Annotated in this window: 351 protein-coding genes, 14 tRNA genes and 15 pseudogenes (2 of these 380 only partly in view); 199 read left to right on the top strand and 181 right to left on the bottom strand. The window is 46.4% G+C overall.

Annotation, left to right across the window (positions count from 1 at the left end):
* The 6 genes from ACOMG9_RS13350 to ACOMG9_RS13325 form a co-directional block, all read left to right on the top strand.
* On the top strand, positions 1-1,005 hold the 3' portion of the coding sequence (locus ACOMG9_RS13350) for an MFS transporter (RefSeq protein ID WP_494530347.1). 282 nt of this gene lie to the left of the window's left edge; 1,005 of the gene's 1,287 nt are visible here — the last part of the coding sequence; the start codon falls outside the window, past its left edge; the stop codon is at positions 1,003-1,005.
* Between the two features lie 892 nt (positions 1,006-1,897).
* Complete coding sequence (locus tag ACOMG9_RS13345) at positions 1,898-3,361, top strand: glycosyltransferase family 39 protein (protein WP_448217253.1); 1,464 nt, start codon at positions 1,898-1,900, stop codon at positions 3,359-3,361.
* 228 nt (positions 3,362-3,589) lie between these two features.
* Positions 3,590-4,840: a GtrA family protein gene (locus ACOMG9_RS13340; protein WP_448217252.1), complete on the top strand. Its 1,251-nt coding sequence runs from the start codon at positions 3,590-3,592 to the stop codon at positions 4,838-4,840.
* On the top strand, positions 4,837-6,063 hold the full coding sequence (locus tag ACOMG9_RS13335; RefSeq protein WP_448217251.1) for a glycosyltransferase family 9 protein: 1,227 nt from the start codon (positions 4,837-4,839) through the stop codon (positions 6,061-6,063). The genes ACOMG9_RS13340 and ACOMG9_RS13335 overlap by 4 nt, the downstream gene beginning before the upstream one ends.
* 105 nt (positions 6,064-6,168) lie before the next feature.
* The gene (locus ACOMG9_RS13330; RefSeq protein WP_422133991.1) at positions 6,169-6,498 is read left to right on the top strand and encodes a helix-turn-helix domain-containing protein; all 330 of its coding nucleotides are present in this window, start codon (positions 6,169-6,171) and stop codon (positions 6,496-6,498) included.
* Positions 6,499-6,606: 108 nt separating this feature from the next.
* Positions 6,607-7,434 carry an omptin family outer membrane protease gene (locus ACOMG9_RS13325; RefSeq protein ID WP_448217250.1) on the top strand — a complete coding sequence of 276 codons (828 nt, stop codon included), beginning with the start codon at positions 6,607-6,609 and terminating at the stop codon, positions 7,432-7,434.
* Between the two features lie 211 nt (positions 7,435-7,645).
* Here the strand turns inward: ACOMG9_RS13325 and ACOMG9_RS13320 are convergent, their stop codons facing one another.
* The 4 genes from ACOMG9_RS13320 to ACOMG9_RS13305 form a co-directional block, all read right to left on the bottom strand.
* Positions 7,646-7,918 (bottom strand): HU family DNA-binding protein, encoded by a 273-nt coding sequence (locus ACOMG9_RS13320; RefSeq protein ID WP_257254590.1) that lies wholly within the window; start codon positions 7,916-7,918, stop codon positions 7,646-7,648.
* 94 nt (positions 7,919-8,012) lie between these two features.
* Positions 8,013-8,486 (bottom strand): hypothetical protein, encoded by a 474-nt coding sequence (locus ACOMG9_RS13315; protein WP_422133989.1) that lies wholly within the window; start codon positions 8,484-8,486, stop codon positions 8,013-8,015.
* Positions 8,487-8,619: 133 nt separating this feature from the next.
* Positions 8,620-8,823, bottom strand: coding sequence for a beta-barrel domain-containing protein (locus tag ACOMG9_RS13310; protein WP_487247190.1), 204 nt, complete (start codon positions 8,821-8,823; stop codon positions 8,620-8,622).
* A gap of 172 nt (positions 8,824-8,995) precedes the next feature.
* On the bottom strand, positions 8,996-9,856 hold the full coding sequence (locus ACOMG9_RS13305) for a universal stress protein (protein ID WP_494530346.1): 861 nt from the start codon (positions 9,854-9,856) through the stop codon (positions 8,996-8,998).
* Positions 9,857-10,159: 303 nt separating this feature from the next.
* On the opposite strand from ACOMG9_RS13305, the gene ACOMG9_RS13300 reads away from it, so the two are divergent.
* Positions 10,160-10,786: a MiaE family protein gene (locus ACOMG9_RS13300; RefSeq protein WP_494530345.1), complete on the top strand. Its 627-nt coding sequence runs from the start codon at positions 10,160-10,162 to the stop codon at positions 10,784-10,786.
* A 211-nt stretch (positions 10,787-10,997) separates the two neighbouring features.
* The gene (locus ACOMG9_RS13295; RefSeq protein ID WP_494530344.1) at positions 10,998-12,176 is read left to right on the top strand and encodes a hypothetical protein; all 1,179 of its coding nucleotides are present in this window, start codon (positions 10,998-11,000) and stop codon (positions 12,174-12,176) included.
* Positions 12,177-12,251: 75 nt separating this feature from the next.
* Here the strand turns inward: ACOMG9_RS13295 and ACOMG9_RS13290 are convergent, their stop codons facing one another.
* Together ACOMG9_RS13290 and ACOMG9_RS13285 are read right to left on the bottom strand one after the other, a co-directional pair.
* Positions 12,252-12,986 (bottom strand): UDP-2,3-diacylglucosamine diphosphatase, encoded by a 735-nt coding sequence (locus ACOMG9_RS13290; RefSeq protein WP_448217246.1) that lies wholly within the window; start codon positions 12,984-12,986, stop codon positions 12,252-12,254.
* 12 nt (positions 12,987-12,998) lie between these two features.
* A complete protein-coding gene (locus tag ACOMG9_RS13285) occupies positions 12,999-13,490 on the bottom strand; it encodes a peptidylprolyl isomerase (protein WP_422133984.1) in 492 nt (163 codons plus the stop codon).
* Between the two features lie 387 nt (positions 13,491-13,877).
* Between ACOMG9_RS13285 and ACOMG9_RS13280 the strand changes: the two genes are divergently transcribed.
* From ACOMG9_RS13280 to ACOMG9_RS13265, 4 genes are all read left to right on the top strand, one after another.
* On the top strand, positions 13,878-15,572 hold the full coding sequence (locus tag ACOMG9_RS13280) for a glutamine--tRNA ligase/YqeY domain fusion protein (RefSeq protein ID WP_448217245.1): 1,695 nt from the start codon (positions 13,878-13,880) through the stop codon (positions 15,570-15,572).
* 74 nt (positions 15,573-15,646) lie between these two features.
* A complete protein-coding gene (cysS, locus tag ACOMG9_RS13275) occupies positions 15,647-17,026 on the top strand; it encodes a cysteine--tRNA ligase (protein WP_494530392.1) in 1,380 nt (459 codons plus the stop codon).
* 836 nt (positions 17,027-17,862) lie between these two features.
* Positions 17,863-18,717: a hypothetical protein gene (locus ACOMG9_RS13270; protein ID WP_448217244.1), complete on the top strand. Its 855-nt coding sequence runs from the start codon at positions 17,863-17,865 to the stop codon at positions 18,715-18,717.
* A gap of 162 nt (positions 18,718-18,879) precedes the next feature.
* Entirely contained in the window at positions 18,880-19,527 is a 648-nt protein-coding gene (locus ACOMG9_RS13265; protein ID WP_494530343.1) for a hypothetical protein, read from the top strand.
* 307 nt (positions 19,528-19,834) lie between these two features.
* On the opposite strand, the pseudogene ACOMG9_RS13260 reads toward ACOMG9_RS13265, so the two are convergent.
* Positions 19,835-20,233, bottom strand: a pseudogene (locus ACOMG9_RS13260) (transposase); the annotation flags it as partial.
* Positions 20,234-20,313: 80 nt separating this feature from the next.
* Here ACOMG9_RS13260 and tnpA (ACOMG9_RS13255) point away from each other — a divergent pair.
* The 3 genes from tnpA (ACOMG9_RS13255) to tnpC (ACOMG9_RS13245) are packed head-to-tail and all read left to right on the top strand — an operon-like array spanning position 20,314 to position 22,564.
* The gene (gene tnpA, locus ACOMG9_RS13255) at positions 20,314-20,622 is read left to right on the top strand and encodes an IS66 family insertion sequence element accessory protein TnpA (protein ID WP_448215511.1); all 309 of its coding nucleotides are present in this window, start codon (positions 20,314-20,316) and stop codon (positions 20,620-20,622) included.
* A gap of 2 nt (positions 20,623-20,624) precedes the next feature.
* The gene (gene tnpB, locus ACOMG9_RS13250; protein WP_422452200.1) at positions 20,625-21,008 is read left to right on the top strand and encodes an IS66 family insertion sequence element accessory protein TnpB; all 384 of its coding nucleotides are present in this window, start codon (positions 20,625-20,627) and stop codon (positions 21,006-21,008) included.
* 5 nt (positions 21,009-21,013) lie between these two features.
* Complete coding sequence (gene tnpC / locus ACOMG9_RS13245) at positions 21,014-22,564, top strand: IS66 family transposase (protein ID WP_448215580.1); 1,551 nt, start codon at positions 21,014-21,016, stop codon at positions 22,562-22,564.
* Here tnpC (ACOMG9_RS13245) and ACOMG9_RS13240 read toward each other — a convergent pair.
* Positions 22,559-22,909, bottom strand: a pseudogene (locus ACOMG9_RS13240) (transposase); the annotation flags it as partial. The gene tnpC (ACOMG9_RS13245) and the pseudogene ACOMG9_RS13240 overlap by 6 nt on opposite strands.
* Positions 22,910-23,307: 398 nt before the next feature.
* Between ACOMG9_RS13240 and ACOMG9_RS13235 the strand changes: the two are divergent.
* From ACOMG9_RS13235 to ACOMG9_RS13205, 7 genes are all read left to right on the top strand, one after another.
* Positions 23,308-23,478 carry an acetyltransferase gene (locus tag ACOMG9_RS13235; RefSeq protein ID WP_163372918.1) on the top strand — a complete coding sequence of 57 codons (171 nt, stop codon included), beginning with the start codon at positions 23,308-23,310 and terminating at the stop codon, positions 23,476-23,478.
* Entirely contained in the window at positions 23,478-23,873 is a 396-nt protein-coding gene (locus ACOMG9_RS13230) for a type II toxin-antitoxin system death-on-curing family toxin (RefSeq protein WP_448217240.1), read from the top strand. Before ACOMG9_RS13235 ends, ACOMG9_RS13230 begins: the two co-directional genes overlap by 1 nt.
* 76 nt (positions 23,874-23,949) lie before the next feature.
* Entirely contained in the window at positions 23,950-24,327 is a 378-nt protein-coding gene (locus ACOMG9_RS13225; RefSeq protein ID WP_422138118.1) for a hypothetical protein, read from the top strand.
* Positions 24,328-24,718: 391 nt separating this feature from the next.
* Positions 24,719-25,852 (top strand): ISAs1 family transposase, encoded by a 1,134-nt coding sequence (locus ACOMG9_RS13220; protein ID WP_448217239.1) that lies wholly within the window; start codon positions 24,719-24,721, stop codon positions 25,850-25,852.
* A complete protein-coding gene (locus ACOMG9_RS13215) occupies positions 25,839-26,564 on the top strand; it encodes a transposase (RefSeq protein WP_448217238.1) in 726 nt (241 codons plus the stop codon). The genes ACOMG9_RS13220 and ACOMG9_RS13215 overlap by 14 nt, the downstream gene beginning before the upstream one ends.
* A 520-nt stretch (positions 26,565-27,084) precedes the next feature.
* Positions 27,085-28,110 (top strand): DUF2806 domain-containing protein, encoded by a 1,026-nt coding sequence (locus ACOMG9_RS13210; RefSeq protein ID WP_448217237.1) that lies wholly within the window; start codon positions 27,085-27,087, stop codon positions 28,108-28,110.
* A 109-nt stretch (positions 28,111-28,219) separates the two neighbouring features.
* Positions 28,220-28,597, top strand: coding sequence for a hypothetical protein (locus ACOMG9_RS13205; protein WP_422138118.1), 378 nt, complete (start codon positions 28,220-28,222; stop codon positions 28,595-28,597).
* Positions 28,598-28,689: 92 nt separating this feature from the next.
* Here the strand turns inward: ACOMG9_RS13205 and ACOMG9_RS13200 are convergent, their stop codons facing one another.
* On the bottom strand, positions 28,690-29,943 hold the full coding sequence (locus ACOMG9_RS13200; protein ID WP_448217236.1) for an ISL3 family transposase: 1,254 nt from the start codon (positions 29,941-29,943) through the stop codon (positions 28,690-28,692).
* 186 nt (positions 29,944-30,129) lie between these two features.
* Here ACOMG9_RS13200 and ACOMG9_RS13195 point away from each other — a divergent pair, with 186 nt between their 5' ends.
* Together ACOMG9_RS13195 and ACOMG9_RS13190 are read left to right on the top strand one after the other, a co-directional pair.
* On the top strand, positions 30,130-30,462 hold the full coding sequence (locus ACOMG9_RS13195) for a type II toxin-antitoxin system HicB family antitoxin (RefSeq protein WP_257282032.1): 333 nt from the start codon (positions 30,130-30,132) through the stop codon (positions 30,460-30,462).
* Between the two features lie 337 nt (positions 30,463-30,799).
* Positions 30,800-31,003, top strand: coding sequence for a hypothetical protein (locus tag ACOMG9_RS13190; protein WP_448218682.1), 204 nt, complete (start codon positions 30,800-30,802; stop codon positions 31,001-31,003).
* A 91-nt stretch (positions 31,004-31,094) separates the two neighbouring features.
* Here ACOMG9_RS13190 and ACOMG9_RS13185 read toward each other — a convergent pair.
* Positions 31,095-31,283 (bottom strand): annotated as a pseudogene (locus tag ACOMG9_RS13185) (RING finger domain-containing protein); the annotation flags it as partial.
* A 197-nt stretch (positions 31,284-31,480) separates the two neighbouring features.
* Between ACOMG9_RS13185 and ACOMG9_RS13180 the strand changes: the two are divergent.
* Positions 31,481-31,750, top strand: coding sequence for a type II toxin-antitoxin system TacA family antitoxin (locus tag ACOMG9_RS13180; RefSeq protein WP_448217235.1), 270 nt, complete (start codon positions 31,481-31,483; stop codon positions 31,748-31,750).
* Positions 31,747-32,280 (top strand): GNAT family N-acetyltransferase, encoded by a 534-nt coding sequence (locus ACOMG9_RS13175; RefSeq protein WP_494530342.1) that lies wholly within the window; start codon positions 31,747-31,749, stop codon positions 32,278-32,280. Before ACOMG9_RS13180 ends, ACOMG9_RS13175 begins: the two co-directional genes overlap by 4 nt.
* Positions 32,281-32,552: 272 nt before the next feature.
* Here ACOMG9_RS13175 and ACOMG9_RS13170 read toward each other — a convergent pair.
* Positions 32,553-33,007 (bottom strand): annotated as a pseudogene (locus ACOMG9_RS13170) (transposase); the annotation flags it as partial.
* On the opposite strand from ACOMG9_RS13170, the gene ACOMG9_RS13165 reads away from it, so the two are divergent.
* Complete coding sequence (locus ACOMG9_RS13165) at positions 32,986-33,180, top strand: hypothetical protein (RefSeq protein ID WP_494530341.1); 195 nt, start codon at positions 32,986-32,988, stop codon at positions 33,178-33,180. The pseudogene ACOMG9_RS13170 and the gene ACOMG9_RS13165 overlap by 22 nt on opposite strands.
* A 384-nt stretch (positions 33,181-33,564) precedes the next feature.
* On the top strand, positions 33,565-34,236 hold the full coding sequence (locus tag ACOMG9_RS13160; protein ID WP_448217232.1) for a hypothetical protein: 672 nt from the start codon (positions 33,565-33,567) through the stop codon (positions 34,234-34,236).
* A gap of 466 nt (positions 34,237-34,702) precedes the next feature.
* Here the strand turns inward: ACOMG9_RS13160 and ACOMG9_RS13155 are convergent.
* Positions 34,703-35,119 (bottom strand): annotated as a pseudogene (locus tag ACOMG9_RS13155) (transposase); the annotation flags it as partial.
* Between the two features lie 28 nt (positions 35,120-35,147).
* Between ACOMG9_RS13155 and ACOMG9_RS13150 the strand changes: the two are divergent.
* From ACOMG9_RS13150 to ACOMG9_RS13105, 10 genes and pseudogenes are all read left to right on the top strand, one after another.
* Positions 35,148-35,273, top strand: coding sequence for a hypothetical protein (locus ACOMG9_RS13150; RefSeq protein WP_448217230.1), 126 nt, complete (start codon positions 35,148-35,150; stop codon positions 35,271-35,273).
* A gap of 405 nt (positions 35,274-35,678) precedes the next feature.
* A pseudogene (locus ACOMG9_RS13145) lies at positions 35,679-36,318 on the top strand (FMN-binding negative transcriptional regulator).
* A gap of 58 nt (positions 36,319-36,376) precedes the next feature.
* Positions 36,377-36,781, top strand: coding sequence for an ACT domain-containing protein (locus ACOMG9_RS13140; RefSeq protein ID WP_494530340.1), 405 nt, complete (start codon positions 36,377-36,379; stop codon positions 36,779-36,781).
* 102 nt (positions 36,782-36,883) lie between these two features.
* Positions 36,884-37,588 carry an aspartate/glutamate racemase family protein gene (locus ACOMG9_RS13135; RefSeq protein WP_494530339.1) on the top strand — a complete coding sequence of 235 codons (705 nt, stop codon included), beginning with the start codon at positions 36,884-36,886 and terminating at the stop codon, positions 37,586-37,588.
* A 3-nt stretch (positions 37,589-37,591) separates the two neighbouring features.
* The gene (locus tag ACOMG9_RS13130) at positions 37,592-38,020 is read left to right on the top strand and encodes a hypothetical protein (protein WP_494530338.1); all 429 of its coding nucleotides are present in this window, start codon (positions 37,592-37,594) and stop codon (positions 38,018-38,020) included.
* Positions 38,021-38,038: 18 nt separating this feature from the next.
* Positions 38,039-38,386, top strand: a complete 348-nt coding sequence (locus ACOMG9_RS13125; protein WP_422138104.1) for a cupin domain-containing protein — start codon at positions 38,039-38,041, stop codon at positions 38,384-38,386.
* Positions 38,387-38,512: 126 nt separating this feature from the next.
* The gene (locus tag ACOMG9_RS13120; protein ID WP_422133954.1) at positions 38,513-38,794 is read left to right on the top strand and encodes a type II toxin-antitoxin system mRNA interferase toxin, RelE/StbE family; all 282 of its coding nucleotides are present in this window, start codon (positions 38,513-38,515) and stop codon (positions 38,792-38,794) included.
* Position 38,795: 1 nt separating this feature from the next.
* A complete protein-coding gene (locus tag ACOMG9_RS13115; RefSeq protein ID WP_422138103.1) occupies positions 38,796-39,056 on the top strand; it encodes a helix-turn-helix domain-containing protein in 261 nt (86 codons plus the stop codon).
* A gap of 172 nt (positions 39,057-39,228) precedes the next feature.
* Positions 39,229-39,747 (top strand): GNAT family N-acetyltransferase, encoded by a 519-nt coding sequence (locus tag ACOMG9_RS13110; RefSeq protein ID WP_448217225.1) that lies wholly within the window; start codon positions 39,229-39,231, stop codon positions 39,745-39,747.
* Positions 39,748-39,893: 146 nt separating this feature from the next.
* Positions 39,894-41,000 carry an ATP-binding protein gene (locus ACOMG9_RS13105; RefSeq protein ID WP_494530337.1) on the top strand — a complete coding sequence of 369 codons (1,107 nt, stop codon included), beginning with the start codon at positions 39,894-39,896 and terminating at the stop codon, positions 40,998-41,000.
* A gap of 19 nt (positions 41,001-41,019) precedes the next feature.
* Here the strand turns inward: ACOMG9_RS13105 and ACOMG9_RS13100 are convergent.
* Positions 41,020-42,584 (bottom strand): IS3 family transposase gene (locus ACOMG9_RS13100; RefSeq protein WP_448215008.1). Its coding sequence is split into 2 segments (ribosomal slippage): positions 41,020-42,131 and positions 42,131-42,584, totalling 1,566 coding nucleotides; the frame shifts between segments, so codons are not numbered across the junction.
* A 599-nt stretch (positions 42,585-43,183) separates the two neighbouring features.
* On the opposite strand from ACOMG9_RS13100, the gene ACOMG9_RS13095 reads away from it, so the two are divergent.
* A protein-coding gene (locus ACOMG9_RS13095; RefSeq protein ID WP_448215008.1) for an IS3 family transposase occupies positions 43,184-44,748 on the top strand; the annotation gives its coding sequence in 2 pieces (ribosomal slippage) (positions 43,184-43,637 and positions 43,637-44,748; 1,566 coding nt in all).
* Positions 44,749-45,079: 331 nt separating this feature from the next.
* Here ACOMG9_RS13095 and ACOMG9_RS13090 read toward each other — a convergent pair.
* From ACOMG9_RS13090 to ACOMG9_RS13080, 3 genes are all read right to left on the bottom strand, one after another.
* The gene (locus ACOMG9_RS13090; protein WP_448217222.1) at positions 45,080-45,481 is read right to left on the bottom strand and encodes a type II toxin-antitoxin system VapC family toxin; all 402 of its coding nucleotides are present in this window, start codon (positions 45,479-45,481) and stop codon (positions 45,080-45,082) included.
* A complete protein-coding gene (locus ACOMG9_RS13085; protein WP_422133948.1) occupies positions 45,478-45,720 on the bottom strand; it encodes a FitA-like ribbon-helix-helix domain-containing protein in 243 nt (80 codons plus the stop codon). The genes ACOMG9_RS13090 and ACOMG9_RS13085 overlap by 4 nt, the downstream gene beginning before the upstream one ends.
* A 318-nt stretch (positions 45,721-46,038) precedes the next feature.
* A complete protein-coding gene (locus ACOMG9_RS13080) occupies positions 46,039-46,662 on the bottom strand; it encodes a hypothetical protein (protein WP_448217221.1) in 624 nt (207 codons plus the stop codon).
* 217 nt (positions 46,663-46,879) lie between these two features.
* Between ACOMG9_RS13080 and ACOMG9_RS13075 the strand changes: the two are divergent.
* Positions 46,880-47,098: pseudogene (locus ACOMG9_RS13075) on the top strand (IS110 family transposase); the annotation flags it as partial.
* A gap of 46 nt (positions 47,099-47,144) precedes the next feature.
* On the opposite strand, the gene tnpC (ACOMG9_RS13070) reads toward ACOMG9_RS13075, so the two are convergent.
* From tnpC (ACOMG9_RS13070) to tnpA (ACOMG9_RS13060), 3 genes are read right to left on the bottom strand one after another with little or no spacing between them, the layout of a single operon-like run.
* A complete protein-coding gene (tnpC, locus tag ACOMG9_RS13070; RefSeq protein WP_448215655.1) occupies positions 47,145-48,860 on the bottom strand; it encodes an IS66 family transposase in 1,716 nt (571 codons plus the stop codon).
* Positions 48,861-48,896: 36 nt separating this feature from the next.
* On the bottom strand, positions 48,897-49,265 hold the full coding sequence (tnpB, locus tag ACOMG9_RS13065) for an IS66 family insertion sequence element accessory protein TnpB (protein ID WP_448215654.1): 369 nt from the start codon (positions 49,263-49,265) through the stop codon (positions 48,897-48,899).
* Positions 49,262-49,588: an IS66 family insertion sequence element accessory protein TnpA gene (gene tnpA, locus ACOMG9_RS13060; RefSeq protein ID WP_448215653.1), complete on the bottom strand. Its 327-nt coding sequence runs from the start codon at positions 49,586-49,588 to the stop codon at positions 49,262-49,264. The genes tnpB (ACOMG9_RS13065) and tnpA (ACOMG9_RS13060) overlap by 4 nt, the downstream gene beginning before the upstream one ends.
* Here tnpA (ACOMG9_RS13060) and ACOMG9_RS13055 point away from each other — a divergent pair.
* Complete coding sequence (locus ACOMG9_RS13055; protein WP_494530336.1) at positions 49,582-50,472, top strand: IS110 family RNA-guided transposase; 891 nt, start codon at positions 49,582-49,584, stop codon at positions 50,470-50,472. The genes tnpA (ACOMG9_RS13060) and ACOMG9_RS13055 overlap by 7 nt on opposite strands.
* A 337-nt stretch (positions 50,473-50,809) precedes the next feature.
* Positions 50,810-51,085, top strand: a complete 276-nt coding sequence (gene tnpA / locus ACOMG9_RS13050) for an IS66 family insertion sequence element accessory protein TnpA (RefSeq protein ID WP_448218644.1) — start codon at positions 50,810-50,812, stop codon at positions 51,083-51,085.
* A gap of 219 nt (positions 51,086-51,304) precedes the next feature.
* On the opposite strand, the pseudogene ACOMG9_RS13045 reads toward tnpA (ACOMG9_RS13050), so the two are convergent.
* Both ACOMG9_RS13045 and ACOMG9_RS13040 read right to left on the bottom strand, forming a co-directional pair.
* Positions 51,305-52,391, bottom strand: a pseudogene (locus ACOMG9_RS13045) (IS630 family transposase).
* A 77-nt stretch (positions 52,392-52,468) separates the two neighbouring features.
* Entirely contained in the window at positions 52,469-53,272 is an 804-nt protein-coding gene (locus ACOMG9_RS13040; protein WP_448217218.1) for a group II intron reverse transcriptase/maturase, read from the bottom strand.
* Here ACOMG9_RS13040 and ACOMG9_RS13035 point away from each other — a divergent pair.
* Positions 53,271-53,423 carry an IS66 family transposase gene (locus ACOMG9_RS13035; protein WP_448217217.1) on the top strand — a complete coding sequence of 51 codons (153 nt, stop codon included), beginning with the start codon at positions 53,271-53,273 and terminating at the stop codon, positions 53,421-53,423. The two genes, ACOMG9_RS13040 and ACOMG9_RS13035, sit on opposite strands and share 2 nt — an antisense overlap.
* Positions 53,353-53,832: pseudogene (locus tag ACOMG9_RS13030) on the top strand (IS66 family transposase). The gene ACOMG9_RS13035 and the pseudogene ACOMG9_RS13030 overlap by 71 nt, the downstream one beginning before the upstream one ends.
* Before the next feature lie 4 nt (positions 53,833-53,836).
* Here the strand turns inward: ACOMG9_RS13030 and ACOMG9_RS13025 are convergent.
* The gene (locus ACOMG9_RS13025; protein WP_448217216.1) at positions 53,837-54,073 is read right to left on the bottom strand and encodes a hypothetical protein; all 237 of its coding nucleotides are present in this window, start codon (positions 54,071-54,073) and stop codon (positions 53,837-53,839) included.
* Positions 54,074-54,286: 213 nt separating this feature from the next.
* On the opposite strand from ACOMG9_RS13025, the gene ACOMG9_RS13020 reads away from it, so the two are divergent.
* Positions 54,287-54,964, top strand: coding sequence for a hypothetical protein (locus tag ACOMG9_RS13020; RefSeq protein WP_494530335.1), 678 nt, complete (start codon positions 54,287-54,289; stop codon positions 54,962-54,964).
* Positions 54,965-55,178: 214 nt separating this feature from the next.
* On the opposite strand, the pseudogene ACOMG9_RS13015 reads toward ACOMG9_RS13020, so the two are convergent.
* The 3 genes and pseudogenes from ACOMG9_RS13015 to ACOMG9_RS13005 form a co-directional block, all read right to left on the bottom strand.
* Positions 55,179-55,774, bottom strand: a pseudogene (locus tag ACOMG9_RS13015) (IS91 family transposase); the annotation flags it as partial.
* Positions 55,775-55,952: 178 nt separating this feature from the next.
* Complete coding sequence (locus tag ACOMG9_RS13010) at positions 55,953-56,075, bottom strand: tyrosine-type recombinase/integrase (protein ID WP_448218643.1); 123 nt, start codon at positions 56,073-56,075, stop codon at positions 55,953-55,955.
* Positions 56,048-56,296, bottom strand: a pseudogene (locus ACOMG9_RS13005) (hypothetical protein); the annotation flags it as partial. The pseudogene ACOMG9_RS13005 and the gene ACOMG9_RS13010, both read right to left, overlap by 28 nt.
* A 312-nt stretch (positions 56,297-56,608) precedes the next feature.
* Between ACOMG9_RS13005 and ACOMG9_RS13000 the strand changes: the two are divergent.
* The 5 genes from ACOMG9_RS13000 (at position 56,609) to ACOMG9_RS12980 (ending at position 61,023) form a co-directional block, all read left to right on the top strand.
* Complete coding sequence (locus ACOMG9_RS13000; RefSeq protein ID WP_448217214.1) at positions 56,609-57,331, top strand: hypothetical protein; 723 nt, start codon at positions 56,609-56,611, stop codon at positions 57,329-57,331.
* A gap of 487 nt (positions 57,332-57,818) precedes the next feature.
* Complete coding sequence (locus ACOMG9_RS12995; protein WP_422138095.1) at positions 57,819-58,145, top strand: hypothetical protein; 327 nt, start codon at positions 57,819-57,821, stop codon at positions 58,143-58,145.
* A 335-nt stretch (positions 58,146-58,480) separates the two neighbouring features.
* A complete protein-coding gene (tnpA, locus tag ACOMG9_RS12990) occupies positions 58,481-58,765 on the top strand; it encodes an IS66 family insertion sequence element accessory protein TnpA (protein ID WP_448217213.1) in 285 nt (94 codons plus the stop codon).
* A gap of 436 nt (positions 58,766-59,201) precedes the next feature.
* Positions 59,202-60,584, top strand: a complete 1,383-nt coding sequence (locus ACOMG9_RS12985) for a Fic family protein (RefSeq protein WP_448217212.1) — start codon at positions 59,202-59,204, stop codon at positions 60,582-60,584.
* A 283-nt stretch (positions 60,585-60,867) separates the two neighbouring features.
* Positions 60,868-61,023, top strand: a complete 156-nt coding sequence (locus tag ACOMG9_RS12980) for a transposase (RefSeq protein ID WP_487247187.1) — start codon at positions 60,868-60,870, stop codon at positions 61,021-61,023.
* Here ACOMG9_RS12980 and ACOMG9_RS12975 read toward each other — a convergent pair.
* Positions 60,981-61,280, bottom strand: a complete 300-nt coding sequence (locus tag ACOMG9_RS12975; RefSeq protein WP_448217211.1) for a hypothetical protein — start codon at positions 61,278-61,280, stop codon at positions 60,981-60,983. The two genes, ACOMG9_RS12980 and ACOMG9_RS12975, sit on opposite strands and share 43 nt — an antisense overlap.
* 590 nt (positions 61,281-61,870) lie before the next feature.
* The gene (locus ACOMG9_RS12970) at positions 61,871-62,089 is read right to left on the bottom strand and encodes a hypothetical protein (RefSeq protein WP_448217210.1); all 219 of its coding nucleotides are present in this window, start codon (positions 62,087-62,089) and stop codon (positions 61,871-61,873) included.
* Between the two features lie 811 nt (positions 62,090-62,900).
* Here ACOMG9_RS12970 and ACOMG9_RS12965 point away from each other — a divergent pair.
* From ACOMG9_RS12965 to ACOMG9_RS12930, 8 genes are all read left to right on the top strand, one after another.
* Complete coding sequence (locus tag ACOMG9_RS12965; RefSeq protein ID WP_448217209.1) at positions 62,901-65,867, top strand: hypothetical protein; 2,967 nt, start codon at positions 62,901-62,903, stop codon at positions 65,865-65,867.
* Between the two features lie 432 nt (positions 65,868-66,299).
* Complete coding sequence (locus ACOMG9_RS12960) at positions 66,300-68,315, top strand: hypothetical protein (RefSeq protein WP_494530334.1); 2,016 nt, start codon at positions 66,300-66,302, stop codon at positions 68,313-68,315.
* Between the two features lie 480 nt (positions 68,316-68,795).
* Positions 68,796-71,450 (top strand): hypothetical protein, encoded by a 2,655-nt coding sequence (locus ACOMG9_RS12955; protein ID WP_448217207.1) that lies wholly within the window; start codon positions 68,796-68,798, stop codon positions 71,448-71,450.
* A 108-nt stretch (positions 71,451-71,558) separates the two neighbouring features.
* Positions 71,559-71,843: a death domain-containing protein gene (locus ACOMG9_RS12950; RefSeq protein WP_494530333.1), complete on the top strand. Its 285-nt coding sequence runs from the start codon at positions 71,559-71,561 to the stop codon at positions 71,841-71,843.
* Between the two features lie 480 nt (positions 71,844-72,323).
* Complete coding sequence (locus ACOMG9_RS12945) at positions 72,324-75,341, top strand: hypothetical protein (RefSeq protein WP_448217205.1); 3,018 nt, start codon at positions 72,324-72,326, stop codon at positions 75,339-75,341.
* A gap of 211 nt (positions 75,342-75,552) precedes the next feature.
* Positions 75,553-76,680 carry a hypothetical protein gene (locus tag ACOMG9_RS12940; protein ID WP_448217204.1) on the top strand — a complete coding sequence of 376 codons (1,128 nt, stop codon included), beginning with the start codon at positions 75,553-75,555 and terminating at the stop codon, positions 76,678-76,680.
* Positions 76,681-76,843: 163 nt separating this feature from the next.
* Entirely contained in the window at positions 76,844-77,947 is a 1,104-nt protein-coding gene (locus tag ACOMG9_RS12935; RefSeq protein WP_448217203.1) for a hypothetical protein, read from the top strand.
* 170 nt (positions 77,948-78,117) lie between these two features.
* Positions 78,118-79,221: a hypothetical protein gene (locus ACOMG9_RS12930; RefSeq protein WP_448217202.1), complete on the top strand. Its 1,104-nt coding sequence runs from the start codon at positions 78,118-78,120 to the stop codon at positions 79,219-79,221.
* Between the two features lie 91 nt (positions 79,222-79,312).
* Here the strand turns inward: ACOMG9_RS12930 and folD are convergent, their stop codons facing one another.
* Positions 79,313-80,167 (bottom strand): bifunctional methylenetetrahydrofolate dehydrogenase/methenyltetrahydrofolate cyclohydrolase FolD, encoded by an 855-nt coding sequence (folD, locus tag ACOMG9_RS12925; protein WP_422133929.1) that lies wholly within the window; start codon positions 80,165-80,167, stop codon positions 79,313-79,315.
* A gap of 359 nt (positions 80,168-80,526) precedes the next feature.
* On the opposite strand from folD, the gene ACOMG9_RS12920 reads away from it, so the two are divergent.
* The 10 genes and pseudogenes from ACOMG9_RS12920 to ACOMG9_RS12875 all read left to right on the top strand — a co-directional run bounded on the left by ACOMG9_RS12920 (position 80,527) and on the right by ACOMG9_RS12875 (position 91,017).
* Positions 80,527-80,603: transfer RNA gene (locus ACOMG9_RS12920), tRNA-Pro, on the top strand.
* Between the two features lie 54 nt (positions 80,604-80,657).
* A tRNA-Arg gene (locus tag ACOMG9_RS12915) sits at positions 80,658-80,734 on the top strand.
* Positions 80,735-80,767: 33 nt separating this feature from the next.
* A tRNA-His gene (locus ACOMG9_RS12910) sits at positions 80,768-80,843 on the top strand.
* A gap of 70 nt (positions 80,844-80,913) precedes the next feature.
* Positions 80,914-80,998 (top strand) — tRNA-Leu (locus ACOMG9_RS12905).
* 230 nt (positions 80,999-81,228) lie between these two features.
* Positions 81,229-82,587, top strand: a complete 1,359-nt coding sequence (tig, locus tag ACOMG9_RS12900; protein ID WP_422133928.1) for a trigger factor — start codon at positions 81,229-81,231, stop codon at positions 82,585-82,587.
* A 164-nt stretch (positions 82,588-82,751) separates the two neighbouring features.
* Positions 82,752-83,390 carry an ATP-dependent Clp endopeptidase proteolytic subunit ClpP gene (gene clpP / locus ACOMG9_RS12895; RefSeq protein ID WP_422133927.1) on the top strand — a complete coding sequence of 213 codons (639 nt, stop codon included), beginning with the start codon at positions 82,752-82,754 and terminating at the stop codon, positions 83,388-83,390.
* A 327-nt stretch (positions 83,391-83,717) separates the two neighbouring features.
* Complete coding sequence (clpX, locus tag ACOMG9_RS12890; protein ID WP_448217201.1) at positions 83,718-85,007, top strand: ATP-dependent Clp protease ATP-binding subunit ClpX; 1,290 nt, start codon at positions 83,718-83,720, stop codon at positions 85,005-85,007.
* 537 nt (positions 85,008-85,544) lie between these two features.
* Positions 85,545-87,962, top strand: a complete 2,418-nt coding sequence (gene lon / locus ACOMG9_RS12885; protein WP_448217200.1) for an endopeptidase La — start codon at positions 85,545-85,547, stop codon at positions 87,960-87,962.
* Positions 87,963-88,492: 530 nt separating this feature from the next.
* Positions 88,493-88,771: pseudogene (locus ACOMG9_RS12880) on the top strand (HU family DNA-binding protein); the annotation flags it as partial.
* 338 nt (positions 88,772-89,109) lie between these two features.
* Complete coding sequence (locus ACOMG9_RS12875; RefSeq protein ID WP_448217199.1) at positions 89,110-91,017, top strand: SurA N-terminal domain-containing protein; 1,908 nt, start codon at positions 89,110-89,112, stop codon at positions 91,015-91,017.
* A gap of 222 nt (positions 91,018-91,239) precedes the next feature.
* Here ACOMG9_RS12875 and ACOMG9_RS12870 read toward each other — a convergent pair whose 3' ends face one another.
* From ACOMG9_RS12870 to ACOMG9_RS12855, 4 genes are all read right to left on the bottom strand, one after another.
* The gene (locus ACOMG9_RS12870) at positions 91,240-92,160 is read right to left on the bottom strand and encodes a hypothetical protein (RefSeq protein ID WP_448217198.1); all 921 of its coding nucleotides are present in this window, start codon (positions 92,158-92,160) and stop codon (positions 91,240-91,242) included.
* A 127-nt stretch (positions 92,161-92,287) separates the two neighbouring features.
* Complete coding sequence (locus tag ACOMG9_RS12865; protein WP_448217197.1) at positions 92,288-92,557, bottom strand: hypothetical protein; 270 nt, start codon at positions 92,555-92,557, stop codon at positions 92,288-92,290.
* Between the two features lie 13 nt (positions 92,558-92,570).
* Positions 92,571-94,757, bottom strand: a complete 2,187-nt coding sequence (locus ACOMG9_RS12860; protein WP_448217196.1) for a BAR domain-containing protein — start codon at positions 94,755-94,757, stop codon at positions 92,571-92,573.
* Between the two features lie 168 nt (positions 94,758-94,925).
* On the bottom strand, positions 94,926-95,483 hold the full coding sequence (locus tag ACOMG9_RS12855) for a hypothetical protein (protein WP_448217195.1): 558 nt from the start codon (positions 95,481-95,483) through the stop codon (positions 94,926-94,928).
* A gap of 206 nt (positions 95,484-95,689) precedes the next feature.
* On the opposite strand from ACOMG9_RS12855, the gene ACOMG9_RS12850 reads away from it, so the two are divergent.
* The 4 genes from ACOMG9_RS12850 (at position 95,690) to ACOMG9_RS12835 (ending at position 98,634) form a co-directional block, all read left to right on the top strand.
* Positions 95,690-95,881, top strand: coding sequence for a hypothetical protein (locus tag ACOMG9_RS12850; protein WP_448217194.1), 192 nt, complete (start codon positions 95,690-95,692; stop codon positions 95,879-95,881).
* A 195-nt stretch (positions 95,882-96,076) separates the two neighbouring features.
* Positions 96,077-96,367 carry a type II toxin-antitoxin system RelB/DinJ family antitoxin gene (locus ACOMG9_RS12845; protein ID WP_448217193.1) on the top strand — a complete coding sequence of 97 codons (291 nt, stop codon included), beginning with the start codon at positions 96,077-96,079 and terminating at the stop codon, positions 96,365-96,367.
* The gene (locus ACOMG9_RS12840) at positions 96,360-96,644 is read left to right on the top strand and encodes a type II toxin-antitoxin system RelE/ParE family toxin (RefSeq protein ID WP_494530332.1); all 285 of its coding nucleotides are present in this window, start codon (positions 96,360-96,362) and stop codon (positions 96,642-96,644) included. The genes ACOMG9_RS12845 and ACOMG9_RS12840 overlap by 8 nt, the downstream gene beginning before the upstream one ends.
* A gap of 508 nt (positions 96,645-97,152) precedes the next feature.
* On the top strand, positions 97,153-98,634 hold the full coding sequence (locus tag ACOMG9_RS12835; protein WP_494530331.1) for a hypothetical protein: 1,482 nt from the start codon (positions 97,153-97,155) through the stop codon (positions 98,632-98,634).
* A gap of 7 nt (positions 98,635-98,641) precedes the next feature.
* On the opposite strand, the gene ACOMG9_RS12830 is transcribed toward ACOMG9_RS12835, so the two are convergent.
* On the bottom strand, positions 98,642-99,109 hold the full coding sequence (locus ACOMG9_RS12830; RefSeq protein WP_317146321.1) for an Lrp/AsnC family transcriptional regulator: 468 nt from the start codon (positions 99,107-99,109) through the stop codon (positions 98,642-98,644).
* A 307-nt stretch (positions 99,110-99,416) separates the two neighbouring features.
* Between ACOMG9_RS12830 and hppD the strand changes: the two genes are divergently transcribed.
* From hppD to ACOMG9_RS12810, 4 genes are all read left to right on the top strand, one after another.
* The gene (hppD, locus tag ACOMG9_RS12825; RefSeq protein ID WP_448217190.1) at positions 99,417-100,505 is read left to right on the top strand and encodes a 4-hydroxyphenylpyruvate dioxygenase; all 1,089 of its coding nucleotides are present in this window, start codon (positions 99,417-99,419) and stop codon (positions 100,503-100,505) included.
* Complete coding sequence (gene phhA, locus ACOMG9_RS12820) at positions 100,483-101,400, top strand: phenylalanine 4-monooxygenase (RefSeq protein ID WP_494530330.1); 918 nt, start codon at positions 100,483-100,485, stop codon at positions 101,398-101,400. The genes hppD and phhA overlap by 23 nt, the downstream gene beginning before the upstream one ends.
* A gap of 200 nt (positions 101,401-101,600) precedes the next feature.
* Positions 101,601-102,449 carry an alpha/beta hydrolase gene (locus ACOMG9_RS12815; RefSeq protein WP_448217188.1) on the top strand — a complete coding sequence of 283 codons (849 nt, stop codon included), beginning with the start codon at positions 101,601-101,603 and terminating at the stop codon, positions 102,447-102,449.
* A gap of 76 nt (positions 102,450-102,525) precedes the next feature.
* Positions 102,526-103,383, top strand: coding sequence for a DUF4892 domain-containing protein (locus tag ACOMG9_RS12810; RefSeq protein WP_422138076.1), 858 nt, complete (start codon positions 102,526-102,528; stop codon positions 103,381-103,383).
* 211 nt (positions 103,384-103,594) lie between these two features.
* Here ACOMG9_RS12810 and mukB read toward each other — a convergent pair whose 3' ends face one another.
* From mukB to ACOMG9_RS12795, 3 genes are read right to left on the bottom strand one after another with little or no spacing between them, the layout of a single operon-like run.
* Positions 103,595-107,998 (bottom strand): chromosome partition protein MukB, encoded by a 4,404-nt coding sequence (mukB, locus tag ACOMG9_RS12805; protein WP_494530329.1) that lies wholly within the window; start codon positions 107,996-107,998, stop codon positions 103,595-103,597.
* Positions 107,995-108,747, bottom strand: coding sequence for a chromosome partition protein MukE (locus tag ACOMG9_RS12800; protein WP_448217185.1), 753 nt, complete (start codon positions 108,745-108,747; stop codon positions 107,995-107,997). The genes mukB and ACOMG9_RS12800 overlap by 4 nt, the downstream gene beginning before the upstream one ends.
* Positions 108,737-110,089 carry a hypothetical protein gene (locus ACOMG9_RS12795; protein WP_448217184.1) on the bottom strand — a complete coding sequence of 451 codons (1,353 nt, stop codon included), beginning with the start codon at positions 110,087-110,089 and terminating at the stop codon, positions 108,737-108,739. The genes ACOMG9_RS12800 and ACOMG9_RS12795 overlap by 11 nt, the downstream gene beginning before the upstream one ends.
* A gap of 449 nt (positions 110,090-110,538) precedes the next feature.
* Between ACOMG9_RS12795 and ACOMG9_RS12790 the strand changes: the two genes are divergently transcribed.
* Positions 110,539-110,943 (top strand): PPC domain-containing DNA-binding protein, encoded by a 405-nt coding sequence (locus ACOMG9_RS12790; RefSeq protein WP_422138072.1) that lies wholly within the window; start codon positions 110,539-110,541, stop codon positions 110,941-110,943.
* Here the strand turns inward: ACOMG9_RS12790 and ACOMG9_RS12785 are convergent.
* From ACOMG9_RS12785 to ubiG, 4 genes are all read right to left on the bottom strand, one after another.
* Complete coding sequence (locus tag ACOMG9_RS12785; RefSeq protein WP_448217183.1) at positions 110,915-112,555, bottom strand: HAD family acid phosphatase; 1,641 nt, start codon at positions 112,553-112,555, stop codon at positions 110,915-110,917. The two genes, ACOMG9_RS12790 and ACOMG9_RS12785, sit on opposite strands and share 29 nt — an antisense overlap.
* 144 nt (positions 112,556-112,699) lie before the next feature.
* Positions 112,700-113,473 (bottom strand): YciK family oxidoreductase, encoded by a 774-nt coding sequence (locus ACOMG9_RS12780; RefSeq protein WP_422138070.1) that lies wholly within the window; start codon positions 113,471-113,473, stop codon positions 112,700-112,702.
* Positions 113,466-114,185, bottom strand: coding sequence for an HAD family hydrolase (locus ACOMG9_RS12775; RefSeq protein WP_448217182.1), 720 nt, complete (start codon positions 114,183-114,185; stop codon positions 113,466-113,468). Before ACOMG9_RS12775 ends, ACOMG9_RS12780 begins: the two co-directional genes overlap by 8 nt.
* A gap of 8 nt (positions 114,186-114,193) precedes the next feature.
* Positions 114,194-114,931, bottom strand: coding sequence for a bifunctional 2-polyprenyl-6-hydroxyphenol methylase/3-demethylubiquinol 3-O-methyltransferase UbiG (gene ubiG / locus ACOMG9_RS12770; protein ID WP_448217181.1), 738 nt, complete (start codon positions 114,929-114,931; stop codon positions 114,194-114,196).
* A 502-nt stretch (positions 114,932-115,433) separates the two neighbouring features.
* Here ubiG and gyrA point away from each other — a divergent pair.
* The 14 genes from gyrA (at position 115,434) to ACOMG9_RS12700 (ending at position 131,268) form a co-directional block, all read left to right on the top strand.
* The gene (gyrA, locus tag ACOMG9_RS12765) at positions 115,434-118,055 is read left to right on the top strand and encodes a DNA gyrase subunit A (RefSeq protein WP_448217180.1); all 2,622 of its coding nucleotides are present in this window, start codon (positions 115,434-115,436) and stop codon (positions 118,053-118,055) included.
* A gap of 143 nt (positions 118,056-118,198) precedes the next feature.
* Complete coding sequence (serC, locus tag ACOMG9_RS12760; protein ID WP_448217179.1) at positions 118,199-119,317, top strand: 3-phosphoserine/phosphohydroxythreonine transaminase; 1,119 nt, start codon at positions 118,199-118,201, stop codon at positions 119,315-119,317.
* Between the two features lie 99 nt (positions 119,318-119,416).
* On the top strand, positions 119,417-120,502 hold the full coding sequence (gene pheA, locus ACOMG9_RS12755) for a prephenate dehydratase (protein ID WP_422133903.1): 1,086 nt from the start codon (positions 119,417-119,419) through the stop codon (positions 120,500-120,502).
* Positions 120,503-120,612: 110 nt separating this feature from the next.
* Positions 120,613-121,722, top strand: coding sequence for a histidinol-phosphate transaminase (hisC, locus tag ACOMG9_RS12750; RefSeq protein WP_448217178.1), 1,110 nt, complete (start codon positions 120,613-120,615; stop codon positions 121,720-121,722).
* A gap of 114 nt (positions 121,723-121,836) precedes the next feature.
* Positions 121,837-122,799, top strand: a complete 963-nt coding sequence (locus ACOMG9_RS12745) for a prephenate dehydrogenase/arogenate dehydrogenase family protein (RefSeq protein ID WP_448217177.1) — start codon at positions 121,837-121,839, stop codon at positions 122,797-122,799.
* Positions 122,800-122,972: 173 nt separating this feature from the next.
* Positions 122,973-123,671: a (d)CMP kinase gene (gene cmk / locus ACOMG9_RS12740; protein WP_422133900.1), complete on the top strand. Its 699-nt coding sequence runs from the start codon at positions 122,973-122,975 to the stop codon at positions 123,669-123,671.
* 246 nt (positions 123,672-123,917) lie between these two features.
* On the top strand, positions 123,918-125,597 hold the full coding sequence (rpsA, locus tag ACOMG9_RS12735) for a 30S ribosomal protein S1 (protein WP_317146341.1): 1,680 nt from the start codon (positions 123,918-123,920) through the stop codon (positions 125,595-125,597).
* Between the two features lie 312 nt (positions 125,598-125,909).
* Positions 125,910-126,209: an integration host factor subunit beta gene (gene ihfB, locus ACOMG9_RS12730; RefSeq protein ID WP_422133899.1), complete on the top strand. Its 300-nt coding sequence runs from the start codon at positions 125,910-125,912 to the stop codon at positions 126,207-126,209.
* Between the two features lie 81 nt (positions 126,210-126,290).
* On the top strand, positions 126,291-126,611 hold the full coding sequence (locus tag ACOMG9_RS12725) for a lipopolysaccharide assembly protein LapA domain-containing protein (protein ID WP_422133898.1): 321 nt from the start codon (positions 126,291-126,293) through the stop codon (positions 126,609-126,611).
* Positions 126,611-127,786 (top strand): lipopolysaccharide assembly protein LapB, encoded by a 1,176-nt coding sequence (gene lapB / locus ACOMG9_RS12720; RefSeq protein ID WP_448217175.1) that lies wholly within the window; start codon positions 126,611-126,613, stop codon positions 127,784-127,786. The genes ACOMG9_RS12725 and lapB overlap by 1 nt, the downstream gene beginning before the upstream one ends.
* Positions 127,787-127,909: 123 nt before the next feature.
* Entirely contained in the window at positions 127,910-128,113 is a 204-nt protein-coding gene (locus ACOMG9_RS12715) for a hypothetical protein (RefSeq protein ID WP_448217174.1), read from the top strand.
* Between the two features lie 316 nt (positions 128,114-128,429).
* Positions 128,430-128,663, top strand: coding sequence for a FeoA family protein (locus tag ACOMG9_RS12710; protein WP_422133895.1), 234 nt, complete (start codon positions 128,430-128,432; stop codon positions 128,661-128,663).
* The gene (feoB, locus tag ACOMG9_RS12705) at positions 128,660-131,014 is read left to right on the top strand and encodes a Fe(2+) transporter permease subunit FeoB (RefSeq protein WP_448217173.1); all 2,355 of its coding nucleotides are present in this window, start codon (positions 128,660-128,662) and stop codon (positions 131,012-131,014) included. The genes ACOMG9_RS12710 and feoB overlap by 4 nt, the downstream gene beginning before the upstream one ends.
* Positions 131,014-131,268: a FeoC-like transcriptional regulator gene (locus tag ACOMG9_RS12700; protein ID WP_448217172.1), complete on the top strand. Its 255-nt coding sequence runs from the start codon at positions 131,014-131,016 to the stop codon at positions 131,266-131,268. The genes feoB and ACOMG9_RS12700 overlap by 1 nt, the downstream gene beginning before the upstream one ends.
* On the opposite strand, the gene ACOMG9_RS12695 is transcribed toward ACOMG9_RS12700, so the two are convergent.
* Entirely contained in the window at positions 131,240-131,800 is a 561-nt protein-coding gene (locus ACOMG9_RS12695) for a class I SAM-dependent methyltransferase (protein ID WP_494530328.1), read from the bottom strand. The two genes, ACOMG9_RS12700 and ACOMG9_RS12695, sit on opposite strands and share 29 nt — an antisense overlap.
* Positions 131,801-131,929: 129 nt before the next feature.
* Between ACOMG9_RS12695 and ACOMG9_RS12690 the strand changes: the two genes are divergently transcribed.
* Positions 131,930-132,724: a hypothetical protein gene (locus ACOMG9_RS12690; protein ID WP_448217170.1), complete on the top strand. Its 795-nt coding sequence runs from the start codon at positions 131,930-131,932 to the stop codon at positions 132,722-132,724.
* 378 nt (positions 132,725-133,102) lie between these two features.
* Here the strand turns inward: ACOMG9_RS12690 and fabV are convergent, their stop codons facing one another.
* Both fabV and ACOMG9_RS12680 read right to left on the bottom strand, forming a co-directional pair.
* Entirely contained in the window at positions 133,103-134,305 is a 1,203-nt protein-coding gene (gene fabV, locus ACOMG9_RS12685; RefSeq protein ID WP_448217169.1) for an enoyl-ACP reductase FabV, read from the bottom strand.
* A gap of 135 nt (positions 134,306-134,440) precedes the next feature.
* Positions 134,441-135,418, bottom strand: a complete 978-nt coding sequence (locus ACOMG9_RS12680; protein WP_448217168.1) for a GlxA family transcriptional regulator — start codon at positions 135,416-135,418, stop codon at positions 134,441-134,443.
* A 158-nt stretch (positions 135,419-135,576) separates the two neighbouring features.
* On the opposite strand from ACOMG9_RS12680, the gene ACOMG9_RS12675 reads away from it, so the two are divergent.
* From ACOMG9_RS12675 to cobB, 3 genes are all read left to right on the top strand, one after another.
* Positions 135,577-137,418, top strand: a complete 1,842-nt coding sequence (locus tag ACOMG9_RS12675) for a beta-ketoacyl synthase (protein ID WP_448217167.1) — start codon at positions 135,577-135,579, stop codon at positions 137,416-137,418.
* Positions 137,419-137,670: 252 nt separating this feature from the next.
* A complete protein-coding gene (locus tag ACOMG9_RS12670; protein ID WP_448217166.1) occupies positions 137,671-139,065 on the top strand; it encodes a DUF4139 domain-containing protein in 1,395 nt (464 codons plus the stop codon).
* Between the two features lie 57 nt (positions 139,066-139,122).
* Positions 139,123-139,851 (top strand): Sir2 family NAD+-dependent deacetylase, encoded by a 729-nt coding sequence (gene cobB, locus ACOMG9_RS12665; protein WP_448217165.1) that lies wholly within the window; start codon positions 139,123-139,125, stop codon positions 139,849-139,851.
* A gap of 59 nt (positions 139,852-139,910) precedes the next feature.
* Here cobB and ACOMG9_RS12660 read toward each other — a convergent pair whose 3' ends face one another.
* The gene (locus ACOMG9_RS12660) at positions 139,911-140,717 is read right to left on the bottom strand and encodes a hypothetical protein (protein WP_494530327.1); all 807 of its coding nucleotides are present in this window, start codon (positions 140,715-140,717) and stop codon (positions 139,911-139,913) included.
* 234 nt (positions 140,718-140,951) lie between these two features.
* On the opposite strand from ACOMG9_RS12660, the gene ACOMG9_RS12655 reads away from it, so the two are divergent.
* The 3 genes from ACOMG9_RS12655 (at position 140,952) to mntA (ending at position 143,950) form a co-directional block, all read left to right on the top strand.
* Complete coding sequence (locus ACOMG9_RS12655; protein WP_422133878.1) at positions 140,952-141,074, top strand: hypothetical protein; 123 nt, start codon at positions 140,952-140,954, stop codon at positions 141,072-141,074.
* 23 nt (positions 141,075-141,097) lie between these two features.
* Complete coding sequence (locus ACOMG9_RS12650; RefSeq protein ID WP_448217163.1) at positions 141,098-143,221, top strand: phosphocholine-specific phospholipase C; 2,124 nt, start codon at positions 141,098-141,100, stop codon at positions 143,219-143,221.
* 351 nt (positions 143,222-143,572) lie between these two features.
* Positions 143,573-143,950, top strand: a complete 378-nt coding sequence (mntA, locus tag ACOMG9_RS12645) for a type VII toxin-antitoxin system MntA family adenylyltransferase antitoxin (RefSeq protein WP_448217162.1) — start codon at positions 143,573-143,575, stop codon at positions 143,948-143,950.
* A gap of 293 nt (positions 143,951-144,243) precedes the next feature.
* Here mntA and ACOMG9_RS12640 read toward each other — a convergent pair whose 3' ends face one another.
* Both ACOMG9_RS12640 and ACOMG9_RS12635 read right to left on the bottom strand, forming a co-directional pair.
* The gene (locus ACOMG9_RS12640; RefSeq protein WP_422133874.1) at positions 144,244-144,396 is read right to left on the bottom strand and encodes a hypothetical protein; all 153 of its coding nucleotides are present in this window, start codon (positions 144,394-144,396) and stop codon (positions 144,244-144,246) included.
* A gap of 300 nt (positions 144,397-144,696) precedes the next feature.
* Positions 144,697-145,596 carry a hypothetical protein gene (locus ACOMG9_RS12635; RefSeq protein WP_422138048.1) on the bottom strand — a complete coding sequence of 300 codons (900 nt, stop codon included), beginning with the start codon at positions 145,594-145,596 and terminating at the stop codon, positions 144,697-144,699.
* A gap of 269 nt (positions 145,597-145,865) precedes the next feature.
* On the opposite strand from ACOMG9_RS12635, the gene ACOMG9_RS12630 reads away from it, so the two are divergent.
* Complete coding sequence (locus ACOMG9_RS12630; protein ID WP_422133872.1) at positions 145,866-146,441, top strand: DUF1285 domain-containing protein; 576 nt, start codon at positions 145,866-145,868, stop codon at positions 146,439-146,441.
* Between the two features lie 83 nt (positions 146,442-146,524).
* Here the strand turns inward: ACOMG9_RS12630 and ACOMG9_RS12625 are convergent, their stop codons facing one another.
* On the bottom strand, positions 146,525-148,183 hold the full coding sequence (locus tag ACOMG9_RS12625) for an electron transfer flavoprotein-ubiquinone oxidoreductase (protein WP_494530326.1): 1,659 nt from the start codon (positions 148,181-148,183) through the stop codon (positions 146,525-146,527).
* A 518-nt stretch (positions 148,184-148,701) separates the two neighbouring features.
* On the opposite strand from ACOMG9_RS12625, the gene ACOMG9_RS12620 reads away from it, so the two are divergent.
* The 14 genes from ACOMG9_RS12620 to ACOMG9_RS12555 all read left to right on the top strand — a co-directional run bounded on the left by ACOMG9_RS12620 (position 148,702) and on the right by ACOMG9_RS12555 (position 155,225).
* A complete protein-coding gene (locus ACOMG9_RS12620) occupies positions 148,702-149,451 on the top strand; it encodes an electron transfer flavoprotein subunit beta/FixA family protein (protein WP_448217160.1) in 750 nt (249 codons plus the stop codon).
* On the top strand, positions 149,451-150,380 hold the full coding sequence (locus tag ACOMG9_RS12615) for an electron transfer flavoprotein subunit alpha/FixB family protein (protein ID WP_422411997.1): 930 nt from the start codon (positions 149,451-149,453) through the stop codon (positions 150,378-150,380). The genes ACOMG9_RS12620 and ACOMG9_RS12615 overlap by 1 nt, the downstream gene beginning before the upstream one ends.
* Positions 150,381-150,543: 163 nt before the next feature.
* On the top strand, positions 150,544-151,200 hold the full coding sequence (gene uvrY, locus ACOMG9_RS12610) for a UvrY/SirA/GacA family response regulator transcription factor (RefSeq protein WP_422133868.1): 657 nt from the start codon (positions 150,544-150,546) through the stop codon (positions 151,198-151,200).
* A gap of 91 nt (positions 151,201-151,291) precedes the next feature.
* Positions 151,292-153,145: an excinuclease ABC subunit UvrC gene (gene uvrC, locus ACOMG9_RS12605; RefSeq protein WP_494530325.1), complete on the top strand. Its 1,854-nt coding sequence runs from the start codon at positions 151,292-151,294 to the stop codon at positions 153,143-153,145.
* A gap of 192 nt (positions 153,146-153,337) precedes the next feature.
* Entirely contained in the window at positions 153,338-153,904 is a 567-nt protein-coding gene (gene pgsA, locus ACOMG9_RS12600; RefSeq protein WP_422133866.1) for a CDP-diacylglycerol--glycerol-3-phosphate 3-phosphatidyltransferase, read from the top strand.
* A 103-nt stretch (positions 153,905-154,007) separates the two neighbouring features.
* Positions 154,008-154,090, top strand: a tRNA-Gly gene (locus ACOMG9_RS12595).
* Positions 154,091-154,240: 150 nt separating this feature from the next.
* Positions 154,241-154,323 (top strand) — tRNA-Gly (locus ACOMG9_RS12590).
* A 34-nt stretch (positions 154,324-154,357) separates the two neighbouring features.
* A tRNA-Gly gene (locus ACOMG9_RS12585) sits at positions 154,358-154,440 on the top strand.
* A gap of 34 nt (positions 154,441-154,474) precedes the next feature.
* Positions 154,475-154,557: transfer RNA gene (locus ACOMG9_RS12580), tRNA-Gly, on the top strand.
* Positions 154,558-154,591: 34 nt separating this feature from the next.
* Positions 154,592-154,674 (top strand) — tRNA-Gly (locus ACOMG9_RS12575).
* Positions 154,675-154,708: 34 nt separating this feature from the next.
* Positions 154,709-154,791, top strand: a tRNA-Gly gene (locus ACOMG9_RS12570).
* A 34-nt stretch (positions 154,792-154,825) separates the two neighbouring features.
* Positions 154,826-154,901, top strand: a tRNA-Gly gene (locus ACOMG9_RS12565).
* 99 nt (positions 154,902-155,000) lie between these two features.
* Positions 155,001-155,074 (top strand) — tRNA-Cys (locus tag ACOMG9_RS12560).
* Positions 155,075-155,137: 63 nt separating this feature from the next.
* Positions 155,138-155,225 (top strand) — tRNA-Leu (locus ACOMG9_RS12555).
* Between the two features lie 490 nt (positions 155,226-155,715).
* On the opposite strand, the gene ACOMG9_RS12550 is transcribed toward ACOMG9_RS12555, so the two are convergent.
* Positions 155,716-156,165, bottom strand: coding sequence for a transposase (locus ACOMG9_RS12550; RefSeq protein ID WP_448217156.1), 450 nt, complete (start codon positions 156,163-156,165; stop codon positions 155,716-155,718).
* 87 nt (positions 156,166-156,252) lie between these two features.
* On the opposite strand from ACOMG9_RS12550, the gene ACOMG9_RS12545 reads away from it, so the two are divergent.
* From ACOMG9_RS12545 to ACOMG9_RS12535, 3 genes and pseudogenes are all read left to right on the top strand, one after another.
* Complete coding sequence (locus ACOMG9_RS12545) at positions 156,253-157,299, top strand: hypothetical protein (protein ID WP_448217155.1); 1,047 nt, start codon at positions 156,253-156,255, stop codon at positions 157,297-157,299.
* A gap of 248 nt (positions 157,300-157,547) precedes the next feature.
* Positions 157,548-157,703 (top strand): annotated as a pseudogene (locus tag ACOMG9_RS12540) (IS21 family transposase); the annotation flags it as partial.
* 175 nt (positions 157,704-157,878) lie between these two features.
* Entirely contained in the window at positions 157,879-158,046 is a 168-nt protein-coding gene (locus tag ACOMG9_RS12535; protein WP_448217154.1) for a hypothetical protein, read from the top strand.
* A gap of 203 nt (positions 158,047-158,249) precedes the next feature.
* Here the strand turns inward: ACOMG9_RS12535 and ACOMG9_RS12530 are convergent, their stop codons facing one another.
* The gene (locus tag ACOMG9_RS12530; protein WP_448217153.1) at positions 158,250-158,627 is read right to left on the bottom strand and encodes a transposase; all 378 of its coding nucleotides are present in this window, start codon (positions 158,625-158,627) and stop codon (positions 158,250-158,252) included.
* 139 nt (positions 158,628-158,766) lie between these two features.
* On the opposite strand from ACOMG9_RS12530, the gene ACOMG9_RS12525 reads away from it, so the two are divergent.
* From ACOMG9_RS12525 to ACOMG9_RS12505, 5 genes are all read left to right on the top strand, one after another.
* A complete protein-coding gene (locus tag ACOMG9_RS12525) occupies positions 158,767-162,435 on the top strand; it encodes an ankyrin repeat domain-containing protein (protein WP_494530324.1) in 3,669 nt (1,222 codons plus the stop codon).
* A gap of 181 nt (positions 162,436-162,616) precedes the next feature.
* Positions 162,617-163,957, top strand: a complete 1,341-nt coding sequence (locus tag ACOMG9_RS12520; RefSeq protein ID WP_448217151.1) for an ATP-binding protein — start codon at positions 162,617-162,619, stop codon at positions 163,955-163,957.
* Positions 163,929-164,222: an IS66 family transposase gene (locus ACOMG9_RS12515; RefSeq protein ID WP_448217150.1), complete on the top strand. Its 294-nt coding sequence runs from the start codon at positions 163,929-163,931 to the stop codon at positions 164,220-164,222. The genes ACOMG9_RS12520 and ACOMG9_RS12515 overlap by 29 nt, the downstream gene beginning before the upstream one ends.
* A gap of 416 nt (positions 164,223-164,638) precedes the next feature.
* The gene (locus ACOMG9_RS12510) at positions 164,639-165,748 is read left to right on the top strand and encodes a hypothetical protein (protein ID WP_448217149.1); all 1,110 of its coding nucleotides are present in this window, start codon (positions 164,639-164,641) and stop codon (positions 165,746-165,748) included.
* Positions 165,749-165,880: 132 nt separating this feature from the next.
* Positions 165,881-166,270, top strand: coding sequence for a hypothetical protein (locus ACOMG9_RS12505; RefSeq protein ID WP_448217148.1), 390 nt, complete (start codon positions 165,881-165,883; stop codon positions 166,268-166,270).
* Between the two features lie 290 nt (positions 166,271-166,560).
* Here ACOMG9_RS12505 and ACOMG9_RS12500 read toward each other — a convergent pair whose 3' ends face one another.
* Positions 166,561-166,773, bottom strand: coding sequence for a hypothetical protein (locus ACOMG9_RS12500; RefSeq protein WP_448217147.1), 213 nt, complete (start codon positions 166,771-166,773; stop codon positions 166,561-166,563).
* 34 nt (positions 166,774-166,807) lie between these two features.
* On the bottom strand, positions 166,808-167,719 hold the full coding sequence (locus ACOMG9_RS12495; protein WP_448217146.1) for a LysR family transcriptional regulator: 912 nt from the start codon (positions 167,717-167,719) through the stop codon (positions 166,808-166,810).
* A 109-nt stretch (positions 167,720-167,828) separates the two neighbouring features.
* On the opposite strand from ACOMG9_RS12495, the gene ACOMG9_RS12490 reads away from it, so the two are divergent.
* Entirely contained in the window at positions 167,829-169,847 is a 2,019-nt protein-coding gene (locus tag ACOMG9_RS12490) for an alkyl/aryl-sulfatase (protein ID WP_494530323.1), read from the top strand.
* A gap of 178 nt (positions 169,848-170,025) precedes the next feature.
* On the opposite strand, the gene ACOMG9_RS12485 is transcribed toward ACOMG9_RS12490, so the two are convergent.
* Positions 170,026-171,168 carry a Fic family protein gene (locus tag ACOMG9_RS12485; RefSeq protein ID WP_494530322.1) on the bottom strand — a complete coding sequence of 381 codons (1,143 nt, stop codon included), beginning with the start codon at positions 171,166-171,168 and terminating at the stop codon, positions 170,026-170,028.
* A gap of 248 nt (positions 171,169-171,416) precedes the next feature.
* On the opposite strand from ACOMG9_RS12485, the gene ACOMG9_RS12480 reads away from it, so the two are divergent.
* The gene (locus tag ACOMG9_RS12480) at positions 171,417-171,989 is read left to right on the top strand and encodes a cyclin-dependent kinase inhibitor 3 family protein (RefSeq protein ID WP_448217143.1); all 573 of its coding nucleotides are present in this window, start codon (positions 171,417-171,419) and stop codon (positions 171,987-171,989) included.
* Positions 171,990-172,306: 317 nt separating this feature from the next.
* On the opposite strand, the gene ACOMG9_RS12475 is transcribed toward ACOMG9_RS12480, so the two are convergent.
* Together ACOMG9_RS12475 and ACOMG9_RS12470 are read right to left on the bottom strand one after the other, a co-directional pair.
* On the bottom strand, positions 172,307-173,500 hold the full coding sequence (locus tag ACOMG9_RS12475; protein ID WP_422133852.1) for an RtcB family protein: 1,194 nt from the start codon (positions 173,498-173,500) through the stop codon (positions 172,307-172,309).
* 145 nt (positions 173,501-173,645) lie between these two features.
* Positions 173,646-173,768: a hypothetical protein gene (locus ACOMG9_RS12470; protein WP_494530321.1), complete on the bottom strand. Its 123-nt coding sequence runs from the start codon at positions 173,766-173,768 to the stop codon at positions 173,646-173,648.
* Between the two features lie 580 nt (positions 173,769-174,348).
* On the opposite strand from ACOMG9_RS12470, the gene ACOMG9_RS12465 reads away from it, so the two are divergent.
* The 3 genes from ACOMG9_RS12465 to ACOMG9_RS12455 all read left to right on the top strand — a co-directional run bounded on the left by ACOMG9_RS12465 (position 174,349) and on the right by ACOMG9_RS12455 (position 178,019).
* On the top strand, positions 174,349-175,221 hold the full coding sequence (locus ACOMG9_RS12465) for a hypothetical protein (RefSeq protein ID WP_448217141.1): 873 nt from the start codon (positions 174,349-174,351) through the stop codon (positions 175,219-175,221).
* A 189-nt stretch (positions 175,222-175,410) separates the two neighbouring features.
* Positions 175,411-176,975 (top strand): IS3 family transposase gene (locus ACOMG9_RS12460; protein WP_448215008.1). Its coding sequence is split into 2 segments (ribosomal slippage): positions 175,411-175,864 and positions 175,864-176,975, totalling 1,566 coding nucleotides; the frame shifts between segments, so codons are not numbered across the junction.
* A gap of 183 nt (positions 176,976-177,158) precedes the next feature.
* Positions 177,159-178,019, top strand: a complete 861-nt coding sequence (locus tag ACOMG9_RS12455) for a trypsin-like serine protease (RefSeq protein WP_448217140.1) — start codon at positions 177,159-177,161, stop codon at positions 178,017-178,019.
* A gap of 147 nt (positions 178,020-178,166) precedes the next feature.
* On the opposite strand, the gene ACOMG9_RS12450 is transcribed toward ACOMG9_RS12455, so the two are convergent.
* The 20 genes from ACOMG9_RS12450 to tnpA (ACOMG9_RS12355) all read right to left on the bottom strand — a co-directional run bounded on the left by ACOMG9_RS12450 (position 178,167) and on the right by tnpA (ACOMG9_RS12355) (position 217,568).
* Positions 178,167-181,400, bottom strand: coding sequence for a CHY zinc finger protein (locus ACOMG9_RS12450; protein ID WP_448217139.1), 3,234 nt, complete (start codon positions 181,398-181,400; stop codon positions 178,167-178,169).
* A gap of 297 nt (positions 181,401-181,697) precedes the next feature.
* Positions 181,698-183,533, bottom strand: coding sequence for an RING finger domain-containing protein (locus ACOMG9_RS12445; protein WP_448217138.1), 1,836 nt, complete (start codon positions 183,531-183,533; stop codon positions 181,698-181,700).
* Between the two features lie 61 nt (positions 183,534-183,594).
* The gene (locus ACOMG9_RS12440; protein WP_494530320.1) at positions 183,595-185,157 is read right to left on the bottom strand and encodes an F-box/WD repeat-containing protein; all 1,563 of its coding nucleotides are present in this window, start codon (positions 185,155-185,157) and stop codon (positions 183,595-183,597) included.
* A 149-nt stretch (positions 185,158-185,306) separates the two neighbouring features.
* Positions 185,307-186,914, bottom strand: coding sequence for an F-box/WD repeat-containing protein (locus ACOMG9_RS12435; protein WP_494530319.1), 1,608 nt, complete (start codon positions 186,912-186,914; stop codon positions 185,307-185,309).
* Between the two features lie 149 nt (positions 186,915-187,063).
* Positions 187,064-188,671, bottom strand: coding sequence for an F-box/WD repeat-containing protein (locus ACOMG9_RS12430; RefSeq protein ID WP_448217135.1), 1,608 nt, complete (start codon positions 188,669-188,671; stop codon positions 187,064-187,066).
* Between the two features lie 148 nt (positions 188,672-188,819).
* The gene (locus ACOMG9_RS12425) at positions 188,820-190,406 is read right to left on the bottom strand and encodes an F-box/WD repeat-containing protein (protein WP_448217134.1); all 1,587 of its coding nucleotides are present in this window, start codon (positions 190,404-190,406) and stop codon (positions 188,820-188,822) included.
* Positions 190,407-190,445: 39 nt separating this feature from the next.
* Positions 190,446-192,053: an F-box/WD repeat-containing protein gene (locus ACOMG9_RS12420; RefSeq protein ID WP_448217133.1), complete on the bottom strand. Its 1,608-nt coding sequence runs from the start codon at positions 192,051-192,053 to the stop codon at positions 190,446-190,448.
* Between the two features lie 149 nt (positions 192,054-192,202).
* Entirely contained in the window at positions 192,203-193,819 is a 1,617-nt protein-coding gene (locus ACOMG9_RS12415) for an F-box/WD repeat-containing protein (protein ID WP_448217132.1), read from the bottom strand.
* A 149-nt stretch (positions 193,820-193,968) separates the two neighbouring features.
* Positions 193,969-195,585: an F-box/WD repeat-containing protein gene (locus ACOMG9_RS12410; protein ID WP_494530318.1), complete on the bottom strand. Its 1,617-nt coding sequence runs from the start codon at positions 195,583-195,585 to the stop codon at positions 193,969-193,971.
* Between the two features lie 149 nt (positions 195,586-195,734).
* Positions 195,735-197,339 carry an F-box/WD repeat-containing protein gene (locus ACOMG9_RS12405; RefSeq protein ID WP_422138024.1) on the bottom strand — a complete coding sequence of 535 codons (1,605 nt, stop codon included), beginning with the start codon at positions 197,337-197,339 and terminating at the stop codon, positions 195,735-195,737.
* Positions 197,340-197,498: 159 nt separating this feature from the next.
* Positions 197,499-199,109: an F-box/WD repeat-containing protein gene (locus ACOMG9_RS12400; RefSeq protein ID WP_448217130.1), complete on the bottom strand. Its 1,611-nt coding sequence runs from the start codon at positions 199,107-199,109 to the stop codon at positions 197,499-197,501.
* A gap of 162 nt (positions 199,110-199,271) precedes the next feature.
* Positions 199,272-200,825, bottom strand: coding sequence for an F-box/WD repeat-containing protein (locus tag ACOMG9_RS12395; protein ID WP_448217129.1), 1,554 nt, complete (start codon positions 200,823-200,825; stop codon positions 199,272-199,274).
* Positions 200,826-200,974: 149 nt separating this feature from the next.
* On the bottom strand, positions 200,975-202,582 hold the full coding sequence (locus ACOMG9_RS12390) for an F-box/WD repeat-containing protein (RefSeq protein WP_448217128.1): 1,608 nt from the start codon (positions 202,580-202,582) through the stop codon (positions 200,975-200,977).
* Between the two features lie 170 nt (positions 202,583-202,752).
* Positions 202,753-204,324 carry an F-box/WD repeat-containing protein gene (locus ACOMG9_RS12385; RefSeq protein ID WP_448217127.1) on the bottom strand — a complete coding sequence of 524 codons (1,572 nt, stop codon included), beginning with the start codon at positions 204,322-204,324 and terminating at the stop codon, positions 202,753-202,755.
* 149 nt (positions 204,325-204,473) lie between these two features.
* Complete coding sequence (locus tag ACOMG9_RS12380) at positions 204,474-206,084, bottom strand: F-box/WD repeat-containing protein (RefSeq protein ID WP_448217126.1); 1,611 nt, start codon at positions 206,082-206,084, stop codon at positions 204,474-204,476.
* A gap of 239 nt (positions 206,085-206,323) precedes the next feature.
* A complete protein-coding gene (locus ACOMG9_RS12375; protein ID WP_448217125.1) occupies positions 206,324-210,283 on the bottom strand; it encodes an ankyrin repeat domain-containing protein in 3,960 nt (1,319 codons plus the stop codon).
* Between the two features lie 765 nt (positions 210,284-211,048).
* Positions 211,049-215,299, bottom strand: coding sequence for an ankyrin repeat domain-containing protein (locus ACOMG9_RS12370; RefSeq protein WP_494530317.1), 4,251 nt, complete (start codon positions 215,297-215,299; stop codon positions 211,049-211,051).
* Between the two features lie 18 nt (positions 215,300-215,317).
* The gene (tnpC, locus tag ACOMG9_RS12365) at positions 215,318-216,868 is read right to left on the bottom strand and encodes an IS66 family transposase (RefSeq protein WP_448215580.1); all 1,551 of its coding nucleotides are present in this window, start codon (positions 216,866-216,868) and stop codon (positions 215,318-215,320) included.
* A gap of 5 nt (positions 216,869-216,873) precedes the next feature.
* The gene (tnpB, locus tag ACOMG9_RS12360; RefSeq protein ID WP_422452200.1) at positions 216,874-217,257 is read right to left on the bottom strand and encodes an IS66 family insertion sequence element accessory protein TnpB; all 384 of its coding nucleotides are present in this window, start codon (positions 217,255-217,257) and stop codon (positions 216,874-216,876) included.
* 2 nt (positions 217,258-217,259) lie between these two features.
* Positions 217,260-217,568: an IS66 family insertion sequence element accessory protein TnpA gene (gene tnpA / locus ACOMG9_RS12355; protein WP_448215511.1), complete on the bottom strand. Its 309-nt coding sequence runs from the start codon at positions 217,566-217,568 to the stop codon at positions 217,260-217,262.
* A 901-nt stretch (positions 217,569-218,469) separates the two neighbouring features.
* Here tnpA (ACOMG9_RS12355) and ACOMG9_RS12350 point away from each other — a divergent pair.
* Positions 218,470-218,601: a hypothetical protein gene (locus ACOMG9_RS12350; protein ID WP_494530316.1), complete on the top strand. Its 132-nt coding sequence runs from the start codon at positions 218,470-218,472 to the stop codon at positions 218,599-218,601.
* A gap of 38 nt (positions 218,602-218,639) precedes the next feature.
* Here ACOMG9_RS12350 and dinD read toward each other — a convergent pair whose 3' ends face one another.
* The 34 genes from dinD to ACOMG9_RS12180 all read right to left on the bottom strand — a co-directional run bounded on the left by dinD (position 218,640) and on the right by ACOMG9_RS12180 (position 271,936).
* The gene (gene dinD, locus ACOMG9_RS12345) at positions 218,640-219,509 is read right to left on the bottom strand and encodes a DNA damage-inducible protein D (RefSeq protein WP_494530315.1); all 870 of its coding nucleotides are present in this window, start codon (positions 219,507-219,509) and stop codon (positions 218,640-218,642) included.
* A 41-nt stretch (positions 219,510-219,550) separates the two neighbouring features.
* Positions 219,551-219,694 (bottom strand): hypothetical protein, encoded by a 144-nt coding sequence (locus ACOMG9_RS12340; protein WP_494530314.1) that lies wholly within the window; start codon positions 219,692-219,694, stop codon positions 219,551-219,553.
* Between the two features lie 304 nt (positions 219,695-219,998).
* The gene (locus ACOMG9_RS12335) at positions 219,999-223,271 is read right to left on the bottom strand and encodes an ankyrin repeat domain-containing protein (RefSeq protein WP_494530313.1); all 3,273 of its coding nucleotides are present in this window, start codon (positions 223,269-223,271) and stop codon (positions 219,999-220,001) included.
* Positions 223,265-224,548, bottom strand: coding sequence for a hypothetical protein (locus ACOMG9_RS12330; RefSeq protein WP_494530312.1), 1,284 nt, complete (start codon positions 224,546-224,548; stop codon positions 223,265-223,267). The genes ACOMG9_RS12335 and ACOMG9_RS12330 overlap by 7 nt, the downstream gene beginning before the upstream one ends.
* A gap of 202 nt (positions 224,549-224,750) precedes the next feature.
* Positions 224,751-226,352 carry an F-box/WD repeat-containing protein gene (locus ACOMG9_RS12325; RefSeq protein WP_448217122.1) on the bottom strand — a complete coding sequence of 534 codons (1,602 nt, stop codon included), beginning with the start codon at positions 226,350-226,352 and terminating at the stop codon, positions 224,751-224,753.
* A gap of 165 nt (positions 226,353-226,517) precedes the next feature.
* Positions 226,518-228,128 carry an F-box/WD repeat-containing protein gene (locus ACOMG9_RS12320; protein WP_448217121.1) on the bottom strand — a complete coding sequence of 537 codons (1,611 nt, stop codon included), beginning with the start codon at positions 228,126-228,128 and terminating at the stop codon, positions 226,518-226,520.
* 164 nt (positions 228,129-228,292) lie between these two features.
* The gene (locus ACOMG9_RS12315; RefSeq protein WP_448217120.1) at positions 228,293-229,900 is read right to left on the bottom strand and encodes an F-box/WD repeat-containing protein; all 1,608 of its coding nucleotides are present in this window, start codon (positions 229,898-229,900) and stop codon (positions 228,293-228,295) included.
* Positions 229,888-231,483, bottom strand: coding sequence for an F-box/WD repeat-containing protein (locus ACOMG9_RS12310; RefSeq protein ID WP_448217119.1), 1,596 nt, complete (start codon positions 231,481-231,483; stop codon positions 229,888-229,890). Before ACOMG9_RS12310 ends, ACOMG9_RS12315 begins: the two co-directional genes overlap by 13 nt.
* Before the next feature lie 149 nt (positions 231,484-231,632).
* Positions 231,633-233,237 carry an F-box/WD repeat-containing protein gene (locus ACOMG9_RS12305; protein ID WP_494530311.1) on the bottom strand — a complete coding sequence of 535 codons (1,605 nt, stop codon included), beginning with the start codon at positions 233,235-233,237 and terminating at the stop codon, positions 231,633-231,635.
* Positions 233,238-233,385: 148 nt separating this feature from the next.
* Positions 233,386-234,966, bottom strand: coding sequence for an F-box/WD repeat-containing protein (locus tag ACOMG9_RS12300; RefSeq protein WP_448217117.1), 1,581 nt, complete (start codon positions 234,964-234,966; stop codon positions 233,386-233,388).
* A gap of 162 nt (positions 234,967-235,128) precedes the next feature.
* Entirely contained in the window at positions 235,129-236,736 is a 1,608-nt protein-coding gene (locus ACOMG9_RS12295) for an F-box/WD repeat-containing protein (RefSeq protein ID WP_494530310.1), read from the bottom strand.
* A gap of 148 nt (positions 236,737-236,884) precedes the next feature.
* Positions 236,885-238,492, bottom strand: a complete 1,608-nt coding sequence (locus tag ACOMG9_RS12290; protein ID WP_448217113.1) for an F-box/WD repeat-containing protein — start codon at positions 238,490-238,492, stop codon at positions 236,885-236,887.
* 322 nt (positions 238,493-238,814) lie between these two features.
* A complete protein-coding gene (locus ACOMG9_RS12285) occupies positions 238,815-239,036 on the bottom strand; it encodes a type II toxin-antitoxin system RelE/ParE family toxin (protein ID WP_448217112.1) in 222 nt (73 codons plus the stop codon).
* On the bottom strand, positions 238,991-239,281 hold the full coding sequence (locus tag ACOMG9_RS12280) for a CopG family ribbon-helix-helix protein (protein ID WP_448217111.1): 291 nt from the start codon (positions 239,279-239,281) through the stop codon (positions 238,991-238,993). Before ACOMG9_RS12280 ends, ACOMG9_RS12285 begins: the two co-directional genes overlap by 46 nt.
* A 528-nt stretch (positions 239,282-239,809) precedes the next feature.
* Entirely contained in the window at positions 239,810-241,429 is a 1,620-nt protein-coding gene (locus ACOMG9_RS12275) for an F-box/WD repeat-containing protein (protein ID WP_494530309.1), read from the bottom strand.
* 168 nt (positions 241,430-241,597) lie between these two features.
* Positions 241,598-241,888, bottom strand: a complete 291-nt coding sequence (locus ACOMG9_RS12270) for a WD40 repeat domain-containing protein (RefSeq protein ID WP_494530308.1) — start codon at positions 241,886-241,888, stop codon at positions 241,598-241,600.
* Positions 241,821-243,209 carry an F-box/WD repeat-containing protein gene (locus ACOMG9_RS12265; RefSeq protein WP_494530307.1) on the bottom strand — a complete coding sequence of 463 codons (1,389 nt, stop codon included), beginning with the start codon at positions 243,207-243,209 and terminating at the stop codon, positions 241,821-241,823. Before ACOMG9_RS12265 ends, ACOMG9_RS12270 begins: the two co-directional genes overlap by 68 nt.
* 104 nt (positions 243,210-243,313) lie before the next feature.
* Positions 243,314-244,909 carry an F-box/WD repeat-containing protein gene (locus ACOMG9_RS12260; RefSeq protein ID WP_448217108.1) on the bottom strand — a complete coding sequence of 532 codons (1,596 nt, stop codon included), beginning with the start codon at positions 244,907-244,909 and terminating at the stop codon, positions 243,314-243,316.
* A gap of 90 nt (positions 244,910-244,999) precedes the next feature.
* Positions 245,000-246,571, bottom strand: coding sequence for a WD40 repeat domain-containing protein (locus tag ACOMG9_RS12255; protein ID WP_448217107.1), 1,572 nt, complete (start codon positions 246,569-246,571; stop codon positions 245,000-245,002).
* Between the two features lie 155 nt (positions 246,572-246,726).
* Positions 246,727-248,292: an F-box/WD repeat-containing protein gene (locus tag ACOMG9_RS12250; RefSeq protein ID WP_448217106.1), complete on the bottom strand. Its 1,566-nt coding sequence runs from the start codon at positions 248,290-248,292 to the stop codon at positions 246,727-246,729.
* A 206-nt stretch (positions 248,293-248,498) separates the two neighbouring features.
* Positions 248,499-250,085 (bottom strand): F-box/WD repeat-containing protein, encoded by a 1,587-nt coding sequence (locus tag ACOMG9_RS12245; protein ID WP_448217105.1) that lies wholly within the window; start codon positions 250,083-250,085, stop codon positions 248,499-248,501.
* Between the two features lie 47 nt (positions 250,086-250,132).
* A complete protein-coding gene (locus ACOMG9_RS12240; protein ID WP_448217104.1) occupies positions 250,133-250,318 on the bottom strand; it encodes a hypothetical protein in 186 nt (61 codons plus the stop codon).
* Between the two features lie 168 nt (positions 250,319-250,486).
* Entirely contained in the window at positions 250,487-252,076 is a 1,590-nt protein-coding gene (locus ACOMG9_RS12235; RefSeq protein WP_448217103.1) for an F-box/WD repeat-containing protein, read from the bottom strand.
* A 153-nt stretch (positions 252,077-252,229) separates the two neighbouring features.
* Positions 252,230-253,816, bottom strand: a complete 1,587-nt coding sequence (locus tag ACOMG9_RS12230) for an F-box/WD repeat-containing protein (protein WP_494530306.1) — start codon at positions 253,814-253,816, stop codon at positions 252,230-252,232.
* Positions 253,817-254,003: 187 nt separating this feature from the next.
* Entirely contained in the window at positions 254,004-255,605 is a 1,602-nt protein-coding gene (locus ACOMG9_RS12225) for a WD40 repeat domain-containing protein (protein WP_448217099.1), read from the bottom strand.
* Positions 255,606-255,794: 189 nt separating this feature from the next.
* Positions 255,795-258,281 (bottom strand): ankyrin repeat domain-containing protein, encoded by a 2,487-nt coding sequence (locus ACOMG9_RS12220; protein ID WP_494530305.1) that lies wholly within the window; start codon positions 258,279-258,281, stop codon positions 255,795-255,797.
* 473 nt (positions 258,282-258,754) lie between these two features.
* Positions 258,755-261,229, bottom strand: coding sequence for an ankyrin repeat domain-containing protein (locus tag ACOMG9_RS12215; protein WP_494530304.1), 2,475 nt, complete (start codon positions 261,227-261,229; stop codon positions 258,755-258,757).
* A 473-nt stretch (positions 261,230-261,702) separates the two neighbouring features.
* Positions 261,703-264,849: an ankyrin repeat domain-containing protein gene (locus ACOMG9_RS12210; RefSeq protein WP_448217097.1), complete on the bottom strand. Its 3,147-nt coding sequence runs from the start codon at positions 264,847-264,849 to the stop codon at positions 261,703-261,705.
* A 268-nt stretch (positions 264,850-265,117) separates the two neighbouring features.
* Complete coding sequence (locus tag ACOMG9_RS12205) at positions 265,118-266,002, bottom strand: WD40 repeat domain-containing protein (protein WP_448217096.1); 885 nt, start codon at positions 266,000-266,002, stop codon at positions 265,118-265,120.
* A 229-nt stretch (positions 266,003-266,231) separates the two neighbouring features.
* Positions 266,232-267,272 (bottom strand): hypothetical protein, encoded by a 1,041-nt coding sequence (locus ACOMG9_RS12200; RefSeq protein WP_494530303.1) that lies wholly within the window; start codon positions 267,270-267,272, stop codon positions 266,232-266,234.
* Positions 267,273-267,528: 256 nt separating this feature from the next.
* On the bottom strand, positions 267,529-268,377 hold the full coding sequence (gene fghA, locus ACOMG9_RS12195) for an S-formylglutathione hydrolase (protein WP_448218642.1): 849 nt from the start codon (positions 268,375-268,377) through the stop codon (positions 267,529-267,531).
* A 78-nt stretch (positions 268,378-268,455) separates the two neighbouring features.
* Entirely contained in the window at positions 268,456-269,565 is a 1,110-nt protein-coding gene (locus tag ACOMG9_RS12190) for an S-(hydroxymethyl)glutathione dehydrogenase/class III alcohol dehydrogenase (protein ID WP_448217094.1), read from the bottom strand.
* A 183-nt stretch (positions 269,566-269,748) separates the two neighbouring features.
* Positions 269,749-270,789: a hypothetical protein gene (locus ACOMG9_RS12185; RefSeq protein WP_448217093.1), complete on the bottom strand. Its 1,041-nt coding sequence runs from the start codon at positions 270,787-270,789 to the stop codon at positions 269,749-269,751.
* A 259-nt stretch (positions 270,790-271,048) separates the two neighbouring features.
* Positions 271,049-271,936 (bottom strand): hypothetical protein, encoded by an 888-nt coding sequence (locus ACOMG9_RS12180; RefSeq protein WP_448217092.1) that lies wholly within the window; start codon positions 271,934-271,936, stop codon positions 271,049-271,051.
* A gap of 300 nt (positions 271,937-272,236) precedes the next feature.
* On the opposite strand from ACOMG9_RS12180, the gene ACOMG9_RS12175 reads away from it, so the two are divergent.
* Positions 272,237-272,941, top strand: coding sequence for a Fic family protein (locus ACOMG9_RS12175; RefSeq protein ID WP_448217091.1), 705 nt, complete (start codon positions 272,237-272,239; stop codon positions 272,939-272,941).
* 97 nt (positions 272,942-273,038) lie between these two features.
* Here ACOMG9_RS12175 and fabB read toward each other — a convergent pair whose 3' ends face one another.
* Both fabB and fabA read right to left on the bottom strand, forming a co-directional pair.
* Positions 273,039-274,256, bottom strand: coding sequence for a beta-ketoacyl-ACP synthase I (gene fabB / locus ACOMG9_RS12170; RefSeq protein WP_448217090.1), 1,218 nt, complete (start codon positions 274,254-274,256; stop codon positions 273,039-273,041).
* 28 nt (positions 274,257-274,284) lie between these two features.
* Complete coding sequence (gene fabA / locus ACOMG9_RS12165) at positions 274,285-274,797, bottom strand: 3-hydroxyacyl-[acyl-carrier-protein] dehydratase FabA (RefSeq protein ID WP_317146541.1); 513 nt, start codon at positions 274,795-274,797, stop codon at positions 274,285-274,287.
* A gap of 433 nt (positions 274,798-275,230) precedes the next feature.
* Between fabA and ACOMG9_RS12160 the strand changes: the two genes are divergently transcribed.
* From ACOMG9_RS12160 to uup, 4 genes are all read left to right on the top strand, one after another.
* Positions 275,231-276,262, top strand: coding sequence for an NAD(P)H-dependent glycerol-3-phosphate dehydrogenase (locus tag ACOMG9_RS12160; RefSeq protein ID WP_422133792.1), 1,032 nt, complete (start codon positions 275,231-275,233; stop codon positions 276,260-276,262).
* Between the two features lie 78 nt (positions 276,263-276,340).
* Positions 276,341-276,646 (top strand): DUF4389 domain-containing protein, encoded by a 306-nt coding sequence (locus ACOMG9_RS12155; protein ID WP_448217089.1) that lies wholly within the window; start codon positions 276,341-276,343, stop codon positions 276,644-276,646.
* A gap of 134 nt (positions 276,647-276,780) precedes the next feature.
* Positions 276,781-277,224, top strand: coding sequence for a phosphohistidine phosphatase SixA (sixA, locus tag ACOMG9_RS12150; RefSeq protein WP_448217088.1), 444 nt, complete (start codon positions 276,781-276,783; stop codon positions 277,222-277,224).
* A 238-nt stretch (positions 277,225-277,462) separates the two neighbouring features.
* Positions 277,463-279,364, top strand: coding sequence for an ATP-binding cassette ATPase Uup (gene uup, locus ACOMG9_RS12145; protein WP_448217087.1), 1,902 nt, complete (start codon positions 277,463-277,465; stop codon positions 279,362-279,364).
* Between the two features lie 199 nt (positions 279,365-279,563).
* Here the strand turns inward: uup and ACOMG9_RS12140 are convergent, their stop codons facing one another.
* Complete coding sequence (locus tag ACOMG9_RS12140; RefSeq protein ID WP_494530302.1) at positions 279,564-280,961, bottom strand: hypothetical protein; 1,398 nt, start codon at positions 280,959-280,961, stop codon at positions 279,564-279,566.
* Positions 280,962-281,442: 481 nt separating this feature from the next.
* Between ACOMG9_RS12140 and ACOMG9_RS12135 the strand changes: the two genes are divergently transcribed.
* A complete protein-coding gene (locus ACOMG9_RS12135) occupies positions 281,443-283,161 on the top strand; it encodes a hypothetical protein (protein ID WP_448217085.1) in 1,719 nt (572 codons plus the stop codon).
* A gap of 610 nt (positions 283,162-283,771) precedes the next feature.
* On the opposite strand, the gene ACOMG9_RS12130 is transcribed toward ACOMG9_RS12135, so the two are convergent.
* On the bottom strand, positions 283,772-284,785 hold the full coding sequence (locus ACOMG9_RS12130) for an IS110 family RNA-guided transposase (RefSeq protein ID WP_448215063.1): 1,014 nt from the start codon (positions 284,783-284,785) through the stop codon (positions 283,772-283,774).
* A gap of 309 nt (positions 284,786-285,094) precedes the next feature.
* Between ACOMG9_RS12130 and ACOMG9_RS12125 the strand changes: the two genes are divergently transcribed.
* From ACOMG9_RS12125 to ACOMG9_RS12100, 6 genes are all read left to right on the top strand, one after another.
* Positions 285,095-286,612, top strand: coding sequence for an IS1182 family transposase (locus ACOMG9_RS12125; protein WP_448216038.1), 1,518 nt, complete (start codon positions 285,095-285,097; stop codon positions 286,610-286,612).
* Positions 286,613-286,768: 156 nt separating this feature from the next.
* Positions 286,769-288,601 carry a hypothetical protein gene (locus tag ACOMG9_RS12120; protein WP_448217084.1) on the top strand — a complete coding sequence of 611 codons (1,833 nt, stop codon included), beginning with the start codon at positions 286,769-286,771 and terminating at the stop codon, positions 288,599-288,601.
* A 294-nt stretch (positions 288,602-288,895) separates the two neighbouring features.
* The gene (locus tag ACOMG9_RS12115; RefSeq protein WP_448217083.1) at positions 288,896-290,692 is read left to right on the top strand and encodes a hypothetical protein; all 1,797 of its coding nucleotides are present in this window, start codon (positions 288,896-288,898) and stop codon (positions 290,690-290,692) included.
* Positions 290,693-290,731: 39 nt separating this feature from the next.
* A complete protein-coding gene (locus tag ACOMG9_RS12110) occupies positions 290,732-290,938 on the top strand; it encodes a hypothetical protein (protein WP_448217082.1) in 207 nt (68 codons plus the stop codon).
* Between the two features lie 117 nt (positions 290,939-291,055).
* Entirely contained in the window at positions 291,056-292,864 is a 1,809-nt protein-coding gene (locus tag ACOMG9_RS12105; protein ID WP_494530301.1) for a hypothetical protein, read from the top strand.
* A 326-nt stretch (positions 292,865-293,190) separates the two neighbouring features.
* A complete protein-coding gene (locus tag ACOMG9_RS12100; protein WP_494530300.1) occupies positions 293,191-294,930 on the top strand; it encodes a hypothetical protein in 1,740 nt (579 codons plus the stop codon).
* 92 nt (positions 294,931-295,022) lie between these two features.
* Here the strand turns inward: ACOMG9_RS12100 and ACOMG9_RS12095 are convergent, their stop codons facing one another.
* Positions 295,023-295,472, bottom strand: coding sequence for a universal stress protein (locus tag ACOMG9_RS12095; protein ID WP_317146481.1), 450 nt, complete (start codon positions 295,470-295,472; stop codon positions 295,023-295,025).
* Positions 295,473-295,993: 521 nt separating this feature from the next.
* Between ACOMG9_RS12095 and fadB the strand changes: the two genes are divergently transcribed.
* The 6 genes from fadB to ACOMG9_RS12065 all read left to right on the top strand — a co-directional run bounded on the left by fadB (position 295,994) and on the right by ACOMG9_RS12065 (position 303,946).
* Positions 295,994-298,147 (top strand): fatty acid oxidation complex subunit alpha FadB, encoded by a 2,154-nt coding sequence (gene fadB / locus ACOMG9_RS12090; RefSeq protein WP_494530299.1) that lies wholly within the window; start codon positions 295,994-295,996, stop codon positions 298,145-298,147.
* Positions 298,148-298,208: 61 nt separating this feature from the next.
* Positions 298,209-299,381 carry an acetyl-CoA C-acyltransferase FadA gene (fadA, locus tag ACOMG9_RS12085; RefSeq protein ID WP_494530298.1) on the top strand — a complete coding sequence of 391 codons (1,173 nt, stop codon included), beginning with the start codon at positions 298,209-298,211 and terminating at the stop codon, positions 299,379-299,381.
* Between the two features lie 506 nt (positions 299,382-299,887).
* Entirely contained in the window at positions 299,888-302,530 is a 2,643-nt protein-coding gene (gene topA, locus ACOMG9_RS12080; RefSeq protein WP_494530297.1) for a type I DNA topoisomerase, read from the top strand.
* A 55-nt stretch (positions 302,531-302,585) separates the two neighbouring features.
* Complete coding sequence (locus ACOMG9_RS12075) at positions 302,586-303,092, top strand: DUF6586 family protein (RefSeq protein WP_494530296.1); 507 nt, start codon at positions 302,586-302,588, stop codon at positions 303,090-303,092.
* Positions 303,093-303,220: 128 nt separating this feature from the next.
* A complete protein-coding gene (locus ACOMG9_RS12070; protein ID WP_422475160.1) occupies positions 303,221-303,526 on the top strand; it encodes a PTS sugar transporter subunit IIB in 306 nt (101 codons plus the stop codon).
* A gap of 177 nt (positions 303,527-303,703) precedes the next feature.
* Positions 303,704-303,946: a hypothetical protein gene (locus ACOMG9_RS12065; protein WP_448217074.1), complete on the top strand. Its 243-nt coding sequence runs from the start codon at positions 303,704-303,706 to the stop codon at positions 303,944-303,946.
* A gap of 26 nt (positions 303,947-303,972) precedes the next feature.
* Here the strand turns inward: ACOMG9_RS12065 and ACOMG9_RS12060 are convergent, their stop codons facing one another.
* From ACOMG9_RS12060 to ACOMG9_RS12035, 6 genes are all read right to left on the bottom strand, one after another.
* Positions 303,973-304,461 (bottom strand): SulA-like leucine-rich domain-containing protein, encoded by a 489-nt coding sequence (locus ACOMG9_RS12060; RefSeq protein ID WP_448217073.1) that lies wholly within the window; start codon positions 304,459-304,461, stop codon positions 303,973-303,975.
* 128 nt (positions 304,462-304,589) lie between these two features.
* Positions 304,590-305,192 carry a transcriptional repressor LexA gene (lexA, locus tag ACOMG9_RS12055; RefSeq protein ID WP_448217072.1) on the bottom strand — a complete coding sequence of 201 codons (603 nt, stop codon included), beginning with the start codon at positions 305,190-305,192 and terminating at the stop codon, positions 304,590-304,592.
* Between the two features lie 249 nt (positions 305,193-305,441).
* Positions 305,442-307,175, bottom strand: a complete 1,734-nt coding sequence (locus ACOMG9_RS12050; protein WP_448217071.1) for a serpin family protein — start codon at positions 307,173-307,175, stop codon at positions 305,442-305,444.
* Positions 307,176-307,525: 350 nt separating this feature from the next.
* On the bottom strand, positions 307,526-309,226 hold the full coding sequence (locus tag ACOMG9_RS12045; RefSeq protein WP_494530295.1) for a serpin family protein: 1,701 nt from the start codon (positions 309,224-309,226) through the stop codon (positions 307,526-307,528).
* Between the two features lie 327 nt (positions 309,227-309,553).
* Positions 309,554-312,151: a serpin family protein gene (locus ACOMG9_RS12040; RefSeq protein WP_494530294.1), complete on the bottom strand. Its 2,598-nt coding sequence runs from the start codon at positions 312,149-312,151 to the stop codon at positions 309,554-309,556.
* Positions 312,152-312,469: 318 nt separating this feature from the next.
* Entirely contained in the window at positions 312,470-314,155 is a 1,686-nt protein-coding gene (locus ACOMG9_RS12035) for a serpin family protein (protein ID WP_448217068.1), read from the bottom strand.
* 468 nt (positions 314,156-314,623) lie between these two features.
* Here ACOMG9_RS12035 and ACOMG9_RS12030 point away from each other — a divergent pair.
* Positions 314,624-316,064 (top strand): annotated as a pseudogene (locus ACOMG9_RS12030) (ISNCY family transposase).
* Positions 316,065-316,308: 244 nt separating this feature from the next.
* Positions 316,309-317,496 (top strand): pepsin-like aspartyl protease, encoded by a 1,188-nt coding sequence (locus ACOMG9_RS12025; RefSeq protein ID WP_494530293.1) that lies wholly within the window; start codon positions 316,309-316,311, stop codon positions 317,494-317,496.
* A gap of 125 nt (positions 317,497-317,621) precedes the next feature.
* Here the strand turns inward: ACOMG9_RS12025 and ACOMG9_RS12020 are convergent, their stop codons facing one another.
* Together ACOMG9_RS12020 and ACOMG9_RS12015 are read right to left on the bottom strand one after the other, a co-directional pair.
* Complete coding sequence (locus ACOMG9_RS12020; protein WP_494530391.1) at positions 317,622-318,152, bottom strand: transposase; 531 nt, start codon at positions 318,150-318,152, stop codon at positions 317,622-317,624.
* A 239-nt stretch (positions 318,153-318,391) separates the two neighbouring features.
* Positions 318,392-318,730 (bottom strand): hypothetical protein, encoded by a 339-nt coding sequence (locus ACOMG9_RS12015; protein ID WP_448217065.1) that lies wholly within the window; start codon positions 318,728-318,730, stop codon positions 318,392-318,394.
* Positions 318,731-318,995: 265 nt separating this feature from the next.
* Between ACOMG9_RS12015 and ACOMG9_RS12010 the strand changes: the two genes are divergently transcribed.
* The 9 genes from ACOMG9_RS12010 to ACOMG9_RS11970 all read left to right on the top strand — a co-directional run bounded on the left by ACOMG9_RS12010 (position 318,996) and on the right by ACOMG9_RS11970 (position 326,343).
* Positions 318,996-319,274: a pepsin-like aspartyl protease gene (locus ACOMG9_RS12010; RefSeq protein ID WP_448218641.1), complete on the top strand. Its 279-nt coding sequence runs from the start codon at positions 318,996-318,998 to the stop codon at positions 319,272-319,274.
* 334 nt (positions 319,275-319,608) lie between these two features.
* Entirely contained in the window at positions 319,609-320,256 is a 648-nt protein-coding gene (locus tag ACOMG9_RS12005; RefSeq protein WP_448217064.1) for a TetR/AcrR family transcriptional regulator, read from the top strand.
* A 66-nt stretch (positions 320,257-320,322) separates the two neighbouring features.
* Positions 320,323-320,805, top strand: coding sequence for a L,D-transpeptidase family protein (locus ACOMG9_RS12000; protein WP_448217063.1), 483 nt, complete (start codon positions 320,323-320,325; stop codon positions 320,803-320,805).
* A gap of 39 nt (positions 320,806-320,844) precedes the next feature.
* The gene (nagZ, locus tag ACOMG9_RS11995) at positions 320,845-321,891 is read left to right on the top strand and encodes a beta-N-acetylhexosaminidase (RefSeq protein WP_494530292.1); all 1,047 of its coding nucleotides are present in this window, start codon (positions 320,845-320,847) and stop codon (positions 321,889-321,891) included.
* Between the two features lie 94 nt (positions 321,892-321,985).
* Positions 321,986-323,113 carry a mechanosensitive ion channel family protein gene (locus ACOMG9_RS11990; RefSeq protein WP_494530291.1) on the top strand — a complete coding sequence of 376 codons (1,128 nt, stop codon included), beginning with the start codon at positions 321,986-321,988 and terminating at the stop codon, positions 323,111-323,113.
* Between the two features lie 142 nt (positions 323,114-323,255).
* On the top strand, positions 323,256-324,332 hold the full coding sequence (locus ACOMG9_RS11985; protein WP_494530290.1) for a mechanosensitive ion channel family protein: 1,077 nt from the start codon (positions 323,256-323,258) through the stop codon (positions 324,330-324,332).
* Positions 324,333-324,367: 35 nt separating this feature from the next.
* On the top strand, positions 324,368-325,561 hold the full coding sequence (locus ACOMG9_RS11980; protein WP_422137962.1) for a PP2C family protein-serine/threonine phosphatase: 1,194 nt from the start codon (positions 324,368-324,370) through the stop codon (positions 325,559-325,561).
* Positions 325,562-325,577: 16 nt separating this feature from the next.
* On the top strand, positions 325,578-325,910 hold the full coding sequence (locus tag ACOMG9_RS11975) for an STAS domain-containing protein (RefSeq protein WP_448217059.1): 333 nt from the start codon (positions 325,578-325,580) through the stop codon (positions 325,908-325,910).
* 1 nt (position 325,911) lies between these two features.
* The gene (locus ACOMG9_RS11970) at positions 325,912-326,343 is read left to right on the top strand and encodes an ATP-binding protein (protein ID WP_448217058.1); all 432 of its coding nucleotides are present in this window, start codon (positions 325,912-325,914) and stop codon (positions 326,341-326,343) included.
* 76 nt (positions 326,344-326,419) lie between these two features.
* Here ACOMG9_RS11970 and ACOMG9_RS11965 read toward each other — a convergent pair whose 3' ends face one another.
* Both ACOMG9_RS11965 and mfd read right to left on the bottom strand, forming a co-directional pair.
* A complete protein-coding gene (locus ACOMG9_RS11965) occupies positions 326,420-327,442 on the bottom strand; it encodes a CsiV family protein (RefSeq protein WP_494530289.1) in 1,023 nt (340 codons plus the stop codon).
* An 82-nt stretch (positions 327,443-327,524) separates the two neighbouring features.
* A complete protein-coding gene (mfd, locus tag ACOMG9_RS11960) occupies positions 327,525-330,983 on the bottom strand; it encodes a transcription-repair coupling factor (RefSeq protein ID WP_494530288.1) in 3,459 nt (1,152 codons plus the stop codon).
* Positions 330,984-331,295: 312 nt separating this feature from the next.
* Between mfd and ACOMG9_RS11955 the strand changes: the two genes are divergently transcribed.
* Positions 331,296-332,732 carry a glyceraldehyde-3-phosphate dehydrogenase gene (locus ACOMG9_RS11955; protein WP_422133755.1) on the top strand — a complete coding sequence of 479 codons (1,437 nt, stop codon included), beginning with the start codon at positions 331,296-331,298 and terminating at the stop codon, positions 332,730-332,732.
* Positions 332,733-332,777: 45 nt separating this feature from the next.
* Here ACOMG9_RS11955 and ACOMG9_RS11950 read toward each other — a convergent pair whose 3' ends face one another.
* The 12 genes from ACOMG9_RS11950 to gloB all read right to left on the bottom strand — a co-directional run bounded on the left by ACOMG9_RS11950 (position 332,778) and on the right by gloB (position 351,737).
* Positions 332,778-334,286: a SpoVR family protein gene (locus ACOMG9_RS11950; protein ID WP_448217056.1), complete on the bottom strand. Its 1,509-nt coding sequence runs from the start codon at positions 334,284-334,286 to the stop codon at positions 332,778-332,780.
* A 2-nt stretch (positions 334,287-334,288) separates the two neighbouring features.
* Positions 334,289-335,560 carry a YeaH/YhbH family protein gene (locus tag ACOMG9_RS11945; protein WP_448217055.1) on the bottom strand — a complete coding sequence of 424 codons (1,272 nt, stop codon included), beginning with the start codon at positions 335,558-335,560 and terminating at the stop codon, positions 334,289-334,291.
* Positions 335,561-335,577: 17 nt separating this feature from the next.
* Positions 335,578-337,500, bottom strand: a complete 1,923-nt coding sequence (locus ACOMG9_RS11940; RefSeq protein ID WP_448217054.1) for a PrkA family serine protein kinase — start codon at positions 337,498-337,500, stop codon at positions 335,578-335,580.
* A gap of 151 nt (positions 337,501-337,651) precedes the next feature.
* A complete protein-coding gene (locus ACOMG9_RS11935; protein ID WP_448217053.1) occupies positions 337,652-339,253 on the bottom strand; it encodes an ABC transporter ATP-binding protein in 1,602 nt (533 codons plus the stop codon).
* A 3-nt stretch (positions 339,254-339,256) separates the two neighbouring features.
* Positions 339,257-340,309: an ABC transporter permease gene (locus ACOMG9_RS11930; RefSeq protein ID WP_422133750.1), complete on the bottom strand. Its 1,053-nt coding sequence runs from the start codon at positions 340,307-340,309 to the stop codon at positions 339,257-339,259.
* A gap of 1 nt (position 340,310) precedes the next feature.
* Positions 340,311-341,399, bottom strand: a complete 1,089-nt coding sequence (locus tag ACOMG9_RS11925) for a microcin C ABC transporter permease YejB (RefSeq protein ID WP_448217052.1) — start codon at positions 341,397-341,399, stop codon at positions 340,311-340,313.
* A 3-nt stretch (positions 341,400-341,402) separates the two neighbouring features.
* Entirely contained in the window at positions 341,403-343,397 is a 1,995-nt protein-coding gene (locus ACOMG9_RS11920; protein WP_494530287.1) for an extracellular solute-binding protein, read from the bottom strand.
* Positions 343,398-343,692: 295 nt separating this feature from the next.
* Complete coding sequence (locus ACOMG9_RS11915) at positions 343,693-345,525, bottom strand: extracellular solute-binding protein (RefSeq protein WP_448217051.1); 1,833 nt, start codon at positions 345,523-345,525, stop codon at positions 343,693-343,695.
* Entirely contained in the window at positions 345,522-347,333 is a 1,812-nt protein-coding gene (locus ACOMG9_RS11910; protein ID WP_448217050.1) for an extracellular solute-binding protein, read from the bottom strand. The genes ACOMG9_RS11915 and ACOMG9_RS11910 overlap by 4 nt, the downstream gene beginning before the upstream one ends.
* Positions 347,330-349,183: an extracellular solute-binding protein gene (locus ACOMG9_RS11905; protein WP_448217049.1), complete on the bottom strand. Its 1,854-nt coding sequence runs from the start codon at positions 349,181-349,183 to the stop codon at positions 347,330-347,332. The genes ACOMG9_RS11910 and ACOMG9_RS11905 overlap by 4 nt, the downstream gene beginning before the upstream one ends.
* A gap of 115 nt (positions 349,184-349,298) precedes the next feature.
* Positions 349,299-350,912, bottom strand: coding sequence for a lytic transglycosylase (locus ACOMG9_RS11900; RefSeq protein ID WP_448217048.1), 1,614 nt, complete (start codon positions 350,910-350,912; stop codon positions 349,299-349,301).
* Between the two features lie 42 nt (positions 350,913-350,954).
* Positions 350,955-351,737 carry a hydroxyacylglutathione hydrolase gene (gene gloB / locus ACOMG9_RS11895; RefSeq protein ID WP_448217047.1) on the bottom strand — a complete coding sequence of 261 codons (783 nt, stop codon included), beginning with the start codon at positions 351,735-351,737 and terminating at the stop codon, positions 350,955-350,957.
* Between the two features lie 233 nt (positions 351,738-351,970).
* On the opposite strand from gloB, the gene ACOMG9_RS11890 reads away from it, so the two are divergent.
* The 5 genes from ACOMG9_RS11890 (at position 351,971) to sohB (ending at position 356,040) form a co-directional block, all read left to right on the top strand.
* The gene (locus tag ACOMG9_RS11890) at positions 351,971-352,744 is read left to right on the top strand and encodes a class I SAM-dependent methyltransferase (protein ID WP_448217046.1); all 774 of its coding nucleotides are present in this window, start codon (positions 351,971-351,973) and stop codon (positions 352,742-352,744) included.
* Entirely contained in the window at positions 352,741-353,193 is a 453-nt protein-coding gene (gene rnhA / locus ACOMG9_RS11885; RefSeq protein ID WP_448217045.1) for a ribonuclease HI, read from the top strand. Before ACOMG9_RS11890 ends, rnhA begins: the two co-directional genes overlap by 4 nt.
* Positions 353,190-353,873, top strand: a complete 684-nt coding sequence (gene dnaQ / locus ACOMG9_RS11880) for a DNA polymerase III subunit epsilon (RefSeq protein ID WP_448217044.1) — start codon at positions 353,190-353,192, stop codon at positions 353,871-353,873. The genes rnhA and dnaQ overlap by 4 nt, the downstream gene beginning before the upstream one ends.
* A 60-nt stretch (positions 353,874-353,933) precedes the next feature.
* Positions 353,934-354,713: an NAD(+) diphosphatase gene (gene nudC, locus ACOMG9_RS11875; RefSeq protein WP_494530286.1), complete on the top strand. Its 780-nt coding sequence runs from the start codon at positions 353,934-353,936 to the stop codon at positions 354,711-354,713.
* Positions 354,714-355,008: 295 nt separating this feature from the next.
* Entirely contained in the window at positions 355,009-356,040 is a 1,032-nt protein-coding gene (gene sohB, locus ACOMG9_RS11870; protein WP_448217042.1) for a protease SohB, read from the top strand.
* A 55-nt stretch (positions 356,041-356,095) separates the two neighbouring features.
* Here sohB and ACOMG9_RS11865 read toward each other — a convergent pair whose 3' ends face one another.
* The 7 genes from ACOMG9_RS11865 to ACOMG9_RS11835 all read right to left on the bottom strand — a co-directional run bounded on the left by ACOMG9_RS11865 (position 356,096) and on the right by ACOMG9_RS11835 (position 365,711).
* Positions 356,096-357,265 (bottom strand): cation:proton antiporter domain-containing protein, encoded by a 1,170-nt coding sequence (locus ACOMG9_RS11865; protein WP_422133737.1) that lies wholly within the window; start codon positions 357,263-357,265, stop codon positions 356,096-356,098.
* A gap of 159 nt (positions 357,266-357,424) precedes the next feature.
* Positions 357,425-357,922 (bottom strand): DUF934 domain-containing protein, encoded by a 498-nt coding sequence (locus ACOMG9_RS11860; protein ID WP_422133736.1) that lies wholly within the window; start codon positions 357,920-357,922, stop codon positions 357,425-357,427.
* Positions 357,906-359,561, bottom strand: a complete 1,656-nt coding sequence (locus ACOMG9_RS11855) for a nitrite/sulfite reductase (protein ID WP_448217041.1) — start codon at positions 359,559-359,561, stop codon at positions 357,906-357,908. The genes ACOMG9_RS11860 and ACOMG9_RS11855 overlap by 17 nt, the downstream gene beginning before the upstream one ends.
* Before the next feature lie 476 nt (positions 359,562-360,037).
* Positions 360,038-360,238: a DUF2970 domain-containing protein gene (locus ACOMG9_RS11850; protein ID WP_494530285.1), complete on the bottom strand. Its 201-nt coding sequence runs from the start codon at positions 360,236-360,238 to the stop codon at positions 360,038-360,040.
* Positions 360,239-360,343: 105 nt separating this feature from the next.
* A complete protein-coding gene (locus ACOMG9_RS11845; RefSeq protein ID WP_494530284.1) occupies positions 360,344-361,912 on the bottom strand; it encodes a hypothetical protein in 1,569 nt (522 codons plus the stop codon).
* Positions 361,913-362,054: 142 nt separating this feature from the next.
* On the bottom strand, positions 362,055-363,494 hold the full coding sequence (locus ACOMG9_RS11840) for a hypothetical protein (protein WP_448217039.1): 1,440 nt from the start codon (positions 363,492-363,494) through the stop codon (positions 362,055-362,057).
* Between the two features lie 255 nt (positions 363,495-363,749).
* Positions 363,750-365,711 carry a cation:proton antiporter gene (locus tag ACOMG9_RS11835; RefSeq protein ID WP_494530283.1) on the bottom strand — a complete coding sequence of 654 codons (1,962 nt, stop codon included), beginning with the start codon at positions 365,709-365,711 and terminating at the stop codon, positions 363,750-363,752.
* Positions 365,712-365,834: 123 nt separating this feature from the next.
* Between ACOMG9_RS11835 and ACOMG9_RS11830 the strand changes: the two genes are divergently transcribed.
* Positions 365,835-366,110 (top strand): glutaredoxin family protein, encoded by a 276-nt coding sequence (locus ACOMG9_RS11830; protein WP_448217037.1) that lies wholly within the window; start codon positions 365,835-365,837, stop codon positions 366,108-366,110.
* 133 nt (positions 366,111-366,243) lie between these two features.
* Positions 366,244-367,086: a cation diffusion facilitator family transporter gene (locus tag ACOMG9_RS11825; protein WP_494530282.1), complete on the top strand. Its 843-nt coding sequence runs from the start codon at positions 366,244-366,246 to the stop codon at positions 367,084-367,086.
* Here the strand turns inward: ACOMG9_RS11825 and ACOMG9_RS11820 are convergent.
* The gene (locus tag ACOMG9_RS11820) at positions 367,061-367,867 is read right to left on the bottom strand and encodes a TatD family hydrolase (protein WP_448217035.1); all 807 of its coding nucleotides are present in this window, start codon (positions 367,865-367,867) and stop codon (positions 367,061-367,063) included. The two genes, ACOMG9_RS11825 and ACOMG9_RS11820, sit on opposite strands and share 26 nt — an antisense overlap.
* A gap of 105 nt (positions 367,868-367,972) precedes the next feature.
* Between ACOMG9_RS11820 and ACOMG9_RS11815 the strand changes: the two genes are divergently transcribed.
* Complete coding sequence (locus tag ACOMG9_RS11815; RefSeq protein WP_448217034.1) at positions 367,973-368,788, top strand: MOSC domain-containing protein; 816 nt, start codon at positions 367,973-367,975, stop codon at positions 368,786-368,788.
* A gap of 67 nt (positions 368,789-368,855) precedes the next feature.
* Here the strand turns inward: ACOMG9_RS11815 and xthA are convergent, their stop codons facing one another.
* Positions 368,856-369,674, bottom strand: a complete 819-nt coding sequence (gene xthA, locus ACOMG9_RS11810; RefSeq protein ID WP_448217033.1) for an exodeoxyribonuclease III — start codon at positions 369,672-369,674, stop codon at positions 368,856-368,858.
* 215 nt (positions 369,675-369,889) lie between these two features.
* Here xthA and ACOMG9_RS11805 point away from each other — a divergent pair, with 215 nt between their 5' ends.
* Together ACOMG9_RS11805 and ACOMG9_RS11800 are read left to right on the top strand one after the other, a co-directional pair.
* The gene (locus ACOMG9_RS11805; RefSeq protein ID WP_494530281.1) at positions 369,890-371,014 is read left to right on the top strand and encodes an efflux RND transporter periplasmic adaptor subunit; all 1,125 of its coding nucleotides are present in this window, start codon (positions 369,890-369,892) and stop codon (positions 371,012-371,014) included.
* Positions 371,011-374,103: an efflux RND transporter permease subunit gene (locus ACOMG9_RS11800; protein ID WP_494530280.1), complete on the top strand. Its 3,093-nt coding sequence runs from the start codon at positions 371,011-371,013 to the stop codon at positions 374,101-374,103. Before ACOMG9_RS11805 ends, ACOMG9_RS11800 begins: the two co-directional genes overlap by 4 nt.
* An 81-nt stretch (positions 374,104-374,184) precedes the next feature.
* On the opposite strand, the gene ACOMG9_RS11795 is transcribed toward ACOMG9_RS11800, so the two are convergent.
* The 3 genes and pseudogenes from ACOMG9_RS11795 to ACOMG9_RS11785 all read right to left on the bottom strand — a co-directional run.
* A complete protein-coding gene (locus ACOMG9_RS11795; RefSeq protein WP_494530279.1) occupies positions 374,185-377,031 on the bottom strand; it encodes a hypothetical protein in 2,847 nt (948 codons plus the stop codon).
* 22 nt (positions 377,032-377,053) lie between these two features.
* Positions 377,054-378,661 carry a hypothetical protein gene (locus ACOMG9_RS11790; RefSeq protein ID WP_494530278.1) on the bottom strand — a complete coding sequence of 536 codons (1,608 nt, stop codon included), beginning with the start codon at positions 378,659-378,661 and terminating at the stop codon, positions 377,054-377,056.
* A 313-nt stretch (positions 378,662-378,974) separates the two neighbouring features.
* Positions 378,975-379,469 (bottom strand): annotated as a pseudogene (locus tag ACOMG9_RS11785) (sugar phosphate nucleotidyltransferase); the annotation flags it as partial.
* A 234-nt stretch (positions 379,470-379,703) separates the two neighbouring features.
* On the opposite strand from ACOMG9_RS11785, the gene ACOMG9_RS11780 reads away from it, so the two are divergent.
* Entirely contained in the window at positions 379,704-380,033 is a 330-nt protein-coding gene (locus tag ACOMG9_RS11780) for a MarR family winged helix-turn-helix transcriptional regulator (RefSeq protein ID WP_317141597.1), read from the top strand.
* 181 nt (positions 380,034-380,214) lie between these two features.
* Here ACOMG9_RS11780 and ACOMG9_RS11775 read toward each other — a convergent pair whose 3' ends face one another.
* Positions 380,215-380,517: a high-potential iron-sulfur protein gene (locus tag ACOMG9_RS11775; RefSeq protein ID WP_422133719.1), complete on the bottom strand. Its 303-nt coding sequence runs from the start codon at positions 380,515-380,517 to the stop codon at positions 380,215-380,217.
* A gap of 196 nt (positions 380,518-380,713) precedes the next feature.
* Between ACOMG9_RS11775 and ACOMG9_RS11770 the strand changes: the two genes are divergently transcribed.
* From ACOMG9_RS11770 to ACOMG9_RS11750, 5 genes are all read left to right on the top strand, one after another.
* The gene (locus ACOMG9_RS11770; protein WP_448217028.1) at positions 380,714-381,799 is read left to right on the top strand and encodes a coiled-coil domain-containing protein; all 1,086 of its coding nucleotides are present in this window, start codon (positions 380,714-380,716) and stop codon (positions 381,797-381,799) included.
* On the top strand, positions 381,796-382,926 hold the full coding sequence (locus ACOMG9_RS11765) for a tyrosine-type recombinase/integrase (protein ID WP_422133717.1): 1,131 nt from the start codon (positions 381,796-381,798) through the stop codon (positions 382,924-382,926). The genes ACOMG9_RS11770 and ACOMG9_RS11765 overlap by 4 nt, the downstream gene beginning before the upstream one ends.
* Positions 382,927-382,993: 67 nt before the next feature.
* Positions 382,994-384,016: a protein DA1 gene (locus ACOMG9_RS11760; RefSeq protein ID WP_448217027.1), complete on the top strand. Its 1,023-nt coding sequence runs from the start codon at positions 382,994-382,996 to the stop codon at positions 384,014-384,016.
* A 356-nt stretch (positions 384,017-384,372) separates the two neighbouring features.
* On the top strand, positions 384,373-385,980 hold the full coding sequence (locus tag ACOMG9_RS11755; protein ID WP_448217026.1) for a hypothetical protein: 1,608 nt from the start codon (positions 384,373-384,375) through the stop codon (positions 385,978-385,980).
* Positions 385,981-386,099: 119 nt separating this feature from the next.
* Complete coding sequence (locus ACOMG9_RS11750) at positions 386,100-386,408, top strand: hypothetical protein (protein ID WP_448217025.1); 309 nt, start codon at positions 386,100-386,102, stop codon at positions 386,406-386,408.
* A 125-nt stretch (positions 386,409-386,533) separates the two neighbouring features.
* On the opposite strand, the gene ACOMG9_RS11745 is transcribed toward ACOMG9_RS11750, so the two are convergent.
* Positions 386,534-386,607: transfer RNA gene (locus tag ACOMG9_RS11745), tRNA-Cys, on the bottom strand.
* 121 nt (positions 386,608-386,728) lie between these two features.
* On the opposite strand from ACOMG9_RS11745, the gene ACOMG9_RS11740 reads away from it, so the two are divergent.
* Positions 386,729-387,001: an L-serine ammonia-lyase, iron-sulfur-dependent, subunit alpha gene (locus tag ACOMG9_RS11740; RefSeq protein WP_448218639.1), complete on the top strand. Its 273-nt coding sequence runs from the start codon at positions 386,729-386,731 to the stop codon at positions 386,999-387,001.
* A gap of 26 nt (positions 387,002-387,027) precedes the next feature.
* On the opposite strand, the gene cyoD is transcribed toward ACOMG9_RS11740, so the two are convergent.
* The 4 genes from cyoD to ACOMG9_RS11720 are packed head-to-tail and all read right to left on the bottom strand — an operon-like array spanning position 387,028 to position 390,758.
* Complete coding sequence (cyoD, locus tag ACOMG9_RS11735; RefSeq protein ID WP_448217024.1) at positions 387,028-387,330, bottom strand: cytochrome o ubiquinol oxidase subunit IV; 303 nt, start codon at positions 387,328-387,330, stop codon at positions 387,028-387,030.
* A gap of 9 nt (positions 387,331-387,339) precedes the next feature.
* Entirely contained in the window at positions 387,340-387,942 is a 603-nt protein-coding gene (cyoC, locus tag ACOMG9_RS11730) for a cytochrome o ubiquinol oxidase subunit III (RefSeq protein ID WP_448217023.1), read from the bottom strand.
* Positions 387,939-389,939: a cbb3-type cytochrome c oxidase subunit I gene (locus ACOMG9_RS11725; RefSeq protein WP_422133709.1), complete on the bottom strand. Its 2,001-nt coding sequence runs from the start codon at positions 389,937-389,939 to the stop codon at positions 387,939-387,941. The genes cyoC and ACOMG9_RS11725 overlap by 4 nt, the downstream gene beginning before the upstream one ends.
* A gap of 3 nt (positions 389,940-389,942) precedes the next feature.
* Positions 389,943-390,758: a COX aromatic rich motif-containing protein gene (locus ACOMG9_RS11720; RefSeq protein WP_448217020.1), complete on the bottom strand. Its 816-nt coding sequence runs from the start codon at positions 390,756-390,758 to the stop codon at positions 389,943-389,945.
* 430 nt (positions 390,759-391,188) lie between these two features.
* Here ACOMG9_RS11720 and ACOMG9_RS11715 point away from each other — a divergent pair, with 430 nt between their 5' ends.
* The gene (locus ACOMG9_RS11715) at positions 391,189-391,611 is read left to right on the top strand and encodes a hypothetical protein (protein ID WP_448217019.1); all 423 of its coding nucleotides are present in this window, start codon (positions 391,189-391,191) and stop codon (positions 391,609-391,611) included.
* Between the two features lie 38 nt (positions 391,612-391,649).
* On the opposite strand, the gene htpG is transcribed toward ACOMG9_RS11715, so the two are convergent.
* Both htpG and ACOMG9_RS11705 read right to left on the bottom strand, forming a co-directional pair.
* The gene (htpG, locus tag ACOMG9_RS11710; RefSeq protein WP_448217018.1) at positions 391,650-393,563 is read right to left on the bottom strand and encodes a molecular chaperone HtpG; all 1,914 of its coding nucleotides are present in this window, start codon (positions 393,561-393,563) and stop codon (positions 391,650-391,652) included.
* 153 nt (positions 393,564-393,716) lie between these two features.
* Positions 393,717-394,427, bottom strand: coding sequence for a DUF599 domain-containing protein (locus ACOMG9_RS11705; protein WP_494530277.1), 711 nt, complete (start codon positions 394,425-394,427; stop codon positions 393,717-393,719).
* Between the two features lie 317 nt (positions 394,428-394,744).
* On the opposite strand from ACOMG9_RS11705, the gene ACOMG9_RS11700 reads away from it, so the two are divergent.
* Both ACOMG9_RS11700 and ACOMG9_RS11695 read left to right on the top strand, forming a co-directional pair.
* The gene (locus ACOMG9_RS11700) at positions 394,745-395,143 is read left to right on the top strand and encodes a hypothetical protein (protein WP_422133704.1); all 399 of its coding nucleotides are present in this window, start codon (positions 394,745-394,747) and stop codon (positions 395,141-395,143) included.
* Positions 395,144-395,202: 59 nt separating this feature from the next.
* A complete protein-coding gene (locus ACOMG9_RS11695) occupies positions 395,203-395,979 on the top strand; it encodes a class II glutamine amidotransferase (protein WP_494530276.1) in 777 nt (258 codons plus the stop codon).
* Between the two features lie 21 nt (positions 395,980-396,000).
* On the opposite strand, the gene ACOMG9_RS11690 is transcribed toward ACOMG9_RS11695, so the two are convergent.
* Genes ACOMG9_RS11690 through ACOMG9_RS11680 form a run of 3 tightly spaced genes read right to left on the bottom strand, consistent with a single transcriptional unit; the run spans position 396,001 to position 398,454 of the window.
* Positions 396,001-397,056 carry a potassium channel family protein gene (locus tag ACOMG9_RS11690; RefSeq protein ID WP_422408934.1) on the bottom strand — a complete coding sequence of 352 codons (1,056 nt, stop codon included), beginning with the start codon at positions 397,054-397,056 and terminating at the stop codon, positions 396,001-396,003.
* Positions 397,057-397,072: 16 nt separating this feature from the next.
* The gene (locus tag ACOMG9_RS11685; RefSeq protein ID WP_422137926.1) at positions 397,073-397,522 is read right to left on the bottom strand and encodes an NfeD family protein; all 450 of its coding nucleotides are present in this window, start codon (positions 397,520-397,522) and stop codon (positions 397,073-397,075) included.
* A 17-nt stretch (positions 397,523-397,539) separates the two neighbouring features.
* Complete coding sequence (locus ACOMG9_RS11680; RefSeq protein WP_422137925.1) at positions 397,540-398,454, bottom strand: SPFH domain-containing protein; 915 nt, start codon at positions 398,452-398,454, stop codon at positions 397,540-397,542.
* A 221-nt stretch (positions 398,455-398,675) separates the two neighbouring features.
* Here ACOMG9_RS11680 and ACOMG9_RS11675 point away from each other — a divergent pair, with 221 nt between their 5' ends.
* From ACOMG9_RS11675 to ACOMG9_RS11660, 4 genes are read left to right on the top strand one after another with little or no spacing between them, the layout of a single operon-like run.
* A complete protein-coding gene (locus ACOMG9_RS11675; RefSeq protein ID WP_422133699.1) occupies positions 398,676-399,512 on the top strand; it encodes an AAA family ATPase in 837 nt (278 codons plus the stop codon).
* 9 nt (positions 399,513-399,521) lie between these two features.
* Positions 399,522-400,703, top strand: a complete 1,182-nt coding sequence (locus ACOMG9_RS11670) for a vWA domain-containing protein (RefSeq protein ID WP_448217015.1) — start codon at positions 399,522-399,524, stop codon at positions 400,701-400,703.
* A 3-nt stretch (positions 400,704-400,706) separates the two neighbouring features.
* A complete protein-coding gene (locus ACOMG9_RS11665) occupies positions 400,707-401,063 on the top strand; it encodes an SH3 domain-containing protein (protein ID WP_422133697.1) in 357 nt (118 codons plus the stop codon).
* A gap of 2 nt (positions 401,064-401,065) precedes the next feature.
* Positions 401,066-401,725 (top strand): class I SAM-dependent methyltransferase, encoded by a 660-nt coding sequence (locus tag ACOMG9_RS11660; protein ID WP_422133696.1) that lies wholly within the window; start codon positions 401,066-401,068, stop codon positions 401,723-401,725.
* Positions 401,726-402,282: 557 nt separating this feature from the next.
* On the opposite strand, the gene ACOMG9_RS11655 is transcribed toward ACOMG9_RS11660, so the two are convergent.
* The 3 genes from ACOMG9_RS11655 to ACOMG9_RS11645 all read right to left on the bottom strand — a co-directional run bounded on the left by ACOMG9_RS11655 (position 402,283) and on the right by ACOMG9_RS11645 (position 404,963).
* Complete coding sequence (locus ACOMG9_RS11655; protein ID WP_422133695.1) at positions 402,283-402,579, bottom strand: 4a-hydroxytetrahydrobiopterin dehydratase; 297 nt, start codon at positions 402,577-402,579, stop codon at positions 402,283-402,285.
* A gap of 271 nt (positions 402,580-402,850) precedes the next feature.
* On the bottom strand, positions 402,851-403,252 hold the full coding sequence (locus ACOMG9_RS11650) for a hypothetical protein (RefSeq protein WP_422133694.1): 402 nt from the start codon (positions 403,250-403,252) through the stop codon (positions 402,851-402,853).
* A 256-nt stretch (positions 403,253-403,508) separates the two neighbouring features.
* The gene (locus ACOMG9_RS11645) at positions 403,509-404,963 is read right to left on the bottom strand and encodes an aminoacyl-histidine dipeptidase (protein WP_494530275.1); all 1,455 of its coding nucleotides are present in this window, start codon (positions 404,961-404,963) and stop codon (positions 403,509-403,511) included.
* Positions 404,964-405,121: 158 nt separating this feature from the next.
* On the opposite strand from ACOMG9_RS11645, the gene aat reads away from it, so the two are divergent.
* The 3 genes from aat to infA all read left to right on the top strand — a co-directional run bounded on the left by aat (position 405,122) and on the right by infA (position 407,006).
* Positions 405,122-405,811 (top strand): leucyl/phenylalanyl-tRNA--protein transferase, encoded by a 690-nt coding sequence (gene aat, locus ACOMG9_RS11640; protein ID WP_448217012.1) that lies wholly within the window; start codon positions 405,122-405,124, stop codon positions 405,809-405,811.
* Positions 405,812-405,836: 25 nt separating this feature from the next.
* The gene (locus tag ACOMG9_RS11635) at positions 405,837-406,547 is read left to right on the top strand and encodes an arginyltransferase (protein ID WP_422133691.1); all 711 of its coding nucleotides are present in this window, start codon (positions 405,837-405,839) and stop codon (positions 406,545-406,547) included.
* Between the two features lie 240 nt (positions 406,548-406,787).
* Entirely contained in the window at positions 406,788-407,006 is a 219-nt protein-coding gene (gene infA / locus ACOMG9_RS11630) for a translation initiation factor IF-1 (RefSeq protein ID WP_252180026.1), read from the top strand.
* Positions 407,007-407,044: 38 nt separating this feature from the next.
* Here infA and clpA read toward each other — a convergent pair whose 3' ends face one another.
* The 3 genes from clpA to ACOMG9_RS11615 all read right to left on the bottom strand — a co-directional run bounded on the left by clpA (position 407,045) and on the right by ACOMG9_RS11615 (position 412,287).
* On the bottom strand, positions 407,045-409,345 hold the full coding sequence (gene clpA, locus ACOMG9_RS11625) for an ATP-dependent Clp protease ATP-binding subunit ClpA (protein ID WP_422133690.1): 2,301 nt from the start codon (positions 409,343-409,345) through the stop codon (positions 407,045-407,047).
* 20 nt (positions 409,346-409,365) lie between these two features.
* The gene (clpS, locus tag ACOMG9_RS11620) at positions 409,366-409,749 is read right to left on the bottom strand and encodes an ATP-dependent Clp protease adapter ClpS (protein ID WP_422133689.1); all 384 of its coding nucleotides are present in this window, start codon (positions 409,747-409,749) and stop codon (positions 409,366-409,368) included.
* Between the two features lie 306 nt (positions 409,750-410,055).
* Positions 410,056-412,287 carry an NADP-dependent isocitrate dehydrogenase gene (locus ACOMG9_RS11615; RefSeq protein WP_494530274.1) on the bottom strand — a complete coding sequence of 744 codons (2,232 nt, stop codon included), beginning with the start codon at positions 412,285-412,287 and terminating at the stop codon, positions 410,056-410,058.
* 256 nt (positions 412,288-412,543) lie between these two features.
* Here ACOMG9_RS11615 and mnmA point away from each other — a divergent pair, with 256 nt between their 5' ends.
* The 3 genes from mnmA (at position 412,544) to purB (ending at position 415,839) form a co-directional block, all read left to right on the top strand.
* Positions 412,544-413,692, top strand: a complete 1,149-nt coding sequence (gene mnmA, locus ACOMG9_RS11610; protein ID WP_448217009.1) for a tRNA 2-thiouridine(34) synthase MnmA — start codon at positions 412,544-412,546, stop codon at positions 413,690-413,692.
* An 87-nt stretch (positions 413,693-413,779) separates the two neighbouring features.
* A complete protein-coding gene (gene hflD / locus ACOMG9_RS11605) occupies positions 413,780-414,391 on the top strand; it encodes a high frequency lysogenization protein HflD (protein WP_422133686.1) in 612 nt (203 codons plus the stop codon).
* A gap of 77 nt (positions 414,392-414,468) precedes the next feature.
* Complete coding sequence (gene purB, locus ACOMG9_RS11600; RefSeq protein WP_448218638.1) at positions 414,469-415,839, top strand: adenylosuccinate lyase; 1,371 nt, start codon at positions 414,469-414,471, stop codon at positions 415,837-415,839.
* An 82-nt stretch (positions 415,840-415,921) separates the two neighbouring features.
* On the opposite strand, the gene ACOMG9_RS11595 is transcribed toward purB, so the two are convergent.
* The 3 genes from ACOMG9_RS11595 to ACOMG9_RS11585 form a co-directional block, all read right to left on the bottom strand.
* Positions 415,922-418,096, bottom strand: coding sequence for a malate synthase G (locus ACOMG9_RS11595; RefSeq protein WP_448217008.1), 2,175 nt, complete (start codon positions 418,094-418,096; stop codon positions 415,922-415,924).
* A gap of 515 nt (positions 418,097-418,611) precedes the next feature.
* Positions 418,612-418,743, bottom strand: a complete 132-nt coding sequence (locus ACOMG9_RS11590; RefSeq protein ID WP_422133684.1) for a hypothetical protein — start codon at positions 418,741-418,743, stop codon at positions 418,612-418,614.
* 163 nt (positions 418,744-418,906) lie between these two features.
* The gene (locus ACOMG9_RS11585; protein WP_448217007.1) at positions 418,907-419,863 is read right to left on the bottom strand and encodes a LysR family transcriptional regulator; all 957 of its coding nucleotides are present in this window, start codon (positions 419,861-419,863) and stop codon (positions 418,907-418,909) included.
* A 386-nt stretch (positions 419,864-420,249) separates the two neighbouring features.
* Between ACOMG9_RS11585 and aceA the strand changes: the two genes are divergently transcribed.
* Positions 420,250-421,521: an isocitrate lyase gene (gene aceA, locus ACOMG9_RS11580; RefSeq protein ID WP_448217006.1), complete on the top strand. Its 1,272-nt coding sequence runs from the start codon at positions 420,250-420,252 to the stop codon at positions 421,519-421,521.
* A gap of 180 nt (positions 421,522-421,701) precedes the next feature.
* On the top strand, positions 421,702-422,703 hold the full coding sequence (locus ACOMG9_RS11575) for a threonine ammonia-lyase (RefSeq protein WP_422452276.1): 1,002 nt from the start codon (positions 421,702-421,704) through the stop codon (positions 422,701-422,703).
* A 61-nt stretch (positions 422,704-422,764) separates the two neighbouring features.
* Here the strand turns inward: ACOMG9_RS11575 and rraA are convergent, their stop codons facing one another.
* Both rraA and ppsA read right to left on the bottom strand, forming a co-directional pair.
* Positions 422,765-423,247 carry a ribonuclease E activity regulator RraA gene (gene rraA, locus ACOMG9_RS11570; RefSeq protein ID WP_422133680.1) on the bottom strand — a complete coding sequence of 161 codons (483 nt, stop codon included), beginning with the start codon at positions 423,245-423,247 and terminating at the stop codon, positions 422,765-422,767.
* Positions 423,248-423,391: 144 nt separating this feature from the next.
* Positions 423,392-425,761, bottom strand: a complete 2,370-nt coding sequence (ppsA, locus tag ACOMG9_RS11565; RefSeq protein WP_422137920.1) for a phosphoenolpyruvate synthase — start codon at positions 425,759-425,761, stop codon at positions 423,392-423,394.
* A gap of 205 nt (positions 425,762-425,966) precedes the next feature.
* Between ppsA and ppsR the strand changes: the two genes are divergently transcribed.
* Positions 425,967-426,788 (top strand): posphoenolpyruvate synthetase regulatory kinase/phosphorylase PpsR, encoded by an 822-nt coding sequence (ppsR, locus tag ACOMG9_RS11560; RefSeq protein ID WP_422133678.1) that lies wholly within the window; start codon positions 425,967-425,969, stop codon positions 426,786-426,788.
* A 26-nt stretch (positions 426,789-426,814) separates the two neighbouring features.
* On the opposite strand, the gene prpF is transcribed toward ppsR, so the two are convergent.
* Genes prpF through ACOMG9_RS11535 form a run of 5 tightly spaced genes read right to left on the bottom strand, consistent with a single transcriptional unit; the run spans position 426,815 to position 433,399 of the window.
* The gene (gene prpF, locus ACOMG9_RS11555) at positions 426,815-428,005 is read right to left on the bottom strand and encodes a 2-methylaconitate cis-trans isomerase PrpF (protein ID WP_448217004.1); all 1,191 of its coding nucleotides are present in this window, start codon (positions 428,003-428,005) and stop codon (positions 426,815-426,817) included.
* A 2-nt stretch (positions 428,006-428,007) separates the two neighbouring features.
* Complete coding sequence (gene acnD / locus ACOMG9_RS11550) at positions 428,008-430,608, bottom strand: Fe/S-dependent 2-methylisocitrate dehydratase AcnD (RefSeq protein WP_448217003.1); 2,601 nt, start codon at positions 430,606-430,608, stop codon at positions 428,008-428,010.
* 18 nt (positions 430,609-430,626) lie between these two features.
* Complete coding sequence (gene prpC / locus ACOMG9_RS11545) at positions 430,627-431,769, bottom strand: bifunctional 2-methylcitrate synthase/citrate synthase (RefSeq protein WP_422137917.1); 1,143 nt, start codon at positions 431,767-431,769, stop codon at positions 430,627-430,629.
* 38 nt (positions 431,770-431,807) lie between these two features.
* On the bottom strand, positions 431,808-432,647 hold the full coding sequence (locus ACOMG9_RS11540; RefSeq protein ID WP_448217002.1) for an isocitrate lyase/PEP mutase family protein: 840 nt from the start codon (positions 432,645-432,647) through the stop codon (positions 431,808-431,810).
* A gap of 50 nt (positions 432,648-432,697) precedes the next feature.
* Positions 432,698-433,399, bottom strand: a complete 702-nt coding sequence (locus ACOMG9_RS11535; protein ID WP_422452278.1) for a GntR family transcriptional regulator — start codon at positions 433,397-433,399, stop codon at positions 432,698-432,700.
* Between the two features lie 265 nt (positions 433,400-433,664).
* Between ACOMG9_RS11535 and pabB the strand changes: the two genes are divergently transcribed.
* Together pabB and ACOMG9_RS11525 are read left to right on the top strand one after the other, a co-directional pair.
* Positions 433,665-435,056, top strand: a complete 1,392-nt coding sequence (gene pabB, locus ACOMG9_RS11530) for an aminodeoxychorismate synthase component I (RefSeq protein WP_422408958.1) — start codon at positions 433,665-433,667, stop codon at positions 435,054-435,056.
* Positions 435,057-435,128: 72 nt separating this feature from the next.
* Positions 435,129-435,410 (top strand): hypothetical protein, encoded by a 282-nt coding sequence (locus ACOMG9_RS11525; protein WP_422133671.1) that lies wholly within the window; start codon positions 435,129-435,131, stop codon positions 435,408-435,410.
* Positions 435,411-435,439: 29 nt separating this feature from the next.
* Here ACOMG9_RS11525 and cysB read toward each other — a convergent pair whose 3' ends face one another.
* Positions 435,440-436,414 (bottom strand): HTH-type transcriptional regulator CysB, encoded by a 975-nt coding sequence (cysB, locus tag ACOMG9_RS11520; RefSeq protein ID WP_494530273.1) that lies wholly within the window; start codon positions 436,412-436,414, stop codon positions 435,440-435,442.
* A gap of 197 nt (positions 436,415-436,611) precedes the next feature.
* Here cysB and ACOMG9_RS11515 point away from each other — a divergent pair, with 197 nt between their 5' ends.
* Both ACOMG9_RS11515 and ACOMG9_RS11510 read left to right on the top strand, forming a co-directional pair.
* A complete protein-coding gene (locus ACOMG9_RS11515; protein WP_422133669.1) occupies positions 436,612-437,382 on the top strand; it encodes a sulfite exporter TauE/SafE family protein in 771 nt (256 codons plus the stop codon).
* 196 nt (positions 437,383-437,578) lie between these two features.
* Positions 437,579-438,655, top strand: coding sequence for a 3-deoxy-7-phosphoheptulonate synthase (locus ACOMG9_RS11510; RefSeq protein WP_448217000.1), 1,077 nt, complete (start codon positions 437,579-437,581; stop codon positions 438,653-438,655).
* A 43-nt stretch (positions 438,656-438,698) separates the two neighbouring features.
* Here ACOMG9_RS11510 and ACOMG9_RS11505 read toward each other — a convergent pair whose 3' ends face one another.
* Both ACOMG9_RS11505 and greB read right to left on the bottom strand, forming a co-directional pair.
* Entirely contained in the window at positions 438,699-439,163 is a 465-nt protein-coding gene (locus tag ACOMG9_RS11505) for a hypothetical protein (RefSeq protein ID WP_494530272.1), read from the bottom strand.
* 105 nt (positions 439,164-439,268) lie between these two features.
* The gene (gene greB / locus ACOMG9_RS11500) at positions 439,269-439,748 is read right to left on the bottom strand and encodes a transcription elongation factor GreB (RefSeq protein WP_422133666.1); all 480 of its coding nucleotides are present in this window, start codon (positions 439,746-439,748) and stop codon (positions 439,269-439,271) included.
* A 174-nt stretch (positions 439,749-439,922) separates the two neighbouring features.
* Between greB and ACOMG9_RS11495 the strand changes: the two genes are divergently transcribed.
* Together ACOMG9_RS11495 and ACOMG9_RS11490 are read left to right on the top strand one after the other, a co-directional pair.
* Complete coding sequence (locus tag ACOMG9_RS11495) at positions 439,923-440,165, top strand: hypothetical protein (protein ID WP_448216998.1); 243 nt, start codon at positions 439,923-439,925, stop codon at positions 440,163-440,165.
* Between the two features lie 320 nt (positions 440,166-440,485).
* Entirely contained in the window at positions 440,486-440,797 is a 312-nt protein-coding gene (locus ACOMG9_RS11490; protein ID WP_448216997.1) for a hypothetical protein, read from the top strand.
* A gap of 266 nt (positions 440,798-441,063) precedes the next feature.
* On the opposite strand, the gene nfuA is transcribed toward ACOMG9_RS11490, so the two are convergent.
* A complete protein-coding gene (gene nfuA / locus ACOMG9_RS11485) occupies positions 441,064-441,645 on the bottom strand; it encodes a Fe-S biogenesis protein NfuA (RefSeq protein ID WP_422133664.1) in 582 nt (193 codons plus the stop codon).
* A gap of 325 nt (positions 441,646-441,970) precedes the next feature.
* On the opposite strand from nfuA, the gene ACOMG9_RS11480 reads away from it, so the two are divergent.
* The gene (locus ACOMG9_RS11480; RefSeq protein WP_494530271.1) at positions 441,971-443,170 is read left to right on the top strand and encodes a multidrug effflux MFS transporter; all 1,200 of its coding nucleotides are present in this window, start codon (positions 441,971-441,973) and stop codon (positions 443,168-443,170) included.
* A gap of 75 nt (positions 443,171-443,245) precedes the next feature.
* Here ACOMG9_RS11480 and ACOMG9_RS11475 read toward each other — a convergent pair whose 3' ends face one another.
* A complete protein-coding gene (locus ACOMG9_RS11475) occupies positions 443,246-444,238 on the bottom strand; it encodes an MBL fold metallo-hydrolase (RefSeq protein ID WP_448216995.1) in 993 nt (330 codons plus the stop codon).
* 19 nt (positions 444,239-444,257) lie between these two features.
* Positions 444,258-444,737 carry a nuclear transport factor 2 family protein gene (locus ACOMG9_RS11470; RefSeq protein ID WP_448216994.1) on the bottom strand — a complete coding sequence of 160 codons (480 nt, stop codon included), beginning with the start codon at positions 444,735-444,737 and terminating at the stop codon, positions 444,258-444,260.
* Positions 444,738-445,517: 780 nt separating this feature from the next.
* Between ACOMG9_RS11470 and metH the strand changes: the two genes are divergently transcribed.
* Positions 445,518-449,225 carry a methionine synthase gene (gene metH, locus ACOMG9_RS11465; protein WP_494530270.1) on the top strand — a complete coding sequence of 1,236 codons (3,708 nt, stop codon included), beginning with the start codon at positions 445,518-445,520 and terminating at the stop codon, positions 449,223-449,225.
* 17 nt (positions 449,226-449,242) lie between these two features.
* The gene (locus tag ACOMG9_RS11460; RefSeq protein ID WP_252180058.1) at positions 449,243-450,574 is read left to right on the top strand and encodes an MATE family efflux transporter; all 1,332 of its coding nucleotides are present in this window, start codon (positions 449,243-449,245) and stop codon (positions 450,572-450,574) included.
* A 96-nt stretch (positions 450,575-450,670) separates the two neighbouring features.
* Here the strand turns inward: ACOMG9_RS11460 and ACOMG9_RS11455 are convergent, their stop codons facing one another.
* A protein-coding gene (locus tag ACOMG9_RS11455) for a VCBS domain-containing protein (RefSeq protein ID WP_494530269.1) crosses the window boundary here: on the bottom strand, positions 450,671-461,373 show its 3' portion. It continues 9,097 nt past the right edge of the window; only the last 10,703 of its 19,800 coding nucleotides appear in the window; the start codon falls outside the window, past its right edge; its stop codon occupies positions 450,671-450,673.

Here is a 461,373-nt window from a genome sequence, read left to right as displayed (position 1 = left end):
ATTTTTGCCAATGCGGATGGCCCCAAAGTATTGGTATTGGGGCAGGTGCTGATGGCCTTGGGTGCATCCTTCGGCTTTGTCGGGGCCGGCTTTACCGGAGGGAGCTGGTTCGGTGCTGCCAAGTACGGAATTATGTTCTGCTGGGTACAGTTTGTGGCGTCCGCCGCAGCAATTATTGGCCAGCGTGTGCTGGGCAGCCTGGTACAGGAATTACCCTGGAACAACGTATTGAATGGCCTTGCTCTGGGCGGAACAGCTCTGACGGCAGTTATGTTTATCGTGATGCGAGATCCGACACGGAAGGACCAGCACCTCATTCCCTGGGAGGGGGGGCGTAAATTCCTGCACGATGTGGTGCATGCGATCAACGAGGTGGCATCCATCCCGGACAGTTGGATCAACGCTCTCATTGGTGGTGCGACTTTCGGCACCATGCTGTCTATGGGGGTGGTTTGGGGTCCCAAGTACCTGATGGTCGCGGGTATGGGGCAGACTGACGCGTTTTTCACCAGCTCGATGATGTGGGGTGGACTCGCACTGGGCGCGCCGGTTTGGGGTTGGCTCTCAGACACTTTCCGTAGCCGCAGGAAAACCATGTTCGTTGGCTGCTTTCTCCAGCTACTGACCATTCTATTCATTCTGTTAAATCCTTCCATGTCACCGCAACAAGCGAATATCTTCTTCTTCGCCTGGGGATGGATGGCTGGTGCGTCCATGCTGAACTTTCCGATTGCTGCGGAGTTGGTGGAGCCACACCTCATTGGCACCTCGGCCGCCGTTGTGAATGCGGTGCAGTTCATTGTGGGCGGTATCATCATGGCAATTCCTGGTCGGGTCCTGTCGGGCTCAGGGCTGGTGGCGCGGATAGCCGATATAGAAGGAGATGCCGCGCAAACCGTCGTCAACTATCAATGGGCCCTGGTGTGTATTCCACTAATCCTGGCTCTGGCGTGTTTCCTATTTCTGTTCCTGCGAGAGACTTATCCTCACGAAAGCCAGGCCTAGCAGCCTGTCGGACTTAAGCGTCCGTAGCGAGGATTGCAAGAAATTGAGGATAAAAATCTCTGTTTCTGAGGAGAATAGCGAGCTATTTGACGAAAAAACAGGGATTTTTAGACCAATTTATTGCAACCGCACGACTGCATGGATGCAGGAGCTAGAGCAACGCAGGAGCAGTTGCCGAGTAGGACAGTCTTAAGTCCGACAGGCTGCTAGTCAGGGTGTTTAATGCCAGAGCGGCCGTTACGGTAGATTATTCAATGAACAAAAGGATCAGCAATTGCATTGCGATTAGCCTGTTGAGTTTTAACCTGTCGCAGGGGGCAAAGTCCGGATATTCGATTACCAGTCCAATGAAGTGCAGCACCACTTCGTTCGCTATGAGATACCGTTGCTGAATGAGTCCAAGGAAGAGAACGGCTATGTGTGATCCAGCGTAAAGACGGTTGGCTAGCTATGAACTTTTTTATCCGTTGACTGTCCAAGGGCATAGTTTTTCAAGAATGTTATATTGTATGAGTTGCGGATTAGCACTAACAAACTTTGCTCCGGCCAGTTTGGGCGCTTCGGGCAGAGAGGGATTGCAGCCATCACATTATGGTACCTCAGGAGCAAAGACCCATGAGGCAACAACAAAAAGTTCATCTACCTTAGATCCGAATGCTGCATTTTTCACAAAAAGCGCACTGTCTCAGAATGATATGGGTACTCTGACATACTTTTTTTTAGACATCCCTTGTCGTAGAGTAATGAGTTCTCTATCAGACAGGGGAAAGCCGGGCGGAATACTTTAATCAGATTCAGGAAGTTTGCTCAACTCCTGTCTGATAAGTGATGCAGAATCGGTAGTGGAACTTTGGGCGATCGCTTTATCCAATCATAATTAACGGGTGTGTTCATGCAGGAACGAGGGCAAGTTGCAGCCTGGGGTATCATTACCACGGTGCTCCTGATTCATTTAACCATGGCATCCGGAGTGCCACTGGGTGTTGATGAAGCTCACTATGCACTTTATGCCCTTCATCCGGCCCTGAGTTATTTTGATCATCCACCTATGGTGGGCTGGTTACAACTTCTGGTGGCACCGCTGGGGTACGATGAATTTACAGTCAGGCTTGTCCCTGCGATTCTTTATGCGTTAAGCAGTTATCTGGCATTCAGGGTCAGCAGGATACTTTTTCCTGATGGTCCGGTCTGGATCGGACTGGTGGCAGTCTTTCTGATCAATACGGCACCTATTCTGCAGTTGATGGGGTGGGGGCTGGTACCTGATCTGCCCCTGATGGTCTTTGGTCTCTTGTCGCTGGAATTGATTTACCGCATCCACCATGACAATTGTTTACCTTATTGGCTGGCTCTGGGTATCGTCTTTGGTTTGGCGGGGTTGAGCAAATATACGGCGGTATTCCTGCCCCTGGGCATGATACTTTTCATGATTCAGCATCAGGGACTGAGATGGCTTCGACAGGCCGGTCCATGGTTGGCAGCTTCGATAGCACTGGTGTTGATTTTTCCTGTACTCCTCTGGAATGCTGACAACGATTGGGCATCTCTGGCTTACCAGTTTAATCGTGGTGTCGGGGTTGAGGAGTGGTCATTAAAAGAAGCTCTGGTCATGCAATTGGCGCAAATGCTTCTCTATTCCATACTGGCTTATGTTGCCGCCATAGCGGCCATTTTTTCACTGATCAGGAAACGAATCCCGGAGCGCCACAGGGCATCTTCCTGGCTGATTATCTGGAGTGCTGTGCCATTACTGGCTGTGACCAGCTGGTCTGCCGGTGATGGCACAGTGTTGCCTAACTGGCCAGCCCTGGGTTGGACACTACTGGCGCCTTTGTCGGCCTATTGGATCTGCCATGGCTGGTCCCGTTTGTGGGTGAAAGGTCTGGTTGTTTTTTCTTCCATCCTGTCACTGGGACTGATTGGCTTTGTGTTTTTCTTTCTGGCCTTTATGCCTCTTTCTACTTTCCCTTTCATGACCTCAGCCATCAAGGACCTGGTGGGCTGGAAAGCAGCGGCTGAACAGGCGCAGTTATTGAAGCAGAAGTGGCAGAAAGAAGCAGGAATAGAATCGGTTCTGATGGTGGATAACTGGACCAAGGCCAGTCGCATAGCCTGGTATGCCTACCCTGAACCCGTGCAACTGCTGACCGACCGATTAACCCAGTTTGATTTCTGGCACGGCAAACCAGAATCCGGTAGTTATGGTCTGCTGGTACGCGATAAGAAATCAGCCCCTGAGAGTGGCCGCCTTAAAATACAGAACTTTTCCTGCATACTGGTCGATGAGACAGAATCCGGGCTGGACACTATTACGGTTAATCGATTCCAGTTTTATCGGTGTCAGGCCGCTCAGTAACTGAGGTTTTATTTAAAGCCTCATCCCCGGTCTATTGATGGGGTTTTTGTGCTTTTCTGTACGGCTTGCCTTTAACATTGATTTCATCAGTTTTTTTATTCTGTCTTTGCATATTCTTCTGTTTGCTGTAACTTGGTTTTTAGTGCTGGATAATTTCATCTGTTCATGATGAATCATCATTTTTATCGCTGAAAGCTGTTTTGACAGGGTTTCGAGGTTATATAAGGAATGTCCGATTTGCTCGGAGTCGATTCTGGCCGGTCTCGCTCAACAATCTATAAAGCCAGCTGCTTTCTGCTTCCCTTCGTGGCGCTGTTTTTAGTCACTGAGGTCAATCATTCAGTTTTTTATCAGGTCAATGACTGGGGTGTTGAGTCGCCCGCTGCTGTTTTCTGGGTGTTATTAACCAACCTGGGGGATGGCTTTTTCCTCTTTCCTCTGGCTATGTTGTTGTTTTATAAAAAGCCCGACAAACAGCTGGCGATTATTTTTACCATGTTGGTGGGTGACTTTTTATTGAGTGGTGGTAAAGCTCTCCTTCCCTTCTCACGTCCGGTCGGCGAGCTGGGGCTTGAAGCCGTTAATGTCCTGGGGCCTGTTTTAAAAACAGATACCATGCCTTCGGGGCATACCGGTACGGTTTTTCTTTTGGTTGGACTTTCGTTTCTTTATTTGAATTCACTCACTCAATACCTGCTTCTTTCGATTGCAATTCTTTCTGCAATCTCACGCATTGTTGTCGGGGCTCATTGGCCGTTTGATATTTTCCTGGGCGCCTGGGTGGGTATTCTTGCTGCTGTGACAGGGGACTTCCTGGCCAGTAAAGTGGCATCTGGCCTTAAGAGTCGGATGGTCTTTATTCTTCTGGGTTTGTTGTGCGTGGCTGTATTGCCATTCTACGACAATGGATTCCGCTCTTATAAAGTGATTATGTATTTACAATTTGTACTTGCGTTGCTGGCTCTGGTTTTATCCGCTCACTGTATGTTCTCTCTTTATCAGGACGAGCTGGAAGCTCGCATGAAACAATCAGGAACCCTGTTGAACAAGCTATTTATGACAGGGCAGAGACTGACCAAGTTCGGCATGGTAGGAGCCAGTGGATTCTTGGTGGATATGGGTTTTTACACTCTCTCAGTGCAGTGGCTGGGAGTGCCTCACTTGCTGGCAAGAGGTGGTTCCTATTGGGTCGCTGCCAGCTGGAACTGGTTCTGGAATCGTACTTTTACTTTTTCCCATGTCCCCAAAGAGAAAAAACTGAAACAGTGGAGTAAATATCTGACTATGTGTATGGTCAGTTTTATCCCCAACTGGGGAACTTATTATTTATTAACGTCCTTTGTACCTTTCTTTACGGAATACAAACAGCTGGCACTGATATCCGGTGTTTTGGCGGGCATGTTATTTAATTTCACCATAGCAACGGTATTTGTTTTTTCAGGACAAAAGTCCAATGTAGCTAAGGGGGCCAACCTGTGAAAGTAGATACTATGCGATGGGTTGATCATTATGTGGGTGTTCCACTCTGTTTTCTTTTAAAACTGGTTTTCTGGCCTTTTGACTGGATTCATAAGGGGCAGAAGACGGTTTCTAACAATGTACTGTTGATTGAGTTGTCTGAAATGGGCAGTGCTATTCTGGCTGACCCTTCCATGCGCTGGCTGAAGGGACAGGGCAAAACCCTGCATTTTGTCATTTTTGAGAAAAATGCGACCAGCCTGCAGTTGTTAAATACCATTCATCGGGACAATATTTTCCTGATTAAACCGGATAATTTATTCAGCCTGGCAATCAGTAGCCTTAAATTCCTGATCTGGTGTCGGAAAAAGAAAATTGATACGGTGATTGATCTGGAGTTGTTCTCACGTTTTACAGCCATTCTGAGTCGACTCTGCGGTGCCAGCAATCGGACAGGTTTTGATCGGGTTCATGAAGAGGGTCTGTACCGGGGTAATTACTTAACTCACCCGGTGATGTATAACCCATACAGCCATATTTCGAAAAACTTTATGACTCTGGTGAGGGCTTCTCAAAATACACCTTATCAGCCTTATCAGAAAGAGCTATTGGATGAGTCAATTCAACTGGCCAGAGCAGAAGTAAGCAGTGATCTGAGATCATCGGTGATCACCAAGCTGAAATCGCTTTATGTCGGTTTTGAACCGGGTGTTCAGCGTCTGGTGCTTGTGAACCCTAATGCCAGTGACCTGCTCCCCCAGAGACGATGGATGAAAGATCGTTACGTTGACGTTATTCGGACTTTGCTGGCCGAGTACTCAGATATTCTGGTGGTCATTACCGGTGCTCCGGCAGAACGTCCAGAAGCTGAAATTCTCAGACAGCGGGTGAAACATGAACGCTGTCTCAACAGTGCCGGTGCTTTTGAGTTTAAGGAGCTGGTTCCCCTTTACTCTCTCTCTGAACTGATGTTGTCCAATGATTCCGGACCTCCTCATTTTGCCTCCGTCACAGAACTGAAAACCTTTGTGATATTCGGTCCGGAAACACCCGCACTTTACGGTGCCCTCGGGAATTCAACTCCGATCTATGCCGGATTGCCCTGTTCGCCCTGTGTCAGTGCCGCGAATCACAGGAAGACCAGTTGCAACGATAACCAGTGTCTGAAAGCCATTGACTCCCGACAAGTACTGGATTTACTCAGGCCAGTGCTGGATAACAGCCTGATCTTGAAAGCAGGTTAGGGGTCGGGAGAAAGGATTCTCTAATTGCAACCGGTCATTACCAGAGCATGTGTTACACTAAATTTTAATAAAGTATCTTTTTCGATTATCGACGAGAGTTCAAGGATGAACCTGACAACAAGGATTCTTCGCTCACGCAAGGAAAAGCGTTATTCCCAACAAGTTTTGGCTGATCTGATCGGTGTCTCCCGAAGTGCTCTGGCTCAGTGGGAAACCGAAATGAGCAGTCCCAGTCTTGAAAATCTCCGCAAAATGGCTGAGCTTCTGGAAGTTTCATTTGAATGGTTGGCGACAGGCAGGGGGAATCAGTACCTGACTTCACCTGCAGATACCATCTGCGACACTCAAGTCGATGATGAGATCATTCGCAGCCTGAACAGAATGAACCTGAAGAAAAAGCGGGCCATTCTTAATGTCATGAGAGCCATGGGGTGATCGGCTTCAGAGGCTCATATTCTCACTTCACATGCTCGGAGGTGAGTTGTTAAAAAGTTAATTTTATTTCCGTTTTTTGCCCTTGCAGCCACAGGTGCAAATGCCAAAGTGACATTTGAAGGCTCGTTGGGCGTCTTAAATGGAGAGGCGACCGAGTTAGTCTATATCGACGGGGAACGAGCCAGCCAACTCGATTGGGAAACTTACAATGCCCCTGTTATCAAGCTAGGTGCAATTTGGGATTTAGACCCAAGATGGACATTTAATGCAGACTACTGGATGACACTGACGCAAGGCAATGGCTATTTGACAGATAGGGACTGGGAGTCAGGAATAGCTGAACCATCTGACATATCAAAACACCCTCACACAAAAACAACCAGGGCCTCTGCAATAGATCTAAGTGCTTCTTATTGGCTGCTTTCAAAAAGCGATTATAAAGTAGGCGTTACTGGCGGCCTGTTTGGCCAAAAAATGCACTATGAGGCACGTGGAGGTTCATATAATTACGATTTCGGTGAGGATGTAGGAACTATACCTCATGACACTCTTGGAGTTTCATACCAGCAAACATTTTTAACGTTATATCTGGGATTGAGTGGAGACTACAGAGTCGGAAAGTCTCAGTATGGTGCCCAAATAAAATGGAGCCCTCTGGTTAAAGCTGAAGACTTCGATACGCACCATCTTAGTGATACGACTTATGACGGCAAAGGCAGTAGCCATTCAACTTACACCTCTTTATCGTTTAATTACGCCTATCAACTAAGTCCGAGGATGAAAATTTACAGTGAATATACTTTCACAAAATTTTCTGAGAAAAACATTAATCTCAAGACCGATGATGGTTTTGAAACATTCTATTTGAAAGACGGAGGCGGAGCAGCCAGCGAAAGTTCATTAATATCGGTTGGACTAAAGTACAGCTTCTTATAGCTTGTATACACTATTGCTTGATAAAAGGCGCTGAAAAGCGCCTTTTCAATAACCAAGCATCAAACAACTATTTTTGGCTGCAATGAAAGAGGCTCACCGAAGGCCTGTCAGAACAAAAGCCTTATTGGCATTGTCCAGACAGGTCCTCTCCATTTTGCTTTGATCGAGCCGGTTTGGGTAGTGACGCGGTAGACAACTTTGTGTTGTCTGGTTATTTCACCACTTCCCGCAGTTTGTTTCCCGGTTTGAATTGCGGCAATTTACAGGCGGGTATATGAATTTCCTGGCCTGTTTGCGGGTTCCTTCCCTTGCGCGCCGCTCGATCCACCACTGAAAAAGTTCCAAACCCGATCAGCTGCACAATATCCCCTTTTGCAAGGGTATCCTGGGTATTTTGAATGAAGGCATTGACGGCCTGCTCCGCCTTGTTCTTTGAAAGGTTGGATTGCTCTGCGACCTTTTCAACAAGTTCTTTCTTGTTCATAGCGCGTCTCAACAATGATTACCTGTGGGTGAGAAGGAATACCCACCCGGAGCAACTCTGGATGGGCGACGGGCATCTCTGGTATCAGACGTACTCAGGATGAAGGATAGAGGCCATATTGCTGTTCCTCATAATTCACAACCAGAAGCGGCTGATGTGTGGGGTCCGGATAGTTGATGGTGCAAGCCGGATCATCGACGGACCGACAATTGCAATGGCTGTCGCTGGTATCCTGTTTATGGCGGATGAATATCTGGTCAATCAGATCCTTTCTGCCTGCCTGCTTCAGGGTGCAGAGCAGGGCAGGCAGTTCCGGGGCGCTGACATAATTTGCGTAATCAATAGTGGTGGTCAGGGCAGGGCTTTGCAGAAGTTCGTGAGCCGTGTGCAGCCTGATGGGGAATACAGGCTGGTGACTGGTGGAAATATCCGACAGTTCCCTCTGAAAAACGGGTCTGGTTCGATCAACGACGATCTGAGCTCCGAACTGTCTGGCAGACATTCCAGTGTCAGGGTCTTCAACCCCATGTGTTGTGATAGGGGTTACTACTGAATCTTCGTTGGCCATCAGTTTCCTCAGCAAATTCAATGCGGCGTTTTACAAAATTGGAAGCCGCCTAATCAGGAATTAAGACCGATGGATTCCAGTTTTGGTCACAGGCTGTCTGTTGTTGGTCAGTTTCCTACTATTCAGGCTTCTCTCAGAGCAGAACGACGGATCGGCTTAAGCAAGTAATCCGGAACCGATATTCTTCTGTGGAAGTGCCAACGCTGGTCTGCATTCCAGAAATAATCGGTAACGGGTTCTCGGAAGTGCCCGGATGGTTTTTTTTCGTTCTAACCCGAACAATATAGAAGCTCTTGCCGTTTTCGTCCCGAATCGTGTCGGCACTGACGTGTTCCACTGTGCTTTGGAGGCTACCATAAATGACAAAAATATAGGCAGTCACCTTGACAATGGCATTGAGCCAAGCCTGATAAGAGCAATGTATCCGGGGCCTATCCGTACCTTAATCCTATGAAGCTACTTTCTCGCTGCCTGACGGGCCTGACAGAAAGTAGCACTCAGGAATCTGGTCAGGCTTCCAGCTCACGCTCCAGCGGCAGCATGTGGTGTCTGGATTGAACCGCAAGCAGGTCACAGTCGATATTGCTGGCCAACTTCTCAGCCGTATTGCCCAGGGTCAGTCCACTGAGGCCTGAACGGGCATTGGTGCCCATGATCAGCAGTGATACCGCCAGCTCACGGGTCAGGTCCGGAATCATGGTCTCCGCTGGTGCAGTGACCAGGTGGATAGCGTCCTCGGTAATCCCGTAATCTTTGGCAAAATGCTGACAATTCTGAAGGTAACGCTCCTCATTGGTCTGACCGTCACCCTTGTCGGATACTGCCAGCATTATGGTGGGGTAGGCAGAAGCCAGATGCAGCTGTGCATCAAAATAGTCTCTGACCACTCTGGCATTTTCCATGATGGCCTTATTCAGCTGTTGATGGTCGGCATCTCCGGGATCGGCCTTAATGGCCGCGAGCATAGGCTCATTTTCCCACGGACGATCATGACGAACCAGAAGGACCGGAACCCGGCTTTTTCTCAGTAAAGCCCAATCTGTAGGAGTAGAGAAAGGCTTTTCCATAAAGCTTTCCTGCCGGAAATCCTTGATAACCAGATGACTGCGTTCCATCTGTCTGACATGGATAATGGTGTCGAGAAGGTTATTTCGCCACGACTCCTGACTGGTGACTTCTATACCGTCGGCCTCGACATTTTTGCTAAGTGTAGAGAGTACCTCAGCAGACGTTGCGTCAGGTTTGGGGTTCGGAGCCAGAATATGAAGACTGCAATGGGCTGCCCTGGCCAGTTGGGTGGCTCGATTGAGTGCGACATGACGGGCTTTGCGAGTATCAACAATAACGAGTATTCGTTGTATTCCTTGCATGGCCTGCTCCTTTATACCTTAAGAATTTCTATAACCCTGAGGGGGTCTCAACTCTAACTGTTTTTTTTATAGACTAATGGGATCGAACTGAATAGCCCGATGAGGAAAAATGATCTGCATTAATATCGTTAACTTGTTAATCAGAAATTTGTGACGATGGCTCTATTAACAGGCATCAACCCATGACAGCATTCAGCTTTAAAGGTAACGTAGTGCCTGAATTTTTACCCTTATTCAAACTTAATCAGGGTCGTTTACCAGGACCTGGTTGTTTGGATTTTGTTGCTAAGAGACATAGAAATAATGAGTGACCAGAGCCTGACCGAACTTTTTCCTGAACTGGATGCTTTTTTACCCTGTGTGACGCCAAATGAATGGATTGCAGAAGCGCTGAAAAATCAGGATATTCTGCTGATTGATCACGCCAATTGTGAAAAAAAAGCGGCTTCCACTGCCTTGAACCTGATGTATCGCTACACCGGGCATTTTCAGTTGCTCAACAAAATGTCGCGCCTGGCTCGTGAGGAGTTGAGGCATTTTGAACAAGTTCTGGCCATTATAAAAAAACGGGATATTCCTTATGGAACCCTGTCAGCTTCACGTTATGCCGGAGCGCTAAGAAAGCACGTAAGAACCTGGGAGCCTGCTCGAATGGTGGACACCCTGATTATTGGTGCTTACATTGAAGCCCGCTCCTGTGAACGATTTCACAAGCTGGCCCCATATCTTGATGATGAGCTGAAGAAGTTTTACATGTCACTGCTCAAGTCGGAGGGTCGACATTTCAAAGATTACCTGACTCTGGCAGAAAGTCTTTCAGAAGAACCCATAGAAGAGCGAGTGGCTTTTTTTGCCAAAGTAGAACGGGAAGCCATTGAGTCCGCTGATGAAACCTTCCGTTTTCACAGTGGCGTTCCGGCTACTGCCTGAAATGTAGCCAATCAGGGAATGGTAGATCAGCTTCGTAGTCTATAATCGAATACTTAGTGGGTTTACCCTGTGCTGTAAATTTTTTATTTATCTCTATAGCTGTTGCGTAAAGTGCTTTCAACTGACTCTATTCTTACGGCTTCTCATCTCTGATTTCCCACCTTCATTCTGATTCAGTTTGACTGGGATACTGGTTTTCGGGAGATATGCAATGCCCCTGCTGAAAAGAAAATCACTGCTGCTGATCGTTTTTTTTTCTGGAGCTGGACAGTTATTTTCCAGTTCTTCTCTATCGATTCTTGACCCAGAGGACCCGTCGAATAGTTTCAATGCTCTGATACGAGAGGTCAGGCCAAACTTTTGGGGGAACTGGGGGCTGGATCTTGCTATTAAGCCGGGTGCGATCGGTGTGATTGATACTGATACTGGAATATTTCATTCTGCAGGGCAGCAGATTTCCAAAATCTCTGTGGACTCCGGTGACATTTCTGAAGAGCTGAAAATATCGACTACTCATGTTAAAGGTCCTCAGGTAGCCTCATTTCCAATGAATGATCAGTCATCAAAAGCGAGCGTAAGTACGGACCTTAAATGGCAGTTCAGCAAACGAGGAGCGATGATAGCTCAATGGGATCTGGTAAAGGAGCACAGTTTGAAAGAGCCATTTCGGGTTATCAATGAGAATATGGATTTCTTGAAATCAGTCGCTGCAGATATGGAGATGTATGATCCTGGAGCCGATGCCATTTCCCAGGGGTTTGGAGTGGTAACCAGTGTGCTTCTGGCAAAAAGCGGGATGAATGTTGCGTCACTCTCAGACTCTTCCCAGTGGAGTATTACCGGCAAGGCCAGCAATTTACAGAGCATGCTTGGGCATGGTTTTGCAAAGGCATCTTACTCCAGCGCCGGGGGTGATACTGATGTAATCAGCACTATCTGGCCCAGTCAACCAAACACCACAACTGAAGATCTTGTTCCTGTTGCATACACCTTTGCGTCGATTAGTGGCAAGCAGGTCATTCCTTACTGGATGGAAGAGATTGAAGCTTTTCAAATCATCTTCGAAAACAAGGGGAGTTACTTTATCAAGGCAACCTTAAAGTTCCAGACTCCGGAAGGTGAGAAGGAGCTGCATCAGGATATTGTTGGTTTTATGACCAGAACTATGGAGGGTATTCCATTGAATGCAACAGAACTGGCCCTGAAAATGGAGTTTGTTGATGCAATACCCAGCACTACAGAATTCTATCATTGGGATACGCCGCTGGGCAGGTGGTCTTCAGGGAAAAGACATGTCGAGATTAACGGGTGGTGGCCATGGCAGCCTTCATTTGTTGTTCGGGAGGATCATATGACTACAACGTCAATGGGAATCCTGAAGGACGAATGATAATCCATAAGAAGCCATCATCGCTATTGGAAGATGGATAGATAGCAGTAGGTGCCGGGTCGGTATTATCTCAACTTACAGGAGTGGCTCGATACAGAAAGCGTCCATTTTCAGTCCTGATTCGTCACAGGTTAGCACCCAACCCTGCCGGTCCCAATCGCCAAGTACAATCCGTTTTCCGGTACCTGAAGCCAGCTCGACTTCATGGGTATCCGGGCGATGAGTGTGACCATGAATCAGCGTTTTGACTTGATACTTGTCCATTACCCGAACCACCTCCTCCGGAGTGACATCCATGATGGCCAGAGACTTCGTGGATTTGGATTTTTTGCTTTTGCTGCGTAATTTTTGAGCCAGTTTTTTCCGGTAACTCCGTGGAGTGAGGCGAAGTATGCCCAGAACCAGAGGGTTGCGGATAATCTTGCGGTAGCGAAGGTATTGCGTGTCACCCGTGCAGAGCAGGTCACCGTGCATCAGCAGAACCGTCTCGCCATTCAGGTCAATGACGCAGGGGTCATTGAGCCAGGTGGCTCCGGTCATTCTCAGGAAATCCTTGCCGATGGCAAAGTCACGATTACCTGCCATCACAAACAGTGGCTTGCCTGAATCAGAGTAGGCTTTGAGTTGACGGGCTATGTCATGATGAAAGGGTTCCATGGCGTCGTCGCCCACCCAGTATTCAAAGAAATCGCCCAGAATGTAAAGAGCATCTGATTGAGAAGCCTGCTCCTGCATGAAAGAAGTGAACGCCCGGACAATGTCCGGGCGTTCGGGTGTCAGATGCAGGTCAGAAATGAACTGTATGTTCATTCAATCGGCTTCCTATTCGACGACCGCAGACTCAATCAACACGTCATCTTCAGGAACATCCTGATGACCGGCCCGGAAGGTGGTTTTAGCCGCCTTGATCTTGTTCACAATATCCATACCTTCAGTGACCTGACCAAATACGCAATAGCCCCAGCCATCCGGCGTCTTGGAGGTGTGGTTAAGGAAATGGTTGTCAGAAACATTGATAAAGAATTGCGATGAAGCTGAATGTGGGTCCATCGTCCTGGCCATGGCAATAGTGCCAATGGTGTTTTTCAGGCCGTTGTCTGCTTCGTTTTCGATAGGTGTCTGTGTCTCTTTTTGAAGCATACCTGGTTCAAAACCACCGCCCTGGATCATAAAACCATCAATGACCCTGTGGAAGATGGTACCGTCAAAGTGGCCACTCTTTACATATTCCAGAAAGTTAGCCACAGTTTTGGGGGCTTTTTCAGCGTCCAGTTCCAGTTTGATATCGCCAAAATTGGTGTGCAGTACAACCATAGGGTTACCGTAATCTCTGTTCAGATGATCCGCGAACGGAAAACCTCCAATTCTAGGTGGTTATGAGACAGGTGTAAAAGGTCAGAGTGGAATAAACAGCGATGGGTGACTTAATCAAGCTGCTTGAGATGCAGGAAACTATTTACTGAAACCGCAAGCCAAAAGTCGGTCTGACTTGTACCCTTCGACGGGAAAATGTTAGTCTCAGGCGTTAACCAAACAGCCATGGGCGATTGAAAAGTCTATTATCGCTCTGGATGGCAAAAGATTTTTTTACGGTAAAATAATGCATTCCCTCTAGAGCATGGGCGAGTCAGATCCTGAACGGTCTGATGTCTCCGGGCTTCTGTATCAGAGAGGGCTTTCTCTTCCAAGACGCTGGTTGCAATGAGCACAACAGACACTTCATCCAACAAACCATCAAAATCCGGTAATTTCCTTGAGCAGATCATTGAAAAGGATCTGGCTGCAGGTCTGGTTCAATCGGTTCAGACCCGATTTCCGCCGGAGCCCAACGGCTTTCTGCATATTGGACACGCCACGTCCATCTGTCTGAACTTTGGATTGGCTGAGCAATTCAATGGCCAATGTAACCTGAGGTTTGATGATACGAATCCCGAAAAAGAGGAGCAGATGTATGTCGATGCCATTCAGGAAGATGTTCGCTGGTTGGGTTTCAATTGGAGCGGAGAGGTTCGCTATGCTTCCAGCTACTTTGATCAGTTTTACGAATGGGCTCTCTACCTGATCAAAGAAGGTAAGGCCTATGTGGATCATCAGGACGCCGAGTCCATGGCTAAAAACCGGGGTGACTTTAATACCCCTGGCGTTGAAACGGAATGCCGCAAGCGGTCTGTAGAAGAGAATCTGGCAGAGTTTGAAAAGATGCGTGCCGGTGAGTATGAAGAAGGTCAGTGCAGCCTGAGGGCCAGGATTGATCTACAGAACCCCAACATGAATATGCGTGATCCGATTCTTTACCGTATCCGCAAGGTGCCTCACCACCAGACGGGTGATAAGTGGTGTATCTATCCAAGCTATGACTTTGCCCATGGTCAGGAAGATGCCATTGAAGGGGTAACGCACTCGATCTGTACACTGGAATTTCAGGACCACCGTCCGTTATACGACTGGTTTATCGAGAACCTGCCGGTGCCATCAAGGCCGAGACAATTCGAGTTTGCCAGAACGAACCTGAACTACACCGTCACCAGCAAGCGAAAACTGAAGCGACTGGTGGATGAAGGTATCGTAGAAGGGTGGGACGACCCCCGTATGCCTACCGTGTCCGGTATGCGTCGGCGTGGGTACACACCGGCTTCTATTCGCAAATTCTCCGATATGGTGGGTGTCAGTCGTTCCGACGGTATTGCTGATGTTTCCATGCTGGAACATGCGATCCGTGACGACCTGAACAACAACGCAGCACGTGCCATGGCGGTTATCAATCCGCTGAAAGTCGTGATTACCAACCTGCCTGAAGGCGAGGTACAGGAAATGACCGCAGCGGCACACCCTAACAAGCCTGAGTTGGGTGAGCGTAAACTGCCGTTTACACGTGAACTGTATATTGATCGTTCAGATTTTACTGAAGACACCACTCTGTCACGCAAAAAATTCAAGCGACTGGTGTCGGGTGAGTACGTGCGCCTGCGCAGTGCCTATGTCATCAAATCAGACCAGGTAATTAAAGATGAGCAGGGCAAAATCACTGAGATTCACTGCAGCTATGTACCCGGTACAGTGGGAGAAAACCCTCCTGAAGGTATTAAACCTCGTGGTGTGATTCATTGGGTGTCAGCGAGCCATGGCAAGCAGGCAGAAATCCGTAAGTACGATCGCCTGTTTAATAACCCTGCTCCAGACAAGGGTGATGAAGACTTTATGGCTCATGTGAATCCGTCTTCCCTGGAAGTGGTGACAGGCTGGGTTGAACCCTCTCTGGTAGAAGCGAAGCCGGAACAGGGCTTTCAGTTCGAGAGGGAAGGGTATTTTGTCGCCGATCGACGTGAACACTGTTCTGAAAAACCCGTGTTCAATATGACGATTGGTCTCAAGGATACCTGGGCCAGTAAAGTCTGACGAGTGGAATCAAGCTCTCCCATTTCAGGGAGAGCATACAGCCTGGATCATCGGGCTACAGGACAAAGAACGTGTTGCAGATATACAACTCCCTGACCAGAACCAAAGAAGCCTTTAAACCACTGAATGAAAATCATGTGCGGATGTACGTCTGTGGTATGACAGTTTATGACCTGTGCCATATTGGTCATGCCAGAACGGTTACGGCTTTTGATGTGGTCTCCCGTTACCTGAGAGCTAAAGGCTACAACCTGACTTACATTCGCAATATCACTGATATTGATGACAAGATCATTCGTCGCGCCACTGATAATGGTGAAACTATTGACGTGCTGACAGATCGTATGATCGCCGCCATGCGTGAAGACTTTAAACGTCTCGGCAATCTGGAGCCTGATCAGGAACCCAGGGCGACCGAGCACGTGGAAGGTATGATCGAAATGATCAGTGACCTGGTTGAGAAAGGCTTTGCTTATGCACCGGGCAATGGCGACGTTTACTTCCGGGTTCGCAAATTCGATGGCTATGGCAAGCTTTCTGGAAAAATTCTGGAAGAACTGGAAGCCGGTGCCCGTATCGAAGTCGATGAGCAGAAAGAAGACCCTATGGACTTTGTGCTCTGGAAGGGAGCTAAAGAAGGTGAGCCAAGCTGGCCTTCACCTTGGGGCAATGGCCGTCCTGGCTGGCATATAGAGTGCTCGGTTATGGGTAAGTGCTGCCTGGGAGAAACCTTTGATATTCACGGCGGCGGTTCAGATCTCAAGTTCCCTCATCATGAAAACGAGATTGCCCAGAGTGAAGCGGCCAACGGTCAGACCTTCGTGAATACCTGGATGCACTCAGGTGCCATTCGCATTGATAATGTGAAAATGTCCAAGAGCCTGGGTAACTTCTTTACGATTCGTGAGGTGCTGGATAAGTACCCGGACGAAGTCGTGCGTTATTTCCTGATTTCCAGTCATTACCGCAGTCCGGTTAATTATTCGGAAGATAGTCTGAAAGAGGCGTCTATTCGCCTTGAGCGTCTATACACTGCACTGAAAGGACTGGATGTGGCTGGTGTCACTGCGGCTGAAGGCACTCGTTTTGAAGAAAAGTTCATGGCTTCCATGGATGACGACTTTAATACACCGGAAGCATTGGCGTCCCTGTTTGAACTGGTACGTGAGCTGAATACCATTCGTGCCGAAGATAAGCAGAAAGCCATGCCGCTGGCAGCTTTGCTGGTCAAACTGGGTGGTATCCTGGGTATTCTGCAAGGTGATGCCGAGTCTTTCCTGAAGTCCGGAGCCGAGGTCGATGAAGCCTGGATTGAAGCAATGATTCAGAAGCGCAAAGATGCCAAGAAGGCTCGTGACTATGCTGAAGCGGATCGTATCCGTGAGGAGCTGGCCAGTCAGGGTATTATCCTGCAGGACAGTCGGGAAGGAACCACCTGGCGTATTGAGCGCTGATAGACTTTTCAGGACCTGGGATCTTCAGGTCCTACCAAACCTCAAGAATTTTTACTCCAGTTGCCAAAAATTAAGCCCCAATACCTGCCCTTCAATGGAAAATACTGGCACAATGTCGCTCAATAGAACCTGTTTACTCATCCAACCAGAATGCCATTGAGCCTAGGGATATGTGCTTGTCTGCTGTTTCGGCAGATTTACTCTCAGGGCGGTAGCGTGCTTCTTGTATTTTGCGACAAGGGCTTTTTACTGTATGAGAACACGGGTTTGTCATATCAATGTAGATCCGGTTGTCTTTTTGTTGAAAGAAACCGTCAGCTTGATTTTAAAGCTATAGCCCCTCACTCTCAGGGTTTTGTCTGCTTCAGTCATAAAAGCAGATGGCATGGTAAACTCAATAACTGTTATTTTGTACAGTATTATTGAAGAAAATACCAAAAATGCAAATAACTCACTTGCGGCCTATTCGGGACGGTAGGTAGAACAGCTCGTAGTCTGTTGATAATTAATGACTTTTTGACGGATTGAAAAAACGGGATATATCTCGAGTGCGTTGATTTTCTCTGATTTGGGGGGATATGGCGCGTGTGAGTGTAATATCTGATATCACTCGTTTGAGTTTTAATAGCTGTTAGCAGGCAGCAATAATAGAGAGTTTCTGGTTGTGAAAAGACCAGTTTTCAAAAAGAGCTTTTGGGTTCACTGTCTATGGTGGGTTTCGAGTTAGAACCTCCCAGCAAAAAGACACTGTTACACTAACTTTTCAGTAGTTCTCAGCAGTTCATGTCTGCTGGTGTGAAGTCTGTCGCTGAAAAATCTGCGGTGTATCGTTGGGCATGACAGCGTTGGTTTTCAGTTTATCGGTACTTTTTGCTCAGTGGCCCTATGCCAGTTCAAAGTTGCATCAGCTTCTTTATCGCCTGGAAGCTTTTAAATATCAGAGATTGTGTGCTTCAATCAGTTCAGCAAGAAGGCTGCTAATCCTCTGCATCGTTCACCATTTGCCCTTGCGGGTGGGCTGCCATGCTAACAAGTTGCTGGTGTCGCCCCTGAAGGGGCTGGGACGCCGCTGTGCGGCGCCCCACAGCATGGCGTTATGCAAAGGGAGATATCGCTTATTTATGAGAAAGATTGAAGATTTCATGTATGAATATGATGGCTTTTGGGCGAATACTCCTGGAAAGTGTCGTATAAGAATATTTACTGACGATAAAGATAAATTTGTTGGTGTATGTACCGCATTACCAGAAAATGTGGGGACATCAACTACAAACCGAATTGAGTATATCTACACAGATATAAGGGAGAGATTTTTCCCAAAAAAGTCAGAGACTATGTTACCTAACGATGGAAAAATTACTGAAATAGAAAAATTTATTTCCGACAATAAGACAAGCAAGCCATGGGCTATAGCTTGCTCGTTGTTTCTAAAAGGCTATAGATTTTACTTAAAACTGAACACCCCAAAAGACGAAGAAAGTTCTCCTAAAAAAGATAGAGAGCTAATTTGGATTGATCATTGGCCCAAAGGTATAGGCTTTAAAGAATTTGAACACGAGTTTGCACTCGTAAAATTTACAAGTAGCTTAACTCCAATCTGGTATCACATGGATGAAGGAAGTTTTCAGAAACATATAGGCATTGATCTTCGTTTATTAGAACCTTTGGAGCTAGAGCAGACAGATGCATAACAAGGCGCTGCAACCGACTGCTAAACCTGTCACTCGTCTTGCTTGCGCAAAACAAGCGCCATGTTTGTCAGCGGGTGAGCGCGGCGTTATGTGACTGTGATTAAATGGCAACCTATCATCTTTATGCTACTGTCTAAACTCCATCGAGTGAAACAGGACTAAATGATGTTAAAAACTATCAAACATGTGCTAAAGAGCTGCATATTATTTTTTTTAGGGGTGCCCGTTTGCTACTCAACGATTACTAAAATTGAACCTTATAAATTTATAATTTCAAACGAAAACCAAACTATAACTCTCAATGTTTCAGGTATTCCTGAAGCTATTAAGTATTTAGCAGAAGTTAAGAATATCAGCAACGGTCATATCATGTATATAATTACAAGCACTAGCGGTAGTTCTTATTTATATCACACAAATGAAAATATAGAAGGAATATTAAGTGGACAGAGCATTTCAAATGGGGCTAGTGCAACTGCTTCAGTAGATAATAATATGGTAGCCTCTTTAATTTATAACTCAGTACAACTTCCAAATGGTAATTTCCACATACTAATAATTGCAACGAATAATTCTCCCCAAGTTGCCCTTCCGGGAGAATATGAGTTAATTCAGGAGCAGTCATTTCCTCAATCAAATTCGGAAAATGAACAGCCTTGGGAAGTGGATGGCCAGTTCAGTATGGAGCTGTTCCGCGCCTTCTCGTCCATGTATCATGACAAAGGTTTGCCCAAGGATGAGGTGAAAAAGCTGCTGAGCTGGCCGGAATGGAAAGGCTCGGAAGACCCAGAAGGCTTTGGTATGCCATGAGTCAATTAAAAACTTACATCCAAAAGGACTGAAACAAATCACATAACAAATAAGGATAGATTGTGCCCAGCCGCAATCTTATCCTGTTGTTGCACAAGCCCGGGTTGAATTCTGGTAAGGAAAGCCTATTGGAGTTTACTTTTCTGGCGGACCTTGAATCAAAACGTTTTTTCTGAACGCTATTTATTCAGGATGAGTGTCTCCAGACCACTGCATTACGGTAGTCTTGGATATGTCGGATCTGTCTGGCTGGGCTTACATTTCCTCCTTGCTTGTGAATGGCGGTTTTTGTTGATGTGTCAATAGCTCAGGTCGGTTTCAGGAAACTGAACGCAATCTGTTTCATAGACTCACCGTAACGCCTGCATTTGAATTTCGGGCGAATGACGGGTTCGAATGCTTTGACCATCACATTTAAAACCAGTTGCACCAGTCATAATTGTTTTTTTGCCTTGCTGTGTAAAAATCCGTAATCCCGCGATCGTCGAAGTCGCCTGGGTAATACATGTTTCAGTACCAGCCACAGGAAATCTTCTTCTGGCAGGGTTCGCTTCTCCTTTTTGCCGGTTTCACTGTTGAGGTAAGAAAAGGTCACCTTTCCTCGTTTGCTGGCCAGGATGTTGTTGTCACTGATCACGCCTCGGTACAGATAGCGGGGTAGATATTCAAGTGCTGGTAATCCTTTGCCAACCCTTTTGCAATGTAACCGCTCATTTGAGGACGTCTTCAAAAATCACAACCTGACTGCCAGCCTTTCCCCTGCAAACAACGCAGGAGATACCTAACGTGAAGCAACTGACAAAACCCTTTACCCGTCTCAACCCTGAGCAGTGGCAACAGATCATTGATCAGCAAATAGCCAGTGGCTTGAGCCAGAAAGCTTTTTGCCAAACTCAAAACATAAGCCTGGCAACATTCACAAACTGGAAACGCAAACTCAGGAATTACAACAACACTGACTCCTTTGATATCGCTCAGGCTTCTGCCCCGGAATGGGTTGAAGTCCCAAACGGGCTGACTGAGCCTCCAGCCAGCTTAAACTGGCAGTTGGAACTTGAGCTGCCCGGTGGCGTTATTCTTCGTATGCGTCGCTGATCATGTTTTTTCCAGAATCTCAGGTTCGGATCTGGCTCTACAACCGGCCCACCGACATGCGTAAATCCTACGACGGCCTGTCTGCCCTGGTGAGAAACAAACTTGAAGAAGACCCACTCAGCGGCCAGCTGTTTGTCTTCATCAACCGCAAACAAACCCAGTGCAAGGTGCTGTATTTTGATCGCAGTGGATACTGTATCTGGAGCAAACGACTGGAACAGGGTCAGTTTCATACTCATGCAGGCAAATCCATCAAGCAAACAATGGCGTGGACAGATCTGAAGCTCATCCTTGAAGGCATTGATACCCGCTGCGTTCAGCAATATAAACGCTACAAACATCAACCGTCCCGTTACACAAAAGGAGAGTCAAAGGTCTATCTTTAACCGCCATGAAATTACCTGTTTCGACCCCCGGCACCACTGACCAGGACCTGCTCCAGCAGATCCTGGTCTTGCTGTCGGAGCGTGATCAGGAAATAGCTTCTCTTAAACATCAGCTGGCCTGGTTTAAACAACAGCTATTTGGTGAAAAATCCGAAAAGCGCCTGATTGAGAATCCGGACCAGCTGGCGCTGGGAGAAATCCTTCAGGACAAGCCTGAAGAGCAGGAAACTCCCACAGAAACCATCACTTACGAACGGCGGAAAAAGAATCGCCCTGAAGACTGTGTGACCGATCAGGGACTGCGCTTTACTGAAGATGTACCGATTGAACTCATCCCGATGCCTGCTGCAGAAATGAAGGGTGAAGACGCAGACCAGTACGAAATCATTGACTACAAGTACACCTATCGGCTGGCGCAGCGCCCTGCCAGCTATGTCATCCTGAAATATCAGCGCGAAGTCGTTCGCCATAAGCCCAGCCAGACGCTAACAACGGTAGCCGCACCATCAGGATTATTTGATCGCAGCTTTGCCGATGTCAGCTTTATCGCAGGTCTGCTGGTAGAGAAGTACCGCTTTCACGCACCGCTTTACCGCCAGCATCAGAAACTTGAGTCCAGTGGTATTACCATCAGCCGTGGAACCCTGACACATCTTGAGCAGCGTGCCGGGCACTTACTCAAACCCATCGCTGACGAAGTGCTCAACAGCTGTCTGGAAAGTCGTGTCCTCACTCTGGATGAAACGCCCGGAAAAGCGGGCCGTAAAAGCAAGGGCAAGATGCAAAGAGGCTACTTCTGGTGTTTTTACGGAGACCAGAATGAGATAGCTTTTACCTTCTCCACCAATCGTTCTGGCAGGGTCGTAGAACCTTATCTGAAAGAGTATAAGGGGGTCTTGCTGACCGATGGTTATTCGGAATACGACCGCCTGTGCATGAAATATCCCAAAATCATCCATGCCCAGTGCTGGACACATAGCAGGAGGTACTTCGTCAAGTCACAAGAGGTCGAGCCAGAAGCCGCAAAAGAGGCGCTGGACTGCATAGGTGCGATCTATCAAGTCGAAGACGAAATCCGCAAAGCTGGGCTGCAAGGCGAAGCAAAGCAGGAATACCGCCAACAGAATGCCAAGCCACTGGTTGATCAGTTCTTTAACTGGCATAAAGAACAACTTCGTCGCCTGAATCTGGTGAAAAGCAACCCATTGAGCAAGGCTCTTGGCTACGTGAACAAACGGGAAAAAGAGCTACGGCTTTATCTGGATAATCCGGATGTCGCCATTGATACGAATCACCTGGAGCGAAGTCTCAGGTGTATCCCGATGGGGAGAAAGAACTGGCTTTTTTGCTGGACAGAAGAAGGGGCAGTCAATGTAGCCGTGTTTCAGACGTTAATCGTCAGTTGTCTTCTTGCAGGCATTGATCCATACAAGTACTTCGTCGATGTGCTTCAGCGCATCAGTTACCATCCGGCTCGAGATATCCGGGAGCTAATCCCACGAATCTGGAAAGAGAAATTCGGGGCCAATCCGTTAAAATCCGATCTCGATAAGTAGGGGGAGTCTATACCCTGCTTGAACGCTTACTTTGCAATTGACGACCCACTCTTTGGGTAGCCTTGTTTTCAGGCTCGGAGATAGTAGTCCCTTTTCGTCCAGGGCGCGAAGGAGTTTGGCTCGAAAGACCATGGCCAGATTCTTGCCATTGAACAGGTAGTTGCCTGTGAGTTTGCGCCACTCTTTTCGTCGGGTATTGATGCCGCCACCTGGCACGAGAAAGTGTATATGGGGATGGTAATCCAGTCGTCGGCTATGAGTGTGCAGGACGCCGGTCATTCCCAGGCCTGCATCCAGTTTTTTGGAATTGCTGCCGAATTCTTTTAGGGTGTCAGCTGCCGTTTTTTTGTTAAAGAAACCGTCAGCTTGATTTTAAAGCTATAGCCCCTCACTCTCAGAGTTTTGTCTGCTTCAGTCATAAAAGCAGATGGCATGGTAAACTCAATAACTGTAATTTTGTACAGTATTTTTGAAGAAAATACCAGAAAGCAAATAACTCACTTGCGGCCTATTCGGGACGGTAGGTAGAATAGCTCGTAGTCTGTTGATAATTAATGACTTTTTGACGGATTGAAAAAACGGGATTATATCTCGAGTGCGTTGATTTTCTCTGATTTGGGGGGATATGGCGCGTGTGAGTGTAATATCTGATATCACTCGTTTGAGTTTTAATAGCTGTTATGTTTCTCAACTCAACCCGTCGAGCTATAATACCCCACAAAGATTTAAATAAGGTAAAAATTATGAATTCAAAAGTTGAAGACTATGGTGTGCTGCCTGTTGAAAGACCGAAAATAAAAGCAACAAAGAAGCTTGATCTTTCAGGTGATGCTGGGCGGCAAATAATAAAATCAGAAACAAAGCTTGCTCTAAGAACTCACGCTAAAACTTTCAAAAAACTGGCTGATATGTGATGAATATCATTTGCTTTCCCTTTGAGCGTGTGATTGAGATCAATGCATTTATTCTTACTACTGAGCCAGGGATGAAAGGCACAGTTGATGTATCCAAGTTGCAAGGAGCATTAAGCCGCATTGATAATGCAATAGTTTACGAAGGTTTAGATGATATATTTGAAATAGCTGCTAAATATACTGCATCTATTGCAGTTTCTCATGCCTGTCCAGATGCGAATAAACGCACAGGATTAGCTGTTGCTCTTGAATATCTTTCTCTGAATGACTATGAAATCACAGAAGATAATGAGCTTTTAGCAAATGCAGTTCGAGATTTGGTCATACAAAAAATAAATGAAACTGATTTTGCTGACATATTATATTCGCAGTACATGAAAGGAACCGAAACATAACAAGAGCATCCAGCGGACGGCGCTTGACGCGCCACCGCTTATGCAAGCGTTATGTGCCAAATCAAGTTAAGTTACTATGAATGAGATCCACTTTCTTAACATAGATCTAGATATCGAATCGTCGATTGATATATCTCCCATCATCGAGGAATGGGGGGAGCGTGTTTGCGTGTTTCGTAATGAAGAGATTGATGGTATTTATTATGGATCCTTTGAAACAGCCTGTAGCGGGATCGATGAGATAATTGCTGAGTATGTTTCTTTAATTGATGGTTTGTCCAAATCATCAAGAGATATCTGGGACAAAGCACTAAGGAGAGATTTTGACTTTGGCTATGAAAGTGGGACTACACCAAATAACTTTCATTCAAGAATAGAGTCAGATGCAATAAAAAAATTGGCCGGGGTCGGCGGTAGTGTTGTTGTTACTATTTATCCAGTACCCGGCACATAACAAGTGCAGGCAACGGACCGCCAATTTTGTCTGCCGATGCTGCAGGCGTTAGCCGGCAGCAGTGTGCAAGTTTTTTCTATTTTTTTAGTGGACGAGTCACGAACCAAAATCCATGCTAGCAACCAGCCTGTTCAAATCCAGTTCTGAGTAGTTCTCAGCAGTGCATGTCTTTGGGTTCTGTGTCAGTCGCTATGAAATCTGCGGTGTCTTGTTGGGCATGTCAGCGTGGGTTCACGGTGTTTATGAGTATTTGGTCCGGCGCACTAAACCAGTTAGGGAAAAATCATGAAAGCCCCCGAAGCCACTGAGCTCAATGGCTATAAGGATATCCACCTATAGAGTAAAATACACATCCATTGTCTTGTATAAAAAAGATTTGGATGTCCTGGAAATGAATGCATTTGATTTAATGAATAGGCTATCTGTCATTTATGACGCACGCCAGCAATGGAAAGTAGATCATAAACTTGCCGATATTCTGCTCTTAACCATCTGTGCTGTTATTGCAGGTTGTGAAGGTTGGGAAGAAATTGAAGACTTCGGCAATGAAAGACTGCAATGGTTAAAAAAGTATGGTGAATTTGAATACGGTATTCCTTCACATCATACAATTTCCAGAGTAGTTGCTGCTATTAACCCAAAGCAATTTCAGAAATGCTTTATTGAGTGGATGCAAGCCTGTCACCAGACAACCAATGGTGAGATCATTGCAATTGATGGGAAAACAGCAAGAGGCTCTTACGATAAAGGCAAGGACAAAGGTGCAATTCACATGGTGAGTGCATTTGCGACTGCAAACGAATTGGTTCTTGGCCAAATTAAAATTAATGATAAAAGTAACGAGATTACCGCCATACCTGAATTGCTTGATCTCCTGGAAATCCGTGGCTGCCTCATAACTATAGACGCCATGGGGTGTCAGAGGGACATTGCCAAGAAAATCGTTGATAAAGGCGCTGATTATTTGTTAGCGGTAAAAGGCAACCAGGGCAAGCTTCATGAAGCATTTGAGAAACATTTCTCTGTTGAAAAAGTGAATCAATGGAATGGTGATACTTTCAGAGTCGAAGAAAAAAGCCATGGTAGAATGGAAACACGCCTTCACATAGTAAGTGATACCTTTGATGAGTTCGTTAATTTTTCTTTTGATTGGAAAGGAATGAAAACACTCGGGATTATTTTCTCTGCCAGAATGGAAGATAAAGTGTTCAACGCTGATGATATCAGTGTGCGTTATTATATCTCCTCTGCGGAGTTAACAGCAGAAGAATTCTCACATGCTGCAAGAGAGCATTGGGCGATCGAAAATAAACTCCATTGGAAAATGGATGTTGCAATGCGAGAAGATGATTGTCGAATCAGAAGGGGCAATGCCGCTGAAATGCTCACAGGTTTTCGACATATGGCAGTGAATATGTTGAACAATACCAAAACCTTTAAAGCAGGCTTAAAGCGTAAACAGAAAAAGGCAGCCATGAACACACAATACCTGTCTGAAGTCCTTGCTGGGTGTGGGGTTTCATGATTTTTCCCTATTTGCTGCCATTGATGATCGGGAGGGTTCTTTTATCTGCAAGGCACCTCAGAGTATCAACCCGAAGATACTTAGCGCAGTCCGGGAGGATGGCAAAAATCTCAATCGCTACAAAGGGCAAAAACTTAAGGAAGTGTTGTCTGGCTTCCCTAAAGATCAATGCCTCGACCTGGATGTAGAATGGCCGGGATTCAAGGCCTGGCCATATCGTTTAGTTGTCCGCTGGAATGACAGGAGACTGAAATGGGTATTCATTGTAACCAACCTCAACTGGGTTGAGTTCACCCTGAGTGAAGTACTTCAGGCCTATCGTCTACGATGGCAAATAGAGCTTATCTTCAAAGAGATCAAGTCCTATTCAGGGTGGCATCGTTTTAACACTAAATCAGCGACACTGGTGTTTAGCCTGATTCTGATGTCCTTCGTGGTTGTGACGTTGAAAAGGTATCTTGCCCATGCTGCTCAGGCGAACCTCTACGAAAGTGGAGCCATTGAAGAAATCTCGACGCATAAGGCGATGAAAAGTGGAACCCGGCTGTTTGGTAATGTCATTTTATCCCTGATGAATGCAGGAAAGTCTCTGCTCTCACATACAAGGAAGCTGCTGGACTTCTGGGCAGATAATGCGAGACGTGAACACCCTGCACGAGATGGTTGTTCGGGGCGTACAAGATTAGGACTTTGTGCTGTGGGTGGGGCTTAATGTCTACCCTAAGAATAGCTGTTAGCAGGCAGCAATAATAGAGAGTTTCTGGTCGTGAAAAGACCAGTTTTCAAAAAGAGTTTTTGGGTTCACTGTCTATGGTGGGTTTCGAGTTAGAACCTCCCAGCAAAAAGACAGTGTTACACTAACTTTTCAGTAGTTCTCAGCAGTTCATGTCTGCTGGTGTGAAGTCTGTCGCTGAAAAATCTGCGGTGTATCGTTGGGCATGTCAGCGTTGGTTTTCAGTTTATCGGTACTTTTTGCTCAGTTGCCCTATGCCAGTTCAAAGTTGCATCAGCTTCTTTATCGCTTGGTAGCTTTTAAATATCAGAGATTGTGCGCTTCGATCAGTTCAGCAAGAAAGCTTGCTAATCCTCTGCATCATTCACCATTTGCCCTTGCGGGTGGGCTGCCATGCTAACAAGTTGCTGGTGTCGCCCCTAAAGGGGCTGGGACACCGCTGTGCGGCGCCCCACAGCATGGCGTTATGCCCCTGCAATAAATAAACTATGGAGTAAAAATGTTTGGAGAAAAACTTCTCATAAAAATGTGGGAAACATTAACCAAAGATGGAATCGGCTCATTGGCTTCTCCTTGGCAGATAAAAAGGCAAGGAAAAGCGCACGCTGAAGTGCGAAGAGATGAACTCCTTTTAATTGCGCAGGCAGAATCTGATGCTGATGATATAAAGCAAGGTCGCAAAAAATTATTATCAGATGGTCGTTTAATTGAATTAAATGATAACTCTAGTGTAGATTCATCTGAAAAAGATGATTTAGGTAGAATTGAGCCATTAATTAACTTAAATAGCCTTTCTTCAAAAATAGATCAACAGAAGAATGCTGAAGAAATACAACAAGAAATAAACATAAACAAAACAATTCTTTTAGCAGAAGATGAATTGTTAAGATCTAATCAAGAACCACCTCAGGAGAATGTAGATCCTGACTGGATTTATCGTTGGCGTGATTATGCTAAAAGCACTCAAAGTGAAGAATTACGAAAGCTTTGGGCTAGAACCTTAGCCGGTGAAGTGAAATCACCAGGAAGATATTCATTAAGGACTCTTGAGTTTATAAAGAATTTATCTCAAGACGAAGCGTTAGCAATTTCAACTCTCGGTCAGTTTGTCATAAATAATACTATTTTTAAAACCAAACGCCTTGAAGAATTTAATATTAACATGTCTTTCTTGCTTCAAATGGATGATCTTGGAATTCTCAATGGGGTGCAAGGTGGACAAGTTGCAGGCCTCAATTTAACAATGCCTAGTATCGATAGCAATAAATACATAAACAGCTTAATAAATAGAAGCATAATCCTATTAATTGAACATGATGATCCAGCTAAAAAAATGGTTCTTGATTGTTATCAAGTCAGCAGGATTGGAGTCGAACTTCTTTCTTTAGGTGACTTTAAAGCTGACAGACAATACATGGAGGAAATTGGAAACAAAATCAAAAGTCAAGGCTTCAATGTGAAGCTCGGTGACTGGATGCAAACAAGCGCAACCCATGGACAGTATTTTAATGCCATCGAGCTATAGGGCATAACAAATGGTTCCAGTTCGTTCCGGGGCTTCGCCCCTCCACCCGACGCCGCCGTCGGCGGCGCGGCTGAACCAGGCGTTATGTGCCAAATCAAGTTAAGTTACTATGAATGAGATCCACTTTCTTAACATAGATCTAGATATCGAATCGTCGATTGATATATCTCCCATCATCGAGGAATGGGGGGAGCGTGTTTGCGTGTTTCGTAATGAAGAGATTGATGGTATTTATTATGGATCCTTTGAAACAGCCTGTAGCGGGATCGATGAGATAATTGCTGAGTATGTTTCTTTAATTGATGGTTTGTCCAAATCATCAAGAGATATCTGGGACAAAGCACTAAGGAGAGATTTTGACTTTGGCTATGAAAGTGGGACTACACCAAATAACTTTCATTCAAGAATAGAGTCAGATGCAATAAAAAAATTGGCTGGGGTCGGCGGTAGTGTTGTTGTTACTATTTATCCAGTACCCGGCACATAACAAGTGCAGGCAACGCACCGCCAATTTTGTCTGCCGATGCTGTAGGCGTTAGCCGGCAGCAGTGTGCAAGTTTTTTCTATTTTTTTGCCTCGTCAGCAAAATCTGTGGGGCATTTCTGGTTCGGGCAGGTTGCCCAGTGCATGATATAAAGCGATTTCTGCACATCTATAGGTTCTGAAACCATACGATTTTCTCGTAGTGAGTTTTATCTTGGTGTTCAGACCTTCCACAATTCCGCTGGAAAATGCTTTTTTTGCCCTGAACCAATTCAGGATCAGTGGTCTGTGTCGCCGAACAGTTTTAGCTACTTTCTTCATCGGTTCTATCTTTGACCGCATGACTCTTGTATACCACCGGTCCAGATACTTTCCTGCCCAGTGTGGTGATATGTAACTCCAGAACACTTGAAACTCCTCTCTGAGCAGATAGGCCCTGACACTTTTGAGATTATACTGAAGCACTGTATTTAACTTGATCTCTTCTTTCTCGGTCAGGTTTTCCTTTCGTTTCAGCAGACACCAACGGGTTTTTTTCAAAACAGGCTCATAACCATCAGCCTGAAGCTGTTTGTGTTCTGATGCTCTGACCTTATCGATGGCCTTGTTCAGCATGGCCACAATGTGAAATCGATCCAGAATATGCAGCGCCTGATTGGCAAACTCGGCGATCGCCTTTACATAGGGCTTCCACATGTCAGAGCAGACATACTTCAGTTGCTGACTACGCTCAGGGCCAAAAAAGAAGAAAAAGTTTCTAATTGTGGCTTCAGTACGATCCTGACCAACCCATAATAGCCGGGTGCAACTGCGATCAATCTGATAAACCACTGTCAGGTATTTATGTCCGACCTGGTAAGCCACTTCATCAACGCCAATGGCCTTGATATTGTCGAGTGAACGTTGCGCTTTGCCCCACTCAACCATGTACTCCACAGCATGAAATACTTTCTCCCATGAGGTATTGAAAGTACTGGCAACCTCTTTCCAAGACAGCTTTCTGGCCCAGTTTGCCAGAAATTGCATATAGGCTTTGGTCAGCTCCTTCTTACCTTCAGCCCATGGGACTTGCTCAACCTTTACGCCGCACGTCTTACATTCCACCCGGCGCATTCTATAGAGCAAGAAAACTCTGATTCCCCAGAGAGGAACAAACTCGAAACGACGCTCAGCAAGATGATCATAGCCCGGAGCAGGTTTCTGGCATCCTGAGCAGATAGCGTGACTGTTCTTTCGTGGAACAACGGCTACATTAAATACTTCAGAGCCTTGGTAGAAGCCAAGTTTCACATCCTGATAAACAAATGACTTGAGTTTATGAACTTTATTGAGGATAGTTTTTATTAGCATCAGCGGTGTTTCTTGTGGTTATTTTGTCTGCTAACAAAAAACCTATCAAAAATCAGCCGCTGGTGCTTCTACCTTTCAAATTGACTCATTTTTACCCACAGATATCCCTGAAGAGCCAAAAAAAGAGGCAAAGCCCTATCAGGTTAAAGATACACGAGATTTTCTAACTAGAATTGGAGTTAAACCATGAACACAATGACATACAAAGGCTATGCAGCTAGCATAGAATACAGTGACGATGATGAATGCTTTATTGGTCATATTGCAGGCATTAAAGATCGAGTTGGTTTTCATGGTGAGTCAGTAACAGAATTGAAAGATGCTTTTCACGACGCAGTTGAAGATTATCTCGAAACTTGTGCCTCTGTGGGCAAAGAGCCTCAGAAACCATACTCTGGAAAATTGATGCTACGTATTCCACCAGAACTTCATGCAACTATTGCAACAGCAGCTCAGGTTAGCGGTCAAAGTATCAACCAATGGATTTCAAGAGCCTTAGTTCAAGCTTCTCGCATATAAACCAGCGCATAACAAGTGCGTGGTGTCGCCAGCAAGCTGGCTGGGACTGCCGCCTGCGGCGTCAGCCCCACACGCAGGCGTTATGCCTTTAATCCTCAACAGTGCTATTACCACTATTATCTCTGGTACATATTCTTACTCGATATTCTTACTCGCACACATCCATCTTTAGATTCAGTAGTTATTTGTGTAACAGAGTTGCCATGGTTTATTTGCTGCAAAGTTGCTGTTTGATCTTCTGAAGGTAAACTAATTTGAATAGGATCTCCCTCCTGTGTGCCATAAATGAAAACTCCTTCTCCACGCTGTTGAAGCTGAATAGAAATTCCACTGCTATGTGACAAATCGGGCATTGGAGGCATTAGAGGCATTAGAGGCATTGGAGGCATTAGAGGCATTGGAGGCATTGGAGGCATTGGAGGCATTGAGGGCGTTGCCGGTAAAAATTGTGCCGATATTGATAACCTATGTGCTCCAAATGTGTATGGAGCATATCGTTGACGACGTGAATGTCGTGGGTGACGTGATTCTTCATGGTTAGACATTACACAAATAACATCAACGCATTTATCATGCTCTTCAGTACTGTACTCTGGAGTATGAATACAAGCTTTCTGCATGCAATTCGGGCATGTATCATGGGCCTCAAACCAAGGGGCTATACAAGTGGCATGATATAAATGCTCACAACAAAGTTGTTGTACATTGTCACTATCTTCTAAAACTTCCAGGCATAAAGAGCAAGCCTCTTGCGCTAATGCTTGTAGAGGGATGATGAATAAAGATACGGTCAACAACTTAAAGATAAAAATTTTGTTCATGATGGAAGTCTATGCGCCTCAGCCCAGCTTAGTATAGGCATAACAAAAAAATCCAGCGGGCTGCCTTCGGCAGCCCCTGGTTTTGGCGTTACATTCGCTCAAACAATCCGTCATTTATCTGTATAACTTGCTTATAGGAACTCTCAGGACTAGATTCTGTTTATACGGAAGATATCCGTACAAATGGAGGATGAAAAATGGCTACTGCACGCTTAGACCTGAGACTTGATGAGGAAATCAAGGCTAAAGCAGAGAAGGCTTCAGCTCTACTGGGGTTGAAGAGTTTGACAGAATACGTTGTCAGGCTCATGGATGAGGACTCTACACAGGTCATTTCAGAATACGAGAGCATTACAGTCGAAAACGATGTCTTTGATCGCTTTACAGAAGCTTGCGAGAAGGCAAAGGCTCCAAATAAGGCTTTGCTGGATGCCTTAGCATTTACCGAGGAGAACGGTGTCAAGTGAGCTGGTCAAAGGAGTTTGTGGAACTCGATAAAGGTATCCACGATAGAGCATCATTTGATTGCGGTGAAACTGAGCTTAATTTGTTCTTCCAGACTCAAGCTGCAAAACATATGCAGGCAGGTATCAGTCGTACAATGGTTCTGCCTGCATCAAACCCTTTGCCAAATCAAAAAATACCAATCTGTGCATTTTACAGCATCGCGCCAAGCTCTATCTGTCGTGATACTTTACCGAAAGCTTTAGCAAAAAAACTGCCACGATACCCTATTCCTGTATTTTTGATCACACAGCTTGCGGTTCACCGAGAATTTCATGGTGAGGGGCTGGGAAAAACCTGTCTCATTAATGCCTTAAAATACCTGTGGGAGATAAACTCTCATATGCATGCATACGCCATGATTGTTGATTGCTTAACAGATGCCGCAGAGAAGTTTTATGCAAAATACGGGTTTGAAGTGCAGTGTGAACATAACGGTCGAGTTTGCATGTTTCTACCCATGAAAACAGTAGCCCAGCTTTTTGGTTCGTAGCCAACCGCAAATGTAACGAATAAGGTTAGATTGCGTGCAGCCGCAATCTTATCCGGTTGTTGAATAAGCCCGGATTTGACAGCCACTCGGAATGGTTTGTGTGAAATAGCTTTTTTTCTGGCAGCCTTATATAGCTGATGCAGGTTGGTTTTGACTTTTGTTAAGCTGAGCGCGTCCCTGCCCCAGCTATTAATTGAGCATTGTCGTGAAATTATGTATTCAGATTGTGCTGGCTCTCCCCTGTTGAGTGAATTTAAGGCTTTTTTTATCGGTCAGCTGAAACCTGTGAACCGGAATGCTATGACTTTCATATCGCAGCCACAGGTTCTGCAGGCGTGTTTTGGTCGGATGATGGGTTCCAGAGGTTTCAGCATGACTTGCAAGATCAGCTGAATCGGGTTAAGTCTGCGTTTAGCCCGACAGTGCAGGAATCCGTAGTCACGGACTCGTCTCAACCCTTTGGGCAGCACATGCTGTAAAACCAGCCAGAGAAAGTCTTCTCCTTTTATGGTTCGCTGCTCTTTTGCATCGGTTTTACTGTTCCGGTAGATGAAAGTCACTTGTCCGTCATCATGACCTGTAATCTGCCGGTCAGCGATAACGCCCCGGTAGAGATATCTCAACAAGTATTTCAAAGCAGGTTCGCCTTTCCGACGTGCTGACAATTCACCACCCAGAGTTCGGGCAGCGATTTTTTAAGCGTTGGTGTCAGTAAACCTGCTTCATTCTGGCCGTACCGACCTGAACCTGATTCGTCAACAGATTGAAATTCCGGGCGCTCACTACTACTTCTGCGATCCTTCAGGCTATATGTCCATGGTCAACAAAACACTTCAGGGCTGGGGGGTGCCATCAGAGAATATTCACTACGAGGTATTCGGTCCTCACAAAGACATCTAATCCCCCGGAGAGGGCTTCATGCTCTCTCCTGCCGAAGCCAGGTTAAGCGTTTTGGAAACACCGAGATTCCTCACCCGGTTTCAAAGCTTTTGGCCTTATTGAACGGCTAACAGCTCCGACAACTCAGTACGATTCTCAATCAGATCAACCAGCGTGATGCTTTTTTGTCACATTCCCACCTGCGTATGGTTATCCGGGCGTTAAGCCTGGTTTCTGACGCTCATTTTGTCCCCCTGCTCCTGCTAGATTCTTGATCCCGTTGGTGGTTCCGCCTACCTTGCCGGTTGTGCTGCCGGATTGACTGAAATGGCATTAATTTTCTGACACGATCAATAATCATTGTCTATCTTCTGTCCCTCAAAGCCTAAAAAGTGGTAAATAAGAGTGGATAGAAAGATTAAAATCCGTCTGGGTAGATGGCTGTTAATGTTCGTTTTGCTAATTCAGGGGCTATGGTGTTTTGGCGCATATACAAACCTGCCTAACATGATGAATAACCGGTTAATAGCTGCGGCGACCGGACAGCTTGTCAGCCAGAGTTTGGGCGGAGTAAGCGCACAGACGCTTGCAGTGGCACTGTCAAGAAAGGGTTTTTTGGTGGGAGTGGTAGATGCTGTGATTAGAAGGGTGACCAGTGAGCTGTTGACCTGTCCCAGACAAACGTACACCGATGCGCTGATCACCGTGAGCTCGAGTGTTGCAAGAACAGCCGTTTCTGGTTTGATGCACTGTTACATGCAGAGAAGAGGGTTTGGGATTAACCCAATACTGTACGCGGGTATTTACGCAGCAGCTGACACGGCCATAACGGATTGGGTTAATGTAAGACTTTACGCTGATGACGAGCACAACGAGCGCATTGTTGAAATAGTAGGCAGTCAGGCGGTGTTGCAGGGTCTCTTTGCAATGGCCGTTAGTGCCGTTGGTATTGGCATTGGGTACTCAAACGAGGGCAGCTGGTTGACTCAAATGACTGTCATCTATGGGGCGGTCGTTGCTTACATTGCATTCATTGAGCTCTCACTGGCTTTTGGCGAGTTAGCGATGTTGGGATAAGTCAGTGAAATCGAAGTTCGGATCGTTCTTCGATTGGGTCTATCTTTTGAAAACCCTAAATCTTATGAGGCTCAAACGTTCCTGACTCAAGTTATTGAACAGACCGATCAAGATAAAACGCCTCAAGCGGTGCATCGAACCGTTCTTGCCAACCTTCTGGATGCTAAAGGACATCATTCTTACCCGCTTTACGAGCAATATATGGACTGGTTGGTTTAATGGGACGTTTTTTCTGAACACCCCTGTTTGGCCAGTTCTGAAGCGAATTCCCTACGAAAGCCTCAAATGCAAGTAGGAACCTGACAACGTTGCTTGGCGAACGCATCCGGGTTGAAAATGGGTGATGTTGTCAAAGAGGGTGCTGGGGGGGCGAAATATGACCCTTGAGCAAGACTACCTTGGGCAAACGCTTTTTTCACACTACCGAAGTGTCGTCATCCTATTGGAAAAAGCGCCAAAGGCGTATTTAATGCCATTGCTCGAGCATTGGCTGCTTGGCCCAGGCAGTGAGACGATCAGAGAGACGCTGTAATGAAGAATCAAAACAAGGAAGTAAACGATGATTCCCAGCCTTCAGAGCTTTCAACAATCGACCCCGGAAGATTCTGGCCAGGTTGTTACTGTTGAACAGGTATTTACCCTTAAGCTTTCGCCATTCACGACGGCGAGTATTAATACCACCACCTGGAACTACAAAGTGCACATGAGGGTGGTAATCAAGTCGACGACTGTGGGTATGTAATACGCCGGTCATTCCGAGCTGCCCGTCCAGACTTTTGTGGTTGCAGCTACGGTGACCGCAGGACATCGGACGTTGATCACGGCGCTGGCAGGCAGTGCATTCCAGCAGTGTCATTCCGGCAGCAGGTGTCCGGCAACTTCTACCCAAACACAGACAGGATTACTCCTGAATGCACTACCGTGTTTCATCGGGTTCGCTCATTCCGGTTGATGAAGCCAGAATGCCAGACCTGTTGAACCAGAGGTCAAACTGGATATTATTCACGGTCGCCGGTTGGGCAGACCTCCCCGAGTAAGAGCATGAACTGTCAGTACACAAAGCTTCCGCGTCCTGCTCACGCTCCTCACCTGCATCCATGCAGGCGACCGCTGCATTTACCGTATCTCTCAAACCAGAGGGCTTTGTGATCGTTGGCTCACTCGCCCACGAGAGTTGGCCTTGTATGCGATTTATGGGGGACGCCCAGTCTCCGTCGGCTCGCACCTTTGCAGTCAGACTGCCTCCGCACAATCCCTCGCGGGATTGCATTTGCCTTAAGCTAGTGGTTATCATCGGTTGGCTTATTAGGCGCAAGATCCGATGCTGGTTTACCCACAGGGGACTTTCACCCCATAAGTTCATGCCCATGCCGGGCGTACCAAGTGCATCCAGGTGACGCCTATGGTGTACCTGATGCAGGCGTCAGCTGCTAAGAGTAAATATGCACATTCCATCAAAATTTAAAGAAGAAAACTTGGATAAATTGTATGAGTTTATTCAAGAGCATGCGCTTGGCACTCTAATAGTTTCAGCTGAAAATACTTTGGATGCTGACCATATTCCGTTTTATCTTCAGAAACGAAAGAATGCACAGGTAATACTTCAAAGCCATATTGCAAAAGTAAACCCTTTATGTAAAAAGGTCTCAGACGGTCAGGAGGTTCTGCTTATCTTTCATGGACCAAGCGCTTATATCAGCCCGAATTTATATCCATCTAAAGAAAGAAACGGGTAAAGTCGTTCCAACATGGAATTACTCTGTCGTACACGTTAGAGGTCGAATTTTTTTCAGGCATGAAAGTGACTGGATTTTGCAGCTGCTCAACAATATTTCTGACTTTCATGAACTAAACCAAACCCTTCCTTGGTCAGTTTCAGATGCTCCGTTTGAGTTCATTAAAAAACTGATAAATGCTGTTGTTGGTTTGGAGGTCGTTATTGATGATATAGTTGGTAACTTCAAGTTAAGTCAAAATAAAACAGCATCAGACTATTCAGGTGTCGTAAACGGTTTGGCGGCTTCAGAAAACAATTCAGATATTTCTGTGTCCAAAAAAATGCAACAATCAGAACGCAGCTAACTGTCTGGGACGCAGCCTGCAAGCGTTAGCCGTCATAATAACATCGAGATGTATCGTAATGTCAGGAATAGTAGATCTTGGAAAACTTCTGGAAAGTATGAACCCAGTGCTAGTTGAGGATGAATTTGTATTTTGCAATGTATCAGGTCAACTGTCCGAGTATATTAATTTAAACCCTCTTGCTACTTTCAATGAATCAGAGGGCTTAACATTGGTTTTACCAAAAAAATGTGCTGAAAGTGCTGGCATTAGTTTTGAAAATACCTACAAGCAAATCACTTTAACTGTGCATTCAAGCTTGGAGGCTGTTGGTTTAACAGCAGCAATATCAAACAAACTTGCTTCAAAAGGTGTCAGTGCAAATGTAATTGCAGCATATTTTCATGATCATGTTTTTGTTCAATCTGAAAAAGCTCACGCTGCATTAGCAGCTTTGCACGAAATATCGGGGAAAAATGGCTAACAAGCACATGGTGTCACCAGCAAGCTGGCTGGGTCGCCTACGGCGCCGCACATGTAGGCGGTTATGTGGCAAAAATCAACAATTGAGTAAAACGAGAAAAATATGAGAACTATTGGTCTGCTTGGAGGAATGAGTTGGGAATCTACCGCAAGCTATTACAAAGCAATAAATGAAGGTATCAAAGAAGTACTTGGTGGCTTACATTCCGCCAAAATCTGCCTCTATAGTGTTGACTTTGATGAAATAGAAAAGCTGCAACATTCTGGTCGCTGGGATAAGACAGGAAAAATTCTTTCTCAAGCCGCTCAATCAGTTGAAGCGGGTGGAGCTGACTTTATCCTCATCTGTACAAATACAATGCACAAGGTTTCAGAAGAGATTCAATCTTCTATTTCAATACCACTTGTTCATATTGCAGACGCAACCGCAGAAAAACTTATCACTGATGGAATAAAGCGGGTTGGTTTGCTTGGTACAAAATTTACAATGGAGCAAGATTTTTACAAAAATCGAGTTTCAGAAAATTATGGTATAGAGGTTATTGTTCCAAACGATCAAGATCAAAACATTATTCATAAAGTAATTTACAATGAGCTGTGCCTTGGTGAAATTAATGATGAATCGAGAGAAAAATATCTCGAAATTATCAGCAACTTATATTCGCAAGGAGCAGAAGCGGTAATTCTTGGTTGTACTGAAATTGCGTTGCTTGTTCAACAGCAGCATACAAATATCCCGCTATACGACACAACACAAATTCATGCAGCACAAGCTGTGAAGTTGGCAACCAGTCAAAGTGACGCATAACAAGTGCGTGGTGTCGGCAGCAAGCTTCCTGGGACGCCGCTTGCAGCGGCGCCGCACAGGCAGGCGTTATGCCCTTATACCAAGAGAACAAATTTCAATCTGACCGGTGAGAAAAATATAATGGCTAAAAAAGAATCACTCCTAAAACTCATAGAGATCATTGAGTCCCACAAGGCAAACCGAACAGATATGATGTTCAGAAATTTTTTTTCTTCAGCATGTCATTTATCCCTTCAAGGGAAAGACGAAGCTTCGAGAAAAGTTCTCAGGAGCCTTTTTGATTGGCTTGGATATGAGAATAGGAAAACATACTTCAATAACATAATTCACACACTCCCTCAATACGCTGAAGATTATGCTTGGGAAATATCAGCAAATTGTGAATTTAATGAGTTAGTTCAGAAAATTACTAGAAGCAAAGAGCCAGCATAAGTTAAAAAAGGGCAAGCAATGAAAGTGGTTTCTATAGATACTGCCAAGCATTACAAATGGGGCGAAAAGTGTGATGGTTGGCATCTCGTAAAGTCTGCCATGCTCAGTGTAATCCAAGAGCGTGTTCCCAGTGGCTGTAGTGAAATTCGACATTTTCACCAAAAGTCAGAGCAGTTTTTCTACATATTATCTGGTAACGCAGTTATTGAAGCTGATGGAGTGGTTCATTCGTTGATTACAGGACAAGGCTTGCATATTCCGGCTAAAGTCCCACATCAGCTTAAAAATACAAGCTCTCAAGATTTGGTTTTTGTTGTTACATCTGTTCCGCCGAGTCATGGTGATCGTATCGAAGCACGGGCATAACGAATGCTTCCAGTTCGTTCCGGGGCTTCGCCCCTCCACCCGACGTCGGCGGCGCGGCTGAAGCGGGCGTTAAGCCGGACTACCTATCATTGACATACTATAAATGATATATATACTATATTTGGTATGTGGGAAATATACGAACATAAGAAATTGGCTGGTCAGCTTCGAAAAATTCCGAAGGATGTCTTGCAAAGGTATGAAAAATGGAAGGATATCGTAATGATCTCAGGCCCTGGAGGCCTAAAGCAGATTCGTGGATTTAATGATGAGGCCCTACGTGGAGAGTGGAAGGGCTTTCGATCATCACGCCTAAATATGCGATATAGAGTGATTTACAAAGTTGAGAAAGACAATGTTCTTGTGCAGGTCGTAAAAGTAACTCCACACGACTACAGGAGAAAATGAAATGAGCGAATACAGGAAAGCTAAACGTCATGTAGAGGTGTCAGTGGGCGATTCGGTTCGGATTGTACGAGAGCTTCAAGAGCTCAGTCAGAATGAACTTGCGGAAATAACTGGGATACCGCAGTCTACACTTTCTGCAATCGAAAATAATCGAGTCAATCTTGGCGTTGAAAGGGCCAAGATCTTAGCTCGTGCCTTAAAATGTCATCCAGCCGTTCTAGTTTTTCCTGGTTGGGATATTAATCAAGAATCAGCGGCTTAATTGCTTTATATCTCAAACATGGCTTTCAAGCATTACATCAAGCAGAGCAGAATTCTGTAACAACAACGATCATGGTGTATCAAACAGACGCATAAAAAAAATTCAGGTGACGCCTACAGCACACCTGATTTAGGCGCTATGTTGCATACAAATCAAAGGAGTCATTCATCAAATGGACTTTCTTGTCCCCAAAGTGTTGGAAACAGAGAGATTAATTCTCAGACAATTCGAAGACGGTGATTGGGTTGATTTGCACAAATATTATTGTGACTCAGTAGCTACAAAATTCACAACTGGTCGCTCTTTTACAGAGGGTGAAACATGGAGAGCTATGGCAGGAATGATTGGCCATTGGCAACTACGAGGTTATGGCCCTTATGCTGTTGTAGAAAAGTCCAGTAACGCTGTACTGGGTCCAGTAGGCTTCTGGTATCCTAACGACAGGCCATCTCCAGAAATAAAGTGGGCACTGGCTCCGGAGTTCTGGGGACATGGCTTTGCAAAGGAGGCAACTCTGATTGTTCAAGCAACTGGCAAAAAATATATGCCAGATTTGTCTTTGATAAGTTTTATTCATTCAGAGAACTTGGCATCAAAAAAGCTAGCGAAATCTGTAGGTGCAAATCTCGAAAAAGAAACAGAGTTCAGAGGTGGGCTCTGGCAAATCTACCGCCATCCAAATGCAACATAACAATTACAGGCAAAGGGATGGCTCACTGCGTTCGGCACCCTTGCTACCAGCGTTAGCCCTCCTAAATCCAGCTAAGATCAATCCCTTGACTTTATTTGGCTCCAGAGTAAACTTAAAATCAATAAATTGATCTTATAGTAATTTTCATGTTAACTATATCTGGCAATGAAATAATAAAGCGCCTCTACTTTGATAACCCATGGTGGGAAACCTCCAATATTGAATCTAGGTACCAAAATTATCCCAAGAGGTTTTACTTTACTCCTTTCTTTGAATTGGTTAGAGAGTCATCTATAAATAGAGCTGCTGTCTTAATGGGGCCTAGACGAGTTGGTAAAACTGTTATGGTTTACCATACAATTGGAAAGTTACTTGAAGAAGGTGTCAGTCCGACCAGCATTCTTTATGTTTCTTTGGAAACACCTATATATACGGGTCTTTCGCTTGAACAAGTTTTAAATTTTTTTAATGAAGAATTTAAGCATAAGAGAGATAGCAAACTCTATATAATTTTTGATGAGATACAATATCTTCCAAACTGGGAAGTTCATTTAAAATCACTTGTTGATTCATATGCATCTCATAAGTATATTGCCGCAGGTTCAGCCGCTGCTGCTCTTAAATTGAAAAGCCGTGAATCAGGTGCAGGTCGGTTCACAGAATTCCTTCTCCCATCTCTAACATTCGCCGAGTACATTTCGTTTATCAATAAGTCAGATAAACTCATGAGCTATGATGATGAATTTTGGGAAGCATTAGATATAGAAGAACTAAACAAAGAGTTTGTAAACTATCTTAACTATGGTGGTTATCCTGAAGCTGTATTTTCATCATTGATACAAGAAGACAGCTCTAGATATATAAAGAGTGACATAATTGATAAAGTGCTTTTAAGAGACTTGCCAAGTCTTTATGGGATAAATGATGTTCAAGAATTGAATAAACTTTTTAATGCTATGGCCTATAACACAGGTAATGAAATAACTTTAGAGTCATTGTCAAAGTCGTCAGGTGTTTCAAAAAATACCATAAAAAAATATATTGAGTATTTAGAAGCTGCTTTTCTAATAAAGATTATTCATCGTGTAGATATTAGTGCGAAAAAATTCAAAAGGGCAACAACGTTTAAGGTATATCTTACAAATCCTTCAATGAGGGCCGCTCTTTTTGGCCCTGTGGAGGGAAACCATGAAGCAATGGGAACCTTGACAGAAACAGCAATCTTCAGTCAGTGGCGGAGTTTTTCAAGATAGTTGTCCCGAAAACTGAATTTTAGGCTGCCTTTTTCTCGTTAATTCTTGCTTCAGACAACCGCTCAGGATTCAGTGCAACCGCACCTACAGGCTCCCAGTTTCTGATAACTCCTGACCAGCGCGTTGGATTAGCTTCTCGCGCTTTGGTATACACCTGTTTCCGGTGATTCAGGATTTCCTGATCTCTTTTCTCATGCCGTTGCGCAGGTGTCACAAAGCGGATTGAGCTATGGCGGTGTTCATTGTTATAAAAGCGCTCAAACTTCAGCATCCACTGTCGACTGTGTTCTAACGTCAGAAAACCTTGAGATGGCCACTGAGGACAGTACTTCACCGTTTTAAAGATCGATTCTGCAAATGCGTTATCATTACTCACCCTTGGGCGACTATGAGAGGGAATAATGCCCAATTCCTCAAGCTTGGCCTTAAAGGTACTCGACGTCATTGGAGCCCCATTGTCTGAGTGCAGTACAAGCGGTGTTTTAGTGCATTTTTCAGCCACCATTGTCCGGTTAATCAGTTCACTGGCTAACTCACCAGACTCACGGCTATGAATCTCCCAACCAACAATCTTACGACTGTAAACGTCCAGTATCAGGTAGAGGTACCAGAACTGGCCGCGTACCCTGGAAGGTATGTAACTGATGTCCCAACACCAGACCTGGTTAGGGCCAGTAGCAACATAGGTTGTCGGCTTGTTGCTTTTCGATCGCTTTCTTGAACGACCGCGGTGGTGCAACTGACCATACTTTTTCAACACACGGTAAAAGCTAGATTCAGAAGCAACGTATACTCCCTTGTCTGCAAGGGCTGGCACGATCTGCGATGGTGGCAGGCTCGCATACTCATCTTCATTACTGATAGTCAGAATACGTTGCTCCTCTTCCTCAGTCAGTTTGTTAGAGGGTACCGGGCGCAAGGCATCCGGGCGTTTGTCCGTTAACACTGCACCATTGTCATCGCGCCAGCGATTCAGTGTTTTCAGGGATATTTCCAATTGTTCAGCAGCCTTCCAGCGAGAAGCGCCGTTTGCTATAGCCTCATCAAACCATGTCAGCAGTTGGCGGCGCTTATCGACAGGTGTCAGTTGTCCTCGCTGTCTATCCCGTAGAAGGCATCGAGCTTTTTTGATAGCACCAGCAGGGCTGCAGCTTCTGCCAACGCCTTGTCTTTACGGCGAAGCTCTTTTTCAAGGCTCTGATTGCGCTTACGCTCTTGTTTTAATTGCTTGCTTTCCTGGTCTGCACGCTGAGAAGCCTGAACAGCACCTGAAATACAAGCGTGCTTCCACTCCTTGACTTGTTGAGGATAAAGCCCTTTTTTACGGCAGTATTCACTTAACTCTGTTTCTGACAAAGCAGCGGTTTCGACGACCACGGCAAACTTGCTTTCAGCAGACCATTGTTCTGATTTTTGTTCGTTCCCTGGCACAGGTAATCCTTTGTCCCGTAGTTTTTTACGCCAATTATACAGGGTTTGTTCGCTGATACCTTCCTCTCTGGCAACATCCGGCACAGAGCGATTGTGTGGTGGTAACAGTTTTTTCAAAACAGCTGATTTACGTTCCTCTGAAAAACGAGGCATATTCAACGTCCATCGCCCACTGTCTAGCTTTTATTGGTTAATCAGTGAGCGGGACAACTATCCTGACACAGCGGGGTGGGTACATAATCCCAATATAGAAAACTTACACTATGCTCGTTGGAAGGCAGGCGAAGTTGATATTGTGTGGTTAAATCTTGCAACTCAAAAGCCTTACTGGTGTGTTGAAGTAAAGTGGTCTGATTTACCATGCTCTGACTCTAGAGTTCTAAAGGGGATTATCGCATTTATAAAGCAGCATGATTTAGATGATGGCTTAGTAACCACAAAAACAATAACTCAGAAACAAACCGTTGATGGTGTTAAGCTACGATATAGGCCTAGTGCTGCTTACGCATACACCTTGGGGACAAATATACTCGGAGGGCTAAATCGGGTAGCCGGAGGATACTAACCTCCAACCCCCACCCCACGTAGCGTGCGGATCCGTACCGGGCGGTTCAACGAGGATGGTGAAACCTGATCCATAAGTCTTTCAGAGAAACAAGCCCAAGGTTTGCAAGAAACCCGCTGTGTCAGGATAGTTGTCCCGCTCACTGATTAACCAATAAAAGCTAGACAGTGGGCGATGGACGTTGAATATGCCTCGTTTTTCAGAGGAACGTAAATCAGCTGTTTTGAAAAAACTGTTACCACCACACAATCGCTCTGTGCCGGATGTTGCCAGAGAGGAAGGTATCAGCGAACAAACCCTGTATAATTGGCGTAAAAAACTACGGGACAAAGGATTACCTGTGCCAGGGAACGAACAAAAATCAGAACAATGGTCTGCTGAAAGCAAGTTTGCCGTGGTCGTCGAAACCGCTGCTTTGTCAGAAACAGAGTTAAGTGAATACTGCCGTAAAAAAGGGCTTTATCCTCAACAAGTCAAGGAGTGGAAGCACGCTTGTATTTCAGGTGCTGTTCAGGCTTCTCAGCGTGCAGACCAGGAAAGCAAGCAATTAAAACAAGAGCGTAAGCGCAATCAGAGCCTTGAAAAAGAGCTTCGCCGTAAAGACAAGGCGTTGGCAGAAGCTGCAGCCCTGCTGGTGCTATCAAAAAAGCTCGATGCCTTCTACGGGATAGACAGCGAGGACAACTGACACCTGTCGATAAGCGCCGCCAACTGCTGACATGGTTTGATGAGGCTATAGCAAACGGCGCTTCTCGCTGGAAGGCTGCTGAACAATTGGAAATATCCCTGAAAACACTGAATCGCTGGCGCGATGACAATGGTGCAGTGTTAACGGACAAACGCCCGGATGCCTTGCGCCCGGTACCCTCTAACAAACTGACTGAGGAAGAGGAGCAACGTATTCTGACTATCAGTAATGAAGATGAGTATGCGAGCCTGCCACCATCGCAGATCGTGCCAGCCCTTGCAGACAAGGGAGTATACGTTGCTTCTGAATCTAGCTTTTACCGTGTGTTGAAAAAGTATGGTCAGTTGCACCACCGCGGTCGTTCAAGAAAGCGATCGAAAAGCAACAAGCCGACAACCTATGTTGCTACTGGCCCTAACCAGGTCTGGTGTTGGGACATCAGTTACATACCTTCCAGGGTACGCGGCCAGTTCTGGTACCTCTACCTGATACTGGACGTTTACAGTCGTAAGATTGTTGGTTGGGAGATTCATAGCCGTGAGTCTGGTGAGTTAGCCAGTGAACTGATTAACCGGACAATGGTGGCTGAAAAATGCACTAAAACACCGCTTGTACTGCACTCAGACAATGGGGCTCCAATGACGTCGAGTACCTTTAAGGCCAAGCTTGAGGAATTGGGCATTATTCCCTCTCATAGTCGCCCAAGGGTGAGTAATGATAACGCATTTGCAGAATCGATCTTTAAAACGGTGAAGTACTGTCCTCAGTGGCCATCTCAAGGTTTTCTGACGTTAGAACACAGTCGACAGTGGATGCTGAAGTTTGAGCGCTTTTATAACAATGAACACCGCCATAGCTCAATCCGCTTTGTGACACCTGCGCAACGGCATGAGAAAAGAGATCAGGAAATCCTGAATCACCGGAAACAGGTGTATACCAAAGCGCGAGAAGCTAATCCAACGCGCTGGTCAGGAGTTATCAGAAACTGGGAGCCTGTAGGTGCGGTTGCACTGAATCCTGAGCGGTTGTCTGAAGCAAGAATTAACGAGAAAAAGGCAGCCTAAAATTCAGTTTTCGGGACAACTATCTTGAAAAACTCCGGAAAGCTGTCGTTCAATGCCTGCTGCACTGCAAAGGTTTTGGCCAGCCGGTAATACCCTTTGCTACTGGCTGCGATCGAGGCGTCTTTGATATTGTCAACGCCTAACTTGATCAGATTTATATAACGGGTTTTCGGCTTACGCCACTGCTTGATAATACAGCAACGGATGCCCGGGGGCGTGCTTTGCAATATTAATTATTTATGCATTTGTAGGTCGAATATGGTTGCGCAAAACTGATAACAAATAAATCAGCCTGTTGCCTGGCGGCACAGGTTATTAAGGCGTTAGGTGCTCACAACTTCACATCGCGCAATGGCTCTGCTATCAGGGGAAATTCAGAAATTACCTTCTTGTCCATCGTGAACAGTTTTGTCCCAAGGTTCATAGCCAAAGAAACATATTCGCAGTCGTATGCTGAGCAGTTGCTCTGATTTACAAGGGATAACACGTTCAGTGATTTGATGTCATATTCATTACCAGACATTAATGTTTCAGCTTCATTCTGTATCTGGAGAGCTTTGTCGTAGGTAATAAGCTCCTTTCTCAGATACAGTGCTAAAACATTTCTAAATTCGCTACGCCAGAGGTGAGGAGCAACCCACAACGGGTCAATTTCGAGAAGTTTTTCCGCATGCGGGGTGTATTTCGTTGGCAAGTACAAATAAACGAGTACATTGGTATCAACAACAATCATGCTCTGCCTTTATTAATCGCATCTTGGATATCGTCAATATCAACCAGATTGGCATCAATCCCTCTACGTAGCTCTCTGGCACGCTGCAAGTGCTCGGAAGGGTTCACTCGCTTAGGCAAAAGCATTTGCTCAAGACAATGAATTAACTCACTATTTATGCTTCTGTGGTGGGCGGAAGCCGCTTCTTTCAACCTGTTATAAAGAGTTTCGGGTATGTTTTTAACCGTAATGGCTGGCATTGCCTAACCTCCTGAAATGTCATAATGGTTTCATTATGGTTGCAAAGTGTCAATCAGTCAAACAACGCACCTAAATCGGGTAGCCGCAGGTCTCTAACCTCCAGCCCCCACACCACCAAGGCGTGCGGATCCGCACCGGGCGGTTCACCGAGGATGGTGAAACCTGATCCATAAATCTTTCAGAGAAACAAGTCCAAGGTTTGCAAGAAAGCTGTCGTTCAATGCCTGCCTTTCACTCCATAAGTTTATGCCCATGCCGGGCGTACCAAGTGGTTCCAGGTGACGCCTACGGCGTAGCTGAACCAAGCGTTAGGCACTTCAATCAATATGCTCAACTGACATAAAATCAGCTTTATTTAAAGCTAAGCTTTTTTTCATGTTGGTACATTCAGAGTTTTGTGTAATACTGCCATCTTTAAAGGTAAGCCCGCTGAGACTGGGTGTTTCTCTGAGCGCAGACATCGAATATAAAAATTGTTTTTTATGAAGAGCAACGTCAGTCGTATCTACATTATGCCTTATTAAAACTTTCCCTATGAAATCAGAAAGCTTTGCTCTATTTACTTTGATATGGCAGTGCCAACCGTCTAACTTGTGATTTTTACTAGTAGGATTTTCTGGCTTATGTAACTCTGCTTTATGGTCTGGATGATAACTAAAAATCATACTTCCACTATCATAACCCAATGCATTTTGACATTCTCCAAAGCTAAAAAAAATTTTACCTGGAGGATAATATATTGTTAATACATCTTGCTGAGCAGCCTCTCTTTCCGTTAGCTTTACAGCTGAAATGAAAGCTTGGCTTTTAGGAAAATAAGTAAAGCTCAGCGATGTACTGGTTATAGATTTACTAGCAAATTTACCTGACGAAAGGTTTTCTTGGTTTGATGCGTCTTGCGGACTTGGTTGTAATAAGTTTACCTGATCTATTCCTTGCACTTTATCCTCCTTAATAATCAATTTAATTACTAATCTGACAATGCTGCTGCCAAGTAGTTCTACCAATACAAACATGTGTGTTAGCAATACTAACTATTCGAGACCAGTGCATAAATCGGGTAAGGACTGGTCTTTCTCCGTAACGCCCTCCTAAACTGTTTCAATAAGCTAAAGTAGCGATGAGCACTTACCAGGATAAATACGGAGCGAACTAGTCATGTGTGTTTCAGTACTTGGTATCGATATTGGTAAAAACAGCTTTCATCTTTTCGGTATTGATCGCAAAGGCAACAGACTCATTAAAAAGAAACTTTCTCGTAAAAATTTACTGGAGTACATTGCCAATCTTGAGCCATGCCTTATAGCTATGGAGGCTTGCGGCGGATCTCACTACCTTGCAAGACTATTCCAGAAACAGGGCCATAACGTTAAACTGTAAGCGCCAAATAAACCAGCGTACTGGCTGCCGCCCCCAAGATTTCTTATTCTTTGCCTGTCTTAACATTCCAGGGGAGAAGCTGTTCCAGTTTCTCAACGGTATCGGCGTAAGGCAGCTCTTTTAAAATATGGTTCAGGTAATTGAAAGGCTCCAGACCATTCACCTTTGCGCTTTCAATCAGGCTGTATAAAAGGGCACTGGCTTGCGCCCCTTTTGGCGTGTCTGCAAACATCCAGTTCTTGCGGCCAATAGCGAAGGGGCGGATGGTGTTTTCCGCTGCGGCATTACTGATATCCAGGTGGCCGTTGTCACAGTAAACGACCAGTTTTGGCCATTGGTTCAATGCATAGCTCATGGCTTGGTGCGACAGGCTGCCCGGGTCTAGCCTGGTTATGTTTTTCTCCAGCCATACATGAAAGTCGTCCAGTAGTGGCTTACTCTTTTGCTGACGCAGGATGGCTTTTTCTGATGGAGGAAGATCTCCTATTTCTTTCTCAATGGCGTAAAGCTTACCGATTTTGCCTAAAGCGACATTCGCCTTGCTAACGCGGGTGTTTTTCACCTTTTTGCCCGGTTTGGCTTCGCCCTTCCTGGCATCCAGAAATTTCCTGCGAACGTGGTCGAAGCAACCCGCCTGGGTGATGCCTTCTTGTTTGCATACAGCGTCGTAACTGGCATACCCGTCAGTTTGCAGGTAACCGCTGAACCCTTCGAACAGACGCAGGGGAACCTCCTTGCCTCTTGAGGGATCGTATTCAAACACCACCGATGTTTGTCCGGGTGGCCCACCAAGGCTGACCCACATATATTTGTCAGAGTTGATGGACTTGCTGGTTTCCTTGATCACCTGAATTCGGGTTTCGTCAGCATGGATCACCGAACCGGTCTTTTGATGATCTCTCATCAAATTGATGAGTGGCCGCAGTTCTGTAGACAGCCGAATCAAAGAGTTGGCCATCGTCGTCCGGGTGACAGAGCCACCGTATCGCTTGAGGATATTCTCTTGCCTGTACAAAGGCAGTGCGTCGCAGTACTTGGAGACAATGATCCAGGCCAGTGTGCAAACAGAGAGTGAAGATTTGGGCAGTGGGTGTTTTGGCAGCTCTGCAACTTTAATGACCCGCTTCTCCTGTCCATGCTCATCGACTTCTGGAAAGACTGCTTTCTCTTGCAGAATTTCTTTCACCTGAACCTTGGTCGGAACGATATCAAGCTCTTCACGGACTTTGACAAAGAAGGTATCAATGGCTCCGGCTTTTTCTTCTTCACTGAGTTCAGAGCGTTCCTGCACTCTGGGCAGAGACTCTGAAAATGACTTGCGCCCTGTTTTCTTTTTGCGTGGTTTTGGAGGCTCTTGCTCTGGCTGACCTTCAGCTTCGTCTTGCTCTCCGGTGCAGCCTTCCAGCTCCACCTCGTTGAAAATGTCGACCTGGCTGTTGTTTTTTTCAGTGCTTCTTCCGTACAGGCGGGATCGGGAGAGCCTCAGGTACTCTTCCAGTTGCGCAATGCGTTTTTTTTGAGAATCGATGACCTCTGACTTCTTTTGAATAATGTCGTCTTTTTCAAGAAGGGCATTTTCTTTTTCAAGAAGGGCATTTTCTTTTTCAAGAAGGGCATTTTCTTTTTCAAGAATGACACTTTCCTGCGAATGGATCGCCTCAAACAAGGCGACCATTTCAGGGTTAGTCTCAGCCTGATGAAAGGGCAAATCCAGTGCGGATTTCGGCTGAAAAATCAGAGTGTCGGCGGTCGATTTCATGGTCGCTATTTTACCATAAAACCCTGAAAAACAGGACTAAAAACAGCTCTCATAATGCCTTTTTTTATGGGGTTGCATGGCATTGAGATTGTAGCCGTCCAGCAGCCAGTTTAATTGTTTCCCGGTTAATGTAACCAGCTCTTCGTCCGGTTTGGGCCAGTGGAATTTGTCCTCAGACAGGCTCTTGTAATAAAGCACAAAACCATTATCTTCCCAGAACAGGCACTTGATTTTATTACGCTGCCGGTTGGTAAACGCATATAAATAGCCGTCAAAGGGGTTGTGCCCCAGCTCTTGTTCAACCAACACAGCAAGCCCACGAAATGACTTGCGAAAGTCAATCGGCTCCCGGTAGAGAAACACCTTTGGTAATACCTCTGACGGTCGCATAACCGGGGTGTTCATAGCATATCCCTCACCAGTTGCTCACAAAGCGACAGGTTACTTTCATCAATACCGGACACTGTTACACCACTGGGTAGGGTGATGGAGAGTGGTGTTATCCGAGAAGGCGCACCAGGTTCTGGTTGGGGTGTTACCTGGACAAAGCCAGAGTTGTTCGGGGTCGGTTTTACGCTGGGGGTTGTGTCGAGTTTACGCTTCCAGTATCCGAATTTGGATACCCTTATACCATGCTGTTGGCACCACGCACTCTGAGTCAAACCTGAATCCCGCCACGACTGAACACGCTCTAGCCATTCACTGTCTGCGGGTAATTTCTTTGACATATTGGCCTCCTTATATCGGGAGGCTAATCATTTCAAATGGGGTTTTGATTCTGAAGGGCGTGGGTTTATTTGGCGTTTACGTTAAACTGATTGCCCCGCAGTTTGTCAAACCCTATGTAAAGTCCAACAAAAATGACTATAACGATGCCGAAGCAATCTGTGAGGCTGCCACTCGACCCACAATGCGTTTTGTAGCGATAAAAACTTCAGAGCAACAGGCTTGGCAAATGTTACATCGTTATCGTCAACAAAGCATTGAACAACGAACTGCTTTGGTTAATCAGATCAGAGGAGCTCTGCTTGAAGAAGGCATTGTGGTAGCCCAAGGCATTGGTAAGTTGCGTGCTCAATTGCCCCGTCTATTGGAAAATGCAGAAAATGGGCTTCATCCCCTTTCGCGGTCATTACTTTATGGTCTATCTGAAGAGCTTTCTAATCTCGATAAACGAATCCGAGAGTATGATCAGAAAATACACGAAATAGCGTCACAGGATGATGTCTGTATCAGACTCATGACGATCCCCGGTATTGGTGCCTTGATTGCCACTGCGTTAAAGGCAGCAATCAGCAATCCTAAAAATTTCAAATCTGGAAGAGAGTTATCAGCATGGCTTGGTCTGGTGCCACGTCAATACTCCACGGGAGGAAAGCCCAAGCTGTTGGGTATCAGTAAAAGAGGAGATAAATATTTACGTACACTATTGATACATGGTGCCCGTTCGGTCTTGTGTGTTCTGAAAAATACAGATGATCGGTGTAAAAAGTGGGCAGTCCAACTCAACGCACGTACTAACCATAATGTTGCAACAGTGGGGTTGGCAAACAAAATCGCCCGTATTATCTGGGTTATTATGGCCAAGGGTGAAGTTTATAAGGCTGCATAGTTAAACCAGCAAACATGGGGACAGCAGAGAGCTTAAAGCCCCCAAAGATTGCGTAGAGTGTGTGAAGTTGATGGCAAACAGGTAAAAACCGACAATCTGGAACCTGCGCTGTGTCGTGGATCACGAATCCGATATCCTGCTAAGGACAGATCGTGCGAATTACCATCAGGGCCAGAGGGTAAACCTCAACGATAGGCCGTATATATGTTTGCAGTTATTGCTGTTTGCAAATCAACCAAACAGGCTCTTGCAAAAAAGGGCGGACCATCTATGACACAGGGGGACCTTGGAGGTTCCCATGACCCGAGAACAAAAGCAGCAATAGTGGAAAAACCACATCGAAGCCTGGCAGAACAGTGGCCTGTCCCAGGCTGAATATGTCCGCCGCAACGGGCTGCCAATCAAAACATTCGGCTATCACAAACGTCGCCTTCAATCTGCCCCGAAACTGCAGCAAACACTGGTTCCTGTGAAAGTAGATAATGATGACGTCAAACAGGTTCAAACACCGGAATCCGGCATCTCTCTTGTAACGCCCCGAGGCTTTACTATGGCTCTGGCTTCAGATTTCGATACCGCCTGTCTGCAACGTTTACTCCAGGTGATCAGCTGATGATGACTGCCAATATCAATCACCCTGTGTATATGGCCACTGGTGTAACAGAGTAGGCTCGACTGCCAGCACCGTGACTTGTATGGAGGTTCGAGGTTGACGAACTTCCCAAGCTGGTAACCAACAGCCTGCCCCCGAACGCAGCATGCACCTTTCAATGCACTACGCCCTCCAGTATTAATATCTTGCAGATTTACCACATTACCAACGCTTGATCGGCTAGTGTAGTGCGTCGTTCTTTTTGCAACTTAACCGGCGATTAGCCCGAACGACTTTTTCTAAGATATCATTTGCCTTAGTAGTCCAGATAAACGGCTTTGGATTTTGATTATGCTTTTCAATATATTCATCAATCGCACTGACTAGCTCTGGCACACTGACAAACACACCACGGCGTAACCGCTGACTCGTGAGATCCCGAAAAAATCTCTCAACCATGTTTAATCATGATGCTGACGTTGGCGTAAAGTGCATATGAAAACGAGGATGTTTTTCCAGCCATTCTCGCACCTTCGGGTGTTTGTGAGTCGCATAGTTGTCGCAAATCAGGTGCAGCTCTTTGTCTTTTGCCGTTTCCCTGTTTATCTGTTTAAGAAACTTCAACCATTCCACATGGGTATGACGCTGCTGGCACTGACCGATGACAGCACCATCAAGCACATTCAGTGCTGCAAAGAGAGTGGTTGTACCATGCCGTTTATAATCATGAGTCATTGTTGCGGCACGCCCTTTCTTCAACGGTAAGCCAGGCTGTGTTCGATCGAGTGCCTGAACCTGACTTTTTTTCATCACAGCACAGCACCAACCCATGTTCAGGAGGAGACAGATAGAGTCCGACAATATCTTCAAGCTTCTCCACAAATTTCGGGTCTCGGGACACCTTGAATGTCTTTTCCAGGTGAGGCTTGAGGCCATATGCATGCCATATCCGGCGAACACTTCTCTCACTGATACCGCTAACAGCAGCCATAGTTCGGGTGCTCCAGTGAGTGGCATTTTCCGGAAGGGTGTTTGTGGTCAGACTCACAATCTCAGCAGCATCAATCTGCTTTTTACGGCCACTGCGAGCTCGATCCTGTTCAATCCCGGAGAAGCCTTCCTGAGCATATCGGTCACGCCAGCGGCTGACCTGATGACGAACGATCTTCAGTATTTCCGCAATCTCAAGATTGCTTTTTCCTTCTGCAGAGAGAAGAACAATCTGGGCACGGCGGGCCAAGCGAAGAGGGCAAGTATTTGATGAAGTAATCTTTCTGGGTCGTATTTCTTCAGAAGCATCAAGTATTATCTCTGTGGCAACTCGCATAGTAAAAACAGGCAGTGGTTGGAATAACATCCATAGTAGACCGTTAGGAGTCTTTATGTACTGTTAATTAGGTCGCACTACACTAGTTCCGACAGCTTCATGCCGTCGTACTTTCCGTCATAAACTTTCATGTGACAGTCACGACAGACCGGTATTTGCTTCCGGTTGATTTGCGCCATTACCTTGCTAAAGCCTTTGGCTTCCTGACCCATCTTGCGGGTATGCCGGACATGATGCATCTCAATATCATCGGGTTTACCGCAAATTGCACAGTGACACCCCAGCTTGCTCCTTGTTCGCTGGTTTATTCGCTTCAGGTACAATTTCTCAGGATCAAGACCTTTGCCGCTGACATTAAATGCTTTCTGGTTCACCTTCAGGGACAGGTTATTGCCGTATCCATTAAAATTAACCTGTCGTATACTATCTTTAGTTGTCTTCAAGGCTGTAATCTTACCGTTGCCTTTCTTCAAAACTTGCCGGGTTGAACAGCGCCTGCTGCTCGCTAATGTATGCATCAGTGATCTTTGAAGCGTGTATACCATCCTGCTCATTTTTGACCTGTTGGCAGCGAAAGAGTAATAGTTCAGAACTTCTCCCAAGACCGAGTTGTAGTACATGACTATTTCCCATTCCTGTCTCGGGATTAAATCTCTACGCGCTTTTCCCTTAAAAGACCCTTTCTTAGCAAATCCATCCTCAACCAGTTTGCCCATCAGCTCCATGATCGGAGCTTCGAGCCTTATGGTGCCCGCACCAGTACGTGCAAGTGTTGCCCGTTTCGCATGGCCACTTTTATGTTTGGAAGTGTGCCCCTTGGGATCGGATTTAATATACGTCCCAAGAAATTTCACTTTTGCCTTGTCGGGTCTGGCGATCATGGCGGATGAAACAACCCTACAAGTGCTGAAAGAACCAGGGCGAGAGGCGGCCAGCAAATCGTATATGTGGCTATATCGCAATGGTGCTTACAGTAAACCCATTGTCATCTACGAATACCAGCAGTGGCGTGGATCTGAACATTTTAGCTGACTATCAGGGGACTCTGCACTGCGATGGCTACGCCATAGAACAGAGAGTGCGGGACAAAACACCGGATGAGCGACGCCTGGCGAGGCAAAACGACGCCGGTCCGGTGATGGACAAAATCAAGGTTTGGCTGGAAAAACAGGCGCTGAATGTCACCCCCAAAAGCAAGCTGGGTGAGGCGATTCGCTAAATGCAGAACCAGTGGACGTACCTTGTTCGCTAACTGGACAATGGTCTTGTGGGCATTGACAACAACGCATCAGAACGGGCGATCAAACCCTTCGTGATGGGGCACAAAGGCTGGCTATTCTCAGACAGTATTGCTGGTGCACGCAGCAGTGCGGTTCTGTACACACTGGTGTATACACAAGCCTGTCAGTCTGCTGTTTCTGAAGATCCTCATGACCTGTGATCAGCTAAAGCGGGTTGGTCGTGGTATGTTTGCTATTGATGGTCGTAAAATGTCGTCCAATGCCCGCAAGGAATGGAGTGGGACACATAACATAAGGAACTGCCCAGTAAACAGAAAAAGCTTGAGCAGATGATCGCCCATCTGATGAAACAGCATCAGAAGCACGACGTTCAGGAAGCACAGGACGAGCAGTATCGTGAGGGCGATGAGAAGCGTATTCAGACTCTGCGTATGTTAGCAATCTCCTTTTTCTACAGATTCGTTATGTTTTTATGAAGGAAATTGAAAATACAAAAATATGTGTCAGACTGCCTAGGTATTTCTCGCTATTTGTGATGGTGAGATGATGTTCTTGGAACCTACTCTATTGAGGTGAAGTATGAAGGTTCGGAGTATTAATGAATGTCGGCTTGTGCAATCTATTGCAATCTCTCTTTTTTCGTGTTCAGTGTGTATGGCTAATCCTGTGCCAACATTGAGTGACAAAAATGGAACTGAACCGACGGTTGATATTGAGTCATTTTCCCGGCTAGTGGATGATAAAAATGCTGACGACGTGCTGGAGTTAGCCAAGAAATATAATGTCCCCATTTATGAGGGGGAATTATCACTTGATGAGGTGACAGGCAATGTTTCATTAGAGACCAAACCATATGATATGAGTCTTGACTCACATGATGATAAAGCAAATGAAACGCGAGGGTTAGATAGAGAAAGAAGATCTATCGATATTGCTGATAGTGCTGATAGTGCTGATAGTGCTGATAGTGCTGATAGTGCTGATAGTGCTGATATTACTGATAGCAATAATGGGGATTGTCATCTTGAAGATCTTAAATTGGATGTGTCGAAATTTGATATTTTGAAGGGTGATATCAGCGAATTCTGGAGCGCAAAAAGAATAAACATCAAGCAGGCTGTTGGCAGTTGCTCTAATATAGATTCCATGAGAAAGGCCAGGCAGCACACTATCGCCAAGCAAAAATTATACGAGCAAAACTACCCTGTTCAGCCAGCAAGGTGCGTACCAATCAGTTTTAAAAATCGACCCTTCGTAGTCAAGAATAGCCAGGGAAATTTATCTATTGTGGTATTGAGAAAATTTATCGCAACTGAAGCTGGGTGTCGTTAGAAAAAGAACGTTTATTAAACGCATTTTTCGGACAAGGTGTAACAAAGAAAAATCCAGTTGACGTCAACGGCACACATGGTTTTGTGCGTGTGTGCCGGGCATGGCACCTAACTTGAGACATGAAAGTCCTCTTACCAGTTATTGGCAGAGTCGAAGGCTAGCGAAAGGGCACCGGCGTTGTCGCGTTGGGTGAGTTTGAGAGCTTTTTTATCGGTCAGGTGAAACCTGTGAACCGGAATGCTACGGCTTTCATATCGCAGCCACAGGTTCTGCAGGCGTGTTTGGGTCGGATGACGGGTTCCAGAGGTTCCAGCATGACTTTCAAGATCAGCTGAATCAGGTAAGTCTGCCTTTAGCCCGACATTACAGGAATCCGTAGTCACGGACTCGTCGCAACCCTTTGGGCAGAACATGCTATAAAATCAGCCAGATAAAGTCTTCTCCTTTTATGGTTCGCTGCTCCTTTGCACCGGTTTTACTGTTCCGGTAGATGAAAGTCACTTGCCCGTCATCATGACCTGTAATCTGCCGGTCAGTGAGAACGCCCCGGTAGAGATCTCTGGACAAGTATTACAAAGCAGGTTCGCCTTTTCCGACGTGCTGACAATTCACCATCCAGAGTTCGGGCAGCGATTTTTTCAGCGTTGGTGTCAGTAAACCCGCTTCTTTCGAGGCTTTCAACAATCGTCCCCGGAAGACTCTGGCCAGGTTGTTACTGTTGAACAGGTATTTACCCTTGAGCTTTCGCCATTCACGACGGCGGGTATTAATACCACCATCCGGAACTACAAAGTGCACATGAGGGTGATATCACGGTACTGGTAGGCAGTGCATTTCTCATGGCTCTTTGGGGTAACGAGCGATTCATCGGCTTTTGTGCCAGGTGTTTTTCTGCTTTATCCCGGTCTTGTGGAAATACCCAACGTGGATTTCTGTGGGTTTTCCAATGGGTTCTCAGGGCCTCGAGTGCTTGGTTTGGCAATGGGACCTAACGATCTTTGCCGCCTTTGCACTGTCTTAAATGAACACTCATTCTGTCTGAGTCAATATCGTTGACAGTGAGGCTCAATGCCTCTCCTAACCTCAGTCCCGAACTGTAAGTAACGAGAATAAAGTTTTTGAATATTGGATTCCCGGCAGTCGCCTGACTGAGAGAGGCTTGAAGATATCAATGAATTTCCACGGTTTGTTGATCACATGTCCATAGTAGAACTGGATACCGTTGCGATCTGTTTTTAATATACTCCATGAGTGGCTTTCGATCAGATCCGCAAAATAGGTTTTAAGGTCATCCGTGTTGAGTGCATCGAGGGAGCAGTTAAAATAGCTGGCAAGACGTCTAACGGGCGGCTGTAGAGATCAATGGTGGGCTTGCTTTTGCTTTGAAGTTTGAGTGCGGTCAGGTGTTTTTGGTAAAGTTCTTCGAACTGTTTTTTTCGATTGAATTCATGTTTGGTATTCCTGTTATTCAGACACATCAGAATTGATGTGGTATCAGGAATTATTAGACAATATTGTAAGTTTTTTTCCGTGTAGCGGCTTGGTTCAACAACAGGCTCAACTGGGACGTACATATTGTGCGCCCGTCAGTTTTTCGGTTTTGCGCTGCCAGCAATCAGTTAAAGCCAGTTAAACGGGTAGGTTTTGGTCTATGATTATTTTCTTATTAATCACTTGAATGATGACTTAAAAGTGAAAAAGTTACTAAAGACAGTATGTTTATTCTATTGTTTCTCAGACTGTGCCTGCTCACAGACTGGAAAAGGTTTCATTGATGTTTTTTCAAACTCTTTAATTGTTCCAAATATTTTAAAATATTTAAGCTTTCAAGGCATTTCTTCATTTCGAACTGCGGTTGGTTGTGACTCATCTCTTTTGGGTTTGTCTGAATTAATACAAAGCTCGGGTCTACATGTAATAAGAACTATAAGTCGAAATAGGTGGCTGAATTACGCGTATTCTTCCTATTTAAGTGAAGATGGGGATTGGGAAGTGCGTGGAACACCTCAAGCAGGAATGCTGGAGTATTCTACAGACAGGGAGTTTGACATTAAAAAAGTGATTTCATATTCAGAAGGTGAAAGAGATGAAGCTCCATGGGTCATGTTTGGGGAACTACATGATGGCTCAGTATTTCACTTTATTGCTAGCTGTGATTATACTGGTTTTGATTGCCAAGGAAGTGGAGTGATAACGTATGCGCCAAGTTGGGTCAACTTACTCAATAATCTTAGCCCTCGCGCACTAAATTACCTGATTAGCAATTTAAATACATCTGATGAGTTTATTGTCCTCCTTCTAAAAAACAAAGACTGCCCTGAAATACTTATACGTCTTTTTATTCAGGCACTTAATCAAAAAACGTAATAATTCATTCAAGTACGATCATGCGCATAAAAAATTTCCAGCAGACTGCGCCTGCGGCGGAGCAGTTGAAAATGACGTGTGTGCCGAGCATGGCACTTAACTTGGGAGGTGAAAGTCCTCTGACCAGGTATTCGCAGAGCCGAAGGTTGGCGAAAGGGCATGGGCGTTGCCGTGAGGCGGGCTCTACGCGACCCGGTCTACGCGACCCGGTCTACGCGACCCGGTCTACGCGACCCGGTCTAAAGGAAGCTCGATGCAATACTCAAAGATGTCTCTTATTTTAAACAGGTCAGAGTAGCTTTTAGCTCAGTAGAATGGCCTAATGATCAAGATTTCAGCAAGGATGCTCTTTATCTTCTCGGCGTTTCAGTGAGTTCAGCTCAAAGAAAACATTGACAACGCACCTTAAAAGAGAATCCGGCGGCGCTAGATGCACCGCCGCTTATAGGCTAGGCGTTAGATGCTCAAACCGAGCAAGGAGACTGGTATGAAAATCGAAGAAAAGGGAGTTATACCTGATTCAATTTTTTGGGTAGGAATTGGTAATATTTCGATATACTTGATCATATATTTTCTCGGGTGCTTAAATTCTGGATGGACATGTTCTGGTGATAGCATGGGCGGAATAATGATGGTTTACGCATTGACCATTTTTATTCCTCAGTTTCTACTGTTTATTTTCTTAACAATCTACTTTATTCGTAAATTAACTTGTATATTCAGAAAAGAAGAAAATGAACGACCAAGTAGAAGAGACTGGAGAAAGTTCATAATCTATTCTTCGTTATCAATGTTTGCTTATTTTATAGGGTGATTATTACTCCATATCTTAAACATAAAGTTTCAACAAAACCATGAGTTTGCGAATAGATATTATTCATAATTTTTATTAAACATTTCAAGAGCAGATCTAGCAAAATCGCCGTAAACCCTCGTCCAATCGAGGGTGTCGTAAAAGCCAAAATTCAAATACAGTAAAGCTCTCTCCTTTGCGAAGTATGAGGCTTTACTGAGTTTCTTTTCCGACTGACCCATTTTCTATCAAGTAACCAATATTTTTCAAAAGTAACCGCTCATTTGAGGACGTCTTCAAAAATCACAACCTGACTGCCAGCCTTTCCCCTGCAAACAACGCAGGAGATACCTAACGTGAAGCAACTGACAAAACCCTTTACCCGTCTCAACCCTGAGCAGTGGCAACAGATCATTGATCAGCAAATAGCCAGTGGCTTGAGCCAGAAAGCTTTTTGCCAAACTCAAAACATAAGCCTGGCAACATTCACAAACTGGAAACGCAAACTCAGGAATTACGACAACACTGACTCCTTTGATATCGCTCAGGCTTCTGCCCCGGAATGGGTTGAAGTCCCAAACGGGCTGACTGAACCTCCAGCCAGCTTAAACTGGCAGTTGGAACTTGAGCTGCCAGAGTAAGCCAGCAGATGCAAGCCAAACACCAATTTAGCGTTCTCAAGCCCACTGCGACGGAAGCGACTTAACCCCTGTATCTCAAGAAAATCCATGGTTATGGCGGCGGAAAGTTGCTACAACGAATGGAGAAGATCAAAAAAGAAACGCTGAAACGACTTTGGTCGGAATTTATGTGAACAGCTTGCCCCGCCAGAGGCGCCTGCAGTGTTCTGAACGGTTCTCAGGCTGCTAATAAGCCAGAATGGAAAAATACAAATTAACCGCGAATCTGAAGATCAGTACTCGCTAATAACAGTAACCGCAGGTTTACGGCTTTGTTTTTGGGTTTTTCTAAAGGCTCGTTAGCTGTTCTCTCCACATCTCAAAAAACGACATAATTGAGACAAACAAGAAATATTGAGTTAGAATATCTCAATATCACACTTTTTTGAGATATATTATGTTCAAGGCACCACCACCTGAAGGCCTAAATCCAAATGTATTTGAGGAAATCTCCCAATATAGTCCAGAGAAATTTGGAGATTATCTTAGTTATTACAAGCCCTTAGATGGAAAAGGTCGCTATTTACCCTTTGATGAATTCCGATATCGAGTAAAGAAAGGCTTAGATGTAGCTATTGCATGGTCCTTAACAAAACTGTCTAGAAACAGCCAGTATGTAAACTTGCTGCCTGTAGGTGAACCAACCGGACTATGTAGCCTAATACTTACGCCATCGATTCAAAAAACGATCTCACACACTGATCGGAACGCAACTACAGCTGCACTAGAGTGGATGAGTAGCAAAATTGGGGAAGAGCAACATTTTGAATATCTTCTAAATGATCTCATTGAAGATGAAGCAATTAGTAGTAGCCAGTTGGAAGGGGCAGCTACAACGACTCTTGTAGCAAAAGACATGCTCAAGAGAAAGAGAAAACCAAGAACATCAGATGAAAAAATGATTCTTGGAAACTATAAAATGATGAGATTTGCATGGGACAATAGAGATGAGCCTCTGACTATTGATTTGATATGTGACATGCAGAGGATTGGTGTCAGTGACATTGATGATGATAAATATACGCCAGGTGTATTTAGACAAACTGATGATGTTGTCGTTGTAGATAGTGATGGTGAAACCGTCCATACACCGCCTTCTCATAAAGGGATAAAGAAACGGTTTAAACTTTTATGCGACTGGATAAATCAATGTCATGATGATGAGGATAGCTCAGACTACCTCCATCCACTAGTCAAGGCAATTTCATTGCACTTTTCGATTGGTTTTGAGCATCCATTTCGAGATGGAAACGGAAGAGTTGCCCGATCATTATTTTATTGGTTCATGTTCAAAAATGATTATGCAGCATTCAGATATATTGCAATAAGTGTTTTACTAAGAGCTGCTCCTGTAAAATATGGAATGTCATATTTATATACTGAGACGGATGATATGGACTTAACATATTTTATCGAATATCAGTGTGGAATTATTCATAAAGCAATAAATAATTTCAAAGAAGCATATAAAAAAGCATTAGATGATATTGAAAGTTTCAATCAATGGATTTGGTCTTCAGGACTTTATAAAAAGCTATCAGAAAAACAGAGGGTTGTGTTTCAGGTAGCAAAGAGTGGTACAGCAAGTGTCTTCACAGCATCTAGTGTAAGAGACAATCTTGGTTGCTCGTATAATACTGCTTCAACTGTACTAAACGGACTAGTTGATCTAAATATTTTTGAAAAAAAGAAACACGGTAGAGAGTGGCTTTTCTACATGATGGATAAAAATTCTATTCAGAAAAAATGGAGAACGCAGCTAACAAAAAAAACCAGGTGACACCTACGGCATACCAGATTTTAGTGTGTGTGCCGAGCATGGCACTTAACTTCAGAGGTGAAAGTCCTCTTACCAGGTATTCGCTGCCAAAGGTTAGCGAAAGGGCAAGGGCGTTGTCGCGAGGCAGGGTCTGCGCGACCCGACCTGCGCGACCCGACCTGAACAAAGCTCAACGCAAAATCGCGGGACGACGAACAGCAACCCAATACGAGATGTGACGTATTCGCGGCCAGTGGGCACGTGATCATTAACCGCTCCATCTGCAATCTTTTGTTCATTTTTGATGGGCGGTTACTGGGAAATCTATACTTCGATCTTTCATGGGCATTACAACAATGATGAAACCGGTCGTTTAGCCTACGATCCAACCATGCTTTTAAAGGTGGTGTTGTTCGCCTATTCCCGATCCTCTCGCTCCATTTCATCCAATGTTTCCTGAAGCCAGCGTTTAGAACGATCATTAATATCTTCCTCGGAGAGAGCCGAATCTGTCTTCCTGATAGAATTACCAATAATTGTAATTGCTTCTTGCTCTGGTTGAGGACGTAATTCTGAAGGTACTCTGTTCCTATGGAGAGACTCGATGTGTTCTGTTAATAACAAATCTTCATTTGTGACTACAAGACAGTCACCAGGTTGTGCAAAAATTTTATACGTAACTGCTAGAAGTAATAGAACTATACGTATAGTAATCATTTCAATATTCAGCTTTAAATAGTACGTTTTGTTCGGACAGTATAGGCATAATAGCTGTTAGCAGGCAGATGTATGATAGTTTTTCCGCTTTGTCAGTAGTTAAGTAATGTACCAAAAAAAGTGCCGACAATCAGTTCGATCAAAACCTGTTCGGAGTATCTTTTAGCGGTAGATGCCTGCTGGTTTTGAGCCAGTCTCCAATGATTCTTTAGTGTAATCTTGTGTCTGTCAGCGTTGGTTCCCAGTTTTTATAAGTACTTGGTCTGGTGCTCTATTACACTTTAGAGTAGTGTCATTATTGGTGTTGCCTGAGGGGTGTTAACTCCGTTTTGAATGACCTTCACCCACTGATTTGAGATGACCCGCTTTCTGTCGTGTTTTTGAGCTCGACTTAACAGTTAAGTTCAGGATCATTCTTTATCCGATTATTTATTTCGGTTGAGCCATTCAAAAGTGCAGTCTGTATGCTCCATAAATTAATGACCTTTATAGGTCGGCATTGATTTTAAATCAGGAAAGATGAGTTCGCATATTTAATAAGAGGGATGTAGAGATAGCAGTTGTGCTTATCTTATTTTTCTAACGGTTTCTCAGGTTTCACCCGGATACCCATACTCTGAGCAATAAAGATGGATATAATCTGAAATAGCCTCTATTTGTTCGTAATTTTCAAAAAAAGGGTTGGTCAGAACCTGTGACACATAAAGCTGAACGACTGGGTAAAGCTCAATGCAATCTTGAATTAAACGAGCTAAGTAAACGTTGTTGAACCAAACTAGCTCAAGAAATACTAGAATCGCCTGCTCCACAGTTGCTCCTTTTTTTACTTATTAAGTTTTATGTAGCTAAAGGATTTACGAATTTATTTTTTATAATGCAACAATAGCATAAAGAGTTTAAAGAGCAATGGCACCTTTAGGGATGAATGCAACCAGCCACTAATAAAAATCAAAATCAGTATGCCGGTTTCTTAAATCGTTAGCTTTTAGTTCAGGGACTAACTTTTCTGGCAAGCACATTTTTCGCCAAAATCCTTTGTGGCTTTAGTTTGATTTTGTTCAAATTTAGACAAACTCTAAGCCTTTGGCACATGGTTTTAATTTTAACTCTTTTCTTTGCTCAGTAGTGAATGGCCATATGGTTAATGGAGAAAGAAATTTCACCATTTCTGCATGATAGCTTTCACTCTTGCCGCTGCCTTGTGGGGGAATTTGTTCACATTCGCCATGTAATGGGCTTTCCCCATCCTGGAGTGCCAGGGAACTCCGCCAGCAAACTTGTGTGGTACGGATCACCGCAAACAGTCTACATGTGTCCTTGCTGTCTCTGCATACCACCTGATAAGCCGTTAAGGTGTTGGCGATATTCTTCAGAATAACAAGGCACGATACATGCCTGCTGCCTACTGTTGACTTCTGGACATGGCCTGATCGATGTGACACTACATCACCCGCCCGAGGTGAATAAAAACATGCAAGGCAGAGTAAAAAAATGTCCGGAAAATCCTTGCTACATCAAGTTTTTCAGACAGGCACTGAATAGATGGGAATAAATAAAGCATTTTCAAATTTAAGGTCTATTGTTATGCCTCGTTGATAAGATCTTTAGGCAAATCCAATTATGAAAACAGTAAAACTTCTGACTATGATTCGCTTGTTTATGTTATTCATTCTGGCTGTGACTTTTCCTCTTGTTGGTCACAGTGCTGCTTTTTCCAACCTGTTGAGTTGGACAGCTTGGATGAGTTCCTCCAAAGCCATTGAAAAAAGGAGTGAGACATTGGAGGGGATTAGCAAACTGTCGTTTATAGGGCACAGTCCGCCTCTTCATCTCACTTATGATAGCAAGTCAAATGTCGAGATCGATAAAACAATTTCTGAACTGGATAATAATCAGCTTTATATCATTTTGAATGGCGTACCAAATGACCGGTTTGTTTTTTGTTTCAGGACACCTCCAGTATTCTCGTCGGAGAATTTTCTTTCTCCTCCGGTAATTACAAAGTCTTTAACGGATAAGGGTTTGCCCGATATACAAGACGTGAGATTGAGACTGTTGGGATCGACACCAGGTACTGGTCGCTGGCAGTATGAGTACACGGCCCGATGGCGTTTGCCCGCAGGTAATCACTCGCTGGTTCTGGCCGTTGAAAATAATGGTAATGAATGGCTTATAGAACCGGAATGTAGTGGTATTCTTTCAGAACTCACCCGTTCTCCGTCGCCTTTGAGAAGCAATACTTTCGATGGCAAAAAAGCATCATTTGTTGATATTTTTTACCGTAATAAACAGGCTGTAAGAAATGAGCCTGTCAGTTCTGACGACAATAGCCGTACCAGTGGGCCTTTAGCAATATCTGCATCACCTGATACTATCGATAACAGCGAATCATTCACAAGGTCTGGTGGTGGCGGTTTTGGTGGTGATGATTTAGACGATTTATTCAAGAAAAGGCCGGGAAATGGGTTAACGCCTCTTTACTCTTTTGAATGGATGAGTGACCTGGTCAGCAGAATAATCCTTGTACCTGTCCCTGACGCTGATGGCGAAACCTTAAAAAAACAGATTTGGGATACCCGGATTCTTCTCAAAATCAAACAGGGTTGGAATGAGCAGGCGATTATTATTTCGCAGGAACTCTGGCGTAAAATAAAGGGTGCAAATCTTGAAAGGAGTACGGGACTTTTTCTGGCATTGTCCAGAAATCCCGATAATCCGGAAGTTGCATTCGATCACTACCTGAGCAGTAACCCGGCACAACCCTTACAGGCAGAAGACTATCGTCGCTATACGCAGCAAGATTTTATTTTAAGTCCCAAACAATTACTTAGTGTGTCTGTTTTTCCGGGCCATTGCCCCACTGGGATCGGTTGCTCTGGAGGAACCGGTCAGGTTGAAAAGGAAATGGCAGACCTTGGCGCGAAACCTCCCGGCTATAGCCAATCTCAAAGAGACGATGATCGGCACCATCAAGGAAGCCAAGGTAGAAGAGGGAGTGGGGGAGATGATGGATCCGGTAGATCACCAAGCAGTGGACTATGCAAAAATTGCAATAAGCCTGTTGTTGCCTTCAATAAATGCCGTGAATGCCTGAATCGTGAATCTAATTTATTTGAGCAGGTAGCTAATAAAGAGCTCTCCTCTTCAACAGATCAAAATAGCGAAATACCACTGTCTGAAGCAAAAGATTTTAATGCTTTAGCAATTGATGTATTTCAGTGGTTTCAAACTTTGAGATCAAATGAAAAGGAGGCAATACATTATTTTCACCATAATGACTACTATAATCTACCAGAGCTTTATAAGCTTTTATCTCATCGCTTTTATTTAGACAAGAATAATCTAAGTAAATTTCATTCAAAATGGGTTGAATTTACAAAAGGAAATCTGGCACTTTACTCGCTTATTTCAGAAGTCGGTGAATTGGCTAAATCCCAGGGAGTCGATGATTATGTTGAGGTGATGAGAATTATACAAGCGCTCGCATTAAAAAGGGAGGTATATGAGAACGAAATTTCTTTAACACTATTCAGAAGCAAATTGATAAACTATCTAGCGAGAAATAATCTTTTGGTATCTGATGAATCGGATCAAATTTCTTATTCAAGATTGCATTGCCATAAGAAAGCAGAATTGATTGATTTTATTTATCAGTTTTTTAAATTGACTGTTCCCTTGGTAAAAGAAGAAACTGTACCATTGGGATATGAAGTAATGGTAATGTTAAATAGCTTTGCCAGAGAGATTTATGCTGAGTTTTTTTTTGGTCTTCCGGATGTTGATGATGACGGTTTATTCGACGTTATTATGTGGGGTTATGCAAATCACAATCAATATTCTTTTCTAACTCCAAACAACAGGGATAATTTTCTTGAGGTTAACAGTCATCAATCACTTCAAAATATGGCATTGTTTGTTTCTGCTGATGGATCATCAAATGCTGAAGAAGTTAGCACTATGTTTACGGCTTTGGCTATTGTAAAATCAATGTTTTCCGAACGTTTGACAAAAGTTTTTCCGGAGCATGCTCTTTTAATAAAAGGTATTCCCTATAAGCAACTTGATTTTTTAAGGACTTTTACTTCTAAAGCCAGAGAGCAGCTTTTTGAAGTGCTAAAACTTAGTGGGGAAGAAAAAAAAGATGAATTCATACGTAGTATGCTTTTGATCTTTGGTATGGTTCCAAAAGAACTATCTGATGAATTGTCTAAAGAATCGGATTCTGAACTTTATCCATTATCGCAAGTTGCTTCTCACGCAGTAGCACATCCTCAGCATCTGTCATCAAAAATAAGAATACCGCAGTCTGTAAGTTTGGACTTTGCTTTACCACAAGGGGTACTCCAGAATATTGGATTTAAGCTGGACGAAGATTGGGAAAATTTTGCCAAAAGCTCTTTCCTTAGTAATGCTGATGTAAGAAAGATTGATGCTGATAACGAGAGAGTTGAAGATAAGGCAATGGCAATGCTAGAACTATGGCAACAATTGAAAGTCCGAATTACCTTTGTAGATTTACTGGTTGTTCTTGAAAGCATCGGACGAGATGATCTTATAGACGATATAATGGAACTTTATGCTCTTTGAAATCATTAACTTTTTTATCGAAAGTCGTCTCAATTCGGTGATTTTGGAGCATTTTATGGCAGCGGTAAAACAACAGTGGGCATCAACAGTCGGGACAGCAGTTTTGGTATTTTCATCTAACCATGTGATCTGTTTCTGAGGTGTTTCATAAAATTTAGTGCACCGCGAAAAACCACGTCCTATGGACGTGGTCATGAATTGTTGGCCCTGCCTGCAATGAACGGAGCTACCCATGCTACAGCGAGGCATAAGGCTCATGCCCATTGATTTTGGCGGTTTTGGGACAGAGTGAAGCGGTCGTTTATAGTAGCCCGACTGTGCAATTCAATTGTTCTTCTGAGAAATATCAGAATAGGTGAGAATAAATAAAAAAACTTCAAATATAAGGTCTATTGTAATCTCTTATCAATAAGATTGTAGGCAAATTCAATTATGAAAACAGCAAGGCTTTTTGCTGTGATCCGGCTGTTTCTGTTACTCACCCTGTCTGTCATTTTACCGCTTGCCGGTCACAGTGCCACCCATATCAAATGGAGTTCAGGACTTTTTCTGGCATTGTCCAGAAATCACGATAATCCGGAAGCTGCATTTGAACAGTACCTGAGCAGTAACCCGGCACAACCTTTACAAGCAGAAGACTATCCTCGTTATGCAAAACAAGAATTCATTTTAAGTCCTAAACAATTACTTAGTGTGTCTTTTTTCCCAGGCTTCGTCCCCAGCGGGACGAGCCACTCCGGGGGAAGCAGTCAGGCTCAAAGGCAAATGACCAACCTTAGTGAAACCCCACCTGCCGACACCCAATTTAAAAAAGACTATGGTCGTCAAAATCGGGGCAGCCGTGATGGTGGAGGGAGTGGGGGAGACGATGGTTCAGGTGGATCACCAAACAGTGGGTTATGCCAAGTTTGTAAAAAACCGGTACTAGCTTTCAACAAATGCAAAGAATGTCTGGATCGTGAACCCAGTGTTGCTGAGCAGGAACTGACTAAAGAACTGCCTTCTGCAATAAGACAAGATAGAAAAACAGCTGTGTCAGGAACAAAAAATGCTGACACATCAGCAATCCATGTATTTCAATGGTTCAGAACTTTAAAATTAAAGGATAGGCAGAGAGGAAATTGCTTTCACAGAAATGATTGCTATAAATTTCCACAACTTTATAATCTTTTAACTCAAAGTTTTATGTCAGATAAAAATACGCTTAGTAAGTTTCATTCGCATTGGGCCAGGTTCTTAAATTACAGTATGTCAATTTACGAGCTTATTTCAGAAGTCGGTAGATTGGCAAAATTAAAGGGGATTGAAGATTATGTTGAGGTAACAAGGATAGTTAAAGTGCTTGCTTTTTATAGGGATGAATTTGAGAGCGAAACTAGTTTGAAAGAATTTGGAAACGACTTGTTGAACTGCCTGACGAGTAACAATATTATTGCCTCTGATGACTCAGATCAAGTTTTTTATTCGGGATTAGATCATCAAAAGAAAGTAGTGTTAGTTAAGTTTATTTATCAGATCTTTAAAAAAACTGGTCAGTTGCTAGAAGATGAAATGTTTCCGTCGGAATTTGAAACAATATCAATGTTAAATAAATTGGCGAGAGACGTTTATGCCAAGTATGCTTTTGGTATTCCGGGTCCGGATATTAATGATCAGGGGTTATCAGAGATTCCTGTGTGGGGCTCTGCGAGCCAAAATGAATATTCTTTTATTACTCCATTTAACATTGATATTTTTCTTGAAATTACCAATCATCAACCACTTCATCTTCTGGCATTAAATGTTTCTGCCGATCAATCATTAGATGTTGAAGACGTTAAAGCTATGTTTACTGCTTTGGCTCTTATAAGATCAATGTTTGGGCAACGGTTAAACGCTATATTCCCAGAACATGTCAACTTTGCTAAAGATGTAACCCATGAGCAACTTGATCTGTTAAGTACTTTTACTCTTATAGCGAGGGAAAAACTGGTTGAGATACTGAACCTTGCTAAGCCGAAAGAAAAAGACGAATTTATTCGTAGTATGTTTTTGATCTTCGGTATCCTTCCTAAGGATCTATCTTATGAAATGTGTGCTCCTGAACCTGTTACGTTAACGCAAGCCACTGCCGACGCAGCTGTGCATGCTCAGTATCAACAATCAGAAAGAAGCACACCGCAGTCTGTAAATTTGTGCTCTACTGTAGCAGAACAGGAACTCCTGAATATTGGTTCTAAACTTGACATCGATTGGCAAAAATTTGCAAAAAATACGGGTGTTCTCAGTGACGATCAACTAAGAAGTATTAATGTTGATAACGATAGATTTGATGATAAAGTAAAGGCAATGATGGAAAAATGGAAACGAATGAAAGGCTGGATTACCTTCAATGACTTACTGGATGTTCTTGCAGAAATCGAACGATATGATCTTATAACCGAACTAATAGATCGTTATCATCTTTGACACTATAGACTTTATATCTGGTTCCCGAGAGAAGTAAAATGGGTATCCCTATATTTGACTAATCGACTTGATATAATAATCTTTTCCTGCTTCCGATTTTTACCGCTTTATCAGGAAATCCCATTACTCGAACTCGTAGCAGCCTATTTTAACTGATTCAGCTACTGCCTGAGCGCTCAACCAACAACACCTACCCCGCAAGGCTTGGGTGGGGTTTATTAAAAATTCTGGTTTGATCTTCATTGGCAACATGTGCTCCACATTCACGTCTTTTTCCGGGGCCGACAGAGTTGTCAACATAGTGACAGAAGAGTGATGCGACGTTTATAGTAACTTGGCTGCGAATTTTAAAGGTTTTTTCGAGAGATATCAGAACAGGTGAGAAAAAATAAAACAACTTCAAATTTAAGGTCTATTGTTATCCCTGCTTAATAAAATTTGTAGGCAAACCCAATTATGAGAACGGCAAGGCTTCTCGCTATGACACGCCTGTTTCTTTTATTCATCCTGTCTGTCATTTTACCGTTTGCTGGTCACAGTTTTGCTTATAGTAACCTGGTGCGCTGGCCAGATTGGGGGAGTTCTTCCAAAGACATTGTGAAGCGGGGCGAGGTATCAGGGATAATTAACAAACTGTCGTTTATCGGGAGCAATCCGCCCCTTCTTCTTACTTATCATCGCAAGATGCTTGAAGAGAGCGGTCAAACAGTTTCTGAACTGGAGAACAATCAGCTTTATATTATCCTCGATAGCCAACCGGGCGACCTGTTTAATTTTTGTTTCAGGACGCCCCCCGCATCTTCGACTGGAAATTTTCCCTCCCCTCCTGTAATTAAGAAGACTGTATCTCATCAGGGTATGACGGATATACAAAATGGAAGAATGAGACGGGTCGAATCGGCACCAGACAGTGGTTTCCGGCAGCATGAGTACTCGGCCAGATGGCGTTTACCGGCAGGTAATCAGTCTTTGGTTCTGGCCATTGAAGACAATGATAATGGGTGGGTTATAGAACCGGAATGTAGCGGTATTTTTTCAGAAAGCGCTGCTTTTAAGTCGTCATCGGGCAGCAGCACATTCGATAGCAAAAAAGCATCATTTGTCGATATTTTTTACCTTAATAAACAGGCTGTAAAACATGGGCCTGATATTCCTGAAGGCAGCAGCCGTTTCAGTGGGCCTTTTGCGATACCCGGAGCCTCTGATACTGCTGATAACAGCGAGCCATACATAAGCTCTGGCGGTGGCAGTTTTGGTGGTGGCGATAATTTAGACGATTTATTCAAGAAAAAGCCAGGAAATGGGATGGCTCCTCTTTACTCTTTCGAAGTAACGAGTGAGCCATTCAGTAGAATGATCCTGATGCCTGTTCCTGGCGCAGTCGGCCAGACCGCAAAAAAACAGATTTGGGATAACCGGATTGTGCTCAAAATCAAGCAGGGTTGGAATGGGCAGGCGATCATTATTTCGCAGGAACTTTGGAATAAGATAAGGGGTGCAAATCTTGAAAGGAGTTCAGGGCTTTTTCTGGCGTTGTCCAGAAATCCTGATAATCCTGAAGCTGCATTTTATCATTACCTGAGCAGTCACCCAGCACAGCCTTTGCAGGCAGAAGACTATCGTCGTTATGCACAGCAAGAGTTCATTTTAAGTCCCAAACAATTACGCAGCGTGACCGTTTTTCCGGGTACTGTTCCTACAGGGATAGGCCATTCTGGAGGAACCGGAACCAGTCAGGCTGAAAATCAAAAGGGTGACGTTAATAGGACTCCGCCTACCAATACGCAGTTTCAAAGTGGCGATGGTCGTCAAGATCAAGGCAGCAGAGGTGGAAGTGGGAGTGGAGGAGACGATGGGTCAGATGGATCACCAGACAGTGGGTTATGCCAAAATTGTAATAAACCGGCACTGGCTTTCGATAAATGCAAAGAATGTCTGGATCGTGAATCCAGTGTACTTGAGCAGGATCCGACTGAAGAACTGCTTCCTGCAATAAGACAATATGAGGGAAAGCCTGAGTCAGGAGCCAGTATCGTTGAGTTGGAATCGACTGAAGAACTGCTTCCTGCAATAAGTCAAAATAGGGAAATACCTGTATCAGGAACAAAAGATGCTGATACTTCAGCAATCCAGGTATTTGAATGGTTCAAAATGTTGGAATCAAATGAGAGTCAGAGAGAAGATTGTTTTCGCATTAATGATTACTATAAGTTCCCAGAGCTTTATAGACTTTTAACTCAAAGTTTTATGTCAGATAAAAATACGCTACGTAAATTTCATTCGAAATGGGTTAAGTTTTTAAATGGCAGTCTATCTCTTTATCACCTTATTTCAGATGTGGGGGAATTGGCAAAATCTCAGGGAATTGAAGATTATGTTGAAGTGGCAAAAATTGTTAAAGCACTTGCTGTTTACAGGGATGACTTTGAGAACGAAATCGGTTTGAAAAAATTCAGAAACGAATTGCTGAACTACTTAACGAGAAATGATTTTTTCGCTTCTGATGACCCAGGTAAAGTTTTTTATCCAGGATTAGGTCGCCAGGAAAAAGCAGAGTTAATTAATAATATTTATCAGATATTTGAAAAAACGAGTCGACCTCTACAGAGTGAAAGATTTCCATCGAGGTTTACAACAATATCAATGTTAAATAAATTTGCCAGAGATGTTTATGCTAAGTATGGTTTTGGTCTTCCGGATCTGGAAATGGAATATGAGGACACACCAGGAATTCTTATGTGGGGCTGTGGGAGTAGTGGTGAATATTCTTTTATTACTCCATATAACAAAGATTTTATAAGTGGAATCATTAGTCAATCACTTCATATGCTGGCATTAGGAGTTACTGCCAATGAATATTTGGATTTTGGTGCTGTTGAAGCTATGATTACCGCCTTTGTTCTTATAGGATCAATGCACGGACAACGTTTAAATGATATGTTCCCTGAATATGCCAGTTTTACGAAAGATTTACCCAGTGAGCAACTTGAGCTTTTAAGCGCTTTTAGCATTAAAGCCCATGAAGCGCTTGTTAAGGTTCTGGAACAGGCTGGATCAGAAAAAAAAGACAAATTTATACGTAGTATGTTTATGATCTTTGGTATGGTTCCTGAGAAGCTATCGGATGAGCTGTAAGATCAATCATCGGATCCCGAACCTGTTCCCTTAACGCAAGCCGCTGCACATGCAGACGCATATCCACAGGATCATGAATCAGAAATAAGCGCGCTACAGCCTCTAACCTTGAATTCTGATACAGCGGAAATCCTGGATGTGTGTTCCAGACTCGATATCGATTGTTCCTCATTTGTCAAAAAAAGCACACCACAGTCTGTAACTTTGGACTCTACCGTAGCGCAAGAGGAACTCTTGAATATTGGTTTTAAAATAGGTATTGATTGGCAAAAATTTGCCAGAAATACCGGTGTTCTTAATGAAAAACATATAATAGAAATTGATAAAGCTAACGTTGGGTTTGATGATAAGGCAAGGGCAATGATGGAAAAATGGAAAAATGGAAAAGCATGAAATTTCGGATTACCTTCAATGACTTGCTGGATGTTTTTACACTAATCGGACGATTTGATCTTATAACCGAGGTAGTAGATCGTTATCATTTGTGAAATTGTTAACTTTTTATCCGGCTCCCCAAGAGAACTAAAATGGCTATCCCTGTATTTGACTAATTGACCGGATATAATAATCTTCTCCTGCTTCCGATTATTACTGCTGTAGCAGGAGATCCCATTACTCGAACCCGCAGCAGCCTGTTTTGACTGATTCAGGTACTGCCTGAGCCGTCAAGCAACAACATTGATTTTGTTAGTTTAGGGGCAAAGTGATGGCGACGTTTAATAGTAGTTTGGCTGCGAATTTTAAAGGTTTTTTCGAGAAATATCAGAAAAGATGGGAATAGATAAAACAACTTCAAATTTAGGGTCTATTGTTATCCCTCCTCAATAAAATTTGTAGGCAAAACTCACTATGAAAACGGCAAGGATTTTCGCTATGACTCGCTTGTTTCTGTCGTTCATCCTGTCTTTTATTTTGCCACTTGCAGGTCACAGTTCTGCTTATACCAGCCTGTTGAGTTGGCCAGATTGGGGGAGTTCTCCCAAAGACACTGAGAAGTGGGGTGAGGCATCAGGAGAGATTAACAAACTGTCGTTTATAGGGAGCAATCCGCCCCTCCTTCTTACTTATGATCGCAAGACGCTTGAAGAGAGCGGTAAAACAGTTTCTGAACTGGAGAAAAATCAGCTTTACATCATCCTCGATAGCCAACCGGGTGACCTGTTTAATTTTTGTTTCAGGACGCCTCCTGCATTATCGACAGGAAATTTTCCCTCCCCTCCTGTCATTAAAAAACCTCTAACGGATCAGGGTATGATGGATATACAAAATGGGAGAATGAGACGGGTCGAATCGGCACAAGACAGTGGTTTCCGGCAGCATGAGTACTCGGCCAGATGGCGTTTACCGGCAGGTAATCAGTCTTTGGTTCTGGCCATCGAAGACAATGGTAATGGATGGGTTATTGAACCGGAATGTAGCGGTATTCTTTCAGAAAACGCTGTTTTAAAGTCGTCATCGGGCAGCAACGCATCTGATAGCAAAAAAGCATCATTTGTCGATATTTTTTACCGTAATAAACAACCTGTACAAAATGGGCCTGGTAAGCCTGATGGCAGCAGCCGTTTCAGTGGGCCTTTTGCAATACCCGGAACCTCTGAGACCGCCGATAACAGCGAGCCTTACATAAGCTCTGGTGGTGGCGGTTTTGGTGGTGGCGATGATTTAGGTGATTTATTCAAGAAAAAGCCAGGAAATGGGATGGCTCCCCTTTACTCTTTTGAATTAACGAGTCAGCCGGTCAGTAGAATGATCCTGGTGCCTGTCGCCGGCGGGCAGACCGTAAAAAAACAAATTTGGGATACCCGGATTGTGCTCAAAATCAAACGGGGTTGGAATGAGCAGGTGATTATTATTTCGCAGGAACTTTGGAATAAGATAAGGGGTGCAAATCTTGAAAGGAGTTCAGGGCTTTTTCTGGCATTGTCCAAAAATCCCGATAATCCGGAAGCTGCATTTGAGCATTTCCTGAGCAGTCAACCGGCACAGCCGTTACAAACGGAAGACTATCGTCGTTATGCACAGCACGAGTTTATTTTAAGTCCCAAACAATTACGCAGCGTGACCGTTTTTCCGGGCCATGTCCCCACTGGGATCAGCCACTCCGGGGGAAGCAGTGAGGCTGAAAAACAAATGGCCGACCTTAGTGAAACCCCACCTGCCAATACCCGGTTTAAACAAGACAATGGTCGTGAAAGTCAAGGTAGCCGAGGTGGAAATGGGAGTGGGGGCGACGATGGGTCAGGTGGATCTTCAAACAATGGGTTATGCCAAAATTGTAATAAACCGGTATTAGCTTTCAATAAATGTAAAGAATGTCTGGATCGTGAATCCAGTGCACTTGAGCAGGAACCGACTAAAAAACTGCTTCCTTTAGTAGGAGGAGTTAGGAAAATGCCAGAATCAGGAATCAATGTGCTAGAACAGGAGGCGACTGAAGAACAGCCTCTTGCCACTAGACAAGATAGAGAAATACCGGTGTCAGGAACAAAAGATGCTGATGCTTCAGCAATCGAGGTGTTCCAATGGTTCAAAAGTTTGAAATTAAATGATAGGCGGAGAGCAAATCTTTTTCACACTAATCATCACTATATTTTTCCAGAAATTTATAATCTTTTAACTCATAGTTTTTTTTCAGACAAAAATACTCTTAGTGATTTTCATTCGAAATGGATTAGTTTTGTAGAGAATAATATATCACTTTATGATCTTATTTTATATGTTGGTGAGTTGGCAACATCGCAGGGAGTCGAAGAGCATCTCGAGGTGACGAGAATTATTATAGCGCTTGCATTATATAGAAATGTATATATAGACGAAGTTGCGCTGGTGCGATTCAAAAACGAATTGCTGAACAGCCTGGTGGATAATAATCTTTTGATATCTGATGACTCAGACCAAGTTTTTTATTCAGGGTTAGTTCGCGAAAAGAAAGTGGTGCTAATTAATTCTATTTATCAGTTTTTTAAAAAGACGGGGCGTCTACTACAAGAAGAAACTGTTCCGTCGGGATTTAAAACAATAGAAATGTTAAATAAATTAGGCAGAGATGTTTATGCTAAGTATATTTTTGGTTTTCCGGTTATTGATGGCCAAGGGTTTGACATTATTATGTGGGGCTATTCGAGCCAAGGTCAATATTCTTTTATTACTCCATCTAACAAAAATAATTTGCTTGAAATGCCTGATCATCAAACACTTCAGGGACTAGCATTAAATGTTTCTGGCGATGGATCATCAAAATGTGAAGATGTTAGGGGTATGTTTACTGCTTTAGTTCTTATAAGATCAATGTTATCGTATCGTTTAAGTGGTATATTTCCTGAACATAGTCTTTTAGCTGAAGAGCTACCCAGTAAAGAACTTGAGCTTTTGATGGATTTTACCCTTAAAGCCAGAGAAAAGCTTGTTGAGGCATTGGAGCTTAGTGAGCCAGAAGAAAGAGACGAATTCATTCGTAGTATGTTTTTGATCTTTGGTATGGTACCTAGAGAATTATCTAATCTATTGTCTTGGGAAGTTAATCACGAATTTTTTCCGTTAACGCAAGCCGCTGAGTATGTATCGAAACATCCGCGGTATCATCCATTTAAAACAGGCACTCCACAGGCGGTAATTATGAAAGCTCCTTTACCACTGGGAGAATTGCTGAATATTGGTCTTAAACTAGGGAAAGATTGGAAGAATTTTGCCAGACAAACGGGTGTTTTTAGTAATCACAACCTAAGGAGTATTGATGATGATATCGATGAAGATGATGGAAAGGCAATGGAAATGCTGGAACGATGGAAAAAAAGGAAAGTTGGACTTACCTTTAAAGACTTACTGCTTGTTCTTGAAAAAATAAAACGAAATGATCTCAAGCGCGAAGTAATGGATCGTTATGGTCTTTGAAACTATTGGCTTTTCAGCTTGTTCCCATGCTTTTTGGCTCTGTAGCTTGTAGCGTGGGAACGAGTTGTTGTAGTTTTGTGACAGTCTTCAGAACACGGGGTTAAACGGCATATCTGATAAAGAATCTGAATGTTTTTGTCAGGATTTCTTGCGAAGATGTTAGTAAGAATATTGAACAAATATCAAAACTGAGACTCTTAAATAGTCTGAGATGAAAGAGTTAGAGGGTTATACAATGTACTCAAACATAAATATGGAGGCTAGTGGCTCCTTTGCGGCTACAAATAATTGTCCAAATAACCAGGCAAAAGAGCCGGTAACGTATCAGGGTCATACCCTAGTCAGTGTGGAGTCTGTAGTCGGCTCTGATTTACCAGGGGTGAGTGCCTGTCAGCAAACCTCCATCAGGTTAAGAAAATACACCGCTTATGATCATCCTTTAAGTCATGTCTTTAAACATATTCAAGATGTTATTTCAAAAAAATATGGAATCACTGTTGGAATCAATAAAGACAGGCTTGTTTTTGATTTAACTAAAAAAATCAATGAAGAACAGGATCTGCTTTTAGAATTTGGTGAATATCATTATTTAGTCTCAAGTGCCTTCAATGGTACGGATATTCCTGATTTAATCAGAGCTGAAAGGCTAATTCCTATTGTTCTGAAAGGTGATAGTAAAAGTCAATTCATTTTAGAGTTTAAGTATTTTCCTGAGGCCTACGTGCATACTCTTTATGGAGAAGAGACGCCACTTAAAACACTATCTATTATGCCCTTTTATAATCCTGAAGCATTAAACGATGTTGATAGTTCTATGTTAAGGCTGGATATGTTTGATGTGGGGTTCATAGATGGCTCGCCACGATACATTTTTACTACAGGCATTTGCCCCTGCATTTGTGTTGCTTTTTTTGATAAATCTCTAAATAAGGTGCTACTTTGTCACTTTGCTGGTACAGATTTTTTATCTGAAAAACTATCAGAAATTTTTGATTTTTGCGATCAGCAGAAAATGAAAAGCCTTAAATGCCATATTGTTGGTGGAGAATGTAAGTTTCTAGGTCAGAAATACGGTTTTTTAGATTTAATTGACTTTATATCCGCAAAAGGTGTTCCCATAAAACAGATGTTTGTTGGTGATAGTAAAGACCGTCCAAAATCGGTAGTTATAGACACCAGGGATATGAGCTTGTATGGGCTTCCTTTTAGTGATCTTGATTTTCCTGCAAGCAGCCAAGACATGTATGTATCGAAAAAGAAACTTAGGCGTATAGCAAAGATGCCTCTCATAACGAAGAATCATAGCCTTTCATTATTAACGGCTGGTCTGGATGCCTGATTTAAACTGAAACGAGTGGAAAGGGCAGCCTTCGTGACACAGTATGTTCAAAGACTGGAGCATATTGTCGGCCTTTCTTGCAATGTTGTTAGTAATAAAAGTGAACGATTCTCGAAATAAAGTCTCTAAAATAACTGAGTGATTTAAGATTGAGGAATTATATATGGACCCAAGAACAGGCTTGCATGAAAGCTGTGTGTTTGCTTCCATAGATCACACTTCAAACAACCAAATTAAAGAGCAGGGAAATAATAAGGGGCATACTGTTTTGAGTGTTATGCCTCTGGTTTCGTCTGGTTCCTATGGGATGAGTGCCTGTCAGCAAACTCCTATCAGTTTAAGAAAATACACCGCTTATGATCATCCTGGGAAACAAGTCTTTAAACACATACAAGATGTTTTTTTAGAAAAAACCGGAATCCCTGTTGTCGTCAATAAAGGAAGGCTTGCTTTTGATTTAACTGAAAAAATCATTGATGATCAGGATGGCTTTTTTACATGCTCAGGGTGTCATGCTAAATTAGGACATCTATTTGATGGCACAGATATCCCTAATTTAATTAGATCTGAAAGACTAATTCCTGTTGTTCAGAAAGGTGATAGTGAAAATCAAATGCTTTTAGAGTTTAAGCATTTTCCTACTGCCTATGTCCATACTCTATATGGAGAAGAGACGACTCTTAAAACACTACCAATTGCACCTTTTTATAATTCTCAAGCTTTAAGTGACGTTAATACTTCGATGCTGAGGGTAGATGCGTTTGAAGTGGGGTTTAGCGATGGCTCACCACGATACATTTTTACTACAGGTCTTTACCCCTGCATTTGTGTCGCTTTTTTTGATAAATCTCAAAATAAAGTGGTACTTTGTCACTTTGGTGGAACAAGTATTTCACCCAAAAATCTATCAGAGATCTTTGATTTTTGTGATGAGCAAAAAATGAAAAGCCTTGAGTGTCACATTGTAGGCGGTCAATATAATTATCTAGGTCAGAAAAACGGTTTTTTAACTTTGATAGATTATATATCTTCAAAAGACGTACCCATAAACCAGATGTTTGTAGGAGATACCAAAGATCGCCCAAAATCTATAGTCATAGATACCAGAGACATGAACTTGTATAAGCTTCCTTTTTGTGAACTTGATTTTCCAGTAAGCCACTATGAAATGGATTCAACAAAGGAAAAGTTCAGGCATATGGCAACGATGCGTCTCATAACAAAAAAACACAGTCTTTCATTATTGACAGCTGGTTTGGATTCCTGAAGTGAATTGAAACTGATACAAGTCAAAAGGGCACCCTTAGTGGCACGCTAAGGATAAAAAAACTGGAGGTGTAACTATGTCAGACATAGTTGCAAAGTTGTTCGTAATGAGCGTGAACGACTGCCGAAATCAAGTCGCTAAAGTAGCCGAGTAGTTTAAGGAATTGTATTATGGACCCAAAAGTAGGCCTGGATGCAGACCTTGTTTTTACTTCTATAAAACACACTTCAAATAGCCAGTTAAAAGAACAGGTAACACATCAGGGGTATTCTGTTGCGAGTGTCGAGCCTGTAATCTCCCATGGCGATCAGGGGATGAGGGGTTATCAACAAACACCTGTCAGTTTAAGAAAATACTCTGCTGATGATGATCGTAGAAGTCATCTATTCAAAAAGATTCACGATATTGTTTCAGGAAAAAAAGGAATTACTGTTAGCATGAATAAAGATAGGCTTATTTTTGATTTGACTAAAAGAAATAATGTGAATCAGGACAACTATTTTAAAGATGGTGAATATCACGCTTTAATCGGAAATGCATTCGAAGGTACAGATATCCCTGATATAATCAGAGCGGAAAGGCTGATTCCTATTGCTCGGAAAGGCTATAAGGAGAAACAATTAACTGTAGAGCTCAAGGTTGCTCCTGAGGCCTACGTCCATACTTTGTATGGTCAGGAAGTGCTACTTGAAACGAAGCCTTTTACCCCTTTTTATAATCCCCGGGCATTAAAGGATGCTGATACCTCTATGTTAAGAGTCAATATGGATGAATTGGGGTTCACAGATGGTTCGCCACGATATATATTTACCACGGCTCTCGCTCCCTGCATTTGTCTTGCTCTTTTTGACGGGTCTCAAAGTAAAGTGCTACTTGGTCATTTTGGGGCTGCTGATTTTTCATATGAAAAGCTGTCAGATATTTACAAGTTTTGTGATCAACAACAAATGAGAAGCCTCGAGTGTCATATTGTCGGTGGCTGGTATCAATATTTAGGTATGGAAAACGGTTTTTTGAGCTTGATCGATTTTGTATCTTCAAAAGGTATTCCCATAAAACAGTTGTTTGTCGGTGACACCCCAGATCGTCCAATGTCCGTAGTTGTAGATACTAAGGATATGAGTCTGTACGGGCTTCCTTTCAAAAGCCTGGACTTTCCGACAAGTATTGTAGAAAGGTTCAGAGCAAAGAAAGAACTCAAGCGCTTAGCCAAATTGTTTCTCCTGACAAAAGATCATAGCCTTTCACTATACACATCTGGTTTGGATGCCTGATGCGAGTTAAAAGTGAAGTGCGAAATAAGGACATTGATACAGAGTAAAGAAGCTCCGGCCTGTTTAACGGAGCTTTTCAAACGTTGCGCGGTCAGTCGTGGAGGTGTTCCGCTGCGTAAAGTGTGTTTTCCAGCAGAGTGGCCACGGTCATCGGGCCCACACCGCCTGGTACAGGCGTGATCCAACTGGCTCTCTGCTGTGCCGTTTCGAACTCGATATCACCTACCAGTCGACCGTCGTCCATACGGTTAATGCCGATGTCGATGACTATTGCACCTTCTTTAACCCATTCACCTTTGACCAGTCCTGGTTTGCCAACGGCAACCACCAGAATCTCGGCTCCGCCTACAACCTCTTTGAGGTCGTGGGTAAAGCGATGAGCTGTTGTTGTTGTGCAGCCTGCCAACAGTAATTCCATGGTCATGGGGCGGCCAACGATGTTGGATGCGCCAACGATCACTGCATTTTTGCCGCGAATGGCTTCACCGGTACTCTCTAGCAGGGTCATAACACCTTTTGGTGTGCAGGGGCGCAGCATTGGGATGCGTTGAACCAGACGGCCAATATTATAAGGGTGGAAACCATCTACGTCTTTGTCAGGACGAATGCGTTCTAATACAGGGTCGCAGTTGATGTGCTCTGGCAGTGGCAGCTGAACCAGGATGCCATCAATGGCCGGGTCCTCATTCAGCTGGTCAATAAGGCCCAAAAGGTCTGCTTCGCTGGTAGAAGCAGGCAGGTCATGAGAAACAGAGTGAAAGCCAACACGTTCACAGTCACTTCTTTTTTTGCCTACGTATACCTGGGAGGCAGGGTCGTCACCCAGCAGAACGACAGCAAGACCCGGTACCCTGAGTCCCTGTACAATCCGTTGTTTGACGCGTTCAGCAATGGAATCTTTCAGTTTTTCGGCAATGGCCTTGCCGTCAATGATTCTAGCGGTCATGGTTCTTGGTGGATGCCTGTTAAGCGGACGAGTTGCCCATTTTATCATGGAAGTTCTTTATTGTTCATGAATTGAATAGGTCGAAGATACCTATAGCTATTAGATGGAGTTCTCCTGGAGTGCCGAATGACCCGGGTGATTGTTTTCGGCTGAAAAAATGAACGTTTCGAGTCTGGTCAGTCTGGTACTCCTGTGTTAGATTGTTTGCCGTTGGAAGCAAGGCGGAGCTCAAGTCCGGCGACTCGTTGATGGCTCAGATGATTGAATTAAATCGACGTTGACGAGACACTCTCTTCTGGGTAATATTCGCCGCGCTGCAACGATCAGCACATTGGATTAACAGAAAGTTATCCATGACTCGGGGTATAGCGCAGTCTGGTAGCGCGCCTGCTTTGGGAGCAGGATGTCGGGAGTTCGAATCTCTCTACCCCGACCAGATTAATCACTGGTTAAAATGTTCTTAATGTTTAGACGAGTGATAACTTATGATGCGCCCGTAGCTCAGCTGGATAGAGCATCCGCCTTCTAAGCGGATGGTCGCAGGTTCGAATCCTGCCGGGCGCGCCATAATTAACTGTCTCGAAGAGTCGGTTATTGCTGGTGGGCGTAGCTCAGTTGGTAGAGCCCCGGATTGTGATTCCGGTGGTCGTGGGTTCGAACCCCATCGTCCACCCCAGTATGAAAAAAGGGTTTAAGCCCGATATTTGGTTTGTCAAGAGTTAAGCAGCATCAGTAAAGTGCTGTAAGCGGATGTGGTGGAATTGGTAGACACGCTGGATTTAGGTTCCAGTGCCGCGAGGCGTGAGAGTTCGAGTCTCTCCATCCGCACCAGTGAACGATACGGGGATAAGCTTGCTTATCCCCGTTTTTGTATTGGAAAAATAGCCTGTTTGAGCCGGGCATTCTCTCTGCAACTAGTCCGCAGTCCCAGCTCGCTGGTGAGGCGTGAGAGGGGCAGGGGTCTGTTTGTATGATCCGGGGTGCAACCTATAAGTACTTTTGCTAGTCTATGCGCCTTTGTTCCATACGTACTGCAACTCAGGTTTTATTGAGGAACGCAAATGCAAGTCTCCGTAGAAACGACTTCCGGTCTGGAGCGTCGCCTGACAATTACAATCCCAGCCGACAAGATCGATGGGGAAATCAACAAGCGACTGCAGGATCTGTCTCGTCGTGTTCGCCTGGATGGTTTCCGTCCCGGCAAAGTGCCTATGAAGGTCGTTAAGCGTCGCTATGGCCTGGGTGCACGTCAGGAAGTGCTCGGTGAGCAGATGCAACAGGCGTTTGTAGAAGCGATAACCCAGGAAAATTTGAATCCTGCAGGTGCGCCCCGTGTTGAACCCAAGAATGACGAAGAAGGCAAGGATTTTGAATTCGTAGCCATCTTCGAGGTTTATCCGGAGATTGTAGTGGGTGACTTCGCAGGTGTTGAAGTTGAGCGCCCGGTCGCTGAAGTTTGCGATGCTGATATCGATGAAATGGTAGAAACTCTGCGTGCTCAGAGCAAAACCTTTGAAGATGTAGAGCGTGCTGCTGAACTGGGTGACCAGATCGTATTTGATTACGTGGGTTCCTTTGCTTCAGGAGAGAAAGACGGTGAAGAGTTTGACGGCGGCAAGGCTGAGAATGCCACTCTGGAGCTGGGCTCTGGTCAGATGATTCCGGGCTTTGAAGACGGTCTGGTTGGTGTTTCAGTCGGTGAAGAGAAGACGCTGGAACTGACCTTCCCGGAAGACTACCACGCTGAAGAGCTGAAAGGGCAAGCCGTTAAGTTTGCCTGCAAAGTGCACCAGGTGCAGGCTGCCACTCTGCCAGAACTTGATGAGGCATTCTTTGAGCGTTTCGGCGTAGCTGGGGGTGGCGAAGAAGCTTTCCGCACTGAAGTTCGCAAGAATATGGAGCGTGAACTTCGTCAGGCTATAAAGAGCAAGGTTAAGAATCAGGTAATGGACGGTCTGCTGACTACTCACGAGATTGAGGTTCCTTCGCCACTGGTAACTCAGGAAATCGACCGCATGCGTGAACAGGCTGTTCAACGCTTTGGTGGTGCTCAGGGTGGTTTCGATCCCAGGCAGTTGCCTGCTGAACTGTTTGAAAAAGATGCCAGGAAGCGTGTAGCTCTGGGTCTGCTGATTGGTGAAATCGTCAAGCAGCGCGAAATCAAGGTTGATGACGATCGCGTTCGCGCCATGATTGAAGAAATGGCCTCTGCTTACCAGACACCACAGCAGGTTATCGACTGGTACTACAGCAACGAAGAGCAGCTCTCTGAAGTGAAGTATGTTGTTCTGGAAGAGCAGGTAGTAGATACTGTTCTGGAAGCAGCCAAGGTTTCTGATAGCGAATGCAGCTACCAGGATGCAATCAAGCCAGCTGCTCCTGCTGAAGAAGCCGAAGCTTCCGAAGAACAGCTGGCCTGATCAGGGCGTCGTCTAAGGTTTTGACGCGCGCTGCCGTATTAACGCCTTGTGTGCGTCGATAATGTTAGTCACTGTATCACTACAGTGGTTAAACCATGACACGTTTCGCGACCCGCTCTATGCGGGTCGTTCCTCTTCGACTTGGCAAGGAGTTAAGACAGGACATGTCCAGACTGATCGAAACGCAATCCGTGGCAATCACCAATTCCGGCCTGGTTCCAATTGTCGTTGAGCAGTCCGCCAGAGGTGAGCGTTCTTACGACATATACTCAAGGCTACTCAAGGAAAGAGTTATCTTCCTGGTGGGTCAGGTTGAGGATCACATGGCCAATCTGGTTGTGGCTCAGCTACTGTTTCTTGAGTCAGAGAATCCAGACAAGGATATCCATCTCTATATCAATTCTCCGGGTGGGTCGGTTACTGCCGGTATGTCTATTTACGACACCATGCAGTTTATTAAACCGGATGTTTCAACCATGTGTATCGGGCAGGCCTGTAGCATGGGCTCACTGCTTCTGGCGGCAGGTGCTAACGGAAAACGTTATGCACTGCCTCACTCCAGAGTGATGATTCATCAGCCGCTGGGTGGTTTTCAGGGACAGGCGTCTGATATTGCTATTCACGCCCAGGAAATCATGACCATCAAGGAACGTTTGAATCATGTGCTGGCCAAGCATACCGGGCAGCCCATGGAAGTGGTTGAGAAAGATACTGACCGTGATAACTTCATGAGTGCCGAACAGGCAATGGAATACGGCCTGATTGACAAGGTTCTGAGTAGTCGCATTCCGACTGACAAGTAAAAGCGTGGAGTTTGAACGAAAATAGCCTCGAGCTGTCTATTCTTGTTCAGACTCCCGAGTACCATCTGGCAGAAACAGATTAAAATCAGGCAAAGGTGGACAGTGAGTGCTTTTGTGGAGGCAGTCTCAGTATTGGTAACAGATTGCCCCAATGTGACGGAGTAAATTGAATCCATGACAGTTTCTGCCTGAGGCATGAAAAATAGGTCTGACTAACCTCTCGTAGACTATTTTTCTGTAATTTCTCCTGTTTGACACTTGAAAATACGTCCCAATGCCTGCATCTTGTTTTTTATGACAGGTGTTGTTCCTCCAACAGGTAATCGAATGACCGACGAAACTAGCGGCAAGGGTGAAGATAACGGCAAGTTGCTGTACTGCTCTTTCTGCGGAAAAAGTCAGCATGAGGTGCGCAAGCTCATTGCCGGCCCTTCCGTATTTATTTGCGATGAGTGTGTTGATCTGTGCAACGACATCATCCGTGAAGAAATTCAGGACAGTGAAACAGAGACTTCCTCTGACAAGCTGCCGACACCCCGGGAAATCAAGGATATTCTCGACGAATATGTGATCGGTCAACCGCGCGCTAAGAAAGTGTTGTCGGTTGCTGTATACAACCACTACAAGCGCCTGCGATATGGCGATAAGAAAAAAGATGATGTAGAGCTGGGCAAGAGTAATATCATGCTGCTCGGGCCTACCGGCAGTGGTAAGACATTGCTGGCCGAGACACTGGCAAGGCTGCTAAATGTGCCCTTTACTATTGCCGATGCCACCACTCTGACCGAAGCAGGTTATGTGGGTGAAGATGTTGAAAATATCATCCAGAAGCTGCTACAGAAGTGTGACTACGATGTAGAGAAGGCCCAGGTGGGCATTGTTTATATTGATGAAATTGACAAGATTTCCAGAAAGTCTGACAACCCCTCAATTACCCGTGATGTATCCGGTGAAGGTGTTCAGCAAGCCCTGCTCAAGTTGATTGAAGGTACCGTTGCTTCTGTTCCGCCACAAGGTGGTCGCAAGCATCCTCAGCAGGAGTTCCTGCAGGTAGATACCTCCAATATCCTGTTTATCTGTGGTGGTGCCTTTGCCGGTCTGGATAAAGTGATTCGGGACCGCACTGATAAAGGTGGTATTGGTTTCTCGGCGGAAGTGAAGAGCAAGGATAGCAAGAAGGATCTGAGTGAAATCTTTAATGAGGTTGAACCGGAAGATCTGGTTAAGTTTGGTCTGATTCCGGAGTTTATTGGTCGTCTGCCAGTGATTGCCACGCTGGAAGAACTGGATGAAGCTGCTCTGGTTCAGATTCTGACCGAACCAAAGAATGCTCTGACCAAGCAGTATTCAAAGCTCTTCGAAATGGAAGATGTCGATGTCGACTTCCGTGAAGACGCTCTGCGTGCAGTGGCTAAGAAAGCTATGGAACGAAAGACGGGTGCCCGTGGTCTAAGGTCCATTCTCGAAGGTGTTTTGCTGGACTCCATGTACGACATACCGTCAGAGAGGACGGTTTCCAAAGTGGTCATTGACGCTTCCGTGATTGAAGGCAAGTCTGAACCGCTGATGATTTATGAAAACACTGGAGCACAGATGGCAGCATCTGACGACAGTTGACTATAAGTTCGCATTTTTACAGAACCGGGAACCCTGTCAAATGGCAGGGTTTCTTTTTCCCGGGAGCAAATCCACAACCGACCAAAATAGCGGGATTCTGGTAAAACGCTTATTGCTTTATTTTTTCAGTGTTGGATTACATAGGCCCAGCTCTGATGGGGATGACAGAAAAATACAAGAGATACATTGCTCTTGACAGACTTCAAAAACTGTTACATTAACGAATTTGGTCAGCGTTATTGTGGTACTAAGGTCTATAAATTTTACTTGCCGGGTGGGTAGAGAGTCTTGTAAAAAATCAGATCAGTGGCCGTATAGAGAATTGATCGAAAGAAGTTGCGAAGATAAGCTTCTCAATCATGAAAATCTACCACAGTTGGAAGCAATAAACACTATTGTAATTTCCGCAAAAAAGAAGCATCTTAAACCTTAAGCCAACGGTGCTGCACGTTTACAGGATGTTGCCCGTTGTGAGCCGTTCCGGAACATTATAATACCGGAGTCATGTAAGTAGAAATGCCGTAAGGGGACTGAGTCATGGATAAAAACGATACTTTGCATCTGTCAGAGCCCTTTGAGCTGCCATTGCTGCCTCTCAGGGATGTGGTGGTGTATCCGCACATGGTGATACCGCTTTTTGTCGGGCGTGAGAAATCCATACAGGCCCTTGACCTTGCCATGGAGCAAGATAAGAAGATTCTTTTGGTGGCCCAGAAAAATGCCCAGGTCGATGATCCGGTCGTAGACGATATTTTTCAGGTGGGCACACTTGCCAGCATTTTACAGCTTCTAAAGTTACCCGATGGTACCGTCAAAGTTTTGGTTGAAGGTGAGGGCCGTGTCACTATCAATCGTTTGGATGAAAGTAATGATTATGTTACGGCGGAAGTTCAGGAATTCATTGAGCAGGAAGTCAGTGAGCGCGAGTCGGAAGTTCTGACCCGGTCATTAATGTCCCAGTTTGAACAGTATGTTCAACTGAGCAAGAAAGTGCCTTCTGATGTACTGACGTCCCTGACAGGAATCAATGTGCCCTCCAAGCTGGTTGACACTGTCGCCGCTCACATGCCCATGAAGATTGAGGACAAGCAGAAAGTGCTTGAAGTCGAAGATTTGGGTGAGCGGCTGGAATACCTGATCGGTATTATGCAGGGTGAGTTGGATTTTCTGCAGGTTGAAAAGAAGATTCGTGGCCGTGTCAAAAAACAGATGGAGCGCAGTCAGCGTGAGTACTATCTGAATGAGCAGATGAAGGCTATCCAGAAAGAATTGGGTGATATGGATGAGACGCCTAATGAGTTGGAAGAGCTGAAACAGAAGATTGATGATGCAGGTATGCCTGTCGAGGCGAAAGAGAAGGCCATAGCAGAGCTCAGCAAGCTCAAGATGATGTCGCCAATGTCCGCTGAAGCGACTGTGGTCCGTGGTTATATCGACTGGATGATTGCTGTACCCTGGAAAAAGCGCAGCAAAGTTCGTCATGACATGAGGCGTGCTCAGGATATTCTTGAAGCAGAACACTATGGTCTGGAAGAGGTGAAGGAGCGTATTCTGGAATACCTGGCAGTACAGAAACGTGTTCGCAAGATAAAAGGTCCTGTTCTGTGTCTGGTGGGACCTCCCGGTGTTGGTAAAACCTCTTTGGGCGAGTCGATTGCCAGGGCTACTAATCGTAAGTTTGTTCGTATGGCTCTCGGTGGTGTTCGTGATGAAGCGGAGATCCGTGGCCACAGAAGAACCTATATTGGTTCCATGCCCGGCAAGCTGATACAGAAAATGGCCAAGTCCGAAGTGCGTAACCCGCTTTTCCTGTTGGATGAAATTGACAAGATGGGTTCTGATATGAGGGGCGATCCTTCTTCAGCTTTGTTGGAGGTACTGGATCCCGAGCAGAACAACTCATTCAACGATCACTATCTGGAAGTGGACTATGACCTTTCTGATGTCATGTTTGTTTGTACCTCCAACTCCATGGATATCCCGGCACCACTGCTGGATCGTATGGAAGTGATCCGGATTCCGGGTTACACCGAAGATGAAAAAGTGAATATTGCCCAGCGTTATCTCGTCACCAAGCAGATCAAGAACAGTGGTCTCAAGGCTGGTGAGCTGGAGTTTGAGGAAGACGCCATACGTGATGTCATCCGTTACTTCACTCGGGAAGCAGGCGTCCGGGGGCTGGAAAGGGAAATTGCCAAAATTTGCCGTAAGGCGGTTAAGGATGAAGCACTTTCTGCTCAAGAGCGTTACGATACAGTGACCCCTGAATCACTGGAATATTTCCTGGGGGTTCGCAAGTTCAGCTTTGGTAAGGCGGAAGATCAGGATCAGGTGGGTCAGGTAACCGGACTGGCCTGGACCCAGGTTGGCGGTGAGCTGCTGACTATTGAGTCAATGGCGGTGCCTGGGAAAGGGCAGATTACCAAGACGGGTTCTCTTGGGGATGTTATGCAGGAGTCTATCCAGGCTGCCCTGACTGTCGTTCGTAGCAGAGCCCATTCACTGGGAATTCCTCAGGATTTCCACCAGAAGAATGATCTGCACATTCACGTTCCTGAGGGGGCTACGCCCAAGGATGGCCCAAGTGCCGGTATCGGCATGTGCACAGCTCTGGTTTCTGTACTGACTGATATTCCAGTCAAGGCCGATGTTGCCATGACCGGGGAAATCACTCTGAGAGGGCAGGTGCTGGCCATTGGTGGTTTGAAAGAGAAGCTTTTGGCGGCACATCGAGGTGGTATCAAGACGGTCGTTATTCCGGAAGAGAATCGCCGGGATCTGAAAGAGATTCCGGAGAATATCAAGGAAGACCTTACGATCGTGCCGGTGAAGTGGATTGATGAAGTGCTGGAGATTGCCTTGCAGTATATGCCAACTGCTGACAATGAAGAGCCGATTAAGGATCTTGAAACCGAGGCTGCATCTGGTAGGAGACGTTTAATCAAGACCCATTGAGCATACTGATCCTATTAAAACAACAGGCTGGTACAAAAGTACTGGCCTTTTTTTTGGAGTTAGTGCGCAGAGGCAGTATTGGCGGTTGTTGCCGCTGTTGACAGTTCCCATAAGGCATTGGTATAAACAGCGTCTGCTGTTAAGTAGGCTCTTGTGGGTTTTAGGAGCCTGAGAATTATCCGTTTCGGATACAATCTGCAACTCGTTTGATGCTGTTTCGCTTTTTTGCCCTGTTCAATTCTTTCAGATGGAAAGTCAGAGGGTATTTCGAAGTCGTTGTGGCCGTTCTGTAATAAACGGGGAGCTGTTGTTAACTGTTTGATTGGAACATACGATCAGATTAGGCAGAAAACGGCAGAAATTACCGGGTAACCTGCGCTATCGCTTGAGTTTTCAGCTAAAATCACGCAGCATAGCAAAGCACCCGTCAGGTATGGTATCTGGGGCAGTCAGACTGTCTTCAGTACCAACAAGCTATTTTTGGTTATAGCTATTTTTGGCTATAAAAGCATCGTACAAAGAAGGGGAATAGAGTGAACAAGTCCGAGCTGATTGAAGCAATTGCGGCATCTGCTGACCTTCCCAAGGCTGCCGCTGGTCGTGCCCTGGACGCCATGATTAACTCTGTCACCAATGCACTTAAAGATGGTGAACAGGTCGTCCTGGTTGGTTTTGGTACATTCGCTGTTAAAGAGCGTGCGGCTCGAACTGGCCGTAACCCTCAAACCGGTGAGCCTATTGAGATTGCTGCTTCCAAGATCCCTAGCTTCAAGGCTGGTAAAGCTCTTAAGGATGCGGTTAACAGCTGATAGCGCGCCTGGGATGAAGTCCTGAGACTTCAACAAACCACAAAGGAACTGTGGCAAGAATCTGCAGTTGTTTTCAAAAAGGCTGTTAATTTTTTGCTGCTTTCCGAAAAGGCGCATCTTAAGATGCGCTTTTTTTGTTGGTGAAGCCTGAAATTCTGAAACTCCGTTTTACGGGTCAGGGGATAAAGGTCATACCAGCAGCACCTGACACTACGTCTCAAGAGCTCATTCTCAAGAGCTTACAGAGAGGTAAGTGATGTCATCGTAACAGGGCTCGAACATCAGGTTCGTGTCTCTATGAATATAAAGCTAAAGCGAGCCCGGAACCTGAGGTTAGTATGCTCCAATCAATGAGGGATAAGGCAAAGAGCTGGGTAACATTTGTTGTTGTCGGCATCATTGCTTTTATGATGGCGATTACCGGCCTGGAAACACTGGCGCCGAATCCTAATAATCCTAACGTTGCTAGCGTTAACGGTGAAGATATCACCCGTGCCCAGTTGACACAGTCGCTGGAGCAACAGAGAAGAATGCTTATTCAGCAGATGGGTGATCAGTTTGATCCATCCCTGATTGATGAAAAACAACTCAGGGAGTCTGTTCTTCAATCTCTGATTGATCGCAGTCTGCTGCTGCAGGAAGCCAAAAATGGTGGTATGGGTTTAGGTCAGAAAGAACTGGATGCCATGATCGTTCGTATGCCTGAATTTCAACAGGACGGTAAATTCGACCAGGATCGCTTCATGATGATGGTCCGCAGTTTGGGTATGTCTCCAGCTCAGTTCCGTGTGCTTTTGAGTGACGAAACAGTTTTGCAGCAAATTCAGGCCGGTGTTGCAGGTTCCGAGTTTGTCACCCAGTCAGAGATTAACAGGCTGACTGCCCTGGAAAGCCAGAAGCGTGAGATAACCTGGCTGACACTGGATGTTGCAAAAGTTCGTGACAGTATTGAACCGACTGAAGATCAGGTTAAATCCTACTACGAAGCCCACCGTGATCAGTACATGACATCAGAGCAGGTTGAGATCAGTTTCGTAGAAATGGATAGGGCTTCCATGGTTGAGGATCTTGAAGTCGATGAGCAGGCTGTCAAAGATGAATACCAGCGTCGACTCCAGGACATCGAAGAGAATGCCGCTGATACACAAACAGTGTCCACTATTTTGATTCAGACCGGTGATCAGCGCTCACTGGAAGAAGCTCGTAAAATTGCTGCAGAAGTAGAGTCCAGGCTGAAGGCGGGTGAAGCTTTTGCCAGGCTGGCAGAAGAGTACTCGGACGATCCCGTAACCTCTGCCAAAGGCGGTGATATGGGGCAGGTTCAACCAGGCATCTTTGGTGATACTTTTGATGAAACGGTGGCCTCTCTTGAGCCAGGACAGGTTTCCAGGCCAGTTGAAACTGACTTTGGAGTCCAGATCATCAAATTAACTTCTCGCGAGAAGCCCGTCATTTCGAGCTTTGATGAACTGAAAGATGAAATTGCTACCGGGCTTAAGGCTCAGGAAGCCGAAACCATTTATCTGGAAAAAACCCGTAAGCTGGCGGATATCAGCTTCGAAGCATCTGATCTGGCCCAACCGGCAGAACAGCTGGGCCTGACCATCCAGACGGCAGGTCCTTTTACTCGCCAGGGTGGAAGCACCGATGTAACTTCAAACGCTAAAGTTATTGCAGCTGCCTTCAGTGATGATGTGCTTGAACTGGGTGCCAACAGTGAACTGATTGAGCTGTCTCCAGAAAAGGCCATGGTTCTTAGAGTTAAAAAGCACCTTAAACCAGAATTGCGTCCTATGGCTGAAGTGCAGGACAGCATTGTACAGGCTCTCAAGATTGAAGAAGCACGAGAGCAGCTGGTCAAGAGGGCAGAAGCTCTGCAGGCGAAACTGGTAGCCGGCGACACGGTTAAGCAGGTAGCTGAATCTGAGGGTCTGAACTGGACTGAGGCAAAGACGATTGCCAGAAGAGAGCAGGGCGTTCCTCAACCCCTTCTGATTGAATCTTTCAAAATGCCTCATCCTGAAGACGGGAAGTCGAGCTATGCTTCAGTCGAATTGTCCAATGGTGATATCGCTGTTGTTGCCCTTAGTAAAGTAGTTGAAGGTAAGCCACTCGAGGCAGATACCGCCAGTAATCGAATGATGGCGAGCTACATCGCTAACGGTAATGGACGTAACCTCTTTACCGAGTACCTCAAGAGCCTGAAGGAAACCGCAAAGGTTAAGATCACTAAACAAGAAGAGTGATCTCAGGTTAGCCCAATCCGAATGGCAGCCATAAACCCCGGTTTTTATTGGGGTTTATTTTTTCTGGCCGAGTATGGCGCTGTTCCGGTCCGCATGGTGGCGACTACCCATTTTCGTACCAAACAGAAAGCGGAATCTCCGTCGGAGCAGGTCATACAACGTTTAAAAGACTGTGGTCTGACATTGCATCCGGAAAAGACAAAACTGGTCCAGGTGACTTTGTTAAGAAAATGGTACAAAAATTATTCTAGCCGTATGATCACTCATCATGAAGTATAAAAAGCAGCCTTCGAATTGCTCTTTAGATATATTAATTGAATAACGCTTGATATTGTCCAACAGGCAATGTGTAATGCTTTCGTTATGTTCAATTAAATCAGTTTCTGATGCATGATATAGGAATGTTCTGTTTGACAGCATTGAATCTACATCATGCCTGGTTAGCCCTCGTGGTATGTTTTCTTTAGAGTTTTTTTCTACTGTTAGTAATACAAGATAATTTTTTATTTGAGCTGATTTGGTTTGTCTGGAAAGTTGATCGAATGTTGAATAAATTGTAGATGATGCTCCTGAATAATTAATAATCTTGGCAATGTCTTCCTGTCTATTAATGTAAGTGTCTTGCTGCTCTACATTATCAATCAAGATAGACAAATCCTCCTCGTTCATCCGAATAGCTTCATTGATTGGAACCACTAATGATGAATTGACACTGAATTCTGATGGTACGTCTAATTCAGCATTTGCTCCTGGTGGCGGGAATCTTAGATTCCTGGTTGCTCGTAATGCTAAGGATAATCCTCTACCACAGCCATAGAGGATAGTTACAGGAAGGGCTGCAATTGAAATGCCTGTGACTGCTGTTGCTGCACCAATGGTAAGAAAAGTGCCGCCTATTAAAATACTAACACCTGCCAGTGTTGGAATTGATCTGATTGTTGCTCGCCAGCCATGGTATGTTGTTTGAACGCCATTACTTACAACGGTAAGTTGTGCCCCTGTTTCAGAAGTTGAATATCTATATTCAGAAGTTGAATATCTATAGTTAAATTCAAATGAATAAGAACGCTCGGAAGAGGCTAAAGCCAAGAGAAACGATATTATATAAAACAGCTTTATCGTAGAGTGAGAGGTTGTTTTCATGGACTCAACCTATGCATTAGAAATTTCATTTAAGGTAGAGTCGTTTTTGTCTTTTGTCACGTAACGAGTCTGTAGAAAAAACATCTCAAAGGCTGCTATCTCCAAGAGACTCACTTTAATATTCCATTTAATCCTGTTTCAGATATTCAGTTACTGACTTTTTCTGGTTTTTCAGGGTAAGTTCGGTCGGTCTGATTTCCTGCCTATGACCAAGCGGTGGTTCCGACGTCACCTGCCGTTTGCCGTAAAAAACAACCGAGAGGCACCCGATTACTGCTGATGAAGGCTTCTTTATAAGTCCAGACGCTATAGGCTGGCTGTAGCCTGTGAAGTCAGAAACCGCCCTTGACAAGGCGGAGAGCGTCACAGCAGGTATTGTAAATACCTGAATTCCCATTAATAAATGCTTATTATTCCGGCGGTAAATGAGGGCAGGGGATCTGAACCAGTTGAGTATTTTCATCAACATACCATTCTATTTGACCGTTTTTGGTGCTCAGTTTCACTGTAACTTCTGGTTCTGTTGCTGCAACGACATCCCGTTTCAGATCTTTCATGGAAACAATGGATCTGCCGGAAATTTGATATGTTTCCAGTCCCATAATCCCGGCACCTTTTGCTCCCAGTGAATAGGGTGGTTTGCTGGCGATCATTGTGTAATCAACGGCAAGGTCACCGTTTGCCAGTTGTGTGACGGTTATCTGGTGGTTATCGTCAGCGTCCCTGCCCATAGGATTCAACAGAAAGGGGGTCACCTTAAACAGTCGATAAGTCTCAAGTTTGGTCTGGTAAGCAGCAAAAGTCTGGGTCAAAAGTTTTGACAGAGTCCTGGCAGCACGTATGTCGCCAAGAAAACGCATCAGTTGAGTGACTTCCAGCGTATGTCCGATACGAGAAAAAGTTTGATCCTTTCTTCGCTTTATGCTGCCAGTAGCTACCTTGAACTGATAGTCTGTTCGCACGCGGTCCTTTTCAAATTGGCTCAGCATTTCGTTGGAATCGTTAATACTGTTCAGAATGACTTGCCACTCTTTCGTCATGTTTTCTTTTATGCCCAGAAATTCCGGGGAAACAGGCATGTCATGGTTAAGACCATACTTTAACGCCACGGGTAATCTTTTTGTTAATTCGCCTGTGATATGGCTCAGCCATTTTTCTGAAGGCTCCCCGATCATTTGGCGGGTGTCAGAAGAAACACTGGGTACTGAACAGGCATCGTGTATTTCCTCAACGAGAGCAAACAGGTGTGATAGACCTTTGTCGTAGGAAAAAATTTCCGTTCCTGAAGCCACTTGGACCAGCAATGTGGGAATGTCTGCAACGTAGAAATTTCTTAAATTTCTATCAGAATTATTGAATCGTTCAACCCTCTGTACAATAAAAGTCATATCCTGATGAAATGTTTGTTGCCAGGGAGTGTTCTGAATTCCATGGATAGGTTGATCATTTGTCAGGTGCCGGGCGATAAGGGTAAAAAGCTGGCTCTGCATGCTCATTTGCTCGGGGGCCTGAATCAGCAGTCCCATGATGTAATGATTAAGTCTCTCCTGAGTCAACTGCTGTTGTTGAATATCGGACAACATTGCTGCCAGCATCTTTTTAGTGCTTTCATCCAGGGAGGCTGAACTCCACGACACAAGGCACTCTATCAAGTCCGGCTGAATGGGATTTGAAGTTTCTGCGGCTTGCAGTTGCTGCTCAAGGGTCTTTCCGGCCTGAAATGCTTTTACAAAACGCTTGATGGACTGCTCTAGTCCATCAAAGTACTGAATTCCGGGTAGGAGAGTCAGGTTAATCAAATGGTTTTCATCCAAGGGTTCACAAAGCTGACTCTTCAAAGGTTCATCGACCTGTTGCGACAGGGACTGACAGAAGTGTTCCAGCTTTTGTAATGTCATCAGGCCTGTTTGTTCAGACACCAGCGCCTTAACCGGTCGGGACCTGCGGGTTCGTTCCATCAGTTCAATATGGTCGAGCGTGATATCGACTGAAACCAGTGTGTAACTGTTGTCTTCTTCCCGATGGATAAAGCCCATCTGGCTGAGCTCATTGTTGGTAAAAAGTGGTGCTTCTTCTGTTCTGGCAGGATAAACACAGTGAAACACAAACCCCTGATCAAGTTTTCCACCGTCGTTTAACCAGATTCGACCAAACTCAACCGGGTCTGTACAGGCGAGATAGCGATCAAGCAGGAACAGCTTTCTGTTATTCACTTTTGATGCGAAGAATCCTGAAGGCTTCAGTGAGTTAATCTGACCAGAAGCCATTCCAAGCTTTGTTAATACAAAGGCTACTTTGCTGCGCAGCTGATTTTTGTCTGCATAAAAGTCCGAATAGTGCTGTTCCAGAGACGCTACAAATTGATTCAGTTCACGCTGCCAGAGCTTTTTGTGGCGCAACTGCAGTAGTTCCTCTCCCTGACCTCTGGCAGTCACTTGCCAGTGTGCCAAGGTTTTTGCAGAAAAGGGCTGAACTGTCGGAAGCGTATTTTGTGTGGGCAGACTCCTGACCTTATGACCCAGCCAGAAACCGGAGAGACGGCCAATTCCACTGTGCAGAGAGCGATAGACTGAGCTGACAAAACTGGGTATTCGCATACCGGCTTAATCTTCCATGAAGAGGCTGATGGGGGGCTGTGTAAACTTTAACCTATCATAAAAAGCCAGAGAAACATGAGTTGTTAAGCCAGTTTCGTGTGCGCCAAACCCTTGTCAATTATTGGGGGACGCTCCCTCTCCGGTCGGAATTGGTACACCGATTGAGAATTAGTTTTCCAGTTCGAGCATCCAGTCACCTGGTATCCAAAAGTCGTGCAGATCCAGTGATAATACCGGGCGATCACCCTGATCAGACAAGGCCCTGGCATCTTTAAAGGCTTCAAGGCAGTCATCTTCGAGAATTGGGCCAATCAACTCAGGCCGGTATTTGTTGTCTTTTCCTGCCCGGTCGAGAATTTCGACGGCTTCGAATCCGAAAGAGCAATCCCAGAGTTCTTTGAGGCTGATTCTTGAAGCGCCGTAGGCGATTCTGGCAATGTTGATATCGTGCATATTGCACCAGAGAATCGTCGACATGGCTGCGCAGTCCGGCTCGGTATTGGTCAGCAGAATCAGCTCCTGATCCCGGCGGACATGATAGTTCTGTGCCAATGCATGAAGGGCCAGACCTTCAGCGCTGAACAGGGGACTGATATGCCGGGCATAAGCGGCAGTCACCAGAATCTGGCCGCAGGGGTCCAGGATGCAGCAGGAAAAAGGTGCTACGGGGTTGGCATTGATGCCAAGCTCGATCAGCTCTCCCATCATTTCTTCGTACTCTTGCATAACCGTTCTCCGGACGGGTTGAAATCATCAAGAGAGACACAGGCTATTTGTCATGTCCCAATTGTTAAGCGGAAAAGAGCCTGAATAAAGCGGAAAAAACTGCCAAATTTATAGTTCCATTTGTCATCTCCATCAAGGTATTGCGCCCATTTCTTCGAAAAGTGCAATGTACACAAAGCGCAGTATATTCCGGGTACAATTTTCTCATGTCACAGCAGTGCGATTCTGTACACACTGGTGGAAACCGCCATTGCCAGAGTGCTCTATATTCCTGCGAAGGCGGGAATCCAGCGCCAACGGTGGATCTCTGCCTTCTCGGGGATGACAAGGCCAGGGGGGCACCGGGCAGTATGGTTCTGGTGGTGAGTCAGTGTGGATTCCCGCCTTCGCGGGAATGACGAGAATGAAGTCGGGAATGACGAGAGTCAACTCGTTCCCATGCTGGAGAGAGTTTTGTGACACCCTCAGAGCGTGGGAACGAGTCGTAAAATACGTGGCCCGAAGGAGAAAAGGAATAGTGAAGCTCCCAATACTTGACCGTCTCTCAAATGAGAGACATGCTAAATAAACATTACTTAAAAAGGATATTTGTTATGGCTCATACATCAATGTTGCACGTCCATGTAGATTCTGCTTTAAAAACAGAAGCGACCGAAAAGCTGGCCAACTTCGGCTTAACCCTGTCTGATGCGGTTCGGATCCTGCTAACCCGGATAACCAAAGAAGGTGGCCTGCCCGTCGGCCTCACCAGTGACCCTGAAGCGCATGATGCCTGGTTCCGGGAGCGGGTTAAGGAAGCCTTGAACTCTGAAGATGTTTTATCCCATAACCAGGTTATGGATGAAGCCCAAGCCTTGATCGAAAGGAAAAAACAACGTGCATAAATTGGAGTGGTTGGGCCCTGCTCGTAACGACCTTTTGACCATTGTTGATTACATCTCCGATGATAACCCAGAGGCGGCCCTTCGACTCAAGGACGACATTCAGGCCAAAGCTGAAAAGCTTATGGATTTTCCCAAAATTGGCAGGGTAGGCCGGGTTGAAGGTACAAGGGAGTTAGTGGCTTGGGGAAACTACATCATTGTGAACAAGGTAAGTGAAACCACCATACGGATACTTCGCATTTTGCATGCCGCACAGCAATGGCCACTGTCGAAATAGGGGTTATGACCGTTAGCGTACGTTTTCGTTCCGGCTCCAGACCTCTGACAGCGAGATCGATATGGCGTTGTCGAAGGCGTCCATTGCCAAGATGATTGAATGATGGGTTTATGGCCATCAGTGCGCAGGATGATATTGATTTCTTCGCTATACCCATGCTGTTCTAGCAAGTCGTAATAAAGCCGGGTTCCGGGAATAAAATCCCTCAGTCTTTCAGGCAGTCACAGGGCGGGAAGTGCCATCAGGCTCTAGTGTCACTGGTCTGGAAAAGAATCCAGGGCAGCCGTTTTTTTTGCTGCTAGTTGTCGTCAAAGCTGTAACCGCCTTCACCTCCGGTAAGAATGGTTTCTTCTGAGGGTGACGGGGAGGGTGTTAGTCCTCCATCTATATCCCTGCCCATTTGAGGTATCGCAAAACTCTGGTCCCCATGTTTTCAGGCCCTATGTGTCCCAGCATTTTTCTAATGCACTACATTCTATGAAATGCCTAAGGTATAGAGGAGCAATCCATGTCAGTAAATGTGATGACAAGACTATCGTGGCGATTTGAAAAAAATTATTTCCTGTCTGGATGTATTCTTACTTTAACGGCACTGATACTGCCTCTGTCAGGTCTGAGTCTGGAGATCTTATCTGATGAGGTGGTTGAACCTGCAAGCTGTCTCAATCAGGAGCCGGACTACCTCAGTCGGCTGAAGCATAATCAAAGATATTACCTGTTCTGTCATGTTCCTGCCTCGGACTGGAAGGTTTTTCGTGATGACATCATTGATGATGAATCTTTAAAGGTGGAAGCGGAACAGCTGGTAGAGAAAATCAGCAATAATGACTTTATATTACCGGCCTCTGGCACTGAAAATTCTAAAGTCAAAAATGATGACGCAGTGCTGGAAAAAATGTTCGACCTTCTGGTCTACATTCATATTCACCTTGCCGGTCAACTCACTACTGACAACCTTTTGAATGCCTGGATCACCCAGTTGCTTCCAGCTGCTCAGTTTGGTTCTGCATCAATAAGCAGGCTTGATTCTGTTAGTGATGGCTCTTTTCAGGGTGTCCAGGTTAACCTTGATGAGCGCTATCGGAAAGCTTTCCTCAAATCAGCAACGCGTGTTGACCGTTGCCCTCATGCGGCTTCTGAAAAAGCGGCAGCGGTTTTAACCTGGCTTCGAATTTTGGACATAAATTCAGAGCCGTTTATCTATGATCGAGAAAAAAACCTGGTGCAGATACCCATCATGGCAAAAGTCTGGGCTGATATTGCCGAGCATAATCGATTACATTTCTATCATGAGACCTTCGGACAATCACCGGAAAAACCTGTTCTTTTTCTCGGCGCGCCTGATATAAAAGCGCTCTATAAGCTTCGCAAAAATGGCCTGCACCCGGTGACACTTTACCACCCAAAACTCATCGAGCCGTCTCTGACAGCTGACCACTGTTATGCGGGCCCGGCTATGTCTGCCTGGCACGGTATGAGCTACATCATACTGTTATCGACACTGTCCAATGACATTAAGCAGCACAGCTATGAACTCTATAATTCATTGACGCAACTGGGACAGGAATTACAAACGGGTTCTCCATCATCTCCCGGGAATGCTTTTTTCCTGGCGCACTATTTAGAAGCCATGGATCGGTTATCCAGGACAACGGACTGGAATAAAGACCTGGCATTCTTATTGAGGGGACTGTTCAAATATAAGCCTTTTTTTGAGGGGAAGTCTGTTAACATCAGTGACTCCACTTATTTCGATATTCTTGAAATCGGGCATCACAATCATGCTATTGGTGATGGGCGTGATGATTTAATGAAGCTGTTATCGCTAATGATGAATGCCAAGACTGAGCTTCAAGAAGCCCACTGGGGCTTGGCCGGCCATTATTATGTCTTCACACACATGGACAAATGGTTAGCGGCTGGAAACAGCAAGGAGCTTGGGCTGGTTCCGCAAACTCTGGTGGAACTCTGGAGAGCAGTGCGTCAGTAAGTTTGTTTCACAAAGGCAGCGCCGTAGTGGATTTAACCGAGGCCAGGGCCAGGGCCGTCTTGACATGACTGACGCCGGGCAAGGTCAGAAGCTCTTTCATGATAAATTCATTCAGAGCCTGACTGTTGGGTGCCATGACTTTTAACAGATAATCTCCATCACCGGTTATCGAGTGGCACTCCAGTATCTGATCCATATGCAAGATGGAGGTCTGGAAACTTTCGGCAGAGTGTTTGCCATGGGTTTCCAGTGTCACAGTAACAAAAGCCGAGACATCCAGACCCAGGGCTTCGGGGTTTAGTTGTGCCACCTGCTTCCTGATGTAGCCCAGCTTTTTCAGGCGGCTAATGCGTCTGGAGCATTGAGAGCTGGACAGGTTCACCTTGTTAGCCAGGTCTGCCAGAGAGACTCCATCTTCCTTCTGCAGACTATCCAGAAGACTCACGTCGTACTTATCCAGAGATTCAGTCATCATGAACAAGGCCCTGATATGCAATCAAATTGCATGATGTTGTTTTATTGCTTTTTATGTCGCAACCATTTTGCATGACCACCCTTTTATACTGTATTTACTAAGGAAATGCAGCTCTTTCAATGGCCAATGCCGCTTGGTTACGGTTGGTGAGTTCTTCTCCCTGAACACCTCTCAGATTATTGGCAGTCTTGAGCTGAACTAACAAGAAGCTAATAAACGTCTGATTTGCCAAGGCTGGCCGATAGATAGAATAGCGGACTTTAAAGGGATAGTTTGCCCGAATTCGTCCATAAAATGAGGATAATTTATGAAAGGTATTGGCCATTCTGCAGAGGTTTCTGATATCAATCCCATGGGGACAGACGGCTTTGAGTTCGTAGAGTTTGCCTCTGCGCAGCCCGCTGCGCTTCATGAGTTTTTCGCAAGCCTCGGTTTTCATGCATCTGCTCATCATAAAACCAGGGATATTGCTCTTTACAAGCAAGGCGATATCCATTTTCTGGTAAATGGTGATGCCAGCAGTTTTGGTCGTCGTTTCTATGAAAAACATGGTCCCTGTGCCTGTTCTTTTGGTATCCGTGTGGCAGACGCTGAGTATGCACTGGAGCGAGCGCTGAGTCTGGGTGCAGAGCAGGGCGAATCTGAATATTCGGTCGATGGTCGTGAAATCCCCTGCATTGTTGGTGTTGGCGGCGCTTTGCTTTACCTGGTTGAGCGTTATGGGTCGGCAGGCACCATTTATGACAGCGATTTTGAGTTTGTTCAGGATCAGACAGAAAAACCTGAAGTCGGTCTGGAAATACTGGATCATCTGACCCACAACGTGGCACGTGGCAACATGGATCACTGGGCTGGTTTTTATGAAAGGCTTTTTAATTTCCGCGAGATTCGCTACTTTGATATTGAGGGCAAGCTGACGGGGCTCAAGTCCAGGGCCATGACCAGCCCCTGCGGCAAGGTCAGAATTCCCATCAATGAATCTTCTGATGATAAAAGCCAGATAGAAGAATATCTTGAGCAATACAAGGGCGAGGGTATTCAACATATTGCCCTGACAGCCGGAAATATTTATGAAGCGGTAGACAGAATGAGGGGTTTGGGGGTTAAGTTTATGTCGCCGCCACCGGATACTTACTACGAAATGCTGGGTGAGCGTCTGCCATGGCACGGCGAAGTGGTTGAAGACCTGAAAACCAGAGCTATTCTGATGGATGGTGCTCCCACTTCAGACGGCGGTTTGCTGCTACAAATCTTTACCGAAACCGCCATCGGACCGATCTTTTTTGAGATCATCCAGCGTAAGGGCGACGAAGGCTTCGGAGAGGGTAACTTTAAGGCTCTGTTCGAAAGCATGGAGAGGGATCAGATTCGTCGTGGTGTTTTGCAGGAAGAATGACTTTTCTTGCATCTCTCAGATCAGGCTGTCTGTTTTCGGACAGCCTCCAGGCTGTGAAAATGGCTATGGCGATTGCTTTTTTCACAGCAAAAGGAATTTCAGATTGAAGAAGCCCACACAGTATACAGCCCGAAAGCCTGATGAAAAGGGTTTTATCGAGTATCCCGCCGAAGAGCATGAAACCTGGCGAATACTCTATGAACGTCAGATCAGGGCGGTCGAAAAGAGAGCCTGTCCCGAGTATATCAGGGGGCTGGGGATTCTTGGTCTTTCTGCTGAGCAAATCCCTCAGCTCAATGACATCAGTGAGAAGCTGCTTGAATGCACCGGTTGGTCGGTGGCCAGAGTTCCAGCTCTTATCTCCTTTGACCGTTTCTTTGAATTATTGGCCAATCGTCGTTTTCCGGTGGCTACTTTTATCCGCACCCGTGAAGAGCTGGATTATCTTGAGGAACCGGATATCTTCCATGAAATATTTGGACACTGTCCTTTATTGACGAACCCCGATTTTGCGAAATTTACTGAAACCTATGGTCAGTTGGGACTCAGAGCAAGCAAAGAAGAAAGAGTTTATCTGGCAAGGCTGTACTGGTTGACCGTGGAGTTTGGCCTGGTCATGACAGATGAAGGGTTGAGAATATATGGAGGAGGTATTCTCTCCAGCTTCAGGGAAACGGTCTACGCTATCGAAAGTGAGGATCCTGAGCGTCTGTCCTTTGATTTGATGACGGCTTTGAGAACTCCCTACCGGATCGATATTCTTCAACCGGTCTACTTTATTATCCAGTCCCTTTCAGAGTTGCACAGTCTGACAGAAATGGATCTGATGGCAAAAGTGCATGAAGCCATGAAACGGGGACTATTAACCTCAAAATTCGCCCCCAAGAGTGCTTGAGCCTCTTGTCTCTGGTTCGGGTGTGGTTGCTTTACCTTTAATATCCTGATAATTTTTCGGCATTCTTGCGGGGCTGTTTGGTGAATGGATAGAACTGCTTGAAAACTTTTGTGATGAGACCGACAGGCTCCTGGCCATAGTATATGGCGAAAACAATGACACACTGTCGTGGAAGATAAAGAGGCTGACAAGAGAGAGCTATGGAGCCTAGAGACATTGAAATCAGTATTGGGCGGATGAACTTCTCTGGTCAGGAATGGGGCGACCCGGACGGAAAGCCGCTGATTGCCCTGCATGGTTGGCTGGACAATGCCGCCAGTTTTGCTCCCCTTGCTCCCTTTCTGAAAAATGTGCGTTTGATTGCTATTGATCAGGCCGGTCACGGACGTTCCTCTCATCGACCGGATGAATTGGATTATTCCATTTGGCACTATGTCGAAGATCTGGTTGGGATCGCTGATAGTCTGGAGCTGGAATCTTTCAGTTTAATCGGACACTCAATGGGAGCCATTGTTTCGGTGATGGCTTCAGCCATTCTGGGGAATCGGATTGAGAAAGCGGTTTTGCTGGATGGGCTTTTTCCCATGCCCAGAAAACCTGAAGATACTCCCAGTGCCCTGGCGGCCTATATTCAGGAACGAAAAACCTTTCGAAAAGGCAAGCCAGTAAACCGTTACCGCTCTTTGGAGCATGCTATTCGCGTACGTTGTCTGGGACAATTTCCAGTATCGCGGGACTCTTCCGCATTGCTGGTGGAGCGAGCGTTATTTCAGGACGGTGATGCCTGGACCTGGCGAACCGATCCACGTCTGAAGTTGCCTTCTCCCACTCGTTTTACAGAAGATCAGGCTCTGGCCTTTGCAGAACAGATGAGCTGTGATGCACACATGCTTTACGCAAAAGAAGGTTATGTTGATGCTTTGATTGAGCCATACCGTGAACGTCTTGATAATGTCCGGTTTTATCCGATGCCAGGCTCCCACCACTTTCATATGGACGGGGAGACGGATTCTGTAGCCACCATAGTGAACACTGTTATGAGTTCTTGACTCTGTCTGGCGGGCCAGGCACCTGAAAGGTACTTATATCCGATAAAAAAGCGGTACTTCATTGGTCGGGATTGAAATGCAAATCATAGCCATTTTTCATTCTTTGTTAAGACGAACACTTACTTTAACATTGGCAGGTGGCCTTATTGCCTCTGCTACTCTAATTGCTGATGAAATAGTCCCGTTTCCCAATGCCACTCTCAACCTTGAATTCGAACAGCAGGTGACCAGCTATCCGGTCATCAGTAGCCCAATGAAAAAGGTGAATGGTGTCGTGACTGCCGATTCAGAGCAGTGGCTCGATGGCTCTCTCAATCGAAAACTCTACCAGCTGCCCAGTGGTAAAAGCAGTGACGAAGCCTATCGATTTTTTACCGATCAGTTTGAAAAACTGGGTGTCACCTCTGTATACAGCTGCGAACGTTTCAGCTGTGGGGCCAGTAATTTCTGGGCGAATAATGTTTTTGATGTAGCTCGTTTGTATGGACTTGATAAGACTCAAGCCTATTTTCTGGGTGAAAAGCAAGTCGATGGCAAGACCGTTTATTATCTGACCTATACGGTTCGCAGAGGCGACAAAAGAGAGTACGCCCTGGTCGATATCTTCACTGCAGGCAAAACAAAAGTAGTGAGGAATAACCAGGTTGTCATGACCACCTTGCCGACCAGTTCATCTACCCTGGCCCGTTCAGAAGCCTACAAGTCTCTGCTTAAGGCTTTTGAAAACCAGACCAGAGCCTTATTGATTACGGTCGAGTCAGCTTCGGCTGAAAGAGTCTCTGAGGTGGACAGTCTCAGCAGGCGGTTGCAACAATTCAAAAGCCTCCTTCAATCCAGACTGAGGGAAGACGCTATTGGCTCCAGTCGTTTCCGGATTCAGTGGATTGTTGGAGATCAGGAAGAGGCAATGATGCATTGGCAGTTGCTTCAATAGAGTAATACCAGTCGAACTTTCTAAATCCCTATCGCGCTGAAGATTTGAGCCTTAATCCCGCGTTGGCGATCGTCGCCATAGCTAAGGCTATAGCTCCTCTCAACGCCTTGTCTTAAGGCTAAAATCTCCATGCTCATCACGGGAGTTAGAAAGCACGATGGCTATAACTTGATAGACATCAGAGCGTCTTCCTGCATCGGGTGGTCAGGCATTAAACACTTTCCAAAGCTACAGGCTTACTTCTGACCCCTGAAAAAATAACGTGCTCATAAGGTTCCATGAGACGTACCATGCGGTACGTTACGCCATTCTTTGGAAGAACGTTGTCCGGAGCGCCTACCAGCAATTGCAATGACTGATTGGCACAGAGTTCTTCCAGAGTCTGGAGTGCCCGGGCATCCAGTCGCGCCGCCTCATCAAGGAACAGCAGGCGATTGGCTGCATGGCCGTTTCCTTCACGGTTCTGGGATTCCCAGGAGTGCAGCACCATGGTGAGTACGGCCAAACCTGTGCCTATGGCTTCACCGGTAGACAGGTTGGTCGGATTGGCTGCTTCAAACTGGCTGCTACCCGCGCGTTGAATCAGAATGTTAAGTTTGATGTACTCGCGATAATCGAGCAGCTTCTCCCCGGTAATGGTGCCACCTGTTTCCCGTTTGAATATTGCCGCAAGGGCATCTTCAACTGTCATTTCAGGCTGTTTGAAAAGATCGCCATAGAACTGGCTTTGCAGGGCATCCAGTACCTTTTTGAAGCTCTCAATCTCCTGCACTTCGATTTTGATAGAGCGGATGGTGCCAAAGTGAACGCTGGACAACGCAGAGTTAAGTTGAAAAATCTGCTTCCGCTGTCTGTTAATACTGCGTTGAATGTTCTGGCCCATGTATTCTGATTCAGCAAGGAACTGCTCTTCTGCGTCCTTGAGTCGCTCTTCCAGTCGAACCAGATGTTCTTCAAGTTGTTCCAGTGCCTGTCTGGGGTCATCAGAGTTGGAAATGGTTTTATCCATTCGCTCTGCCAGTAGTTGCTGGGCATAAAGAACACATTCAAACAGGTCGGGCAAGTCGGAAGCACTGGCTTGGGACAAGCGTCTGAGCAGGGTATTTTCAGGTTCAGGCTTGAGAGCCTGTTCCAATCTCGCCCGGGCGGTTGAAATATTTTCTTTTAACGCTTCATTACTCTCATGGAGTAATTGCTGAGAGTGCAGCCGACTCATTAAACCGGACTGGCTGGCACGCTCCTCAATCGCTGCCCACTGTTGCTTTGCTGTCTCGCACCTTGGGGTAATAGATTGAATGTCTTTCTGCAGGGCTTCTAAATGATCCTGTAGTTTATTCAGCTCTGAGCGACGCTCCGTGACTGACTTGAACAGGGTATTGTGTTTTGGCTCAAGGTCTTTCAGTTGCCGGATGACCTCGTCCAAGCGCGCTTTCATCTGCTCTGTCAGTGTTTCATGCCAATCCAGTGGGATGCCTTTGATCTCGTTTTCTTTGAGCAGGAGCTGACCTTCGTTGTGTTGCAGTACGCTCTTATCGGCAGACATATTACTGTTAAGAGCCTGCAGCTGATCCTTAAGGAGTTCGAGTTCTCTCTGTTGGACCTGTTTTCTGGAGTCTTTTTCTTCCCATTCCCGTTTCAGGGATTCTCTCAATGAGCTGGTTTCGTTCTGACGATGGACTGAATTTTTAAAGCGCAGATTTGGCAGGGTCTGTTCTGTGCGCTGGAGCAGATCAATAGTCTTACCTGACTCGGCTATCTGGTTGCCGAGTTTATCAAGACTGGCCTTGAAGACTTCAATGTCTTCAGCCGGAGGGGTATCAAGGTATAAACGACTGCTTTCCAGTTGACTGATATTTTCAGAATGTATTTTGATCCATTCGGCGGCTTCGAGGCACTGAGTCTGCCGGGACTCCAGACTCTCCACTGTCATGGCAAGATCGACTTCATCAAGAACAGTGGCATTGGATTGTTGAGAGGCCAGAAAAGAGACAACATGGTTAAGCGTTTTTAACTCTGTATCTTTCTGAGTCCGGGTGGCCTGAGACGATGTGAGCTGGTTTTGACAGTCTTCAATGCTTACGGCCAGTGACTGGAGGTCAGGCTCCTCCTGGCCAATCCACTGCGATAAAGGTGCCATCCTGTCGAGCAGAGTAAACTGTTTTTCAAGTTTCCTGCGGTTGACGGCCAGCGTTTGTCTCTCATCGAGAATGTTTTCTTCCCGTTCAATGAGTCTTGCTCTCTCTTTCTCGCGGGCCAGTTTACCGAGAGTAGGAAATTCAGGTTCCTTGCTGAGACGGGAAATGTTCTTTGAAAGATTCACCAGTACACTGCCGTCTTCATCCTGATGTAACGGTGATTCAATGAAGAGGTCTTCAGAAAAGCTGGTGCTCGAATCACCCTCAAGCAACCAGACATCGTCAGGGCGATCAGTTTCCTGTCTGATCAGTGCCGCTGCCTTCTCAACATCCTTTACCAGTAGCGCATTGCGTAAGGGACCCATTTTGGCTTCCAGCCAGGCGGCTTCTGCCAGTGAAATCTCATCTTCATCAAAGAACTGGCTTACCAGCTGACCCTTTGTCAATTCCGCCAGTCTTTGCAGCTGGATCTGCTCTTTTGAATCGCTGATTTCAAGCCCTTTCAACCTGAGTCTCAGGGTGCTCAGTTCGGTCTCAAGCCCAAGGTCCTGACGATGGCAGATATTCTGCTGTTCGGTCAATGTATAGCGAAGAGTACTCAGCTCCTCCGGCTGTTCTAATTGAATATCGTCGTTTAGCTCAAACAGCTGTTGTTTGAGACTTTCATATTCCAGCCATTGGGTATGATCTTTTTGCTTTTGTAAACGCTGTTGTTCCAGCTGCTGCTGCTTCACTTTCAGGTCCTGAATGGCATCGGAAAGTGTGCTCAGTTGTTCACTGATCAGGGCTTTGTCCGTCTCTCCCTGCTTCAGGTGAGTCAGCCATTGTGCATGGTTTGTTATGGCATGGTTGAAGGGGGAGGGCAGTCTGGCGATGCCTTCTTTAAGTCGTTGTTGTTCTGCCAGTTTGCGTTGTGTTAATTCCAGCCTGTCCTTTATAACCTTTATTTGACGTGTATCATGCTCTTTTGAGCGCTTTACCTGAATCCACTTGTCTGATAACTGGCCGACATTGGCGGTAGACACTTCACTGTTTTCAAGGAGAGACAGGATCGGTAGACACTGATCAAAGTGATGTCTGATATTTTCCATCTGCTCCAGCAGGGGCCGTTTAACATGATACTCTGCTGAGAGTTCGCTGCGCTGCGCAATCGTCTGCTGAAGAATCTGACTGAGGTTTTTTTCACTCAGGGTCGCATCCGACAGATGGCTGCGACACTCTTCAAGGCTGGCTAAAGCCTGATTATAGAGTCCGGCTTTACGGGCTTCTTCAGAATAAGCATCTTCAGCGTCAGCCAGCTGTTTAACGAGTGATCGAACGTCCTCTTCTATTTGTTCCAGTTGCTGGTTTTGTTGCTGTTTTTGAGCTTCCAGTAATTCAAGTTGTTCGTTCTGTTGTTGCAGGCGTTCATGAATATTGTCATTTTCTTGTTTCAGCAGTCTGGACTCCGTGTGGATTCGGTCCAGTGTTTCGGCCTGTTCCTTTTGAGTACGGGCCATGGTTTCATGGGTCTGGAGCTGTTCCCTGGTACTTTCCAGTTGCTCTATTTCAAGCTCAATTGCGCTGATTTGCTGTCGTTGAGCTGTGATATCTGACTCAGTGCGCTCAGTCTGATTCTGGCAATCAATCAGCGACTGCTCAAGTTGGACCTGAAGTCTCTGTGCCAATGCTATGACGTTTTCGCCCAGTTTGTAGCTTGAATCCAGTAACTCTTTAATCAGCTCCCGTTTTTCACGGGTATGGTGAATACTGTCCCGTGTTTTGCGAGTTTCCTGCAAAGCATTCTGCATGGAACCGACCGACTTTTTAACATTTTCTTCCGATGTCAGCAGGTAGTCCCGGAGCCCTTTTTGCATTTCAGAAGAAAGGCCACCATACAGGCTGGTTTCCAACATTCGATAATAACGCTGGCGGTCTCTGATGTTTTCCATTCTGCGGGGAATGATCCGGCACTGAAATTGCCAGTCCATAAACTGGCCGAGAGATTTGAAACGTTTCAGTGTTCCGCCCTGAATGGCAATCTGATTTGAAAGGGCGTTTCCTTCCAGGGCATCGTAACGATTCTCACCCGCAGGACTCATCATCAGATCTTTTACTGAAATGTCTTGGTCTATGCCCGAAATGGCAAACATTTTCAGCTCGACTCTGGGCTTGCCAAGGCGCTTTAGCTGGACGCCGGCGATGACACGTTCACCGTTGTACAGGGTGTAATCCACCAGAGAATAACAGGTGCCTTTGTCAATGCGTCCCCAGATACCGTTGTCGCTGCGATCCTGACCGCTGTCGGAGTTGTTTCTTAATCTTACCAGACGATTGTCTGGTACCCGGTTAACCAGCAGTGCGCCCATAATGGTCGTTTTGCCGGCCCCATTATGACCAATCAGGTTGCTCATCCACTGGTGCAATGAGAGAGTTTTAAAGAATATCCCTCGAAAGTTGACCAGCGTCAGACTGTTAATCTGCGTACGTGTCTGACTCATGCTTCGACTTCCTTAATCTCTTCATTGCCTTCAACGGAACCTTTGTTTTCTGCTGCTGGTTCGTCGCTGTTTAGTGTTTCATCCGTTACTGATTCGTCTGCCACTTCTTCGTCTGCCTCCAGAGAAATAGAACCGGATTGCACCAGCTTTTCCAGACTTTCCCGGGTCATTTGGCTGCTTCTTACAGGTTCAATAAAGCGCATCAGGGGGGATTGGGTCTGAACTCTGTCTGCTTTTATGCCATCCATGCGGATCATGCCGAGCTTCGCCAGTTGCCGCAGTGACCTCTTGAGGGTTTCCATAGCTTTTTCACGATCCAGCTGGGTATCGATTTTCTTTCTGTCCAGCAATCGTGCCAGCCGCTTGTCGTCTACAAGCATCCGTAAACGTTCAAACAAAGAATCCGCGTGAATCCAGCCGCCGCCTTCGAGCTGTTCCGGGTCAAGGTGATACAAGGCCAAAAGCTGGCCCAGAACCATGCTGAGTTCGTCGAGCTTTTTAGAGCGAATCAGATTTTTGTTGCCCAGTTTTGGCTGCAGGTAATAATAGTCTTCCTGAGCACAAATCAGATCTATACCATAACGCTGGTAATGCCCGTCAAGCCAGGTTTTGCCTGCCTGTAACATGCTATAGAGATGGGTATGTCTGGCATCAATATGCTCACCCCGGCGCAGTCGGCTGTCCAGCTCGGGAAAGAGATCGTCGTTTATGACATCGGCCAGAGTCTGGTAGGGGCTGTTAGCATTCAAGCGAAGATTCTCTCTCTGATGTGATGGGTTTTGTTAGCTCTAATTGCAGGTGTTCGGCTTCGAGGTTGGGCATGATTTGGTGCCAGAAACTTTCAGGAATATCCTGAGCATTACGGAAATGGCCCAGTCTGGTCATGGCTTCGAACAGCCAGCCCGCAGATTGCAAAAAATCGGTCATGGGTAGGGTGTTGGCAAGTTCGCTTAAGGCTTCCTCATAGGAGGGAAGATAGCCTTTGTCAGAAACCCGTGTTTTTAGCCATTGAGCGATCGCTGTTTTACGGCTTTCAAGATCGTCCATGTCGGTCATGCTCTCTTCATCCATGATGACCCGGGACTGAGTGGTTTCAGGCTGGGGCGCATCAATTTCTCTCAGTCGAAGTAAAGGAGCGTCGCTGCAAAGATTGAGATACCAGGGGTTCTGATCATACTGTTGAATGGCGTCCAGCGTTCTTTCCATCAGGGCTTTGCGTTCATCCATGTTGATAAACTGGCGGATATATTGATGGGCGCGTTGATGGAAACTTTCCCAGTGCGCCAGTCTTTCTCCGCTCCAGTGCTCAATGCGATCAAGGTGTTGCTCGAGTCTGAACACCGAGTGGGCTGCAAGATGTCTATTCGCTGTTTCGCAGGCCTGGGAAATGGCTTCCAGAAGTTGTCTCAGGTCATGACAGGAGGCCAGCAACAGTTGTTGAAGATCCTGTAATCGGTCCTGGGTATCATTCAGAAGGTGTTCACACTGTGTCATGGCATTTTGCCAGTCTTGCTTCAGCAAGGCGACGACGTCAGACCGTGTTTCTATGGCTTCCTGGTCCAGTTGTCTCTGTCTATGATCAATCGCGGTGACGAGTTGCTGTACAGTGACATCCAACGGTGCTTCGATTTGAAGACGCCAGTACTGATCGTTACCATCATTGATAGCAGCATCCCTGATCTCCCGCAGGTGGCTGGCGACTGTCATAAACAGTGTGCTCAATGCGGTATGGGAGGCGTCAAAGCCTGTGCAGATGGATTCAACGATTTGTTCTGAAACGGGAGGAAGCAGGTAAGCGTGCTGTTTTTCACCGATACCCTCCAGACAGATCAGCAGGTTTTGATCCATCATGCGACGAATAGTTTCATTGCAGCGTCGTTCAGATGTGACGGAATCACTGTCTATACGGTGTTTATCAACCTGTTCATAGACGATATGAAGCTCCGCTTCGCTGAACTCTGGCTGAGATTCCTGATCTCTCCAGTATCTCAGGGTAGCAAGAAATGCAAGCTCTGCGGGTTGCAGGTTAAGTTTTTGACCGCTGGTTAAAATGTTGCTGATCAGTGAAGGAATATCACGAGATGCCGTCAATCCGCACTCCCTGGCTGCTGAATGTGAAAATAAATGTTATGCCACGCTGAATCTGTGATTGAGATGGCATTGATAGAGTCAAGGCACGATTATGGAAAACCAAACGAGTCTCGTAAAGTAGAATTGATAAGCGGTAAGTAATGCAGTGAATAATACTGTGCAAACAGAGGTAGTTAGTCAGGAAAACGGGCACTGAAATACGGGCAACTGACAATAGGGAATGCTGAACAATTTGACTAAGTAACTGGTTAGGTACTTAAAGTAAGCCCCGGGTTTTACGGCGCTTTGTCACGACAGGTTATCTGGTTGGTAGCAGAGCTTTTTAAGAGGGTGGCCCGGCTTTTCAGGGCTGCCCTTGCTCTCTGTCAGTAACCTGTTCTTTTCTGCGAGTTTGTTTTCTTTTCTGCGTTTGTTAAGCTCTTTCCTAAGGTAAAACAGATCTGGGTGTTATGAAAACGCATAGTCAACGTTTGCTTCCTGGCGATGATCTCTATTTCGAACTCCTGACCCTTGCCAAGGAATGGCCTGCAGCCTTTCTGTTATCCTGCGTGGGAAGTCTGAAAGTGTTGTCGCTCAGATTGGCCGGAGCAGAGCAGGAGAAGATACTTCAGGGCCCCTTCGAAATTCTTTCTCTTTCTGGCACCTGTTGTCCATCAGGGCTCCATTTGCATATCTGTGTGGCGGACAAGGAAGGGCGTGTTTTTGGTGGTCACTTAAAACCGGGGTCGATTATTGAAACCACAGCAGAAATAGTTGTGGGTATTCTTGACGATACCTGTTTCACCCGGGAAGCAGACGATGAAACAGGTTATCTGGAGCTGGTGGTCAAAAAGGCTTCGCAGGCCAGTTCCTGATCAATTTTCGTCTGATGTTGGCCTGCTCTTCACTCGATAAATCACCAATGTGCTTACTGGCATAATCGCTGTAGATGGTAACAAGTCGACGTGTATTTAATGGGTTGGGAATGATCATATACTGACGGCCAAACCTGTCTTTATTGGCTGCCACGGATGCTTTCAGGTCCGGGTCAAAGCCATTTTCTTCAAGGCCAAAGTCAGAGAGTGTGTCACCAATATAAAGTGCGATCTGATGTTTTTTTCTATCAACCTGTCCGCTGGTGATCGCATGTCGCTGAGAAGTTTTTGTGCAGTTCTTCAGCTCGACCTCAGTGCAGTGTTCACCTTTTAATAAAACGTGGGTTTCGTCTGCATCGGGGTAGCCAAGCTCCCTTAATTTCCTGACCGTAAGCGTTTCTATGTCTTTCTTGTTGCCCTGCCGACCAGACGACACTGGTGTTTCGGAGACATAAAAGATATCAAATCCTTTTTCCTTTGCGCCAGCAAGAAACTCGGGAGCTCCGGGGGTTGGCTTTGCATTTTTTTGTTGTTCAAGGTGCCAGTTAAACAGATTCTGTTCTGATCCTGGTGCAGGTAGGTTCAGGTCAGGATTTTGGGGGGTGTATTGTAATATGGTACCGTTGATGTTCACGACAATAGCAGGGTTCTCCATGGTTTTCTGATTCATTTTTGCCAATATTCTTGTGGATTGATTGTAAGCCTGATGCGTCAGGGCATGATAATCCGCTGATGAGTTCATCCACAGCATTGCATTAATGTTGTGCACTGCAAATGTTGGGTCCTGTATCTGCGCGAAGTGAGAATAGTTCAGCGCATTCAATTTGGCATCGTGCTTCTCATCAGGAGACAGCTGGTTGAAGTTCACCTTCACCACAGCATGCTCCCAGCTTCCATAGACAAGGTTGGGAAAGAAGATCCAATCTTTGCCGAATCTGCTTCGGTTTTGCTGAACCCACTGTTGTCTCCTGTTGAAGTGATGGCCTTCCACTTCTGCCAGATCATCCAGCTGGTCACCCAGAAGCATCAGGACGTGATAGCCCTTGTCTCTGATTTTCTGACGTTGGTTCTCTTTACTTAATGTTCTATTGTCTGTTTGCTGAAAGAGTAGATAATCAGCTCCTTTGATCGGGAATCCCAAGCGTTTTAGTTTGGCCAGGGAAAGTTCCTTGGCTTCATTAAAACGAGCGCTGACATAGAAGATGTCTATCCCCTGGTTATCAACCTCATTCAGAAAGTCTAAGGCACCGGGCAAGGCTTCCATCTTCTGATCTTTCCACCAGGCTAAAGTAGCATCGACGTTTCTTGCACCGTCGGTCCCCACCATACTTGAGAAATAGGTGGTGCCCTCGATCAAAGTGTCATCAATATCAGTCACTATCGCTGCACGCTTGCCTTTCGGTAGTTGATTCAGTGCGTTGCTGAGGTTGTCTCTGGCCATGTTAAAAGACTGGTACACCAGTGCTTCATATTCCGGTGAGTGTTGTTGCCAGTTGGACGCAACGACTTTTTCTTCATTCAATTCTCTCTGGGAATAATCATCAGGACGTGCTGACAATGCAGATGTGTATGCTGCCATTATGAGCAGGATTGAAGTTTGAGCTATGGCCATGTATTCCTCTGTCTGATCGATTTATCGGCGGGCTTCGAGGATAAAATCTAGTCGAGGTTTCAGGGAAGGCGTGTTTTTTTGTAACGGGTTGTTTGCCGACAAGGTAAATAATGACCCACCGTTTAAGTGGGTCACACGGCGATGTCAGAGTGTTGCAATGTTCTCTGGATCACCCGGAAGCTGGGCATGAAAGGCTTTGCCGCTGACTGAGTGACTGTCGTCTCCCATCAGATACAGATAGACTGGCATAATATCTTCAGGCGTCGGACGACTCATCGGGTCCTCTCCGGGGTAAGCAGAAGCTCTCATGGCTGTGCGGGTGCCTCCGGGATTAATCGTGTTGACTCTTACCTGACTGAGGCCGTCCTCTTCGTCGGCCATGACCTGCATAAGCCCTTCGGTAGCAAATTTCGAAATGCTATAGGCTCCCCAGTGAGCGCGCCCTTTATGGCCAACGCTGGATGAAGTGAAGGCAATAGAACCCGATTCAGCCTTGCGGAGCAGGGGGATTAGTTCTCTGGAGAGCAGAAAGGGGGCGGTCACATTAACGTGCATGACCTCATTCCATTTGTCCAGATCGAACTGTGCAATGGTCTTGAGTTCGCCCAACAGACCTGCATTGTGCAGAAGCCCGTCCAGTCTGCCAAATTCTTTGTCCAGAGTTTCCGCCAGGTTGGCATAGTCCTGTTCAGAGGCTCCGGCGAGGTTCATGGGGTAAATAGCTGCCTGGGGCCAGCCATTTTTTTCAATCTCGTCATAGACCTGTTCAAGCTTGCTGATGGTTCTGCCCAGCAGAATGACGGTTGCGCCGTGGCGTGCAAAGGTCAGGGCTGCCGTACGGCCAATACCACTGCCAGCACCGGTGACCAGGATAATTTTGTCCCGGAGGAGGTTGTCGGGTGCGGTATATTCAAACATGCGTTGCTCTCCGTGGCAGCTGCCACTTATACTTTTCCAGCAGCGGAAGAATCTCTTCTGCGGACGAAACCTTGTAATCAGCGTGCCACTGATCCGGTGTATCTATGGGGCTGATAAAACCATAGAGTGCCGCAATAGTCACCATTCCTGCATTTCTGCCAGCCTCGATATCACGTAAATGATCACCTATATAAATGCACTTTGCCGGGTTGGCGTCTGTTTGCTGGCAAGCTACCAGCAAAGCTTCCGGGTTGGGCTTGGTCTGTTTGACATGGTCTGGACAGATCAATGTTTTTGAACGCTGGCTCAAGCCAGCCTGATCCAATAAGATTTTTGCATAAGCTGAAGGTTTATTGGTGACGACTCCCCAGGGAATGGCTTTGTCATCCAGAGTATCCAGCAGCATTGGCATTCCGTCGTACAGTTTTGCAGCCTTTTCCCTGCGATCATTGTTGATATATTCATTGTATTCTTCAAGAAGCCTGGTTCTCAGGCTTTCGAGCTTCGGATCAGGTGGCTCTATACCATAGGCAAGTTGAACAAGCTTTCTTGAGCCTTCCGAAACATGGCTTCGAATCAGTTCACTATCAATCGCTGGCATATTGTCGTCTGCCAGCATTTTGTTAACGGTGAAAATAAAGTCTTCCGAGGTGTCCAGCAATGTGCCGTCCAGATCAAAAAAAATACCTTCAATGGCGTTCGTTTGGCTCATCGGGATTCTCATTGGAGCTCTGGTTTGCTGCCGTAGATCAGGTAATTAACGTCAGTGTCTGACTTCTTGAGGGAATAAACGCCAGTAAACGGGTTGAAAACCATGCCTGTCATGTCGTGTACTTCCAGATCGGTCTGGCGCATCCAGCTACAGAGTTCATGGGGTTTAATGAATTTACTGTGCTCATGTGTACCCCTGGGTAGCATTTTTAGAACATACTCGGCTCCGACAATGGCAAATAGCCAGGATTTGGTGTTGCGGTTTATCGTAGCAAAGAAGATCTTTCCGCCGGGTTTGAGCAGCTTTTCACAGGCGCGAATAACGGATGCAGGTTCGGGAACGTGTTCCAGCATTTCAAGGCAGGTGACAACATCAAAGGTGCCGGGCATCTCTTCTGCCAGCTCTTCCACCGGAATTTTACGATAATTGACTTCGACTTCACTTTCCATGCTGTGCAGGCGAGCTACAGAAAGTGGCGCGTCGCCCATGTCGATGCCAGTCACCTCTGCGCCGCGAAGTGCCATGGATTCGCTGAGAATGCCGCCACCACAGCCAACGTCCAGTACTTTTTTTCCGGCCAGACCCACTCGCTCGTCGATGTAGTTGAGGCGCAGCGGATTGATTTCGTGCAGTGGCTTGAATTCACCCTCCATGTCCCACCAACGGCTGGCCAACTCTTCAAATTTAGCAATTTCGGCTGGATCGACGTTTTGCACTGGGCGTGGTTCGTCCTGGTTTGCAGTCATAGTGTCCAGATTCTCATGCGGTTGTGTTGAATGTGCGCCGGGAAGCGGGTCTCTCTGAAAACCGCTTTATGCGAAGAATAACGCAAAAAACCAATTTCGAGAGTCGGTTGATTTCCGAAAGTAACAGCGCAGTTTGTATTCTTGTCTGCATTATACAGACAGAGTTATCAGAGTTAAGTATTCCTGTTATCCGGATACAAAAGAGTTACTATGTCGTACTTCTGTGTCATTTTTTATTCACAAATATTGTTGTCAACGCATAGACTTGCTCGCAGTAGGGCTGGCAGCTGTGGTATTATTTCCTACTTAATATGAAAAAAGTAGCCATGCCCTTTTTATCGTTAAATTCATTTCAACGCTCCTTTCTATTCAGACAGGAACTGAATGATTGCTTCCACATGGCTGCGTGTTGATTGAATTGTTCGGGTTTCCGGCCTTCCGGGTTGAGAAAGGGTGCTGACTGGTATCCGTTGGGCGCAAGCTAAAGGACGACTGGGTTTACATGACTGATATCGCCAAAGAGATTCTTCCGGTAAACATCGAAGACGAACTCAAGCAGTCCTATCTGGACTATGCCATGAGTGTCATCGTCGGGCGGGCACTGCCCGATGTACGTGACGGACTCAAGCCGGTCCATCGGCGAGTTCTCTTCGCAATGAACGAGCTGGGCAATGATTGGAATAAGCCCTACAAAAAATCAGCTCGTGTGGTGGGTGATGTGATCGGTAAATATCATCCCCACGGTGACTCTGCAGTATATGACACCATTGTTCGTATGGCGCAGCCATTCTCTCTGCGATATATGCTGGTAGACGGGCAGGGTAACTTCGGTTCCGTGGATGGTGACTCTGCAGCGGCCATGCGTTATACCGAGATCCGGATGCAGAAGATCAGTCATGACATCATGGCTGACCTGGATAAGGAAACGGTCGATTACGTGCCTAACTATGATGGCACGGAACAGATCCCTGCTGTTATGCCTACCCGCATTCCCAATCTCCTGGTGAATGGCGCTGCCGGTATTGCCGTTGGTATGGCAACCAATATACCTCCTCATAATCTGACTGAAGTGGTCAAAGGTTGTCTGGCGCTTATTGATGATGAGAGTCTGTCTGTTGATGACCTGATGGAATACATTCCGGGTCCGGATTTCCCGACGGCTGGCATTATTAATGGTCGTGCGGGCATTTTGCAGGCCTATCGAACCGGGCGTGGTCGCATCTATATTCGTGCCCGAGCGGATATTGAGCACGATGAGAAGAGAAACAAAAGTACCATCATTGTTACCGAGCTTCCTTATCAGCTGAATAAGGCCCGGCTGATTGAAAAGATCGCCGAGCTGGTTAAAGACAAGAAAATTGAGGGCATTTCCGAGCTGCGCGACGAGTCTGATAAAGACGGTATGCGGGTCGTGATTGAGCTGCGTCGTGGCGAGGTGGCTGACGTAGTACTCAACAACCTCTATGCCCAAACCCAGCTTGAAAGCGTATTTGGTATCAACAATGTTGCGCTGGTGGATGGTCAGCCAAAACTCCTGAATCTCAAGGAGATGCTGGAAGCCTTCATTCGCCACCGTCGTGAAGTGGTGACCCGCAGAACCGTTTATGAGCTGCGAAAAGCGCGTGAGCGGGGTCATTTGCTCGAAGGTCTGGCCGTAGCGCTTTCCAATATTGATCCGGTAATTGCCTTGATCAAGGACTCTCCAACGCCTGCAGAAGCTAAAGAGAAACTGGTGGCTCAAGGGTGGCAGCCCGGTCACGTGCTGGAAATGGCAGAGCGTGCCGGAGCCGATGCCTGTCGACCTGAAGAATTACCTGCAGAGTTTGGCATGAGAGAGGATGGTCTCTACTATTTGTCCCCGGCTCAGGCTCAGGCAATTATGGAAATGCGTCTGCACAGACTGACTGGCCTGGAGCATGAAAAACTGCTCAGTGAATACCGCGAGCTGCTGGAAAAAATTGCCGAGTTACTACTCATTCTTTCCAGCTCTGAGCGTTTGATGGAAGTCATCCGCGAAGAGATGGAAAAAGTGGTTGAAGAGTATGGCGATGAGCGTCGCACTGAAATCACCAGTTCACGCCGGGATCTGACCGTTGAAGATCTGATTTCTGAAGAAGACATGGTCGTCACCCTGTCTCATGGTGGTTATGCAAAAACCACATCGCTCGACACCTACCAGGCACAGCGCCGTGGTGGTCGGGGTAAGTCTGCCGCTTCGGTAAAAGACGAAGATTATGTTGAACATATGTTGGTGGCCAATACCCATACCCAGATTCTTTGTTTCTCCAGCAGGGGTAAGGTCTATTGGTTGAAGGTCTATCAGATTCCGGAAGCTGGCCGTACTTCACGTGGCCGCCCAATTGTGAATATCCTGCCTCTGGAAGAGGATGAGCGGATTACGGCGATGCTGCCTGTAGAAGAGTATACCGAAGGTCACTTTGTCTTTATGGCAACGGCTGCGGGAACGGTTAAGAAGACGCCTCTGGAGCAGTTTTCCCGTCCAAGAACCAGTGGTCTGATTGCCTTGGGTCTTGATGAAGGCGATACTCTTGTGGGTGCTGAAATTACTACCGGTGAGAAACAGGTTATGCTGCTTTCCAACGCCGGAAAAGCGATCCGCTTCGAAGAGACTGACGTGCGCGCCATGGGCAGAACTGCCAGAGGTGTGCGTGGTGTCAAGTTACAGGATGCACAAAGAGTTATCTCTCTGATTATCCCCGAAAACGACACCCAGATTCTGACCGTCAGTCAGAATGGTTTCGGTAAACGTACGGCGGTAGAAGATTTCAGAATCACCGGGCGTGGTGGTCAAGGGGTTATTTCCATGCAATGTACCGATCGGAACGGTGAGCTGGTTGGTGCTATTCAGGTGCAGGATGGAGAAGAGATCATGTTGATCTCTGATCAGGGGACCCTGGTGAGAACCCGTGTCGATGAAATATCTGTCATGAGTCGTAATACCCAGGGTGTTACCTTGATCAAGGTTCAGGAAGGCGAGAAGCTGGTCGGTGTTGCCAGAGTTGAGGAGCCCGAAGAGCCTGAAAATGTGGCTGAGGGCGTTGAAACCTCAGAAGCTGGGGAAGAAATGCCTCAGATCGTGCCTGATGAAGGGAAGGAAGGCTGATTCTGTATGCCATAACTTAACGCCAGCATCATGCTGGCGTTTTACTTGCCGGGATGTAATTTATCCCTGAGATGCAAGAGCAATTTCAAGGGCGGCAGTTACGCATTTCTGAATCGACGAGTCTGGCTGTACGGGAGGATGGTATGAACAATCTATTGGCAAAAACACTGGCTGACCCGAAAGGGCAAACCTATAACTTTTCGGCGGGTCCGGCGCCTTTGCCAAAGTCGGTGCTTGAGCGTGCTCGTGATGAGCTGCTGGACTACAACCGTGAAGGGGCTTCCATTATGGAAGTCAGTCACAGAGGGAAATCCTTTCTCAAAGTCGCAGAGCAGGCGGAGCAAAATCTGCGTGAGCTTTTGAAGATTCCTGAAAACTACAAGGTTCTGTTTTTACAGGGGGGTGCCCGTGGGCAGTTTGCTGCCGTCCCGCTGAATCTGAGAGGTGAGAAAAATAGCGCCGACTATGTCAATAGTGGGCACTGGGCTCAATCAGCTATCAAGGAAGCCCAGCGTTATTTGAATGTCAATGTTATTGCTGACGGTAAGGGAGCTTCATTCCATACCATGCCGGAAGAAAGTGAATGGCGCTTCAGTTCAGATGCGGCTTATGTCCATTACACGCCAAACGAAACTATTGGTGGTCTTGAATTTCCGTTTATACCGGATTCAGGGGATGTCCCGCTGGTAGCAGATATGTCATCCAATATCCTGTCCGGGCCTGTTGATGTCGGCCGTTTTGGGGTTATCTATGCCGGTGCCCAGAAAAATATTGGTCCGGCAGGATTAACAGTGGTCATCGTGCGTGACGATCTCCTGGGTCGAGGACATTCCAGTTGTCCTGCTGTTTTTGATTATCGAGTGCAGGCGGACAAGGATTCCATGTACAACACCCCGCCAACCTTTGCCTGGTATCTGGCCGGTCTGGTGTTTGAGTGGCTGAAGGAGCAGGGGGGGCTGGAGGTGATCGACCAGGTCAATGCCCGCAAATCCGGCAAGCTTTACCAGGTGATTGATGAGTCCGGTTTTTATCACAACAAGGTGGACCCTCGATGGCGTTCAAGAATGAATGTACCCTTTACGCTGACTGACCCTGAGTTGGACAAAGTCTTTTTGGCAGAGTCTGAAAAGAATGGCTTTCTTTACCTTAAGGGTCACAAGGCAGTAGGCGGTATGCGGGCCAGTATTTATAATGCAGTACCGGAAGAGCATGTCGATGCGTTGATTGCTTTTATGCGTGAATTCGAAAGAAAATTTGGATAACAAATTCTTGATCCGTTGCAATCTCAATCACAAAGCTCGCAGGATTGCCAGCCGCTGATTGCACGGCTCTGGTCATTACAGTTAAACGCAGAGAACATTATGACAGATGACAAGTTGAAGGGGTTGCGGACAAAAATTGACAAACTTGACCAGGATATTCTGAAGCTGATCAGTGAGCGTGCGCGCTGCGCTCAGGAAGTGGCCAGGGTCAAGCAGACTGAAGATGCTGCGGCAGTATTTTATCGCCCGGAGCGTGAAGCCCAGGTTTTGCGTCGGGTGATGGAACGGAACAATGGTCCACTGGACGATGAAGAAATGGCTCGATTGTTCAGGGAGATTATGTCAGCCTGTCTGGCCCTTGAGGAGCCCGTCCGAGTGGCATTTCTTGGTCCGGAAGGCACCTTTACCCAACAGGCGGCCTTGAAGCACTTTGGCCATTCAGCGATTTCTGTCCCTATGGCAGCAATTGATGAGGTATTCAGGGAGGTGACGGCTGGAGCTGTAAGCTACGGTGTTGTGCCTGTTGAGAATTCAACGGAAGGCGTGGTCAGTCATACTCTGGACAGCTTCATGGATTCATCTCTGAAAATCTGTGGTGAAGTTGTATTGAGAATTCATCAGCACCTGCTGGTTTCTGAAAACACTCGTCGTGACAATATTACCCGTATTTACTCCCACGCCCAGTCACTGGCACAGTGTCGTAAATGGCTGGATGCTCATTGGCCAATGGCCGAAAGAGTAGCGGTCAGCTCCAATGCGGAGGCGGCCAAGCGTATCAGGGGTGAATGGAACTCTGCGGCCATTGCTGGTGATATGGCTGCTGACATTTATGGTCTGGAAAAAATCTCTGAGAAAATCGAGGATCAACCCGACAATTCCACTCGCTTCCTGATTATTGGTCATCAGGATGTGCCCGTCAGCGGTGAAGACAAAACCTCAATTGTCGTCAGCATGAGAAACCAGTCCGGTGCTCTGCATTCGATTCTTGAAGCGTTCGATGTTCATGATGTGGATCTCACCCGAGTGGAAACCCGTCCATCCCGTACCGGCATCTGGAACTATGTCTTTTTCATTGATTTTGAAGGTCATCAAGACGATCCGGTTATCCAGAAAGTGTTGGGAAAGTTGGCTGACAGAGTGAATGACCTCCGTGTTCTGGGCTCTTATCCGAAGGGTGTTCTTTAACAAAACAGCCATGCGCGATTGAAGCAATTTTTCGTCCCTGCCTCTGGAGGCTGTCTAAAAGCCCTGGTTTCAGTGTGGGGACGAGTAGATGGTGAATATACAGGTGAAACATGGGTTGTGATTTTACAAAGCTTGCCGTACCGGGAATACGTGCCCTGAATCCTTATCTTCCCGGAAAGCCTGTGGAAGAGCTGGCGCGCGAACAAGGTCTGGATGCCAGCAGTATTGTTAAGCTGGCCAGCAATGAGAATCCTCTTGGGGCGGCTCAGTCTTCCCGTGAAGCCATTGCCGCAATGATGGCCGAGCTGGCCCGATACCCGGACAGCAGTCTTTACAATCTGCGTGATACTCTCTGCAGAAAGCTGGCGGTTGATCCTGATCAGATAACCTTTGGTAACGGTTCCAATGATGTTCTGGTTCTGTTGGCACAGTGCTACCTGAAAGAAGGATTCTCAGCCGTGTTCTCTGAATACGCCTTTGCGGTTTATCCCATTGCAGTTCAGGCGAGCGGGGCTGAAAGCATTGTGGTTCCGGCTAAAAACTGGGGGCATGATCTGGAAGCGATGGCCAAAGCGGTTCGTTCTGATACCCGTATCGTATTCCTGGCTAATCCTAATAACCCGACAGGTACCCGTTTTTCAGAAACAGAGTTGCGTGCCTTTCTGGGTAAACTAGCTGAAGGGGTTATTGTTGTTCTGGATGAAGCTTACTTTGAGTATGTCATGGAGAGTGATTACCCGGATGGTATTGCGCTGCTGAAAGAATACCCCAATCTTGTAGTGGTCAGAACATTCTCAAAAGCCTACGGTCTGGCGGGTGGTCGAATCGGTTATTCTGTTTCAAATGCTGAAATAGCCTCTATTATCAACCGATTACGACAGCCTTTTAATGTTAATAATCTTGTTGAGGCGGCAGCGGTTGCTGTTCTTAATGACGAAGAATACCTGAACCGTTCCAGACAGGTTAACCAGGATGGAATGGCTCAGATTGAAGCGGGTCTGAAGTCCATGAATATTGATTACATTCCATCCAATGGCAACTTCATTACTTTTGATGCTGGCATGGAAGGTGTGGAGTGTTATCAGCGCTTACTCAAACAGGGCGTCATTGTCAGACCTCTTGGCAATTATGGAATGCCGGGGCACCTCCGGGTTTCCGTTGGTCTGGAAGAAGAGAACCGTCGTTTTCTGGAAGCACTGTCCGCTCTTAAACAGCCTTGAGTGATAACAGCCCTGAGCGAAATACAGCCCTGAGCCAAACACAGCCCTGTACGATAATTATTAGTCTGAAGAGGCTGTCGCCATTTTCATTCGACAGACATTTGAAAGTGGTTTTTGAAAAAGGTTGAACGTGTAGTGATAGAGCAAAACAAGACCGGTACCCCACTGAATATTCTGGTGGTCGGGCTGGGCCTTATTGGAGGATCATTTGCAGCTTCCCTCAGAGAGTGCAGTGAAAACTTTCATCTGATGGGTTTTGATCTCAAGGGCGAAAACATCCAAGCAGCCCTTTCCCTGGGAATCGTGGCAGAAGGTTGTACAGATTTTGAATCCGCCGTCAGCAAGGCTGATGTTATCCTGCTATCAGTTCCCATGCTGGCTATGCCAAAATTACTCCGGCAACTTAAGGGTCTCGATCTCACTGACAAAGTGATGACGGATGTGGGTAGTTGCAAAGGCATACTGGTCCAGGCTGCCCGGGAAATATTTGACTGTGTACCTGAGAATCTGGTGCCGGGTCATCCCATCGCCGGTTCCGAAAAAAGCGGAGTCACTGCTGCCAGGGCCGGACTGTTCAAGAATCATAAGGTGATCCTGACACCGCTGGAGAACACTGATACTGCCGCTTTATCCCTCGTCAGGCATCTCTGGCAATGCTGTGGTGCCCAGGTCAACGCTATGGATTTTCGGCGTCACGATGAAGTGCTGGCAATGACGAGCCATTTGCCTCATCTCCTGGCGTTTTCACTGGTGGATACGCTGGCGGGCAATCCTGAAAATCAGGATATCTTTCGTTACGCCGCCGGAGGGTTTAGAGACTTTACCCGCATTGCTGGCAGTGATCCGATTATGTGGCACGATATTGCCCTGGGTAATAGCGAGGCTATTATTTCCTCGCTGGATCAGTTTTCTGAGGGCTTGACTCATCTTCGTCAAGCCATCGTTGAGAAAGACAGCAAAGGGATACTGGCGAGTTTTGAGCGAGCCCAGTCTGCACGGCAGCACTTTGCCAGTATTCTGGAAAAAAGAGCCCGTATGAATACCCTTGATGAGAATCAGGGTGAATCCCTAAGCTGAGATTCGTATTCCGGATTGTGCCAGTGTGGTCACATCCTTAGCTAACTTCGTCAACCTGGCTTTCGATGCGGGTCTGGCGCTCTCAACAGAAGGTATTCAAGCGTGAGAGATATTGATATGTCTGCAGCGACAGAAGTAATTCTTAATTACTTCATGGATTAGAGAGTCAGTCAATGAAAACTTCTTCATATATAAGCGTGCCGGTCGTAACTATTGATGGTCCCAGCGGTTCCGGGAAAGGAACGGTTGCGGCTCTGCTGGCGAAAGAGTTTGACTGGCATCTGCTCGACAGTGGTGCTTTGTATCGACTGACGGCGCTGGCGGCCATGAATCACGGGGTGGATTTTTCCGATGAAAATTCACTGGAAGTTTTAGCAGGTCACCTGGATGTGCAATTTGAACCGGGTGCTGATGGTGAAGGTCTGAAAATCGTTCTTGAGGGTGAGCGCGTTGGCGCTAATCTGAGGACCGAAGAGGTGGGAGCCAAAGCTTCTCAGGTGGCGGCTTTGCCGGGTGTCAGGAAGGCTCTTTTGAGGCGTCAGCAGGACTTTGCAGAAGCTCCGGGTCTGGTTGCCGATGGAAGGGATATGGGAACTGTGGTATTCCCCCATGCTAACGTCAAAGTTTACCTTACAGCCAGTCCGGAAGAGCGGGCGAAACGCCGTCAAAATCAGTTGCAACAGAAAGGTATTGATGCTAGCTTTGACCAGCTTTTAGCTGACATTCTTGCCAGGGACGAACGTGACATGAATCGCGATGTCGCCCCGCTGAAACCCGCCGATGATGCTATTGTTCTGGACAGCACCAGATTGAGTATTCAGGAAGTCTTCAGTCGTGTAGTGGATGTCATGCGACAGAATGGCCTGATCTGATTAACGTTAATCATTTCGGAACCTGCTGGTTGTTGAGGTGCTCGACAGCCTGTTTATATCGAGGTGGTCTGACCGACTTCCGGAAAGACCGGCGTGAATAGCCGTGTGGTGCAGATTGCCAGTTACAACCATACGGTGTTTTTTGAAAAACAACCCACATTGACTGGCGGTGTGGCCAGCATGCGATCGGTAGTCACTGCTTTTCTGAGGTGGTGTTGATTGAAGTGCTGATTGATAGGAATGACCATGAGCGAAAGCTTTGCTGAACTGTTTGAAGAAAGCCTGAAAGATATCGAAATGAAGCCGGGCGCTATTGTTAGCGGTCAGGTTGTCGATATCGACAGCGACTGGGTTACTGTCCACGCAGGCCTGAAGTCTGAAGGTGTTATCCCAAAAGCTCAGTTCCTGAACGAACAGGGTGAACTGACCATCGCTGTCGGCGACGAAGTTCAGGTTGCTCTTGACGCGGTTGAAGATGGTTTCGGTGAAACCCGTCTTTCCCGTGAAAAAGCCAAGCGTATGGAAGCTTGGGGCGAACTCGAAAAAGCCTTCGAAGCTGAAGAGATCGTTAAAGGTGTTATTTCCGGTAAGGTCAAGGGTGGCTTTACTGTTGACGTTAACACTATTCGAGCCTTCCTGCCTGGATCTCTGGTTGACGTGCGTCCGGTTCGTGACACAGCTCACCTGGAAGGCAAAGAGCTGGAATTCAAGGTTATCAAGCTGGACCAGAAACGTAACAATGTAGTCGTTTCCCGTCGCAGCGTTCTGGAAGCTGAAAACAGCGCTGAGCGCGAGCAGCTGCTGGAATCTCTGCAGGAAGGTCTGGAAGTTAAAGGTATCGTCAAGAACCTGACCGACTACGGTGCATTCGTTGATCTGGGCGGTGTTGACGGTCTGCTGCATATCACTGATATGGCCTGGAAGCGCATCAAGCATCCAAGCGAGATTGTGAACGTAGGTGACGAAATCAACGTCAAGGTTCTGAAGTTTGACCGCGACCGTAACCGCGTATCCCTGGGTCTGAAGCAGCTGGGTGAAGATCCTTGGGTGGCTATCACCAAACGCTTCCCTGAAGGTACCCGTGTTTCCGGTCGAATCACTAACCTGACCGACTACGGCTGCTTTGTTGAGCTGGAAGAAGGTGTTGAGGGTCTGGTTCACGTTTCTGAAATGGACTGGACTAACAAGAACATCCACCCATCCAAGGTGGTTGCTCTGGGTGATGAAGTTGAAGTTCAGGTTCTGGACATCGACGAAGAGCGTCGTCGTATCTCTCTGGGTATCAAGCAGTGCAAGCAGAACCCATGGGAAGAGTTCTCCGGTTCCTTCAACAAGGGCGACAAACTGGCTGGTAAGATCAAGTCTATCACTGACTTCGGTATCTTCATTGGTCTGGATGGCGGCATCGACGGTCTGGTTCACCTGTCTGATATCTCCTGGAATGAAACTGGCGAAGAAGCTGTTCGCAAGTACCGTAAAGGTGACGAAGTTGAAGCTGTTATCCTGGCGATCGACGCTGAACGTGAGCGCATCTCTCTGGGTATCAAGCAACTGTCCGAAGATCCATTCAACTCTTTCGCTGGCCTGAATGAAAAAGGTTCCATCGTTAAGGGTGTGATCAAGGAAGTGACAGCCAAGGCAGCTACCGTAGAACTGGCTGAAGACGTTCTGGCTACTCTGAAAGCTTCTGAAATCAGTGTTGATCGCGTTGAAGACGCTACCAACGTCCTGAAAGAAGGCGAAGAAGTAGAAGCCCGCATCATCAGTATCGATCGTAAGAACCGCAATATCTCCCTGTCCATCAAGGCGAAGGATCAGGCTGAAGAGAAAGCGGCCATGAAAGAACTGCGTGCGAAGCAGGAAGACGAGACTTCCGGCCCTACCACCATCGGTGACCTGATCAAGGCTCAGATGGAAAACAAGTAATACTTGTTGGAGAAAGCTTCTGATGAAGCTTTCTTTTACCATAAAAAAAACCGCAGCCCGAGCTGCGGTTTTTTTTATGGTAATCAATAGGTTGCTTGATTTATTGAATCGGGTTGGCTAGGGTAGGAATTATCTGTAATCCCTGTCAGGTTCGGGACTGCCTGAATTATCGGGTGTCCGGCTAATGAGATGCTTGGCCGCTCCAGGCTACGACTGTTTAATGTCTTGTTTATCTCCTGATCAGGGTGCAGCGTCTGTAACGATACTGATACTTCAGTGTCACCCAAGGGTGCAGGGATAGGAAGAACGACAATGACCCGATCAGAATTGATAGAACGACTGACCGATCTGCAAGATCAGTTGTCGGTGAAGGATGTAGAGCTGGCCATCAAATCTATTCTTGAGCAGATGTCACATTCTCTTTCCTGTGGAACAAGGGTAGAAATCAGAGGGTTTGGCAGTTTTTCCCTGCACTACAGGGCTCCCAGGGTGGGGCGAAATCCCAAGACCGGTGACTCTGTTGTTCTGAATGGAAAATACGTTCCTCATTTCAAGCCGGGCAAAGATATGCGGGATCGTGTAAACAGTAGCCTTAAGAATCTGAAATCTTGATTTTTCCACTGTTGTTAAGCTCTGTTCAATTGTGACTCGGAATCGGATCGTAAATAAGTCATCACTGGAGTTTGATCGAATATGGTCTCTCATTTGAGTATCTGGCTGAAGCGGCTGGTAATACTGTTGGGCAGTCTCCTCCTGCTGATTATTCTCGTCAATTTTATTGTCGCTAACCCACAATTGGTGAGATTCGACCTGGCTGGTTTTTTATTGCCAGAAGTGAAGGTGTCTTCTGTCGTCGTTATCTCCTTTATAATGGGCGGGCTGTTCGGGCTGCTGGTCTCACTGGTGGCTATGACCCGGCTGAGGTTGGCCAATGCCAGTTTTAAGCGTAAGCTGGGCCGACGTGATGCAGAAATACAAAAACTCAGAGCGAATGCCTTGCAAGGATTAACCTGATGCCCGATGTTGCACTGCTGGCGCTGATTATGGTGGCAATGCTGGCAGGATATCTTCTCGGACGTGCTGAAAAAAAGAAAAAAAAAGACCACTTCCCCGGGCGACCCCTCTCTAAAGAGTATTTTGTGGGGTTGAACTATCTGTTAAATGAGCAGACGGATGAGGCCATTGAGACCTTTATCAGAGCGCTGGATATTAATAATGATACTGTCGATACCTATCTTGCCCTGGGTAGCCTGTTTTGTCGTAAAGGAGAGGTGGATAAATCGATTCGGGTGCATCAGGATCTTTTGGCACGACCCAGTCTGACCCCCCTTCAATCCATTCGTGTTCGGCTGGAGTTGGCCAAGGACTACATGACCGCAGGATTATTTGATCGCGCCGAAGCCATGCTGGTCGATCTTTCCAGTCAAAATCATGAATATAGAGTGGATGCGCTTGAACAACTTCTGAAAATCTACGAGAGAGAGAAAGAGTGGCAGCAGGCTGTTGAGATTGCAGAATCCCTCCGTAAATTGTCGGGTGAGTACTATGCCTCCAGGCTGGCTCATTTGTACTGTGAGTTAGCCGAAGAAAAACTGCTTCACAATGATCGATCGGGGGCCAGAAAGTTCATCAGAACAGCATTTTCCAGGGATAAGAACTGTGTCAGGGCCAGTTTGATACTGGGCCAGATAGAAATGGAGGAAGGCCGCGACAGAGAAGCCGTAAAGGCTCTCCAGAAGGTGTCCATTCAGGATAATCGTTACGTGCCACTGACTCTGGAAATGCTTGAAACTGTCTGTCACCGAAGTCATCAGCAGCGTGCTCTGGGCAGCTATCTGGCACGGTGTCTCAATGAGAAGTCGGGCACAGCTATTATATTGGCCATGACGGCTCAGTTAATGAACAGTCGTGATGAAGTGTCTGCCATGGAATTTTTAACCATTCAGTTGCGACGGCAACCTTCTCTCAGGGGGTTGAATGCCTTGATCAATATTCAGTTAAATCATTCCTCTGACCCCTCTCTGACCAGTATCAAACTGTTGAAAGAGGTCACAGACCAGATGTTGCTTGAAAAGCCTGTTTACCAGTGCTTCAGCTGTGGCTTTTCCGGCAAAGAGATGCATTGGCATTGTCCGGGTTGTGATGGCTGGGGAACTCTGGCACCCATTCAGGGCGTAGAAGGGGAGTAATATCCCCATTTGTTTGTTTTACTCAGTGTTCTTGTCTAGACCTGTTTATAGAGCCTTCTTAGTATATCTTCCAAATTTCAGGATGCAGCGTGGGAGGCAGACAGGAAGTTAAGGATGTCTCCGATGAGAAAAAGAATAATCAGTTTTACCGCAGTGACCCTGCTGGCTCTTTCTGCCCCTGTTTTTGCCGACAAAGCCCCATCCCGATTGAAAGTAAAAATGAATATTGCCACTCTTCAGGAACTGGATGAAGCCAGGGTTCAAGTGCGCTATACACTGGCAGAGAAGATTGTCGGAGACAGAGAAAATAATGGCCCCCTGAGCTGAAAGTTAAATTGATTTTCAAGATGCCGCAGTATGACCATTTAATATTTTCGTACTCATTTAGCAGATATTTCTTTTTGATATTTTGAAAAAAATCTATATGAATTAAAAATTAATATTTCTGAAACTACGATATCAATGAGTTCGATTGTTAATTGAAATAATTCTCATTTAGGTCTAATATTCCGCTTGCTTTTCAATCTGTTGTTGTCTTTCCGTAAACCGCCTCAGGTTACTCTTTTCACTACATCATCAGATGTATCAGGAAGCACTCTCTCCCGCTTGCTGTGCGTTCCGGGAGGAGGCTTGGGAGATTGTGATGACGGTCACTTTAGGGGATCTCCGGACAGGAGAGGAAGCTCGGGTCTTCGCTTTCAGGGAAGCAGGCTTAGCCTATCGTCGTAAGCTTCTGGCCATGGGCCTGACGCCTGGAACCTGTTTCAGAGTATGCCGGGTCGCGCCTCTGGGTGACCCTATTCAGCTCCAGGTTCGGGGATTTCAACTCAGTCTGCGTCGTCACGAAGCGGCAGCCGTTGAAGTGACTCGTCTATGAACGAACATGTGTTTGCGATTGTAGGCAACCCTAATTGCGGCAAAACCACTTTATTCAACAGTTTGACGGGGGCCAGTCAGCATGTAGGCAATTGGCCTGGTGTTACTGTAGAAAAGCGCAGTGGTCGCTATGAGTATAAAAGCCAGCTCGTTGAAGTGGTTGACCTGCCCGGTACCTATTGTCTGGACGTGGTTGATGATCAGGTATCGATGGATGAGCGCATTGCCCGTGACTTTATCCTTGCCCGTGAAGCTGAGCTGATCGTCAACGTTGTCGATGCTTCAAATATTGAGCGTAACCTGTATCTGACCACACAGCTGTTGGATATGGGACTCCCCGTTCTTGTTGTCCTCAACATGATGGATGTTGCCAGGGACAAAGGTCTCAAGATCAATGCTGAAAAGCTGTCCGAACAGCTCGGTTGCCCTGTTCATGCCATGATAGCCTCCAGAAACAAAGGAACACCGGGGCTCAAGGATCTTATTAATCAATGCTTTTTTAACGGAGTTGAACCGGCAAAGCCGCAATCTCTGGGAAGCGTTCTGGAAGAATCTGTTACTTGCCTGCAGGCACGTGTTGCCAGTGAGATTGAAGATCGCTCAATTGCACGTTGGGTGTCGCTTAAATTACTGGAGGGCGAGGCCGGTTATGTTGACCAGGTTTCTCAGGGTCTGTTGGAGGCTGCGGTTTTGGCACGATCCCAACTTGAGGACGCCTATGATGCAGAGATGGATATCCTGGTGGCAAACGGTCGCTATGAAAGCATCAGCCTCATCATGAAGGATACTGTCAAAAGCATGGGGAATGTAAGTCAAGGTCTTACTGAGCGTGTCGACCGCATTGTCCTGAATCGACTGGTGGGGTTGCCGGTTTTCTTTGGCGTTATGTATCTGATGTTCATGTTCTCTGTGAACATAGGCAGTGCTTTTATAGACTTTTTCGATATTCTCTCAGGCACTTTCTTTGTCGATGGTGTGAGCCATCTGCTTGAAAGTATCGCTGCGCCGGACTGGATTATTGCGCTGCTGGCCAAAGGTGTCGGTGGCGGTATCCAGACTGTCTCTACCTTCATACCGGTAATTGCTTTTCTGTTCCTGTTCCTTTCAGTACTGGAGGATTCAGGTTATATGGCCAGAGCCGCTTTTGTTATGGACAGGGCAATGCGTTTTCTGGGGCTTCCCGGAAAGGCTTTTGTGCCTATGTTGGTTGGGTTTGGCTGTAACGTACCGGCCATTATGGCGACCCGGACGCTGGAAAATCAGCAGGACCGGATGCTGACCATTGCCATGGCGCCTTTTATGTCCTGTGGTGCGCGTCTTCCTGTCTATGCGTTATTTGCTGCGGCCTTCTTTCCCGGTTTCGGTCAGAATGTGGTTTTTACACTCTACCTGACGGGTATTCTGGCTGCGGTGGTAACGGGTTTGATGCTGAAGAAGAGTCTCTTCAGTGGAGAGGTTACACCTTTTGTTATGGAGTTACCTAACTATCACAGGCCGTCAGTCAAGCATGTACTGCTGAGAACCTGGAGTCGACTGAAAGCCTTCTTGTTCAGGGCAGGTAAAGCGATAGTTCTCGTAGTAATGATACTCAATACCCTGAACTCTGTAGGAACTGACGGCAGTTTTGGCCATGAAGACACCCGGTCATCTGCGCTTAGTAAAATAGGTCAAACCATTTCACCTGCTTTTGCTCCCATGGGTATGTCAGAAGATAACTGGCCGGCGGCTGTTGGCCTGTTCACAGGCATTCTGGCAAAAGAGGCGGTGGTTGGCACGCTAAACTCCATGTACACCTCCATCGCTGAGCAGGAGAATGGCACTCAAGCCCAAGCCCATAATTTTGACTTTATGTCTGGTTTTAAGGAGGCCATGGCAACCATTCCTGTCAATCTTTCAGAGGTGGTATCTTCTCTGACAGATCCTCTTGGACTCAGTGTTGGTGATTTGAGTAATCTGGAATCAGTAGCGCAGGAACAGGCAGTGGAAGTTTCCACCTTCGCGGTCATGCAAAGACTGTTCATCAGTGATGCGGCTGTCGTCGCTTATCTCCTGATGATCCTGCTCTACACACCCTGTGTTGCAGCCCTGGGGGCTATTTATCGGGAATCAGGCCTTCGCTGGACATTCTTTGTGGCGGGCTGGACTTTCTTCATGGGATATTCAGTGGCTACTCTATACTACCAGTTGTCCCGAATTACTATTCAACCACTGACATCCCTGAGCTGGCTGTCCATCATAATGCTGGCCATGACTCTGGTGTTTCTGCTACTCAGGAGGGCAGGGCAGAGAATGCTATTCACTTCAGAAGATCTACCTGCTGAAACACTCAGAAGCTCTACAGGAAGCCATTGATGCTGCTATCAATCAGAGATTTTCTGTCAGAAAAAGGGATCTGTACTTTGGCTGAACTGAGTCAGCATTTTGAAGTAGACCCTGAAGCCATGCAGGCCATGCTGAGTCACTGGGTCAGGAAAGGAAAAGTGGCGGAGGAGTCATCTGGCTGCAAACAGGGGTGTGTCGCTTGTGGGCCTGAACAGTTGATTGTCTATCGTTGGTTAAGCTCGAGTCACTACGATCTCATTCCTGTCTGTGTTCAGAGTGATTAACCCGATATCGATAGACAGGGCTAAGGTATAAATCGTTAGCCTTATTCGTACGTTCAGGCTGCCATCCCGGTAGCCTGAATGTGTGGCTGACGATGTAACAGCCATCCTTCAGTTTCTCCTTGAATGCTCGGGATAACTTTTCCATAGCGCCCGGATAGAGATAGCATACGACCAATCCGGCTTCTTCCCATTGATGTTGAAAAATATCCTGCTGAATGATGATGACATTTTTCAGATGGCTGCAGCGTATTCGGCTGATCCAGTAGGGGAGGGGAGAACGTTCAATTCCGAAGATGATGCGGTCAGGATAGGCATTTGCCAACACTGAAATCAGAGAACCAAAACCACAGCCCAGTTCATAAATGTTGCCATCGACCCTTGAAGGCAGGGTTTCCAGTAGTTTTACTCTTACCTTGCCAGAAGTGGGTGTTGGAGTGATGCCCAAACGCAGGCTCCAAAAGACAATGGTCGTAGTTATCAGGCAGCCTGCAAAAAAGATCAGAATCAGAATTGTGTGTTCAAAGTTAATCATTCCCTTAAAGAACTTTATTACCCGCCAGGTTTTTATATTGCTCTTTATTTGACGCTTTGATCAAGTTCTGGCTGGACAGTTTTGCTGTATGAACTAGCTTACAAACAGAGTCTCAAGTCAAGTAGTGCGATGAATAGTGCAATAAACAGTGCAATAAATAGTGCGATAAATGGTGCCATGAGAAAATTGGCGATCACTGGCGTATTCTCATTGGTCACAATCGTCATTTGGCCTCTCTATGCAGCCGAACCTGTGCCGTCTATTGAAAGTCTGGATGCAGGCTTCCAAAAACTGCAATCAGTACTTGGGCGGTATGAGCCGATGCATGCCAGGCAGTTCCGTATCATTATTGACAAGGAGTATAAAAATAAACCTGTCGAAAATGAGCCGGAAACACTGACCATCTCTAAGGGTGAGGTGCTCATTGGTAATCCTTATCGAATGGCGGATGGCATTGCTTTTGATACGATTGAAGCCATCAGGAATACGTTTTACGAAATTAATAAACATGATCAGCGCAAGAAAAAGTTTCGTGAGCACCGCTATCTGGCGATTCGCTACGTATTAAGAATAGATGCCGAACATCAATGGCATTTTGAAAGCAGTGTACTGTCCCACAGTGATCCTGCCGTGGTGGAGTCCCATGCCCTTACAGGCAATGTCGACTGGCTGAAAAACGGCTTTGAGCTGACAGGTTTTACCTCGGGTGTTGCATACACAGCGGGAGTTAAGCCTCTGCCCATAGCGGTCTATGCTCAATTAAAATTCATACGTGCCGGTGATGAATTGTACATTGATGATCAATGGCAGGATTATAAAATGACCAAAGGTCCCAATGGCAAGCTACTGCCATTCCCGGATTTCAATCAGCCCGTCGGGCGCCCTCAGTCCTGGTACAGTCGGGAAGCTTCTTACTATGAGTAAAAGCCTATCGTCATCTATCGCGATGCGCTTCGGCTGCCAGATGGTTAGGGAGCATAGTTGGTTTAGATTTGCGCCACCGACTTTGCTGGTTTGACTTTTTTAGGTGTTTGCAACAGAGTGACATTTTCCTGATTTTGACCAAAAATATTAGCTCTTTAAAAAGATGTTAAAAATCATATGGTTATAAATGGCTCAAAAAATTGGGGTGAATTTGATATTTATTCCTAAGTTGCTGTTATATAAGTGGTTTGATGCTTTATACTCTGGTTCACTGCCGTGCAGGCAGCTTAGAAAATAGGTAGGATTGGTTGGCTGTCGTATTTCAACGAGCTTGGGAATTGATAAAAGAGGGCTTTCAAGCCCTCCCGGATCGGTCGATCAGATATCAATCACGTCAAAAGGCACTAATGGATTAACATCCGCCTCATAATCAACGCCTTCAACACCAAAACCAAAGAGTTTCAGGAACTCTTCCTTGTATTCAATGTAATCAGTCAGCTCGGCCAGGTTTTCGTTGGTCAGTGCTGGCCAGAGTGCCTGACAGTGTGATTGAATGTCATCCCTCAGCTCCCAGTCATCCAGGCGCAGGCGATTGGTGTCGTCCACTGCCGGAGCCTGGCCGTCTTCTCTGTAAAGGCGATCACGGAACATTCGGTTGATCTGCTCGATACAGCCTTCATGAACACCTTCTTCGCGCATCTTTTTGAAGACCATGGCGATATAGAGGGGCATTACCGGAATGGCGGAGCTGGCCTGGGTAACGACACTCTTCAGTACTGCGATGTTGGCTGAACCATTCAGGCTCTTGAGTTGTTTATCAATGGCGTGGGCGGCACGGTCGAGATCCTTTTTGGCTTGACCCAATGCACCTTCCCAGTAAATAGGCCAGGTAAGTTCGGTACCAATATAGCTATAGGCCACAGTTTTACAGCCTTCTGCCAGGACACCGGCTTCTGAAAGAGCTTTTATCCAGAGTTCCCAGTCTTCACCCCCCATTACCGTCACCGTTGCTGCTACTTCTTCTTCGGTCGCAGGCTCAACAGAGGCTTCAAACAGTTGATCTTTGTTGGTGTCGACGGCAGTCGCCTTATAAGGCTGTCCCATAGGCTTGAGTACGGAACGGATCACTTCACCACTGTCAGGCAGTTTACGGACGGGAGAAGCCAGGGAATAAACTACCAGATCGATCTGGCCCAGATCTTCCTTGATCAGTTCGATTGTCTTGGTTTTGGCTTCGTGACTGAATGCATCTCCGTTCAGGCTTTTTGCATAAAGACCTGCTTCATGGGCCAGCTTTTCGAAAGCGGCAGAATTGTACCAACCTGCCGTACCGGGTTTTTTTTCGGTCGCAGGCTTCTCGAAGAAAACACCGATGGTGGCCGCGCCTGAACCAAAAGCCGCAGTAATTCGAGAGGCAAGGCCGTAACCACTGGAAGCACCAATGACCAGGACCCGCTTGGGACCCCCGGCCACTTCACCCTGAGCCCTGGTATAAGCGATCTGCTCTTTAACGTTCTGCTCACACCCGACAGGGTGGGTCGTTGTGCAGATAAATCCGCGAATCCTTGGCTTGATAATCATCTTTGGCTCCGGTTAACGATAAGAGACGGCACACGGTTCACTGTGCCATAACAGTCGAGTAAAGCTTATCCAAAACCGGCAGGGTGGAAAAGGCGCAGGCGGTATAGATCAGTCGGTATATTGATACGAAATGTATCAAGAGCTCTCAAGATAGAAAAGTTTGTCCCGAACACTGCGCTTAAAGTCGCTTGGCGTGAGCTGGAAGTGTTTCTGAAACAGTCGGCTGAAATAGTCAGGGTCTGTGTATCCGGCCTGGTAGGCTGCTTCCCTGATTGAAAGGTCGGTACTTTTCAGGAGATCCGAGGCCAGGGTCAATCTCATTCGCTGAATATAAGCGGTGGGGGAGAAGCCCGTTGCTTCCTTGAATCTTCTGTGCAGCGTTCTTCGTGTCAAGCCTGAAGCTGCTACCAGGTTTTCCATCTCAATAGCTTCACAATAATGCTGCCTTATCCATTCCTGAAGCCGGACGATGATTTCATCGTTATGAGCGGTTGTGTGATCTTCGGCGAACAGCATCTGATCCATAGGTCGACGAATTTCGTGGGAGAACTGCTGCTCGACCTTATGGGCAATTTGTTCTCCCATGCTCAGCTTAATAAGGTGAACCATAAGATCGGCAACCGAGTTGACACTTCCGGCACAGAATATTCTGCCTGAGCGGGTAATCAGGTGGTGGGGTTTAAAATCAACCTTGGGATAGTGTCGCTTTAATCGTTCAAGAAAATACCAGTGAGTCGCTGCGGGCTGGTGATTCAATAAACCTGTTTCGGCCATAAATGTGACCCCGGTTGCTGCTACGCAGAAGGTAGCGCCCTGCTGATGCTGATACCTTAGCCATTTCACCATTGCTCTGGATTGTTTGACCACGGGTAGGGGATTGCGCCAAAGGCCGGGCACAATGACAAGGTCTCCGGGACCTGTTTCAGAAAAGGTCACTTCCGGTGTCAGAGGAATTCTGCTCATGCTGATGATCGGGTTAAGTTGCTCGGCACAGAAACAGATTTTGACGTCTGGGTGTTGATGTCTCAGTCGACTATAGGTGACTCCTGCCTGGATCATTTCAAGGGGTAAACTGATGCTGGTAGACAGCATATGATCCACAAGGGGAATCATAACTCTATTCAGTGAAAGCGTTTTCTGTACCAATGCACCGGCCTTTGAATTCGATGGTATGGCGTAATAATCTGGTATATTGGCGTAAATGTACAGATGAGTTGATGAATGTCCTATTAAACTACCGCTATATCTTTTCTCTAAATGGAGTTGTTACCGTGAGCAGATTGCCGGTCATTGTCGCGCAGGGAGGCATCAGCCCGGCGGGACGAAGTTCAGGGTTTCATGGCTATCATCGCCTGATATTTGATCAATTGGGTGCTCAGCAACAGCAGAAAACATTGTCTGCTATCGCACGACTCAGGGGTTTGGATAAAGACACACCGGCAGACACCATTCTTTCAGGTACTTTGATCAGGCAGCTGGAAACCAACCTGTTTGATAATAATGCTCTCTATTATCACCAGCCCCTCAAAGCCGACAAGGGTTCCGAACTGATTCTGCCCAAGTGCAGGCTGCCCAGGCCATTACCGGAAAACTGGCAGGTAGAAGAACTGAATGATGGTCGAAATGTCAGAGTGTGTTTTTCTGGTGCGCAAACCCTGATGTTGCCTTCAACAAGAGCAGGTTCGGTCAATGCTGCTGGTCAGTTACCCAGCGGTTTTGATCCTGCTGCGCTCTACCAGTCCAGACATCATCCCCGTTCACTGGCTATGACGGTTTATGGTGCCTCAGATGCCTTGCAATCCTCTGGTTTGGATTGGCAGCTCTTAAAAGACAATTTGTCTCCCGAACAGATTGCTGTCTATTCTGGCAGTGCCATGAGCCAGCTCGACTATAACGGCTATGGCGGTATGCTGAAAGCCCGCCTGATGGGTAAGAGGGTTAGTTCCAAGCAATGTCCACTGGGCTTTGCTGAAATGTCTGCTGACTTTATCAATGCTTATATCCTGGGTTCACTGGGTAATACCGGCACTTCAATGGGAGCCTGTGCGACCTTGCTTTATAACCTGCAGCTGGCAGTAAACGACATTCGTTCCGGCAAGCGCCGTGTGGTGATTGTTGGCAACAGTGAGGCACCGGTCATTCCTGAAATCATGGATGGCTATAGCACCATGGGAGCTCTGGCTACGGATGATGCTTTGAGGAAGCTGGATGGTCTTGACGATCTTACCAACCCCGATTGGAGTAATGCCTGTCGTCCTTTTGCAGAGAGTGCCGGTTTTACCATTGCCGAGTCTTCTCAATACTTTGTCTTGATGGATGATGGACTGGCGCTGGAGACCGGTGCTGAAATTCTCGGGGCGGTGGCTGATGTTTTTGTGAACGCAGACGGCTATAAGAAATCCATTTCAGCGCCCGGTGCCGGCAACTATCTGACCCTTGCCAGGGCTGCCGCTCTTGGCAGGGCGATTCTGGGAGAGGACGCTCTGCGACAGAGAAGTTTTGTTCAGGCTCACGGTACCGGTACCCCACAGAACCGGGTGACTGAATCCCGCATCCTCAATGAAACGGCTCGTCATTTTGGTATGAATAACTGGCCTGTCACTGCAGTTAAGAGCTATCTGGGTCACTCTATTGGTGCGGCTGCCGGTGATCAGCTAATGTCGACACTGGGTGTCTGGCATCAGGGCATTATTCCCGGAATCAGAACCATTTCCGGCATTGCTGAAGACGTTCATCATTCACACCTTGAAATCAGTATGAATCACAAACAGATGGACCCATCACAGATGGCCATGTCGCTGATCAATGCCAAAGGTTTTGGGGGCAACAACGCTACGGCACTGGTTCTGAGTCCTGATATAACCCGTGAGATGTTAAAAGCCAGACACGGCGAGCAGGCACTTTCATCCTGGCAGCAGTGCTATGAAACTACGTTCCGCCGTCAGGAAGAGTATGAGTCTGCACAGCTGTCTGGCCAGGCGGAGCCTATTTATCTATTTGGTGAAGGGGTTCTTGGAGAAGACGATCTGGAGTACACCGACCAATCCATTAAGGTACCCGGTTTCGGCCACCCGGTGAATCTGGAAGTAGATAATCCTTTCTGGTCTTTTTGATCTTGGAAGCCTGATGAAGTGGGGGCACCACCTTTCCAGCCCTGGACATAAGAAGAGTTAATGTATCCCGTTATTCGGCTGCACTGGATGATATCATTGAGTCATACCCGAGCAAACGTTCAGTTGATTTATGGTCTATTTTACGGGCATGTTCTTCAAAAGCTTTACATCATTATCCGGGCTGGTCATTGAGTTATGTATAAAGGTAGACTCAATCAGTCCTCAGTATCTCATTAAAGGGAGAAAGTCATAATGAGAACCAGACTCAAACTGACCGGAATACTGATTAGCTCTATTGTTCTTACTGGCATGGCTGCCAGTAGGGTAACGGCAGATGAACAGGCAGGAAGAGTGGAAGTCAGTCACGCCAACAGTACTCATTTAACGCTTTACCCGGACAAAACCCTGGTTCGTCAGCAGTTCAAAGTGCTTCCCGGATCGGATGGGAGCCTGGTCGTCGAAGGCATGGCCGATGACTGGGAAGATGACAGCCTTGAGCTGGAATACATCAAAGACAAACAAGGTCTGGTGCCCGATAGCCTCACTTGGCACAGAGGTGGGCTGGACCGGGATCATCTATACAACAGGTTGGTCGGCAAGTCGGTTGAACTCGTAGGGGGAGGGCTGAACGTTCCGGTACAGGGTGTGTTGCTCTCCTATGACAGTGGAATGGGTCTGGTCCAGGGCAGTAATGGTCGACAATACCTGGTGGACTGGAACGATCCGCAGGGTATCAGGCTGGCTTCGCGCGAACAGGTTTTTCTGGAAAAAGACTATCAGACTCGTCTGATAGCACGCTTCCCGGATCTGGAAGGTACCGACCAGTTACGTCTTTCTTACATCACGCCTTCCATTCGCTATTCAAGCCATTATCGAATGACTCTTGATGATGATGGAAAGGCTCGTATTGAGCTGACGGCGCTGTTAAACAACAACACAGAAACCGATTACAACAACGCAGATATCAAGCTGGTGGCCGGTGATATGGGGCGACCCAACGTGGGCTATGCCCATAAAATGGTGAGGGCGAATGCTGCCAGTCCCATGCCCGGTCAGGAAAATCAGCGGGTGGGTGAAGTCATGGTCATACCCTTGCCGAAGGATCAAACGAAACTGACCCCGTTCTCCTGGCAACAGATGACGCTCTACAAGGAAGATCAGATAGCACTCGATCATTACTATCAGCTGGATGTCAATGGACGTTCATATTCGGGCAGAGGTTCAGATCTGCAAAGACCCAGACTGAATTATCGCTTTAAGGCAGGGCGCGATCTTCCTGCGGGTGAGGTGAGAATTCTTGAGTCTACCGGCGACGGCACTGTGATTATCAGTGGTAATGCCATGATTCCCCAGACCACCAAAGGGGATTATGCCCATCTTGCTATGGGCGAAGCTCTGACTGTGAGGGTTGAGAGAAAGCGTGTTGACAGTCAGCAGCGCGAGAAGGAGCTGATCAGTCGCTGGCAGGCCGTCGTATTCAATGACAGTGATGAAGAGGTGACCTTGATGATGACAGATCGCGATCATTCTCTGATTAAGTTGGAAGATGTGAAAGGCGGTACTCTGGAGCAGACTGACACCATCAAAGTCAAAGTTCCCGCAAAAAGCAAGAAAACCTTTACATATACCTCGGTATACACTCGGTAATACCGTTCAGGTCAGAAGTCTGAAGGCAATAGTTGTTCAGGCTTCTGGCAAAATAAAATGCAACTTACTACAGATCAAAGGCTCATGCTCAATTATCCATCCATTGTAGTTCTGACTGGTGCCGGTATTTCTGCCGAGTCGGGTATTCGAACCTTCAGGGGCAGTGATGGCCTTTGGGAAAACCATTCGATTGAAGATGTCGCCACGCCGGAAGGTTATTATCGCAATCCGGCCCTGGTGCAGGCTTTCTACAATGACAGGCGACAACGACTGAGTGAAGTGGTTTGTAATGCTGCTCATAAGGCTCTTTCAGACTTTGAAAAGTCTTTTGATGGTGAGTTTCTGCTGGTAACCCAAAACGTGGATGATCTGCATTCCCGGGCGGGCAGTCAGAACCTGATTCACATGCATGGTGAGCTTTATAAAGCGAGTTGTCAGGATACAGAGCAGGTTTTCGAGTGGTATGAGGATCTGACTACCGAAACACTCTGCCCCTGTTGTCAAATGGCGGGCAATTTGCGGCCTCATATCGTCTGGTTTGGTGAAATGCCCCTGGAGATGGATCGTATCTTCAAAGCTTTGTCGCAGTGTGATCTTTTTGTATCCATCGGAACTTCAGGTAATGTTTATCCGGCTGCTGGCTTTTTTGAAGAAGCCAGAGCTGCGGGTGCCGAAACTGTAGAGTTGAATCTTGAGCCCGGCTCCAACGCCTCCCGGTTTGATCGAAGTCTAAGCGGTCCTGCTACTGAATTGGTTCCTGAATTCTTTAATACTTTGCTGGAATAGATGTACGGCAATATTTTCCTATCTCAAATTTTTCGATGCCCTGCATGTTATGCTTCTTCTCAATTGGAGGAAGCGGAGTGTGTTTTTTTTGGCAGTTCGTGCTTCTGTTCCGAAGAGGAATTTTTTACTTTTGGGGTATTATCCAAAGGCGGCAGTTTGTCTGAGTGGTCAGGCTTGTAATCTGAATGCAACGGGTCAACGCCATCAGGCGCGTGTTGAGATACAGTGGCTGCAGAACAGCCAGAGACTGCCTCTTCCCTAAAGTCACCGACGAATATAGCAGCTCTTTTACCAGCGCGCCTTTGACCAAGCGTTTGACCAGTAGCCGGAAAGGCAACAAAATTGAAGAGTTCAGGGTTGATACTGTTATACCTTGTAAACAGATGCTTCAAAACATCTTTAGTGAAGACGCTGCTGAGACAGCCTGAATATTCAAATTCAATCCTGATAATAGGTTTGTCCGATGTACACTCCGATACTGTTCGTTTTACAAAAAGAGACTGTCCATCTGCAGACCAGCTGAACGAGGCTTTTTCCAGAGACTCAGGGGGAAACCATACCATTGGAACAGCATCAAATCGGTAAGTAACCGAGGTACCGGGCAGGCCAACAGAGACAACAGAGGTAGTACCTTTGATTTCGGGCGGATGAACAAGAATATTCAGCGATGATAAGAAGAAATTTTGCTTGGCTTTACCTTTAAATGACTTCACGTAGCTGAGGTAACCTGCATTCCTGTAATTAGCAGTAGCGTGGTAATCATGGTCAACGATCCACAGATACTCAGGGAACAAATCTGCCGGTGCCTGCGCCATAACCGCTCGAACCGTTGTCATAACAATCAGAAAAATAACAGTTTGTCGCACCAGAAATACCTGCTGCTTTATAACAAACGGTAACTATAGACGCTCAAAATGGTTCTGCAGACAACCTTGATCGGAAAATAAAAAATAAAGGGCAATCACAAGCTAAAGGCATTAAAGGAAGGACCAACAGCTGTCACCAATTCATCATGAAACTGACACCCTTGTAACATCACTGTGTCTTATTTCTTACATACCCTGTGCTCGCAAAATAACCCATAACAATCGGGAGTCCTCGTGAGAGTTCTGAGTTTTATACCACTGATTGTTTTTTCACTATTGCTGAGTGGCTGTGACGATGAAACAGAAACCGCCAATGGTGACAATAATACCAGTGAATACCACTGCCCAGTTGAATAAATAGTAAAGGCAATCAGCTAATTATGAAAAAAGCGTTGAGTCGTCGTAAATTTTTAAAAGCGTCAGGTATCGGTTTAACTGGAGTGACAGCATCAGGGTTGCTTCCACCTTCAATTGTGAAGGCTTTATCCATTCCGGCAAATAATGTCCATGGCAACATCAATGATGTCGAGCATGTGGTTATATTGATGCAGGAAAACCGGGCTTTTGACCACTATTTTGGAACCTTGGCAGGGGTTCGTGGTTTTGCTGATCGCCATCCTGTTCCTACGGTGTATGGCAATGTCTGGAAGCAAAAATATAAGCAACGAAATAATGAACGCTTTATTTATCCCTATCATCTGGATGCGGAACAGGGTAATGCCCAGCGGGTGAATGGTACGCCACACACTTTTCCGGATGCCCATGAAGCCTGGGATCACGGGCGCATGAGCGATTGGCCAACCTATAAAGAAGATCAGTCGATGGGTTACTACACAGAGGCTGAATTACCTTTTCAATTTGCCCTGGCCGATGCTTTTACTGTCTGTGATGAATACTACTGCTCATTCCATGGGGGAACTAACCCTAACCGGCTGTATCATTGGACGGGTATCAATCATCACGAACTGGACCCTAACCCACCTGCCATTTTTAATGATTATGATAGTCTGGGCTCGTCCAGTGAAGGGTATACATGGACAACCTATCCCGAGCGTCTGGAGCAGGCGGGTGTCAGTTGGAGGATTTATCAGAACTTACCTGATAATTTTACAGACAACCCTCTGGCCGGTTTTAGACAGTACCGGGAAGCCAATGAATCAAAAGGCAATCAATCCAATGGTAAGCCTTATCCCGAATGGTCAGAAGACGATGACAACATAAGCCCTTTGCTGAAAGGCGTCGCCAATACCATGGCTGACGGTGGCTTTTTGGAAAGTCTTAAAAATGATATTGAAAACAAAACTTTGCCACAAGTGTCATGGATTATTGCGCCAGCAACTTATTCCGAGCACCCGGGACCTTCGTCACCGGTACAGGGAGGCTGGTATACACAGGAAGTTCTGGATGCATTAACCAGTGACCCGGACACCTGGAGTAAAACAGTCCTGATTATCAATTTTGATGAAAATGATGGTTTCTTTGATCATATGCCTCCACCTTGCCCGCCTTCCCTGAGTGAGGGAGCTTTTCATGGTGAAAGTACTGTTGATACAACCGGAGAGTATCACACTGAAAATCAGGCTTATGGTCCGGGTCCAAGAGTTCCGGCATTGATTGTTTCTCCGTGGAGCCGGGGAGGCTGGGTGAACTCACAGGTGTTCGATCATACGTCGGTGTTACAGTTTCTGGAGAAGCGTTTTGGAGTGATCGAAGAGAATATTACGCCTTTTCGCCGTGCGGTTTGCGGTGATTTATTATCGGCGTTTAATTTTGAAAACCCTAATGACGAGCCATTGCCATCGCTACCGGAAATGACTAAGTCCGAGGCTGATACCATAAGATTCTTCCAACAACTATTGCCACAGATTAATCCTCCGGCTGAAGATGACCAGCTACCGCCCGCTGCGGATGCAGGTATCCGGCCTTCAAGAGCTCTTCCTTATGAGCTGCACGTCAACGCTTTGGTCGATATTGATCAGTATTCCGTTGTTCTGACTATGACCAACAGTGGACAGCAGGGCGCGGTGATTCATGTCTATGATCAACTGAATCTGGAAGAGATACCTAAGCGTTTTGTCATTGGAGCCGGAGATACCGTACGGGCTACATGGCCGACATCTCTCGACAATAAGTATGACTTGTGGGTGCTCTCTGCTAACGGTTTTCATCGTCAGTTTAAGGGAACCTGCGAGCAGGAACATAACCAGGAAGTCTCCGTATGTTATGGAGTTAACAAGGAAACGCCGTCGGTTCTTGTCAAGCTGGAAAATCTTGCAGATACAGAGAAGCGTGTAACTGTAGACTTCTCAGCCTACGAGCCAGGTAATCAAAAGACTGTCACTCTGGCAGCCGGTGAAAAATCGTCTGTTGAGCAGTTTATCAAGCCTGCATCCAACTGGTATGAGCTGGAAGTCAGTGTTGAAGGAAGTGACACGTTCAGACGTTATTGTGGCAGGGTTGAAAATGGCACTCATGGCGTTTCAGACCCTCTGATGGGGTCATAAAACTTCTGAAAATTCAGAGGGTGCCCAAGGTGATGGGTGATAGCAATCGAACTTTCTAACTTCCTATTGCGCTGAAGATTTGAGCCTTAATCCTGCGTTGGCGATCGGCGCCATAGTTAAGGCTATGACTCCTCACGCCGCCTTGTCTCAAGGCTCAAATCTCCATGCTCATCATGGCAGTTAGCAAGCACGATTGGTATAACCTTTGTTTTTAGCCACATTGGCTGTCAGTCTGGGAGGTTTGGCTCATGATGGATATTTTGAGGCAGGATGACTATGGAAAAATAACTGGCCAGATGAAATGATAACCCTTAGTAATACTTTTTTAGACACTATCTGCAGGACATTCTATTGAGCCCTTCAACATGTCAGCTTCCAGATGGTCTGGTTGATGCAATGCGACATTTCAGTGCAATTGATGCCATCTATCTATACGGTTCACGGGCAAAAGGGAATGCCAGGGACGACAGCGACTGGGATCTTGCTGTTATTTATACAGATTATGAAACCGATCTTCTGGAACGTGCCGTCCGGCCACAAATGATTGAAGCCGAGCTAGAGCGGCTGTACCCCGAGCTTGAACTCAGTGTTGTTGATCTTCGAGAGGTACCTGTGCCTCTGCAATGGAACATTATTCAGGGTATGAAACTATTTGACCGCTATGTTCCGGCCGTTCGCCGTCTTGAGCATGCCATTATTTCTGCCTGGGAAAAAGACTATGAACGATAAAGTGTACCTGCAGGACATCCATAAACCTTCGTTTTCAACTGACCCACGGATTTGGTGAGGGCTGCCCAGACTGAGGCCGGATGATCAGAACCATAGTACCTTAGTCAATTACCCTGAAATCTTCACGAGTACCGCTATTCCAAGGAATACTGGAAATTTGAAAGGTTCGTCAGGGTCAGTCAGAAGAAGCTGAAGAGGACTTTTTACTTGATCGTTTACTTAACGGTTTACTTGGTCGCTGAAATGGATGGGTTCACTGGCAAGTGCTTCGTTGAGAGTCTGCTCAATCGCTTTTAAGTATGAAGGCGATAATATGGTGTTGAGTCGCCGGCATCGTCGGCCTGACGCAATGCTTGATAATGGGTATTTTGTTGGTCACGAATGATGGTTTCTACGGGCAAAAAAGCCATTGGCTCAGCAATGGCATCACGGATGGAAGGTCGCAACGGCGTAAAAAGCCCTTGCTACACAAGAGTTTCAGGCAAAAAGAAACCCGCGACTCTGGGGGAAGAGTACGCGGGCTAAGACCATTTTAGGAGTGAAACATAGGTACACAATGCAAGTATCAAGGCCACTTAAGTCAGCAGCCCAGACTGATTGATCGTAGGGGGAAGTCGACCGGATCAGTAGAAGTAATTATGGTGCAGATTCTTCTCGCGTCCACTAAGCTATAAGATCAATTCTGAATAATCAGCTTTTTTATTACTCTTGAATGATTTGATGCCTCTCAGTTTATTCACCAGGCGTCAGTTCAAAGTGTTTCTGTTGTCCAGAGTCTCTGAGCCTGAGCCACTGTTTAATCCTATCTGCTGCAGTTCTTTCACCTCATCAGGGGTGATATAAAGATCTCCTTCCTTACCTTCCAGAGCACCATGGCCATGCCAGGGAAGCAGTTTGTAGTCCGAATGGTGGGTATAATCGAGAAAGGGGTATTTAATGATCTGGAAATAGGGAGAGTAGTCAAAGTCACTGGGTGTGCAGAGTTTGGGGTTGCGCTGAAACAGCTGAACACCATTTTCTCCATTCATCTTCACCAGAGGCAAAATCGGGAAGTGAATAAAACTGAATGCCTCGGCAATCATACTGGAGCAAACAGTTTTGGTTTCATCTCCGGGTGAATGTTGAAATAAAGTGGAACGCCAGCGCCTGGGCATTATGGAATAAGGGAAGAAAAAGCGGGCCAGGTCCAATATATGGCGCACGTTGTAATCAAGACCCAAACGGCTGACAGCATAGTGAATGACCTGCTGGCTGTCGGAATAGTTTAATCCATTGGGTCGACAAATTCTCAGGTGTTCACCTTCATAGCGGCTTAAAGGGTGTACGACTGTTCCAAATCCAAGCTCGCTCTCAATGATAAGTTGATCATCCGGAGAGCCGTCATAAGACTCTTTAACGGTCTGTCGAATACGGTCGTCTTCTATATCATGCAGGCGGCCAACATAAAGCATGGCATGGGACCAGGGGCTCTGGGTGATCTGTTTGATGACATTGCTGACTCGAGATTTACCTTCAACGAGCACTACATCGCAGGGCTTAAGCTCATGGCGGATTCTTTCGAAATCACAGAGAGGTCGGTTGTTGTCTTCAGGCTGTTGCATGAGCCATTTGGTGAGTAAGCCAGCGAGTGATTTGAAGAGCTGCATTGTTTTTCCCTGTCGTTCTTCGACTATGCACTTCTCCATAACTTCAGTGCTTCAACTTAAATAGTAGCATTTGTCATATCCCTGATAGGGTCATGGGTGACTTCTAATCTCGATCTTGCGAACTATCCTTTCTGGATCGATCGAGTGTCCGGCAGAGATAAATCAGACGGCGTCCTCATTAAGACGATATAATGTCTTTGTTGCATCCGTGTTTCATTCGAGTACTGACGTTTCGCCAGAACAATGACAACAGACTGAGGGGCCGAATTATGAGTGATCAATCCATATCACCCGGACAGCTGGCTGAGAGCATGAAGCCTCTCCTGAAACAGCAGGGGTTACCTCCTGTTCATTCATGGAATCCCGATTTTTGTGGGGATATAGACATGAAAATCTGTCGGGATGGCAGTTGGCTCTACATGGGATCACCCATAGCCAGAGAGTCCATGGTTAAACTGTTTTCTAACATTCTCAGGCATGATGAGGATGACTGTTTTTATCTGGTGACCCCGGTAGAGAAGGTGAGAATCCAGGTAGAAGATGCTCCGTTTGTGGCTGTCTCCGTTGAAAATAATGACAATGGCCTGACTTTCACTACTAACGTAGGTGATAAAGTGACTCTGGATCGAGAGCATCCTTTGTGGGTGAATATTGATTCGTCGACGGGAGAGCCTTCACCGTACATCAGAGTCAGGGCTCAGCTGGATGCTCTGGTTCATCGTAACGTCTTCTATCAACTCATTGAGATGGCAGAAGAAAAATCTACGGAGCATGATGATGTAGAGTTGTGCCTCAACAGTCACGGTCAAACTTTCACCATTGGCAGTATAAAACCTGAATACTGATCCGGGATGGGAGTCAATAAATCTGCCTGAGCATCCATAAAACAGAAAAGGAGCCTGATGGCTCCTTTTCTGTGTAACCCGAGCTACATGTTCGGGTAGTTAGGGCCGCCGGTACCTTCCGGAGCTACCCAGGTAATGTTCTGAGCAGGGTCCTTGATGTCACAGGTTTTACAGTGAACACAGTTTTGACTGTTGATCTGGAAGCGTTGTTCGCCGGACGTTTCCTCTTCGACAATTTCATAGACACCGGCCGGACAGTAACGCTGAGCAGGCTCGTCGTATTTTGGCAGATTATCTTTCAGAGGAATCGATGCGTCCGCCAGTTTCAGGTGGCAGGGCTGGTCTTCTTCATGGTTGGTGTTGGACAGGAACACAGAACTCAGGCGATCAAAGCTGATGACTCCATCCGGTTTTGGGTAATCAATCTTCTTGCTATCAGCGGCTGGTTTCAGGGTTGCATAGTCGGGTGTTTTATCATGCAGGGTAAACGGCAGCTTGCCGCCAAAAATATTCTGGTCGACAAAAGCAAAGCCGGCACCCACAAAATTGCCCCACTTATGCATGGCCGGTCCAAAGTTTCTCTGCGCCTTAAGCTCTTCACCCAGCCAGGAGTTTTCAAAAGCCCGGGCGTAAGAGGTGAGATCTTCACCACCTTCGGAACCAGTGCTGATTGACTTGAAAACTTCTTCAGCCGCCAACATGCCGGACTTCATGGCCGTATGAGAGCCCTTGATTTTGGCACCGTTCATGGTGCCGGCATCACAACCGATCAGAATGCCACCGGCAAAGGTCATTTTTGGCAGCGACTGAGGTCCACCTTTAGCAAGGGCGCGGGCACCGTAAGAAACCCGTTTGCCTCCCTCTAGGAATTTCTTGATGGTTGGGCTCTGTTTATAACGCTGGAACTCTTCAAACGGACTGATGTGGGGGTTGGAGTAACTCAGGTCGGTAATGAGACCCAGAACGACCTGATTGTTTTCAATGTGGTAAAGAAAGCCACCACCGGTTGAGCCGCTTTCAGTCAGAGGCCAGCCAGCGGTGTGCACTACCAGGCCCTGAGAGTGGTTCTCTGGAGCTATATCCCACAACTCCTTGATGCCTATACCGTAATGCTGAGGGTCTTTACCTTCGTCCAGATTAAAACGGCTGATAAGTTCTTTGCCCAGTTGACCACGACAGCCCTCTGAGAAAAGGGTGTATTTGGCGTGCAGTTCCATGCCAGGCATGTAACTGTCTTTTTTCTCGCCATTGGCAGAGATGCCCATGTCACCAGTAGCAACCCCTTTAACACTGCCATCTTCGTTGAACAGAATTTCGTTGGCAGCAAAGCCTGGGAAAACTTCTACACCCATGCTTTCTGCCTGCTCGGCCAGCCAGCGGCAGAGGTTACCCAGGCTGATGATGTAATTGCCTTCGTTGTGCATGGTCTTGGGTACAAAGACCCCCGGCACTTTCAGAGCCTTTTCCTGAGAACTCAACCAGTAGATATCGTCGGATGCGACAGCGGTATTCAGTGGCGCACCTTTTTCTTTCCAGTCAGGAAACAGTTCATTCAGAGCAGTGGGTTCGAATACGGCGCCGGACAGGATGTGTGCTCCTACCTCTGATCCTTTCTCAACGACGCAGACAGAGAGTTCCTGACCCGCTTCCTGTGACAGTTGCATAAGACGACATGCTGCAGACAAACCGGATGGACCAGCGCCCACAATTACCACGTCGAATGGCATAGACTCGCGTTCCAAAATGAATCCCCTCCCTCACCGAGTTATCATATGGTGATTTTCATACAATATTTTTTATCTGATGACGCTTTAACTTTTCCGGTTAAATTTTCCGGCTGCCGTTGTCAGAAGAATCTGCCAGCATGAAAATCAAACAGTTGTTTGAATTTTTTTCTGCATTATACTGTCTCATACGCAAATAACCAGCATTCGCTGAGTCGGAGTCCGTTCGACGCAGAAGAGTGTCAGGTGGCTTTCTGCCAATGAGATGTCTCTGAGGCAGTTTGCAGAATATGCGATAATGCTCGGGTGCTCTAATAAAAGGCACTGGTCAGACAAATTGTTCATAAAACTGCTTGATAATCATCAATCTTGAACATAGGTTTGAACCCTTATTGACGTGCTGTTAGACTGCCCACACAGCAGTGATGTGAAACAATGATAACAATTGATGCTCCGCGCGATGTTTTCGGAGATTTCATGCCCTGCCTCACAACCAAGTATCCAGTCATAGTATAAATAAGGAAGGCTGCGAACCCATGAAAATTCTTGTAGCCGTTAAGAGAGTCATCGACTATAACGTCAAGGTTCGTGTAAAAGCGGACCATAGTGATGTCGATCTGACGAACGTAAAAATGGCCATCAACCCTTTCTGTGAAATTGCTGTTGAAGAAGCGGTGAGACTGAAGGAAAAGGGTGTTGCAAGTGAAATCGTTGTCGTATCTCTCGGTACCAAAGAGAGTCAGGAGCAAATACGCACCGCTCTGGCTCTGGGTGCTGATCGCGGCATTCTGGTAGAAACCGAAGAAAAGCCCGGTTCTCTGTCTGTTGCCAAACTGCTGAAAGCCATTGTTGATGAAGAAAAGCCGGATCTGGTGATTCTGGGCAAACAGTCCATCGACAGTGATAACAACCAAACCGGTCAGATGCTGGCGGCACTGTCTGGTCTTCCTCAGGGTACTTTCGCCTCTGAAGTGACTGTAGAAGATGGTAAGGCCTGTGTCACTCGTGAAGTTGATGGTGGTCTGCAGACTGTTTCCCTGTCACTGCCCGCTATCGTGACGACTGATCTGCGCTTGAATGAGCCTCGTTATGCTTCCCTCCCCAACATCATGAAGGCCAAGCGTAAACCTCTGGACGTCAAAACACCTGCAGATCTGGGTGTTGAGGTAACTTCCTCCCTGAACACACTCAAAGTTGAGCCGCCCGCCGAGCGCAGTGCCGGTATCCGTGTGGGCAGTGTTGATGAACTGATCGAAAAACTGAAAACAGAAGCGAAGGTAATCTAATGGCTATTCTCGTAGTTGCAGAACATGATAATGCAGCCTTGGGCGCAGCCACTCTGAATACTGTAGCGGCTGCCCGCCAAATAGGCGATGATGTTCATGTATTAGTCGCCGGGTCCGGATGTGGTTCTGTTGCCGAAGCAGCATCAGCCGTTGAAGGTGTCAACAAGGTTATGGTTGTGGACAACGCCGCCTATGAGCATCAGCTGGCAGAAAATGTCAGTTTGCTGGTTGCTGAGCTGGGCAAAGGCTATAGCCATATTCTGAGTGCTGCCAGTACCGGCGGTAAAAACTATATGCCTCGTGTTGCTGCTCTGCTGGATGTTGATCAGATTTCTGACATTATCCGTGTAGATAATGCTGACACTTTTGCCCGTCCTATCTATGCCGGTAACGCCATCGCAACAGTACAGAGTGGTGCTCCTGTGAAGGTTATCACCGTTCGTGGTACCGGCTTTGATCCTGTCGCCGCTACAGGTGGCAGTGCAGCTGTTGAACAGTTGGATATTGCCCACGATGCAGGTATTTCTTCTTTTGTCAGTGAAGAAATGGCCAAGTCTGATCGCCCTGAGCTGGGTGGTGCCAAAATCGTAGTATCCGGTGGTCGTGGTATGGGTAATGGAGAAAACTTCGAAATCCTGTATAAACTGGCTGACAAGCTGGGTGCTGCCGTAGGAGCTTCCCGTGCTGCGGTGGACGCAGGCTTTGTTCCTAATGACATGCAGGTCGGTCAGACCGGCAAGATTGTTGCTCCCAACCTCTATGTTGCTGTAGGTATTTCCGGTGCGATCCAGCACCTGGCAGGTATGAAAGACTCTAAAGTCATTGTTGCCATCAACAAGGACGAAGAAGCGCCTATCTTCCAGGTAGCCGACTATGGTCTGGTAGCAGATCTGTTTGAAGCTGTACCAGAGCTGGAAGGCAAACTCTGATTTCAGAGTCTGATGTTGCTATCAGGCTGGTAGCATAATAAGCCTGCTGTACGGTATTATTCGTGCACAGGCTTTTTTGGTGGCATTGGAATGATTTACCATCAGGGAAGTAAGAGACCGATTAGGAAAATAACAACTATAAAGATGCAGGTTGGAGTGTTTCATGATTCGCGTACTGATTGCTGACGATCATGATCTGGTGAGAACGGGGCTATCCCGTATGCTTTCTGATGTACAGGAGCTGGTCATTGTCGGAGAGGCCAGCAGTGGGGAAGAAGCCATTGAGAAATGTCGAAGCCTGAAGCCTCAGGTTGTCTTGATGGATGTTCGTATGCCAGGCATTGGTGGTTTGGAAGCCACCCGCAGAATTAATCAGTCATTCCCGGGAATTCAGGTCATTGCTGTCACCGTCTGCAATGATGAGCTTTATCCTGCCAAGCTGATGGAAGCCGGTGCAGCCGGGTACGTGACCAAAGGCATCAGTATCGACGAGATGGTGACCACCATCAAGTCAGTGGTCGTTGGCAAGCGTTGCATTAGCCCTGATATTGCACAGCAAATGGCACTGAAATCGTTACGTCCTTCCTCCGGCTCCCCCTTTGAAAAACTTTCCAGCCGGGAAATGCAGATATGCCTGATGATCGTCAACTGTGAAAAGGTGCAAACTATTTCAGACAAACTGTGTCTGAGTAGTAAAACGGTGAACAGTTATCGCTACCGTATTTTTGAGAAGCTACAAATAAACAGTGATGTGGAGTTAACTCATCTGGCCATTCGATGTGGCCTGATTGAAGTGGGGCAGGATATTGTTTCTGTCTAATCAGCCGTATGCTCTGAACTAAAGTTTCAGTAGGTCTCTGGGTTGGTTTGTCAGTATACTGTTCGAAATTAATCGACAGTATTAACACTCCATGACAGGCTCAATGGTTCAGGGTGAAGAAAAAGAGCGCTTCGATCACAAGGCTTTTCTAAAACAGGCGCCCAGACAGCCGGGTGTCTATGACATGCGGGACAATCTCGGGAATACCCTCTATATCGGTAAGGCGAAAAATCTTAAAAACCGTCTTTCCAGTTACTTTCGTCCTACTGGTCTGACCACCAAAACCATGGCACTGGTCAGCAAGATACACACCATAGATGTTACCATTACCAACTCTGAGTTGGAGGCTCTGCTGTTAGAGCAAAACCTCATCAAGGACCGGAAGCCGCCCTACAATATCCTTCTCAGAGACGATAAGTCCTATCCCTTTATCTATCTTTCTCTAGAAGATGAGTACCCTCGCATTGGCTATCAGAGAGGTCGGAGTAAAAGTAAGAAAGGCTTGTTTTTCGGTCCTTATCCCAGTGGTGGTGCCGTGCGGGAAAGTCTGAATCTTCTGCAAAAGGTGTTCAAAGTCAGGCAGTGTGAGAACAGTTATTTCCGCAATAGAAGTCGTCCCTGTCTCCAGCACCAGATTCAACGCTGTAAGGCTCCGTGCGTCAATCTGGTCAGGTCGGAAGAATATCAGCAAGATGTGCAGGATACTCGTGAGTTTCTGGAAGGAAAGAGTCAACAGCTTATCCGTAAACTGATCAAGAGAATGGAGAATGAGTCCGAAGCGTTGAGGTTTGAAGAGGCAGCTGAAATTCGGGATCAGATCAGCCAGCTCAGACATGTCCAGGAGCAACAGTCGGTCAACCGCAGCACCGGCGATGCTGACATAGTCGGTTACAGCAACCAGATGGGTAAGGTCTGTTTTGCGGTGCTTTTTTTTCGCAATGGTCAGCTATTGGGTCACAAGAGTTACTTTCCGAACTTCAGACTGGATCTGCAACCGGAAGATCACCTGTCAGAATTTCTAGCCCAGTTTTATATCAAACTCGCCAATAGTCGCAATTTTCCCGCTGAGATTATCTTGCCCATTGCCATGGAAGATCATCAGGTACTTGAGCAGGGAATCAGTCAGTTGTCGGGTAAAAGTGTAAAAATCAAGCATCGGGTGAGGGGGGAGCGACAGGACTGGTTGAAGCTGGCAGAGAAAAATGCACAGATGAGCCTTCAGTCTGAGCTGGCCGGGAAAACTCACCAGCGCAAGCGCACGGAACAATTGGGTAAGCTGCTGAAGCTGAAAGAACCTTTAACCCGGTTTGAGTGTTTTGATATCAGTCATACCATGGGAGAAGCAACTGTTGCCTCCTGTGTTGTTTTTAATCAGGATGGGCCTGATAAAAGCCAGTATCGGCGTTTCGACATAACAGGCATTGAGCCCGGTGATGATTATGCAGCCATGAAGAAAGCCCTACATAAGCGTTATAAAGGCTTGGCTGAGCATCCAGAGAATACACCTGATCTGATATTGATTGATGGCGGTAAGGGGCAGTTGAGGGTGGCAGAGGAAGTCATGTACGATTTGTCTCTGCAACATATTCCTTTATTAGGTGTCGCTAAAGGAGTTTCCAGGAAACCAGGTCTTGAAACACTGATCTATAAGGGCAGGGAGCTAGCTGCACTGAAACAAGATGGCGCTCTGCTACTGATTCAACATATACGAGACGAGGCTCACAGGTTTGCCATTACCGGCCACCGGCAGAAGCGCAGTGTTGCCAGAAAGCGATCAACTCTGGAAGATATTCCGGGCATTGGTGCCAAACGTCGTTCTGCATTGCTCAAGTTCTTTGGGGGGCGTCATGGCGTAATGAATGCACCAGTAGATGAGTTGGCAAAAGTCGAGGGAATCAGTCAGAACCTGGCAGAGCAAATACATGCTCATTTACATGGTTCCTAGGAGGCCGAAATTGACAGGCTTCTGGATTCGGGTTTGTACTCTGTCTCCTGACTGTGTAACTTATGCGGCTGTAAATACTTTCAACGACAGTCTGTCGGGTCTCCATCTGCACCAGACCATTCGAGGTTGTATGGGGGCTCTTATACAAAGATCTCAGCACTGTTTTCACATCATGGTTAGTTATCTGTTGCTATGAATATTCCAAATACTCTGACGATGCTACGCGTTGTTCTGGTTCCTTTTCTGGTCTTGATTTTCTACCTGCCCATAGAGATGCGTTACACCCTTTGTGCAGGCATCTTTGCAGCAGCTGCTGTCACTGACTGGTTTGACGGATATCTTGCCAGGCGCTGGAATCAGACCACCCCCTTCGGGGCTTTTTTTGATCCAGTAGCAGACAAAATCATGGTTGCAACAGCGTTGTGTCTGTTGGTCGACGAATTCAGGGCAGCCTGGATGACCATACCCGCTGTTATCATTATTGGTCGGGAAATCGTTATTTCTGCTCTGCGTGAATGGATGGCCGAAATAGGAAAGCGTACCAGTGTGGCGGTGAATATGATCGGAAAATTTAAAACGGCCGGGCAAATGATGGCGATTACCTTGTTACTGCTTGCACCTGCTCCCCTGGAATCCATGATTGGTTATATTGGTCTGGCACTGCTTTACATTTCTGCGATCCTCACACTCTGGTCCATGTACGTATACCTTCATGCGGCATGGCCTGATCTGACACCATTCTCTAGGGCTGAAAGCTAATTCGTTGCTCCAATCTATTGACAGCAGACGAAATATTCTTAAACTACGCAGCATCTTCGACGGAGACGAAGCCCAAACGCTTCAAGCACTGACGAATACAAATGCGGGAATAGCTCAGTTGGTAGAGCACAACCTTGCCAAGGTTGGGGTCGCCTCAGAGTTAAAGAGTGAGTCTCGTTTCCTGCTCCGGACTTTGAAGAAGTCCTGAATAATCTTCATTGCGGGAAAGCTCAGTTGGTAGAGCACAACCTTGCCAAGGTTGGGGTCGCCTCAGAGTTAAAGAGTGAGTCTCGTTTCCTGCTCCGGACTTTGAAGAAGTCCTGAATTATCTTCACTGCGGGAATAGCTCAGTTGGTAGAGCACAACCTTGCCAAGGTTGGGGTCGCCTCAGAGTTAAAGAGTGAGTCTCGTTTCCTGCTCCGGACTTTGAAGAAGTCCTGAATAATCTTCATTGCGGGAATAGCTCAGTTGGTAGAGCACAACCTTGCCAAGGTTGGGGTCGCCTCAGAGTTAAAGAGTGAGTCTCGTTTCCTGCTCCGGACTTTGAAGAAGTCCTGAATAATCTTCATTGCGGGAATAGCTCAGTTGGTAGAGCACAACCTTGCCAAGGTTGGGGTCGCCTCAGAGTTAAAGAGTGAGTCTCGTTTCCTGCTCCGGACTTTGAAGAAGTCCTGAATAATCTTCATTGCGGGAATAGCTCAGTTGGTAGAGCACAACCTTGCCAAGGTTGGGGTCGCCTCAGAGTTAAAGAGTGAGTCTCGTTTCCTGCTCCGGACTTTGAAGAAGTCCTGAATAATCTTCATTGCGGGAATAGCTCAGTTGGTAGAGCACAACCTTGCCAAGGTTGGGGTCGCCTCAGAGTTAAAGAGTGAGTCTCGTTTCCTGCTCCGGACTTTGAAGAAGTCCTGAATAATCTTCATTGCGGGAATAGCTCAGTTGGTAGAGCACAACCTTGCCAAGGTTGGGGTCGCGAGTTCGAGTCTCGTTTCCCGCTCCAGTTCAATTACAGATAAGTCTGCGAGCTGAGAAAGGTTGGGTTCGTCTATACATGGCTGTGGCGAAACCCGTTCCCGATCCAGTCTCTCAAGAGATAAAAGGCGAGTTAGCAAAGCGGTTATGCAGTGGACTGCAACTCCATTTAGACCGGTTCGACTCCGGTACTCGCCTCCAAATTCAAAAAAACAGGTAACTAGCCTGTTTTTTTTCGGCTTGAATAGATAAGCTATTCATTTAGCCCGGGTGGTGAAATTGGTAGACACAGCAGACTTAAAATCTGCCGATCGTTAAGATCGTGCCGGTTCGATCCCGGCTCCGGGCACCAACTCCAAAAAGTCTTCCAGAAATGGGAGGCTTTTTTTGTGCCTGTTTCTCACGTTTTTTCACTATACGATTACTGCGCCAAAGTCTTGCGCTCAATCCTCCCTATATAACCATTTCTTTTAATGATTAGAGAAATTAGGACACCCAAATATGGAGGGCGGTGTTTGTCAACAAAGATGTCGCCTCAACTTATGCAGCTAAATCACAATGCTGCTGATTCTCTGATCGCTCAGGGTTAAGCCATACCTCTAGCAGCCTGTCGGACTTAAGACTGTCCTACTGCGGTTGCAATAAATTGGTCTAAAAATCTCTGTTTCTTCGTCAAATAGCTCGCTATTCTCCTCAGAAACAGAGATTTTTATCCTCAATTTCTTGCAATCCTCGCTACGGACGCTTAGGTCCGACAGGCTGCTAGCGGTAATTTCCAGTTTCTGGTTATACGACTTCAGCAACGCTCAGGGTGTTGCTCTTTTGCTTTACGGTAAACTCTTTCACGATTCAGACCCTTTTTTTGAGCCTTCCTTGTGTGTCTGTCGTAACTTGATGCCACTGTGCTTGTGCTCCATGTTGTACCAGTTTACGAACCCATACACCCACTCTCTGGCTGACTCCAGACTGGAGAAGTGATTCGGGTACCCGGGTCGGTATTTCATGATTCTGAAGTCTGATTCCGGGTTTGAGTTATCGTTACTCACACGAGGCCTGCTGAACGATGTCTGTGCACCCAGCTGCTGAAGAGTACTCAGTATGGTCGCCCCCTTCATCAGACTACCATTATCCGAGTGCAGGACCAGCGGTTGTTCCTGAAGGCTGATCTTTTGATGCATGAAAGCTTTGCGGATCATCTGAGCAGACAGATCAGAGGACTCACTCTGATGGACTTCCCAACTCTCAATCATGCGGCTATAGACGTCCAGAACCAAATAGTTTTTGTTAGGCATCCTTACATCTCTGTCAGTAACAATATTGAACTTAATAAAGAACTAAAGGACTAAAGGACTAAAGGACGACTAAGAGGACTAAAATACATGAATCCAGTAACCACCAGCTCTAGCTTACTTGGCAAACACTCTAATATTGATCAAGAAAAAGCTCAAAGTATACAAGATACTACAGCAAGAAAAATACCTGAATTTGAAAGTGCTACACCAGAAGGAAAGCACATAGCACAAAGAGGGGTTGAGTGGCTTAATTATGGCGATCCGAAAATTTGGGATCTTGAATTTGAAAATGCAGTAACAAACGCAGTGGATAGTATTAAAAAAAATGACCTGAAATCATCAAACATTATTGAGCATTTTGAAAAAACAAGAAAACATATAGCGCTCAAAAGAAATAATGCGAAATTCAACCGATTTGGTTTGCGTAGAGATTTAAATACAGGGGATGCTTTATTTAATAATAAATCGTGTTATACAAGAATAAACCGTAGAAGTAAGGCATATGGCTATGCACTGGAACGGGCTGTAAAGATTCCATATGACAAAAAACACTTTATCAATTCGATCAGTGACGACGGATTATTTTGGGCAAGAAAACATTTTTATGGCGGTGGTGCTACAGGTGAATTGAGATATGGCTTGGTTCATGGCCACATAGATGATACGCCAATTCCATTAACGCAGTATGTTTTTTGCCCTAGAGAATCTGACAATAGAAGATGTGAAAGCGAAAGATGGTTTGGAGCGTACGATGATAATTATATTGGAGATAATCAAGAGTCTGGTCTTTGGCTGCACACTGGTAGGGAACAAATACCCATCGTGCTAGAGCATGTAAGAAATTTAATAGATAAAGCTATAAGCGGTGATCTAAGTGTTATTCCAAGAATACACTGGTGGTACGTTCACCTTGCTCCAACCTGGAGAGGCTCTGGGGGAATAGCAGAGATGTTAACAAATACATTGTGTCGGCTCCACGGTATTGACTTGCCAGCTTGGAAAAAGGGTATTGCACCATCTGTAGAAGTGCTTCTTGAGCCTAATGAAGAAAAGTTTTGCTCTAACTACCATCTATTGTTTGAGCAAGGTGAAAAGAAACTCAAAGAAGTATTCCAGCCTGAATTAGATGCCTAATCGGAATAGGGCAGAGTCTCACAACTCTGCTCCTCCCACAACACCGGCCATACGGATCACGTAGCTAAAAATATAAAGTATTTAAAAATCTTATAACTCTTGCCTTATTGCATTTCTGGGTATTCCAGAGCCATTCGGCCACCAATTCCGGTAACATCCGGCCACCCCTTTTCTGACCAGTGGCGCAGTCCCATTTTTCACCGCTCCCCTCAAACTTGAGACCTCCTCAAGGACGAGCGGATAGCATCATGAAGAGACTGCCCATGCGCAAGATTCGTGAAGTACTCAGACTCAAATTCGAGCACCACCTCAGCGAGCGAAAAATCGCTAACAGCTGTAATATTTCCCGAGCAACCGTAAGTGACTATCTGGGACGTTTTGCCGTGTCGGGGTTGACTTGGCCACTACCGAAAGTATGCCGAATGGACGCCTGAGCGACTGCAAAACTGGGCGGCAAGGACAGGTCCGGAAACAGAAGCAGTCATCCGTCGCATCCTCTCAACCCGTCGACATCCAGAGCAAAGTTACTGCAGTTGCCTCGGCATCATGAGGTTAGGTTAAGGCTATGGTCATGACCGGTTGGAAAACGCCTGCCGTCGTGCACTGTATACAGATACCTACTCCTACCGAAGCATTGGGCCCATCCTGAAAAATAATCTGGATCAACAGTCGTTGCCAGAGCTGGAGCCTGACGAAGTGCTGCCGGATGACCATGAGAACCTGCGCGGCTCAGACTACTACCAATAACAGTTAATAAAGGGATAAGAATCATGTTACTCAATCCTGCCCTGGAAAAGCTTCAGACTCTCAAGCTAACAGCCATGTTGGAAACTGGGCTCCCCTTCAGGCTCATTTCATATTGGAAGAGACTAAACTGGCAAGATCCAAATATAAGTCCTAAGCTCCATTCCGATGCGTCGCTGCGCTCCGATGAGGGAGGTGGCCGGATGCTACCGGATTGAGTGGCCGAATGCTCTGGAATAGCCAGGATTGACAGGTTTGGCCGAAACGCCACTGATAAAGGCTGCTTTCCATTGCTGTATTTGTTCAGCAAAAAGGCCTTTCTTACGACAGTATTCGGCCATTTCTGCTTTATTTAACGCCGCCGTTTCAATGATCACGGCTAATTGGTTTTCCGGTGTCCACTGATCTGGATTTTTTCCGTTGCCTGGCACAGGTATTCCTTGAGATAAAGCTTTCTTTCGCCAAGTGTACAGAGTCACATCGGGGATACCAGTATCACGTAGCTGAGAAACTGGCACATTATTATTGGGGGGCATCATCATCTGAATGATGGACTCTTTGAACTCTTCTGAATAGCGAGCCATTGATCACTCAGTGCCCGCCCCCTGTTTAGGTTTCTAAATTCAGGAGAGGCGACAACTATGCTGGCACAGGGGGGATTTGGATATTCAGGTGTGCTCAAATTTATATGTTAAGTGAGGTTTTTCAGTGGAAAAAAGTTTGATGCAGACATTGTTAATTTCTATTTTGATTACCACTGGAACGGTTAAAGGAGCTACTCTCCCAAATGCTCCGCCTGGGCCATTATCTATAGTTCTCGGTGACGGTTTCATTATTGTTGAGGCGGATATGATTTTATCGATCCATGGTTTTACTCCATTTTTTGATTCCCAAAAAGGCTCGGTACTCCTTATTTCTGACATTAACAAGAAAAATATCATCAGACTTCGGGCAGATGCTCACCAGTCCCTGGTTGTGACTGATATTTCAGATAATCAGATACCTATTGATTTGCAGCATCTGGCAAAAAAGAAGAAGGTTTTTTTTGCGCCTGTTGATGCTTCAACTGATATTAAAAAAACAGGGCAGCATTTTTCAGGTATTACTATAACGGCAAAAGAATGGCCGACTGGTTTAAATCAAAAGGGCAGTCAGCAAGAATACTATTCAGGCAGCCTGACTCCGGGTCAGGCTATTTTTTCTCTTTCAGGTCTTGGCGATCAGGGAAAGACACTCTTATCGACAAATTATGGACTACCGGGAATAAACGACAACAAAGCGTTACGCTCTGACTTTCTGGATTATCCGTTAACGCCAGCTTTTCTGGAAGTGACGGCCTATATCAATTATAACAACTACCCAGATACTGAAGATATCAATGACACTATGATTCTGCTGAGGTTTTTGGCCGAGAAATCGCCCACAGCAACCACTTTTTATTTTTTGTTGCACGCAATGTTTCCTGACAACCTTGCTGGGAAAGATGAGTTTATGAAAAGATTTTGCAAGAAAGATCAATCGCTAAAGCTGAAAAAACTTTACAATTATTTGGTAGCCGAAAAGCAAAGAGAAATAGGCAATGCGCTCCAAACCACTGAAGGTGCAACCGGGGGAGCTTCGGCGGTGTTGACAGAGTCTGAAAACGCAGTAACAGCACTGGGTTATATGATTGCCAATCAAATTAGAAGTGGGCATCAAGGAAACAGAAATGACGAGATCAATGCTGTCCTGGAACGTTTCCCTGCACTGGTAGCCGTTCTGCCTGTTCAAAAACCATCTGCCTCGCAACGGGGTGTACCTGTCTGGAGGGGCGGTGCAAATACCGTTTCTGCTGATGATGGTTCTGCAGGAGGTACTTTAATGCTTACTCGCCAGGGTGCAGAAACGATACCAAAAGGTGAGCAACGGGGACTCCAGTGTGCTGTGCAGCGTGCCACCGGGGTAGATATGGAACTGTCAGATGAAGGTGAAGATGAGGCTGCAGCTGAGCCACTGTATGACCAGGCCACTTCTGGCGATGAACTCCTGCCCCTGCAATGCTGTCGTTCCGGAAATATTGAGGCGCTGTCTGACTTGCTTGACCGGGAACCCGCGCTGGCCGGTCAAAGCTTCTACTCAGCGTTTTACGGTGGCCATGTCACGCTGCTGCATATCGCTGTCCAGGTCGGCAATGAGGCGTGTGTACAGATGCTTATTGACCATCACTCTAATGTCAATGCCGTCTCATCTTCAGGCGCGACGCCCCTGCATTTTGCTGCCGAATTTGGCCAGGAGCAGTGTGTCAGGACATTGGTCTGCAATGGTGCCAATATCAATATCCGGGACAGTATGGGCAGGTCGCCCCTGCACAGCGCTGCCCAGCATGGTCAGGTGAACTGCGTGGAACGTTTTCTTGAATTCAAGGCGATTGGCAATGAAATTGACCATTTTGAAACCACCCCCCTGCATCTCGCAGCTATGATGGGGCACGATGCGTGTGTGGCAGCCCTGCTCTTCATCGGGCCCAGAGAGAAACATGGGGAGAGGAGTTGGGTGAGGCATGAAGAGGATATAGATGCCACCTGTGATCACCACCATACGGCACTGCACCTTGCCGTTCTGAATGGTCATGGCAAGTGTGCTCAAATCCTGCTGGATCACGGAGCCGATGTGAATGCCCTGCTGGACAGGGGCAAGACGCTCTTGCATGTTCTCACCCGAAGTGGCCCCATGAATTTCCTGCAAGTACTGCTTGACAGAGGGTTAGCTGTCGATGCCAAAGACGACAATGGCTGGACAGCCCTGCACGTTGCCGCCTTTACTGGCCGTATGGACTTTCTGGAACTGTTGCTCAAGCACAATGCCAGCCTGCTGGATGCCACGGACAACGGCGGCTCTACGCCCCTGCATATGGCAGCCCTGGCTGGCAACGCCCGGTGCGTGGAGTGGCTGCTGCACCGACAGGCAAACGTCAATTGCAGAAACAACAGAAACTTGTCGCCACTGAGCAACGCTGCCCGTCAAGGGTATCCGGAGTGTGTACAGCTTTTACTCGCTCATGGTGCCGGGTTTATTGAAGCCACCACAGACTCTGGCTGGTCACCCCTGCACAGTGCCGCAGATAATGGACATGTTGAATGTGTGGAACTTTTGCTTGGCGCCGGGCATGAGGTCGATGCGGCCACCTATGACGGTATGACTGCTCTGCACAGAGCCACCTTAACTCCCCAGCGAAACTCCGTGGATATCCTGCTCAAGTATGGTGCCAACATCCAGGCCCTCACAGAGGGCAATAATACCCCCCTCCATTGTACCCTCATGTTCGACAGCGTGGAGTATCTGCTGGCCTTGATCAGGCAAGGGGCTGATATCAATGCCAGGACCCTTTATGGTTTGACGCCCCTGCATATTGCTGCCCGGGAAGGGAGTGTAAAGTGTCTGAAAGTCTTGCTTGAACACCAGGCGCTGATCGTTGGCTCCCAACGAGGAGGGGGATGGACGCCCATGCATTTTGCCAGCAAAAATGATCAAAGTGAATGTCTTCGGTTACTGATGATGGACAAAAGGGTGAACATCAATCCCGTGGATGAGGCAGGCCGTACCCCCCTGCACATCGCTGCCCAGTTTGGCAGGGTTCGTTGTATGGCTGTGCTGTTGAATGCTAAAGACCATGTGCATATTAATTTCAGGAGTAACAGGGGTTGGAGCCCTCTGCATTTGGCCGCACAATGTGGCCAGTTGGAGTGTGTTCAACTCCTTTTGGCTTATAAAGCAGATATTAATATCAGGAATGCACGGGGCCTGACTCCCCTGCACCTGGCCGTCATGAACGGTCACGTGCAGTGTGTGCAAGTCCTGATCGATAACAATGCCAATATCAGTGCCACGGATAGCGGTGGATGTTTGCCCGGGTTCTACGCTGCCCGACATGGTCATTCTGCCTGCCTGGAACTGTTGATTGATAAGCAGACAAAGTCCGGTATTTCCGTCAATGAGTTAAATGGAGGGGGATCGCTCTTGCATCACGCGGCCCAGTGTAGCCGAATCGGCTGTGCTCAAGTCCTGATTAACAGCGGGGCAGATGTTAATATCGCTTCACCTGAAGGCTTGACCCCGCTGCACATGGCCATGAAGCTGGACTTGGCAAAGACTGCACAATTCCTGATCCATAACGGGGCAAATATCGATGCTACCAGCAGCATGGGCCGGACGGTGCTGCATCATGCTGTCATGTTAAATGCCATTCGGTCTCTGTCTGTCCTGATCGACAGCGGCGCTGATATCCATGCCAGGGATTGCCATGGCCAGACACCTCTGGAACTGGCCAGGAGGAAAAAACGTGAGCAGCTGATATTGATGCTTGAGAAGGCAGAAGCAAACCTGGGCAACACTCCCGACACAGCAGGGCCATGACCCTTCGTTCTTTTTGCCATGGATTTTCGCTTTGCTATCCAGGCTGGCGGTCATCACATAGCGGCCATCGACACTGAAGGTAGCTGAGTACTTATAGCTCGATGTTTGCGCAGAGCATATTTGTATGGAGAGGACCGTTTTTGTGATATAGTTACTGTAATAATTATTACGGTAACTTTTGATGATGTTCTATAATCGAGAAGATGAGCTTGAACAGCTCCGTGAGTGGAGTGAACTAGCCTCTAAAGGAACGGCCCACCTGACAACTGTAGTAGGAAGGCGCCGGGTCGGTAAAACAGCGCTGTTAAATAAAACCTTTCCTCAGAGCAATACTTCTGCAGCCACTATCTATCTGTTCGTATCCAGAAAGCAGGAGTCATTGCTTTGCGAGGAGTTTGTCGAGCAAATCAGAACGGTCTTAAATATTCCCATATTTGGTCAGCCTGCACGCCTTCGGGAAGTCATGGAAATCCTGTTGCAGTTCAGCATCACAACGCCGGTTACCGTCATACTGGATGAATTTCAGGATATCCAGCGGGTTAATCGGGCGTTTTTTTCCGAACTTCAGGATTTATGGGATCGATACAGACAACAGAGTCGTATGCACCTGGTCTGCTGTGGCTCTTTATACAGCCTTATGACCCGGTTGTTTCAGGATGGACGAGAGCCCTTGTTTGGTCGTGCCGATCATCGCATCAACCTTCAGCCGTTGCGTTGTCGCTATATCGCCCAGATGCTGAATGACCGACAGGAGTTTGCACCTGAAAAACTTCTGCAGTGGTACATGCTCAGTGGCGGTGTTCCTAAATATCTGGAGTGGCTGTTTAACATTGATCCTGCAACCGACCTTTGGTCGCAGCTGATTAACGCACACAGTCTGGTCATTGAGGAAGGGCATTATCGTCTGGCTGAAGAGTTCGGACCTGAACATGGTACCTATTTTTCCATACTGGCTGCTATTGCTTCCGGGAGTACGAGCCGACCTGAAATAGAATCTTTGCTGGGTATTTCCGTGGGGCCACAGCTTGATCGCCTGGAAAATGAATTTGATATCATCAGCCGAAACCGACCAGTGTTGTCTAAACCGGGAACCCGGTTGGTTAAATATCGTATTGCCGATGCTTTCCTGGCCTTTTGGTTTCGCTTTATTTATAAACACCGTAGCGCAGTGGAGATTGGCAACTTTCCGTTTATCCATAAAGTCATTGAGCGTGATTACCCGACCTGGAGTGGTCACTGGCTGGAAGAAATCGTCAGGGAAGTGATTGCGGAAACTGGCGAGTACAATATCGTCGGCAGTTACTGGGAGAGAGGGAACCAGAATGAAATTGATCTTGTCGCGGTCAATGAACTGGATAAAAAAGTCCTGATTGCTGAAATCAAGCGTAACCCGAAAAATATCCGAAAAACGCATTTACAGGAAAAAGCCACCAAGTTGGTGCAGCAACTGAAGGGGTATGAAATTGAGTACAGGGGCTTTTCTCTGGACGATATTGATACTTTACTTTGTCAAAGTCCGTGAAGAGCTGGACATTGTACCGGCCAAAGTTCAGGTAAAAGAAATCCTGCAAGAGAAAGCGGTTTTCCCACAAATCGATGACCACGGACAGACAAAGCAGGTCATTAAAGCAGCTAAACTGCCAAAACACCCGCTACCCAAGTCCTCCCTCTCCATCAGCACACTGGCCTGGATCATCGTCTCCAAATACTGCGATGCCCTGCCACTATACCGGCAGGAAAACATTCTTTTAGACCAATTTATTGCAACCGCAGTAGGACAGTCTTAAGACCGACAGGCTGCTAGATCACTTTCAGGTGTCTTTCCGGTCAGGTGTCTGATGTTTTTATCTGTTCGGTCGGCCTCCTGGAGGGAGTCTGTTCGCTTACTTCTGTTCAACTCTACGTTTCGAACTGATATTTTTTTCCAGGTCTGAAACGTAGGATTTTATGCCTTGAAGCTTGCTCAGGTTTTCAGTCCAGACCGAGCGCTACAAGCTATACTGCATCGTCGCTTCTATCGTATCTCTCAGGTCTTCTAAAGCCTGCTGTGTGTATGAATATCATGAAAACAATTGCCTTGGTACATACCTGCTTCAGTATTTTTTACTGCCTGAAGGTTTTTCCGAGTCTAACTGCTACGGCAGCGCTACCCGCTGTAAATAAGCAGGCGGCGTAAGTGTTAATTCATCAGAGGTTATTTATTATGAGACTGCACAACTACAAAACATTTTTCTATTGTTTGTTATTGCTAATTTTATCTGCTCAAAGCTTTGCCGAAGAAAATACGCAGGGCAACGCTTTCGAAAATCTTGTTTACTTTCAACCCCGGATTTACATTGCAGAAAAGGCTCAACCTTGTATTGGGGTGCGGGTTTCAAAAAAGCATATTTTTACCTCGCCATCCTGCGCCAAGCAAATACTCGCGCTATTCATGCAAGCCGTTGACATAAATGTACTGAGTCCCGGCGGTGTGAAGCTTGGCCATATTCAAACTTCACATAATCGGTCGGCTACAGCAGGTCTCCTGTCTATAGATCTTTATGCTGATAACTTGCCCTATCAATCGCCTGTATTGAGTACCGTTAATGTTACAAATGGAATTGAGCTAACGGCTTATTACATGCTACAAGGCGATGAAGAGATGAATGTTACAAAGCATTATTTTATCTTTGATAGCCAGCAAAATTCCGGAGTGCAAACAATGATCAAGCTGCCATCGGATATCAGTATCCCTGATGGGGCTCCGGTTAGACTAAGAAACCAGCTGTTCTGCGTAGTGGTAAGCGATACCTGCATCAGGTCATCCTACTTATTAAACGCTTCTGCAAAAGACTATGACCCCAGATGTCCAAGGGCTAACGATACTTACTATTTTCATTGCCGAGAAAGGGGGATGTACAATTGTAGTGAAGTTATATCACCAGAAGGTGTTGCAGGTCTTGATGTAAATGGGTCATGCGTTAACCCCGAGTCAAAAGAACAGTGTACATTCAACTCTTCGTACGCTTTTAATTCTGATGAAATGGATTATGAGAGGAAGGGTGATTTTATTACATGCAAATCTTGTTCAGCCCAGTATACGTGGTCTAATTCGTCGTTGACCGGCAGCAAATCTGTGATTTGCAGACCCAAAGGCTGTATGCCTGGTTGTAAAGGTAAACCTGATCCAAAGCATTCTGGCAAAAAACCTGCTGACTCCATCGGAGAAGGAATAGCTGGAGAAGTTGCAGCGTTTGTTTTAATTGGTGTGATTGCTTCTGTGGGCTACCTGATTTACAAACTCTACCACAGGGCAAATTATCAGAGTTTGTAGTTCGGCGGCAGGTGCCCAGCTGATGACCCTGCCATGTTATTAAAGGCGGTTCTGTTCGCCTATTCCACAGCATAACTTCCAGTCCCCGGATTGCCAGGGCTTGTCAGGAAAACGTGATATTCATGGCGCTGTTTGCTGACGAGCGTTGCTGTAACCGGCTCTCATCTTCATTCGCGTAAGACCTTCAACGAGCTTGGGGGGCTTACGCGAATTAAGGATGAAGATGCCAAGAATCTGTTGCTCGAAGTTCACAGAACCAACCAGGGGCTACCAATGAGAATAATAGGGCAGGGTGATTGTTTTCTTCTTTTTAGCCGAGGTGAGCCTGACGCCGCTGCGGTGGTTGGTATCAACAAGTGTGAACATGGCCAGGAGTATTGGGTAAATAAGGAGGAGCACAAATTCTTCTGGCATCAAACTTACTTTGATGTCATCGAACCTGCTGACACATTCATAGTAAACAGCCAATGGCACAGGCTATACATACCGGGGCGCAGGGCTAAAATGTGGGTGCTGCGGTGATGATCTGACACGATAAGAACTTTTGGCTGGCGCATTGCTGAAGTGCGTTGTTAAAGGTACAACCAGACGAAAAAAAACGCCAATCTTGCGATTGACGTTTCCAGAGAAGCTTCGAAATGGCGTCAGCCTGTTGTTGGCCTTCCTTGCATGCATCTTGCAAGCAAGTCCTTTGCTCCCCCTTTGTCCATTAGTTGTAGTTTCTCAAACCTGTCCGGTTTTCATCATCTGTGGTTATACCTGAATTTCTACGGCCAACCTGGTTCGATCCGGCTAATTTATGCTGAAAGTGGTCAGGTGCCTTCACCAGCTGCATTAAAAAGAGTATGAAAGTACCTGGGACAGGTCTGTTGAATGCTTGCTTCTGTCATATCCCTGCGTGATTTACCTGCGGTGTGGGGAATTGCCTGCTCATCAGCAGCTTTGCTTGCTACTTTTTTGACACCCTCCTGAGCACTTGAGTTCTGGAAGACAGCAAAGAAGTCCATCCAGAATCGTGTCGTCAAGGAGCTTTTTCAGGAATGATCTGCCCGCCCTTTTCTATTCACCCCTTAACTCTGTGACATAAGACAGAATTTTACTGCGCAACCAGCAGTTGGTTTTGCTATTGCGGACCCGGCTATGGGCTAGCAATTTGTAGTTAATGGGCAAAGAACGAAACGGTATTTTCATGATCTGTAAACCAAATTGTTGAGAAAACACCTTTGCCAGACTGCTGCTCATAGTGCCAATACTTTCACTACTGGCTACCAGAGCCATTAACGCAAGCAGGGAGTCGCACTCAGCCATAACCTTCCTTGGTTGCAGGGGCTCTTGCGTAAAAGAGTCTGCCAAAAATGTATTTTCACGCCTTAGTTTCAACGTTATATGTTTTTCCTGATAAAACTGCTCAGCTGTAACGCTTCCCTGGATTCTGGGGTGGGATTGGCTGGCAATCAGGCAGATCTGGTCAGTAAACAAAGGCTGGGAAAAATAAGATAAGGTGGAGACATGAGCAAAATCTATTGCTAAATCCGCTTGCCGTAAATTGAGCTTATCAAGTAACTCTTCCTCAGTGGTCGGTGTTGGGAAAAGCACTATTTCCCGGTTTTCCAATGTTGAGTCAGCTTCAATCTTGGGGAGCAGTACCAGCATTACGGGCTCTGGGGTATACACGATGAACCGGCGCTTTCCATGATGGCTGAGTCCCTGCATATCAATGAGAGTATTGTTTATAGTTTCCAGGGCGGGCTCAATCTGGCGGGCTATTTCGTGGGCAAAATCCGTTGGCGCAATGCCTCGGCCATCACGAACAAACAGGGTATCTCCCAATTGGTTTTGCATTCTCTTTAATGCGCCACTGACGCCGGGCTGGGTTAGCTCCATAACCTCAGCCGCCACTGTGATTGATTGGTAGCGATAGACCGCCAGAAAAACTCGCAGGAGATTAAGGTCGAACTTTGATGCTTTCATCAATATATAACCAGCAGTGATGATTAAACTAAAAAATCGTAAATTTATCATTATGAATTTAGCCATTAAAGTGATCGAGTCTTCAGTTCAACTGTGAATAAGGACCACTATGAAACCGACACAGACTCTATCAGCTATTACCCTTGCTATTCTTGCGTCGTTTAATGCAAGTGCTGAATATACCAGCCTCGAGGACTATCAGGGCAAACCTGCCACTGCCCATACTGAACAGGCAAACCAGAATCTGGCAAAAAACCTGCCATGGAAAGATGTATCCGCTTTTGAACGTACTCGCAAAGGGCTGATCGCAGAATTTGGCAATCATGCTGCGGGAGAGCTGAAAAAACGTTTTCAGTACATGACGGATATGTCGATTGACGAAATACCTGCCACGGTGAATCCGTCTATCTGGCGTCAGGGTATGCTGAATTATACGGCGGGTGGCTTGTATCAGGTGACGGATGGTGTCTATCAGATTCGCGGGGCTGATCTATCCAATATGACCATTTATCGATCCAAAAACGGCTATGTCATTCATGATCCGTTGTTGTCCCGGGAAGCGGCTGCAGCTGCCTGGGATTTTGCCAAAACACACCTGCCTGAAATCAATGGTGAGCATAAAATTACCGGGATGATTTACTCCCATATGCATGCTGATCACTTTGGTGGTTCCAGGGGTGTCTATGAGTCCGGCAACTTCGCCGAAGGCGCGCAAATCTACGCGCCAAAAGATTTCATCAAAGAGCTGGCTGACGAAAACGTCATCGCCGGTACTGCTATGGGCCGCCGGGCAAACTATCAGTATGGAACAACGTTAACCAATAGTACCAAAGGCATCGTTGACAATGCTCTGGGGTTGGGTACGTCAAGGGGCGAGGTCACTCTTGTGGCGCCTACGACAGAAATTACGTCACGTGAAAAAGTGATTAATATTGATGGCCTGGAGTTTCATGCCATAAATATGCCGGGCGCTGAAGCACCTGCGGAAATGGTGCTCTATGTTCCGCAATACCGCTCACTCAATACCGCTGAGCTCACTTATGACGGCATGCATAACATCTACACTTTCCGGGGAGCAAAAGTTCGTGATGCTCTGGTCTGGACCAAGTATCTGACTGAACTGAAAATGCGTTTTGTGGATTCCGGAATGGTTGACAGTATTCACGCTGCACACTCGGCACCAGTCTGGAATGATCCCGCCACTGAAAACAACGAAATTGCCGAGTATATGACCCTGCAGCGGGATAACTATGGCTTTATTCACAATCAGGCCATGCGCCTGGCCAACCATGGCACCACTATTAACGACGTAGGTCGTGAAATTGAGAAGCTGGTGCCAGAGGTTCAAAAGCAGACCTGGCACACCAATGGCTACCACGGTTCATACAGTCACAACGCTCGCGCGGTGGTCAATTTATATCTTGGTTATCACGATATGAACCCGGTAAACACCAACCCGCTTGAAACCAGAGACAAGTCCTGTGTTTATGTGGATGCAGCGGGTGCAGAAGCACTTTATAGCGCAGGAGTTTCACACTTCAATAACGGGCAATATCAAGAAGCATCCCAGCTGTTCAACGATCTGGTGCAATGTCACCCGGATAATCTGCATTATCGCTATGCACTGGCTGACAGCTTTGAGCAACAGGGTTATCAGTCAGAAACCATGGCGTGGCGCAACTCCTACCTGCAAGGTGCAGTGGAGTTAAGAACCGGAGAGATCAAACCATCCATTAAGCTGGCCTCTGCCGATGTTATTGCTAATACGCCAACAGGCATGTTTCTTGACTTTCTGGCGGTTCGCCTCAATGCCGAAAAAGCGGAGCAGGCGGGTTTAGACTTTAGTTTTGGCCTTTATCACCCGGACTTGGAGCAGCGCTTTTTTGGTGAAGTTACAAACGCCAATATGAGTAATATAGAAGTGGAAACACTGCCGGAGACTGATGTTGAACTGGTCATTCAAAAAACTGACCTGACAAAAATGGCGCTGGGTCAAACTTCCCTGACAACCCTCCTGAAGTCAGGTGATGCTGAGATCAAAGGCAACGCAGAGCTGATAGAAAAGCTGTCAGCAACTCTGGATGACTTTGACGGAATGTTTGAGATCATTCCAATGCCTGCCAGCTAATGACTTTCTTTGAATGATTTTTTGGTTGGGATGAACGACAGTAGTCATCTCAACCTTTTTTTCTATTTACAAACTTTATCCGGATCTTTTAGTGAAAAAAATTCCTCCACACGCATTTGCAGGCGCCATTGACTATGACATGTGACTGTCGTGGCGGTAGTTGATATGTAGCGTCTGATCATTTACGAGCGATCTGATACCGGGTACTGCGCCCACCACCCGGCAATTTCTCAATACATCCTTTGTTTAATAAATAACACAAATGTCGTGTAGCTGTAGCCTTGCTGACTTTTGCCACCTTCTGGTATTGCGATGCACTGATCCCGGATTCAAACCCTTTCTCGCCACCGTCGAGCAGCCGGTTAAGCACTTTAATTTGCTCATCAGAAAGCCCCGTATCATGAAATGCCTGCCAGAACCGCGTTTTGTGTAGTGTACGATCAATCTTTCTCAACGAGGCTTTGATCGTTTCATCGAGCATCTGCAAAAACCAGAGCAGCCAGTGGGTGATGTCCAGCTCCCCACGCTGGGATTGCTCCAGAATCTGATAATACGCTTTGCGATTATCCAGAATCGCGCTGGACATAGCATAGAGCCTGATGCTTTGGGCATCGGCTTGTGCCAGGGCCAGGTCGGTAATAGCCCGGGTTAATCGCCCATTACCATCATCAAAAGGATGCAGTGTCACAAACCAGAAATGACTGATGGCAGCACGAAGCAGGGGATCGCACTTTGGATCGTTTCCGCTCTGGTTAAACCAGTCAAAGAATCGCTCCAGCTCTGACACCAATACACTTCTTGGCGGTGCTTCAAAATGAACGGTGGGCCGATCAATACGTCCGGACACCACCTGCATGGGTTCATCGCCCCTTAACTGACCTGCCTGAACCTTATGAAGGGTAAACTCCGTATTGGTAAACAGCCAGCGGTGCCATTGGAAAAGACGATTCAGGCTGAGTGGGGCATTCAGGTTAGAGATCGCATCCAGCATCATTTCTGCCAAGCCTTCGGTTCGCTCGGAAGTCGGGTAGGCAGCGTCATCAGTACCTTCGAGATTCAGGCGCTGCGCCAGTGATGACCGGACAGACTGGGCATTAAGGCGTTCACCTTCGATGGCAGAAGAGGTGATGATGTTTTCCAGCAGGGTGTCCAGTGCAGAGGCTCCTGCTGTATCACTCTGGGTAGTGCTGGCTTTTCCTAGCAGGACTCCCAAGCTGAAGCGAACTTCTCTGAGCAGAGGTAATACAGCCTCTTCTTGCCAGTAAAACTGGGGCCAGTCTTTGTTTTGCCAGATCCACAGCGTTGGTGAATAATCAGTCATTTACGGATTCACCCAATATAGTGAGCCGATTGTAAATCTTAAATGGCTCAAATTATGAGCTAAATAATAGTATTAATTGGCTCAAACAACAAGATTACAGGGTACAATCAAAACTACTGAACCCAACATCACTCACAACTAATTCCGTAAATCTGCAAAAACGGATTGTTCGGATATACTGAACAATCCTGTCAGAAACTATGGGAAGATCGATTATTAACTCAGAATACAGTCCGGGAATCATTTGAATGCGAGCATCACAATCGAATCCTTTACACATTGATAGCGTTTCTATTCCCGGAGGTGGAATTCTGGGCATGGCCGTTGCACCCGGTAAAAAGGGGCAGTCAATGTTTGGAGAGGACTGGAGCCGGGATCTGGCTAAAGACATTACCACTATAAAAAAATGGGGCGCAGTGCTGGTGATCTCTCTGATTGAAGAACATGAGTTCCACATGCTGGGTATCAATGAGCTTGAAGATGAAGTTAACAAAGCAGGTATGCAGTGGCTGCATTTGCCGATAAAAGATTTCTCCATTCCTGATGCCCGGTTTGAACAGCAGTGGCAGCAGTCTGTTAATACGATTTATCGTTACCTGGACCAGGGGAAGAAAGTATTGGTTCATTGTCGTGGAGGGCTTGGGCGCACCGGGATGTTGGTTGCCAGACTGCTGATGGCCTATGGTGCATCATCTGATGAGGCTATTTCAAGTGTACGGGAAGCCCGGATCGGAGCCATAGAAACCAGGGAACAGGAAGATTACGTGCGGTCTATGCCCTCGGGCAATCACTCTGTCAACACTAAAGCAAAAAAAGTTTAACAAGCCGCACAAGAAAACACTGTTTTATTCAATGCTTTCTGATGCAGCCTGATATCGCTGCGACCACGATGTTTATCTTTACGGTTATAAGTACTCAACCATACGAAATCATATTTTCTGACTTATTGTTCAGGTACTCGCGGCAACTGCTCCTGCGTTGCTCTAGCTCCTGCATCCATGCAGTCGTGCGGTTGCAATAAATTGGTCTAAAAATCTCTGTTTCTTCGTCAAATAGCTCGCTATTCTCCTCAGAAACAGAGATTTTTATCCTCAATTTCTTGCAATCCTCGCTACGGACGCTTAAGTCCGACAGGCTGCTAGCCTTTCACATTAACGATCTGTCGCAGTGTGCACACGACCTCAACCAGATCGTTCTGCAGGCTCATGACCTTATCGATATTTTTGTAAGCGGCGGGAATTTCATCCAGTACGCCTTTGTCCTTTCTGCACTCTATGCCCTGTGTCTGATCTTCAAGATCACGAACAGAGAAGGTTTTTTTGGCAGCGGTACGGGACATGCTCCGTCCAGCTCCGTGAGCGCAGCTGCAAAATGCTTCGGGATTGCCTCTGCCACGGATAATGTAAGACCTGGCTCCCATAGAGCCGGGTATAATGCCCAGTTCGTTGTTTCTGGCCCGGATGGCTCCTTTACGAGTTACCCAGACTTGCTGGCCATCATGCAGCTCCTGCTCAACAAAGTTGTGGTGGCAGTTAATAGCTTCATTGATGACGGTGAACGGTTTCAGATGCTGGTGCAATACGTTGAGAATACTGTTCATCATGTGTTCCCGGTTCAGCAGGGCGTAGTTTTGTGCCCATGCCACGGCTTCAACGTAATCATCAAAGTGGTCCGAGCCTTCCTTCAAGTAGCCGAGGTCTCTGTCGGGCAGATGAATCTGCTGCCTTTCCATGTCTTTTCGAGCCAGATGAATAAAGTACTGACCTATCTGGTTACCGATACCCCGGCTTCCGGAATGCAACATTACCCATACGTTGTCGTGTTCATCCAGGCACAGTTCAATAAAGTGATTGCCAGAACCCAGACTGCCCATCTGACGAACAAACTTGTCCCGATTGCCTCTACGAACAATATCCGGATGCTTTTCCAGAATACGTTGCAAGCCATGAGCAACAGATGAATCTCCGGCTATTTGCGCTTCTTTATGCTGTCCGCCGGCTCCAAGGGGAATAGCCTTTTCAATATCATGCCGGATGGCCAGAAGGTTGTCCGGCAGATCAGAGGCTTTCAGTGATAACTGAACCGCATTCATGCCACAGCCTATATCGACGCCAACTGCGGCAGGAATAATGGCTTCTGTGGTAGCAATAACCGATCCTATTGTTGCACCTTTGCCCAGATGGATGTCAGGCATGCCAGCCACATGTTTGTGAATAAAGGGCAGGCTGGCGACTTTACGCATCTGTTCAAGTGCCTGTGGGCTGACCTCATCCGTCCAAATCTTAACTGGCTTTTGGCTATCGGTTCCCTCTAGCAAAGTAATCACTGGCATGATGTTGCACCTCTCTTATTTTTTTCAGCGGTATGGTCCAAAATTTTATGGAGCAGGTGATTGATGGTCTCAAATGATCCCACAGTCGTTTGCTGGCTGCCCTTGAAGGCTTCCAGCGCAGAGAGTTGTGACTCCATGAATTCATTCAGTCCCAGCATAGCCTGAATGGTTTTCGTTTCGCTACTCCCCAGGCGCAGCTCCCGGATTCAATGGTATAGTGAATAATGACGTTGTGGTCTTTAATACGTTCTAAAATCTCATCTCTCATATTGCGCTCCCTGAAAGTTGATGGCTTGCTCATTGATTGTTTCAGATGTACTGAATGGTTAGACCAAATGCCGTGCCAATAAGTTCATTATGAGCTGAAAAAAAATAAGGCACTGATATGTAAAGGTTTAATTTTAAGCTATCCTCAAGTTCTCCAGTGTTTCTGTGACGACAGGACAGGTTACCTTCCCTTTGACGTTTATCTTCCCGTACCTGTTCTTCATTTTTTGCCAGCGCTGAACCCTGTTTATCGACAGGTTGAGCCTGGCGTGGGCCTTCACAGTACAAGTTCCCTTTGCCTTGTTTGTCAGAACTAACAGAGCCGATGGTTTCTTACCATCACCGGGCACGAGTATACCTTGCACTTTTGTCTGTTTGCGCCAAGTATACAGAGCTGCATCAGTAATGCCGGTTTCTCTTTTTTAAGCTGAGCCACGAAAACACTAGCATCACCTTCTGGAAAATGGGTTCTTCCATTTTTTGCTGCAGCGAGCCAAAACAGTCTCTTTTTATCTGCTCTCACTTATTGAAAGTCATGTATTAAAAGAGGCGATATCTATCCTGACGTAGGGGTTACCTATATGTCATTTATTTATGAAGCCAAAATATTATTCTACCGCTTTAGAGTATTAGTTACGCTAACATTCATATTTTTAGATGTATGTCCCAGCTCTATGGCGGGGTCAGATCTGATGCCTCCCCCACCCACGATATCCTCATCAGGAGGAGCAAGCGGCGGTGATGATCGTGACCCATGTCACTGGCAGAAACGCTGGGTGAAAATTGGTCAACAAACATTTTATGTGCATGCCGAAGATGAAGAACTCCTTCAGCAGCTTTCACATCAACTTGAGCAGCTGCGAAATGCAGGGATGCTTATCCCCTATAGCATCAATTGGGGAGCCAATCTCTATCCATGTGAATGGATACCGCAAACAATAAGAAGACTGATGGTACACTATCCAAATGGAGTGACTATTTTTTCAGCCAGTGTCTGTTTTGCCGGAGTGATAGCTTATTGCAGATATAATGAAATCAGTGGTACGCTAAGTCCAATACTACAAGGTGCCGGTTCGGCCACTTTTTCACACATGATGTTTTTTGTAAATCTATGCCCTTCTTACTTGCAGCGACCATTAATAGCTGGTTCTATAGGTGCGTCTGTAGCTAATACGATTTGTAGAAATGCCATTGCTTATCATCGTTCAATATTAAAAGCACGCAGGACGACAGTTATAAATCCTCAGGTTGTTTTTCTGGCGGTACAGGAAGGTCAAGTTCAAATATTGAATTCTGATGAAGAGGTAATTGTACAAGCACAAGCAATAAAGCCGGATGATGAGAGCGATATTGATGATACATTACATGTTCCTCCGCAAACCTTCATGGCAAGACCCACAATTTATTTGAGACGAATATATCATTGGCTTATGTCCCCTTTTTTACCGTTATAGATAATTGATGTTTCAAGGAACATAACCGCCTGCTTCTGCGAAGCGTGGCAGGCGACTAAAAGTCATACACGACCACCACTGTGTAATTTACGAGAAAATTCTAGCTATAACACGCCCGCTGTGTCAGGATAGTTGTCCCGCTCACTGATTAACCAATAAAAGCTAGACAGTGGGCGATGGACGTTGAATATGCCTCGTTTTTCAGAGGAACGTAAATCAGCTGTTTTGAAAAAACTGTTACCACCACACAATCGCTCTGTGCCGGATGTTGCCAGAGAGGAAGGTATCAGCGAACAAACCCTGTATAATTGGCGTAAAAAACTACGGGACAAAGGATTACCTGTGCCAGGGAACGAACAAAAATCAGAACAATGGTCTGCTGAAAGCAAGTTTGCCGTGGTCGTCGAAACCGCTGCTTTGTCAGAAACAGAGTTAAGTGAATACTGCCGTAAAAAAGGGCTTTATCCTCAACAAGTCAAGGAGTGGAAGCACGCTTGTATTTCAGGTGCTGTTCAGGCTTCTCAGCGTGCAGACCAGGAAAGCAAGCAATTAAAACAAGAGCGTAAGCGCAATCAGAGCCTTGAAAAAGAGCTTCGCCGTAAAGACAAGGCGTTGGCAGAAGCTGCAGCCCTGCTGGTGCTATCAAAAAAGCTCGATGCCTTCTACGGGATAGACAGCGAGGACAACTGACACCTGTCGATAAGCGCCGCCAACTGCTGACATGGTTTGATGAGGCTATAGCAAACGGCGCTTCTCGCTGGAAGGCTGCTGAACAATTGGAAATATCCCTGAAAACACTGAATCGCTGGCGCGATGACAATGGTGCAGTGTTAACGGACAAACGCCCGGATGCCTTGCGCCCGGTACCCTCTAACAAACTGACTGAGGAAGAGGAGCAACGTATTCTGACTATCAGTAATGAAGATGAGTATGCGAGCCTGCCACCATCGCAGATCGTGCCAGCCCTTGCAGACAAGGGAGTATACGTTGCTTCTGAATCTAGCTTTTACCGTGTGTTGAAAAAGTATGGTCAGTTGCACCACCGCGGTCGTTCAAGAAAGCGATCGAAAAGCAACAAGCCGACAACCTATGTTGCTACTGGCCCTAACCAGGTCTGGTGTTGGGACATCAGTTACATACCTTCCAGGGTACGCGGCCAGTTCTGGTACCTCTACCTGATACTGGACGTTTACAGTCGTAAGATTGTTGGTTGGGAGATTCATAGCCGTGAGTCTGGTGAGTTAGCCAGTGAACTGATTAACCGGACAATGGTGGCTGAAAAATGCACTAAAACACCGCTTGTACTGCACTCAGACAATGGGGCTCCAATGACGTCGAGTACCTTTAAGGCCAAGCTTGAGGAATTGGGCATTATTCCCTCTCATAGTCGCCCAAGGGTGAGTAATGATAACGCATTTGCAGAATCGATCTTTAAAACGGTGAAGTACTGTCCTCAGTGGCCATCTCAAGGTTTTCTGACGTTAGAACACAGTCGACAGTGGATGCTGAAGTTTGAGCGCTTTTATAACAATGAACACCGCCATAGCTCAATCCGCTTTGTGACACCTGCGCAACGGCATGAGAAAAGAGATCAGGAAATCCTGAATCACCGGAAACAGGTGTATACCAAAGCGCGAGAAGCTAATCCAACGCGCTGGTCAGGAGTTATCAGAAACTGGGAGCCTGTAGGTGCGGTTGCACTGAATCCTGAGCGGTTGTCTGAAGCAAGAATTAACGAGAAAAAGGCAGCCTAAAATTCAGTTTTCGGGACAACTATCTTGAAAAACTCCGCACGACTGGATCAATGGATACACCAGCGTATCCAGATGGACGATCAAGTCCGACAGCCTCCTGGAGACCTTCGAAAACCCGATTTATGTCGCGTTTGTAGACTACCTTTTTGAATTTATAGTATGAATGGTTGAGGTGAGGTCGTTATGCACTATTTTGGGCTGGTTTTTCTAATTGTCTACTCCAGTTGCATTTTTGCATTAGATAGACAAAAGCGATACACAGAACCCACTCAACTTGTTGCACCTGGCTTGCTACCTTGGGTTGTTAAAATGACAAATACCGGTGGCACTTTTACTGGAGTATTGATATCAGACAGACATATAGTAACGGTTGCTCATGCGTTAGACTCTTTTCCAGATGCTGACTGCCTTAAGGCTCATTTTAAAAATGCTTTGACTCCATTTTCGGTTAAAGCAAGCAGATATATATTGTACTCGAAATTTGATTCTTCACGAATTATTTATAATTATGACTTTGCGATAGTTGAGCTAGATCAAAAAATTTTTCTGGATGAGAAAGGTATAAAGTTACCCTTAATCGATAATAAAACATATTTAATAAATGATTTATATAAAATCAATCCCATTTACGCTGCTGCTTATTCAGATCACGATGCCTTGAAGAAAGTGATTCTTACATTATTATCAGTCAAAAATTCTGTTTATGAGTTAAATTATGCTGGTTATGCAGAAAATGGCAATTCCGGAGGCCCCCTATTCTACAGCATGAACGGTACTGCATATTTATTAGGATTACTTGACGCAAGCGCTGGCGTGGCTGGTGGCGTAATTATCTTCGAAACCCTATCAAAATATCTTGATTTTATCGTAGATAATACCAGTTTAGAAAAGTCTCAAAAAGATAATTGGAAGGATGTTATTTGTATTTTTGACATTACTGTTGGCATTGGAGCTGGTGTTGTTGGCACTCTTCTTGGAATAACAGCCATTCTATATGTAAGTAGAAAGCTCAAAGAAACCCGCATGACAGGAGAAACAATATAATTGGGATAGGGCAGAGTCTCACAACTCTGCATCTCACTGACCAGGATCAATGCAGATCACCCAGGGATTATGGGAAAGAAAAGGCGTGTTAAACCGCTTTCAATAAATGCACACCGTCGGGCAATTATTATGTTCATGTTCACCTTCTTACGGGTATAAGGGATGCCTGCAAACAGGGCAGTCTTCTACCCTGTTTTGAACCATCAAAAGGCCGCACTCCCCGTGAACTTGGTGGGAGCAGGGAAGGACAAAACGGTCGCCGGGGACCTCTTCCAGACAGATGCAGCAGGTTTCGCGCCCTGAGATTTGTCGGCATTTGTGCGTGCTTTGTAAATTTATATCAAGGCAAAGGTTGCAAACATCACAGTGAAAGAGTTTATCCTTGCTCCTATGGCAAGCATCACATTTATCGCAGTGGAACATGGATCTTTCGCTAGAGGTAAAGAGTTTGCAACGTGCACAGAAATATTCCGACATTTGCTGGTGGCAGCCAGGGCATTTCTGGGAGTTTTCTGTAATGTCCCCCTCATATTTGCAGAGAGAACATTGAAACTGTTTTGCATCAAACGGCAGTTTATTCGTAACCTCGCATAGATCACTTTCGTTATGACATCTATGGCAGGGGAAATAGAATCTGCAGCAGTCAAATTTCAGAAGGCAGAGTCTGTAGTAATGAAAACAGAGCGACATTGGTTTTTTTTGTACAGATGTCGTCGACTGTGCCTTCGACGGGCTGGTCGTTGAAATCGGTTGCTGTTCTCCATGGGGCATATCGTCTACTGATGGTAACTCTGAATGCTCATTGGATGAGTTTGTCGCCTCATACGAAGGGGTTGCAAGCTCATTGTGAGTGCCCGACTGCTGGTAAGAACCACTATGCCCGGCACCATTGCTTCCCATCGCCGGGCTGGCGGCTGTCATAGGTTCTTGCGCCCAGTGGGGCATAGCGTTTAATGATTCTCGTAGTTCTCTGAGCGCATAATGCGCCTTTTCAAGTTGTTTACTAAAGCATTCGTTTTCAGCCTGCAGGTAGCTCACGCAGCTCCGTAATCCCTGGTTATCTGTATTTAACGCTTGATTCTGCCTTCTTAACCCTTCAGCCTCCATTCTTAACTCTCGATTCTCTTTGCTTAGCCCTTTAACTTTTTCAGTTAACTCTTCAATCTGTTGTCTTTTATTTTCTTGTTTTTCCTGAGCTCCTCTTTTCAGCTCAACTTCGATTCTTAGCCTGCTGTACTCATTTAAAACAGTTTCCAGCTTTTCTAAACCACAATTGATAGTTTGAAATTCTTGATTGTTGGGGCTGTCGCCTGCATTAGATGGATTTCCCGGAGTAATCGCTGGGGTATCTGAAAGTAGTCCGTGGGTATACTTCATCGGTGCAGGCAGGGATGGTTGGAAATAAGGTTGCCGAGTGAGAAGGGAGTTGTCGGCAAAGCCAGAGGCTATTGTTCTGTTAGAAGTGCTGTCTCTACTAATGATTGCAGCCCCTTGCAGTGGAGGCTCCTGTGGTAAAGTGTGAGTTTTTACCGGAATCAACAGTCGACTTAAGAAATGTTTTAATTCATGAAACGATGGGTGTTGAGGGAATTGTGTAACGGTATATAAAAAAGAAGTGGAAAGTGTAAATGACTGTGCGCCAATTAGAATATCACGCCTAACTTCCGGATCTGATATTTGTCCTAACGGATAAAGAATAAGTTCAAGTGGGTTGGAACGGAGCAGGAACAATTGGACGAAGTACTCTGCAAAGCAACATTTTTCAAATTGTCCTATAGGTGGCTGTTGGCTGGATTGGTTGACTCTGTGGATTATATCCCGAACAATTTTATACAAAATGATCAGGTTCTTGTTGCCAGCTTCGGGTAGAGTCTGGTCAGCTGGAATTATTGGCTGGAGTTCAGACGGAATGTTAACATCATCCAAAGTCCGTGTTTTATCACTGGTGGCTTCTATCAGCTGTTCGATAAAACGGTTGCGTGTTGAGTTTTCGTAGCAGGAACGCTGCAGCTTCAATATCGCCTCAAGGGGCGTGAGACTAATGCCCTCGGTGTTTGTGCTTTTTGTTTCCAAAACCTGCAAACGCAGAGGCATGTTCAGCTCAACCAGTATTTGCCTCAGCTTAAAAACGGCATCGGGATTGTCGCTTTCAATGATGGCTACAAGTTGCTTCGCCAGTACCTGAAGGTCTTGAGTCCTGATGTTTTTTTCACTTACTTTTCCATTGTCGTCTTTTCTGTTATTACCATCTCCACTGCTATCATTGTCTTCTCCCTGTGAATTGCGCTCCTGATCTTCAGGGGCACCTTTTTTTTCTTTTTGATGGTCGTTATTTTCGTTCTTTAGTGATTTATCTTGTACCTTATCCGATGACTCCCCATACCCATTACCTGCCTTTAATACATCAGCATGATCTGTCTTCAAGGCAGTGTACTCAAGAAATAGTTTTAGACAGTCAAGCTGCCACTGAAGGCTCTCGCTGGCTGGGCAAGTAGTGGCGGCACGCTGGAAGAGGGTGTTCCAGAAATTAACATCGGTCAGTTGTTCTATATTCAGGAAGTTAAGCCAACCAACGGGTATAACGGCCTCACTGGAAGAGCCGTCGGCATTGACGCGTGTCATTTTCAGACGCGCCGGGGATGGCTTTTCCGCAAACGAGATAGAATCCTTGCCTATGGACATCAGCCAGTTGCTGACGGGTTTCAGGATAATCAGGTCAATTTCGAATAATCCCGATGGTCTTCCCCCTCCGCCTCCCGGAGGGGGAGGAGAATAGAAAAAGCCTCCATTACCGCCACCGGTAAAATCGGTGTTGCCAGCGAACCCGGCTCCTTTCAATGTGATTGTGTTATTTTGGGTTTGCCCGATTTTCATCCCAATGTCGGTCAGGTTGTCGGGATAGAGCAGAAGGGTCAGCGGGCTGGCCTGGGTTTTGTCGTTCAGCGGTTGATCGGTGGTTACAGAAATAAGCTCTGGTCTCTCCGCCGTCGTTGATTTCAAGCGGACCAGTGCGCCATTCTCAGAGGCACCTTGTGAGAGCTGCCGGAAGACGGGAGTTTGCTGCTCATTCAGGAGCACTAGCTTATAGCAATAGTCACTCAAGTCGTTCGTGACCCATATTGCGATACTGTTCAAATCAGCAGGTACCACAGGTGCCTTAAAGCAAAGAATGCTGTTTCGGTCATTGAAGCTTTCCGGAAGCAGCAAACTCACTTGCCACTGACTCACGCTCTGCGGATCTGTATCATCGCTGATTTCAATCTGAAATCTTTGTCCATCGGGATTATGTCGGTCGATGATGGTTGAAGAATAGACTGATGGCACAACTACGATAGTTATCAGAGAAACAACAAATGCTATGAATAAACGACAAAGTTGCATTCGAATCCCTCAAAAAAAGCTGTGTCAATAATATCAATTCCATTCTTTTCGCCTTATAGCAAACGGCAGGACAATCCGTTTTGACTTTCTGTTCTGGAAAAATAAAGGAACATCATTGGTTGATTTCATTATTTGTTGTAGAAACAGAGAATAGCCAAAAATTTCTGAATCGCTAAACGGTTAATTGTCTTGTGCCAGAGTGCTTTTCGCTGAATCAACCTCTTTGCCAGAAAAATACTTGTCTATTTGGCCAGTGAAGTATTTACACCGGGTTTTTCGGATGAGCTTTCTATTCAATCAGTCTTCCTTCCATAACTCAGTGATTGTTGCCTTGTGACCACCCATCGCCATGGGACCTCTGCCGGCGGTCACCACAAAGCGACTATCGTTGCTGAAGGAGGCTGGTTTTATCGGACCACCATGTCGGATGGTGACTTCATGTTTCCATGTTGCATCGCCCCTACGGCTATAGATTTTCGCCCTTCTATCTACACCAGCGGTTAACACAAAGCGGCTATCGGGGCTGAAGGTGGCTGATATCACTGGGTCATAATGGCGGATGATGGTTTCTTCTTCCCATAATCCATCATCCGTCAGGCTATAGATTTTTGCTTTACCATCCTCACTGGCGGTTATTACATAACGGCTATTGGCGCTGAAGGTGGCTGAGTTAATCATACCTTTATGGTGAATGGTGGCATCTTCTTTCCATGAGCCATCATCTTTCAGACCATAGATTTTCGCCTTTCTATCATCACTGGCGGTCACCAGATGGTGGCTATCGGCACTGAAGCTGGCTGAATTGACCGTCTTATCATGGGTAATGATGACACTTTCTTTCCATAAACCATCGCTCCACTGGCCAGTGATTTTTACCTCGTTATCCTTACCGACAGTCACAATATGGCTGCCATCAGCACTGAAGCTAGCTGATTTGACCGGAGTATTATGGCAAATGGTCATTTCTTCTTGCCATGATCCATCGTTTTTCTGAGCAAAGATTTTCGCAGTATGATCCTCACTGGCGGTCACCAGATGGAGGCTATCTGCACTGAAGATGGCTGAGTTGACAGTGTTGTCATGGACAATGATGGCTTTTTCTTTCCAGACTTGATCGGCTCGCTTGCCAGCTACTGTTACCCGATTTTTGTTTTTTATAGTTACAAAAAGCTGACCATCGGCATTAATTTCAACGACTCTCTCCCTTTGCCCATTAGATACAGTCAGTACATGGTTACCATCGGCACTGAAGGAGGCTGATTCGATCGAACCACTATGGTGAATAGTGGCTTCTGTTTCCCAGGTTCCATCGTCCTTTTGGCCAGTAATTTTCGCCCTGTGATGCCTGCCGACAGTGACTACATGTCGTCCATCCTGACTGAAGGAGGCTGATTTGATCGGACCATAGTGGCTTATAGTGACTTCTTCTTGCCATGATCCATCCGCCTGGTAGCCATAGATTTTTGCCGTTCCATCGTCACTGGCGGTTATTACCAGGCGGCCATTGCTGCTGAAGACGGCGGAGTTGATCTTATATTTATGGATAATCTCAGCTTTTATAACCGGATGAATTATTTTTCGCAGGATACTTACATACTGTAAATCATCCGATGCCTGGCTGTTATGTCTGCAAAGTTGGACAAAATGATATAAGACTCCATGACATGCTTCTGCTTTATTCCATTCGTTCACTGCTCTGGCAGCAATATCTAATGAGTAACAACCGTCGTATTTATCCAATAGACCATTTAAGTCTTTAAGTTTGTTCCTTAAGCTAATCAATTCTGCGCGACAAACAGGGCAGGTTTTAACTGTCCTGTTTCGCAGTCTGGTTTGCAGCCACTGATACAAACAATGCACGTGAAAAAGGTGTTTACATGGCGTTTTCATTATACTTGCCGTGTGTGACCCATAACAGACTGAACAATTCTCGTCAGTAACTTGCGCTTGTTCCAGTTTGAATGCACTGTCGCTGAAAGCACTAATGTTGATTAAAGCATTCAATGCTGTTTTTTCAGTGACATCGGAGGTTCTACCCTCATTGACAGAAGATGATACACTTCCCCGGCGAGCTCGCTTTGGTGGTGGCGAGTATGAACCTGTAATGCTGGAGTGATTATTAATTCCATCCATGTCTGGCTCCTCCAAAGTTAGCGCAACGGATAAAGTTTCTTTCAGCACCTAAGGGGTGATGTTATCCAGTGACAGCAGACAAAAAATGATGTCTCCGCAGTTCAGTGATTTTTACCATGCCATACTCGCTGGAGGTGATCACCTGGTTGCCATCAGCGCTAAAGGTGGCCGATGAGAGCCAGTCATCATCGACAATGGTGGCTTTTTCTGACCATGACCCATCATCTTGCTGGCCAATGATTTTTGCCGTTTTATCAAGGCTGGCAGTCACCAGATGGCGGCCATCGGGGCTGAAGTTGGCTGATATGACATGACTCTCATGGGAAAAGATGGCTTTTACTTTCCACGAGCCATTGGCTTTTCTGCCGTAAATTTTTACTTTGTAATCGTAGCCGACAATCACCAGATGGTGGTTATCGGTGCTGAATCTGGCGGATTTGACCCAGTGTTGAATGATGGTATTTTTTTTCCATGATCCATCGGCCCTCTTGCCATAGATTTTCGCCTTCGAATCAAGAGTGTTGGTGATCACATAGCCAGTGTCGGCGCTGAAGATGGCTGACAAGACGTTAAAAACATGGGGAATGGTATCTTTTTTTTCCCATGATCCATCGTACTTCTGGCTATGGATTGTCACCGTGTTATCAGAGGCGGTTAATACATGGCAGCCATCGATGCTGAAAATGGCATCATAGAAAAAAGTCTCATTGGGAAGGGTGGCCGTTAGCTCCCATGATCCATCGTTCTTTCGACTATGGATTTTCGCTGTATAATCCAAACTGGCGGTCAGGACATTTCGACCATTGCTGCTGAAGCTAGCTGAATTGACGATACCATTATGGTGAATGAGGGTGTTTGGCTCCCATGATTCATCACAACTCAGATCATATATCTTCGCCGTACCATCCGAACTGGCGGTGACTGCATGATGACCATCGGGGCTGAAAACCGCTGATCTGACCCGTCCTTCATGGGCAATGGTGGTTTTTTTTTCCCATGTTCCATCAGGCTTATGGCCGTAGATTTTTGCCGTATTGTCTCCATTGGCGGTCACCAGATAGCGGTTATCGGCACTGAGTGCGGCCGAGTAGACTACATTGATGCTTCCCATTCGGATGAGATCGTCAATGTTGGCTTTAGTAACTAATTCAAAGGTATCACATTCAGACATCAGCTTTGCCTTGGTGAAAAATAACAGACCAGGTAAATAAACACTCGTCGGCCGACGATCTGCGAGTGAGTCGGATAACGCTTTATTATTCGAAAATGACTCAAACCATGCACGGAGTTGATCCTTGTTTTTTGTACTGATGGTTATCCTTAGTTGATGCTGATGTGCTGAAGTAAACTGACGATACCAGGCTTTTGCCAGAGCATTGTCTTGTTTGATAAGGTCGCGAAGACGGGTAGATACCTTTTGTAAACTGCGAATATCCCGAAGTTTCAAATGACAAAAAATCATGGAAAGTGTATCTGAGGCCAAATCCTGTAATGACAGTTTTTGCTTTTCTTTCTTGTCAGCTACTGTGATGGACCTACCCTGATGGTTACCCGTTAATGCCAGCGCTCTGGCTCTGGCTCGCGTCAGTGGAGGTTCAAAACCGGAATTATTGATTCCATGCATGTCTGGATCCTACAAAGTTGGTGTTTAATCTCGATCATCAGGGCGGTTTAAAAAATATTTAGTTAGTCAGAGACATTTCCAGAATGAAAGTTCATAACAGGCTGGTTAGTGAAACTAACAAAATGACTTTCAGTGCGTGCAGGATGGTGTCACTCAGTGACAACAGACCGTGAATGATTTCTTCGCAGTTCAGTGATTTTTACGATGCCATCCTCACTGGAGGTGATCACCTGACTGCCATCAGCGCTAAAGGTGGCCGATGAAATCCAGCCAGCAGTGAAAATTGAGGCTTTTTTTGACCATGATCCGTCGTCCCGCTGACCAATTATTTTCGCCTTATTGTTATAGCTGGCGGTTACAACATGTCGGCCATCAGGGCTGAAGGTGGCTGATAAGACCCAACCCCTATGGGCAAAGGTGGCTTTTTCTTCCCATAAGCCACTGGCTTTTCTACCGTAAATTTTAACTGTGCGATCGCTGCTGACAGTCACCAGATGTCGGCCATCGGGGCTGAAAGTGGCCGAGTTGACAGCTTTCTTTTGTTGAATTGCGGTATTTTCTTTCCATGATCCATCGGACTTCTTCTCATAGATTTTCATTTTTGGATCCAGACCTGCGGTCACCACATAGCGGCCATCGGCGCTGATATTGGCTGACATGACATTATGATTGTGGGGAATGGCATCTTTTTCTTCCCATGATCCATCGTCCTTCTGGCTATGGATTTTTACCGTATCATCCTGACAGGTGGTTAAGACATAGCAGCCATCGATGCTGAAAATGGCTGAATAGACAGCATACTGTTGGGAAAAGATGGCTGTTATCTCCCATGATTCATCGTCCTTCTTGCTATGGATTTTCGCTGTGTAATCCCAACCGGTGGTCACCACATGTCGACCATCGGTGCTGAAAGTGGCTGATTTGATGCGGCCATCATGGGTAATGGTGGTATTTGGTACCCATGATTCATCGTGCACCAGATCATATATTTTCACCCCGTCACCCGAACAGACGGTCACTACGTGATGACCATCGGGGCTGAAAATCGCTGATTTGACCGATCTGTCATGGGGAATGGTGGTTTTTTTCTCCCATGTTCCATCAGCCTTTTGGCCGTATATTTTTGCCGTTTTGTCTCCATTGACGGTAACCAGATAGCGGCCATCATTACTGATGGCGGCTGAGTAGACTTTATTGAGGCGACTTATATAGAGGGTTTCGCCAAGGCTGTTGGCTGAGTTGTCTTTATAGTTTTTGTCAATGATGGCTTTAGTGACTGATTCAAAGGTGTCACATTCAGACATCAGGTTAGCCTTGGTGAAAAATAACAGACCAGGTAAATAAACACTCGTCGGCCGACGATCTGCGAGTGAGTCGGATAACGCTTTATTATTCGAAAATGACTCAAACCATGCACGGAGTTGATCCTTGTTTTTTGTACTGAGGGTCATCCTTAGTTGCTGCTGATGTGCTGAAGTCAACTGGCGATACCAGGCTTTTGCCAGAGCGTTATCTTGCTTGATAACGTCGCGAAGACGGGTAGATACCTTTTGTAAACTGCGAATATCCCGAAGTTTCAAATGGCAAAAAATCATGGAAAGTGTACCTGAGGCTAAATCTTGCAATGAAAGTTTTTGCTTTTCTTTCTTCTCAGCAACAGAGACGGACCTGCCCGCATTGTTACCCGATAGTGCCAGCGCTCTGGCTCGAGCTTGCTTCAGTGGTGGTTCAAAACCGGAATTATTGATTCCATGCATGTCAGGATCCTGCAAAACTGGTGTTTATTCTTGATCACCGGGGAGGGTTAAAAATTATTCAGTTAGTCAGAGACATTTCCAGAATGAAAGTTCATAACAGGCTGGTTAGTGAAACTAACAAAATGACTTTCAGTGCGTGCAGGATGGTGTCACTCAGTGACAAAAGACCGTGAATGATTTCTTCGCAGTTCAGTTATTTTTACTATGCCATCCTCACTGGAGGTGATCACCTGACTGCCATCAGCGCTAAAGGTGGCCGATGTGACGAAGTCATCATGGGCAATGGTGGCTTTTTCTAACCATGTCCCATCATCCTGCTGACCAATAATTTTCACAGTTTTGTCGTAGTGGGCAGAAGTTAGCAAATGGCGACTCTCAGGACTGAAGGTGGCTGATGAGACCGCCCTGGCATGGGAAAAGGTGGCTTTTACTTCCCAAAAACCATCGGCTTTTCGGCCGTAGATTTTCGTGCCATCGCTGCTGGCAGTGGCCAGATGTCGGCCATCGGGACTGAAGGTAGCCGATTTGACAAGACTCCTGTGTTGAATCACGGCATTTTCTTCCCATGATCCATCGGCCTTCTTGCTGAAGATTCTCGCCTTGCAATCCTTACAGGTGGTGACCACATAGCCACCATCGGCGCTGAAGGCGGCAGACATGACAGAACTATCATGGGGAATGGTATCCTTTTCTTCCCATGATTCATCAGCCCTCTGACTATAGATTTTTGCTGTATTATCCCAACAGGTGGTAACCAGATGGCAGCCATCGTTGCTGAAGGCTGCTGATTCGAGACGAAATCCAAGGGAAAGTATGGCTGTTCTTTCCCATGATCCATCGCGCTTGTGGCTATGGATCTTCACCTCTCCGTCGAGACTGGCGGTCAATACATGTTGGCCATCGGTGCTGAAGGCGGCTGAATGGATCGGAAGATCATGGAGAGTGGTGAATTTCAGTTTCCATGATTCATCGCACCCCAGACCATATATCTCTGCCGTGCAACCCGCACTGGTGGTGATTACATGGTGTCCATAGGCACTAAAAATCGCTGATTCGACCCGTCCTCTATGAGGCAGGGAGGTTTTTTTTTCCCATGTTCCATCAGCCTTTTGACCGTAGATTTTTGCCGTTTTGTCACCATTGGCGGTGACCAGATAGCGGCCATCGGCACTGAGGGCTGCCGTGCTAACTCGATTGAGGTTTAATGTATGAAGGTATTCAGCAGTGCTGTTCGCTGAGTTAGTATTATAAGTTTTGTCAATGGTGGCTTTAGTGACTGATTCAAATGTTTCACATTGAGACATCAGTTTAGCCCTGGTGAAAAATAATACAGGTGAATAAACACTCGTCGGCTGGCGATCAGTGAGTGACTCGAGTAACGCCTGATCATTGGAAAACGGCTCAAACCATGCACGGAGTTGATTCTCGGTTTTTGTAGTGAGGGTCATCCTGAGTTGATTCTGGTGTGCTGAAGAAAACTGGCAATACCAGGCTTTTGCCAGAGTGTTATCTTCCTTGATAACGTCGCGAAGGCGGGTACATACCTTTTGTAAACTGCGAATATCCCGAAGTTTCAAATGACAAAAAATCATGGAAAGTGTATCTGAGGCTAAATCTTGTAATGAAAGTTTTTGCTTTTCTTTCTTGTCAGCTTCAGTGATGGACCTACCCTCGAGGTTACCTGTTGGTGTTAGTGATAGAGCTTGAGCTTGTTTTAGTGGTGGTTCAATAACGGAATTATTATTTATTCCATGCATGTGTGGATCCTGCAAAGTTGGTGTTTATTTTCGATCACCAGAGAGTTTTAAAAATATTCAGTCAGTCAGATAAAGTTCCAGAATGAAAGTTCATGACAAGTTGGTAAGTACAACTAACAAAATTTCTTTCGGCACACTTAAGATAGTGTCACTCAGTGACAGCAGGCCATGAATGATTCCTTCGCAGCTCAGTGATTTTTACTATACCGTCCCGACTGGATGTGATCACCTGGCTGCCATCAGCGCTAAAGGAGGCCGATGAGAGCCGGTCATCATGGACAATGCTGGCTTTTTCTGACCATGACCCATCATCTTGCTGACCCATAATTTTCGCCGTTTTATCAACGCTGGCAGTCACCAGATGGCGGCCATCAGGGCTGAAGTTGGCTGATATGACGAAACCCTTGTGGGAAAAGGTGGTTCTTACTTGCCACAAGCCATTGGCTTTTCTGCTGTAAATTTTTACTTTGCATTCGTAGCCGCGAGTCACCAGATGGCGGCTATCGGGGCTGAATCTTGCTGAATGGATCGAGTGATGAATGGTGGTATTTTTTTGCCATGATCCATCGGCCTTATTGTCGTAGATAATCGCTTTCTGTCCAAGACCGGTGGCGACCACACTGCCAGTGTCGCCGCTGAAGGTGGCAGACAAGATACCACCAACATAGGTAATGGTATTTTTTTCTTCCCATGATCCATCGTTCTTCTGGCTATGGATTGTCACCGTAATACCAGAGGTGGTTACTAGATGGCAGCCATCGATGCTGAAAATGGCTGGATGAAGATAATCGTTATGGGGAAGGGTGGCCGTTAACTGCCATGATCCATCGTTCTTCCGGCTATGGATTTTCGCTGTGACCCTACTGGAGGTCACGACATGTCGACCATTGCTGCTGAAGGTAGCTGATTTGACGTCACGATTATGGCGAATGATGGTGTTTGGCTCCCATGATTCATCACAGCTCAGATCATATATCTTCGCCGAACCATCGGAACTGGCGGTGACTAGATGATGACCATCGGGGCTGAAAATCGCTGATTCGACCCGACCGTCACGGGGAATGGTGGTTTTTTTTTCCCATGTTCCATCAGGCTTATGGCCGTAGATTTTTGCCGTATTGTCTCCATTGGCGGTCACCAAATAGCGGCCATCGGCACTGAGTTCGGCTGAGTAGACTGTATTGATGCGTCCAATTCGGATGAGATCGTCAATGCTGTTGTCTTTATAATTTTTGTCAATGGTGGCTTTAGTAACTAATTCAAAGGTGTCACATTCAGACATCAGCTTAGCCTTTGTGAAAAATAACAGACCAGGTGAATAAAGACCCGTCAGCCGACGATCTGTGAGTGACTCGACCAACGCCTGATCATTCGAAAATGACTCTAACCACGCACGGAGTTGATCCTTGTTTTTTGTACTGAGGGTCATCCTTAGTTGCTGCTGATGTGCTGAAGTAAACTGGCGATACCAGGCTTTTGCCAGAGCGTTATCTTCTTTGATAACGTCACGAAGACGAGTAGATACCTTTTGTAAACTGCGAATATCCCGAAGTTTCAAATGACAAAAAATCATGGAAAGTGTATCTGAATCTAAATCTTGCAGTTTAAGTTTTTGCTTTTTTTTCTTGCCAGCTGCAGAAACGGACCTACCCGCATTGTTACCCGTTAGTTGCAGTGCTCTGGCCTGAGCTCGCGTTAGTGGTTTTTCAAAAACGGAATTATTGATTCCATGCATGTCAGAATCCTGGAAAGCTGGTGTTTATGCAGGATGCTGTCACTCAGTGACAGCAGGCCATGAATGCTTCCTTCGCAGTTCAGTGATTTTCACTATACCGTCCCGACTGGAGGTGACTACCTGACTGCCATCAGCGTTAAAGGTGGCCGATGAGATCCAGGCATCATGGGCGATGGTGGCTTTTTCTGACCATGAGCCATCATGCTGCTGACCAATGATTTTCACCGTTTTCTTGTGGCTGGCAGTAGTCACTATATGAAGACCATCAGGACTGAAGGTGGCTGATGTGTCCCAACCAGTGTGGGGAAAGGTGGTTTTTTCTGCCCATGAGCCATTGGCTTTCAGGCCGCAGATTTTTAATGTGCCATCATTGCTGGCAGTGACTAGGTGGCGGCCATCGAGGCTGAAGGTGGCAGAGTTGACTCTTATCCTGTGTTCAATGATGGTATTTTCTTCCCAGGATCCATCGGCGCTCTTGCCATAGATTTTCGCCTTGCCATCCAGACTGGCAGTGACCACATAGCTACCATCGGCGTTGAAGGTGGCTGAAATGACACCTCTATCATGGGGAATGACACCTTTTTCTTGCCATGATCCATCGCCCCTCTGGCTATGGATTTTCGCCGTCTTATCCCAACAGACGGTCACCACATGGCAGCCATCGGTGCTGAAAGTGGCTGACTCGACAAGATCGTTATGGGGAAGGGTGGCCGTTAATTCCCATGATCCATTATCTTTCTGGCTATGGATTTTCGCTGTTTGATCCCAACTGGCAGTCACCAGATGTCGACCATCGGTGCTGAAGTTGGCTGATCTGATGAATCCATCATGAATAATGGTGGTTTTTGGTTCCCATGGTTCATCACACTCCAGATCATATACCTTCGCTCTGTTATGACTGGCGGTGACCAGGTAGTGACTATCGAGGCTGAAAATCGCTGATCTGACCCATCCTTGATGAGGAATGGTTGTTTTTATTTCCCATGATCCATCAGGCTTGTGGCCATAGATTTTTGCCGTCAGGTCTGCATTGGTGGTGACCAGATAGCGGCCATCAGCACTGAGGGCCGCTGAGTTGACTTCATTTTCATGCATCATACGGATGCGATCATTTAATGAGTTGGCTGAGTTGGCTTTATAAGTTTTGTCAATGGTGGCTTTGGTGACTAATTCAAAGGTTTCACATTGAGACATCAGCTCAGCCCTGGTGAAAAATAACAAAGCAGGTGAATAAACACTCATCGGCTGGCGATCTGTGAGTGACTCGACTAACGCTCTATTATTCGTAAATGACTCAAACCAGGCACGGAGTTGATCCTTGTTTTTTGTACTGAGGGCCATCCTGAGTTGCTGCTGGTGTGCTGAAGTAAACTGGCGATACCAGGCTTTTGCCAGAGTGTTATCTTGCTTGATAACGTCGCGAAGGCGGGTAGATACCTTTTGTAAACTGCGAATATCCCGAAGTTTCAAATGGCAAAAAATCATGGAAAGTGTATCTGAGGCTAAATCCTGCAATGAAAGTTTTTGCTTTTCTTTCGTGTCAGCAACAGAGACGGACCTGCCCGCATTGTTACCCGTTAGTGCCAGCGCTCTGGCTCGGGCTCGCGTCAGTGGTGGTTCAAAACCGGAATTATTGATTCCATGCATGTCTGGATCCTGCAAAGCTGGTGTTTATTCTCGATCACCGGGGAGGGTTAAAAATTGTATAGTTAGTCAGAGATATTTCCGGAATGAAAGTTCATAACAGGTTGGTTAGTAAAACTAACAAAATGACTTTCAGTACCTGCAAGATAGTGTCACTCAGTGACAGCAGACCATGAATGCTTCCTTCGCAGTTCAGTGATTTTTACGATGCCGTCCCGACTGGAGGTGACCACCTGACTGCCATCAGCGCTAAAGGTGGCCGATGAGATCCAGTCATCATGGGCGATGATGGCTTTTTCTGACCATGTCCCATCATGCTGCTGACCAATGATTTTCACCGTTTTCCTGTAGCTGGCAGTAGTCACTATATGGAAACCATCAGGACTGAAGGTGGCTGATGTGACCAAACCAGTATGGAGAAAGGTAGTTTTTTCTGCCCATATGCCATTGGCTTTCAGGCCGTAGATTTTTAATGTGCCATCATTGCTGGCAGTGACCACGTGGCGGCCATCGAGGCTGAAGGTGGCAGAGTTGACTCTTAGCCTGTGTTCAATGATGGTATTTTCTTCCCAGGATCCATCGGCGCTCTTGCGATAGATTTTCGCCTTGCCATCCAGACTGGCGGTGACCACATAGCTACCATCGGCGTTGAAGGTGGCTGACATGATAGCTCTATCATGAGGAATAACACCTTTTTTTTCCCATGATCCATCGCCCTTCTGGCTATGGATTTTCGCCTTCTTATGCTCACAGACGGTCACCACATGGCAGACATCGGTGCTGAAAGTGACTGAATGGACAAAATCGTTATAGGGAAGGGTAAGGGTGGCCGTTAATTCCCATGATTCATCCTCTTTCTGGCTATGGATTTTCGTTGTGCCATCAAAACTGGCGGTCACCACATGTCGACTATCGGAACTGAAAGCGGCTGATATGACGAAATTACCATGGGAAATGGTGGTGTTTGGTTCCCATGATTCATTGCACCCCCGATCATAGATTTTCGCAGTGTGATCTTCACTGGCGGTGACTACGTGGTGACTATCGGGGCTGAAAATCGCTGATTTGACCCATCCTTCATGAGGAATGGTTGTTTTTATTTCCCATGATCCATCAGGCTTGTGGCCATAGATTTTTGCCGTCCTGTCTGCATTGGCGGTAACCAGATAGCAGCCATCAGCACTGAGGTCCGCTGAGTTGACTTCATTTTCAAACATCATACGGATGCGATCATTTAATGAGGTGGCTGAGTTGGCTTTATAAGTTTCGTCAATGATGGCTTTGTTGACTAATTCAAAGGTTTCACATTGAGACATCAGCTCAGCCCTGGTGAAAAATAACAGACCAGGTGAATAAAGACTCATCGACCGACGGTCTGTGAGTGACTCGACTAACGCTCTATTATTCGTAAATGACTCAAACCAGGCACGGAGTTGATCCTTGTTTTTTGTACTGAGGGCCATCCTGAGTTGCTGCTGATGTGCTGGAGTAAACTGGCGATACCAGGCTTTTGCCAGAGCGTTATCTTGCTTGATAAGGTCGCGAAGGCGGGTAGATACCCTCAGTAAACTGCGAATATCCCGAAGTCTCAAATGGCAAAAAATCATGGAAAGTGTATCTGAGGCTAAATCTTGTAATGAAAGTTTTTGCTTTTCTTTCGTGTCAGCAACAGAGACGGACCTGCCCGCATTGTTACCCGTTAGTGCCAGCGCTCTGGCTCGGGCTCGCGTCAGTGGTGGTTCATAACCGGAACTATTGATTCCATGCATGTCTGTATCCTGCAAAGCGGGTGTTTATTCTCGATCATCAGGGAGGGTTAAAAATTGTTTAGTTAGTCAGAGACATTTCCGGAATGAAAGTTCATAACAGGCTGGTTAGTGAAACTAACAAAATGACGCTCAGTGCCTGCAGGATGCTGTCACTCAGTGACAGCAGGCCATGAATGATTCCTTCGCAGTTCAGTGATTTTTACTATGCCGTCCCGACTGGAGGTGACCACCTGACTGCCATCAGCGTTAAAGGTGGCCGATGAGATCCAGTCATCATGGGTGATGGTGGCTTTTTCTAACCATGTCCCATCATCTTGCTGACCAATAATTTTCACAGTGTTGTCATAGCAGGCAGTAGTCAGCATATGGCGGCCCTCAGGGCTAAAGGTGGCTGATAAGGTCCAATCCCCATAAGACTCATAGGAAAAGGTGGCTTTTTTTTTCCACAAGCCATTGGCTTTTCTGCCGTAAATTTTCACTTTGTTATCGTTGTCGGTAATCAACAGGTGGCGGCCATCGTTGCTGAACCTGGCTGATCTGACAATTCCCCAGTGTTGAATGATGGTATTTTTTTTCCATGATCCATCGGCCTTCTGGCCATAGATTTTCGCCTTCCATTCCAGACCAGTGGCAACCAAATAGCGACCCTCGGCGCTAAAGATGGCTGACAGGACATCACCAACATGAGGAATGGCATCTTTTTCATCCCATGATCCATCGTCCTTCTGGCTATGGATTTTCACCGTATTATCAGAGGTGGTTAACACATGGCAGCCATCGATGCTGAAAATGGCTGAAGCGCCAGCAGTTTTATGGGGCAGGGTGGCCGTTAACTCCCATGATCCATCGTCCTTCCGGCTATGGATTTTCGCTGTGCCATTCCAACTGGTGGTCACGACATGTCGACTATTGGCGCTGAAGTTGGCTGATTTGATCTCACCATTATGGGAAATGATGGTGTTTGGCTCCCATGTTTCGTCGCACCTCAGATTGTATATCGTCACCGTGCCACCCGAACTGGCAGTCACCAGATGGTGACCATCGGAGCTGAAAATCGCTGATTTGATCTCTCTGACATGGGGAATGGTGGTTTTTTTTTCCCATGTTCCATCAGGCTTATGGCTGTAGATTTTTACCGTATTGTCGCCATTGGCGGTCACCAGAAAGCGGCCATCGACACTGAGTGTGGCCGAGTGGACTCTATTGTTTCGTCTAATTCGGATGGGATCGATAATGCTGTTGGATGAGTGGGTTTTATAAGTTTTGTCAAGGGTGGCTTTAGTGACTAATTCAAAGGTATCACATTCGGACATCAGCTTAGCCTTGGTGAAAAATAACAGACCAGGTGAATAAAGTCTCATCGACCGACGGTCTGTGAGAGATTCGACTAACGCTCTATTATTCGTAAATGACTCAAACCAGGCACGGAGTTGATCCTTGTTTTTTGTACTGAGGGCCATCCTGAGTTGCTGCTGGTGTGCTGAAGTAAACTGGCGATACCAGGCTTTTGCCAGAGCGTTATCTTGCTCAATAACGTCGCGAAGGCGGGTAGATACCTTTTGTAAACTGCGAATATCCCGAAGTTTCAAATGGCAAAAAATCATGGAAAGTGTATCTGAGGCTAAATCCTGCAATGAAAGTTTTTGCTTTTCTTTCGTGTCAGCCAGAGTGATGGACCTGCCCGCATGGTTACCCGCCTGTGCCAGCGCTCTGGCTCGGGCTCGCGTCAGTGGTGGTTCAAAACCGGAATTATTGATTCCATGCATGTCTGGATCCTGCAAAGCGGGTGTTTATTATCGATCACCTGGAAGATTTGAAAATTATTTAGTTAGTCAGAGACAGTTCCGGAATGAAAGTTCATACCAGGTTGGTAAGTACAGCTAACAAAATGACTTTCGTCGCGTGCCGGATGGTGTCACTCAGTGACAGCAGACCATGAATGATTCCTCCGTAGTTCAGTGATTTTTACTATGCCATCCTCGCTGGATGTGATCACCTGGCTACCGTCGGCGCTAAAGGTGGCCGATGTGAGCCAGCCTTCATGGACAATGGTGGCTTTTTCTAACCATGAGCCATCATCCTGCTGACCAATGATTTTCGCCGTATTGTCCATGCTGGCAGTCACCAGATGACGACCATCAGGGCTGAAGGTGGCTGAGAAGACCCGACCCTTATGGAAAAAGGTGCCTTTTTCTTTCCAAAAGCCATTGGCTGTTTTGCCGTAAATTTTCACTTTACAATCATTGCTGGCAGTGACTAAATGGCGGCCATCGGGGCTGAAGCTGGTCGAGTTGATAAAATCACCGTGTTGAATGATGCCGCTTTTTGCCCATGATCCGTCGGCCTTTTTCTCATAGATTACCGCTTTGCGATCCGGACTGACGATGACCACAGAGCCGCCATTGGCACTAAAGGTGGCTGAAATGATACTACCGTCATGAGGAATGGCATCTTTTTCTTCCCATGATTCAGCGTCCTTCTGGCCAATGATTTTCAACGTCTTATCCTTACCGGCGGCTACCACATAACAACCATCAGTGCTGAAATTGGCTGAATAGATAGCATTCTTATAAAAAAAGCTGGCTGATAACTTCCATGATCCCTCACCTTTCTTACTAAGGATTTTCACTTTACCATCCAGACTGGAGGTAACCAGATGTTGGCTATCGGTGCTGAAGGTGGCTGACCTGATGTACCCATTATGAACAATGGTGGTTTTTGGTTCCCATGATTGATCACATCCCAGATTATATATCTTCGCTGCACAATGACGATTGACGGTTACTAAATGGTGACTATTGGGGCTGAAAATGGCTGGTTGGAAATTGCTTTCATGAGGAAAAGAGGTTTCTAGTTCCCATGTTTTATCAGGATTTTGGCGGTAGATTTTTGCTCTATGGTCGCCATTGGTGGTTGCCAGATAGCAGCCATCGGCACTGAGGGCCGCTGATTTGACCTTGTTGAGACTTGCGTTAGCGTTGGGGTTTTGTAGGCTGATGGCTGGGTTGATTTCATGAGTTTTGTCAATGGTGGCTTTAGTGACTAATTCAAAGGTTTTACATTTAGACATCAGCTCAGTCCGGGCGAAAAATAATAGTGCAGGTAAATAAATATTCGTCGGCTGGAGATCCAGGAGTGACTCGACTAACGCCTTATTATTTGAAAACGACTCAAGCCACTCACGGCGTTGATTCTTATCTTTTGCGCTGATGGTCATCCTCAGTTGATTCTGTTGTGCTGAAGAAAACTGGCGATACCAGGCTTTTTCCAGAGCGTTATTTTCCTTGATTGTGTCGCGAAGACGAGTACATACCTTTTGTAAACTGCGAATATCCCGAAGTTTCAAATGGCAAAAAATCATGGAAAGTGTATCTGAGTCTAAATCTTGCAATGAAAGTTTTTGCTTTTCTTGCTCGTCAGCTTCAGTGATGGACCTGCCCTCGTGGTTACCCGTTGGTGTTAGCGATAGAGCTTGCACTGATGGTGGTTCAATAACGGAATTATTATTTATTTCATGCATATCTTGATCCTGTAAAGCGGGTGTTTATTCTCGATCGCCAGGGCGGTTAAAAAGTTATTTAGTTAGAGACAGTTCCAGAATGAAAGTTCAAGACGGGCTGGTCAGTGAAACTAACAAAATGACTTTTGGTGGATGCAGGATGGTGTTACTGAGATAGCGTCACTCAGTGACAGCAGACAATAAATGATTCCTTCGCAGTTCAGTGATTCTCACCGTGCCGTCCTCACTGGATGTGATTACCTGGCTGCCGTCGGCGCTAAAGTTGGCCGATGAGAGCCAGTCATCATGGACAATGGCGGCTTTTTCTGACCATGACCCATCATCCTGCTGACCAATGATTTTCGCCGTTTTGTCATAGCTGGCAGTCACCAGATGGCGGCCATCAGGGCTGAAGGTGGCTGATATGACCAGACTCCTATGGGAAAAGGTGGCTTTTTCTTCCCATAAGCCATTGGCTTTTCTGTCGTAAATTTTTACTGTGTGATCATAGCTGGCAGTCACCAGATGTCGGCCATCGGGGCTGAAGTTGGCCGACTTGACAGGTCCCCTGTGTTGAATGACGGCATTTTCTGCCCATGATCCATCAGTCTTCTTGCTGTAAATGATCGCCTTGCAATCGACAATACTGGCAGTGGCTACACAGTCACCATCGGCGCTGAAGGTGGCTGAGATGACACTGCCACCATGTTGAATGACATCTTTTACTTCCCATGATGGATTGTCCTTCTGGCGATGGATTTTCACTGTCCTATCCTGACAGGCGATTAACGCGTAGCAGCCATCGGTGCTGAAAGTGGCTGAATAGATATCACAATGATGGGAAAAGATGACTGATAACACCCATGATCCATCATCTTTTTGGCTACTGATTTTAACTGTGTTATCCAAACTGGCGGTCACGATATGTCGACCATCGTTGCTGAAGGTGGCTGATCTGATGAGATCATAATGAGTAATGGTGGCTTTTGGTTCCCATGATTCATTGCATCCCAGAGCATAAATCTTCGCTGTGCCATCACCACTGAAGCTCACTGCATGGTGACTATCGGGGCTGAAATTCGCTGATTTGACCCATCCTTCATGAGGAATGGTTGTTTTTATTTCCCATGATCCATCAGGCTTGTGGCCGTAGATTTTTGCCGTATTGTCGCCATTGGCCGTGACCAGGTAGCGGCCATCACTACTGAGGGCGGCTGAATTGACTCTATTGAGGTGTTCCAGGTGGATACGATCGACTAATTGAAGGTCTGGGTTGGGTTTATATATTTTGTCAATGGTGGCATTAGTGACTAATTCAAATCTTTCACATTTGGACATCAGCTCAGCCCTGCTGAAAAATAACAGAGCTGCTAGATAAACGCTCGTCGGCTGCCGATCTGAGAGTGACTCGAGTAACGCCTGATCATTCGAAAACGACTCAAACCAGGCTCGGAGTTGATTCTTATCTTTTCCAGCGATGGTCATCCTTAGTTGAAACTGGTGTTCTGAAGAAAACTGGCAAAACCAGGCTTTTGCCAGAGCGTTATCTTCTTTGATAGTGTCGCGAAGGCGGGTAGATACCTTTTGTAAACTGCGAATATCCCGAAGTTTCAAATGGCAAAAAATTAAGGACAGTGTCTCTGAGGGTAAATCCTGTAATGAAAGTTTTTGCTTTTCTTTCGTGTCAGCTATAGAGGTGGACCTGCCCGCGTAGTTACCCGTTAGTGCCGGGACTTTGGTTGGAGCTGGCGTCGGTGGTGGTTCAAAACCGGAATTATTGATTCCATTCATGTCTGGATCCTGCAAAGCTGTTGATTATTCTCGATCGTCAGGGCGGTTTAAAAATTATTTAGTGAGCAGAGACATTTCCAGAATGAAAGTTCAAAACAGGCTGGTCAGTGAAACTAACAAAATGACTTTCGGTGCATGCGCAATGGTGTTGATGAGATAGCGTCACTCAGTGACAGCAGACAATAGATGATTCCTTCGCAGTTCAGTGATTCTCACTGTGCCGTCCTCACTGGATGTGATCACCTGACTGCCATCGGCGTTAAAGGTGGCCGATAAGATAGGGCCATCATGAACAATCCTGGCCTTTTCTGACCATGTGCCATCATCCTGCTGACCAATGATTTTCGCCGTCTTGTCCCTGCTCGCAGTCACCAGATGACGGCCATCTGGGCTGAAGGTGGCTGATAAGGTACAACGCTTATGGGAAAAGGTGGCTTTTTCTTCCCATAAACCATTGGCTTTTCTGCTGCAAATTTTCACTGTGCCATCCTGGCAGGCAATCACCAAGTGATGGCCATCGGGGCTGAAGGTGGCTGAGCTAATAGGTTCCTCGCGTCGAATGATGGTATTTTTTTCCCATGAAACATCGGACTTCTGCTCATAGATTTTCGCAGTGCGATCATTACTGGCAGTCACCAAATAGTGGCCATTGGGACTGAAGGTGGCTGACCGGACAATGTCATTATGGCGGATGACATCTATTTCTTCCCATAATCCATCGACTACCTGTCTATGGATTTTCGCAGTATTATCATCACTGGCGGTTACCACATAGCGGCCATCGGTGCTGAAACTGGCTGACCAGACAGCTCCTTTATGGCGAAGGGTAGCGGTTAATTTCCATGACCCATCGCGTTGTTGGCTATGGATTTTCGCTGTTCGGTCGCCACTGGCGGTCACTACATGTTGGCAATCGGTGCTGAAGGCAGCTGACGTGATGTCAAGATCATGGGCAATGGTGGTGTTTGGTTCCCATGATTCATTGCGCACCAGATCATATATCTTGGCCCTGCCATCCAGACTGGCTGTCACTACATGTTGACTGTCGTTGCTGAAGGTCGCTGATTGGACCCAGAAGTCATAGGGAATGCTGGTTTCTTTGTCCCATGTTTCATCAGCCTTTTGGCCGTAGATTTTTGCCGTATGGTCTTCATTGGCGGTGACCAGGTATCGGCCATCAGCACTGAGTTCTGCTGAGTACACATCACACTTTATGTCAATGGAGGCCTTAGTGACTAATTCAAAGGTTTCACATTGAGACATCAGCTTAGCCTTGGTGAAAAATAATAGAGCAGGTGAATAAACACTCGTCAGCTGGCGATCTGTGAGTAACTTGATTAACGCCTGATCATTGGAAAACGACTCAAACCAGGCTCGGAGTTGATTTTTATCTTTGCTGGTGATGGTCATCCCCAGTTGATTCTGGTGTGGTGATGAAAACTGGCGATACCAGGCTTTTGCCAGTGTGTTATCTTCTTTGATAACTTCCCGAAGGCGGGTACATACCTTTTGTAAACTGCGAATATCCCGAAGTTTCAAATGGCAAAAGATCATGGAAAGTGTATCTGAGTCTAAATCTTGCAATGAAAGATTTTGCTTTTCTTGCTTGTCAGCTTCAGTGATGGACCTGGCCGCGTGGTGACCCGTTGGTCTTAGCGATAGAGCTTGAACTTGCGTCAGTGGTTGCTCAAAACCGGAATTATTGATTCCATCCATGTCTGGATCCTGCAAAGCTGGTGTTTATTCTCGATTATGAGGGGATTTTGAAAATTATTTAGTTAGTCAGAGACAGTTCCGGGATGAAAGTTCATAACAGGTTGGTAAGTAAAACTGACAAAATGACTTTTTGTGCATGCAGAATGGTGTCACTCAGTGACAGCAGGCGATAAATAATTCCTCCTTAGTTCAGTAATTTTCACTATGCCATCTTCACTGGATGTGATCACCTGACTGGCATCGGCGCTAAAGGTGGCCGATGAGATCCAGTCATTATGGGCAATGTTGGCTTTTTCTAACCATGAGCCATCATCCTGTTGACCAATGATTTTCGCCGTTTTACAAAACAAGACAGTAGTCACTAGATGGCGGCTATCAGGACTGAAGTTGGCTGACAAGAGCCAAAGCTTATGGGGAAAGGAGGCTTTTTCTTCCCATAAGCCATCGACTTTTCGGCCGTAAATTTTCACTGTGCGATCTCTGCTGGTAGTCGCCAGATGGCGGCTATCGGGGCTGAAAGTGCCCGAGTTGACAGTATCTTTGTGTTGTATAGTGGTATTTTTTATCCATGATCCATCGGACTTCTTCTCATAGATTTTCGCTTTGTAATCCATACTGGCAGTGACCAGATAGCGACCATCGGCGCTGAAGGCGGCTGACAGGACAGTCGCCTCATGGGGAAAAACCTTTTTTTCTGTCCATGATCCATCGGTCTGCTGACTATGGATTTTCGCAGTGTTATCGTAACTGGCGGTAACCACATGGCAGCCATCGGTGCTGAAACTGGCCGAATAGAGCGATTTCTCATGAGGAAGGATGGCTGTTAACTGCCAGGAACCATCGCGCTTTTGGCTATGGATTTTCGCCGTTCCATCCATACTGGCGGTCAACACATGTTGGCTATCGGTGCTGAAGGCAGCTGATCTGATGTGATTTTCATGGGAAATGGTGGTGTTTGGTTCCCATGATTCATTGCATTCCAGGTCACATATCTTTGCCATGCTATTACTACTGACGGTGACTAAATGATGACTATCGGGGCTGAAAATCGCTGATTTGACATGGCCTTCATGAGGAATGGTGGTTTTAATTTCCCATGTTCCATCAGGGTTTTGACTGTAGATTTTTGCCGTATTGTCTCCATTGGCGGTGACCAGATAACGGCCATCGCTGCTGAGGGCGGCTGAATTGACTTTACTGAGCTGTCCCAGGCGGATGCGATTAATAATGCCGGTGGCTGAGTTGGTTTTATAAGTTTTATCAATGGTAGCTTTAGTGACTAATTCAAAGGTTTTACAGTTCGACATCAGCTCAGCCTTGGTGAAAAATAACAGAGCAGGTAAATAAACACTCGTTGGTCGGCGATTCGTAAGCGACTCGATGAACGCCTGATCATTGGAAAACGATTCAAACCAGGCACGCAGTTGATTCTTATTTTTTACAGTGATGGTCATCCTTAGTTGAGACTGATGTTGAGGAGAAAACTGGCGATACCAGGCTTTTGCCAGTGTCTTATCTTCTCTGATAACGTCGCGAAGACGGGTACAGACCTTCTGTAAACTGCGAATATCCCGAAGTTTCAAATGGCAAAAGATCAGGGACAGTGTATCTGAGGCCAAATCCTGCAATGAATGTTTTTGCTTTTCTTTCTTGTCAGCTACAGCGATGGATCTGCCTGCATGGATACCCGTTGGTGTTAGCGATAGAGCCTGCGTCAGTGGTGGTTCAATACCGGGCTTATTATTTATTCCATGCATGCCTGGTTCCTGAAAAGTTGTTATTTATCTACGATCAGCAAGGACGTTTAAAAATTATTTAGTCAGTCAGAGACAGTTTCAGAGTGAAAGTTCATAACAGGCTGGTCAGTGAAATTAACAAAATGACTTTCGGTACATTCAAAAGGGTGTCACTCAGTGACAGCAGACAATTAATGATTTCTCCGTAATTCAGTGATTTTCACTATGCCATCTTTACTGGATGTGATCACCTGACTGCCATCGGCGCTGAAGCTGGCCGATGTGATAAAGTCATCATGGACAATGTTGGCTTTTTCTAACCATGAGCCATTATCCTGCTGACCAATGATTTTTGCCGTTTTACAACGCTTGTAAATTGACACCAGGTGGCGGCCATCAGGGCTGAAGCTGGCTGACAATACTTCATCATCATGGAAAAAAATGGCTTTTACTTTCCATACACCATTGGCGTTTCGACCGTAGATATTCACTGTGCCAAAGTTGCTGCCGGTCACTAAATGGCGGCTATCGGGGCTGAAGGTGGCCGATTTGTTAACGTTGTTGTATCGAGTGAGGGTATTTTCTTTCCATGATCCATCGGACTTCTTCTCAAAGAGTTTCGTCCTGCAATCCATACTGGCGGTGACCAAATAGCAACCATTGGGGCTGAAATTGGCTGAAATGACTTTACCACTATGGGGAATGGAATCTGTTTCTTCCCATGATCCATCCGCCTTCTGGCTATGAATTTCCACCGTTTTATTAAAAGAGGTGGTGACCACATGGCAGCCATCATCGCTGAAGTTGGCTGAGTTGTAGGCTTTCCTGAGGGTGGCCGTTAATCGCCACGATCCATCATCCTTCCGGCTAAGGATTTTCCCTGTGTTATCACAACCGGTGATCACCGCATGACGACTATCAGTGCTGAAGGTGGCTGAATTGATGAGAGCACCATGGCGAAAGGTAGTGTTTGGTTCCCATGATTCATCCCATGCCAGATCATATATCTTCGCCGCATTAAAACTTACGGTTAATAGATGGTGACTATCGGGGCTGAAAATGGCTGATACAACCGGTTTGTCATGGGGAATAGTGGTTTTTATTTCCCATATTCCATTAGCCTTGAGGCCGTAGATTTTTGCCGTATGGTCTCCATTAGCTGTGACCAGATAGCGGCTATCAGCACTGAGAGCGGCTGAGTTAACCCTATTGAGCTCTGGCCTATTCAAGGGACCGGCAATGGGGGGGGATGAGTTCGCTTTATAAGTTTTGTCAATGGTGGCTCTGGTGACTAATTCATAGGTTTTACATTGAGACATCAGCTCAGCCCTGGTGAAAAATAATAGAGCGGGTGAATAAACACTCGTCGGCTCGCGCTCTGTGAGTGACTGGAGTAACGCCTGATCATCGGAAAAGGACTCAAACCAGGCTCGGAGTTGATTCTTATCTTTAATGGTGAGGGGCATTCTCAGTTGATTCTGGTGTGATGAAGAAAACTGGCGAAACCAGGCTTTTGCCAGAGCCTTGTCTTCTTTGATCAGGTCGCGAAGGCGGGTACATACCTTTTGTAAACTGCGAATATCCCGAAGTTTCAAATGGCGAAAAATCAGGGACAGTGTATCTGAGGTTAAATCCTGAAATGAATATTTTATTTCCTTGTCAGATACAGTAACGGACCTGCCCGCACTGTTATCCGTTGTTGTTAGCGATAGAGCTTGTGTTAGTGGTGATTCAGTAACGCGATTTTTATTTATGCCATTCATGACTGGCTCTTGCAAAGTTGCTTTTTATCGTTGATCAACAAGGGCAGTTAAAAAATATTCAGTCAGTTAGAGAAAATTTCAGAATGAACGTTCATAACAGGCTGATCAGTGGAACTAACAAAATGCCTTTCGGTGCATGCAGAAAGATGTCACTCAGTGACAGCAGACAATGAATGATTTCTCCGTAATTCAGTGATTTTCACTATGCCATCCATACTGGATGTGATCACCTGGCTGCCATCGGCGCTGAAGCTGGCCGATGAAATAGAGTCATCATGGAAAATGTTGGCTTTTTCTAACCATGAGCCATCATCCTGCTGACCAATGATTTTCGCCGTTCCGTCCTTGCTTGCAGTCACCACATGACGGCCGTCAGGGCTGAAGGTGGCTGAAAAGACCCAATCATCATGGAAAAAAGAGGCTTTTTCTTTCCATAAGCCATCGGCTTTTCGGCCGTAAATTTTCACGGTTTGATCTCTTCTGGCCGTCACTAAATGACGGCCATCGGGGCTGAAGGTGGCGGATTTGACATATTTAGTGTGTTGAATGAAGGTATTTTCTTCCCATGATCCATCGGATTTCTTCTCATAGATTCTTGCCTTGCAATCATTCATACCGACGGTAACCACATAGCGATCATCGGCGCTGAAGGCGGCTGACAGGATAGCCTCCTCATGGGGAAAAACTTCTTTTTCTTCCCATAATCTGCCGTTCTGGCTGTAGATTTTCGCGGTTTTATCCCTGCAGGCAATTAGCAAATGGCGGCCATCGGTGCTGAAAATGGCTGAATGGATAGCATCGTAATGGGCAAGGATGGCAGTTGAATTCCATGATCCATCATCCTTCTGACTGTAGATTTTTGCTGTGTGATCCAAACTGGCGGTTACTACATGTCGACTATCGGTGCTGAAAGTGGCAGAAGAGATTAGATTATCATGGCGAATGGTGGCCTTTGGTTGCCATGTTTCATTAGATCCCAGGTCAAATACCTTCACCATGCCATAGCCATACGAACAGACGATCAACAGATGGTGACCATCGGGACTGAAAATTGCTGATACGACCTGTCTATCAAGAGGAATGGTGGTTTTAATTTCCCATGTTCCATCCGTCTTGTGGCCGTAGATTTTTACTGTATTGTCGCCATTGGCGGTGACCAGATAGCGGCCATCAGCACTGAGGTCGGCTGAGTAGACTCTATTGTCAGCTTCCATAATCAGGAGCTCGTCAGAGCTGGTGTCTGAGTTGGCTTTATAAATTTTGTCAATGGTGGCTTTTCTGACTAATTCAAAGGTTTTACATTGAGACATCAGCTTAGCCCTGGTGAAAAATAATAGAGCCGGTGAATAAACACTCGTCGGCTCGCGCTCTGTAAGTGACCGGAGTAACGCCTTATCAATGGAAAACAACTCAAACCAGGCTCGGAATTGATTCTTGTCTTTTAAGGAGAGCGTCATCTTCAGCTGATTCTGGTGTGCCGAAGAAAACTGGCGATACCAGGCTTTTGCCAGAGCGCTATCTTCTTTGATCACGTCGCGAAGGCGGGTACAAACCTTTTGTAAACTGCGAATATCCCGAAGTTTCAAATGGCGAAAAATCAGGGACAGCGTATCTGAGGTTAAATCCTGAAATGAAGATTTTTTTTCCTCGTCAGATACAGTAATGGACCAGCCTGCACTGTTACCCGTTGGTGTTAGCGATAGGACTTGAGTTTGCGTTATTGGCGGTTCAATAACGGGTTTATTATCTATTCCATGCATGACGGGCTCCTGCAAAGTTGTTATTTATCTTTGATCAACAAGGACGTTTAGAAATTTTTAGTCAGTCAGAGACAGTTTTAGAATGAAAGTTCAAAACAGGTTGGTAAGTACAACTAACAAAATGATTTTTGGTGCATGCAGGATAGTGCTACTGAGATAGTGCTACTGAGATAGTGTCACTCAGTGACAACAGACAATAAATGATTCCTCCGTAATTCAGTGATTTTCACTTTTATTGCTCACTGTTGAAGGCTGCCCGATGGTTGGGCTCCATAGTCTTCAAGAAGTTTCTTGCAGTCTGTGCAGATAAGCTGCATAGCATAGTCGAGAGCTGTCCTGCCATATTTATCCTTCTCTTTGGCCAGTGAGCGGTCAGAGTCCAGCAATTTCTGGATGACCTCTGGATGGTCCCAATCAGCGGCTGTGTGGAGAGGCGTTTTGCCATCGTTGTCCTTCTCTTTGGCCAGTGAGCGGTCAAAGTCCAGAAATGTCTGGATGGCCACTGTGTGGCCAAGAAAAGCAGCATTGTGGAGAGCCGTTTTGCCATCGTTGTCCTTCTCTTTGGCCAGTGAGGGGGCAATTTTCAGCAATTTTTGGATGGTCTCTGTGGGGCCTTCATAAGCAGCTTTGTGGAGAGCCGTTTCGCCAAAGATATTCTTCTCTTTGACCAGGGCGGGGTCAAAGTTCAGCAATGTCTGGATGACCTCTGTTTGGCCTTCCGAAGCAGCCAAGTGGAGAGCCGTTTCGCCATCAATCTTCTCTTTGGCCAGGGAGGGTTCAAACGCCAGCATTTTCTTGATCAATGGTGTGATGCCAGTGCGGACAGCAGAGTGCAAATCCCGAAGGCGCTTGATTCGGTCACTGTCCGGCAATACCTTGGCCTTGATGGTCCCTGTGTGACCTTGACCGGAAGCAAAGTGGGGTAATTTTGCTCCATCAGGCGACGAGCTTTTTTCTTCTGGCTTCACTTTCGGCTGAACATCAAACACTTTCGTCACAAAAATCTCAGGCAGTCGGATGGTTGTTAATTGATTGGCTGAAATACTCTTGCGGCAGAGAGAACACTCATTTTTGCTTTTTACCCAACTGGTAATGCAATCTTTATGGAAGAGTTGACCGCAACAGGGAGTGGCCGCAACATTTTCGACCATTGCCTCCATACAAATTGGACACTCCATGTGAGCCACTGCGTCTGTAGACTCCTGAGTTGATGGCGATGAAGCAATTTCCGATGATGTAGGTTTTTGATTGAATATCGGCTCAAGCAGCTCCAGAACCTGTTTGAGCTTCAGGTCTTTTTCAAGATAAGAAGATACACGGGCATAATCGTATAAAGGCTGCCAGCCAAGTGCGTCAAAGAGATCTTTATCAAGCAGCTCATTGGCCACAGCATCTGATAAACCATGCAAAAGCCAGGAAAAAATAGTACCGGCGCTGATACCTCGATCAACCAATATATGAAAAGGCGTACAACCAGTAATATTGGCTTTCGATAGCATGGCTGGCGTAATGGTTTCAGCATTGCGTTCAAAGAATGCTGCAATCTCTTCAGGTGAGCTGTTTCTTGCTATTTCGTGTAACTGGTTTTCACCACTGGCGACAGTGACTATGGATTTTTCTGTGATGCTTTTTTCTCGCTCTACCTTCAACCAGTCAAGTCGATGTGACCTGACTTGAAGCAGCCCGGCCTGTTGAAACAGCTGGTCCCAGCTGAGTTCAGGGTTAGTCTCCAAAAGTGTTTTTAGAAGCTGCTCATGCTTATGCTCAAGGTTAGCCCGCAACCAGGACGATGCAGCTGCAGGAGAAGTATGCTGTAAAAACATCTGAGATACAGAGACACCGGCATGGTTGGTTGTTAATCCTATGAGATAATCAAAGTAAACCCTGCCCAGAAATGCTTTGGTCAGTGAGATATTACCTCTGGCAAAGAGAAGATGCAGCGGGGTATAGCCATCAATGGCTCGTTTTTTGCCTAACACCTTAGAGTCAAGGTAAATGCGACAGCCTTCAATAAGCCGTTGAATGGTAGATGGATAAGCCTGACCAAACAGTATGTGCAGTGGCGTTTCGCCATTATGGGCTTCAGCCTCCAGCATAGCACCGGTCATCAGGGAATAATTCTGGTCAATAAAATTATAAATCAGCGTGTTACTGCAACTGGCAAAAAGAATATGCAGCAGGTTTGCGCCACTGAAATTCTGCATTGCCAGATCCTGGCGAACAGGTCTGCCTGTCTGATTTTGTAATCTTTGAAACACTCCCTCCACTGCCCGGAAGAAATTCCGGTGATAAAGAATATGAAGCGGAGTTGAACCTCTGCGATTCTGCCGGGCCTGCAATTCCCAGGTAATCATCTTGCCATTGGATCGAATGGTTTCCATGATGTCCTGTTCTGACTGATATTGAAACAGGTAGTGTGCTGATGTCCAGCCGTCATTGTCTGGAAGCTGTATCAGTTCAGCGGTTAGCCAATGCTTGAAACGCTGCAGAAACGACCGGATGACTGCCGGTGAAGTATATTGGGCCAGATCGTGAAGCACGGTTCTGTGGTTACGATCGGTCTGATTTAAATCCTCAGCGACTATCGGTAAATCGAATTGTTGTAACAGGTCGAGCAGGGTTTCTTCCGTTCCGAAACGAATCATGAAACGGAACAGAGTCAGAGTATTGTCCATTGAAGGTGTTCCCGGTACCTGCCCTCTGTACCGAGTGCACTGACTTTGGGTATGGCTTTTTAGCATTACTTGGCGTGCGTCAAGGGTACCTGCAATGGGTCTGAATTGTTGACACTGATCGCATGTTATCCAGTGCCTTTCTGCGTGAGGCAGTAACTCCTGAAGCAAAAACCCGCTTTGTTCGCAATCCATACAAGATAGCCTTAAACCGGCTTCTGACGCAGGCCTGTCCAGATTCGCTAACACCTGTCGTTTGCTGACGTGATATTCGGTTTGATGCAGTATGACGGTGTAATACTCATCATCCCCGAAAAATGCATTATGAGTGAAATCGGTACCTTTGTTATCAGGTTCTGGGTAATTCTGCTCTGGCTGGTTTTGTTGTTTTTCATTGTTGCGTGTCTGGCGGCCTGAATAACGCTGTTTGTTGCCTTTATTCACTGCGGGATTTTGTGAACTTGTGCTTTCGGAGTTTCCCAACTGTATGGTTTCGGGGGGTGTCTGAGTCTTGGTCTGTCTTCTAAAAGTGCGTTCCAGTTCCGAGTATTCAAACTCAAGACTGAACTCAGTATCTGGAAGTTCCAACACGATAGCCAGTTGCTTTCGGAGGGATTTAAGGATTTCTTCAGATAATGGGTTGGGCAGTTCATCTGAGTCTGCTGTCAGCGCCAGAAGCCGTTGTATCAGTTGCTCCCTGCCACTGAGTCTGGGTGCGAGCCAGTGTAAAAGCGCCCGTGTATCAAGCAGCTTATCCGCCAGTTCCCGGGATTCAGCCAGGCTGATTTGGAAGGTAAGCGGCGGCGAATCACCGAACCGCACAACCATCGTTACCCCTTCGGGCTGTGTATTGGTAAGCCAGTGGTACACCCCGACAAAGGGCAGATAATCACGCCAGTTAGCAGGCAGGCTCAGAGTGGGCAGGAGAATCAGGTCGACCATCATTTTGTCGGGTACGGGCATAAAGGGCGGTCGTTTGAAATCGTTGTCATCGTCAGTGTCGTAGCCACCACCTGAAGGGCTTTGAAACAATACAGGCTTGATTGGCATATCGGCGGGAGGAATTGCCCCGGCATTTTGAGTATCGCGCGTTTTTTCTACTCGTCCATCTACCACTAAAAAAGGCTTTTTTGAACGCAGATATTGCCCTGATGTGAATGGATACGGGTGATTAAAAGACTCCGGGCAAGGCTGGCTTTCTTTAATCGTCATTCTGCCCGTTCGCTCACTCAACCTAAGCACATAAAGATGGGTTGATTTATCACTATCAGAAAAAAGGAAAGGTACAACAGCACTGGCTTCATAAGTAAAGCCCTGAGCGTTTAAGCCTTGTGCACAGACAATAAATGGCTGGTTAATCTGCCCGGAAATAGTGACTTCGCCAGTAAAAGACTGTGTTCGTGTGCCCTGAGTTTTTGTAGCAACACTTACCGACCTGGCTCGAACGGATATAGAGGCATCACTTTGTTGGTTTACAGGCAACTGCCATTCCAAATATTCACCAGCGGCCACTTCAGGATTTGTCAAAATGGTAAGTACTGTTGCTACAAATGATACAGTCGACAGCTGTAGAAAGGTGTAAAAGATGTACATTGCCAAAGAGGTTAGGTTGCTGAGTTTATACAGGGTAGTCTGTTTTTTTGAGACTGAGAATTGGAATAAGCCTTGTGAGGCTGTCGCAAAACTCCAACAACTCGTTCCCATGCTCCGAGGTTGTCGAAAAACCCTGGTTACCCTCCCGTCATTCCCGGCTAGACTCACGTCATTCCCGCGAAGGCGGGAATCCACACTGAATCACCACCAGAACCATACTGCCCGGTGCCCCTGGCCTTTTCATCCGCGAGAAGGCAGAGGCCCACAGTTGGCGCTGGATACCCGCTTTCGCGGGAATGGCGACCTCAGAGCTTGGGAACGAGGGCTGTATGGATATCAAGGCTTAGCTGCACTAGCAGCCTGTCGGACTTAAGACTGTCCTACTGCGGTTGCAATAAATTGGTCTAAAAATCTCTGTTTCTTCGTCAAATAGCTCGCTATTCTCCTCAGAAACAGAGATTTTTATCCTCAATTTCTTGCAATCCTCGCTACGGACGCTTAAGTCCGACAGGCTGCTAGTCTCTTCCAAAATTGATGCAGTTATTTTTCGGCGTGCTACCTGAAGACTAAAGTCGAGAAACGTTGGTGAAAAGGCGTTTATTAAGGATGGGGAGGTCAAAGGTACTGCGACGGGTTTGGCGCAGTATGAGGGCGAGGTTTGAAATAATCAAGAATCGGTTCTCCGCGCAATTTTATTGCTCACTGTTGAAGGCTGCCCGATGGTTGGGCTCCATAGTCTTCAAGAAGTTTCTTGCACTTTCTGTGGCCACACTTGATAGCAAAGTCGAGAGCCGTTTTGCCATCGTTATCCTTTTCTTTGGCCAGGGAGCGGTCAAAGTTCAGCAATGTCCGAATGTCCGCTGTGCATCCCTCACGAGCAGCTTTGTGGAGAGCGGTTTCGCCGTAGTTATCCTTCTCTTTGGCCAGCGAGCGGTCAAACTTCAGCAATGTCTGGATAACCACTGTATGGCCCCAAAAATTAGAAACAGCTTTGTGAAGAGCCGTATTGCCATAATAATCCTTCTCTTTGGCCAGAGAACGGTCAAACTTCAGCAATGTCTGGGTGGCCTTTAAGTGGCCACATTCAGAAGCGAAGTGGAGAGCCGTACAGCCATAGTTATCCTTCTCTTTGGCCAGTGAGGGGTCAAAGTTCAGCAATGTCTGGATGGCCTCTGTGTGGCCGTTATAAGCAGCTAAGTGGAGAGCCGTACAGCCATAGTTATCCTTCTCTTTGGCCAGGGAGGGGTCAAAGTTCAGCAATGTCTGGATGGTTTCTAGTTGGCCATTACGAGCAGCTGAGTGGAGAGCCGTCGAGCCATCGTTAGCCTTCTCTTTGGCCAGGGAGGGATCAACCTTCAGCGATTCCCTGATCAACCATGTGTTGCCATTCCGGGCAGCAACGTTAAAATCCCAAAAGCGGATGATTCGGTCAATGTCCGACAATACCTTGGCTTCGACGGTGTCTGTTTGGCCTTGACCAGTAGCCAAGTGGGGTAATGGTGTATCGCCCATCTTATCTGTCGTTTCCAATTGCATACCGGCTTTAAAGTCAGGTTCAACACCAAAGGCAAAACCTTTTGCTCCATCAGGCGACGAGCTTTTTTCTTCTGGCTTCACTTTAGGCCGAGCATCAAACACTTTCGTCACAACAATATCAGGCAGTCGGATGGTTGTTAATTGATTGGCTGAAATACTCTCACGACAGAGAGAACACTGTTTTTTGCCTTCTACCCAACGGGTAATGCAATCTTTATGGAAGAGTTGACCGCAACAGGGAGTGGCCGCAACATTTTCGGCCATTGCCTCCATGCAAATTGGACATTCCATATGAGCCACTGCGTCTGAAAACTCCTCAGTTGATGGCGATGAAGCCATTTCAGATGACGTGGGTTCTTGATTGAATATCGGCTTAAGCAGCTCCAGAACCTGTTTGAGTTTCAGGTCTTTTTCAAGATAAGGAGATACACGAGCATAATCGTATAAATGCCGCCAGCTAAGTTCGTCAAAAAGATTTTTATCAAGCAGCTCAACGGCCACAGCATCTGATAAACCATGCAAAAGCCAAGACAAAATAGTACCGGCGCTGATACCTCGATCAACCAATATATGAAAAGGCGAACAGCCAGCATTATTGGCTTTTGATAGCATGGCTGGCGTAATGGTTTCCGCATTGCGTTCGAAGATTGCTGCAATATCTTCAGGTGAGCTGTTTCTTGCTATTTCGTGTAACTGGTTTTCACCACTGGCGACAGTGACTATGGATTTTTCTGTGATGCTTATAACGTCTGAAGATTTTTCAGCCTTTGCAATGGAGGCTTCCGAAGTCGTTGCTTTCGATCTAACGGGTTTGGGTGCTTCCAGACTTTTTGTATCTTGACTTGATTCAAATAACCCAGGTTCATCTTCTTCCGGTACAAGCAGCGGCGGAGCTGATGGTCCGGGCTCAAGCCTTGTTGAAGCCAAAGGCTCTGAAAGCGGTGCCGAAACTCCAACAAATGATGGTTCAAGTTTTTCTCGCTCTTTCTTCAACCAGTTAAGTTGTGGAGTCATGACCCGGAGCTGCCCGGCCTGATCAAGCAGCTCGTCCCAGCTGAGTTCAGGGTTGGTCTCCAGAAGTGGTTTTAGAAACTGCTCATGCTTAGAGTTAACCAGACACAGCCAGGACAATGCAGCTATAGGAGAAGCCTTCTGTAACAACATCTGAAGTACAGAGACACCGGCACGGTTGGTTTTTAATGCTTCCCTTCTGTGAATACAACGTCCAAGGTTGTCCAGTAATGCTTTGGTCAGTGAGATATCACCTCTGGCAAAGAGAAGATGCAGCGGGGTATAGCCATCAGTGGCTCGTTTTTTGCCTAACAGCTTATTAAGGCGAATGGAACCATAGCAGCCGTCAATAAGCCGTTGAATCGTAGATGAAGAACCCTGCTTAAACAGTATGTGCAGTGGCGTTTCGTCAGTACCGGCTTTTTCACACCCCAGCATATCACTGGTCATCAAGTAATAGTGCTGGTCAATAAAATGATAAATCAGCGGGGTACTGCCACTGGCAAAAAGAATATGCAGCAGGTTCACGCCGCTGAAATCCTGTATTGCCATTAATCGGTCGAGTCTCTGATTTTGTAATCCTTGAAACACTTCCACCACTGCCCGGAAGAAATTCCGGTCATAAAGAATATGAAGCGGGGTTGAACCTCGGTGGTTCTGCCGGGACTGTAATTTCCAGGTAACCATCTTGCCAATAGATTGAATGGTTTCAATGATGGCCTGTTCTGACTGATATTGAAACAGGTAGTGTGCTGAAGACCAGCCGCAATTGTTTGGACGCTGTATTAGTTCAGCTGTTACCCAATGTTTGAAACGCTGCAGAAACGACCGAATGACTGCCGGTGAAGTATATTGAGCCAGATCGTGAAGCACGGTTCTGCGGTTACGATCTGTCTGATTTAAATCCTCAGCATCTATCGGTAAATCGAACTGTTGTAACAGGTCGAGCAGGGTTTCTTCCGTTCCAAAACGAATCATGAAACGGAACAGAGTCAGAGTATTGTCCATTAAAGGTATTGCCAGTACCTGCCCTCTGTAGTGAGTGCACTGACTTTGGGTATGGCTTTGTAGCATTATTTGGCGCGCATCAAGGGTACCTGCAGCGGGTCTGAATTGTTGACACCGATCGCATGTTAGCCAGTGCCCTTCTGCGTGAGGCATTACTTCCTGAAGCGCAAGCCCGCTTTGTTGGCAATCCAGACAAGATAACCTTAAACCGGCTTCTGACAAAGGCCTGTCCAGAATCGCTAACACCTGTCGTTTGCTGACGTGATATTCAGTTTGATGCAGCTTGATGGTGTAATACTCAACATTCCCGGAAAATGCATTATGAGTGTAATCGGTACGTTTGTTATCAGGTTCTGGATAATTCTGCTTTGGCTGGTTTTGTTTTTTTTTGCGCCGTTTCTGGCTGCCTGAATAACTCTGTTTGTTGCCTTTAGCCACTGCGGGATTTTGTGAACTTGTGCTTTCGGAGTTTCCCAGCTGTATGGTTCCGGGGAGTGTCTGAGTCTTGGTCTGTCTTCTAAAAGTGCGTTCCAGTTCCGAGTATTCAAACTCAAGACTGAACTCTGTATCGGGTAGTTCCAACACGATAGCCAGTTGCTTTCGGAGGGATTTAAGGATTTCTTCAGATAATGGGCCGGGTAGTTCGTCTGAGTCTGCTGTCAGCTCCAGAAGCTGTTGTATCAGATGCTCCCTGCCACTGAGTTTGGGGGCGAGCCAGTGTAAAAGCGCCCGTGTATTAAGCAGCTTATCCGCCAGTTCCCGGGATTCAGCCAGGCTGATTTGGAAGGTAAGCGGCGGCGAATCGCCGAACCGCACAACCATCGTTACTCCTTCGGGCTGTGTATTGGTAAGCCAGTGGTACACCCCGACAAAGGGCAGATAATCACGCCAGTTAGCAGGCAGGCTCAGAGTGGGCAGGAGAATCAGGTCGACCATCATTTTGTCAGGTACGGGCATAAAGGGCGGTCGTTTGAAATCCTTGTCATCGTCAGTGTCGTAGCCACCACCTGAAGGGCTTTGAAACAACACAGGCTTGATTGGCATATCGGCGGGAGGAATTGCCCCGGCATTTTGAGTATTGAGCGTTTTTTCTACTCGTCCATCAACCACTAAAAAAGGCTTTTTTGAGCGCAGATATTGCCCTGATGTGAATGGATACGGCTGATTAAAAGACTCCGGGCAAGGCTGGCTTTCTTTAATCGTCATTCTGCCCGTTTGCTCACTCAACCTGAGCACATAAAGATGGGTTGATTTATCACTATCAGAAAAGGGGAAAGGTACAACAGCACTGGCTTCATAAGTAAAGCCCTGAGCCTTTAAGCCTTGTGCACAGACGATAAATGGCTGGTCGATCTGCCCGAAAACAGTGACTTCGCCAGTAAAGTAAGCGTTCAAGCAGGGTATAGACTCCCCCTACTTATCGAGATCGGATTTTAACGGATTGGCCCCGAATTTCTCTTTCCAGATTCGTGGGATTAGCTCCCGGATATCTCGAGCCGGATGGTAACTGATGCGCTGAAGCACATCGACGAAGTACTTGTATGGATCAATGCCTGCAAGAAGACAACTGACGATTAACGTCTGAAACACGGCTACATTGACTGCCCCTTCTTCTGTCCAGCAAAAAAGCCAGTTCTTTCTCCCCATCGGGATACACCTGAGACTTCGCTCCAGGTGATTCGTATCAATGGCGACATCCGGATTATCCAGATAAAGCCGTAGCTCTTTTTCCCGTTTGTTCACGTAGCCAAGAGCCTTGCTCAATGGGTTGCTTTTCACCAGATTCAGGCGACGAAGTTGTTCTTTATGCCAGTTAAAGAACTGATCAACCAGTGGCTTGGCATTCTGTTGGCGGTATTCCTGCTTTGCTTCGCCTTGCAGCCCAGCTTTGCGGATTTCGTCTTCGACTTGATAGATCGCACCTATGCAGTCCAGCGCCTCTTTTGCGGCTTCTGGCTCGACCTCTTGTGACTTGACGAAGTACCTCCTGCTATGTGTCCAGCACTGGGCATGGATGATTTTGGGATATTTCATGCACAGGCGGTCGTATTCCGAATAACCATCGGTCAGCAAGACCCCCTTATACTCTTTCAGATAAGGTTCTACGACCCTGCCAGAACGATTGGTGGAGAAGGTAAAAGCTATCTCATTCTGGTCTCCGTAAAAACACCAGAAGTAGCCTCTTTGCATCTTGCCCTTGCTTTTACGGCCCGCTTTTCCGGGCGTTTCATCCAGAGTGAGGACACGACTTTCCAGACAGCTGTTGAGCACTTCGTCAGCGATGGGTTTGAGTAAGTGCCCGGCACGCTGCTCAAGATGTGTCAGGGTTCCACGGCTGATGGTAATACCACTGGACTCAAGTTTCTGATGCTGGCGGTAAAGCGGTGCGTGAAAGCGGTACTTCTCTACCAGCAGACCTGCGATAAAGCTGACATCGGCAAAGCTGCGATCAAATAATCCTGATGGTGCGGCTACCGTTGTTAGCGTCTGGCTGGGCTTATGGCGAACGACTTCGCGCTGATATTTCAGGATGACATAGCTGGCAGGGCGCTGCGCCAGCCGATAGGTGTACTTGTAGTCAATGATTTCGTACTGGTCTGCGTCTTCACCCTTCATTTCTGCAGCAGGCATCGGGATGAGTTCAATCGGTACATCTTCAGTAAAGCGCAGTCCCTGATCGGTCACACAGTCTTCAGGGCGATTCTTTTTCCGCCGTTCGTAAGTGATGGTTTCTGTGGGAGTTTCCTGCTCTTCAGGCTTGTCCTGAAGGATTTCTCCCAGCGCCAGCTGGTCCGGATTCTCAATCAGGCGCTTTTCGGATTTTTCACCAAATAGCTGTTGTTTAAACCAGGCCAGCTGATGTTTAAGAGAAGCTATTTCCTGATCACGCTCCGACAGCAAGACCAGGATCTGCTGGAGCAGGTCCTGGTCAGTGGTGCCGGGGGTCGAAACAGGTAATTTCATGGCGGTTAAAGATAGACCTTTGACTCTCCTTTTGTGTAACGGGACGGTTGATGTTTGTAGCGTTTATATTGCTGAACGCAGCGGGTATCAATGCCTTCAAGGATGAGCTTCAGATCTGTCCACGCCATTGTTTGCTTGATGGATTTGCCTGCATGAGTATGAAACTGACCCTGTTCCAGTCGTTTGCTCCAGATACAGTATCCACTGCGATCAAAATACAGCACCTTGCACTGGGTTTGTTTGCGGTTGATGAAGACAAACAGCTGGCCGCTGAGTGGGTCTTCTTCAAGTTTGTTTCTCACCAGGGCAGACAGGCCGTCGTAGGATTTACGCATGTCGGTGGGCCGGTTGTAGAGCCAGATCCGAACCTGAGATTCTGGAAAAAACATGATCAGCGACGCATACGAAGAATAACGCCACCGGGCAGCTCAAGTTCCAACTGCCAGTTTAAGCTGGCTGGAGGCTCAGTCAGCCCGTTTGGGACTTCAACCCATTCCGGGGCAGAAGCCTGAGCGATATCAAAGGAGTCAGTGTTGTTGTAATTCCTGAGTTTGCGTTTCCAGTTTGTGAATGTTGCCAGGCTTATGTTTTGAGTTTGGCAAAAAGCTTTCTGGCTCAAGCCACTGGCTATTTGCTGATCAATGATCTGTTGCCACTGCTCAGGGTTGAGACGGGTAAAGGGTTTTGTCAGTTGCTTCACGTTAGGTATCTCCTGCGTTGTTTGCAGGGGAAAGGCTGGCAGTCAGGTTGTGATTTTTGAAGACGTCCTCAAATGAGCGGTTACCCAGTAAAAGGCTGCGTTCGTGTGCCCTGAGTTTTTTTAGCAACACTTACCGACCTGGCTCGAACGGATATAGAGGCATCACTTTGTTGGTTTACAGGCAACTGCCATTCCAAATATTCACCAGTGGCCACTTCAGGATTTGTGAAAAAGGAAATTACTGTTGCTACAAATGCCACATTGGACAACTGTAGAAAGGTGTAAAAGCTGTACATTGCCTGATCGGTTAGGTTGCTGAATTTATTCAAGGTAGTCTGTTTTGTTGAGACTGAGAATTGGAATAAGCCTTGTGAGGCTGTCGCAAAACTCTAACAACTCGTTCCCTCACTCCGTGGGTGTCGCAAAACTCCAGGAGATGTTTGCCAATGACCTGCAACTGAAATGGAATATGGACCTGATTTTCAGGCAGCAGCTTCAGGGCGATGGGTGCAGGGTTAATGCTTTTTGTTTCGAACAGTAAGCCAGATGGCTACTGCAAACAGAGGCAACCCAAAGACCAGAGTCAGAATTAAATATTGTTGTCCTGTATCCATTACTCATCCTCCAATCGGTAGGCTATGTACCCAAACAACAACACCAGCGATGAACCAAACACCTCCAGTTCGAATAAAAAGGGTGATTTTGAAACGAGAGGACCCAGTATACAGAGTGCCAGAGGTACTTTTCTTGAAAGGACATCATAGACCATGGAACTGGATGCCTACCTGCCGTGCATACGTCCCTATATCAAAGGCTGCCCCGATGCCGTGATCAGGGATAATTTGCGGATCGTGTTACGGGATATCTGTTATCAGAGCGTATCAAGAAGGAGATTTGTCTGATGGCTTTTCAGGTACATGACCTGCCTGCTTTCCCGCGCGATGATACCCACGCCATTCCTTTGAAATACCGTCGTAACAATCTTGATGAAAACCTGAAATGTCTGGATTGTGGGTGCAACCATACCCATTAGAAATGTGGGTGTCGCAAAACACTCTCTTAATATCAAATTCAGCTTTTATCAGTCTGCCGGGCAGGTTTGGGCAGCCGATTTTCCTTGATTAACTTACGTTCATTGCTTTTCACGCGACGAGACAATTTGTTGATATCTTCTTCTGATGGCAACTCTTCTGGTGTAATGCCACGTTCCTGCAACATTGTGCGAACGCTTCGGTTGTTCTGAACATGTTCTTGCGTAATGGGGCGCTCTCCCTGCAAGTCATGCTCAGTGACATTGTGGTTGGTAATTTCGGTGGCCAGATTCTTCGCTGCAATGGTCACCGTAGGCAGGAAATCAGCCAGTGGCCGCTTCTCAGGCATACCCAGCTTTTGTTTCATGTTTCTGGTGTTGTTGCCTCCAAACAGGGCGGCATCACCTTTTGACCGAATACGACCAAAACCCCGTTCATCAACGCCCCGCTCATAGATATTTCTCGAAAGCTCGGTTTCAGATTCCCTGAGCTTTTGCCGGGCATCCAGTCGATCCTGAAGCCGTAAACGTTCTACCAGAACCTCCTGTTTTCGGGTCTGAAGAGCAAAATAGGTTTGGGCAAAGGCAATGGATTCTTTACGGGGGTCGCCATTCTGGGCAACCAGATAGCAGGCATAGCGGGTCAACATAACATCAGCAACAGGGCGCTGTGCACTGGAGCCCAACTGAACCATTTTCGTGACGTCACGAAAATGGTCGTCTTGAGGATTTCCTGAGTTTTCACAGGCAGCTCTGGCCTTATCTACAACCTTGGTGAAGTTTTCCCAGCGGTCATACCCCAGCTCAGACATCAGCTCCCGTGCATACCAGAACTCTATGGTTGCATCGGCTAATGTGTGGGTAATTTCCTCGAATCGGCTGGTTAGCTGGGAAATCAACGCTTTGTTCATAGTGGTAACCTTCGATTAAGTTATAAAAAATGCTTTGGGTATTATTGCTCAGCAGAGTCTAAAGTGCTTTCAATCTTGACGTTTCGCAAGTCGATTTTCCCAGTGACGGCAGCGGTAACCAGGGCTGTGCGGTATTCTGTCAACTGAGCGATGGTTTTTTCTGCCAGCCTCAGCTGTTTTTTCATCTTTTTATTTTCAGCATCAAGATAATTGACGATTATTTTCTGTTCACTCAGAGGGTTCGGTTAATGCTGGCTAATGCTGAACGAACTCAAGCATAGCCTCGTTTTATCTCGTGTATATCTCTAGTCTCTTCCAAAATTGTTGCAGTTATTTTTCGGCGTGCTACCTGAAGACTAAAGTCGAGAAACATTGGTGAAAAGGCGTTTATTAAGGATGGGGAGGTCAAAGGTACTGCGCCGGGTTTGGCGCAGTATGAGGTGGAGATTTGAAATAATAAAGAACTGGTTCTCCGCACAATTTTATTGCTCACTGTTGAAGGCAGCCCGATGGTTGGGCTGTATAGCGTTCAAGCAGTTTCTTGCAGTCTGTGTGGCCATGCCTGATAGCAAAGTCGAGAGCAGTCCTGCCATCTTTATTCTTCTCGTAGGCAAGTGAGCGGTCGAAGTTCAGCAATGTCTGGATGACCTCTGTGCGGCCATAATAAGCAGCTTTGTGGAGAGCCGTCGAGCCACCATTATCTCTCTCTTTGGCCAGGGAGGGGGCAAAGTTCAGCAATGTCAGGATGGCCACTGCGTGGCCTTGGCTAGCAGCTTCGTGGAGAGCAGTCCAGCCAGCTTTATCCTTCTCGTAGGCAAGTGAGCGGTCAAAGTTGAGCAATGTCTGGATGACCTCTGTGCGGCCAAAATAAGCAGCGTAGTGGAGAGCCGTTGAGCCATCGAAATTATCCTTCTCTTTGGCCAGTGAGCGGTCAAAGTTCAGCAATGTCTGGATGACCTCTGTGTAGCCTGCAACTGCAGCGTAGTGGAGAGCCGTCCTGCCAAAGTTATCCTTCTCTTTGGCCAGTGAGGGGTCAAAGTTCAGCAATGTCTGGATGGCCTCTGTGTGGCCGTTATAAGCAGCGTAGTGGAGAGCCGTCGTGCCATTGTTATTCTTCACTTTGGCCAGTGAGGGGTCAAAGTTCAGCAATGTCTGGATGACCTCTGTTTGGCCTTCCGAAGCAGCCAAGTGGAGAGCCGTTTCGCCATCAATCTTCTCTTTGGCCAGGGAGGGTTCAAACGCCAGCATTTTCTTGATCAATGGTGTGATGCCAGTGCGGACAGCAGAGTGCAAATCCTGAAGGCGCTCGGATCGGTCACTGATCGACAATACCTTGGCCTTGACGGTGTCTGTGTGGTCTTGACTTCCTGCCGGTTCAAAAAAGCCAATACCACAATCACAGTACTGGTCAGTGAATGTGTGGCCTTGACCAGTAGCAAAGTGGGATAATGGTGTATCGCCCATTTTATCAGTCGTTTTTAATTGCATGCCGACTTTAAAGTCAGGTTTAACACCAAAGGCAAAACCTTTTGCTCCATCAGGCGATGAGCTTTTTTCTTCTGGCTTCACTTTAGGCCGAGCATCAAACACTTTCGTCACAACAATATCAGGCAGTCGGATGGTTGTTAATTGATTGGCTGAAATACTCTTGCGACAGAGAGAACACTGTTTCTTGCCTTTTACCCAACGGGTAATGCAATCTTTATGGAAGAGTTGACCGCAACAGGGAGTGGCCGCAACATTTTCGGCCATTGCTTCCATACAAATTGGACACTCCATATGAGCCACTGCGTCTGAAAATTCCTGAGTTGATGGCGATGCAGCCATTTCAGATGACGTGGGTTCTTGATTGAATATCGGCTCAAGCAGCTCCAGAACCTGTTTGAGTTTCAGGTCTTTTTCAAGATAAGGAGATACACGAGCATAATCGTATATTTGTCGCCAACTATGTTCGCTAAAGAGATCTTTATCAAGCAGCTCATTGGCCACAGCATCTGATAAACCATGCAAAAGCCAAGACAAAATAGTACCGGCGCTGATACTTCGATCAACCAATATATGAAAAGGTGTACGACCAGCAATATTGGCTTTTGATAGCATGGCTGGCGTGATGGTTTCAGCATTGCGTTCGAAGATTGCTGCAATCTCTTCAGTTGAGCTGTTTCTTGCTATTTCGTGTAACTGGTTTTCACCACTGGCGACAGTGACTATGGATTTTTCTGTGATGCTTATAACGTCTGAAGATTTTTCAGCCTTTGCTATGGAGACTTTCGAAGTCGTTGCTTTCGATCTAACGGGTTTGGGTGCTTCCAGACTTTTTGTATCTTGACTTGATTCAAATAACCCCGGTTCATCTTCTTCCAGTACAAGCAGCGGCGGAGCTGATGGTCCAGGATCAAGCCTTGTCGAAGCCAAAGGCTCTGAAAGCGGTGCCGAAATTCCAACAAATGATGGTTCAAGTTTTTCTCGCTCTTTCTTCAACCAGTTAAGTTGTGGAGTCATGACCCGGAGCTGCCCGGCCTGATCAAGCAGCTCGTCCCAGCTGAGTTCAGGGTTGGTCTCCAGAAGTGGTTTTAGAAACTGCTCATGCTTAGAGTTAACCAGACACAGCCAGGACAATGCAGCTATAGGAGAAGCCTTCTGTAACAACATCTGAAGTACAGAGACACCGGCACGGTTGGTTTTTAATGCTTCCCTTCTGTGAATACAACGTCCAAGGTTGTCTAGTAATGCTTTGGTCAGTGAGATATCACCTCTGGCAAAGAGAAGATGCAGCGGGGTATAGCCATCAGTGGCTCGTTTTTTGCCTAACAGCTTATTAAGGCGAATGGAACCATAGCAGCCGTCAATAAGCCGTTGAATGGTAGATGAAGAACCCTGCTTAAACAGTATGTGCAGTGGCGTTTCGTCATTACCGGCTTTTTCACACCACAGCATATCACTGGTCATCAAGTCATAATGCTGGTCAATAAAATGATAAATCAGCGGAGTATTGCCACTGGCAAAAAGAATATGCAGCAGGTTTACGCCACTGAAATCCTGCATTGCCAGATCCTCGTTAACAGGTCTGCCTGCCTGATTTTGTAATCTTTGAAACACTTCCGCCACTGCCCGGAAGAAATTCCGGTGATAAAGAATATGAAGCGGGGTTGAACCCAGGTCGTTCTGCCGGGACTGCAATTCCCAGGTAATCATCTTGCCATTAGATTGAATGAATTCAATGATGGTCTTTTCTGACTGATATTGAAACAGGTAGTGTGCTGAAGTCCAGCGGTAATTGTCTGGAAGCTGTATTAGTTCAGCGGTTACCCAATGCTTGAAACGCTGAAGAAACGACCGGATGACTGCCGGTGAAGTATATTGAGCCAGATCGTGAAGCACGGTTCTGTGGTTACGATCTGTCTGATTTAAATCCTCAGCATCTATCGGTAAATCGAACTGTTGTAACAGGTCGAGCAGGGTTTCTTCCGTACCGAAACGAATCATGAAACGGAACAGAGTCAGAGTATTGTCCATTAAAGGTGTTGCCAGTACCTGCCCTCTGTAGCGAGTGCACTGACTTTGGGTATGGCTTTTTAGCATTATTTGGCGAGCTTCAACGGTACCGGCAGCGGGTCTGAATTGTTGACACTGATCGCATGTTAGCCAGTGCCTTTCTGCGTGAGGCATTACTTCCTGAAGCGCAAGCCCGCTTTGTTGGCAATCCAGACAGGATAACCTTAAACCGGCTTCTGACAAAGGCCTGTCCAGAATCGCTAACACCTGTCGTTTGCTGACGTGATATTCAGTTTGATGCAGCCTGATGGTGTAATACTCAACATTCCCGGACAGTGCATTATGAGTGTAATCGGTACGTTTGTTATCAGGTTCTGGATAATTCTGCTCTGGCTGGTTTTGTTTTTTTTTTGGCGCCGTTTCTGGGTGCCTGAATAACTCTGTTTGTTGCCTTTATCCACTGCGGGATTTTGTGAAATTTTGCTTTGGGAGTTTACTAGCTGTACGGTTCCGGGGGGTGTCTGAGTCTTGGTCTGTCTTCTAAAAGTGCGTTCCAGTTCCGAGTATTTAAACTCAAGACTGAACTCTGTATCGGGTAGTTCCAACACGATAGCCAGTTGCTTTCGGAGGGATTTAAGGATTTCTTCAGATAATGGGCCGGGTAGTTCGTCTGAGTCTGCTGTCAGCTCCAGAAGCTGTTGTATCAGATGCTCCCTGCCACTGAGTTTGGGGGCGAGCCAGTGTAAAAGCGCCCGTGTATTAAGCAGCTTATCCGCCAGTTCCCGGGATTCAGCCAGGCTGATTTGGAAGGTAAGCGGCGGCGAATCGCCGAACCGCACAACCATCGTTACTCCTTCGGGCTGTGTATTGGTAAGCCAGTGGTACACCCCGACAAAGGGCAGATAATCACGCCAGTTAGCAGGCAGGCTCAGAGTGGGCAGGAGAATCAGGTCGACCATCATTTTGTCAGGTACGGGCATAAAGGGCGGTCGTTTGAAATCCTTGTCATCGTCAGTGTCGTAGCCACCACCTGAAGGGCTTTGAAACAACACAGGCTTGATTGGCATATCGGCGGGAGGAATTGCCCCGGCATTTTGAGTATTGAGCGTTTTTTCTACTCGTCCATCAACCACTAAAAAAGGCTTTTTTGAGCGCAGATATTGCCCTGATGTGAATGGATACGGCTGATTAAAAGACTCCGGGCAAGGCTGGCTTTCTTTAATCGCCATTCTGCCCGTTTGCTCACTCAACCTAAGCACATAAAGATGGGTTGATTTATCACTATCAGAAAAGGGGAAAGGTACAACAGCACTGGCTTCATAAGTAAAGCCCTGAGCGTTTAAGCCTTGTGCACAGAGGATAAATGGCTGGTCGATCTGCCCGGAAATAGTGACTTCGCCAGTAAAAGACTGTGTTCGTGTGCCCTGAGTTTTTTTAGCAACACTTACCGACCTGGCTCGAACGGATATAGAGGCATCACTTTGTTGGTTTACAGGCAGCTGCCATTCCAAATATTCACCAGTGGCCACTTCAGGGTTTGTCAAAAAGGAAATTACTGTTGCTACAAACGATACAGTGGACAACTGTAGAAAGGTGTAAAAGCTGTACATTGCCAAAGAGTTTAGGTTGCTGAGTTTATGCAGGGTAGTCTGTTTTGTTGAGACTGAGAATTGGAATAAGCCTTGTTAGGCTGTCGCAAAACTCCAACAACTCTTAGAGGTTTTGCGACACGCTCTATGGATGGTGTCACTCAGTGACAGCCAACAATAAATGATGCCTCCGTAATTCAGTGATTTTCACTATGCCATCCTCACTGGATGTGATCACCTGACTGCCATCGGCGCTAAAGGCGGCCGATGCGATAGTGTCACTATGGACAATGTTGGCTTTTTCTAACCATGTCCCATCATTCTGCTGACCAATGATTTTCGCCGTTTTGTCATAGCTGGCAGTCACCAAATGGCGGCCATCAGGGCTGAAGGTGGCTGAGAAGACCGAACTCTTATGAGAAAAGGTGGCTTTTTCTTCCCACAAGCCATCGGCTTTTCGGACGTAAATTTTCACTGTGTTATCTGCTCTGGTCGTCACTAGATGACGGCCATCGGGGCTGAAGGAGGCCGATTTGACAGCGTTAATGGGTTGAATGAAGACATTCTCTTCCCATGATCCATCGGACTTTTTCTCATAGATTTTCGCCTTGCCATCATACATAGTGACGGTGACCACACAACGATCATCGGCGCTGAAGGCAGCTGACAGGACTGTCTCCTCATGGGGAAAAACCTCTTTTTCTTCCCATAATTCATCGGCGCTCTGGCTATAGATTTTCGCCGTTTTATCCCCGCAGCCGATTAGCAAATGGCGGCCATCGGTGCTGAAAATGGCTGAAAGGACAGAACCGTGATGGGGAAGGGTGGTTGTTAACTTCCATATTCCATCATCCTTCTGACTGTATATTTTTGCTGTTTTATCAAAACTGGCGGTCACGACATGTCGACTATCGGTGCTGAAGGTGACTGAACAGAGTGGACTTTCATTGCAAATGGTGGCGCTTAGTTTCCATGATTCATCAGATCTCAGGTCACATAGCCATACGGTGCCATGCATACTGCCGAGGACCAGATGGTGACTATCGGGACTGAAAGTGGCTGATTTGACCGGTCTTTGTAAAGGAATGGTGGTTTTAATTTCCCATGTTCCATCTGACTTGTAGTCGAAGATTTTTACTGTGTTGTCGCCATTGGCGGTGGCCAGATAGCGGCCATCAGCACTGAGATCAGCAGAGTGGACTTTATTGTCATCTTCCATAGACATGAGCTCGTCAAAGCTGGTGGCTGAGTTGGCTTTATAAATTTTGTCAATGGTGGCTTTTGTGACTAATTCAAAGGTTTTACATTGAGACATCAGCTCAGCCTTTGTGAAAAATAATAGAGCAGGTGAATAAACACTCGTAGGCTCGCGCTCTGTGAGTGACTGGAGTAACGACTTATCATTGGAAAACGACTCAAACCAGGCTCGGAGTTGATTCTTGTCTTTTCTGTTGATCGTCATCCTCAGTTGATTCTGGTGTGCTGGAGAAAACTGGCGATACCAGGCTTTTGCCAGAGCGCTATCTTCTTTGATAACGTCGCGAAGGCGGGTACATACCTTTTGTAAACTGCGAATATCCCGAAGTTTCAAATGGCGAAAAATCACGGACAGTGTATCTGAGGTTAAATCCTGAAATGTAGAGGTTTTTTCCTTGTCAGATACAGTAACGGACCAGCCCGCACTGTTACCCGTTGGTGTTAGCGATAGAGCTTGAGTTATTGGTGCTTCAAGAGCGGATTTATTATTTATTCCATGCATGACGGGTTCCTGCTTATCTTTGATCAACAAGGACGGTTAAAACTATTTAGTCAGTCAGAGACAATTTCAGAATGAAAGTTCAAAACAGGTTGGTCAGTGAAACTAACAAAATGAATTTCGGCACATGCAGGATAGTGCTGTTGAGACAGTGTTATTGAGACAGTGTCACTCAGTGACAGCAGACAATAAATGATTCCCCCGTAGTTCACTGATTTTCACTATGCCATCGAAACCGGATGTGATCACCTGGCTGCCATCGTCGCTAAAGGTGGCCGATGTGACCTCGTCATCATGGACAATGGTGGCTTTTTCTAACCATGTACCATCATCCTGCTGACCAATGACTTTCGCCGTTTTGTCATCGCTGGCAGTCACCACATGGCGGCTATCAGGGCTGAAGGTGGCAGATATGACGAAATCCTTATGGGAAAAGATGGCTCTTTTTTCCCATAAGCCATCGGCTTTTCGGCTGTATATTCTCACTGTGCCATCGTTGCTGGCAGTGACAAGATGGCGGCCATCGGGGCTGAAGTTAGCTGAGTTGACAATTTTCTTATGTTCAATGATGGTATTTATTTTCCATGATCCATCGGCCTTCCTGCTAAAGATTTTCGCCATACAATAATCCACACCGGCGGTGGCCACATAGCGACCATCAGGGCTGATGGTGGCGGTGGGTGACATGTCACCATTATTAATGGGAATAACATCTTTTTTTTCCCATGACCCATCGTCCTTCCGGCTGAAGATTTTCACCGTTCCATCGCAACAGGCGGTTACCAGATAGCAGCCATCATTGCTGAAAGAGGCTGATGAGACAGTATTTTCATGGGGAAGGGTGGTGGTTAACTGCCATGATCCATCGCGTTTTTTGCTATGGATTTTAGCCGCCTGGCGGCTACCGGCGGTCACCACGTGCTGGCTATCGGGGCTGAAGGTGGCTGAGTTGACGTAAAGATCATCGAGAGTGGTGATCTTTGGTTCCCATGATTCATCGCCCAGATCATATATTTCCGCCGTGTTCATCGAACTGGAGATCAGTACATGGTGACTATCGGGGCTGAAAACCACTGATTCGACCCTTTCATCATAATGGGGAATGGTGATTTTTATTTCCCATGTTCCATCAGCCTTGTGTTCGTAGATTTTTGCTGTTTTGTCGCCATTGGCGGTGGCCAGATAGCGGCCGTCAGCACTGAGTGCGGCTGAAATGACTCGATTGTGAAATGCCATATCTGAAATATTGGCAGAGAGATCATAGGAGTCGGCTTTATAAGTTTTGTCAATGGTGGCGATAGTGACCAATTCAAAGGTTTCACATTGAGACATCAGCTCAGCCCTGATGAAAAATAGTAGAGCAGACGAATAAAGGCCTGTGGGCTGGCGTTCTGTATGTGAATTGAGTAACGCCTGATCATTGGTAAACGACTCAAACCAGGCTCGGAGTTGATTCTTGTCTTTTCGGGTGAGGGTCACCCTCAGCTGATTCAGGTGTGCTGGAGAAAGCTGTCGATACCAGGCTTTTGCCAGAGCGTTGTCTTCTTTGATAACGTCGCGAAGGCGGGTACATACCTGTTGTAAACTGCGAATATCCCGAACTTTCAAATGGCGAAAAATCAGGGACAGTGTATCTGAGGTTAAATCCTGAAATGAAGATTTTTGTTCCTTGTCAGATACAGTAATGGACCAGACCGCACTTTTTCCCATTGGTGTTAGCGATAGAGCTTGAGTTTGCGCTATTGGCGGTTCAATAAAGGAATTATTTATTTCATACATGACTGCTTCCTGTAAAGTTGTTATTTATCTTTGATCAACAAAGGCGTTTAAAAATCCTCAAAAATAATCAGAGACAATTTCTGAACGAAAGTTCAAAACAGCTTGGTCAGTGAAATTAACAAAAGTTCTTTCGGCACGTGCAGGATAGTTCTATCAAGATAGCGTCACGCAGTGACAGCAGACAATGAATGATTCCTGCGTAGTTCAGTGATTTTTACTACGCCATCGAGGCTGGATGTGATCACCTGGCTGCCATCGGCGCTAAAGGTGGCCGATGTGATAATGTCACTGTGGACAATGTTGGCTTTTTCTGACCATGACCCGTCGTCCTGCTGACCCATGATTTTCGCCGTTTTGTCATAGCTTTTAGTCACCACATGGCGGCCATCAGGGCTGAACTTGGCTGATGTGACCCAACCCTCATGGGAAAAGGTGGCTTTTTCTTCCCAAAAGCCATCGGCTTTTCTGTCGTAAATTTTCACTGTGCAATCTTTGCTGGCGGTCACTACATGACGGCTATCGGGGCTGAAAACGGCGGATTGGACAGTTTTCCTGTGTTCAATGATGGTATTTTCTTTCCATGATCCATCGGCTTTCTTCTCACAGATTTTCGCATTGCAATCATCACTGGCGGTAACCAAATAGCAACCATCGGCGCTGAAGGTGGCTGACATGACAGAAGAATTATGAGTAATGACACCTTTTCCTTCCCATAATCTATCGTCTCTCTGGCTAAGGATTATTGCCACTTTATCGTGACAGCCCAATACCACATGGCGGGCATCGGTGCTGAAAAAGGCTGAATAGACAGGTCTGTAATGGGGAAGGGTGGCTTTTAACTGCCATGATCTGTCATCGTCGTTTCGGCTGTGGATTTTCGTTACGCCATCATAACTGGCGGTCAAGATATGTCGACTGTCGGTGCTGAAGCTGGCTGAAGTGATGCCACCACCATGGGAAATGGTAGTGTTTGGTTGCCATGATTCATCGCACTCCCGAACATATATCTGTACCGTGCCATTATCACTGGCAGTAAGTAGATGGTGACTATCGGGGCTGAAAATCGCTGACTTGACCCATTCGTTATGGGGAGTGGAGGTTTTTTTTTCCCAGGTTCCATCGGACTTTTGGCAGTAGATTATTGCCGTATAGTCTCCATTGACGGTAACCAGATAGTGTTCATCAGCACTGAGGGCGGTAGAGTAGACTTTACTGAGTTGTCTCATATAGAGGCGGTCGCCCCTGTCGGCAGCCGGGTTGGGTTTATTGGTTTTGTCAATGGTGGCTTTTGTGACTAATTCAAAGGTTTTACATTGAGACATCAGCTCAGCCCTGATGAAAAATAATAGAGCAGGTGAATAAACACTCGTGGGCTGGCGATCTGAGAGTGACTCGAGAAACGCCCTATCATTCGTAAACGACTCAAACCAGGCTCGGAGTTGATTCTTGTCTTTTCTGGTGATGGCCATCTTCAGTTGATTCTGGTGTGCTGAAGAAAACTGGCGAAACCAGGCTTTTGCCAGAGCGTTATCTTCTTTGATAAGGTCGCGAAGTCGGGTACATACCTTTTGTAAACTGCAAATATCCCGAAGCTTCAAATGACGAAAAATCAAGGACAGCGTATCTGAGGTTAAATCCTGAAAAGAAGATTTTTTTTCCTTGCCAGTTGCAGTAATAGACCTGCCCGTGTGGTTACCCGTTGGTGTTAGCGATAGCGCTTGAGGTTGCCTTAGTGACAGTTCGATATCGGAATCATTATTTATTGCATGCATGACTGGTTCCTCCGTAGTTCAGTGATTTTCACTATGCCATCCACACTGGATGTGATCACCTGGCTGCCATCGGCGCTAAAGGTGGCCGATGAGATAGCGGCATCATGGACAATGTTGGCTTTTTCTAACCAGGTACCATCATCCTGCTGACCAATGATTGTCGCCGCTTTACAATGCAAGGTAGTTGTCACCAGGTGGCGGCCATCAGGGCTGAAGGTGGCTGACATGGCCAAAAAATTATTGGCAAAGGAGGCTTTTTCTTCCCATAAGCCTTTGGCTTTTCTGCCGTAGATTCTCACTGTGCCATCGAAGATGGTAGTCACGACATGACGGCCATCGGGGCTGAAGGTAGCTGAGTTGACACCATTTCTGTGTTGACTGATGGTGTTTATTTTCCATGATCCATCGGACTTCTTCCTATAGATGTTCACTGTGCCATCGAGGCTGGCTGTGACCACAGAGTTACCAGCGGGGCTGAAGTCGGCTGACATGACAGTACCTTCATGGGGAAAAACCTCTTTTTTTTCCCATAATCTATCGTCTCTCTGGCTATAGATTCTTGCCGTATTACTCCCGCAGGCGGTTATCACATGGCGGCCATCGCTGCTGAAAGTGGCTGAATAGACCGAATAATTATGGTAAAAGGTAACTGTTAACTCCCATGATCCATCATCTTTCCGGCTATGAATTTTCACTGTTTTATCAAAACTGGCGGTCACGACATGACGACTATCGGTGCTGAAGGTGGCTGAACTGATCTGATGATCATGGAGAATGTTGATGTTTGGTTTCCATAACTCATTGCATCCCAGGCCACATATCTTCGCCCTGTGATTCGAGACGGTTACCAGATGGTGACTATCGGGGCTGAAAATCGCTGATCTGACCGAACTGCCATGGGGTATGCCGGTTGTTCTTTCCCATATTCCATCAGCCTTTTGGCGGTAGATTTTTGCCGAATTGTCTCCATTGGTGGTGATCAGGTAGCGGCCATCGGCACTGAGAGCGGCAGATTCGACTTTATTGAGTTTTCTTAAATGGTCGGTTTCGTCAATGCTGGTGGCTGAGTTGACTTTACAAATTTTGTCAATGGTGGCTTTTGTGACTAATTCAAAGGTTTTACATTGAGACATCAGCTCAGCCCTGGTGAAAAATAATAGAGCAGGTGAAAAAACACTCGTGGGCTGGCGATCTGAGAGTGACTCGAGAAACGCCTGATCATTGGAAAACGACTCAAACCAGGCTCGGAGTTGATTATTATCTTTTTCGGTGACGGCCATCTTCAGTTGATTCTGGTGTGCTGAAGAAAACTGTCGATACCAGGCTTTTGCCAGAGCATTATCTTCTTTGATAACGTCGCGAAGGCGGGTACATACCTTTTGTAAACTGCGAATATCCCGAAGTTTCAAATGACGAAAAATCCGGGACAGCGTATCTGAGGTTAAATCCTGAAATGAAGATTTCTTTTCCTCATCAGTTACAGTAACAGACCTGCCCGCACTATTACCCGTTGGTGTTAACGATAGAGCTTGAACTTGCCTTAGTGGTGGTTCAGTACCGGAATCATTTTTTATTCCATGCATGACGGGTTCCTGCAAAGTTGTTATTTATTTTTCATCAACAAGGACGGTTAAAAATTATTTAGTCAGTCAGAGACAATTTCAGAATGAAAGTTCATAACAGGTTGGTCAGTGAAACTAACAAAATTTCTTTCGGCGCATGAAGGAAGGTGTCACTCAGTGACAGCAGACAATAAATGATTCCTCCGTAGTTCAGTGATTTTCACTATGCCATCCTGACTGACTGTGATCACCTGGCTGCCATCGGCGTTAAAGGTGGCCGATGAGATACTGGCATCATGGACAATGTTGGCTTTTTCTGACCAGGAACCGTCACCCTGCTGACCAATGATTTTCGCCGTTTCACTGTATAAGATAGTAGCCACCACATGGCAGCCATCGGGGCTGAAGGTGGCTGATAAGACAAACCCGCTATAGGAAAAGGTGGCTTTTTCTTCCCAGAAGTCATTGGCTTTTCTGCCATAAATTTTAACTGTGTGATCGTCGCTGGCAGTCACTACGTGGCGGCCATCGGGGCTGAAGGTGGCCGAGTTGAGATAATCACCGTGTTGAATGACGGTATTTTCTACCCATGATCCATCGCACTTCTTGCCATAGATTTTCGCCTTGCCATCGGCACTGGCGATGATCACATAGCAACCATCGGCGCTGAAGGTCGCTAACTCGACAACACTATCATGGGAAATGATATCTTTTGGTTCCCAGGATCCATCGCCTTTCTGGCTATAGATTTTCGCCGTCTTATCCTGACAGGCAGTTACCGAATGACAGCCATCAATGCTGAAAATGACTGAAAGGAAGGCATTGTGACGGGGAAGGGTGGCTGTTAACTGCCATGATCCATCATCTGTCTGGCTATGGATTTTCGCTGTGTTAGCCAAACTGGTGATCAAGACATGTCGACTATCGGTGCTGAAGGTGGCTGATTTGATCTTATGATCATGGAAAATGATGGTGTTTTGTTCCCATGATTCATTGCATCCCAGATCATATATCATTGCCTTGGCACCACTGGTGATAACAGCATGGCGACCATCGGGGCTGAAAATCGCTGATCTGGTGTGTCCGTAGTGGCGAATGATGGTTTTTATTTCCCATGTTCCATCAGCCTTGCAGCCGTAGATTTTTGCCGAACAGTCGTTATTGGTGGTGAGCAGATAGCGGCCATCAGCACTGAGAGCGGCTGAGTGGACTCTGCTGCGGCCTGCCATAAGGAGGCGATCAATTTCGCTGGTGGCTGAGTTGGGTTTATAAGTTTTGTCAATGGTGGATTTAGTGACCAATTCAAATGTTTTACATTGAGACATCATCTCAACCCTGGTGAAAAATAAAAGGCTAGCTAAATAAACACTCGTCGGCTGGCGATCTGTGAGTGACTCGAGTAATACCTGATCATTGGAAAACGACTCAAACCAGGCTCGGAGTTGATGCTTGTCTTTTCTGTTGATGGCCATCCTCAGTTGATTCTGGTGTGCTGAAGAAAACTGGCGAAACCAGGCTTTTGCCAGAACGTTATCTTCTTTGATCAGGTCGCGAAAGCGGGTGCATACCTTTTGTAAACTGCGAATATCCCGAAGTTTCAAATGGCGAAAAATCAGGGACAGTGTCTCTGAGGCTAAATGCTGCAATGAAGGTTTATTTTCCTCATCAGTTACAGTAATGGACCTGCCCGCATGGTTACCCGTTGGTGTTAGCGATAAAGCTTCGACTTGCGGTAGTGGTGGTTCATTAACGGAATCATTATTTATTCCATGCATGACGGGTTCCTGAAAAGTTGTTATTTATCTTTGATCAACAAGGAGGGTTCAAAATTATTTAGTAGTCAGAGACAATTTCAGAATGAAAGTTCATAACTGGTTGGTCAGTGAAACTAACAAAATTTCTTTCGGCGCATGTAGGAAGTTGTTACTCAGCAACAGCAGACAATAAATGATTCCTCCGAAGTTCAGTGATTTTCACTGTGCCATCGAAACCGGATGTGATCACCTGGCTGCCATCGGTGCTAAAGGTGGCCGATGAGATAGGTGCACGATGAACAATATTGGCTTTTTCTGACCATGACCCATCATCCTGCTGACCAATGATTTTCGCTCTTTTGTCATAGCTGGCAGTCACCACATGGCGGCCATCAGGGCTGAAGGTGGCTGATAAGGCCCAATGCTTATGGGAAAAGGTGGCTTTTTTTTCCCAAAAGCCATCGGCTTTTCTACCGTAAATTCTCACTGTGTTATCTTTGCTGGCAGTCACTAGATGACGGCTATCGGGACTGAAGGTGGCTGAGCTAACAATGTCCTTGTGTTGAATGAGGGTACTTTCTTCCCATGATCCATCGGCCCTCTTCTTATAGATTTCCGCCTTGTTACTACCGACGGTGACTAAATAGTTACCATCGGCGCTGAAGGTGGCTGACAGGACAACATAACTATGGGGGATGACATCTTTTACTTCCCATGATCCGTCGTTCTGGCTATGGATTTTCACCGTTTTATCCATGCAGGCGGTTACCACATGGCGGCCATCGGTGCTGAAAATGGCTGAATAGACATATTTTTTATGGCGAAGGGTGGCTGTCAAGACCCACGATCCATCATCCCTCCGGCTATGGATTTTCGCTGTTTTATCCAGACTGGCGGTCAGGACATGACGACTATCGGTGCTGAAGCTGACTGAATTGATCGCAAAATCGTGGCGAATGGTGGTGTTTGATTGCCATGATTCATCCCACCTCAAATCGACTATCTTTGCCGTGCCATTCTCACTGGCAGTAGCTACATGATGACTATTGGGGCTGAAAATCGCTGATTGGACCTGTAAGTTATGGGGAATGGTGGCTTTTTTTTTCCATGTGCCATCAGGTTGGAGACCGTAGATTTTTGCCGTATTGTCTCCATTGGCAGTGACCAGATAGTGGCCATCAGCACTTAGGGCGACCGATATAACAGTATTATTCATGCGCTCCTCAAAGGATGTGGCTGAGTTCGCTTCATATGTTTTGTCAATGGTGGCTTTTGTGACTAACCCAAAGGTTTTACATTGAGACATCAGCCCAGCCTTGGTAAAAAATAATAAAGCAGGTGAATAAACACACGTCGGCTGGCGATCTGTGAGTGACTTGAGTAACGCCTGATCATTGGAAAATAATTGAAACCAGGCTCGGAGTTGATTCTTGTCTTTTCTGTTGATGGACATCCTCAGTTGATTCTGGTGCGCCGAAGAAAACTGGCGATACCAGGCTTTTGCCAGTGCATTATCTTGTTTGATCAGGTCGCGAAGGCGGGTACATACCTTTTGTAAACTGCGAATATCCCGAAGTTTTAAATGGCGAAAAATCCGGGACAGTGTGTCTGAGGTTAAATCCTGAAATGAAGATTTTTTTTCCTTGTCAGTTACAGTAATGGACCTGCCCGCACTATTAGCCGTTGGTGTTAGCGATAGAGCTTGAGTTATTGGCGGTTCAATAGCGGGTTTATTATTTATTCCATGCATGACGGGTTCCTGCTAAGTGGCTATTTATCTTTGATCAACAAGGACGGTTAAAACTATCTAGTCAGTCAGAGACAATTTCATAATGAAAGTTCAAAACAGGTTGGTCAGTGAAACTTACAAAATAACTTTCGGCACGTGCAGGATAGTGTTGTAGAGATAGTGTCACTCAGTGACAGCAGGCAATAAATGATTCCTCCGTAGTTCAGTGATTTTCACTATGCCATCCACACTGGATGTGATTACCTGGCTGCCATCAGCGCTAAAGGTGGCCGATGAGACAGTGTCATCATGGACAATATTGGCTTTTTCTGACCATGAACCATCATCCTGCTGACCAATGATTTTCGCCGTTTTACAAAACATGGCCGTTGTTACCAGGTGGCGGCCATCCGGGCTGAAGGTGGCTGATAAGGCCCAAAGCTCATGGAGAGAGGAGGCTTTTTCTTCCCATGAGCCATTGGCTTGTCTGCCGTAAATTTTTACTGTGAAATCTTTGCTGGCAGTGGCTACATGGCGGCCATCGGGGCTAAAGGAAGCTGACATGACAGGTTGCCTGTGTCGAATGATGAAATTTTCTTCCCATGATCCATCGGACTTCTTCTCATAGATTTTCGCTTTGCAATCCTGACTGGCCGTGACCACATAGTGACCATCGGGGCTGAAGGTGGCTGAAAGGACAGTATTATTATGGGGAAAAACCTCTTTTTCTTCCCATAATCTATCGTTGTTCTGGCTATGGATTTTCGCCGTTTTATCCTTACAGGCGGTTACCACATGGCGGCCATCGGTGCTGAAAATGGCTGAATAGACAGGTCTGTTATGGGTGAGGATGGCTGTTAACACCCATGATCCATCATCTTTCTGGCTATGAATTTTCGCTGTGTTATCAAAACTGGCGGTCACGACATGACGACTATCGGTGCTGAAGGTGGCTGAACTGATCAGAAAATCATGGACAATGATGATGTTTGGTTGCCATGATCCATTGCATCCCAGGTCACAAATCCTCGCCCTGTCATTTGTACTGACTGTAAGCAGATGGTGACTATCGGGGCTGAAAGTCACTGATTTGACTTTTTTACTATGAGGAATGATGGTTTTTATTTCCCATGCTTCATCAGGCTTGTGGCCGAAGATTTTTGCCGTATTGTCGCCATTGGCTGTGGCCAGGTAGCGGCCATCAGCACTGAGGTCGGCCGATTCGACATTATTGGCATGTTCCATGAGATCGAAATCGGCAGTGCTGGTGGTTGCGTTCGCTTTATAAGTTTTGTCAATGGTGGCTGTAGTGACTAATTCAAAGGTTTCACATTGAGACATCAGCTCAGCCCTGGTGAAAAATAGCAGAGCAGGTGAATAAACACTCATCGGCTGGCGATCTGTGAGAGACTTGAGTAATGCCTGATCATTCGTAAACGACTCAAACCAGGCTCGTAGTTGATTCTTGTCTTTTCTGGTGATGGCCATCTTCAGTTGATTCTGGTGTGCTGAAGAAAACTGGCGAAACCAGGCTTTTGCCAGAGCGTTATCTTCTTTGATAAGGTCGCGAAGGCGGGTACATACCTTTTGTAAACTGCGAATATCACGAAGTTTCAAATGACGAAAAATCAGGGACAGCGTATCTGAGGTTAAATCCTGAAATGAAGATTTTTTTTTCTTGTCAGGGACAGTAATGGACCAGCCCGCATGGTTACCCGTTGGTGTTAGCGATAAAGCTTCGACTTGCGGTAGTGGTGGTTCATTAACGGAATCATTATTTATTCCATGCATGACGGGTTCCTGCAAAGTTGCTGTTTATCTTTGATCAACAAGGAGGGTTCAAAATTATTTAGTAGTCAGAGACAATTTCAGAATGAAAGTTCATAACAGGTTGGTCAGTGAAACTAACAAAATTTCTTTCGGTACATGCAGGACGCTTTCACTCAGTGACAGCAGGCAATAAATGATTCCTGCGTAGTTCAGTGGTTTTCACTATGCCATTCAAATTGGATGTGATTACCAGGCTGCCATCGACACTAAAGGTGGCCGATGAGATACAGCAATTATGTATAATGCTGGCTTTTTCTAACCATGTCCCATCATCCTGCTGACCAAAGATTTTCGCCCTTGTGTGATAGAGAGAAACAGTCACCACATGGCGACCATCAGGGCTGAAGGTGGCTGATAAGACAAATTGATTATGGTCAAAGGTGGCTTTTACTGCCCACAAGCCATTGGCTTTTCGGCCGCATATTTTCACGGTGCAATCGTCGCTGGCAGTCACGAGATGACGGCTATCGGGACTGAAGGTGGCCGAGTTAACAGCTTTCCCGTGTTGAATGGTGGTATTTATTTCCCATGCTCCATCGGACTTCTTCTCATAGATTTTCGCAATGCAATCCTTACTGGCGGTGACCACATAGCGACCATCGGCGCTGAAGGTGGCTGACAGGATTTCATCAGTATGAGGAAAAACCTCTTTTTGTTCCCATGATCCGTCGTCCATTTGGCTGTAAATTTTCGTCGTTTTATCGAGACTGGCTGTGATCACATGGCAGCCATCGGCACTGAAAGTGGCTGAACAGACTACCTCGTTATGGGGAATGTTGGTTGTTAACTCCCATGATCCATCATCCTTCTGGCTATGGATTTTCGCTGTCGCATCCTCACTGGCGGTCACCAGATGTCGGCTATCGGTGCTGAAGTCGACTGATTTGATGTCACGACCATGGACAATGGTGGTGTTTGGTTCCCATGATTCATCGCACCTCAAATCAACTATCTTTGCCGTGCCATTCATACTGGCAGTAGCTAGATGATGACTATCGGGGCTGAAAATCGCTAATTTGACCTGTCCGTCGTGGGGAATGGTGGCTTTTTTTTCCCATGTTCCATCAGGTTGGAGGCCGTAGATTTTTGCCGTTTTGTCTCCATTGGCGGTGACCAGATAGCGGCCATCAGCACTCAGGGTGGCCGAGTCGACCCTATTGAGGTCTTGCATATTCATGCGAACCTCAAAGGGTGTGGCTGAGTTTGCTTTATATGTTTTATCAATGATGGCTTGTGTGACTAACTCAAAGGTTTCACATTGAGACATCAGCTCTGCTCTGGTGAAAAATAATAGAGCAGGTGAATAAACACTTGTGGGCTGGCAATCTGTGAGAGACTTGAGTAACGCCTGATCATTCGTAAACGACTCAAACCAGGCTCGGAGTTGATCCTTGTCTTTTCTGCTGATGGACATCCTCAGTTGATTCTGGTGTGCTGAAGAAAACTGGCGAAACCAGGCTTTTGCCAGAGCGTTATCTTCTTTGATCAGGTCGCGAAGGCGGGTACATACCTTTTCTAAACTGCGAATATCACGAAGTTTCAAATGCCGAAAAATCAGGGACAGCGTATCTGAGGTTAAATCCTGAAATGAAGATTTCTTCTTCTTGTCAGTTACTGTAATGGACCAGCCCGCATGGTTACCCGTTGGTGTTAGCGATAGAGCTTCGACTTGCGGTAGTGGTGGTTCATTAACGGAATCATTATTTATTCCATGCATGACGGGTTCCTGCAAAGTTGTTATTTATCTTTGATCAACAAGGAGGGTTCAAAATTATTTAGTAGTCAGAGACAATTTCAGAATGAAAGTTCATAACAGGTTGGTCAGTGCAACTAACAAAACTTCACTTGCTTTGATATCAAGGAGGTACATGGCGCGTAATCGTGACAAATCTTCATGCTGACAGTCTGGAATAATCAACAACGCAAGAGAAAATCAGGCTTTGATTTTGCAGACGGGAAAAGTTAACTGTTTTTCAGGATATTCTCGCTGTTGCAGCACATATTTTGCACGTTTAACAAAACGATCGTTTTTTCAGACACTACTCTCGCGTTCCCGCAACACGCCCAGGGCGACCAAGGCCAGGGTGATCGACCAGCCGCGAAACCTTTTCCGATATCAACTCATCGAGGGCGAGGGCAGCGGCCGGGTTATCCTGGGCGATGTATTCCCGGATATCTTTTCGGTCGAGGCTGGCCGGTTTGGTCCAGACCAGCCTCACGAGCCAGAGCCTAACAGTTTGCGCTGCGTTTCTGCTCGCCATGCGGCAGCTTCGGCTTCCACGTCCTCAGCGACTATTAGCTCGCCCGCATTGGCCGAGTCTATGCCTGCCTGAACTTCGCGCCGAAACCATGCGTCATGCTCTGCTGCTTCCTGCTGCTGCCGGACAAAATCCCGCATGAAATCACGGAGAAGTTGCGCCCCACTACGGTCGCTAGATTTGGCCGCTTGGGCAAACTGGCTTTTCAAAGCGTCATCGACCCGGAAGGTAAAAGTTGCCTCGCTCATGGTTGTGTCCTTATGTGTTACAAGATAATGACACCGTAGCACATTGGCGGTTTTCCATCTATTACACACCGTAGCGCATATGGGTCATGTCACTGCGCTTCGCTCATCGATATAGTTTTACTTTACCAGTAACATGAAACAGTGCCGTGAAAACCGGCCTCCCTGCACACTTGCACAGACGAACTCATTATCCTGCTCTGCGGTGGTGACAAGGCTTCCCAGAAGCGGGATATCAGGCTCGCCAAAGAACTGGTAAAAGCCTTGGAGCTAAAGCCATGAACACAGAACTGCATGACTTGTAGGGCAAGTACAGCAAGGTATTTGAGTTATTCTCACTTAATGTGGGCACAAAATGCCCCTTGTTTGCAGGCAAAGCCGCTCTTGTTTGCAAGCAGCTTCAGTTAGCGGACGCCATTCTCGTGCCTTATCAAATACAGGCATTCCCGCAGAAAACAGCCTGACCCGCTTTTCTGAACTCAATTCTCTCAGCCAAAAAGCCTTCGCCGGAGAGCTGCCAGGATTAAGCGCTCACCTTGCAAGAGGATATCGCTCAGTGACAGCAGACAATAAATCATTCCTCCGTAGTTCGGTGATTTTCACTATGCCATTCCAACTGGCGGTGACCACATGGCTGCCATCGGCGCTAAAGCTGGCCGATAAGACCCAGTCGTCATGGGCAATGGAGGCTTTTTCTGACCAGGAACCATCATCCTGCTGACCAATGATTTTCGCCGTTTTGTCATGGCTGGCAGTCACCAGATGGCGGCCATCAGGGCTGAAGGTGGCTGATAAGACCGAATTCTTATGGGAAAAGGTGGCTTTTTCTTCCCAAAAACCATCGGTTTTTTGGCCATATATTTTCACTGTGCCGTCGTTGCTGGCAGTCACCAGATGGCGGCCATCGGGACTGAAGCTGGCCGAGTTGACGGTTTGTGTGTGTTGAATAATGGTATTTTCCTGCCATGATCCATCGGTTTTCTTCTCATAGATTTTCGCCTTGTAATCCATACTGGCGCTGACCACATAGCAACCATCGCTACTGAAGCTGGCTGACAGGACGGCACCATCATGGGGAATGGCATCTTTTTCTTCCCAGGGTCGATCAGCCCTCAGGCTATAGATTTTCGCTGTCTTATCGTTACAGGCGGTTACCAAATGGCTGCCATTGGTGCTGAAAGTGGCTGAACGGACTGAAGAGTTATGGGGAAGGATGGCTGTTAACTGCCATGATCCATCGTCCTTCCGGCTATGGATTTTCGCTGTGTTATCGGAACTGGCGGTCACCAGATGTCGGCAATCGCTGCTGAAGCTGGCTGAATTGATGAGACCATCATGGCGAATGATGGTGTTTGGTTGCCATGATTGATGGCACCCCAGATCATATATCCTCGCCTTTCCATTCAAACTGACGGTGACTAAATGCTGACTATCGGGGCTGAAAATGGCTAACTCGACCCAGGCGTCATGGCAAAGGGTGGTTGTTTTTTCCCAGGTTCCATCGGGCTTTTGGCCGAATATTTTCGCTGTTTTGTCGCCATTGGCGGTGACCAGATACTGGCCATCGGCACTGAGGTCGATTGAGTTGACTTGATTGAGGCCCGCTAAACGGTTGCATTCCTCAGTGCTGCTGGCTGAGCCGACTTTATACGTTTTATCAATGGTGGCTTTAGTCAATAATTTAAACGTTTCACATTCAGACATCAGCTTAGCCCTGGTGAAAAATAACAGACCGGCTGAATAAACACTCTTCGGCCGGCGATTTGTGAGTGACTTGACTAATGCCTTGTCATTCGAAAACGAACTAAGCCACGCACGGAGTTGATGCTTGTTTTTTGTCTTGATGCTCATCCCCAGTTGCTGCTGGTGTGGTAAAGAAAACTGGCGATACCAGGCTTTGACCAGAGCCTTATCTTCTTTAATGACGTCGCGAAGGCGGGTACACACCTTTTGTAAACTGTGAATATCCCGAAGTTTTAAATGGCAAAAAATCAAGGACAGTGTATCTGAGGCTAAATCCTGCAATGAAACTGTTTTTTTTTTCTTATCAGTTACAGTGATGGACCTGTACCCATGGTTACCCGTTAGTGCCAGCGATTGATCTTGCGTTAGTGGTGGTTTAATACCGGGATTGTTATTTATTCTTTGCATCTCTGGTTCCTGCAAGTGCTATTTATCTCCGATCAACAAGAACGTTTAAAAAATTAATAAGTATCTGGTTAGGTACTTACGTCAGTTGGAGACATTTTCAGAATGAAAGTTCATAACAGGTTGTTAAGTGCAACTAACAAAATTTCTTTCGACACATGCAAGAGGCTGTCACTCAGTGACAGCAGGCAATGAACGATTCTTTCGTAGTTCAGTGATAATCACTGTGCCATCCTCACTGGCTGTGATCACCTGGCTGCAATCGGTGCTAAAGGCGGCCGATGAGATCTTGCCATCATGGGTAATGGTGGCTTTTTCTAACCATGACCCGTCATCCTGCTGAGCGATGATTTTCACTGTTTTGTCTCTGCTGGCAGTCACCAGATGGCGACCGTCAGGACTGAAGGTCGCTGATAAGGCCCAACCTATGAGAAAAGGTGGCTTTCTCTTCCCAAAAGCCATCGGCTTTTCGAGCGTAGATTTTCACCGTGCCATCGTAGCTGGCAGTGGCTACATGGCGGCCATCGGGGCTGAAAGTGGCTGTGTTGACGATTCCAGTGTGTTGAATGGTGGTAATTTTTTTCCATGATCCGTCGGCCTTCTTGATAAAGATTCTTGCCTTGCAATCCCTACTGGCGGTGACCAGATAGCGGCCATTGGGGCTGAACCTGGCTGATATGACAATACCTTTATGGGGAATGGAGTCTTTTTCTTGCCATGATAATCCATCAGCCCCCAGGCTATGAATTTTCACCGTTTTATCGTGACAGCTCGTTACCAAGTGGCAGTCATCAGTGCTGAAATTGGCTGAATAGACACAAGACCAATGGGGAAGGATGGCTGTATATTGCCATGATCCATCATCCTTCAGGCTATAGATTTTCGCAGTGCAATCCCAACTGGCGGTCACCACATGTCGACTATTGGTGCTGAAGGCGGCTGATTTGATGCGTCCACTATGGAGAATGGTGGTTTTTGGTTCCCATGACCCATCGCACCCCAGAGCACATATCTTCGCCGTGTAATTCAAACAGATGGTGAGTAAATGTTGACTATCGGGGCTAAAAATGACTGACTCGACCCGGTTTTCATGGGGAATAGTGGTGTTTATTTCCCATATTCCATCCGCATTGCGGGCGTAGATTTTTACCCTATAGTCTCCATTGGCGGTAACCAGATAGCGGCCATCAGCACTGAGGGCGGCTGAATACACTTTAGCGAGGAATGCTATCGGCAGGTGATCAGGAGTGTCGATGGCTGAGTTGGCATGATAAGTTTTATCAAAGGTGGCTTTAGTGACCAGTTCATAGCTTTCACATTTAGACATCAGCTCTGCCCTGGTGAAAAATAACAGATCAGTTAAATTAACACTTTCTGGCCGACAATCTGTGAGCGAATTGAGTAACGCCTGGTCACTAGAAAACGACTCAAGCCAGGCACGGAGTTGATCCTTGTCTTTTGCATTAATGGTCATCCTCAGTTGCTTCTGGTGTGGTAATGAAAACTGGCTAAACCAGGCTTTTGCCAGAGTGTTATCTGTTTTGATAAGGTCACGAAGGCGGACACATACCTTTTGTAAACTGCGAATATCCCGAAGTTCCAAATGGCAAAAAATCATGGATAGTGTATCTGAGGATAAAGCCAGCAATGAAGATTGTTGCCTTATTTTCTTATCGGCTAGAGTGACGGACCTACCCGCATTCCTACCCACTAGTGCTAACAATCGATCTCGGGCTCGCTTTAGTCGAGGTTTAATACCGGGATTATTATTTATTCCATGCATGACTGTTTCCCACAAGGTTGATATTTATTCTTGATTAACAAGAACGGTTAAAAATCATTTATTTAGTTGGAGACAGTTTCGGAACGAAAGTTCATAACAGCTTGTTAAGTGCAACTGACAAAGTTTCTTTCGGTGCATGCAGGAGGGTGTCTTTTGGTGACAGCAGACAACGAATGATACCAAAGCAGTTCAGTGATTCTCACGCTGGCATCCCAACCGGCGGTGATCACACGATGGCCATCGTCGTTAAAAGTCGCTGATTTTATCCAGCTAAAATGGGCAATGCTGGCTATTTCTATCCATGAGCCATCGGCTCTCTGAGCAATGATTTTGGCCGTTGCGTCACCGCTGGCAGTCACAATATGTCGGCCATCAGGGCTGAAGATGGCCGATGTGACCCAGGCCCTATGATAAAAGATGGCTTTTCTTTCCCATGAGCCATCGGCTTTTCTGCCGTAAATTTTCACTGTGTCATCTTCGCTGGCAGTGACTACATGAAGGCTATCCGGGCTGAAGTTAGCTGTGTTGACATGATCCTTGTGGTCAATGACGGTCTTTACTTCCCATGAACCTTTGTCGTTCTTGCCACAGACTTTCGCGGTGTGATCCCTGCTGGCAGTGACCACATAGCGGTTATCGGGACTGAAGCTGACTGAATTGACAATGTCATTATGGTCAATGATGGCTTCTACTTTCCACGATCCATCGGTATTCTGGCTATGGATTTTCGCTGTGTAATCCCAACTGGCGGTGACTACATGGCGGCCATCGGCGCTGAAGGCAGCTGATTGGACCAAACCATCATGGGAGAAGGTGGCTGTTAATTGCCATGATCCATCGTCCTTCCGGCTATGGATTTTCGCTGTCATGTCCCAACTGGCGGTCAACACATGGCGGCTATCGGCACTGAAGGTGGCTGATCGCACCGAATACTCATTGGTAATGATGGCTTTTTTTGTCCATGATTTATCGTACTCCAGACCATATATTTTCGCCGTGCCATCATAACTGGCAGTCACCAGATGCTGACCATCGGGGCTGAAACTGACTGAGTTGAGGTCACCGTTGTGTGGAATAAGGCCCTGTTGTACCCATGATCCATTGCCCTCCTTGCCGTAGATTCTCACCATTCTACTGGCGGTGGCCAGATGGCGGCCATCGGCACTGAGGGCGGCTGAGTTGATAGTTTCATTTTCCTTAATGGTGGAGTTTGTTACCAACTTAAACCTTTCATAATGAGACATCAGCTTAGCCTTGGTGAAATACAACAGAGCAGGAAAATAAACACTCTCCCGTCGCCCCACGAGTGAATTGACTAACTCTTTGTCATTCGTAAACGACTGCAACCAATCACGGAGCTGATAGTCATTTTTTCTGCTGATGGTCATGCTCAGTTGATGCTGATGGGGTGAAGGAAACCGGCGATACCAGGCTTTTGCCAGAGCGTTATCCTGTTTGACAAGATCGCGAAGGTGGATACATACCTGTTGTAAACTGCAAATATCCCTAAGCTTCAAATAACGAAAAACTCTGGAAAGAGATAATAAGGATAAATGCTGCAGTGAAGGTTTTTCATTTTTTCCTGTGTCAGCCAGAGAGATTGTTCTGCCTGCACGGCTAGCCGCATCTGTTCTTGATTGAACTCGTTCAGGTTGTGAATGTAAGCCTTCAATGCTGGAGTTATTACCTATCCCATTCATGATTTGTTCCCAGAGACTGAGTATTTATCTTGATTAGCAATTACCATTGAGCTGGTTAATTGCCGAATGGCGTCTCTCAGTGAACAGCATTCAATTATTTCTCTGCAGTTCATTAATTTGCACTGTTCTATCCCAACTGGCGGTTACCACATAGCGATTATCGGCGCTAAAGTTGGCTGTCATAACCAAGTTGCCATGGGTAACGCTGGCTCTTTCTGACCATGACCCATCGTTCGCCTGACTAATGATTTTCGCCGTCCAATCTTTGCTGCCGGTCACCAGATGGCAGCCATCAGGGCTGAAGGTGGCTGAATGCACAGCTCTGGAATGTTTAATGACGGTTTTTTCTTGCCATTTTTCATGAGCGTTCAGGTAATAGATTTTCACCGTGCGATCATTACTGGCAGTCACCAAATGGCGGCTATCGGGGCTGAAGGTAGCTGAGTTGACAGAACCCTCGTGGTGAATGGTAGCTATTTCTACCCAGAATCCATTGCTATCCCTGCCAAAGATTTTCGCCTCTTTGTCATCGCTGGCAGTCACTACATAGCGGCCATCGGGGCTGAAACTGGCTGAATTGATGCTGTTTTCATGGGAAATGACACCTTCTAATTCCCATGATCCATCGGCCTTCTGACCATGGATGTTCGCTCTATGATTCCCCCAAACGATTACCAAATGGCTGCCATCGGTGCTGAAGGTGGCAGATATCTTATTGACGTCGTCGGTTATGCGTTTTTCTGGTTCGATATAACCTCGGGAAAGGCTGGCTGTTTCTGCCCATGATCCATCGTCCATCCGGCTATGGATTTTCGCTGTGTAATTCCAAAAGGCAGTTATCACATGGCAGCCATCGGTGCTGAAAGCGGCTGATTGGACACAACCATCATCGCGCAGGGTGAGGGTGGTTGATAATGCCCATGATTCATCGGACCCCAGGCTATATATTTTCGCCGTGTAATCGCTGCTGATTGTTAGCAAATGCTGGCCATCAGGGCTGAACATGGGTGATTTGACCCTGCAGTGATTGGGAATGCTGGTTTTTTTTAACCATGATCCAACACTCTTCTGGTCATAGATAGTCGCCTTATATTTATCACTGGCGGTCACAAGATGACGGCCATCGACGCTCAGAGCGGCTGACTTGATCAAACTATTTTCGTGAATAGTGGCTTCTGTATTCAGATTAAATGTTTCATATTGAGACATTAGCCGGGCTCTGTTGAAATATAACAACGCAGGCGAATAAACGCTCTCCAGTCTGAGATTTGCCAATGGCTCGACTAACGCCTCATCCTCGGTAAAGAGGTTCAACCAATCACGAATTTGATGACTGTCTTTTGCATTGATGGACGTGCTTAGTTGACGCTGGTGTGCTGAAGAAAACTGGCGATACCAGGCTTTTGCCAGAGCGTTGTCGTCTTTGACAGCGGTTTGGAGGTGCTTGCATGTCAGTCCTGTATTGTAAATATCTCTAAGCTGCAAACAGCGAAAAATCATGGAAAGTGAGGGTAAAGACAGTAGTGATGGTCTTTGCTTTTTTTCCTCGCCAACTACAGTGACGCTCCTGCCCGCGCTGTCATTCGCTGGTGTTGCCAGTCGAGCTAGCTTTGGTGGCGAGACCGGACCTTCAACGAGGGGATTATTATCTATTCCGTGCATGTCTGACTCCTGAAAAATTTGGAATTATCTTCGTCCAATAGAGACGTTCGAAAGTTAATCATTCAGGTTAGAAACTGTTTCGGAATGATAAGTTCAAAACATTTTGTTAAGTGCAACTAACAAAGTTTCTGTCTTTTCGCCTGCGCAGAAAGATGTCAGACAATGACAGCAGGTAATGAATCATTCATCCGTAGTTCAGTGATTTGCACCTCACAGTCCCTGCCGGCAGTAATCACACGGCTGCCATCGGCGCTGAAGGTAGCATATAAGACGTTGCCTTTGTGGTAAATTCTGGCTTTTTCTGACCATGATCCATCGTCGTTCTGGCCGATGATTTTCGCCGTTCCGTCCCTGCTGGCAGTGACCAGATGGCGGCTATCAGGGCTGAAGCTGGCTGAATTGACCCCATCGTCATGGTTAAAGGTGGCTTTTTTTATCCATTTTTCATCAGCGTTCAGGTAATAGATTTTCACCGTGCAGTCGTTACTGGCAGTGAGCACGTAACGGCCATCGGGACTGAAGGTGGCTGACCAGACAGCACAATCGTGTTCAATGGTGATTTCTGGCAGCCATGATCCATCGGCCTGCCTGCCGTAGATTTTCGCTGTGAAATCGCGGCTGGCGGTCACGATATAGTGACTGTCCGGGCTGAAGTTGCCCGTGTAGACGATACTTTCATGGGGAATGATACCTTTCACTTCCCATGATCCATCGGTCTTCTGACTGTGTATTTTTGCTGTGTAATCAAAACCCGCTGTGACCAGGTGGCAGCCATCGGCGCTGAGGGCGGCTGATTCGATACGTGCATTATGGGAAAGGGTGGTTGGTAATTCCCATGATCCATCGTCTTTCAGGCCATGGATCATCGTCGTTCCGTCCCTGCTGGTAGTCAACACATGGCGCTCATCGACAATGAGGCTTAATGCATGACGATTATTTGCCAGGGTCGCTTTATGTTTCCATGACCCATCAGCCTCCTTGTCATAGATTTTCACTGTGCCATCGCCACAGGCGGTCAACACACGGTCACCATTGAGGTTAAAAATAACTGAGTTGACCCAGTCCTCATGGGGAATGGTGGTTATATTTTCCCATGATCCGTCAGTCTTATAAACGTAGATTTGCGGCGTTCTTTCTCTTGGGTCTTCAGCGACGGTTACCATATGGCGGCCGTCAACACTGAGGAGAGCTGTTTCGATAGCCATGTCTTCCTTGATGGTGGCTTTATTAACCAATTTAAAGGTTTTACACTCGGACATCAGCTTAGTCTTGGTGAAATATAACCGTGCAGGTAAATAAACACTCTCAGGTTTGCAATCTTTGAACGACGTCAGTACCGCCTCATCATTAGTAAATGACTGCAACCAGGCACGGAGTTGATTCCCATTTTTTGTATTGATGGTTTTCCTGAGTTGATACTGGTGTGGTGAAGAAAACTGTCGATACCAGGCTTTTGCCAGAGTGTTATCTTCGTTGATAAGGTCGCGAAAGCGGGTACATACTTTTGTTAAGCTGCTAACATCCCGAAACTTCAAATGAGAAAAAATCATGGCAAGTGATAATGAAGATAAACCCTGCAATGAAGGTTTATTCTCGATTTCCTTGTCGGGTTCAGTGACGCTCCTGCCTGCGCAGATAACCTTTGGTGTTTGCAAACGAACTTGCCCGGGTGGTGGGGAGTGTGAACCATCGGTGCTCGATTTATTATCTATTCCATGCATGTTTTATTTCCTTATCCCTGATTGGCAAAGACGTCCAATATTGATTCAGGTAGTTAGAATCGGATTTAGAGGGAAAGTTCATGACATGTTGTTTAGTTCAACTAACAAAAACAGGACTCTGATTCCGGACAATGGTTAATAATTTCTATCTTTCAACACAGGCAGAATGGCGTCACTCACTGACCACCCTTGTTGAGTAAGAAAAATCACATGGTTATACAGACACGCTGAAAAAGGGTTGGGGCAGCAGGCAATAAGTTACTCCTCTGTAGTTCAGTGATTATCACCCTGTTGCCACCAGCAGTCACCACGTGGCTGCCATCGTCGCTAAAGCTGGCTGATTTAAGCCAGTATCTGTGGGAAATACAGGCTTTTTCTACCCATGACCCATCGGACAGCTGGCCAATGATTTTCGCCGTGAAATCATCACTGGCGGTCACCAAATGGCGGCCATCAGGGCTGAAGGCCGCTGACCTGACACGATCCTTATGGTGAAAGATGGTTTTTTCTACCCATGATCCACTGTTTTTCCGGCCGTAGATTTTCACTCTGCAATCACTGCCGGTGGTCACCAGATGACGGCAGTCGGGGCTGAAGCTCGCTGATGTAACCCGGTCTCTATGGGAAATGCAGGCTTTTTCTACCCATGAGCCATCAGGATTCTGACTAATGATTTTTGCCGTCCAATCGTCGCTGGCGGTCACCAGATGGCGGCCATCAGGGCTGAAGGTGGCTGAATTGACAGGTAGTTGATGATAAAAAATGAAGGCGTTTTTTTCCCATGATCCATCGGTATTCTGGCGATGGATTTTTGCCGTCTTATCCCGACTGGCGGTGACCAGAAGGTGGCCATCGGGGCTGAAGTTACCTGAGGAAACCGCATCATTATGGGAAAATGTGGCTGTCAATTGCCATGATCCATCGTCCTTTCGGCTAAGGAGTTGCGCCGTTCCATCCGAACTGTTGGTTATTACATGGCGATCATCGGTGCTAAAGCTGGCTGATATAACCGGGATATCGTGGGAAAAGCAGGCTTTTTCTGACCATGACCCATCGCACCCCAAACGGTATATTTTTGCTGTACCATCCCGACTGGCGGTCAACACACGCTCCCCATCGTGGCTGAAAATAGCTGAGTTGACCCGGCTTTGATGGGGAATGATGGTATTTGTTTGCCATGATCCATCAGCCATGTGGCGGTAGATTTTTGCTGTATTGTCAAGACTGATGGTTAACAGATGGCGGCCATCGACACTGAGGGCGGCTGAGTTGACAGATTTATTTTCGTAAATGGTGTCTTTTCTCATCCAATTAAATATTTTATATCCGGACATCAGCCTGGCTCTGGTGAAATATAACTGAGCAGGCACAAAAGCCCTGGCCGGGTTGAGGTTTGTGAGTGACTTCAACAACGCCTGATTATTCGTGAACGACTTTAACCAATTACGGAGTTGAGAAGCATCTTTTGTTTTGATAGCTGCCCTTAGTTGATACTGCTGTGCTGAAGGAAACCGACGGTACCAGGCTTTTGCCAGAGCGTTATCCTGTTTGACAGCCTTGCGAAGAAAGGTACAGGTAAGTTCTACGCTGCGGATATCTCTAAGCTCCAAATAGGAAAAAATCATGGAAAGTGATAATGAGGATATAGCCTGTAATGAAGGTTTATCCTTTATTTTCTGGTCAGGTATCCTGACGCTCCTGTCTGCATGGGTACCCTCTGGTTTTTGCAAATGAGCTCGCTTAGGTGGCAAGAGTAAAGCTTGAGTTCTGGCGTTATTATCTGTTCCATTCATATTTTTTTCTCTGAAAGCAGGTAGCTATCCTCAATGAGCAACGATGTTCAATATTCATCCAGCTGCTTAGAGTTGGTTTTAGAATGAAAGTTCATGACATCTGGTGAAGTGCAGCTAATCCCGTCATTCCCGGCTTCATTCTCGTCATTCCCGGCTTCATTCTCGTCATTTCCGGCTTCATTCTCGTCATTCCCGGCTTCATTCTCGTCATTCCCGCGAAAGCGGGAATCCACACTGACTCACCACCAGAACCATACTGCCCGGTGCCCCCCTGGCCTTGTCATCCCCGAGAAGGCAGAGATCCACTGTTGGCGCTGGATTCCCGCCTTCGCGGGAATGACGACTTCAGAGCGTGAGAACGAGCTGTTGAAGTTTTGCGACACCCTCTTGAGTAAGAAAAATCACAAGATGGTACAGATACGCTGAAGAAGGGGTGGGGCAGCAGGCAATAAATTACTCCACTGTAGTTCAGTGATTATCACTGTGTCGTCACCAACGGTCACCACATGGCTGCCATCGTCGCTAAAGCTGGCTGATTTAAGCCAGTATCTGTGGAAAATACAGGCTTTTTCTACCCATGACCCATCGCGCTGCAGGCCAATGATTTTCGCTGTGCCATCATCACTGGCGGTCACCAAATGGCGGCTATCAGGGCTGAAGGCCGCTGACCTGACACTCTCCTCATGGTAAAAGATGGCTTTTTCTGCCCATGATCTATTGTCTCGCTGGCAGTAGATTTTCACTCTGCAATCAGCGCCGGAGGTCACCAAATGACGACAGTCGGGGCTGAAGGTGGCTGAAAGTACCTGTTTATCATGGGAAATGCAGGCTATTTCTAACCATGAGTCATCGGGCTGCTGACTAATGATTTTCGCTGTGCCATCGTTGCTGGCGGTCACCAGATCGCGGCCATCAGGGCTGAAGGTGGCTGACATGACACGATTCTGATGGTAAAAAGTGAAGACTGCTTCTTCCCATGATCCATCAGCTTTCTGGCGATGGATTTTCGCTGTATTATCCCAACTGGCGGTGACCACATGGTGGCCATCGGGGCTGAAGTTACCTGAGTAAACCGCACCATCATTATGGGAAAATGTGGCTGTCAATTGCCATGATCCATCGTCCTTCCGGCTATGGATTTGCGCCGTTCCATCCAAACTGTTGGTTATCACACGGCGGCCATCGGCGCTAAAGCTGGCTGTCAGAACCGAGTTATCATGGGAAATGCAGGCTTTTTCTAACCATGACCCATCGCACCCTAAACGGTATATTTTCGCTGTGTCATCCTCACTGGCGGTTAACACTTGCTCCCCATCGGGGCTGAAAATAGCAGAGTTGAGCTGGTCTTGATGGGGAATGATGGTGTTTGTTTCCCATGATCCATCAGCCGTGCGGCGGTAGATTTTTGCTGTATAATCGAGACTCGCGATTAACAGATGGCGACCATCGACACTGAGGGCAGCTGAGCTGACAGATTTATTTTCGTGAATGGTGTCTTTTCTCACCAAATTAAATATTTTACATTCGGACATCAGCCTGGCTCTGGTGAAATATAACTGAGCAGGCACACTAACCCCCACCGGGTTGAGGTCTGTGAGTGACTTCAACAACGCCTGATCATTGGTGAATGACTCTAACCAATCGCGAAGTTGACTAGCATCTTTTGTTTTGATGGCTGTCCTTAGTTGATACTGCTGTGCTGAAGGAAACCGGCGATACCAGGCTTTTGCCAGAGCGTTATCTTCTTTGACAGCCTTGCGAAGGTAGGTACAGGTAAGTTCTATGCTGCGGATATCTCTAAACTCCAAATAGGAAAAAATCACAGAAAGTGGTATTGAAGATAAAACCTGCAATGAAGGTTTTTCCTCTATTTTCTGGTCAGGTACCTTGATGCTCCTATCTGCATGGTTACCCTCTGGCGATTGCAAATGAACTTGCTCAGGTGGCGAGAGTGAAATTACAATTCTGGAGTTATTATCTGTTTCATTCATATTTTTTTCTCTTAAAGCAGGTGGCTAACCTCGATGAGCAACGACGTTCAGTATTGATTCAGCTGCTTAGAGTCGGTTTTAGAATGAAAGTTCATGAAATCTTGTCAGGCCGAATCGTGTTACTCACTGACCACCCCTGTTGAGTAAGAAAAATCACAAGATGGTACAGATACGCTGAAGAAGGGGTGGGGCAGCAGGCAATAAATCACTCCACTGTAGTTCAGTGATTATCACCTTGTCGTCACCAGCGGTCACCACATGACTGCCATCGTCGCTAAAACTGGCTGACATAATCCGGTATCTATGGGAAATGCGGGCTTTTTCTAACCATGACCCATCGCGCTGCAGACCAATGATTTTCGCTGTGCCATCATTACTGGCGGTCACCAAATGGCGGCCATCAGGGCTGAAGGCCGCTGAGCTGACAGGATCATCATGTTTAAAGGTGGCTTTTATTACCCATGATCCATTGTTTTTTTGGCGATGGATTTTCACTGTCTTATCCCAACTGGTGGTGACCACATGGTGGTTATCGGGGCTGAAGGTGGCTGATAGAACCGTGTTATCATGGGAAATACAGGTTATTTCTAACCATGAGCCATCGGGCTGCTGACTAATGATTTTCGCCGTGCCATCTTCGCTGGCAGTCACCAGGTGGCGGCCATCAGGGCTGAAGGTGGCTGACCTGACACGATTCTGATGGTTAAAAGTGAAGGCTGCTTCTTCCCATGATCCATCGGTTTTCTGGCGATGGATTTTCACTGTTTTGTCCCAACTGGCGGTGGCTACATTGTGGCCATCGGGGCTCAAGTTGCCTGAGTAAACAGCTTCATTATGGAAAAATGTGGCCGTCAATTGCCATGATCCATCGTCCATCCGGCTATGGATTTGCGCCGTTCTGTCCGAACTGTTGGTTATCACATGGCGGCCATTGCTGCTAAAGCTGGCTGCCAGAACCGAGTCATTATGGAAAATGCAGGCTTTTTCTGACCATGATCCATCGCCCCCCAAACGGTATATTTTCGCTGTGCCATCCCAACTGGCGGTTAACACATGCTCCTCATCGGGGCTGAAAATAGCTGAGCTGACCCTTCTTCCATGGGGAATGATGGTGTTTGTTTCCCATGATTCATCAGCCATGCGGCGGTAGATTTTTGCTGTATATTCGAAATTGGCGATTAACAGATGGCGGCCATCGACACTGAGGGCGGCTGTGTCGACAGATTCATCTACGTGAATGGTATCTTTTCTCACCAAATTAAATATTTTATATTCGGACATCAGCCTGGCTTTGGTGAAATATAACTGAGCAGGCACACAAGCCCCCACCGGGTTGAGGTCTGTGAGTGACTTCAACAATGCCTGATTATTCGTGAACGACTCTAACCAATCACGGAGTTGAGTAGCATCTTTTGTTTTGATGGCTGCCCTTAGTTGATACTGCTGTGCTGAAGGAAACCGACGATACCAGGCTTTTGCCAGAGCCTTATCCTCTTTGACAGCCTTGTGAAGAAAGGTACAGGTAAGTTCTACGCTGCGGATATCCCTAAGCTCCAAATAGGAAAAAATCATAGAAAGTGGTAATTCGGTTAAAGCCTGCAATGAAGGTTTATCCTTTATTTTCTGGTCAGGTACCCTGACTCTCCTGTCTGCATGGTTACCCTCTGGTGTTTGCAAATGAGCTCGCTTGGGAGGCGAGTGTGAAACTTCAATTCTGGGGTTATTGTCTATTCCATTCATATTTTTTTCTCTGAAAGCAGGTACGTATCCTCAATGAGCAACGACGTTCAATATTGATCCAGCTGCTTAGAGTCAGTTTTAGAATGAAAGTTCATGAAATGTTGTGAAGTACAGCTGACAAGTTTTGTTTCTTTCAACAGGGGCAGAATGGCGTCAGTCACTGACCACCCCCGTTGAGTAAGAAAAATCACACGATTGTACAGCTACGCTGAGAAAGGGGTGGGGCAGGCAATAAATCACTCCGCTTTAGTTCAGTGATTTTCACCATGTGGCCGCCAGCGGTCAGCACATGACTGCCATCGTCGCTAATGCTGGCTGATAGAACATAGCCATCATGGGAAATGCAGGCTTTTTCTACCCATGACCCATCGGGCAGCAGACCCATGATTTTCGCCGTGCCATCATCACTGGCGGTCACGAAATGGAGGCCATCAAGGCTGAAGGCGGCTGACCTGGCGCGATCCTTATGGTGAATGATGGCTTTTTTTAGCAATGATCCATTGTCTTTCCGGGCGTAGATGTTCACTGTGCCATCATAGCCGACAGTCACCAAATGACGGCAGTCGGGACTGAAGGTGGCTGATTCGACAATACCATCATGGAGTAGTATGGCGGTTAATTCCCATGAACCATTGTCTTTGCGGCTATGGATTTTTGCAGTGCAATCACTACTGGTGGTCACGAGATGGCGGTTATCAGGGCTGAAGGTGGCCGATAAGACACTACTCTCATGGTCAATGATGGCTTCTTCTTCCCATGATCCATCGGTCTTCCGGGCAAGGATTTTCGCCGTACTATCCCAACTGGCGGTGACTGCATAGCGGCTATCAGGGCTGAAGCTGGCCGATTCGACACCATCATTATGGGAAAATGTGGCTGTCAATTGCCATGATCCATCGTCTATCTGGCTATGGATTTGCACCTTTCCATCCGAACTGTTGGTTATCACATGTTGGCTATCGGCGCTAAAGTTGGCTGATAGAACCGGGGCATCATGGGAAATGATGGCTTTTGGTTGCCATGATTCATCCAGTTTCCATGCTTCTTCGTACCCCAAACTATATATTTTCGCTGTGCCATCCCGGCTGGCGGTCAACACATGCTTCCCGTCGAGGCTGAAAATAGCTGAGTAGACAAAGCTTTTATGGGAAATGGTGGTTACTTTTTCCCATGATCCATCAGTCATGTGGCGGTAAATTTTTGCCTTATTGGCGTAATTGACAGCAAGCAGATAGCGACCGTCAGAACTGATCGCGGCTGAGGCGATACGTTTTTTTCCTTGAATGGTGGCTTTTGTCAGCAAATTAAATGTTTTACATTCGGACATCAGCCTGGTTTTGGTGTAATATAACCGGGCAGGGAAACAACTATCCTCGCGATTGAGATTTGTGAGTGACTCTACCAACGCCTGGTCATTCGAGAACGACTCTAACCAATCACGGAGTTGATTATCGTCTTTTGTTTTGATGGCAGTGCTTAGTTGACACTGTTGTGCTGGAGAGAACCGACGATACCAGTCTTTTGCCAGAGCGTTATAATCCATGACAGTCTCGGGAAGGGGGGTGCAAACCGGTTCTGAACTGAGGATATCCCGAGGCTCCAAATCGTGAAAAGTCATGGCAGATGATGACGGGGATATAACTGATAATGAAGGTTTTTCCTTTTCTTCCATACCAGATACTGTGATGCTCCTTCCTGCCCTTGTAACCGCTGATGTTTCCAATCGAGCTCGTTTGGGTAGTGGCGAGAGAGGGCCTTGAACGATGGAGCTATTGTCTATTTTATTCATGTTTTGTTCCTTGAAAGTGAGTATTTCATCCTTGATAAGCAAGGGGCGCTATAGTCGATACTTGGATTTAGATTCGATTTTTGCTCGGAAGTTCATAACAGGTTGATAAGTAAAACCAACAAAATTTTATTATCTGACACTGGCAGAATGGCTTATTTCCAGGATGGTGCGTAACTTGAGTTATTTAAATCAGCTCATTTTTTGTATTTTCGAAGGTGTGGCTCCGTCGGTCGAGGTGTTAGTGAACGGACTATTTGATGATTGCTTTGTATTCCCACTATTTGTCGGGAAAGCACCGGTTGTTGAAACAACATCGGACAGAAATTCGACAATTGTATGAGCACCTTTTTTTCTTGCATAATCTAATGGACTATCACCTTCAGTTGTCAACTGGTCAAGAGTGAAGTCAGATCGTTTTAATAGTAATTGGATGAAACTTAGTGAATCAGACTCAATAGCTGCCATCAGTACAGTCTTTTTGCAGTCTTTTTTCTGAAGAAGTGTTTTTCTATTGCTGATCGCCTCTTCAACTTTTTTACGTGCTTTATCATTATTGTGAGAAGTTTTATTGTACTCGCCAATTAATGCCACAATGTCATCTCCGTGAAATTCAACCCCCACTCTTGTATCTTTCAGATTATCTGCCAATGTCTCTATATCATAAAATTGCTGCTCGTTTAGCTTCCTCTTTATAAAGCTACGTACTGTGATATCGTATTTAATGGGCTGGTCAATATTCGCACCCAGATTGATTAGTTTGTTAATAATCTCAAGGCTTGTTGAATCAATCTTTATCTGCAAGGCAATATGGCCTAATGCAGTCTTACCCTCAGAGTCTTTAGCATCAACGCAGAGTTTATGAGAATCTAATAGTGACTGAATTATCTCAGTAAAATCACTATTGGCATTCCTGTCTTTGCTTTTTTTGTAACAGTCAATAGCTACTTGGAGCGGTGTTATTCCTTTGAGGCCGGGAGCATTGATATCTTCTTTTTCTATTAATATCTTGACAACCTTCACGGCAGCATTCTGGATAGCATAAATAAGCGGAGTTTCATTGTTGACTTTTAAATTATTAATACCCAGGCGATTTATCATTATTTTCATGAGATCTGATGAGTTGGCTTGGATAATCGACATTAATAATCTTTCTTTGTAGTTATCTTTCAGATCACTAGCTTTGAGTGACAGCATCTCTTTTCTTATTATTTCATAAGCTTCGAATCGATCCATGCTGGTAAGTGTGTTTAGTTTGGCAATCGATGGTATCAACGGAAACCGGCCATTTCTGAAGTCTTCCAGATTATCTGCCAATGCCTCTATATCATAAAATTGCTCCTTATTTAGCCTCCCCTTTATAAAGTTACGTACTGTTATATCGCGTATAATGGGCTGATCAATATTGGCACCCAGATTGATTAGTTTGTTAATAATCTCAAGGCTTGTTGAATCAATTATTGTCTGAAGGGCAGTATGGCATAATGCGGTCATACCCTCAGAGTCCTTAGCATCAACGCAGAGTTCATGACAATCTAATATGAACTGAATTATCCTAGTAAAATCACTGATAGAATTACGATCGGTAATCATATCTTTCCTTTTCTTGTAACAGTCAATAGCTACTTGGAGTGGTGTTTTTCCTTCGAGGCCGGGAGCATTGATATCTTGTATTTCTATTAATATCCTGACAACGTCCACGGCAGCATTCTGGATAGCATAAATAAGCGGTGTTTCATTGTTGACTTTTAAATTATTAATACCCAGGCGATTTATCATTATTTTCAGCATATCTGATGAGTCGGTTTGGATAATCGACATTAATAATCTTTCTTTGTGGTTATCTTTCAGGTCGCTAGCCTTGAGTGCCAGCATCTCTTTTTTTATTTTTTCACGAGCTTTGAGTTCATACCAGTTGGAAATTTTGTTTATGTTGGCGATCGATTCTATCAAAGAGTCAATAGTTAATTCATGGCTAATAGCCTTCTGACTTCTGGAGTTCTCTGTTTTCTCGACATCCCATAAATTTTTTATGTGATCGATAATACGGAGTCCATTGCTTAAAATGCAGGAATATAAATCACTATTCTTACCAGAACATCTATCAGGATGAAAATATTTTGTTAACGTTTTAATAATGTACTCTACATTTGAATTGTCTGAATTTTGATCAATCTTCAATATGTTGGCTAACAGAAACTTGAATATTGTTTTTTCGTTATCAGTTATTGTAACTCCGTTCTCAACTTTATTTAGAATTGATTCTATGTAGTTTCCGACACCTTTAAGTTCCCTTAAAGATTCTTTTAAATTAATCCTCTTTGATCTTTGTTGCTTATTGATCTCTTCTAGAGCGTCTTGTATTTCTATCGAATCAGCAATATTACTCTCTATCGTTCTGCAGAAAGTTTCGGCATGCCTGTTTAATCCATCAAAAAAATCAGAGGTTTGAGCAAGGGTGGGTAATATATGAATGAATTCGATAGTTCTTTCATTGACAGGTGTGTCATTCGGAAGTTTATTGGAAAATTTAAGGCTCTGCTGACTATAAACTTCCATAAGTCTAATTTTTAAAAAGCGTCCCACAGATCTGCTGTTGCCTGAATGAATCAGGCAGCCACCTGTGTTATGTTCGTCAAACAGAACCTTTGAAATCAAACCAAGCGCTTCCATGTTCATAGTTATGTACTTCCTTTTATTAATTTTTTGTAAATGGTTTTTAGACTTTATTATTGATTAGGTCATCCCTTAGACTTTTACTTCTACTAAAAGTTCAATTAAGAGAATTTTGACTCGTGTCCACGCACCAGAGAGGCTGTTGCAAAACTCCAACAGCTCGTTCCCATGCTCTGAGTTCGTCATTCCCGCGAAGGCGGAAATCCAGCGCCAACGGTGGATCTCTGCCTTCTCGGGGATGACCAGGCCAGGGGGGCACCGGGCAGTATGGTTCTGGTGGAGAGTCAGTGTGGATTCCCGCCTTCGCGGGAATGGCGAGAATGAAATCGGGAATGACGAGAATGAAGCCGGGAATAACGGGAGTCAACTCCTGCCCAGGCTGGAGAGGGTTTTGCGACACCCTCTCCAGCCTGGGCAGGAGCCTTGTCACCTATAGTGACTGATTTCCAGGATGATGCGTACTTGAGTTAGTTAAATCAGCTCATTTTTTGTATTTTCGGAGGTGTGGCTCCGTCAGTCGAGGTGTTATTGAACGGACTATTTGATGATTGCATTGTATTCCCACTATTTGTTGGGAAAGCACCGGTTGTTGAAACAACATCGGACAGAAATTCGACAATTGTATGAGCACCTTTTTTTCTTGCATAATCTAATGGACTATCACCTTCAGTTGTTAACTGGTCAAGAGTGAAGTCAGATCGTTTTAAAAGTAATTGGATGAAACTTAGTGCGTTAGACTCAATGGCTGCCATCAGTACAGTCTTTCTGCAGCCTTTTTTCTGTAGAAGTGTTTTTCTATTGCTGATCGCCTCTTCAACTTTTTTACGTGCTTTATCATTATTGTGAGAAGTTTTATTGTACTCGCCAATTAATGCCACAATGTCATCTCCGTGAAATTCAACTCCCACTCTTAAATCTTTCAGGTTATCTGCCAATGTCTCAATATCATAAAATTGCTTCTGGTTTAGCCTCGACTTTATAAAGCTACGTACTGTTATATCGTGCGAAATGGGCTGGTCAATATTGGCACCAAGATTGACTAGTTTGTTAATAATCTCAAGGCTTGTTGAATCAATCTTTATCTGAAAGGCAATATGGCTTAATGCGGTCTTACCCTCAGAGTCCTTAGCATCAACGCAGAGTTTATGAGACTCTAATAGGGACTGAATTATCACAGTAAAATCACTATTGGTATTCCCATCTTTACTTTGCTTGTAACAGTCGATGGCTATTTGGAGCGGTGTTTTTCCTTTGAGGCCGGGAGCATTGATATCTTCTTTCTCTATTAATAGTTTGACAACCTTCACAGCAGCATGCTGAATAGCATAAATAAGCTGTGTTTCATTGTTGACTTTTAAATTATTAATACTCAGGTGGTTTATCATTATTTTCATCAGCTCTGATGTGTCGGTTTTGATAACCGACATTAATAATCTTTCTTTGTCGTCACCTTTCAGATCACTAGCCTTGAGTGCCAGCATCTCTTTTTCTATTTTTTTACAAGCTTTGAATCGATCCATGTTAGTAAGCGTGTTTAGTTTGGCAATCGATGCTATCAACGGCAACCGGCCATTTCTTAAGTCTTCCAGACTGTCTGCCAATATCTCAAGATCATAAAATTGCTTCTCGTTTAGCCTGTCCTTTATAAAGCTACGTACTGTTATATCGTGCACAATGGGATGATCAATATTGGCACCCAGATTGATTAGTTTGTTAATAATATCAAGGCTTGTTGAATCAATTTCTACCTGATGGGCAATATGGAATAATGCGGTATTGCCCTCAAAGTCTTTAGCATCAACGCAGAGTTTATGACAATCTAATAGGGACTGAATTATCTCAGTAAGATCACTATTGGTATCCTTATCTTTCCTTTTCTTGTAACAGTGAATAGCTACTTGAAGCGGTGTTTTTCCTTCGAGGCCGGGAGCATTGACATCTTCTCTTTCTATTAATAGCTTGACAACCTTCACGGCAGTATTCTGAATAGCATAAATAAGCGGTGTTTCATTGTAGACTTTTAAATTATTAATACTCAGGCGATTTATCATTATTTCCATCAGCTCTGATGTGTCGGTTTGGATAACCGACTTTAATAATCTTGCTTTGTCGTTATCATTCAGATCACTAGCCTTGAGTGCCAGCATCTCTTTTTTTATTTTTTCACGAGCTTTGAGTTCATACCAGTTGGAAATTTTGTTTATGTTGGCGATCGATTCTATCAAAGAGTCAATAGTTAATTCATGGCTAATAGCCTTCTGACTTCTGGAGTTCTCTGTTTTCTCGACATCCCATAAATTTTTTATGTGATCGATAATACGGAGTCCATTGCTTAAAATGCAGGAATATAAATCACTATTCTTACCAGAACATCTATCAGGATGAAAATATTTTGTTAACGTTTTAATAATGTACTCTACATTTGAATTGTCTGAATTTTGATCAATCTTCAATATGTTGGCTAACAGAAACTTGAATATTGTTTTTTCGTTATCAGTTATTGTAACTCCGTTCTCAACTTTATTTAGAATTGATTCTATGTAGTTACCGACACCTTTAAGTTCCCTTAAAGATTCTTTTAAATTAATCCTCTTTGACCTTTGTTGCTTATTGATCTCTTCTAGAGCGTCTTGTATTTCTATCGAATCAGCAATATTACTCTCTATCGTTCTGCAGAAAGTTTCGGCATGCCTGTTTAATCCATCAAAAAAATCAGAGGTTTGAGCAAGGGTGGGTAATATATGAATTAATTCGATAGTTCTTTCATTGACAGGTGTGTCATTCGGAAGTTTATTGGAAAATTTAAGGCTCTGCTGACTATAAATTTCCATAAGTCTAATTTTTAAAAAGCGTCCCACAGATCTGCTGTTGCCTGAATGAATCAGGCAGCCACCTGTGTTATGTTCGTCAAACAGAACCTTTGAAATCAAACCAAGCGCTTCCATGTTCATAGTTATGTACTTCCTTTCATTAATTTTTTGTAAATGGTTTTTAGACTTTATTATTGATTAGGTCATCCGTTAGACTTTTACTTCTACTAAAAGTTCAATTAAGAGAATTTTGACTCGTGCCCACGGACCAGAGAGGCTGTCGCAAAACTCCAACAGCTCGTTCCCATGCTCTGAGTTCGTCATTCCCGCGAAGGCGGAAATCCAGCGCCAACGGTGGATCTCTGCCTTCTCGGGGATGACCAGGCCAGGGGGGCACCGGGCAGTACGGTTCTGGTGGAGAGTCAGTGTGGATTCCCGCCTTCGCGGGAATGGCGAGAATGAAATCGGGAATGACGAGAATGAAGCCGGGAATAACGGGAGTCAACTCCTGCCCAGGCTGGAGAGGGTTTTGCGACACCCTCTCCAGCCTGGGCAGGAGCCTTGTCACCTATAGTGACTGATTTCCAGGATGATGCGTACTTGAGTTAGTTAAATCAGCTCATTTTTTGTATTTTCGGAGGTGTGGCTCCGTCAGTGGAGGTGTTAGTGAATGGACTATTTGATGACTGCTTTGTATTCCCACTATTTGTTGGGAAAGTACCGGTTGTTGAAACAACATCGGACAGAAATTCGACAATTGTATGAGCACCTTTTTTTCTTGCATAATCTAATGGACTATCACCTTCAGTTGTTAGCTGGTCAAGAGTGAAATCAGATCGTTTTAATAGTAATTGAATGAAACTTAGTGCGTTAGACTCAATAGCTGCCATCAGTACAGTTTTTTTGCAGTCTTTTTTCTGAAGAAGTGTTTTTCTATTGCTGATCGCCTCTTCAACTTTTTTACGTGCTTTATCATTATTGTGAGAAGTTTTATTGTACTCGTCAATTAATGCCACAATGTCATCTCCGTGAAATTCAACTCCCACTCTTAAATCTTTCAGATTATCTGCCAATGTCTCAATATCATAAAATTGCTGCTTGCTTAGCCTCGACTTTATAAAGCTACGTACTGTTATATCGTGCACAATGGGCTGATCAATATTGGCACCCAGATTGACTAGTTTGTTAATAATATCAAGGCTTGTTGAATCAATTTCTTCCTGAAAGGCAATATGGCTTAATGCGGTCTTACCCTCAGAGTCCTTAGTATCAACGCAGAGTTTATGAGACTCTAATAGGGACTGAATTATCACAGTATAATCACTATTGGTATTCCCATCTTTACTTTGCTTGTAACAGTCAATGGCTATTTGTAGCGGTGTTTTTCCTTTGAGGCCGGGAGCATTGATATCTTCTTTCTCTATTAATAGTTTGACAACCTTCACAGCAGCATGCTGAATAGCATAAATAAGCTGTGTTTCATTGTTGACTTTTAAATTATTAATACTCAGGTGGTTTATCATTATTTTCATCAGCTCTGATGTGTCGGTTTTGATAACCGACATTAATAATCTTTCTTTGTCGTCACCTTTCAGATCACTAGCCTTGAGTGCCAGCATCTCTTTTTCTATTTTTTTACAAGCTTTGAATCGATCCATGTTAGTAAGCGTGTTTAGTTTGGCAATCGATGCTATCAACGGCAACCGGCCATTTCTTAAGTCTTCCAGACTGTCTGCCAATATCTCAAGATCATAAAATTGCTTCTCGTTTAGCCTGTCCTTTATAAAGCTACGTAATGTTATATCGTGAAGAATGGGATGATCAATATTGGCACCCAGATTGACTAATTTGTTAATAATCTCAAGGCTTGTTGAATCAATATTTATCTGCGAGACAATATGGCATAATGCGGTAAAACCCTTAGAGTCCTTAGCATCAACGCAGAGTTTATGAGACTCTAATAGGGACTGAATTATCTCAGTAAGATCACCATTGGTATCCTTATCTTTCCTTTTCTTGTAACAGTCAATAGCTACTTGAAGCGGTGTTTTTCCTTCGAGGCCGGGAGCATTGACATCTTCTTTTTCTATTATTAGCTTGACAACCTTCACGGCAGTATTCTGAATAGCATAAATAAGCGGTGTTTCATTGTTGACTTTTAAATTATTAATACTCAGGCGATTTATCATTATTTCCATCAGCTCTGATGTGTCGGTTTGGATAACCGACTTTAATAATCTTGCTTTGTCGTTATCATTCAGATCACTAGCCTTGAGTGCCAGCATCTCTTTTCTTATTTTTTCATAAGCTTTGGATCGATCCATGTCGGTAAGTGTGTTTAGTTTCGCAATCGATGATATCAAAGGAAACCCGGCATTTCTTAGGTCTTTCAGACTATCTGCCAATGTCTCTATATCATGAAATTTCTTCTTCGTTAGCTCCCTCTTTAAAAAGCTACGTACTGTTAGATCGTGCATAATGGGCTGATCAATATTGGCACCCAGATTGATTAGTTTTTTAATAATTTCAAGGCTGAGGCTGTCTGAACCAACGTTTTCCTGAAAGGCAATATGGCATAATGCAGTCTTACCCTCAGAGTCCTTAGCATCAACGCAGACTTTATGACAATCTAATATGGAATGAACTATCCTAGCTGAATTACCAGGGCAAAAGTTATCTTTCTTTATCTTGTAACAGTCAATGGCTATTTGGAGCGGTGTTTTTCCTTCGAGGCCGGGAGCATTGATATCTTCTTTTTCTATTAATATCTTGATAACCTCAACAGCAGTATTCTGGATAGCATAAATAAGCGGTTTTTCATTGTTGACTTTTAAATTATTAATACCCAGGTGATTTATCATTGTTTTCAATATCGATGGAGAGTCGACTTGGATAATCGACATTAATAATCTTACTTTGTCGTTATCTTTCAGATCATTAGCCTTGAGTGCCAGCATCTCTTTTCTTATTTTTTCAAAAGTTTTGAGTCGATAGCAGTTGTCAATTTTTTTTAGGTTGGCAATCGATTCTATTAAAGAGTCAATAGTTGATTCATGGCTAATACCCTTCTGACTTCTGGAATTCACTGTTTTTTCAACATCCCATAAAATTTTTATGTGATCGATAATACGGAGTCCATTGCTTAAAATGCAGGAATATAAATCACTATTCTTACCAGAACATCTATCAGGATGAAAATATTTTATCAGAGTTTTGATGATGTGCTCTAAATTTGAAATGTCTGTGTTTTGATCAATCTTCAGTATGTTGGCTAACAGAAACTTGAATATTGTTTTTTCGTTATCGGTTATTGTAACTCCGTTCTCAACTTTATTTAGAATTGTTTCCATGAAGTTTCCGACACCTTTAAGTTCCCTTAAAGATTCTTTTAAATCGATCCTCTTCGATCTATGTTGCTTGTTGAGCTCTTCTAGAGCGTCTTGTATTTCTATTGAATCAGCAATATTACTCTCTATCGTTCTGCAGAAATTTTCGGCATGCCTGTTTAATCTATCAAAAAAATCAGAGGTTTGAGCAAGGGTGGGCAATATATGAATGAATTCAACAGTTCTTTCATCGATAGGTGTGTCATTCGGAAATTTATTGGAAGATTTAAGGCTCTGCTGATTATAAACTTCCATAAGTTTAATTTTTAAATCGGGTCCCACAGATGTGCCATTGCCTGAATGCATCAGGTAGCCACCTCTGTCATGTACGTCAAACAGGACCTTTGAAATATAACCAATCGCTTCCATGTTCATAGTTATGTACTCCCTTACATTAACTTTTTGTAAATAGCTTTTAGACTTTATTATTGATCAGGTTATTTATTTAGACTTCTGCTTGTACTAAAAGTTCAATTAAGAGAATTTTGACTCCTTCCCACGCTCCAGCGTAGAACCAGCCATAGCTAAATAATCAGAAGCACCCTGTTTTATTGCATCGAACTCAGTTTTGAGCAGTCAGGAACTTCTGCCTCTGAGCCAACAATCCTTTCAAGTCAGAGCAGTAAGTTGCCTCGTTCCATCCTCACTGGTGGTCTCCAGGATGCGGCCCATCACAGTAGAAGATTAATGATTCGATCGGCCCATCGTGGTCAATGGTGATTTGTTTTGACCATGATCCGTCGGCCAGCTCGCAATAGACTTTGGCCGTGTGATCGTCACTGGTGGTCACCACATGTTTGTCATCAGCGCTGAAGGTGGCTATTCCGATTTTGGCACTGTGGTAAATGGTGGCTTTTACTGCCCATGATCCGTCGTCAGTAAACCCAAAGATATTTGCTGTGTGATCGTCACTGGTGGTCAGCAGATGCCTGTCATCAGAGCTAAAGGTGACTGATCTGATGTTGTCATCATGGTAAATGCAGGCTTTTTCTATCCATGATCCATCTGCCTGCAGGTCAAAAATTTTTGCCGTGTAATCGTCACTGATGGTCACCAGATGCTTGTTATCATTGCTAAAGGTAGCTGATCTGATCTTGTCATCATGGCAAATGCAGGTTTTTTCTGTCCATGATCCATCTGCCTGCAGGTCAAAAATTTTTGCCGTGTAATCGTTACTGATGGTTACAAGATGGAGACCATTGAGGCTTAAGGTGGCTGAGCTGACAGGACTTGTAGTGGGGACGGTGGACTCTGCTAATGATCCATCGGCCTGCCGATTATAGATCTTCGCGCAGCCATCGGTACTGACGGCCACCGAACGGTGGAGACCAATGCTTCCTTCGCCTTGAGTATGGTAGCTTTGCTGTTGCAAACTCTCATAACGCTCCATACAAAATTGTCTCAGTTCAACTGCAGTAACAACCTTTCCGAAACCAACACCTGTTGATGCGCTCTGCGGCTGAGCAGGTTTTGTTGAGTGTAAGTCCGGAAGTCCGTTAGCACCGGGAGCGCTATTTAAGTTATTCATATCATGTTCCTTTTTATTAAGTTGGATTTATCCTTCATTGCACAGATATTGTATTGAAGGTCATCCAATATTGATTTCATCCATTTATTGGGAGTTCCTTTCAGGATAAAAGTTCATAACATGATGTTAAGTGCGACTAACAAATAACAGAATGTTAATTTAAAATAATCAATGGTAAGAAAGTTGAAGTGTGACATAAAGTCAGTGCTGATTGTAAATGGTCGGAGACTTATATTTTTGCATTCTGTAGCTCTAAAAAAATCTCGTATTCTGGTTTTATATTTAAGTGTCTTCTTGAAACTGAGAATAATCTGAAATATGGACGATCATCCGAGTTTCTTAAGGTTTCAAACAGCGTAGGTAAAATCTTCTGATTGAAAATAGCTTTAGAACAGGGTTCGTTCTTTCTTGTTTTAATTATTTTATTAAATGAATGTTTGGTGCTTTTTAGTTCTTTCCATATTTTTTTTATTTCATCTATTGTTTTGTTGGAAAAAAGTAATTTCAATTGGTTTTTGCTGTTTAGTAAAATTAGATCATTACCTTCTTTAAAGGTTTTTGTAGAGTCCTCTATGGTTGAAGAGTCACCAGTAAGCCAATGATTAAGAGTAAACATACCTGCCATCGACTGTAATATGTGAAAATTGTTGTTTTCTCTGAGAATTACGAAATCGTGACAATATGTTTTAATGTTTTCTTGTATGTAACTGATTTTATGGATGAATATGTAATCATTTTCTGGGTCGCTATTAATGTAAGTCTTATATAAATACTGTTCGTCAGATGAAAAAACAAAAGGGATTGAACAATTTCCTTTAGCGAGATTTTCTGCAAGGACTTCTGCTGTTATGTGGCATACATATTGATTCTTTAGTTTACTAGTACTCAACTCTAATGGAGATAAAGAAGCACAGCTTGGTTTTAAGGGTGACTTTTCAGACAGGCTTCGTTTATCTGCACCCAGTGTCTCATCAATAGAATTGGATGAAAATTTACTACCTATCTTAATCTCATCTTGAACTGAAACAATTCTGGAAAATGCACAGGAAACTTCTTCTAAAGTGTCCTTAACAAGCTGTGATTCTTCCTCTGGCATAGTTAAGTGTGCTGTGCCTGCTAACGGGGTAAAGTTGAGCAATGAAGGTTGACTCTTGTTATAGACAGTGACGTCTCTGCCCATACTGACACCCATTGGTGTCTTTGATTGAGATTGATGAGGTGTTGTCAGGGGGGAGCCAACAATTTTGGAGCTGTTATCTATTCCGTACATGGTTTCTTCCTACAAGTTAGCATTTGTCCCGGATTAGCAAGTCGATTAAAAATGGGTGCAGTAATTTAGAGTTGTCTAGTGGGATAAAAGTTCATAACATGTTGTTAAGTACAACTAACAAAGTTTTTTCAGAGCACAAAGAATGTCGTCACTGAGTGATAACAAGAAATTATTCTCTCGTAGTTCAGTGATTTTTACCGTGTTATTCCGACAGGCTGCTAGAGTGGCTGATAAGACTGAGTTTTTAAATGCCTTTTTAACGTGAAGAGTTTAAGGCCCTGGCATGAAAAGCGATATGATCGCTGATAAAACTGGCTATATAGAAATAGCTATGGTCATAGCCTTCATCCATAGATAGCTGGATGGGGTAATTCACCTTATCACACGCCGATTTGAAATGATTTGTCAGTAATTGCTGCTGCAAGAAATTGTCCGACAGACCCTGGTTAATCATAATAGGCAAAACACGATCGTATGCCTGATTCGCAATTAATACAGTGGCGTCGTAGGCAAGCCATGCGTCCTGGTTGTGCCCTAAATAATGAGTAAATGCCTTTTGTCCCCATGGGCACTGACTGGGGTTTACGATCGGCGCAAAAGCCGAAATTGACTCATAATGATTGGCATTGTTCAGACCAATCACCAAGGCGCCGTGGCCACCCATAGAATGCCCTGAGATTGATTTTTTACCAGTAACGGGAAAGTTAGCCTCGATCAGGGCTGGTAGTTCGTGCACCACATAATCGTACATCTGATAGTGCTCAGCCCATGGCTGCTCTGTTGCATTGACATAGAAACCGGCCCCTGAACCCAAATCCCAGGCGCCTTCGGAATCGTCTGCCACAGCCTCTCCACGAGGGCTGGTATCTGGACAAACAATAGCAACACCATGTTCTTGCGCAAACTGTTGGGCGCCCGCTTTTGTCACAAAGTTCTGATCCGTACAGGTAAGACCTGACAGCCAATACAGAACCGGAACCTTTTCGGATTCGGCTTTACTGGGTAAATAAATCGAGAACTGCATAGTGCAGCGGGTAGTGTCAGCTTCATGCTCATTTTGTAGTTGAACGCCACCAAAGCATTTAACACGAGATAATTCTTTCATAGCTGGTTTTGCCTGTTGATTCACTTAAAAAGTTACCTGGCAAGTGAGTAGAATTCACGAGCCTCATTCACTCATTGGTCAATATTCGATGACAGTGCGAATCGATTTACCTTCATGCATCAGCTCAAAGGCTATATTAATGTCTTCTAACGGCATTGTATGGGTGACCATTTCGTCGACTTTAATTTCACCCGCCATATATTTTTCAACATACTCTGGCAGTTGCGTCCGCCCTTTAACCCCGCCAAAGGCGCTGCCGCGCCAGACACGGCCTGTGACTAATTGAAAGGGACGGGTACTGATTTCCTGACCAGCGCCAGCGACACCAATAATCGTCGACTCACCCCAACCTTTATGACAGCACTCCAGGGCGCTTCTCATGGTTTCAGTTCGACCGATGCACTCGAAGGAGTAATCTACTCCGCCGTCGGTGAGTTCCACAATCACATCCTGAATCGGTTTATCGTAATCTTTTGGGTTGATGCAATCGGTGGCGCCAAGGTCTTTGGCCATTTGAAATTTATCGGGATTAATATCCACCACTAAAATGCGTGCGGCTTTGGCCATCACAGCGCCTTGAACTGCCGACAGGCCAACACCGCCCAAACCAAATATAGCCACCGTAGCTCCCTCTTCCACCTTAGCTGTATTCAGTACAGCACCAATACCGGTAGACACTCCACAAGCTAACAAACAGACTTTATCCAATGGTGCGGCCTGATTGATTTTTGCCACGGCAATTTCAGGTAATACCGTATGCTCTGCAAAGGTTGATGTACCCATAAAGTGATAAATGGGCTGCCCATCTTTTGAAAAACGCGAGGTTCCATCCGGCATCAGGCCTTTGCCCTGAGTTTCACGAATGGCCTGACAGAGATTGGTTTTACCAGAGGTACAAAATTTACATTCGCCGCATTCCGGAGTGTATAGCGGGATAACGTGATCACCCACCGCGACGGATGTAACTCCTTCTCCTACGGCTTCTACAACACCTGCACCCTCATGACCCAATATACAGGGAAAGATACCCTCAGGGTCCTCGCCACTCAGGGTAAAGGCATCGGTGTGACATACGCCGGATGCTGTTAATTTTACCAGGACTTCGCCAGCCTGGGGTTCTTGAAGGTCAACTTCCTCAATAATGAGAGGCTTGCCTGGCCCCCAGGCGACAGCTGCACGTGTTTTCATGGTTATACCCTTTTAAGTTGGACAATAGGAACTACCTGGCTTTTCTCAAACTGCTGCCGAGCTCAGCAAAATTGTAATGAGAATGAATCCTGAAATGAAGGTTTTTCCTTTTTTTCTTGTAGAGTGAGGGGCCCACTCTCACTGGTTTGGTGTATTCAGTCAGAATTACTTCGGGAACACGACTTATATTCGGAAATCGTATACTTCGAAAAACATCTCATATTTTGGATCAATGCCTAAGTATCTTCTTGAAGCTGAGAATATTCTAAAGTAAGGACGATCATCCGAATTGCCTAAGGTTGAAAATAATGTAGGCAAAATCTTCTGGTTAAAAATAGCTTTAGAGCAGGACTTGTTTTTTCTTGTTTTTATTATTTTATTAAATGATGGTTCGATTTTATTTAAATCTTCTGTCATTTCTTTTATTTCATCTTCCCTTTCTTTAGAAAAAAGTGATGGCAAATTATTCTCCTGATAAAACAAAATCATATCATTGGTTTTTTTTAAGCTTTTTTTATTTTTGACTATTGTTGAAGAGTCACCATTCAGCCATTGATCAAGACTAAACGCGTCTACCATTGACTGTAAGATATGGAATCTGTTGTTTTTCCTCAGAATAACAAATTCATGAGAATATACTTTCACATTATCGTATATGTAACTGATTCTGTGTGAAAAAGCATAATTATTTTCTGGATTGCTATTGATGTATTCCTTGTATAATTGTTGTTCGCCAAACATGAAGGTATGAGTTACTGAATACTTTTCTTTAGAGAGATGTTTTTCAAGAACTGATACCGTTGTGTGGCATATATTTTTATCTTTTAGTTCATTAATACTCAACTCTAATGGAGATAAGGTGGCAGCTCTTGCTTCTGCCTGAGGTTTTTCAGACAAACATTGTGTGTCTGCAGTCGATGTTTCAGAAGTAGCATGAGATAACAATCTACAGTCTTCCTTTACCTCATTATGAAGTGAGACACATCTTGAAAAGACAGAGGTAGCTTCATTTAAAGCTTCCTTAACAAGCTGTGATTTTTTCTCCGGCGCAATTGATTGGGCTGCACCTTCTGAGGGAGGAATATTGACTGACAAAGGTTCACTCTTGTTATGTACACTGATGTCTCTACCCATACTGACAACAGTTGGTGTTTCTGATGGCGGTTGATTAGATGTTAATGGGGTGGAGCTGTCAATACTGGATTTGTTATTTATTCCGTTCATGCTTTCATCTCTTTAAGTAAGTATTTAAGTACCTAACCAGTTGGTTTCGCATATTCTGGACGGCGGCTTTTTCCATCATTCTGCGTTCCAACTCTGGTTGCGTAGCTATGGCTACGCGCCCGTCGTTGCGCCTTGAAGGATGACAAAATCCACTCGCCAGAATATGCGAAACCAACTGGTCACGTACTTATCCTCGATTAGGGGCTAAATCCTTTCCACCTGTCACAGCTAAATCGGCATAGAGAGGCAACTAAAAGGATCAGTAATTTACTCTAAACGGTATTTGTTTTGAATAATATTCAGGCGCTAATCTAACGATCCTTATTGATTCTGAAGGGTATGTCTCCAGAGCAGCAGGTAAAGATTGGAAAAATATATCAATCGGACCATGCTTGCTTATACATCTTCCACCTCCGATATAAAACAGACTATGAATCAATTTTTCATTTGAAAATAATTGCAGAATATCTCCGATGCATAGTTTTTTTTTGTCATCTGTATGAATGGAAGCAAAAGGAAGTTTTTCATACCACCCATTGAATTTTATATCCTTTTGTTTATCCATACCAAATGCTAAATAATTTACAAGCTGATGACAGACACCGTGAGAATCAATTTCTTTATTTTCAAGAGGAAAAACCGTTTTGCAAACATTCTCAAAGCCCTTTGTAAAGAGACAGGACAGCCTGCTTTTTATTTGATTCAAATAACATGAATCAATATTTGCTTCCTCAGTTAAAGGCAAAGAAACCAAACATTCTTCCTTTAAAATAGGGGTATTAGCTGGCACTTTATAATGTTTGACTCCATTCAAAGTAAAAGGTAAAAGTTTAAGCTTCCAATACACAAGAGTTTCTTCAGCGTAGAGTTCTGGACTGTCAATTTGTTCAAAAAAGGTTGTTCCATCGCATTTTCGGTAAGCATATAATATTTCCGTGTGGTGCTCTTCATCAAGGAGCAAAAGTTTATTGGTGGAGTCAATCTTTCTTTCTGATAATGATTTCCCTTCAACCTGCGATGGCTGGCTTTGATCAGCTTTTAAGTGATGAGTTGCTAATTCTTTTGGTGCTGACTCTTTAGTGCCTGGAATGCTTATTTGCGCTAAAGCAGGGATAAGTTGTAAGTTTGTTTCTGTCACTGGGTTCATTGTCATACACTCCGTGATATTTTTGTAAGTTCCCGATCAGCTGGCTTCGCCTTCCTGGAAGGCGGCTTTTTCAACCTACTGCATTTCAGGCTTGGTTGTATTGACAGATAAAACGAACAGTAATTCATTATTTTGTTAATTAATACTAACCATAAAGTAAGCCAGAATAACAAAGAGCGGGCATAGAAAGGATAACAGTTGCGCCGTTACTGATGACTCAGAGCATAAGCAATCTGTTTGCCATATAATGGGCACAATTACGATCGCAATGGATTACTCACGGTATGTTTGAAACCATAGATGCTCTCAAAGCCCAATTGGGCCCTCAGGCCCCTGCCAAAAAACAGTGTCCAGTCGCTCCATGAGGCAATGGTGCTTGAGTGGACTTATCATTCCAATGCGATAGAGGGTAATACTCTGACACTCAAGGAAACCAAGGTGGTTCTTGAGGGTATTACTGTTGGCGGCAAGTCAATCAGGGAGCATTTTGAAGCCATTAATCACCGGGAGGCCATTGAGTGGGTAGAGTCTGTAATCGCAAGAGATGAGCCATTCAGTGAACGACTGATTAAGTCTATTCATCAGTTGCTATTAAAAAATATTGATAACACTAATGCGGGTTGCTATCGACAGGAAAATGTAATGATTGCAGGTGCTCAACACATACCTCCTGAACACCTGCACTTGCAGTCGTTAATGACGGAACTGGTGGATGGCTATCAAAATCAGGATTATTACCCTGTTGAGAGGGCAGCGAGACTGCATGTTGATTTTGTAGGAATTCATCCTTTTGTCGATGGCAATGGCCGTACAGCCCGCTTGCTGATGAACTTTGACTTGATGAGCAGTGGTTACTTACCCGTCATTATCAGAGCGGAGAACCGTCTTGCTTATTATGAAGCTTTGGATAAAGCTCATACCAGCCAGTGCTATGAAGACTTCATAGCAATGGTCGTTGAAGCAGAGGAGGACGCTTTTAACCGTTATCTGAGCATTGTTAGTTGAAATTGCCACAGCCAAAGCTCCCGGACATAAATGATGGAGCATAACCATAAAACCAGGCTCCATCATTCTTCTGAAACACCCGGAAATCTGAATCCCTTCAGTCTTCGTAGTTCTGGAATACCAGACAAGCGTTGGTGCCACCAAAACCGAAGCTGTTAGACATGATGCGGTTCAGTTTCTGCTCGCGAGCTTTACCGACCAGAATGGGCAGATCTCTGGCTTCCTCGTCCAGGGTCTCTATGTTGGCTGAAGCCGCGATGAAGTTGTGTTTCATCATCAGCAGACAATAGATCGCTTCCTGCACACCAGCCGCTCCCAGAGAGTGACCAGAGAGGGACTTGGTGGAGCTGATGGCAGGCATTGTGTCACCAAAGACTTCTTTCAGTGCTTTCAGTTCTGCTACATCACCAACGGGAGTAGATGTACCGTGGGTATTGATGTAATCGACAGGACCGGCAACCGTTTCCAGAGCCAGACGCATGCAACGGGAAGCCCCTTCACCGGAAGGAGCAACCATGTCATAACCGTCAGAAGTAGCACCGTAACCCACGACTTCTGCATAAATTTTGGCACCACGGGCTTTGGCGTGCTCCAGTTCTTCCAGAACCACCATGCCACCACCGCCGGCAATGACAAATCCGTCCCGGTCAGCATCGTAAGCTCGGGAAGCTTTGTCCGGGCTGTCGTTGTACTTGCAACTCAGTGCGCCCATAGCGTCGAACAGGCCGGTCTGTGACCAGTGCTCCTCTTCACCACCGCCAGCAAAGACAACATTCTGTTTGCCCAGCTGGATCTGTTCAACCGCACTACCGATGCAGTGAGCACTGGTAGCACAGGCAGAAGTAATGGAGTAATTGACGCCTTTGATCTTGAATGGGGTCGCCAGACAGGCAGATACTGTGCTGCCCATCGTTCGGGTGACACGGTAAGGGCCTACACGCTTGACACCTTTTTCACGCATGATGTCAGCGGCCTCGACAATGTTTTCGGATGAGGCGCCACCGGACGCAGCAATCAGGCCAGTTCTTGGGTTGGAAACCTGTTCTTCTGACAGGCCAGAATCTTCAATGGCCTGCTTCATGGCGATGTAGGCGTAAGAAGCCGCCATACCCATAAAACGCTGGGTTTTACGATCAATATGCTCGCTAAGGTCAATGTTGACAGTGCCCGAAACCTGGCTGCGAAAGCCTTTTTCAGCGTAGCTTTCGTTAAAGCTGATACCGGATTTTCCCTGTTTGAGACTGTCGACCACGTCACTCTGGGTGTTTCCCAGGCAGGAGGTAATGCCGATCCCTGTAACTACAACACGTTTCATTAATCTAAACCTGAATTATCCGAATGAATCAGAATGCGTCGGTGCTCTGGAAAAGGCCTACCCGGAGCCCATCGGCAGTATAAATCTCACGTCCATCGACACTGACAGTTCCATCAGCAATACCCAGCGCCAGTTTGCGACTGATGATACGCTTGATATTGATCTGGTAGGTCACTTTCTTATTAGTTGGCAGAATCTGGCCGGTGAATTTGACTTCACCGCTGCCCAGCGCCCTGCCACGACCGGGATTACCCATCCAGCCCAGATAAAAACCGACCAGCTGCCACATAGCGTCCAGACCCAGGCAACCAGGCATAACCGGGTCGCCCGGAAAGTGACAGTCGAAGAACCAAAGGTCTGGAGTGATATCCAGCTCGGCAACGATTTCGCCCTTACCGTATTTACCGCCTTCTTCAGAGATCCGAACGATACGGTCCAGCATCAGCATGTTGGGTGCTGGCAGTTGGGCATTGCCTGGCCCGAAAAGCTCACCCTGTGAACAGCGGAGCAGGTCGTCTTTATCGAAGGATTGTTGCTTCATTCGTTCATTATTCCTGGAAAATGACATGGTCGCCCGATAAGGCAGGGGTGACACGGGTACATCGACTCCCTTTCTGGCTGATCACTGATCACGGGAATTCATTACTATCGTTCCGGCGTGCACTATACCACCGGTCTCAGACTGTCATCATCGAATTCTGTTGAAATTAACAAAAAAACAACAGATGTGGCAGCTCTCGTGACATTTAATCAAGATCTGACCTTAATGGTCAGGGTTTTTTGTGCCTTGAAAAACGCAATACCGACTTATGCACTAACTTATGTACTTAGCCCATGCAATAAACGTTTCAGGTATTGTATTATTTGTTCGAATCATTTTTCCCCGGCTTGAGGCTGAAAAGATGATTCTTGACTCATGGCCTGCCCAATAGGCTGATTAGCACCAGATCAAGAGAAACAAAGCCGAAATTATAATGATGACGCCGAATAACGATAGCAAGCAGTATACCATAGCCATCCTGGGTGGAGGCAGCTTTGGTACGGCACTGTCTGATATATCAGCTCACAACGGCCATCAGGTTAAACTCTGGATGCGCAGTGATGAGCAGGTAAAGGGGATTAACCGGGATCATATTAATCATCGCTATCTGCCGGATTTTACCATTCATCCTTCGGTTCAGGCTTGTACTGATATCAAGGCCGCAGTCTCATCTGCAGATCTTGTCCTGATTGCCATTCCCAGCAAATCCTTCCGTTCAGTGGTTCAGATGGCGGGCGATGCACTGGAAGGCAAAATGGTAATAAGTACCACCAAGGGGATCGAACCGGTCACCTTTGACCTGATGAGTGAAATTCTGAATGAGGAACTTGACTCAGCCAGAGTGGGTGTTCTCAGTGGCCCCAACCTGGCCAGGGAAATTATCGCCAAAGCAGTGACGGCGACCGTGATTGCCAGTGAAGATAACGAGTTGTGTGAGATAGTACAAAAGGTGCTGCATTCGGATTACTTCAGAGTCTATTCCAATCGGGATGTCTATGGCGTTGAACTGGCCGGTGCCCTGAAAAATATTTATGCCATTGTCTCGGGTATCGGGGCGGCCATGGGTATGGGTGAAAATACCAAGAGTATGCTTATAACCCGCAGTCTGGCAGAAATGAGTCGTTTTGCTGTCAAGCTTGGTGCGGACCCCATGACTTTTCTCGGACTGTCCGGGGTAGGGGATCTGGTCGCCACCTGTACTTCCAGTCTCAGCCGTAACTTCAGGGTTGGTTATGCTCTGGGTCAGGGAAAAACCCTGGAAGAAGCTGAAGCCGAACTGGGTCAGGTCGCAGAGGGGGTTAATACCTTACAGCAGGTCAGGCAAAAAGCGGTTGAGCTGGAAGTCTATATGCCGATTGTTGAAGCATTGCATATGGTCATCTTCAAAGAGTTTGATGTCAATCAGCTGGTGCGCGGTATGATGCTTCGAGAACAGAAAACTGATGTCGAATTTATGGTCAGATGAAGGGCTGGAGGGCTTTCCTTCCTTAATATTGTCAATTAATGACGCATATCCATTAACAAAAACGGCGAGGGTTTTTTTATGGATGAGAAAGTGTTAGATAATCTGAAATCAGAGTCCCGATGGCTCAGGCTGTTGTTCATGGTGTTGTTTTACATGCTGGCCCATATTGTCGGATTGCTGATTCTATTGATTGCCATTATTCAGGTGGTTCACGGGTTTATTAAATCTGAACCGAATTCACGGTTGCTGGATTTCTCAGCCGGGCTGAATCAATATTTTTATCAGATTATCCAGTTTGTTACTTATAATGCCGACACCAAGCCTTACCCATTCAGTGACTGGCCCGGAGAGAAAGAGCCTGTCAGTGATGAGAAAGATGCCTGAATTCGTGTTGAGATGTTGTCGAATGAGCCAGAAATCCGGACTTTCACAGGGTGTCAGGATGTAGCTGTTTTTGTATCCAAAATTGTATATATTCAGTCGTATATCAGCTCATTTAAACAAACAGGTATCTAATCATGAAACTGATCATAATGCGTCATGGGCAAGCCAGTTGGTCAGCGCCAAATGATCAGGAAAGACCTTTAACGGGCATGGGTCAGCAAGAAGTGCTCAGCACAGCGTCGAAGCTGACCCATCTTGGCATTAACAGGATACTGGCCAGTCCTTATCTCAGGGCTCAGCAGTCCGGCAGGATTCTGGCAGAAACGCTGGGCTGCTCCCTGGAAACAATGGATTGCATTACTCCAGACGACGATCCGCTGGCTGTTATCTCGGAACTGCCTGCTCAGGGAAATATCGTTCTTGCCAGTCATATGCCTCTTGTCGGCGCTTTAACCGGACTGCTCTGCGAAGGATCAATTCATCAGGGACCCGGCTTTATGACTGGCAATGCAGCTGTACTGGAAATGGAGCTTCCCGGTCCGGGATTGGCAACATTGGTTGAGATGGTCGTGCCCTGAAAACATTCCATTCTTCGCCACTTTGGCTAATCTTTCTCCAGGCCGCTTTGGTTAAACCGCTTTGTTCGAAACAATGGCAAAGAACAGCCGACCGCAAAACAAATATAGCCTTATCGTGAACTGTGGATTTTTGCCTGGATTTTTTGGCTCGAAACACTTAAGCAGGTATGCTTGGCGGCACTTTTAATCCTGTGTTATCGCAGTTGCAGGACGTTGAAAAGGACAGGTTAACTCGAGAATGCCATTACTAAGATTTGACAATATAAACCTTGCCTATGGCGATCATCCCCTGATGGATGGCGCTGAGTTTCAGATACGTAAAGGTGAACGGGTCTGTTTGCTGGGACGTAATGGTGCTGGCAAGTCCACCATGATGAAATTGGTATCCGGCAAAATCGATGCAGATGATGGCAGCATCTGGCGAAAGCCGGGTATGCGTATTGGCGTTCTGAACCAGGATCTTCCTGAGCAGGATGAGAAAAAAGTTTACGATGTCGTAGCTTCCGGCCTTGAACAAGTGGGCGATTGGATCAGTCAGTTTCACGAATTGTCCCAGAATATTCAGTCGGATGAAGATATAAAAGCTCTGGAAAAAGTTCAGCAAAAGCTGGAAGCTGCTGATGGCTGGAGTCTTCAGCAGAAGGTAGATACAGTGATTCAGAAACTGGGTCTGCCGGAAGAGAAGAAAATGAAGGAGCTCTCCGGTGGCTGGCGCAGAAGGGTAGAGTTGGCAAGGGCACTGGTGTGTGAACCTGATCTGTTATTGCTGGACGAACCCACTAACCATCTTGATGTTGTTGCCATTGACTGGCTTGAGAAGCAGCTGCTTGATTTTCAGGGCGCTCTTCTGTTTATCACCCACGATCGTTCATTCCTGCAGTCTCTCGCTACCCGGATTGTCGAGCTCGATCGGGGTATCCTGACCAGTTGGGACTGTGATTATAAAACTTACCTGGACAGAAAAGCCCATGCACTGGAAGTGGAAGCGGAACAGAATGCGCTTTTCGATAAAAAGCTGGCTCAGGAAGAAGCCTGGATTCGCCAGGGTATCAAAGCACGAAGAACCCGTAATGAAGGCCGTGTCAGAGCGTTGAAAGTGCTTCGAAATGAAAGAATGGAGCGCCGGGTAGTTCAGGGTAAGGCAAGCTTCTCTCTGGAGCAGGGCGGTAGTTCCGGTAAGCTGGTGATGGAAGCCAGGGGTATTTCAAAGTCCTGGGAAGGTCGGCACATTATTAAAGATTTTGATCTCAGGGTGATCCGGGGCGACAAGATCGGATTGATTGGCGCCAACGGTGCTGGCAAATCAACATTATTAAGTATTTTGCTGGGGCAACTTCAACCTGAATCCGGTTCTATCAAGGAAGGCACCAAGCTGGAAGTAGCCTACTTTGATCAGTTGAGAAATCAACTGGATCTTGAAAAAACGGTCATAGATAACGTAGCTGAAGGCCGTGAGAGCATCATGATTAACGGAGCCAGTCGGCACGTGATCAGCTATCTCGGAGATTTCCTGTTCCCCGCTAACCGTTGTCGTGTTCCTGTAAAGGCTTTGTCTGGCGGAGAGCGAAATCGTTTGCTGCTGGCAAGGCTGTTCAGTAAGCCCGCTAACCTGCTGGTCATGGATGAGCCAACCAACGATCTGGACGTCGAAACGCTTGAGCTCCTTGAGTCATTACTGGTGGACTTTGAGGGTACGGTGCTGCTGGTCAGCCATGATCGTGAATTTCTCGATAATGTGGTTTCCAGTACCCTCGTATTCCAGCCTGACGGCAGGATTAAAGAGTATGTGGGTGGTTTTGAAGATTGGCTCAGACAGGGAGGCGAGGTCAGTCAACTGGTTGCGCAAGCGCAAACCAGCAAGCCAGAAAAGAAGGCTGAACCTGAACCCGGCATTCAATCCCGGTCGGAACCGAAAAAGAAAAAACTCAGTTACAAGCTTCAGCGTGAACTGGATGCTTTGCCGGGAGAGCTTGAAACGTTAGAAGAAGAGTTGATTCAGCTGGAAGAAACTGTCGCCGATCCTGTCTTTTATCAGAGTGATCAGGAAATTGTTCAAACCACTCTCGCACGTTTGGAAGCCGTCAATCAAAATATTGAAGAGAAGATGCAGCGTTGGGAAGAACTCGAAAATATGAGTTGAAAACCTTCGGTATTAAGTGGGGAGTTAGCAGTCGTTAATGTGCAGTCCTATATCTGCTAGCATTTCACTCACAGCTTCTGTTCTTATTTATGTGGCCGGTGCAGAACATCGGCTATGGTTCTGCCCAGGCTGGTTTTTTCTGCAATGATCAAACGCATCAGGTTAACAAAAGTTACTTTAGATCAATGGCTGCCTATGATTACTTGCGAAGCGTTTGAAAATATTGCTGCCCTTTCTTAAGGATTTGAACCAGCTCATTCACACTGTAAGCATCGAATTTATTAATATCATCAATTATGGTGGGTGAAAAACCTTCTCGCAGAAGGAGTCCGTTCAGCAGAATACAGCCGATGGTTCTGGCATTCCCATCTCTGAAAGGGTGGGTATGCTGAAGATTCCGACATAGTTCAACAATGGCATGAATGATTGCATCCTGTCGCCGTTGGCTGTCAGTTTCAGTTATTTCTTGCAACTTTTTCTCAAAGGTTTGGCAATAATTTTTTGATAACTCCATACCTTTGTGATCTTTATAATCAAAATCAACAAGATATGTATCAGAATTCAGCCTTTCTATTTTTGGAAAATTGTTCACACTAGTCAGTCTCGTTATTTCTTCTAAACCATCCTCTGTCAAGTTTATGCCTCTTTTATAGAAAACGCTGCCTTCGTTCCAGGAGATGTCTTTAATGGCCACATCTTCATTGCTTGACAAAACCCCGGATGTTGTCAAAGTATGAATGGCTTCAATTTTACTGTAATCCAGGGGTTTATTAGCCAATATATTACCAACTTCTTTAAAGGCTCTTAGCATAGCGGCTGCGTACCCGGGCTCATCCTCATAACAAAACAGCCCTAAACCGTACACTTTCGAGTGATCCTCATCAATAAAAAGCCGGTACAGCTCTTCCACAGGAAAGCCTTTGCACTGTTCTGTGTGATCCAGCATGGTCTGCACTTCTTCAGCCTCCTCAGAAGCACGGCAAATACCCTTTAAAAGGTGATATAACCGCAAAGAGAAGCGCTTTTCACCTTTTTCGTGTTCAATAAGAGATTGTCGAATTTCTTCAATACTCATTTCTGAAAGAAGAAGGGCGCAAGCCTTACGTGTAAAAGCCCCAACCTTCTTATAATAATTAAAATAATTAGGCAGTTGGTCTATAGCGCTGACCAAGTCTTCACATTTACTCAGAGTGCTGTTTTCATTCCACTGAAACATGGGTACTGATTCAAAATGGCTGAGCCAGCCGTCCAGTCTGGCAAGAAAGTATGCATAATAAGTATGCCTCCGCCCTTGAACAACCGTTGCTACTCTTCCCAGATTAAATGCAGCTTTACAGTCGTTCACTATTTTTTCAAAACTGCGATCATTCTGTTTAAAATTATCGTGAGATAATCTGGTTATTTTTCTGGCATGTAACAGGGTATCAGGAGTTTGTGATGGATCCGGGTACAAGTGTCTCTTTTCGGTAGAAGGACATCTGCCAAAAACAAATCGTGACTGTTCTTTCGAGCCAAACAGATAGCGGTCTTTATCGCTCAAATCGTCTAATGGATGAATCATATTCCTGAGTGCAGTAGCAAAATAAGAAGGTATCATTGGATAGTTCGTTGTTATTTTCTGAAGTACGTGTCTCTCAATTTATTGATTTTTCTGTGATTCTGTCAAGAAAACTTAAGAAGTTACAGCCCGTCAACCAGACAGCTCAAGGTCTCCGGTCAGGGCAGATACTTATGATTCAATATACGTTCAGCAATGATATCAGGTACTCCATAAGCCTCGAGCTATCAATTAACTTGAACAATTCACCAAACCGTTATTTAAGAAAACACGATGGCTAAGAGCTGAGGTTACAGACGACAATATACCGGTGAGTGTCAGTTCAGATATTGGTGACTAAAGCTTAAAATTGAGCATTGCTGTGATCCTTGGACTACTTTATGAGGGGCGTTTAAAGACTAAGGGAAGCAGAATGATCAGTAACTCGCTGTCTCAGTTAACGAAAACAACGAGGTCCTCGAAATATCCCCATCGAAGTAAGACTAATCAGCTATTCGCAGCCTCCCTTGGTCTCGTTATCATGGCTTGCCCTTACTCAAAACTGCTGGCAGCAAACCCTTTGTTTACGCCATTCGATGAAAGATTTGTTGAAGAAAAGGGGGCCAAGGCGTCTGACTACTTATCCGCTTTAATTAACCATAATGCCCTTACGGGTAGTTTTCCTTTCATCACCCCTAATGATACTGATTTTATCTTTGCCATGAACTCCGGGAATGAGCATGGCATAAATAAGAGAAAGGGCCGGAAAAAACCGCAGGGAGCTGGAGCACCGCAGATGCAGCCATTAATGGACTTTCCACTCCGGCCAATGTCCCGTGCACAGATCGCTGAAATTATCCGGAAATTGAATTCAGGCCTCTCAGAAGACACCATAACCACTCTGTTGAACAATATTCCGGAAATGCCTCCCGGTGATAACCTGACCATTGCAGGCTTGATTGAGCAAGTGAAGATGAGTCTTCAAATTAACATTGACCAAAATCATAATGCAATCCTGGAAACTCTATCTTATATTCAGGGGACCCAGTCCCCTGTTAATCCGGGCAATTCAGAACATCAACAGCGCCTTGCCTGTTTTTTGCTGGCTTACTATGCAGCCATAAATTCAAGCAGTGCTTCCCCTCAAAGTGCCCATGCTTTTTTTACTTCATTTCTGCTTCATGCCGCTGATATGGCTGGAATGTCTGGATTCCTCCACCATCTGCACATAGCTCAACTGTTAGGTAGAAATAAACCGATAAAAGATAAAGCTTCTTTAAAAGAAAATGTTGCAATATCATCTTTGGTATTCTCTGGTCTGAAAGTCTTGGAAACAGAACGCATCAAGTTTTTGCAACAAGTGCTGGATCCCTCAGAGTCTGAGCAATCCAGTATATCAGTCGATGCATTACTAAGAGACTCAGCCAAACTGCTGAACGATGGCATCGACAGGAACGGAATGTCGAGTCATAAGCGACAGCTAAAATCATCCGAACGAATGCTGGAACTAATACAAGAATATGGTGAAGATAGACCTGAATTAATAGCCTGGAACTATCATTTCCTGAATTTGGTTGATGTCGTATGTCTGATTCTTAACCCTTTCGCGCCACAATGTGAATATCCGAATGTAAATATTGAAGATATAGAGGATTATTTTAGAAAATCAGGTAAGAATACGACCTTTTATTCCGGTAGAGAAAAAAGAAGGGATTTGTTTGAAGAATTCAAAAAAGTATCAATGGAAGTGATGCATGATCAAAACAATCAATATGTTAAATCATTTAAGAAATTGTTTTTATACATAAAAATATATGTAGCGCAACAATTGCACTTAACTTTTACTGATGAAAATGATTGCGACACCATAGTGGAAACCCTTGCTATTGGATTCAGGGCTCTATTGGAACAATCATATGATTTATTGGCACTGCTTCCTGATAAAGCTATTGGTTCCAATGATACTGTGCAGGTTGATGAAGTCATGCATGATGAGGCAGCTAAGGAACATGAAGGAACAGAGCTTAGTGAAGAAGAGAAGAGAAAAAGAAACCAGAAAAAACGAATAAAGTACTTAAAAGAACTCGTCGAATGGCTTGAATATTACTTTGGTACTAGTCAAATGGTTCCTGATCCTGCTGACAGTAGTGAATCTGAAAAAAATGATACTGACAGTAGTGATCTTGACAGTAGTGATTTTGACAGTAACCCTGACTGGACTGATTCAGACGGGAGCGATATTGACACACCGAAGCTGTAACTCAGTAAGTCAAATGTTCGCAAGTACGAAAAGAAGATAACAGGCTGTCAGCGGCCCGCGCAATGCAGGAGCCGTTACCGTGAAGGACTGGCTTAAAACAAGATCCTGAAACATAAATCTGAGTGTAGTTGTGATCCCTGGTCTACTTTTCTAGCAGCCTGTCGGACTTAAGCGTCCGTAGCGAGGATTGCAAGAAATTGAGGATAAAAATCTCTGTTTCTGAGGAGAATAGCGAGCTATTTGACGAAGAAACAGAGATTTTTAGACCAATTTATTGCAACCGCAGTAGGACAGTCTTAAGTCCGACAGGCTGCTAGGAGCCTTATATGGTCCGCCCCGTTTTGCAAGAGCCTGTTTTGTTAATTAGCAAACAAAGATAACTGCAATCATATATACGGCCTATTCATGAGGTCTAACCCTCTGGCCCTGATGGGTATCCGCGCAACCTGGCCTTATCAGTCCGACGGCCTCAAGGGTCAAGGCTCCTATCAGGTTTCAGGTTGCCGGTTTTTACCTGTTTGCCATCAACTGTACATGCTCATCGCAATCTGCGGGGGGGTCCCCTTTGATTAAGCTTATGCTTTACTTTGCCGCTGCCGCCTTTACTTCATTATGCAGCCTTGTAAACTTCATTTCGGGTCATGATGACCCAGACAATCCGAGCCATTTTATTAGCCAGACCAACGGCGGCAACGTTGTGATTGCTGCGCTCATTAAGTTGGCTAACCCATTTTTTACAGCGGTCATCCTTATTTTTGAGGCAGTGGAGTACCGAACGTGCGCCGTGTATCAATAATGTGCGCAGGTATTTATCACCCCGTTTACTGATGCCCAGCAGGACTGACTTACCGCCTGTGGAATGCTGTCTTGGAACTAATCCCATCCATGCGGCAAGGTGTCGACCAGATTTAAAATACGTCGCATCACCAATGGCTGCCTTCAATGCTGTGGCAGTGATGGCTCCGATACCCGGCATAGTCATCATTCGACGACATTCGTCGTCGTTTTTTGCTAGCTCCTGAATTTTCTGGTCATACTGTTGAATACGCTTGTCAAGACTGGCCAACTCTTCTGATAAACCATGTAGCAGCTCACGAGTCAGCGAATGGAGTCCATTTTCAGCATCTTCCAGAATTCGTGGAAGCTGTGCACGAACTTTACCAATACCCTGGGCAACTACAATACCTTCTTCCAATAGTGACCCCCGGATCTGGTTAACCAGGGCAGTTCTCTGATCAACCGCTTGTTGACGATAGCGGTGCAGAAGTTGCCAGGCCTGCTGCTCTGACGTTTTAACAGGTACAAAACGCATGCTGGGCCGTGAAGCTGCTTCTGCAATCGCTTCAGCATCGTTGTAGTCATTTTTGTTGGTCTTGACATAAGGCTTGACAAATTGAGGTGAAATCAGCTTGACAGTATGCTCATAGTTCTTGAATAACCGAGCCAAATAGTGAGCACCACCACAAGCTTCCATAGCGATAATGCATGGCTCCAGATTTGCCACGTACTCTAGAAGGTTCTTCCTGGACGACTTCTTTCTGATGACTTTGCTACCCTGCTCATCAACACCAAACAGGTGAAAGTTGTTCTTGCCAATATCGATACCAAGTACTGAAATAGTCATGGGTGGTTCGCTCCGGTTAATCCTGTTTAAATGGTTAACTCCATTTTGGCTCATTTGAAGCCGTTTAGGAGGGGCGGACCATCCCATTAGACCGAGAATAGTCTGCCCTACTGCGGCGGCAGCAAATTGGTCTGAAAATCCGCTTTTGTTCGTCAAATAGCTCGCTATTCTCCTCACAAAACCGAATTTTCATCCTCAATTTTCTGCCGTCCTCGCTACGGGCGCTATTCTCGGTCAGGCTCCTAGGAGCCTGACCGAGAATAGGCTTATCTGTTATGATAAGCCTTAAACCAACTCCGATGATGCCAGATGTCACCACCACCAAAATTCAAGGACAGCCCTGTTGAGTTTGACCAGCATCTGCTGTTCCCAACCAACATTTTCGACCTGCTTCCCAAAGACCATGATTGTTTCGTTTATGAAAGCATTTTTCAGAACATCGATACGTCTGAGGTTGAAAAAAAATATCACCACCTTGGTCAGCACGCTTACCCTCCAAAGCTCATTGTCGCTATTCTGATCTACGCCTATAGCCATGGTGTTTTCAGCTCCCGTCAGATTGAGCGACGGTGTCGACAAGATCTGGCGTTCATGTATATCTCACAAATGAACTGCCCAAATTTCAGGGTTCTGGGAGATTTTCGTAAGGAAAATCTGTCGTTTTTTCATGACTGCTTCAAACAGTCCGTCAAACTGGCCATGGAGCTCAAAATGGCATCACTGGGCCATATCAGCCTGGATGGCTCCAAGTTCAAAGCCAACAGCTCAAAGCACAAGGCCATGACCTACGGAAGGCTCAAGGCTAAAGAGGCAGAACTCAGTGCAGAAGTGGATGAGCTGATCAAAAAAGCCAGTCAGTGCGACCAGGAAGAAGACGACGCCTACAAAGCAAGCAACGGCTACAGCATTCCTGAAGACCTCCAGTTTAAAGAGGAGCGTCTGAAAAAAATCAAAGCGGCCAAAGAAGCCCTTGAAGAACGCGAAAAAGCCCTGAACCCTGATGAGCCTATTGACGACAAAAGGCAGATAAGCTTTGCAGACCATGATGCCCGGATCATGAGCAAGAAAAGTTACTGTGAGTACAGCTACAATGCTCAAATCACCGTAGATGCTGATAATCAGATCATCGTCGGCCAGCACATCAGCCAGCAAGCCAATGATGTTCAGGAGGCAGAGCCTGCTTTGGAAGCACTGTCTGAGACAACCGATGGTGCTGTTGTGGATAAGGTGAGCATGGATAATGGTTATTTCTCAGGGCCAAACCTGCATGTGCTGGATAAGCATGAAATAGATGGCTACATAGCCACCGACAGAAAAGAGAAGCCAGCAGATACCCAGCTTAAGGACTCTGAGCGTAAGTTTGTCAAAGCAGATTTTGACTACGATGCAGAAATGGATGTGTTTATCTGTCCGGCTGGGGAGAAGCTGATAACTAACCCAGACAGCAAGGCCAAGAGGCAGAGTTACCGGGCGAACAAGGACGCATGCAGGAAGTGTGTTTACCGTTCACAATGCAGTGGCTCAAAAAAGGATGCTGGCAGGGTCATCCGCACAGACAAGTTTGAGCCCGCGCGGCAACGTATGAACAAGAAAATGGAGACAGCCAGTGCGAAAGCAATCTATGAGCGTCGTAAGGTCATTGCAGAGCCACCGTTTGGTCATATAAAAAACTCAGGGTTCAGGAGTTTTAGCCTTCGTGGTAAAGAGAAGGTAGAAGCAGAGTTCTCACTGGTATGCACGGCACACAATTTCAAAAAATTTGTGAAGGCCGCTTCAACGGGATCAATCCGTCTTGAGAATTTAAAAGGGGTTAAAAAAGCGGCATAAAGGCTGTGAAAAGGCCTAAATTTGCAAAAATGAGCAAAATTACACCAAAAATTGGATGTTTTTTGCTCATCCTGAAATTTTAGAGAGCCTCTGGGGATCTAGTTACGCCATTCTCGGTCAGGCTCCTAGAGACATTCGAACACTTGAGGAGTTAGCATGATCAGCCACTCTATATTTCAATTACCAAAAACGACAAAGTCATCCATATTGTCCAATCGTGCTAAGACTAATCAACTAGTCGCAGGTTCCCTTGGTATTATTATGGCTTGCCACTGTTCAATATTGCTGGCAGTAAACCCTTTATTAACGCCGGTGGATGAAAGATTTTTTGAAAGAAAGGGGACAAAAGAGTCTGACTTCCTATCCGATTTGATTGACCATAATATTCTTACAGGCAGGCTTCCTTTAGTCACTCCAAGTGATACCAATCTTATCTTTGCCATGCACACCGGGAATGAGCCAGACGTCAATGAGAGTGAGGTTCAGGAACAACTGCAAGGAGCTGAAGCAGCGCAGATGCAGCCTTTGATGAACCTTCCGCTGCCGCCAATGTCCCGCGAACAAATTGCAGAAATTATCCGTAAATTGAACTCAGGCCTCTCAGAAGACACTCTAAACACTCTGTTGAACAACATTCCCGAAATGCCCCCTGCTGAGAACCTGACCATTGCGAGCATGATTGAGCAAGTTAAGGCTAGTCTTCACGTTGACGTTAACCAAAATCAGAATGCGATCATAGTAGCTCTATCTCATATTCAGGGTACCAAGTCTCCTGTCAATCCGAACAATTCGCAACAACAAATGAGTCTCGCTTATTTGATGCTGGCTTACTATGGAGCCATAAATTCAAGTGGTGCTTCTATGTACAGAGCCCATGTTTTTTTTAATTCATTCATGCTTCACGCTGCTAACATGGCTGGAATATCTATACTTCACAGGCAAAAAACCAAACTATTAGCTGAAAATAAACCGATAAAAGACAAAGATGTTTTAAAAGGTAATGTTGCAAAATTATATCCAGTATTTTACGTTCTGGAATCTTTAGAAAAAGAGCGCATTATCTTTTTGCAACCATCTGAGGATCTATTTGAAGATCCATTTGAGGACCCCTCAGTTGAGTCAATTGATGCCTTACTGTGTGACGCTGGCAAACTGCTCAATAATGACCTTGATAGGAACGAAATATCGATGTATAAGCGACAGCGAACGTCAGCTGAGCGAATGTTGGAGCTTATCGTAAAATATGGTGAAGATGAACCTGAATTAGTAGCCTGGAACTATCAGTTCTTGAATTTAATTGATCTCATTGGACTGATGCTTGACCCTTTCGCTTCGGAAAAAATAGACCTGATAGCAAAGATTGATAACATAGACGTCTATTTTAGAAAATCAGATATGAGGGCAACCTTTATTTCCCATGGGAGTGGAAAAAGCAGGGAGTTGCTGACAGAAATAAGAAAAGTAATAGTAGACGCAATGCTCGACGAAGAAAATCAAAATCATAAATCATTTAAAATAGTGATTGAATACTTAAAGTCCTATATAGCGGGACAACTGCATGTTGCTTTTACTAACGAAAAGCATCATCAAGTTATAGTGGAAACCCTCACCAAAGGGTTAAAGGCCCTGCATCAACAATCATATCAATTATGGGTAATGCTTTCTGATACAACTAATGGCACTGATATCTCTGAGCAAGCTGGCGAAGCCAGATATGATGAGGCAGCAAAAAGACAAGAAGACAAAGAGCTTAGTAAAAAAGAGAGGAGGAAAAAATACCTGAAAAAGCGGCTAAAGCACTTGAATGAATGTGTACAATGGCTCGATTGCTTCTTTGGTAGTAGGACATGTGTTCCTGATTACCCATACACTAGTGAATCTGAAAGAAGTGATACTGATAGTAGTGATTCCAGGAGTTGCTCTGACGGGAGCGATTCTGAACTTGCTACGGGGTCGCCTAGACGGGGTCGCCTAGACGGGGTCGCCTAGACGGGGTCGCCTAGACGGGGTCGCCTAGACGGGGTCGCCTAGACGGGGTCGCCTAGACGGGGTCGCCTAGACGGGGTCGCCTAGACGGGGTCGCCTAGATGGGGTCGCCTAGATGGGGTCGCCTAGATGGGGTCGCCTAGATGGGGTCGCCGAGACGGACGCTTAAGCCCGACAGTCTCCCAAAGACGACAATGAACCGATGAGTGTCAGATCTGATATTCGTGACCAGAATTGAGCATTATTACCATCCCTGGTCTACTTTGTATGGGGTCCTTAAACCTTTAAGTAACTAGAATGATCAGCTACTCCATTTTTGAATTCTCAAAAACAACAAGGCTATCAATCACCCATCGTACCAGGGCTAATCAGCTAGTCGCAGGCTCCTTTGGTATTATTATGGCTTGCCACTGCTCAATATTGCTGGCAACAAACCCTATATTAACGCCGGTTGATGAAAGATTTTTTTTAGAAAAGGGAACAAAAGAGTCTGACTTTCTATCTGATTTGATTAACCATAATTCACTTGCAGGGGGGGGTCCTTTAGTCACCCCAAATGATACCAATCTTATCTTTGCCATCAACATCAGGAATGAGCCAGACGTCAATGAACGTCAGGTTCAGGAACAACCGCAGGGAGCTGTAGCACTGTATATGCAGCCTTTGATGAACTTTTCGCTCCCGCCAATGTCCCGTGAACAAATTGCTGAAATTATCCGTAAATTGAATGTAGGACTTTCAGAAGTCACAGTAACTACACTGTTGAACAATATTCCGGAAATGCCCCCCGGTGATAACCCGACCATTGCCAGCATGATTGAGCAAGTGAAGGCTAGTCTTAACGTTGACGTTAACCCAAATCAGAATGCAATCATAATAGCCCTGTCTTATACCCAGGGTGCCGGGTCTCCTGTCAATCCTTTTAATTCGCATGACATGGAGAACCTCGCCTATTTGCTGATGGCTTACTATGCAGCCATAAATTCAAGTAGTGTTTCCTCTCAAAGGGCTCGTACTTTTTTTACTTCATTCCTGCTTCACGCTGCTGAAATGGCTGGAATATCAAGACTCCACTGGCATAAAGATCTACTGTTAGGTAATGGTAAACCGATAAAAGATAAAAATGTTTTAAAAGAAAATGTTGCAAAATCATCTTCAGTCTTTTCTGGTATCAGATCTTTAGAAGCAGAGCGCATTAAGCTATTGGAACAATTGAAAGATCCCTTAGAATCTGAGCAACCCAATGTACCAGTCGAGGCATTACTGAGAGACACTGCTAAATTACTCAACCATAATATTGATAGTTACAGAATACCGATGTATAAGCGACAGCAAACATCAGCTGAGCACATGCTGGAGCTAATACAAGAATATGGTGGCGAAGAACCTGAATTAGTGGTTTGGGGAAATCAGTATCTGAATCTGATTGATGCCATTAGCCCGATGCTTGACCCTTTTGATCCAGAAGAGAGAGGCGTGATTACACATATTTTTGACATGGAGGAATATTTCAAAAAAACAGGTAAAAAGACAACCTTTTATAATTATAAGAGTAAAAAAAGGAAATTACTTAAACAAATCAAACAAGCAATGGCAGATGAATTATTTGGCCAGGAAAATTTAGACTCTAAATCATTTCTAAAAGTGTTGGTACAGATGAAGTTTTATATATGCCAACAACTACACGTGGCTTTTCCAGATGAAAATGAATTTCAAGTCATACAGGAAACCATCACTAAAGGATTTAAGGCCCTGCAGTTGCAATCATATGATTTAGTGGAAGCGCTTGACAGGTCTATCAGGTCTGATGTCGCTGAGCCAGCTGACGATACCATGCAAGACCAGGCAGCAAGCGGACAAGAAGACAAAGAGCTTGGCAAAGAAGAGAAGAAGAGGAAAAGAAAGCGCCTGAAAAAACGGTTAAATCACTTGGATGAATTTGTGCAATGGCTCGATTATTTCTTTGGTAGACGTCTCTCTGTTCCTGATCATTGTTGGAGTAGTGATTCTGATAGTGAGGATTCCAGATGTTATTCTAACAGCAGTGGTTCTGACAAGGATGATGTTGACAAGCCAGAAGGTGTAATTCGGTAAGTAAAATGTTCTCAAGTAAGAAAAAATTTCCTTTTTCCAGTGAACATTTGTCGTGTTCCTGTTAAGGCATTGACCGCCGGGGAACTCAGCCGCTTGCTGGCTGGCAAGACTGTTCGGGAGGTCAGCCAATCTGTTGGCCATAAACGAGGCTGCAACGAACTGGATGTTGAAATGCTTGAGCTGCCCTGGCCACTGCTGAAATTCTGGAATCAGGTAAAGTACGCTCTATGGAGAGCAGGTCGTTAGAATCAGACCACAACAATGAACCGGTGAGTGTCAGGTCTGATATTCGTGACCAGAATCGGGCATTATTGCGATCGTTGGTCTACTTTACGAGGGTTCCTCAAACCTTTAGGAAGTAGAATGCTCAGCCAGTCCATTTCTCAATTATCAAAAACAACAAGGCTATCAATATTTACCCATCGTACCAGGGCGAGTCAGCTAGTTGCAGGTTCACTCGGTATTATTATGGCTTGCCACTGCTCAACATTGCTGGCAGCAAACCCTTTATTAACGCCGGTGGATGAAAGATTTTTTGCAGGAAAGGGAACAAAAGAGTCTGACTTTCTATCCGATTTGATTAATCATAATGCTCTTACAGGGAGGTTTCCCTTAGTCACCCCGAATGATACCAATCTTATCTTTGCCATGAACACCGAGAATGAGCTAGACGTCAATGTGAGTGAGGTACAGGAGGAACCGCAGGGAGCTGAAGCACCGCAGATGCAGCCTTTGATGAACCTTTCGCTGCCGCCAATGTCCCGCGAACAAATTGCAGAAATTATCCGCAAATTGAATTCAGGCCTCTCAGAAGACACTCTAACCACTTTGTTGAGTAACATTCCGGAAATGCCCCCGGGTAATAATCTAACCATTGCAACTATGATTGAGCAAGTAAAGGCCAGTCTTCACGTTGACCTCGATGAAAATCAGAATGTAATCATGAAAACTTTATCTTATCTCCAAAGTACCCTGTCTCCTGTCGATCTTAACAATTCGCAACAACAAGAGAACCTCGCGTATTTGCTGGTGGCTTACTATGCAGCCATAAATTCAAGTGGGGCTTCTTCTCAAAGGGCCCATGTTTTTTTTACTTCATTCCTGCTTCACGCTGCTGAAATAGCTGGAATATCCAGACTCCACTGGTATAGAGATGCATTGTTAGGTAAACGTAAACCGATAGAAGATAAAAATGTTTTAAAAGAAAATGTTGCAAAATCATTTTCAGTCTTTTCTGGTTTGAAATCTTTTGAAACAGAACACATTAAGCTTTTGCAACAATTGGAGAATCCCTTAGAGTCTGGACAACCCGATAATGTATCAGTCGATGGATTATTAAGCGGCGCTGTTAAATTGCTCAATCATGACATTGACAGGCACGGAATACCAAAATATGTACGACAGCGAAGATCAGCTGAGCAAATGCTGTGGCTAATACAAGTACATGGTGGCTTAGGACCTGAATTAGTGGCTTGGGGCCATCAGTTCTTGAAGCTGATTGATATCATAAGTCTGATGCTTGACCCTTTCGATCATATAAGGTTAATAGACCTAACTACAGCTATTGATAACATAGAGGAATATTTCAGAGCATCAGGTAAAAAGACAACCTTTTATAACCATGAGCACATAACAAAGAATTTATTTGAAGAAATCAGGAAAGGAATAGTAGCAATAATGATTGACCTGGGGGATCTGGAACCTGAATCATTTCTAAAACTGTTGATACACATCAAATATTATATATGCCAAGAATTACACGCAGCTTTTCCTGATGAAAATGAATATCACGCCATACTGGCAACCCTCACTATAGGATTTAAGGCTCTGGTGGTGCAATCAATTGATTTATGGCAACTGCTTCCTGATACAACTATTGGCTCTATAGAACCTGAACAAGCTAACGAAGCCACGGATGACGAGGTAGCAGAGTTACAGAAAAAAGAACTGATAAAACGTCTGAATGACGAGGCAGCAAAGTTAGAGAAAAGAGTCCTGATGAAACGTATGGAGTCATTGGATGAATTCTCGAAATGGCTTGATTATTTAATTGGTTGGAGTACGGAGGTTTCTGAATTCGATTACCAGAGTGAATCTGAAAGAAGTTACACTGATGGTAGTGATTCCAGCAGTTATTCTGACTGGAGTGATTCTGAACAGGATTGGTATTGACACAGCAGAAGGTGTAAATCCAAGGCAGCAACTGCTCCTGCGTTGCTCTGGCTCCTGCATTCATACTGTCGTTCGGTTGCGATAAATGGGTCTGAAAATTTCTCGCAATCCTCGCTATGGGGTCGCCTAGACGGGGTCGCCTAGACGGGGTCGCCTAGACGGGGTCGCCTAGACGGGGTCGCCTAGACGGATGCTGAAGTCTGACAGTCTCCCAGAGACGACAATGAGCCGGTGAGTGTCAGATCTGATATTCGTGACAAGAATTGAGCATTATTGTGATCCTTGGTCTACTTTCCGAGGGTGCTTCAAACCTTTAAGGAAGTAGAATGATCAGCCACTCCATTTCTCAATTATCAAAAACAACAAGGCTATCAATATTCACCCATCGTACCAGGGCAAGTCAGCTAGTCGCCGGTTCTCTTGGTATTATCATGGCTTGCCCCTGTATGGCATTGCTGGCAGCAAATCCTTTATTAACACCGGTGGATGAAATATTTTTTGAAGGAAAGAGAGCAAAAGAGTCCGACTTTCTATCCGACTTGATTAACCATAATGCTCTTACGGGGAGGTTTCCCTTAGTCAACCCAAATGATACCAATCTTATTTTTGCCATGAACACCGGGAGTGAACAAGACGTCAATGAGATTGAGGTTCAGGAAGAACCGCAGGGAGCTGAAGCAGCGCAGATGCAGCCTTTGATGAACCTTTCGCTGCCGCCAATGTCCCGTGAACAAATTGCAGAAATTATCCGCAAATTAAACTCAGGCCTCTCAGAAGACACTCTAACCACTTTGTTAAATAACATTCCGGAAATGCCCCCGGGTAATAATCTGACCATTGCAGGCATGATTGAGCAAGCCAAGGCTAGTCTTCACGTTGACCTTGATCAAAATCAGAATGCAATCATGGAGGCTCTATCTTATCTCCAAGGTACTCTGTCTCCTGTCGATCTTAACAATTCGCAACAACAAGAGAGCCTCGCGTATTTGCTGTTGGCTTACTATGCAGCCATAAATTCAAGCGGAGCTTCCTCTCAAAGGGCCCATGTTTTTTTTACTTCATTCCTGATTCACGCTGCTGAAATAGCTGGAATATCCAGGCTTTACTGGCATAAAGATGAGCTGTTAGGTAAAAGTAAACCGATAAAAGATAAAAATGTTTTAAAAGAAAATGTTGCAAAATCGTCTTCAGTCTTTTCCGGACTGAAATCTTTTGATACAGAACGCATGAAACTTTTGCAGCAATTGGAGGCACCCTTAGAGTCTGGGCAAGCCAATAATGTATCAGTCGATTCATTATTAAGAGACGCTACCAAACTCCTCAGCAATAACATGAATAGTCATAGAATAGCGGTCTATAAGCGACAGCAAAGATCAGCTGATCATATGCTGGAGCTAATACAAGAGTATGGTAATGAAGAACCTGAATTAGTGGCTTGGGGTAATCAGTTCTTGAAACTGATTGATATCATAAGTCCGATGCTTGACCCTTTCGAACATTCAAGGTATCCATCCGCAATAAATGATGTTGTTAATATAAAGAAATATTTCAGAACATCAGGTAAAGCGATAACCTTTTATAACTATAAGCGCAATGAAAAGGAATTATTTCAACAAATGAAATTTGGAATGACTGTAACATACAATAGTATTGGAAACCTGGATCCTGAATTATTTCGAAAACTATTGGTACAAATCAAATATTATATAAACCAACAATTACACAGAGCTTTTCCTGATCAAAATGATTATCGCGTCATACTGACAATCCTCACTGTCGGATTTAAGGATCTGATGTTTCAATCATTTGAATTATGGGAACTGCTTCCTGACACAACTATTGGCTTGCTTCCTTCTGACACAACTATTGGCTCTAATGACGCTGAACAAGCTAATGAAACCATGGACGAGGCAGCAAAGTTACAGAGAAAAGAACTGAGAAAACGTCTACGTGACGAGAGAGCAAAGTTACAGAAAAGAGATCTGATAAAACGTGTGTATTATTTGATGAAATTCACGGAGTGGCTCGATTATTTAAAGAAGATGCGAACAAGTCCTCAACCATGAGATAGTATTTTTATTAAGTCGGGAGTCAACAGTCAGCAGCGTGCAGTCTTAAGAACAGATATCTGCTAAATGTTAACTCACCACTTCTGTTCTTACTTATGGTTGTTATTTTTACCCACTCTCACCGCCAGAACGTCACAGCCCGCACCATGCAGAATGCTGGTTGATGTTGAGCCGAGGATCAGGGCCAGACCGTGTCTGCCGTGGCTTCCAACAACGATCAGGTCAACGTCTGATTCGTCAGCGATGCGATGTACTTCTCTTTCCGGGCGGCCATAAACGACATGCTGTTCGCCCTTGTCCAGATTAATACTCTCTGCCAAACGCGAAATACGCTCTCTGGCCTGCTGGGTGATTTCATCCTGAAGGGTTGTGAGGTCCAGTGGGATATCACTGCCATAAGCCACACTCAGTGGTTCAACCACATGCACCAGTGTCAGTCTTGCCTGGTAGGTTTCTGCAAGAGACTTTGCTTTATCCAGAACATCGTCTGCCTCGTCAGATAGGTCAATAGCAACGAGTATATGGTTATATTGACTCATAGACCGTCTCTCTCTTCCCGGTGTTTTTCAGAGAAATGCAGCTCAATCCAGTTTCGTAGCCATTTTTATCATCTGAGCCGGTGAGCTGCATTTCCGGATCATGGCTGTGCACTATAACCACTACAGCTACAATACCGCTGCATAAAGTTGCGATATGAGGTTGTGACATAAAGTGGCGATTTACTGCAGGCATCATAGACCAAACGCCTATATTGTATGGCTGTAGCTGGAGTTGTCCAAGTAAATTTGCAATGGGTATTTGTTATGAATCAGTATTTTTGCGGATATATTGGTGTTCATTTCCTTGACATTGATAAAAAATTCAAAGAAGGTAGGCTCAAAAATTCAAACGGTTGTATGAATTTCTGGCGAATACAGTCTGAGATGTATTGATCAGGAGTCTTACTGAGAATAATCTGCCATTTTCGTTAAAGGCACTATTTTCAGTCAGACTTCTGGCGCCATTTGTTCAGACGTCAGTTATCAGGACAACCTTTTTCAATCCGTCCGGAGAGAGATAAATGATATATCAGGGGAAAGCGTTCAAGGTTCTGGCACTTGAAAGCGGCATCGCTGAGTTGAGATTTGACCTGGATGGGGAGTCGGTGAACAAGTTCAACCGGCTTGCCATTGAAGATCTTAATGCTGCAGTCCAGGCCATCAAGTCGGACGGCACCATTAAGGGTGTCGTTCTTACCAGCGGCAAGGAAGGCGTTTTCATTGTTGGTGCTGATATCAAGGAGTTCACTTCCAACTTCCGTCAGGAAGAGAGTGAACTGATTGAGATGGTCATGGGCGTAAACCAGACCTTCAGCAGTTTTGAAGATCTGGATATGCCGACCGTTGCCGCCATCAATGGCAGCGCTCTGGGTGGTGGTTTTGAGATCTGCCTGTGTGCTGACTATCGTGTTCTGTCCAACAAAGGCGGTGTCGGCCTGCCTGAAGTTAAACTCGGTATCTACCCGGGATGGGGTGGGACTGTCCGTTTGCCACGTTTGATCGGTGTTGATAACGCGATCGAGTGGATTGCTGCCGGTCGTGAACAGAAGCCTGATGCAGCTCTGAAAGTGGGTGCTGTAGACGCAGTCGTTGAAACCGAAAAGCTGGTGGACTCAGCGGTAGCTATCATCAAACGCTGCCTGGCAGGTGAGCTGGATTACAATGCCCGTAAGGATGAAAAGCGTTCACCTCTCAAGCTGCCTTTGCTGGAATCGCTGATGGCTTTTGAAACAGCTACGGCGGTTGTCAAGCAGCAAGCGGGCCCTCACATGCCAGCACCTGTGGCTTCTGTCAAAGCGATCAAAAAGCATGCCGAGCTGCCAAGAGACGAAGCCCTGAAAGTGGAAGCTGAAGGTTTCGTCAAGTTGGCCAAGACGCCTGTGTCTGACGTCCTGGTGGGTCTGTTTCTGAACGACCAGATGCTCAAGAAGAAGACCAAGGAGCTGACCAAAAAGGCAGGTAAAGTTGAGAAAGCCGCTGTTCTGGGCGCCGGCATCATGGGGGGTGGTATTGCATACCAATCTGCTTATAAAGGCACTCCCATCCTGATGAAAGACATCGCTCAGGAAGGTCTGAATCTGGGGTTGAGCGAGGCCAGCAAGCTGCTGTCCAAGCGAGTGGCCCGTGGTCGTATGGATCCTCTGAAAATGGGAGAGGTTCTTAATCACATTGTTCCAACTCTGTCGTACAGTGAGTTTGGTGATGTTGATGTCGTTGTCGAAGCCGTTGTCGAAAACGTCAATGTCAAGAGGGCAGTCCTGGGCGAAGTAGAAAATCACGTCAGTGAGGACGCTGTTCTGGCCTCCAATACTTCAACCATTTCAATAACAGAGCTGGCTAAGGATCTGAAAAGACCCGAAAAATTCTGTGGCATGCACTTCTTCAACCCGGTTCACGCAATGCCTCTGGTGGAAGTGATTCGTGGTGAGAAGACCAGCGAAGAAACGGTGGCAACGGTTGTTGCTTATGCCAAGAAGATGGGTAAGGTTCCTATCGTTGTTAATGACTGCCCCGGGTTCCTGGTTAACCGGGTGCTGTTCCCGTACTTTGGTGGTTTCGCCGCGCTGGTGAAAGACGGTGCCGACTTCCAGCAAGTCGATAAAGTCATGGAGAAGTTTGGCTGGCCAATGGGTCCGGCATACCTGCTTGACGTAGTGGGTATCGATACCGGCTCTCATGCGGAAAAAGTGATGGCTGAAGGTTTCCCGGATCGTATGTCCCGTGACTGGAAGAGTGCCATTGACGTGATGTTCGAGAATGGGCGTTACGGACAAAAAAACAATGTCGGCTTCTACAAGTACGAGCAGGACAAGAAAGGTAAGCCCAAGAAGGTGGTCGACGAAGCGGCTTATGAGCTTCTCTCTGAGGTGGCTGGCGAAAGTCGTGAGTTTGAGACTCAGGAAATTATTGATCGCATGATGATTCCACTGTGTATGGAAACCGTTCGTACACTGGAAGACGGCATTGTTGATACAGCTGCTGAGGCTGACCTGGCTCTGCTCAACGGCATCGGCTTCCCGGTTTTCCGAGGCGGCGCCCTGAAGTACATCGATAGCATGGGTGTCGACAAATTCGTTGAACTGGCTGATCAGTACGCTCACATCAGTCCTCTGTATCAGCCTACTGAAAAGCTGCGGGAAATGGCCCGTGAAGGCAAGACGTTTTACGGCGCGTAAACAGCCTTGAGCGACAAAAAAATGGTTAATCACGAGCAACAGATTTAAGAGAGAATTGACTATGAGCCTTAATCCGAGAGACGCCGTAATTGTTGACTTTGGGCGGACCCCTATGGGTCGCTCAAAGGGTGGCATGTACCGAAATGTCCGTGCCGATGACCTGTCTGCCAACCTTATCACCGGAGTATTGAACCGTAATCCCGGTGTTAACCCTGAAGAAGTTGAAGACGTGATCTGGGGCTGTGTCAACCAGACTCTGGAGCAGGGTTGGAACGTCGCCCGTATGGCGTCTTTGATGACTCCCATTCCTCATACTTCATCAGCCCAGACTGTCAGCCGTCTTTGTGGTTCTTCCATGAGCGCACTGCACACCGCTGCTCAGGCTATTCAAACCGGTAACGGTGATGTCTTTGTTGTAGGTGGTGTTGAGCACATGGGCCATGTGGGTATGATGCACGGAGTGGATCCTAACCCGCGCCTGTCCAAGTACGCTGCCAAAGCTGCTGGTATGATGGGTCTGACTGCAGAAATGCTGGGGTTGATGCACGGCATTACTCGTGAAGCCCAGGATGAATTTGGTGTGAGGTCTCACATGAGAGCCTGGGAAGCGACCAAAGCCGGTCAGTTTAAAGATGAGATCATCCCTATGCAGGGACATGATGATGATGGCAATCTGGCCGTTTTCACCGAAGATCAGACGATCCGTCCTGAAACCACACTCGAAGGACTGGCGCAGTTGAAGCCTGCCTTTAACCCGAAAGGGACAGTGACAGCCGGAACGTCTTCCCAGATTACCGATGGTGCTTCCTGCATGATTGTTATGTCTGCACAGCGTGCACAGGACCTGGGTCTTCAGCCAATGGCTGTGATTCGTTCCATGGCAGTTGCCGGTGTTGATCCCTCCATCATGGGCTATGGTCCTGTGCCCAGCACCAAGAAAGCTCTCGAGCGTGCAGGACTGACTATGGATGACGTCGATCATGTTGAGTTGAATGAAGCCTTTGCTGCTCAGGCTCTGCCTGTCCTGAAAGACCTGAATCTGCTCGACAAGATGGATGAGAAGGTGAATCTGCACGGTGGCGCTATTGCCCTGGGTCACCCCTTCGGATGCTCTGGTGCCCGCATCTCCGGTACTCTGCTGAATGTAATGAAGCAGAACAATGGTACGATCGGTGTAGCAACCATGTGTGTAGGTCTGGGTCAGGGTATTACTACGGTATTTGAACGTCTGTAAGGCGTCGGCCTTTGCCAGACGGGTTCCTGTCTGGCTTATCCTGCCTGAAAGTACTCGCCCCGGAATTCTATTCCGGGGTACTCCTTTTTGATGCATTTTTATGCTGAGATTCTGCTTCGAAAATGAGTATCTTTTTCAGTGTCTGCATAAGTTATTTTGTCGGTAAAACCCGACATTTTTTCCCGTCAATGATCATCATGAAATCTGTCAGGCTTCACAGTAATTAAATAATCTTTTGATATTCAAGGATATTATTGCTTATAACTGGCTGGATTAATCATTGAGGCTGTGAAACGATAAATAAGAGGGTCGTTCGAGAAAAATTCAGGATCATTGCAGGGTTTTCCTTGACCGATGTTTTTCTTGACCTTATATATTGAAACAATTTTCAATTCCCGACCTTTCTTGTTTTGGTCGCAGACAGCACTGAGTGTTTTATGATCTTTTTTCCAGGCTGGTCAGCATAACCGGAACAATGGAGCTGATTACAGGACGTGTAAGGTAGCATGGGTAAATCTTTAGTTATCGTCGAGTCGCCGGCCAAGGCGAAGACAATAAACAAATATCTGGGCAAGGACTTTGTTGTTAAGTCCAGTGTTGGTCACATTCGTGATTTGCCCACCGCAGGTGGCTCCAGGAAGCCTGTGGACCCCAAAGCTCGGGCAAAGGCTGCTGCTGAGACACGTAAGCTATCTCCTGAGCAGAAAGTCATCCATAAGAAGCGCAAAGCCAAAGAACAGCTGATTGAAAGAATGGGCATCGACCCTGAAAAAGGCTGGCAGGCCCGTTACGAGATACTGCCCGGCAAAGAGAAGGTGGTTGATGAGCTGCGTCGCCTTGCCGCATCAGCTGACACAATTTACCTGGCAACTGATTTGGACCGTGAGGGAGAGGCCATCGCATGGCATCTTCAGGAAGCTATTGGCGGGGAGCCTCAACGTTATCGGCGGGTAGTCTTCAACGAAATTACCAGAAATGCCATCCAGGAAGCCTTCAAAGAGCCCGGCTCTCTCAATATTGACCGGGTCAATGCCCAGCAGGCAAGGCGATTCCTCGACCGTGTAGTAGGTTATATGGTTTCTCCTCTGCTCTGGGCTAAAATTGCCCGTGGCCTGTCAGCAGGGCGGGTGCAGTCAGTAGCGGTTAAGTTGATTGTTGAGCGGGAGCGTGAAGTCAGAAGCTTTATCCCCGAAGAGTACTGGGAAGTTTACGCTGACCTGGCTACGGAAAATGGAGAAGTTATCCGTTTTCAGGTGGCCAAAGAAGCTGGCGATGCCTTCAGACCTGTCAGTGAGGCTGCCACCGGAGTTGTTCTTGAAAAGCTGAGACAGGCTGATTACAAGCTGACCGTGCGTGAAGACAAACCGACCCGAAGTCGTCCTTCTGCACCCTTCATTACCTCAACTTTGCAGCAGGCGGCCAGTACCCGTCTGGGATTCAGTGTCAAGAAGACCATGATGATGGCCCAACGTCTTTATGAAGCGGGTCACATCACCTACATGCGTACTGACTCGACCAATCTGAGTCAGGAAGCGGTGGAGAGTGCCCGGGAATTTATCGATGGTACGTTCGGCTCAAGGTATCTGCCTGAAAATCCGAACCGGTATTCCAGTAAAGAAGGCGCTCAGGAGGCTCACGAAGCAATACGTCCTTCCTCTGTGACTGCTGAGCCAGGCTCTATTTCCGGTCTTGAGAAGGATGCAGAGCGGCTCTATGAACTGATCTGGAGACAGTTTGTTGCCTGTCAGATGACGCCTGCGGAGTACCTGAGTACGTCCCTGACAGTTCGGGTGGACGACTTTGATCTCAAGGCGAGGGGCAGAACCCTCAAGTTTGATGGTTATACCCGGGTAATGGCGGCCATAGCCAAAAAAGGTGAAGACATCATTCTGCCGGCTCTGGAAAAAGGTGATCCGCTGGATCTGAAAAAACTGGACCCGAAACAGCTGTTTACAAAACCGCCTGCCCGTTTCAGTGAAGCGGCTCTGGTAAAAGAGCTTGAGAAGCGTGGAATAGGCAGGCCCTCCACTTACGCTTCCATTATTTCGACTATCCAGGATCGCGGTTATGTTTCCCTGAAAAATCGTCGTTTCTATGCCGAGAAAATGGGCGATATTGTCACAGACCGGCTGGTTGAGAACTTCCATGATCTTATGGATTACAACTTTACCGCCAAGATGGAGTCCAATCTCGATGTAGTGGCTGAAGGTGGTGAGAACTGGAAAGATCTGCTGGACAGTTTCTACAGTGATTTCAGCAGCAAGCTGGAGCAGGCTGAAGACGACAGCGACGGTATGCGCTCCAATGACCCTTCTCCTACCGATATCAAATGTCCTGATTGTGGCAGGGATATGATGATTCGCACGGCCAGTACGGGAGTATTTCTGGGTTGTTCCGGTTACTCGCTCCCGCCCAGGGAGCGTTGTAAATGTACCATTAATCTGGTGCCCGGCGAAGAAGTTGAAGATGCTGACGACGAGGATGCAGAAGTCAATGCTTTGCGGGCTATGCATCGTTGTCCCAAGTGTTCTACGGCGATGGAAAGCTACCTGATTGATGAGCAGCGTAAGCTTCATGTCTGTGGTAATAACCCGGACTGCTCCGGCTATGAAGTGGAAAAAGGTCAATTCAAACTCAAGGGTTATGATGGCCCCGTGCTTGAATGTGACAAGTGCGGTTCCGAGATGCAGCTCAAATCCGGACGCTTTGGCAAATACTTTGGTTGTACCAACAGCGAGTGTAAAAACACCCGCAAGCTCTTGAAAAGTGGGGAAGCGGCTCCCCCCAAAATGGATCCTGTACCCATGCCTGAGCTCAAATGTCTGAAAGTGGATGATCATTATATTCTCAGAGATGGTGCCTCAGGTCTTTTCCTGGCGGCCAGCCAGTTCCCAAAGAACCGTGAGACCCGTGCTCCTCTGGTGAGTGAACTGATCCCTCATCAGGCGGCTATTGATCCAAAGTATCATTATCTTCTGGATGCACCGAGGCAGGATGCTGATGGTAATCCCGCAATCATTCGCTACAGTCGCAAAACCAGAACTCAATATGTTATGAGTGAGTCTGAAGGCAAGGCTTCAGGGTGGAGTGCTACCTTCCAGGAAGGCAAGTGGGAAGAAAAAGTCACCAGGAAGCGCAAAAAATCCTGATCTGGCCTCGTCACAAACAGGACCTTCACAGAGATCCGTGGAGGTCTTTTTATTTTTGAGAAAGATTATGTCTGAGCAGTGGCGTTCTCATACCAACAAAAAATTACACTATGCCCGTTTACAGCTGGATGCCTGGGAAAGAGCAGAAGCTTTTGAGCAGGAGGCTTTTCGAGAGGCATTTCTGATGCATGCCAGTCAAGCCTATTCCTCGATGCTGGCGGAGATATTGTCTCCCTACGGTGAGCAGCTGACCCGGTTGCTGTCTCTGGAAGATGCTTGCAGATTGATGGTTGAGCAACCGGCAGAAGTGTCTGAACTCGAGCAGTTAAAGCAGCTGGAGTCGTCGGACAGTTGGCTGGCAGATTTACTTAAAGCTTATGACGATATTTTTAATGCTAATGGTAATATACAATCATATTCAAGTAATAGCAGTATGATTATGATTGCTTCGGATACTAGTGAAGTCACCAAAGGTATTAAGACGCCAGAAAGTGCCAAGAGTATTCTTGCCTCCCTCAAGGAGTTGGTAGGGCACTTTAGAAATTTCAATCTTGAATGGTGATTAGATTTTTTAGATCTGATTCATGACTCATAATAGTGTGCCTGGATTGATTCAAACCGTGCATGATTGTGGGAATGTTTAGAACTCTGTTGTTTATGGCTGTTGTTCAATTTGATCAGAGGTGTCTTATGACTAAGATCATGCTGTGCTGTTCGGCAGGTATGTCTACCAGCATGTTGGTGGAGAAAATGCGCGAAGCAGCTGAAAGTCGGAGTGAAGAAGTCGAGGTTGAAGCCTTCGGCGCTAGTCATTTCGATGAACAGGTAGCCTGTTTCGATGTTGTTCTGCTGGGTCCTCAGGTTAAATATATGTTGAATGATCTCAAGCTGCGTGCTGCCGAATATGCTGTTCCGGTTGAGGCGATTAGCCCTGTTGATTATGGCACGATGAATGGTGCGAAAGTATTGGGCTTTGCTCTGTCGCTAACAGCCTGATTAATTCCAGTTTATCGTGTGTATGCTGCAATACGGGGGCAAAAGCTGCAGCTCTTTTAAGGGTTTTTACTTTCCAGTCTGCAATAACACTTTGCATTACTCTGTACTGACCTATTGCATCATAAGTCACAATGCTGCATGATTTCTCCCTCTTATACGCTATTTATGGAACGAAATATGGCTGCATCGTTTTTGGAAATTGTGGAACTTCCAACAGGAGAGATCGTTCTGCGACGCAGTGATGACGAGGGTGAGCCGCTGCTGACTATGAAGTTTTCAGAGGAAGCCAAGATGTATCTTGAAGGGGACCACCTGCAAGTGGCAAAGGTCATGTTTGATGCAGGCATGCGTGAAGTTGCTGAACTTACTCGTCCGCAGTCTTCTGAAGAAGAGATTCCTGAGAACAGAGTACTGCACTGACTCTATTTTCATGGAAATGACAGGCATCATGCAACCTGTCTAGTGCGAATAGCCAGCCCCTGACACTGTCCATTCCTGGCTGCGCTTTCAAGCCTACTTAGCCACCCTTTATCCAAATGCCCCAGCCAGCTGATGACAGTGTGGCTGGTTCCGGATGCCAGCGCTTTCCTGGTGAGTTCCAATGTCTGATTAATATTGTTGGAGCTAAAGATTTGCACCTTGTCATGATTTAAGTCGCAATTCTTTAACCAGTGCAGGGTTCTGGTGTCATCTGCCAGAATCAGGGTCAACCAACGTTCACTGTCAGTGGACAGCTGACTGAGCATGGGCGTCAGGAGTTGTTCTGCCTGCCAGGGTTGACCTGAAAGAATGAGTTCATTAATACTGGGCTTCAGAGACTTTTCAGTTTTTCCTGATAAAGTCTTTTCTAGGCGCGAGGGGTTAATGCAGACTGTATTGGTCTGATAGCTTGGAGCTGAAAAATTGTGCCTTTCACTGCTGGTTCGGTACAGCATAAATTCTTCCTTCTGGCATAGCCCGGACGCTGTTTGTTATTCGCACTTCAGCGTAGTGGGCCTTTAACAACAGCTGCCTGTTGTGAGTAGTGTCTCTGGAATAATGGTCAGACTCATCTTATTCCGTCTCAGGACTGATTTCTGATGACTCCGACGCTTAAACCTTCGATGGCAAAGGCATCCTGAGTGAGATCAACGACTATGGTTTCGAACTCGTCGTTTTCCGGATGCAGCAATACTTTGTTTTTCTGTTTCTCGAATCTTTTCACGGTGACATCATCTTCAATCCGGGCGACGACAACCTGACCGTTTCGAACATCTGTTGTCTTGTGAACGGCCAGCAGGTCACCATCAAGAATCCCGATGTCCTTCATGCTCATTCCTTTTACCCTTAACAGGAAGTCTGCCGATGGGGTGAAGAAAGCGGGATTGAGCATCAGGTGGTCTTCGATATGTTCCTGGGCGAGGATCGGGTTCCCGGCAGCAACCTGTCCAATAATCGGAAGGCCTTCAGGCTGGCTGTCTGGAATGCGGATACCACGGGAGGCTCCGGGGGTAATCTCGATAGCGCCTTTACGGGCCAGTGCCCTGAGATGTTCTTCGGCAGCATTGGGTGAGCGAAAGCCGAAGGTCTTGGCGATTTCGGCCCTGGTGGGTGGGAAACCTGTCTCTTCAATATGAGATTTGATCAGGTCCAGTATCTCGGATTGCCGTTTAGTCAGTTTGATCATGGTCTCTCAGTCTGTTTTTTTATACAGTATCTGTGATTATATACAGTATTCTTGTGGTGGCAAGTTATTAAGTACCTTGCCAGGCTGCGACGATAAGTAAAAAATGACAAGAGGGTTGTCAATGGTGCAGGTGAGGCATGCTTTGCCACCATAGTGATGAGTTGTTGGCTGAAATTCGCAAGCTGAGTCCCTGAAGCTTTTTTTAATAAAAAATCCGGAGGTGGTTAATCTCCGGATTTCGCATTTTATTTATGATTGTGTAGAAGTTAATTTCTTCCGCAGTGCATCCCAGGCATCATTTGAAACTTCTACTTCAAAGCCATCAAAACCATGCCAAACTTTAACAAAATCTACATGTTTGTAATCAAGCCATTCTAATATTTTTTCTCTGATTTCAAGGGCATTGTCCTTAGTACCAGTATGGATAGCTAATCTGGATTTAAGTGCTTTGGCACTTTTGATATTAAAATCCTCTTTCGGATCAAACCTATGGTATATTAGTTTGCTCACATCAATAGATTCATCATCTGGTAACATATATTTTATAGAGTTAATAGTTTCTTCAATAATTCTTTCGTCTTTTTTGGGTTCATCTAATTTTCTGTAATTTTTATAATTTTCGATAGGAGTCATTTTGCTATCAGCTGTCAAGTCATTTGGTTTCAAACTTTTATCAGATTTCAAATCATTAGATTTCAAGCTTTCAGCTGAGTCATTCCCAGCCGCATAAAATTCTAAAAAGCTGCCATCCTTAATCAGCATCTCCACCAACCGATTGCCTTGTCCATCTACAATGGCAATGTAACCAGGGGAGACAAAATGAAAGTGTGGTGGTTTTTTTGTACCGAACCCTCTGAGCGTTCTTGTTGCGGCAGTGGCAACTTGACCATAAGCTCCCTCTTCATCAATGGATACTCTGGTCTTCTGAAGAATTTCCAGATCACAATTTGAGGGATGGCCTAATCTTGTTAAATCTTCAGACCTTATGACAGCGGCTCCAAATGTCTGATAAATTTTGTCGAGTAAATTGGTGTCACAACTGCCGTCTATTTTTATCTTGGGTAGCATTAGATCCATCTCTATTTTAGAGCCATTTAATCCGTCAATCAGGTGATTGATTGTATCAGAATCAAGGTTGTTAATCCCTGTTGGACTGTCATCAGGTGTTATTATTGCGACTAATTTAAGATCTTCACCATAAACTGATCGGAATTCTTTGCCAATGGCTCCAAACTTTCTGTTATGAAAAAATTGAACATTTTCAGTTGACTTCATCATCTTGACGTTTTCAATTATACTTCCGTCTGCGCAAATAAATTTGCCCGAAGCTGTTTTTTCTTTAGAAAATGGACTTTTCCAGATACCCTCGAATTCCATCACATTACCAATTACCGTTTTAATCTGTTCTCGTCGAGTTTTAGAATGACCATGAAACAACTTATTGATTTTTCCATGAGTTTTCTCTTTCACGAAGTCTTCTGCGACGTCAGCCAGGCACCTGTCCTGGTCAGGACGGTCCAGCTTTTCGGTTTGATAACATTCAGACAGTATCTGATCAAGATGCTCGTTTATGACGGCAGAGTCAGAACCTATAAAGTTAGCGCAAGAGAGTGCCTTCTGTATCTGGTACGGATCCTTGGCGTAAGCATGGTTAACGCTGAATTCGCCTAGTTTTTTATGGATCTCAATCTCCATCTCATCAGTTAACTCTTCTTTAGAGATACCCAGAACCGATGCCTTTCTAGCTTTATCATCCATGCTCGCCAGAAGCATACCCAGAACCGGAGCCAGACTGGCAGAAGACACTACCTTGCTGTTATTGTCCCTGGCGTCTACGGCGTTCAGAATTCCTAATGACACTTTATCAATCAGTTTTTTTACAAGATATGAAGCCTGTGAGGTGGCTTTGAAGGATGTGTTTCGCAGATTTAGCGGTTGCGATGACAATGAAAATTGTCTGAATGAATGTCCAATAGGGTGCATAATATTTTCTCCTAACTCTGATAATAATTAATTTTTTATTCAGGACAAACACACTGCTTCCATGATTTTCAGACAGCGCATGTTTTTCAAATAGCCGTAAATTTCTTATTATGTAGCATTACTACTAGTTAAGTATTCGCTTTCGGAAAATTCACTAACCGGTTAGTTAGTTACGATAACATCTTGCTTCCTGCCATAAAGGCTCGTTACCATGGTGGATTTATCTCTGTCCAAAGTGCTGCCATAAAACATAACTTGTCTATCTGTCCATATTATGGGGACTACTATGCTTATAGGCTTTTGTTAAAAAAAAATCCGGAGGTGATTAAACCCCGGATTTGGCTTTTTGTTTATGATTGTCCAGAAGTTATTTTAGTAATCATTTTTTTCCAGGCATCGCCGCAAACATCTAATTCAACAGGGTTCCATCTATCATGAATCTTGATAAAACGTCCATATTCATATTCTTTTCCAATGGATTCTAATATTCTTCCTTTAAGCTGTTTAGCGTCATCCGGAGAAGACATATTTATTCTTATCCTGACATCATCTGCCTCAGTGCTTTCAATATGAAGCTTCCCATCCAGATTATAATAGTTATTTATAAAATTACTCACATCTACATGTTCAAGAACGTCAAAAGATAATCGTGTTATTGCAGATAAGTCTTTTTGTACCATCTTTGTTTTTGTGGGTAAATCGATTTTTGGTTCTGTATCATCGTCACTATCAGACATGTCAAAATCGTAATAAGCTGGCTGGTTGTCAGAGCTCTGTTTTCCAGCGGGTATGATTTCGGGTGTGCCGTCAAGCTCAAAAAAGCTGCCATCCTTAATCACCATCTCAAGCAACCGATTACCTTGTCCATCGACAATGGCAATGTAGCCAGGGTAATTAAACTCAAAGCTGGGACGCTCAGAGGATGGGTCCCTGAGAGTAGTTGTTGCGGCAGTGGCCACTGTACCATAAGCTCCCTTTTCACCAATGGATACTTTGGTCTTCTGTAGTATCTCCAGATCACCGTCTGATGAATCGCCTAATCTTGTTAAATCCCCGGCCTTTATTATGTTGGTTCCAAATACCTCAGAAATTTTGTCGAGTAACCTGGTATCACAACTATTCTCTATTTTTATTTTCGGAAGTCTTAGATCCATCTTCACTTTACGATCATTTAATCTTTCAATCAGATGATTAATGGCTTCAGAGTCAAGTTTATTAATCATTTCAGGATCTTCAAAGTGTGGTTGTATTGCAACTAATTTAAGGTCTTCTCCATTCACGGATTGGAATTCTTTACCAATGGCATCAAATTCACTGGTCTCAACAAATTGAAGCTCTTCAGTTGAAGACATCATCTTGACGTTTCTAATAAAACTTCCATTTGCGCAATTAAATGGGCGATGGACCGTTTTGTCTTCAGAGAATTCATCTTTCCAAATACCGTCGAATTCCATCACATGACCTAATACCGCTCTAATTAGTTCTCGTCGAGCTTTAGAATGACCATGAAACAACTTTTCGATTTTTCCATTGGTCTTCTCTTTCACGTAATCTTCAGCGACATCGGCCAGGCACCTGTCATAGTCATGACATTCCAGCTTTTCGGTGTGATAAGATTCAGACAGTGTCTGATTAAGCTTCTCATTCCCGAGGGCAGAGGTAGAACCTATGAAGTTAGTGCAAGAGAGTGCCTGTTTATGGTCTGGATCCTTAGCGAAAGGGTGGTTTACACTGAATTCACCGAGTTTTTTATGGATCTGAGCCTCCAGCTCATCAGTTAATTCTTCTTCCGAGATACCCAGAACTGCCGCCTTCCTGGCTTTATCATCCATACACGCCAGAAGCATTCCCAAAACCGGAGCCAGGCTGGTAGAAGACACTACCTTGCTTTCGTCGTCCCTGACACCTTTGGCACTGAGGATGCCTAATGACACTTTGTCCAGCAGTTTTTTAACAATATCAGAAGCTTTTGAGGTAGTCTGTAAGGATGTGTCTGGCAGATTAAATGGCTGCCACTGCGCCGTATTCATAGAAGTTCTCATTGATTCCATAGCCTTCTCTCCTTTACTTTATACAAATTAATTAGTGAGAATAAACTCACTGCTTCCATGCTGAGGAAATAGCCATAAATGCCAGGCTTCAGCATTGCCCTTAATACTTGATATTTAAGTATTTTCTTTCTCAGAAATCACTGACCGGTTAGTTAGTTACGATAACACCTTATTCCCTGCAATAGGGTCTGGTTACCATAGTGGAGATATCTCTGCCCGAAAAACTTTAATTGTCCGTCTGTCCATCCTATGGGGCCACTATAGTTTAAGCTTTTGTTAATAAAAAATCCGGAGGTGGTTAATCTCCGGATTTGGCATTGTATTGATTCATGATTGATTAGAAGTTAACTTATTGCGCAGTGCTTCCCAAGCTTCAAAAGAAACCTCTAATTCAAAAGGAGAATTTTGACCGAGTATCCTAACAAATTTGCTATGTTTATCTCCAATTGATTTTAATATTCTTTCTCTAAGCTCTATAACTTCATCCTTAGAAGACATATTGAGTGTTAGCTGCATATGATCTGCCACAGCGATCCGAACATCAAACTCGCTATTCGGATTATAGTGGTGTTGTATTAAAGTACTAATCCTATCTATCGAAGTTAGATCGGTTACATCTTTCTCAATTGTGAATTGATCATCAGATGTATAAACTTTACTATCAGGCATATCATAATCGTTAAGAGTTGCCAGATTATCAGAGCTCTGTTTTTCAGCAGTTGTAATTATAGGATTATCTTTGCTATCAGAAATATAAGAATCGGTAGGTCCTGAAGTTATTTTATCAATCATTTTTTTCCAGGGATTGGTTAAAACATCTACTTGAATAGGTTTAGCTCTTTCATAAATCTTAACAGAATTACTATATTCTTTTCCAATGGATTTTAATATTCTTTCCCTGATATCTTTAGCGTTATCAAAAGAAGATGTTGTCATTTTTAACCTGTGATTATCTGCCTTAGCGCTTTTAATATCAAGCTTTCCATCCGGATTATAATAGTCTTTTATAAAAGTGCTCACATCTACAGTTTCAAGAGGGTCAAAAGATAAGCGTGTTATTGCAGATAAGTCTTTTTTCACCAGCTTTATTTTTTTGGGTAAATCTATTTCACCGCGATCCACTGGTTCTGGATCATCTTTGCTATAAGAACTATCATCTTCGCTATCAGAAATATAAGAACTGATAAATCCAGAAGTTATTTGATCAATCATTTTTTTCCAAGGATTAATTAAAACATCTACTTGAATAGGAGTAGCTCTTTCGCGAATTTCAACATAGCAACTATAGTCTTCTCCAATGGATTTTAATATTCTTTTCTTAATATCTTTAGCGTCATCCAAAGAAGATGTTGTCATATATAGCCTGTGATTATCTGCCTTAGCGCTTTTAATATTAAGCTTTCCATCCGGATTATAACAGTCTTTTATAAAAGCACTCACATCTATAGTTTCAAGAGGGTCAAAAGATAAGCGTGTTATTGCAGATAAGTCTTTTTCTACCAGCTTTATTTTTGTGGGTAAATCTATTTTACTGCGATGCACTGGTTCTTGATCATCTTTGCTATAAAAACTATCATCATCGCTATAAAAACTATCATCATCGCTATAAAAACTATCATCTTCGCTATCAGACATATAAAAACTGTTAAAACTTGCCAGATTATTAGAGCCTGATTCTCCATCGGTGGAGATTATAGGGTCTCCAACACACTCCAAAAAGCTGCCATCCTTAATGACCAGCTCAATCAACCGATTACCTTTTTTGTCTAAAATGGCAATGTAGCCAGGGCAGTCAAAATCAAAGCGAGGTTTTTCGCACCTTGTTTGAATTTGTGCAACAGTCGCCATCGCACAGCTGGCACCTTTTTCATCAACAGAAAATATGATTTTCTGAAGCATCTCCAGATTATCATCTGCCGAAATGCCTAATTTTGTTAGATCTCCCGCTACTATGTCAGTTCCAAATACCTTACATATTTTCTTGAGTAACTGAGTGTCACAACTGTCCATGTTTATTTTGGGTAGCGTTAGCGTATATTCCGCTTGTCTATGATTTAATTGTTCAGTTAACTCGTTAATCGTGTCAGAATCAAGTTTATCAATCGCTGTGGCACTTTTATTATGCGGCTTTATTGCGACCAGTTTAAGATCTTCTCCATTCACAGATTGAAATTCCTTTGCGATGGCACGAAATCTCCTGTTAGAAGCACATTGAACCGTTTCAGTTTTAGACATCATCTTGACGTTATCAATACAAGTTCCATTTGCGCATAGAAAACTTCCAGCAGCCGTTTCATCTGGAGAAAAACTATCCTCCCAGACAGCCCGGCAATGTATTACATTACCAATTACTGCTTTAACTTCGTTCAACCCATCAAACAACTTTTCTATTTTTCCTTTGGTTTTATCCTTAACAAAAGCTTCTGTGACATCAGCTACGTCCCAGAAAGCACCTTCCAGCTTTTGGGTTAGATAACATTCAGAGAGTATTTTTTCAAACTGCTCAAAACTGACGCAAAAGGCAGAAGCAATAAAGTTAGCGCAAGAGATCAACTGATCAGGATGGCTTCCGTAAGGGTGGTCTTTGCTGAATTCACCGAGTTTTTTATGGATTTCAGTCTCCAGCTCATCAGTTAAGGATTCTTCGGGGATTTCCAGAATCAATGCCTTTTTGGCTTTATCATCCATACACAACAGAAGCATACCCAGTACTGGAGCCAGGCTGACAGAAGAGATCACCTTGCTTTTGTGGTCCTTGGCATCCTGAGTACATAAGATCCCGATTGACACTTTATTTATCAGTTTTTTAACAATATCTGAAGCCTGTGAGGTGATCTCGAAGGAAGTTGCTGGCATATTAGATGGCTGCCATTGCATTGCCTGGCTTGAAGTTCTAATTGTTCCGGTTGGGGTAAATGAGTGCATAGTATTCTCTCCTTTGGTTGATACAAAGTAGTGAGAATAAACTCACTGCTTCCATGCTATTGCAAATAGTCATAAATGATGAATTACAGTATTGCCATTAGTACTTGATATTTAAGTATTTCCTTTCTCAGAAAAAACTGACCGGTTAGTTAGTTACGATAACACCTTGTTCCCAGCAATAGAGCCTGGTTGCCATAGTGAAGTTATCTCTACCCAAAAACTTTAATTGTCCGTTTGTTTAACCTGTGGGGGCAACTACAGGCTAAGCTTTTGTTAAAAAAAACCGGAGATGGTTAATCTCCGGATTTGGCACTTTATTTATGAATGTGTAGATTTTAACTTCTTAAACAGTGCATCCCATGCGTCAAATGAAACTTCTACATGAGAGCCATCAGAGATCTCGATAACTTTAACAAAACATTCATGTTTGTAATCCAGCCATTCTGATATTTTATCTTTGATTTTAATAGCGTCTTCCTTGGTACGAGTTTTGATAGATAAATCAGATCTACCTGAATAGGCACTTTCGATATTAAACTCCCCATTCGGATCAAAGCTATGACGTATTAGAGGACTCGCATCAATACTTTTGATTTTTGTTTTCTCAGATAAGTGCTCTATTATAGAGTCAATAGTAGCTTCACCGCTTTTTCCGCGTTTTTTGGAAGCAAGCTTTTTCCTACCATTTGTATTGGTTTCGATTTTAGCTCTTTTGCTTTCAGCTTTACAGTCATCAGTGCTCAAACTTTCAGAAGAAATGGTCTCGGCCGGAGCAAATTCAAAAAAACGACCATCCTTAATGATCAACTCAACCAACCGATTTTCATTTTCGTCTACAATGGCAATGTAACCAGGGCAAACAAAGTCAAAGCTACCTACTTTGGGTAAGCACCTTACAGAAATTTTTTCATCACTCAAAAGCTTTTTCTGAGCACCTTCTTCATTAATGGATAGTACAGTCTTCAGAAGAATACTCAGATTACTATTTTCCGGTTTGCCTAATTTTGCTAAGTCTTGTGCGACTATTACGTCGGTTCCAAATGTCTCGCAAATTATCTCGAGTAATTGAATATCACAACTTTCTACTACGTTTATTTTAGGTAGCGTTATATTAAATATCGCTTTATTATGTCTTGTATCGCTAATCAGATCAGTGATTATTTTGGAACTAAGGTAGTTAATTGCTGTTGCACTTTCTTCGCGGGGTGATATCGCAACAAATCTAAGGTTTTCTCCATTCACAGATCGGAAATTTTTGGCTATGGCGCCAAATGTTCTGTTATAGGAATAGTGGCAATTTTCCCACATCTGCATCATCTTTACGTCATTAATATGAGTTCCATCTGCGCAAAGAAAATTGCCCGGGACTGTATCATTTGGAGAAAATGCTTTCTCCCAGTTACAATCGAATTGTATCACGCTACCAATGGCCGCTTTAATGTTATCCCGCTCAGTTTCAGGATAACAATCAAACAAGTTTTTAATTTTTTCATTGGTTTTCTCATTAATGTAACTTCCTGCGACGCGTGCTACGGAGCTGTCATGACAGTCGAGCTTTTCAGTTTGATAACATTCAGACAGCCTCTGATCAAGCTGCTCATCCCTGGAGGCATCTTCAGTAGCCATAAAGCCAGCGCAAGAGACTGCCTGTTTCTGATCAGGATCCTTACTATAAGCGTGTTTTACGCTGGCTTCACCGAGTTTTTTATGGATTGCATTCTCCAGGTCATCAGTTAAGGTATCTACGGGGATGTCCAGAATCAATGCCTTCCTTTCTTTATCATCCATACTCGCCAGAAGCATGCCCAGAACCGGAGCCAGGCTGGTAGCAGACACTACCTTGCTTTTGTCGTCATTGACGGCCTTAGGCAGGATTTTGAGTGACAGCTTTCTGATCAGTTTTGTAACAATATTAGAAGCCTTTTCGGAGACCTCCAGGGAGTTAACTGGCGGTTTTGATGTCTGCCATTGCATTGGTTCGGTTGATTGTCTGATAGGTTGCATAGTCTACTCTCCCTTTCTTGATAAAAATTAATTAGTGAGAATAAACTCACTGCTTCCATGCTGAGCAAATAGCCATAAATCCCGGGTTACAGTATTGCCCTGGTACTTGATATTTAATTATTTCTTTTCTCAGAAATCACTGACCGGTTAGTTAGTTACGATAACACTTTGTTTCCTGCAATAGAGGCTCGTTATCGTGGTAGATGTTTCTCTTTCCGAAGTTCTGCCATAAAAAATTAACTTATCTATTTGTCCAAATTATGGAGTCTGGTTTGCTTTCAGGCTTTTGTTAATAAAAATATCCGGAGGTAATTAAAAACCGGGTTTGGCTCTTTGTTTATGATTGTCCAGAGGTTATTTTAGCCACTTAATTAGTGCCCGTCCGAAAACCCTCAAATACTTTTAAATAGCGGCTTATAGCCTAATTTAAGGAACGAAGGTTTTCCACAACAGGACGTTCCCGAACTTATGCGCCAGACCATTAATCCACAAATACAGCTTGGCGAGGTTGATATCTCTGCCATTACATTCAATCTCAGGTCAAGGGATGACATTCCCCGCTTGCTCTTGGCATTGCAATATATCTGGACAAATATCGAGTTGAGGAATCAGGTTTTTCACGTGCTTGAGGGTATGATAGCTGCCGACCAAGGTAACGGGCGTCCCGGAATGGATCCCTGGAGGGTGTTGGTTTTTGGCGCCTTGCGGCTGGTCATTAACTGCGACTACGACCGGCTTCTTGAGCTGGCTAACGAGCATGGAACTCACCGAAAGATTCCAGGCCATGGGTCTTACTGTGAACACCAGTACAAACTGCAAACCCTGCAAGATAACATCTCATTGTTCACACCGGAAATTCTGGACCAGATCAATCAGGTCGTCGTCAATGCTGGCCGTGAATTGGTAAAAAAAAGAAGAGAGGTTACGCGCCCGCGCTGACTCGATCGTCGTAAAAACCAATGTTCACTTTCCGACGGATATCAACCTGCTCAGAGATGCTATTTGCAAGTTGATAGAGTGGGCAACCACTTTGTTTTCGGAGCAGCATGAAAGCCTGTGGCGACAGAGCCGCTATTTGCAGGAGCAGCATAAGAAGCGATTTCACAAAGCCCGCAACCTGAAACGATCCACCTCGGCCAACGAGGCGCTTCGGGATGTCCGGCGGAATGATATTGAAGCTGCCCATGCCGACTATGATGCCTGCAGTCAGAAGCTTATTAGCAAGGCAGAAGTCACCTTAAAGCTCCTGAGAGCACGTACGCCAGGGGACTTGCGGTTAAAAGAACTGGAACGTTGGGTAAAAGATTCAGACTACCAGTGTCAGCTGATTGTCCGTCGTGTATTGAATCATGAAAGCATCCCTCATAATGAGAAGGTTTTTTCTTTATTCGAATGTCATACTGAATGGATCAGCAAAGGTAAGGCTGGCACCCCTGTGGAACTTGGCCTCAGAGTCTACGTATTGCAGGATCAGTTTGGCTTTAACCTGCATCATCTGGTCATGGATAAACAGACGGGCGACCAAGTGACTGTAACTATTGCGGAAGGTGCCAAACAGCGATTTCCCCAGGTATCACAAGTCAGTTATGACCAGGGTTTCTGCTCAAAAGAAAATCTTGAAAAACTGGAAGAATTACTCGACCGGACAGTGTTGCCCAAAAAGGGCAAATGGTCAGAACAGGACAGGTTTCGTGAGCGACACCCGGAGTTTATCAGGGCAAAAAGGAAGCACTCCGCTGTAGAATCTGATATTGATGCCCTCGAACAGCATGGGCTGGACTGATGCCCGGATACTGGCATTGATAGCTTCCGTCGTTATGTGTCTCTGGCAGTTCTGGGTACGAATCTGTATCGATTGGGTACCTTGCTACAAAAGCAGGCAGCCCATACAAGTAAAAAAGCGGCCTGAAAAGAGAAACGGGCTTGTTGGCAACCAGGTTCACCTTTGGGTGAGGTTGCCCTGTGCTCAAAAATCGGAAAGTTGTTCACAAAATGAACAGAAATAAACCAAAAAGTAGCACCCACAGATGAGTAGGCTGAATTTTAACCTAAAATTTTTGCTGCTGCCTGCTGCCTGCTGCCTGCTGCCTGCTGAATCGGATTATTTGTGGGTTTTCGGGCAGGCACTACATAGAGTCTGAAAGGTAATTGTTATGAACAACCTCTTTTTAAAAAATATTTTTATATGTATTTTTTCTCTATCTGATTCAGCGGTTTTTGCAGATCTTCCTGTTTTTAACCGCATTCCAGTAACCAGCAGCAATATGGCTGACCTTCCCGGTAAGCGACTTTATTTGAAAATTTATGGACCAGAAATGGCTAAAGGAAAGACATTACTACACAACTTCGGTAATACGCAGTATTACGGCGAGATAAAAATTGGATCTGACGATCAGGTATTTAAAGTTCTTTTAGATACCGGATCAAGTTATATCTGGGTTCCTGGTACAACATGTGATTCAAACAGCTGCTCTGACAAAAAACGTTTTGATCCACAAAGCAGCAGCTCGTTTGTACGCACTAGCCACAGACTGAACCTAAGTTACGCCAGAGGTAAAATATCTGGTATCTTCGGTTATGATGATATTACTCTCGGTGGCATAAAGGTAGTATCTCAGGGATTTGCTGTAGCCGACGTTATTTCAGATGATATCGAGGACCATCCGTTCGATGGCGTTTTAGGCTTGGGTTTTAAGAGCAATAGTATCATCCCATCATGGTTAGACAATGCCCTAAAACAGGGTTTGATCGATAAAGCTGTCTTTTCGTTCTACCTGTCCCAAAAAACCAACAAGGGCGGTAGTGTTATGATTATCGGTGAGCCCGACCCTTTCTATTATCAGGGGCCTATATACTGGCACTCCCTGATAGCTATCGATGGTGAACATCCTTATTACGATATTTCTTTTGACGGCATCTCAGTCGGAGCAAAAAATATTCTCCTAAGCTGTCAAGAAAGACAATGCAAAGCCCATATTGATACAGGGGCACTTTATATTTATGGGCCAGAAAAAGACGTCGAATCCATTCTTGAATCTCTTGATGTGAAAGCAGATTGCTCAAACGTCAGCCAACTTCCACCTCTGAAGGTCTCCATTGGTGGCCATATCTATGAGGTTCCCCCACAAATTTATGTAGTCAAAGAGCAAAACTGCTTTGGAATGGTTGAATGTCATGCTGGAATTGACGAAATGCCCGGAATTAATAATGAATCTTGGATCCTTGGAAATCCATTCATGAGAGCGTTTTACACCGTTTTCGATAAAACAGATGATCGGATTGGTTTTGCCAAGTTACATGACAGGCTCAATGAACCAAAAACACTCAAGGCATTATACTGATTAATCAGATAGTTTTCGTACAAAAACATTACCCAATGAAAATCATGGTCATGAATCCATTAATTTATTATCTGGTTCGAGCTGAACCTCAAATGACCGTCTAAAATCAAGGAGGTTTTTTTTATCTACATAGAGTCATCTCGTGCACGGTGTTCACGTTTCGCATTATCTGTCCAGAAGTTGAGCAGCTTCCTTGTATGTGAAAGCAGAGACTTTCCTGCATTCATCAGGGATAAAATGACATTACCAAACAGCCGGGTTCCACTTTTCATCGCCTTATGCGTCGAGATTTCTTCAATGGCTCCACTTTCGTAGAGGTTCGCCTGCGCAGCATGGGCAAGGTACCTTTTCAAGGTCACAATCACGAAGGACATCAGAATCAGGCTAAACACCAGTGTCGCTGATTTAGTGTTAAAACGATGCCACCCTGAATAAGACTTGATCTCTTTGAAGATAAGCTCTATTTGCCATCGTAGACGATAAGCCTGAAGTACTTCACTCAGGGTGAACTCAACCCAGTTGAGGTTGGTTACAATGAATACCCATTTCAGTCTACTGTCATTCCAGCGGACAACTAAACGATATGGCCAGGCCTTGAATCCCGGCCATTCTACATCCAGGTCGAGGCATTGATCTTTAGGGAAGCCAGACAACACTTCCAAAAGAACCCTCCCGATCATCAATGGCAGCAAAGCGTTCCAACTCAAAATAACCGGCATCCATCAGCATCAGGATATTGGCCATGGAGGTTGGCAGTGGTGGCAGACAGTCTCTTTCTGAAGGGTATCTTCAGTGAGCTGCACGCGCACCAGATTGTTGGTAAGAAGATCCATTGTCGTATGCAGTTCGACAGCAGCAGGACTGACCGTTGAGAACCTGCCGGGAAATGTTTCCTTTAGGCATCGTAGACAGCCTGCGATGAGCCGTCATGAATCAGAATGTGCTCGAACTCTGAAAATGGACTGTCCTCATCAAACGCCATGACTTTGCGGGTAAAGACTTCCAGACACTGCAGCCATAGCCAGAGGACAAGAGCAGGCATCGCGTCTTTTTTAGCTTGATTTGCCCAGGAACGATAGGAGACATTCAGCCCCGTCAACTCATTAAATTTTCGGTGGAGATCGGCTTGAGTATCGCAGTTTCCATCACCAGCAAGGGCACCAATCAGTGAAAGGATAAAGTCCAAGGGGCGGATATCTCGCTGTCGTATAGTAAAACCAAGCTGCTCCGCCATGCTGAGGAGTTCAGACCGGTCGAAGCACGTCAGCAGTTTTTTCAACCAGTCTACTATTTGCAGTACTCATTTTGTTCAGCTCTGATAATTTTTCGAAGCTTTATTGTGGCTGTTCAAGGTGAGTTCTGCCGCTGGAAATGAATCTTTTTTGAGCTTAATGTCTACCCTAAGAGCGATTCTATTTGGAAATTCGTGAGCCAGAGATGGCTAAAGGAAAGATATCAACGCAAAATAGTCGTAATGAGATTTATTACACTGTAATTAAATTGGATCTGATGATCAAATATTTAAAGTCGTTTTAGATACCGGCTCGAGTGACGTATGGGTTCCCGGTACAAAATGCAGCTCTATTAACTGCTCTGGCAAAAAACACTTTGTTCCGCAAAGCAGCAGCTCGTTCATAGACAGTAGCGATAAAATGACAATATTTTACATGATTGGCAAAGTATCTGCTGACATCGGTTATGACGACATTACTATCAGTAGTATAAACCGACATTCACCACCCCCATCAGGAATAAATCGATTGGTAAATAGACCCTAAAATAAAAATGATTGTCGACTGGCTTTCCGTGATGCCTACCACATATTTCTCCGTCCCGTTGATAGCCCAAACAGAATGCCCTCAAAGCAAGAGCTTTCCCGTATTCCTTGCTATGCAGGACTTGACTTAAATTATTGATTTATTTTCTTGACATTAGGTCCACCATAGGGTGGCTGTTCTAGAGGGTAAGCATAAAAGGTATGCAAGGTCGTCCAGAGCATTGGCTTGAAGTGTTGACTTGAAGTCGATTCAAGCTGCAGCAGCCTTGACAGTTCAGGGCCAGATACGTAGGTTCTACACAGTCGTTTAATAAACTTATAAAATTCTTTGTACCATGGCACAACTTTCAACTGTCGAAAGAATTCTGGATTCAGCCGAACTGCTCTTCGCTGAACATGGCTTCTCAGAGACTTCCTTAAGAACCATTACAAAACAGGCAGGGGTTAATCTGGCTGCAGTGAACTATCACTTTGGTTCCAAAAAAGCGCTGATACAGGCGGTTTTTGCCCGTTTTCTGGACCCCTTCATGAAAGGGCTGAATACCACTCTGGATGAGTGGTCCGATCAGAGTGAGCCACCTGATCTTGAGGCTGTGCTTGAGATACTTGTTGACCATATTCTTGCTGTAAAACCCAGAAGGCCCGATGACATCTCTATTTTTATGAAACTCATGGGGCTGGCTTTCACACAGAACCAGGGGCATTTGAAGCGTTATCTGACGGAAACTTATGGAACCGTCTTCAGCCGATACTTTGAGTTGTTGTTCAGGGCCTGTCCTGACCTTCCGATAGCCGATAAATTCTGGCGTACTTATTTCAGTCTTGGCTCTGCTGTCTTTTCCGTATCTGGCGCCGATGCACTTCTCTCCATTGCCCAGAGAGATTATGACATTGATGACAATCTTGAGAACATTATGAGAAGAATGGTGCCATTTATGGCAGCTGGTCTGCGCGCTCATGCCACCTATAAGAATGGTCGATAATCTTTATTCGAGTTGCTGGCTCTCGAGCCTGAGCCAAAGCGAAACCAGTCAATACGAGATTCATCTGTGCACATTAATGTTAGAATTGCCTCGCAGACTCTGGAGCTGCTGCAAAAGGGTGCAGAAAAGATTTGTTACTCTGTATCCACCGCCAGTAAAGGAACAGGGCAGCAGGAAGGTAGCTGGCAGACTCCACTGGGGCGTCATATTATTCGTGCGAAAATCGGTGAGGGCCTCCCTCTCCATGCGGTTTTTGTGGGAAGGCGATACACGGGTGAGATCTATTCACCCGAACTATTACAACAATACTCTGAACGTCGGGACTGGATTTTAAGCAGAATTCTCTGGTTAAGCGGTCTTGAACCCGGCTACAACCGTCTGGGAAATGTCGATACCATGCGACGGTATATTTATATCCACGGATCACCCGATACCGCTGTGATGGGTGAGCCGGGTTCGAGAGGCTGTATCAGGATGCATGGTCATGACATGATTGATTTATTTGACCGGGTTCATCCCGGAACTACTATTGATATTCTGCCAGAGTAGTTTTATCGCATGCAGACGGGTCAGGAGAGCAAGAAAAGTATGTATAGGCATGATCATAACAATGCGAAAAATACTGGCGTTCTGATAATCGACCTTGAAGGTCAGACACTCCAGCCTGAAGAGCGGGAATTACTCCTGCATCCCGGTGTTGCCGGCGTATTGTTTTTTGCCCGGAATTTTCACGATCGCAAACAGTTCTGTGATCTGGTCAGAGACATAAGAAGTATCAGACAGAACCTGATTTTGATGGTGGATCAGGAAGGTGGTAGGGTTCAGCGTTTCAGAAACGACTTTACCCGTTTGCCGCCTGCCGGGCGTTACGCCAGCTATTTCAACTGTGATCCCCAGAAAGCCCTGGAGTTGGTTGAGGATTGTGGCTGGCTTATGGCAGAAGAATTACTCTCCTGCGGCCTTGACATGAGTCTGGCTCCAGTTTTGGATCTGAACCTGGGTCTGACCGATATAGTGGGCGACCGTGCCTTCGGCTGTGAGCCAGAAAACGTGATTAAACTGGCTGGTGCATGGTGCAGTGGTGTCCGTGAATCAGGAATGGCCTGTGTGGGTAAACATTTTCCCGGCCATGGCAGTGTTAACGAAGATTCTCATCTGACCCTGCCCACGGACAATCGTTCGCTGAGTGCCATCCAGCAGCAAGATATGGTGCCATTCAAAGCTCTGATAGAGCAGGGCATGGAAGCGATTATGCCCGCACACATTGTTTTTCCTGAAGTAGATGATCAGCCTTGTGGTTTTTCATCAATCTGGTTGCAAGACATCCTTAGAGAACAGATCGGTTTTAATGGGTTAGTCATCAGCGACTGTCTGACCATGGAGGGTGCAGCTTCAGCCGGAAGTTACACTGTCCGGGTCGAAAAAGCCTTGAACGCGGGTTGTGATTTATTGTTATTAAGCAGCAGGGAGGGTGTCCGGGAAGTTTTGCCCTGGCTTGAACGGTCTTCTTTCTCAACGCCTGATCTTTCATCTCTTCAGGCCCGTGGCGGTCGAGCTCTGGAAGAGCTGGTGACTATGGATCGCTATCTTAGTTGCAAGGACAGACTGGATTACCTTTCTGAACGATTTAACTGATCTGCCATAAAACGACAATAGAATGGTTTCAATCCTGTGGGAATGAAATCATTCTCAGTGCTAAGTGTCCCGTTCCCTATCCGGAAGTCTGATAATGTCTCTTTCTCACCCTTTTTTTCATGAACTGGATATTCCTCAATGGGTTATTCAGGCCGTTATTGTCCTGTTGATTTCAGGCGTTATCAATCTGATCTTGTCCAGAGTGTTTGCTCATCTTTCCAGAGATGGTCGTGCAGCCCTTACCCCCTGGAATGATGCCGTTATCAGGGGACTCAGAACCCCTCTGATCCTGCTGATCTGGGTCATTGGTTTCTGCTGGGTTGTTGCTGTAGTTGCCAAGGCTACGGATTCTGAGTTAATCGATGGTCTGAATAATCTCAGGGATGTCATTATCCTGACCCTGGTGGGTTGGAGCATTATCCGTTTCATTCGTCAGCTGGAACGAAACTTCCTGAATCCTGAACTGGCAGGCGATAAGTCTAATGATCCAACGACCGTAGTAGCGATTGGCAGATTAAGCAGAATTGTGGTCATCATCATCTGTTTTCTGACTGTATTACAGTCACTTGGCTACAGTATCTCAGGTCTTTTGGCATTTGGTGGTGTTGGAGGTTTGGCAGTCGGTTTTGCCGCTAAGGATATGCTGGCCAATTTCTTTGGTGGTCTGATGATTTACCTAAATAAACCCTTCCGGGTTGGTGACTGGATTCGTTCGCCGGATAGAAACATTGAAGGCACTGTGGAATACATTGGCTGGAGAGAAACCCGCATCAAGACATTTGATAAGCGACCACTCTACGTTCCCAACGCCACTTTCAACAGCATTTCTGTTGAGAATCCATCGCGAATGGAAAATAGAAGGATCAAGGAAACTGTTGGCCTGAGGTATCAGGATGGCCAGAAGGTGGAAGTGATCGTCGAGGAAATACGACAGTATCTGAACGACAACGATGAAATCGCCAGCGATAAGACTCTTCTCGTATCGCTCAATGCCTTTGGGCCCTCCAGCCTCGATATTTTAGTCTATTGCTTTACATGTACCAGAGACTGGGCAGAGTACCTCAGGGTCAAACAGGATGTCCTGGTCAGGATAATGGCTATTATCCATTCTCATGACGCTGATATTGCCTTCCCGACCCGGACGCTTGATGTCCCGCAAGAGTGGCTCGGCAAGTTGAAGCAGACACCGGCAAAAACGGCTGAACCGGCTATGATAGATTGATTTCAACCCTTTAGTGTTGAAATCAAAGTATGTTCGTCCAGCTTTTATCCCTTGAGGATAATTTCAATGGTCTGAATATAACCGGGAAGGCGATGGCCGATATCCCCTTTACCATGGGGTTTTCTTGTGCGAGGAGCAGGCAATGTTTTGGGAGGGTCTTCTTAAAGGGGATAATGTCGATCTAGTGACAGCGATTGTGGCTGCTGTTATCGTTTCCTGGTTCAGCCACTTCCTTCTCAGTCGATGGGCTCAATCTGAGAATCAATCGGTGAGAGCCTGTCTGGCCTCAGCTTTTCGTCCTCCGTTGTTGCTTCTTCCGTGGTTGTTATGTTTTTTTTACCTCGCTCACTGGTTTGTTGATCATAGTGAAGAAGAAGGCCATGACTGGCTGGCCACATCAGAAGCTGTCTGCTCAGTATTACTTCCACTCTGGCTTCTGCTGAGACTCATCAGGCAGTTACCGAACATTGCCGAGATCTCGGGCGTTCAAGATAAAGATCTCGACCTGGCCAGAACCCTGTCACGGTTTTTTCATATCGTTCTGATTGTTCTGGCGGTGATGATTCTGGCGCAAAAGTTGGGCTATTCGCTCTCCGCGCTGCTGACTTTTGGTGGCGTAGGCGGCTTGATTGTGGGTATGGCTGCCAGGGAATGGTTGGCCAACTTCTTTGGTGGTTTGATGTTAATGCTGGATAAACCCTTTAAAGAAGGCGATTGGGTTCGTTCTCCGGACCGACAGATAGAAGGCCATGTAGAACATATTGGCTGGCGCTTGACCCAGATAAGAAATTTTGATCGCAGACCCGTGTTTGTCCCGAACTCGGTCTTCACCAGTATCGTTTTGGAAAATCCATCCAGAATGCGTAACCGCCGGGTTGTTGAAAACTTTGGTATTCGCTACGAGGATCTGGACAAGATCCCCGCCGTCATGAATCAGATCACGACAGAATTTCTTCAGCATCCCGAGCTGGATTGTTCGGAGCCCCACTATGCAAGGTTTCTAAAATATGGGGATTCATCACTGGAGTGTCAGGTCCGGGTGCATGTCATTCCCAAGGGCAGAGTGGACTTTGTCAGGGTCCAGGAAAGCATCATGTTGATCATTGCTTCTGCAGTTCAAAAAGCAGGAGCGGAGTTCGCCTATCCGGTGATGAAAGTGATTCATAAAGCGAATGCTGAACCAGAGTCAGGTAACTCACCCGATAATGATAGCCACTGATTAAGATGAAATAAGGCCCGGCCGATATAGGCTAAATGAATATTCTTATCGTTGAAGATGCTCGTGACCAGCGTTTGATGCTCTCCGTGGTATTGAAAAAGCAGGGGCACCAGGTACTCGAGGCCGAGAATGGTAGACAGGCTCTGGAGATTCTGCGGGAACATCAGGATGTCAGAATTATCATCAGCGATTGGATGATGCCTGAGATGGATGGTCTGGAACTGCTCAGGCAGACCCGAAAAACAGATCTTGGACGTTATATTTATTTTATCCTGCTCACCGGTAATGCAGATCATAAGGCAGTTGTTGAAGGCATGAATGACGGGGCGGATGATTTTCTTGCCAAGCCGGTTAATTTTGATGAATTGGCTGCCCGCCTGAAAGCAGGGATTCGTATCATCGAACTTGAGAGGCAGCTCGAGCTGCAGAATACACGCCTGGTTGAAGCGATTCAGACCGTTGAAAAAGATCTTGAATCGGCGGCCAAAGCCCAGGAAGTTTTGCTGGCTCAACCGGCGACCATACAACATGTTTCTTTTGACTGGTTTTTCCAGCCCAGCAAAATACTGGGCGGGGACATGTTTGGTTATCAGGCTATTGATGGTGAAACCTTAGGGTTCTATCAACTGGACGTGGCCGGGCATGGTATTCCCTCAGCGCTCTTTTCATTTACTCTGAATAATATTCTCTCAGAAACATCGGGCAGAGGCTCCATCGTCAAGGAAACATTGGATCATGAACCATTCAATAAGGTGCGTGCGCCCGAAAAGGTTCTGGCCTCACTGAACCGGCGGTTTCAGTTGACACCTGAGTCGATGCTTTATTTCACCATTGCCTATGGACTTATCAATAGTCGCACAGGTCAGGTGACATTATCACAGGCGGGTCATCCGCAACCCTTATGGATTCATCGTGATAAAGCCTTTGTAGAGCCCGTAATGGGTGGAGGAGTGCCCATCGGTATGATGCCGGACATGGAATACATCTCCAGCACTTTGCAGTTTCAGCCGGGTGACCGTCTGTTTCTCTATTCTGACGGAGTGACGGAATGCGAAAACACTGAAGGTCAACAGTTTGGTGAGGCCCGTTTGCTGCAATGCCTGCAAGATACTTTAGATGACGATTTAAAATCAGTTGTTGACCAGGTAGAGAAAAATGTCAGAGACTGGAGTGAGCTGGACCGTTTCGATGACGATGTGACCTACCTGTTACTGGAATGGAAACCCTGAAAGCCAGGAGGATGGCATGGCGTTTGAACACTACGAGGAAGGCCAGATTACAGTGGTCCGGATTGATGAGTCCCGTCTCGATGCTTCCGTTGCCGAAGCGTTTAAAACCTATGTGTTTGATCTGATTGAAGAGGGCAAATCCGAGCTGATTGTCGATCTTGCCGAAGTGCGTTTTATGGACAGCACAGGCTTGAGCGTGCTGGTAGCGGGTCTTAAGAAATTGTCGGGTAAGGGGTCACTCAGTCTGGCTTCTGCACAACCTGCGGTGCAGGATCTGTTTGATCTTACGTCCATGGATAAATTGTTCAAACTCCATGGTTCAGTGGCTGAGGCTGTTAAAGGGAGCTGACATGTCACAGGTGCTGAAGCTGGAAATCGACAGCCAGTTATCCAATACCAGGCTAGTGGCTATGGCGGTCAGGGGTGTCTGTGCCATGACCACTCTCTCTCCTGTTGAAATTAATCGGCTAGAGCTTTGTCTGGTAGAGATTGTCAACAATGCCATTGAGCATGCTTACGAAAATGAAGCGGGCCATCCGGTGGAAGTGTGTATCAATCTGGACAAGACCATGATGAATATTTCTGTTAGCGACTGGGGACACAGTATTCCGGACGATGTCATGCAGAATACGACTGAAATGGTCGTTGATCCTGAGCATCCTGAAGCCTGGTTGTGCAGTGGCCGTGGTCTACACATTGTGAACAAGCTGATGGATCAGGTGACCTATGAGTCAAACCAGGACAAGAACAGCTTTATCATGAAAAAAGAGCTGCGCCACTGACAGCTCTTTTTATACCAATCGAACTTTCCACGCCGCCTTGTCTCGGGTTAGAAAGCACGATGGGTATTACTCCGAATCAGCTGCCTTCCTGATCGACAATTCCGGGTAGTATCCCTGGCTCCGGGCTTTTTTCCTGGTCAGCTTCCATTTCAGGTAGCAAAGGTTTATCCGGCTTTTTATAGGGCGTCAGTTTGAACAGAACACCGATGACCGGGCTGTCCAGGTACTGAACCTCATCACTGTTTTTGATTCTGCGACTTTCCTGCAAATGAAAATTACGGGAAATCTTCATGGGCTGACCGTCAGGTGCCCTGACCAGTTGCAGATTTTTATCCAGGGTTGGTTTCTTTTGAGACTCCGGGTGCGGCTGAACATTCTCCATGTTTTTTGCCAGTGCTTCCCATGCCAGTTCGCTGTACCAGAGATTAACTTTTACATGCAGATAACGACTGGAGCTGATCGTAACGGTACCTTCCAACATACTGGGTTTTTTACTTTGTGTGTTGTAGTTGCCTATCCTGATTGGCCTCGAACTTTTGCCTTCCCTGAGCGGCATCAGCCAGGCTTTTTGATCGAGAATCCGGTAGCCACCATTTTTGGACAGGGCACTGCTTTCACTTTGCAACAAGTGTGATGGGTAGGGCAGGGACACAAAGGCATCCCGCTCCAGATCTGTTGCAGGCTTTTTGTCAGGACGATCCAGAAAGTCAGTGAGATCAGAAGAGGTTCCTTTTGCGTCTGTCCCGGAGTTGTAGGATTTTAGCTTAATGGCGTCAGCGGGAAGAGGGTGAGCGGTAATACCAGGCCATTTCTCATTGTCACTCGTACTCTGCTCGTTCAAAAATACAATCACGTCAGCCTGGTACCACTGGGTATCCTCACTGGCAATGGCCGTTATGGAGACTGTGCCCAGAAGTAGGGTACCGATCGCTTTTTGAATCATGCCGAAGGTGACATTGTGATTAACAGTCGTTTTTTTCAGCTCAAGGCGTTTCATAAAATCCCTGCTTAATCCTGAAACTCTTTGACCTTCAGTCTGGTGTGCAGCGGTGCGCCAGTGCTGAGGTATCTGAACAGTGGGCTTCAAAAGTGTGGTCATGCCGTTTCGTAAACAGTTTTAGAGGACTCAGAGCCGTATGAAGCAGACATTGATCGAAAAGACGCATGACTGCTTCTCACTCTTACGGGGCCAGTCGATCCAATAGTTGCTCAAGCAGCTTGAATCGTGCTTCGCCTTTTTCCATGGAGCCACTGTACTTCAACACGCTGCTACCTTCCAGTTTGAATAGGTGCGGCTCAAATTGAATCAGCTGAATGATGGCAATGGGGTTAATGTCCGGTTGACTGTTAAATTCGATTCGGGCACTGGTGGCACCGGCATCAATTTTGATAATACCCATTTTCTCGGCTCTTAACCTGAGACGGGTCTGCCGAAAAAGGTTCTTGGTCTGTTCCGGCAACAGGCCGAATCGGTCAATCAGTTCAACCTGAAGGTTTTTCAGATCTTCGTCGTTTTTCGCTGCAGCAATTCGTTTATAGAGAATCAGTCGGTTATGAACATCATGAATATAGTCCTCCGGAAGCAGTGCGGGTAACCGCAGGTTCACATCGCTGCCTTGCTGTAAAGGTTTGTCCAGGTCCGGTGTTTCACCTTTTCGGATCGCTTCCACTGCTTTCTCAAGCATTTCGGTATAGAGTGTAAAGCCAACATTCTGAATCTGCCCACTCTGATCTTCACCCAGCAACTCACCCGCTCCCCGTATTTCCAGGTCATTGGATGCCAGCATAAAGCCAGCTCCCAGGTCCTGGGCTTCGGCAATGGCTTCCAGTCTTTTCAGAGCATCCCTGGTCATGGATTTTGGTGAAGGTGTCAAGAGATAAGCATAGGCTTGATGATGAGATCGACCGACCCGACCTCTCAACTGGTGCAATTGTGCCAAGCCAAACTTGTCCGATCGGTGGATGATAATGGTATTGGCATTCGGTATATCAATACCTGTCTCAATGATGGTAGTACAGACCAGGATATTATGTCGTTTGTGATAGAAGTCGGACATGACCTGCTCCAGCTCTCTTTCACGCATCTGACCGTGACCGACGGCAATACGTGCCTCAGGAATAAGCTCCCGCAAATCAGCAGCCGCTTTCTCGATACTGGAAACTTCGTTGTGCAGGTAATAGACCTGACCGCCGCGCAATAGCTCACGCAGAATGGCTTCTTTGACCAGTAATTGATCGTTTTGTCGAACAAAGGTTTTAACTGACAGCCGTCGTGCAGGTGGCGTGGCTATGATTGACAGGTCGCGAATACCCGACATTGCCATATTAAGTGTCCGTGGGATCGGGGTAGCCGTCAGAGTCAGAATATCAACTTCGGAACGCAGGGATTTCAGCATTTCCTTGTGCCTGACTCCGAAGCGGTGCTCCTCATCAATAATCAACAGGCCCAGATTTTTGAACTTGAAATCACCCTGAATCAGTTTGTGGGTACCAATAATGATATCCAGTTTGCCTTCTGCGACTTTCTCCCTGAGTCCTTGAATTTGCTTTGCCGATTTGAAACGTGAGGCTACGTCGATTTCAACGGGCCAGTCGGCAAAACGGTCACGAAAGCTTTCGTAATGCTGCTGAGCCAGCAGGGTGGTCGGGACCAGGATCGCTATCTGCTTGCCACTTTGGACTGCCAGAAAGGCTGCTCTCATAGCCACTTCTGTCTTGCCAAAACCGACATCACCACAGACCAGTCGGTCCATGGGTTTACCCTCAGACATGTCTTTTATGACATTGATAATTGCCTGCTGTTGGTCCGGTGTTTCCTCAAACGGAAAGCCGGCCGTGAATGCATGATACTGTTGATCCGGTGCCGAAAAGGCAAAGCCCTTTCTGGCTTCTCGTCGGGCGTAGATATCCAGTAGCTCCGCTGCAGCATCTCTGGCCTTCTCAGCCGCTTTGCGACGAGCCCTGGACCATTGTTCGCTGCCAAGACGGTGCAGAGGAGCAAGCTCATCATCCGTGCCGGTGTAACGGGCAATAAGATGCAGAGAAGCGACAGGAATGTAGAGTTTAGCTTCGCTGGCGTATTCCAGGGTCAGGAATTCGGTTTCCTGATCATCAACGGACAGGGTTTGAAGCCCACGATAACGTCCTACGCCATGATCAATATGGACGACCGGAGCACCTTCTCTCAGCTCGGTCAGGTTACGGATGGTTTGATCGGTATCGGTCTGGGTATCGCCTTTTCGCCTGCGGCGCTGCATAACTCTCTGGCCCAGAAGCAGGGATTCCGGAATTAGGGCAATATTCAGATCTTTGAGAAAGAATCCTGATGCTAAAGTACCCAGGGTAATCCCCAGCGTCTCTTTTCTGCTCAGGAAGGTATCCCAGCTGTTGAATGTATCGGGGCGAATATCGGACTGGGCCAGCATTTCCAGCAGGACTTCCCTGCGACCCGCGCTCTCGGTCACCAGAAGAACCCTTGGTCCTGACTCGATCAGGTCTTCAAGAGGCTTTAAAGGGTGGTCGGCTCGGGCATTCAGGGTCAGCTCAGGTAATGACTGGTGATCAAGGTTGAAGCTGTCCGGGGCATCAACATGCTCAGCTGACAGGATAATACGCGGGTATTGTTTCAGAGCCCGGTTGATTTCTTCTGAAGGCATTAAAACCTTTGCGGGAGGCAGAAGCGGGTGGTGTTTATCGACTTTCCGGTTTTCGTAGCGATCCGTCAGATCCTGCCAGAAGTGTTCAATCGCTTCCTGCACGCCCTGATATTGAATGATCGTTGTGTCAGTGGACAAATGATCAAACAGCGTGGCTGTCTTTTCGAAAAACAGGGGCAGGTAATATTCAATACCCGGGCTTGCCATTCCCTGTCCTATGTCCTGATACACGGGACACTCACGGTGATCCACATCAAACGCTTCTCTGAACAGACTGCGGAAGCGATCTCTGGAGGTCTTGTCCATTGGGAATTCATGACCTGGAAGCAGTTCTATATGATCAACCTGTTCTATGGAGCGCTGGCTTTCCGGATCAAAAATTCGCAGGGTATCGATTTCATCATCAAACAGGTCAATCCGGTAGGGGGTATCGGAACCCATGGGGAAGATATCCATGAGTGACCCCCGAATTGCGAACTCACCATGCTCGTAGACTGTTTCAACACAACGATAACCCGCCTGTTCCAGTTGTTGCCTTTTCTCGGCAAGTACAAAGGTTTCACCCCGCTTCAAAACCAGACAGTTGGATTCCAGATAATCCCGGGGACAGAGTCGGTGCAGCAGGGTGGAAACCGAGATGATCAGCAGGGTCTTTTCGCTGCGAGGCAGTCGATACAGGGTTTTCAGCCGCTGGGAAATGATGTCCTGATGGGGAGAAAAAGCATCGTAGGGCAGTATCTCCCAGTCGGGAAAGTGCAGAATCCGGGTGGACCGATCACCTTTTAGGAAGAAATTCAGTTCTTCTTCAAGGGCATTGGCATGAGCGGAATCCGGGGTAATAACCAGAAGCGGCCTGCGGGTTGACCGGGCGGCACTGGCTATGGCGTATGAGCTTGTTGACTGGCTTAAATGACCCCAGAAGGTTTTATGCCCCGGAGTCTCTGGAAGCTGGAAAGAAGATGATTTCAAGTTGGCCTGCGACATGAAAGGTGACTTGTTCTTAATACGCTAGATCCGCAATTGTAGCTGCTCGGAGCAACAGATACCATGCACTAGCGCACCAACAATTGCCTGTAAAGTCGAAGAGTGATTGGACGCAGTGTTAAAGTTTGTTGTACTTTGTTGCCAAGTGGGGGTGAACTCTGGATAATAGCCCCTGAGCCGAAAGGCCAAAAAACGTAGACCTATGTTGTTTGAGGTAACCTGTCGGTTGCTTTCGGGTGACAGTCTGCCAGAAGTAAACAGCCTTGAGCTGATTGACAGCCTTGAGTGCATAAAAATTACAGGATTGGAACCGTGGGAAAAGACCATTTTCAGGACTGGAGAGAACGTGAAGCCTTAGCCGAATCCATGATTCCATTGATCGGCCGCTTGTATCGCGAAAACAACGTTGTGACCTCGATCTATGGCCGCTCAATCATCAACCGTTCTGTGATTGACATCCTTAAATCTCACAAATACGTGCGTCAGGTGGAAGGTTCTGCCCTGTGTGTCCGTCAGACATTCCCTGTCATTGAATTGCTGAGCAAGCTGAATCTGGCTCCGGGCAGAATTGATATTGGTAAGCTGGCATCCGGCTACGAAAAAAGTGAAGGCAAGCAAACCCTGGAAGCGTACGTTCGCAGTCAGGTCTCCGGGCTCGTGGATGGCAAGAATGGCAATGGCCATGACGATAAAGATGTCGTTCTCTACGGCTTTGGTCGTATTGGTCGACTCATGGCTCGAATTCTTGTTGAACGAGCAGGTGGTTCCGGCCTGAATTTGAGAGCGGTTGTCGTTCGCAAGGGCAAAGCGGAAAACGATCTGCAAAAGCGTGCCAGTCTGCTGAGACGTGACTCGGTCCACGGTTCATTCAATGGCACCATCAGTGTGGATGAAGAGAACAATATCATCTACGCCAACGGTGTGGCGATCCGGTTTATCTATGCCAACTCTCCGGATTCCATCGACTACACAAGCTACGGTATTAACAACGCTATCATCGTAGACAATACCGGTGTATGGCGTGACCAGGAAGGTCTGAGTCAACACCTTCAGTCTAACGGAGCTTCCAGGGTTCTGCTGACTGCCCCGGGCAAGGGCGATCTGAAAAATGTTGTGTTTGGTGTCAACCACAACATCATCAATGATGAAGATCAGATTATTTCTGCTGCATCCTGTACCACCAATGCGATCACACCCGTACTGAAAGCGATCTGCGACAAATTTGGTGTTGAGAATGGCCATGTGGAAACCGTTCACTCCTACACCAATGACCAGAACCTGATTGATAACTACCATAAAGGTTCCCGCCGTGGTCGCAGTGCTGCCCTGAACATGGTGATCACTGAAACCGGAGCTGCAAAGGCCGTCTCAAAGGCGCTGCCTCAGTTACAGGGTAAGTTGACCGGTAATGCCATTCGGGTTCCGACTCCCAACGTATCCATGGCTATCCTGAACCTGAATCTGTCCAAAGACACTACCGTTGAAGAGCTTAACAGCTATCTCCGCGAGATGGCGCTGTTCTCTGATCTCAAGAAGCAGATCGATTACGTGACCTCTTTTGAAGCGGTATCCAGTGACTTTGTCGGTAACCGTAATGCGGGTATTGTTGACAGTCAGGCCACCATTGTTGATGGCAACCGCTGCGTACTCTACGTTTGGTATGACAACGAATTTGGTTACAGCTGCCAGGTCAATCGTATTCTGCAACACATGACCGGTAATCACCACAAGACCCTGCCTCTTCAATAACAGGCATTAGTCATCGTCCTGAAAAAGCTCATCTGATGAGTTTTTTCAGGGGGTGCAGTGTATTTCCGAGGTACAGTAACTGTGCTGTACCACACCTTTAGCGTCCACGGAATTCAACCGTACGTCAAACCCCCATAGCAGGTGCAGGTGTTTGAGAATTTCCATAGCAGTTCCTGCGTGAAGGTTCTGACCCAGGTGCATGGAATGAATCAGGGTCAGCGAGCGGTCTCCTCTTACATCAACATCATAAACCTGGATATTAGGCTCCTGATTACCCAGATTGTATTGATTGGACAATGCCTCCCTGAGTGCTTTGTAACCTGACTCATCGTGTATGGCGCTGACTTCCAGGAAGGCTTTTTTGTGGTCGTCATCAATGCAAAATAACTTCATATCCCGCATCACTTTGGGTGAAAGGAACTGGAGTATAAAACTCTCGTCCTTGTATTGAACCATGGCGTGATGGATAGCTTTCAGCCAGTCACTGCCCGCCAGGTCAGGAAACCAGAGCCGGTCCTCTTCAGTAGGCTGCTCGCATATCCGGCGAATGTCCCGGTAGATATTAAAGCCCAGGGTATAAGGATTAATGCCGGAATAGCGTGGATCATCAAAATCCGGCTGAAACACGACATTACTGTGGGAATGCAGAAACTCGAGTATGTAGCCTTCGTTTATCAGACCTTCCCGGTAGAGCTGATGCATCAGTGTGTAATGCCAGAAGCTGGCCCAGCCTTCATTCATGACCTGGGTCTGTCGCTGAGGATAAAAATACTGGGCTATCTTACGGACAATTCGAATCAGTTCCCGCTGCCAGGTTTTTAACAGTGGGGCGTTTTTTTCAATAAAGTAGAGAATGTTTTCTTCCGGCTCCGGAGGGAAACGTCTTCTCAATTTGGCAGGGTCTTCCTTTTTGGTCGGGACCGTACGCCAGAGGTCATTGATATTTCTCTGGATATATTCTTCTCTTTCCCGTGCCTGATTTTTTTCCATTTCTGCAGAAATAGCAGAAGGGCGCATATATCGATTGACCCCCTGGTTCATCAGCGCATGACAGGCATCAAGCATCTCTTCAACGGCATCCACACCGTATTTCTCTTCGCACTGATAAATGTAGTTCCTGGCAAACAATAAATAATCGACAATCGAGTCTGCATTGGTCCACTGGCGAAAGAGGTAGTTGCCTTTGAAAAAAGAGTTGTGACCATAACAGGCATGGGCAATCACCAGCGCCTGCATGGCCATGGAATTTTCTTCCATCAGGTAGGCAATGCAGGGGTTAGAGTTTATGACGATTTCATAGGCCAGGCCCATGTGGCCGCGCTGATAGTTTTGAAGGTTGGTGAGAAATTTTTTGCCAAAACTCCAGTGATGGTACATCAGGGGCATGCCTACTGAAGCGTAGGCATCAATCATCTGTTCCGAATTAATGACTTCGATCTGGTTCGGGTAAGTATCAAGCTTAAATTTTTCTGCCAGCTGACCAATGGCCCTGTCATAAGCATGAAGCAATTCGAAGGTCCATTCGGAACCGGTTGAAAGGTACTGGCGAGTCATGGCTATTCCACTTTCTTTTCGAAAAGACGTCGGAAGACCGGATAGATATTGCTCTGGTCACGAATCTGCTGCTGGGCAAACTGTTCACTGAAGTTTTTTTCGATGTCTTTGTAGGTATGCCAGAGGTTCTGATGCCGGTTGGCGATTTCTACGTAGGCGAAATACTGGACCAGAGGCAGAAGCTTCCGGGTAATGGCGTCATGACAGAGTGGGTTATCGCTGTCCCAGTTATCGCCATCTGAGGCCTGGGCAACATAAATATTCCATTTTGCCGATGGATAACGATCATCAATGATCTGCCTGGCTAGCACCAGTGCTGAAGAGACAATGGTACCTCCCGTTTCCCTGGCGTAAAAAAAATCCTGTTCGTTACATTCTCGTGCTTGGGAATGATGTCTTATAAAAACCACTTCAGTGGCTTCATAATTTCTTTCCAGAAACAGGTAAAGCAAAAGAAAAAATCGTTTGGCTATATCCTTGATCTCACGGGTCATGGAACCCGAGACATCCATGATACAGATCATAACGGCTTTGCTGGAAGGTTGTGGCACCCTCACCAGATTGTTAAAGCGCAGATCAAAGTCGTCAATAAACGGCAACCGACGCAGCTTTTTGTTTAATTCAGTGATTTGATTGCGCAGCTCCTCTTCCTTCTCCCTGTCACGACCACCCGGTTGTACCTCAAGCTCCCTGAGTTGACGCTTCAACTCCCTGATCAATTTGCGTTCCTTGCCAAAAAGGGCAATTCTGCGGGCATTAGCGGCCCTGAGTGAACGCACGACATTCAACCGGTCAGGAGAGCCAAACAGGGTGAATCCGGCGAGCCTGAGAGAGTATTCGGTGGTGTCCATCAGGTTTTTCCTGATCAGGTTGGGCAGCTTCAGATCTTCAAAGAGATACTGAAGAAATTCATCCCGGTTGATCTGGAAGACAAAGTCATCAATGCCCGAACCCTGATGACTGGCTTCGCCTTCACCTGCCCCCTGACCCTGACTACCCTCTGGGCGCTTGAACCTGTCACCTGTGTGGAACTCTTTGTTGCCGGGATGAACATGTTGTCTGCGACCATTATCGCCATGATGAAAGACCGGTTCTGATACATCCTTCCTGGGAATAGCGACATCCGTACCACGCTCCATATCTGTAATCGAGCGTTGGTTGATTTGCTCCTTTACAGACTCTTTGATGGTGTTTTTGTACCGTCGCAGAAAGCGTTGACGGTTGACGGTACTTTTTTTGCCGCTGTTCAGGCGTCGATCAATGATGATACTCATGACGGTCACTTGCCGGGCTACTGGGACTTTCTGACCCTGATGTACCATTCAGACAGCAGCCTGACCTGCTTTTCGGTGTAGCCATGTTGGACCATGCGGTCTACAAAGTCGGCATGTTTCTTCTGGTCGTCATGAGAAGCCTTGGCATTGAATGAGATGACCGGCAGCAGATCTTCTGTGTTGGAGAACATCTTTTTCTCAATCACGGCTCTCATCTTCTCATAACTGAGCCAGATGGGATTCTTGCCCTGCATGTCAGCCCTGGCCCTGAGCACAAAATTCACCACTTCGTTGCGAAAGTCTTTCGGGTTGGCTATGCCCGCTGGCTTCTCAATTTTTTCCAGCTCATCATTCAGTGCCTTACGGTCAAGAATCTGCCCGGTATCCGGGTCCCTGAACTCCTGATCCTGAATCCAGAAATCCGCGTAGGTAATGTAGCGATCAAATATGTTCTGGCCATACTCAGAATAGGACTCCAGATACGCCGTCTGTATTTCCTTACCCAGAAACTCAACGTATCTTGGCGTCAGATACTCCTTGAGAAAGCCGATGTAACGCTCTTCCAACGCTTCAGGGAACTGTTGTTGTTCAATCTGCTGTTCAAGAACGTACAACAGGTGAACCGGGTTAGCTGCTATTTCGGTAGGGTCAAAATTAAAGACCTTTGAGAGAATCTTGAAAGCAAAACGGGTTGATAATCCTTCCATGCCTTCGTCAACGCCAGCGGCATCCCTGTATTCCTGGAGCGATTTGGCGTTGGGATCGGTGTCTTTGAGATTCTCGCCGTCATAAATCCGCATCTTCGAGTAAATGGAAGAATTCTCCGGATCTACAATTCGGGACAGGACGCTGAACTGAGCAAGCATCCGCAATGTGTCCGGGGCACAGGGCGCCTTGTTCAGAGAGCTGTGCTCAAGCAGCTTCTGATAAATTTTTATCTCTTCACTCATGCGGGTGCAGTAGGGCACCTTGATTATATTGACGCGATCAATGAAAGCTTCATTGGTTTTGTTGTTTCTGAATGTCTGCCACTCCGATTCGTTCGAGTGGGCAAGAATTATGCCTTCATAAGGAATTGAGCCAAGACCTTCTGTGCTGTTGTAATTACCTTCCTGGGTGGCTGTCAGTAAAGGGTGGAGTACCTTGATCGGCGCCTTGAACATTTCGACAAATTCCATAATGCCCTGATTGGCTCTACAAAGTGCCCCTGAGAAGCTATAGGCATCCGGATCATCCTGGGAATACTCTTCCAGTTGTCGTATATCCACCTTGCCCACCAGGCTGGAAATATCCTGATTGTTTTCATCGCCGGGTTCGGTTTTGGCAACGGCAATCTGCTTCAGTCGGTCAGGGTAGAGTTTGACGACTCTGAATTGGCTGATATCACCCTTGTATTCCTCGAGGCGCTTAACAGCCCATGGGGACATAATGTAGCGCAGACAGCGGCCGGGTATACCGAATTCTTTCGCGAGCAGCTCTCCGTCCTGCTCCGGGTTGAAAAGACCCAGCGGTGATTCGAACACCGGTGACCCCTTGATGGCATAGAAGGGTACTTTTTCTATCAGTTCCTTCAGTTTCTCTGCCAGAGAAGACTTACCACCGCCCACCGGGCCAAGCAAGTAGAGAATCTGCTTTTTCTCTTCCAGTCCCTGGGCGGCGTACTGGAAGTAAGAAACAATCTGTTCAATGGCTTCTTCCATACCAAAGAAGCCATCAAACGCCGGATATCGTTTGATCAGCTTATTGGAGAAAATTCTGCTGAGCCTCGGGTTTCTGGAAGTATCGATAAGCTCCGGCTCACCAATTGCCTCAAGAATACGCTCGGCGGCGCTGGCGTAGGTTCCGGGTTCATTCTTGCACAGTTCCAGGAAAGCCTGAAGGCTCATCTCTTCTTCCTGGGTCAGGTCATATCTTTGCTGGTAATGTTCAAACAGGGACATGCTGCTTACTCCGACGGGATTCGTCTGCAGGTGAAGTGAAGATAGTTGAAAAGCCAGTGATGACAATGAATCAGGGAGTGAAGTATTTCATCTTCTTCATAAAAGAACGATGAAATACTCTCAGAATGCAGACTGTTTTTCCTGTCAGGAATCAGCGCCGCTGATGACTTTCGAAGGCGGCTTCAAGCAGCTCGCGGGTGTATCCTGTTTGCGGATGGTGAAAGATCTGTTCAGTTGATCCCTGCTCAATAATCTCACCGTCTTTCATCACCAGAATCCTGTGGCTCATAGCTTTCACTACAGCAAGGTCATGGCTGATAAAAATATAGCTCAGGTTGTATTTTTTCTGCAGGTCTCTCAACAGCTCAATAACCTGAGACTGGACAGTCCTGTCCAGAGCTGAAGTAGGCTCATCAAGAATAATCAGTCCGGGTTTCAGAACCAGGGCCCTGGCTATGGCAATACGCTGTCTCTGCCCGCCAGAAAACTCATGGGGATAACGGTGTCGCCATTGAGGGTCAAGACCGACTTCTGCCATGGCTTTTATGATCAGATCGTCCCGTTCACTGTCGCTGGCCAGCTGGTGGATATCGAGTCCTTCACCAATAATATCGGCAATGGTCATTCTCGGACTCAGACTGCCATAGGGGTCCTGAAAAACAACCTGCATCTGTCGTCGGTATGGACGACACTGTTTCTGGTTCAGGAGGTGGAGGGCTTCACCTTCAAAGTAGATCTGGCCCTGACTTTCCTGCAACTTCAGCAGGGCCATGCCCAATGTGGTTTTTCCAGAACCGGATTCACCGACAATACCCAGTGTTTCACCTTTTGCAACTGAGATGGAAAGATCGGTGACGGCTTTGATATGGTCAACCGTTCTTCGAAAGAATCCCGCTTTGACTGGAAACCAGACCCTGATGTCCTGCCCTTCGATAATCTTATGTTGCTCATCAGAGACAGGAGCAGGAGCCCCTGAAGGCTCAGCATTGAGCAGCTCTGTCGTATAAGGATGTTTTGGCTGATTAAAAACCGCTTCTGTGGCACCGGTTTCCACCAGTTCTCCATCTTTCATGACGCAAATTCGATGGGAAACATGATGGATCAGGTTGAGGTCATGGCTGATAAATAAAATAGCCATACCCATTTTCTGCTGCAACTCTGCCAACAGTGTCAGGATTTGCCTCTGGACGGTGACATCCAGTGCCGTGGTGGGCTCATCAGCGATAAGGACCTTTGGCTCGCAGGCCAGTGCCATGGCAATCATGGCTCTTTGGCGCTGGCCACCGGACAATTCGTGAGGATAGGCTGAAAGCTTTTTGGCGGGCTCCTGAATGCCCACCAGTTCAAGCAGCTCCAAAGCCCGCTGACTGGCAGATTGAGGGCGCATTCCCAGATGCAGACTGAGAACTTCGCAGATCTGCTTCTCTATGGTATGCAGTGGATTGAGAGCGGTCATGGGCTCCTGGAAAATCATACCAATCTGATGACCCCGAACGCCTCGCATTTCTCTTTCTGACAGAGCCAACAGGTTTTTGCCAGCAAACACTATCTCGCCCTGGTGACTGGCATTTTCAGGAAGCAGTTGCAGTATGCTCAGAGCTGTAATGGATTTACCTGAGCCGGACTCACCCACCAGACCCAGCGTCTCTCCGGGAAACAGTTCAAAACTGACGTTTTTTACCGCATCGCTGCTGCCACCGCTCTGATTGAAGCGGACTTTCAGGTCTTTGATTTGGAGCAGGGAACTTGTCATCGCTTAGTGACCTGTAACGTATTTGCGTGGATCCAGAGCGTCGCGGGTGGCTTCCCCGATAAACACAAGCAGGGTCAGCATCACTGACATTACCATGAAGGCTGTAATGCCCAACCATGGCGCTTGAAGATTATTCTTACCCTGGGCGATCAGCTCACCCAGTGAAGGCGATCCGGCTGGCAGACCAAAACCCAGAAAGTCCAGAGAAGTCAGGGTGGTGATGGCTCCGGTCAGAATAAAGGGCATAAAGGTGACTGTTGCAATCATGGCGTTGGGCAGAATGTGACGAAACATCAATCGGCTATCGGTCATCCCCAGGGCTCTGGCTGCACGGACATATTCAAGGTTTCGACCACGCAGAAATTCGGCACGGACCACATCCACCAGTGCCATCCATGAAAACAGCAGCATAATACCCAGCAGCCACCAGAAGCCGGGCTCGACAAAGCTGGAAAGAATGATCAGCAGATACAGGCTGGGCATACCTGACCAGACTTCAATAAATCGTTGTCCTATAAGATCAGTTCGTCCGCCATAAAATCCCTGTATGGCGCCTACGGCAACCCCTATGACAGAGCTGAACAGCGTCAGAATCAGACCAAAAAGTACGGATATTCTGAAACCATAAATAACCCTTGCCAATACATCTCTGCCCTGATCATCGGTGCCCAGCAGATTCTCGAGCGTGGGAGGCGCCGGAGCAACGCGGGCATAGTTGATGGTGTCGTAGCTGTAATGGATGGGAGGCCAGAGCATCCAGCCATGGGGCTCGATCAACTCTTTTGCGTAGTCCTGACGGTAATCCATTTCCAGCTCAAATTCACCACCAAAGGTTGTCTCAGGGTAGATATGTAAAATGGGGGTATAGATTTCACCCTTGAAATACACCAGAAGGGGTTTGTCATTGGCGATGAACTCGGCAAATAACGTGGTGAAAAACAGGAAACCGAAAATCCAGAGTGAGTAATAGCCCCGCCGATTACTTTTGAAACTTTGCCAGCGTCGCCGGTTGAGCGGGCTTATACGGGAAGGTTTTATGCTTTGAGACGATGCCATATTAGTCCCTCGCCTCGAAGTCAATTCTTGGGTCGACCAGCATGTAGGTCAGATCTCCCAGCAGTTTTACCACCATGCCTATGAGAGTGAAGATAAACAGGGATCCGAAGACCACAGGGTAATCGCGATTAATGGCGGCTTCGTAGCCGAGCAGGCCCAGTCCATCCAGTGAAAAAATAATTTCAATCAGCAATGAGCTGGTGAACAGTATGCCAATCAGGGCCGCAGGAAATCCGGATATCACCAGCAACATGGCGTTTCTGAAAACATGTCCGTACAGCACCTGGTTATCATCCAGACCCTTGGCGCGGGCTGTCTGCACATATTGGCGATGAATCTCATCGAGAAAAGAGTTTTTGGTCAGCATCGTTAATGTTGCAAAACCACCAATAACAATGCAAAAAACCGGGAGAACCATATGCCAGGCGTAATCTGCCAGTTTGCCGATCAGACTGAGTTGATCAAAGTTTTCCGAAGTCAACCCGCGCAGTGGGAAGAAGTTCCAGTAACTGCCACCGGCAAACAGAACAATAAGCAGGATGGCCAGCAGAAAGCTGGGAATGGCATAGCCTGTGGTAATAACAGCGCTGGTCCAGACATCGAAGTGGCTACCGTGCTTTATTGCTTTTCGAATCCCCATGGGAATGGAGATCAGGTAAATCAGCAGTGTGCTCCATAAACCCAGAGAGATTGAGACAGGTAACTTTTCCTTGATGAGGTCAATGACTTTCGCATCCCTGAAAAAGGAGTCGCCAAATTCAAATTGAGCGTAGTTGACAACCATCTGTATAAAGCGCTCGTAGGCGGGTTTGTCAAAACCGTAAAGCTTTTCGATGTCTTTGATGAGTTCCGGGTCCAGTCCCCGCCGTCCCCGATACTCACCGGATTCGTCCACACTCAATTGTTGAATCTCGGCACTGCCGGAACCTCCGATGCGACTGGTGGCATTGATTTCAAAACCTTCCAGTTTGGCAATCATCTGCTCAACAGGGCCACCCGGTGCAGCCTGAATGATGACAAAGTTCAGAAGCAGGATGCCAAACAGTGTCGGAATCATTAACGCCAGACGGCGTAGAATATAGCTTTTCATAATTCAGTTGCGACGTTTTGAACGACGGATGACCCATCCCAGAAACAGGATGACCAGTAGAATGCCGACAGGCCAAAGTGGTATGCCTTTATTTTCTTCATTTTTTTCTTCGCCATCGGCGGTCGTGTCTGAAGAAGCCCTGATGGTTGTCGGTTCTATCCACCAGGAGTCCAGGTCCAACTGATAAAGAGGTTCCTGATCAGGACGGCTGAGAGGGTGTTTAAGGGGCTTCCAGTAGGCAACCCGGTTACTGGCCAGATACCATTGGGGGATCATGTATTGATTCCAGAGCAGCACCCGATCCAGAGCCTTAACGGCGGCGACCAGATCCTCTCTGGAGTCGGCATTGATTAATTCCCTGATCAGGCCATCAACCACCGGGTTTTTAATCCCTATCAGGTTTCGACTGCCTGGCAGATCCGCTGATTCGCTGCCCCAGAAGTCCCGTTGCTCGTTTCCGGGCGAACTGGATTGGGGAATGCGACTGACCAGCATATCGAAGTCGAAGCTTCTGAGGCGGTTTATGTATTGTGAAATATCCACGATTCGCAGGTTGGCATCGATGCCCATGGCTTCAAGGTTTTTCTTCATTGGCAGGGCCACTTTCTCCATGCTTGAATCATACAGAAGAATTTCGAATTCAAAGGGCTTGCCGTTTTTCCGGAGCGAGCCATTTTCCAGTTTCCAGCCTGCCTGTTCCATCAGGGACAGAGCTTCGCTCAGCTGATTGCGGATTCTGCCACTGCCATCGGTGACGGGCAGTTTGAAGGGTTGGGTAAATAACTCGGCGGGGAGTTGATCTCGCCAGGGCTCAAGGTAGGCCAATTCTTTACCTTCAGGAATGCCGGTTGCTTCCATATCAGAGTTGGCAAAATAACTCTGTGTCCGGGTGTAACTGTTATAGAACAGATTCTTGTTAAGCCATTGGAAGTCCATGGCGTAATTCAACGCTTTTCGAACTCTGACGTCCTTGAAAATATCTCTGCGCAGGTTAAAGACAAACCCCTGCATACCCTGAGGGGCTTTGGTTTGGATGGATTCCTGAATCAGGTCACCTTTTTTAACTGCCGGAGTGTCATAGGCGGTGGCCCAGTTTCTGGCAATATTTTCAAAGCGGAGATCGTATTCCCCGGCTTTCAATGCTTGCAGTGATACGTTGGCATCCCGGTAATAGTCATAACGACGCTCATCAACGTTATAGCGACCTTTGTTGACCGGCAAATCCTTACCCCAGTAATCAACAACTCTCTCGTAAACAATACTGCGACCCGGCTCGGCAGAACGGATTTTGTATGGGCCGCTGCCCAGAGGGTGAGTCAGGTTGCCCTCTTCGAAGTTATTCGACTCTTTTTCCCAGAAGTGTTTTGGAAGAACCGGGAGTTGGGAAATGATCAGGGGAAGTTCAGGATTACGGTTGTGTTTGAAAACGAAGCGCACACTGCGTTTGGACAGGGCTTCAGCCATGGCAATATCGCCATAATAAGCCCTGTAAAACGGTGAGCCTTTGTCCCTGAGCAGTTCAAAACTGTAAACCACATCTTCGGCGGTTACAGGCTGTCCGTCGTGAAACCGGGCTTTTGCATTCAAGTGGAAAGTGATGCCGCTGTTATCAACGGCGGGCTCTGCATATTCAGCTACCAGGGCGTACATGGAGAAAGGTTCATCGGCACTGCTGGTCATCAGAGTATCGTAAATCAAGCCTAATCCCGCAGCCGGAGTTCCTTTTTCTATATAGGGGTTCAGGCTGTCAAAAGTCCCCATGCTGGCCATTCGCAAGGTTCCACCCTTGGGTGCATCGGGGTTCACGTAGTCAAAATGTTTGAAATCTTTTGAGTATTTGCTGTCACCGTAAAGGGAGAGGGAAGGGAGTTTATTAACTGCGTCCTCTGCTTTTACCGATAAAGGCATCACAGACAGGGAAAGCAAGAGTGTCGCAATGGGGAGGGACTGGAAAATCGTTGTCTTCAACGATCTTTTTATCATCACTGTATGATTCATGGTTAGCCTGGATCGCATTGTTATAACTTTTGCCTCAAAACTATAGTCGGCTCCCTGACTACAGGTATTGCTTCTTGCGGAGTTGTTCCGATTTCTGACAATATTGTAAACACCTATCAAACCTGACAGGCAAGGTCTAATTCATCATAAAAAGGTCATTAATACTTTTAGATGACGGTAAAAGTTGATCTGAAGCAATTAAAATACCTGTGTTGCTTCAGAATCAACACCTACAAACATGTAACCAGAGAGTTCCTGATTGTTAGTATCGCAATGTACCCTGTCACCCAAGCGGTTAATCTACCTTCTTCAGTGTTGAACCAGCACTAGCTCTGGCTGATGGTGGTTTATTCGTTTGATACCACCATGTACTCAGGTCAAGAGCATAAAGCGGCGTCGTCTCAGGATGCTTCAGAGTATCCCGGTACAGAACGTTCCAGGAAGGTGAGTACCAGAGAGGCAGTGAGTAGTGTCCCCACAGCAGAACTCTGTCCAGGGCATGAACCATTGAAAGCAGTTCTTTACGGCTGGTGGCTGATGGAATCAATTGAGCTATGTGATCGACCACCGGTGAATGAACACCCGACAGGTTTCTGGTTCCTGGTTGATCAACGGTTTCCGATCCCCAGAAGGATACCTGTTCGGTGCCTGGTGATGCAGTATGTCGATAGACATGCAGTACCAGTTCAAAATCCAGTTCACGGAGTCTGGCTACCATCTGGAGTGGGTCTATACGATGAACATTTAAGGTAATACCAAGACGACTCAGACCGTCCTTGATGGAAAGCAGAACTTTTTCATGTTCTTCAGTGGCTACCAGTGCGTTCAGGACCAGTGGTTCCCCCATGGCATTAACTTGTTGATTATCTTTTATTTCCCAGCCTGCCTGTTTTAATAACCTGAGTGCGCTTGCCATACTCAATCGGTCGCCCGATGCCAGTCGGCTATCAGGTACCTTGAAGGGATCATGGAAGAGGGCTTCAGGCAGTTGTTGCTGAAAGGGGGCCAGCCATTTCAGTTCTTCAGCTGATGGAATTCCACTGGCTGCCAGCTCAGAGCCTGCAAAAAAGCTTTCAGCAGGTCGATACATTCCAAAGAAAAGGTGGTCGTTGATCTGCTTGAAATTAAAAGCGTATCCCAGACTTTCCCTGACTCTGGCATCTTTTAGAAACGGTCGCCGGGTATTGTAGGCTAACGTCAGGGTTTGGGGGTTATGGTTCTTTATGACTTCTTGTACCAGACGATATTTTTTAATTCGGTTCTCGCTCAGCTGGGTATTCCAGATGGTTGGGTCTGTAATCAGTCTGAAGTCATATTGATTGCTGAACATCGCTTCTAACAGCACAGATTCGTTTCCGTAATATTCGAACAGCATGCGGTCAAAATTATACCGACCCCGGTTTACAGCCAGGTCTTGTGCCCAGTAATCTTCGTCTCTTTTATAACTGATGGATCGTCCGGGATTGATTTTATCGACTTGGTAAGGACCGCTGGTGACGGGGACTTCAAATCCGGAGGGCGGAAAATGTCTGTCCTTCCAGTAGTGTTCTGGAAGTATAGGCATTTGCCCCAGGATTAGAGGCAGCTCCCGGTTTTTGTTGTTTTTAAAGGTAAATAGTACCCTCATAGGCGCTGTGACTTCAGCTTTCTCGATATCATCATAGAAGTGGCGGTAGAACGTTGAGCCTTTCTCCCTCAGAAGATCAAACGAGAATTTTACATCACTGGCTGACACCTTATGGCCATCATTAAAGTGAGCTTTGGGGTTAATATGATAGGCAACCCAGCGGTTATCAGGGTCCAATTCTATGTACTGGGCAATCAAACCGTATTTACTTAAAGGCTCGTCCCAGGATCTTTGCAGCAGGCTGTCATACAGCAAGTCGCTGCCAGCCGCAGCCGAACCGCGATCTACAAAAGGTGTAAGACTGTCAAACTGGCCGGTCACAGCCTGTCTGAATTCACCGCCTTTTGGAGCGTCCGGGTTGGCGTAGTCAAAGTGTTCAAAATCCTTATGGTACTTAGGTTCACCATAGAGACTTATGGCATGCTTCAGAGGAATGTTTTCTGCTCCCCATACCAAAGAGGACGTTACTATCAAAAATATTCCCGCAACAAGGCGTTTCATTTTGGTTCTTTCTCCCACCAGATGCTGAGGTCCACAGAGCCGTAAAGACCTCCGTTGTCAGGATAGTTGTAGTGGCTTCTGTATGCTACCCGCCAGTAACGATGGTAGAGCTGGGGAATGGTGTAATTTTCCCAGAGCAGGATGCGATCCATAGCTCTGGTGGCGGCCTGCAACTGGTTGATGGATTCAGCCTTGATAATAGACTCAATCATGGCGTCAACCGCAGGGTGATTGACACCTGCGAGGTTCTGCGTGCCCTGTTGATTGGCAGTACTGCTGCTCCAGTATTCTCTTTGTTCGTTGCCAGGCACATCAGGCTGGTGGAAGGTTCTGAGCAGCATGTCATAATCCTGATTGCGCACTCTTCGAATGTACTGAGAGACATCCAGCGAGGTGATCTGCATTTCAATGCCGAGCATTTCCAGATTACTTTTGAACGGTATAGCAACACGTTCCTGTTCTGGCACCGCCAGCATCAATTCGAACCTGAGTGGCTCACCGGTTTCCTTGTTGACTCTTTTGCCGTTTTTGAGTTCCCAGCCAGCCTGTTTCAGAAGTCTATTAGCATAACTGAGCTGTTTTCGGATATTGCCAGTGCCATCTGTTTGTACACCAGTCCAGGGTTGTTTAAACAGCTTCTCAGGAAGTATGTCCCGATAAGGTTCAAGCAGTTGGGCTTCAGCTCTATCGGGTATGCCTGAGTGGGCAAAATCCGAGTTGGCAAACAGGCTTTCGGGCGCTGAATAAATGCCATAAAGAAGATTGGCGTTGGTCCAGGCTACATCGTAACCCTGACTGATGGCTTCTCTGACCCGTTGATCGTTAAAAGGGTATTTTCGACTGTTAAAGATAAAGGACTGAACCTGAAAGCTCTTGCGAGGGTAATTTTTCTTGATGATCTTCCCGCTCTCCAGGTCCTTACCCTTGTATGCATAAGTCCAGTTTTTGGCCAGATTTTCTATCCGGATATCGTAGTGTCCACTGAGAAAAGCCTCGAGAGAGAGTGTGGAGTTCCTGAAATACTCCAGTCTGATCTGCTTAAAGTTATTCCGGCCAATATTCACAGGCAGCTTCTGAGCCCAGTAATCCTCGTTTCGCTCAAGAAAAACGGTCTGGCCAAGCTCATAGTGCTTGATGCTGTAAGCCCCTGAGCTGACAGGAATATGGATCTTAGTGTCAACATCTTCAGACTTTGTCCAGTAATTACTGTGAATTATGGGTAGCTGGGCCAGTCGAAAAGGCAGCTTCTTGTCTTCGGGGACATTCAGGGTCAGTTTTACCCGGTTTCCGGGTTCAACTTCTATTTGATTAACATCCTTCAACAGGAGCTTGAAGTTGGAGAAGTCGCCATTTTTATATTGAAAAAATGTATCCCTCACAGTTTCGGCAGTAATCGGGTTGCCGTCGGCAAAACGGGCTTTCGGGTTAATAACGAAACGTACCCAGCGATTATCATCCGGGTATTCGATACGTTCGGCAATCATTGGATAAAGACTGCCGGGCTCATCCCGGCTGGCAAACATCAGGCTGTCGTAAATGTAGGCACCAACGGCAGCAGGCACACCTTTGGAACTTAAGAGATCAAAGGTATCGTAAGTGCCTAGAACCGCCAGTCTGACCTTACCCTGACGGGGAGCATCAGGATTGACATAGGAAAAGTGTTGAAAGTCGGCAGGATATTTGGGAGTGCCGATCAGGCTGATGGCATGACCTGTGCGATAGGATTCCTGAACACTGGCCAGTACAGAAGGATAAAACCAGGCAATGTTCAGCGCCATAAGAGTTCTTGCCCATCGTTTGATCGTCATTTTTTTCCTTGTCGTTGAAGGGCTTTAGAGGCTGGTTTCATCCACCATGAAGTGAGACGAATACCAAAGGGTGGGAAAGTGTCAGGAGGTTGCACATGCTGCCAATGAGCGATTCTTATAAAACGCCCCTGCCAGTTGGGAATGAAGTAATATTCCCAGAGCAAGAGACGATTCAGAGCCTGCATAGCAGTATAAAGAGCCTCTCCGGTGTTGGCTGACAGCGCATGATCAATTAAGCCATCGACGGCCGGGTTATGAATCCCGGCCAGATTGCGGCTGCCTTCAGAGTCCGCAGACTCTGAGTGAAATAACCCTTTAAGGTCTTCGCCGGGAAGAAAAGGCACCGTCAGGGTTGTTTGAACCATATCAAAATCCCTTTGACGCAGTCTTCGCTGATATTGGCTCAGGTCTATGGCTCGAAAATCCATTTTGATTCCCACGCTGGCAAGGTTGGCCGCAAAAGGAAGTATGTAACGATCAGCCAGTTTTGAGTAGTGAAGAAATGTAAAGTGAAAGGGTTCATTCCGGGCGCTTAATAATTGTCCCTGATGATAATGCCAACCGGCCTCTTTTAGCAGTTTCAGGGCTTGTCTTCGATGGCTTGTGATGTTCCCATCCCCGTTTGTTTTTGGGAGTTCAAAAGGTTGGGAATAGAGCCCCGGTGGCACTATCGACTGAAAAGCTTCAAACAGTTCCAGCTCGTTCTCTGACGGGACCGCAGATGTATTATTCTCATGAGCGCCAAAGAAACCGGTGGTGCGGACATAGGCGTTATGGAAGAGGTTTGCTGAAGACCATTCCCAGTCGAATAACAGGCTGATAGCCTGCCTGACTCTTCGATCCTGAAACAGTGGGGATCTGAGATTAAAGACAAAGAACCTTCTGCCATAATGCATCTTGTCAGGAATGTTCAGTCTGGTCGCTTTACCTTGTTGCATGGCTGGAAAGACATAAGCTGTTTCCCAGTTTTTCGCCTCGCCTTCATAGTGGACATCGGTCTCCCCGTTCTTAAAAGCCTGAAAGCTGACATGACGGTCACGGTAGAAATTCAGAGTAACTTTATCAAAATTATAAAGCCCCTTATTAACGGGAAGATCTTCCCCCCAATAGTCTGGCACTCGTTCAAAGACGATCGTTGACCCCGGCTTGACCCTGGAAATCTTATAAGGACCACTGAGTAAGGGTGGGACCAGTGTGGTTTTTTCAAAATCACGATTCTGCCAGTAATGCTTTGGTAAGACAGGCAGCTCGCTGAGTTTAATTGGGAGCGCTTTAGAAGATGAGGGTTTCAGATAGAAGTGGATAATGTAGTGATCTTCGATTTGGATGCGTTCAACTTGCTCTAGTGTCAGTTTGAAGTTTGGGTGCCCGTGCTCCAGCAGTATTTTATAGGAAAACTCTACATCTTCCGTGGTAATGGGATGCTGGTCATGAAAACGGGCATTTGTTCTCAGCTTGAATGAGAGCTTATGTTTTTCCGGATCATAAGCTACCGCTTCGGCGATTAAACCATAGGCTGTATTTTTATGTTCCATGGAGGGTGCGTAAGGACCAGTGCCCACCATCAGGGGTTCGTTCAGCTCCAGAAAGCCAAACCTGAAAGTATTATTCGCCTGCGAGGGGGCTATTCCTTTGGCACTGTATGGATTCAGAGTATTAAAGGTTCCAAGGGCTGCTAATCGCAGATGACCACCTTTGGGCGCTGCGGGATTGACGTACCGGAAGTGTTTGAAATCTTTCTTATACAGAGGCTCGTCCATGATGGACAGATAATGTTGCCATTGCTCACCCGCAGCTATTGCGTAAATACTCTGCCAATAGAGCAGAAGAGAGAGCGTCAGTCGTTTCAATGATGCTTCCTGGTATTGTTAAACCGAATGAATATAGCATCGACAGGATAGGGGAGTGGTTTATAGAGAAAAATATCAGACCCGTTCAAAACCGGGTCTGAGCATTATGAATTTATCATTCGTAAACGCGGGTCACATCAACATAGAGAGTCAATTGTTGACCAGGCTGCAGGTATTTGCTGTCAAAGGTATTCCAGGTTCTGATCTGGGCTATGGCGACATTGAATTTGTCAGCGATTCTGGACAGGGAGTCGCCATTGCGAACCTTGTAATTGACCCTGCGAACAACACCGTCCTGAGGCGCATTGGTTTTGGTCCACACCACCAGTGTCTGCCCGATCCTGAGATTGTCTCTGGGTGACATACTGTTCCAGCGAGCCAGTTCCTGGACACCGGTATTGTACTTTTTGGCTATGCTCCAGAAGCTGTCTCCGGATTTAACAGAGTGATTCAGTTTGTGTCGTCCGGCACGCTGAGTGTTTTGCTTGGCAATACGGCGCTGCGGCGCTGTCAGGGCATACTCTTCCTTCTCTTTGACAGCGACGGGGATTAAAAGACTTTGACCAACCCGGATCAAGTCTGTTTCCATTTTGTTCGCTTCCTTGATGAGCCCGGGCTTGGTATTAAAAGTATTGGCAATCCTGATCAGGCTATCACCAGACTTCACTGAGTAGCGCTGCCATTGCATACGTTTCTCCGCCGGCAATTGAGCCAGTTCAGTCCGGAAGGATTCGGCTTTGGCAACAGGCACCAGCAGATGGTGTGGACCAGAAGGAGGGGTGGACCAGCGATTAATCCCGGGATTCAGGCGATATAACTCATTCAGAGTAACGCCAGCCAAATTGGCCGCTTTGGCCATATCCAGCTGGCCACCGGTTTCAACCTTGGCAAAATGAGGTTTGTTAGGAATTGACTTTAGCTTGATACCGTATTTGGCCGGATCACGAACGATCTTGCCCAGGGCGATCAGCTTTGGAACATAGGCGGTGGTTTCCCTTGGCAGGTCAAGATGCCAGAAGCGGGTGGATTTACCCCGCCTTTCGTTCTTGTTGACCGCATTCATGACTCGCCCTGGCCCAGAGTTGAAAGCAGCCAGTGCTAATTCCCAGTCGTCAAACATTTCGTGCAGACTGACCATATAGTCCAGAGCTGCACGGGTGGCCTCAACCACATCACGACGACCGTCATACCACCAGTTCTGCTCCAGTCCGTAATGTTCTCCGGTAGCTGGCATGAATTGCCATAAGCCGGATGCTCCTGCATGGGAATAAGCAAATGGATCGAAGGCACTCTCTACTATGGGCATTAATGCCAGCTCCAGGGGGACGCCACGTTTCTCAGCTTCTATCAGGATGAAATAGAAATAGGGACTGGCGCGATCAGAAACGCGGTCAAAGTAGCCCTGGTTTTTCTTGTACCAGCGTAATTCTGCCAATACCCGGGGATGATTATTATCCAGGTCCATAGCGAGACCCCGACGAGTTCTATCCCACAGGTCGGTCAATGGTTTTTTGGCCAGCTGATCCTTAAATGTTTTTTTGGCCGTTTTCCCTTTGGCAACTTTTTGCTCAACTTTGACTGGTGGAGTACCTGCCTGCTCTGGAGAATGACTCTGACAGCTTGTTAGAGTCATTATGAGTGTGGCGGCACTCAAGACTCGAATCAGGGGTTTAACTTCAGGTCCGGTATAGCGACCAGACGTTTGCTCTGTAATCAAAGGTTCAGACATAAAAACTATATTTATCTTGAAGGAACACAGGGGTTATCGTCATCAAAAGTGATCCTTCCAATGACGCAATGCTCCAAATACCTCTGAATCGTTTGACAGAGAGGCATTTGGGGCGTGCTCCTTAACAGCAGTAATGACACTATTCTGGTCAGTACGCATGAATGGATTAATGGTAAATTCCAGCTTGAGGCTAGAGGGCAGGCTTGGCCTGTTCTGCTCGCGAAGCCGGACGACTCTGTTGCGATACTCCTTAATAGAGTGGTTGTCGGGTTCTACGGTCTGGGCAAAGGCAAGATTTGCCAGAGTGTATTCGTGTGCACAATATACCCGGGTGTTTTCGGGTAGAGCGCGGAGTTTATTGAATGAGCTCTGCATTTGTTCAGCAGTCCCTTCAAACAGTCGGCCACAGCCGGCTGAAAAGAGGGTGTCGCCACAGAATAGAATGGGATCATCCTGATCAGGATTAGCGAAATAGGCAATATGATCGAGCGTGTGTCCCGGTGTTTTCAAAATACTGAATTCAGTACCGAGCACTGCCAGTGTCTCTGTGCCATCCAGGGTGTGAGTAATGCCGGAAATTGCCGAATTATCAGGGCCATAGACTGGAATGCTACGGTTTTTTGTTAACGTTTCTATGCCGTTTGTATGATCCCAGTGATGATGGGTAATCAAAATGCCCGACAATTCCAGATCAAGTCTATCCAGTGCTTTCTCGACCACGCTAGCGTCACCCGGATCAACGACCAGACTTTGTTGACTGCAATCTTCAGAGAGCAGCCAGATGTAGTTATCCTGAAAAGCCGGGATAGCTTGAATGTGGATCATAGGACATTCTGTCGGATAATGGTCAATAACATTCTAATGCCTGTAATGGACAAAAAACCATTTTTACAAATTTTGCGTGTAAAGTCTGTACTATTTTCTTTACGATTGTCATAGGGGATGACACCGATGCTGGTTGAATCCTGCCGTGCCCGATAAGATGTGTATTTGAGCAGGACAACAATCTGGCTCGAGGTTTTTGCTGATTTCACTGCAGCATACACGGAAAAAGCCTGATGCAATGGTTTAAAAAAACGACCAGACCTGAAATGCCTCAAAAATTGCAGGCCCTGCAGGGGTGGATGCAATCCGGTGCAGGAGAGTTTGTCCTTGAGACAGAACGCTGTCACATAGAACATGAGTTAAAGTATATCTTTGGTTATCATGCTGTTGAATTATCGGTATCTCCGACTGCGGCTCTGTTGTCAGAGTCCCAGGTAAGTCGAAACTTTCAGTTTCACCCCTTAAACTCTGAGCCGACGTCTTCGTTGTTGCTTGATCCTTATCACTGGCCGATAGCTCCGGGCAGCCTTGACCTGGTCCTGCTGCATCATATGGTAGAAGTGTCTGATCGCCCGCACCGACTTCTCAGCGAAGCGGGGCATACCATCATCCCCGGAGGCAAGATGATGGTAGTCGGTTTTAACCCTCTGAGTCTCTGCAACATCAAGCGGATGATACTTCCGGGTTATCGTAGGTTGTTCAGTGGTGTCCAGTTCATTAGTCCAAGTCGGATGAAGGACTGGTTAACCTTGTTGGGGTTCAGTGTTGAGAAAGTGATTCATGGTGCCTATCTGTTCCCTTCCACCCACTCAGTCATGGGCTTGAAGTCAGAATCGATTGAACAGCGCTGTCATAATTGGATGCTGCCCTTTGGCAGTTTTTACATCATAGTTGCCACCCGGGAAGTGGCAGGCATGACACCCATCAAGCCTGTCTGGTCCTCCGTGGGGCAATCCCTGGTCGGAAAACCGATTACAGGGTCCAGCCGAGTGGGAGATAATCGTTGAGCAAGCTCGTTGAGCTTTTTACAGATGGTGCCTGTAAAGGAAACCCCGGCCCCGGTGGTTGGGGGGTCATTCTGCGTTACGGTACCGCTGAAAAAGGACTGTATGGTGGCGAGAAGGAAACCACCAATAACCGCATGGAATTGATGGCTGCCATTGTCGGATTGGAAACATTAACCCGGGCCTGCGAGGTGCGTGTCACAACCGATTCCCAATACGTACGCAAGGGTATCACAGAGTGGTTGTCCGGCTGGAAACGCAAAGGCTGGAAAACAGCGGCTGGTAACCCTGTAAAAAACAAAGATTTATGGGAGCGGCTTGATGCCCAGAATACCCTCCATAAAATTGAGTGGTGCTGGGTAAAAGGGCATGCCGGACACCGGGAAAATGAAATGGCGGATGAACTCGCCTGTCGTGGTGCTCAAGAGATTATTGAAGGTAAGAAGCAATGAACCGCCAGATCATAATGGATACGGAAACCACCGGGATAGACCCTTCACAGGGTCACCGGATTGTCGAAATCGGTTGTGTGGAGATGATTGACCGTAAGCTGACGGGCAATACTTATCATGTCTACATCAATCCTGAGCGGCAAATGGATGATGAGGTTATCCAGGTTCATGGTATTACCAACGAATTTATTCAGGACAAACCGCTCTTTGCAGCAGTGGCCAAAGATTTTCTGGATTTTATCAAAGATGCCGAGCTGATTGCCCATAATGCCCCCTTTGATATTAACTTTCTCAACCATGAACTAAAGTGGCTGGATCCAGCCCTTGGGCAGGTTGAAGACTACAGTAAAATTACCGACTCTCTGGCTATAGCCAGAAAGAAGCACCCTGGTCAGAAAAATAACCTGGATGCACTTTGCAAACGTTATTTTATCGATAACTCGGCTCGTACCTTCCATGGTGCGCTCCTTGACTCTGAGATATTGGCTGAAGTCTACCTTGCCATGACGGGTGGTCAGACTTCTCTGCTTCTGGGAGGAACCGGAGAGGGGACTGATGATGTAACGGTTATCAGACGTCTATCTTTGGACAGACCCGCCTTGAAAATCATCAAACCGACCGATGCTGAATTACAGTTGCATCAGGAAAAACTGGAAAAGATAGGCCAGCAGAATTGGTAATTGCTACCAGTTTGCAATGACCGACTGACCATTAACTCATCATCGAAAGCAGTGACATACATGCAACAATACCAACCTGCAAACGGCTGGACCCCGGAAGGGGGTAATGCTGATCGTTATCTAATTCTGTCTGGTCATGACATCCTGATGAATTCCGAGGGGGAGTTCCTCTGGGAGAAACACCCCTGGATGGATAACCACGAATCAATCAGAACTGGAAATCTGGACGAATATTCGGTGTCGGTTATAAAAACAGACCGAATTCCTGAAGAGGGGAGTGCTGTTAATGCCCGACAATATATGGCGATGCAACCTGAATCAATGGTGGCGTTATACAGTCACGCCGCTCAAATCCTGAGATCCAGAAAAGACCACCAATTCTGTGGCCGCTGTGGTAGTCCATGCATGTCAAGCGAAGGGGACTGGTCAATGGTTTGTTCAGCCTGTGAGATGACTTACTATCCAAGGATATCTCCCTGCATCATAGTTCTTGTTCATAAAGGGGATGAAGTACTGCTTGTTCAACATCAGCGACATTTGCGTGATACAACAATGCATACGGTCATCGCGGGCTTTGTCGAGCCGGGCGAGAGTGCTGAGGAAGCTGTAATAAGAGAGATCAGGGAGGAAGTGGGTCTGGAGGTCGGTGAAATAAAGTACCAACTCAGTCAAAGTTGGCCATTTCCCCATGCCTTGATGCTGGGCTATCACGCAGAATATAAATCAGGTGAGATTAAGCTTGAAGAGGCAGAGCTGGTGAGTGCCGAATGGTTCCTTAGAGATGATCTGCCGGACATTCCACCGAAATTCACAATATCCAGGATGTTGATAGATATTTAATATTATACAATCATATTTTTGTTCTGTTTAAAGATTTGGCTCAGTGCAAATTCTACCACTCAAAAAATACGGAACACATGGTCATCAAAACGACTGTCTCTGCCTTTGTGTGACCAGTTAAATGACCTACGGCAGAGCCGTAGGCTCGTCAGCTGATGTTCTCAAAAACTGGTCGCTGGAGATCACTCAAGCCGCAGGTAAGCAGATGGCCAACCAAGCATTAGTTGGACTTTTCACATTCTCTTTTTCAGGTATCCTTAAGCACTCATATTGAAATGAATTATTGGAGGCTCTCTTGGAGTATCTGGCGGAATACGGCTTATTCCTTGCCAAAGTGGTCACATTTGTTGTGGCACTGCTGATCATCATTGTTGCGGCAGCTGCAATGGGACAAAAATCCAAAAAGATCAGTAAAGGGCATCTTGAAATCAAGAAACTGAATGAACACTATCAGCATCTGAAGGATGATCTTCAGCATGCGACGCTCGACAAGGAAGGTCTGAAGCAGCTGGCAAAGGAAAAAAAGAAAGCCGACAAGGAAAAGAAAAAGGATAAAGAAAAGGAAATAAAACCACGTTTGTATGTCCTTGATTTTCACGGCGATATGAAAGCTTCTGCAGTCAAGTCTCTTCGTGAAGAGATCACTGCAGTACTATCTGTTATCACAGACAAGGATGAAGTACTTGTGAAGCTGGAAAGTACGGGAGGTATGGTACATGCCTATGGTCTTGCAGCTTCCCAGCTACAACGTATCAGAGATCGTGGTATTAAGTTCACTATTGCAGTCGATAAAGTGGCTGCCAGTGGCGGTTATATGATGGCCTGTACGGCTAATCAGATTGTTGCTGCGCCTTTTGCCGTGATTGGTTCTATAGGTGTTATGGCTCAGCTGCCTAATATCAACAAATTGCTTAAGAAACATGATGTTGATATTGAACTGCACACTGCCGGTGAATTTAAGCGCACTCTGACGGTTCTTGGTGAAAACACTGAAAAAGGTCGTGATAAGTTCAAGCAGGATATTCAGGACACTCATGAGCTGTTCAAAGAGTTTATCAAGGAGGAACGTGAGCAGGTTAACGTAGAGGAGGTCGCTACCGGTGAAATCTGGTATGGCCGTCAGGCGATTGAGAAAAACCTGATTGATCTGGTCATGACCAGTGATGAGTATATCTATAGCAGGGTAGACTCCTCAGACATTATTCAGGTCACTTATGAAGTGAAGAAAGGAATGGCCAGTAAACTGGGCTTGGCTGCTGAAACGACTCTGGACAATGCCTTCGGAAAAATCTGGGAAAGATTGTCTCAGGGTCGATATTTCTCTTAACTGCTCCAGAGTTGTCTGGATAGAAGAACCCCGTGTTATGCGGGGTTTCTTTGCCTTAGTCTCTTCTCAGCTTTTCCGATACCGCTATGGGTGATTCATAGTTAAACACCACCACGTAGGAAGAGATGATCAACGTTAATATGGCAGTTGCCTGGACGACGTGAGCTGCGATCTCTCCCATCAACATCTGTCCCGCTGCCAGTACTGCAATCAGAATAGAAAACTCACTGGTCTGGCCCAATCTGAAACCGACTTCCCATGCCGTTGATTTGTTCTCATTGGCACTCAGTAAGATACCAAATGTGGCAGGTTTCAGAAGCAGACAAATAACGGTCATGATAACCGCAGGCAGCCACACTTCTCCGAACAAATTGAGGTTAAAGCTGGCACCGATTGAGAAGAAGAACAGAACCAGGAAAAAATCCCGCAAAGGCTTGAGATTAATGGCTATGTACTGAGAAATCGGGCTGGTAGCAATGCTGACCCCGGCAATAAAGGCACCAATTTCATAGGAAAGATTCAAGGCATGGGCCAGTTCAGCGAAGCCAAGACACCAGCCAATGGCTAAGAGGAACATGTATTCATGAAACCGGTCGAAGCGTGCCATCAATGGCAGCAGAGCATAACGAACAGCCAAAAAAGCCGCAGCTATGATCATAGGAAGTGCGGCGAGAGCCATCAGAACATCCATTTTACTGTTGGCAAATCCACCATCAAAGTTGTACAGCAGCAGGAGAACCAGAATCGCCAGCAGATCCTGCAAAAGCAGCAGACTGACAAGAATTTCGCCGGTATGTTTGTGATGCAGTACCGTGGTTGGCAATAATTTGATACCAATAATGGTACTGGAGAACATCATTGTCGCACCGGTTATGACGGCTTCTTTTTGGCTGAAACCAAATGCCAGTCCCAGTCCATAACCGGTTAGTGCAAATATGATCGAACTGATTAATCCTACCGTAGCTGTTTTCTTGAGCAGATGACCAAGGTGAGCGGGCTGCATATCCAGTCCGAGCAAAAACAGCAGGAATATAATTCCGACGTGGGCAATATCATTTAAAAGCCCGGTATCCGTAACCATTTCCATGCCATAGGGGCCCAGAAAGGCACCCAGTACGATGTAGGCGACCAGGAGAGGTTGACGGGTAAACAGCGCAGCAGTAGCGAGTATTGCAGCACCACTGAAGATAAGGAAGAAAGAGAAGAGCAGGGAACCACTTTCCATTAGACTCGCCAGATAAATGATTGTTTATAAAAGGGCTATTCCAGCCCGCATTTTTCTTGAAGCTAAAAGGCCAAGTATATACCCAAGGCTGTGAGTCCGGTAAACAAGAGAAGGTTAGGGCCGCTGACAGCAGCCCTTAACAAGTTGGATCTGGCTCTTCTAAGATGCCTGTCTTTTTCTGTAGAGAGGTTCAGGATCATCAGTGCTTCCCTGATACCTTAGGGTAAAAGTGTCCAATGCCTTGATAGCATCTTCTGCTTTCTGGTCTTCTCTGAGGTAATAACTTGAAAAGCCACACCGCTGCAACATGAAAATCTGATCGATAAGCACGTCACCCACGGCTCTGATATCTCCTTTGTAATGATAACGGTCCCTGAGGATGCGGCACAGGGAGTAGCCTCTACCATCAATAAACTTGGGAAAATTAATGGTAATCAGGTCGAAGCTGGACAGTATGTCAGCATAATTTTCAACTTCGTCATCACTATCAAGGAACAAGCCGGTTGGTTGCTGCTTTTGTTCAAGCAGTTTCTTATATTGATCAAGTTCCTTAGCTGGAATCAGCAGCGTCCCTGCAAATACCTGATCTGCAGATTCTGAATCCAGAATCCGGTAATCATCCTCAAAAACTTCGCTATTTTTAAGCAGCCTGGGCATACACACGCTCCTTGAAAGGGGTTATGCCAATGCGCTGGCAGGTATCGATAAACAGTTCATCTTCATGACGCTGCTCTATGTAAACACTGAGGATCTTCTCCAGCACGTCAGGAATTTCTTCACGCTTGAATGAAGGTCCAATAATCTTGCCCAGGGCAGCTTCTTTTGAAGCAGAGCCACCGACCTGAACCTGATAATATTCAATGCCTTTTCTGTCGACACCCAGAATACCTATATGACCCACATGGTGATGGGCACAGGCATTCATGCAACCTGAAATGTTCAGGTCCAGCTCACCGACGTCATGCAGATAGTCAATATCGTCGAACTTGCGCTGAATTTCCTCTGCCAGAGGAATAGATCGAGCATTGGCCAGTGCACAGAAATCACCACCCGGGCAGCAGATCACATCGGTTAACAGGCCACGATTGGCCGTCCCCAAGCCAACAGCTGACAATTTTTCCCAAAGTTCAATCAGTGCCGTTTGTTCCACGTCAGCGAATATCAGATTCTGCTCGTGGCTAACTCTGAGCTCTCCCAGACTGTAATGATCGGCAAGATCAGCAATAACATCCAGTTGTTCTGCAGATACATCACCAGGAGCATCCCCGGTAGCTTTCAAAGTCAGGGTGACGGCACAGTAACCTGGTTTCTTATGGGAAAACACATTCTGTTTCAGCCAGGAATGGAAACCTGCCGGCGCTTTCAAAGCCAGATCATTAAAGTCCTGATCCACCAGTCCCTTGTATTCTGGATCAATAAAGTGCTGGCTGACACGCTTTATCTCAGCTTCAGGCAAAAGGGATGGGGCATCTTTGATCTGCTCCCATTCTGATTCCACTTTCTCTGTGAATACTTCAGGTGTCATGGCTTTTACAAGAATCTTGATGCGCGCCTTGTATTTGTTGTCACGACGGCCATAGCGGTTGTAAACCCTCAGAATGGCATCCAGATAGGTCAATAAATGCTCAGGCTCTATGGACTCTCTGATGACACTGGCGACCATGGGAGTTCGTCCCAGTCCACCACCGGCCAGTATCTTGAATCGCACATTGCCGCTCTCATTTCGAAAGGCATGGACGCCAATGTCATGAACCATGGTAGCGGCACGATCTTCTTCAGAACCACAAACGGCGATTTTGAATTTACGGGGCAAAAAGGCAAATTCCGGGTGGAATGTGGACCATTGACGGATGATTTCAGACCAGGGTCTTGGGTCTACAATTTCATCTCGTGCAATACCGGCAAACTGATCAGTAGTTGTGTTACGAATGCAAGCACCACTGGTCTGCACTGCATGCATCTCTACTTCCGCAAGATCAGCCAGGATATCAGGAACCTGCTCAAGCAGAGGCCAGTTCAATTGTACGTTCTGGCGGGTAGTGAAGTGCACATAGCCCTTATCATATTTGCGCGAAATTTCAGAAAGTCTTCTAACCTGGCGGGTATTCAACATGCCGTACGGGATTGCGATCCGCAGCATGGGAGCAAAACGCTGAATATAGAGGCCATTCTGCAGACGCAGGGGTAAAAACTCGTCCTCTGCGATCTCACCGGCGAGGTAACGTCGAGTCTGCTCTCTGAACTGACTCACTCTTTCGTCGACGATGCGTTGATCGTACTCATCGTATTTATACATGGGAATAATTTTTCTAAATGGGTTGGCGAGCTATCCAGAGGCCTGACTATATCAGGCTTCTGGAAATCTGTTTCAGGCTCGATGCAGATTCCAGCTACGACCGAGAGTAGACAAGATAACAGTATTTTTGTATTTAGTAATAAAAAATTTTTTTATATAACTAGATGAAAACTGCATATCCGAAGAAATCCATGTATTCGGGAGACTGAATAAGTCGCTTTGCTTAAGTGCCACGAACACATTATTCCAGATAAACTTTTCAATCAAGACTTATGGCGCGGAAAAGGACCATTGAGCAGTTGCCCGAAAAGCGATAATCAGCTAGCTTGGAGGAGCACCATCAAATAACTGATTGAGGGAATGAGAAATGTCTCAGGGAAAGCCCATGAAAGACAGTACTGTTGATGCCATTGCAGCTGTTTCGATAGTAATGCTGATTGTTGTTACTGCTGTATACTGGGTCAGCCATCAATAAGCTACCCAGACTGACTGTGCACCAGTTTCACCAACATTACCAGGATCAGAATAAAAACAAGCGTTCCCACAATACCGGCGATGATGAAGTGCGCCGGACGTCCCTGCGAAAAATCACGCGCCCTGTTTTTTTCACTCTGCACACCAAACGCAGACGCTAAGGCGCTCTGCAGCGTTGACAGGAAGCCAGTGCCCTTTGCCATGATAATTCCCCGTTTCGTGAGTTCGTCTCATTTATTACATGCCAGTGATGAAGTCGCAAGTGATATGACAGGAGAAGAATTAACAAAGCGTGATAATCTTAAAAATCACCTCAAGGTAGACGTGTGAAAGTAGAGTTCAGACAATGTCATAAAAGTTGTAGTCGCCCAAATCATGAGATATTTTGCATAGCGATTGGTGAATCCGCTCGCAAATGTCTTACTGAATGAGTAGTTGCTGTAACTCATAAAAAGAGAGCCAGCCATTAACGCTGAATAGCGGGTAAAGTCACTGGCCCCCTGAGCCACCAGATATTTATCGGCACCATCAACCAATGCATACCCGGCTCCTTTTATGTAATGTCCACCGCATACAGTCATTCCAAGGCTATTAAACGCTTTTCCTATGGCAGCCTGTGTTATGGCTGACGGGATATAGGAAAGGCCAGATGTCACTTTTTTGGCCGGTTCCAGACTGGTGGCAGGAACAATGGTTATATCAGCTTCACCCAGAATACGATGGAAGAACAGTTGAATGCAGGCACCATTGACACTGATCGAGCAGGAGAGGAAGTGATCTGCCGGTACCGCCTTCAATATATTATTGGCATAGGTATTACCCGTAAAGGCAGTGACCATTAACTTTGTTCCATAGGGAATGGCTGTAACTAAACTGGTGAACAGCGAGGATTTCATTTTATTAATCTCGCTATCGGTCTCTTTGGCAAATATTTTCTTCTCAGCAACCTCATTAATCGCTTTGGTCGCAATATTCGCAAACAGCTTCCACGTATAGAATATCCGCACATCAGACTCAGACATCTCTTTCTTGTTTAGAACCAGGCCCAGATTATCCCGATAATGTAAATAGGTGCAAAAAATAGCAAGAGACAAAGTGTAACCGCTGGCATCTATCTGAGGTGTGATGTAAGACCAATTATGATCTCTGATCAAAAGCGGTATTATATCCCCCAATGCCAGAGCTTCTGCCAGTATTTGAGCGTTGGCGAAATGTCCATAATATCCGTCACTGGTATCAACAGGTCCCGAGCTGAAGAGCAGGGAATTGAAAAGTTTGAGAAGAACAGTCAGTGATTTACCGGTGTAATAAACAATGTTATTCCTTATGACCAGACTGTCTCCATTCTCCTTATTTTGATAAACATGGACTTTTTCCAGCCAGTCCGTACCAAGTTCAGGCAGATCTGACTCCTGAAATAAAGCCGTTTTTGTTTCCGAATCAGTAGCGGTAGGACAATCCATTTTCGCAGTACAATGTAACTGGGCATCTTTTTCTAATGATGAATGGTCAGAGCCTGAGGATACTTCGGCTGGCTTTATCTGCGTAAGTACAGTAAAGCGCACAATCTCTGTCAGCTGCTTTGAAGTTTCCTGTTGATTGAAAAGGTAAATCTCAACATCACACTTGAGTCTCTGCTGATGACAGGGTGCCCGAATTTCGTGATCCAGACTTCTTGCCTTTAACAAGCCAGGTAATGTCACCTCGAGATATTCTCTTGCCTCTTCCGAATACATATCCGGTAACTCAGTTATGATAAATTCTACGGACTCCTGCTCTTGTATAGCATCAACACCAAAGTGCTGCTGAAACCAGGCAGCATGTACATCGATTCCCGTTTCAAAACCCGGAGCCGGAGCAGTATGAGGATCACGCAACTTCGAGTTTGTTTGGCCAACACAGAGAGAAGTGAAGCAAGCAGATAAAACCAAAAAAATTAACTGTTTGAGCATTAATTGCATAGAGCATCCTTTAATAATAAAAACACCTGAAAGCTTGAGGAGTTTGATAACTGAGACCTTAAGGTCTTGGCTTACAGGCATAGTCATAATTTCCCATCACGGTATGACCAAGTGCCAGTACCTTTCCTGCAGTCGGATAAGAATGACTTACCAGTGCAGAGCCCGTTTCGTAGATCATGATTAACCCGGAGCCCTGGAGTATGTACATCATCATCGATCCGGGGAAGTATCGGAGGTTGAGGTAAAGGGAACCTGCCGTAATAGCGCCTCCCATGGCGAGCCCTGCCGTATCTTTAGCAATCGGATGATCGAACAGGTTTCGACCCAGAGTGATCGCCATTTCAGTGTTTACCAGACCCGCTGCTTCTAGAGCATTCACAAGATAGACCCAGGGCAAACCACTGGATAATTTCAATAAGGCCAGACCGCTCATGCTGGCCATAGAAACAGAAGCTAACCCTTTACATAAAACCAGTTTTTCTGACTCCCCATAGTGGGCATGAGGTAAAACATGATCAAAGTTTGCCATACAGTAATTTTCAAGAGAGCCAATGGTTTCATAAGCGGCACTGATCATCAGGCCGCCCGATAGAGATACGTGGTAGTATTTTCGACCGACATAACGAGCCATCGCCAATGAATACTGCTCAATATCTTTGGCGTTTATACCTTCCATGGCTGCTGAGTTGAGCAGACCCGTGTTTACCACCCCAGCCAGAAGGACAACGTAGATGGTTGTTACATCTCTTGATGCTGCCGCAGTCGCTTCGTAACTTGTAAAGCCTTTACTCAGGTAGATATTTTTTAAGTGAGTTCTCAGGGCTGATGCCATATTGCTGGTGACACCAATGGATTTAGCTCCGATGGCGAAATTTTCCAGCATATTCACTCCGGGTCCCGGAGATGGATTGTTGGCATTATAAAATTCAGCGAATAAATTAAGGCCAACAAATGACAGGCCCGTCAGGACGTAACCGGCTGAAGGTTCTTCCTTATAACGCTGAGTCTCGTTGCTTTCTGTCGTTTTTATTTGGTCTAACACCTTTTCGACTTCACGGTATTGTGCAACAGGTAGAGCGTATTCGTTGGTGAAGCTGGTCTGAGGGATGGACCAGGAAAGAATGGTGACCAGATTCAACAGAAAAACAGGCTTGTGCCAGTAATTATGAGGATCAACTCCGCCTGCTATTGAATTGGTAAAAGCTGATCCCAACAATGCGAAACCACCAAACTTGATTAATGAGGCGGATGGCAGACTGTTAAAATAATTAAAATTAGTCTCGTAGTCATTGCAGAAAAAAGGTTCTTGCTGCTGGATCAGGGTAGTATTCTGAGGAAGTTCTTCTCTGGAAACAATCGGATGTCCTTCCATGCCGGAGAAGTAGGGTGGCAAGTAAAATTCAAGAAAGATGGCGTGACTGTTTAAGGGCTTTATGGTCAGAATCAATATCAGCAAAAAACACGAACTGAGGGACAGCCGAATCGATCGAATGACCATAGTATTCACCTATTTTAATATTATAAAAGTTTTTGTTAACGCCCTGTTTTACACAGAAGTCCTTTCGAAAATTCATTATAGTGTCTGTTTGAATAATTATTAGGTTATTCTTGTATCATATTGAAATGAATGGAGTTCTTTTTATTATATAAATGGTGACTGTTATCTCAGGCAGTTATCTCACACTGAAAAAAGCTAAATGTTTCGGAAGGGTTTTGAGAATGTGGCAGCCCGTATTTCAGGACTGCCAAAATATCAGATAAGGTTCTTTTCAGATTGCTGCATAGGTGCAAGAGGCCCGGTCAGAATAACAATATCGTCTTGTTCGAGGGCATCCACTTCTTCCGGATCCAGACTTTGGCCGTCCCGTTTTACTTCAACAACAGAAACATCGTCTTCAAGCGGTAAATCACGGGGATTCAATCCTTCACAGGTATTACCCCGGCAAACGTTAACAGCATGCCGTAAAGAAGTTTCCTCGCTGTCTCCCATAACATCTTCATAGCCGGGATAGTAACCATTGAGAATATCATATTGTTGTTCTCTGGCTTTATGGATCTTGTCTCTGACCTGATTACGATCTATGCCCAGCATTAACAGAACATGCTTGACGATCAACAAACTGGATTCGAGCACTTCAGGAATAACGGCTGTGGCACCGGCCTTTTTGAGTGAGTCTGTCAGACTGTCATCCTGGGTTCTGACCAGAATGGGAATATCCTGATAATGGGAACGAATTGTTTTGACAATCTCCAGGGCATTTTCACTGCGATCGATACAGACAATGACTTGCCTGGCGCGTTTCAAACCAACTGACTCCAGAAGCTCCAAACGACGCGAGTCTCCATAAAAGACAGGTTCGCCTGCAAGTCCGGCTTCATGAACATGTAAGGGGTCATTATCTACTGCTACAAAGGCCAGCTTTTCCTGCCCCAGGAATCGGCTTATTGTCTGTCCCACACGGCCGTAGCCGCAAATGAGTGTATGCTGTCTGATGTGAGAGACCTGCTGCTCAATATCGCCCTGATCAATTTGGGACTGTATAGCCTCCTGTTTCTTATATAAAAGATTGACAATTTTGCTGCTGTTTCTGATGAGCAATGGCGCCAGAATCATGGATAGAATAGTAATGGCCAGCACCACGGAAGCTCTTTCTCCCTCCGTTTGGCCATATTGAGTAGCCAGAGCAATGAGGGCAAAACAGAATTCCCCCCCCTGAGCCAGAGCCAGACCGGTTTTGAGTGAAGTACTTTTTTTCTCTCTGAGCACTCTTGCCAGTAGCGTAATGATACCCAGTTTGAAGATGACCAGGCCCACTGTACCCAGGATAATCGCTGGCCAGAAATTCAGCAGGATATTCAGATCCAGCATCAGCCCGACGGAGACAAAGAACAGTCCCAGTAGAATATCCCGGAAAGGTCTGATATCCGCTTCCACCTGATGCTTATAGTTACTCTCACCCATCATCATGCCGGCAATAAAACCACCCAGAGCCATGGACAAACCCAGAACATGAGTTAACCAGGCCGCCATCAGGGCAATCATGAGAGCGGTTAATACAAACAGCTCTTCAGAGCGGGTCCTTGCGACTTCGTTAAAGACTCTGGGCAGAATCCATTTACCAACGGCCATCATGAGCAGGACAAAAAGCAGGCCCTTGGCCAGAGCCATGCTAATGGTGGTGAAGACTGATTTGTCTCCCGCCCCCGCCAGGGCTGGAACCAGAATCAGGAACAGAACTGCGGCAATGTCCTGGAACAGCAGCACACCAATCGCCATCTGGCCCTGACGACTGCGAATTTCATTGCTCTGGGTCAACTCTTTGGAAACAATCGCAGTAGAAGATAAAGCAAGAGCTGCTGCGACGATCAAAGCTTCTTTTACTGAAGTTCCAACCACCAGCAAAACCGCAAAGATTCCTGCCCCACACAAGAGGACCTGCCCGCCCCCAAGCCCAAACACTTCCCGCTTCATGGACTTAATTCGTTTAAGCGAAAACTCCAGACCAAGAGTAAACAGCAGGAAGACCACGCCAATTTCTGCCAGCAAGCTGATATCAAAGCTATGATCGATCAAGCTGGTAGCGGTGGGGCCAAGCAAGATACCCACCGCCAGATAGCCAAGGCTTTCGGGCAGATTCAGGCGATGAAACAGAGCAATGGCTCCCACGGAGAGAGCCAGAATTAACATCAATTGATTGAAAAAAGTAAAGTCCATCGTTTATAGGGCCTGGTTATTCTTTTTACAGTGAAAATACAGCTCTCTAGCAAAATTTTGGGGTGAGCTAAATGAACGGTTACAATTGTATCCGACTTAGCCTCCCGCTGTTCAGGAAAACTTGTGCTGCACTTATCTTTCTATACCACATCTGGTTGCCATCTGTGTGATCATGTTGAAGAGTTCCTTATAATTCTCGGCCAACATCCCCAACTTCATAGTCAATTCTGTTGGTCGGCGGTTGAAATCAGCGTATCTGACGATTTGATTGAACAATATGGTGTCAGAATCCCGGTGATCGCTACCGAAGAGGGTGACGAGATAGGCTGGCCGTTTGAAATGGAAGAGCTCGGAGAATGGATCTATAACCACCTGACTGAGCATTCATCCCGGAGTTGATGGCTTCTTAGTCAGGCTCCTAGGATTTTTATTACAGATTCAGTATTCTGAAACTAGGGAAACAGTTTACACAACATTGATGGATCGTATGTCTACAGCCTTTAAAAAAATCTCTGACAGCCATGAAAAGTTAATGAAGCTCGCTTCAATGGCCTCAGTCACAACTGCCGCCATCCTCTTATTCGTTAAAATTGCCGCCTGGTTTATGACCGGTTCTCTGAGTGTTCTGGCAACACTGCTGGATTCTGTCATGGATGTGGTTGCCTCGGTGATCACACTCGTGGCAGTCAAAATTTCCCTCGAACCTGCCGACAAAGAGCATCGATTTGGCCATGGCAAAGCTGAGTATCTGGCTGTTCTGGCTCAATCTGCTTTTATTTCTGGCTCGGCCATTATTTTGTTTCTCAGCGCAACTGACCAGCTGTTAGGAGAGGAAGGCAGCGTTGACAATGAAACAGTGGGCATGACCGTCATGCTTTTCTCGATTATAGTGACTCTCGTACTCCTGTCTATACAAAACTATGTTGTGAAGAAAACCGGATCTGCTGCCATTGCTGCAGATTCCGCACATTATCGAGTCGATCTGCTCACCAATGCCTCTGTTATTATTGCGCTCTATGGTGCCAGTCAGGGTTATTTCTATCTTGATCCGGGATTTGCTCTCCTGATTTCGATTTATATGCTGGTCAGTGTTGGCAAAATGGCGTGGGATGCGGTTCAGCAGCTTATGGACCATTCATTGCCAGAGCAGCAGGTTCAGGACATTGAACGCATTGTGCTGGCTATTGAAGGGGTTCTTGGCATCCATGAGATGAGAACCCGTATTTCTGGTCGGGTTCCCTTTATCCAGATGCACATCGACCTTGATGGTGATCAGAGCTTGCACGAAGCTCATGATATTGGTCAGGCTGCGGAAGATGCCATTATGGCGTTCCTTCCCAATGCCGACGTCATTGTTCATCTGGATCCAAATTGAAGAAGTTTCTGGCCGTTTGTGATGTCTCTCTGGCCACTTGCCCGAAGCTTTTGCCCGTTTGTTCAGCAATGGTTTTCACTACCCAGGACAAATAGGCAGGCTCATTCCTCCTGCTCTTTGGCTTTTTGTCCATGCTTCTGGGCAGAAGCCAGGGGGCATCGGTTTCTATCATCAGGCGATTTGCCGGAATCTCTTTCAATAATGGATGCAGGTGCGTACCACGCCTTTCATCACAGACCCAGCCGGTTATGCCAATGTGCAGATCCAGATCAAGGTATTGATAGAGCGCTTTTTTGTCGGCAGTAAAACAATGCAAAACCAGCCCATCAAGGTGATCTCTGAACTCTCTGACAATGGCTGTAAAACGCTCAGCTGCATCACGCTCATGGCAGAAAGCCGGGAGACCTGCTTCAACGGCCAGCTGTAACTGTTGCTGAAAAACAGTTTCCTGAATCGGTCTGGGAGAAAAATCCCGATTAAAGTCCAGACCCATTTCACCCGCAGCAACCACTGGCGATGCTTGAAACAGCTCTTTCAGGGCTTTGTAACAGGACTGTGTGGCGTTTTTTGCATCGTGAGGATGAATGCCGGCTGTTGAATAGCAGTAATCGGAATACTTTTCGGCCAGTTCCAATGCCTGTTGAGACTCAGCAACAGAGGTTCCGGTAAGAATCATCGTATTCACGCCTGCTGCAACGGCACGCGCCACGACTTCGTCCCGATCCTCTGAAAATTGCTTATCGGTGAGGTTCACACCGATGTCCACCAGATTAGGGTTCATAAAACCTCGAAGTTACAGGTGAAAATCTGGTACATTCTCTCCAAAATAAGGTGGGCATGGCAATCGGGCTATGCGCTGAATCTTTAAATTCATAGTGAGACTTTAATGACTCATTCTTCCCTGACTGTGTCCCATCTTGCCATTCACCCGGTGAAGTCGCTCAAGAAGATTTCAGTCGATCAGGCTGTTATTGATCCTATGGGATTTATTAATGATCGACGCTGGTTGGTCGTCGAGCCCGATGGCAAATTTATGACCCAGCGCCATTATCCAAAAATGGCATTGATTTCTGCTACTCCAGACGGAGGTGGACTGACCCTGTCTGCACCGGGGATGTCTGATCTCATCATTAAAGACCCGGAGCAAGCGTCTGCAGTCTCTCAAAAGCGTGTTGTGGTTTGGAAAGATGAGCTGCAGGCGCTTGATGCGGGTGATGCCGCATCCCAATGGCTCACTGAATGTCTTGGCTTGCCATGCAGAATGGTTAAGTTCTCAAAGCAGGTGCATCGTCAGGTGGATCTTCGTTTTGCCAATGAGGGAGATTGCACAGGTTTTGCTGATGGTTTTCCTTTCCTTCTGACCACAGAAGCTTCATTGCATGAGCTTAACAGCCGCCTTGATACTCCGGTCACCATGGACCGTTTCAGACCCAATATTGTCGTTCAGGGCACCAGCGCTTATGCAGAAGATCATTGGCAAAGAATCAAAATAGGTGAGGTGGTTTTCCGTGTGGCCAAGCCTTGCAGCCGATGTGTCATGACAACGGTTGATCCGGCAACAGGCACTAAGACAGGAAAAGATCCGCTATTGACATTGTCAGGTTACAGAAGAACGGAGATGGGCGTCATTTTTGGACAAAACCTGATCCATGAATCTGAAGGCGTTATCCGATCTGGCGACACAGTCGAGATTATTGAATAGTTTTAAAGAACATTAAGAAAATATTGTAGCCTCTTGATGCAAGAGGCTATTTTTTGTCAGATAATAGTCAGACGTCAAATTCTACCCAGAGAGGAGCATGATCTGAAGGCTTCTCCAAACCACGAATATCGTAATCAATGCCGGTTGCTTTGCAGTGCGTCATCAAAGAGTCCGTTGCGATAACACCATCTATTCGAAGACCTCGTTTGGGCTCACGATCAAATCCACGACTGCGGTAGTCAAACCAGCTGTATAGTTCTTCACTGTTCTTTTTAGCGCATGCACGGAAGCAATCAGTGAACCCCCAGGCCAGAAGTCGGTCAAACCACTCTCTTTCTTCCGGCAGGAAACTGCATTTTCCCGTTCTTAGCCAGCGCTTTGCATTATCGGGGCCGATACCAATGTCAGTATCCGTGTGGGAGATATTAAAGTCGCCCATAACCAGCAAAGGTTGATCCGGTGAATACTCTTTATCCAGAGTGCTCATCAGATCCTGATAAAAAGCCTGCTTGGCTGGAAACTTGGTAGGGTGATCACGGCTCTCGCCCTGAGGGAAATAACCATTAATGACGGTAAAGGATTGGCCACTGTCGGTCTGGTATTCTCCGGTGATAAGGCGCCTCTGGGCATCAGGGCCATCGGTTTTGAAACCTTTCTCGACCCGGACAGGCTTTCGACGACTCATCAAGGCAACGCCATAGTGTGTTTTTTGTCCGAAATACTCAACATGATAACCCAGGGCTTCAATGGCCTCGACCGGGAAATCTTCATCAGTGACTTTGATCTCCTGCAGTCCAATGACTTCAGGCTGATGCTTTTCGATCAGAGCCTTGAGTTGATGCAGACGAACACGGATTCCATTGACATTGAATGTAATGACTTTCATAACCTTGAAACGGCTTCCTTAGGTAGTATCAGCTGCATCATAGCCGAAAAGCCTCCTGGTTATAAGCTGAAACGCCAGACCCAAAGGTCAGAGATGTGCAAAGATATTAGCCTTGGCTTGCTGCTTACTGGTCAGCTTTTATATAGTTTCCTTTAAAGAATCGTACAAGGTCGTACGACATCTCTGGAACCATCACGACACATTGCGAACACTCTATGCCTGACATTAATCGATCCTGGATCCTTGCCGGAGGAATGGCGGGGCTTTTAGGAATCTATCTGCTGACCGCAGATGTGACTTCCATGTCCGATACCGGTAAGTCCTCATCTCTGGCGCAAAGCACCCCTCTTGCTGAATTGCCGCTGGCCAGAGTCTCAGCCAGAGTTTTTCCTGTTGAATCTATTCACCGTACACTTAGCTTGTTTGGCGAAACCCAGCCCGACAGGATCGTGACGATCAGTGCAGAAATCTCTGCCAGAGTGATAGCCGCAACTGGTCAGAAAGGGCAGCTCATAAAAAGTGGAGAAGCTATCGTCACTTTGAAAGAGGGGGCATTACCGGCCCAGATTGCCACTGCCAAAGCCAGAGTCCGAAAAGCTGAGCTGGACTATGAATCAGCACTGTCACTGAAAAGTAAAAACCTGATTGCTGAGAATGATTTGCCACGACTGGAAGTGGACCTGAGCGAAGCGCGATCAGCGCTTGCAACGCTTGAAATTGATTTCGATAACACCCGAATCCGTGCTCCGGTAACCGGCATTCTGAATGACCGGTTTGTTGAGCAGGGTGATTATATTGAAACAGGGAAACCCGTCGCCGAGATACTCGATCTTGATCCTCTGGTGGTTGCTGTTGATGTTCCCCAGTCACATATTGCTGCAGTTACCCTGAGTGATAGCGCGGATATTCGTTTTGCTTCCGGTGAAACAGTCTCTGCAAAAGTTCGCAACATTGCCCGTCTGGCGGAATCGGGCACCCGAACCTTTAAGGTAGAACTCAGTCTGCCTAATGCAGCTATGGAGACACCGGCCGGTTTGAGTGTTGAGGCTGAACTTCAACTGGAACAAGTTGAAGCCATCAAGGCTTCACCAGCCTTATTAAGTCTGGATGAGACCGGTAACCCCGGCATCAAATGGGTGGATGAACAGGATCAGGTGCACTTCACTGCCGTTGATATTGTCAAATCTGAAGCCAGCGGTATCTGGCTTGGCGGTATTCCTGCCAGTGCCAGACTCATCACCAGAGGACAGGGTTTTGTCAGGGAAGGGGACCGGGTGATGGTTGAACTGGAGCAGGCTCTTGCGGCTAAAGGAGACAAGCTTGCAGGGGATACACCATGAGCAGCCTGATTGGCCTGTCGCTGGATCGCAGTCGTACAGTTCTGATGATGTTTATTCTGATTCTTATTTCGGGGATGGTCTCCTACCTGACGATTCCCAGAGAATCTTCGCCTGATATTCCTATTCCCTTCGTATATGTTTCCGTCAGCTACGAAGGCATTTCACCGGAAGATTCAGAAAGATTACTGATTCTGCCTCTGGAAAAAGAGCTCCAGGGACTTGAAGGCGTCAAGGAACTCTCTGCAACGGCTTCACAATCTCATGCCTCTGTCACACTTGAGTTTGAGGCTGGTATGGAGCTTGATAAAGCGCTTGCCGATGTCCGCGACAAGGTGAACCTGGCAAAAAGCAAGCTGCCAGATGGAACCGATGAGCCCGTCATTGAACAAATTACCATGGCCAGCGTAAACCCTGTGATGACTGCTATTCTCTCGGGCCATCTTCCTGAAAGAACCATGGTAAAGATTGCCCGAGCCCTGAAGGATGAGTTGGAAGCCCGCAAGGCGATTCTGGAAGTAGATATCGCCGGTGACAGGGAAGAAGTCGTAGACGTTATTATCGACCCTATGAAGCTGGAAAGTTATGGTCTGGTGCCTGCCGATGTCATTAACCTGGTTTCTCAGAATAATCAGCTGGTCGCTGCTGGCAGCATGGATACCGGTCAGGGTAGTTACTCTGTTAAAGTCCCTGCCGTTTACAAAACCCCGGCAGATATTCTTTCCCAACCAGTAAAAGTAGAAGAGAACCGGGTAGTGACCTTTGCAGATATCGCTACCGTCCTGAGTACGTTTAAAGAGGGCGGAGGCTATGCCCGCCTGAACGGCGAAAACAGTATTGCCCTGGAAATAAAAAAGCGCCCCGGTGAGAACATTATCGAAGCCATTGAAGTGGCAAAAACTATCATCAATCATGGTATTGCAGCCGGACCCGAGACGTTGAAAGTGGATTACGTGGGTGATCAGTCCGAAGAAATAAAAAGGATGCTGACTGACTTGCAGAACAACGTCCTGTCTGCAGTGATTCTCGTTGTTATCATTATTATTGGTGCCCTGGGGGCTCGCAGTGCCTTTCTGGTGGGCATCGCAATACCCGGTTCATTCCTGTCGGGCATTCTGATCCTGGAGATTATGGGTCTGACCATTAATATGGTCGTGCTTTTCTCGCTGATTATGGCGGTAGGTATGCTGGTTGATGGCGCTATTGTTGTCACAGAATATGCAGACAGGAGAATGGGGGAGGGGATTCATCGCCAACAGGCCTATCTCGAAGCCTCTCGCAAAATGGCCTGGCCCATCACCGCCTCCACAGCCACAACACTGGCAGCATTCTTTCCACTGATGTTCTGGCCGGGAATGATGGGGGAGTTTATGAAGTACTTGCCCCTGACTCTGATTGCAACACTGGCTTCTTCACTGATCATGGCCCTGATTTTCATCCCAACGCTGGGTGCCACGATTGGCAAACCCCGCTCACTGGGGGCTGGAGAAAAAGCATCCATGCAGGCTGTTGAGTCAGGCGAATTTGATCAGACCACCGGATTCACCGGGCGATATGTTTCAGTTTTAGCCCGCGCGATAGACAACCCTGGCAAGGTGTTACTTTTTACCTGCATCACGGTAGCGCTGATTTTTACTCTTTTTATCAAGACTTCCCGTGGTGTTGAATTCTTCCCTGATGTAGATACTGATGCCATTATCATTACCGTAAAAGTGAACTCAGGGAACCTTTCCGTTGACGAAAAAGATGCCCTGATGGAAAACATAGAAGCCCGCCTGCTGGATCTGCCTGGCATGGAGACACTCTATGCCAGAACCGGAGATAATCAGGTTGTAGGGACCTTAAGAATCAATCTTGAAGACTGGCAGTACCGTGACACAACCCTGGCCATAGCCGGGGATGCTGAACAAAGATTGTCAGCATTCTCAGGGCTGGATATAGCCGTTGAACGTGTCAAGGATGGTCCTCCCGGCAGTAAGCCGCTGGAGCTGATTGTCAGGGCCGACAATCTTGACACTCTATACAATGCAGTAGCTAAAGCAAGAAACCTGCTCGAGAATCTGGGTTCTTTTACCAATATTGAAGATTCAGGGCCAGCACCCGGTTACGAGTGGCGTCTGAGTATTGATCGTGCCGAAGCTGCCCGATATGGAGCCGACGTTACAACAACCGGTAGTATGGTAAGAATGGTGACATCCGGATTAACAGTGGGGTCCTATCGCCCTGATGATTCCGAGGATGAAGTAGATATACGCATCCGTTACCCTGAAAGTGAACGACATCTGGAAAGTATTGACCAGCTTCGTCTAATGACTTCTTCCGGACTGGTGCCCATCAGTAACTTTACAGAGCGAGAAGTCACTGGCAAGCTCGATAATATCAAGCGCATAGACGGTAAACGAAGCATCACTCTTTCAGCTGATCTGGTTGATGGAGAGCTGCTTTCACAACAAATCCCGTTATTGACCCAAGCGTTAGCAGCGGCCAATTTTGGCGATGGTGTCAGCTTTGACTTTAAGGGCGAGGAAGAGGACCAGAAAGAGAGCGGACAATTCCTGATGCAAGCATTCAGCGTCGCGCTGTTTGTCATGGCCATGATTCTGGTCACCCAGTTCAACAGTTTCTACCAGGCTGCATTAATTATGTCAGCCGTGATATTGGCCACAGGTGGCGTCTTCCTGGGACTGATGCTCACCGGTCAGAGCTTTGGCATCGTTATGTGTGGCATCGGCATTATTGCCCTGGCGGGGATTGTCGTGAATAACAACATTGTTTTGATCGATACTTTCAATAGTCTTAAAAGAGAAGGGCACAGTGTACGAGAAGCGATTCTCAGAACTGGCGCTCAGCGTCTCAGGCCCGTTATGCTGACAACCATCACGACCGTATTGGGCCTGATGCCCATGGTATTGTCGATGAACATCAATATGTTTGATCATTCCATCGAGATTGGAGCACCCTCCACCCAGATGTGGAATCAGCTGGCGACCTCAATAGCAGGGGGGCTAACCTTTGCCACTCTGTTAACACTGCTGGTGACACCCTGCCTGCTGATGATCTCCGGGAAATGGCGAGCTCGTTCAGTTCGCTGATCTCTCAAAAGGGCATAATGCTTGCTGTTGAGCATTATCTGGCATCTAAGCCTGCAATTTGGATAAATCGCATCCCTATATCTATACACTTTCATGCTCGAAAACAGCCGCAATTGCTTCAGATCGTTGATCGAAAGGCATTTGCTCAATGGTTTGAAGCTCCCTGTTTTTAACAGAGTCAATCACCGCAGTGGAAGTCGGCTCTTCTGTCGCCTCATGTCCCATGGCTCGAATACGTTCAAAGGTTTTGTCCATGTTTGCCTGATGCGTCTCTTTTAAATGAGCCTGCAATTCGCGCTTCTGACCAAAATTAGTCCGACAGGCAAGGCAGAATGTCTTATGGAGGTATAACCCCTTCATTTTCCTTTTATCCAGGGGAATGAAGTTATTATCCTTTCCAGCTGCCAGGTCATGAAGGTGTTTATTAAATGATTCAATATTGTGATAGATCTCCTGACATGGAATTGCCTTAAAAGACTTAGGCGTTGCAAACTGCAGAGTGTCCGGTTTAAACAGCGATCTTATCTCTTGTGGCTTTTTCTGCAAATAGCTAACAGCAGCAGCTGCCTGTTCCGGGTTTTTATCAAACCAGTCAAGGATTTTAGTAGTGCTTATTCGGGAGGCCGGATTGTCAGCATGGTGTTTATAAAGTTGTCGGAGCACTTTATTATATTTCAGTTGCCCGGCAGGTAGTGCTGAATGTCGGTGACGTCGTTGTTTTTTTGCGGGAGAGTTTACTTTTTTACGAAATACTTCGGTTATAAACTTGCGCTGGTCCTTATCAATCACGAATTCTGAGCGATGTTTTTTCTCACACTGGCTTCCATCCGTGAGCATGTGCTCAAAATGAGTCATTTTAGCTGGATGGGGGAGGGTGCTTTTATCAGGATCAACAGGGGTCTTTGTGCGTTTTCTGTAATTTGGGTTTTGCCTCTGTGCTGCGGGAATGGCTATTTGCTTACCTTCGACCAACACAGGAGTGCCTTCTGTACAGAAATTTTTAGCATAAAAATCCTTAACGCTTTTAGCAATTCTTTGTTTCAGGACGTGATCTCTGTGTTTGTTCTCTCTTATGACAAGTCTCCGGTTCAAGCCATCCCGACATTCACAAAGATAACGGGTTGCTTCGCAAACGGTACACGTTGAACAGCGGCAAGTAATAAATTTACTTTGTTGTTCCCTCAGTTTTTCGTGCTCATCGGCCAGATCTGAAGGCTCTGAATCCTGTGTCAGTGTCAAGTCTTCCAATAGTTCTGGAATGGCAGTGCTCTCAGCATAAGCGCGGCTCATTTTCCAGTACCGTTGCTCAGCAATGGGTAATTCATCAAATGCCCCAAGCAACTGACTCAACTGCAAAGCCGTTACTTTAAAGGGAATAGGGATGCCAATATGTTGTTCAACGGCCAGTTTTTGTTCCTTAAGGTGACTAATGTATTGTTTGCGCTCTCGATAATATTCCTCTCCGTAGCTGATATTGCCCTGATTATCCTTTGTTGCTGCAAATCCCTGCTCTTTGAACTGCTTTTTAATGAGTTTAGATTTCTCTTTTTTAATCTGCTTTGTCGTAGTTTTAATGGCCTCAGTGAACCCTTGTCTGGCTTTCAGTCGCCTTTGTTCTTTTTGGAATGCTTTGAATTCTTCTGTTCCTAAAAACAGTTTCTGATTGTTGGGATTAGTATAAAACTGAGACAGTATTTCTTTTACTTGCGGAATAGGAGGTAACGTTTTCCATTCAGCCAGTTGAATGGGACGCGCCAACTGTTTAGTGGTGCTGTCGAAATAGTCTCCATTAGCAATCTCTTCACTGAGTGCATTACTTCTCCAACTGACCACTGATCTATAGTTCATCAGGTAGTTATAAATGCCATCAAGGTAATGTAAGGTAAGGGCAATATTACGGATGACCTTGGCCTCGACCGCTTTGCAAACCTTATCTTGCTGGGCTGGATCCTGCCACTGAGAATACAGGGGAGTCAGTTTATCGGTCTTGTCAATAAAGGCCCTGCCAATCATCAACTGAAAGGTTTCAAGTTTATGATCAGTCCATAACGATGGGTTTGCTACCAGCATAAAAGCAAAGGCGCCGATATCATAAGTCGATGAGATGCCTTTTTTCAGCTCCCGTTGAATGACATTTTCGAATTGTTCTTTTCGACTGGCTCCTTCGTCTTCGTATGCGAAGGTATTGTCAGATATTTCCTTGGTAAAGAAAATCAGCAGATGGCAGACTCTGTTCATAGTGCATGCATTGTTCGTATTTACAGCACCGAACCAGATGTCTTTGACCAGACGGAAAAATGCCAGATATCCTAACGGTGATGGTGCACCCCTATAGCTTCGATAGTGGTCGGAGCAAACCTCCGACGTAGAATCGAAGTTAAACTTCACGTCACCTTTTAACACCAGTTCTGGCCAGTTTCTTTTAATATATCGAGCTTGCTCTTTGAGTTCAGGAGGCCAACCGTCGACAATGGTTACAATTTCCTCACTATTGGGCCACAAGGTGGCATAGTGTTTGTCAAGTTTCTCGGCTACATCATTATTGACTGACTCTGCAAATTTTGTCAGTGCCTCGGCCAGCCGGGCTTTACCCTGAACGCCTGGTGTCCGTTTAATAGCTTCACTGAGCTGGTCAAAAAGAGGAAAACGACCAGTGCGCGAGCCCGAATCCAAAAAGTGGGATATAGCTTCATAGGTGGGGGTAATGTTTCTCTCTTGAAGTGTTTTCTCTGCTGCACTGATTTCTCGTTGTGAAAATCCCCGAATCTTCAAACTCTGTATTTCAAGTGGCTCTGTTGTAGAGGTATTTCGTGAGTGAAAAGTACTGGTTATTGTTGCAGAATCCTCCTCCGAGTCACTCAGACCCACTAACCAGAACCTTTCATTCTGATCGGTTGTACTTCGATTTAGCGTCGATGAAATATCCATTTAAATTTTCTCCAATCTTTATTCAGGCCGGATCGTTATCAGTGGGCTGGCTCGGGCTACTCTCACTGTCACCCGGAGGCTTGCCAGTCAGGTTAAGCTGCAGTTTTTCGGCCAATTCATGTTTACGCATCAACTCCCAAACTTTTACCTGAGCCTGGTCAAAGTCAAAATTGCCAGATGGCTCACATTGTGCTGCCTCGTCGGCATCTTGCCCTTTATTTCTCAGAGCCAGCAGCCGTGCTTCAGCAACACGGCAACGTCCAGCTGCCTGTTCACAAAGACTCAGGGTCAGGTCAAGGTTGGGAATAGTCGAAGCTCCAAATTCATTAAGCGGGTTTCTCGACCTTAGCGCTTCCAGCATAGAGCATGCTTGCGTCTTTTTTTCATAGGTCTGTTCTTTCAGCGAGCTGGCAAGCCCTATGATAATATTTTGGCATTCACTAACACTCAGCGTGAACGGGCCTTCGTTCAAAATGTCTCGGAATAATCCTTCCGCATGTCTGAAATTTTGTTTTTCTAGTTCTATGAAAGCTTCACGCATTCTATCTTTAGCGGTAGTCTTGTTTTTACTTGTTACGGGATCTGTTGTGAAATCTGCTCGATTGACTCCTTTCCTGACGTAGATTTGCACCTGCGTACAGCTTAACAAAGTCCCTCGCATAAGAGTTTTATCACGCAATTCATAGTTTTCTCTGAGAAACTCTATTGTCTCTTTTGACACAGAAAAAAAATGATCCTGTTGGTCGTCATCTTCGACAATAATGAGAACAACCACTTTATTTAATGCTTCCGATTCAGTGTATTTTTTTACCATAGGAAAGCTAATAGGATGCCCCGGCAAGTCAGGGAAACTCATAAATAATACTGAGTTCTTATCAAAAAATAAGGGAGTAATATCATCGCCCGTCAAATCCTTATCATTTACCTTCAGAAAAGGAGAAAGAGCTTTCTCTGCTAAGCCATGATCTTCTTTATCGTAGAAACTTCTGGCAGGTGAATAGTCGTAAGGTCTCACAGTAAAGCCTGCCATGGCAAATAGCGCACTGTGATAACAAAAAGGCCCTGAGCCCGCATCAATGATAACATTGTCTTTTGGATCCAGATTTAAGTTGTCCTCCAGAAAACAGCGAATCTCATCAAACTCGGACGGCAATAATGGAGCATATGTTACTATGTCCCCAGCTAAAAGAGCTTTACGTTCAACCATAAACTTATGATATTGGATTAATCCAACTATTGAGTCTTCTGAAATATCACAAATATCTCGGCATTCGCCCGGTCTATTGCTAACCTCAAACTTCTTGCCGGGATGAGCTTCCGCCTTAGAGATTTCTTGCCAGTAAATAAGACCAATACTACTGACATCAGTAAAATCCAGTTTTGGTTTGCGTTCAGCCGCTTTAGAAGCATTTACATCGAAAGCAACTGCTCTGGAGGAAATTTCGATCTCTTTCTGTCTTGTTGCAGGGTCAGGTGTGAAATCTGCTTGATTGATTCCAGATGGCTCACCGCTGACAGGCCTTACGGTTTTGCAAGAAGCATTGCCATAATTCTCATTACCATCGTTTTTAGCACTATAACCAGACTGGCTTGGTCCCGGATTACATGAGGTGTTAGTTAATCTGTCCATCGTTTTATTCTCTTGGCTTTATCCATGATGAAGGAAAGTTACCCTCTACAGGTACTTACGCTTGTTGACCAGTGAATAAAAAAAAAGTTCCGTAAAACAAATTGAATCTTGAATAGTTCCAAGGAAAAAGTATCTTACGTGCAGGTAAATTTGCTATAGGTTCACATTGCGGCTACATGACTCGAAATTTATAGAGTATGAACCTTGATGCAAAGGAAGGAGGAAAGCTCCATAAGCCAGCGTAAGTTGAAAGCCTTATTATATATTTAACATAATATATATTATGCGCAATCTATGATATAAAAAAGGCACCCTCGGCAGGCACTTCCTCGATGGCGACAATACTGCAACGGAACTGTTTGTACAGGTTAACCATCTGGGACAGAACACCTTTTCCATCAAGGTTGATACAGAGGTCGTCGGCTAAGACGACAGCGAACGGCTCATCTCCAATCAAAGTTTCTCCGGTCAGAATGGCATGACCCAGTCCTTTCATTTCACGCTGACGTGTATAGGAGAATGTACATTCGTCCATCAAACCCCGAATACCCGAAAGGGTTTGTTCCCTGACTGTTCCCTGGATCTGATGTTCCAGTTCATAATTTATATCAAAGTGGTCGTCCAAAGCCCGTTTACCACGTCCTGTAACGATGCAAATCTCACGCAAATCACCTTGCAGGGCTTCATCAACGCCGAACTCAATAAGGGGTTTGTTTACGATAGGCATCATTTCCTTGGGCATGGATTTGGTCGCAGGCAGAAAGCGTGTCCCGTAACCAGCAGCTGGAAAAAGGCATTTTTTGATCATGGATTAATAGTAGCCTTACTTGTTTCAAAGCGTAACAGCTATGCTACCTTCGCATTAAAATAGACGACCTGACTCTTAAAATTTGCCAGATCAGTATAAAACTGTCTAATATTTGTTCTGGTACCTCTGTTGTTGCACCCGTTGTGCAGTACGCTTTAGAGGCCGAAAAATAAGAAGTATACGACGCCTTAAGTTCACAGCGCGCCCATAACCTAACCTAAAGGTAGATTAATAATGACATTAAAAGGTCTGATTAAACTTACCCACCTGCTTCAGGAATACCCACTTACCATTATCCAATGGCAGATCCTGCTGGTAGTGGCTGAGAATCCTGGCGAAACCATAACTGACCTGGTGAATGCTGAAAAACTGACCTGTGGCACACCCAGCGATATTGCTGTCAGTGTGAAGCGTCTGGGCGAAGGCCGCCATGACCGCCCTGGTCTGGGTCTGATCAAAAAGGCTCAACATGAGGACGACGGTCGTTATTTCAAACTAACCTTAACTCCCAAAGGTAAAAAGCTGGTCGAAAAAGTAAAATCCAAAGCTCGCTATATTAAGTGACCCTCCCTTTGGGCTCAGGAATGCTGCTAGCGGGTATATTAGCAAGTACGACTTTCCAGCTTGAGCCCTTACTGCGGTTTATATTGCGCCCGACTCTGATGGTTGTACCGGACGCATCGTTCTACCTGCTATAAAGTCACTCTTCAGATAGCCCCGAACAACGAATCGTTGAAAGGGTAAATTATTTCGGTTTTGCTACCCAGGCTGTGCACCAACCACCCTCCTCTACTCTGCGACCAGCAAAAAGTGTACAGCCATTATTCTTACTAGCCTCAAAGAACATACAGTTTTTGCAGATATCCCCTTCCTTATATTTTGGATTGCCCTTGGCCTCAGAAGCCTCCTTCACGTAGTTGAGAGCTTTTGCCTGTGGATCGTCTTCCTGAACTTCACCAGCGGCTGCTGGTTCCGCAACAGTATCCATGGCAACCAGTGGGATTAAGGTGCAAGCCAACCCAAGCTGCATAAACTTTCTTCTATCCATTTTCAGTCCTCATCGTATGTCATTCATCAAAATAGTTTTGTACGCATTCAGATTTAAAGCAGATCTTTAGAATTTTCGCAAAAACTATTACTTGCTACCGGTAAGTTCATTTACCGGTAGTAGATAAAGAACTTTAATACTATCAATACCAGTATTATAATACTGGTATTGATAGTATGTTCCCGGGTAAAAAATCATGGATAACAAAGCCAATAGCGAGAACCAGAAGGAAATTCAGCGCAGAGAGCTGGTTTTCAGAGTCCTCGACGATCTCAAGACCAGAGGAGAACGAATTAATGCCGATAAACTGGCCCGCATTGCCAAAATGGGGAAACAAACGGTTTTGCCCTATTACAATGAGTGGCGCTTTCTGGATGACGCCCAGAAAGAGACAAACGAAGAGCTACCTGCTGATCTTGTGCGTGTTCTGAAACGCTCTCTCATCCAATGGAAACATGATGCAACCGCCTTGCAGCGTGACTTTGAAGATCAAGCCAATCAGGAAATTGACGAGCTGCAACAGGTAGTACAGCAGTTCTCTGAAGAACGACTGGCCCTGAAACACCAACTGGAGCAACTAACGGCTGAAAATGAGGTGCTACAAGAAAATGGAAAGAAGCTGATTCAGCAACAATCAGAGCATGAGAAAAGCATCATTCAATTGAAGGAACAGCTAAACGCAGAGATCGAAAAAAATAACAAGCATGAAGAAACTCTGGCTTGCAATAAAAAAGAACATACCAATGCCCTCTCCTCTCTAGAGACTAAGCTCGACAGTCAGTACCAGGCACAAATCAACCACTGGATCAAAACCGTAGACAGTGAACGTCGGCTAAGAACAGATATTGAATCCAAGCTGGAGAAACAGAAAGAATCCGGATTGGCTGCCGAGAGGGCGCACAATGAAATTCAATATCGATTGGAAGCCAAGTCTAAAGCCCATTTGGAAGCTTGCGAAGAGAGGAATCATTACAAAGCCATTGTTAAAGAATCAGATCCGCAACTTCAGGCTATTAAAGAGCTGGTACTACTTATGAACCTGCCTGTTGAAGCGATTACCAGCGCAGTGCGACAGCTTATGGATACAGAACAAAAGGCCCGACATAACGAGGATGTCATCAAAGAGTCCAGAAGGCATCAAGCTGACCTTGAGCAAAAGAACCGGGAGCTACAGGAAGAACTTGATTCAACAAAAGCACTGGAGCGCGAAGTTGAACGACTTAAAGGCTATAACGATGCTCTAAAGCTGTCTATTGAACAAAGCAAAGAGAGCAGGCCATGAGTTTACCAGCGCTCTCAAAACTTCTGCTACTTCCCGGGGGCAACCATCCAAACCATCAGTCCGACTTATCGTCGTTCAATACTGATATGACCGGCGCTGTCAATGACAGTGAGATTCTTACTTTGTTTCTGAACAAATCTGCAGCCCGCTCCAGCGAGACGCTCAGACGCTATGAAAGAGAAATCCTGCGTTTCAGCGCCTGGTTGTATCAGGATATGGGGGCAACTTATAAAGAGGTTCGGCTGAAGCATCTTCAGATGTATCTTCATCATGTACAAAATCTGCCAGATCGCTGGCTAAAGAAAGGTATTATCCCCGGACAACCAGAAAGAATACTGTTTAAGGCATCCATCAAGCCCGGAAAAAGCACTGATCAGGTCATAGACGTACTCTCATCTTTCTTTTCTTTTCTGGAGAAAAATCGATACACACCGGGCAACCCGGCTGTTTCATTGATTCGTTCCGGCGAAAAGCTCGCCAGGGGCACTTCTATTGTCCGCTTTTTTCATGAAGAAGAATGGCAGCATTTACTGAACTGCCTTGAGCTACAAAGGCATAGTGAGCGCATCTCTGAATCAGAGTTAGCAAGAACACGCTACATCATTATGCTGGGCTACAGTCTCGGACTTCGAGAGTCTGAACTGACCGGACATAGCTGTAATGATATTCACCCGGATATTGAAGGCGGCTATTTTCTCAGTATTCTGGGGAAGGGTCGAAAACGTCGTCAGCTGCCACTGAATAACAAGCTTATTGAAGAGATCAAGGCGTTCAGGCAAAGGTTTCACTATGAAGGCCTGTTGGGGGACGACTTCCCATTAGCTCCCAGAACACGCAAAATTCAGGGCAAAATGGGCGGACTTTCCTCCAGAGGATTACGTTTCTGGTGGCAGAGCTTTATGGACTTCTGCGCTTATCAAGCAAACGGGATGGCTATCAGGGCAAGTCGATTCAAGGCTATGCCTTTCCACGCTCTGCGACATACTGCATTGACACACCTTGCCCGTCAGATGGACATAGAAGATTTGGCCATTTTTGCAGGTCATGACTCGATCAATACCACCAGCCAGTACTACCACACTGAAGCCAAGAGATTGAAGCAAATGACTGCAACCCATTTTCTCTGAATCATCAACAGCTTTAACCTGCTCCTGCTAAAGTTATTGAGTAAGCATCACATGGCCAGGGAAGGACATGAATTTCTGCAAGAGCTGTCGAAAGCCAATCCACGGAAATGGTCTGGAAGCCCTTGGTAGTCATTGGCACACACATTGTTTTAACTGTCGAACCTGCAAAAAACCGCTTTTGAACAAACCGTTTGTTGGCTTTAATGGCCGTCCTTTTCATACAAGATGCCTGAAATGCCCCGGATGCCGGAAGACCATCAAAGACAAATACATAGAAAACGATGGCATGCCCTGGCATCTGGACTGCTACCTGAAGCAGCATCATCCCCCCTGTGCTGTCTGCCGCAAACCTCTCGGTGAACAATATTTGATGGATTTTTGGGGCAATACCTTCTGCGAGACCCATCAGGACTACACCAATTGTTCAAGTTGCGGCCGCATAGTCTGCAAAAACATCACCGATGGCGGCATGTCTTTCCCGGACGGTCTGGTGATCTGCAACCTCTGCAATCTTCACGGTGTAGTTTCTCAGGAAGAAGGGGACAGAATCATGGAGCAGATGCGCTCTGCCCTCTCCTCTGTAGGATTGAATTTGCATCAATCCAAAACCCCACTGACACTGTGCGGTCGTGATGAACTCAGGGAAGCCAGCCGACATAACTTTCATAATGAAAGGCCAATACTGGGTCTGGCACGATGGAGTATCTCTACGAAAGCCAATGGTCAGGTCATTGCCCGAGAGTTCAACGATATTCTGATCCAGAGACATCTGCCAGAAGAACATTTCCGGACCGTAGCCATCCATGAATTAACCCATGCCTGGTTCTTCTACAACAACTATCGCGACCTGCCACTGGAGGTTGAAGAAGGCATGTGTGTCATGATGGAGTATATATGGTTGAAAAATCAGGATACAAAAGACGCAGAATTCCGCAGAGCAGCAATAGAAAACAGTGACGATCCTGTCTACGGCCTTGGTTTTCAGAAGGCCAAAGCTTCACTGAAATTAATGCCTTTGAAAACACTGCTGCAATTCATCAAAGAACGGAAAACGTTCCCTACCCGTTGGAGCGCATTCTTTTATCATTAAGTCAGGACAAAAAAAAACAGATGTCGTTCTATACACCATTGTCGGGAGTCCGTGCACAGTCTGATTGGATAAGTATAATTACAACACCTAGACTTCCTACCGACTTCACCAGTCCCAAGCTCTAAGGATAGTGGTTAAACAGTGTATTGAGGGTTAATCACAGTGCTGCTATCAAGAAACCGTCCATTAACATTGTCTAGGCGACCCCGTCGAGGTGAACTTTACTGCCGCAAGGCTAGGACGGTGTGTAAGCACCAAAAATAGAGTGATGGCTTGCTCTAACGGTCTGGGCGACCCCAGCAAGTCAACATTCCTTCCCGCACTAGAAGTACGGGGTATCCACTTGAGGAAAATCGATGTTCAAGCAGCAACATTATCTGGTTCAGTTAATCGCTTCTTTATTCCTTTTACAACCCTTGAGCCTTCAGGCTCAATCCACAACTTCTCCTGCTTCAACAGTCCCTACAACGGCATTGTGTGAATCCCTCAGAGGGCAAACAGCGGGGGTTGATAAACGACTGGACGAATACAGTAATCTTGTTCGCGGGCGAAACTGTACCTTGCTCAATGCCGATCAGACAAGAGATATGGCTGAGTTGATCAACCGGATTCCTGAGAACACCGTGATACTGCTTTCCTCCAACACTGCTACTCCTACAATGACACCTTCCCCATCAACAGCTTCCCCTCTGCTTGATAAAATCTCAGTTAAGTACGGCATTGAAAATTCTATAGTTTTGAAGGATGGTCAGGACATTATTGGTGCTGCCGATGAAGGTTTTGATATCGTCATTACGCTTCGGCCAAATTATCGTCTTACATTTATGATCTGGGTTGGAGCTACTGATAACTTCAATTTTGGAGAAACAAAAGACAGTCATATAAGCCATATTACTTTCCTGTCAGATAGACCTATGACCAACGAAGATCATATCATCATTATTGGAGCTGCGTGCTCTAACCGGAGGCTGATTGTCGAAAACAACGTATTCCGTCTCCCTAGATGGGTTGCAGTTTATCTTGATTGCAAAAAACCTCTGGATGCATCGATTGACCCCACTCAATCTGGCCCGGGTCTGAGGTTTGCCAATAACACGGTCATAGGTAATAACATCATGCCGACTACCAACGGTATTCCTGCGGAAGCGGTGTTTATTCATCTTCCTGCCATCAAGAACCAGTCGCAAAGACTGGAGATTATCGGGAACACATTGCAGGGCAAAATGGCCGACGCAGCTGAGTTTATTCTTGGATCCGGAACCAGTGTGAATATCTACAGAAACAAAGTCAACATCTCTAATAGTGGCATCGCATCCAATAATCACCGCTGGTTACTAATATCAAGGAGAGGAGGCTTCGTTCTTACAGGTCATACAGAGAACAATGCCGAACGTCCCCTTTTTAACCTGGCAGGCAATCAGATTCAGGTGACAGAGACCGCTTTAATCGTCAAAGCACCAATTGAACTGGCCTTTGCCTGTAATCACCTGCAAGGACACAGTCCGTGGCGACAAATCGAGGAACAATTCAGCCTGAAAGCGGCTGATCCGTTCCTGTTGAGAAATGAGTGCGAAAGGTTGACACCCAGCTCATCCGTTGTCACGGCATCACCTGCCCCCTACGCCATCAACCAGACCATCAACACCTGGACAGCCATCAAAGGTTCCACAGCGACTGCCTGCAGCGGACTGATCAATCTCGAAGATCATTTATACTTCGACTCGGAAGTCTGCCCGGTAAACATGACAAACTACGCTTTTGTTAACAACGCAGTATCCAGTACCTTTTCAAATTCAAGCTCCATTATTAATTCAAGCTACGTTATCAATTCAAGTTCCATTATTAATTCAAGTTACAGTATGGATTCGAGTATCAGCAAGGTACCCACTTCATCTGTGGGTAAAGCCATAGTCGATACTGGTTTCGGTATTATAATCACACTGGCTCTATTACTGATTCTATAATCTGCATCGAGACAAGACTTAGTCTCATCCTTCTGGTCGTTCTGTCAGACTTACAGTCTAAATCGTTAAGCCAGCCGAAGTAACTTTCATAATGAAAGGCCGATACTGGGTCTGACCCGATGGAGCACCTCTACAACAGCCAATGGTCAGGTGATAGCCAGAGAGTTCAACGATATTCTGATCCAGAGGCATCTTCCAGAATATGCGAAACCAACTGGTTAGGTACTTATATCTGGTTGAAAAATCAGGATACAAAAGACGCAGAATTCCGCAGAGCAGCAATAGAAAACAGTGACGATCCTGTTTACGGCCTCGGCTACAAGAAGGCCAGGGCTTCCCTGAAATTAATGCCCTTGAAAACCCTGCTGCAATTTATCAAGGAACGGAAAGAGTTCCCAAGCCGCTGGGCTGCTTTCTTTTACCACTAAGTTAGTGGCCAACGCCTCTTGAACTCATCATAAGCCTGGAAAATAGATAATCAACTGACATGCTCCGGCATCGAAGCCCCATATATTTTGCCATGGGTGAAAGATTAGATTCTTAAAAAAGAGAATGGAGGCGAGTACCGGAGTCGAACCGGTCTAAATGGAGTTGCAGTCCACTGCATAACCGCTTTGCTAACTCGCCGTAATGGATCGATTTTCAGATAAAAGTCTTTAAAACCAACAACTTCCAAAATCTTGAAGTATTTTATGAGAGAACACGCCAAATGACAATGCTTTTTTAAGGCAATATTTGAACCCGACATATCGGGCGCAGAAGCAGGCTGTCAGGCAGAGGTGGGATCTGCCTGGTCCAGATCCCCTGCATCGAGCGAAATGGTATGGCGGCTATCAAGGCAATCACTGCTGCTCGTCTGGCTATGCCTGGTGACGCAACTCAGGCAGTATCACTCGATAGCTGCATCGAAACCATCTATCGCACCGGTCTTGATCTGCGGGCCAAATATCGTGAAACCCCACTGAGAGGTCCGGCTATATACGCCAGGAAAGTGAAAGAATATAACGCGATTGTCGCTTGACTCTTTAGGCTGCAGCCTTCTGCCACTCACATCATTCTGAAGTTCAGATCAAACAATATCCAGATAGTCCCACCCACCATAATGAAAATCAGAACTCCGGCAAAAAACAGCGCTGTCAGATAGTCTCTGCCCGTGTGCCTGAGGGTGATGTTTAAAAAAAAACGCAAGTGAACCAGCACCTGAATCAAGGCACACAATGCAATAATGGCAAACAGTATTTTGGCCGGGAAAGCTGAGGACCAGACGACCCAGAAAGGGATCACCGTCAGAACGATCGCCAGAACGAGCCCTGCAAGGTAGTCCTTCAGGCTATGTTCATGTGCTTGCACGGCTACCTCCTATATGAACACCGGTAGGTAAACGACAGAAAAGATCCCTATCCAGACAATATCCAGAAAATGCCAGAATAAACCGAGGCGATACAACCTGGAGCAGACCTGGGGCGTCAGCCCTTTCATAAAAACCTGCAACACCATCATCAGGATGCCAAGCATGCCAATGCTCACATGGATGCCATGGGTAGTAACCAGTGTAAAAAAAGACGACAAGTAACCACTGGTTTGAGGCCCGGCCCCCTCTCTGATCATTTCTGCAAATTCGGCGATTTCCAGAGAAACAAAAGTGACACCAAAAACGAGGGTAATGATTAACCAAAGCATTACAATCGGTCGTTTTTTATGCATAGCTGCCAACCAGGCAAAACCAAATGTGACACTGGAGATCAACAGGCAGGCGGTTTCAAGAAAGACATGTTTGAGATCGAAAAGTTCAATGGGCCCAGGTCCGTTGGCAGTATTTCTGAACATACTGACATAGGTTGCAAAAAGCAGCGCGAAGATAATCGCATCCGTCATCAGATAGAGCCAGAAACCGAATTCCCGGTTATCAAGGTACTCTTCAAGATGTTCAGCCATGGCTTGTTGGAGCGCATTCTGATTCATACAGGCCCTCCTCTGGGTGAGAGACTTTCAGCAGACATTAACTGAGCCTTTCGTTTGCTCTCAATGGCCATGACAGCTTCTGATGTAAAGATCTCCTCTTCATGATCATTAGAACTTCTAACGATCAATACTGTTACCGCACCGACCATGGCGAGGATGGCCAACCACCATAAATACCAGACGAAAGCAAACCCTACTAAAAATCCAAACAAACCAATATAAACGCCCGCTCCGGTATTAGCGGGCATTATGATGGCGCTGTATTGATCAGGAAAATAATAGGCTTCCCCTTTTTTTTTCATTTCCCAGAAGGCATCAACAGAGTTGACTTTGGGTATCACAGCAAAGTTATAGGGTGCTGCCGGTGAGGAGGTGGCCCACTCAAGAGTTCTGCCATTCCATGGATCACCGGTTAGATCCCGATGTTGATTACGGTCTCTGACACTGACGTAAAACTGCATAAAGACACTGTAAATGCCAACCAGTACAAAACATGCACCTGCAAAAGCCACCAGCAGAAAAGGTTGCCAATCAGGCTGGGTGTATTGTTCAAGCCTCCTTGTCATACCCAGAAGCCCAAGGGCGTAGAGTGGCATAAAGGCGAGATAGAAACCGATCAACCAGCAGGAAAACACCATCTTGCCCCAGAACTCATTAAGTCTGAAGCCAAAGACCTTGGGGAACCAGAACTGAGTGCCTGCAAAGTAACCAAACAAGGCGCCGGGTATCAGCATGTTATGAAAGTGCGCTACTAAAAAGGTGGTGTTATGCATCTGGTAGTCTACCGGAGGAATTGCCAGCAAGACTCCGGTAATACCCCCTATTACAAAGGTAATAATAAAACCGATGGTAAACAGCATAGCGGGATGAAAAACAATCCGCCCCCTGATCATAGTAAAGAGCCAGTCAAATATTTTAACGCCTGTGGGAACAGCAATAATCATTGTGGCAATACCGAATATGGCGTTGACGTTTGGACTGGAGCCCATAGTAAAGAAATGATGCAACCATACTGTAAACGACAAAAGTCCAATAGCCATGGTGGCGTAGACTAACGAATGATAACCAAACAGCCTTTTCCCGGAAAACACAGCGGTTACTTCAGAGAATACACCGAAAGCAGGCAGAATCAGAATGTAGACTTCAGGGTGTCCCCAGATCCAGATCAGGTTGGCAAAGTTCATCATATTGCCACCCAGCTCATTGGTAAAAAAGTGCATCCCCACTGTCCGGTCCAGCCCCAGCAGAGCCGCCACTACGGTCAGGGCAGGAAAAGCAAACGCCATCAGAATACTGGTGCAGAGTGTGGTCCAGACAAACAATGGCATCTGCATCAATTTCATGCCAGGAGCCCGGCATCTTAAAATGGTCGTTATAAAGTTAATTCCGGTCATCGTACTGCCCACACCACTGACAAGCAGTGCCCAAATCCAGTAATCGACACCAACTCCCGGACTGAAACCAATACCTGAATAAGGTGGATACCCGGTCCAGCCCGCTGTCGAGAACTTGCCCAGAACCAGGGAAATTCCCACCAACCCGGCACCTGCAGCAGTCAGCCATAAACTGACCGAATTCATGAAGGGAAAAGCCACATCTCTGGCGCCAATCTGCTGGGGAACAACGATATTGATCAGGCCAGTAAGAAACGGCATGGCCATAAAAAAGATCATGATAGTGCCATGGGTAGTAAAAATTTGCTCAAAATGCTCTGGCGGCAAATACCCATCATTGTTAAGAGCAATCGCTTGCTGGGTTCGCATCATGACGGCTTCAATAACCCCACGGACAAGCATGACCAGTGCCAGCAAGATATACATGACCCCGATTCGCTTATGATCGACACTGGTCAGCCATTCTTCCCACAAATATCGCCACTTGCCTGCCCAGGTCACGGCCAGAGCCGTCAAAAGCACAGCCATCACTGTAACAAGAGCGCCTCCCATAGCAACCGAGCTATAGAACGGCAGTGCATCAATGGTCAATCTGCCTAACATGGCTTACTCCAGACTTCCGGTTTTTTGCAGGGGTAAGGCACCGCTTGCTCCGGTGTATTTAGCAACGATTCGACTGAACAGCTCCGGTTCAACCCAGGAGTAGTACTCTACCGGGTACTTTGTTTCCGGCCTGAGGAGCTTCTGATAACTCATTGAGTCCAGTCGTTTGTTTGCTTTTTTGACGTTATCGAGCCATTGTGCAAAGTCACTTTCAGAGAGTGATTGAACGTCAAATACCATATGAGGAAAGCCCCGGCCACTGAACTGGGTATTTCTTCCAGTAAAACGACCTGGCTCGAAGGCTTTGAGGTTCAGATGAGTGGTCATCCCGGCCATGGCATAAATTTGGCCACCCAGCGCAGGGATAATGAAGGATGTCATGACCGTGTCTGAAGTAATTTCAATATTAACGGGTCTGTCACTGGGAAAAGCCAGTTCATTGACTACCGCTACCTGCTGGTCCGGGTAGATAAATAGCCACTTCCAGTTCTGAGCCACTGCCTGAACCCTGAACGTTTTCTCATCACTGACCAGAGGCTTGTAGGGGTCGAGTTGGTAGGTGTAAATCACAACAAGAACACCGATCACAACGATAATGACCAGTGGACCGGCCCAGATAAACAGTTCAACGAAAATGGATTTGTGCCAGTCTGGCCGATAGGCCCCTTTGCCATTGGCTCGATAACGCCAGCATGACCAGAAAGTGATCAGGTAAACGGGCAGCAAAGTAAAAAGCATGATGGCTGTCGCGAGGAATAACAGATTCCGCTCGGTTTCAGCAACCGGACCTTTTGGATAAAGAATGGGAGATGACTGCATGCTGCAGCCAGAAATGAGAAGAATCGCTAACAGGACAGTCAGCCATTTTGACAAAAATACGGTACGGACGGACTTCATGAAAGAATGCCACTGTCACAGGGAACTGGTGAGAAAAACCCGTTTCAGCCTTAATACAGCGTAGATCAAAACTGGAAACAATGAACTGAACTGGCAGTAATTTTGTCAAGTTAGCCCTAAGTCTAATCGATCAAGGTCGTATACTGCTCAAGGAGTCCTCTCCACTATTCTGAGTGCAAACATTGTAATGACTAAACGAATGGAGGGACCAAAGGTACGAGGGAGGTGTCGCTTATGAATCAACCGACCGAATGATAACCAACCGGTTATCTAACTTACGAAACAGGACCAATACAGCATTAAAAAACTCTACAATCAAACAGGGATTAAAACGAACAGGGAGGTATCGTTTATGAAAGTAGAAGGACAACAACTATCTGGAAGACCGTATCAGTCTGAGACTGACAACCTTCCGCAAACCGCCAGTGGTCGTACTTATAATCGGGACGTTCAATCCAGATCCAGTCTGGACAGCCTGCTTTATATACTGGCGGAGTTTCTTGAAGACATGGCTCTGGAGTTTAAGCCTATCAGCAACTATCTGTGTCAGGTGTTAACACTTGAGAACTTTATAAAAGCCGCCAATAAACTCAGACACGAGGCAGAACAGGCCAGTATTGATGTCAAAATGAACAATACGGACTCAAAATTCAAGCGCCTTGAATTGAAAGCTAGAAAAGAGATGAACGAGTTCAGGCACGATGTCAAAAATCGATGGTCAGAATTGAGGCATGACTTTAAGGCAGGGTGGAAAAACTGGACAAGTGACAGTTGAGGTCTGGAACTTAGATTAAGCTCCAGCTCCAATATTTGTTAGCCTGCCATTTCTAACAGGAGTTTGTTCAAACGCTGAACGTAGCTGGCAGGATCATCCAGCTGGCCACCTGCAGCCAGCTTGGCCTGATCAAAGACCACACGACACAGATCAGCAAAACGATCTTCATCTGCTTCCTGATCCAAACGGTTAATCAGAGGGTGCTCAGGATTGATCTCAAAGATAGGCTTGGATTCAGGCATGGCCTGACCCGCAGCTTCCATGATCTTACGCATTTGGGCGCCCATATCCTGTTCACCTACGACCAGACAAGCGGGTGAATCCGTCAGACGGTGCGTTACACGGACTTCTTCAATCTGGTCCACCAGGGCATCCTTGATGCGCTTGAGCAGATCTTCTTTCTCCTTGGCACTTTCTTCCAGGGCTTTCTTGTCGCCTTCATCGTCCAGTTGACCCAGATCCAGGTCACCACGTGCGATGTCTGCAAACTGTTTGCCATCGAATTCGTTCAGGTGCGACATCAGCCACTCATCAACACGATCGCTCAGCAGAAGAACTTCGATCCCCTTCTTTCTGAACACTTCCAGGTGAGGACTGTTGGCCGCCGCATTGTGGGTTTCTGCAGTGATGTAGTAGATCTTGTCCTGACCTTCCTTCATTCTGGAAACATAGCCTTCCAGAGACTGATCCTGATCACTACCCTTGCTCTCGGTAGAAGCAAAACGCAGGAGTTTGGCAACTTTCTCACGGTTTGCGAAGTCCTCGGCAGGGCCTTCTTTTAATACCTGACCAAACTCTTTCCAGAACTCTGCATACTGCTCTTCTTCCTTCTTGGCCATTTTTTCCAGCATGTCCAAAACACGCTTGGTCAATGCGGCTTTCATGCTGTCGACAGCAGGGTCTTTCTGAAGGATTTCACGCGATACGTTCAAGGAGAGATCGTTAGAATCCACCACACCCTTAATGAAACGCAGGTACATGGGCAGGAATTCATCGGCCTGATCCATGATGAATACGCGCTGAACGTAGAGCTTCAGGCCTTTCTGCATATCACGATTATAAAGATCGAAGGGAGCTTTGGCAGGAATGAACAACAGGCTGTTGTATTCCAGCTTGCCTTCAACACGGTTATGACTCCACTTTATAGGGTCAGCAAAGTCATGACTGATGTGTTTGTAGAACTCTTTGTACTCTTCATCAGTAATATCAGAACGGGAGCGAGTCCACAGGGCCTTTGCGGTATTAACCGTTTCCCACTCAGGCGCCTTGTCTTCCTCCTTTTCCTCTTCTTCTGAAGGCATCTCTTGCTTGACCATCAGAATTGGCATGGAGATATGGTCAGAATACTTGCGAACAATGTTGCGCAGACGCCAGCCGTCAGCAAACTCTTCGGCATCGTCCTTCAGGTGCAGGATGATGGAGGTGCCACGTTTTTCTTTGCTGATCCCTTCAACGGTGAATTCACCGGAGCCGTCAGATACCCAACGGACGGCTTGCTCAGCCGGTGCATCCGCCTTGCGGGTTTCAACGGTGACCTTATCAGCGACAATAAAGGCAGAGTAGAAACCGACGCCGAACTGACCAATCAGCTGAGAGTCTTTCTTCTGGTCACCGGTCAGCTGTTGCAGGAAGTCAGCGGTGCCGGACTTGGCAATGGTACCCAGGTGAGCAATAACATCCTCACGGTTCATACCAATGCCGTTATCAGCGACGGTAACGGTTTTTGCTTCCTTGTCAAAATCAACACGAATATCCAGATTGGGATCACTTTCCAGCAAACCATCATTATGCAACGCTTCAAAGCGCAGTTTGTCAGCAGCATCTGAAGCGTTAGAGATCAACTCCCGCAGAAAGATTTCGCGATTGGAGTACAGGGAGTGGATCATGAGGTGAAGAAGTTGCTTGACCTCGGTTTGGAAACCCAGTGTTTCTTTTTTGGCTTCTGCAGTCATTTGGCCCTCTACATTGTTTTCTGCCAGTGGCCGTCGTTCAGAACCTTCTCATGAGCGATCAGCCTGATCATAAATTGCTTTGAAACTAATGTGGGGACAGGCTTTTTGATTTCAAGGCAGAATTCGAGAATTTTATGAATATTCTTTTGCCTGCTACTCCTTAGCAGCATCAGAGAGCGTATCAAGCACTTTGGAATGAAACTCCCGACGGTACAGAATAACCACCACCATGACCGTGCTGATGATAAAAAGAGACGGATGAATAAACCAGGACAATGTGGCCAGAGAAAAATAATAGGCTCGCAGGCCGTAGTTAAAGTGGTTGGCGGCCAGCGTCATGATAAAGCCCACCTTGTCCGCAAATACTTTCTGTTCCGTTTTATTACCACTGATATCCTGCATCAGAGGGGCACTCCCCATAAGAACACAGGTAAAGTTATAGAGTCTGAGACTCCAGGTAAACTCAAAAAAGGTATACACAAATATAACCAGCATGACCAAAACCTTCAGTTCCCAGAGTTCACGGGTATTGGTCGTCACAAAAGGCATAGCCGACAGAACGCCGACCGCTTCTTCTGATGCTGCAATTCCGGTGATCAGGCCCGCCATAACCAGAATACTGGTGGAAGCAAAGAAACTGACAGATGCCCGAAGGCTGGCGAGCAGACTGGCATCGGCTATCCGGTTATCCCTGCCAAGCAGCCGATACATCCAGTCTCGTCTGTAGAGTGCCAGAACGCTGGCCAGACATGCCGTTGCCTGCCCCCTTCGATAGGCAAAAATGGTATAGCCTACCCACAGTAAAATCAGTGACAGGAGTGCCAGCCAGTCAAACCAGGAGGCAACCCCAGATAGATTGACCATAGTCCGTCCTCTTGGGTTATTGTTGTCATTCGATAAAGCAGTATCTTCTATCTACCCCGATAGCCATGACTGCGAAGGCAATACCTGCCTCATGCCGGGAAAAGATCAAATTGCCGGAAACATATGCTAAAGTGGCCTCAAGTTAAGACTCTGGATTGCTTCAGGCGTAATATTCACGGGTTAACACCTGCATCAATATAGACTATTGTTTCAGTTTTTATCGGCCGACATCCCGGGATCGACCACCTGATTTTTTCTTATCGGCTATTTTCCTCCAGCTCTGGCTTAGCCCGGTGCCATCGTCAACAGGAGAAAGGATGACAAGTTCGCAATTTATTCTAGGCTGGACAATCTACCTGGCAGGTGCAATGGGTTGTCTGGTGTCGCTTATTATGATTACCGGAAGACTGCCTGCGCGCTTGAAGTGGGTACTGCGTTTTACAGCTGCTGCCCTGCTTTGCACACCCTGGTGGATAACCAGAGGCTCTGATCTGTTGTCTCCCGCGCTGTTTACAATGATATACGATGGCATGACCCACGGTTTTGAAGCCATGTCCAGAACAGGAATGATCATTGTGTTCGCCGCTGGATTAGCGGCCCTGATTGCCTTTGTCCTGCCCGTAAAGAAGTCAAACACAGACAAGAAAAAAACTGAGCGAGCTCCGAAACCCTCTGGTAGCGAGATACGATCCAAAAGGCAGGAACCCACCTGCTGATAGTTTTGTGAACCAACGGAACAAACAATGCCAAGAAACAATACTAACGGACAGTTGAGATGTGTGAACTGCTGGGCATGAGCGCCAACACACCGACCGACATTTGCTTCAGCTTCAGTGGTTTGATGCAGAGAGGCGGACGCACCGGTCCCCACAGTGATGGCTGGGGTATCGTCTTTTATGAAGGGGCGGGAGTACGTGAGTTTCGCGACCCCCATCCGAGCTGTGAGTCAGAAATCGCCAAACTGGTCAGGAATTATCCGATCAAGAGCGATATTGTGATCAGCCATATCCGTCAGGCGAATGCCGGACGGGTTTCTCTGGAAAACACCCACCCTTTTACCCGGGAGTTCTGGGGACGAAACTGGACCTTTGCCCATAATGGCCAGCTTAAAGGGATCAAGAAAAAACCGCTTTGCTATTACCGTCCGGTGGGCACCACTGACAGCGAATATGCTTTCTGCTGGTTAATGTGCCAGCTCAGGGAACGCTTTCCTAAACCCCCTGCACGGGCTGCAACCCTGCACCGCTACATTCATAAGCTGGCGTTGGAATTAAGAAAGCTGGGGGTGTTCAATATGTTATTAACGGATTCAAAACATCTTTATTGCTTCTGCTCGACCAAATTAAGCTGGATTACCCGAAAAGCACCTTTTGAAAAAGCGACTCTGAAGGATGATTCATTGAGTGTTGATTTTAAGCAGGTGACAACTAAAAACGATATTGTCACTCTAGTCGCCACCGAACCTCTGACCACCAATGAGAGCTGGAACATTATGAAGTCCGGAGAATTTATTGCATTCCGGGAAGGCCAGGTTCACTACCGTCATGAGTGAATAATGAATCGGGATGCCTTATTACTCCTTAATATCGCTCCAGCGAATTTCTCCGGAGCGAATTCTCTGTGCCGACATGTAGTAAACCAGTTGACCTGCTTTTACTCGCTGATCACCATTGGGGTTGAGAACCAGATCATCACCGGTGGCCGTCTCAGCGACTCCCAGAACAATAGCTTCATGCTGTTTTTTCATAAATTCCAGCAATCGATTGAACCTTACTCCCTCAAAATCTTCAGGGACTTTAACGCTGTATTGTGTGGGGCCAATCAACGTTGACAGAAGCTGCCCCTGGATTCGAGAAGAACCGGGGTCCTGAGCCGATCGCACCAGCATCTCCATGGAAATACTGGTATGACACTCCACTTGCGGACAATGGGACTTGAGCAGTTTGACCATATGTTCATGCTCAAACCAGGCCACGATATGAGCGGTTTTCGTCATTGCTGTTACGGTCAGGCAACTGGTCAGTGTTTTGTCATCGTTGGAGCGGTAAATGATGACCCGGTCGGCAGAAGTCACTCCGGCCCTGCTAAGCAGTTCATAATCACTCAGACTCTTGCCCTGAATAAACAAAACCTGATCAGGAAAAGGGTTGTCCATCTCTTCTGTGGCACAGAGCACTACCTTGCGATCTTCTCTGCGGATATCACCGAAAATCAGTTCGATCATTCTGGCTGTCCTTTCAGGATGCCAGCCCAAAATCACTATATGCCCGGCCAATGCTGAATAATCGCCTTTCCCCTTCATGCCTTTTCTCCATAACTCGACAAAAAATGAAGACAGTTTGCCGAGAAAGCCGGCAAAAATCACCAAACCGCCCGGCATTACCAAAAGTGAAGCAGTCATTTTTCCGCCCGCTGTTTCTGGGGTGAAATCGCCGTAACCCACCGTAGTTGCCGTGGCCACAAAATAATAAAACCAGATCTCCGGAGAAGTCAGTTCCTGTTCTCCGGACAGCCACATTAACAACCAGCTGCCAAAAAACAACAGCAGCAAAACAACAAGCAGTGCCAGCCAGCTCAACTTCATCAGATTCTGAGTGATAAAGTGCAGGCTTGTTTTTATCGGCCCCACAGTTTGTTCTCCATGGTCAGTTATGTCTGTCAATCAGAAGTATCATCCCATCTGCACCAGTGACGATGACTGAGCAGCCTTTCTCAAGATCTCCGGGCGCTTTGACGGACCAGAGGGTATCACCAACCCTGATCTTTCCCTGCCCACCGGGCAGGTCATTTTCCAGAACCAGCACCCGGCCGATCAATTGAGCAGAACGCTGATTTAACTGAGGGTAATCACTTTTTTCATTCACCCGACGGAAAAATTTCCAGTAAGCCACCGTAAAGATCAGGCTGCTCAATGCAAACCACACCAGTTGCCAGGCCCAACTGGTTTCAGGCAGCAGCCACACCAACGCTGCCAGTAGGAGAGCCGCTGCAGCACTGCCAAGAAGGAAGCCTCCTGCCCCAAGAGCTTCCAGACCCAGGCACAGGAACGCAACAATCAACCAATGCCAGGGTTGCAAAGTATTGAGAAAGTCCATTGATATACCAGATCCTGTCAGGGTGTTTTCTTCAAGCCATCGAAGAGTTCTTTAATACCCGCCAGCGAGCCAATCACATTGCCTGCTTCCAGTGGCATCATGATGGTCTTGCTGTTTTCCGCCGCCGCAACAGATTGCAAGGCATCCACGTATTTTTGCGCAACAAAATAATTGATAGCCCGGGCATCTCCATTAGCAATAGCCTGGGAAACGACTTCAGTCGCCCGCGCTTCTGCTTCTGCCAGCCTTTCCCTGGCCTCAGCTTCTCTCTTGGCTGCTTCCAGCTCACCCTCTGCCTGTAGAATTTGAGCCTGTTTTTCACCTTCTGCTACTTTGATAGCCGCTTCCCGGCTACCCTCTGCTTCAAGTATCTGAGCCCTTTTCTCCCGCTCCGCTTTCATTTGACGGGCCATGGACTCCACCAGATCATTAGGAGGAGCTATGTCCCGAATCTCGATGCGAGTCACTTTCACTCCCCATGGACTGGTAGCTTCATCCACTTTGAGGAGCAGCATGTTGTTAATACGGTCACGGTTGGACAACATCTCATCCAGCTCCATGGAACCGAGAACCGCACGAATGTTTGTCATCACCAGATTCTGCATAGCCCGATAGAGTTCATTGACTTCATAGGACGCACGAACAGCATCCTGAACCTGGTAAAAACAAACGGCATCTGTCGTTACTTGGGCATTATCGGAGGAGATAATTTCCTGTGAAGGTATATCAAGAACCTGCTCCATCATATTGATTTTTTTACCAATCCTGTCAACAACAGGCACTATGACATGCAGGCCGGGAGACAGTGTTCGGGTGTACTTACCAAAACGTTCTACGGTGAAATGAAAGCCCTGTGGAACCATTCTGACACCAGTACCTATCAGCACAGCGATCAGGACTACCAATGCAATGGCTGTAATCTCAAAACCCATTTAGTCACTCCTTAGCCTGAAAAGTAGAATCAATTCAGCGGACAGTCTGACAGAAAAAATCAACAATGTCCTAAATCTGTCGTAGCCTCTGTAAAAGTCACAGAGATCATGGAAAGATAGTCATCGTTGATCGGACAAAATATCAAATAAGTATTCACAGCAGCTACAAACCTCGTTAGAGTGCTGACAGAACTCTAACGCCAACAAATCCGATTGTGATCATGAAATTCGATTCTACCGACAATTATATTGCAACCAGCGAACTGAAAACTGCTGTGAACGCGGCCATTGCCTTGCAACGCCCTCTTCTGATCAAGGGCGAACCCGGAACCGGAAAAACCATGCTTGCAGAAGAAGTAGCAGAATCCCTGGGCAAACGACTTTTGCAGTGGAACATCAAATCCACCACCAAGGCCCAACAGGGATTGTATGAGTACGATGCTGTTTCAAGATTGCGCGACTCTCAGCTGGGCGATGAAAAAGTACACGATATCGGCAATTACATCGTCAAAGGTAAATTGTGGGAAGCCTTTGAAGCCGATGAACAAGTGGTTCTGCTGATTGATGAAATCGACAAGGCTGATATCGAGTTCCCCAACGATTTGCTTCAGGAACTGGATAAGATGGAGTTCTTTGTTTACGAGACCCGGAAAATGGTTAAGGCCCGACAGCGGCCCATCGTGATCATCACCAGTAACAATGAAAAAGAACTGCCCGATGCCTTTCTCAGACGCTGTTTCTTCCACTACATCCGTTTCCCTGATCCGGCGACCATGAAGCAGATTGTCGATGTTCACTTTCCCACCCTGAAGCAGGGGCTGGTTTCCGAAGCTTTGCAGATGTTCTTTGAATTAAGGGATATCCCCGGCCTGAAGAAAAAGCCTTCTACCTCTGAGCTGATAGACTGGCTCAAGCTATTGAACTCTGACGACATACCAGTCGATGTGCTAAGAAACAGCGATGCTCGCAGTGCTATACCGCCACTCTACGGAGCCCTGGTTAAAAACGAACAGGATATTCATTTACTGGAACGGCTCGCCTTCATGACTCGTCGATAAGGTGAACCGATGCTGACTAACTTTTTCGATACGGTTCGCGCCTTTGGTGTCCCGGCCAGTACCCGGGAGTACCTTGACTTGCTCAGGGCTATGCAGGCTCATGTAGTCTTCGCGGATAACGAAGCATTTTATCAACTATCCAGAGCCATACTGGTCAAGGATGAACGTCACTACGACCGCTTCGATAAAGCCTGCAAAGCTTTTTTTGACGGCATTGAGAGCGTTGAAGATCTGCTTGAAGCCACTATACCGGAAGATTGGCTCAGAAAAGAATTCATCAATCAGCTCAGCGAAGAAGAGCGGGAAAAGCTCAAGGCACTCGGCAGCCTTGAAGAATTGATGGAGACACTGAAGCAGCGTCTGCAGGAGCAAAAAGAACGTCATGCCGGGGGGAATAAATGGCTTGGCACTGGCGGCACATCCCCTTTTGGTGCCTATGGTAACAATCCAATGGGGGTTCGTATTGGCCAACACGAGAGCAGAAACCGGAGCGCCACCAAAGTCTGGGATAAACGGGAATTCCAGAACCTGGATGACAATGAAAGACTGGGCAGTCGCAATATGAAAATGGCCCTGCGCAGACTCAGAAAATTCGCACGACAGGGGGTTCCGGATCAGCTGGATCTCGATAACACCATTCGATCCACAGCCAATAAAGGGTTGCTGGACATAAAAATGGTTCCGCAAAGGCGTAATTCAGCGAAAGTACTGCTTTTTATGGATATCGGTGGCTCCATGGATGCTCACGTCAAAGACTGTGAAGCACTCTTTTCCTGTGCACGCTCTGAATTCAAGCATATGGAGTTTTTCTACTTCCATAACTATCTCTATGAATGGGTCTGGAAAAACAACGTCCGACGACAAAGTGAAAAAACCGAAACCTGGGACATCGTTCATCGCTTTGGTAAAGACTACAAAGTGATTTTTGTTGGAGATGCCCAGATGTCACCTTATGAAATCACCTCACCGGGCGGAAGCGTTGAACACTGGAATGAAGAACCGGGGCACACCTGGATGCAGCGTGTTCTGGATCATTTTGATAATGCTATCTGGTTGAACCCCATCAATAAAGACAGCTGGTTTTTCACCCATTCTACAAAGATCATCCATGAACAGCTGGAGGGCAGAATGTTCCCTCTGACGGTGAAGGGTCTGGAAGAGGGTATGAAAGAGTTGTCTACTAAAAGCTGAGTTATGAAAACAGTCAAGGTTATAGAAGATTATCAGGCCTGCTACCCGGACCCAGTGACTTTCAGTGAAGGTGACAGTCTGATATTAGGTAAAAGTGATGATGAGTTTCCCGGATGGATCTGGGTCACAACTGGATCGGGCAAAGAAGGCTGGACTCCCCTGCCTCTGATAAGACGTTTGAACCAGAAACACGGGATTGCATTAGAGGACTTTAGCGCCAGGAAACTCAGTGTGAAAGCGGGTGAAAATTTGAGAATCATGCGTGAGATTAACGCTTGGGCCTGGGTAGAAAACCAACAGAAACAGACGGGCTGGGTGCCTATATCCAAATTCGCTGAATACCGTCATGAAAGTGATTAATAATGTCACTTTCAACCACTGAAAACAGTCAATGTCCCCTGTGCAGTGCCTTATCCAGAGACTTTGCCAGCGATAAAAGAAGAGATTATTTCAGATGTTCTGACTGCTCACTGGTTTTTGCTGATAAAAAAAGCTGGCCAACGCCTGAGCTGGAACGCTCAGAATATGAGCTTCATACAAACAATGCCTTTGAGCCGGGATATCGAAAATTTCTTTCAAGGGTGACAGAGCCGTTGAAAGGCAGGATATCTTTGGATGCACAGGGACTGGACTTTGGCTGCGGGCCTGGCCCCACACTTTCTTTGATGATGGCTGAAGCTGGTTGGCCTATGGCTCTGTATGACCCCTTTTTCCATTCGGATCAAAGCGCTCTGGAAAAAACGTACGATTTTATCACAGTCACTGAAGTCATAGAACACATCCATCAACCGGATGTATGGTTGCCGAAACTCTGGAGTATGATCAGACCCGGCGGGACACTGGCATTCATGACCAAAATGGTGATAGATCAGGAAGCCTTTTGCAGATGGCATTACAAGAATGATCCTACCCATGTCTGTTTTTACTCAATAGAAACCTTTCAGCACCTTGCTGAACAATGGCAGGCAGTGCTCAGTTTTGAAGCCCGGGATGTTATATTTTTCTATAAATTAATGCATTAAACAGTGGGATTACTATAAAGCAATCAAAAAAAATCTCGGAACTGCGTAAGAAGTATTTGGGATTATCTTGCAAGTTGGTAAGTACGAAAGGCTCATTATTTCAGTATGCCAGGCACGGGTGAGTGAGGATGTCTACTTGTTCTTATGAGCCTTATCAGCGTGACTCCGTTGAGCAACGACCTTGGCAAAGCGCAGAGAAATCCTTTTGCATTTACAACACCGGCCGACCTCTTCCTGTTGAAGTTCATTTAGATAGGTATTAATGAAATCCTCATTCATTGTTTTTTAGAATACCCTCAAGGACTTTCATGGCTGATAGTCATCAAATAACTACTCTGTAGCCCTACATTAACCCTGAGGGTGTTTGATGACAACTGACGGCTTCGTTGTTGTTTGATTGTATTGAAGCAGACCAACATTCTGTTGCAAATTCGATCACCACCCTGGCAAGTTTTTATTCTTGCTTGATCGCTACCAGGTATGCCTTAGATAAAAATTTTCTCTGACGGTTATAAAACACACCCATGTTCTGGTTCAATCAGCCAACGCAGAGATAATCATAGCTGGATATCGTCCGACACCTGTTTGACCTGCAATAGCTCGAACAATCGATCCGTTTCCTGAGTGAGATGACGATCTCTGGCCATGACTCCTGACCCTTGTTCAGACTCATGAGTCCCCCAGGCAACCGTTACCTTGCCCCACTCAATAATCATTCTTGGATGATGTACGTAGGACTCCGCCAGTCCCGCCACCGCATTAAGAAAACAGAGAGACTTCGAATACTTTTTGAAGGTATAGGACTTCTCAAGGTGATCAACGCCTTCATACTGACACAACGACCAGTTACTCATATATTATCCTCCTGATGGCTTATTACCCTACCTGACAGGCACGGCAAGAAAGCACTCTGATGATACAGACAGAGTTTATACAGACCCCACGAAAGGATAAATGAATTTTGGGCTTTGATCGAACCTCCTTTACCAGGAAATGGCAACTGGATGAATAAACGTGCTAATCAGCAAGGGCTATACAGTATATATCTTTTCAAGACATAACTGCCTGATGGCTTGAGCCTCATATCCATACGCTGCACAGCCTGCTGCACACTACAAGAGCCTTTTACAAGCTCTCTTCGCTTTCTTCCTGATCAACCTTTTCAGCCTGAAGTTGCTCCAGCTCCTGCTTACTGGCATTGAGCTGCTGAGTGAGCTGCTTCTGCTTGGTTTTCAGTGTCCCGTTCTCTGTCGTCAGAGTCCGGTTCTGCTCCTGCAGACGTTTGATCTGTTTCTTCATACGATCAGGATTGCTGGCTCGCAGCGTTTTCAGCTCGTTATCAGCGCTCTTGACCTGCTTGTTCAGCTTTTCAGCCTTCTGCTCAGCCGCATCAAGCCGTGACTTCAGCTGAGTCACTTCTTTATCGTGCTGATCAGTGATATCAAGGAGAGCTTGCAGGCGCTGTTGCTCAATAACGTCCAGTTCTTCATTTTTAAAGAAACGGCCTCCCGCGCTCAGGGTACCCATATTAATTACCTACCTCCGAAAAGAGTTTGAAGTGATGACAACAGGAAGCTGCCCTTGCCAGCGCAGGGCATCCACACATGTATGGGGGATATTTGATAATGAGATCAATTGTTCTTCATTCAATGGCTGGCAAAAGCAGACTGACTTTAGACGGAGGCAAGTTTATTACACTTACTTCCCCTAGGAAAGCGCAATTTACACAATTTTTTGCAATGCTGCCAGTTTATTTGCTCATTCTGACAGCATTATTGGTCAATCAGGCTTCTGGTATGGCCTCCAGTGTTTTAATCAGGTAGTTCCAGAAATTTCCAACCGCCGGAATATGGACCTTTTCATCCGGTGAATGAGGGAACCGAATGGTTGGGCCAAAAGAAATCATGTCCCAGTTTGGGTAAACACCACCCAGTAACCCACACTCCAGGCCAGCATGAATGACTTTGATCTCAGGCTCGTAACCGAACACCTGTTCATGAATATCCTTCATGGTTTTCAAAATAGTAGACTCAGCATTGGGCCTCCATCCGGGGTAACCCCCCTGCTTTTTGACTTCTGCTCCGATTAACCGATAAAGACCGGCAATACTCTCGGCATGTTCTTCCCTGGCACTGTTAATAAGGCTTCGTACCATGTTTTCTATGGTAATCCGACCCTCCTTTATCTTGATGACGGCCAGGTTATTTGATGTTTCCACCACCCCTTCAACACTCAGACTCATCCGGTGGACGCCATTTGGAGATACATGCAGGGTGTTCATCAGCTGACTTTGTGCTTCCGGGGTCATAGCCTTCCGAACAGATTCTGAGACCTGCATAACAAGACTCAGATCTGGCTCTGCTTCTGACAGCTCTGTACGAAATACATTCAGATACTCATCAACTATTCGGGCAGCTTCTTCGCGACTACTTAGAGGGATAGCTACCTGAGCAAAGGCTTCTCTCGGGATTGCATTTCTGAGTGAACCGCCGGAATATTCTGTCAGTCTGGCACCTATTCCAGACAAGGCTTTCAGTAGCCTCACCATCAGCTTGTTGGCATTACCCCGCTGCAGTTTGATATCAATACCGGAATGACCGCCTTTCAAGCCTTTCAAAGCAAGAGTGAAACTGCTATATCCTTCCTCCAAAGACTCTTCCTGGTAACTGTGAGAAATACAAACATCGACACCACCAGCACAGCCAACATAGAGCTCTCCTTCATCTTCAGAGTCCATGTTCAGCATGATCTCACCCTTCAGCAAACCAGGCTTAAGACCGTGAGCTCCGGTCATCCCACTCTCTTCATCAATGGTAAACAGAGCTTCAACAGGACCATGGGGAATATCCGTCGACTCAAGCACCGCCATAGCCGCTGCAACACCAATACCATTATCGGCTCCCAGAGTGGTTCCTTCCGCAGTAACCCAATCGCCATCAACGTACGCCCTGATAGGATCTTTAGTAAAATCATGTTCTGTATCTGCGTTTTTTTGAGGCACCATGTCCAGGTGACTCTGGAGAACAACGCCACGGCGGTTTTCCATACCCGGAGTAGCTGGCTTGCGAATGATCACGTTGCCGACTTCGTCTATCAGGGTATCCAGACCAAGATTTTCGCCAAACTCCTTTACGTAGGCACGCACAGCATCTTCATGCCTGGAGGGGCGGGGAATCTTGCAAAGTGCCTGAAAGTGTCGCCAAATAGGTTGAGGGGATAATTCAACAAGCTGGGTCACAGCTATCTCCTGTTGATGAGGGGGAAAGAGTCTATGAAAATAGCCCCTGCGAGAACGAACGCCCATTAGCGAATACACTAATCAAAAACCGAGATTGCCGTATTCACTAACAGTAAAACCGAAAACCTGATCTCTTTTTTAACCCGGCTGCCCAGATAATGCGCAAAACCATTCCTTTACTAGATCCCGATAGACCTCAATTTCCTGCTGCTCATGAGGCTCTGGATTACCCTGATGGCCTATTGGCTATGGGTGGCAACCTTGCCCCTGAAACACTGACTGACGCATACAAGAGGGGCATCTTCCCCTGGTTCAACGAAGGCGAACCCATTCTCTGGTGGTCTCCTAACCCAAGAATGGTGCTTTATCCAGAGTATCTGCACATAAGCCGCTCCATGAAGCGTTTTCTAAAAAAACACTCTTATAGAGTGAGTTTTGATGAAGCCTTCAGTGAAGTCATGACTGCCTGCTCGTCGCCCCGGAAAAATCAGGATGGCACATGGATCATCAAAGAAATGAAAGAAGCCTATACTGCCCTTTTTAAAGAGGGTCTGGCTCATTCGGTGGAAGTCTGGTCAGGCAATAAGCTGGTGGGCGGGCTTTATGGCGTCACGATTGACAAAGTATTCTTTGGAGAATCCATGTTCAGTTTCGAAACCAATACGTCAAAACTTGCAATGATTATGTTGTGCAAAGAGTTGCTGAATAGAAACTTCCATCTGATCGATTGCCAGATACACAGCCCCCACCTGGAGTCACTGGGCGCGAGAATGATAAGCCGGGATGCATTTCTCAAGGCATTGAAAGACGGTTGCCGAACGCCTGCAACCAGTGCACACTGGAATTAGACAGGGCAATGGACGGCCGAAGCTGATGAGCGCACTTAAAGATCTTAAATTTTACGCAACCCAGCCACACAACTGCAGCTACCTGGAGGATAAGCAGGCTATAACATTATTTATGGATCCCGACAAAGACTTGGATCCAGCTCTTTATCGGCATTTGGCCGACATTGGATTTCGAAGAAGCGGTCGACACGTATACAGACCTCACTGTCAGGGCTGCAACGCTTGCATTCCGGCCAGAGTGGTTGCCAAGAGTTTCGAACCCAGACGCAAGCACAGAAAGCTATTAAAAAAAAATCGGGATATCCTGGTCACCCGATCCGAAGCTGAATACGATGAAGAAACCTATCAGCTTTACAAAAAATACATCTCCATACAGCATCGCGATGGCGATATGTACCCTCCCTCAATGGAGCAATTCCAATCCTTTTTGGTAGGTTGCCCTGAATTCTGTTGCTACTACAAATTCTGGCTGGACGAAAAACTCGTGGCTGTTGCAGTCACCGACGAGCTGTCAAATGGACTCTCTGCAATTTATACCTTTTATGACCCTGAAGTCAGCAAAACCAGAAGTCTGGGCAGTTACTGCATTCTCTGGCAGATAGAGGAAGCCAAAAAACTGGGGCTCAAGCACCTTCACCTGGGCTATTGGATCAAGGACTGCAAAAAAATGAGTTACAAAATTCAATACCGTCCTCTGGAAGTCTATGTTAACAACCGCTGGGTTACTTTGAGGTAGTCGTCCTGACATACACTGTAACTGATTATTCAGACAGGGTTAATCAGCTACAGCGACATTAACTCCCAGTTAATTCACCGTATTATCTGGTCAATCAGGATTTGATGGGGATCGAAAGTGATGACAGAGAATGTTTTTATATGGATAAAGGCCGGTTCACTTTGCTTTAAAGCTGGTTTTCAGGCAGAATGCCTGCCAGATTTATTCAGCTAACGCTCTATTCCTGAGGTCAAACTTTATATGGCGAAAGAAGAAAGTCTTGAAATGGAAGGCACTGTCATTGACACCCTGCCTAATACTATGTTCCGTGTAGAACTGGAGAACGGTCACGTTGTGACCGCACATATTTCAGGCAAAATGCGTAAAAACTACATCCGCATTCTGACAGGTGATAAAGTCAAAGTTGAACTGACTCCTTATGACCTGACCAAAGGCCGTATCACATACCGTTCCCGCTGACAGGGGCCTCTTGCCCCTGTCCCTCTCCTGGCTTTTTTTCAGCCCTGCTCACCATCCACAACTTCAAGATCCGAAGTCAGGCTTTTGGCAGGTTCGAATTTCAGGAACAGCCCTCCTTTCTTGACTGTCACGCGGACAAAGCCACCACTCTCAGACAGCTTGCCAAAAAGGATCTGTTCCGCCAGGGGCTTCTTGAGATGCTCCTGAATAACACGCCCCATAGGACGAGCCCCCATCATCCGATCATAACCTTTCTCTGCCAGCCATTCTCGTGCCTTATCATCAACGTCAATCTGAACCATTCTCTCATCCAGCTGCGCCTGAAGCTCTGTAAGGAACTTATCGACAACATGCTTGATAGTATCCTCGGTCAATGAGTCAAAGGGAATGATGGAGTCAAGACGGTTCCTGAATTCCGGTGTAAAGGTTTTCTTAATGGCTTCCATACCGTCTGTCGTATGATCCTGCTCAGTGAAACCAATAGAAGTACGCGTCATGCTTTCAGCACCAGCATTGGTCGTCATGATCAGAATAACATTTCTAAAGTCAGCTTTACGACCATTGTTGTCTGTCAGAGTGCCGTGATCCATCACCTGCAAAAGCAGGTTAAATACATCCGGATGCCCTTTCTCAATTTCGTCCAGCAACAAGACACAATGGGGTGTCTTGTTGATCGCTTCTGTCAAAAGTCCTCCCTGGTCATAACCGACATAGCCAGGAGGTGCACCTATCAGTCTGGAAACTGTATGAGCTTCCATGTACTCGGACATGTCAAAACGGACCAGCTCAACCCCCATGGACTTGGCTAACTGACGACAAACTTCCGTTTTGCCGACACCTGTTGGCCCAGAGAACAGGAAAGCACCCACCGGCTTGTCAGGCGCCTTCAAACCAGCACGCGACAATTTAATCGCAGTTGAAAGAGAAACAATGGCTTCGTCCTGGCCGAAGACCACCATTTTGAGATTCCTCTCAAGCTTGGAAAGTAACTCTTTATCAGAAGAAGAAACAGACTTAGGTGGAATCCGGGCAATCTTGGCGACAATACTTTCAACGTCGCCCACCTCAATGATCTTCTTGCGCTCATTCTCTGGTAAAAGACGCTGATAAGCACCAGCCTCATCAATAACGTCAATCGCTTTGTCAGGCATATGACGATCGTTGATATAGCGATTAGCTAACTCTGCTGCAGCTTTCAGGGCATCATCCTTATATTCAATGGTGTGATGCTCTTCAAAGCGACTCTTGAGACCACGAAGAATATCAATGGTATCGTCAACACTCGGTTCACTGATATCCACTTTCTGGAAACGACGAGCCAGGGCACGATCTTTTTCGAAAATACCACGAAACTCTTGAAAGGTCGTTGAGCCTATGCAACGAAGATCGCCAGAAGTCAGCAGTGGCTTTAAAAGATTAGAAGCATCCATAACACCACCGGATGCAGCACCGGCACCAATAATAGTGTGAATCTCATCAATGAAGAGAATGGCGTTATCGAGCTTTTTAAGTTCGCTGAGCAACTTTTTGAATCGCTTCTCAAAATCACCACGGTATTTGGTTCCAGCCAGCAACGAACCAAGATCCAGAGAATACACAACCGCTTTGGAGAGTACTTCAGGAACTTCTCCGTCCACTATTCTTTTTGCCAGACCTTCAGCAACGGCTGTTTTCCCAACTCCGGCTTCACCCACCAGCAGAGGATTATTCTTACGACGTCGCGTCAATATCTGGGATACCCGCTCAACCTCTTCTGCCCGACCTACCAGCGGATCAATCTTACCTATACGGGCCTGTTCGTTCAGGTTAGTGGCATAATTTTTAAGGGGGTCTTGACCGGCTGCCTCTGAGTCAGTGCTTTCCTCCATAAGCTCTCCACCCAACTCTTCCAACTCATTGCCCGGCATTTTGGAAATTCCGTGAGCGATATAGTTGACGACATCTATGCGGGCAACATCCTGCTGCTTCAGAAAATAAACGGCCTGACTTTCTTGCTCACTAAAGATTGCAACCAGAACATTAGCACCGGTGACTTCTTTTTTTCCTGAGCTTTGCACATGAAATACAGCGCGTTGCAGAACTCTCTGAAACCCGAGAGTGGGTTGGGTCTCTCGCTCGGTATCGTTGGCAGGTATTAAAGGGGTTGTTGAATCAACAAAATCAATCAGTTCCCTGCGCAGCTTTTCGGTTTCTACACCACAAGCTAGAAGTACTCGGGAAGCGGATTCATTATCAAGCAGTGCCAGAAGCAGATGTTCCACGGTCATGAATTCATGTCGCTTGCTTCTTACATCACGGAAAGCACTGTTAAGAGTCAGTTCGAGGTCTTTATTGAGCATATGATATTACCCTGAGAACACTAATCGGCCTTAATTGTTTTGCACAACAGGGGATGCTGGAATTCTCTGGAGTACTCGTTGACTTGCTGGGCTTTGGTTTCAGCAACATCTTTGCTGAACAATCCACATACAGCCTTGCCTTGCGTATGAACCATCAGCATGATTTGTGTTGCCTGTTCACTACTCATGCTGAAAAATTTCTCCAGGACCTCAACCACAAAATCCATCGGTGTAAAATCATCATTCAAGAGCAGAACCTGATACATAGCGGGCGGTTTGACTCTGGCTTTAGCTGGTGCCAGAGCGATATCATGATCGCCTTCCTGCTCTATCCCTTCATTCTCTAAGCTTAGACGAAGCCACTCAAAGTTACTCATGTATTGATGAACTGCTATCTGCTGCATTGCACTCGCTTCCAGGTGAATTTACAGCTGAATTAACCAGGCTCTGGACTGCCTGTAACCAGGTGTCGATGACGAAAAACGTCAAAAGCACTACACCCTGAATACCATTCTAAACACGCTGAGAGCAAAGAAAAACAATTTACATCACTCGTCACTTCAAAAGCTATTGATTTCATGGATACCATCGACTGACAACCGAAATAAAATAGCAAAAGAATCAGAAAAATAATCATTTGATCTGACAAGCAAGAAAACGACCACAGAACAAGCCTGCAGCCATTCTTGATGGGTAAAAATGCCCGGAAATTAAATCATGCCATCAATTGCCGCATTAAAGGTAGTGCTTGGACGCATAGCTTCAGTGGCTTTAGCTGGAGTGGGCTCATAATAGCCACCCAGATCAACACCCCCCCCCTGACAATCTGCCAGTTCCGAGACAATCTGACCTTCTTTCTCGACCAGCTCCTTTGCCAGACCGGAAAACTTGCTGCTGAGTTCCTGGTCTACTTGCTGAGCCGCCAGAGCTTCTGCCCAGAACTGAGCCAGATAGAAATGACTACCACGGTTGTCCAGCTCTTTCACCCTTCGGGAAGGAGACTTGTTAGCATCCAGATATTGGCCAATAGCAGCGTTCAATGTGTCAGCCAGAATCTGGGCCCTGGCATTCCCAGTCTTAACGGCAATATCTTCAAGCGATACAGCGATAGCCAGAAATTCACCCAGAGAATCCCAACGTAAATGATTCTCTTTAACAAACTGTTGAACGTGCTTGGGAGCTGAACCACCAGCACCAGTTTCGAACAGACCTCCGCCAGCCAGCAGAGGGACAATAGAGAGCATTTTAGCACTGGTACCCAGCTCCAGAATCGGGAACAGGTCAGTCAGGTAATCACGCAGAACGTTTCCGGTCACGGAAATGGCATCTTTACCTGCCCGAATCGTTTCCATACTCAGACGGCAAGCGTCCACCGGAGAAAGAATACGGATATCCAGACCCTCGGTATTGTGGAACTTCAGGTATTCGTTGACCTTGGCAATCAGGTTGGCATCGTGGGCACGATTTTCGTCCAGCCAGAAAAGAGTCAGAGCCCCTGTTGCCCGGGCACGGTTAACGGCCAGCTTGACCCAATCGCGAATTGGCGCGTCCTTGGTCTGACACATTCTCCAGATGTCACCCTCTTCAACATTGTGCTCAAACACAGTACTGCCAGACTCTTCTACAACACGGATAATGCCGTTTGCAGGAGCCTTGAAGGTTTTGTCATGAGAACCATACTCTTCAGCTTTCTGAGCCATCAGACCTACGTTGGAAACATTACCCATAGTAGTGACATCGAATGCACCGTTCTCCTTACAAAAATCGATGACTTCCTGATAAATAGCCGCATAGCAACGATCAGGAATCATAGCTTTGGTGTCATGCAGCTTTCCGTCAGGCCCCCACATTTGGCCCGAGGAACGCAAAGCGGCAGGCATAGATGCATCAATAATGACATCGTTCGGTACATGCAGGTTGGTAATACCCTTATCGGAGTCCACCATCGCCAGCTCAGGGCGAGTCTTGTATACGGCCTGAATATCCGCCTTTACTTCATCCTTCTGCTCAGCAGGCAGTTTGGCAATCTTGGCATAAACGTCACCCAGACCATTGTCCGGATCGACGCCCAGATCTGAAAATAGAGAAGCGTGTTTCTCAAACACGTCTTCAAAGAAGACTGTGACAGCATGACCAAACATGATCGGGTCAGAAACCTTCATCATTGTTGCTTTCAGGTGCAGGGAGAGCAGAACATTCTGCTCTTTAGCTTCCTGAGCAGAAGCTTCGTAGAATGCCCTCAAAGCTTTCACATTCATGACAGCGCTATCAATAACTTCACCGGCCAACAAGCTCGTACTCGGTTTTAGCACCGAAACAGATCCATCACTGCCAACAAACTCGATTCTTACATCCGTAGCCTCGGGCATGACTGCTGACTGCTCACTGGAGTAGAAGTCACCGCTGTGCATATGAGCAACGTGAGATTTGGAATCTGCAGTCCAGGCACCCATAGAGTGAGGATGCTTCTTCGCAAACTCTTTTACGGGAGCCGCAACACGGCGATCAGAGTTACCCTCTCGAAGAACCGGGTTTACCGCACTACCAAGCACTTTGGCATAACGAGCCTTGATGACTTCTTCTTCAGGATTCCCGGGTTCTACAGGAAAATCAGGAATGTCATAACCGTGTTCTTGTAGCTCTTTGATCGCATCTGTCAGTTGCGGGATAGAAGCACTGATGTTAGGCAACTTGATGATGTTTGCCTGAGGCGTCTTAGCCAGCATACCCAACTCAGACAGAGCATCACTTTGCTTTTGTGCTGCACTCAACTTCTCAGGGAAATTAGCTATGATTCGACCAGCCAGTGAAATATCCTTGGTTTCAACGGCTACGTCTGCGGCTCGGGTAAAAGCCTTGAGAATAGGGAGCAGTGAATAGGTGGCTAAGGCGGGAGCTTCGTCAGTAATAGTGTAAATAATTCTGGTTGTATCTGTTGTCATGTTATCTCCAAAAAACAACTGGCTGTGGTGCCTCTGCGGAGGGGTTTAAGTGGAGTTTGACGACCACTATTTATCACTTTATTTGCACAGCCCCGTAACGCTTTTGACGTTATCGCCTATAAGATATACCAATGTGCGTAAGGAATAAATGTAGTTTTGCTACACAATCTTCTGTTTGCATATCGAAATACTCTATAGAACTGAATTAGCCAGACAGGTACAATGCCCTGCTTCCCGATTCAGCCATACATTAACTATGATAGACTCTTGTGCCACTTTTTCTGACGAAAACCCTCAGGACACCCGTGTAATCGTGGGTATGTCCGGAGGTGTTGATTCCTCGGTATCTGCACTTCTGCTCAAACAGCAGGGTTACCAGGTAGAAGGTTTGTTCATGAAAAACTGGGAGGAAGATGATGGCACTGAATACTGCACTGCCATGACCGATCTGGAAGATGCTCAGGCCGTTTGCGACAAAATTGGCATTAAACTCCATAAAGCCAATTTTGCTGCTGAATACTGGGATAATGTCTTTGAGCATTTCTTGCAGGAATACAAGGCCGGACGCACCCCCAACCCCGACATTCTCTGCAACAAGGAAATCAAGTTCAAGGCTTTTCTGGATTATGCCCTGACACTGGAAGCTGACTGTATCGCCATGGGCCACTACGCCCGCAGAGACAACATTAATGACCGGGCTTGCCTCAAAAAGGGTCTTGACCCCAATAAAGACCAGAGCTACTTCCTGCATCAGGTCGGAACCGAACAACTGGCCAGAACTTTGTTCCCAGTGGGTGAAATAGCAAAGCCCGAAGTTCGGCGCATAGCAGAAGAACACGATTTGATCACCCACAACAAGAAAGACAGCACAGGTATCTGCTTTATTGGTGAGCGCCGTTTTCGTGATTTCCTGAAGCAGTATCTTCCGGCCCAGCCTGGCGACATTGCGACCGATCAGGGCACAGTTATTGGCGAGCATTCAGGCTTGATGTACCATACCATCGGCCAAAGGCAGGGGCTTGGTATTGGTGGACTGAAAGGCGCTTCAGAATCGCCCTGGTATGTTGTTGAGAAAGATCTTGAGAACAATCAACTGATCGTTGCTCAGGGCAATAGTCACCCCTTGCTGTTCTCTGAAGCCCTGACCGCTTCTGAAATATTCTGGATCTCCGGCTCAGCGCCCGAAATGCCAGCCAGCCTGACCGCCAAGATCCGCTATCGACAACAGGATCAGGCCTGCCGCCTTGAGCGAACACCAGATGGGAGATATCTTGTGGTTTTTGACGAACTTCAGAGGGCGGCCACTCCGGGGCAGTCTGTTGTTTTCTACCAGAATGATATTTGTCTGGGCGGTGGAGTTATTGAAACCAGACATCACTCTCTGAGTGAGGCTCAGATTCAATAAGACATCAATCAGTTCGCTCAACTCTCCACAACCGGGAGCAGACAACCTTCCGAAAAGAGAAAGCATAAGTAAGGTAGAGAAACTCAGGTGCAATACACAGCAAAGGAACAGGCAGCTGCCCTCTCAGCGATTTTTCAGGCTGCTGGCCTTGTAGAACGTCTGGCCAAGAGCGGGCAAATCAGTGAAGGGCCACTCGAACCACTGATTGGCAGCCTGTTTGTCATCTCTCCTGATCGCGTTGAGGATGTCTTCAATGGTTACGACAGCCTGCTCACTGGCAGAAAAATACTGAAAGATGTCCTGCAACGTCAGGCCGACGCGATCCAGGCCGACACCGTTCGTTATGCCCTGACCCTGATACATCTGGAACGCAAACTTTCCCGAAATCGTGACATGCTGAATGAGATCTCCCAGCGCCTGCAACGCTGCAGGGAACAGGCCGACCACTTTGGCATCCTCCATGAAAATGTTATTGCCAGCCTTGCCGGTATTTACCTCGACACCATCAGCACCTTTAAGACAAGAGTACAAGTTTCAGGCGACCTCCAACATCTTCAGAATCAGGGCAATGCTGACAAGATACGCGCCATTTTGTTTGCCGGGATACGGGCTGCCATTCTCTGGCGCCAGACAGGTGGCAGCCGCTGGCAGTTATTACTTAGCCGAAAAAAGTTATTGAACGGCTTGAATCAGCTTTAAACCAAATCATCCACCCTGCATCCAAAGCCTTTTTCCGGTATGATGCGTCCTTTGTATGAGCATAAGGCATGTTAAACATGGAGCTGTCTGCACTGACTGCTGTTTCCCCCGTCGACGGTCGCTATGGGGACAAGACCCAAAGCCTGAGAAGCATTTTCAGTGAGTATGGTCTGATCCGCTTTCGAGTGACCGTTGAAGTTAAATGGTTACAGGCACTGGCCAGCCACCCCGAAATCATCGAAGTTCCTGAACTATCCAAGGGTGCTAACGTCCTCTTAGACCGGCTGGTCGACAACTTTTCCCTTGAGGATGCCCAGCGCGTCAAGGAAATTGAGCGCACCACGAACCATGATGTCAAGGCCGTTGAGTACTTGATCAAGGAAAAAATACAGGATAACGATGAGCTGGCTACTATCAGTGAGTTTGTTCACTTTGCCTGTACTTCCGAGGACATTAACAACCTGTCTCACGGGCTGATGTTGAAGACTGGCATTGAACAGGCGGTACTTCCGCCCATGCATCAGATCATCAAGGAAATCGAAAGTCTTGCTCATCAGCACAGCGATCAGTCAATGCTGTCCCGTACTCACGGACAAACAGCCTCCCCTACCACGCTGGGCAAAGAGATGGCAAACGTTGCTTACCGTCTGCGCCGTCAGGTTCAGCAAATCAACCGAATTACTCCACTAGGCAAAATCAACGGTGCCGTTGGTAACTACAATGCTCACCTGTCCGCTTACCCTGAAATTGACTGGCAGCAACATGCTGAAAAGTTTGTCACCAGTCTGGGTCTGGAATGGAACCCCTACACCACCCAGATTGAACCTCACGACTACATCGCTGAACTATTTGATGCCATTTGCCGTTTCAACACTGTCTTGATCGATTTTGATCGTGATATTTGGGGCTATATCTCCCAGGGATACTTTAAACAGAAAACTGTGGCCGGCGAAGTAGGCTCTTCCACCATGCCTCACAAAGTTAATCCGATTGACTTTGAAAACTCCGAAGGCAACCTCGGTATTGCTAATGCCGTTATGCAGCATCTGGCTATGAAACTGCCTGTTTCCCGATGGCAGCGCGACCTGACAGACTCAACCGTTCTGCGCAACCTGGGAGCGGGTCTGGGTTACAGCCTGATTGCTTATGCATCGACTCTGAAAGGTATCAGCAAGCTACAGATCAATGCCGAACGCCTGAATGAAGACCTGGATAATGCCTGGGAAGTTCTGGCGGAGCCCATCCAGACAGTTATGCGCAGATACGGTATTAAGCAGCCTTACGAAAAGCTCAAGGCTCTGACTCGTGGTCAGGAAGGCATCACCCAGGCGACTCTGGAGACCTTTATTGACAACCTGAACATGCCTGCCGGGGTAAAAGCTGAACTTAAGAAGCTGACACCCGCGAATTATGTGGGCAACGCTGCTTCTCAAGCTAGAGCGATCTAACCTGACGATAGCGAAGCGAGCAAATCGCTTCAAGACAACAAAGCCCTCAATTGAGGGCTTTATTTATTACCATTCAGTTATTTCATTTTGCAGTGGCTTTAAATTCACGCCTTCTTGCATGCAGTACCGGTTCGGTATATCCATTAGGCTGCTGACAACCTTTCAGGACCAGCTCGCACGCTGCTTTAAAAGCAACACTGGCATCATAATCGGGAGCCATAGGTCGGTATTCAGGATCCCCGGCATTCTGCTCATCAACCACCTTTGCCATACGCTTCATGGCATCCATCACCTGCTCCTCAGAACAGACACCATGCCTCATCCAGTTGGCCATATGCTGACTGGAGATACGCAGCGTTGCGCGATCCTCCATCAAGCCAACATTGTGGATGTCAGGAACTTTTGAACAACCCACACCTTGATCCACCCATCGAACAACATAACCGAGAATACCTTGAGCATTGTTATCCAGCTCTTGCTGAATCACATCTTCAGTCAGAGAAGCCCTGTCGTGCAGCAAAGGAATAGTCAGAAGATCATCCAGACTCGCTCTTTGACGCTCAGCTATAGATTCCTGAACTTCAAGAACATTTACGGAATGATAATGAGTAGAGTGCAGTGTCGCGGCATTAGGTGAAGGCACCCAGGCGGTATTCGCTCCTGACTGGGGATGCCCGATTTTAGTCGCCAGCATCTTGGCCATCTCATCCGGCATAGCCCACATACCTTTACCAATCTGAGCACGACCGGCCAAACCACAGTCAAGTCCTACCTCAACATTCTGGTCCTCGTAAGCATTAATCCAGGCGGACTGTTTCATTTCGCCTTTTGGAATCATCGGACCAGCTTCCATGCTGGTGTGTATTTCATCTCCAGTACGATCAAGGAAACCTGTATTAATGAAGACAACGCGATCTCTGGCCGCCCGGATACAGGCTTTGAGATTGACAGAAGTACGACGCTCTTCGTCCATTATGCCAACCTTCAGGGTATTTTTCTCAAGACCCAGAACATCTTCAATCTTGCCAAACAGCTTATTGGTAAAGTCTACCTCTTCTGGCCCGTGCATTTTTGGCTTAACAATATAAACGCTGCCGGTGCGGGAGTTTCTCATGCCGTCCTGTTTTTTCAGGTCATGCATGGCAATCAGCGAAGTAAACATTCCATCCATAATGCCTTCTGGAATTTCATTTCCCTGACGATCCAGAATGGCATCAGTAGTCATCAGATGCCCGACATTTCGAACAAACATCAGACTCCGGCCATGCAGAGAAAACGCTTCACCTGCGGGGGATGTATAGTTACGATCAGCAACCAGCTGACGGGTTAAGGTTCTATCACCTTTAATGAATGTGTCCTGCAGGTCTGCCTTCATTAATCCGAGCCAGTTTCGATAAACCAACGCTTTATCTTCAGCGTCGACGGCAGCCACAGAATCTTCACAGTCCATAATAGTTGTCAGAGCTGCCTCTACCACCAGATCCTTCACTCCGGCCGCATCAGCCTTTCCTATAGGAGATTGACGGTCAATTTGAATCTCAATATGAAGGCCATTATTTTTGATCAGAACACTATCAGGCGCTTTTTCACTGCCTGTATACCCGACAAACTTTTCAGGCTGGGCCAGCGCCGTTACGCTGCCATCGTCCAAAGAGAGAGCCAATTCCCCTTCCTTGACAGCATAACCGGCCACCCTGGAATGATTTCCTTTAGCCAGAGGCGCCGCCTGATTAAGCAATGCCTTACCAAAAGCGATGACTTTCTGTCCACGCACAGGGTTATAGCCCTTACCACGCTCAGCACCATCACTTTCAGGAATAGCGTCAGTACCATACAAAGCATCATAAAGACTTCCCCAACGAGCGTTCGCTGCGTTAAGTGCAAAACGAGCATTCATCACAGGTACAACCAGCTGAGGTCCCGCCTGGGAGGAAATTTCTGTATCAACATTTTCCGTCGTAATCTTAAAGCCTTCACCCTCAGATTGCAGGTAACCGATTTCCAACAGAAACTGTTTATAGGCAGAAGGATCATGGGGCTGCTGTTTATGCTCTTTATGCCACTGATCAATTTGATTTTGCAGAGCCTCCCGCCTCTGCAACAGAGACCTGTTCTCAAGGACGCACTCATCCAGAACACCCTCAAAACCTGACCAGAAGACCTCTGAAGTCACTCCAGTGCCCTCAATAGCTTCAACCAAGAGATTGTGGATAGGGGCTGCTATCTGCAAACCTCCGATCTGAATACGATCAGCCATATGCCTTCCTTCTACACGCTTTTATCTTCAATTCGCGTAAGACCACCACCGAATCAGGTGGAGATGTAAGCGGGGCTTGCGAAGAGCAAGCCTGTGAACTATTTTTTCTGCTTCTGTCAGACCTGCCGTGGGGCTCACGGGATGTTAAGTCTGCAGAGTTGGTTTGAGACCCTGGAAGCAAACTTGATTAGCCCAATAAAAGCTCCCTCTGGGAGAGTTTTACGCAGTAACCAAGATTACTCCCTGAGCAGCGAACCATGTAACAGAAACCTGTCAGGTGACCAACAGGGAACCCTCACCGAAATAAGGTGGGGGACAATGCCAATGTTGAGATGGACCGCCTGATTTTCACCAAAAAATCCGACAGCTCAAGTCTGAGCACTATTCTGTTTGAACCGACAGGTGATGACCAATTCAACTCAGTTATATATGATATTTTTTCAATAAATAGCAATTATTAACAAAGATTATGCACAGAAAAGCCGCACAACGGCGGCTTTTCTGGATTCTGAAACTCAATCGTCCGGATGTGATTCCTGCTTTTGCTCAGCGATGATCAGGTAGTAACTTTCTGATGTATTTTCAATACATTCATCAGCCACAGGGTAAAGCGTGTGCTCTGTGCTCAGTTGTGTTAACCAGTTCATTTTATCTTACCTTCCGGTGGGTCTCGTTTGGGTATTATCAGGACTTCGACAGGCAAAGCACTTAGCTACCCGCCATCGCTCAAAGGCAATCAGAGATTAACACTAGTTAACACAACTTTCTAGATAGTTAGACCACTTATTTCACATAAATTATCATTTGTTATCAAACAGGGTCGTCACCCGGCTTGGTTTGTTGTGCAGTAGCTTTGATAACCTGCCGTAGCCAGTTATGCCCGGCGTCGTGATGCAACAACGGGCTCCATGCCATACGAAGCTGGATTGGGGGGATCTCAAACGGCGGCGGCAAAACCACCAGCTCATCTTCATGGCGGTGCAATTCAGCCAACTTACTGGGCAGAGTCGCAATAAGGTCATTTTGGGATGAGAGCAGCATGGCTACCTGGTAATGTCTCGTCAGGACCCTGATGTCACGCTTGTGACCAATAGCCGACAACGCCTCATCAACCCATCCGAGTTGCTGAACATCTTTTGGGTCAATACCCACCCCGACACCCATACCTGTCTTACTTGCCCATATATGCTGCGCGGAAAGATAACTATCAAGGGTGAAATTACCAATAACCGGATTGTCGCGACTCAGGACACAGGAAAAAGAGTCCTCCCAGATCAATGACTGGTGAAAAGATTGCGGCATATGACTGAAACGGTTAATGGCCATATCAACACGACCATGCTCCACATCATGAAAGGTCACATCGCTGGGCGTGAGAATATCGAGAGTAATCCCCGGAGCCTCAGCTCTGAGCTTTTTCAGCACCATGGGAATGACAGTGGATTCTGAATAATCACTGGCCATAACACGAAACACCCTGGAACTCTCTCCAGGATTAAAGGCATCTCTGGGCAGAAGAGCCTGCTCCAAAAGTTTCAAAGCGTCTGCAATCTGGGGTTTCAGGGCAAGAGCCCTCTCTGTTGGAGACATGCCTTCACTGGTTCTTACCAGCAGAGGGTCATTAAACAAACTCCTGAGTCTTTTCAACCCGTTACTCATCGCTGGCTGGGTTATGCCCAGTTGCTCAGCCGCTTTAGTGACACTTCTTTCACGCAGAAGCACATCCAGATACACCAGCAGGTTCAGATCAACACGAGCCAAGTTCATATTTTTTGTTTACATCCTGAAGCGGTTCGCCAGATGGCCAAGAATAGTTATCCCCCTGCTGCAAAGTCAAACAATCCTCTGATCCTGAAAAACGCCCCATTTATTGCTATAAGCGGCAGCAAGCTCTTTGAATGACACTTCAGGACACCTGAATCCAGAGAATACTGCTTTAAAGCTTCCGGAAGTCTTGTGACATTAACTTTCCGGTTATAAAGAAGAGTTTTTCAGTAAAAGAGCCAACTATTTAGTGGCAAGGGAAGGATATTGTGACATTTTTGATGAGAATATTCACTATAACCATAATAAATTATCAAGTTTGTTATCTTTTGTTATAGATTGAAATTGCCTTGACAAACAACCGTTTGATTTTCAGGAGAGGCGATACAATGTCAACTTATAATCGCGCTGAAGAGATTGCCCGTATCGAACAGGACTGGTCAGAAAATCCTCGTTGGGCCAATGTAAAACGCACCTACAAAGCTGAGGATGTCGTCCGTCTGCGCGGTTCCATTAAGGTAGAAAATACCTTTGCACAAATGGGAGCAGAGAAACTCTGGACTCTACTCTATGAAAACAAGTCACGCAAGGGTTACGTAAACAGTCTGGGGTCTCTGACAGGGGGTCAGGCACTGCAGCAAGTTAAAGCGGGACTAGAAGCCGTTTACCTGTCTGGCTGGCAGGTGGCTGCCGACAATAATTCGGCCAGCTCCATGTACCCCGATCAATCTCTCTATCCGGTAGATTCGGTACCGGCGTTAATCGAAAGAATGAACAACAGCTTCATGAGAGCAGATCAGATCCAATGGAAAAATGGTATCGAACCAGGCGATGCAGGATACAGAGATATGTTCGCTCCCATCATTGCCGATGGTGAAGATGGCTTTGGTGGAGTCCGTAACACTTACGAGCTGATGAAAAGCATGATCGAAGCTGGCGCTGCGGGTGTTCACTTTGAAGACCAGCTGGCTTCTGTCAAAAAGTGCGGACACATGGGAGGAAAAGTTCTTGTTCCTACCCAGGAAGCTGTTGACAAACTGATTTCTGCTCGACTGGCCGCAGATGTCGCTGGAGTTCCGACTTTGCTTATGGCAAGAACCGATGCCAGCACAGCTGATCTGATCACCTCTGATATCGATGACTATGATCAGCCTTTCCTGACCGGCGAGAGAACCAAAGAAGGCTTCTATCGCACCCGCAAGGGTATTGAACAGGCGATTGCCCGGGGACTGGCTTACGCACCTTTTGCCGACCTGCTCTGGTATGAATCAGAGACACCGGATCTGGACGAAGCAAGAACCTTTGCCCAGGCTATTCGTTCCGAATACCCGAATCAACTACTGGCTTATAACTGCTCTTCATCCTTTAACTGGAAAAAGAACATGGACGATAAAACCATTGCCCGCTTCCAGGATGAACTAAGTGAGATGGGTTACAAATTCCAGTTCATCACACTGGCAGGTATCCACAGTATGTGGCACAACATGTTTGATCTGGCTTATCACTACGGTAAGGGAGAGGGCATGAAACATTACGCAGAAATGGTTCAGCAACCCGAGCAGGCTGCATTTGAACGAGGCTACACCTTTTCATGCCCTCAGAAAGAAGTTGGGACAGGATACTTTGACCACATCACACACGTGATCCAGAAGAACCGATAGTGCCTTAATTGATTGTGGGAAATTTTGGAGCTTTCTGACAAATTTTAGTACCTGTAACAGCTCTTCATCTTCAACGGATGAAGAGCTGTTTCTTATTGCACGCCATTTTCCATACCGATAGGAACTCCCGCCCCCTTCATTGTGTCTATTCTGTACTGAGTTGTACAAAATGGAACCCCTATGCCGACCTCTATGCCTATCCCTGACTTAAAAACCCTGAAGGAAATCTATCAAAGCCTGCAGAGCTACACTCGAAAGACACCTATGATTCCCAGTGAAGAACTGGGAGCCAGGGTCCAAGGCAAAGTATTTGTGAAAGCTGAGTCTCTGCAAAAAACCGGCGCGTTTAAATTCAGGGGAGCCCTCTACAGACTACTAAAACTCACTAAACACGAGAAATCACGAGGCGTTATTGCTTATTCTTCCGGCAACTTTGCCAGAGGACTGGCTGCAGCAGGCGAGATATTGGGCATTGATGTTCACCTTGTTATGCCCGCTGATGCCCCGAAGAACAAGATAGAAAGTGCCCGCGCCCATGGTGCAGACGTTAAACTCTGTTACCAATCCGAACCATCCAGAGAGGAGGCAGCTGCCGCAGAGGCCGTTAGACTTTCCCGGCAGCATGACTACTCTCTGCTTCACCCTTTTGATGATGCTACTCTGATTCAGGGTCAGTCCGCTGTCGCCATGGAAGCTTCCGAACAACTTGAACAGATGGGAGAGACCTGCCATTTCCTGTTATGCCCGACCGGTGGCGGTAGCCTGGCCGCCGGTTCGAGCATGGTTTTTAATACTGTGAACTACCCTGATACCCAAGTGCTGGCTATTGAACCCTCCGGGTACGAAGGAATGACTTTGTCGATTGAAGAGGGGCAGCGCGCCAGAGCAGATGGCAAACTATTCAGCTCCTGTGATGCCCTTCAAGCTTTAAGCCCGGGGGAAAAGAATCTCTCAATCATACAGAATTCAAAGGTCGCCGGCCTGGCCGTTGATGAAGAGTTTGTTCACGAAGGCATCCGATTTGCGGCTTCCAAACTGAAGCTAATCCTCGAGCCCAGTGGCGCTATTGGACTCGGGGCACTATTGCAACACTCAGAAAAGTTCAGGGGAAAAACAACTGTAATCATCGCTTCAGGCGGAAACATTGATATTGAAAAATACGCCATGATCATTCATCGATGACCCAATCATCCTTTCGTGTGATCTAACAGCAGGCTTTTTTCAACCCTCCTTCAAGATTGCGTCATATCAACTGCTCTCGGGAGAAAAGAATTCCATTATTATCGGCGTAAACATAGCCCTCAGGTACAAAATCAACACCGTGAAAAGAGACGACCAGATTGCTTTCACCCACGCCTTTTTTATCTGTCTTCATGGGATGACAGCCCAGCGCCTGAACACCCAGCGGTAAATCGGCAATAATATCGACATCCCTGATGCAGCCATAAATAATAATGCCTGCCCAACCGTTTTCAACGGCACGCTCTGCCAGCATATCGCCCAACATGGCCTTGCGCATGGAACCACCGCCATCAACCACTAACACTCTGCCTTCTCCTGGCTGCCCCACCCACTCACGAACCAGAGAATTATCTTCAAAACACTTCAAGGTCACGACCTGTCCATGAAAAGCATTAACGCCACCAAAGTTTCTGAAACCCGGTTCAACAACGGAGATCTTTTCAGGAAAATCATCACAAAGATCCGGGGTAGTAAACTGAGTCATTCTTTTTTCCTTCTTTTATGAACAAGGTTTGCCGACAAAAAAAGTGTACAGGAATCAATGAAGTGAAGAAGACAAAGGAAGTGAATAGTGAATATAAAGAGAAATGATGAAGCCCGCATTACGGGCTTCATTTAGGGTTCATCGCTATTGAGACTCATTGTCAGCAAGGTACAGCCAGGTTTCCAGCACAGAATCCGGATTAAGAGATACAGTCTCTATACCCTCTTCCATCAACCATTTGGCGAAGTCAGGATGGTCACTCGGACCCTGTCCACAGATACCCACATACTTACCCTGCCTTCTACAAGCCTGAATAGCCATCGACAATAACTGCTTGATAGCAGGATTACGCTCATCAAAGAGATGGGCTATCAGGCCAGAATCCCTGTCCAGACCCAATGTCAGCTGAGTCATATCATTAGAGCCAATGGAGAAACCATCAAAGTATTGCAGGAAGTCATCGGCCATCAACGCATTAGAAGGCAACTCGCACATCATGATGACTCGAAGACCGTTTTCACCTCGCTTCAGGCCAAACTTCTCCATGATGGAAACGACCTGACCCGCTTCTTCCGGGGTTCTGACAAAAGGTACCATCAGCTCAACATTGGTCAGCCCCATTTCATCACGCACCCGCTTCATAGCCCGGCATTCGAGTTCGAAACAATCCTGAAAATCTTCAGAAATATAGCGTGATGCCCCCCGGAAACCCAACATTGGGTTCTCTTCATTGGGCTCATAGAGGTGACCACCCACCAGATTGAAGTACTCATTAGACTTGAAGTCAGACAGACGAACAATGACCTTTTCCGGTGCAAAGGCGGCCGCAATGGTGGAGACTCCCTCAACCAGTTTTTCAACATAAAAGTCTACCGGACTGCTGTAGCCTGATATGCGCTCACCTACCTGTCGCTTCACATCCACAGGCAGCTTGTCAAAATTCAGCAGGGCTTTCGGATGCACACCAATCATTTTGTTGATGATGAATTCAAGTCTTGCCAGACCTACACCTTTGTTGGGTGTACGAGAGAAACTGAAAGCACGATCCGGATTACCTACGTTCATCATCAGCTTGAAAGGCAACTCCGGCATGACATCCAGATCACGAACCTTGTGCTCGAAGTTTAAAAGGCCCTCGTATATAAAACCGGTATCCCCTTCTGCACAAGAAACGGTTACAGGAGTACCTTCCCTGAGCCTGAAGGTCGCATCGCCACAACCCACAACCGCAGGAATACCCAACTCACGAGCAATAATGGCTGCATGACAGGTTCTGCCACCCCGGTTAGTCACGATGGCAGAAGCCCGCTTCATAACTGGTTCCCAATCAGGATCAGTCATATCAGTGACCAGAACATCGCCTTCCTGAACCTTGTCCATCTCATCAATATCTTCGATCAGGCGAACTCTACCCTGACCGATTTTCTGGCCAATACTGCGACCTTCAGCCAGCAATTCGCCCTTCTCTTTAAGGATGAAGCTTTCCAGCTTTCTGCCACTGCTCTGGCTTTGTACCGTTTCAGGACGAGCCTGAACAATGTAGAGCTGCTGATCATCACCATCTTTAGCCCATTCAACATCCATTGGACAACCGTAATGCGCTTCAATAGCCATGGCCTGACGGCACAACTCAGTGACATCCTCATCGTTGATTGAAAACTGCCCTCTGGCATCCAGATCCACATCTACCGTTTCTACCGAACGACCTGCCGAACCGCTGTGGCCATAGATCATCTTGATCGCCTTGCTGCCCAGAGTACGTCTCAGAATACCGGGACGTCCAGCTTTGACAGCAGGCTTATAGACGTAAAATTCATCCGGATTAACAGCACCCTGAACAACTGTCTCACCCAAACCGTAAGAAGCCGTAATAAACACGGCCTGATCAAAACCGGACTCTGTATCCAGAGAGAACAGAACCCCGGAAGAACCGGTCTCGCTGCGCACCATTCTCTGAATACCGGCAGACAGTGCTACATTCCTGTGATCAAAGCCCTGATGAACACGGTAAGCAATAGCACGATCGTTAAAGAGCGAGGCAAACACTTCGCGAACAGCAATCAGCACGTTTTTTGCACCGCGAATATTCAGAAAAGTCTCTTGTTGACCTGCAAAAGAGGCATCGGGAAGGTCTTCCGCAGTCGCTGACGAGCGGACCGCTACTGGCAGGTCATCACTCCCGGAAAGAGACTGGTAAGCTTTAATAATGGACTCTTCCAGTTCCGGCCTGAAAGGTTCCTCCATAATCCAGCGACGGATTTTAGCGCCAGCAGTGGTCAGCGCCCGTATATCATTGATGTCCAGGTCATCCAACAGGCTATGAATTCTTTGATAAAGTCCGTTGCCATCGAGAAAGTCCCGATAAGCCTCGGCCGTTGTTGCAAAACCACCCGGGACTTTTACCCCGGCCTTGCTTAAGCCACTGATCATCTCGCCTAAAGAGGCGTTCTTGCCGCCGACTTTTTCGACGTCTCCCATGCCCAGAGTTTCCAGGCCTACTACAAAATTATTCAAAGCAGCATTCCCCGCTCTTTTCTATCTGCTTATGGCTGTTTCGGTTAGCCAGGCGTGCTTGTATGCTTATGGCCAACTCTTGGCTTTTTTGTACAAAAGACAAACGTCTGTTATACCAGATTCAGTCCAGCCTATCGCTTCCGTGTTACGGTAGGTACACTATGTTAGATTTTGTTATAAAATGAAATACCTTGAAGGAAAAAAAGTGAAAAGAACGGCAATTTTCGTCTCAGATGGCACAGGAATCACTGCAGAATCGTTCGGACAGAGTCTCCTCGCGCAGTTTGAAGGCTATGAGTTTCAACATGTTACCTTCCCTTATATAGATTCCACTGTAAAAACCATTCAGCTGATTGAAAAGATTCACAGCATTCACAAAGTAGAACAGATAAGACCTGTCGTCTTCATGACAGTTCTGAATGAAGACGTCAGTCGCATACTCCACACCAGTGGTGCTTATATAATAGACCTCTTCGAAACTTTTCTGCCGGGTCTTGAGCATGAGTTCGGTCAACACCCCCTCTATAGAACGGGCAAAAAACGTTCCACAACTCACAGCCACATTTACCACCGACGTATAGAAGCTGTTCAGTTCGCTCTTGATAATGATGACGGTGCAAAAACAAGAAATTATGACAAGGCAGATATTATTCTGCTGGGGGCCTCCAGAAGTGGTAAAACCCCGTCCTGCATTTACCTGGGCCTGCAGTTTGGCATATTCGCAGCGAACTATCCGATCACAGAAGAAGATCTGGATGAACCGCTCAGGCTCCCCAAACCCTTGCAGCCACACAGGGACAAATTGTTTGGCCTGACGATTCATCCCGGTCGTCTGGCTGGTATTCGCCACGAAAGACGGCCAAACTCACGCTATTCATCCAGCCAGCAATGTCAGTTTGAAATCCATACGATTGAGCAGATTTATCGCAAGGAACGTATTCCCTACATCAACAGTACTGATTACTCTGTTGAAGAAATTTCTACTCGTATTATGGATCTTGCTCACCTCAAACGACGGCTGAAGTAACATTCGATGGAGTTTTGATTGTCAAATTAAAAAGAATCCCCGGGGACTCTTACCCAGCCTTCCATCAGAACCCGGGCACTGCGGCTCATAATAGCTTTTTTCGCTGTCCAGTCTCCCTTTTCCAGGGCAGCTTCCGCGCCAACTCGCAAGACGCCAGAAGGGTGCCCGAAACGAACCGTATTGCGTTCACCACCACCTGCAGCCAGGTTTACCAATGTTCCGGGAATAGCGGCTGCAGTGGCGATGGCTACTGCGGCAGTTCCCATCATGGCGTGGTGAAGCTTGCCCATGGATAAGGCTCTCACCAATAGATCAATATCATCCATTTTGATCTCTTTACCACTGGATGTGGTATATGGGGCAGGCCTGGCGACAAAAGCAACCTTGGGAGTGTGCTGACGTTTTGCAGCTCCATCCACATGGTCAATGAGCCCCATCCGGACAGCACCATGAGCACGAATGGTTTCAAAACGTGCCACTGCCTCTTCATCACTATTGATGGCTTCCTGCAACTCGACTCCGGAGTAACCCAGCTCTTGCGCATTCAGGAAAATGGTTGGAATACCCGCATTAATCAACGTAGCTTTCAGCGTCCCACTCTCTATAACATGAGAGGGAACTTCCAGATCATCAATCAGGTTACCCGTTGGGAACATAACGCCATCGCCGTCGGCTGGATCAAGAAACTCCACCTGAATTTCTGCCGCCGGAAAGGTCACACCATCCAGCTCAAAGTCCCCAGTCTCCTGAACCTCCCCATTGATGACAGGCACATGGGCAACAATGGTCTTTTTGATGTTGGACTGCCAGATGCGCACCATGGAAACACCATTTTCCGGAACACGGCGGGGATCAACCAGACCTCTACTGATGGCAAAAGCACCAACAGCAGCAGTCAGGTTGCCACAGTTGCCACTCCAGTCTATGAAAGGCTTATCAATGGAAACTTGGCCGAACAGGTAATCCACATCGTGATCTGGCTGACGGCTTTTAGAAAGAATGACAATTTTACTGGTACTCGAAGTAGCCCCGCCCATTCCATCAGTGTGCTTTTCATAAGGATCGGGACTGCCAATCACCCGCAGCAACAGGTTATCCCGGACTTCGCCGGGAATCTGCGCCCGCTCAGGGAGGTCCTCCAGAGTGAAGAAGACTCCTTTACTGGTGCCACCCCGAATATAACTGGCTGGTATCCTGATCTGAGGCACATGCGACATTCTTATTTGCCCTCCAGAAAGTCTTTGGCAAATCGCTGTAGTACACCACCAGCAGCGTATACAGAAACTTCTTCTTGTGTATCAAGGCGACAGGTCACAGTTACTTCCAAGGTTTCACCATTGGCACGATGAATCAGCAGCGTCAGATTCGCTCGTGGAGCAGGCTCACCCAGAACATCATAAGTTTCAGTACCGTCCAGACCCAGAGTTTTACGGGTAGTGCCATCCTTGAATTCAAGTGGCAGAACCCCCATACCCACCAGGTTGGTCCTGTGGATACGTTCAAAACCTTCAGCCACAATAGCTTCAACGCCGGCAAGACGAACCCCTTTCGCAGCCCAGTCACGGGACGACCCCTGGCCATAGTCGGCACCCGCAACAATAACCAGTGGTTGCTTGCGATTCATGTAGGTTTCAATCGCTTCCCACATACGGGTTTCTTTACCTTCAGGCTCAATACGGGCAAGGGAACCCTGTTTCACCGCGCCTCTGTCATCCAGACACATTTCGTTGAGCAGTTTCGGATTAGCAAAGGTCGCTCGCTGCGCGGTCAAATGGTCACCACGGTGTGTGGCATAGGAGTTGTAATCTTCTTCAGGCAATCCCATTTTCGCCAGATATTCACCAGCCGCAGAACTCGCCAGAATGGCATTCGATGGTGACAGGTGATCGGTAGTAATGTTGTCACCCAAAAGTGCCAGAGGACGCATACCCTTCAGTGTTCGCTCACCAGTCAGCACTCCTTCCCAGTAAGGAGGGCGACGGATATAAGTACTCATTGGACGCCAGTCGTAAAGCGGACTACTGGCTTCTTCTACCCTATCCAGATCAAACATAGGGATGTAAACTTCGTTAAACTGCTCTGGTTTCACATTTTCAGCAACGATCGCATCAATATCTTCATCACTTGGCCAGATGTCTTTCAGAGTGACGTCATTGCCGTATTTATCTGTCCCGAGTGCATCTTTTTCTATATCAAAACGAACGGTACCGGCAATGGCATATGCCACTACCAGAGGCGGAGAAGCCAGAAAGGCCTGCTTTGCATAGGGGTGGATACGGCCGTCAAAGTTTCGGTTACCAGATAATACCGCTGTAGAGTAGAGGTCGCGATCAATCAATTCTTTCTGGATGTCCGGGTCAAGGGCACCACTCATACCGTTACAGGTCGTACAGGCATAAGCGACAATTCCAAAACCCAGTTTCTCAAGCTCAGGCAATAAACCAGACGCTTCAAGATAGAGTCTGGCAACTTTGGAGCCTGGCGCAAAAGAGGATTTAACCCAGTGCTTGCGCACCAGACCCAGTTCATTCGCCTTTTTGGCAACAAGGCCCGCAGCCACAACATTGCGAGGGTTGCTGGTATTAGTACAGCTGGTGATCGCAGCAATGATCACTGCACCATCGGGCAGAAGACCGGCTTTTTCTTCGGCCTGAGCTTTGTCCAGATTTACAGCAATGCCACGCTTGGCCAGCTCAGAGGTGGGCAGACGACGATGAGGGTTTGATGGCCCCGCCATATTACGAACAACAGTGGACAGGTCAAACCTGAGTACACGCTCATATTCAGCAGTTTTCAAATCATCAGCCCAGAGCCCGGTTGTCCTGGCATAATTTTCAACCAGCGTCACCTGCTCCGGCTCACGCCCTGTAAGCTTTAGATAGTCGATGGTTTGCTCATCAATGTAAAACATGCTCGCAGAAGCACCAAACTCCGGTGTCATATTGGAAATAGTGGCACGGTCACCAATAGTCAGATCCGCAGCACCTTCACCAAAGAACTCGAGGTAAGAAGAAACAACACGCTCATTACGCAGGAACTCTGTTATGGCCAGAACAATATCGGTTGCGGTAATACCGGGCTGGCGCTTGCCTGATAGCTCAACACCAATAATCTCTGGAAGACGCATCATGGAAGGACGCCCGAGCATAACCGTTTCAGCTTCCAGCCCACCAACACCCATTGCAATAACACCCAAAGCATCAACATGAGGCGTATGGCTGTCTGTACCCACACAGGTGTCCGGATAAGCGACACCATCACGGGCCTGAATCACCGGAGACATTTTCTCCAGATTAATCTGGTGCATGATGCCGTTACCCGCCGGGATAACATCAACATTTTTAAAAGCCGTTTTGGTCCACTCAATAAAATGAAAGCGATCCTCATTACGACGATCTTCAATGGCACGGTTCTTTTCAAAAGCTTGCGGATCATAGCCTCCGAACTCTACAGCAAGAGAGTGGTCAACAATCAACTGCGTGGGAACAACCGGATTAACCTCGGCAGGATCACCTCCCTGTTCGGCAATCGCATCACGAAGGCCAGCCAGATCAACCAGAGCCGTCTGGCCGAGAATGTCATGACACACGACACGGGCTGGATACCAGGGAAAATCAAGCTCACGCTTACGTTCTATGATTTGCTTCAGGGCATCCGTCAGGGTTTCGGGGTCACAGCGACGAACGAGCTGCTCAGCCAGAACCCGGGAAGTATATGGCAAAGTTGCGTAGGCACCAGACTGGATCGCTTCGACGGCTGCACGAGTATCAAAATAATCCAGCTGAGTTCCCCGTAATGGTTTGCGATAGGCAATGTTCATAACTTCAGGCCTTCTGTTTTATAAACGGTCTTCGATCGCAACCCACTCGGCAGTTTCCGGACCTGTGTAGTCAGCAGAAGGACGGATAATACGATTATTGGCACGTTGCTCCATAACGTGTGCCGTCCAGCCAGAAACACGTGAACAAACAAAGATTGGTGTAAACAGCTTGGTTGGAATACCCATAAAGTGATAAGCAGAAGCGTGAAAGAAGTCAGCGTTACAGAACAATTTCTTCTCGCGCCACATGACCGCTTCAACACGCTCGGAAACAGTATACAAGTACTCATCGCCAACCTGCTGAGACAATTTTCTGGACCACTCTTTAATAATGGCGTTACGAGGGTCAGACTCACGGTAAATTGCATGGCCAAAGCCCATAATCTTATCCTTACGAGCCAGCATGGTCATGATGCTTCGTTCTGCCTCATCGGCAGAGCGCCAGTTCTCTATCATAGCCATGGCAGCTTCGTTCGCACCGCCATGCAGAGGTCCACGCAAAGAACCAATCGCAGCCGTTACACAGCTGTGAACGTCAGAAAGTGTGGAAGCACAGACACGGCCGGTGAAGGTGGAAGCATTAAATTCATGCTCGGCGTACAGGATCAGGGAAGCGTGCATTACCTTTACGTGCAGAGGTTCTGGCTTGCTGTCATGCAAAGTCCACAGGAACTGTTCAGCAATGGAATCAGCTTCGGTATCTACATTAATACGAATGCCTTTATGACTGTAGTTGTACCAATAATTGATCATGCCTGGGAAGATGGCCAGCATACGATCGATGTGATCCAGTTGTTCGGAGAAACTATGCTCAGTCTCCAGATTACCCAACACTGAACAACCGGTTCGCATAACGTCCATTGGGTGCGCACCCGCAGGAACCTGCTCTAATACCACCTTCAGGGCATCAGGCAGTGAACGCATCCCTTTCAGACGGGTTTTATAGGCTTCCAGCTCGGACTGATTGGGCAGCTTGCCGTAAAGCAGCAGATAAGCCACTTCTTCAAACTGTGCCTTGTCAGCCAGTTCCTTGATATCATAACCGCGATAAGTCAGACCTGAACCAGTTTTACCAACGGTGCAGAGTGCAGTTTCACCAGCAGACTGACCACGCAGGCCAGCACCACCGGGCTTCTTAATGGAAAGCGTCTTTTCTGCCACGATCGTTCTCCGTTCTTCTTATTGAATAGGTGTCATCACTAAGGATTCAGAAATTCTTCGGTCTTAACCAGTCGCTCACGTTCCTGAAACGTCATCATGCCATTGGCAATGGCACCGCTGTTGCCGTCACGCTTAATGACTTCAAGCACTTCACGCATAGCAGTCACTGCAGCTCTCTGCAGATCGGAAGGAATGATGATCAGTTGATAGCCCATTGCTCTAAGATCTTCTGTAGGTACCAGCGGTGTCTTGCCACTGTAGAACATATTGATCAGTTTCGGGCCAGGTGCCTGTCTCGCGATCTCTTCTATCTGCTTAATAGTCTGGGGAGCTTCGACGAACAACATATCTGCTCCCGCATCAACATAGGCCTTGACCCGTTCGATTGCATCGTCAAAGCCGGTTACCGCAATAGCATCCGTTCGCGCTATGACAGTGACATCACCGGCGTATTTGGCAGCAATGGAAACTTTCCTGCACATTTCTTCACTGGACACCAGAGACTTGCCATCCAGATGCCCGCAACGCTTTGGAAATTCCTGATCTTCCAGGTGAAAGCCACACACTCCGGCGCTTCTGAAAAGTTCTACGGTGCGTCTGACATTTACTTCGTTACCGAAACCGGTATCCGCATCGGCAATCACGGGAAGTGAAGTGGCTTCACAGATTTGACGGACACGTTCGACCACTTCAGTCAAGGTCAGCAGACCAATATCGGGAACACCTGTGCTTCGAGCTATAGCACCACCACTTCCATACAGTGCAGAAAAGCCCGCTTCTTCACCCAGACGAGCAGAGATACCATCGTATACACCAGGCGCGGTAACAATGCCCTCTTTAGCGATCAGTCGACCAAGGGCGTTGTTTTTATCACTCATTTCACGTCCTCTATTTATCCAGAAAAAATATTTCGCCCCTGGGGCAAAGGTTATTTCATTCGTTCATGCTGGTGATTGGAGTCAATGAATTGTTCAATTTCTTTTCTGGCCCGGACAATATGACGGCGCATCAACATTTCGGCCAACTCACCATCACGGTCTTTCAGAGCCCTGAAGATCATCTGATGCTCAGTCAACGCTTCTTCAGGACGAGCAGGACGACCTGAAGTTTTTCGGTACATTTGAATCAGATGATAGAGCTCATCACAGAGCGAACGTATCAGCCTCTGATTGCAGGAACCATGGATCACACGGTAATGAAAATCCAGATCACCCTCCTGATCAATGTATGACTGGCCACTGTGCTCATTAATATGGCTGGCATGTGTTTCAAGCAGGAATTCGAGATCCAGCAGTTGTTGATCGGACATATGGATTGCTGCCAATCGAGCCGCCATGCCCTCAAGCGCTTCCCGAACGGCAAAAATTTCTGACAACTCATTCTGGCTAAGAGTGACTACCCTGGCACCCACATGAGGAGCACGAACAACGAGACCGGCAGCTTCAAGTTTCAAGAGCGCTTCTCGAAGAGGACCACGCCCGACACCGTACTTTCTTGAAAGCTCTGGCTCTGAGATTCTGCTGCCCTGACTTAAACGACCCGAAGTAATATCTCCGATCAGCAGGCCCATCACCTCTTGCGACTGAGTCCCAACACGAACCGGGTCCTTGTTTGCGAACTTTTCTGGCATAAGAATTGTTTACAATATTCTTTTTTTAAGCCATTTATACATTAGTAATGCTTCAAAATACAGATTATTGTTAACAATCTGAAAATTGGCAAAAATTTTTGCAAGATATATTGCTTTCAACTGAATTAAGACTAATTTCTTAGAACCTGACCGGCCTTTGAAAACAGTAATCCTGAACAATAAAACACCAGAAAAGTCCGTAGCGCCAACAATACTCTGAAGGTAAAATGCGCCTCTGATCTGACCCGGGATTTTTATGCCTTTTATGAAAGAGCTATTCATCGTTGAACTGGACTACCTGAGTGACTCCAGCCCTTATTTCGAGCCTTTTATCAAGCAACCCTGGGCATGTTATCTGGACAGCTGCTCTTCCTCATCCTTGAAAGAGCAGCACAATCGCTATGACATCATCACTGCTGATCCCTGGGCCGTCGTCACTGTAGACAGCCACTACCGCATAAAGACCATCAATCGTCTATCCGGTGAAAGTCGGGTTGAGAGCGATCGGTCCCCTTTCAAGATTCTGGATAATTTACTCGCAACCATGTCGGAAGTAGAACACTCTGAATTACCCTTCACGGGTGGCGCCATGGGATTTTGGGGCTACGAGCTTTGCGGTTTGAGTGAGCCGGAAAGGATTCAGTTTCGACAGCTGGAAACGCCTTTAATGAGCGTAGGTCTTTATCATTGGGCCATTATTTCCGACCACCATCAACAAAAAACCGTCTTTTTCAGTCACCCTGATATGCCAGAGAGTAACCGGGAAAGTATTCTTGCTCTCATCCATAACAAAGCAGGCCTCGAGGATTCATCGCCATTTCAGTTGCAGGAAAAATTTTCTACTACCATCAGCGAATCAGAGTATGAATCCGCCTTCAATAAAGTTCAGGACTACATACTTGCAGGTGATACCTATGAAGTAAATCTGACACAGGAATTTACCAGTCGATTCAATGGCGATTGCTGGCAGGCATACAAACATCTCAGGAAAGTGAGTCCAGCGCCCTATTCTGCTTACCTGTCTCATCTCGATGTCACTGTTCTGAGTCACTCGCCAGAACGTTTTATAAAAGTGACTGATTCCAAGGTAGAAACTCACCCCATAAAAGGTACAAGACCCAGAGGTGAAACACCTGAAGAAGATCTTACCCATGCTGAAGAATTATTGGCTAGCGAAAAAGATCGCTCTGAGAATCTGATGATTGTTGACCTGCTGAGAAACGATCTCGGTAAAGTCTGCAAGCCCGGAAGCATAAACGTTCCCAGACTGTTTGAGCTGGAAAGTTATGCTAATGTTCATCACCTGGTCAGCACCGTGACCGGTGAGCTGAGTCAGGAACACAGCATTCTCGAACTGATGGAAGGTGCCTTCCCGGGTGGTTCAGTCACCGGCGCCCCAAAAATCAGGTCCATGGAAATCATTCGTGAACTTGAAGCTGTCGCCAGAAACGTATACTGCGGCGCTATTGGCTATATCAGCTGTAACAACAAGATGGACACCAGCATTACCATCAGGACTCTGGTTGCTCATAATCAAAAGCTTCGCTGCTGGGGTGGAGGTGCCATTGTTGCAGATTCAGACTGTCACCAGGAATATCAGGAATCCATAACCAAGGTAAAAAACCTGATGACAGCTCTCGAAACTTTCTTTGAATAAATAACCACGAGCGAAGAAAAAACAACGTTTTCATAATAAAATAAACCGCAAACCAGCCACAGGAGTCTCTTGATGAAAATCACCATGGTCAAAAAAATAATGGCGGACGGTAGCCCCTGCAAAAAATGCAGTGAAGTTCTGGAGCGACTACAAAGCTCCGGTCACCTTGAAAAAATTGACCAGGTACTGATTGCCAAGGAAGGTGAAACTTCGAGCGAGGGTGCACTTCTGGCCGATCACTACCAGGTAGACAAGGCTCCGTTTTTTGTAGTTGAGGAAGACGGTCAGGAACCGAGAGTCTACACCGTTTACTTCAAGCTGGTGAAGGAAGTGCTGAATCGGCAGGCTGCGTAATGCAGCCGCCACTTCAAAGGAAATAAAAGTCAGTGATCGGGTAGCTGAACACCAGAGAACAGTTCATCTACCTCAGCTTTGTTATGTCTTGAAATCGCTTCCTGCACAACCTCTTTCGTCAAATGTGGCGCAAAATGCTGGATGAAGTCATACATAAATCCGCGCAGGAAGGTCCCTCTTCTGAAACCAATCTTGGTGACACTGGGTTCAAACAGGTGATCCGCATTCAGGGGAACCAGGTCGGAATCCAACTCTGGGTCATAGGCCATCTTCGCAACAATCCCCACACCCAGCTTTAATCTTACATAGGTTTTAATGACATCAGCATCGGTTGCCGTGAAGACAACTCTGGGCGACAAGCCTTCATTCATAAAAGCCTCATCCAGCTTGGAACGACCTGTAAAACCAAATACATAAGTCACCAAAGGATGTCGGGCAACATCCTGAAGTGTCAGTTCAGATACTTGTGCCAGCGGATGATCTTTCGGGACAAGCACACAGCGATTCCAGCGATAGCAGGGCATCATCACCAGATCGTTAAAGAGTTCGAGCGCTTCGGTCGCAATGGCAAAATCGACAACACCGTCAGCGGCCATCTCGGCAATCTGGATCGGAGCGCCCTGATGCATGTGCAGGGACACATCTGGATACTGGGAAATAAAGTTATTGATGATGTCAGGCAGCGCGTAACGTGCCTGGGTATGAGTCGTAGCAATGGACAGAGAGCCTTTACGTTCATCACTGAACTCTTGTGCCACCTGTTTGATGCTTTCGACTTTTCTTAGAATTTCACCCGCAGTTTCTATAATTTTTTCACCAGCCGGGGTGATTCGGGTCAGATGTTTACCGCTGCGGGCAAACACCTCAACACCCAGTTCATCTTCAAGCAGACGAATCTGTTTGCTGATACCAGGTTGCGAGGTATATAAACTCTGCGCTGTGGCGGATACATTGAGATCATGGTGAGCGACCTCCCAGATATAGCGCAGTTGTTGCAGCTTCATTGATGGCCTCCGGTCGAGCTAACGTCTACCCATAGCGTGAAAAAATATAAGCACTCTTAGTTCATAGCGGCATAAGAGAATATCATTTAATTACTTCCAAGAATACAAGCCGGTCGCTACAGTTACCAGTGAATCATGCAGCTTTAATCATGATTTCAAACATCGCCTGAGCTACTTATAACTTTAGACCATATTTTATGGACACATTGCTCTACATTTCAGCGGGTGCCAGCGTGGGCTTTGCCGTTGGCTTAACCGGCATAGGAGGCGGGTCACTGATGACTCCGCTACTCCTTTTATTTGGATTTCCGGCTCACATAGCAATAGGTACAGACCTGTTGTATGCCGCCCTGACCAAAGTCAGTGGCGTCTGGGTTCATCATCGACAAAATAGTGTTAACTGGCGACTCGTCAAACTACTGTGTATGGGAAGTATCCCAGCGACTGTGGCTACTATATTCCTGTTGAAATATCTTTTCACTGGAAGCGATCATTATAGCCCGATACTTACTACCTGCCTTGGCTTTATGCTTACCTTAACAGCACTGGTGCTTATATTTAGCAACAAATTGAAAAAAATGCAGTTTTACAACAGAAAAGTGCTGTCTGGAAACAGACTGAAGTACTTTACCGTATTTATGGGGATGGTCCTGGGCGTTCTGGTCACCCTGTCATCTGTAGGAGCCGGGGCACTGGGAACAGCAATTCTCTTACTGATATACCCTGCACTGGTTTCTGTAAGAGTAGTCGGCACTGAATTGGCACATGCAGTACCACTAACCCTCGTTGCCGGGATAGGTCATACCTTGCTGGGCAATGTTGATTTTAACCTTCTGGGAGCGCTGATGATTGGTTCACTCCCAGCCATTTATCTGGGCACTAAAGTTGGCAAATACATGCCAGAGAACATAATGCGTATGATTCTGGCTACTATTCTGCTGGTGCTGGGTATTCGTTACCTAATGTAAACCAGCAAGATTTCACAATAGTAGCAACGACTTAAATTAAGCAAAATTATTATTCACAGGGTTGTAGCAGCCACAGTTCTTGATTAGAGTGAATCACCGTCGCTGAACTCTGCAAGCCCGACTTATACATACCCGGGCGAGCAATCTAAGGCGCAAACCCGGAAGGGAGTAATAATCAAAGTTGAGAGCGCAACAAATGGCCGCATTACCGATTGAAAACCTGAACATTGAATCTCAGGACTTACTGATCACTCCAGAGCAGCTGAAAAAGGAAATTCCCCTGAGCGAGGCAGCTGAGCGAACCGTTTCCGAAGGCCGTGAAGTTATTCGCAATATTCTCGATGGCAAGGATCATCGTCTTTTTGTTGTGGTAGGCCCCTGCTCTATACATGATGTTGATGCGGCCATGGATTATGCCGGACGTCTAAAGAAACTGGCAGATGAGCTTAGCGACACTCTCTATCTGGTCATGCGCGTCTATTTCGAAAAGCCACGCACCACTGTTGGCTGGAAAGGTCTGATTAACGACCCACACCTCAATGACACCTTCAAGATTGAAGAAGGTCTGCACACTGGCCGTCGCCTGCTGATGGATGTTGCCGAGCTTGGTATGCCTTCTGCCACCGAAGCTCTGGATCCTATCTCCCCACAATACCTGCAGGATCTGGTATCCTGGTCTGCTATTGGTGCCCGGACCACTGAATCCCAGACCCACCGTGAAATGGCCAGTGGTTTGTCTTCGGCTGTGGGTTTCAAAAACGGTACCGATGGTGGCTTGGAAGTAGCGATCAACGCTCTGAACTCAGTATCCAATCCTCATCGTTTCCTGGGTATTGATGGCAATGGTCAGGTAGCTGTCACGCGTACCAAGGGGAACCAATATGGTCACATTGTTCTGCGCGGTGGTAACGGCAAGCCCAACTATGACTCTGTCAGCATAACTCTTTGCGAGCAGGAGCTTGAGAATGCCGGCATCAAGCCAAACGTTATGGTTGATTGCTCTCACGCTAACTCTAACAAAGACCCGGCGCTTCAGCCTTTGGTCATGGAAAACGTGACTAATCAGATTATCGAAGGCAACAAATCTGTTGTGGGCCTCATGATAGAAAGCAACATTGGCTGGGGTGCCCAGAAAGTGCCTGCAAACCTTGAAGACTTGAAATACGGTGTATCGATTACTGATGCCTGCATTGACTGGGAAACTACAGAGAAAAGCCTGCGTGATATGAGGGAGAAGTTAAAAAACCTACTTCCTGCAAGAATTGCAGAATAATTAACAGTCTGACACGGTCAGTTTATGACTGTGTCAGCATCCTTTAAAACAAATCGAATTGATGTCCTTGTGTGACCTCTTTAGTTCCAAGTATATCTATCTCTTCTGTCAGACCAGATAATAGGTCCATTTGTGATTCTGGCACTTCCACACAAACTTCATCGGGAAAACTGGAAGAAATCAACCGCTTTTTTGGCATATTACTGATTCTTCTAGCCAGGATAGCAGCACAAATCAGGCAAACTTCCGGCAGCAAGTGATTGGTCAGCACTTTATAGTGGTGCGCACCGTGTAACACTTCTGTACACAGTGTGCGGTCCGCGCGAGATTCAATATCAAGGTTGGCTTCTACCAAGTGTGTACACTGGGAGCCGCAAGATTGGATGATCTTGGCAACGAAGAAATTTGACAGTATGACTTGCTTATACCGTTTCACAGGTTCTTTATTTACTGGAAAAACCAGAAACACTACGAAAAAGGGCACATTATGATATACGTTTATGGCCAACTGTCATACACCCTAAAACCAACATAGGTAAAAATACAGCAAAAGGCTCTGCGCTTTTGTTATGAACTCTGGTTACAAGATCCAGGACCGAAATTGTCATCAAAGTCAATGGAAAGGCTTGTATTGTATCTTGTTGATAAACCAGATTTTGTTTCCCTCCGGCGTCCTGACCAGTACTTCATCGTCAACCTGCTTACCGATTAAAGCCCTGGCCATGGGTGAATCAACGGTTATGTGCCCTCGCTTGACGTCAATTTCATCAGACCCCACAATCCGGCATTGGAGCACTTCTCCTTCCTCATTCTCGACTTCTACCCAGGCACCAAAAAAAGCCTTGCCCTCCTGCTCAGGTGAATAATCCACCACTTTGATAACATCAAGCCGCCTGGTGAGAAAGCGAATTCTTCGATCAATTTCTCTCAGCAGTCTTTTCCCTTCCTTATACTCTGCATTCTCACTTCGGTCACCCAACGCTGCAGCTTCAGAAACTGCCTGAGTCACTTTCGGTCTCTTATGCCGCCAGAGGTCATGCAGCTCTTTTTCAAGCTTGTCTTTGCCTGCCTGTGTAATGAGATTCGACTTCATTTAATGCCAATCCAGTGAAATCCATTTTTTTTATAGAAAAAAATGAGTTAACCCAACATCCTAATCAAAGATAGAAATCAATCAAGGCACTGTTTTAGCAATATCATCCAGCACAGTCATTTTATTTACATTTTCATCTATGGTGTGAATATTGATCAATCAAGGACGATTACCATGAAAGCCCTTCCTACACCCGGCCTAGCCCAACCAACCAATAAATTACCCACACTGGAAAAACAATATAAAGAAAGTTGGTTCTACGCATTTTTGCGAAATATCAAACTTGAAGAAGCTGCACCAAAAAAAAGAACACAGGATACAGGAGCCAGCTATTTACCAAGCCTTGTTGAGGCAGATGGAAAAACATTCAAAGCCTATTCGGGATCACTCGCAGCACTGGTCTGCCCTAAGGCCTGAGAGTCCTTAAAACCATTTACAGACAAAATAAAACCCGTTTTGGAATGTCTGGTTTACATCCATAGCAAAAGTTTTGCCCACGGCCGTGTCAGTAAAGAATGTATTGTTGAAGATAATAACCAGATTAGATTCGATGGTTTTGGCATGGCAACCGAACATCAGGACAGTGCTGCACTTCATGATAAATCCATGATGAACCGGGTAAAATACTTTTCTGACACGATCTTTAACGTTCCTCATCCAGAACTTTTGCCACCAGAAGCTTTCTCCCACGAAAAGGGTATGAGACAGCTGGTGATATTTGGGCGCTGGGTGTCACTATGGCTTCTATGGCTCATTGTATTGCTCCTGGAGAGTGCCAGAGCATTACTGATGGACACATAGTTGAGACCCTGCAAAACACCGGTAAGCTGAAGACTTCCAGAAAGGCCATCGTTGATTATGCCGAAACATTAAAAGATGCCTGTAATAAAACATTGGAAAGAGAGACTCGATCCGGGCATCGTTTCATGATTTTAGAACTCTTGCCTAAGCTACTGGAAGCCAATCCAGAGAAGAGATATACAGCTGGGAAAGCTCTGAACCATCGTTCTTTCAAAGAGGAATTAGACAACCCCATTACTGCCAGATAATTGCTTGATTGCCATACCCTCCCAGACAAATGTGGACTGATTAACAGTCAGTCCCTCTTTTTTTATATGAGTTTCAAAGTTCGAACGAAGCCTCACTTCAGTTAATAGCAATAAATATGATTGTATATTGTACATACATAGCAAAATGATGCTAATTCGCTATTTCTACCATTTTCCAGCGCACAAAAAACCGGTTTATGGAAAGAATGGACTCGCTTATAGGAGTGCCATTAGTCTATAAACCGGCTCTTAAGACAGACAGCCTTTTACTTGAAGTAGGCATTCTCGGTAATGCTGTGATCTGTCACATCCCTGACGCCTTTCAACTCAGGAATTCGTTCAATCAGAGTTTTCTCGACACCGTCTTTCAAAGTCAGATCTACTGCACTGCAGCCCTGGCAACCACCACCAAACTGCAAAACAGCAACATCCTCATCAATCTCAACCAGAGAAACAACACCACCGTGAGAAGCCAGCCCCGGATTGATTTCGGTCTGTAGGAAATAGTTGATTTTCTCGTCCAGTGGACTGTCTTCACTGACTTGGGGCAATTTGGCATTCGGTGCTTTGATAGTCAGCTGGCCACCCAGTTTATCTTCGGAGAAATCAACAACAGCGTCTTCCAGGTACTGTTCACTTTTTCCTTCTACATGGCAATTGAAGTATTCCAGCTCAAGAATCAGATCTCCTTCCTTTTCCTCTCCGGGTTTACAGTAGGCAAGGCAGGTTTCAGCATAAGGAGTACCGGGCTGGGTAACGAACAGGCGCACCCCAATACCCTCCACATTCTGTTTCTCCAACAGGGTGGCAAGGTACTTTTGTGCTGCTTCCGCAAATGTAATCTTCAACTCAAGAACCCTCTCAACATTCTGTCGACATTCTATGCCATTCAGCGTTATGTTGAAATCCCCAGTGGGCTAGTCAGGTATTAAAGACTTGTGCTTCAACGACGGCAGGTTACACCCCATTGCTGTACTTGTCTCTTTAGTGCTTCGTGAGCCCCCAGTCTTATGTGAAATTATACGATTGTTACCCTGTTCAAAAGCCTGTACCCTTCGCGCTCTTTTTCCAGGTTAAAGGGGAATTTTGCCTAAAAATAAGGGCCAATTAATTCCTTCGAACCTTTCGAACTTATCCCTTCCAGCATAAATTTCAGTAGAACGAGTCGCAGCCATGAGCTCATTAGATATAGAAAAACACTCCACTACTGTCCTGATGATACTGACAGTGTTTGCCATTGTTGGTCCGGTCTCTATCGATATCTATTCACCTTCTCTCCCGGCTATAACAGAATATTTTGGCAGTAACAGTGCTACAACCCAGTGGAGTATCGGTATTTTTATGCTGGGTTTTTCGATATCGATGCTCATAGTGGGCCCGCTGGCTGACCGCCTGGGTCGTAAAAAGACCTTGATGCTGGGTTATACCCTCTACCTGCTTGCCACTGCTGCCACCCTGTTGACCAATCACATTGGTCTGTTCATAGCTGCACGCTTTGCCCAGGCCGTATTTGGTTGCTTTGGTACTGCCGTTGCCCGAATTTTGGCCAAAGATTATTTCCGAGAGAAAATGGAAGTAAGGATGTTGTCCTATATCAGCGCCTGCCTGACACTGGTCCCTATGCTGGCTCCCATCGCAGGTGGATTTATTCAAGAATATGCAGGCTGGAAGTACAACATTCTGGCCATGGGCGCTATGGCCATTATTGCGATGATGAGCCTGCTATTTATTCCTGAAAAACATCAAATCCCCAGGCACGTTGGCCACCCTATTCTCTCAGGCTATAAAGACGTATTAACTGACTGGCGCTATCTGCGGTTCACTATCGCTGCCGGCACAGCCTTCTCTGGCGCTTTTGTTTTTGTCGCCGGTGGTCCTTTTGTAATGATCAGCCAATTAGGCCTGGCTCCAAAATTTTATGGATTCCTTTTTGCGATAGCCATTGCGGGCTACCTTTTCAGTGCAACCTATGGCCCCAAATTGAATGACCGGTTAGGACGTGAGAAAAGCACTCGACTTGCCTGGATCACTCTGGCTGCAGGTGCAAACATTTCCTTTGCCACTGCCTGGTGGAGTCATGGCAGCTCTATTCCGGGTTATATGTTTGGTATGGTTGTCTTTGAGCTGGGACTGGGTCTCTTTATGCCCCTATGCCAGGCCAGAGCCACCGAACATATGATCAACAATGCAGGCACCGCTGCCGGACTGATCTTCTTCATAGAAATGCTACTGGCTACAATAGTCAGTGGTTTGGTGGGTTCACTGCCACAAATGGGAACAGTGACGCTTGCCAGTGTAACTCTGGTTGCCACCCTGGTTGCTGGGTTTTGCCTTCAAAAGAATAGCCACGACAATATTAAGGCTTCAGCATAAGCATCCCGATTTTCAAAACAGTAGAGGAGCCGAGAGTCTTTAGCAATTCCGTCGAGAATGCCAGCTCCGCCCTTGTCATAATAAATCGTCAAATAAAGCAGTGATTTTTCCAGGCTTGATCACAATAAAATCGTTATCCGCAACATTCTGTTGTCGTTTGGCAAGCTGTAGATCTTCCGGCGGCTGCAACATCGGCTCGTTGGTGAGCATAAAGCTGCCCCAATGCATCGCCAGCGATAAGCGCGAGCCAACATCCTGATGAATGCGCACCGCCTCTTGTGGGTTAACGTGGATTTCTTTCATAAACCAGCGTGGTTCATAGGCCCCAATGGGCACCATGGCCATATCCATATAGCCAAAGTGATCACCAATAGCCTTAAAGTCTGAGCTGTAGCCAGTGTCTCCAGCAAAATAAAAGCGTTTACCCGGTTTCGCAAATACTGAAGGCGCTTCAAATACCCACCCACACCAGAGCGTTCGGTCAGGAAAGATGGAACGGCCACTAAAGTGTTGGCACGGCACTGCGGTGAACGTCCAGCCACGATGGGTATGCGATTCCCACCAATCCAGTTCAACCCAATTATCAATTCCCCGCCTGCTGAACCAATGGCCTAATCCGAGTGGCAACATAAATAACGGCGGGTTGTGTTTCTGCCTTTTCTGGATCGTCAACACAGATTGTCGATCCAGATGATCGAAGTGATCGTGGGAAATCAATATCACATCAACATGAGGTAGGGCATTAATATCTATCGCAGGAGGTGAATAACGCTTTGGCCCAGCCCACTGCACTGGCGATGCTCGTTCAGAAAAATGAGGATCAGTAATAATATTCATGCCCTGATGACGAATCAAAAAAGTCGCATGACCAATCCAACTTGTCAGCGATTTATCTGAGTACTCAAAGACCGAATGATCATCTTTCACAATAGGAATCGAAACTTTTTCCGGTAATTTTTCAAATAACTTCCATTTTAAAATTTTCCATAACGAACGGTGATGCATTTCCATCTTGTCATTATTGCGAAAGCCACCGCTTGGGAGGTGATGTTTTTTAGAAAGAGTCACGGGTCTTCCTCATAATCAATCAGTCACATTGACGCGGTGCAGGCCCGCAAATAAATTTTGGTATCGCCGCACGGCCATAACTTTGTTTACTGACAATCTTTAACTCATCATCAAACACAAAATAATCCATACCCTCCCAGTGAAACGACTTACCAAAACGCAGCTTAATCAGTGAGGCAATAACCTTCTGGCTAAACGACATACCTGCCACTGGTAGCATATCATGCTGACAATACCACCCAAAACTGGCTGTTTTATTGTCTTCATCAACCAACATACTTTTTTCAATAAAGGTTAATTTTCCGTACATACCGCTAAACACTGATTTGATGGCGTTACGAACCTTGTGTTTACCTCGGGCAGTATGACCATTCATTTCTCGGAATTCGCACTCGTCAGCAAAATGCTCCATAACCCGATCCAGACACTGATTCGAAAACGCATCGTTGAAGGTGTTCAGTAAACTGCGTATATCATTCGCCATTTCTAAGTTGTCCATGCCATCCATTCAGCCCATAGGGTTTATCACATACCACCCATCAGGTAAAGGTACTTGGCTGGCGCACGCGAAAGCGTTCACGGGTCACTTTGACAGGCTCAGGTTGATATTCTCTACCCATTAAAATAACAGTAAAAAATGGGAAAAATATCATGAATAATGCAGTGATCACGGATAACTGCAATGGTGTTGGTTTCGCTGCGGCACAGCACTTCTGTAATGGAGATTATCGTGTATTAGTGATTGCCATGACACCGAAAAAACTGGGGTAGGATGTCACGCCCTTGTATCAGGCAGGTGCAATGGATAAACAATGATCGCTGATATTAAGCCTCAGCAATTTTACCCTTATTCAAGCTGCCACTGCAGGTATTAACAACAAATGCCCACAATTGAAGAACTGGCCCTGATGACGGATTCATGAGTGGCCATTCCCGGTCTTACCCGAAGACGCAAAACCCGCGTCATTTATTCAACCAAAGTAAGCGAAAATTCACTATATTGGCACGATTTTGGGCTATAGCCTGTTTAAGCTCGCCAATATTTTATTCGATCGTGGTATGGGATTGAACGTCGTTATGCCGACAGCGGTATCATAGTCGACCTTGCATTTTACTTACTTTTTCTATGAATATGTGTAATTTGAAGTACACACTCTGAGGCACATTTCTGATACCATCGCTCTCCTGAAAATACCTACAAGCAGCCGTGAGCCGTCAAACTGAAACCTTGACGGCCTGTTTCATGGCAATAGAGAGAACTGGCCCGGAATCTGTACCCATGCCTAACAGTCAAGAAAGAGCACACTTTCCAAGAGCAAACCTTCTTAAAGAGCAATTGGAGAAACGGATTCTGATCCTTGACGGTGCCATGGGCACCATGATTCAAGGCTATAAGCTGGATGAAGAAGATTACCGTGGAGAACGGTTTGCTGATCACAGCTGTGACCTCAAGGGCAATAATGACCTTCTCTCTCTGACACGCCCTGAGATCATCAAGGAGATTTACCAGTCTTACCTGGATGCCGGAGCTGACATTCTGGAAACCAATACCTTTAACGCTACAACCATTGCCATGGCTGACTATGAGATGGAACATCTGGTCCCGGAGATCAACCGGGAGTCAGCCCGTATAGCCAGAGAAGTGGCTGATGTAGCCACTGCTCAAAACCCTGATAAGCCCCGTTTCGTAGCAGGGGTGCTAGGCCCAACCAACAGAACCGCTTCCATTTCGCCTGACGTCAACAATCCGGGCTATCGCAACACCAGCTTTGAAGCATTGGCTATGGCCTACAAAGAAGCAGCCCTTGCCCTGATTGAGGGGGGTTCCGATATTATTCTGATCGAAACCATTTTCGACACCCTGAATGCCAAAGCCGCTATCTTTGCCGTAAAAGAACTGTTTGACGAGCTGGGTTATGAACTGCCCATCATGATTTCAGGCACCATTACCGATGCTTCCGGCCGCACCCTTTCAGGACAAACCACGGAAGCTTTCTGGAACTCTGTGCAACATGCCAATCCTGTCTCTGTAGGCCTGAACTGTGCCCTGGGTGCCAGTGAGCTGCGTCCATATCTGGAAGAACTGTCCAACATTGCCAACACTTTTATCAGCGCACACCCTAATGCGGGCTTGCCTAATGCGTTTGGCGAGTACGATCAAACTCCGGATGAAATGGCAGACATTGTTGCCGAGTTTGCCGAATCCGGCCTGGTGAACATTATTGGTGGTTGCTGCGGCAGTACTCCGGCTCATATCAAGGCAATTGCAGATAGAATGACGTCTATCGAAAGACGTCAGATTCCTGAAATTCCTGTCGCCTGTCGTCTCAGTGGTCTTGAGCCCTTCAATATTTTTGCAGACTCGCTGTTTGTCAATGTCGGTGAACGTTGTAATGTAACCGGCTCAGCCCGCTTTAAACGCCTGATTATTGAAGAAGATTACGACACAGCCCTGGACGTTGCTCGTCAGCAGGTTGAAAACGGAGCCCAGGTCATCGACATCAACATGGATGAAGGGATGCTGGATGCCAAAAAGGCTATCACTACTTTCCTGAATCTGGTGGCCTCTGAGCCGGACATCTCCAAAGTGCCGGTCATGGTGGACTCATCTAAATGGGATGTCATCGAAGCCGGTCTGCAATGCATTCAGGGCAAAGGCATTGTTAACTCTATCAGCCTGAAAGAAGGCGAAGAAGCTTTCCGCCATCAGGCAAGGCTATGCCGTAATTACGGTGCTGCCGTTGTGGTGATGGCTTTTGACGAGACCGGTCAGGCTGACACCGAAGCCCGCAAAATAGAAATCTGTAAGCGTTCTTACGATATTCTGGTTAATGAAGTGGGCTTCCCACCCCAGGACATTATTTTTGACCCGAATATCTTTGCTGTGGCTACCGGTATTGATGAGCACAACAATTATGCGGTGGACTTCATCAATGCGACTCGCTACATCAGGGAAAACCTGCCCCATGCCATGATCTCTGGCGGCGTTAGTAACGTTTCCTTCTCATTCAGGGGTAACAACCCGGTCAGGGAAGCCATTCATGCGGTCTTCCTGTATCACGCCATCAAAGATGGTCTGACTATGGGTATTGTCAATGCCGGACAGCTGGAAATTTACGAGGAAATCCCCAAAGAGCTACGTGAACGGGTTGAAGATGTCATTCTCAACCGCAATAACGAAGCCACAGAAGCCTTACTGGCCATTGCAGAGGACTATCGCGGTGGCAGCACCGGCCAGAAGAAAGTAGAAGACCTTTCCTGGCGTGAACAGGACGTCAACAAACGTCTTGAACATGCCCTCGTGAAAGGGATAACCACCTACATTGTTGAAGACACCGAAGAAGCTCGTCAACAGGCAGATCGCCCTATTCATGTTATCGAAGGTCCATTGATGGAGGGTATGAACGTAGTCGGTGATCTGTTTGGAGCCGGTAAAATGTTTCTACCCCAGGTCGTCAAAAGTGCCCGGGTTATGAAACAGGCCGTTGCCCACCTGATTCCTTTCATTGAAGAAGAGAAAGACGGCGACGTTCAGTCCAACGGCAAGATACTGATGGCGACCGTTAAAGGCGATGTACACGACATTGGCAAAAATATTGTCGGCGTTGTGCTGGCCTGTAATAACTTCGAGGTGATCGACCTGGGTGTTATGGTACCCTGCGAAAAAATCCTGCAGGTAGCCAGGGAAGAAAACGTGGACATTATTGGTCTCAGCGGTTTGATCACACCGTCTCTGGACGAAATGGTGCATGTCGCCAGCGAGATGCAACGCCAGGACATGCACCTGCCCCTGTTAATCGGCGGTGCAACCACTTCCAGAGCTCACACGGCTGTGAAAATAGAGCCACAGTTTCAAAATGATCTGGCACTTTATGTGACCGATGCCTCCCGTAGTGTTGGTATTGCGACACGATTGATGAGTAAAGAACTGAAACCGGGACTGATCGAGGAGACGCGTGCCGAGTACGAAAAAATTCGAGTACGCCATGAGAAACGCAGTAATAAGCGACAATTACTGACTTATGAGGAGGCTGTTGATAATCGCTTTGATGCCGGCTGGAACAACTATCAACCACCCGCCCCAACCTTCACAGGTGTCAAAGTGTTTGAAGATTACCCGCTGGAAAAACTGGTGGATTACATCGACTGGACACCTTTTTTCATCACCTGGGATCTGGCGGGCAAATATCCGAATATCCTGAAAGATGACATTGTCGGTGAAGCGGCCACCACCCTTTACAATGATGCCAGGGCCATGTTGAAAGATCTTGTTGAGAACAAGAAAATTGGTGCTCGCGCGGCTATTGGCTTCTGGCCCGCATCTCAGGTAAACGATGATGACCTTGAGGTTTATACCGACGAAGATCGCTCCGAAGTCAAAGCCATGCTTCATCATCTTCGCCAGCAGAACCCAAGACCGGATGATAAGCCAAACTACTGCCTGTCAGACTTTGTTGCACCAAAAAACTCTGGACTGGAAGACTATGTCGGCGGTTTTATCACCACGGCGGGCATTGGTGCGGATGAACTGGCCAACACCTACGAAGACAAGGGCGATGACTACAACAGCATCATGGTGAAGGCGCTTGCTGACCGGCTGGCTGAAGCGTTTGCCGAATATATGCACGAAAAAGTGCGCAAGGAATTCTGGTGTTATGCTCCGGATGAAGTCTTAAGTAATGAAGAACTGATTAAGGAAAAATACACCGGTATCCGCCCTGCCCCCGGCTACCCGGCGTGCCCGGACCACACCGAAAAAGCAACACTGTTTAAGCTGCTCAATGGCGAGGAAAATACCGGAGTCAACCTGACAGAACACTTTGCCATGATGCCCGCAGCCAGTGTCAGTGGTTGGTACTTCTCTCACCCTGAATCCAAATACTTTGGTCTGGGTAAGATCGCCAAAGACCAGCTTGCTTCTTACGCTGAGCGAAAGGGCATAAGTCTGGAAGAAGCCGAACGCTGGTTACGCCCAAATCTTGAATAACACAGTCTGAGGTTTACTTGAAACAGCGCGTTACTACCATATTGAAACTGGGCACCCCCATCATCATGGCGATGCTGTCTCAAAGCCTTCTGAATCTTGTCGATGCTGCCCTGGTGGGTCCCTTGGGAAAAGAAGCGCTGGCGGCAGTGGGTGCCGCCAGTTATGCAAACTTTGTCGGTCTCTCCCTTGTGGCAGGGCTCTCTGCCGGCGTACAGGCGCAAGTAGCCCGTCGATTGGGGGCTGACCATGGTCGTCTGTGTGCGACGCCCGTCAACCATGGCATCATCATCGCCCTGTTCTTTGCCTTGCCCGTCAGTCTTATGCTGATGCTGTTAGCCCCATGGATATTGCACATTTTTAACCAGGGTGCACTAGTGCAGGATACTGCCGTTACCTATTTTCGGATTCGTGTCATGTCCCTGGCTGCTGCCGCTCTTTGCCTCTCTTTCAGAGGTTACTGGAATGGCACGGGGAGGCCTTCAGGTTTTCTGCGTATTCTGGTCATCTCTCACCTCTTCAATGCGCTGGTGAGTTTCGGTCTTATCTATGGCATAGGTCCATTACCAGCAATGGGAGTTGCCGGGGCAGCACTTGGCACTTTCCTCGCAATGTACCTCGCTACCATGCTGAATTTGTTCAGCCTTCTGGGGATCGCCAAAGAACAAGGTTTTATGGACTTCAGGTTTTTAATGAATCGTGACTTTGGGCAGACCCTTCGACTGATACGACTGGCTGTTCCGGATTCTCTGCAACAAATGCTGTTCTCTCTTGGTTTTATGATGCTATTTGCCATCATTGCCCAGATGGGAACCAGTGAACTGGCTGTAGCCCATGTTCTGATGAATATTTCCCTGTTGTTGATTTTGCCGGGTATGGGCATGGGTATGGCTGCTAATACCCTGGTGAGCCAGAGCCTGGGAGCCGGTAAACCCGATAAAGCCTGGCGCTGGGGCTGGGATATTGTCATGGTCGCAGCCAGTATACTGCTACTACTGAGCATCCCCTTACTTTTTGCTCCCAAATTCCTGCTGAGTCTCTTCCTGCATCAGGAGTCGCTTGTGGAGATGGGAACAATTCCGCTTCAGCTGACCGGTTTGAGTATCTTCCTTGATGCGGCCTCTCTGGTATTCACACAGGCCCTTCTGGGTGCCGGTGCAAATCGCACGGTGCTAGGTATAAGAGCTGCCGGACAGTGGTTAATCCTGTTACCACTGTGCTGGCTGGTTGGACCTGTGCTGGGCCTGGGACTGACTGCAATCTGGCTGGTACAGGCTTTGCAGAGACTTATCAGCTCACTGGCTTTTGTTATGGTCTGGCAGGCCCGGAAATGGGAAAGAATCACTATTTAGAAATTACCCGATATAACAGCATTTTGTCGTCAGATCCGTGAGATCATAGATAGGATCACAAGACGACAAAATGTGCCAATCGAAAAATAACAGGCTTTAGGAGCCATGATCCAAATTATTGTTATCCATAAGGTTGTTAAGAATATCAGCATCACTTCCGCCCAGGGCGAACAGATCAACATCCTTGAACGTAACTTTCTTGGTGACATCACCATTGGCGGTGTCACTGATCTCCATCACGGTATCATTGCCGCTGGCAACAAAATGGAAATGCTCATCAAGGCTGTCACTTGGATCCACCAGGATATCATCCAGCTTCAGCACGTCGCCTTCATCGGTATTGAAATCGGTAATAATCAGCTCGGCAGGGTTTTGCGCTGTGCCGGTGGCATTAAAATCAAAGATATCCGCCCCCAAACCACCAGAAGCAGTGACGTCGTCATGGTCAATGGTGAAAATATCGTCCCCGATATCGCCAATCAGAGTGTCCAAACCGGCACTGGAACTATGGTCAAAGCCTGCCACCCGGTCGCTGATGCTGGCCACATCATTACCACTGCTGTCACTCAGGCTACTGCCGGTGTAGCTGAATAGTAACTGTTCTGAGCTGTCAATCTGGGCGCCATCAAAGGTCACGGTAACTTCCTGGCCGTTTACGGCAACTCCAGTCACCAGACGTGCACTGCCATCAATTTGAACGGTAAAGTCAGAGTTTGAGGGCGAGCCGGAAATGGCTTCGGAGAAGCCCAGCACCAACTCGTTACTGGAAGCCAGAGATGAGGTTAAATCAGGTGCTTTCAGATCCGACTGGGTCACACTGCCTGCAGAGAGCGCATCGGTGGTTGACACGTTGCCCGCCAGATCCTTGATAAACCCGGCGGAGATATCCAGGGAATCATCGCTATAATCACCACCGGAGTTGGTTTCAATACTGTCAGCCTTGGCCGCTGCCAACTCAATAATGAGTTTATTGTTATCCAGCACTTTGGCAGACAACACGTCATCTTCACTGAAGCTCTCGGTCAGTGAGCCGTTGACCTTATAGCTGAGCTTGCTCCAGTCCAGCACCAGCCTTAACTCAGCACTGTCAGCGGCGGTATTGCCACTTAAAATATCATTGAAGTTTGAACCCGACAGCTCCAGCTGATTGGTATCGGGGTCATAACTGGCCGAGGCAATGGTGGTGAGCGGAGCAGTCGTATCGATAATCAGATCTGAACTGTTGTTATCCAGGGAACCTGCTCCTGAAGGTGCTGTCAGGGCGATACTCTGCTCTGAATTGACAGTGATAGCGCCATTAGTCCATGAAGAAGTTGCAGGTTCCTTGAATACTGTATCGATGGGGTTGGACGCCGCAAGGGAGATACTGCCAGTGACATTATCGCCACTCTGAATTGTATAACGGTATAAAAAGCTGTTGTTGTACTCGCCGGATAAGTGGGCATTCGTGTCCAGTACTGCGGTTTGTTGCGTGCCGCCAATATTAAACCGGAGTTCAGGTGTTGTACTGTAGTCAAGTTTAACCACATGGTTGAAATCCACCTGAATCAACAACTCTTCACCGGCTTTATAAGTGTCATTCACAGAGACAACACGAACATCCGTAATTTTGTTACCTTGCCTCCCCTGCGCGGTTGGCGTATCCGTAGGAGAGAGAATTTCCATATCCAGACCGTTTGACGGTGATGAAAAAGAATAGCCGTTGCCAGCACGGTCTACCAGAAACCCTTCTTCAACATGTACAACCATAGTGTCTGGCCAGTCACTGTAGCCCCGGAAGTTTTTTTCAAACGCATCAGCCCCACTCTGGTTCAGGTCTATTTTCATCTCATGATTTATTGATGAGTGCCGTTCAAAACTGCTGGCCGAAAAATCATCTGCCTTGAAATAATGCCGCTCGCCAGTCTCTGTATTTTCAACGTACAGCTTGCTCCAGTCAGGCGTCATCTGGCTGACTTCGTTGGAATTAAGCGCTTGATTACCATCTGAATAAATAAATATCCGGCCCGGCGAATAGCCGTCGCTACCAACCCAGAAGTTAACCGCACCCAGACCCGGTAAGGAAGGGTTGGTTGTATCAACTTCAAGTGCTGCATTGCTTGCCAGTGAGTTGGCCTGAGCCCCCGTCGGAAGGGTGCTAACATCCACTGAATTACCGGCCAGGTCGGTAATGCTGCCGTTGGACAGATCCAGGCTGCTGACATCAAGGTCTGAGCTGTCTTGACCACTGCCAATCGTATAATTGAACACCAGTTTGTCCGTTCCGGCACCACTGGAGTAGATGGCCTGGCCACCGGTATCCAGGTTAAGGGCTGGAACTCCAGAAATATCAACGGCTTCAGTGAAAGACACCTCAATCTGGATTACCTTGCCCTCGTTGTAAGGGCCGTCGGAGGTCAGGCTGTTGACTGCGGTAATTTCCGGAGCATTAACATCTATGATGGCACTGCCCGTCTGGGCCAGCGCATCGTTACTGTTAACCGGAGGCAGCGTGGCAAGCATGCTGTTCCCTGCGGAATCAAAGACCATGACCCCGGCAGGTATGGTCAGCGCAGAATCTGAAGCGTAGTTAAGCCCCTGGCTGTTTTCACTGTTACCCGCACCAACGGTGTAGACAAACCTTAATATATCGCTACCAGCACCACTGTCGTAGGTGGCTACGGCGCCGTTATTCAGATTCAGCGTTGGGTAGGTGCTGGCATCGGAAGCATCAATACCACTGATGTTCACTGACTCACTGAGCTGAACGAGAATAACCACCTGTTCTCCGGTGATAAATTGACCGGGATCTTCAAGGCGTACCTGCAACACCGTCGGTGCAGCAATGTCGGTGTAATCCAGGGTCAGGTCACTGGTGGCTGCGGCACCTTCGTTACCCGCCAAATCCCTCAGGAATCCTGCCTGGATATCAACGCCATCCTCTGAACCCTTATAGCCAAATATGCCCTCAAGTTCGGTGGCCTTGGCATCAGTTAACTGGATTGACAGGGTATCCGCTCCCGCCAGACGGGCAACCGTCACATCACTGGCAGAGAAGCTGACGTTTTGTGTGATACCGTCATCCTTATCGATATCAATCACCAGCTTGCTCCAGTCCAGCCTGCCTGAAAGATCGGCGGTGGCACTTTCGCTGTTGTTCAGCAGTTGATCAAAATCCGCTCCCTTCAGCAGGAGCTGGTTGTTGTTTTCATCGTAGGCGGCACTGGTGATGGTGGTGGTAGCTGCATCTGTGTCAATAACAATGTCACTGCTACCGGCCAGTGATTCAGTGCTGGCGGTTCCGGGCAATGTCAGGCTGACATTACTGCCTGCACCGTTGACCAGGGAGCCTGCAGAAATGCCGGTACTGAACGTCAGGGAACTGGTATCACGATAGTTAAGGTCATCAATGTTTTCCCCGGCACTCACGGTATGGCGGAACACAAATTCCCTGGTGCCATCGCCTGAGACATAAACGGCATTACCCCCATAAGGATCGGCCTGGGTCGGCTGTCTGTCATTAAGCAACAACAAGAGAGGGTCATCATTAGGGTCGTAATTTTGCAGCGAGACCTTTTCACTGAACCGTACGCGAATCAGAATTTCATCACCGGCCTGATAGCTTCCATCTACGGTGTCGGAGGAAACATTAAGAACCGTAGCGCCGTTGCTGGTGACAGTGACCGCCTGATCCGCAAGAGCATCGGTAGTAGATCGGTTGCCCGCCCGGTCAGCCATAAAGCCTTGACTGATATCCAGTGCTGTGTCCCCTGATACGGTACTGAAACCATTGTTGTCCAGTACCTTGTTGACGCCTTCATCAATAACAATCTCAAGCCGGTTATTGTGAATCTCTACTGAACCAATATCGGAGGCGTCAAGACTGACACTTTCAAAGCTACCATCAGGCTGTTTCAGTTTTATAGAGAGCTTGCTCCAGTCAAACCGTGACAGAGCATCTCCTGTCAGGCTCAAGCCAACGGATTCGCCACTGCCCAATAACGCATCAAAACCACTGCCATTGATGGTCAGTTTTTGATCATTGGCGCCCTCGGGAGCCAGAGTAACCCCGGTAATAGACACATCTGGGGCGGAGCCGTCGATCATGATATCCGCGGTACTGGCCAGCGAATCGCTATTGGCAGCAACAGGAACCGTCAGCACAGCGGCATTGCCCGATAAATCTTTGATGGTGCCACCATTGAGCTGCAGGGCGCTGGCACTCAGTACATCCAGGTCCGGTGCCTCATCCCCTGGCTGAACAGTGTACTCAAACACCAGCTCCTGGGTGCCAGACCCGGAACTGAACCGGGCAACAGAGATATTGTCACCAGTACCCATCAACAGTACCGGTGTACCCGTCACCTCCACGGCTTCATCAAAGCTCACCTGCAAACGGATAACGGAACCCGTTGCGTATTCCCCGTCCACTGTCAGGCTGGTGATACCGCTGACAGAAGGTGCAATACCATCAGGAGGCAGTATGAAGATCTCCACGCCAGCGCTGTTGCCATCGCTCATGGTGTTACCAGCCGCATCCCGGAAGAAACCATCACTGGTAATCCGGATCAGATCCATACCTTCCTCATTACCATAGCCTGAGGTGGCACGCATGCTGGAAAGCTTGCTACTACTGATCTTGATGTTCAATTGTTGATCGTTCACGGCCAGAGCGGATTCAATATCAGCCGCGCTAAAGCTGATATCCGTGTTACTGCCGCTATTGTCAACAACCCGCCATGAAAGTTTTGACCAATCCAGTCTGCCAATCAGATCGGTATCGGTGGACTCACCTGGTGACAGCAGTGAGCTGAAACCATTACCGGAAAGCGTCAGAATGCCCGCTGAACTGGCTGAGCTGCTGCTGAGCCCTACGGTAGGAGAAACCGTATCAATCCTGATGTCGTTTTGTTGAGCCAGGGCCCCGGCTTCATTCAGCTCAGGCAAGAGCAAGTCTGCGTTGTTACCTAAGAGGTCGGTAATCGTACCGCCACCAAGATCCAGTGCGGAGGTGGATAATGCATTGAGGTCGGCAGACTCATCGGGATTAGCCACTGTGTAGGTAAAGGAAAGGACTTTAGTTCCTGAACCACCGCTGTACGTGCCAAGACGGTCAATTGTGCCGGTTTCCAGCTGTAGAGTAGGATTCCCTGTCACCTGGACAGGCTCAGAAAACTCTACCTTGACGGTAATGGTGTCACCATCGCTGTACCACTGATCCGCATCATCACTGTAAAGGCGCACAACTTCCGGGTTACCACCGCTGTTGGTCACGTTGTCGACAGAGAAGCCGGCTATCGAAGAAGTGTCATTACCGACGAGGTCTTCCAGGCGGTCATTGTCCAGAGCACTGCCCGCACCGGGCCCAGTGTAATCCAGAGTGACCGTCTGACCATCCGTAATCGCGTTGGAGAGCGTCAGAGTCAGTTGCTGGCCACTGATAGCAAGGCTACTGACCGGTTCACTCTGCCCGTCGACGACAATATTAAACAGGGATGGATTAATGGTGGCATTACCATTCAGTGCCTCACTGAACGTTAATGTCACGGTATTGCCATCCACCTCGGCGGTGGACAGGCTGGGTGAAATGGTGTCCGTGGTATTGGTGACGGTTATGTCGCCATGATTGAGGGCAGCGGCGTCAAAGCCCCGCAAATCTTCGACCCGGTCATTGTTACTACTGCTATCTGCACTGGATGGGCTATAGCTAAACGTCACCGACTCCCCGTCTGCCACGGGGCTGGCCAGCTGCACCGTTACCTGATTACCACTAATTGAAGTACTGCTGACCGACCTGCTGGTACCCGCCACATCAACATTCAGAATTCCGGTCAGGCTGACACTCTCATTCAAATCCTCTGAATAAGTCAGGGTGAGAGTATCACCGTCCACCACGGCACTGTTAATAGTTGGTACTGAGGTATCTGTATTATTCTCAACCAGAGCACTACTGAAGCTACTACTGTCATTGCCCTGGTCATCCTGAATGGGGCCACCGCCATTATTGCTGGCATCAGCCACGCTATAGGACAACTGAACAATGTCCGCATCGCCAACCGGGCTGTCCAGAGTTAACGTCATCCGGCTACCGGAAATGCTGACGCTTGACACAGTACGGCTGCCGCCGCCAACCAGAGACAGGGTGAAGGCACTGGTATCGGGAACGCTGCCGGAATCAAGCGTTTCATTATAATCAATGACCAGCTGGTCACCCTCTACGGTCATATTCTGGCGAACCGCAGCAGAAACATCGGGCGTCACTGAAGCAGAGAAACTACTTAATGCGGCAAATGGGTTAATTCCCACCTGTTCCTGAAGGGCATTACTGCCGGGCGTATAATCAAGCGTCACACCGCCCGAGGGACTAACCGCTGTGTCCAGACTAAGGCGAATCTGGGTATCGTTAAGATAAGAGACATTAAGAACATTGACAGCACTACCATCAATGGCCACATCAAAGTCAGCCAGGTCAGGGACACGACTCTTGTCCATATTTTCACTAAAAGTCAGTACCAGATTCTGTGTATTAGCCACGATTTCAGCAGAAGATAGCGTGGGGGTGGTACCGGAGAAGATAACGGTCGAAGTGTCCGTCGTAACGTTTCCAGTACTGTCGGTTTGGGTAACGGTAATATCCAGTGTACCGTCAGACAGGTTACTGACATCCAGCTCACTGCCCGCCAAACTCCAGGTGCCATCCAGTCCAACCGTTACAGTGGCAGAGACAGTAGCAGCTGATGTATCTTCAATTTCGACCTGAATGGAAGCTCCGGGCTCACCAACACCGGAAACCAGAACGGCACCTTCTTCGGCGGCGCTGATCTGGTTGTCACCCATTATGTTGTTATCAATGGCAATGGTCTGGGCAAGGGTGAGCTGACCATCGCTCAGCAGCTGCTCAATAATTTCCTGATCCGTATTCCCCAAAGGCGACAGATCTGTGTTTTCCAGCACAATCTGCTGTACTACATCACCACCGGCAACAACGCTAACGTCAATGACGGTATCACTGCCTTCTGTGCGGAAATGAATAAACTGATCTGCTGTAGTATTTTCCTCACCACTGAGAAGAGCGTGCAAATCGAGAATGTCACCACCGGCACCGACGGAAAAATCTGTAATGCGGTCAATGGCCGGATCACCGGCAGAGCCACCGTCACCAGCCTGCCAGACAAAACGATCCTGACCACTACCACCCGTTAACCAATCATCGCCCTCACCACCAGTGAGCACATCAGCACCTGACTCACCGTCCATAAAGTCTGTACCGTTGCCGCCTGTCAGGGTGTTATCTTGGGCATCCCCTCGGCTAACATTCGCACTGTAAGTGGTTGCAGAACTGGCAACACCACCTGCCTCTGTAGAGGTAACACTGATATTCAGTGGGTCACCATCGTTCAGTGTCAGCGAGGGCGTATAGCTCCAGTTACCATCACTGCCAACGGATGCACTGAAACTGTTATTGTTAATGGTAAAGTTCAGGGTAGTATTTGGTTGGCCCGTACCCGTAATCACGGGCTGGAAACTATTATCGACGACAACAGAATCAATTTTGGGCGGTGTATAAAAATCAATGGTATGAGTGCTGCTCTCCAGAGCACCATCGCTTACCTTAAAGCCAATGCTGCCATGGTGACTACCGTTAATGCTGGCATCTGCGGTAAATTCCAGGTTTGGAATATCACTGGTGCTGATTACCTGGTTAACGGAGACGGCACTGCCGTTTAATGTCAGGCTTCCCGAAGCAGGCAAGGATGTCAACGTAATGGAAGCAAGACTATCCCCTGAATCCACATCACTGAAGCCAAATTCAGCATTAGTAAAGGCATGCTTTCCCGCCTCACTGAGACTTAGATTGTTATCAGCTGCAATGGGTGCGTCGTTGGTGCCGTTAATGGTAATCACTATATCGTGGGTGGTGCCATCCAGAGACTTCACCGTAATGGTTTCATTCAGGCTGTCACCATCCCCCAGAGCCTGAATAGCTGACTGACTATTATCCGCTGAGTAGCTCCAGCTGCCATCGGTGTTCATGGTCAGTGAACCATAGGTGCCAGTTATGGTCTCTCCGGTAAAACTCCCTTCGCCGTTATCCACATCGTTCACACTCAGGCTGCCAGTGGCAGTCAGGATATTACCCGCATCTTCAGTGACACTGCCGGTGTCCGTACCATTGATCACCGCCGCATCGTTAGTGCCGGTTATTGTTATGGTCACCTGCTGATCAACGGTACCTCCTTCCCCGTCATTAACAGTGACGGTGTAAGTCTGGGTCAGAGCCTGACCGGCACCCAGGTAATCAATGTCGGCATCATTAACACTGAAACTCCAGTCGATACGGCCGCTGCCATCGCCCTGGGTGTCGTCCGCCACGGTCGCCGTCAAACTACCCAAGTAGCCATTGGCTCCGGCACTGACGCTGACAGTCTGCTGGTCTGAAAAATCAACATCGGCAATGGTGAACGAGCCAGTGTCAGTCAGACTGTTGCTGTTTTCACCGGCACCACCGTCGACAATCTCGGTGACCGCCCCGGCAACATCGGTGGCACTCGTGATAGTAGGTGCATCGTTGGTGCCGGTTATTGTGATAGTCACCTGCTGATCGACAGTACCGCCTTTGCCGTCATCAACAGTCACGGTGTAAGTTTGGTTCAGTGTCTCACCTGCACTTAGGTAATCGACGTCGGCATCATCGACACTGAAACTCCAGTCGATCCGGCCGCTGCCGTCACCCTGGGTATCATCAGCAACGGTAGCTGTCAGGCTGCCAAGGTAACCGTTGGCTCCAGCACTGACACTGACGCTCTGCTGGTCATTTAGATCAACATCGGCGATGGTGAAGGAGCCATTGTCGGTCAGGGTGTTGCTGTTCTCACCGACACCACCATCGACAATCTCAGTGACCATCCCGGCGACATCGGTGGCACTGCTAATAGTTGGTGCATCATTAGTACCGGTCAGGGTGATGGTCACTTGCTGATCGACAGTACCGCCTTTGCCGTCATCAACAGTCACGGTGTAAGTTTGGTTCAGTGTCTCACCTGCACTTAGGTAATCGACGTCGGCATCATCAACACTGAAACTCCAGTCGATCCGGCCGCTGCCGTCACCCTGGGTGTCATCCGCTACGGTAGCTGTCAGGCTGCCAAGGTAACCGTTGGCTCCAGCACTGACGCTGACAGTCTGCTGGTCATTCAGATCAACATCGGCGATGGTGAAGGAGCCATTGTCAGTCAGGGTATTGCTGTTCTCACCGGCGCCACCATCGACAATCTCAGTGACCATCCCGGCGACATCGGTGGCACTGCTAATAGTTGGTGCATCATTAGTACCGGTCAGGGTGATGGTCACTTGCTGATCGACAGTACCGCCTTTGCCGTCATCAACAGTCACGGTGTAAGTTTGGTTCAGTGTCTCACCTGCACTTAGGTAATCGACGTCGGCATCATCAACACTGAAACTCCAGTCGATCCGGCCGCTGCCGTCACCCTGGGTGTCATCCGCTACGGTAGCTGTCAGGCTGCCAAGGTAACCGTTGGCTCCAGCACTGACACTGACCGTCTGCTGGTCTGAAAGATCGACATCAGCAATGGTGAACGAGCCGGTGTCAGTCAGGCTGTTGCTGTTTTCACCGGCACCACCGTCGACAATCTCGGTGACCGCCCCGGCAACATCGGTGGCACTGGTGATAGTAGGTGCATCGTTGGTACCGGTTATTGTGATAGTCACCTGCTGATCAACGGTACCACCTTCCCCGTCATTAACAGTGACGGTGTAAGTCTGGTTTAAGGTTTCACCGGCACTCAGGTAATCAATGTCGGCATCATCAACACTGAAACTCCAGTCGATCCGGCCACTGCCGTCACCCTGGGTGTCATCCGCCACGGTAGCCGTCAGGCTGCCAAGGTAACCGTTGGCTCCAGCACTGACGCTGACCGTCTGCTGGTCTGAAAGATCGACATCAGCAATGGTGAACGAGCCGGTGTCAGTCAGGCTGTTGCTGTTTTCACCGGCACCACCGTCGACAATCTCGGTGACCGCCCCGGCAACATCGGTGGCACTGGTGATAGTAGGTGCATCGTTGGTACCGGTTATTGTGATAGTCACCTGCTGATCAACGGTACCACCTTCCCCGTCATTAACAGTGACGGTGTAAGTCTGGTTTAAGGTTTCACCGGCACTCAGGTAATCAATGTCGGCATCATCAACACTGAAACTCCAGTCGATCCGGCCGCTGCCATCACCCTGGGTGTCATCCGCCACGGTAGCCGTCAGGCTACCCAGATAACCATTGGCTCCGGCACTGACGCTGACCGTCTGCTGGTCTGAAAGATCGACATCAGCAATGGTGAACGAGCCGGTGTCAGTCAGGCTGTTGCTGTTTTCACCGGCACCACCGTCGACAATCTCGGTGACCGCCCCGGCAACATCGGTGGCACTCGTGATAGTAGGTGCATCGTTGGTGCCGGTTATTGTGATAGTCACCTGCTGATCAACGGTACCACCTTCCCCGTCATTAACAGTGACGGTGTAAGTCTGGTTTAAGGTTTCACCGGCACTCAGGTAATCAATGTCGGCATCATCAACACTGAAACTCCAGTCGATCCGGCCGCTGCCATCACCCTGGGTGTCGTCTACCACGGTAGCCGTCAGGCTGCCCAGATAACCATTGGCTCCGGCACTGACGCTGACCGTCTGCTGGTCTGAAAGATCGACATCAGCAATGGTGAACGAGCCGGTGTCAGTCAGGCTGTTGCTGTTTTCACCGGCACCACCGTCGACAATCTCGGTGACCGCCCCGGCAACATCGGTGGCACTCG

The organism is Endozoicomonas sp. PH6C (assembly GCF_059322965.1).
This window is presented reverse-complemented; position numbering and strand designations above follow the sequence as displayed.

Bases quoted from the DNA above. Each gene is read 5' to 3' on its own strand.
- acnD (WP_448217003.1), bottom strand. From the start codon at position 430,608: ATGAACATTGCCTATCGCAAACCATTACGGGGAACTCAGCTGGATTAT.
- ACOMG9_RS11835 (WP_494530283.1), bottom strand. From the start codon at position 365,711: ATGGACTTTACTTTTTTCAATCAATTGATGTTAATTCTGGCTCTCTCC.
- aat (WP_448217012.1), top strand. From the start codon at position 405,122: ATGCGCAAAACCATTCCTTTACTAGATCCCGATAGACCTCAATTTCCT.
- ACOMG9_RS13305 (WP_494530346.1), bottom strand. From the start codon at position 9,856: ATGCAAGGAATACAACGAATACTCGTTATTGTTGATACTCGCAAAGCC.
- tnpC (WP_448215655.1), bottom strand. From the start codon at position 48,860: ATGAAATCGACCGCCGACACTCTGATTTTTCAGCCGAAATCCGCACTG.
- ACOMG9_RS12230 (WP_494530306.1), bottom strand. From the start codon at position 253,816: ATGAATGGAATAGACAATAACCCCAGAATTGAAGTTTCACACTCGCCT.
- ACOMG9_RS12035 (WP_448217068.1), bottom strand. From the start codon at position 314,155: ATGCAACCTATCAGACAATCAACCGAACCAATGCAATGGCAGACATCA.
- pabB (WP_422408958.1), top strand. From the start codon at position 433,665: ATGAAAGAGCTATTCATCGTTGAACTGGACTACCTGAGTGACTCCAGC.
- ACOMG9_RS12650 (WP_448217163.1), top strand. From the start codon at position 141,098: ATGAAAAAAGCGTTGAGTCGTCGTAAATTTTTAAAAGCGTCAGGTATC.
- ACOMG9_RS12475 (WP_422133852.1), bottom strand. From the start codon at position 173,500: ATGCCAGTGATTACTTTGCTAGAGGGAACCGATAGCCAAAAGCCAGTT.
- ACOMG9_RS12235 (WP_448217103.1), bottom strand. From the start codon at position 252,076: ATGAATGAAACAGATAATAACTCCAGAATTGTAATTTCACTCTCGCCA.
- ACOMG9_RS13290 (WP_448217246.1), bottom strand. From the start codon at position 12,986: ATGAACATACAGTTCATTTCTGACCTGCATCTGACACCCGAACGCCCG.
- ACOMG9_RS12410 (WP_494530318.1), bottom strand. From the start codon at position 195,585: ATGCATGGAATCAATAATTCCGGTTTTGAACCACCACTGACGCGAGCC.
- ACOMG9_RS11680 (WP_422137925.1), bottom strand. From the start codon at position 398,454: ATGGGTTTTGAGATTACAGCCATTGCATTGGTAGTCCTGATCGCTGTG.
- ACOMG9_RS12620 (WP_448217160.1), top strand. From the start codon at position 148,702: ATGAAAATTCTTGTAGCCGTTAAGAGAGTCATCGACTATAACGTCAAG.
- ACOMG9_RS12930 (WP_448217202.1), top strand. From the start codon at position 78,118: ATGGACCCAAAAGTAGGCCTGGATGCAGACCTTGTTTTTACTTCTATA.
- ACOMG9_RS13085 (WP_422133948.1), bottom strand. From the start codon at position 45,720: ATGCCAGCCATTACGGTTAAAAACATACCCGAAACTCTTTATAACAGG.
- tnpB (WP_422452200.1), top strand. From the start codon at position 20,625: ATGTTTTTTCCAGAATCTCAGGTTCGGATCTGGCTCTACAACCGGCCC.
- ACOMG9_RS13210 (WP_448217237.1), top strand. From the start codon at position 27,085: ATGTTTGGAGAAAAACTTCTCATAAAAATGTGGGAAACATTAACCAAA.
- ACOMG9_RS11660 (WP_422133696.1), top strand. From the start codon at position 401,066: ATGTCACTTTCAACCACTGAAAACAGTCAATGTCCCCTGTGCAGTGCC.
- ACOMG9_RS12310 (WP_448217119.1), bottom strand. From the start codon at position 231,483: ATGCATGGAATAAAAAATGATTCCGGTACTGAACCACCACTAAGGCAA.
- tnpC (WP_448215580.1), bottom strand. From the start codon at position 216,868: ATGAAATTACCTGTTTCGACCCCCGGCACCACTGACCAGGACCTGCTC.
- ACOMG9_RS12635 (WP_422138048.1), bottom strand. From the start codon at position 145,596: ATGCAGCTCTTCAAATCACTCGCTGGCTTACTCACCAAATGGCTCATG.
- ACOMG9_RS13270 (WP_448217244.1), top strand. From the start codon at position 17,863: ATGACAGCGTTGGTTTTCAGTTTATCGGTACTTTTTGCTCAGTGGCCC.
- fadA (WP_494530298.1), top strand. From the start codon at position 298,209: ATGAGCCTTAATCCGAGAGACGCCGTAATTGTTGACTTTGGGCGGACC.
- ACOMG9_RS12025 (WP_494530293.1), top strand. From the start codon at position 316,309: ATGAACAACCTCTTTTTAAAAAATATTTTTATATGTATTTTTTCTCTA.
- ACOMG9_RS11715 (WP_448217019.1), top strand. From the start codon at position 391,189: ATGAAAGTAGAAGGACAACAACTATCTGGAAGACCGTATCAGTCTGAG.
- ACOMG9_RS11945 (WP_448217055.1), bottom strand. From the start codon at position 335,560: ATGAGTATCATCATTGATCGACGCCTGAACAGCGGCAAAAAAAGTACC.
- ACOMG9_RS12290 (WP_448217113.1), bottom strand. From the start codon at position 238,492: ATGCATGGAATAAATAATGATTCCGTTAATGAACCACCACTACCGCAA.
- ACOMG9_RS13020 (WP_494530335.1), top strand. From the start codon at position 54,287: ATGGCTAATCCTGTGCCAACATTGAGTGACAAAAATGGAACTGAACCG.
- ACOMG9_RS11655 (WP_422133695.1), bottom strand. From the start codon at position 402,579: ATGAGTAACTGGTCGTTGTGTCAGTATGAAGGCGTTGATCACCTTGAG.
- ACOMG9_RS11590 (WP_422133684.1), bottom strand. From the start codon at position 418,743: ATGAACTGGTTAACACAACTGAGCACAGAGCACACGCTTTACCCTGTG.
- ACOMG9_RS11790 (WP_494530278.1), bottom strand. From the start codon at position 378,661: ATGGACAGATTAACTAACACCTCATGTAATCCGGGACCAAGCCAGTCT.
- ACOMG9_RS13315 (WP_422133989.1), bottom strand. From the start codon at position 8,486: ATGGCCAACGAAGATTCAGTAGTAACCCCTATCACAACACATGGGGTT.
- ACOMG9_RS12860 (WP_448217196.1), bottom strand. From the start codon at position 94,757: ATGCGAATACCCAGTTTTGTCAGCTCAGTCTATCGCTCTCTGCACAGT.
- ACOMG9_RS12280 (WP_448217111.1), bottom strand. From the start codon at position 239,281: ATGAGCGAGGCAACTTTTACCTTCCGGGTCGATGACGCTTTGAAAAGC.
- ACOMG9_RS12185 (WP_448217093.1), bottom strand. From the start codon at position 270,789: ATGAACGGAATAAATAACAAATCCAGTATTGACAGCTCCACCCCATTA.
- ACOMG9_RS12630 (WP_422133872.1), top strand. From the start codon at position 145,866: ATGAGTGATCAATCCATATCACCCGGACAGCTGGCTGAGAGCATGAAG.
- ACOMG9_RS12875 (WP_448217199.1), top strand. From the start codon at position 89,110: ATGCTCCAATCAATGAGGGATAAGGCAAAGAGCTGGGTAACATTTGTT.
- cysB (WP_494530273.1), bottom strand. From the start codon at position 436,414: ATGAAGCTGCAACAACTGCGCTATATCTGGGAGGTCGCTCACCATGAT.
- ACOMG9_RS11675 (WP_422133699.1), top strand. From the start codon at position 398,676: ATGAAATTCGATTCTACCGACAATTATATTGCAACCAGCGAACTGAAA.
- ACOMG9_RS13105 (WP_494530337.1), top strand. From the start codon at position 39,894: ATGTTAACTATATCTGGCAATGAAATAATAAAGCGCCTCTACTTTGAT.
- tnpA (WP_448215653.1), bottom strand. From the start codon at position 49,588: ATGTCAAAGAAATTACCCGCAGACAGTGAATGGCTAGAGCGTGTTCAG.
- ACOMG9_RS12830 (WP_317146321.1), bottom strand. From the start codon at position 99,109: ATGATGACTGAATCTCTGGATAAGTACGACGTGAGTCTTCTGGATAGT.
- ACOMG9_RS11515 (WP_422133669.1), top strand. From the start codon at position 436,612: ATGGACACATTGCTCTACATTTCAGCGGGTGCCAGCGTGGGCTTTGCC.
- ACOMG9_RS12710 (WP_422133895.1), top strand. From the start codon at position 128,430: ATGACGGTCACTTTAGGGGATCTCCGGACAGGAGAGGAAGCTCGGGTC.
- ACOMG9_RS13120 (WP_422133954.1), top strand. From the start codon at position 38,513: ATGTGGGAAATATACGAACATAAGAAATTGGCTGGTCAGCTTCGAAAA.
- ACOMG9_RS13195 (WP_257282032.1), top strand. From the start codon at position 30,130: ATGAACACAATGACATACAAAGGCTATGCAGCTAGCATAGAATACAGT.
- ACOMG9_RS11800 (WP_494530280.1), top strand. From the start codon at position 371,011: ATGAGCAGCCTGATTGGCCTGTCGCTGGATCGCAGTCGTACAGTTCTG.
- ACOMG9_RS13035 (WP_448217217.1), top strand. From the start codon at position 53,271: ATGGCGGATGAAACAACCCTACAAGTGCTGAAAGAACCAGGGCGAGAG.
- nudC (WP_494530286.1), top strand. From the start codon at position 353,934: ATGCAACAATACCAACCTGCAAACGGCTGGACCCCGGAAGGGGGTAAT.
- ACOMG9_RS11720 (WP_448217020.1), bottom strand. From the start codon at position 390,758: ATGCAGTCATCTCCCATTCTTTATCCAAAAGGTCCGGTTGCTGAAACC.
- uvrC (WP_494530325.1), top strand. From the start codon at position 151,292: ATGACAGGCTCAATGGTTCAGGGTGAAGAAAAAGAGCGCTTCGATCAC.
- ACOMG9_RS12325 (WP_448217122.1), bottom strand. From the start codon at position 226,352: ATGCATGGAATAAATAATAAATCCGCTCTTGAAGCACCAATAACTCAA.
- ACOMG9_RS12715 (WP_448217174.1), top strand. From the start codon at position 127,910: ATGAGAAAAAGAATAATCAGTTTTACCGCAGTGACCCTGCTGGCTCTT.
- xthA (WP_448217033.1), bottom strand. From the start codon at position 369,674: ATGAAAGTCATTACATTCAATGTCAATGGAATCCGTGTTCGTCTGCAT.
- mukB (WP_494530329.1), bottom strand. From the start codon at position 107,998: ATGAGTCAGACACGTACGCAGATTAACAGTCTGACGCTGGTCAACTTT.
- ACOMG9_RS12265 (WP_494530307.1), bottom strand. From the start codon at position 243,209: ATGCATGGAATAAATAATAATCCCGGTATTAAACCTCGACTAAAGCGA.
- ACOMG9_RS12780 (WP_422138070.1), bottom strand. From the start codon at position 113,473: ATGTTTGAATATACCGCACCCGACAACCTCCTCCGGGACAAAATTATC.
- ACOMG9_RS12160 (WP_422133792.1), top strand. From the start codon at position 275,231: ATGATGACGCCGAATAACGATAGCAAGCAGTATACCATAGCCATCCTG.
- ACOMG9_RS12465 (WP_448217141.1), top strand. From the start codon at position 174,349: ATGTCATTTATTTATGAAGCCAAAATATTATTCTACCGCTTTAGAGTA.
- ACOMG9_RS12175 (WP_448217091.1), top strand. From the start codon at position 272,237: ATGCTCTCAAAGCCCAATTGGGCCCTCAGGCCCCTGCCAAAAAACAGT.
- lapB (WP_448217175.1), top strand. From the start codon at position 126,611: ATGCCCGATGTTGCACTGCTGGCGCTGATTATGGTGGCAATGCTGGCA.
- ACOMG9_RS12450 (WP_448217139.1), bottom strand. From the start codon at position 181,400: ATGCAACTTTGTCGTTTATTCATAGCATTTGTTGTTTCTCTGATAACT.
- ACOMG9_RS12270 (WP_494530308.1), bottom strand. From the start codon at position 241,888: ATGGCTTTTGGGAAGAGAAAGCCACCTTTTCTCATAGGTTGGGCCTTA.
- ACOMG9_RS12065 (WP_448217074.1), top strand. From the start codon at position 303,704: ATGGCTGCATCGTTTTTGGAAATTGTGGAACTTCCAACAGGAGAGATC.
- fadB (WP_494530299.1), top strand. From the start codon at position 295,994: ATGATATATCAGGGGAAAGCGTTCAAGGTTCTGGCACTTGAAAGCGGC.
- aceA (WP_448217006.1), top strand. From the start codon at position 420,250: ATGTCAACTTATAATCGCGCTGAAGAGATTGCCCGTATCGAACAGGAC.
- ACOMG9_RS12545 (WP_448217155.1), top strand. From the start codon at position 156,253: ATGAATCCAGTAACCACCAGCTCTAGCTTACTTGGCAAACACTCTAAT.
- ACOMG9_RS13180 (WP_448217235.1), top strand. From the start codon at position 31,481: ATGGCTACTGCACGCTTAGACCTGAGACTTGATGAGGAAATCAAGGCT.
- clpS (WP_422133689.1), bottom strand. From the start codon at position 409,749: ATGCAGCAGATAGCAGTTCATCAATACATGAGTAACTTTGAGTGGCTT.
- ACOMG9_RS13300 (WP_494530345.1), top strand. From the start codon at position 10,160: ATGAGTGACCAGAGCCTGACCGAACTTTTTCCTGAACTGGATGCTTTT.
- ACOMG9_RS11770 (WP_448217028.1), top strand. From the start codon at position 380,714: ATGGATAACAAAGCCAATAGCGAGAACCAGAAGGAAATTCAGCGCAGA.
- ACOMG9_RS13320 (WP_257254590.1), bottom strand. From the start codon at position 7,918: ATGAACAAGAAAGAACTTGTTGAAAAGGTCGCAGAGCAATCCAACCTT.
- ACOMG9_RS12845 (WP_448217193.1), top strand. From the start codon at position 96,077: ATGGCTCATACATCAATGTTGCACGTCCATGTAGATTCTGCTTTAAAA.
- ACOMG9_RS12125 (WP_448216038.1), top strand. From the start codon at position 285,095: ATGTCACCACCACCAAAATTCAAGGACAGCCCTGTTGAGTTTGACCAG.
- ACOMG9_RS12400 (WP_448217130.1), bottom strand. From the start codon at position 199,109: ATGAATGGAATCAATAATTCCGGTTTTGAACCACCACCGACGCCAGCT.
- ACOMG9_RS12865 (WP_448217197.1), bottom strand. From the start codon at position 92,557: ATGGGAATTCAGGTATTTACAATACCTGCTGTGACGCTCTCCGCCTTG.
- ACOMG9_RS11985 (WP_494530290.1), top strand. From the start codon at position 323,256: ATGTTTTGGGAGGGTCTTCTTAAAGGGGATAATGTCGATCTAGTGACA.
- ACOMG9_RS11685 (WP_422137926.1), bottom strand. From the start codon at position 397,522: ATGGACTTTCTCAATACTTTGCAACCCTGGCATTGGTTGATTGTTGCG.
- ACOMG9_RS12445 (WP_448217138.1), bottom strand. From the start codon at position 183,533: ATGGATGGAATTAATAATCACTCCAGCATTACAGGTTCATACTCGCCA.
- tnpB (WP_422452200.1), bottom strand. From the start codon at position 217,257: ATGTTTTTTCCAGAATCTCAGGTTCGGATCTGGCTCTACAACCGGCCC.
- ACOMG9_RS12115 (WP_448217083.1), top strand. From the start codon at position 288,896: ATGATCAGCTACTCCATTTTTGAATTCTCAAAAACAACAAGGCTATCA.
- ACOMG9_RS12855 (WP_448217195.1), bottom strand. From the start codon at position 95,483: ATGCAAGAGTACGAAGAAATGATGGGAGAGCTGATCGAGCTTGGCATC.
- gloB (WP_448217047.1), bottom strand. From the start codon at position 351,737: ATGATCCACATTCAAGCTATCCCGGCTTTTCAGGATAACTACATCTGG.
- ACOMG9_RS12285 (WP_448217112.1), bottom strand. From the start codon at position 239,036: ATGGCGAGCAGAAACGCAGCGCAAACTGTTAGGCTCTGGCTCGTGAGG.
- dinD (WP_494530315.1), bottom strand. From the start codon at position 219,509: ATGAACAAAGCGTTGATTTCCCAGCTAACCAGCCGATTCGAGGAAATT.
- clpX (WP_448217201.1), top strand. From the start codon at position 83,718: ATGACCGACGAAACTAGCGGCAAGGGTGAAGATAACGGCAAGTTGCTG.
- ACOMG9_RS12220 (WP_494530305.1), bottom strand. From the start codon at position 258,281: ATGAACATGGAAGCGCTTGGTTTGATTTCAAAGGTTCTGTTTGACGAA.
- ACOMG9_RS12180 (WP_448217092.1), bottom strand. From the start codon at position 271,936: ATGAACCCAGTGACAGAAACAAACTTACAACTTATCCCTGCTTTAGCG.
- ACOMG9_RS11635 (WP_422133691.1), top strand. From the start codon at position 405,837: ATGAGCGCACTTAAAGATCTTAAATTTTACGCAACCCAGCCACACAAC.
- ACOMG9_RS11700 (WP_422133704.1), top strand. From the start codon at position 394,745: ATGACAAGTTCGCAATTTATTCTAGGCTGGACAATCTACCTGGCAGGT.
- ACOMG9_RS12490 (WP_494530323.1), top strand. From the start codon at position 167,829: ATGAAACCGACACAGACTCTATCAGCTATTACCCTTGCTATTCTTGCG.
- ACOMG9_RS12525 (WP_494530324.1), top strand. From the start codon at position 158,767: ATGCAGACATTGTTAATTTCTATTTTGATTACCACTGGAACGGTTAAA.
- ACOMG9_RS11575 (WP_422452276.1), top strand. From the start codon at position 421,702: ATGCCGACCTCTATGCCTATCCCTGACTTAAAAACCCTGAAGGAAATC.
- ACOMG9_RS12190 (WP_448217094.1), bottom strand. From the start codon at position 269,565: ATGAAAACACGTGCAGCTGTCGCCTGGGGGCCAGGCAAGCCTCTCATT.
- ACOMG9_RS12350 (WP_494530316.1), top strand. From the start codon at position 218,470: ATGGCTTTTCAGGTACATGACCTGCCTGCTTTCCCGCGCGATGATACC.
- ACOMG9_RS12690 (WP_448217170.1), top strand. From the start codon at position 131,930: ATGAATAGTGCAATAAACAGTGCAATAAATAGTGCGATAAATGGTGCC.
- ACOMG9_RS12060 (WP_448217073.1), bottom strand. From the start codon at position 304,461: ATGCTGTACCGAACCAGCAGTGAAAGGCACAATTTTTCAGCTCCAAGC.
- cyoC (WP_448217023.1), bottom strand. From the start codon at position 387,942: ATGAATCAGAATGCGCTCCAACAAGCCATGGCTGAACATCTTGAAGAG.
- ACOMG9_RS12815 (WP_448217188.1), top strand. From the start codon at position 101,601: ATGGAGCCTAGAGACATTGAAATCAGTATTGGGCGGATGAACTTCTCT.
- ACOMG9_RS11795 (WP_494530279.1), bottom strand. From the start codon at position 377,031: ATGGATATTTCATCGACGCTAAATCGAAGTACAACCGATCAGAATGAA.
- ACOMG9_RS11480 (WP_494530271.1), top strand. From the start codon at position 441,971: ATGAGCTCATTAGATATAGAAAAACACTCCACTACTGTCCTGATGATA.
- gyrA (WP_448217180.1), top strand. From the start codon at position 115,434: ATGACTGATATCGCCAAAGAGATTCTTCCGGTAAACATCGAAGACGAA.
- ACOMG9_RS12305 (WP_494530311.1), bottom strand. From the start codon at position 233,237: ATGCATGGAATAAATAATGATTCCGTTAATGAACCACCACTACCGCAA.
- ACOMG9_RS13090 (WP_448217222.1), bottom strand. From the start codon at position 45,481: ATGATTGTTGTTGATACCAATGTACTCGTTTATTTGTACTTGCCAACG.
- ACOMG9_RS13200 (WP_448217236.1), bottom strand. From the start codon at position 29,943: ATGCTAATAAAAACTATCCTCAATAAAGTTCATAAACTCAAGTCATTT.
- uup (WP_448217087.1), top strand. From the start codon at position 277,463: ATGCCATTACTAAGATTTGACAATATAAACCTTGCCTATGGCGATCAT.
- ACOMG9_RS13135 (WP_494530339.1), top strand. From the start codon at position 36,884: ATGAGAACTATTGGTCTGCTTGGAGGAATGAGTTGGGAATCTACCGCA.
- ACOMG9_RS12200 (WP_494530303.1), bottom strand. From the start codon at position 267,272: ATGTACGGAATAGATAACAGCTCCAAAATTGTTGGCTCCCCCCTGACA.
- ACOMG9_RS12940 (WP_448217204.1), top strand. From the start codon at position 75,553: ATGAAAGAGTTAGAGGGTTATACAATGTACTCAAACATAAATATGGAG.
- ACOMG9_RS11890 (WP_448217046.1), top strand. From the start codon at position 351,971: ATGCAATGGTTTAAAAAAACGACCAGACCTGAAATGCCTCAAAAATTG.
- sixA (WP_448217088.1), top strand. From the start codon at position 276,781: ATGAAACTGATCATAATGCGTCATGGGCAAGCCAGTTGGTCAGCGCCA.
- ACOMG9_RS12050 (WP_448217071.1), bottom strand. From the start codon at position 307,175: ATGCACCCTATTGGACATTCATTCAGACAATTTTCATTGTCATCGCAA.
- ACOMG9_RS12785 (WP_448217183.1), bottom strand. From the start codon at position 112,555: ATGGCCATAGCTCAAACTTCAATCCTGCTCATAATGGCAGCATACACA.
- ACOMG9_RS11750 (WP_448217025.1), top strand. From the start codon at position 386,100: ATGGAGCACCTCTACAACAGCCAATGGTCAGGTGATAGCCAGAGAGTT.
- ACOMG9_RS12300 (WP_448217117.1), bottom strand. From the start codon at position 234,966: ATGCATGGAATAAATAATAAACCCGCTATTGAACCGCCAATAACTCAA.
- ACOMG9_RS12100 (WP_494530300.1), top strand. From the start codon at position 293,191: ATGATCAGCCACTCCATTTCTCAATTATCAAAAACAACAAGGCTATCA.
- ACOMG9_RS11585 (WP_448217007.1), bottom strand. From the start codon at position 419,863: ATGAACTTGGCTCGTGTTGATCTGAACCTGCTGGTGTATCTGGATGTG.
- fabV (WP_448217169.1), bottom strand. From the start codon at position 134,305: ATGATTATCAAGCCAAGGATTCGCGGATTTATCTGCACAACGACCCAC.
- ACOMG9_RS11665 (WP_422133697.1), top strand. From the start codon at position 400,707: ATGAAAACAGTCAAGGTTATAGAAGATTATCAGGCCTGCTACCCGGAC.
- ACOMG9_RS12850 (WP_448217194.1), top strand. From the start codon at position 95,690: ATGTCACAGCAGTGCGATTCTGTACACACTGGTGGAAACCGCCATTGC.
- folD (WP_422133929.1), bottom strand. From the start codon at position 80,167: ATGACCGCTAGAATCATTGACGGCAAGGCCATTGCCGAAAAACTGAAA.
- ACOMG9_RS11915 (WP_448217051.1), bottom strand. From the start codon at position 345,525: ATGAAACGCCTTGTTGCGGGAATATTTTTGATAGTAACGTCCTCTTTG.
- ACOMG9_RS12550 (WP_448217156.1), bottom strand. From the start codon at position 156,165: ATGCCTAACAAAAACTATTTGGTTCTGGACGTCTATAGCCGCATGATT.
- ACOMG9_RS11930 (WP_422133750.1), bottom strand. From the start codon at position 340,309: ATGGCATCGTCTCAAAGCATAAAACCTTCCCGTATAAGCCCGCTCAAC.
- tnpB (WP_448215654.1), bottom strand. From the start codon at position 49,265: ATGAACACCCCGGTTATGCGACCGTCAGAGGTATTACCAAAGGTGTTT.
- ACOMG9_RS12210 (WP_448217097.1), bottom strand. From the start codon at position 264,849: ATGAACATGGAAGCGATTGGTTATATTTCAAAGGTCCTGTTTGACGTA.
- ACOMG9_RS13125 (WP_422138104.1), top strand. From the start codon at position 38,039: ATGAAAGTGGTTTCTATAGATACTGCCAAGCATTACAAATGGGGCGAA.
- mfd (WP_494530288.1), bottom strand. From the start codon at position 330,983: ATGTCGCAGGCCAACTTGAAATCATCTTCTTTCCAGCTTCCAGAGACT.
- htpG (WP_448217018.1), bottom strand. From the start codon at position 393,563: ATGACTGCAGAAGCCAAAAAAGAAACACTGGGTTTCCAAACCGAGGTC.
- ACOMG9_RS11950 (WP_448217056.1), bottom strand. From the start codon at position 334,286: ATGACTCGCCAGTACCTTTCAACCGGTTCCGAATGGACCTTCGAATTG.
- fghA (WP_448218642.1), bottom strand. From the start codon at position 268,377: ATGAAAGAATTATCTCGTGTTAAATGCTTTGGTGGCGTTCAACTACAA.
- ACOMG9_RS11495 (WP_448216998.1), top strand. From the start codon at position 439,923: ATGAAAGCCCTTCCTACACCCGGCCTAGCCCAACCAACCAATAAATTA.
- ACOMG9_RS12120 (WP_448217084.1), top strand. From the start codon at position 286,769: ATGATCAGCCACTCTATATTTCAATTACCAAAAACGACAAAGTCATCC.
- ACOMG9_RS11595 (WP_448217008.1), bottom strand. From the start codon at position 418,096: ATGGCTGATCGTATTCAGATCGGAGGTTTGCAGATAGCAGCCCCTATC.
- ACOMG9_RS11695 (WP_494530276.1), top strand. From the start codon at position 395,203: ATGTGTGAACTGCTGGGCATGAGCGCCAACACACCGACCGACATTTGC.
- ACOMG9_RS12105 (WP_494530301.1), top strand. From the start codon at position 291,056: ATGCTCAGCCAGTCCATTTCTCAATTATCAAAAACAACAAGGCTATCA.
- ACOMG9_RS11510 (WP_448217000.1), top strand. From the start codon at position 437,579: ATGGCCGCATTACCGATTGAAAACCTGAACATTGAATCTCAGGACTTA.
- ACOMG9_RS11940 (WP_448217054.1), bottom strand. From the start codon at position 337,500: ATGTCCCTGTTTGAACATTACCAGCAAAGATATGACCTGACCCAGGAA.
- ACOMG9_RS12965 (WP_448217209.1), top strand. From the start codon at position 62,901: ATGAAAACAGTAAAACTTCTGACTATGATTCGCTTGTTTATGTTATTC.
- ACOMG9_RS13235 (WP_163372918.1), top strand. From the start codon at position 23,308: ATGAATTCAAAAGTTGAAGACTATGGTGTGCTGCCTGTTGAAAGACCG.
- ACOMG9_RS11965 (WP_494530289.1), bottom strand. From the start codon at position 327,442: ATGACCACACTTTTGAAGCCCACTGTTCAGATACCTCAGCACTGGCGC.
- ACOMG9_RS12415 (WP_448217132.1), bottom strand. From the start codon at position 193,819: ATGCATGGAATCAATAGTTCCGGTTATGAACCACCACTGACGCGAGCC.
- rraA (WP_422133680.1), bottom strand. From the start codon at position 423,247: ATGACTCAGTTTACTACCCCGGATCTTTGTGATGATTTTCCTGAAAAG.
- ACOMG9_RS13230 (WP_448217240.1), top strand. From the start codon at position 23,478: ATGAATATCATTTGCTTTCCCTTTGAGCGTGTGATTGAGATCAATGCA.
- ACOMG9_RS12935 (WP_448217203.1), top strand. From the start codon at position 76,844: ATGGACCCAAGAACAGGCTTGCATGAAAGCTGTGTGTTTGCTTCCATA.
- ACOMG9_RS13330 (WP_422133991.1), top strand. From the start codon at position 6,169: ATGAACCTGACAACAAGGATTCTTCGCTCACGCAAGGAAAAGCGTTAT.
- cobB (WP_448217165.1), top strand. From the start codon at position 139,123: ATGCAACTTACTACAGATCAAAGGCTCATGCTCAATTATCCATCCATT.
- ACOMG9_RS12960 (WP_494530334.1), top strand. From the start codon at position 66,300: ATGAAAACAGCAAGGCTTTTTGCTGTGATCCGGCTGTTTCTGTTACTC.
- ACOMG9_RS11850 (WP_494530285.1), bottom strand. From the start codon at position 360,238: ATGGCAAAGGGCACTGGCTTCCTGTCAACGCTGCAGAGCGCCTTAGCG.
- ACOMG9_RS12215 (WP_494530304.1), bottom strand. From the start codon at position 261,229: ATGAACATGGAAGCGCTTGGTTTGATTTCAAAGGTTCTGTTTGACGAA.
- hisC (WP_448217178.1), top strand. From the start codon at position 120,613: ATGGGTTGTGATTTTACAAAGCTTGCCGTACCGGGAATACGTGCCCTG.
- ACOMG9_RS12790 (WP_422138072.1), top strand. From the start codon at position 110,539: ATGAAAACGCATAGTCAACGTTTGCTTCCTGGCGATGATCTCTATTTC.
- ACOMG9_RS11765 (WP_422133717.1), top strand. From the start codon at position 381,796: ATGAGTTTACCAGCGCTCTCAAAACTTCTGCTACTTCCCGGGGGCAAC.
- ACOMG9_RS11990 (WP_494530291.1), top strand. From the start codon at position 321,986: ATGTCTCTTTCTCACCCTTTTTTTCATGAACTGGATATTCCTCAATGG.
- ACOMG9_RS12385 (WP_448217127.1), bottom strand. From the start codon at position 204,324: ATGAATGGCATAAATAAAAATCGCGTTACTGAATCACCACTAACACAA.
- ACOMG9_RS12955 (WP_448217207.1), top strand. From the start codon at position 68,796: ATGACACGCCTGTTTCTTTTATTCATCCTGTCTGTCATTTTACCGTTT.
- clpA (WP_422133690.1), bottom strand. From the start codon at position 409,345: ATGCTCAATAAAGACCTCGAACTGACTCTTAACAGTGCTTTCCGTGAT.
- ACOMG9_RS12975 (WP_448217211.1), bottom strand. From the start codon at position 61,280: ATGATTACTATACGTATAGTTCTATTACTTCTAGCAGTTACGTATAAA.
- pgsA (WP_422133866.1), top strand. From the start codon at position 153,338: ATGAATATTCCAAATACTCTGACGATGCTACGCGTTGTTCTGGTTCCT.
- ACOMG9_RS12700 (WP_448217172.1), top strand. From the start codon at position 131,014: ATGCTGCTATCAATCAGAGATTTTCTGTCAGAAAAAGGGATCTGTACT.
- ACOMG9_RS11535 (WP_422452278.1), bottom strand. From the start codon at position 433,399: ATGCCAGAAAAGTTCGCAAACAAGGACCCGGTTCGTGTTGGGACTCAG.
- ACOMG9_RS13110 (WP_448217225.1), top strand. From the start codon at position 39,229: ATGGACTTTCTTGTCCCCAAAGTGTTGGAAACAGAGAGATTAATTCTC.
- ACOMG9_RS11900 (WP_448217048.1), bottom strand. From the start codon at position 350,912: ATGTCTGAACCTTTGATTACAGAGCAAACGTCTGGTCGCTATACCGGA.
- ACOMG9_RS11755 (WP_448217026.1), top strand. From the start codon at position 384,373: ATGTTCAAGCAGCAACATTATCTGGTTCAGTTAATCGCTTCTTTATTC.
- ACOMG9_RS12390 (WP_448217128.1), bottom strand. From the start codon at position 202,582: ATGCATGGAATAAATAATAAGCCCGGTATTGAACCACCACTGACGCAG.
- ACOMG9_RS12140 (WP_494530302.1), bottom strand. From the start codon at position 280,961: ATGATACCTTCTTATTTTGCTACTGCACTCAGGAATATGATTCATCCA.
- lon (WP_448217200.1), top strand. From the start codon at position 85,545: ATGGATAAAAACGATACTTTGCATCTGTCAGAGCCCTTTGAGCTGCCA.
- dnaQ (WP_448217044.1), top strand. From the start codon at position 353,190: ATGAACCGCCAGATCATAATGGATACGGAAACCACCGGGATAGACCCT.
- ACOMG9_RS12070 (WP_422475160.1), top strand. From the start codon at position 303,221: ATGACTAAGATCATGCTGTGCTGTTCGGCAGGTATGTCTACCAGCATG.
- ACOMG9_RS11825 (WP_494530282.1), top strand. From the start codon at position 366,244: ATGAAGCTCGCTTCAATGGCCTCAGTCACAACTGCCGCCATCCTCTTA.
- ACOMG9_RS12155 (WP_448217089.1), top strand. From the start codon at position 276,341: ATGGATGAGAAAGTGTTAGATAATCTGAAATCAGAGTCCCGATGGCTC.
- greB (WP_422133666.1), bottom strand. From the start codon at position 439,748: ATGAAGTCGAATCTCATTACACAGGCAGGCAAAGACAAGCTTGAAAAA.
- fabB (WP_448217090.1), bottom strand. From the start codon at position 274,256: ATGAAACGTGTTGTAGTTACAGGGATCGGCATTACCTCCTGCCTGGGA.
- purB (WP_448218638.1), top strand. From the start codon at position 414,469: ATGGAGCTGTCTGCACTGACTGCTGTTTCCCCCGTCGACGGTCGCTAT.
- ACOMG9_RS11540 (WP_448217002.1), bottom strand. From the start codon at position 432,647: ATGAGTGATAAAAACAACGCCCTTGGTCGACTGATCGCTAAAGAGGGC.
- ACOMG9_RS11980 (WP_422137962.1), top strand. From the start codon at position 324,368: ATGAATATTCTTATCGTTGAAGATGCTCGTGACCAGCGTTTGATGCTC.
- ACOMG9_RS12405 (WP_422138024.1), bottom strand. From the start codon at position 197,339: ATGCATGAAATAAATAATAATTCCGTTATTGAACCACCATCAGTGCAA.
- ACOMG9_RS12395 (WP_448217129.1), bottom strand. From the start codon at position 200,825: ATGGATGGAATCAATAATTCCGGTTTTGAGCAACCACTGACGCAAGTT.
- ACOMG9_RS12695 (WP_494530328.1), bottom strand. From the start codon at position 131,800: ATGATTAACTTTGAACACACAATTCTGATTCTGATCTTTTTTGCAGGC.
- ACOMG9_RS13040 (WP_448217218.1), bottom strand. From the start codon at position 53,272: ATGATCGCCAGACCCGACAAGGCAAAAGTGAAATTTCTTGGGACGTAT.
- ACOMG9_RS12045 (WP_494530295.1), bottom strand. From the start codon at position 309,226: ATGGAATCAATGAGAACTTCTATGAATACGGCGCAGTGGCAGCCATTT.
- cmk (WP_422133900.1), top strand. From the start codon at position 122,973: ATGAAAACTTCTTCATATATAAGCGTGCCGGTCGTAACTATTGATGGT.
- ACOMG9_RS12095 (WP_317146481.1), bottom strand. From the start codon at position 295,472: ATGAGTCAATATAACCATATACTCGTTGCTATTGACCTATCTGACGAG.
- rpsA (WP_317146341.1), top strand. From the start codon at position 123,918: ATGAGCGAAAGCTTTGCTGAACTGTTTGAAGAAAGCCTGAAAGATATC.
- ACOMG9_RS12945 (WP_448217205.1), top strand. From the start codon at position 72,324: ATGACTCGCTTGTTTCTGTCGTTCATCCTGTCTTTTATTTTGCCACTT.
- mnmA (WP_448217009.1), top strand. From the start codon at position 412,544: ATGATAGACTCTTGTGCCACTTTTTCTGACGAAAACCCTCAGGACACC.
- ACOMG9_RS11840 (WP_448217039.1), bottom strand. From the start codon at position 363,494: ATGGTCATTCGATCGATTCGGCTGTCCCTCAGTTCGTGTTTTTTGCTG.
- ACOMG9_RS11670 (WP_448217015.1), top strand. From the start codon at position 399,522: ATGCTGACTAACTTTTTCGATACGGTTCGCGCCTTTGGTGTCCCGGCC.
- clpP (WP_422133927.1), top strand. From the start codon at position 82,752: ATGTCCAGACTGATCGAAACGCAATCCGTGGCAATCACCAATTCCGGC.
- ACOMG9_RS11935 (WP_448217053.1), bottom strand. From the start codon at position 339,253: ATGACAAGTTCCCTGCTCCAAATCAAAGACCTGAAAGTCCGCTTCAAT.
- hppD (WP_448217190.1), top strand. From the start codon at position 99,417: ATGAAAGGTATTGGCCATTCTGCAGAGGTTTCTGATATCAATCCCATG.
- pheA (WP_422133903.1), top strand. From the start codon at position 119,417: ATGACAGATGACAAGTTGAAGGGGTTGCGGACAAAAATTGACAAACTT.
- ACOMG9_RS12420 (WP_448217133.1), bottom strand. From the start codon at position 192,053: ATGCATGGAATCAATAATTCCGGTTTTGAACCACCACTGACGCGAGCC.
- ACOMG9_RS11860 (WP_422133736.1), bottom strand. From the start codon at position 357,922: ATGCCCAGGCTGCTTAAAAATAGCGAAGTTTTTGAGGATGATTACCGG.
- ACOMG9_RS11920 (WP_494530287.1), bottom strand. From the start codon at position 343,397: ATGAATCATACAGTGATGATAAAAAGATCGTTGAAGACAACGATTTTC.
- ACOMG9_RS12260 (WP_448217108.1), bottom strand. From the start codon at position 244,909: ATGAATGGGATAGGTAATAACTCCAGCATTGAAGGCTTACATTCACAA.
- ACOMG9_RS11775 (WP_422133719.1), bottom strand. From the start codon at position 380,517: ATGGATAGAAGAAAGTTTATGCAGCTTGGGTTGGCTTGCACCTTAATC.
- ACOMG9_RS11910 (WP_448217050.1), bottom strand. From the start codon at position 347,333: ATGACGATCAAACGATGGGCAAGAACTCTTATGGCGCTGAACATTGCC.
- nagZ (WP_494530292.1), top strand. From the start codon at position 320,845: ATGTATAGGCATGATCATAACAATGCGAAAAATACTGGCGTTCTGATA.
- ACOMG9_RS12320 (WP_448217121.1), bottom strand. From the start codon at position 228,128: ATGTATGAAATAAATAATTCCTTTATTGAACCGCCAATAGCGCAAACT.
- ACOMG9_RS12130 (WP_448215063.1), bottom strand. From the start codon at position 284,785: ATGACTATTTCAGTACTTGGTATCGATATTGGCAAGAACAACTTTCAC.
- ACOMG9_RS11705 (WP_494530277.1), bottom strand. From the start codon at position 394,427: ATGGTCAATCTATCTGGGGTTGCCTCCTGGTTTGACTGGCTGGCACTC.
- ACOMG9_RS12985 (WP_448217212.1), top strand. From the start codon at position 59,202: ATGTTCAAGGCACCACCACCTGAAGGCCTAAATCCAAATGTATTTGAG.
- ACOMG9_RS11820 (WP_448217035.1), bottom strand. From the start codon at position 367,867: ATGAACCCTAATCTGGTGGACATCGGTGTGAACCTCACCGATAAGCAA.
- ACOMG9_RS12430 (WP_448217135.1), bottom strand. From the start codon at position 188,671: ATGCATGGAATAAATAATAATTCCGTTATTGAACCACCACTAAAACAA.
- ACOMG9_RS12530 (WP_448217153.1), bottom strand. From the start codon at position 158,627: ATGGCTCGCTATTCAGAAGAGTTCAAAGAGTCCATCATTCAGATGATG.
- ACOMG9_RS11525 (WP_422133671.1), top strand. From the start codon at position 435,129: ATGAAAATCACCATGGTCAAAAAAATAATGGCGGACGGTAGCCCCTGC.
- ACOMG9_RS12615 (WP_422411997.1), top strand. From the start codon at position 149,451: ATGGCTATTCTCGTAGTTGCAGAACATGATAATGCAGCCTTGGGCGCA.
- ACOMG9_RS12485 (WP_494530322.1), bottom strand. From the start codon at position 171,168: ATGACTGATTATTCACCAACGCTGTGGATCTGGCAAAACAAAGACTGG.
- ACOMG9_RS12495 (WP_448217146.1), bottom strand. From the start codon at position 167,719: ATGAAAGCATCAAAGTTCGACCTTAATCTCCTGCGAGTTTTTCTGGCG.
- ACOMG9_RS13265 (WP_494530343.1), top strand. From the start codon at position 18,880: ATGATGTTAAAAACTATCAAACATGTGCTAAAGAGCTGCATATTATTT.
- ACOMG9_RS12455 (WP_448217140.1), top strand. From the start codon at position 177,159: ATGCACTATTTTGGGCTGGTTTTTCTAATTGTCTACTCCAGTTGCATT.
- uvrY (WP_422133868.1), top strand. From the start codon at position 150,544: ATGATTCGCGTACTGATTGCTGACGATCATGATCTGGTGAGAACGGGG.
- ACOMG9_RS13280 (WP_448217245.1), top strand. From the start codon at position 13,878: ATGAGCACAACAGACACTTCATCCAACAAACCATCAAAATCCGGTAAT.
- ACOMG9_RS11975 (WP_448217059.1), top strand. From the start codon at position 325,578: ATGGCGTTTGAACACTACGAGGAAGGCCAGATTACAGTGGTCCGGATT.
- ACOMG9_RS12255 (WP_448217107.1), bottom strand. From the start codon at position 246,571: ATGCACGGAATAGATAATAATCCCCTCGTTGAAGGTCCGGTCTCGCCA.
- ACOMG9_RS13205 (WP_422138118.1), top strand. From the start codon at position 28,220: ATGAATGAGATCCACTTTCTTAACATAGATCTAGATATCGAATCGTCG.
- infA (WP_252180026.1), top strand. From the start codon at position 406,788: ATGGCGAAAGAAGAAAGTCTTGAAATGGAAGGCACTGTCATTGACACC.
- ACOMG9_RS13115 (WP_422138103.1), top strand. From the start codon at position 38,796: ATGAGCGAATACAGGAAAGCTAAACGTCATGTAGAGGTGTCAGTGGGC.
- ACOMG9_RS12015 (WP_448217065.1), bottom strand. From the start codon at position 318,730: ATGGCGGAGCAGCTTGGTTTTACTATACGACAGCGAGATATCCGCCCC.
- ACOMG9_RS13150 (WP_448217230.1), top strand. From the start codon at position 35,148: ATGCACTACCGTGTTTCATCGGGTTCGCTCATTCCGGTTGATGAAGCC.
- ACOMG9_RS13285 (WP_422133984.1), bottom strand. From the start codon at position 13,490: ATGGTTGTACTGCACACCAATTTTGGCGATATCAAACTGGAACTGGAC.
- ACOMG9_RS12340 (WP_494530314.1), bottom strand. From the start codon at position 219,694: ATGAAAAAACAGCTGAGGCTGGCAGAAAAAACCATCGCTCAGTTGACA.
- ACOMG9_RS13140 (WP_494530340.1), top strand. From the start codon at position 36,377: ATGTCAGGAATAGTAGATCTTGGAAAACTTCTGGAAAGTATGAACCCA.
- feoB (WP_448217173.1), top strand. From the start codon at position 128,660: ATGAACGAACATGTGTTTGCGATTGTAGGCAACCCTAATTGCGGCAAA.
- ACOMG9_RS11725 (WP_422133709.1), bottom strand. From the start codon at position 389,939: ATGTTAGGCAGATTGACCATTGATGCACTGCCGTTCTATAGCTCGGTT.
- ACOMG9_RS13220 (WP_448217239.1), top strand. From the start codon at position 24,719: ATGAATGCATTTGATTTAATGAATAGGCTATCTGTCATTTATGACGCA.
- ACOMG9_RS11615 (WP_494530274.1), bottom strand. From the start codon at position 412,287: ATGACAACAGATACAACCAGAATTATTTACACTATTACTGACGAAGCT.
- serC (WP_448217179.1), top strand. From the start codon at position 118,199: ATGAACAATCTATTGGCAAAAACACTGGCTGACCCGAAAGGGCAAACC.
- ACOMG9_RS12135 (WP_448217085.1), top strand. From the start codon at position 281,443: ATGGCTTGCCCTTACTCAAAACTGCTGGCAGCAAACCCTTTGTTTACG.
- ACOMG9_RS11780 (WP_317141597.1), top strand. From the start codon at position 379,704: ATGACATTAAAAGGTCTGATTAAACTTACCCACCTGCTTCAGGAATAC.
- ACOMG9_RS12250 (WP_448217106.1), bottom strand. From the start codon at position 248,292: ATGCATGGAATAGATAATAAATCGAGCACCGATGGTTCACACTCCCCA.
- ACOMG9_RS13225 (WP_422138118.1), top strand. From the start codon at position 23,950: ATGAATGAGATCCACTTTCTTAACATAGATCTAGATATCGAATCGTCG.
- ACOMG9_RS12510 (WP_448217149.1), top strand. From the start codon at position 164,639: ATGAGACTGCACAACTACAAAACATTTTTCTATTGTTTGTTATTGCTA.
- ACOMG9_RS11855 (WP_448217041.1), bottom strand. From the start codon at position 359,561: ATGTATAAATACGATGAGTACGATCAACGCATCGTCGACGAAAGAGTG.
- ACOMG9_RS12480 (WP_448217143.1), top strand. From the start codon at position 171,417: ATGCGAGCATCACAATCGAATCCTTTACACATTGATAGCGTTTCTATT.
- ACOMG9_RS12870 (WP_448217198.1), bottom strand. From the start codon at position 92,160: ATGAAAACAACCTCTCACTCTACGATAAAGCTGTTTTATATAATATCG.
- ACOMG9_RS11865 (WP_422133737.1), bottom strand. From the start codon at position 357,265: ATGGAAAGTGGTTCCCTGCTCTTCTCTTTCTTCCTTATCTTCAGTGGT.
- tnpC (WP_448215580.1), top strand. From the start codon at position 21,014: ATGAAATTACCTGTTTCGACCCCCGGCACCACTGACCAGGACCTGCTC.
- fabA (WP_317146541.1), bottom strand. From the start codon at position 274,797: ATGAAGCAACAATCCTTCGATAAAGACGACCTGCTCCGCTGTTCACAG.
- ACOMG9_RS12670 (WP_448217166.1), top strand. From the start codon at position 137,671: ATGAGAACCAGACTCAAACTGACCGGAATACTGATTAGCTCTATTGTT.
- lexA (WP_448217072.1), bottom strand. From the start codon at position 305,192: ATGATCAAACTGACTAAACGGCAATCCGAGATACTGGACCTGATCAAA.
- ACOMG9_RS11470 (WP_448216994.1), bottom strand. From the start codon at position 444,737: ATGGACAACTTAGAAATGGCGAATGATATACGCAGTTTACTGAACACC.
- ACOMG9_RS12005 (WP_448217064.1), top strand. From the start codon at position 319,609: ATGGCACAACTTTCAACTGTCGAAAGAATTCTGGATTCAGCCGAACTG.
- ACOMG9_RS12835 (WP_494530331.1), top strand. From the start codon at position 97,153: ATGTCAGTAAATGTGATGACAAGACTATCGTGGCGATTTGAAAAAAAT.
- ACOMG9_RS11805 (WP_494530281.1), top strand. From the start codon at position 369,890: ATGCCTGACATTAATCGATCCTGGATCCTTGCCGGAGGAATGGCGGGG.
- tig (WP_422133928.1), top strand. From the start codon at position 81,229: ATGCAAGTCTCCGTAGAAACGACTTCCGGTCTGGAGCGTCGCCTGACA.
- ACOMG9_RS12205 (WP_448217096.1), bottom strand. From the start codon at position 266,002: ATGAATAACTTAAATAGCGCTCCCGGTGCTAACGGACTTCCGGACTTA.
- ACOMG9_RS12680 (WP_448217168.1), bottom strand. From the start codon at position 135,418: ATGATTCCCCTTGTGGATCATATGCTGTCTACCAGCATCAGTTTACCC.
- ACOMG9_RS12520 (WP_448217151.1), top strand. From the start codon at position 162,617: ATGATGTTCTATAATCGAGAAGATGAGCTTGAACAGCTCCGTGAGTGG.
- ACOMG9_RS12725 (WP_422133898.1), top strand. From the start codon at position 126,291: ATGGTCTCTCATTTGAGTATCTGGCTGAAGCGGCTGGTAATACTGTTG.
- ACOMG9_RS12775 (WP_448217182.1), bottom strand. From the start codon at position 114,185: ATGAGCCAAACGAACGCCATTGAAGGTATTTTTTTTGATCTGGACGGC.
- ACOMG9_RS12425 (WP_448217134.1), bottom strand. From the start codon at position 190,406: ATGCATGGAATCAATAATTCCGTTTTTGAAAAACCACTAACGCGAGCT.
- metH (WP_494530270.1), top strand. From the start codon at position 445,518: ATGCCTAACAGTCAAGAAAGAGCACACTTTCCAAGAGCAAACCTTCTT.
- ACOMG9_RS12040 (WP_494530294.1), bottom strand. From the start codon at position 312,151: ATGCACTCATTTACCCCAACCGGAACAATTAGAACTTCAAGCCAGGCA.
- ACOMG9_RS13345 (WP_448217253.1), top strand. From the start codon at position 1,898: ATGCAGGAACGAGGGCAAGTTGCAGCCTGGGGTATCATTACCACGGTG.
- ACOMG9_RS12470 (WP_494530321.1), bottom strand. From the start codon at position 173,768: ATGAGAGATGAGATTTTAGAACGTATTAAAGACCACAACGTCATTATT.
- ACOMG9_RS12315 (WP_448217120.1), bottom strand. From the start codon at position 229,900: ATGCATGCAATAAATAATGATTCCGATATCGAACTGTCACTAAGGCAA.
- ACOMG9_RS12225 (WP_448217099.1), bottom strand. From the start codon at position 255,605: ATGAATAAAATAGACAATAGCTCCATCGTTCAAGGCCCTCTCTCGCCA.
- prpF (WP_448217004.1), bottom strand. From the start codon at position 428,005: ATGTCGCATGTGCCTCAGATCAGGATACCAGCCAGTTATATTCGGGGT.
- ACOMG9_RS12980 (WP_487247187.1), top strand. From the start codon at position 60,868: ATGGGCGGTTACTGGGAAATCTATACTTCGATCTTTCATGGGCATTAC.
- ACOMG9_RS12380 (WP_448217126.1), bottom strand. From the start codon at position 206,084: ATGCATGGAATAGATAATAAACCCGTTATTGAACCGCCAATAACGCAA.
- ubiG (WP_448217181.1), bottom strand. From the start codon at position 114,931: ATGACTGCAAACCAGGACGAACCACGCCCAGTGCAAAACGTCGATCCA.
- ACOMG9_RS12245 (WP_448217105.1), bottom strand. From the start codon at position 250,085: ATGAATGGAACAGATAATAACGCCAGAACTCAAGCTTTACTCTTGCCA.
- ACOMG9_RS11925 (WP_448217052.1), bottom strand. From the start codon at position 341,399: ATGAAAAGCTATATTCTACGCCGTCTGGCGTTAATGATTCCGACACTG.
- ACOMG9_RS11490 (WP_448216997.1), top strand. From the start codon at position 440,486: ATGGCTTCTATGGCTCATTGTATTGCTCCTGGAGAGTGCCAGAGCATT.
- ACOMG9_RS12275 (WP_494530309.1), bottom strand. From the start codon at position 241,429: ATGCAAAGAATAAATAACAATCCCGGTATTAAACCACCACTAACGCAA.
- ACOMG9_RS12440 (WP_494530320.1), bottom strand. From the start codon at position 185,157: ATGCATGGAATCAATAATTCCGGTTTTGAACCTCCACTGACGCGAGCC.
- ACOMG9_RS13340 (WP_448217252.1), top strand. From the start codon at position 3,590: ATGTCCGATTTGCTCGGAGTCGATTCTGGCCGGTCTCGCTCAACAATC.
- ACOMG9_RS12995 (WP_422138095.1), top strand. From the start codon at position 57,819: ATGAAAATCGAAGAAAAGGGAGTTATACCTGATTCAATTTTTTGGGTA.
- ihfB (WP_422133899.1), top strand. From the start codon at position 125,910: ATGACCCGATCAGAATTGATAGAACGACTGACCGATCTGCAAGATCAG.
- ACOMG9_RS11815 (WP_448217034.1), top strand. From the start codon at position 367,973: ATGACTCATTCTTCCCTGACTGTGTCCCATCTTGCCATTCACCCGGTG.
- ACOMG9_RS12810 (WP_422138076.1), top strand. From the start codon at position 102,526: ATGCAAATCATAGCCATTTTTCATTCTTTGTTAAGACGAACACTTACT.
- ACOMG9_RS11970 (WP_448217058.1), top strand. From the start codon at position 325,912: ATGTCACAGGTGCTGAAGCTGGAAATCGACAGCCAGTTATCCAATACC.
- ACOMG9_RS12435 (WP_494530319.1), bottom strand. From the start codon at position 186,914: ATGCATGGAATCAATAATTCCGGTTTTGAACCACCACTGAAGCAAGCT.
- topA (WP_494530297.1), top strand. From the start codon at position 299,888: ATGGGTAAATCTTTAGTTATCGTCGAGTCGCCGGCCAAGGCGAAGACA.
- ACOMG9_RS11760 (WP_448217027.1), top strand. From the start codon at position 382,994: ATGAATTTCTGCAAGAGCTGTCGAAAGCCAATCCACGGAAATGGTCTG.
- ACOMG9_RS13295 (WP_494530344.1), top strand. From the start codon at position 10,998: ATGCCCCTGCTGAAAAGAAAATCACTGCTGCTGATCGTTTTTTTTTCT.
- ACOMG9_RS12295 (WP_494530310.1), bottom strand. From the start codon at position 236,736: ATGCATGGAATAAATAATGATTCCGTTAATGAACCACCACTACCGCAA.
- ACOMG9_RS11650 (WP_422133694.1), bottom strand. From the start codon at position 403,252: ATGGGTACCCTGAGCGCGGGAGGCCGTTTCTTTAAAAATGAAGAACTG.